General features: G+C 73.2%; 450 protein-coding genes, 7 tRNA genes, 1 other RNA gene and 4 pseudogenes (1 of these 462 cut by a window edge). 132 read left to right on the forward strand and 330 right to left on the reverse strand.

The window, feature by feature from the left end:
• Positions 1-44: 44 nt before the first annotated feature.
• From ACFP6A_RS00040 to ACFP6A_RS00085, 10 genes are all read right to left on the reverse strand, one after another.
• Complete coding sequence (locus ACFP6A_RS00040) at positions 45-1,403, reverse strand: S8 family serine peptidase (RefSeq protein ID WP_379600587.1); 1,359 nt, start codon at positions 1,401-1,403, stop codon at positions 45-47.
• The gene (gene eccB, locus ACFP6A_RS00045) at positions 1,403-2,749 is read right to left on the reverse strand and encodes a type VII secretion protein EccB (protein WP_379600588.1); all 1,347 of its coding nucleotides are present in this window, start codon (positions 2,747-2,749) and stop codon (positions 1,403-1,405) included. The genes ACFP6A_RS00040 and eccB overlap by 1 nt, the downstream gene beginning before the upstream one ends.
• Positions 2,750-2,798: 49 nt before the next feature.
• Positions 2,799-3,671 carry an LPXTG cell wall anchor domain-containing protein gene (locus tag ACFP6A_RS00050; RefSeq protein WP_379601421.1) on the reverse strand — a complete coding sequence of 291 codons (873 nt, stop codon included), beginning with the start codon at positions 3,669-3,671 and terminating at the stop codon, positions 2,799-2,801.
• 148 nt (positions 3,672-3,819) lie between these two features.
• Positions 3,820-5,172, reverse strand: coding sequence for a type VII secretion integral membrane protein EccD (gene eccD / locus ACFP6A_RS00055; protein ID WP_379600590.1), 1,353 nt, complete (start codon positions 5,170-5,172; stop codon positions 3,820-3,822).
• A gap of 13 nt (positions 5,173-5,185) precedes the next feature.
• The gene (locus tag ACFP6A_RS00060) at positions 5,186-6,637 is read right to left on the reverse strand and encodes a WXG100 family type VII secretion target (RefSeq protein WP_379600592.1); all 1,452 of its coding nucleotides are present in this window, start codon (positions 6,635-6,637) and stop codon (positions 5,186-5,188) included.
• Complete coding sequence (locus tag ACFP6A_RS00065) at positions 6,624-7,961, reverse strand: S8 family serine peptidase (protein ID WP_379600594.1); 1,338 nt, start codon at positions 7,959-7,961, stop codon at positions 6,624-6,626. Before ACFP6A_RS00065 ends, ACFP6A_RS00060 begins: the two co-directional genes overlap by 14 nt.
• A complete protein-coding gene (locus tag ACFP6A_RS00070; protein ID WP_379600596.1) occupies positions 7,958-8,473 on the reverse strand; it encodes a hypothetical protein in 516 nt (171 codons plus the stop codon). Before ACFP6A_RS00070 ends, ACFP6A_RS00065 begins: the two co-directional genes overlap by 4 nt.
• Positions 8,474-8,483: 10 nt before the next feature.
• Positions 8,484-8,771 (reverse strand): WXG100 family type VII secretion target, encoded by a 288-nt coding sequence (locus tag ACFP6A_RS00075; protein WP_379600598.1) that lies wholly within the window; start codon positions 8,769-8,771, stop codon positions 8,484-8,486.
• A gap of 13 nt (positions 8,772-8,784) precedes the next feature.
• A complete protein-coding gene (locus ACFP6A_RS00080; RefSeq protein WP_379600600.1) occupies positions 8,785-9,096 on the reverse strand; it encodes a WXG100 family type VII secretion target in 312 nt (103 codons plus the stop codon).
• A 112-nt stretch (positions 9,097-9,208) separates the two neighbouring features.
• Positions 9,209-10,609 carry a hypothetical protein gene (locus tag ACFP6A_RS00085; protein ID WP_379600602.1) on the reverse strand — a complete coding sequence of 467 codons (1,401 nt, stop codon included), beginning with the start codon at positions 10,607-10,609 and terminating at the stop codon, positions 9,209-9,211.
• Positions 10,610-10,690: 81 nt separating this feature from the next.
• On the opposite strand from ACFP6A_RS00085, the gene eccCa reads away from it, so the two are divergent.
• From eccCa to ACFP6A_RS00120, 7 genes are all read left to right on the forward strand, one after another.
• The gene (gene eccCa / locus ACFP6A_RS00090; protein WP_379600604.1) at positions 10,691-14,662 is read left to right on the forward strand and encodes a type VII secretion protein EccCa; all 3,972 of its coding nucleotides are present in this window, start codon (positions 10,691-10,693) and stop codon (positions 14,660-14,662) included.
• A gap of 282 nt (positions 14,663-14,944) precedes the next feature.
• Positions 14,945-15,226: a hypothetical protein gene (locus ACFP6A_RS00095; protein WP_379600606.1), complete on the forward strand. Its 282-nt coding sequence runs from the start codon at positions 14,945-14,947 to the stop codon at positions 15,224-15,226.
• Positions 15,220-16,890: an alpha/beta hydrolase gene (locus ACFP6A_RS00100; RefSeq protein WP_379600608.1), complete on the forward strand. Its 1,671-nt coding sequence runs from the start codon at positions 15,220-15,222 to the stop codon at positions 16,888-16,890. Before ACFP6A_RS00095 ends, ACFP6A_RS00100 begins: the two co-directional genes overlap by 7 nt.
• Positions 16,875-17,390, forward strand: a complete 516-nt coding sequence (locus ACFP6A_RS00105) for an LppA family lipoprotein (protein WP_379600610.1) — start codon at positions 16,875-16,877, stop codon at positions 17,388-17,390. The genes ACFP6A_RS00100 and ACFP6A_RS00105 overlap by 16 nt, the downstream gene beginning before the upstream one ends.
• On the forward strand, positions 17,387-17,902 hold the full coding sequence (locus ACFP6A_RS00110; protein ID WP_379600612.1) for an LppA family lipoprotein: 516 nt from the start codon (positions 17,387-17,389) through the stop codon (positions 17,900-17,902). Before ACFP6A_RS00105 ends, ACFP6A_RS00110 begins: the two co-directional genes overlap by 4 nt.
• Before the next feature lie 128 nt (positions 17,903-18,030).
• Positions 18,031-18,546 (forward strand): LppA family lipoprotein, encoded by a 516-nt coding sequence (locus ACFP6A_RS00115; protein WP_379600614.1) that lies wholly within the window; start codon positions 18,031-18,033, stop codon positions 18,544-18,546.
• Positions 18,543-19,058: an LppA family lipoprotein gene (locus tag ACFP6A_RS00120; RefSeq protein WP_379600616.1), complete on the forward strand. Its 516-nt coding sequence runs from the start codon at positions 18,543-18,545 to the stop codon at positions 19,056-19,058. Before ACFP6A_RS00115 ends, ACFP6A_RS00120 begins: the two co-directional genes overlap by 4 nt.
• A 206-nt stretch (positions 19,059-19,264) precedes the next feature.
• On the opposite strand, the gene ACFP6A_RS00125 is transcribed toward ACFP6A_RS00120, so the two are convergent.
• A complete protein-coding gene (locus tag ACFP6A_RS00125; RefSeq protein ID WP_379600618.1) occupies positions 19,265-20,704 on the reverse strand; it encodes an NAD(P)H-quinone dehydrogenase in 1,440 nt (479 codons plus the stop codon).
• Positions 20,705-20,748: 44 nt separating this feature from the next.
• Between ACFP6A_RS00125 and ACFP6A_RS00130 the strand changes: the two genes are divergently transcribed.
• From ACFP6A_RS00130 to ACFP6A_RS00140, 3 genes are read left to right on the forward strand one after another with little or no spacing between them, the layout of a single operon-like run.
• Positions 20,749-21,198: a gamma-glutamylcyclotransferase family protein gene (locus ACFP6A_RS00130; RefSeq protein ID WP_379600620.1), complete on the forward strand. Its 450-nt coding sequence runs from the start codon at positions 20,749-20,751 to the stop codon at positions 21,196-21,198.
• A gap of 35 nt (positions 21,199-21,233) precedes the next feature.
• On the forward strand, positions 21,234-22,073 hold the full coding sequence (locus ACFP6A_RS00135) for a purine-nucleoside phosphorylase (RefSeq protein ID WP_379600622.1): 840 nt from the start codon (positions 21,234-21,236) through the stop codon (positions 22,071-22,073).
• The gene (locus ACFP6A_RS00140; protein WP_379600624.1) at positions 22,070-23,824 is read left to right on the forward strand and encodes a phospho-sugar mutase; all 1,755 of its coding nucleotides are present in this window, start codon (positions 22,070-22,072) and stop codon (positions 23,822-23,824) included. The genes ACFP6A_RS00135 and ACFP6A_RS00140 overlap by 4 nt, the downstream gene beginning before the upstream one ends.
• A gap of 78 nt (positions 23,825-23,902) precedes the next feature.
• On the opposite strand, the gene ACFP6A_RS00145 is transcribed toward ACFP6A_RS00140, so the two are convergent.
• From ACFP6A_RS00145 to deoC, 4 genes are all read right to left on the reverse strand, one after another.
• Positions 23,903-24,622 carry an HAD family hydrolase gene (locus ACFP6A_RS00145; RefSeq protein WP_379600626.1) on the reverse strand — a complete coding sequence of 240 codons (720 nt, stop codon included), beginning with the start codon at positions 24,620-24,622 and terminating at the stop codon, positions 23,903-23,905.
• A 254-nt stretch (positions 24,623-24,876) separates the two neighbouring features.
• Entirely contained in the window at positions 24,877-25,056 is a 180-nt protein-coding gene (locus tag ACFP6A_RS00150; RefSeq protein WP_379600628.1) for a hypothetical protein, read from the reverse strand.
• A 5-nt stretch (positions 25,057-25,061) separates the two neighbouring features.
• Complete coding sequence (locus tag ACFP6A_RS00155) at positions 25,062-25,661, reverse strand: PH domain-containing protein (protein WP_379600630.1); 600 nt, start codon at positions 25,659-25,661, stop codon at positions 25,062-25,064.
• A 1-nt stretch (position 25,662) separates the two neighbouring features.
• Complete coding sequence (gene deoC, locus ACFP6A_RS00160; RefSeq protein ID WP_379600632.1) at positions 25,663-26,319, reverse strand: deoxyribose-phosphate aldolase; 657 nt, start codon at positions 26,317-26,319, stop codon at positions 25,663-25,665.
• A 37-nt stretch (positions 26,320-26,356) separates the two neighbouring features.
• Here deoC and ACFP6A_RS00165 point away from each other — a divergent pair, with 37 nt between their 5' ends.
• The gene (locus ACFP6A_RS00165; RefSeq protein ID WP_379600634.1) at positions 26,357-27,028 is read left to right on the forward strand and encodes a uridine kinase; all 672 of its coding nucleotides are present in this window, start codon (positions 26,357-26,359) and stop codon (positions 27,026-27,028) included.
• Here the strand turns inward: ACFP6A_RS00165 and ACFP6A_RS00170 are convergent.
• From ACFP6A_RS00170 to nadA, 15 genes are all read right to left on the reverse strand, one after another.
• The gene (locus tag ACFP6A_RS00170) at positions 27,010-28,137 is read right to left on the reverse strand and encodes an adenosine deaminase (protein WP_379600635.1); all 1,128 of its coding nucleotides are present in this window, start codon (positions 28,135-28,137) and stop codon (positions 27,010-27,012) included. The genes ACFP6A_RS00165 and ACFP6A_RS00170 overlap by 19 nt on opposite strands.
• Entirely contained in the window at positions 28,134-28,331 is a 198-nt protein-coding gene (locus ACFP6A_RS00175) for a hypothetical protein (protein WP_379600636.1), read from the reverse strand. The genes ACFP6A_RS00170 and ACFP6A_RS00175 overlap by 4 nt, the downstream gene beginning before the upstream one ends.
• Positions 28,328-28,723: a cupin domain-containing protein gene (locus ACFP6A_RS00180; protein WP_379600637.1), complete on the reverse strand. Its 396-nt coding sequence runs from the start codon at positions 28,721-28,723 to the stop codon at positions 28,328-28,330. The genes ACFP6A_RS00175 and ACFP6A_RS00180 overlap by 4 nt, the downstream gene beginning before the upstream one ends.
• Before the next feature lie 58 nt (positions 28,724-28,781).
• Positions 28,782-30,968, reverse strand: a complete 2,187-nt coding sequence (locus ACFP6A_RS00185) for a S8 family serine peptidase (protein WP_379600638.1) — start codon at positions 30,966-30,968, stop codon at positions 28,782-28,784.
• Between the two features lie 130 nt (positions 30,969-31,098).
• A complete protein-coding gene (locus ACFP6A_RS00190; RefSeq protein ID WP_379600639.1) occupies positions 31,099-32,388 on the reverse strand; it encodes a thymidine phosphorylase in 1,290 nt (429 codons plus the stop codon).
• Positions 32,385-32,789, reverse strand: a complete 405-nt coding sequence (locus tag ACFP6A_RS00195; RefSeq protein ID WP_379600640.1) for a cytidine deaminase — start codon at positions 32,787-32,789, stop codon at positions 32,385-32,387. Before ACFP6A_RS00195 ends, ACFP6A_RS00190 begins: the two co-directional genes overlap by 4 nt.
• Positions 32,790-32,791: 2 nt before the next feature.
• Complete coding sequence (locus tag ACFP6A_RS00200) at positions 32,792-34,084, reverse strand: ABC transporter permease (protein ID WP_379600642.1); 1,293 nt, start codon at positions 34,082-34,084, stop codon at positions 32,792-32,794.
• Positions 34,081-35,328, reverse strand: coding sequence for an ABC transporter permease (locus ACFP6A_RS00205; RefSeq protein WP_379600644.1), 1,248 nt, complete (start codon positions 35,326-35,328; stop codon positions 34,081-34,083). The genes ACFP6A_RS00200 and ACFP6A_RS00205 overlap by 4 nt, the downstream gene beginning before the upstream one ends.
• The gene (locus ACFP6A_RS00210) at positions 35,325-36,887 is read right to left on the reverse strand and encodes an ABC transporter ATP-binding protein (RefSeq protein WP_379600646.1); all 1,563 of its coding nucleotides are present in this window, start codon (positions 36,885-36,887) and stop codon (positions 35,325-35,327) included. The genes ACFP6A_RS00205 and ACFP6A_RS00210 overlap by 4 nt, the downstream gene beginning before the upstream one ends.
• A 108-nt stretch (positions 36,888-36,995) precedes the next feature.
• Entirely contained in the window at positions 36,996-38,090 is a 1,095-nt protein-coding gene (locus ACFP6A_RS00215) for a BMP family protein (RefSeq protein ID WP_379600648.1), read from the reverse strand.
• A 107-nt stretch (positions 38,091-38,197) separates the two neighbouring features.
• Entirely contained in the window at positions 38,198-39,448 is a 1,251-nt protein-coding gene (locus ACFP6A_RS00220; RefSeq protein WP_379600649.1) for an amidohydrolase, read from the reverse strand.
• Positions 39,449-39,522: 74 nt separating this feature from the next.
• Complete coding sequence (locus tag ACFP6A_RS00225) at positions 39,523-41,196, reverse strand: methylmalonyl-CoA mutase (protein WP_379600650.1); 1,674 nt, start codon at positions 41,194-41,196, stop codon at positions 39,523-39,525.
• A gap of 126 nt (positions 41,197-41,322) precedes the next feature.
• Complete coding sequence (nadC, locus tag ACFP6A_RS00230; protein WP_379600652.1) at positions 41,323-42,210, reverse strand: carboxylating nicotinate-nucleotide diphosphorylase; 888 nt, start codon at positions 42,208-42,210, stop codon at positions 41,323-41,325.
• Between the two features lie 67 nt (positions 42,211-42,277).
• Positions 42,278-44,053, reverse strand: coding sequence for an L-aspartate oxidase (gene nadB, locus ACFP6A_RS00235; RefSeq protein WP_379600653.1), 1,776 nt, complete (start codon positions 44,051-44,053; stop codon positions 42,278-42,280).
• Complete coding sequence (nadA, locus tag ACFP6A_RS00240) at positions 44,046-45,080, reverse strand: quinolinate synthase NadA (protein WP_379600655.1); 1,035 nt, start codon at positions 45,078-45,080, stop codon at positions 44,046-44,048. The genes nadB and nadA overlap by 8 nt, the downstream gene beginning before the upstream one ends.
• A gap of 72 nt (positions 45,081-45,152) precedes the next feature.
• On the opposite strand from nadA, the gene ACFP6A_RS00245 reads away from it, so the two are divergent.
• Positions 45,153-45,842 (forward strand): NUDIX domain-containing protein, encoded by a 690-nt coding sequence (locus ACFP6A_RS00245; RefSeq protein WP_379600656.1) that lies wholly within the window; start codon positions 45,153-45,155, stop codon positions 45,840-45,842.
• 32 nt (positions 45,843-45,874) lie between these two features.
• On the opposite strand, the gene ACFP6A_RS00250 is transcribed toward ACFP6A_RS00245, so the two are convergent.
• Positions 45,875-46,984 (reverse strand): mannose-1-phosphate guanylyltransferase, encoded by a 1,110-nt coding sequence (locus tag ACFP6A_RS00250; protein WP_379600657.1) that lies wholly within the window; start codon positions 46,982-46,984, stop codon positions 45,875-45,877.
• A 197-nt stretch (positions 46,985-47,181) separates the two neighbouring features.
• Here ACFP6A_RS00250 and sdhC point away from each other — a divergent pair, with 197 nt between their 5' ends.
• From sdhC to ACFP6A_RS00285, 7 genes are all read left to right on the forward strand, one after another.
• A complete protein-coding gene (gene sdhC, locus ACFP6A_RS00255; protein WP_379600658.1) occupies positions 47,182-47,562 on the forward strand; it encodes a succinate dehydrogenase, cytochrome b556 subunit in 381 nt (126 codons plus the stop codon).
• A 5-nt stretch (positions 47,563-47,567) separates the two neighbouring features.
• A complete protein-coding gene (locus ACFP6A_RS00260; protein ID WP_379600660.1) occupies positions 47,568-48,044 on the forward strand; it encodes a succinate dehydrogenase hydrophobic membrane anchor subunit in 477 nt (158 codons plus the stop codon).
• A gap of 15 nt (positions 48,045-48,059) precedes the next feature.
• A complete protein-coding gene (sdhA, locus tag ACFP6A_RS00265) occupies positions 48,060-49,802 on the forward strand; it encodes a succinate dehydrogenase flavoprotein subunit (protein ID WP_379600662.1) in 1,743 nt (580 codons plus the stop codon).
• Complete coding sequence (locus tag ACFP6A_RS00270; RefSeq protein ID WP_379600664.1) at positions 49,802-50,623, forward strand: succinate dehydrogenase iron-sulfur subunit; 822 nt, start codon at positions 49,802-49,804, stop codon at positions 50,621-50,623. The genes sdhA and ACFP6A_RS00270 overlap by 1 nt, the downstream gene beginning before the upstream one ends.
• A gap of 302 nt (positions 50,624-50,925) precedes the next feature.
• Positions 50,926-51,087, forward strand: a complete 162-nt coding sequence (locus ACFP6A_RS00275; protein WP_379600666.1) for a hypothetical protein — start codon at positions 50,926-50,928, stop codon at positions 51,085-51,087.
• Entirely contained in the window at positions 51,084-52,154 is a 1,071-nt protein-coding gene (locus ACFP6A_RS00280; RefSeq protein WP_379600667.1) for an AbrB family transcriptional regulator, read from the forward strand. The genes ACFP6A_RS00275 and ACFP6A_RS00280 overlap by 4 nt, the downstream gene beginning before the upstream one ends.
• 271 nt (positions 52,155-52,425) lie before the next feature.
• Entirely contained in the window at positions 52,426-53,631 is a 1,206-nt protein-coding gene (locus tag ACFP6A_RS00285) for a D-alanyl-D-alanine carboxypeptidase family protein (protein ID WP_379600668.1), read from the forward strand.
• A gap of 50 nt (positions 53,632-53,681) precedes the next feature.
• On the opposite strand, the gene ACFP6A_RS00290 is transcribed toward ACFP6A_RS00285, so the two are convergent.
• Genes ACFP6A_RS00290 through trpS form a run of 3 tightly spaced genes read right to left on the reverse strand, consistent with a single transcriptional unit; the run spans position 53,682 to position 56,409 of the window.
• Positions 53,682-54,824, reverse strand: a complete 1,143-nt coding sequence (locus ACFP6A_RS00290) for a YihY/virulence factor BrkB family protein (protein ID WP_379600670.1) — start codon at positions 54,822-54,824, stop codon at positions 53,682-53,684.
• Positions 54,821-55,387, reverse strand: coding sequence for a 2'-5' RNA ligase family protein (locus ACFP6A_RS00295; RefSeq protein WP_379600671.1), 567 nt, complete (start codon positions 55,385-55,387; stop codon positions 54,821-54,823). The genes ACFP6A_RS00290 and ACFP6A_RS00295 overlap by 4 nt, the downstream gene beginning before the upstream one ends.
• Entirely contained in the window at positions 55,384-56,409 is a 1,026-nt protein-coding gene (gene trpS / locus ACFP6A_RS00300; RefSeq protein WP_379600672.1) for a tryptophan--tRNA ligase, read from the reverse strand. Before trpS ends, ACFP6A_RS00295 begins: the two co-directional genes overlap by 4 nt.
• Positions 56,410-56,480: 71 nt before the next feature.
• Here trpS and ACFP6A_RS00305 point away from each other — a divergent pair, with 71 nt between their 5' ends.
• The gene (locus ACFP6A_RS00305) at positions 56,481-57,767 is read left to right on the forward strand and encodes an MFS transporter (protein WP_379600673.1); all 1,287 of its coding nucleotides are present in this window, start codon (positions 56,481-56,483) and stop codon (positions 57,765-57,767) included.
• Between the two features lie 25 nt (positions 57,768-57,792).
• Here ACFP6A_RS00305 and ACFP6A_RS00310 read toward each other — a convergent pair whose 3' ends face one another.
• Positions 57,793-58,596, reverse strand: coding sequence for an exodeoxyribonuclease III (locus ACFP6A_RS00310; RefSeq protein ID WP_379600674.1), 804 nt, complete (start codon positions 58,594-58,596; stop codon positions 57,793-57,795).
• Between the two features lie 38 nt (positions 58,597-58,634).
• Between ACFP6A_RS00310 and ACFP6A_RS00315 the strand changes: the two genes are divergently transcribed.
• Complete coding sequence (locus tag ACFP6A_RS00315) at positions 58,635-59,840, forward strand: M20 family metallopeptidase (protein ID WP_379600676.1); 1,206 nt, start codon at positions 58,635-58,637, stop codon at positions 59,838-59,840.
• Here ACFP6A_RS00315 and ACFP6A_RS00320 read toward each other — a convergent pair.
• Together ACFP6A_RS00320 and glyA are read right to left on the reverse strand one after the other, a co-directional pair.
• Complete coding sequence (locus tag ACFP6A_RS00320) at positions 59,837-60,721, reverse strand: bifunctional methylenetetrahydrofolate dehydrogenase/methenyltetrahydrofolate cyclohydrolase (RefSeq protein ID WP_379600678.1); 885 nt, start codon at positions 60,719-60,721, stop codon at positions 59,837-59,839. The two genes, ACFP6A_RS00315 and ACFP6A_RS00320, sit on opposite strands and share 4 nt — an antisense overlap.
• Positions 60,718-62,007 carry a serine hydroxymethyltransferase gene (gene glyA / locus ACFP6A_RS00325; RefSeq protein ID WP_379600680.1) on the reverse strand — a complete coding sequence of 430 codons (1,290 nt, stop codon included), beginning with the start codon at positions 62,005-62,007 and terminating at the stop codon, positions 60,718-60,720. Before glyA ends, ACFP6A_RS00320 begins: the two co-directional genes overlap by 4 nt.
• Before the next feature lie 80 nt (positions 62,008-62,087).
• Here glyA and purU point away from each other — a divergent pair, with 80 nt between their 5' ends.
• The 4 genes from purU to ACFP6A_RS00345 all read left to right on the forward strand — a co-directional run bounded on the left by purU (position 62,088) and on the right by ACFP6A_RS00345 (position 66,842).
• On the forward strand, positions 62,088-62,933 hold the full coding sequence (gene purU, locus ACFP6A_RS00330; RefSeq protein WP_379600682.1) for a formyltetrahydrofolate deformylase: 846 nt from the start codon (positions 62,088-62,090) through the stop codon (positions 62,931-62,933).
• Between the two features lie 272 nt (positions 62,934-63,205).
• The gene (locus ACFP6A_RS00335; protein WP_379600684.1) at positions 63,206-63,661 is read left to right on the forward strand and encodes an aromatic ring-opening dioxygenase LigA; all 456 of its coding nucleotides are present in this window, start codon (positions 63,206-63,208) and stop codon (positions 63,659-63,661) included.
• Between the two features lie 126 nt (positions 63,662-63,787).
• Positions 63,788-65,770 (forward strand): S9 family peptidase, encoded by a 1,983-nt coding sequence (locus ACFP6A_RS00340; RefSeq protein ID WP_379600686.1) that lies wholly within the window; start codon positions 63,788-63,790, stop codon positions 65,768-65,770.
• Between the two features lie 73 nt (positions 65,771-65,843).
• Positions 65,844-66,842, forward strand: coding sequence for a malate dehydrogenase (locus ACFP6A_RS00345; protein ID WP_379600688.1), 999 nt, complete (start codon positions 65,844-65,846; stop codon positions 66,840-66,842).
• A 12-nt stretch (positions 66,843-66,854) separates the two neighbouring features.
• On the opposite strand, the gene ACFP6A_RS00350 is transcribed toward ACFP6A_RS00345, so the two are convergent.
• Positions 66,855-67,193: a DUF3017 domain-containing protein gene (locus ACFP6A_RS00350; RefSeq protein ID WP_379600690.1), complete on the reverse strand. Its 339-nt coding sequence runs from the start codon at positions 67,191-67,193 to the stop codon at positions 66,855-66,857.
• Positions 67,194-67,216: 23 nt separating this feature from the next.
• Between ACFP6A_RS00350 and ACFP6A_RS00355 the strand changes: the two genes are divergently transcribed.
• Positions 67,217-68,455, forward strand: coding sequence for an NAD(P)/FAD-dependent oxidoreductase (locus ACFP6A_RS00355; protein ID WP_379600692.1), 1,239 nt, complete (start codon positions 67,217-67,219; stop codon positions 68,453-68,455).
• A gap of 30 nt (positions 68,456-68,485) precedes the next feature.
• On the opposite strand, the gene purH is transcribed toward ACFP6A_RS00355, so the two are convergent.
• Together purH and purN are read right to left on the reverse strand one after the other, a co-directional pair.
• Entirely contained in the window at positions 68,486-70,078 is a 1,593-nt protein-coding gene (gene purH / locus ACFP6A_RS00360) for a bifunctional phosphoribosylaminoimidazolecarboxamide formyltransferase/IMP cyclohydrolase (RefSeq protein ID WP_379600694.1), read from the reverse strand.
• Complete coding sequence (gene purN / locus ACFP6A_RS00365; protein ID WP_379600695.1) at positions 70,075-70,734, reverse strand: phosphoribosylglycinamide formyltransferase; 660 nt, start codon at positions 70,732-70,734, stop codon at positions 70,075-70,077. Before purN ends, purH begins: the two co-directional genes overlap by 4 nt.
• A 74-nt stretch (positions 70,735-70,808) precedes the next feature.
• Here purN and ACFP6A_RS00370 point away from each other — a divergent pair, with 74 nt between their 5' ends.
• Positions 70,809-71,324, forward strand: coding sequence for a hypothetical protein (locus tag ACFP6A_RS00370; RefSeq protein ID WP_379600697.1), 516 nt, complete (start codon positions 70,809-70,811; stop codon positions 71,322-71,324).
• 18 nt (positions 71,325-71,342) lie between these two features.
• Positions 71,343-71,519, forward strand: a complete 177-nt coding sequence (locus tag ACFP6A_RS00375; protein ID WP_379600699.1) for a hypothetical protein — start codon at positions 71,343-71,345, stop codon at positions 71,517-71,519.
• 83 nt (positions 71,520-71,602) lie between these two features.
• Here ACFP6A_RS00375 and ACFP6A_RS00380 read toward each other — a convergent pair whose 3' ends face one another.
• From ACFP6A_RS00380 to ACFP6A_RS00390, 3 genes are all read right to left on the reverse strand, one after another.
• Entirely contained in the window at positions 71,603-72,289 is a 687-nt protein-coding gene (locus ACFP6A_RS00380; RefSeq protein WP_379600701.1) for an ABC-2 family transporter protein, read from the reverse strand.
• Positions 72,290-73,198: 909 nt separating this feature from the next.
• On the reverse strand, positions 73,199-74,188 hold the full coding sequence (locus tag ACFP6A_RS00385) for an ATP-binding cassette domain-containing protein (protein WP_379600703.1): 990 nt from the start codon (positions 74,186-74,188) through the stop codon (positions 73,199-73,201).
• A gap of 30 nt (positions 74,189-74,218) precedes the next feature.
• Positions 74,219-74,890, reverse strand: coding sequence for a 7-cyano-7-deazaguanine synthase (locus ACFP6A_RS00390; protein WP_379600705.1), 672 nt, complete (start codon positions 74,888-74,890; stop codon positions 74,219-74,221).
• A 271-nt stretch (positions 74,891-75,161) separates the two neighbouring features.
• On the opposite strand from ACFP6A_RS00390, the gene ACFP6A_RS00395 reads away from it, so the two are divergent.
• Complete coding sequence (locus ACFP6A_RS00395) at positions 75,162-75,317, forward strand: hypothetical protein (RefSeq protein ID WP_379600707.1); 156 nt, start codon at positions 75,162-75,164, stop codon at positions 75,315-75,317.
• Positions 75,314-75,700 carry a VOC family protein gene (locus ACFP6A_RS00400; RefSeq protein ID WP_379600709.1) on the forward strand — a complete coding sequence of 129 codons (387 nt, stop codon included), beginning with the start codon at positions 75,314-75,316 and terminating at the stop codon, positions 75,698-75,700. Before ACFP6A_RS00395 ends, ACFP6A_RS00400 begins: the two co-directional genes overlap by 4 nt.
• 6 nt (positions 75,701-75,706) lie before the next feature.
• On the opposite strand, the gene ACFP6A_RS00405 is transcribed toward ACFP6A_RS00400, so the two are convergent.
• The 3 genes from ACFP6A_RS00405 to sucC all read right to left on the reverse strand — a co-directional run bounded on the left by ACFP6A_RS00405 (position 75,707) and on the right by sucC (position 79,169).
• Complete coding sequence (locus tag ACFP6A_RS00405; protein WP_379600711.1) at positions 75,707-76,996, reverse strand: DUF6350 family protein; 1,290 nt, start codon at positions 76,994-76,996, stop codon at positions 75,707-75,709.
• An 86-nt stretch (positions 76,997-77,082) separates the two neighbouring features.
• On the reverse strand, positions 77,083-77,976 hold the full coding sequence (gene sucD / locus ACFP6A_RS00410) for a succinate--CoA ligase subunit alpha (protein ID WP_379600713.1): 894 nt from the start codon (positions 77,974-77,976) through the stop codon (positions 77,083-77,085).
• Between the two features lie 11 nt (positions 77,977-77,987).
• Positions 77,988-79,169: an ADP-forming succinate--CoA ligase subunit beta gene (sucC, locus tag ACFP6A_RS00415; protein ID WP_379600715.1), complete on the reverse strand. Its 1,182-nt coding sequence runs from the start codon at positions 79,167-79,169 to the stop codon at positions 77,988-77,990.
• A 118-nt stretch (positions 79,170-79,287) separates the two neighbouring features.
• Between sucC and ACFP6A_RS00420 the strand changes: the two genes are divergently transcribed.
• A complete protein-coding gene (locus ACFP6A_RS00420; protein WP_379600716.1) occupies positions 79,288-80,286 on the forward strand; it encodes a hypothetical protein in 999 nt (332 codons plus the stop codon).
• Positions 80,287-80,386: 100 nt separating this feature from the next.
• Positions 80,387-80,791 carry a cobalamin B12-binding domain-containing protein gene (locus ACFP6A_RS00425; RefSeq protein WP_379600718.1) on the forward strand — a complete coding sequence of 135 codons (405 nt, stop codon included), beginning with the start codon at positions 80,387-80,389 and terminating at the stop codon, positions 80,789-80,791.
• A gap of 59 nt (positions 80,792-80,850) precedes the next feature.
• On the opposite strand, the gene pcrA is transcribed toward ACFP6A_RS00425, so the two are convergent.
• A complete protein-coding gene (pcrA, locus tag ACFP6A_RS00430; RefSeq protein ID WP_379600720.1) occupies positions 80,851-83,217 on the reverse strand; it encodes a DNA helicase PcrA in 2,367 nt (788 codons plus the stop codon).
• 78 nt (positions 83,218-83,295) lie between these two features.
• Between pcrA and ACFP6A_RS00435 the strand changes: the two genes are divergently transcribed.
• Positions 83,296-84,003, forward strand: coding sequence for a PIG-L deacetylase family protein (locus ACFP6A_RS00435; RefSeq protein ID WP_379600722.1), 708 nt, complete (start codon positions 83,296-83,298; stop codon positions 84,001-84,003).
• A 192-nt stretch (positions 84,004-84,195) separates the two neighbouring features.
• On the opposite strand, the gene ACFP6A_RS00440 is transcribed toward ACFP6A_RS00435, so the two are convergent.
• From ACFP6A_RS00440 to ACFP6A_RS00450, 3 genes are all read right to left on the reverse strand, one after another.
• Positions 84,196-86,004, reverse strand: coding sequence for a bifunctional metallophosphatase/5'-nucleotidase (locus tag ACFP6A_RS00440; protein WP_379600724.1), 1,809 nt, complete (start codon positions 86,002-86,004; stop codon positions 84,196-84,198).
• Positions 86,005-86,400: 396 nt separating this feature from the next.
• Positions 86,401-86,739 carry a hypothetical protein gene (locus ACFP6A_RS00445; RefSeq protein WP_379600725.1) on the reverse strand — a complete coding sequence of 113 codons (339 nt, stop codon included), beginning with the start codon at positions 86,737-86,739 and terminating at the stop codon, positions 86,401-86,403.
• Between the two features lie 60 nt (positions 86,740-86,799).
• Positions 86,800-86,961 carry a hypothetical protein gene (locus tag ACFP6A_RS00450; protein ID WP_379600727.1) on the reverse strand — a complete coding sequence of 54 codons (162 nt, stop codon included), beginning with the start codon at positions 86,959-86,961 and terminating at the stop codon, positions 86,800-86,802.
• A 14-nt stretch (positions 86,962-86,975) separates the two neighbouring features.
• Here ACFP6A_RS00450 and ACFP6A_RS00455 point away from each other — a divergent pair, with 14 nt between their 5' ends.
• Positions 86,976-87,521 carry an NUDIX hydrolase gene (locus ACFP6A_RS00455; protein ID WP_379600729.1) on the forward strand — a complete coding sequence of 182 codons (546 nt, stop codon included), beginning with the start codon at positions 86,976-86,978 and terminating at the stop codon, positions 87,519-87,521.
• Positions 87,518-88,294, forward strand: coding sequence for a sugar phosphate nucleotidyltransferase (locus ACFP6A_RS00460; RefSeq protein WP_379600730.1), 777 nt, complete (start codon positions 87,518-87,520; stop codon positions 88,292-88,294). Before ACFP6A_RS00455 ends, ACFP6A_RS00460 begins: the two co-directional genes overlap by 4 nt.
• Positions 88,295-88,319: 25 nt before the next feature.
• Here ACFP6A_RS00460 and ACFP6A_RS00465 read toward each other — a convergent pair whose 3' ends face one another.
• The 6 genes from ACFP6A_RS00465 to ACFP6A_RS00490 form a co-directional block, all read right to left on the reverse strand.
• Complete coding sequence (locus tag ACFP6A_RS00465; protein ID WP_379600732.1) at positions 88,320-88,457, reverse strand: hypothetical protein; 138 nt, start codon at positions 88,455-88,457, stop codon at positions 88,320-88,322.
• 107 nt (positions 88,458-88,564) lie between these two features.
• Positions 88,565-90,163 carry a glutamine-hydrolyzing GMP synthase gene (gene guaA, locus ACFP6A_RS00470; protein WP_379601422.1) on the reverse strand — a complete coding sequence of 533 codons (1,599 nt, stop codon included), beginning with the start codon at positions 90,161-90,163 and terminating at the stop codon, positions 88,565-88,567.
• 98 nt (positions 90,164-90,261) lie between these two features.
• A complete protein-coding gene (locus ACFP6A_RS00475) occupies positions 90,262-90,654 on the reverse strand; it encodes a DUF3817 domain-containing protein (RefSeq protein WP_379600733.1) in 393 nt (130 codons plus the stop codon).
• Complete coding sequence (locus tag ACFP6A_RS00480; RefSeq protein ID WP_379600735.1) at positions 90,651-91,415, reverse strand: SURF1 family protein; 765 nt, start codon at positions 91,413-91,415, stop codon at positions 90,651-90,653. The genes ACFP6A_RS00475 and ACFP6A_RS00480 overlap by 4 nt, the downstream gene beginning before the upstream one ends.
• Positions 91,416-91,560: 145 nt before the next feature.
• Complete coding sequence (locus ACFP6A_RS00485; RefSeq protein ID WP_379600736.1) at positions 91,561-92,559, reverse strand: hypothetical protein; 999 nt, start codon at positions 92,557-92,559, stop codon at positions 91,561-91,563.
• Between the two features lie 177 nt (positions 92,560-92,736).
• The gene (locus ACFP6A_RS00490) at positions 92,737-93,078 is read right to left on the reverse strand and encodes a nuclear transport factor 2 family protein (protein WP_379600738.1); all 342 of its coding nucleotides are present in this window, start codon (positions 93,076-93,078) and stop codon (positions 92,737-92,739) included.
• A gap of 145 nt (positions 93,079-93,223) precedes the next feature.
• Here ACFP6A_RS00490 and ACFP6A_RS00495 point away from each other — a divergent pair, with 145 nt between their 5' ends.
• On the forward strand, positions 93,224-94,249 hold the full coding sequence (locus tag ACFP6A_RS00495) for an NAD(P)-dependent alcohol dehydrogenase (RefSeq protein WP_379600740.1): 1,026 nt from the start codon (positions 93,224-93,226) through the stop codon (positions 94,247-94,249).
• Positions 94,250-94,312: 63 nt separating this feature from the next.
• On the opposite strand, the gene ACFP6A_RS00500 is transcribed toward ACFP6A_RS00495, so the two are convergent.
• The 9 genes from ACFP6A_RS00500 to ACFP6A_RS00540 all read right to left on the reverse strand — a co-directional run bounded on the left by ACFP6A_RS00500 (position 94,313) and on the right by ACFP6A_RS00540 (position 103,899).
• A complete protein-coding gene (locus ACFP6A_RS00500) occupies positions 94,313-94,597 on the reverse strand; it encodes a DUF427 domain-containing protein (protein ID WP_379601423.1) in 285 nt (94 codons plus the stop codon).
• A 61-nt stretch (positions 94,598-94,658) separates the two neighbouring features.
• Positions 94,659-96,278, reverse strand: a complete 1,620-nt coding sequence (locus ACFP6A_RS00505; RefSeq protein ID WP_379600741.1) for a succinic semialdehyde dehydrogenase — start codon at positions 96,276-96,278, stop codon at positions 94,659-94,661.
• Positions 96,279-96,315: 37 nt separating this feature from the next.
• A complete protein-coding gene (locus tag ACFP6A_RS00510; RefSeq protein WP_379600742.1) occupies positions 96,316-98,064 on the reverse strand; it encodes a glycerol-3-phosphate dehydrogenase/oxidase in 1,749 nt (582 codons plus the stop codon).
• Positions 98,061-99,185 (reverse strand): GuaB3 family IMP dehydrogenase-related protein, encoded by a 1,125-nt coding sequence (locus ACFP6A_RS00515; protein ID WP_379600743.1) that lies wholly within the window; start codon positions 99,183-99,185, stop codon positions 98,061-98,063. The genes ACFP6A_RS00510 and ACFP6A_RS00515 overlap by 4 nt, the downstream gene beginning before the upstream one ends.
• A gap of 36 nt (positions 99,186-99,221) precedes the next feature.
• A complete protein-coding gene (gene guaB, locus ACFP6A_RS00520; RefSeq protein ID WP_379600745.1) occupies positions 99,222-100,739 on the reverse strand; it encodes an IMP dehydrogenase in 1,518 nt (505 codons plus the stop codon).
• A 10-nt stretch (positions 100,740-100,749) separates the two neighbouring features.
• Entirely contained in the window at positions 100,750-101,571 is an 822-nt protein-coding gene (locus ACFP6A_RS00525; protein ID WP_379600747.1) for a hypothetical protein, read from the reverse strand.
• Positions 101,568-102,176, reverse strand: a complete 609-nt coding sequence (gene shbA, locus ACFP6A_RS00530; RefSeq protein WP_379600749.1) for an RNA polymerase sigma factor ShbA — start codon at positions 102,174-102,176, stop codon at positions 101,568-101,570. The genes ACFP6A_RS00525 and shbA overlap by 4 nt, the downstream gene beginning before the upstream one ends.
• 28 nt (positions 102,177-102,204) lie before the next feature.
• Complete coding sequence (locus tag ACFP6A_RS00535; protein ID WP_379600751.1) at positions 102,205-102,810, reverse strand: response regulator; 606 nt, start codon at positions 102,808-102,810, stop codon at positions 102,205-102,207.
• A 90-nt stretch (positions 102,811-102,900) separates the two neighbouring features.
• The gene (locus ACFP6A_RS00540; RefSeq protein WP_379600753.1) at positions 102,901-103,899 is read right to left on the reverse strand and encodes a MerR family transcriptional regulator; all 999 of its coding nucleotides are present in this window, start codon (positions 103,897-103,899) and stop codon (positions 102,901-102,903) included.
• Between the two features lie 191 nt (positions 103,900-104,090).
• On the opposite strand from ACFP6A_RS00540, the gene ACFP6A_RS00545 reads away from it, so the two are divergent.
• The gene (locus ACFP6A_RS00545; protein ID WP_379600754.1) at positions 104,091-104,420 is read left to right on the forward strand and encodes a WhiB family transcriptional regulator; all 330 of its coding nucleotides are present in this window, start codon (positions 104,091-104,093) and stop codon (positions 104,418-104,420) included.
• Between the two features lie 152 nt (positions 104,421-104,572).
• On the opposite strand, the gene groL is transcribed toward ACFP6A_RS00545, so the two are convergent.
• Positions 104,573-106,192, reverse strand: a complete 1,620-nt coding sequence (groL, locus tag ACFP6A_RS00550) for a chaperonin GroEL (protein WP_379600756.1) — start codon at positions 106,190-106,192, stop codon at positions 104,573-104,575.
• Between the two features lie 90 nt (positions 106,193-106,282).
• Entirely contained in the window at positions 106,283-106,579 is a 297-nt protein-coding gene (gene groES / locus ACFP6A_RS00555; protein ID WP_379600758.1) for a co-chaperone GroES, read from the reverse strand.
• A gap of 284 nt (positions 106,580-106,863) precedes the next feature.
• On the opposite strand from groES, the gene ACFP6A_RS00560 reads away from it, so the two are divergent.
• Positions 106,864-108,042: an SAM-dependent methyltransferase gene (locus ACFP6A_RS00560; protein ID WP_379600759.1), complete on the forward strand. Its 1,179-nt coding sequence runs from the start codon at positions 106,864-106,866 to the stop codon at positions 108,040-108,042.
• Positions 108,043-108,052: 10 nt separating this feature from the next.
• Here the strand turns inward: ACFP6A_RS00560 and ACFP6A_RS00565 are convergent, their stop codons facing one another.
• From ACFP6A_RS00565 to rimI, 3 genes are read right to left on the reverse strand one after another with little or no spacing between them, the layout of a single operon-like run.
• Entirely contained in the window at positions 108,053-109,717 is a 1,665-nt protein-coding gene (locus tag ACFP6A_RS00565; protein ID WP_379600760.1) for a glycoside hydrolase family 3 N-terminal domain-containing protein, read from the reverse strand.
• The gene (gene tsaD / locus ACFP6A_RS00570) at positions 109,714-110,760 is read right to left on the reverse strand and encodes a tRNA (adenosine(37)-N6)-threonylcarbamoyltransferase complex transferase subunit TsaD (RefSeq protein ID WP_379600761.1); all 1,047 of its coding nucleotides are present in this window, start codon (positions 110,758-110,760) and stop codon (positions 109,714-109,716) included. The genes ACFP6A_RS00565 and tsaD overlap by 4 nt, the downstream gene beginning before the upstream one ends.
• On the reverse strand, positions 110,757-111,212 hold the full coding sequence (gene rimI / locus ACFP6A_RS00575; protein WP_379600763.1) for a ribosomal protein S18-alanine N-acetyltransferase: 456 nt from the start codon (positions 111,210-111,212) through the stop codon (positions 110,757-110,759). The genes tsaD and rimI overlap by 4 nt, the downstream gene beginning before the upstream one ends.
• 66 nt (positions 111,213-111,278) lie before the next feature.
• Between rimI and ACFP6A_RS00580 the strand changes: the two genes are divergently transcribed.
• Positions 111,279-111,974: a TetR/AcrR family transcriptional regulator gene (locus ACFP6A_RS00580; protein WP_379600765.1), complete on the forward strand. Its 696-nt coding sequence runs from the start codon at positions 111,279-111,281 to the stop codon at positions 111,972-111,974.
• Positions 111,975-112,316: 342 nt separating this feature from the next.
• Here ACFP6A_RS00580 and ACFP6A_RS00585 read toward each other — a convergent pair whose 3' ends face one another.
• Positions 112,317-113,600 carry an acetyl-CoA C-acetyltransferase gene (locus ACFP6A_RS00585; RefSeq protein ID WP_379600767.1) on the reverse strand — a complete coding sequence of 428 codons (1,284 nt, stop codon included), beginning with the start codon at positions 113,598-113,600 and terminating at the stop codon, positions 112,317-112,319.
• 106 nt (positions 113,601-113,706) lie between these two features.
• Between ACFP6A_RS00585 and ACFP6A_RS00590 the strand changes: the two genes are divergently transcribed.
• Positions 113,707-115,050 carry a 3-oxoacyl-ACP reductase gene (locus tag ACFP6A_RS00590; RefSeq protein ID WP_379600769.1) on the forward strand — a complete coding sequence of 448 codons (1,344 nt, stop codon included), beginning with the start codon at positions 113,707-113,709 and terminating at the stop codon, positions 115,048-115,050.
• Positions 115,051-115,060: 10 nt separating this feature from the next.
• Complete coding sequence (locus ACFP6A_RS00595) at positions 115,061-115,903, forward strand: MaoC family dehydratase (protein WP_379600771.1); 843 nt, start codon at positions 115,061-115,063, stop codon at positions 115,901-115,903.
• A 659-nt stretch (positions 115,904-116,562) separates the two neighbouring features.
• Here ACFP6A_RS00595 and ACFP6A_RS00600 read toward each other — a convergent pair.
• From ACFP6A_RS00600 to glmS, 8 genes are all read right to left on the reverse strand, one after another.
• A complete protein-coding gene (locus ACFP6A_RS00600; RefSeq protein ID WP_379600773.1) occupies positions 116,563-118,233 on the reverse strand; it encodes a DUF222 domain-containing protein in 1,671 nt (556 codons plus the stop codon).
• Between the two features lie 59 nt (positions 118,234-118,292).
• Positions 118,293-118,985, reverse strand: a complete 693-nt coding sequence (gene tsaB, locus ACFP6A_RS00605) for a tRNA (adenosine(37)-N6)-threonylcarbamoyltransferase complex dimerization subunit type 1 TsaB (RefSeq protein WP_379600775.1) — start codon at positions 118,983-118,985, stop codon at positions 118,293-118,295.
• A 9-nt stretch (positions 118,986-118,994) separates the two neighbouring features.
• Positions 118,995-119,504, reverse strand: a complete 510-nt coding sequence (gene tsaE, locus ACFP6A_RS00610; RefSeq protein WP_379601425.1) for a tRNA (adenosine(37)-N6)-threonylcarbamoyltransferase complex ATPase subunit type 1 TsaE — start codon at positions 119,502-119,504, stop codon at positions 118,995-118,997.
• Positions 119,505-119,536: 32 nt separating this feature from the next.
• A complete protein-coding gene (locus ACFP6A_RS00615) occupies positions 119,537-120,634 on the reverse strand; it encodes an alpha/beta fold hydrolase (RefSeq protein ID WP_379600777.1) in 1,098 nt (365 codons plus the stop codon).
• Positions 120,631-121,824 (reverse strand): alanine racemase, encoded by a 1,194-nt coding sequence (gene alr / locus ACFP6A_RS00620; protein ID WP_379600779.1) that lies wholly within the window; start codon positions 121,822-121,824, stop codon positions 120,631-120,633. The genes ACFP6A_RS00615 and alr overlap by 4 nt, the downstream gene beginning before the upstream one ends.
• A 25-nt stretch (positions 121,825-121,849) precedes the next feature.
• Entirely contained in the window at positions 121,850-123,304 is a 1,455-nt protein-coding gene (locus ACFP6A_RS00625) for an NAD(P)H-hydrate epimerase (protein ID WP_379600781.1), read from the reverse strand.
• Positions 123,301-123,699 carry a holo-ACP synthase gene (locus ACFP6A_RS00630; RefSeq protein WP_379600782.1) on the reverse strand — a complete coding sequence of 133 codons (399 nt, stop codon included), beginning with the start codon at positions 123,697-123,699 and terminating at the stop codon, positions 123,301-123,303. The genes ACFP6A_RS00625 and ACFP6A_RS00630 overlap by 4 nt, the downstream gene beginning before the upstream one ends.
• A gap of 64 nt (positions 123,700-123,763) precedes the next feature.
• Positions 123,764-125,626, reverse strand: coding sequence for a glutamine--fructose-6-phosphate transaminase (isomerizing) (glmS, locus tag ACFP6A_RS00635; protein WP_379600784.1), 1,863 nt, complete (start codon positions 125,624-125,626; stop codon positions 123,764-123,766).
• Between the two features lie 63 nt (positions 125,627-125,689).
• Between glmS and coaA the strand changes: the two genes are divergently transcribed.
• Positions 125,690-126,664: a type I pantothenate kinase gene (coaA, locus tag ACFP6A_RS00640; protein ID WP_379601427.1), complete on the forward strand. Its 975-nt coding sequence runs from the start codon at positions 125,690-125,692 to the stop codon at positions 126,662-126,664.
• Positions 126,665-126,670: 6 nt separating this feature from the next.
• On the opposite strand, the gene glmM is transcribed toward coaA, so the two are convergent.
• The 53 genes and pseudogenes from glmM to ACFP6A_RS00905 all read right to left on the reverse strand — a co-directional run bounded on the left by glmM (position 126,671) and on the right by ACFP6A_RS00905 (position 173,565).
• Positions 126,671-128,020: a phosphoglucosamine mutase gene (gene glmM, locus ACFP6A_RS00645; protein ID WP_379600786.1), complete on the reverse strand. Its 1,350-nt coding sequence runs from the start codon at positions 128,018-128,020 to the stop codon at positions 126,671-126,673.
• A 98-nt stretch (positions 128,021-128,118) separates the two neighbouring features.
• Positions 128,119-128,610, reverse strand: coding sequence for a 30S ribosomal protein S9 (gene rpsI, locus ACFP6A_RS00650; RefSeq protein WP_379600788.1), 492 nt, complete (start codon positions 128,608-128,610; stop codon positions 128,119-128,121).
• Positions 128,611-128,657: 47 nt separating this feature from the next.
• Positions 128,658-129,101, reverse strand: coding sequence for a 50S ribosomal protein L13 (gene rplM / locus ACFP6A_RS00655; RefSeq protein WP_379600790.1), 444 nt, complete (start codon positions 129,099-129,101; stop codon positions 128,658-128,660).
• Between the two features lie 221 nt (positions 129,102-129,322).
• The gene (gene pulA / locus ACFP6A_RS00660) at positions 129,323-135,130 is read right to left on the reverse strand and encodes a pullulanase-type alpha-1,6-glucosidase (RefSeq protein ID WP_379600791.1); all 5,808 of its coding nucleotides are present in this window, start codon (positions 135,128-135,130) and stop codon (positions 129,323-129,325) included.
• Between the two features lie 138 nt (positions 135,131-135,268).
• Positions 135,269-135,769 carry a DUF5709 domain-containing protein gene (locus tag ACFP6A_RS00665; protein WP_379600793.1) on the reverse strand — a complete coding sequence of 167 codons (501 nt, stop codon included), beginning with the start codon at positions 135,767-135,769 and terminating at the stop codon, positions 135,269-135,271.
• A gap of 67 nt (positions 135,770-135,836) precedes the next feature.
• A complete protein-coding gene (truA, locus tag ACFP6A_RS00670) occupies positions 135,837-136,694 on the reverse strand; it encodes a tRNA pseudouridine(38-40) synthase TruA (RefSeq protein WP_379600795.1) in 858 nt (285 codons plus the stop codon).
• A 59-nt stretch (positions 136,695-136,753) separates the two neighbouring features.
• Positions 136,754-137,353 (reverse strand): 50S ribosomal protein L17, encoded by a 600-nt coding sequence (rplQ, locus tag ACFP6A_RS00675; protein WP_379600797.1) that lies wholly within the window; start codon positions 137,351-137,353, stop codon positions 136,754-136,756.
• A 71-nt stretch (positions 137,354-137,424) separates the two neighbouring features.
• Complete coding sequence (locus ACFP6A_RS00680; protein WP_379600799.1) at positions 137,425-138,438, reverse strand: DNA-directed RNA polymerase subunit alpha; 1,014 nt, start codon at positions 138,436-138,438, stop codon at positions 137,425-137,427.
• Between the two features lie 162 nt (positions 138,439-138,600).
• A complete protein-coding gene (rpsD, locus tag ACFP6A_RS00685) occupies positions 138,601-139,227 on the reverse strand; it encodes a 30S ribosomal protein S4 (protein ID WP_379600801.1) in 627 nt (208 codons plus the stop codon).
• A gap of 40 nt (positions 139,228-139,267) precedes the next feature.
• Positions 139,268-139,675, reverse strand: a complete 408-nt coding sequence (rpsK, locus tag ACFP6A_RS00690) for a 30S ribosomal protein S11 (protein WP_379600803.1) — start codon at positions 139,673-139,675, stop codon at positions 139,268-139,270.
• A gap of 72 nt (positions 139,676-139,747) precedes the next feature.
• A complete protein-coding gene (gene rpsM, locus ACFP6A_RS00695; protein WP_379600804.1) occupies positions 139,748-140,125 on the reverse strand; it encodes a 30S ribosomal protein S13 in 378 nt (125 codons plus the stop codon).
• Between the two features lie 140 nt (positions 140,126-140,265).
• The gene (gene rpmJ / locus ACFP6A_RS00700; protein WP_073187875.1) at positions 140,266-140,379 is read right to left on the reverse strand and encodes a 50S ribosomal protein L36; all 114 of its coding nucleotides are present in this window, start codon (positions 140,377-140,379) and stop codon (positions 140,266-140,268) included.
• A gap of 64 nt (positions 140,380-140,443) precedes the next feature.
• The gene (gene infA / locus ACFP6A_RS00705; RefSeq protein ID WP_122824901.1) at positions 140,444-140,665 is read right to left on the reverse strand and encodes a translation initiation factor IF-1; all 222 of its coding nucleotides are present in this window, start codon (positions 140,663-140,665) and stop codon (positions 140,444-140,446) included.
• Between the two features lie 206 nt (positions 140,666-140,871).
• The gene (map, locus tag ACFP6A_RS00710) at positions 140,872-141,687 is read right to left on the reverse strand and encodes a type I methionyl aminopeptidase (protein ID WP_379600807.1); all 816 of its coding nucleotides are present in this window, start codon (positions 141,685-141,687) and stop codon (positions 140,872-140,874) included.
• A 5-nt stretch (positions 141,688-141,692) separates the two neighbouring features.
• On the reverse strand, positions 141,693-142,271 hold the full coding sequence (locus tag ACFP6A_RS00715; RefSeq protein WP_379600809.1) for an adenylate kinase: 579 nt from the start codon (positions 142,269-142,271) through the stop codon (positions 141,693-141,695).
• Complete coding sequence (gene secY, locus ACFP6A_RS00720) at positions 142,268-143,584, reverse strand: preprotein translocase subunit SecY (RefSeq protein WP_379600811.1); 1,317 nt, start codon at positions 143,582-143,584, stop codon at positions 142,268-142,270. The genes ACFP6A_RS00715 and secY overlap by 4 nt, the downstream gene beginning before the upstream one ends.
• A 186-nt stretch (positions 143,585-143,770) precedes the next feature.
• Positions 143,771-144,256: a 50S ribosomal protein L15 gene (gene rplO, locus ACFP6A_RS00725; protein WP_379600813.1), complete on the reverse strand. Its 486-nt coding sequence runs from the start codon at positions 144,254-144,256 to the stop codon at positions 143,771-143,773.
• Between the two features lies 1 nt (position 144,257).
• Positions 144,258-144,440 carry a 50S ribosomal protein L30 gene (rpmD, locus tag ACFP6A_RS00730; RefSeq protein ID WP_379600814.1) on the reverse strand — a complete coding sequence of 61 codons (183 nt, stop codon included), beginning with the start codon at positions 144,438-144,440 and terminating at the stop codon, positions 144,258-144,260.
• Complete coding sequence (gene rpsE, locus ACFP6A_RS00735) at positions 144,440-145,057, reverse strand: 30S ribosomal protein S5 (RefSeq protein WP_379600816.1); 618 nt, start codon at positions 145,055-145,057, stop codon at positions 144,440-144,442. Before rpsE ends, rpmD begins: the two co-directional genes overlap by 1 nt.
• 41 nt (positions 145,058-145,098) lie before the next feature.
• Entirely contained in the window at positions 145,099-145,470 is a 372-nt protein-coding gene (rplR, locus tag ACFP6A_RS00740; RefSeq protein WP_379600818.1) for a 50S ribosomal protein L18, read from the reverse strand.
• 2 nt (positions 145,471-145,472) lie between these two features.
• The gene (gene rplF, locus ACFP6A_RS00745) at positions 145,473-146,012 is read right to left on the reverse strand and encodes a 50S ribosomal protein L6 (protein WP_379600819.1); all 540 of its coding nucleotides are present in this window, start codon (positions 146,010-146,012) and stop codon (positions 145,473-145,475) included.
• Between the two features lie 19 nt (positions 146,013-146,031).
• Positions 146,032-146,430, reverse strand: coding sequence for a 30S ribosomal protein S8 (rpsH, locus tag ACFP6A_RS00750; protein ID WP_379600820.1), 399 nt, complete (start codon positions 146,428-146,430; stop codon positions 146,032-146,034).
• A gap of 67 nt (positions 146,431-146,497) precedes the next feature.
• Complete coding sequence (locus tag ACFP6A_RS00755) at positions 146,498-146,683, reverse strand: type Z 30S ribosomal protein S14 (protein ID WP_379600821.1); 186 nt, start codon at positions 146,681-146,683, stop codon at positions 146,498-146,500.
• A gap of 1 nt (position 146,684) precedes the next feature.
• Positions 146,685-147,260, reverse strand: a complete 576-nt coding sequence (rplE, locus tag ACFP6A_RS00760) for a 50S ribosomal protein L5 (protein WP_379600822.1) — start codon at positions 147,258-147,260, stop codon at positions 146,685-146,687.
• A 1-nt stretch (position 147,261) separates the two neighbouring features.
• Positions 147,262-147,627, reverse strand: coding sequence for a 50S ribosomal protein L24 (gene rplX, locus ACFP6A_RS00765; RefSeq protein WP_379600823.1), 366 nt, complete (start codon positions 147,625-147,627; stop codon positions 147,262-147,264).
• A gap of 2 nt (positions 147,628-147,629) precedes the next feature.
• Complete coding sequence (rplN, locus tag ACFP6A_RS00770) at positions 147,630-147,998, reverse strand: 50S ribosomal protein L14 (RefSeq protein WP_379600824.1); 369 nt, start codon at positions 147,996-147,998, stop codon at positions 147,630-147,632.
• A gap of 61 nt (positions 147,999-148,059) precedes the next feature.
• Complete coding sequence (gene rpsQ, locus ACFP6A_RS00775; protein ID WP_379600826.1) at positions 148,060-148,401, reverse strand: 30S ribosomal protein S17; 342 nt, start codon at positions 148,399-148,401, stop codon at positions 148,060-148,062.
• Between the two features lie 32 nt (positions 148,402-148,433).
• Positions 148,434-148,646: pseudogene (gene rpmC / locus ACFP6A_RS00780) on the reverse strand (50S ribosomal protein L29); the annotation flags it as partial.
• Entirely contained in the window at positions 148,646-149,065 is a 420-nt protein-coding gene (gene rplP / locus ACFP6A_RS00785; RefSeq protein WP_379600828.1) for a 50S ribosomal protein L16, read from the reverse strand. The pseudogene rpmC and the gene rplP, both read right to left, overlap by 1 nt.
• A 1-nt stretch (position 149,066) precedes the next feature.
• Entirely contained in the window at positions 149,067-149,864 is a 798-nt protein-coding gene (rpsC, locus tag ACFP6A_RS00790; RefSeq protein ID WP_379600830.1) for a 30S ribosomal protein S3, read from the reverse strand.
• Positions 149,864-150,247, reverse strand: a complete 384-nt coding sequence (gene rplV, locus ACFP6A_RS00795; protein ID WP_379600832.1) for a 50S ribosomal protein L22 — start codon at positions 150,245-150,247, stop codon at positions 149,864-149,866. The genes rpsC and rplV overlap by 1 nt, the downstream gene beginning before the upstream one ends.
• Before the next feature lie 86 nt (positions 150,248-150,333).
• Complete coding sequence (rpsS, locus tag ACFP6A_RS00800) at positions 150,334-150,615, reverse strand: 30S ribosomal protein S19 (protein ID WP_379600834.1); 282 nt, start codon at positions 150,613-150,615, stop codon at positions 150,334-150,336.
• 15 nt (positions 150,616-150,630) lie between these two features.
• Positions 150,631-151,467: a 50S ribosomal protein L2 gene (gene rplB, locus ACFP6A_RS00805; RefSeq protein WP_379600836.1), complete on the reverse strand. Its 837-nt coding sequence runs from the start codon at positions 151,465-151,467 to the stop codon at positions 150,631-150,633.
• A 38-nt stretch (positions 151,468-151,505) separates the two neighbouring features.
• Positions 151,506-151,817, reverse strand: a complete 312-nt coding sequence (rplW, locus tag ACFP6A_RS00810) for a 50S ribosomal protein L23 (protein ID WP_379600838.1) — start codon at positions 151,815-151,817, stop codon at positions 151,506-151,508.
• The gene (gene rplD, locus ACFP6A_RS00815) at positions 151,814-152,539 is read right to left on the reverse strand and encodes a 50S ribosomal protein L4 (RefSeq protein WP_379600840.1); all 726 of its coding nucleotides are present in this window, start codon (positions 152,537-152,539) and stop codon (positions 151,814-151,816) included. The genes rplW and rplD overlap by 4 nt, the downstream gene beginning before the upstream one ends.
• Before the next feature lie 2 nt (positions 152,540-152,541).
• The gene (gene rplC, locus ACFP6A_RS00820) at positions 152,542-153,210 is read right to left on the reverse strand and encodes a 50S ribosomal protein L3 (protein WP_379600841.1); all 669 of its coding nucleotides are present in this window, start codon (positions 153,208-153,210) and stop codon (positions 152,542-152,544) included.
• A 14-nt stretch (positions 153,211-153,224) separates the two neighbouring features.
• Positions 153,225-153,533 (reverse strand): 30S ribosomal protein S10, encoded by a 309-nt coding sequence (gene rpsJ / locus ACFP6A_RS00825; protein ID WP_056675697.1) that lies wholly within the window; start codon positions 153,531-153,533, stop codon positions 153,225-153,227.
• A gap of 329 nt (positions 153,534-153,862) precedes the next feature.
• Complete coding sequence (tuf, locus tag ACFP6A_RS00830; RefSeq protein ID WP_379600843.1) at positions 153,863-155,056, reverse strand: elongation factor Tu; 1,194 nt, start codon at positions 155,054-155,056, stop codon at positions 153,863-153,865.
• A gap of 98 nt (positions 155,057-155,154) precedes the next feature.
• On the reverse strand, positions 155,155-157,257 hold the full coding sequence (gene fusA / locus ACFP6A_RS00835; protein WP_379600844.1) for an elongation factor G: 2,103 nt from the start codon (positions 157,255-157,257) through the stop codon (positions 155,155-155,157).
• Between the two features lie 86 nt (positions 157,258-157,343).
• Positions 157,344-157,814 (reverse strand): 30S ribosomal protein S7, encoded by a 471-nt coding sequence (gene rpsG / locus ACFP6A_RS00840; protein ID WP_379600846.1) that lies wholly within the window; start codon positions 157,812-157,814, stop codon positions 157,344-157,346.
• Positions 157,814-158,188: a 30S ribosomal protein S12 gene (gene rpsL, locus ACFP6A_RS00845; RefSeq protein ID WP_379600848.1), complete on the reverse strand. Its 375-nt coding sequence runs from the start codon at positions 158,186-158,188 to the stop codon at positions 157,814-157,816. Before rpsL ends, rpsG begins: the two co-directional genes overlap by 1 nt.
• A 278-nt stretch (positions 158,189-158,466) precedes the next feature.
• Entirely contained in the window at positions 158,467-162,345 is a 3,879-nt protein-coding gene (locus ACFP6A_RS00850; RefSeq protein WP_379600849.1) for a DNA-directed RNA polymerase subunit beta', read from the reverse strand.
• 90 nt (positions 162,346-162,435) lie between these two features.
• On the reverse strand, positions 162,436-165,918 hold the full coding sequence (gene rpoB, locus ACFP6A_RS00855) for a DNA-directed RNA polymerase subunit beta (RefSeq protein WP_379600851.1): 3,483 nt from the start codon (positions 165,916-165,918) through the stop codon (positions 162,436-162,438).
• 372 nt (positions 165,919-166,290) lie between these two features.
• The gene (gene rplL, locus ACFP6A_RS00860) at positions 166,291-166,686 is read right to left on the reverse strand and encodes a 50S ribosomal protein L7/L12 (protein ID WP_379600853.1); all 396 of its coding nucleotides are present in this window, start codon (positions 166,684-166,686) and stop codon (positions 166,291-166,293) included.
• Between the two features lie 30 nt (positions 166,687-166,716).
• Positions 166,717-167,304 carry a 50S ribosomal protein L10 gene (rplJ, locus tag ACFP6A_RS00865; protein WP_379600855.1) on the reverse strand — a complete coding sequence of 196 codons (588 nt, stop codon included), beginning with the start codon at positions 167,302-167,304 and terminating at the stop codon, positions 166,717-166,719.
• A gap of 258 nt (positions 167,305-167,562) precedes the next feature.
• Complete coding sequence (locus ACFP6A_RS00870; RefSeq protein WP_379600857.1) at positions 167,563-168,003, reverse strand: response regulator; 441 nt, start codon at positions 168,001-168,003, stop codon at positions 167,563-167,565.
• The gene (locus ACFP6A_RS00875) at positions 168,000-169,652 is read right to left on the reverse strand and encodes an ATP-binding protein (protein ID WP_379600859.1); all 1,653 of its coding nucleotides are present in this window, start codon (positions 169,650-169,652) and stop codon (positions 168,000-168,002) included. Before ACFP6A_RS00875 ends, ACFP6A_RS00870 begins: the two co-directional genes overlap by 4 nt.
• Positions 169,649-170,854 carry a PP2C family protein-serine/threonine phosphatase gene (locus ACFP6A_RS00880; protein WP_379600861.1) on the reverse strand — a complete coding sequence of 402 codons (1,206 nt, stop codon included), beginning with the start codon at positions 170,852-170,854 and terminating at the stop codon, positions 169,649-169,651. Before ACFP6A_RS00880 ends, ACFP6A_RS00875 begins: the two co-directional genes overlap by 4 nt.
• Before the next feature lie 148 nt (positions 170,855-171,002).
• Positions 171,003-171,719: a 50S ribosomal protein L1 gene (gene rplA / locus ACFP6A_RS00885; protein ID WP_379600863.1), complete on the reverse strand. Its 717-nt coding sequence runs from the start codon at positions 171,717-171,719 to the stop codon at positions 171,003-171,005.
• 70 nt (positions 171,720-171,789) lie between these two features.
• Positions 171,790-172,221, reverse strand: a complete 432-nt coding sequence (gene rplK / locus ACFP6A_RS00890) for a 50S ribosomal protein L11 (RefSeq protein WP_379600865.1) — start codon at positions 172,219-172,221, stop codon at positions 171,790-171,792.
• Positions 172,222-172,258: 37 nt separating this feature from the next.
• Positions 172,259-173,134, reverse strand: coding sequence for a transcription termination/antitermination protein NusG (gene nusG, locus ACFP6A_RS00895; RefSeq protein WP_379601429.1), 876 nt, complete (start codon positions 173,132-173,134; stop codon positions 172,259-172,261).
• A complete protein-coding gene (gene secE / locus ACFP6A_RS00900; RefSeq protein ID WP_379600867.1) occupies positions 173,131-173,310 on the reverse strand; it encodes a preprotein translocase subunit SecE in 180 nt (59 codons plus the stop codon). Before secE ends, nusG begins: the two co-directional genes overlap by 4 nt.
• Before the next feature lie 182 nt (positions 173,311-173,492).
• Positions 173,493-173,565 (reverse strand) — tRNA-Trp (locus ACFP6A_RS00905).
• Positions 173,566-173,747: 182 nt separating this feature from the next.
• Between ACFP6A_RS00905 and ACFP6A_RS00910 the strand changes: the two genes are divergently transcribed.
• Both ACFP6A_RS00910 and ACFP6A_RS00915 read left to right on the forward strand, forming a co-directional pair.
• On the forward strand, positions 173,748-174,974 hold the full coding sequence (locus ACFP6A_RS00910; protein WP_379600869.1) for a pyridoxal phosphate-dependent aminotransferase: 1,227 nt from the start codon (positions 173,748-173,750) through the stop codon (positions 174,972-174,974).
• Between the two features lie 3 nt (positions 174,975-174,977).
• On the forward strand, positions 174,978-176,030 hold the full coding sequence (locus ACFP6A_RS00915; protein WP_379600871.1) for an adenosine deaminase: 1,053 nt from the start codon (positions 174,978-174,980) through the stop codon (positions 176,028-176,030).
• Positions 176,031-176,234: 204 nt separating this feature from the next.
• On the opposite strand, the gene ACFP6A_RS00920 is transcribed toward ACFP6A_RS00915, so the two are convergent.
• The 8 genes from ACFP6A_RS00920 to ACFP6A_RS00955 all read right to left on the reverse strand — a co-directional run bounded on the left by ACFP6A_RS00920 (position 176,235) and on the right by ACFP6A_RS00955 (position 180,103).
• On the reverse strand, positions 176,235-177,269 hold the full coding sequence (locus tag ACFP6A_RS00920) for a UDP-N-acetylmuramate dehydrogenase (protein WP_379600873.1): 1,035 nt from the start codon (positions 177,267-177,269) through the stop codon (positions 176,235-176,237).
• Positions 177,270-177,281: 12 nt separating this feature from the next.
• Positions 177,282-178,499 carry an MFS transporter gene (locus ACFP6A_RS00925; protein ID WP_379601431.1) on the reverse strand — a complete coding sequence of 406 codons (1,218 nt, stop codon included), beginning with the start codon at positions 178,497-178,499 and terminating at the stop codon, positions 177,282-177,284.
• Positions 178,496-178,912, reverse strand: coding sequence for a MaoC family dehydratase (locus ACFP6A_RS00930; RefSeq protein ID WP_379601432.1), 417 nt, complete (start codon positions 178,910-178,912; stop codon positions 178,496-178,498). Before ACFP6A_RS00930 ends, ACFP6A_RS00925 begins: the two co-directional genes overlap by 4 nt.
• A gap of 5 nt (positions 178,913-178,917) precedes the next feature.
• Positions 178,918-179,367, reverse strand: a complete 450-nt coding sequence (locus ACFP6A_RS00935) for a MaoC family dehydratase N-terminal domain-containing protein (protein ID WP_379600874.1) — start codon at positions 179,365-179,367, stop codon at positions 178,918-178,920.
• A 37-nt stretch (positions 179,368-179,404) separates the two neighbouring features.
• Positions 179,405-179,536: a 50S ribosomal protein L33 gene (rpmG, locus tag ACFP6A_RS00940; protein WP_379601433.1), complete on the reverse strand. Its 132-nt coding sequence runs from the start codon at positions 179,534-179,536 to the stop codon at positions 179,405-179,407.
• Between the two features lie 173 nt (positions 179,537-179,709).
• Positions 179,710-179,786, reverse strand: a tRNA-Met gene (locus ACFP6A_RS00945).
• A gap of 36 nt (positions 179,787-179,822) precedes the next feature.
• Positions 179,823-179,895, reverse strand: a tRNA-Thr gene (locus ACFP6A_RS00950).
• A gap of 126 nt (positions 179,896-180,021) precedes the next feature.
• Positions 180,022-180,103: transfer RNA gene (locus tag ACFP6A_RS00955), tRNA-Tyr, on the reverse strand.
• Between the two features lie 102 nt (positions 180,104-180,205).
• Here ACFP6A_RS00955 and ACFP6A_RS00960 point away from each other — a divergent pair.
• Positions 180,206-180,697: a YajQ family cyclic di-GMP-binding protein gene (locus tag ACFP6A_RS00960; protein WP_379600876.1), complete on the forward strand. Its 492-nt coding sequence runs from the start codon at positions 180,206-180,208 to the stop codon at positions 180,695-180,697.
• 47 nt (positions 180,698-180,744) lie between these two features.
• On the opposite strand, the gene ACFP6A_RS00965 is transcribed toward ACFP6A_RS00960, so the two are convergent.
• The 8 genes and pseudogenes from ACFP6A_RS00965 to ACFP6A_RS01000 form a co-directional block, all read right to left on the reverse strand.
• On the reverse strand, positions 180,745-181,170 hold the full coding sequence (locus tag ACFP6A_RS00965) for a YccF domain-containing protein (RefSeq protein ID WP_379600878.1): 426 nt from the start codon (positions 181,168-181,170) through the stop codon (positions 180,745-180,747).
• On the reverse strand, positions 181,167-182,039 hold the full coding sequence (htpX, locus tag ACFP6A_RS00970; RefSeq protein ID WP_379600880.1) for a zinc metalloprotease HtpX: 873 nt from the start codon (positions 182,037-182,039) through the stop codon (positions 181,167-181,169). The genes ACFP6A_RS00965 and htpX overlap by 4 nt, the downstream gene beginning before the upstream one ends.
• Positions 182,040-182,144: 105 nt before the next feature.
• Positions 182,145-182,297, reverse strand: coding sequence for a hypothetical protein (locus ACFP6A_RS00975; protein WP_379600882.1), 153 nt, complete (start codon positions 182,295-182,297; stop codon positions 182,145-182,147).
• Entirely contained in the window at positions 182,294-182,815 is a 522-nt protein-coding gene (locus ACFP6A_RS00980; protein ID WP_379600884.1) for a 4Fe-4S binding protein, read from the reverse strand. Before ACFP6A_RS00980 ends, ACFP6A_RS00975 begins: the two co-directional genes overlap by 4 nt.
• A gap of 200 nt (positions 182,816-183,015) precedes the next feature.
• Positions 183,016-183,324 (reverse strand): annotated as a pseudogene (locus ACFP6A_RS00985) (hypothetical protein); the annotation flags it as partial.
• Entirely contained in the window at positions 183,321-183,962 is a 642-nt protein-coding gene (locus ACFP6A_RS00990) for an NADH-quinone oxidoreductase subunit C (protein ID WP_379600886.1), read from the reverse strand. The pseudogene ACFP6A_RS00985 and the gene ACFP6A_RS00990, both read right to left, overlap by 4 nt.
• Positions 183,959-184,492, reverse strand: a complete 534-nt coding sequence (locus ACFP6A_RS00995; RefSeq protein WP_379600887.1) for an NADH-quinone oxidoreductase subunit B — start codon at positions 184,490-184,492, stop codon at positions 183,959-183,961. The genes ACFP6A_RS00990 and ACFP6A_RS00995 overlap by 4 nt, the downstream gene beginning before the upstream one ends.
• Entirely contained in the window at positions 184,462-184,743 is a 282-nt protein-coding gene (locus ACFP6A_RS01000) for an NADH-quinone oxidoreductase subunit A (protein ID WP_379600889.1), read from the reverse strand. Before ACFP6A_RS01000 ends, ACFP6A_RS00995 begins: the two co-directional genes overlap by 31 nt.
• Positions 184,744-184,780: 37 nt before the next feature.
• On the opposite strand from ACFP6A_RS01000, the gene ACFP6A_RS01005 reads away from it, so the two are divergent.
• Positions 184,781-185,983, forward strand: a complete 1,203-nt coding sequence (locus tag ACFP6A_RS01005; RefSeq protein ID WP_379600891.1) for an LCP family protein — start codon at positions 184,781-184,783, stop codon at positions 185,981-185,983.
• A gap of 5 nt (positions 185,984-185,988) precedes the next feature.
• Here ACFP6A_RS01005 and csrA read toward each other — a convergent pair whose 3' ends face one another.
• The 31 genes from csrA to ACFP6A_RS01160 all read right to left on the reverse strand — a co-directional run bounded on the left by csrA (position 185,989) and on the right by ACFP6A_RS01160 (position 209,965).
• On the reverse strand, positions 185,989-186,222 hold the full coding sequence (csrA, locus tag ACFP6A_RS01010; protein ID WP_379600893.1) for a carbon storage regulator CsrA: 234 nt from the start codon (positions 186,220-186,222) through the stop codon (positions 185,989-185,991).
• Between the two features lie 10 nt (positions 186,223-186,232).
• On the reverse strand, positions 186,233-187,333 hold the full coding sequence (locus ACFP6A_RS01015) for a flagellar biosynthesis protein FlhB (protein WP_379600895.1): 1,101 nt from the start codon (positions 187,331-187,333) through the stop codon (positions 186,233-186,235).
• Positions 187,330-188,127, reverse strand: a complete 798-nt coding sequence (gene fliR / locus ACFP6A_RS01020) for a flagellar biosynthetic protein FliR (RefSeq protein WP_379600897.1) — start codon at positions 188,125-188,127, stop codon at positions 187,330-187,332. Before fliR ends, ACFP6A_RS01015 begins: the two co-directional genes overlap by 4 nt.
• Entirely contained in the window at positions 188,127-188,399 is a 273-nt protein-coding gene (locus ACFP6A_RS01025) for a flagellar biosynthetic protein FliQ (RefSeq protein WP_379600899.1), read from the reverse strand. Before ACFP6A_RS01025 ends, fliR begins: the two co-directional genes overlap by 1 nt.
• Positions 188,400-188,423: 24 nt before the next feature.
• A complete protein-coding gene (gene fliP / locus ACFP6A_RS01030; RefSeq protein ID WP_379600900.1) occupies positions 188,424-189,197 on the reverse strand; it encodes a flagellar type III secretion system pore protein FliP in 774 nt (257 codons plus the stop codon).
• Positions 189,194-189,580, reverse strand: a complete 387-nt coding sequence (gene fliO, locus ACFP6A_RS01035) for a flagellar biosynthetic protein FliO (RefSeq protein ID WP_379600901.1) — start codon at positions 189,578-189,580, stop codon at positions 189,194-189,196. Before fliO ends, fliP begins: the two co-directional genes overlap by 4 nt.
• A 9-nt stretch (positions 189,581-189,589) precedes the next feature.
• Complete coding sequence (gene fliN, locus ACFP6A_RS01040) at positions 189,590-190,438, reverse strand: flagellar motor switch protein FliN (protein ID WP_379600902.1); 849 nt, start codon at positions 190,436-190,438, stop codon at positions 189,590-189,592.
• Entirely contained in the window at positions 190,435-191,514 is a 1,080-nt protein-coding gene (locus ACFP6A_RS01045; protein WP_379600903.1) for a flagellar motor switch protein FliM, read from the reverse strand. Before ACFP6A_RS01045 ends, fliN begins: the two co-directional genes overlap by 4 nt.
• 61 nt (positions 191,515-191,575) lie before the next feature.
• Positions 191,576-192,046 (reverse strand): flagellar basal body-associated protein FliL, encoded by a 471-nt coding sequence (gene fliL / locus ACFP6A_RS01050; protein ID WP_379600904.1) that lies wholly within the window; start codon positions 192,044-192,046, stop codon positions 191,576-191,578.
• Positions 192,047-192,091: 45 nt separating this feature from the next.
• Entirely contained in the window at positions 192,092-192,985 is an 894-nt protein-coding gene (locus ACFP6A_RS01055; protein WP_379600905.1) for a flagellar motor protein MotB, read from the reverse strand.
• A complete protein-coding gene (locus tag ACFP6A_RS01060; RefSeq protein WP_379600906.1) occupies positions 192,982-193,773 on the reverse strand; it encodes a flagellar motor protein in 792 nt (263 codons plus the stop codon). Before ACFP6A_RS01060 ends, ACFP6A_RS01055 begins: the two co-directional genes overlap by 4 nt.
• A 2-nt stretch (positions 193,774-193,775) precedes the next feature.
• The gene (locus ACFP6A_RS01065; RefSeq protein WP_379600907.1) at positions 193,776-194,039 is read right to left on the reverse strand and encodes a flagellar FlbD family protein; all 264 of its coding nucleotides are present in this window, start codon (positions 194,037-194,039) and stop codon (positions 193,776-193,778) included.
• 149 nt (positions 194,040-194,188) lie between these two features.
• Positions 194,189-194,995: a flagellar basal-body rod protein FlgF gene (flgF, locus tag ACFP6A_RS01070; RefSeq protein ID WP_379600908.1), complete on the reverse strand. Its 807-nt coding sequence runs from the start codon at positions 194,993-194,995 to the stop codon at positions 194,189-194,191.
• A 23-nt stretch (positions 194,996-195,018) separates the two neighbouring features.
• Positions 195,019-195,468: a flagellar hook assembly protein FlgD gene (locus ACFP6A_RS01075; protein ID WP_379600909.1), complete on the reverse strand. Its 450-nt coding sequence runs from the start codon at positions 195,466-195,468 to the stop codon at positions 195,019-195,021.
• Between the two features lie 21 nt (positions 195,469-195,489).
• Entirely contained in the window at positions 195,490-196,650 is a 1,161-nt protein-coding gene (locus tag ACFP6A_RS01080; RefSeq protein WP_379600910.1) for a flagellar hook-length control protein FliK, read from the reverse strand.
• A 77-nt stretch (positions 196,651-196,727) separates the two neighbouring features.
• Positions 196,728-197,813, reverse strand: coding sequence for a transglycosylase SLT domain-containing protein (locus tag ACFP6A_RS01085; RefSeq protein ID WP_379600911.1), 1,086 nt, complete (start codon positions 197,811-197,813; stop codon positions 196,728-196,730).
• The gene (locus ACFP6A_RS01090; RefSeq protein ID WP_379600912.1) at positions 197,810-198,265 is read right to left on the reverse strand and encodes a hypothetical protein; all 456 of its coding nucleotides are present in this window, start codon (positions 198,263-198,265) and stop codon (positions 197,810-197,812) included. Before ACFP6A_RS01090 ends, ACFP6A_RS01085 begins: the two co-directional genes overlap by 4 nt.
• Positions 198,262-199,590 (reverse strand): FliI/YscN family ATPase, encoded by a 1,329-nt coding sequence (locus ACFP6A_RS01095; protein WP_379600913.1) that lies wholly within the window; start codon positions 199,588-199,590, stop codon positions 198,262-198,264. The genes ACFP6A_RS01090 and ACFP6A_RS01095 overlap by 4 nt, the downstream gene beginning before the upstream one ends.
• Positions 199,587-200,306, reverse strand: coding sequence for a FliH/SctL family protein (locus ACFP6A_RS01100; RefSeq protein ID WP_379600914.1), 720 nt, complete (start codon positions 200,304-200,306; stop codon positions 199,587-199,589). The genes ACFP6A_RS01095 and ACFP6A_RS01100 overlap by 4 nt, the downstream gene beginning before the upstream one ends.
• Positions 200,290-201,333: a flagellar motor switch protein FliG gene (fliG, locus tag ACFP6A_RS01105; RefSeq protein ID WP_379600915.1), complete on the reverse strand. Its 1,044-nt coding sequence runs from the start codon at positions 201,331-201,333 to the stop codon at positions 200,290-200,292. Before fliG ends, ACFP6A_RS01100 begins: the two co-directional genes overlap by 17 nt.
• A 3-nt stretch (positions 201,334-201,336) precedes the next feature.
• The gene (gene fliF / locus ACFP6A_RS01110) at positions 201,337-202,941 is read right to left on the reverse strand and encodes a flagellar basal-body MS-ring/collar protein FliF (protein WP_379600916.1); all 1,605 of its coding nucleotides are present in this window, start codon (positions 202,939-202,941) and stop codon (positions 201,337-201,339) included.
• Positions 202,941-203,264: a flagellar hook-basal body complex protein FliE gene (gene fliE / locus ACFP6A_RS01115; protein WP_379600918.1), complete on the reverse strand. Its 324-nt coding sequence runs from the start codon at positions 203,262-203,264 to the stop codon at positions 202,941-202,943. Before fliE ends, fliF begins: the two co-directional genes overlap by 1 nt.
• 2 nt (positions 203,265-203,266) lie before the next feature.
• A complete protein-coding gene (flgC, locus tag ACFP6A_RS01120; RefSeq protein WP_379600919.1) occupies positions 203,267-203,665 on the reverse strand; it encodes a flagellar basal body rod protein FlgC in 399 nt (132 codons plus the stop codon).
• Positions 203,662-204,000 carry a flagellar basal body rod protein FlgB gene (flgB, locus tag ACFP6A_RS01125; protein WP_379600920.1) on the reverse strand — a complete coding sequence of 113 codons (339 nt, stop codon included), beginning with the start codon at positions 203,998-204,000 and terminating at the stop codon, positions 203,662-203,664. Before flgB ends, flgC begins: the two co-directional genes overlap by 4 nt.
• Before the next feature lie 51 nt (positions 204,001-204,051).
• Positions 204,052-205,677 (reverse strand): DUF342 domain-containing protein, encoded by a 1,626-nt coding sequence (locus tag ACFP6A_RS01130; protein ID WP_379600921.1) that lies wholly within the window; start codon positions 205,675-205,677, stop codon positions 204,052-204,054.
• Positions 205,678-205,704: 27 nt separating this feature from the next.
• The gene (locus ACFP6A_RS01135) at positions 205,705-205,998 is read right to left on the reverse strand and encodes a hypothetical protein (protein WP_379600922.1); all 294 of its coding nucleotides are present in this window, start codon (positions 205,996-205,998) and stop codon (positions 205,705-205,707) included.
• Positions 205,995-206,387, reverse strand: a complete 393-nt coding sequence (fliS, locus tag ACFP6A_RS01140; RefSeq protein ID WP_379600924.1) for a flagellar export chaperone FliS — start codon at positions 206,385-206,387, stop codon at positions 205,995-205,997. The genes ACFP6A_RS01135 and fliS overlap by 4 nt, the downstream gene beginning before the upstream one ends.
• Complete coding sequence (gene fliD, locus ACFP6A_RS01145) at positions 206,387-207,757, reverse strand: flagellar filament capping protein FliD (protein ID WP_379600926.1); 1,371 nt, start codon at positions 207,755-207,757, stop codon at positions 206,387-206,389. The genes fliS and fliD overlap by 1 nt, the downstream gene beginning before the upstream one ends.
• A complete protein-coding gene (locus tag ACFP6A_RS01150) occupies positions 207,744-208,055 on the reverse strand; it encodes a flagellar protein FlaG (RefSeq protein ID WP_379600927.1) in 312 nt (103 codons plus the stop codon). The genes fliD and ACFP6A_RS01150 overlap by 14 nt, the downstream gene beginning before the upstream one ends.
• Positions 208,056-208,116: 61 nt before the next feature.
• Positions 208,117-208,968 carry a flagellin gene (locus tag ACFP6A_RS01155; RefSeq protein WP_379600928.1) on the reverse strand — a complete coding sequence of 284 codons (852 nt, stop codon included), beginning with the start codon at positions 208,966-208,968 and terminating at the stop codon, positions 208,117-208,119.
• Between the two features lie 103 nt (positions 208,969-209,071).
• Positions 209,072-209,965 carry a sigma-70 family RNA polymerase sigma factor gene (locus ACFP6A_RS01160; protein WP_379600930.1) on the reverse strand — a complete coding sequence of 298 codons (894 nt, stop codon included), beginning with the start codon at positions 209,963-209,965 and terminating at the stop codon, positions 209,072-209,074.
• Positions 209,966-210,187: 222 nt separating this feature from the next.
• Here ACFP6A_RS01160 and ACFP6A_RS01165 point away from each other — a divergent pair, with 222 nt between their 5' ends.
• The 8 genes from ACFP6A_RS01165 (at position 210,188) to ACFP6A_RS01200 (ending at position 217,712) form a co-directional block, all read left to right on the forward strand.
• Positions 210,188-210,679 (forward strand): flagellar protein FlgN, encoded by a 492-nt coding sequence (locus ACFP6A_RS01165; protein ID WP_379600931.1) that lies wholly within the window; start codon positions 210,188-210,190, stop codon positions 210,677-210,679.
• Position 210,680: 1 nt separating this feature from the next.
• Complete coding sequence (flgK, locus tag ACFP6A_RS01170) at positions 210,681-212,060, forward strand: flagellar hook-associated protein FlgK (protein WP_379600933.1); 1,380 nt, start codon at positions 210,681-210,683, stop codon at positions 212,058-212,060.
• Positions 212,061-212,091: 31 nt separating this feature from the next.
• The gene (flgL, locus tag ACFP6A_RS01175) at positions 212,092-213,021 is read left to right on the forward strand and encodes a flagellar hook-associated protein FlgL (protein ID WP_379600935.1); all 930 of its coding nucleotides are present in this window, start codon (positions 212,092-212,094) and stop codon (positions 213,019-213,021) included.
• A gap of 38 nt (positions 213,022-213,059) precedes the next feature.
• Complete coding sequence (gene fliW / locus ACFP6A_RS01180) at positions 213,060-213,464, forward strand: flagellar assembly protein FliW (protein ID WP_379600936.1); 405 nt, start codon at positions 213,060-213,062, stop codon at positions 213,462-213,464.
• A 141-nt stretch (positions 213,465-213,605) separates the two neighbouring features.
• Positions 213,606-215,639: a flagellar biosynthesis protein FlhA gene (gene flhA / locus ACFP6A_RS01185; protein WP_379600938.1), complete on the forward strand. Its 2,034-nt coding sequence runs from the start codon at positions 213,606-213,608 to the stop codon at positions 215,637-215,639.
• A complete protein-coding gene (locus tag ACFP6A_RS01190) occupies positions 215,623-216,786 on the forward strand; it encodes a hypothetical protein (protein WP_379600940.1) in 1,164 nt (387 codons plus the stop codon). Before flhA ends, ACFP6A_RS01190 begins: the two co-directional genes overlap by 17 nt.
• The gene (locus tag ACFP6A_RS01195) at positions 216,783-217,421 is read left to right on the forward strand and encodes a PilZ domain-containing protein (RefSeq protein ID WP_379600941.1); all 639 of its coding nucleotides are present in this window, start codon (positions 216,783-216,785) and stop codon (positions 217,419-217,421) included. The genes ACFP6A_RS01190 and ACFP6A_RS01195 overlap by 4 nt, the downstream gene beginning before the upstream one ends.
• Entirely contained in the window at positions 217,422-217,712 is a 291-nt protein-coding gene (locus tag ACFP6A_RS01200; RefSeq protein ID WP_379600942.1) for a hypothetical protein, read from the forward strand. It begins immediately after the preceding gene.
• A 47-nt stretch (positions 217,713-217,759) separates the two neighbouring features.
• Here the strand turns inward: ACFP6A_RS01200 and ACFP6A_RS01205 are convergent, their stop codons facing one another.
• A complete protein-coding gene (locus ACFP6A_RS01205) occupies positions 217,760-218,353 on the reverse strand; it encodes a hypothetical protein (RefSeq protein WP_379600943.1) in 594 nt (197 codons plus the stop codon).
• 254 nt (positions 218,354-218,607) lie between these two features.
• Here ACFP6A_RS01205 and ACFP6A_RS01210 point away from each other — a divergent pair, with 254 nt between their 5' ends.
• The 4 genes from ACFP6A_RS01210 to ACFP6A_RS01225 all read left to right on the forward strand — a co-directional run bounded on the left by ACFP6A_RS01210 (position 218,608) and on the right by ACFP6A_RS01225 (position 225,009).
• Positions 218,608-220,506, forward strand: a complete 1,899-nt coding sequence (locus ACFP6A_RS01210) for a 2-oxoacid:acceptor oxidoreductase subunit alpha (RefSeq protein ID WP_379600944.1) — start codon at positions 218,608-218,610, stop codon at positions 220,504-220,506.
• The gene (locus ACFP6A_RS01215; RefSeq protein WP_379600945.1) at positions 220,503-221,600 is read left to right on the forward strand and encodes a 2-oxoacid:ferredoxin oxidoreductase subunit beta; all 1,098 of its coding nucleotides are present in this window, start codon (positions 220,503-220,505) and stop codon (positions 221,598-221,600) included. The genes ACFP6A_RS01210 and ACFP6A_RS01215 overlap by 4 nt, the downstream gene beginning before the upstream one ends.
• A 342-nt stretch (positions 221,601-221,942) precedes the next feature.
• On the forward strand, positions 221,943-222,875 hold the full coding sequence (rarD, locus tag ACFP6A_RS01220) for an EamA family transporter RarD (RefSeq protein ID WP_379600946.1): 933 nt from the start codon (positions 221,943-221,945) through the stop codon (positions 222,873-222,875).
• A gap of 112 nt (positions 222,876-222,987) precedes the next feature.
• Positions 222,988-225,009: a PhoX family protein gene (locus ACFP6A_RS01225; RefSeq protein WP_379600947.1), complete on the forward strand. Its 2,022-nt coding sequence runs from the start codon at positions 222,988-222,990 to the stop codon at positions 225,007-225,009.
• A gap of 56 nt (positions 225,010-225,065) precedes the next feature.
• Here the strand turns inward: ACFP6A_RS01225 and ACFP6A_RS01230 are convergent, their stop codons facing one another.
• From ACFP6A_RS01230 to ACFP6A_RS01310, 17 genes are all read right to left on the reverse strand, one after another.
• Positions 225,066-226,094: a polyprenyl synthetase family protein gene (locus tag ACFP6A_RS01230; protein WP_379600948.1), complete on the reverse strand. Its 1,029-nt coding sequence runs from the start codon at positions 226,092-226,094 to the stop codon at positions 225,066-225,068.
• A complete protein-coding gene (gene nuoN, locus ACFP6A_RS01235) occupies positions 226,091-227,713 on the reverse strand; it encodes an NADH-quinone oxidoreductase subunit NuoN (RefSeq protein ID WP_379600950.1) in 1,623 nt (540 codons plus the stop codon). The genes ACFP6A_RS01230 and nuoN overlap by 4 nt, the downstream gene beginning before the upstream one ends.
• A complete protein-coding gene (locus ACFP6A_RS01240) occupies positions 227,710-229,254 on the reverse strand; it encodes an NADH-quinone oxidoreductase subunit M (protein ID WP_379601435.1) in 1,545 nt (514 codons plus the stop codon). The genes nuoN and ACFP6A_RS01240 overlap by 4 nt, the downstream gene beginning before the upstream one ends.
• A 4-nt stretch (positions 229,255-229,258) precedes the next feature.
• Positions 229,259-231,184, reverse strand: coding sequence for an NADH-quinone oxidoreductase subunit L (gene nuoL / locus ACFP6A_RS01245; protein WP_379600951.1), 1,926 nt, complete (start codon positions 231,182-231,184; stop codon positions 229,259-229,261).
• A gap of 24 nt (positions 231,185-231,208) precedes the next feature.
• Positions 231,209-231,508: an NADH-quinone oxidoreductase subunit NuoK gene (nuoK, locus tag ACFP6A_RS01250; protein WP_379600952.1), complete on the reverse strand. Its 300-nt coding sequence runs from the start codon at positions 231,506-231,508 to the stop codon at positions 231,209-231,211.
• Positions 231,505-232,479, reverse strand: a complete 975-nt coding sequence (locus ACFP6A_RS01255; protein WP_379600953.1) for an NADH-quinone oxidoreductase subunit J — start codon at positions 232,477-232,479, stop codon at positions 231,505-231,507. Before ACFP6A_RS01255 ends, nuoK begins: the two co-directional genes overlap by 4 nt.
• Positions 232,476-233,114 carry an NADH-quinone oxidoreductase subunit NuoI gene (nuoI, locus tag ACFP6A_RS01260; RefSeq protein WP_379600954.1) on the reverse strand — a complete coding sequence of 213 codons (639 nt, stop codon included), beginning with the start codon at positions 233,112-233,114 and terminating at the stop codon, positions 232,476-232,478. The genes ACFP6A_RS01255 and nuoI overlap by 4 nt, the downstream gene beginning before the upstream one ends.
• Positions 233,107-234,447: an NADH-quinone oxidoreductase subunit NuoH gene (gene nuoH, locus ACFP6A_RS01265; protein ID WP_379600956.1), complete on the reverse strand. Its 1,341-nt coding sequence runs from the start codon at positions 234,445-234,447 to the stop codon at positions 233,107-233,109. Before nuoH ends, nuoI begins: the two co-directional genes overlap by 8 nt.
• Complete coding sequence (locus ACFP6A_RS01270; RefSeq protein ID WP_379600957.1) at positions 234,444-236,999, reverse strand: NADH-quinone oxidoreductase subunit G; 2,556 nt, start codon at positions 236,997-236,999, stop codon at positions 234,444-234,446. The genes nuoH and ACFP6A_RS01270 overlap by 4 nt, the downstream gene beginning before the upstream one ends.
• Entirely contained in the window at positions 236,999-238,318 is a 1,320-nt protein-coding gene (gene nuoF / locus ACFP6A_RS01275) for an NADH-quinone oxidoreductase subunit NuoF (RefSeq protein ID WP_379600959.1), read from the reverse strand. The genes ACFP6A_RS01270 and nuoF overlap by 1 nt, the downstream gene beginning before the upstream one ends.
• Position 238,319: 1 nt before the next feature.
• Positions 238,320-239,204: an NADH-quinone oxidoreductase subunit NuoE gene (nuoE, locus tag ACFP6A_RS01280; protein WP_379600960.1), complete on the reverse strand. Its 885-nt coding sequence runs from the start codon at positions 239,202-239,204 to the stop codon at positions 238,320-238,322.
• Positions 239,204-240,574 (reverse strand): NADH-quinone oxidoreductase subunit D, encoded by a 1,371-nt coding sequence (locus ACFP6A_RS01285; protein ID WP_379600961.1) that lies wholly within the window; start codon positions 240,572-240,574, stop codon positions 239,204-239,206. Before ACFP6A_RS01285 ends, nuoE begins: the two co-directional genes overlap by 1 nt.
• Positions 240,571-241,317 carry an NADH-quinone oxidoreductase subunit C gene (locus tag ACFP6A_RS01290; RefSeq protein WP_379601436.1) on the reverse strand — a complete coding sequence of 249 codons (747 nt, stop codon included), beginning with the start codon at positions 241,315-241,317 and terminating at the stop codon, positions 240,571-240,573. The genes ACFP6A_RS01285 and ACFP6A_RS01290 overlap by 4 nt, the downstream gene beginning before the upstream one ends.
• A gap of 38 nt (positions 241,318-241,355) precedes the next feature.
• Positions 241,356-241,910 (reverse strand): NuoB/complex I 20 kDa subunit family protein, encoded by a 555-nt coding sequence (locus ACFP6A_RS01295; RefSeq protein ID WP_379600962.1) that lies wholly within the window; start codon positions 241,908-241,910, stop codon positions 241,356-241,358.
• Positions 241,911-241,923: 13 nt separating this feature from the next.
• Complete coding sequence (locus ACFP6A_RS01300; RefSeq protein ID WP_379600964.1) at positions 241,924-242,295, reverse strand: NADH-quinone oxidoreductase subunit A; 372 nt, start codon at positions 242,293-242,295, stop codon at positions 241,924-241,926.
• 129 nt (positions 242,296-242,424) lie between these two features.
• Entirely contained in the window at positions 242,425-243,726 is a 1,302-nt protein-coding gene (locus ACFP6A_RS01305) for a geranylgeranyl reductase family protein (protein ID WP_379600966.1), read from the reverse strand.
• Between the two features lie 128 nt (positions 243,727-243,854).
• A complete protein-coding gene (locus ACFP6A_RS01310; RefSeq protein ID WP_379600968.1) occupies positions 243,855-244,556 on the reverse strand; it encodes a demethylmenaquinone methyltransferase in 702 nt (233 codons plus the stop codon).
• Positions 244,557-244,589: 33 nt separating this feature from the next.
• Between ACFP6A_RS01310 and ACFP6A_RS01315 the strand changes: the two genes are divergently transcribed.
• Complete coding sequence (locus tag ACFP6A_RS01315) at positions 244,590-245,897, forward strand: isochorismate synthase MenF (protein WP_379600969.1); 1,308 nt, start codon at positions 244,590-244,592, stop codon at positions 245,895-245,897.
• 288 nt (positions 245,898-246,185) lie between these two features.
• Here ACFP6A_RS01315 and ACFP6A_RS01320 read toward each other — a convergent pair whose 3' ends face one another.
• Genes ACFP6A_RS01320 through ACFP6A_RS01335 form a run of 4 tightly spaced genes read right to left on the reverse strand, consistent with a single transcriptional unit; the run spans position 246,186 to position 252,217 of the window.
• Positions 246,186-248,123, reverse strand: a complete 1,938-nt coding sequence (locus tag ACFP6A_RS01320; RefSeq protein ID WP_379600971.1) for an LTA synthase family protein — start codon at positions 248,121-248,123, stop codon at positions 246,186-246,188.
• 26 nt (positions 248,124-248,149) lie between these two features.
• Positions 248,150-249,883, reverse strand: coding sequence for a 2-succinyl-5-enolpyruvyl-6-hydroxy-3-cyclohexene-1-carboxylic-acid synthase (gene menD / locus ACFP6A_RS01325; RefSeq protein ID WP_379600973.1), 1,734 nt, complete (start codon positions 249,881-249,883; stop codon positions 248,150-248,152).
• Complete coding sequence (locus tag ACFP6A_RS01330; RefSeq protein ID WP_379600975.1) at positions 249,880-250,920, reverse strand: o-succinylbenzoate synthase; 1,041 nt, start codon at positions 250,918-250,920, stop codon at positions 249,880-249,882. Before ACFP6A_RS01330 ends, menD begins: the two co-directional genes overlap by 4 nt.
• Positions 250,907-252,217, reverse strand: coding sequence for a cation:proton antiporter (locus ACFP6A_RS01335; protein WP_379600976.1), 1,311 nt, complete (start codon positions 252,215-252,217; stop codon positions 250,907-250,909). The genes ACFP6A_RS01330 and ACFP6A_RS01335 overlap by 14 nt, the downstream gene beginning before the upstream one ends.
• Before the next feature lie 82 nt (positions 252,218-252,299).
• On the opposite strand from ACFP6A_RS01335, the gene ACFP6A_RS01340 reads away from it, so the two are divergent.
• A complete protein-coding gene (locus tag ACFP6A_RS01340) occupies positions 252,300-253,226 on the forward strand; it encodes a 1,4-dihydroxy-2-naphthoyl-CoA synthase (RefSeq protein ID WP_379600978.1) in 927 nt (308 codons plus the stop codon).
• A gap of 284 nt (positions 253,227-253,510) precedes the next feature.
• On the opposite strand, the gene ACFP6A_RS01345 is transcribed toward ACFP6A_RS01340, so the two are convergent.
• Positions 253,511-254,821: a hypothetical protein gene (locus tag ACFP6A_RS01345; protein WP_379600980.1), complete on the reverse strand. Its 1,311-nt coding sequence runs from the start codon at positions 254,819-254,821 to the stop codon at positions 253,511-253,513.
• A 31-nt stretch (positions 254,822-254,852) separates the two neighbouring features.
• Between ACFP6A_RS01345 and menE the strand changes: the two genes are divergently transcribed.
• The 4 genes from menE to ACFP6A_RS01365 all read left to right on the forward strand — a co-directional run bounded on the left by menE (position 254,853) and on the right by ACFP6A_RS01365 (position 257,853).
• Positions 254,853-256,016 (forward strand): o-succinylbenzoate--CoA ligase, encoded by a 1,164-nt coding sequence (gene menE / locus ACFP6A_RS01350; RefSeq protein ID WP_379600982.1) that lies wholly within the window; start codon positions 254,853-254,855, stop codon positions 256,014-256,016.
• An 11-nt stretch (positions 256,017-256,027) separates the two neighbouring features.
• Complete coding sequence (locus tag ACFP6A_RS01355; protein ID WP_379600983.1) at positions 256,028-256,900, forward strand: 1,4-dihydroxy-2-naphthoate polyprenyltransferase; 873 nt, start codon at positions 256,028-256,030, stop codon at positions 256,898-256,900.
• A 260-nt stretch (positions 256,901-257,160) separates the two neighbouring features.
• Entirely contained in the window at positions 257,161-257,457 is a 297-nt protein-coding gene (locus tag ACFP6A_RS01360; RefSeq protein WP_379600985.1) for a DUF4229 domain-containing protein, read from the forward strand.
• A 42-nt stretch (positions 257,458-257,499) separates the two neighbouring features.
• Entirely contained in the window at positions 257,500-257,853 is a 354-nt protein-coding gene (locus ACFP6A_RS01365; protein ID WP_379600987.1) for a PLDc N-terminal domain-containing protein, read from the forward strand.
• Positions 257,854-257,868: 15 nt separating this feature from the next.
• On the opposite strand, the gene ccsB is transcribed toward ACFP6A_RS01365, so the two are convergent.
• The 14 genes from ccsB to ACFP6A_RS01435 all read right to left on the reverse strand — a co-directional run bounded on the left by ccsB (position 257,869) and on the right by ACFP6A_RS01435 (position 271,500).
• On the reverse strand, positions 257,869-258,900 hold the full coding sequence (gene ccsB, locus ACFP6A_RS01370; RefSeq protein ID WP_379600988.1) for a c-type cytochrome biogenesis protein CcsB: 1,032 nt from the start codon (positions 258,898-258,900) through the stop codon (positions 257,869-257,871).
• Positions 258,897-260,465: a cytochrome c biogenesis protein ResB gene (locus ACFP6A_RS01375; RefSeq protein WP_379600989.1), complete on the reverse strand. Its 1,569-nt coding sequence runs from the start codon at positions 260,463-260,465 to the stop codon at positions 258,897-258,899. Before ACFP6A_RS01375 ends, ccsB begins: the two co-directional genes overlap by 4 nt.
• A gap of 1 nt (position 260,466) precedes the next feature.
• On the reverse strand, positions 260,467-261,219 hold the full coding sequence (locus ACFP6A_RS01380) for a cytochrome c biogenesis CcdA family protein (RefSeq protein ID WP_379600990.1): 753 nt from the start codon (positions 261,217-261,219) through the stop codon (positions 260,467-260,469).
• Positions 261,216-261,821 carry a TlpA family protein disulfide reductase gene (locus ACFP6A_RS01385; protein WP_379600992.1) on the reverse strand — a complete coding sequence of 202 codons (606 nt, stop codon included), beginning with the start codon at positions 261,819-261,821 and terminating at the stop codon, positions 261,216-261,218. Before ACFP6A_RS01385 ends, ACFP6A_RS01380 begins: the two co-directional genes overlap by 4 nt.
• A complete protein-coding gene (locus ACFP6A_RS01390) occupies positions 261,818-262,462 on the reverse strand; it encodes a histidine phosphatase family protein (RefSeq protein ID WP_379600994.1) in 645 nt (214 codons plus the stop codon). The genes ACFP6A_RS01385 and ACFP6A_RS01390 overlap by 4 nt, the downstream gene beginning before the upstream one ends.
• A 69-nt stretch (positions 262,463-262,531) precedes the next feature.
• Entirely contained in the window at positions 262,532-263,905 is a 1,374-nt protein-coding gene (gene hemL / locus ACFP6A_RS01395; protein WP_379600995.1) for a glutamate-1-semialdehyde 2,1-aminomutase, read from the reverse strand.
• Between the two features lie 89 nt (positions 263,906-263,994).
• The gene (locus ACFP6A_RS01400; RefSeq protein WP_379600996.1) at positions 263,995-264,447 is read right to left on the reverse strand and encodes a MarR family winged helix-turn-helix transcriptional regulator; all 453 of its coding nucleotides are present in this window, start codon (positions 264,445-264,447) and stop codon (positions 263,995-263,997) included.
• Between the two features lie 290 nt (positions 264,448-264,737).
• The gene (locus ACFP6A_RS01405) at positions 264,738-265,301 is read right to left on the reverse strand and encodes a YceI family protein (protein WP_379600997.1); all 564 of its coding nucleotides are present in this window, start codon (positions 265,299-265,301) and stop codon (positions 264,738-264,740) included.
• 137 nt (positions 265,302-265,438) lie between these two features.
• Positions 265,439-266,419 (reverse strand): porphobilinogen synthase, encoded by a 981-nt coding sequence (gene hemB / locus ACFP6A_RS01410; RefSeq protein ID WP_379600999.1) that lies wholly within the window; start codon positions 266,417-266,419, stop codon positions 265,439-265,441.
• The gene (locus ACFP6A_RS01415) at positions 266,419-268,032 is read right to left on the reverse strand and encodes a uroporphyrinogen-III synthase (RefSeq protein ID WP_379601000.1); all 1,614 of its coding nucleotides are present in this window, start codon (positions 268,030-268,032) and stop codon (positions 266,419-266,421) included. Before ACFP6A_RS01415 ends, hemB begins: the two co-directional genes overlap by 1 nt.
• A complete protein-coding gene (gene hemC, locus ACFP6A_RS01420) occupies positions 268,029-269,042 on the reverse strand; it encodes a hydroxymethylbilane synthase (protein ID WP_379601001.1) in 1,014 nt (337 codons plus the stop codon). Before hemC ends, ACFP6A_RS01415 begins: the two co-directional genes overlap by 4 nt.
• Entirely contained in the window at positions 269,039-270,388 is a 1,350-nt protein-coding gene (locus tag ACFP6A_RS01425) for a glutamyl-tRNA reductase (RefSeq protein WP_379601002.1), read from the reverse strand. The genes hemC and ACFP6A_RS01425 overlap by 4 nt, the downstream gene beginning before the upstream one ends.
• The gene (locus ACFP6A_RS01430) at positions 270,385-271,092 is read right to left on the reverse strand and encodes a redox-sensing transcriptional repressor Rex (RefSeq protein ID WP_379601004.1); all 708 of its coding nucleotides are present in this window, start codon (positions 271,090-271,092) and stop codon (positions 270,385-270,387) included. The genes ACFP6A_RS01425 and ACFP6A_RS01430 overlap by 4 nt, the downstream gene beginning before the upstream one ends.
• A 132-nt stretch (positions 271,093-271,224) precedes the next feature.
• A complete protein-coding gene (locus ACFP6A_RS01435; RefSeq protein ID WP_379601006.1) occupies positions 271,225-271,500 on the reverse strand; it encodes a glutaredoxin family protein in 276 nt (91 codons plus the stop codon).
• 123 nt (positions 271,501-271,623) lie between these two features.
• Between ACFP6A_RS01435 and ACFP6A_RS01440 the strand changes: the two genes are divergently transcribed.
• Together ACFP6A_RS01440 and ACFP6A_RS01445 are read left to right on the forward strand one after the other, a co-directional pair.
• Complete coding sequence (locus ACFP6A_RS01440) at positions 271,624-272,376, forward strand: CAP domain-containing protein (RefSeq protein WP_379601007.1); 753 nt, start codon at positions 271,624-271,626, stop codon at positions 272,374-272,376.
• A 25-nt stretch (positions 272,377-272,401) separates the two neighbouring features.
• A complete protein-coding gene (locus ACFP6A_RS01445) occupies positions 272,402-273,295 on the forward strand; it encodes an HAD family hydrolase (protein WP_379601008.1) in 894 nt (297 codons plus the stop codon).
• Positions 273,296-273,545: 250 nt separating this feature from the next.
• Here ACFP6A_RS01445 and ACFP6A_RS01450 read toward each other — a convergent pair whose 3' ends face one another.
• The 5 genes from ACFP6A_RS01450 to ACFP6A_RS01470 all read right to left on the reverse strand — a co-directional run bounded on the left by ACFP6A_RS01450 (position 273,546) and on the right by ACFP6A_RS01470 (position 277,598).
• Positions 273,546-274,655: a lysophospholipid acyltransferase family protein gene (locus ACFP6A_RS01450; protein WP_379601009.1), complete on the reverse strand. Its 1,110-nt coding sequence runs from the start codon at positions 274,653-274,655 to the stop codon at positions 273,546-273,548.
• Positions 274,645-275,706: an NAD-dependent epimerase/dehydratase family protein gene (locus ACFP6A_RS01455; RefSeq protein ID WP_379601010.1), complete on the reverse strand. Its 1,062-nt coding sequence runs from the start codon at positions 275,704-275,706 to the stop codon at positions 274,645-274,647. Before ACFP6A_RS01455 ends, ACFP6A_RS01450 begins: the two co-directional genes overlap by 11 nt.
• Before the next feature lie 79 nt (positions 275,707-275,785).
• Positions 275,786-275,884: a 30S ribosomal protein bS22 gene (locus ACFP6A_RS01460; protein ID WP_003792170.1), complete on the reverse strand. Its 99-nt coding sequence runs from the start codon at positions 275,882-275,884 to the stop codon at positions 275,786-275,788.
• 188 nt (positions 275,885-276,072) lie between these two features.
• Positions 276,073-276,273, reverse strand: a complete 201-nt coding sequence (locus ACFP6A_RS01465) for a helix-turn-helix domain-containing protein (RefSeq protein WP_379601011.1) — start codon at positions 276,271-276,273, stop codon at positions 276,073-276,075.
• 140 nt (positions 276,274-276,413) lie between these two features.
• Complete coding sequence (locus ACFP6A_RS01470) at positions 276,414-277,598, reverse strand: acetoin utilization protein AcuC (RefSeq protein ID WP_379601012.1); 1,185 nt, start codon at positions 277,596-277,598, stop codon at positions 276,414-276,416.
• A gap of 120 nt (positions 277,599-277,718) precedes the next feature.
• Here ACFP6A_RS01470 and ACFP6A_RS01475 point away from each other — a divergent pair, with 120 nt between their 5' ends.
• Both ACFP6A_RS01475 and ACFP6A_RS01480 read left to right on the forward strand, forming a co-directional pair.
• Entirely contained in the window at positions 277,719-279,143 is a 1,425-nt protein-coding gene (locus ACFP6A_RS01475) for a TrkH family potassium uptake protein (RefSeq protein ID WP_379601014.1), read from the forward strand.
• The gene (locus ACFP6A_RS01480; RefSeq protein WP_379601016.1) at positions 279,136-279,804 is read left to right on the forward strand and encodes a potassium channel family protein; all 669 of its coding nucleotides are present in this window, start codon (positions 279,136-279,138) and stop codon (positions 279,802-279,804) included. The genes ACFP6A_RS01475 and ACFP6A_RS01480 overlap by 8 nt, the downstream gene beginning before the upstream one ends.
• 214 nt (positions 279,805-280,018) lie before the next feature.
• On the opposite strand, the gene proC is transcribed toward ACFP6A_RS01480, so the two are convergent.
• The 4 genes from proC to ACFP6A_RS01500 are packed head-to-tail and all read right to left on the reverse strand — an operon-like array spanning position 280,019 to position 283,628.
• A complete protein-coding gene (proC, locus tag ACFP6A_RS01485; protein ID WP_379601017.1) occupies positions 280,019-280,834 on the reverse strand; it encodes a pyrroline-5-carboxylate reductase in 816 nt (271 codons plus the stop codon).
• A gap of 2 nt (positions 280,835-280,836) precedes the next feature.
• Positions 280,837-281,784, reverse strand: a complete 948-nt coding sequence (locus tag ACFP6A_RS01490) for a proline dehydrogenase family protein (protein ID WP_379601019.1) — start codon at positions 281,782-281,784, stop codon at positions 280,837-280,839.
• A 37-nt stretch (positions 281,785-281,821) separates the two neighbouring features.
• The gene (locus tag ACFP6A_RS01495) at positions 281,822-282,664 is read right to left on the reverse strand and encodes a sugar phosphate isomerase/epimerase family protein (protein ID WP_379601020.1); all 843 of its coding nucleotides are present in this window, start codon (positions 282,662-282,664) and stop codon (positions 281,822-281,824) included.
• 28 nt (positions 282,665-282,692) lie between these two features.
• Positions 282,693-283,628 (reverse strand): Ppx/GppA family phosphatase, encoded by a 936-nt coding sequence (locus ACFP6A_RS01500; RefSeq protein ID WP_379601021.1) that lies wholly within the window; start codon positions 283,626-283,628, stop codon positions 282,693-282,695.
• Positions 283,629-283,705: 77 nt separating this feature from the next.
• Between ACFP6A_RS01500 and ACFP6A_RS01505 the strand changes: the two genes are divergently transcribed.
• The 3 genes from ACFP6A_RS01505 (at position 283,706) to radA (ending at position 286,670) form a co-directional block, all read left to right on the forward strand.
• Positions 283,706-284,503: a hypothetical protein gene (locus ACFP6A_RS01505; protein ID WP_379601022.1), complete on the forward strand. Its 798-nt coding sequence runs from the start codon at positions 283,706-283,708 to the stop codon at positions 284,501-284,503.
• Positions 284,504-284,522: 19 nt separating this feature from the next.
• On the forward strand, positions 284,523-285,221 hold the full coding sequence (locus tag ACFP6A_RS01510; protein WP_379601023.1) for a class I SAM-dependent methyltransferase: 699 nt from the start codon (positions 284,523-284,525) through the stop codon (positions 285,219-285,221).
• Positions 285,222-285,293: 72 nt separating this feature from the next.
• On the forward strand, positions 285,294-286,670 hold the full coding sequence (gene radA, locus ACFP6A_RS01515) for a DNA repair protein RadA (RefSeq protein ID WP_379601024.1): 1,377 nt from the start codon (positions 285,294-285,296) through the stop codon (positions 286,668-286,670).
• 108 nt (positions 286,671-286,778) lie between these two features.
• Here radA and ACFP6A_RS01520 read toward each other — a convergent pair whose 3' ends face one another.
• From ACFP6A_RS01520 to ACFP6A_RS01540, 5 genes are all read right to left on the reverse strand, one after another.
• Positions 286,779-287,921 carry an FtsX-like permease family protein gene (locus tag ACFP6A_RS01520; protein WP_379601026.1) on the reverse strand — a complete coding sequence of 381 codons (1,143 nt, stop codon included), beginning with the start codon at positions 287,919-287,921 and terminating at the stop codon, positions 286,779-286,781.
• Positions 287,915-288,628 carry an ABC transporter ATP-binding protein gene (locus ACFP6A_RS01525; RefSeq protein WP_379601027.1) on the reverse strand — a complete coding sequence of 238 codons (714 nt, stop codon included), beginning with the start codon at positions 288,626-288,628 and terminating at the stop codon, positions 287,915-287,917. Before ACFP6A_RS01525 ends, ACFP6A_RS01520 begins: the two co-directional genes overlap by 7 nt.
• A 20-nt stretch (positions 288,629-288,648) precedes the next feature.
• On the reverse strand, positions 288,649-289,548 hold the full coding sequence (locus tag ACFP6A_RS01530) for a hypothetical protein (protein ID WP_379601028.1): 900 nt from the start codon (positions 289,546-289,548) through the stop codon (positions 288,649-288,651).
• Positions 289,545-290,009 carry a hypothetical protein gene (locus tag ACFP6A_RS01535; protein ID WP_379601029.1) on the reverse strand — a complete coding sequence of 155 codons (465 nt, stop codon included), beginning with the start codon at positions 290,007-290,009 and terminating at the stop codon, positions 289,545-289,547. Before ACFP6A_RS01535 ends, ACFP6A_RS01530 begins: the two co-directional genes overlap by 4 nt.
• Positions 290,010-290,164: 155 nt before the next feature.
• Positions 290,165-290,575: a hypothetical protein gene (locus tag ACFP6A_RS01540; protein ID WP_379601031.1), complete on the reverse strand. Its 411-nt coding sequence runs from the start codon at positions 290,573-290,575 to the stop codon at positions 290,165-290,167.
• Positions 290,576-290,894: 319 nt separating this feature from the next.
• Here ACFP6A_RS01540 and disA point away from each other — a divergent pair, with 319 nt between their 5' ends.
• Positions 290,895-291,977, forward strand: a complete 1,083-nt coding sequence (disA, locus tag ACFP6A_RS01545; protein WP_379601032.1) for a DNA integrity scanning diadenylate cyclase DisA — start codon at positions 290,895-290,897, stop codon at positions 291,975-291,977.
• A 28-nt stretch (positions 291,978-292,005) separates the two neighbouring features.
• Here the strand turns inward: disA and ACFP6A_RS01550 are convergent, their stop codons facing one another.
• On the reverse strand, positions 292,006-292,611 hold the full coding sequence (locus ACFP6A_RS01550; protein ID WP_379601033.1) for a hypothetical protein: 606 nt from the start codon (positions 292,609-292,611) through the stop codon (positions 292,006-292,008).
• 93 nt (positions 292,612-292,704) lie between these two features.
• Between ACFP6A_RS01550 and ACFP6A_RS01555 the strand changes: the two genes are divergently transcribed.
• Together ACFP6A_RS01555 and ACFP6A_RS01560 are read left to right on the forward strand one after the other, a co-directional pair.
• Positions 292,705-293,589, forward strand: a complete 885-nt coding sequence (locus ACFP6A_RS01555) for an A/G-specific adenine glycosylase (protein ID WP_379601034.1) — start codon at positions 292,705-292,707, stop codon at positions 293,587-293,589.
• Positions 293,586-294,074 (forward strand): hypothetical protein, encoded by a 489-nt coding sequence (locus tag ACFP6A_RS01560; RefSeq protein WP_379601036.1) that lies wholly within the window; start codon positions 293,586-293,588, stop codon positions 294,072-294,074. The genes ACFP6A_RS01555 and ACFP6A_RS01560 overlap by 4 nt, the downstream gene beginning before the upstream one ends.
• On the opposite strand, the gene ACFP6A_RS01565 is transcribed toward ACFP6A_RS01560, so the two are convergent.
• A complete protein-coding gene (locus tag ACFP6A_RS01565) occupies positions 294,065-294,601 on the reverse strand; it encodes an amino-acid N-acetyltransferase (protein ID WP_379601037.1) in 537 nt (178 codons plus the stop codon). The two genes, ACFP6A_RS01560 and ACFP6A_RS01565, sit on opposite strands and share 10 nt — an antisense overlap.
• Before the next feature lie 48 nt (positions 294,602-294,649).
• Between ACFP6A_RS01565 and ACFP6A_RS01570 the strand changes: the two genes are divergently transcribed.
• The gene (locus ACFP6A_RS01570; RefSeq protein ID WP_379601038.1) at positions 294,650-294,826 is read left to right on the forward strand and encodes a hypothetical protein; all 177 of its coding nucleotides are present in this window, start codon (positions 294,650-294,652) and stop codon (positions 294,824-294,826) included.
• Between the two features lie 35 nt (positions 294,827-294,861).
• On the opposite strand, the gene ACFP6A_RS01575 is transcribed toward ACFP6A_RS01570, so the two are convergent.
• A complete protein-coding gene (locus tag ACFP6A_RS01575; RefSeq protein WP_379601040.1) occupies positions 294,862-295,248 on the reverse strand; it encodes an ArsR/SmtB family transcription factor in 387 nt (128 codons plus the stop codon).
• Positions 295,249-295,349: 101 nt separating this feature from the next.
• Between ACFP6A_RS01575 and arsD the strand changes: the two genes are divergently transcribed.
• From arsD to ACFP6A_RS01590, 3 genes are all read left to right on the forward strand, one after another.
• Positions 295,350-295,733: an arsenite efflux transporter metallochaperone ArsD gene (gene arsD, locus ACFP6A_RS01580; protein WP_379601042.1), complete on the forward strand. Its 384-nt coding sequence runs from the start codon at positions 295,350-295,352 to the stop codon at positions 295,731-295,733.
• Positions 295,733-297,595 carry an arsenical pump-driving ATPase gene (gene arsA, locus ACFP6A_RS01585; protein ID WP_379601043.1) on the forward strand — a complete coding sequence of 621 codons (1,863 nt, stop codon included), beginning with the start codon at positions 295,733-295,735 and terminating at the stop codon, positions 297,593-297,595. The genes arsD and arsA overlap by 1 nt, the downstream gene beginning before the upstream one ends.
• A 370-nt stretch (positions 297,596-297,965) precedes the next feature.
• On the forward strand, positions 297,966-298,769 hold the full coding sequence (locus tag ACFP6A_RS01590; RefSeq protein WP_379601045.1) for an SDR family NAD(P)-dependent oxidoreductase: 804 nt from the start codon (positions 297,966-297,968) through the stop codon (positions 298,767-298,769).
• A 32-nt stretch (positions 298,770-298,801) separates the two neighbouring features.
• Here ACFP6A_RS01590 and ACFP6A_RS01595 read toward each other — a convergent pair whose 3' ends face one another.
• The 9 genes from ACFP6A_RS01595 to ACFP6A_RS01635 all read right to left on the reverse strand — a co-directional run bounded on the left by ACFP6A_RS01595 (position 298,802) and on the right by ACFP6A_RS01635 (position 309,507).
• Positions 298,802-299,500, reverse strand: coding sequence for an ABC transporter ATP-binding protein (locus ACFP6A_RS01595; RefSeq protein WP_379601437.1), 699 nt, complete (start codon positions 299,498-299,500; stop codon positions 298,802-298,804).
• A gap of 34 nt (positions 299,501-299,534) precedes the next feature.
• On the reverse strand, positions 299,535-301,247 hold the full coding sequence (locus tag ACFP6A_RS01600; protein WP_379601046.1) for an ATP-binding cassette domain-containing protein: 1,713 nt from the start codon (positions 301,245-301,247) through the stop codon (positions 299,535-299,537).
• Positions 301,247-302,125 (reverse strand): branched-chain amino acid ABC transporter permease, encoded by an 879-nt coding sequence (locus tag ACFP6A_RS01605; RefSeq protein ID WP_379601048.1) that lies wholly within the window; start codon positions 302,123-302,125, stop codon positions 301,247-301,249. Before ACFP6A_RS01605 ends, ACFP6A_RS01600 begins: the two co-directional genes overlap by 1 nt.
• An 84-nt stretch (positions 302,126-302,209) precedes the next feature.
• On the reverse strand, positions 302,210-303,238 hold the full coding sequence (locus ACFP6A_RS01610) for an ABC transporter substrate-binding protein (protein ID WP_379601049.1): 1,029 nt from the start codon (positions 303,236-303,238) through the stop codon (positions 302,210-302,212).
• 228 nt (positions 303,239-303,466) lie between these two features.
• Positions 303,467-305,965 (reverse strand): ATP-dependent Clp protease ATP-binding subunit, encoded by a 2,499-nt coding sequence (locus tag ACFP6A_RS01615; RefSeq protein WP_379601050.1) that lies wholly within the window; start codon positions 305,963-305,965, stop codon positions 303,467-303,469.
• Positions 305,966-306,226: 261 nt separating this feature from the next.
• Complete coding sequence (locus tag ACFP6A_RS01620; RefSeq protein WP_379601051.1) at positions 306,227-306,565, reverse strand: Lsr2 family protein; 339 nt, start codon at positions 306,563-306,565, stop codon at positions 306,227-306,229.
• A 145-nt stretch (positions 306,566-306,710) separates the two neighbouring features.
• Positions 306,711-306,983, reverse strand: coding sequence for a hypothetical protein (locus tag ACFP6A_RS01625; RefSeq protein WP_379601052.1), 273 nt, complete (start codon positions 306,981-306,983; stop codon positions 306,711-306,713).
• Between the two features lie 66 nt (positions 306,984-307,049).
• Positions 307,050-308,570: a lysine--tRNA ligase gene (gene lysS, locus ACFP6A_RS01630; RefSeq protein ID WP_379601053.1), complete on the reverse strand. Its 1,521-nt coding sequence runs from the start codon at positions 308,568-308,570 to the stop codon at positions 307,050-307,052.
• 22 nt (positions 308,571-308,592) lie between these two features.
• A complete protein-coding gene (locus tag ACFP6A_RS01635) occupies positions 308,593-309,507 on the reverse strand; it encodes a Rossmann-like and DUF2520 domain-containing protein (RefSeq protein WP_379601055.1) in 915 nt (304 codons plus the stop codon).
• A gap of 37 nt (positions 309,508-309,544) precedes the next feature.
• Between ACFP6A_RS01635 and ACFP6A_RS01640 the strand changes: the two genes are divergently transcribed.
• Genes ACFP6A_RS01640 through ACFP6A_RS01650 form a run of 3 tightly spaced genes read left to right on the forward strand, consistent with a single transcriptional unit; the run spans position 309,545 to position 311,858 of the window.
• Positions 309,545-310,282 carry a methyltransferase domain-containing protein gene (locus tag ACFP6A_RS01640; RefSeq protein ID WP_379601056.1) on the forward strand — a complete coding sequence of 246 codons (738 nt, stop codon included), beginning with the start codon at positions 309,545-309,547 and terminating at the stop codon, positions 310,280-310,282.
• Positions 310,283-310,305: 23 nt separating this feature from the next.
• Positions 310,306-311,277: an SAM-dependent methyltransferase gene (locus ACFP6A_RS01645; RefSeq protein WP_379601057.1), complete on the forward strand. Its 972-nt coding sequence runs from the start codon at positions 310,306-310,308 to the stop codon at positions 311,275-311,277.
• A 14-nt stretch (positions 311,278-311,291) separates the two neighbouring features.
• Positions 311,292-311,858, forward strand: a complete 567-nt coding sequence (locus tag ACFP6A_RS01650; protein ID WP_379601058.1) for a hypothetical protein — start codon at positions 311,292-311,294, stop codon at positions 311,856-311,858.
• Between the two features lie 15 nt (positions 311,859-311,873).
• On the opposite strand, the gene ACFP6A_RS01655 is transcribed toward ACFP6A_RS01650, so the two are convergent.
• Positions 311,874-313,391: a PH domain-containing protein gene (locus tag ACFP6A_RS01655; protein WP_379601059.1), complete on the reverse strand. Its 1,518-nt coding sequence runs from the start codon at positions 313,389-313,391 to the stop codon at positions 311,874-311,876.
• Positions 313,388-313,870, reverse strand: a complete 483-nt coding sequence (locus ACFP6A_RS01660) for a PH domain-containing protein (protein ID WP_379601060.1) — start codon at positions 313,868-313,870, stop codon at positions 313,388-313,390. Before ACFP6A_RS01660 ends, ACFP6A_RS01655 begins: the two co-directional genes overlap by 4 nt.
• 173 nt (positions 313,871-314,043) lie before the next feature.
• On the opposite strand from ACFP6A_RS01660, the gene ACFP6A_RS01665 reads away from it, so the two are divergent.
• Positions 314,044-315,147 (forward strand): NADH-quinone oxidoreductase subunit D, encoded by a 1,104-nt coding sequence (locus tag ACFP6A_RS01665; RefSeq protein WP_379601439.1) that lies wholly within the window; start codon positions 314,044-314,046, stop codon positions 315,145-315,147.
• A gap of 279 nt (positions 315,148-315,426) precedes the next feature.
• On the opposite strand, the gene ACFP6A_RS01670 is transcribed toward ACFP6A_RS01665, so the two are convergent.
• The 3 genes from ACFP6A_RS01670 to ACFP6A_RS01680 all read right to left on the reverse strand — a co-directional run bounded on the left by ACFP6A_RS01670 (position 315,427) and on the right by ACFP6A_RS01680 (position 317,941).
• Positions 315,427-316,374, reverse strand: coding sequence for a glycine betaine ABC transporter substrate-binding protein (locus ACFP6A_RS01670; RefSeq protein ID WP_379601061.1), 948 nt, complete (start codon positions 316,372-316,374; stop codon positions 315,427-315,429).
• 146 nt (positions 316,375-316,520) lie between these two features.
• Positions 316,521-317,240 carry an ABC transporter permease gene (locus ACFP6A_RS01675; protein ID WP_379601062.1) on the reverse strand — a complete coding sequence of 240 codons (720 nt, stop codon included), beginning with the start codon at positions 317,238-317,240 and terminating at the stop codon, positions 316,521-316,523.
• Complete coding sequence (locus ACFP6A_RS01680; RefSeq protein ID WP_379601063.1) at positions 317,240-317,941, reverse strand: ABC transporter permease; 702 nt, start codon at positions 317,939-317,941, stop codon at positions 317,240-317,242. Before ACFP6A_RS01680 ends, ACFP6A_RS01675 begins: the two co-directional genes overlap by 1 nt.
• A 24-nt stretch (positions 317,942-317,965) precedes the next feature.
• Here ACFP6A_RS01680 and ACFP6A_RS01685 point away from each other — a divergent pair, with 24 nt between their 5' ends.
• Positions 317,966-319,078 (forward strand): ABC transporter ATP-binding protein, encoded by a 1,113-nt coding sequence (locus tag ACFP6A_RS01685; RefSeq protein WP_379601065.1) that lies wholly within the window; start codon positions 317,966-317,968, stop codon positions 319,076-319,078.
• A gap of 230 nt (positions 319,079-319,308) precedes the next feature.
• On the opposite strand, the gene ACFP6A_RS01690 is transcribed toward ACFP6A_RS01685, so the two are convergent.
• From ACFP6A_RS01690 to dacB, 10 genes are all read right to left on the reverse strand, one after another.
• On the reverse strand, positions 319,309-319,794 hold the full coding sequence (locus ACFP6A_RS01690; protein WP_379601441.1) for a DUF3180 domain-containing protein: 486 nt from the start codon (positions 319,792-319,794) through the stop codon (positions 319,309-319,311).
• A 13-nt stretch (positions 319,795-319,807) separates the two neighbouring features.
• Entirely contained in the window at positions 319,808-320,353 is a 546-nt protein-coding gene (gene folK, locus ACFP6A_RS01695) for a 2-amino-4-hydroxy-6-hydroxymethyldihydropteridine diphosphokinase (RefSeq protein ID WP_379601066.1), read from the reverse strand.
• The gene (gene folB / locus ACFP6A_RS01700) at positions 320,350-320,691 is read right to left on the reverse strand and encodes a dihydroneopterin aldolase (RefSeq protein WP_379601067.1); all 342 of its coding nucleotides are present in this window, start codon (positions 320,689-320,691) and stop codon (positions 320,350-320,352) included. The genes folK and folB overlap by 4 nt, the downstream gene beginning before the upstream one ends.
• A gap of 44 nt (positions 320,692-320,735) precedes the next feature.
• Complete coding sequence (gene folP, locus ACFP6A_RS01705; protein ID WP_379601443.1) at positions 320,736-321,557, reverse strand: dihydropteroate synthase; 822 nt, start codon at positions 321,555-321,557, stop codon at positions 320,736-320,738.
• Positions 321,558-321,604: 47 nt separating this feature from the next.
• Complete coding sequence (gene folE / locus ACFP6A_RS01710; protein WP_379601068.1) at positions 321,605-322,243, reverse strand: GTP cyclohydrolase I FolE; 639 nt, start codon at positions 322,241-322,243, stop codon at positions 321,605-321,607.
• Positions 322,244-322,261: 18 nt separating this feature from the next.
• Positions 322,262-324,298, reverse strand: a complete 2,037-nt coding sequence (ftsH, locus tag ACFP6A_RS01715) for an ATP-dependent zinc metalloprotease FtsH (protein ID WP_379601069.1) — start codon at positions 324,296-324,298, stop codon at positions 322,262-322,264.
• 147 nt (positions 324,299-324,445) lie between these two features.
• Positions 324,446-325,000, reverse strand: a complete 555-nt coding sequence (gene hpt / locus ACFP6A_RS01720) for a hypoxanthine phosphoribosyltransferase (protein ID WP_379601070.1) — start codon at positions 324,998-325,000, stop codon at positions 324,446-324,448.
• A gap of 27 nt (positions 325,001-325,027) precedes the next feature.
• Entirely contained in the window at positions 325,028-325,987 is a 960-nt protein-coding gene (gene tilS / locus ACFP6A_RS01725; RefSeq protein ID WP_379601072.1) for a tRNA lysidine(34) synthetase TilS, read from the reverse strand.
• An 8-nt stretch (positions 325,988-325,995) separates the two neighbouring features.
• A complete protein-coding gene (locus ACFP6A_RS01730) occupies positions 325,996-327,066 on the reverse strand; it encodes a zinc-dependent metalloprotease (RefSeq protein WP_379601074.1) in 1,071 nt (356 codons plus the stop codon).
• Positions 327,067-327,103: 37 nt separating this feature from the next.
• Entirely contained in the window at positions 327,104-328,519 is a 1,416-nt protein-coding gene (dacB, locus tag ACFP6A_RS01735) for a D-alanyl-D-alanine carboxypeptidase/D-alanyl-D-alanine-endopeptidase (RefSeq protein WP_379601076.1), read from the reverse strand.
• 103 nt (positions 328,520-328,622) lie between these two features.
• Here dacB and ACFP6A_RS01740 point away from each other — a divergent pair, with 103 nt between their 5' ends.
• Entirely contained in the window at positions 328,623-329,120 is a 498-nt protein-coding gene (locus tag ACFP6A_RS01740) for an inorganic diphosphatase (RefSeq protein WP_379601077.1), read from the forward strand.
• 16 nt (positions 329,121-329,136) lie between these two features.
• Here ACFP6A_RS01740 and ACFP6A_RS01745 read toward each other — a convergent pair whose 3' ends face one another.
• Positions 329,137-330,618 (reverse strand): C40 family peptidase, encoded by a 1,482-nt coding sequence (locus tag ACFP6A_RS01745; RefSeq protein WP_379601078.1) that lies wholly within the window; start codon positions 330,616-330,618, stop codon positions 329,137-329,139.
• Between the two features lie 190 nt (positions 330,619-330,808).
• On the reverse strand, positions 330,809-332,362 hold the full coding sequence (locus ACFP6A_RS01750; protein ID WP_379601080.1) for a potassium/proton antiporter: 1,554 nt from the start codon (positions 332,360-332,362) through the stop codon (positions 330,809-330,811).
• Between the two features lie 206 nt (positions 332,363-332,568).
• Between ACFP6A_RS01750 and ACFP6A_RS01755 the strand changes: the two genes are divergently transcribed.
• Positions 332,569-332,841, forward strand: a complete 273-nt coding sequence (locus tag ACFP6A_RS01755) for a dsRBD fold-containing protein (protein WP_379601082.1) — start codon at positions 332,569-332,571, stop codon at positions 332,839-332,841.
• Positions 332,842-332,895: 54 nt separating this feature from the next.
• On the opposite strand, the gene ACFP6A_RS01760 is transcribed toward ACFP6A_RS01755, so the two are convergent.
• Positions 332,896-333,834 (reverse strand): universal stress protein, encoded by a 939-nt coding sequence (locus ACFP6A_RS01760; protein ID WP_379601084.1) that lies wholly within the window; start codon positions 333,832-333,834, stop codon positions 332,896-332,898.
• Positions 333,835-334,063: 229 nt separating this feature from the next.
• On the opposite strand from ACFP6A_RS01760, the gene ACFP6A_RS01765 reads away from it, so the two are divergent.
• From ACFP6A_RS01765 to ACFP6A_RS01775, 3 genes are all read left to right on the forward strand, one after another.
• Complete coding sequence (locus tag ACFP6A_RS01765) at positions 334,064-334,960, forward strand: universal stress protein (protein WP_379601085.1); 897 nt, start codon at positions 334,064-334,066, stop codon at positions 334,958-334,960.
• 9 nt (positions 334,961-334,969) lie between these two features.
• Positions 334,970-335,560 carry an HPP family protein gene (locus ACFP6A_RS01770; RefSeq protein ID WP_379601087.1) on the forward strand — a complete coding sequence of 197 codons (591 nt, stop codon included), beginning with the start codon at positions 334,970-334,972 and terminating at the stop codon, positions 335,558-335,560.
• Positions 335,561-335,650: 90 nt separating this feature from the next.
• Complete coding sequence (locus ACFP6A_RS01775) at positions 335,651-336,304, forward strand: response regulator (RefSeq protein WP_379601088.1); 654 nt, start codon at positions 335,651-335,653, stop codon at positions 336,302-336,304.
• A 17-nt stretch (positions 336,305-336,321) separates the two neighbouring features.
• On the opposite strand, the gene ACFP6A_RS01780 is transcribed toward ACFP6A_RS01775, so the two are convergent.
• The 4 genes from ACFP6A_RS01780 to ACFP6A_RS01795 form a co-directional block, all read right to left on the reverse strand.
• Complete coding sequence (locus ACFP6A_RS01780; RefSeq protein ID WP_379601089.1) at positions 336,322-337,221, reverse strand: universal stress protein; 900 nt, start codon at positions 337,219-337,221, stop codon at positions 336,322-336,324.
• A gap of 88 nt (positions 337,222-337,309) precedes the next feature.
• Positions 337,310-340,027, reverse strand: coding sequence for a pyruvate, phosphate dikinase (ppdK, locus tag ACFP6A_RS01785; protein WP_379601091.1), 2,718 nt, complete (start codon positions 340,025-340,027; stop codon positions 337,310-337,312).
• On the reverse strand, positions 340,024-341,082 hold the full coding sequence (locus ACFP6A_RS01790; RefSeq protein ID WP_379601093.1) for a hypothetical protein: 1,059 nt from the start codon (positions 341,080-341,082) through the stop codon (positions 340,024-340,026). The genes ppdK and ACFP6A_RS01790 overlap by 4 nt, the downstream gene beginning before the upstream one ends.
• Positions 341,083-341,203: 121 nt before the next feature.
• Positions 341,204-341,842, reverse strand: a complete 639-nt coding sequence (locus ACFP6A_RS01795; RefSeq protein ID WP_379601094.1) for a response regulator — start codon at positions 341,840-341,842, stop codon at positions 341,204-341,206.
• A 195-nt stretch (positions 341,843-342,037) separates the two neighbouring features.
• Here ACFP6A_RS01795 and ACFP6A_RS01800 point away from each other — a divergent pair, with 195 nt between their 5' ends.
• The 3 genes from ACFP6A_RS01800 to ACFP6A_RS01810 all read left to right on the forward strand — a co-directional run bounded on the left by ACFP6A_RS01800 (position 342,038) and on the right by ACFP6A_RS01810 (position 346,025).
• Positions 342,038-342,970, forward strand: coding sequence for a universal stress protein (locus tag ACFP6A_RS01800; protein ID WP_379601096.1), 933 nt, complete (start codon positions 342,038-342,040; stop codon positions 342,968-342,970).
• A 74-nt stretch (positions 342,971-343,044) separates the two neighbouring features.
• Entirely contained in the window at positions 343,045-344,799 is a 1,755-nt protein-coding gene (locus ACFP6A_RS01805; protein WP_379601097.1) for a GAF domain-containing protein, read from the forward strand.
• The gene (locus ACFP6A_RS01810) at positions 344,796-346,025 is read left to right on the forward strand and encodes an acetyl-CoA hydrolase/transferase family protein (RefSeq protein WP_379601099.1); all 1,230 of its coding nucleotides are present in this window, start codon (positions 344,796-344,798) and stop codon (positions 346,023-346,025) included. The genes ACFP6A_RS01805 and ACFP6A_RS01810 overlap by 4 nt, the downstream gene beginning before the upstream one ends.
• Here ACFP6A_RS01810 and ACFP6A_RS01815 read toward each other — a convergent pair.
• The 3 genes from ACFP6A_RS01815 to ACFP6A_RS01825 all read right to left on the reverse strand — a co-directional run bounded on the left by ACFP6A_RS01815 (position 346,022) and on the right by ACFP6A_RS01825 (position 347,906).
• The gene (locus tag ACFP6A_RS01815; RefSeq protein ID WP_379601100.1) at positions 346,022-347,008 is read right to left on the reverse strand and encodes an Acg family FMN-binding oxidoreductase; all 987 of its coding nucleotides are present in this window, start codon (positions 347,006-347,008) and stop codon (positions 346,022-346,024) included. The genes ACFP6A_RS01810 and ACFP6A_RS01815 overlap by 4 nt on opposite strands.
• A gap of 69 nt (positions 347,009-347,077) precedes the next feature.
• A complete protein-coding gene (locus ACFP6A_RS01820) occupies positions 347,078-347,566 on the reverse strand; it encodes an NUDIX domain-containing protein (RefSeq protein ID WP_379601102.1) in 489 nt (162 codons plus the stop codon).
• 4 nt (positions 347,567-347,570) lie between these two features.
• Positions 347,571-347,906, reverse strand: coding sequence for an ArsR/SmtB family transcription factor (locus tag ACFP6A_RS01825; protein WP_379601103.1), 336 nt, complete (start codon positions 347,904-347,906; stop codon positions 347,571-347,573).
• A gap of 152 nt (positions 347,907-348,058) precedes the next feature.
• On the opposite strand from ACFP6A_RS01825, the gene ACFP6A_RS01830 reads away from it, so the two are divergent.
• Entirely contained in the window at positions 348,059-349,618 is a 1,560-nt protein-coding gene (locus ACFP6A_RS01830) for a SulP family inorganic anion transporter (protein ID WP_379601105.1), read from the forward strand.
• A gap of 144 nt (positions 349,619-349,762) precedes the next feature.
• On the opposite strand, the gene ACFP6A_RS01835 is transcribed toward ACFP6A_RS01830, so the two are convergent.
• Positions 349,763-350,899: an MBL fold metallo-hydrolase gene (locus ACFP6A_RS01835; RefSeq protein ID WP_379601106.1), complete on the reverse strand. Its 1,137-nt coding sequence runs from the start codon at positions 350,897-350,899 to the stop codon at positions 349,763-349,765.
• Between the two features lie 263 nt (positions 350,900-351,162).
• On the opposite strand from ACFP6A_RS01835, the gene ACFP6A_RS01840 reads away from it, so the two are divergent.
• The 7 genes from ACFP6A_RS01840 to ACFP6A_RS01870 all read left to right on the forward strand — a co-directional run bounded on the left by ACFP6A_RS01840 (position 351,163) and on the right by ACFP6A_RS01870 (position 361,745).
• Positions 351,163-351,627 carry a DsrE/DsrF/DrsH-like family protein gene (locus ACFP6A_RS01840; RefSeq protein ID WP_379601444.1) on the forward strand — a complete coding sequence of 155 codons (465 nt, stop codon included), beginning with the start codon at positions 351,163-351,165 and terminating at the stop codon, positions 351,625-351,627.
• A 52-nt stretch (positions 351,628-351,679) separates the two neighbouring features.
• On the forward strand, positions 351,680-351,907 hold the full coding sequence (locus ACFP6A_RS01845) for a sulfurtransferase TusA family protein (protein ID WP_379601107.1): 228 nt from the start codon (positions 351,680-351,682) through the stop codon (positions 351,905-351,907).
• A 3-nt stretch (positions 351,908-351,910) separates the two neighbouring features.
• A complete protein-coding gene (locus tag ACFP6A_RS01850) occupies positions 351,911-353,431 on the forward strand; it encodes a 4Fe-4S dicluster domain-containing protein (RefSeq protein WP_379601109.1) in 1,521 nt (506 codons plus the stop codon).
• A 167-nt stretch (positions 353,432-353,598) separates the two neighbouring features.
• Positions 353,599-356,424, forward strand: coding sequence for a molybdopterin-dependent oxidoreductase (locus ACFP6A_RS01855; RefSeq protein ID WP_379601446.1), 2,826 nt, complete (start codon positions 353,599-353,601; stop codon positions 356,422-356,424).
• Positions 356,421-357,563: an Mrp/NBP35 family ATP-binding protein gene (locus ACFP6A_RS01860; RefSeq protein WP_379601111.1), complete on the forward strand. Its 1,143-nt coding sequence runs from the start codon at positions 356,421-356,423 to the stop codon at positions 357,561-357,563. Before ACFP6A_RS01855 ends, ACFP6A_RS01860 begins: the two co-directional genes overlap by 4 nt.
• 75 nt (positions 357,564-357,638) lie before the next feature.
• Positions 357,639-360,089, forward strand: a complete 2,451-nt coding sequence (locus ACFP6A_RS01865; protein WP_379601112.1) for a phosphoketolase — start codon at positions 357,639-357,641, stop codon at positions 360,087-360,089.
• Positions 360,090-360,473: 384 nt separating this feature from the next.
• On the forward strand, positions 360,474-361,745 hold the full coding sequence (locus ACFP6A_RS01870) for an alpha-hydroxy-acid oxidizing protein (protein WP_379601447.1): 1,272 nt from the start codon (positions 360,474-360,476) through the stop codon (positions 361,743-361,745).
• On the opposite strand, the gene ACFP6A_RS01875 is transcribed toward ACFP6A_RS01870, so the two are convergent.
• The 6 genes from ACFP6A_RS01875 to ACFP6A_RS01900 form a co-directional block, all read right to left on the reverse strand.
• Positions 361,701-361,774 (reverse strand) — tRNA-Thr (locus ACFP6A_RS01875). The two genes, ACFP6A_RS01870 and ACFP6A_RS01875, sit on opposite strands and share 45 nt — an antisense overlap.
• A gap of 77 nt (positions 361,775-361,851) precedes the next feature.
• Positions 361,852-363,492 (reverse strand): alpha/beta hydrolase, encoded by a 1,641-nt coding sequence (locus tag ACFP6A_RS01880; RefSeq protein ID WP_379601113.1) that lies wholly within the window; start codon positions 363,490-363,492, stop codon positions 361,852-361,854.
• Positions 363,489-364,652: a DNA polymerase III subunit delta' gene (locus ACFP6A_RS01885; protein WP_379601115.1), complete on the reverse strand. Its 1,164-nt coding sequence runs from the start codon at positions 364,650-364,652 to the stop codon at positions 363,489-363,491. Before ACFP6A_RS01885 ends, ACFP6A_RS01880 begins: the two co-directional genes overlap by 4 nt.
• Positions 364,649-366,838 (reverse strand): dTMP kinase, encoded by a 2,190-nt coding sequence (gene tmk, locus ACFP6A_RS01890; protein WP_379601117.1) that lies wholly within the window; start codon positions 366,836-366,838, stop codon positions 364,649-364,651. Before tmk ends, ACFP6A_RS01885 begins: the two co-directional genes overlap by 4 nt.
• A 76-nt stretch (positions 366,839-366,914) precedes the next feature.
• Positions 366,915-369,674, reverse strand: a complete 2,760-nt coding sequence (topA, locus tag ACFP6A_RS01895) for a type I DNA topoisomerase (RefSeq protein ID WP_379601118.1) — start codon at positions 369,672-369,674, stop codon at positions 366,915-366,917.
• A 162-nt stretch (positions 369,675-369,836) separates the two neighbouring features.
• Complete coding sequence (locus ACFP6A_RS01900) at positions 369,837-371,384, reverse strand: long-chain fatty acid--CoA ligase (protein ID WP_379601119.1); 1,548 nt, start codon at positions 371,382-371,384, stop codon at positions 369,837-369,839.
• Between the two features lie 169 nt (positions 371,385-371,553).
• Between ACFP6A_RS01900 and ACFP6A_RS01905 the strand changes: the two genes are divergently transcribed.
• Entirely contained in the window at positions 371,554-372,186 is a 633-nt protein-coding gene (locus ACFP6A_RS01905) for a TetR/AcrR family transcriptional regulator (protein ID WP_379601121.1), read from the forward strand.
• Positions 372,187-372,203: 17 nt separating this feature from the next.
• Here ACFP6A_RS01905 and ACFP6A_RS01910 read toward each other — a convergent pair whose 3' ends face one another.
• The 15 genes and pseudogenes from ACFP6A_RS01910 to ACFP6A_RS01980 all read right to left on the reverse strand — a co-directional run bounded on the left by ACFP6A_RS01910 (position 372,204) and on the right by ACFP6A_RS01980 (position 389,790).
• On the reverse strand, positions 372,204-373,187 hold the full coding sequence (locus ACFP6A_RS01910) for an MBL fold metallo-hydrolase (RefSeq protein ID WP_379601122.1): 984 nt from the start codon (positions 373,185-373,187) through the stop codon (positions 372,204-372,206).
• Between the two features lie 77 nt (positions 373,188-373,264).
• Positions 373,265-374,434: an acyl-CoA dehydrogenase family protein gene (locus ACFP6A_RS01915; protein ID WP_379601124.1), complete on the reverse strand. Its 1,170-nt coding sequence runs from the start codon at positions 374,432-374,434 to the stop codon at positions 373,265-373,267.
• A complete protein-coding gene (locus tag ACFP6A_RS01920; protein ID WP_379601126.1) occupies positions 374,431-375,225 on the reverse strand; it encodes an enoyl-CoA hydratase-related protein in 795 nt (264 codons plus the stop codon). Before ACFP6A_RS01920 ends, ACFP6A_RS01915 begins: the two co-directional genes overlap by 4 nt.
• Positions 375,218-376,747 (reverse strand): class I adenylate-forming enzyme family protein, encoded by a 1,530-nt coding sequence (locus ACFP6A_RS01925; protein WP_379601127.1) that lies wholly within the window; start codon positions 376,745-376,747, stop codon positions 375,218-375,220. The genes ACFP6A_RS01920 and ACFP6A_RS01925 overlap by 8 nt, the downstream gene beginning before the upstream one ends.
• A 58-nt stretch (positions 376,748-376,805) precedes the next feature.
• Positions 376,806-378,839, reverse strand: coding sequence for a biotin carboxylase N-terminal domain-containing protein (locus ACFP6A_RS01930; protein ID WP_379601129.1), 2,034 nt, complete (start codon positions 378,837-378,839; stop codon positions 376,806-376,808).
• A complete protein-coding gene (locus tag ACFP6A_RS01935) occupies positions 378,836-380,416 on the reverse strand; it encodes an acyl-CoA carboxylase subunit beta (RefSeq protein ID WP_379601130.1) in 1,581 nt (526 codons plus the stop codon). The genes ACFP6A_RS01930 and ACFP6A_RS01935 overlap by 4 nt, the downstream gene beginning before the upstream one ends.
• A complete protein-coding gene (locus ACFP6A_RS01940) occupies positions 380,413-382,239 on the reverse strand; it encodes an acyclic terpene utilization AtuA family protein (RefSeq protein ID WP_379601132.1) in 1,827 nt (608 codons plus the stop codon). Before ACFP6A_RS01940 ends, ACFP6A_RS01935 begins: the two co-directional genes overlap by 4 nt.
• A complete protein-coding gene (locus ACFP6A_RS01945) occupies positions 382,236-383,036 on the reverse strand; it encodes a TIGR03084 family metal-binding protein (RefSeq protein WP_379601133.1) in 801 nt (266 codons plus the stop codon). Before ACFP6A_RS01945 ends, ACFP6A_RS01940 begins: the two co-directional genes overlap by 4 nt.
• Positions 383,033-384,178, reverse strand: a complete 1,146-nt coding sequence (locus tag ACFP6A_RS01950) for an acyl-CoA dehydrogenase family protein (RefSeq protein ID WP_379601134.1) — start codon at positions 384,176-384,178, stop codon at positions 383,033-383,035. The genes ACFP6A_RS01945 and ACFP6A_RS01950 overlap by 4 nt, the downstream gene beginning before the upstream one ends.
• Before the next feature lie 421 nt (positions 384,179-384,599).
• A pseudogene (locus ACFP6A_RS01955) lies at positions 384,600-384,800 on the reverse strand (DUF1156 domain-containing protein); the annotation flags it as partial.
• Positions 384,797-386,017, reverse strand: coding sequence for a Fic family protein (locus tag ACFP6A_RS01960; protein ID WP_379601136.1), 1,221 nt, complete (start codon positions 386,015-386,017; stop codon positions 384,797-384,799). The gene ACFP6A_RS01960 and the pseudogene ACFP6A_RS01955, both read right to left, overlap by 4 nt.
• 77 nt (positions 386,018-386,094) lie before the next feature.
• Complete coding sequence (locus ACFP6A_RS01965; RefSeq protein ID WP_379601137.1) at positions 386,095-386,496, reverse strand: hypothetical protein; 402 nt, start codon at positions 386,494-386,496, stop codon at positions 386,095-386,097.
• A gap of 19 nt (positions 386,497-386,515) precedes the next feature.
• Positions 386,516-388,858 (reverse strand): sodium-translocating pyrophosphatase, encoded by a 2,343-nt coding sequence (locus ACFP6A_RS01970; protein WP_379601139.1) that lies wholly within the window; start codon positions 388,856-388,858, stop codon positions 386,516-386,518.
• A gap of 147 nt (positions 388,859-389,005) precedes the next feature.
• Positions 389,006-389,383, reverse strand: coding sequence for an ATP-binding protein (locus tag ACFP6A_RS01975; protein ID WP_379601140.1), 378 nt, complete (start codon positions 389,381-389,383; stop codon positions 389,006-389,008).
• A gap of 11 nt (positions 389,384-389,394) precedes the next feature.
• Positions 389,395-389,790, reverse strand: a complete 396-nt coding sequence (locus tag ACFP6A_RS01980; protein WP_379601142.1) for an STAS domain-containing protein — start codon at positions 389,788-389,790, stop codon at positions 389,395-389,397.
• Between the two features lie 113 nt (positions 389,791-389,903).
• On the opposite strand from ACFP6A_RS01980, the gene ACFP6A_RS01985 reads away from it, so the two are divergent.
• Both ACFP6A_RS01985 and ACFP6A_RS01990 read left to right on the forward strand, forming a co-directional pair.
• Positions 389,904-392,279: a DEAD/DEAH box helicase gene (locus tag ACFP6A_RS01985; protein WP_379601144.1), complete on the forward strand. Its 2,376-nt coding sequence runs from the start codon at positions 389,904-389,906 to the stop codon at positions 392,277-392,279.
• A 65-nt stretch (positions 392,280-392,344) separates the two neighbouring features.
• Positions 392,345-392,782 carry a hypothetical protein gene (locus tag ACFP6A_RS01990; RefSeq protein WP_379601145.1) on the forward strand — a complete coding sequence of 146 codons (438 nt, stop codon included), beginning with the start codon at positions 392,345-392,347 and terminating at the stop codon, positions 392,780-392,782.
• Positions 392,783-392,797: 15 nt separating this feature from the next.
• Here the strand turns inward: ACFP6A_RS01990 and ACFP6A_RS01995 are convergent, their stop codons facing one another.
• From ACFP6A_RS01995 to ACFP6A_RS02045, 11 genes are all read right to left on the reverse strand, one after another.
• The gene (locus tag ACFP6A_RS01995; protein ID WP_379601147.1) at positions 392,798-393,184 is read right to left on the reverse strand and encodes an Rv3654c family TadE-like protein; all 387 of its coding nucleotides are present in this window, start codon (positions 393,182-393,184) and stop codon (positions 392,798-392,800) included.
• On the reverse strand, positions 393,181-393,513 hold the full coding sequence (locus ACFP6A_RS02000; protein ID WP_379601149.1) for a TadE family type IV pilus minor pilin: 333 nt from the start codon (positions 393,511-393,513) through the stop codon (positions 393,181-393,183). Before ACFP6A_RS02000 ends, ACFP6A_RS01995 begins: the two co-directional genes overlap by 4 nt.
• 70 nt (positions 393,514-393,583) lie before the next feature.
• Positions 393,584-393,880, reverse strand: a complete 297-nt coding sequence (locus tag ACFP6A_RS02005) for a DUF4244 domain-containing protein (RefSeq protein WP_379601150.1) — start codon at positions 393,878-393,880, stop codon at positions 393,584-393,586.
• Between the two features lie 174 nt (positions 393,881-394,054).
• Complete coding sequence (locus ACFP6A_RS02010; protein ID WP_379601152.1) at positions 394,055-394,660, reverse strand: type II secretion system F family protein; 606 nt, start codon at positions 394,658-394,660, stop codon at positions 394,055-394,057.
• Entirely contained in the window at positions 394,657-395,436 is a 780-nt protein-coding gene (locus tag ACFP6A_RS02015; protein WP_379601154.1) for a type II secretion system F family protein, read from the reverse strand. The genes ACFP6A_RS02010 and ACFP6A_RS02015 overlap by 4 nt, the downstream gene beginning before the upstream one ends.
• Entirely contained in the window at positions 395,433-396,629 is a 1,197-nt protein-coding gene (locus ACFP6A_RS02020; protein WP_379601155.1) for a TadA family conjugal transfer-associated ATPase, read from the reverse strand. The genes ACFP6A_RS02015 and ACFP6A_RS02020 overlap by 4 nt, the downstream gene beginning before the upstream one ends.
• On the reverse strand, positions 396,626-397,699 hold the full coding sequence (gene ssd / locus ACFP6A_RS02025; protein WP_379601156.1) for a septum site-determining protein Ssd: 1,074 nt from the start codon (positions 397,697-397,699) through the stop codon (positions 396,626-396,628). Before ssd ends, ACFP6A_RS02020 begins: the two co-directional genes overlap by 4 nt.
• Positions 397,700-398,127: 428 nt before the next feature.
• Positions 398,128-398,769, reverse strand: coding sequence for a hypothetical protein (locus tag ACFP6A_RS02030; protein ID WP_379601158.1), 642 nt, complete (start codon positions 398,767-398,769; stop codon positions 398,128-398,130).
• Positions 398,766-399,791: a hypothetical protein gene (locus tag ACFP6A_RS02035; protein WP_379601159.1), complete on the reverse strand. Its 1,026-nt coding sequence runs from the start codon at positions 399,789-399,791 to the stop codon at positions 398,766-398,768. Before ACFP6A_RS02035 ends, ACFP6A_RS02030 begins: the two co-directional genes overlap by 4 nt.
• A gap of 260 nt (positions 399,792-400,051) precedes the next feature.
• The gene (locus tag ACFP6A_RS02040) at positions 400,052-400,834 is read right to left on the reverse strand and encodes an ABC transporter ATP-binding protein (RefSeq protein WP_379601161.1); all 783 of its coding nucleotides are present in this window, start codon (positions 400,832-400,834) and stop codon (positions 400,052-400,054) included.
• A 44-nt stretch (positions 400,835-400,878) separates the two neighbouring features.
• Positions 400,879-401,718 (reverse strand): cell filamentation protein Fic, encoded by an 840-nt coding sequence (locus ACFP6A_RS02045; protein WP_379601162.1) that lies wholly within the window; start codon positions 401,716-401,718, stop codon positions 400,879-400,881.
• A 98-nt stretch (positions 401,719-401,816) separates the two neighbouring features.
• On the opposite strand from ACFP6A_RS02045, the gene ACFP6A_RS02050 reads away from it, so the two are divergent.
• From ACFP6A_RS02050 to ACFP6A_RS02115, 14 genes are all read left to right on the forward strand, one after another.
• Positions 401,817-402,965: a sensor histidine kinase gene (locus ACFP6A_RS02050; RefSeq protein WP_379601449.1), complete on the forward strand. Its 1,149-nt coding sequence runs from the start codon at positions 401,817-401,819 to the stop codon at positions 402,963-402,965.
• A 40-nt stretch (positions 402,966-403,005) separates the two neighbouring features.
• Positions 403,006-403,755 (forward strand): LytR/AlgR family response regulator transcription factor, encoded by a 750-nt coding sequence (locus ACFP6A_RS02055; RefSeq protein WP_379601163.1) that lies wholly within the window; start codon positions 403,006-403,008, stop codon positions 403,753-403,755.
• Positions 403,752-404,123: a DUF485 domain-containing protein gene (locus ACFP6A_RS02060; protein WP_379601164.1), complete on the forward strand. Its 372-nt coding sequence runs from the start codon at positions 403,752-403,754 to the stop codon at positions 404,121-404,123. Before ACFP6A_RS02055 ends, ACFP6A_RS02060 begins: the two co-directional genes overlap by 4 nt.
• Positions 404,120-405,871, forward strand: a complete 1,752-nt coding sequence (locus tag ACFP6A_RS02065) for a cation acetate symporter (RefSeq protein WP_379601165.1) — start codon at positions 404,120-404,122, stop codon at positions 405,869-405,871. Before ACFP6A_RS02060 ends, ACFP6A_RS02065 begins: the two co-directional genes overlap by 4 nt.
• Positions 405,872-405,988: 117 nt before the next feature.
• Positions 405,989-407,962: an acetate--CoA ligase gene (gene acs, locus ACFP6A_RS02070; RefSeq protein WP_379601166.1), complete on the forward strand. Its 1,974-nt coding sequence runs from the start codon at positions 405,989-405,991 to the stop codon at positions 407,960-407,962.
• A 135-nt stretch (positions 407,963-408,097) separates the two neighbouring features.
• The gene (gene mbhE, locus ACFP6A_RS02075; RefSeq protein ID WP_379601167.1) at positions 408,098-410,476 is read left to right on the forward strand and encodes a hydrogen gas-evolving membrane-bound hydrogenase subunit E; all 2,379 of its coding nucleotides are present in this window, start codon (positions 408,098-408,100) and stop codon (positions 410,474-410,476) included.
• On the forward strand, positions 410,473-411,027 hold the full coding sequence (locus tag ACFP6A_RS02080) for an MnhB domain-containing protein (protein WP_379601168.1): 555 nt from the start codon (positions 410,473-410,475) through the stop codon (positions 411,025-411,027). The genes mbhE and ACFP6A_RS02080 overlap by 4 nt, the downstream gene beginning before the upstream one ends.
• On the forward strand, positions 411,024-411,449 hold the full coding sequence (locus tag ACFP6A_RS02085; RefSeq protein ID WP_379601170.1) for an NADH-quinone oxidoreductase subunit K: 426 nt from the start codon (positions 411,024-411,026) through the stop codon (positions 411,447-411,449). Before ACFP6A_RS02080 ends, ACFP6A_RS02085 begins: the two co-directional genes overlap by 4 nt.
• On the forward strand, positions 411,446-413,017 hold the full coding sequence (locus ACFP6A_RS02090; protein WP_379601172.1) for a Na+/H+ antiporter subunit D: 1,572 nt from the start codon (positions 411,446-411,448) through the stop codon (positions 413,015-413,017). The genes ACFP6A_RS02085 and ACFP6A_RS02090 overlap by 4 nt, the downstream gene beginning before the upstream one ends.
• A gap of 3 nt (positions 413,018-413,020) precedes the next feature.
• Positions 413,021-413,557, forward strand: a complete 537-nt coding sequence (locus ACFP6A_RS02095; protein WP_379601174.1) for a Na+/H+ antiporter subunit E — start codon at positions 413,021-413,023, stop codon at positions 413,555-413,557.
• Positions 413,554-413,820 carry a monovalent cation/H+ antiporter complex subunit F gene (locus tag ACFP6A_RS02100; RefSeq protein WP_379601175.1) on the forward strand — a complete coding sequence of 89 codons (267 nt, stop codon included), beginning with the start codon at positions 413,554-413,556 and terminating at the stop codon, positions 413,818-413,820. The genes ACFP6A_RS02095 and ACFP6A_RS02100 overlap by 4 nt, the downstream gene beginning before the upstream one ends.
• Positions 413,817-414,227, forward strand: a complete 411-nt coding sequence (gene mnhG, locus ACFP6A_RS02105) for a monovalent cation/H(+) antiporter subunit G (protein WP_379601177.1) — start codon at positions 413,817-413,819, stop codon at positions 414,225-414,227. The genes ACFP6A_RS02100 and mnhG overlap by 4 nt, the downstream gene beginning before the upstream one ends.
• Before the next feature lie 37 nt (positions 414,228-414,264).
• Positions 414,265-414,687: a phage holin family protein gene (locus tag ACFP6A_RS02110; RefSeq protein ID WP_379601178.1), complete on the forward strand. Its 423-nt coding sequence runs from the start codon at positions 414,265-414,267 to the stop codon at positions 414,685-414,687.
• A gap of 56 nt (positions 414,688-414,743) precedes the next feature.
• A complete protein-coding gene (locus ACFP6A_RS02115) occupies positions 414,744-415,601 on the forward strand; it encodes an alpha/beta fold hydrolase (protein WP_379601180.1) in 858 nt (285 codons plus the stop codon).
• Positions 415,602-415,614: 13 nt separating this feature from the next.
• On the opposite strand, the gene ACFP6A_RS02120 is transcribed toward ACFP6A_RS02115, so the two are convergent.
• From ACFP6A_RS02120 to nth, 3 genes are read right to left on the reverse strand one after another with little or no spacing between them, the layout of a single operon-like run.
• Positions 415,615-416,820 (reverse strand): MarP family serine protease, encoded by a 1,206-nt coding sequence (locus ACFP6A_RS02120; RefSeq protein ID WP_379601182.1) that lies wholly within the window; start codon positions 416,818-416,820, stop codon positions 415,615-415,617.
• Positions 416,817-417,542, reverse strand: coding sequence for an NUDIX hydrolase (locus ACFP6A_RS02125; protein ID WP_379601184.1), 726 nt, complete (start codon positions 417,540-417,542; stop codon positions 416,817-416,819). The genes ACFP6A_RS02120 and ACFP6A_RS02125 overlap by 4 nt, the downstream gene beginning before the upstream one ends.
• Positions 417,539-418,333 carry an endonuclease III gene (nth, locus tag ACFP6A_RS02130; protein WP_379601186.1) on the reverse strand — a complete coding sequence of 265 codons (795 nt, stop codon included), beginning with the start codon at positions 418,331-418,333 and terminating at the stop codon, positions 417,539-417,541. Before nth ends, ACFP6A_RS02125 begins: the two co-directional genes overlap by 4 nt.
• A 94-nt stretch (positions 418,334-418,427) precedes the next feature.
• Between nth and ACFP6A_RS02135 the strand changes: the two genes are divergently transcribed.
• On the forward strand, positions 418,428-418,865 hold the full coding sequence (locus ACFP6A_RS02135; RefSeq protein WP_379601187.1) for a hypothetical protein: 438 nt from the start codon (positions 418,428-418,430) through the stop codon (positions 418,863-418,865).
• A 124-nt stretch (positions 418,866-418,989) separates the two neighbouring features.
• Positions 418,990-419,667 (forward strand): Crp/Fnr family transcriptional regulator, encoded by a 678-nt coding sequence (locus ACFP6A_RS02140; RefSeq protein WP_379601188.1) that lies wholly within the window; start codon positions 418,990-418,992, stop codon positions 419,665-419,667.
• 199 nt (positions 419,668-419,866) lie between these two features.
• Here the strand turns inward: ACFP6A_RS02140 and ACFP6A_RS02145 are convergent, their stop codons facing one another.
• Positions 419,867-420,703 carry an MBL fold metallo-hydrolase gene (locus ACFP6A_RS02145; protein WP_379601190.1) on the reverse strand — a complete coding sequence of 279 codons (837 nt, stop codon included), beginning with the start codon at positions 420,701-420,703 and terminating at the stop codon, positions 419,867-419,869.
• On the reverse strand, positions 420,700-421,533 hold the full coding sequence (locus ACFP6A_RS02150; RefSeq protein ID WP_379601191.1) for an NUDIX hydrolase: 834 nt from the start codon (positions 421,531-421,533) through the stop codon (positions 420,700-420,702). The genes ACFP6A_RS02145 and ACFP6A_RS02150 overlap by 4 nt, the downstream gene beginning before the upstream one ends.
• Before the next feature lie 257 nt (positions 421,534-421,790).
• On the opposite strand from ACFP6A_RS02150, the gene ACFP6A_RS02155 reads away from it, so the two are divergent.
• Positions 421,791-422,483 (forward strand): MerR family transcriptional regulator, encoded by a 693-nt coding sequence (locus tag ACFP6A_RS02155; RefSeq protein WP_379601192.1) that lies wholly within the window; start codon positions 421,791-421,793, stop codon positions 422,481-422,483.
• On the opposite strand, the gene ACFP6A_RS02160 is transcribed toward ACFP6A_RS02155, so the two are convergent.
• Both ACFP6A_RS02160 and ACFP6A_RS02165 read right to left on the reverse strand, forming a co-directional pair.
• On the reverse strand, positions 422,464-422,931 hold the full coding sequence (locus ACFP6A_RS02160) for a RidA family protein (protein ID WP_379601193.1): 468 nt from the start codon (positions 422,929-422,931) through the stop codon (positions 422,464-422,466). The two genes, ACFP6A_RS02155 and ACFP6A_RS02160, sit on opposite strands and share 20 nt — an antisense overlap.
• A gap of 1 nt (position 422,932) precedes the next feature.
• Entirely contained in the window at positions 422,933-423,088 is a 156-nt protein-coding gene (locus tag ACFP6A_RS02165; RefSeq protein WP_379601195.1) for a DUF4177 domain-containing protein, read from the reverse strand.
• A 24-nt stretch (positions 423,089-423,112) separates the two neighbouring features.
• Here ACFP6A_RS02165 and ACFP6A_RS02170 point away from each other — a divergent pair, with 24 nt between their 5' ends.
• The 3 genes from ACFP6A_RS02170 to ACFP6A_RS02180 are packed head-to-tail and all read left to right on the forward strand — an operon-like array spanning position 423,113 to position 426,021.
• Positions 423,113-423,877, forward strand: a complete 765-nt coding sequence (locus tag ACFP6A_RS02170) for an alpha/beta hydrolase family protein (protein ID WP_379601196.1) — start codon at positions 423,113-423,115, stop codon at positions 423,875-423,877.
• Positions 423,878-424,885, forward strand: coding sequence for an ArsA-related P-loop ATPase (locus ACFP6A_RS02175; RefSeq protein WP_379601197.1), 1,008 nt, complete (start codon positions 423,878-423,880; stop codon positions 424,883-424,885).
• Positions 424,882-426,021, forward strand: a complete 1,140-nt coding sequence (locus ACFP6A_RS02180; protein WP_379601199.1) for an ArsA family ATPase — start codon at positions 424,882-424,884, stop codon at positions 426,019-426,021. The genes ACFP6A_RS02175 and ACFP6A_RS02180 overlap by 4 nt, the downstream gene beginning before the upstream one ends.
• Before the next feature lie 19 nt (positions 426,022-426,040).
• Here ACFP6A_RS02180 and ACFP6A_RS02185 read toward each other — a convergent pair whose 3' ends face one another.
• The gene (locus ACFP6A_RS02185) at positions 426,041-426,406 is read right to left on the reverse strand and encodes a WhiB family transcriptional regulator (RefSeq protein WP_379601450.1); all 366 of its coding nucleotides are present in this window, start codon (positions 426,404-426,406) and stop codon (positions 426,041-426,043) included.
• 287 nt (positions 426,407-426,693) lie between these two features.
• On the opposite strand from ACFP6A_RS02185, the gene ACFP6A_RS02190 reads away from it, so the two are divergent.
• Entirely contained in the window at positions 426,694-429,006 is a 2,313-nt protein-coding gene (locus tag ACFP6A_RS02190) for a transglycosylase domain-containing protein (RefSeq protein WP_379601200.1), read from the forward strand.
• 37 nt (positions 429,007-429,043) lie between these two features.
• Here ACFP6A_RS02190 and ACFP6A_RS02195 read toward each other — a convergent pair whose 3' ends face one another.
• Positions 429,044-429,514 carry a GatB/YqeY domain-containing protein gene (locus ACFP6A_RS02195; protein WP_379601202.1) on the reverse strand — a complete coding sequence of 157 codons (471 nt, stop codon included), beginning with the start codon at positions 429,512-429,514 and terminating at the stop codon, positions 429,044-429,046.
• Positions 429,515-429,548: 34 nt separating this feature from the next.
• Here ACFP6A_RS02195 and ACFP6A_RS02200 point away from each other — a divergent pair, with 34 nt between their 5' ends.
• From ACFP6A_RS02200 to ACFP6A_RS02210, 3 genes are all read left to right on the forward strand, one after another.
• The gene (locus tag ACFP6A_RS02200; protein WP_379601203.1) at positions 429,549-430,457 is read left to right on the forward strand and encodes a metallophosphoesterase; all 909 of its coding nucleotides are present in this window, start codon (positions 429,549-429,551) and stop codon (positions 430,455-430,457) included.
• Between the two features lie 16 nt (positions 430,458-430,473).
• Positions 430,474-430,550: transfer RNA gene (locus ACFP6A_RS02205), tRNA-Pro, on the forward strand.
• 293 nt (positions 430,551-430,843) lie between these two features.
• Positions 430,844-432,283 (forward strand): DUF2786 domain-containing protein, encoded by a 1,440-nt coding sequence (locus ACFP6A_RS02210; RefSeq protein ID WP_379601204.1) that lies wholly within the window; start codon positions 430,844-430,846, stop codon positions 432,281-432,283.
• 160 nt (positions 432,284-432,443) lie between these two features.
• Here ACFP6A_RS02210 and ACFP6A_RS02215 read toward each other — a convergent pair whose 3' ends face one another.
• Positions 432,444-433,541 carry an aspartate-semialdehyde dehydrogenase gene (locus ACFP6A_RS02215; RefSeq protein WP_379601206.1) on the reverse strand — a complete coding sequence of 366 codons (1,098 nt, stop codon included), beginning with the start codon at positions 433,539-433,541 and terminating at the stop codon, positions 432,444-432,446.
• A complete protein-coding gene (locus ACFP6A_RS02220; protein ID WP_379601208.1) occupies positions 433,538-434,806 on the reverse strand; it encodes an aspartate kinase in 1,269 nt (422 codons plus the stop codon). The genes ACFP6A_RS02215 and ACFP6A_RS02220 overlap by 4 nt, the downstream gene beginning before the upstream one ends.
• Before the next feature lie 201 nt (positions 434,807-435,007).
• Between ACFP6A_RS02220 and ACFP6A_RS02225 the strand changes: the two genes are divergently transcribed.
• Positions 435,008-435,799 carry a hypothetical protein gene (locus ACFP6A_RS02225; RefSeq protein ID WP_379601210.1) on the forward strand — a complete coding sequence of 264 codons (792 nt, stop codon included), beginning with the start codon at positions 435,008-435,010 and terminating at the stop codon, positions 435,797-435,799.
• A 27-nt stretch (positions 435,800-435,826) separates the two neighbouring features.
• On the opposite strand, the gene ACFP6A_RS02230 is transcribed toward ACFP6A_RS02225, so the two are convergent.
• From ACFP6A_RS02230 to ffs, 4 genes are all read right to left on the reverse strand, one after another.
• Positions 435,827-436,414 (reverse strand): DUF5063 domain-containing protein, encoded by a 588-nt coding sequence (locus tag ACFP6A_RS02230; RefSeq protein WP_379601211.1) that lies wholly within the window; start codon positions 436,412-436,414, stop codon positions 435,827-435,829.
• Positions 436,407-437,006, reverse strand: a complete 600-nt coding sequence (gene recR / locus ACFP6A_RS02235; protein ID WP_379601213.1) for a recombination mediator RecR — start codon at positions 437,004-437,006, stop codon at positions 436,407-436,409. Before recR ends, ACFP6A_RS02230 begins: the two co-directional genes overlap by 8 nt.
• 26 nt (positions 437,007-437,032) lie before the next feature.
• The gene (locus ACFP6A_RS02240; protein ID WP_379601215.1) at positions 437,033-439,042 is read right to left on the reverse strand and encodes a DNA polymerase III subunit gamma and tau; all 2,010 of its coding nucleotides are present in this window, start codon (positions 439,040-439,042) and stop codon (positions 437,033-437,035) included.
• Positions 439,043-439,070: 28 nt separating this feature from the next.
• Positions 439,071-439,167, reverse strand: an RNA gene (gene ffs, locus ACFP6A_RS02245) — signal recognition particle sRNA small type.
• Positions 439,168-439,241: 74 nt separating this feature from the next.
• On the opposite strand from ffs, the gene ACFP6A_RS02250 reads away from it, so the two are divergent.
• A tRNA-Ser gene (locus ACFP6A_RS02250) sits at positions 439,242-439,329 on the forward strand.
• A gap of 71 nt (positions 439,330-439,400) precedes the next feature.
• On the opposite strand, the gene ACFP6A_RS02255 is transcribed toward ACFP6A_RS02250, so the two are convergent.
• From ACFP6A_RS02255 to ACFP6A_RS02285, 7 genes are all read right to left on the reverse strand, one after another.
• Positions 439,401-440,621, reverse strand: a complete 1,221-nt coding sequence (locus tag ACFP6A_RS02255) for an acyl-CoA dehydrogenase family protein (protein ID WP_379601216.1) — start codon at positions 440,619-440,621, stop codon at positions 439,401-439,403.
• Positions 440,622-440,817: 196 nt separating this feature from the next.
• Positions 440,818-441,270 carry a MaoC family dehydratase gene (locus tag ACFP6A_RS02260; protein WP_379601218.1) on the reverse strand — a complete coding sequence of 151 codons (453 nt, stop codon included), beginning with the start codon at positions 441,268-441,270 and terminating at the stop codon, positions 440,818-440,820.
• A gap of 101 nt (positions 441,271-441,371) precedes the next feature.
• Entirely contained in the window at positions 441,372-442,079 is a 708-nt protein-coding gene (locus ACFP6A_RS02265; RefSeq protein WP_379601219.1) for an HAD family hydrolase, read from the reverse strand.
• A gap of 54 nt (positions 442,080-442,133) precedes the next feature.
• A complete protein-coding gene (locus ACFP6A_RS02270) occupies positions 442,134-442,889 on the reverse strand; it encodes an SDR family oxidoreductase (protein ID WP_379601220.1) in 756 nt (251 codons plus the stop codon).
• 284 nt (positions 442,890-443,173) lie between these two features.
• Positions 443,174-444,358 carry an acyl-CoA dehydrogenase family protein gene (locus ACFP6A_RS02275; protein ID WP_379601221.1) on the reverse strand — a complete coding sequence of 395 codons (1,185 nt, stop codon included), beginning with the start codon at positions 444,356-444,358 and terminating at the stop codon, positions 443,174-443,176.
• Between the two features lie 17 nt (positions 444,359-444,375).
• The gene (locus ACFP6A_RS02280) at positions 444,376-444,795 is read right to left on the reverse strand and encodes a Zn-ribbon domain-containing OB-fold protein (RefSeq protein WP_379601223.1); all 420 of its coding nucleotides are present in this window, start codon (positions 444,793-444,795) and stop codon (positions 444,376-444,378) included.
• 26 nt (positions 444,796-444,821) lie between these two features.
• Positions 444,822-445,619: an enoyl-CoA hydratase/isomerase family protein gene (locus ACFP6A_RS02285; protein ID WP_379601224.1), complete on the reverse strand. Its 798-nt coding sequence runs from the start codon at positions 445,617-445,619 to the stop codon at positions 444,822-444,824.
• A gap of 176 nt (positions 445,620-445,795) precedes the next feature.
• Here ACFP6A_RS02285 and ACFP6A_RS02290 point away from each other — a divergent pair, with 176 nt between their 5' ends.
• The 4 genes from ACFP6A_RS02290 (at position 445,796) to ACFP6A_RS02305 (ending at position 450,128) form a co-directional block, all read left to right on the forward strand.
• A complete protein-coding gene (locus ACFP6A_RS02290) occupies positions 445,796-446,743 on the forward strand; it encodes an LLM class flavin-dependent oxidoreductase (protein WP_379601225.1) in 948 nt (315 codons plus the stop codon).
• Positions 446,722-447,627, forward strand: a complete 906-nt coding sequence (locus ACFP6A_RS02295; RefSeq protein ID WP_379601226.1) for a CoA transferase subunit A — start codon at positions 446,722-446,724, stop codon at positions 447,625-447,627. Before ACFP6A_RS02290 ends, ACFP6A_RS02295 begins: the two co-directional genes overlap by 22 nt.
• Entirely contained in the window at positions 447,620-448,411 is a 792-nt protein-coding gene (locus ACFP6A_RS02300) for a 3-oxoadipate--succinyl-CoA transferase subunit B (RefSeq protein ID WP_379601227.1), read from the forward strand. Before ACFP6A_RS02295 ends, ACFP6A_RS02300 begins: the two co-directional genes overlap by 8 nt.
• A 133-nt stretch (positions 448,412-448,544) precedes the next feature.
• The gene (locus tag ACFP6A_RS02305; protein WP_379601228.1) at positions 448,545-450,128 is read left to right on the forward strand and encodes a class I adenylate-forming enzyme family protein; all 1,584 of its coding nucleotides are present in this window, start codon (positions 448,545-448,547) and stop codon (positions 450,126-450,128) included.
• Positions 450,129-450,242: 114 nt separating this feature from the next.
• Here ACFP6A_RS02305 and ACFP6A_RS02310 read toward each other — a convergent pair whose 3' ends face one another.
• From ACFP6A_RS02310 to ACFP6A_RS02345, 8 genes and pseudogenes are all read right to left on the reverse strand, one after another.
• Positions 450,243-451,436 carry an acyl-CoA dehydrogenase family protein gene (locus ACFP6A_RS02310; protein ID WP_379601229.1) on the reverse strand — a complete coding sequence of 398 codons (1,194 nt, stop codon included), beginning with the start codon at positions 451,434-451,436 and terminating at the stop codon, positions 450,243-450,245.
• Between the two features lie 18 nt (positions 451,437-451,454).
• Positions 451,455-451,697, reverse strand: a complete 243-nt coding sequence (locus ACFP6A_RS02315) for a hypothetical protein (RefSeq protein WP_379601467.1) — start codon at positions 451,695-451,697, stop codon at positions 451,455-451,457.
• Between the two features lie 48 nt (positions 451,698-451,745).
• Positions 451,746-451,928: pseudogene (locus ACFP6A_RS02320) on the reverse strand (zinc ribbon domain-containing protein); the annotation flags it as partial.
• Between the two features lie 2 nt (positions 451,929-451,930).
• Entirely contained in the window at positions 451,931-452,695 is a 765-nt protein-coding gene (locus tag ACFP6A_RS02325; RefSeq protein ID WP_379601231.1) for an enoyl-CoA hydratase/isomerase family protein, read from the reverse strand.
• On the reverse strand, positions 452,695-453,894 hold the full coding sequence (locus tag ACFP6A_RS02330) for a thiolase family protein (protein WP_379601233.1): 1,200 nt from the start codon (positions 453,892-453,894) through the stop codon (positions 452,695-452,697). Before ACFP6A_RS02330 ends, ACFP6A_RS02325 begins: the two co-directional genes overlap by 1 nt.
• A complete protein-coding gene (locus ACFP6A_RS02335) occupies positions 453,891-454,910 on the reverse strand; it encodes a hypothetical protein (RefSeq protein WP_379601235.1) in 1,020 nt (339 codons plus the stop codon). The genes ACFP6A_RS02330 and ACFP6A_RS02335 overlap by 4 nt, the downstream gene beginning before the upstream one ends.
• Complete coding sequence (locus ACFP6A_RS02340) at positions 454,907-455,911, reverse strand: LLM class flavin-dependent oxidoreductase (protein WP_379601236.1); 1,005 nt, start codon at positions 455,909-455,911, stop codon at positions 454,907-454,909. The genes ACFP6A_RS02335 and ACFP6A_RS02340 overlap by 4 nt, the downstream gene beginning before the upstream one ends.
• Before the next feature lie 46 nt (positions 455,912-455,957).
• Positions 455,958-456,365 carry the end of an NAD(P)H-dependent flavin oxidoreductase gene (locus ACFP6A_RS02345; RefSeq protein WP_379601238.1) on the reverse strand. Its footprint extends 639 nt past the window's final position, so 408 of the gene's 1,047 nt are visible here — the last part of the coding sequence; its start codon lies off the right edge, out of view; it ends in the stop codon at positions 455,958-455,960.

The following is a 456,365-nucleotide window of genomic DNA, read 5'->3' on the forward strand; positions in this document are numbered from 1 at the left end:
CAGGGTGGCGGGATTGCATGATCACGAACAGGGTCTTCGACTGATCACGGGTGGGGGCGGGGGCGGGGGTCGGGGTGGGGGTGGGGGTCGGGGTGGGGGCGGAAGAGGGCGGTGAGGAGGGCGGCGAAGACGACGGCGGAGCCACCGAGCAGCGCCCACCACAGGGCCGTCGCACGCGCCGGGGCCAGCTCGTCCTCGGCCTCGCGCACCGCGAGCCGCTCCACCGGCGGGTCGAGCGTCCCGGCGTCCGTCCCAGCCCCCGGCACCGGCGGACCAGGCCGGGACGGGTCGAGCGTCATGACCATCGCCGCGTAGGGCTGGACGATGCCCCAGCCTCGCCGGTCGTCCCGCTCCGCACGCACCGGCCGGTCTGCGGACGCCTGGATCCGGTAGGCGATCTCCTCGGCCGGAGCGTCCGGGTGCGCGGAGGCGACGAGCGCGGCGACACCGGAGACGTACCCGGTCGCCCAGCTCGTCTGCGGCGCGGCCGGCGGCGGCGCGTTCACGCAGTCCTTGTCGTCGAACCACGCCGAGACCACCTGTTGCCCCGGCGCGGCCACGTCGACCGCCTCGGAGTGCACCGAGGCGTCGGTGACCTGGTCGGCGGTGTCCACGGCGGTCACCCCGAGCACGCCCGGGTAGGCGGCCGGCCAGCGCGGCCCGTCCGAGGCGTCAGCCTCGTCGCGGTTGCCGGCGCTGGCGACGACGAGGACGTCGCGCGAGACGGCGTAGGCGACGGCCGCCTCGAGGTCGTCGTCCGGGGTCGGCGAGCTCAGCGAGACGTTGACGACGCGGGCCCCGGCGTCCACGGCGTAGCGGATCCCGGCGGCGATCCGGTCCATCCGCAGGCCGTTGCCGGCCACGACGTCCTGCTCGTCGGTCGAGGCGAACACCCGGACCGGCAGCACCATGGCCCGTGGGGCCACGCCGACCAGGCCCGACCCGGGCACCTGCCGGGCCGCGATGAGCGAGGCGATCGCCGTCCCGTGGTTGTTCACCGCCCCGGTGCCGTCGGCGTCCGGGTCGCCGGTGACGAACGTCGTCCCGGGCACCACCGCGTCGCGCAGGTGCTCCCCGCCGTCCTCGACGCCGGAGTCGACGACGGCGACGGTGACGCCCTGTCCGCGGGCGACGTCCCAGGCGTCGTCGAGACCGAGCCGGGTGTGCGCGTAGGGCTGCGCGGGGATCCAGGTGTACTCCGGGCCGCGGCCGCACTCGGTGGCGTCGGCGGTGATCCGGACGCCGGTCGCGCCGGTTGGGCCGGTCCGGACGCCGGACGACGGGTCGCCGTCCGCCGTGGCCGCCCCGCCTGCCGGGGCCGGGACGGTCCCGCCGGCGAGCAGGGCCAGTCCCACGCCGACGGCCACCGCGCCGGCCCGTCCCCAGCGCGCACGGCGCCGCATCACCCGCCCCCGACGACGCGCCGGGCGGCGGCCTCGGTGAGCTCGGGCCCGTCGCTCAACGGCTCCACCCAGGCCAACGGCACGGGCACCGGCGGGACGCCGGCGAAGCCGAGCCGCTCGAGGTTGCCGGTGGTGTCGTCGCCGACGGCGTACCGGCGTCCGGTGCCGTCGACGAGGAACACCGTGCCCCGGTTGACGACCGTGCCGTTGACGGCACGGACGAGCGCGCCGCGGCCGGGCTCGACGAAGGTCCCGGAGCCGGCGGCCGGCGCCGCGTCCGGGTCCGTCAACCGAGCGAGGGCAACGGTGGGGACCTCGTCCGGCGCGGCGGTCAGCAGCGCGCAGGCGACGTCGTCCGGCCACGGCCCGGGTAGCGCGGCCGGCCACTGCGGGGGGTACGGCAGCGTCGTCACCGTGCCCAGACCGGTCACCGCCCCCTGGTCGACGGGGACGACGGGCAGGGTGCCGGAGCCAGCGGCGTACAGGCTGAACGCGACGTCGGTGAGCGGCACGAGCCCGTCCTCGCGCAGCAGGTACCGGGTGGCGGTGCCGTCGGCCGCGGTGACCTCCAGGACGGTGCCGGTCGTCGTGCCGGCCGGCCCCCCGGCAGGTGCGGGCCGGCCGGCGCCGGGCACGGCGAGCGGCTGCAGCGCCGGGCCGACGGGAAACAGGTCGAGCCAGCCGCCGGGCACGGTGCGTGGCGGGGTCCGGTCGAGGCGCAGGGCCCGCAGCACGTCGGGCGCGACGGCAGGGTCGACGGCGAACCGCTGCCCGGCCCACACCACCCACAACGCGCCGTCGACCTGCACGGTCAGCGCGTCGGCCGGACCGGCGGGCTCGGCGACCGGATCCTGCTGCAGCCGCAGCTGGGTCGCGCCGGCCGGGTCGAGGCACGCCGTCCACCCGGTCTGGACCAGCGCGTCGGCGTCGGGCAGGTCGTCCGGCGCGCCGGGGATGCCGACGGTCTCGCCGCGGCGCTGGTCGGCGAGCAGCTCGTCGGGCACCGAGACGATCCCGAAGGAGTCGGCGGGCAGCGCCAGACGGGCGCTCGCCGTGTTGAGCACCGGGCGCAGCACCCCGTCGCCGGTAGCGAGGAACCGGGAGCCGCTGTCCTCGGCGATGACGAGCTTGTTCTGGTCCCACCCCTCCGGCAGCCCGGGCCGCAGCCAGCCGGCCAGCGCCGCCCCGGCGAGGACGAGTCCGGCCAGGACGACGCCGCCGACGACCGCGCGCGCCGGGCGCGCAGGCTCCAGCTCCAGGCCACCGGGTGCGCCACTGGTGAAGGCGGTGACGAGCCGGCGCCGGTTGAAGGCGTGCGCCTCGACGAGGTCACGCTTGGTCGCCACGTCGGCGGGTCGTCCTCTCCGGCAGGTGGTGGTCAGGCGGACGGCGCTGTCAGGCCGAGGTCGCACCTCGGCGGCGGCCGACCCGCAGCAGCACGAGCCCGCCGGCGAGCAGCGCACCACCGAGCAGCGCGGTGTCGGCGGCCTCGGCCCCGGTGCGCGGCAGCTCCTCGACCGCGGCGACGCTGGCGGACTCGGCGGTGACCTGGTCGGCTGCAGCGGGACGTGCCGAGGCGCCCCCCTGCGAGGCGGGGGTGACGGGCGCCGACCGCTGCTGGCCCAGGTCCCCGGACGCCGACGCGCTAGTCGTCGTCCGGCCGGTGCCGGCCGAGTCCTGGCGCGGGGTGGGCTGGTCCTCACGCGGGCGGTCGCTGTCGCCGGCCCCGTCGCCGGAGGGGACGGGCGAGGGGGCCGGCTCCGGCACGGACGCCGCGAAGTCGGCGACCCCGGCGGTCCCGCCCTCGGTGTACCCGACGGTGTAGGCGGCGGCGTAGCTGGGCGCGTAGGTCTCCGGGTAGGCCAGCGCGCACGCCGAGGAGAACGCGGCCGCGTACGCGGTCCGGTAGTCGGCCGAGGCGCCGGGTATGGCGTCGAACGGCGCGGGCACCGAGCCCGGCTGCCGTGGCGCACAGGTGCTGCCGCTCGGCCGACCGGACGACGAGCCGGCAGCGACGGTGAACGCGCCGTCCGCGCTGCCGTCGGCGTACCCGGCCTCGTAGCCGCTGGCGTACCCGGCGGCGGCGCCGTCCTCCCCGCCGGCGGCGGTCCCCTCGGCCTCGCCGGCCGCGAAGCCCGCGGTGGCGCCGGCGTTGGACGCCAGTCGGATCGGCGGCAGGTCGTCGCCGGGCGCGGCGGACGCGGTGGCCGGCACCGCGAGGCACATCGCCACGACGGCGGCGGCGGTTCCGGCGCGGCGGACGGACATCGGGCTCACAAGGCTCCCCCTTCGGACCAGGGCGCGCGCCAAGAACGCTCGGCGACGCCGGATGACACGCACAGTAGTCGCCGGAGCGGCCCCGACGGGAGGTCCGGAACGGTCGCCGGCGAGCGAACGGCCGCTGGAGGGCGGCGCATCAGACCAGACCGACCGCGACGACCGCGAGCGGGACGACGGCGACGAGCGCGACGCCCTCCAGGACGTCCCCGAGCCGGCCCAGGCGCACGCTAGGCGTCCGCGGCAGCACCGCGGCCAGCACGAGCAGCACGCCGGCGGCCAGCAGGAGGACGACGAGCGGCGTCCGCCACCCGGGGTGCACGCCGGCGGCGGTGACGGCCGCCGCGACGAGGGCGAGGACGGCGCCGCCGACACCCGTCCGCACCAGGACGGCGTCCCGGTACTGGCGGGTGCGCAGCAGCAGCGCGACGGCGCAGGCCAGGACGACGAGGGCGCCGGCGAGGCCGAGCCGGACGGCGAACGGCGCGGCGAGCACGAGGACGGCGCTGACGAGTGCGGTCAGCCCGAGCAGCGTGGCCCGGCCGGTGCGGGCCTCCCGCCGGACGGCGTCGGGTGAGATCGGCTCGGGGTCGGCGACGAGGTCGGCGTCCCGGCGGGGCTGGGGCGCGGACAGCCGGGTGCCGGCCAGCGACACCCACGGGACCAGCGCGCCGGCGAGGACGACGACGACGACGGTCACGGTGACGACCGCCTCGACCGGCTGGCCGGCGGCGACGACGCCGCCGACGACGGCGAGCAGGGAACCCAGCCCGACGACGGGCAGGAGCACCGCGCCGCGGTGGCCGAGGGCGAGCGCACCGAGCCCGGCGGTCACGGCGGCGGCGAGGCCGGCGGGGACCGCGGGCAGCGCCAGCCAGGCGTCGTCCGGCAGCGCGGCCCAGCCGGCGACCGCGGCGAACACCGGAGCGGCGGCGGCGAGCAGGAGCGCGGTCTCGTGCGCCGCACGGAGCCGGGCGGAGGCGGCGGCCTCGGTGACGAGCAGGACGGCGACGACCCCGGCGGCCACCGCGACCGGCAGGCCGGCGGGCCGCTGCAGGGCCAGGGTGACGGCCGCGACGCCGAGCAGCCCGGCGGCGGCGAGCAGTCCGGCGGTCCGGCCGTCCTGGGGAGTCCAGGGCACCGTCTGCGCCTCGACCGCGTCGGCGACCGCCTCGACGACGTCGTCGTACAGGACCGGCGGGACGTCGTGGACGCCGAGCTCCACGGTGAGCACCGCGCCGTCCTCGACGCCCTGGGCCAGGAGCCCGGCGGCCGGTTCGAGCACCGTGCCGTCGGCGCGCACGAGCCGGTACCCGCCGTGGACGACGGCGGGGTCGAGGGCACCGGTGACGGCGGCGACCTCGGGCAGCAGGTCGGCGACGGGCAGCACCCCGGGGAGGGCGAGGTCCGCGCGCCGTGGCCCGGCGACGACCGTGACCCGGACCAGCCCGGTGTCGGCGGTCGGGCCGGTGCCCGTCAGCACGTCCGTCACCCCAGGACCTCCGTCACCGCAGGACCTCCGGGCTCGTCTCGTCCTCGCCGAACCAGTCCTCCTCGACGGCCAGGACGTCGGCTCGCTCACCACTGCCACGGTCCCGGCCGCGTGCGCCGGCGGCACCGACGACGGGGGCGACCCCTCGGGCCCCGGCGCCACGTGACCCGTCGGCACGTGACCCGTCGGCACGTGACCCGTCGGCACCGGCAGCACGTGAGCCGCCTGCACCGGCGCCCCGTGCGGCCGAGCCGGAGGACGCGCCCGAACCCGAGCCGGACCGCGCACCGCTCTGGCCGCCGCCAGCCGTGGCACCGCCGACCGCGCCGGGGACCACGACGGCCCCGCGGGAGCCCGCCGCCGTGCCGCGGGCGGCACCGGCACCGGACACCCCGGCCCCCGACGCACCTCCCGTCCCGCCGCGCGCGGTGGCACCCGGCGCGACGACACCACCTGCGACGAGGCCGCCGGTCCCGCCGCGCAACGTCCGGCCGAGACCAGCCGCGGCCGCCATCCCGAGCCCTCCGCCGACGACGCCACCGACCGTCCCGGCGCCGATCCCGCCTCCCCCGCCGGACCCGGCGTCCGGACCGGGCTCGCCGACGGACCCGCCCCCGGCCCACGGTGGGACCGACCCGCCCGGGACCCCGCCGGCCCCACCGGCCCCACCGGGCCCGCCGGCCGGGGCGTACCCGCCCGCGGCCCCGTCGGCTCCGCCGTCCGCGCTGACCCACGGCCCGCTCGTGCCGGTTCCGCCGCCGGCTGGTCCACCGCCGGCCGTGCCCCCGCCGGCAGCGGCGTAGCCGCCGCCGGCGGGAGTGGTCACGATCGTCGCCCCGCGGCCTGCTGCGCCACCGGGGACCGCACCGCCGCCGGCCGCGGCGTAACCGGACGCCGCGGTGGGTCTGGGCCCGGAGCCGCCGGACACCGTCGCAGCGCCCCTGTCGAAGGTGTCGTCCCAGTCCTGGGCGACCTGCGCGGCGATCTGCGCCTGGGAGTCCTGCAGGCTGGACTCCAGCGCCGTGAAGGCGGCACCGGCCTGGCGCTCGCGCTCCGACTGCGCAGCGAGGTGCTGACCGTGCGCCCGCAGGAACGTGGCCTCCTGCTGCGGGTCGGTCAGGTCGTAGTCCGCCGTCGACGGGGCCGGCGGGACGGCGGGCAGGCTGCGCAGCTCGGTGCGTGCCGTCGCGAGGGCCGAGGCGGCCTGGTCGAGCTCGGAGGCGGTCACCCGGGCGTTGGTGGCGCGCACCTCGATCTCGTCGGCGAGACCGCCGAACGCGGTCGTCGCGGCCTGCGAGGCCTCGCCGGTCCACGACTGCTCGATGCCGTTGCGGACGTCGCCGCGCAGCTCGGCGGCGACGTCGTCGAGGGTGTCGGCGAGCGCCCTCCACCGGTCCGCCGCGCGACGCACCTCGCCGGGGTCGGCGTCGGCGACCTGGCTCAGCCGCTGCTCATTGGGTCCCATCGTGTTCCCCCTGTCCTGCCGAGCCGGTGCTCTGCAACACGGTCCCGCGGCGTCGGGTGCGCAGGACCAGCACGAGCGCCGAGGCGACGACGGCGGCGGTCACTGCGACGACGGCCCAGGTGCCCAGGCCAGCGGAGGCGGCGCCCGCGCCGGTGGCCTCGGACGACCCGTCGTCCGCCGGTGCCGGCCCGGACGCCGTCAGCCCGGCCGTCTCGGAGGCGGTCGGCCCGGCCGTCTCGGAGGCGGTCGGCCCGGCCGTCTCGGACGTCGTCACCCCGCTGTCGGGGGTAGCCGCGGTGGCGAGCGCGGCCTCGTCCGGGTACTCCTCGGCCATCATGGCGAGCCGGGACACCGCGGTCAGCGGGTTGACGTCCTCCCAGCGGGTCGGGTCGTTCTCGAGCATCTCCGGCACGTTGATGAAGCCGAAGCCGAAGTTCTCGTCGAAGGCCAGCGTGTCCCGCGTGGTGTGCCGGATGAGGTGCTGGACGATCTGGTTGCCGGTGGCCTCGGGGTAGCGGGAACGCACCAGCGCAAGCCCACCCGCGGTGAGGGCCGTCGCGGCACTCGACCCGTTGGTGAGCCCGTCGCTGCGCCAGCGGCCGTCGACGAACCCGCCGGTGCGCAGCGAGGTACCCGGCGCGGCGATGACGACCTGCCGGCCGGGTACCACGTAGTCACCGAGCCTGCCGTCCGGGCCGACCCCGGTGACCGAGACGACGCCGATGTCGGTGCTGTGCAGCGCAGGCAGACCCACGCTCGGGCCGTTGCCGACGGAGACGACCACGACCGTGTCGGCGTCGACCGCCGCCTCGAGCAGGTCGGCGAGAGTGCCACCGAGGGTCGCTGAGAAGCTGATGATGTCGACGCCGTCGGCGACCGCCTGCTCGAAGGCGGCCCGCACGTTGATCAACATGCTGCGCGACGACCCCTGGCCGGCGCACGGCTCCTCGGCGTCGGCGGTGTCGGTGTAGGCGTACGCCCGGATGGTAGCGTCCGGCGCGGCCTGCGACACCATCGACACCATCGACGTGCCGTGATGGCTGCCGTACCCGGAGCCCAGACCCTCGCCGACGGGGTCGGCGGCGCAGGCGTTGAACGCGGGGACGACGTTGGCGTCGGCGAGCTCCGGGACGGTCAAGTCCACCACCGAGTCGATGACTGCCACCGTCACCCCCTCCCCGGTGCTCAGCGCGTGCGCCTCGTCGATCCCCATCGCGTCCCGCCACCACGTGCCCGGCGGGTCGCCGAGGTCGGCCGCGGCGGCGGACGGCGCGGGCAGGGCGACGAGCAGCAGCGCCGCGACCAGGGCGCGGATCCAGGTCATGGGAGGAGGCGGACCGCGTCCGCCGGGTCCTGCCCCTCGTCGCGGGCCGGCCCCTCGTCGTCGGTCGGCCGGTACTCCGCCAGCGTCTCGACGTGCCGGTCCACCGCCCGGCTGGCGGCCTCCCGGACGTCGTCCGGCACCCCGGCACGGGACGCCTCGCCGGCGGCGACGAACCGGGTGAGCACCTCTGCGGCGCTGGCGTCGGTGTCGGCGTAGGTGCTCACCACCGCGCGCAGCCGGTCCTGCATCTCGGCCAGCTCGGTCTCGATCGCCGAGGCGACCTCGAGGTAGACGTCGGCGGCGGCCTGGTGGACGCGGGCCAGCGACCGGCCGGCCGGCGTCCCGCCAAAGATCCCGCCGCCGAGCGGGAGGCCGGCGAACCGGGCGCGCTCGGCGGCGGCGAGATCCCGCAGCCGGCTGATCACCTGCCCGGCCACCCGCTCCAGCTCGGCGAGAGTGACCTCGACCGTGCGCGGCCCCGCCGACCCGCCGCCGTCATGCATCAGGTGCACGACGACCTCGTCACCACCGGCTCTGGTTGGCCCGTTCCGCCGCCTGGTACTCGGCGTTGGACGTGCTCACCGCGGTGCCGACCTGAGCCAGCAGCTGCTGCATGTCGGTGATCGCCCGGGACCACTCGGAGCGGGCGACGTGGTAGGCGTCGCTGGCCGCACCGGTCCAGTCGCTGCGAAGCGGTGCGAGCTCGGAGTCGAGCTGGGCCAGCCGGGACTCGATCTGGCGCGCCGAGGCCTGGATGTCGGCGGCGGCCGCGTCGAGCCCCCCGAAGTTGACCTTCATCTCTCCTGCCATCACGTCCGCCCCCTCAGCCCAGTCGGCTCGCGTAGCTGGTGAACGTCGACGCCTGCTGCTCGTCGGACGCGGTGTAGGTCTGCTCGCTCGAGCGCAGGTTCGCCTCGAAGTCGTTGAGCGCGCCGGTGATCCGGCGGGCGTTGTCGTCCCACCGCGTCATCACGGTGGTGAAGGCGGCGGCTCCCTGGCCGCGCCACTGCGCGCCGATGCCGCTGAGCTTGCCCCGCAGCGCGCTGAGCTGCTGCTCCAGGTCGTTACGCGCCTCGGCGACCATCTGGGCGCCCCGGACGAGCGCCTGGTCCTGCTTGGTGACTTCCCCGGCCATCACCGGCCCCCTCCCCGCGCCCCCCGGTGGTGCGCGTCTGCCGCAGAGTACGACAGAGCGTCCCGAACCGGCACCCTTGTGACGTGGAAATTCACCTGCCCGACACGTGGAGTCAGGACACCACGGCGCGCAGCCACTCCACCGCGCCGGCCGCGACGACGGCCGCGGGCAGCGCGAGCAGCACGGCGAGCCCCTCGACGACGTCCGCGGCCCGGGCCCAGTGCACCGACCCCCAGCCGTGGCCGACAGCGGTGGCGGCTGCGGCGGCCGACAGGGCCGCGAGCACCGCCACACTCACCACTGCCACGGCTACCCACCCGGTGGCACCGGGCAGCAGCTCCGCGGCGAGCGCGACCGAGCCCGCGACGCCGGCGACGGACAGCAGGGCCCGCGGACGACGCTCACGGACCGCACGGGCGGCCAGGGGCAGCCCGACCGCGAGGCACCCGAGCAGGACCAGCACGCCGAGCCGCGCCCAGCCCGTCGCCGGGGTGGCGACGAGCAGCGCGACGGCGGCGACCGCGACGGCGGCCGCGGCGAGCGCCCAGGCCGCGAGCAGCACCCGACCGCGCCGGACGACGCCGTCGACGTCCTGGCGCCGCAGCCGGGTCCGGCGGCTGCGGGACCGACGGGGTCCGTGGACCGACCACGCGGTGACCGCCAGCCGGTCGAGCTCGAGCAGGACGTCGTCCGGGACGTCGACGACGCCGGCTGGTAGCAGGCGGACGAGGGGCAGCACCAGTCCCGCGGCGAGCGCCGCCAGGACGGCGCCGCCGGCGCCGGTGACCAGGGCCAGCACAGCAGCCGCGCCGGCCGTCACCGCGACGACGAGCTCGACGAGCAGCACCGCGCCCGGGCCGTCGTCCCGGACCGGGCGGGCGGACCGGGCCAGCACGGCAGTCACCGCCGCTGCCACCGCGGCCGCGGTGAGCGCCACCAGCGACCACCCGGGCCGGTCGGTGACGACGAGCAGCCACCCGCCGGCACCGGCCAGCACGGGAGCGAGGGTCACGGCCGGACCGCCGGCCGTCGTCGTCCGCGCCAGCAGGGCCAGGGCGACGGCGAGGGCGAGCAGGACGGTGGCGGCTGCCGTCCGCAGCGGGTCGCCGGGCGCGGCGGTGAGCGCGGTGGCAACGGCACCGGCGAGTGCGAGCACCCCGCCGCCGAGCAGACCGGCCCGCACCGGACCGGGTGACGTGGTGGCCGCCGGCGGGCTGAGCGGGCCAGCGCCGGTGGCGGCGGCTGACCCGCGCGCGGTCACGACGACGAGGACGTCCCCCTCTCCGAGGACGGGGCCGCCGACGGGCTCGGCGGGGTCGACGTCCGTACCCGTCGCCGTCATCAACCGCAGTGCGCCCGGGTCACGGCCGCCGAGCCGTCCCGGCAGCCGGTCGCCGACGCGAAGGGCGTCCAGCAGGGCTCCGGCCGGGGTGCCGGCCGGCACGGCGAGGTCGCAGCGGCCGGAGGGGGTGAGCACCCCGACCCGCACCGCCACCGGCTCGGTCGCGTCCACACCTCCACCTCCCCCGCCGTGCGGCCGTACCCTTCCCGAGCACCGACCATAGGCCCGGACGCCGGGCACGAGGAGTACCACGTGTCGACGACGCTGCACCGTGCGCCGCGGCTGGAGCCGCCCGAACCGCCGCGGGGCGAGCTGCCGCTGCAGCCGCCGCCGGAGATCCAGCCGAGCGAGGGCAGCAGCGGGATCCTCATGACGGCGCTGCCGATGCTCGGCAGCCTCGGCTCGATCGTCTTCATCGCCTCCACCGGCGGCACCCGGGGCATCCTGGCCGGCGGGATGTTCCTGCTCGCCACCCTCGGCTTCGTCGGGGTGAGCCTGTGGCGGACCCGCGCCCAGCGCACGACCCGCACGGCGGCCGCACGGCGGGAGTACCTGCGCTACCTCGGGCAGGTCCGCGGCACCGTCCGCGACGCCGCCCGCCGGCAGCGGGAGGCCGCGCTGTGGCACCACCCGGACCCGGCGCACCTGCCGGCGCTCGCCGCTGAGCGGACCCGGGTGTGGGAGCGCACCACCGAGGACGACGACGTCCTGCAGGTGCGGTTCGGCGTCTCGCCGCAGCCGCTCGGGCTCGTCCTGCAGCCGCCGCAGACCGCGCCGATCGACACCCTGGACCCGGTGTCGGCGTCCGCCCTGCACCGGCTGCTCGTCACCCACCGGGTCCAGCCGGACCTGCCCGCCGCGGTCGACCTGCGGGCCTTCCCTCGGGTGGAGGTCACCGGGGAGGCCGAGGACGCCCGGGCCCTGGCCCGCGCGCTCGTCGTCTCCGCCGCGACCTTCCACTCCCCCGACCTGCTGCGGGTCGCGGTCCTCACCGACGACGCCGGGCTCGCCCACTGGGAGTGGCTCAAGTGGCTGCCGCACGCCGGCAGCCCGGTCCGGCGGGATGCCGCCGGCCCGGCGCGGATGGTCGGCACCGACCTCGACGACCTGGCCGCGCTGCTGCCGGCCGACCTCGCCGACCGGCCCCGGTTCAGCCCACCCACCGGACCACCGACCACCCCGCACGTGCTGCTCGTCGTCGACGGCGGCTCCGTGCCGCCCGGGCACCACGTCGTCACCTCCGACGGCGTCGAGGGGGTGACCGTGCTGGACCTGCCGGCGCGGTGGGGGGAGCTCGAGGACGAGGACACGCTGCGGATCGCCCTCGAGTCCGCCCACCGCGAGGACGGCCGGGTGCCGTGCCGGGCGCTGCGGCTGCGCGGGGAGCCGGCGCCGGCGTTCGCCGACCAGCTCGACGTCGCCACCGCCGAGGCGACCGCCCGCCGCCTGGCCCCGCTGCACGTCGGCGGGGAGAGCACCCGTACCGACGTGGGCCACGCCGACGCCGAGCTCACCGACCTGCTCGGCATCGGCGACGTCCGGGACCTCGACGTCGACCGGGCCTGGCGGCCGCGCCCGCAGCGGGACCGGCTGCGGGTCCCGGTCGGTATCGCCGCGGACGGCAGCCCGGTGCAGCTGGACATCAAGGAGTCCGCCCAGCAGGGCATGGGCCCGCACGGCCTCGTCGTGGGCGCGACCGGCTCGGGCAAGTCCGAGTTCCTGCGCACCCTCGTCCTCGGCCTGGCGCTGACCCACTCCCCCGAGCACCTCAACTTCGTCCTCGTCGACTTCAAGGGGGGCGCGACGTTCGCCGGGATGGCGGACCTCCCGCACGTCTCCGCCGTCATCACCAACCTGGCGGACGACCTGAGCCTCGTCGACCGGATGCAGGACGCGCTGACCGGTGAGATGGTCCGCCGCCAGGAGCTGTTGCGCGCCGCCGGCAACGTCGCGTCCGTCCGGGACTACGACCGCGCCCGGGCCGCCGGCGCGGACCTCGAGCCGCTGCCGAGCCTGTTCGTCGTCGTCGACGAGTTCTCCGAGCTGCTGTCGGCCAAGCCGGAGTTCATCGACCTGTTCGTCGCCATCGGCCGGCTCGGCCGCTCGCTCGGCCTGCACCTGCTGCTGGCCTCCCAGCGGCTGGAGGAGGGCCGGCTGCGCGGGCTTGACAGCCACCTGTCCTACCGGGTGGGGCTGCGCACGTTCTCCGCCGCGGAGTCCCGCACCGTCCTCGGCGTCCCGGACGCCTACGAGCTGCCCGCCGTCCCCGGTCTGGGGTACCTCAAGCCGGACCAGTCGACGCTGGTGCGGTTCAAGGCCAGCTACGTGTCCGGCCCGCCGCCGCGCCGCCGCGCCACCGCCCTCGGGCGAGGTGCCGTGGACGGGGAGGTGCTGCCGTTCCGGCTGGGGCCGGTCGAGCGAACGACGTCCGCGGGGCCGGTCCCGGACGGCGAGCCGGCGTCGCCGGGGCCCGCCCCCGACGACGAGCCCTCGGTCGTCGACCTCGCCGTCGCGGCGATGCGCGGTCGCGGGCCGCTGGCGCACCAGGTCTGGCTGCCGCCGCTCGACGTCCCGGCGACCCTCGACGTCCTGCTCGACGACCTCGCGGCCGACCCCGACCTCGGGCTCGTCAGCCGGCGCTGGCGGCAGGCGCCGGGCCTCACCGTGCCGGTCGGTGAGGTGGACAAGCCGCTGGAGCAGCGCCGCGACGTCCTGGCCGTCGACCTCGCCGGGCAGGGCGGGCACGTCGCCGTCGTCGGCGGGCCGCGCTCAGGCAAGTCGACAGCGCTGCGCACGCTCGTGCTGTCCCTGGCGCTGACCCGCACGCCGCGGGAGGTGTCGTTCTACGTCCTCGACTTCGGCGGCGGCACGTTCTCCGCGCTGGCCGACCTACCGCACGTGGCCGGGGTCGCGACCCGGGCCGAGCCGGACGTCGTGCGCCGCACGGTCGCCGAGGTGCGTCAGGTCGTCGACGCACGCGAGGCGTACTTCCGCCGGCACGGGATCGACTCCGTGGAGACCTACCGGGCCCGGCGCGCGGCCGGCGCGGCCGACGACGGGTACGGCGACGTGTTCCTCGTCGTCGACGGGTGGTCGACGTTGCGCGCGGACTTCGACACCCTCGAGCTCGAGCTGCAGGACCTCGTCCAGCGGGGCCTGACCTTCGGCGTTCACCTGCTCGTCGCGACGAACCGGTGGGCCGACCTGCGCGCCGCCGTCCGTGACGTCCTCGGCACCCGGATCGAGCTGCGGCTGGGCGACCCGCTGGACTCCGAGGTCGACCGCAAGGTCGCCGCCTCGGTGCCGTCGGGGCGGCCCGGGCGCGGGCTGGTGCCGCCCCGCCACCACGTGCTCGTGGCGCTGCCGCGCGCGGACGGCGACCCGGACGGCGCGACCGTCGGCGACGGGGTCGCGGCGCTCGTCCGGGAGGTGGCCGCCGCCTGGCCGCACGGGCCCGGTCCGCGGCTACGGCTGCTACCGACGTCGGTGGACCTCGCCGAGGTGGCTGCGACGGCCCCGGCGGGCGACCGCCGGCTCTACCTGGGCCTCGACGAGCGGGCCCTCGCGCCGGTGGGCCTCGACGTCGACCGGGAGCCGCACCTGCTCGTGTTCGGGGACGGCGGGTCCGGCAAGACCGCGCTGCTGCGGACCTACCTGGCCGAGCTGCGGCGCACCCGCGCCCCCAGCGAGGCGCAGGTCATGCTCGTGGACTACCGGCGCTCCCTGCTCGGGGAGGTGCCGCAGGAGTACCTCGTCGACTACCTCGCCGGGGCGGCGCAGGCCGGCCCGGCGCTCGCCGAGATCGGCGGCTACCTGCGGGGGCGGCTGCCCGGTCCGGAGGTCACCCCGGGTCAGCTGCGGACCCGTTCCTGGTGGAGTGGCGCGGAGGTGTTCGTCGTCGTCGACGACTACGACCTCGTCGCCACCTCCCAGGGCTCACCGCTGCAGGCGCTCGTCGACCTGCTGCCGCAGGCCCGCGACGTCGGGCTGCACCTCGTCCTGGCCCGCCGCTCCGGTGGTGCGGCGCGCACGCTGTACGAGCCGGTCGTGCAGACGCTGCGCGACCTGGCTTCACCTGGTGTGGTACTCGCCGGCAGCCCGGACGAGGGTCCGCTCGTCGGATCGGTCAAGCCGCAGCCCGGCCCGCCGGGCCGCGGGCGCCTCGTCACCCGCGACCGCGGCGTCGACGTCGTCCAGATCGCCTGGACCCCACCCCTCTCCTAGCCGGACTGGCCGCACCCCCCCACTCGTGACCAGTCGACGATCCCCCCGCCTCTCCCGTCGTGATCATGCAATCCCGCCACCCTGATGACCCCCCTTTCGTGATCATGCAGTTCCGCCACCTCTGGGGGCTGGGGCGCCGGTGGTCTGGTCGGCTCTGGTCGGCGGCGGCGTGCCGGGGGTGGGGGGTGGAGGCCTGGTGTGGTCACTGTCGGCGTGCCAGACTTTCCCGTGGGGGTGTTCCGGTGTCCCGGTGCGGGGGGTGTGGTGATAGCGGATGTGCGGGTGACAGCGGAGGACCTGTACACCGCCGCTGCTCGGGCGGACGCCGCGGCCCAGTTGATCGGGCAGGTGGCGGCCTGGCCGGTGGGAGCGGCGTTGGCGGCGGCCCTGCCGGGGTCCGCCTGCGCGGCGGAGGCGACGGCCCTCGGCGCCGCGTGGCAGCGGCGGGAGCGGGCGTCGGCGCGGGAGCTCGCGGAGTACGCCGCGGACCTGCGGGCCAGCGCGGAGGTCTACCTGGGCGCGGATCGTGCGTCGGTTCAACGGCTGGGTGGCGGCCCGTGGTGACGCTGGAGCAGGTGCGGGCGTGGCGGCCCGCCGACGTCGACGCCCAGGTCGACGTCCTGACCCGGGCCCGTAACCGCCTGCTGGACTGTGACGACGAGCTGACCGGCGCCGCCCCGCCGTCCAGCTGGGCGGGTGGGGCGGCGGACGCGGCCGCGGTGGCTCACGGCGACCGGGTCGAGCAGGTGCGCCGCCTGGTGGCGCAGGTGGAGGCGGTCCGCACCGCCTGCGCCGAGGCCGCTGCCGCGCTGGCGGCGGTGCACTCGGCGATCGCCGCGGCCGAGGACCTGGCCCGCGCCCACGGCCTGACCGTGCACCCCGACGGCACGGTGACGGCCCCTGCGCTGCTGACGACCCCCGAAGGCGCCGACGAGGCCGTCCGGGCCCAGCAGGCGGTCGTCGAGGAGGTCGTGGACCGCCTGGAGCAGGCGCTGCGCCGGGCCGCGCAGGTGGACGCCGACCTGGCCGCGGTGCTGCGCCGGGCCGCTCAGGACGCCGTCGAGGACGGGTGCGGCGCCTCCCTCGCGGACGCCGTCCTGGCCGGCGCGACCGCCGGGGACCTCGCCGTGCCGCCGCCACCGGGGCGCGGCGCCCGCCCCGCCGACAACGCCGGCTGGTGGGCGTCGCTGACCGAGGCCGAGCGCGCCGAGGTGCTGGCCCGGCACCCGCAGTGGGTCGGCAACCTCGACGACGTCCGCGCGGACCTGCAGGCCGAGGCGGCCCGGCTGCAGGCCGACCTGGCGGACAACATCTTCGGCGGCTGGTTCACCCACGCCGACGCCCGCCTGGAGAACGTCCGCGGGATGCTCGCCGGGCTGGACGCCGTCGAGGCCGAGATCGCGCTGCGGGACACCAGCCTGCTCGTCCTCGACGCCTCCGGGGACCTGCTCGAGGCCGCCGTCGCCAAAGGGGACGTCGACACCGCCGACCACGTCGCCGTGTTCACCCCCGGCATGGGCACCACCGTGCAAGGAAGTCTCAAGGGCTACTCCGACGATGTCGACGAGTTGCGGCTTCTGGCGAAGGACATCTTGCGTGATGCCGGCGAGTCGCAGTCCGTGGCGACGGTGGCGTGGCTGGGCTACCAGGCGCCCGGGCACCGGTGGGTCCAGGACGTCGCCAGCCTCGGCGACCGGTCGGTGGTCCGGGACAACGCCGCGCAGAACGGTGCCCCGGCCCTGACCTCGTTCCTGCAGGGTGTGGACGCCGCGCGGGGCACCGACCCGCACCTGACCGCGCTCGGGCACTCCTACGGCTCCCTGGTCACCGGTCTGGCCCTGCAGCGGCCCACCGGGGTCGACGACGTGGTGTTCTTCGGCTCCCCCGGCATCGGCACCAGCGACGCCGAGGAACTGCTGGTGCCGGACGGTCACGCCTTCGTCGTCGAGGCCCGCGGTGACCCGGTGGCCGACACCGGCTGGTTCGGGCGCGACCCCAACCAGATGGACGGGCTGACCGGGTTGTCCTCCCGCGAGGAGGTCCTCGACGGGCGGGTCCTGGCGGAGTCCACCGGCCACAGCCAGTACTTCGTGCAGGACTCCACCAGTCAGCACAACCTCGCCGTCACCATCGCCGGCCTGTACGACCAGCAGGTCCACCCCGACGGCATGGACGGGGGAGACGTCGTCTCCAGCGGGTATCGGGGGGTGCCATGGGACCAGGACTGACCCGGACGATGACGGCCGCGGCGACCGCCGCGGTCCTGACCCTAGGAGCGTGCGCGATGGGCACCGACGAGCCGACCCAGGACGAGCTGGCCGCCGAGCTGGCCTCCCGGCCCTCCATCGAGGAGGCCACCGTCGCACAAGACGAGATGCTCACCGAGATCCGCGCCGCCATCGACACCGCAATCGGCCCCCAGAACTGGCGACGTAAGGAAGTCCACAGCGCCTCCGGTTGCCGGGACTTCCCCGGCCTCGACGGGATGGAACGGGACAGCGACCGTTGGATCATCGACGGCGGGGTCACCGACCAGGAATGGGACCTCGTCGAGCAGGCGGTCACCACCGTCACCGGCGAGCACGGCTTCCACCCCCCGGAAGTGATCCTCGATCGTCCCGGTGACCACGTGCTGATGATCTTCCGGGACGACGGCGCCATCGTCGACCTCGGCACCGAGCTGAACCTCGTCCTCGGCGCCAGCACCGGCTGCCATCCGCGGACATGACACGCGCACGGCCGTGCACCGGGCTCGTCCTGGCCACCGCCGCGGTCCTGACGCTAGGAGCGTGCGCGATGGGCAACGACGAGCCGACCCAGGACGAGTTGCGCGCCGAGCTGGCCGCCCGGCCCTCCATCGAGGAGGCCACCGTCGCACAAGACGAGATGCTCACCGAGATCCGCGCCGCCATCGACGCCGCGATCGGCCCCCAGGACTGGCTCCGTGAGGAGACGGTGAGCGAGTCCGGTTGCCGGGACTTCCCCGGCAACGACGGGATGGTGAGGGGCAGCGACCGTTGGGTCATCGAGGGCGGCGTCAGCGACCAGGAATGGGACCTCGTCGAGCAGGCCGTCACCACCGTCACCGGCGAGCACGGCTTTCAGCCACCGTCGGTCGTCCGGGACGAGCCCGGCGGACACCGCCTGATGATCTCCCGGGACGACGGCGCCATCGTCGACCTCGGCTCCTCCACCAACCTCGTCCTCGGCGCCACCACCGGCTGCCATCCGCGATCGTGAGCCGGGCATGTCCGGGGATCGAGGCGACAGTCGCCGAGCTACCCGCGGCCGGGGCTGCGCGACCAGCAGGTCCACCCCGACGGCGCGGGCGGGGGAGACGTCGTCTCCAGCGGGTATCGGGAGGTGCCATGGGACGAGGACTGACCCGGACGATGACGGCCGCGGCGACCGCCGCGGTCCTGACGCTAGGAGCGTGCGCGATGGGCACCGACGAGCCGACCCAGGACGAGCTGGCCGCCGAGCTGGCCGCCCGGCCCTCCATCGAGGAGGCCACCGCGGCACAAGACGAGATGCTCACCGAGATCCGCGCCGCCATCGACGCCGCGATCGGCCCCCAGGACTGGCGACGTGAGGAAGCCGACAGCGCCTCCGGCTGCCGGGACTTCCCCGGCAACGACGGGATGAAACGGGGCAGCGACTCCTGGATCATCGAGGGCGGGGTCAGCGACCAGGAATGGGACCTCGTCGAGCAGGCGGTCACCACCGTCACCGGCGAGCACGGCTTCCACCCCCCCGAGGTGATCCTCGATCGTCCCGGTGACCACGTGCTGATGATCTCCCGGGACGACGGCGCCACCGTCGACCTCGGCACCGAGCTCAACCTCGTCCTCGGCGCACGCACCGGCTGCCATCCGCGGACATGACACGCGCACGGCCGTGCACCGGGCTCGTGCTGGCCACCGCCGCGGTCCTGACGCTAGGAGCGTGCGCGATGGGCACCGACGAGCCGACCGAGGCCGAGCTGCGCGCCGAGCTGGCCGCCCGGCCCTCCATCGAGGAGGCCACCGCGGCACAAGACGAGATGCTCACCGAGATCCGCGACGCCATCGACGCCGCGATCGGCCCCCAGGACTGGCGACGTGAGGAAGTCGACAGCGCCTCCGGCTGCCGGGACTTCCCCGGCAACGACGGGATGGTGAGGGACAGCGACTCCTGGATCATCGACGGCGGGGTCAGCGACCAGGAGTGGGACCTCGTCGAACAGGCGGTCACCACCGTCACCGGCGAGCACGGCTTCCACCCCCCGTCGGTGATTCGCGACCAGCCCGGCGGACACACCCTGATGATCTCCCGGGACGACGGCGCCATCGTCGACCTCGGCTCTTCCACCAACCTCGTCCTCGGCGCCACCACCGGCTGCCACCCGCGGACATGACACTTGAGTACGCCGAGTAGGCGACCACACCCCCTCACAGAATGCTGCGCCGTCACCGTTCTGGCTGGCGTGTCGCGCCAGCAACCCAGCATTCCGGAGGCAGGCACCGCGTCGTGAGGGTGGCGGGATTGCATGATCACGGAGGGGGGTGGTGAGGGCGACAGTGGTGGGGGGGCAGTGGGGGAGCGTGGTCGGGGGGGGCGGGGTCAGCGAGGGGCGGGGTGGACGTGCAGGCGGCGGGCGGCCTCGGCGACCGACCCGGACAGCGACGGGTAGACGGTGAACGACTGCGCCACCTGGTCCACCGACAACCGGTGCTCCACCGCCAGCGTCACCGCGTGGATGAGCTCGGAGGCCCGCGGCGCGACCACCACCCCGCCGAGCACGGTGCCGACCCCGCGCCGGCAGAACAGCTTGACGAACCCGTCGGTGATGCCCTGCATCTTCGCCCTGGGGTTGCCCGCCAGCGGCAACTTGATCATCTCAGCGGGGACGCGGCCGCTCTCCACGTCGGCCTGCGTCACCCCGACCGTGGCGATCTCCGGTGCGGTGAAGATGTTCGCCGCCACCCGGCCGAGGTCCAGCGGGGCGACGGCGTCACCGAGCGCGTGCCACATCGCGATCCGGCCCTGCATCGCGGCGACCGAGGCGAGCGGCAGGACGCCGGTGCAGTCCCCGGCTGCGTAGACCCCGCGGGCGGAGGTGCGGGACACCCCGTCGACCTCGACGTGCCCGGACGCCGACAGCGCGACCCCTGCCTCCTGCAGGCCGATCCCCTCGGTGTTCGGGATCGACCCGACTGCCATCAGGCAGTGCGACCCCTCGACGGTGCGACCGTCGTCCAGGGTGACGACGACCCCCTCGCCGCGGCGCTCGACCCGCTGCGCCCGCGTCCGGTTCAGCACGGTCAGCCCCCGGCGGCGGAACACGTCCTCGATGACGGCGGCGGCGTCGGCGTCCTCGCCCGGCAGCACGTGCTCGCGGCTGGAGACGAGGACCACCTCGGCGCCCAGTGCCTCGTAGGCGGAGGCGAACTCGGCCCCGGTGACCCCGGACCCGACGACGACGAGCCGCTCGGGCAGCGTGTCGAGGTCGTACAGCTGGGTCCAGGTGAGGATCCGCTCGCCGTCCGGCATCGCGGCCGGCAGCCGGCGCGGGTGGGCGCCGACGGCGACCAGCAGGACGTCGGCGGTGAAGGTCTCGGTGCCCCCGTCGGCGAGGTCCACGACGACCCGTTCGGGTCCGTCGAGCCGGCCCTGCCCCCGGACGACGCGAGCGCCGTCCCGTTCCAGGCGGCGGTGGACGTCCTGGGACTGGGCGAGTGCCAGCCGCTTGACCCGCTCGTTGACCCGGGCGAGGTCCACGGACACCGAGCTCTCGGCGTCCGTGTCGCCGCCGGGACTGTCGGGGAACCGGACGCCGAGCTCGACGGAGTCGTCGACGAGAGTCATCACCTCGGCGGTGGCGATGAGGGTCTTGGACGGCACGACGTCGGTGAGCACCGCGGCCCCGCCGACGCCGGTGCGCTCGACGACGGTGACGTCGGCACCGAGCTGTGCGGCGACGAGGGCGGCCTCGTACCCGCCCGGTCCGCCGCCGAGGACGACGACGCGGGGGGCGGGGCGGGGGCTCGTGGTGTCGGGCATCGGCGGCCATTGTGCCCGGTCGCGCGCCGATAGGGTCTGCGCCCATGGCGCTGTACGCGGCCTACGGCTCGAACATGCACCCGGAGCGGATGGCGCACCGGGCGCCGCACTCGCCGTTGCACGGCACCGGCTGGCTGACCGGCTGGCGGCTCACCTTCGGCGCCGAGAACCTCGGCTGGGACGGCGCCCTGGCCACCGTCGTGGAGGACCCGAGCGCGCGGGTGTACGTGGCGCTGTGGGAGATGTCGGACGCCGACGTCGCCGTCCTGGACAGCTGGGAGGGCGTCGACATCGGCCTGTACCGCAAGGTGCAGGTGCGGGTGTCCACCCTCGACGGCGAGGAGGTCGCCTGGCTCTACGTCCTGGACGACTACGAGGGCGGGCTGCCCAGTGCGCTGTACGTCGGGATGCTCGCCGAGGCGGCGGAGGCAGCCGGCGCCCCGGCCGACTACGTCACCTGGCTGCAGAACCTGCCCTGCCGCTCGGTCGGCTGATCGGCTCCGGCGTCCGACCACTAGCCTGCCTGCTCATGACCGCCCGCGCCCCCGACCTGTCCGACCCGGCGACCGACCCGCTGGACGTCGCCCGCGCCGCGGCGGCCGTCGTCGCCGAGCGCACGGGCGCCGAGCGGCACGACGTCGCCCTCGTCCTGGGGTCCGGCTGGGCCGCCGGCGCCGACCTGCTCGGGGAGACCGTCGCCGAGCTGCCGGCACCCGAGGTCCCGGGCTTCCCGCCCCCGGCGGTCGAGGGACACGTCGGCACGATCCGCTCGATCGCGGTGGGGGACAGCGGGGCCCGCGCGCTCGTCCTCGGCTCCCGCACGCACCTGTACGAGGGCAAGGGCGTCCGGGCGGTCGCCCACGGGGTCCGCACCGCGGCCGCCGCCGGCTGCCGGTTCGTCGTCCTCACCAACGGCTGCGGGTCGCTGCGGCCGGAGTGGACGCCCGGCACCGCGGTGCTCATCCGCGACCACCTCAACCTCACCGCCACCTCGCCGGTCGAGGGGGCGACGTTCGTCGACCTCACCGACCTGTACTCGGCGCGGCTGCGCGGCCTCGCCCACGGCGTGGACGGCGACCTGCCCGAGGGCGTGTACGTGCAGTTCCGCGGCCCGCACTACGAGACGCCCGCCGAGGTGGCGATGGCCAGGGTGCTCGGCGGTGACCTGGTGGGGATGTCGACGACGCTCGAGGCGATCGCGGCCCGGCAGGCCGGGCTCGAGGTTCTCGGCATCTCGCTGGTGACGAACCTCGCCGCTGGGGTCGGCGGCCAGCCGCTGAGCCACCAGGAGGTCATCGACGCCGGCCGGCAGGCCGCCCCTCGGATCGGCGCCCTGCTCGCCGACGTCGTCCGCGAGGCCGTGCGGTGAGCGGCGCCTCCCCCGACGCCGGCCTGCTGGACGCCGCCCGCGCCTGGGCGGACGACGACCCGGACCCGCTCACCCGGGCCGAGCTGCAGGAGGTTCTGGCCCGCGCCGAGGCCGGGGACGCCGCGGCGGCCGCCGACCTCGCCGACCGGTTCGCCGGCCTGCTGCAGTTCGGCACCGCCGGGCTGCGCGGCGCCCTGGGGGCCGGGCCGAACCGGATGAACCGGGCCGTCGTGATCCGGGCCGCCGCCGGGCTGGCCGCCTACCTCAACGCCCGCCTGGACGCCGAGCAGGAGCGTTCGGGGCACCGGCCCACCGGCCGGGTCGTCGTCGGCTTCGACGCCCGGCACCGCTCGGACGAGTTCGCCCGGGACACCGCGTCGGTGATGGCCGGCGCCGGCATCGATGCGATGGTGCTCCCCCGGCCGCTGCCCACCCCGGTGCTGGCGTTCGCCGTCCGGCACCTGGGCTGCCACGCCGGGGTGATGGTGACCGCGAGCCACAACCCTCCCCAGGACAACGGCTACAAGGTCTACCTCGGCGGCGAGGGCCACGAGGGCTCGCAGATCGTGCCGCCGGCGGACCAGGAGATCGCCGCGGCCATCGCCGCCGTCCGTGCCGTCGCCGACGTGTACCGCCCGGACGACGGCTGGGTCACCCTGGACGAGGAGGTGCACGACGCCTACCTCGACGCGGCCGCGGGCGTCGCGGCGCCCGGCGGACCGCGCGACCTCGACATCGTCCTGACCCCGCTGCACGGCGTGGGCGGCGACAGCGTCGTCGAGGCGTTGGGGCGGGCCGGGTTCGGCCGCACCTACGTCGTCCCGGAGCAGGCCGAGCCGGACCCGGACTTCCCGACGGTCGCCTTCCCCAACCCCGAGGAGCCGGGGGCGATCGACCTGGCCCTGGCCGCGGCCCGCGAGCGCGGCGCCGACCTCGTCATCGCCAACGACCCGGACGCCGACCGGTGCGCGGTCGCCGTCCGGGACCCGCGGGGGCCGGAGCAGACCGGCGGCTGGCGGATGCTGCACGGCGACGAGGTCGGCGCCCTGCTCGGCGAGCACATCGCCCGCCGCGGGGTCGGCGAGGGCGCCGTGTACGCCAACTCGATCGTCTCGTCGCGGCTGCTGGCCCGGGTCGCCGCGGCGCACGGGATCGCGCACGTGGAGACCCTCACCGGGTTCAAGTGGATCTCCCGGGTGCCGGGACTGCGGTTCGGCTACGAGGAGGCGCTCGGGTACTGCGTGGACCCGGACGCGGTGCGCGACAAGGACGGCATCTCCGCCGCGGTGCTCGTCGCCGAGGCCGCCGCCGTGCTCAAGGCGCAGGGCCGCAGCCTGCTCGACCTGCTCGACGACCTGGCGCGGACGCACGGCGTGCACCTCAGCGGGCAGCTGTCCGTGCGGGTCGCGGACCTGTCCCTGATCACCGACGCGATGGCCCGGCTGCGGGCGACGCCACCGGCGACGCTGGCCGGCCACCGGGTCGTCACCGCCGACGACCTGGCCGCCGGGGACGGCGGGCTGCCGCCGACCGACGCGCTGCGCTACCTCACCGCGGCCGGGGACCGGGTCATCGTCCGGCCGAGCGGCACCGAGCCGAAGCTCAAGTGCTACCTCGAGGCGGTCGTGCCGGTCGCCGGCGAGGACAACGGTGGCGGGGACGGGCTCGCCGCCGCCCGCGAGGAGGCCGCCGGCCGGCTGGCGGCGCTGCGCTCGGACATGGCGGCCGCCCTCGGCCTGCAGGACGCGTGAGCGGCGCGGTCAGCCGAGACTCCATCCGGATCGTCGAAGAGACGGGGACACCGGGAGGTCGCCGAGCGGGGTGGGTGCTCACTGTTCGTCTCTCATCCAGTCGATCACGTCCGTGAGCGAGTCGGCGCGGGACGGGTGCCCCCGCTGCGTGGTGCCGCCGCCGCGGTCCAGCCAGATGCCGTGGAGCCCGGCACGCTCGGAGCCCTCCGCGTCTACCTCGCGGTTGTCACCCACGAACCACGCGTCGGCGGGCTGGACGCGCACGACGTCGCAGACGCGGTGGAAGACGGCGGCGTCCGGCTTCCTGGCGCCCAGCTCGGACGACGTGTGCAGGGCGATCCCGTCGAGGCCCACCCTCGCGAGCTTGGAGGCCTGCTGGTCGAGGTCACCGTTCGTAACCACGGCGAGCGTCGGCGGGTTGTCCAGCGCGGCGGCCGCCTGCAGGAAGGGATGCACGTCGTCGAAGACACGCCAGGCGTCCTCGTACAGCCTCCGGTAGCGATCGAACCACTCCAGCAGTGCCCGCTGGTCGCGATCGCGCACACCGTAGGAGGCGAGGAACTCGCGCGTGCGCTCCACACGCTGCTCCTGGAAGGTCAGCTCACCCTCGAGGTAGCGCTGGAAGTGCTGTGTCTCGAGGTCCCGCCAACGTGCCAGGGGGACATCCACGTCCGTCTCGTGCGGCAGGTCGCTCCCCTCCAGCGCCGCGAGGAGGGCGCTGCGGCTTGCCCCGTCGTGGTCGAGCAGGGTGCCGTCAAGGTCGAGCAGCACGGCGCGGGGACCCGTCGCGCGTGTCACGGTACGCCTCTGTCACGGCGACGGCGAGGACGCGCCGCACCGTTGTCGTCCATGGTCAGCGCCTCATGCTCGTACAGCTCAAGCGTCGCGGCGCACGGTGCGCTCGACCACCGGGCGCAGCAGGTTCGAGAGCAACGCTGCGTCGAGCACCTCCAACCCGAGCGGCGCGAACGCCTCGTACACCTGCTCCCACCGGTCCGCGGGCGTATCGTCCCACGGGTAGGCGTCGTCGACGAGCAGACGGTGCCTGCTGATTATGCGTGTGCTCCTCTCGTCGCCGCCCTGGCCGTGAGCGTGACCCGCAGCGCCCGCACCACCGATGCCAGCCCGACGGTGTCCTCGGCCACCGACGGGGCGCCGGTGCCGAGTGCATCGAGCAGGCGGGCGAAGCCCACCTCGTGGTCCGGCTCGACCCACGACGTAGGCGGGTGCATCGCGGTCAGCCCAGCAGGACGGACACGACGCTGGCCGCGAACGTCACGACGAGTGCGACGATGACGCCGACCGCCCAGGTGCGCTGCACGGGCGGCGGGTCGCCAGGTGGCGGACCCGCCATCCGGGCGCGTTCCCAGCGGGCCTGGACCATGAGCGACGCGCCGCCGGAGTCGCTGTTCGGGACGGCGCTCGAGCGCAGGCCGTGCTGGAGGTTGGTGCCGAGCGACTGCAGGGCCGCCGCCTCGGACCGGCTCTGCCGCAGCGCCTGCGAGCGACCCGGGGCGGGCGCCGCCCACGCCGCGACGCGCAGGTCCCCGGCGAACAGGGTGAGGGAGTACCGGGTGTCGATGGCGTCCAGCCGTGGCCAGGGGATGCGGGTGTCCCGGACCAGGTTCCGGACCGTCACCGCCTCGTCGTCCACCTCGACCGCCGGCCGCCAGAACAGCGTGAGGACGCCGACCGCGACGAAGGCGATGACCGGGGCCCAGTACAGCCCGGCGACCGGGTCCTGCACCGTCGTGACGACGAGCCCGACCGCGAGCAGCACCCAGGTGATGACGGACAGCACCCGGACGAACGTCGGCCGGTAGACGAGCGGTTCCACGTCAGTCGCTGAACCCCTCGAGCACCGCCGCAGAGGCGGACAGGCCGAGCCGGGAGGCGCCGGAGTCCAGCATGATCCGGGCGTCCTGGGCGGTGCGGATGCCGCCGCTGGCCTTGACGCCGAGCCGCTCCCCGACGGTCTCCCGCATGAGGGCGACGGCGTGCCCGCTGGCCCCGCCGGCGGGGTGAAAACCGGTGGAGGTCTTGACGAAGTCGGCGCCGGCGGCCTCGGCGGCCCGGCACGCGGCGACGATCTGCTCGTCGTCCAGCGCCGCCGACTCGATGATGACCTTGAGCACGGTGGGGGCGGGCGCGGCCCGTCGGACCGCGGCGATGTCGTCCTCGACGTCCTGCCAGCGGCCGGACCGGGCGGCGCCGAGGTCGATGACCATGTCGATCTCGTCGGCGCCGCGCTGCACCGACTCGGCCGCCTCGGTCGCCTTGACCGTCGAGGTGTGCTTGCCGGAGGGGAAGCCGCAGACGGTGGCGACGACGAGGTCGCCGGTGTCCGCCAGCGGCAGCATCGAGGGGGACACGCAGACGGCGAGGACGCCGAGCCGCTGGGCCTCCTCGACGAGGGCGGCGACGTCCTCGGCGGTGGCCTCCGGCTTGAGCAGGGTGTGGTCGACCATGCGGGCGACCTCGGCGCGGGTGGTCATGCCGCCAGTCTGTCACCCGCTGGCAGGATGGCCGTCCGTGACCGACCCGGACGCCGTCCAGCCCGGGCTCTTCGACGAGCCCGCCCACCGTCTGCCGCACCCGAGCACCCGGGTCGTGCTGCTGTGCGGGCCGAGCGGGTCGGGCAAGACGTCGCTGACCCGTCGTCTCGGGCTGCCCGTGCTGGCCCTGGACGACTTCTACCGGGACGTCGACGACGACCGGCCGCAGGCCCCGCTGCCGCGCCGGTTCGGCATCGTGGACTGGGACGACCCGCGCAGCTGGGACGCGGACGCGGCGATGGACTGTCTGCTCGACCTGTGCGCGGGGCGGCGGGCGCAGGTGCCGGTGTACGACATCTCGCTGTCACGGCGCACCGGGGTCACCCACCTGGAGGTGGACGGCAGCCCGCTGCTGCTCGCCGAGGGGATCTTCGCCGCCCAGCTCGTCGACCGGTGCCGCCAGGCCGGCATCCTCGCCGACGCCGTGTGCCTCGATCAGCGGCCGGCGCTGACGTTCTGGCGGCGGCTGGGCCGCGACCTCGCCGAGTCCCGCAAGCCGCCGTGGACGCTGCTGCGCCGCGGGCTGGCGCTCATGCGCGACGAGCCGCGGCTCGTCGCGCACTGGGCGTCACTGGGCTGCCGGCGGCTGTCCCCACCGGCGGCCGAGGCGCACATCCACGCGCTGCGGGCTCAGGCGAGCGCGGCGTAACCGGGCTTGACGACGTCCTCGATCAGCGCCAGCCGCTCGTCGAACGGCAGGAACGCGCTCTTCGCCGCGTTGATCGTCACCCAGCGCAGGTCCTCGAGGTCCCAGCCCGCCTCGTCGACGAGCAGCTGCATCTCCCGGGTCATCGACGTACCGGACATCAACCGGTTGTCGGTGTTGAGCGTGACCCGGAACCGCAGGTCCTTGAGCAGCGTGATGGGGTGCTGGGCGACGCTGGTGGCCGCGCCGGTCTGCACGTTCGACGTCGGGCACATCTCCAGCGGGATCCGCTTGTCCCGCACCCAGGCCGCCAGACGGCCGAGCCGGACGCCGGACCGGCCGGCCGAGACGTCGTCCGGAGCCGGCGGGACGTCGTCCGGTGCCTGGACGTCGTCCGCGGGCTGGATGTCGTCGACGATCCGGACGCCGTGACCGAGCCGGTCCGCCCCGCACACCTGGACGGCCTCCCAGATGCTCGGCAGCCCGAACGCCTCGCCGGCGTGGATCGTGAACGGGAAGTTCTGCTCGTGCAGGTACCGGAAGGCGTCGAGGTGCCGGGACGGCGGGAAGCCGGCCTCCGCGCCGGCGATGTCGAACCCGACGACGCCGACGTCCCGGTGGGCGACGGCGAGCTCGGCGATCTCCCGGCCGCGGGTGGCGTGCCGCATCGCGGTGAGCAGGGTGCCGACCCGGATCCGGTGGCCGGCGGCGGCCGCGTCCCGCTCACCGGAGCGCAGACCCTCCTGGACCGCGGCGACGACCTCCTCGAGGGTCATCCCGCGCTCGAGGTGCTGCTCGGGGGCGTACCGGACCTCGGCGTAGACCACCCCGTCGGTGGCCAGGTCGACCACCGCCTCGTGGGCCACCCGGCGCAGCGCGTCGGGCGTCTGCATCACCGCGACGGTGTGCGCGAACGTCTCGAGGTAGCGCTCCAGGGAGCCGGAGTCCGCGGCGTCGCGGAACCACCGGCCGAGGGCGTCGGGCTCGCTCGCCGGCAGGGTGTGGCCGACGTCGGCCGCGAGCTCGACGACCGTGGCGGGGCGTAGCCCGCCGTCGAGGTGGTCGTGCAGCAGCACCTTGGGGGCGCGGGCGAGGACGTCGGCCGCCGTCACTCCCCGTCGTCCTCGTCGTCGAGGTCCTCGACGCGGACCTCCTGGTGCTGTTCGAGCACGTCGGCCTCGTTGGCGTCGTCCGGCACCTCGACGTCGTCGTCGGCGGCCACCGGGCGCTCGGGGTCGACGGTGTCCGGCTCGACCTCCTCCTGCTGCTCGGCCACGTCGGCGGGGTTGGCGAAGTCCTCGCTCACTGCTCCTCCTGGGTATCGGGTCCGGTGTCAGGTCCGGTGTCGTCGTCGCGGTGCGCGGTCTGCGGGGAGAACGCCGGCAGGCAGACCGCGACGTAGCGGGCGCCGTCCGGGCCGACGGAGTACCGGACCCGCTCGCCGGCGCGGGTCAGCACGGCCTGGCCGGCGGGCACAACCGTCGTGCCGCCGTCGTGCTCGACCCTCACCTCGCCGTCCAGGACGACGGTGACCTCGTCGAAGTCGGGCCGCTGGGCGGGCTCGTCCCAGCCCGGCGGGGCGGCCATGACCGCGATGGACACCGCGTCGGTGCCGGTGACGACGCGGCCGACGAACTCGTCGATGACCTTGCCGCCCGGCACCGGGACGCGGTGGGGCGCGGTGATCAGCTGGGGCACGCCGCCCACTGTAGGCGGCGGGGGCGGGCCCGTCTCCCGGGCCCGCCCTCGCCGTGAGTCACTTGACGAACGCGTACAGCACGCTGTGCGCGACCTCGCCATCGCCCACGCCGACGCGCAGCACCCCCTGGGCGTGACCGCCGTCGGCCTGCCCTGGGTCGAAGGCGACGGTGACGGTCGCGGTGCTGCCGCCCACGCTCGGCGTGCCGACGAGGGAGAAGCCCTCGCCCTCCACCGTGATCTCCGGCGGCGCGCCGTCCCAGCCGGTGACCGTCACCGTGCGGGTGAGCGGCTTGCTGCTGCGCTGCGGCACGGCACCGAACGAGGTGCTCACCGGGCTGAGCGTCACCGGGGCGTCGACCGCGTTCGCCAGGTTCCCCAGACCGGCGCCGACGAGGTTGGCGTCGCTGACGGTGCTCGTGCCGGTGGCGGCATCGAGCAGCACGCCCTCGACCGCGGTGTTGACCACGGCGGAGCGCACCTGCTCGGCGGTGAACGACCGACCGCGCTCCGTCCACGCGTCGATCACCGCGGCGGCCATGCCGGCCAGGTGCGGTGTGGCCATCGACGTGCCCTGGTAGAAGGCCCACTCGTTGCCGAGGACCGAGGAGAGCACGTTGACCCCGGGCGCGACGACGTCCGGCTTGACCCGGTAGTCGACGTCGGTCGGTCCGCGGCTGGAGAACCCGGCCATGATGTTGTCGTTGCCGGTCTGGACGTACTCCAGGTCGGTGCCGAGGGTCACGCTGGCGTCGGCCTGCGACAGGGCCGCCTCGTCGGCGAGGCCGGCCATCACCGCCGGCAGCTCGTCGTCGAACCCGGCGCTGCGGCCCATCGCGGTCGGGTCGCCCGCGACGCTGTTGACGACCACCACGGCGTCGGCGCCGGCGGCCTTGGCGTTGGCGACCTTCTGCGAGAACGTGCACGCACCCCGCTTGACCACGGCGATGTCGGCGACCGTCGAGGACAGGCCGGTGAAATCGGACTCCGAGCAGCCAAGGCCCAGCGCACCGCCGGCGAGCACTGGCACCAGCGTCCCCGTCATCGGCTCCTCGGGCACCGGGAAGTCCCCGGCCGCGGTATTCACCGTGCTACCCGGCGCTTCGCCGACCCCGGTCAGCGGCAGCGCCACGAAGTGCCCGACGGACGACGCCCCGGCGGTCAGCGCCCGCTCGGCCGAGCCGGGGGACCCGACGGTGTACTCGCCGGGACCGTCGTTGCCGGCCGCGACCGCCACGACGATGCCGGCCCGGTCGAGGTTGTCGACCGCGACGGTCAGCAGGTCCTGGACGCCGGAGGCGCCGCCGCCCAGGGACATGTTGATGACCTCCATGCCGTCCTCGGCCGCCGCGTCGAGCGCGTCGAGGATGTCCTCGCTGCGGGCGCTGGCGACGTCCGCCGGGAACACGTTGTAGTTGCCCAGCAGGACCCCGGGTGCCACACCGGACGGCGCGTAGTCCACCTCGGCTCCGGCCACCGAGGCCGGGGTGTGGGCGTCGCAGCCGATCGTGCCGGCGACGTGGGTGCCGTGGCTGTCCTGGGTGGGGACCGGGGAGTACCGCTGCTGCTTGGCGCGCATGTGGAAGACCTTGGCCTCGACGATGCGCGACCCCTCTGCGGTCGCCGGGTCGTCGTCGCCGTCGAAGCACTCGTGCGTCGGGTCGATGCCGGAGTCGACGACCCCGACCTTGACCCCCTCACCGGCGAGCCCGTCGGCGACCCCGGCCGCGGCCCAGGCCTCGGGGGCGTCGATGAGGCCGAGGTCGGGGTCCTCGTGGGCCAGCGGCACGTAGGTGGCCTGGTAGTCGACGGAGGCGACGCCGGGCGCGGACCGCAGGGTCTCCAGCGACGTCCCGTTCAGCTGGACCGACAGCGCGTGGACGGCGACGTCGAACTCCCCGGTGACCGTGGCCTTGGGGGCGTTCTGGCGCAGCCACTTCTTGACCGCGTTGCGTTCGGCGGCCAGCCGCGCGCGCTCCGAGCGCACCGCGTCGCTGCTGAAGTCGATCTTCTTGCCGGGGGCGGGGCGCGTCCGGTCGGAAGTGGTCAGCGGCGCGGAGGCCAGCTGGATGACGGCACTGCCGGAGTCGACGCCGCCGCGCCCTGGGGCGTCGGTCGTCGCGTCGGCGCCCCGGCCGCCGCCGGGTGCAGCGGTGGCGCCGGTCAGGGCGCCGCCGGTGACGGCGAGAGCAAGCGCCGACGACGCCGCGATGACGGTGAGCCGGCGCGCAGGACGATGGGCCACTGTGGTCCTCCTCGTGGGTGGGAGGCACCGTTCGTCGCTCTCCACGACCCCCGACGACGGTGCCCTACGGCGTCGCTCACGGTAAGGCCCGCGCCGCCTGCTGGGAAGGTCTGTGCGGCGACGACGTCGCTCAGGCGATGCGGTCGATGACCAGCGGCTGCTCGAGCGGCCGGTCCCCCTCGGGCAGCACGTCGTAGGCGCCCTCGAGGGCGGCGACGGCCCGCTCGAACCGCTCGGGGGTGTCGGTGTGCAGGGTCAGCAACGGCTCACCCCCGCGGACGACGGCACCCGGCTTGGCGTGCAGCTCGACCCCGGCGCCGGCCTGCACGGCCTCGCCCTGGCGGGCCCGGCCGGCGCCGAGCCGCCACGCGGCGACGCCGACGGCGAGCGCGTCGAGCCGGCCGAGGACGCCGTCGGCGGGCGCGAGCACGTGGTGGGTCTCCCGGGCCCGGGGCAGCTCGGCGTCCGGGTCGCCGCCCTGGGCGCGGATCATCGCCCGCCAGGTGTCCATCGCCCGGCCGTCGCGGAGCGCCTCGGCCGGGTCGACGTCGTCCCGGCCGGCCGCGGCGAGCATCTCCGCGGCGAGCGCGACGGTGAGCTCGACGACGTCCGGCGGCCCGCCGCCGGCGAGCACCTCGACGGCCTCGCGGACCTCGAGGGCGTTGCCGGCGGTCAGGCCGAGCGGGGTGGCCATGTCGGTGAGCAGCGCGACCGTGCGCACCCCGGCGTCGGTGCCCAGGTCGACCATGGTGCGGGCCAGCTCACGGGCGTCCTCGACGTCCTTCATGAACGCACCCGACCCCACCTTGACGTCGAGCACGAGCGCCCCGGTGCCCTCGGCGATCTTCTTGCTCATGATGGAGCTGGCGATGAGCGGGATCGCCTCGACAGTGCCGGTGACGTCACGCAGCGCGTAGAGCTTCTTGTCGGCGGGGGCCAGTGCGGCACCGGCCGCGCAGACCACGGCGCCGACGTCCTCCAGCTGGGCGAGGATCTCCTCGGTGCTCAGCTCGGCCCGCCAGCCGGGCACGGACTCCAACTTGTCCAGGGTGCCGCCGGTGTGCCCGAGGCCGCGGCCGGACAGCTGCGGCACGGCCACCCCGAACGACGCGACGAGCGGCGCCAGCGGCAGGGTGATCTTGTCGCCGACGCCGCCGGTGGAGTGCTTGTCCGCCGTCGGGCGGGACAGTCCGGAGAAGTCCATCCGCTCCCCCGAGGCGATCATCGCCGCCGTCCAGCGGGAGATCTCCCGCCGCGACATCCCGTTGAGCAGGATCGCCATCGCCAGGGCGGCCATCTGCTCGTCGGCGACGACACCGCGGGTGTACGCGTCGACGACCCAGTCGATCTCGGCGTCCGAGAGCTCGCGGCGGTCCCGCTTGGCCCGGATCACGTCGACGGCGTCGAACGGCTCGCTCACGAGTGCTCCTCCAGGTCGTGGGCACCGAAGGCGTCGGGCAGCACCTCGGTCATCGGGCGGATCCCCCGGACGGTCTCCACGAGCAGGTCCGGGCCACCGGCCTCCCACAGCAGCTGCCGGCACCGGCCGCAGGGCATCAGCACCTGGCCGTCCTGGCCGCAGCAGGTGAAGGCGACGAGCCGCCCGCCGCCGGTGGCGTGCAGCTGGGAGACCAGCCCGCACTCGGCGCACAGGGTGACGCCGTAGGCCGCGTTCTCGACGTTGCAGCCGGCGACGACCCGGCCGTCGTCGACCAGCGCCGCCGCCCCGACCGGGAAGCCGGAGTACGGCGCGTAGGCGCGCTCCATGAGCTCTCGCGCGGTGCGGCGCAGGGCCGGCCAGTCGACGTCCTCGGGCTGCATCGTCAGCTCTTCACGTAGGGCTGGCCGTCGGCGGCGGGGGCGCGGACCCGGCCGACGAGGCCGGCGACGGCGAACAAGGTGGCCAGGTAGGGAGCCATCAGCATGAACTCGCTCGGGATCGGGGTGCCGATGATGCCGAGCACGCCCTGGAGGTTGTTCGCGAACCCGAACAGCAGCGCCGCGGCCAGGGCACCGGTCGGGCTCCACCGGCCGAAGATCATCGCCGCGAGGGCGATGTACCCCTGGCCGGCGGTCATCTCCCGGCCGAACGCACCCACCGACCCGAGGGTGAAGAACGCGCCGCCCAGACCGGCGACGAACCCACCGAGCAGCACATTCTGCACCCGGATCCGGTTGACCTTGATGCCCACCGTGTCGGCGGCGGTCGGGTGCTCGCCGACTGCCCGCACCCGCAGGCCCCAGCGGGTCCTGAACAGCGCCACGTGGACGGCGATCACCGCGACGTACATGAGGTAGACGATGATCGACTGCTCGAACAGCACCGGGCCGAGCACCGGGATGTCCGACAGCAGCGGGATCGCGATCGGCCGGAAGGTGCCGGGCTGGTTGAACGTGTCGGCCTGCGGGGACAGCAGCCGGCTGTAGAAGAAGCCGGTGAGGCCGATGACGAGCACGTTGAGGACGACGCCCACGATGATCTGGTCGACGACGTAGCGGATCGCGAACACCGCGAGGACGACGGACACGAGCAGGCCCGCGACCGGGGCCATGGCGAGACCGAGCCACAGGTTGCCGGTGACGCTGGCGACGACCGCGGACAGGAACGCACCGGCGAGCAGCTGACCCTCGATGGCGATGTTGATGACACCCGCCCGCTCGCACAGGACGCCGCCCAGGGCACCGAAGACCAGCGGCGTCGACAGCAGCAGCGAGCCGGCGAGCAGCCCGGTGAACGAGATCTGGTTGCCCTCGACCGCCCACACGAGGAACGCGAGCAGGAACAGCGCGGCGAACCCGATCGGCACCCACAACGGCACCTGGCGCCGCCGCAGCACGTAGCCGGTCGCCACGCCGGCCAGGGCCAGCATGACGAGCGACATGACGATCGCGGTGAGCTGGGTCGGCAGGGACGCCGGCGGGATCTGGAAGAAGTCCCCGCCGGTGGAGATGCCGAAGGTGCTGCGCGCGCCGGACTCGGAGCCCAGGCCGAACACGAGCAGGGCGAGCGCACCGAACACCCACAGCGTGACCGGGATCTTCCAGGTCGGCGGCTTGGTGTCCTCGACGGCGGGGGCGGGCGCCGGGGACGTCGGTGTCGTCGTCGTGGTGCTCATGCGCTCCACCCCTTCGAGATCTGCATGGAGCCCAGCCCGCCGCGGGTGCGCAGGCGGAAGATCGCGCGCACCAGCGGCGGTGCGGCGATGAACAGCACGATGAGGGACTGGACGACGAGGACGATGTCGATCGGGGTCCCGGTCCGGGCCTGCATCGTCACCCCGCCGGCACGCAGCGCGCCGAACAGGATGCCGGCGGCGACGATGCCGAACGGGTTGCCCCGGCCGAGCAGCGCGACGGTGATGGCGTCGAAGCCGATGCCGGCGGAGATGCCGCCGGTGAGGGACTTCTCCGTGCCGAGCACCTGGAAGGCGCCGGCGAGCCCGGCGAGGGATCCGGCGATGGCCATGGCGGCGAACGTCATCGTGCCGGTGCGGATGCCCGCCGTCCGGGCGGCGGACGGGCTGGCGCCGACCGCCCGCAACTTGAACCCGAGCGTGCTGCGCCCGAGCAGCCACCACACGGCGAGCGCGGCGAGCACGGCGAGCACGAAGCCGAGGTGCAGGCGCGACCAGCTGCCCAGCAGCAGCGGCAGCTCCGCGGTCTCCTCGACCGGCGGGCTGATCGGGTCGTTGCGTCCGGGCCGCTGGAACGCGGCGGTGCTCAGCAGCCAGGCCAGCAGGAACCGGGCGATGTTGTTGAGCATGATGGTCGTGATGACCTCGTGCGCCCCGGTCCTGGCCTTGAGGATGCCCGGGATGCCGCCCCACAACCCGCCGAGCAGGAGCGCGGCCAGCAGTGCGGCGACGAGGTGCAGGACCACCGGCAGGTCGACGGCGTAGCCGACGTAGGCGGCGCCGACCGCGCCCAGGATGATCTGGCCCTCGGCGCCGATGTTGAACAGGCCGGCGCGGAACGCCAGGCCGACGGCCAGACCGGCGGCGATGAGCGGGGCCGAGACGACGAGCGACTCGGTCAGCGGCCGGATCGCCCCGGTGACCGACCCGGCACCGGGGTCGAACACCGCGCCGCGGAACATCGCGGCGTAGGCCGAGCTCACCGACTGCCAGACGGCGCTGAGCATGTCCGTCGGGCGGGAGAAGAAGTACCCGGCGGACTCCTGGACGTCCGGGTCCGCGATCGCGATCAGCACGCCGCTGACGACGAGCGCGAGCACGATCGACAGCAGGGTGAGGACGGCGCCGTCGAGGACGCCGCGGCGGCGGTCTGCCTGCTCGACGGTCGGTGCCGGCTCAGCCGGGCCCGGCTCCTGCTCCTGGTCCTGCGGGGCGGCGTGGCTCACAGCGCACCTCCGGTGGTGGGGCGGGCGGCGGGCGCCGCGCCGGCCTGCTGACGGGCCTCCTCGAGCGGGACGCCGGCCATCATCAGGCCGAGGACGTCGCGGGAGGTGTCGGGTCCGACGATGCCGACGAACCGTCCCCGGTACATCACCGCGATCCGGTCGGCGAGGGCGAGCACCTCGTCGAGCTCGGTGGACACGATGAGCACCGGGGTGCCGCGGTCCCGTTCGGCGACGATCCGGTTGTGCAGGAACTCGATCGAGCCGACATCGACGCCGCGGGTGGGCTGGGAGGCGACGAAGAGCTTCAGCGGGCGGGACATCTCCCGGGCCACGACGAGCTTCTGCTGGTTGCCGCCGGACAGCGCGGAGGCCGGGTCGTCGACGCTCTGGGTGCGGACGTCGAACTCCTGGACGAGCTCGGTGGCCCGGGCCCGCACCGTGCTCGGGGAGTACACCAGGCCGGAGGCGAACGGCGGGCGGTCGTGGGTGTTGAGCACGAGGTTCTCGGCGACCGAGAAGCTGGGGATCAGCCCGTCGTGCGAGCGGTCCTCGGGGACGAAACCCACCCCCAGGTCGATGATCTCCTTGATCGGGCGGCCCACGAGCTCCTCGCCGTGCAGCCGGATCGAGCCGGAGACGTCGTCCTGCAGACCGAGGACGGCCTCGGCCAGCTCGGTCTGGCCGTTGCCCTGGACGCCCGCCACGGCGAGGATCTCGCCGTCCCGGACGTCGAACGAGACGTGGTCGACGACCTTGTTGCCGAGGTCGTTGCGGACGACGAGGTCGTCGACGGCGAGCGCGACGTCCCCGGGCCGGTGCTCCTCCTTGTGCACGGTGAGCTCGACGGTCCGTCCCACCATCATCGAGGCGAGCTCGGTCTCGGAGGTCTCCGGGCTCGCCGTGCCGACGACCTTGCCGCGGCGGATGACCGTGATCCGGTCGGCGACGGCGCGCACCTCGCGCAGCTTGTGGGTGATGAAGACGATCGACGTCCCGGACGCCTTGAGGTCGCGCATGATCCCCATGAGCTCGTCGGTCTCCTGGGGGGTGAGCACCGCGGTCGGCTCGTCGAGGATGACCACCTTGGCGTCCCGGGCCAGGGCCTTGATGATCTCGACCCGCTGCTGGACGCCGACCGGGAGGTCCTCGACCACGGCGTCCGGGTCGACGTCCAGGCCGAACCGCTCGGAGAGCCGGCGGACCTCCTCCCGGGCCGCGGCGTGGTCGAGCAGCCCGCCGCTGCGGGTGTGCTCGAAGCCGAGCATGACGTTCTCGGCGACGGTGAAGACGGGGATGAGCATGAAGTGCTGGTGCACCATGCCGATGCCGGCGGCGACGGCGTCGCCGGGCCCCTCGAAGTGGACGACCTCGCCGTCCACGAGGATCTCGCCCTCGTCAGGGTGCAGCAGCCCGTAGAGCACGTTCATCAGCGTGCTCTTGCCGGCGCCGTTCTCCCCGAGCAGGCAGTGGATCTCGCCGGGCTCGACGACCAGGTCGATCGAGTCGTTGGCGGTGAGCGCCCCGAAGCGCTTGGTGATACCCCGCAGCTCCAGCTTCACCGGGGTGACCTCCTGATCGTCGGGCACTCCGTCGTGCCCCCTGGGGACAGGCCGTCCGGGGAGAGCGTGGCCGCTCTCCCCGGACGGGTGGTGCGAGGGGACTGCGGACTACGGGGAGCTCGGCGACTCGACGGTGATCTCGCCGTCGATGATCTGCTGGCGCAGGTCCTCGAGCTCGGTCTTGAGCTCGTCGGGCACGTCGTCCTCGAAGTCGTGGAACGGGGCGATGGAGACGCCCTCGTTCTCCAGGGTGCCGACGTACGGCTCGCCGGTGAACTCGTCGTCGACCGCCTGACGGGTCGCCTCGAGCACGGCGTTGTCGATCTCCTTGACGACGGAGGTCAGGAACAGCGGCGCGTACTGCGACGCCGACTCGTAACCGTCCGTGTCCACCCAGATGATCTTGACGCCGTCGGCCTCCTGAGCGGCGGCAGCGGCACCCAGGCCCACCGGGCCGGCGACCGGCATGATGATGTCGGCGCCCTGCTGGATGAAGTTGTTCGTCAGGTTCTGGCCGTTCGCCTGGTTCTGGAAGTCACCGGTGAACGAACCGTCCTGCGCCTCCTTGTCCCAGCCGAGCAGCTCGACGTCGGTGCCCTTGACCTCGTTGTAGTGGGCGACTCCGTCGGCGAACCCGTCCATGAAGATGGACACGGTCGGGATGTTGATGCCGCCGAAGGTCGCCACCGTGCCGGTCTCGGTCATCCCGGCGGCCAGGTAGCCGGCGAGGAACGACGCCTGGGCGGTGTCGAAGATGAGCGGCTTGACGTTCTCGATCGGCTCCTCGTACTGGAAGTCGACGATCGCGAACCGCTCGTCCGGGTTGGCCTGGGCCGCCTCGGCCGTCGCGTCACCGAGGAGGAAGCCGACGGTGATGATGATCCCGCAGTCGTCGGAGACCATCTGCTGCACGTTCGGGGTGAAGTCGGTCTCGGTGTTGGACTCGACGTACTTGACGTCGATGCCGAGCTCCTCCTCCGCGGCCTGCAGGCCCGCCCACGCGCTGGCGTTGAACGACCGGTCGTCCACACCACCGGAGTCGGTGACCATGCAGCCCTGGAAGTCCGACGCCGCAGCGGTGGTCTCGGTGCCTCCGGTGGTCCCGCCGGCGTCGCCGTTGTCCTCTTCGGGGGCCTCGCCGCACGCCGCGAGGGCGAGGGCCAGGGCCCCGGCGAGCGCCGTGGCCCGCACGATCTTCTTCACGTTGCCTCCTGTGTAACCGACCGGGAGGTGTCCCGGCATCAGCGCTCGGGACTATAGGTCCTCCGACGGTCCGCTGACCGGGACCTCGGTCCCGAAGAGCAGGAACGTTATCGATCTGCGACCGGCAGGGCGCCCCCCACGGGGCCGGTGACGGCGTCCGGGACCCCCTCGGTCCCGCTCAGCGAGGCCGCCGACCGGACGGCGACCGCGGCCAGCAGCCGGGCCCCGACGGCCACCGCACGCTCGTCGGCGACGAAGTCCCCCCGGTGCAGGTCGTAGGTGGGCCCGCCAGGGGTGCGGGTGCCGAGCCGGGCCAGGGCGCCGGGCACCCGTTCGAGGAACCAGGCGAAGTCCTCGCCGCCGAGCGACTGCTCGGTGGGCACCAGGGACTCCTCGCCGAGCTCCTCACGCACGGCGGCCTCCAGCAGCGCGACGCTGGCCGCCTCGTTGACCACCGGCGGCACGCCCCGGGTGTGCTCGACCTCGGCACGCACGCCGTAGGGCTCGGTGACGTCGCGGACCACCTGGGGCAGCAGCTCGCCGGCCTCGTACCAGGCCTCCTGGCGCAGGCAGCGCAGCGTGCCCTCGAGGACGCCGTGCCGCGGGATGGCGTTGGCGGCGCCGCCGGCGGTGATCCGCCCCCAGACCAGGGCGACCCCGGAGCGCGGGTCGAGACGACGCGACAGCACGGCCGGGACCTCGGTGGCGACCTTCGCCAGCGCGAAGACGAGGTCGCCGGTCAGGTGCGGGCGGGAGGTGTGCCCGCCGTCCCCGCGCAGCCGGACCAGGACGTGGTCGGACGCCGAGGTGATCGGCCCGACGAGCACCCCGACCCGGCCGACGTCCGTGGCCGGGTCGCAGTGCACCGCGTACACCCGCTGGACGCCGTCCAGGCCGCCGGCCGCGATGACGTCCAGGGCGCCGCCGGGCGTGGACTCCTCGGCCGGCTGGAAGATCAGCCGGACCCGTCCGGGCAGCCGGCCGGCCCGGTGCAGGTCGGCGAGCAGCAGCCCGGCGCCGAGGACGGCGGTGGTGTGCACGTCGTGCCCGCAGGCGTGCGCGACGCCGTCCACCGTCGAGGCGAACGGCAGGTCGGTCTCCTCCTGCACGGGCAGGGCGTCGATGTCGGCGCGCAGCGCGACGGCCGGTGCAGCGGGGTCCCCGATGTCGCAGACCAGGCCGGTGCCGGGCAGCAGCAGCGGCTCGAGGCCGGCGGCCCGCAGCCGGTCCGCGATCACCGCGGTGGTGCGGGTCTCCGAGCGCCCGACCTCGGGGTGGGCGTGCACGTCGCGGCGGAACGCCACCAGCGCGTCGAGGTGCGGGGCGAGCAGGTCGGTGAGGGTGTCGTCGGTCTCCACGATGCCGGCCACGGTATCGCTGCCGGCTCGCGGCCGGTGGGTGGCCGGTGGGCGGCCGGTGGGCTGGACGTGGGCTAGAAGGCGTCCGGCGGCACGTAGGTGCCCCAGACCTCCCGCAGCGCGTGGCTCACCTCGCCGACGGTGGCCCGGGCCGCGAGCGCGTCCCGCATCGGGTACAGCACGTTGTCGGTGCCGCGGGCGGCCTCCTGCAGGCGGGCCAGGGCCTCCCGGACGGCGTCGCCGTCCCGCTCCTCGCGCAGCCGGGCCAGCCGCTCCCGCTGCTCGGCCTCGATCGCCGGGTCGACCCGCAGCGGCTCGTAGGGCTCCTCCTCCTCGACGGTGAACCGGTTGACCCCGACGACGACCCGCTCGCCGGAGTCGATCTGCTGGCTGATCCGGTACGCGGAGCGCTCGATCTCGGTCTTCTGGAAGCCCTGCTCGATCGCGGCGACGGCACCGCCGCGCTCCTCCACGGCGTCCATGAGGGCGACGATCGCGTCCTCGAGGTCGTCGGTCATCCGCTCGACGACGTACGAGCCGGCGAACGGGTCGACGGTCTTGGTGACGTCGGTCTCGTAGGCGATCACCTGCTGGGTGCGCAGGGCGAGGCGGGCCGCCTTCTCGGTCGGCAGGGCGATCGCCTCGTCGTAGGAGTTCGTGTGCAGGCTCTGGGTGCCGCCGAGGACGGCGCCGAGACCCTGCAGGGCCACCCGGACGAGGTTGACCTCCGGCTGCTGGGCGGTGAGCTGGACGCCGGCGGTCTGGGTGTGGAAGCGCAGCATCTGCGACTTCGGGTCGTCGGTGCCGAACTCCTCCTTCATCACCCGGGCCCAGATCCGCCGGGCGGCGCGGAACTTCGCCACCTCCTCGAGCAGCGACGTCCGGGCGACGAAGAAGAAGGACAGCCGCGGCGCGAACTGCTCGATCCGCAGGCCGGCGGCGAGCGCGGCGCGGACGTACTCGCGGGCGTTGGTCAGGGTGAAGGCGATCTCCTGCGCGGGCGTCGCCCCGGCCTCGGCCATGTGGTAGCCGGAGATGGAGATGGTGTTCCAGCGCGGCATCTCGGTGGCGCAGTAGGCGAAGGAGTCGCTGACCAGGCGCAGCGACTCCTTCGGCGGGAAGATGTAGGTGCCGCGGGCGATGTACTCCTTGAGCACGTCGTTCTGGATGGTGCCGGTGAGCCGGGCGGGGTCCACCCCCTGCTCGGCGGCGACGAGCTGGTAGAGCAGCAGGAGCACGCTCGCCGGGGCGTTGATGGTCATCGACGTCGAGACCTCGTCGAGCGGGATGCCGTCGAACAGCAGCCGCATGTCGTCCAGGGAGTCGATGGCCACACCGACCTTGCCGACCTCGCCGTGCGCGATCGGGTCGTCGGAGTCGTAGCCCATCTGGGTCGGCAGGTCGAAGGCGACGCTCAGCCCGCCGGTGCCCGCGCGCACCAGCTGGTGGTAGCGCTCGTTGGACTCCCGGGCGGTGCCGAACCCGGCGTACTGGCGCATCGTCCACGGCCGGCCGGTGTACATCGTCGGGTACACGCCGCGGGTGTAGGGGTAGGAGCCCGGCTCGCCGAGCTTGACCTGCGGGTCCCAGCCGTCGAGGTCCTGCGGCCGGTACACCGGCTGGAACGGCAGCCCCGACTCGGTGCTGGTGCGCGGGTCGGCCGCGGGAGCACGCCCCGGGGTGGGGTCGCCGGCGTTCGGCTCGGGGACCGTCTCGGCCGTCTGTGCCGCCTGAGTCACGTCTGCCATAGCGTCGCAGGCTAGTCCGCGCCGTCCTGCTCCCCCACGCCCAGCCGGGTTCGCGCACCCAGTGGCGGTGATCCGGCCTCCAGCAGCCCGGTTTTACGACCAGTAGGTGTGCGAACCCGGGCGGTGCTAGCGCAGGTCGAAGCCGAGGTCCAGGGTCGGCGCGGAGTGCGTGATCGACCCGACGGCCAGGTAGTCCACCCCGGTGGCCGCGACGTCACGGGCATTCTGCAGCCGCAGCCCGCCGCTGGCCTCGAGGCGAACCCCTCCCGCTGCCCGGGCGACCTGCACCGCGGCGCGCATGTCCTCCACCGTCATGTTGTCCAGCAGCACGAGCGTGGCGCCGGCGGCGACCGCCTGCCGGACCTGCTCGACGGTGTCGCACTCGACCTCGACGGGGACGCCCGGAGCGGCGGCCCGCACCGCGGCCAGCGCCGCCGCGACGCCTCCCGCGGCCGCCACGTGGTTGTCCTTGACCAGCGCCTCGTCGCCGAGGCCCATCCGGTGGTTGGTGCCTCCCCCGCAGCGGACCGCGTACTTCTCCAGCGCGCGCAGCCCGGGAGTGGTCTTGCGGGTGTCCCGGATCGCCGCCCCGGTGCCGGCCACGGCGTCCACCCAGGTCCGGGTGAGGGTGGCCACCCCGCACAGCCGGCCGAGCAGGTTGAGCATGGTGCGCTCCGCGGTGAGCAGCGAGCGCAGCGGCCCGGTGGCGGTGAGCACGGCCTGGCCTGGGGAGACGGGCTCGCCGTCCCGGCCGGTGAGGGTGACCTGCACCGCGCCGCCGCCCACGACGTCCAGCACCGCGGCGGCCACCGGCAGGCCGGCCAGGACGCCGGGGGCGCGCGGGACGACGTCACCGGTGCCGACGGCGTCCTCGGGTACCACGGCGTCGGTGGTCACGTCCGGCCCGAGCGCGAGGTCCTCGGCCAGCGCCGCGGCCACGACGGCCTCCACGGCGGCCGGGTCGAGCCCGGCGTCCGTCAGCGCGGTCGACGTCGTCACCGACAGCCGGCTCACCCCACCACCCCCCTCCCCACCCTCTTCGTGATCATGCAATCCCGCCACCCTCCCCACCCACTCGTGATCATGCAATCCCGCCACCCACCAGCCCCCGCCGCCCGCTCGCAGAGTGCTGGGTTGTTGGCGCAACACGCCGACGCTGCGGCGGCAGATCCAGCATTCTGTGCGTCTCGGTGGCGACGACGACCCGGCCGTCGACGAGCCGCAGCACGAGCCGGCGCGCCAGGTCGGGGCGGGTCTGGGGGGCGTCCGAGCGGCGGTGGCAGCCCCGGCTCTCCGCCCGGGCCAGCGCCGCGGTCGCCACGACGGTCGACACCAGGTGCAGCTCGGCGGCCTCCACATCGGCGAGGGTGCGCACCGGGCCGGCAGCCGGCCGCTCAGCGACACGGCTGAGGTGCGTCAGCAGCCGCTCGAGGCCGTCCCGGCTGCGCAGCACGCCGGCCCCACGGGAGGTCTCGTGCGCGGTGGCGGACCTGGTCCGCGGGTCGACTCCGGCGGCGGGGGGCGACGGGACTGCCAGGTCCCCCGCGTCGTCCGGGCCGGCCGGGTCACCCGTGCGGGCCAGGTCCCGAGCGAGCAGCCGGCCGGCTCGCGTCCCCGCCACGAAGCCCTCGGTCAGGGAGTTGGAGGCCAGCCGGTTGGCGCCGTGCACACCGGTGGCAGCGACCTCCCCGACGGCGAACAGCCCGGGGACGTCGGTCCGGCCGTCGAGGTCGGCGCGCACCCCACCGCAGGCGTAGTGCGCGCCAGGAGCCACCGGGATCGGCTCGCTCACCGGGTCCACGCCGGCGGCCCGGCAGGCGGCCAGCACGGTGGGGAACCGGCGCTCGAGCACCGCCCGGCCCAGACCGGTGGCGTCCAGCCAGACGTGCTCGGCAGCCCCGCCAGCGGCTCTGCCGGCGGCGATCGTGGCGTGGATGGCCGCCGCCACCACGTCGCGTGGTGCCAGCTCGGCCTGCGGGTGCACCGCGGGCAGGAACCGGCGTCCCGCGTCGTCCAGCAGCACGGCACCCTCGCCCCGCAGCGCCTCGGTCACCAGCACCTGCTGGCCGCGTGCCTCCGGCCCCTGCCAGAGCACGGTCGGGTGGAACTGGACGAACTCGACGTCCGCCAGCCGGGCGCCCGCACGCAGCGCGAGACCCAGCCCTCCGCCGGTGGCCGCGGCGGGGTTCGTCGTGACGTGGAAGGCCTGGCCGAGGCCGCCGGTGGCCAGGACGACGGCGCGGGCGTGCACGGACCGGACGGCGCAGAGCCGGCCGGCGTCGTCGAGGTGGCCGACGAGCAGGCCACCGGCGCGGCCGCGGCCGTCGAGCAGGACGTCGAGGGCGACGGTGTGCTCCCAGACGTCGGCCGTGGAGGCGGCCAGCGCCGCCAGCAGGGTCCGGCTGACCTCCGCCCCGGAGCTGTCGCCCCCGGCGTGGACGACGCGGCGGTGCCGGTGGCCACCCTCACGGGTCAGCGCGAGCCGCCCGCCCGCGCCGGCGGCACGGTCGAACCGGGCGCCCAGCCGGAGCAGGTCGGTGATCGCGCCGGGCGCGGCCGCGACCAGGGCGCCGACCGCCTCCTGGCCGCACAGTCCCGCCCCGGCGGTGAGGGTGTCCTCGCGGTGGGCCGTGACCGAGTCCGCCGGGTCGAGCGCCGCCGCCAGACCGCCCTGGGCCCATCGCGTCGCACCGTCGCCGGCGTGGCCCTTGACGACCACGAGCACCCGCCGGCCGCCTGCTGCCGCAGCGAGCGCGGCGGCCGCTCCGGCGACGCCGGCCCCGACCACGACGACGTCGGCGTCCACGGACTCCAGGGCAGGGGGAGGCGGCAGCTCCTCCCGTGCCGGCTCACTCACCGCCGGCCGCCGGCGTGCCGATCGCGATCATCCGCTCCACGGCCTGGCGGGCGCGGGCGGCGACCTGCGGGTCCACGGTCACCTCGTCGACACCCTCACGCAGGCAGCGCAGCAGCTTCTCCGGGGTGATCATCTTCATGTAGCGGCACACCGCCCGCTCGTTGACGGGCTCGAAGACGGTCCCCGGGTTGGCCTTTCGCAGCTGGTGCAGCATGCCCACCTCGGTGGCGACGAGGACCTTCGTAGCGCTGGTCCGGCGGGCGTGCTCGAGCATCCCCCCGGTGGACAGCACGTGGGTCCGCTGGGCGGGCAGGTCTCCGACCGACGTCAGCCACATCGCCGGGGTCGCGCAGCCGCACTCGGGGTGGATGAGCACCTCGGCCTCGGGCTCCGCGGCGACCCGCTCGCGCAGGTGGGTCGCGGAGATGCCGGCGTGCACGTGGCACTCCCCCATCCAGACGTGCATGTTCTGCCGCCCGGTCACCCGCCGCACGTGGGACCCGAGGAACTGGTCGGGCAGGAACAGCACGTCGGACTCGGCCGGCAGCGACCGCACGACGTCCACGGCGTTGGACGACGTGCAGCACACGTCGGACTCGGCCTTCACCTCGGCGGTGGTGTTCACGTACGCCACCACCACAGCCCCCGGGTGCTCGGCCTTCCAGGCGCGCAGCTGGTCGGCGGTGATCGTGTCGGCGAGCGAGCAGCCCGCGGCGGCGTCCGGGATGAGCACCGTGCGGTCGGGCGCGAGGATCTTGGCGGTCTCGGCCATGAAGTGGACGCCGGCGAACACGATCGTCGAGGCGTCGCTCCCGGCGGCGATCCGGGACAGCGCCAGGGAGTCCCCGACGTGGTCGGCGACGTCCTGGATCCGCGGGTCCTGGTAGTTGTGCGCCAGCAGGACGGCGTCCCGCTCCCGCAGCAGGCGACGCACCTGGCGCGCCCAGTCCGGGTCTAGGCCGGCCTGCCCGGCCGTCGTCGTCCCGGCCACGGTCGGTACGGGCACCGTCATCTCACGCGCCGTCATCTCGGGCTCCTCACGTCAGAGGTTATCGCCCGTCGGGCAAAAACCTGCCGGGACTGTATACCCTGCCCGGCCATGACGTCTACGTCGTCCCGGTGGCCGTGCTACCCGCACGAAGCGCTCGCCGTGGTCCTGAGCGTCCGCGACGGCCGGCTGAGCGTCCTGCTCTGGCAGCGGGCGCGGGAGCCCTTCCAGGGCTGCTGGGCCCTGCCGGGCGGAGCCCTCGGGACTGACGAGCGGCTCGGGACGTCGCTGGCCCGCCAGCTCGCGGACAAGGTCGACGTCCGGGAGATCACGCACCTCGAGCAGCTGGAGACCCGCAGCGACCCCCGGCGCGACCCGCGCGAACGGCGGCTGGCGACGGCCTACCTCGGACTGGTGCCCAGCGACAGCGACCCGGCGGTGCCCCCCGACACCGCGTGGCACCCCTACCAGGGGCTGCCAGCCACGGCGTTCGACCACGGGTCGCTGGTGGACTCCGGCGTGGCCCGGCTGCGGGCCAAGCTCTCCTACACCAACCTCGGGTTCGCCCTGGCCCCACGCACCTTCACGATCTCGGAGCTGCGGGAGATCTACACCGCCGCCCTGGGCTACGACGTGTCAGCCACGAACCTGCAGCGGGTGCTGCTCCGGCGAGGCGCCCTGCGGGCCACGGGACAGGTCGCAGCACCCGGCCGGTCCGGCGGCAGGCCGGCGGCCAGGTACGAGTTCACCAGCCGGACGCTGCAGGTCACCGACCCGTTCGCCGCGCTGCGGCCACGCTGAACCACCCCCCGGTCAGCCGTGACGACAGCCGCCTACAGCAGGTCGGCGCGCCCCGCCTCCCGCAACGCGTCGACGACCTGCTTCACGCGCTGCGCCTGGGACCTCGGGACGACGAGCACCGCGTCGGGGGTGTCGACGACGACGACGTCGTCGAGCCCGACGACGGCGACGGTCCGACCGGACCCAGGGACGACGACGCCGCGGCCACCCAGCGCCACGACGTGGCCCTCGCCGAGCACCGCCGTCCCCTCGTCCGCACCCGGCAGCAGCGCGGCCAGGGAGTCCCAGTCGCCGACGTCGTCCCAGTCGAAGGTGGCCGGCACGAGCGCCACCCCGCCGCGGGCGGCGGTCGGCTCGGCGACCGCGTGGTCGATGGCGATCCGGGTCAGCCCCGGCCACACCTCCTCGAGCACGGCCTCGCGGTGCGGCCCGTCCCAGGCCGCGGCGATCCGGTCCAGGCCGCCGGCCAGCTCGGGGTGCTCGCGCTGCAGGTGCCCGAGCAGCACGTCGGCGCGGGACACGAACATCCCGGCGTTCCACCGGTAGCCCCCCGCCGCCACGTAGGCCGCGGCGGTGGCGGCGTCCGGCTTCTCGACGAACTCCTCGGCCCGGACCGCGGTGGGCGCCCCCTCGACGTCCAGGGCCTCACCGGCCCGGACGTACCCGAAACCGGTCGCCGGACCGGTCGGCTCGATCCCGATGGTGACCACCCACCCCTGCCGGGCGACGGCCACCGCCTGCCGGACGACGTCCCGGAAGGCCTCGACGTCCCCGATCACGTGGTCGGCGGCGAAGGAGCCGACCACGGCGTCCGGGTCGCGGCGGAGCACCACGGCGGCGGCCAGGCCGATCGCCGCCATCGAGTCCCGGGGGGAGGGCTCGAGCAGCAGGTTGGCCTCGGCGAGCGCCGGCAGCTGGGCCCGGACGGCGTCGGCGTGCGGACGTCCGGTGACCAGGACCAGCCGCTCGGGACCGGTGAGCGGCTCGAGCCGGGACCACGTCGACTGCAGCAGGGTGCGCCCGGCCCCGGTGAGGTCGTGCAGGAACTTCGGCGCGGCCGCGCGGGACAGCGGCCACAGCCGGGTCCCGGCTCCCCCGGCGGGCACGACGGCCCAGAACCCCGGGAGCACGGACGACGTCACGCCGGCGATCCTGGCACGCGGGCAGGCCGGGGCGCGGCCGTCCTGAGGATGTCACTGAGGATTTCGTCACTCTCGGCGCCCGGAGCGTGGACGGGGGTGTGTGCCGCACTACAGTGACGCCATCACGGACGTCGCGGTCCGCCGGCAGCGCCCGGGTGGGCGTCCGCGTCCCGTTGCTGTCAGGAAGGAGTCCGGCCGTGCCCAGCGCACCCGGCACGTTGTACCGAGGCCAGACCGAAGGCATGTGGTCGTGGGTGGCGCACCGCGTCACCGGCTTCCTGATCTTCGTCTTCCTGCTCGTGCACGTGCTCGACACGTCCCTGGTCCGGGTCAGCCCCGAGGCGTACAACTCGGTGATCGCGACGTACAAGAACCCGGTCGTCGGCCTCGCCGAGGCCGGTCTCGTCGGCGCGGTGCTGTTCCACGGTCTCAACGGCCTGCGGATCATGCTCGTGGACTTCTGGTCCAAGGGCACCCGCTACCAGCGCCACCTGCTGTACGGCGTCCTGGGGACCTGGGTCGTGGTCATGGTGCCGTTCCTCGTCCGCCACCTCGGCAACGTCTTCGGGGGAGAGTGACCGCGATGTCGACCGCACCTGGTACCCCGGCCGCCACGACGCCGGCGCTCGACGCGCCACGCTCGCCCTACCGCCGGACGAAGTCCACCCGCAGCAACTACGAGCTCTACAGCTGGCTGTTCATGCGGCTGTCCGGCGTCCTGCTCATCGTCCTCGTCCTCACCCACCTGTTCGCCAACCTCATGGTCGGCGACGGGATCAGCGCCCTGGACTTCGGTTTCGTCGCCGGCAAGTGGGCCAGCCCGTTCTGGCAGGTCTGGGACCTGCTCATGCTGTGGCTGGCGATGCTCCACGGCACCAACGGCGTCCGCACCATCATCAACGACTACGCCGAGCGCGACGGCACCCGGATGTGGCTGAAGCTGCTGCTGTACACGGCGTTCGTCGTCGTCGTCGTCCTCGGCACGCTCGTCATCTTCACCTTCGAACCGTGCCCCGTCGGTGCGGACCCCGAGCTGCTGCCGTCCTTCTGCGCCGGCTGAGAGAGAGCGGACACCATGCAGACTCACGTCTACGACGTCGTCATCGTCGGTGCCGGTGGCGCCGGCATGCGCGCGGCCCTGGAGTCCGGGCAGCGCGCCCGCACCGCCGTGCTCACCAAGCTGTACCCGACCCGCTCCCACACCGGCGCGGCCCAGGGTGGGATGTGCGCCGCCCTGGCCAACGTCGAGGAGGACAACTGGGAGTGGCACACCTTCGACACCGTCAAGGGCGGCGACTACCTCGTCGACCAGGACGCCGCCGAGGTGATGTGCCGGGAGGCGATCGACGCCGTCCTCGACCTGGAGAAGATGGGCCTGCCGTTCAACCGGACGCCGGAGGGCCGGATCGACCAGCGCCGCTTCGGCGGGCACACCCGCAACCACGGTGAGGCCGCGGTGCGCCGCTCGTGCTACGCCGCAGACCGCACCGGGCACATGATCCTGCAGACCCTCTACCAGCAGTGCGTCAAGCACGAGGTGGAGTTCTTCAACGAGTTCTACGTGCTCGACCTGCTGATGGCGGACGGGCGCACCGCGGGCGTGGTCTCCTACGAGCTCGCCACCGGGGAGATCCACGTCTTCCGCGCCAAGTCCGTCGTCTTCGCCACCGGCGGGGCCGGCAAGGTGTACAAGACCACGTCGAACGCGCACACCCTCACCGGTGACGGGATGGCGATCGCGCTGCGCCGTGGGCTGCCGCTGGAGGACATGGAGTTCTTCCAGTTCCACCCGACCGGCCTGGCCGGCCTGGGCATCCTGCTGTCCGAGGCGGCGCGCGGCGAGGGCGGCATCCTGCGCAACAGCGAGGGCGAGCGGTTCATGGAGCGCTACGCCCCCACCATCAAGGACCTCGCCCCGCGCGACATGGTCGCCCGGGCGATGGCCAACGAGGTGCGCGAGGGCCGCGGCTGCGGTCCCAACAAGGACTACGTCCTGCTGGACCTCACCCACCTCGAGCCCGCGCACATCGACGCCAAGCTGCCGGACATCACCGAGTTCGCCCGCACCTACCTCGGCGTCGAGCCGTACACCGAGCCGGTGCCGGTGTTCCCGACAGCGCACTACGCCATGGGCGGCATGCCGACCACCGTCGACACCGAGGTGCTCGCCGACAACGACACCGTCGTCCCGGGCCTGTTCGCCGCCGGCGAGGTGGCCTGCGTCAGCGTGCACGGGGCCAACCGGCTGGGGACCAACTCCCTGCTCGACATCAACGTGTTCGGCCGCCGGGCCGGCGTCCGGGCCGCCGAGTACGCGGCGAGCGCCCCCTTCGTCGAGCTGCCCGAGCAGCCGGAGACCGACGTCGTCAACCTGCTCGAGGAGCTGCGCGGCCGCAGCGACGGCGAGCGCGTCGCCACCCTGCGGGCCGAGCTGCAGGAGACGATGGACCGCAACGCGCAGGTGTTCCGCACCGAGACCACGCTCAAGCAGGCCCTGGACGACATCCAGCGGCTGCAGCAGCGGTACCGCCGGGTGTCGGTGCAGGACAAGGGCCGCCGCTGGAACACCGACCTGCTCGAGGCGGTCGAGCTGGGTTTCCTGCTCGACCTCGCCGAGGTCATCGTGCACGGGGCGCTGGAGCGCAAGGAGTCCCGCGGCGGGCACTTCCGCGAGGACTACCCGACCCGCGACGACGTCAACTACATGCGGCACACGATGGCCTACCGGCAGGCCGAGCCGGACGGCAGCCACTCCATCCGGCTGGAGTACAAGCCGGTGACCGTCACCCGCTACCAGCCGATGGAGCGCAAGTACTGATGGCTCAGCAGAACGAGATCGAACCGGAGCAGGCGTCGGTGGAGGGCACCCCCGGCGGTCAGGACGAGCGCTCCTCGCAGGCGGCCGACGCCGGCGGCGCGGGCGTGGTGCCGACCTTCGACGTCACCTTGCGGATCCGCCGGTACAACCCCGAGACGGACGACGAACCGCACTGGGAGGACTACACCGTCACCGTGCACGGCACGGACCGGTTGCTGGACGCCCTGCACCTGGTCAAGTGGGAGCAGGACGGGTCGCTGACCTTCCGGCGCTCGTGCGCGCACGGCGTCTGCGGGTCGGACGCCATGCGGATCAACGGCAAGAACCGGCTGGCCTGCAAGACGCTGCTCAAGGACCTCAACCCCAGCAAGCCGATCACGGTCGAGCCGATCAAGGGCCTGCCGGTGGAGAAGGACCTCGTCGTGGACATGGAGCCGTTCTTCCAGTCCTACCGCGAGGTCATGCCGTTCCTCATCACCGACGGCCACGAGCCGACCCGCGAGCGGCTGCAGAGCCAGGCGGACCGGGAGGTCTTCGACGACACGACGAAGTGCATCCTGTGCGCCGCCTGCACGACGTCCTGCCCGGTGTTCTGGACCGACGGCCAGTACTTCGGGCCGGCGGCGATCGTCAACGCGCACCGGTTCATCTTCGACAGCCGCGACACCGGCTCGGACCTGCGGCTCGAGGTGCTCAACGACCGCGAGGGCGTCTGGCGGTGCCGGACGACGTTCAACTGCACCGACGCGTGCCCGCGCGGGATCCAGGTCACCAAGGCCATCGCCGAGGTCAAGCAGGCCCTCCTCACCCGCAAGCTCTAGACCCCTCCCCCGTGATCATGCAGTCCCGCCACCCCGCACGACCCCCCCGTGACCGAGTCTGTCGCGTACAGGCGCGCCTGCCGGAGCTCGTCGTGGCGGATTGGGAGGGTCAGAGTGTGCCGCAGAACTTCATCGACTCGCGGGCGGGACAGCCGTTCGTGCTACCGCCGGATCCTGTGGAGTAGCTGCCGAAGGATCATCTGGCGTCCTCCGTCTGCGATTGCGCTCGCGCGGCTGGACGTGCCGGCGGTATGCCCGGTAGCGGGGCAGCGGCGGGCGGCGTACGAGCCGTCCTCGGCCCGATGAAGGACAAGCCCGAGTTCGCGCAGGGCCACAACGCTCAAGCCGCGGCGACCGACAAGCAGATCATCGTCGGGGTGCTGTCTCGACGAACCCCACCGACCGACACCACTGGAGTGCGTGACTTCCTGCGCCGCGGCCGAAGGCGGAAGGGGGACGGTTGAGCGACGGACGACGGTGGCGGCAGCTGCGTGCAGGTGTGAGCCTCATGGTCGTGGCGCTGGGCCTCACCGTCGCGTTCAACATCGCCGGGCTGCCCTCCGCCGCCCTGTTCGGTGGGCTCGTCGCGGGGCTGGTGTACGCCTTGGGCCTGACGACGCCGATACGAGTGCCGTCCTCGGCCGGGACGGCGGCTCAGGCGGTGCTTGGCGTCACGGTCGGTGCCCTGGTGGACGTCGAGACGCTGCGGGCGGTGGGCGAGAACTGGCCGGTCGTGCTGCTGGTCACGGTCGCCACGTTGGCGCTCAGCGTAGCCACGGGCCTGGTGCTGCAGCTGCAGCGCGGCATCTCACCGGTGACCGGGGTGTTCGCGATGATCGCCGGGGGCGCGTCGGGGATCACGGCGATGGCCCGCGACCTGGGAGCGGACGACCGGATGGTTGCTGTCCTGCAGTACCTGCGGGTGCTGCTGATCGTCGTGCTGATGCCGGTGGTCGCGGCGACGGTGTACGGGGCCTCGGCGGGCGCGGGCACCGCCCTCGCACCGCCGGCCCCGCAAGGTCCCGGGTGGCCAGCCGACCTGCTGTTCACTGCGGCGTGCGCGGTGGTGGGCCTCGTGGTGGCCCGGTTGGCCCGGGTGCCGGTGGCGTCGCTGCTGGGTCCGATGCTCGCCGCTGCGGTCGCCGTCCTCGCCGGCATCTCCGACGGCGCGACAGTGCCCGACGCCTTGGCGAACGCGGCCTTCCTTGTGATCGGCCTGCAGGTCGGGGTCAGCTTCACCCGCTCCAGCCTGCGCCTGATCGGCCGAGCGATGCCGCTGGCGCTGGTGCTGATCCTCGCCCTGATCGTGGCCTGCGCCGGCCTGGGGGTGCTGCTGTCCGAGGTCGCCGGTGTCAGCCCGCTCGTCGGCTACCTGGCGACCACCCCCGGCGGGCTGTACGCCGTCCTGGCGACCGCGACGGACAGCGGAGCGGATGCCGTCTTCGTACTCGCGGTCCAGGTGCTGCGGTTGTTCGTGATGCTGCTCGGCGCCCCGCTCATAGCCGCCTGGCTACGCGCAGACCGCGCGTAACTTCCCCGGCGATGAGGATTCCTCACGGATCTTCGACCTGTCCGATACCGGTCAGCGGCACATGGCCTACCGCGCCCTGGTGCGGGAAGGGACTCCCGAGGTTCACAGAGGATCACGGGGGGTCGTACGGGGTGGCGGGATTGCATGATCACGGGGGGGTTGTGTGGGGTGGCGGGATTGCATGATCACGGGGGGGGTTGTCGGCTGAGCACGTGAAAGGTGTGCGCGTCGGGGCTCGCGTCACGGGCAGCCGGCCGTACCCTGTGCCGCGATGCGCGCCCTGTCCCTCCTGCTGGCCGCCGCGTGCGGGCTGCTGATCGCCGGCGGCCCGGCAGCCGTCCCGGCTGTCGCGGCTCCCGACAGCGCCGCCGGCGGCCAGGAGCTGCCGGTCACCGGCACCCTGCTGCCACCCGGCGTCCCGGCGCCCCCCGCGGTGGACGCGACCGGCTGGCTGGTCGCCGACCTGGACACCGGTGAGGTGCTCGCGGCGCACAACCCGCGCACGCCCCTGGCCCCTGCCAGCACGCTGAAGCTGCTGACCCTGCTCACCCTCGTCCCTGGCCTCGACCGGCAGGCCACCTGGACCGCCCGGCACGAGGACGCCGCCATCGAGGGCAGCAAGGTCGGCCTCGTCCCGGACTCGGTGTACCGCGTGGACGACCTCGTCCACGGCCTCATGCTGTCCAGCGGCAACGACGCCGCCCACGCCCTGGCCGGGCTGGCCGGTGGGATGCCGCGGGCGACCGCGCTGATGCAGGAGACCGCCCACTCGCTGGGGGCGACCGACACGGTGGTGCGCAACACCAGCGGCCTGGACGCCGACGGGCAGGTGTCCACCGCCCGCGACCTCGCGCTGATCGGACGCGCCGTCCTCGCCGACCCCGAGCTCGCCGAGGTGGTCCGTACGACCCGTTACCAGTTCCCCGGTGAGGGGACGACGTTCGACGCCAGCCGCCCGACGTTCGAGATCGGCAACAAGAACCGGCTGCTCTACGGCTACGAGGGCGCGCTGGGGCTCAAGAACGGCTACACCCAGGCGGCTCGCAGCAGCTTCGTCGGCGCCGTGGAGCGCGACGGGCACCGGTACATCGCCACGCTCATGCGCGCCGAGGGCTCGGCCTCCGGCCAGGCCCGCGACCTGCTCGACTGGGCGATCGCGCACGGGCAGCGCGTCGAGCCGGTGGGCATGCTCCCGACGGGACCGCCCACGGACGACGCCACGACGACGGACGACGCACCCGGGCCTCCCGTAGCAGGCGCGGACACAGCGGACGCCGGGGACACAGCCGGCCCAGCGGCCGACAGCGAGCTGGCCACCGCCCTGCGCAGCGACCTGCCGGAGGACCAGGCACTGCCCGCCTGGGCGGCCACCGGCCTGACCGTGCTGGCGGTCCTGCTCGCCGCCGTGGCCCTGCTGCGCGCCCGGGTGCTGCTCATCCGCCGGACCCGCCGGGTCAACCGCAGACGCGCCGGCTGACCAGCAGCCGCCCGGTGGCGGTCGACCTCTCCGTCCGGACCGGACCGGTGTCAGTTCCCACGCACCCCGTCGGTGACCGCCCGAATCGCTCCACGCACCACCCGCACCCCGGAGACGACGACCGCACCGAGCACCGCCCCGGCAGCCAACGTCACCCGGTCCGCGGAGCGCTGACCGAACGACGGAGCCATCACGTCGCGCGGCCCCGCGGCCACCGGTAGGTCCGCGACGCCGGCACGAGCCGGGACCCCGGCGCGGGCCGGGGCCCCGGCACCAGCGCCGACCGGCACCCGCCGTGCCCGCTCCTCCTCGACGCTGGTGTCGCTGGACACCCAGGCCGCGGCCAGCAGCACGATCCGGGAGACGATGTTCATCCACAGCAGCAGCCCGACGAGGGTCGCGCTGGCGGCCAGCACGGGGTTGCTGCCGCCGGCGCTGCCGAGCAGCAGGCCGCCGAACAGCTTGAGCAGGCCGAGGCCGACGGCGCCGAGCAGCGCCCCGACGCGCACCTGGCGCCAGGTCAGCGGGACGCCGGACAGCAGCCGGAACATGACGACGAACACGAGAGTGTCGACGATGAAGACGACGAGCACACCGGCGGCGCGCACGGTCAGCTCTCCGACGCTGCTGCCGTCCAGACCCACCCAGCGCAGCAGCACCCCGGCCGTGGCGTTGACCCCGACGCTCAGCACGGCGGACGCCAGGATCGTGACGCCCAGGGTGGCGAGGACGACGACGTCGAGCAGCTTCTTTCGCACCAGCGGTCGGTCGTCACGGTCCAGGCCGAACACGATGCGAATGCCCTCGCGGGTGGCGTCGAGCCAGCCGAGGCCGGCGTAGAGCGCGACGGCCAGGGCCACGGCCCCCGTCAGGCTCAGGGCATCGGTGGCGAACAGGGCGTCCGGACGGACGAGTCCGCCCTCACCGAGGTCCAGCAGACCGGGCAGCTGGGCGTCGATGGCCTCCAGCAGGGGCTCGCGCAGGTCGGAGCGGCGGCCGAGGACCAGCCCGAAGACGGTGAACCCCACGACGAGAGCCGAGCCGATGGAGAACAGCCCGGCGTAGGCCATGCCACCGGCGACGACGTTCCCGCGGCCGGCCAGGTACGTCTGCCAGGTGCGGACCGGGTGCGTCGTCGCCGCCTTGCGGGCGAGCTCCTTGCCGCGCTCGACCACGCTGTCGTCCTGGCTCACACCTGCCCCCCGTCGCCGCCGAAGCCGAACGTCTCGACCGGTCGCCACACGCCGTCCGGGCCGTGCTCGTACATGCTGAACGCCGCCACGGTGAACAGGGCCTCGTAGTCGGCCAGGGAGGTGAACGCCTCGTCCAGCGCCGACTCGTCGAGGTCGTGGGCCACGGTGACGTGCGGGTGGTAGTAGAACGACAGGTCCCGGGCCAGGACGCCGGAGCGGACCTGGCGCTCGAGCCGCTCGCAGTGCGGGACTCCCTCGGCGACCTGGACGAACACCACCGGGGACACCGGCCGGAAGGTCCCGGAGCCGCGCAGCCGCAGGTCGAACGGCTGCTGGACGGCGGCCACGGCCGCCAGGTGCCCGCGGACGTCGTCCAGCCGGTCCCGGGGGACGGTGCTCGGCGGCAGCAGGGTGACGTGCGCGGGGATGGCGCAGGCCATCGGGTCACCGAGCTCGGCGCGGCGGCGCTGCAGGTCCTCCCCGAAAGGAGGCGGCACCGGGATCGCCACCCCGATGGTGGCGGTCGCGACGCCCGCGACGTCACCGTCCAGCACGACGCTCACGGCAGGCGTCCCGGCAGGAAGCCGACGGCGTCGTACACCCTCGCCAGCGTGGCGCTCGCCCGCTGCCGGGCGCGGTGGGCACCGTCGGCGAGGACGTCGTCGAGGTCAGCGGGTTTGTCGAGGTAGGCCAGCGCCCGCTCCCGGACCGGGCCGAGGACGTCGGTGAGGACCTGGCCGAGGTCCTTCTTGAGGTCGCCGTAGCCCGCGCCGGCGTACTGGGACTCGAGGTCCGCGACGGACCGGCCGGTCAGGGCGGCGTAGATGGACAGCAGGTTCGACACCCCCGGCTTGCGCTCGGGGTCGTACCGGACGTCGGTCTCGGCGTCGGTGACGGCCGAACGGATGCGCTTGGCGTTGCGCTTCGGGTCGTCGAGCAGGTCGATGACGCCGTTCGGCGAGCTCGCGGACTTGCTCATCTTCGACGTCGGGTCCTGCAGGTCGTAGATCTTGGCGGTCTCCCGGACGATGAACGGCTCCGGGACGACGAAGGTCTCGCCGAAGCGGGAGTTGAACCGCTGGGCGAGGTCGCGGGTCAGCTCGAGGTGCTGGCGCTGGTCCTCACCGACCGGGACGTGGTCGGCGTCGTAGAGCAGGATGTCCGCGGCCTGCAGCACCGGGTAGGTGAACAGGCCGACGCTGACCCGGTCGGCGCCCTGGCGGGCCGACTTGTCCTTGAACTGGGTCATCCGGCCGGCCTCCCCGAAGCCGGTGATGCAGCCCAGGACCCAGGCGAGCTCGGCGTGCTCGGGCACGTGGCTCTGCACGAAGACGGTCGCGCGCTGCGGGTCGACCCCGGCGGCGAGGAACTGGGCGGCGGTCCGGCGGGTGCGGTCGCGCAGCAGGGCCGGGTCGTGCTCGACCGTGATCGCGTGCAGGTCGACGACGCAGTAGGTGGCGTCGTGCGTCTCCTGCATCCGGACCCAGTTGACGAGCGCCCCGAGGTAGTTGCCCAGGTGCAGGGAGTCGGCGGTCGGCTGCATCCCGGAGAACAGGCGCGGCCGTGCGGGGTTCGTCTCGGGCATGGCGGCATTCTGTCAGCCTGCCGGTGTCTGTCCTGGTGTGCACCCGTCCGGGTGATCGTAGGCTGCGCGCTGTGACCGTCCCGGCGACCGCGCGGCCCCGCAGCCTCGCCTTCCACCACGACTTCCGTCAGCTGTGGATGGGGGACGCCGTCAGCCAGGTCGGCGTCCAGCTCGTCGGCCTGGCCATGCCCGTGCTCGCCGTCCAGGTGCTCGGCGCCGACGAGTTCCAGATGGGCCTGCTCGCCACCTTCGAGATGCTCGCCTTCCTCGTCATCGGTCTGCCGGCCGGGGCCTGGGTGGACCGCTGGCGCAAGCAGCGGGTGCTCATCGCCGGGGACGTCGTGCGCGGGCTCGTGCTGCTCAGCCTGCCGGCCGCGTGGCTGCTCGACGTGCTGACGATGTGGCAGGTGTACGCGGTCGCGCTCACCGTCGGGGCGGCCACGGTGTTCTTCGACGTCGCCTACCAGTCCTACCTGCCCGACCTCGTGCCGTCCGAGCAGATCAGCGAGGGCAACTCGAAGTTGGAGGCGACCCACCAGGTCGCCCAGATCGGCGGCCCCGCGCTCGGCGGCGTCCTGATGCGGGTCGTCGGCGCGCCGCTGGCGATCGGCGTCACCGCGGTCCTCATGCTCGCCTCGACGCTGTTCGTCTGGCGGATCCGGCACGTCGAGACGCCGCCGGCGAAGGAGGACCGGCGGCCGCTGCGCACGGAGATCGCCGAGGGGCTCTCGTTCGTCGTCCGGAACCCGCTGCTCGTGCGGATCACGGCGACGACGGCGATCGGCAACTTCTTCGGGGCGATCACGGGCGCGCTCGTCGTGCTGTTCGCGCTGCGCGACCTCGGGCTCGACGAGGCGGCGCTCGGGCTCGTGCTGTCGGTCAGCGCGGTCGGCGGCCTGCTCGGCGCGCTCGTCGTCGGACCGGTGACCCGCTGGGTCGGGGAGGGCCGCACGGTGCCGCTGTCGGCGCTGGCGTCCGCCCCGTTCGCCGCGCTGACCCCGGCCGCCGCCGCGCTGCCGACGATGCCGGCGCTGTTCGTCGGCACGTTCGGGATGTCGTTGTGCCTGGTGCTCTACAACGTCGTGCAGGTGTCGTTCCGCCAGCGGCTGTGCCCGAAGCCGCTGCTGGGGCGGATGAACGCCTCGATCAGGTTCATCGTGTGGGGCACGATGCCGGTCGGGGCGTTCGTCGGTGGCGTGCTCGGCAGCAGCATCGGGATCCTGCCGACGCTGTGGATCGCGGCCGGTGGCCTGGCGGTGGCGGCGCTGCCGGTGCTGTTCTCCCCGCTGATCCGGATGCGGGACCTGCCGCGCTCGCTCGACGCGCACGCGGCACCGCCGCAGGGTCACACGTCGTAGGTGGCCTCACACGTCGTAGGTGGCCTCACACGTCGTAGGTGGCAACGACTGGCGCGTGGTCGCTCCACCGCTCGGCGTAGGACGGTGCCCGGTCGACCCGAGTGGCGACGACCCGCTTGGCGAGCTCCGGGGTGGCGATCTGGTAGTCGATCCGCCACCCGGTGTCGTTGTCGAAGGCCCGGCCGCGCCAGGACCACCACGAGTACGGCCCCGGACCCGGACCGGTGTGCGCCCGGACGACGTCCACCCACCCGAGCTCGTCGAACCACCGGTCGAGCACGGCCCGCTCCTGCGGCAGGAACCCCGCCCGGCGCAGGTTGCCCCGCCAGTTGCGCAGGTCGTCCTCGCGGTGGGCGACGTTGAGGTCACCGCAGACGAGCACGTGCCGGCCGCCGACCCGCAGGGCCTCCATCCGGTCGGTCATCTGCTGCAGGAACGCCTCCTTCTGGTCCTGCCGCGGAGTGCCGGCCTCCCCGGTGTGCACGTACACGCTGACGACGGTGAGCGGCTCGCCGCCAGCGGTGACCAGGTCCGCCTCCACCCAGCGGCCGCACGCGTCGAGCTCGGGGGCACCCACCTCGTCGCGAACCGCGGTGACCGGCAGGCGACTCAGGACGGCGACCCCGGCCCGGCCGCGGTGCCCGTCCAGGGCCGGCTCGGCGTGGGCGCAGTGCCAGCCGTCGTCGAGGTGGGCGCGCAGCACGTCGTCCGGGGCGCGAACCTCCTGCAGGCACACGACGTCCGGGGCCGCGTCCGCCAGCCAGCGGCCCATCCCCCGCCGCTGGGCGGCGCGGACCCCGTTGACGTTGACGGTGGCGACGGTGAGCACGTTCGCGATGGTAGGAGCCCACGTGGTAGGCACCTGCCATGACCTACCTGGACGACGCCCGCGCGATCGCCGGCGACCTCACCGAGCTGCGCCACACCCTGCACCGTCACCCCGAGATCGGCCTGGACCTGCCGGTCACCCAGCGCACCGTGCTCGACGCGCTGAGTGGACTGGACCTGGAGGTCCGCACCGGCGAGCGGGCGACGTCGGTGACCGCGGTGCTGCGGGGCACCGCCGACGTCCCGGACGCCGAGCGGCGCACCGTGCTGCTGCGCGGGGACATGGACGCGCTGCCGGTGACCGAGGAGGTGGACGTCGACTACCGCTCGCAGGTGCCCGGCGCGATGCACGCGTGCGGGCACGACCAGCACACGACGATGCTCGTCGGCGCCGCCCGGCTGCTCGCGGCCCGCCGCGACGAGCTGGCCGGCGACGTCGTCCTGATGTTCCAGCCCGGCGAGGAGGGCTTCGACGGCGCCGGCCTCATGATCGAGGAGGGCGTGCTGGACGCCGCCGGACGCCGTCCGGACGCCGCCTGGGCGCTGCACGTCATGTCCGGTCTCACGCCCCGCGGCCACGTCGCCTCCCGGCCGGGGCCGCTGATGGCGGCGAGCAACGAGCTGCACGTCACCGTGCGCGGGGCGGGCGGGCACGGCTCGGCGCCGCACAACGCGAAGGACCCGGTCCCGGTCGCCGCGGCGATGGTCACCGGCCTGCAGACGCTGCTGTCGCGCACGGTGTCGCCGTTCGCGCCCGCGGTGCTCACTGTCGGGCAGTTCCACGCGGGGACGAAGGCGAACATCATCCCGGACGACGCGATGTTCCAGGCGACGATCCGCTGCTTCGACGCCGGCGTCCTGGACGGCCTGGAGCGTGACACCGTCCGCTACGTCCAGGGGGTCGCGGCCGCGCACGGGGTCGAGGTGGACGTCGCGTTCCACCGGCAGTACCCGGTGACGGTCAACGACGCCGGCGCGGTGAGCACGGCCCAGGACGTCGTCGAGCGGGCCCTCGGCCCGGACCGGTGGGAGACGATGGCGGACCCGATCACCGGCTCGGAGGACTTCTCCCGGGTGATCCAGGCCGTGCCGGGGGCGATGCTGTTCCTCGGGGCATGCCTGACGGGCCGGGACTGGCGGACGGCGCCGGACAACCACTCGCCGTTCGCCGCGTTCGACGACGCCGTGCTGCCGGACGGCACCGCCGTCTACGCCGAGCTGGCGGCGCGGACCCTGACCCGCTAAGCCGGCTGAACTCGCTCGGCCGCCTCCACGACGTTGGCGAGCAGCATCGCCCGGGTCATCGGCCCGACGCCGCCCGGCATCGGCGCCACCCAGGCGGCGACGTCGTGCACGCCGGGGTCCACGTCCCCGACGAGCCGCGCCTTGCCGGTCTGCTCGTCGACGACCCGGGTGATGCCGACGTCGAGGACGGCGGCGCCGGGGCGCACCATGTCCGCGGTGAGCATCCCGGGCACCCCGGCGGCCGCGACGACGACGTCCGCGCCGCGGGTGTGCTCGGCGACGTCTCGGGTGCCGGTGTGGCACAGGGTGACCGTGGCGTTGACGTCCTTGCGGGTCAGCAGCAGGCCGAGCGGCCGGCCGACGGTGACGCCGCGGCCGATGACGCACACCCGGGCACCGGCCAGGGCCACACCGTGCCGGCCGAGCAGCTCGACGATCCCGCGCGGGGTGCACGGCAACGGGGAGTCCAGCGGTCCCGCCACCCGCAGCACGAGCCGCCCGAGGTTGGTCGGGTGCAGCCCGTCGGCGTCCTTGGCCGGGTCCATCAGCTCGAGCACCCGCTGGCTGTCCAGGCCGCGGGGCAGCGGCAGCTGGACGATGTACCCGGTACAGGCCGGGTCCTCGTTGAGCCGCCGGACGGCGTCCTCGACGTCCTGCTGGGAGGCGTCGGCGGGCAGGTCGACCCGGATCGAGGCGATCCCGACCTCCGCGCAGTCCCGGTGCTTGCCGGCCACGTAGGAGCGGCTGCCCGGGTCGTCGCCGACGAGCACGGTGGCCAGACCGGGCTCGATGCCCCGCTCCCGCAGGGCGCTCACCCGCTGCGCGAGCTCGGCCTTGATGGTGGCCGCGGTGGCCTTGCCGTCGAGGACTCTCGCAGTCACCAGTGCTCCAGGCCGCGGTAGAGCGGGAACGCCTCGGTGAGCGCCCGCACCCGCCCGCGCAGCTCGTCCGTGTCACAGGACGGCTTCAGGGCCTCGGCGATGATGTCGGCGACCTCGGCGAACTCCTCGTCGCCGAACCCGCGGGTGGCCAGCGCCGGGGTGCCGATCCGCAGCCCGGAGGTGACCATCGGCGGGCGCGGGTCGAACGGGACGGCGTTGCGGTTGACGGTGATCCCGACCGAGTGCAGCCGGTCCTCGGCCTGCCGGCCGTCGAGCTCGGAGTCGCGCAGGTCGACCAGGACGAGGTGGACGTCGGTGCCGCCGGTCAGCACCGAGACCCCGGCCTGCGCGACGTCCGGGCGGGTCAGCCGCCCGGCCAGCACCCGGGCGCCGGAGACGGTGCGCCGCTGCCGCTCGCGGAACTCCTCGGTGGCGGCGATCTTGAAGGCCACCGCCTTCGCCGCCACCACGTGCATGAGCGGCCCGCCCTGCTGGCCCGGGAACACCGCCGAGTCGATCTTCTTGGCGTGCTCCTCGCGGCACAGGATGGTGCCGCTGCGCGGTCCGGCGAGGGTCTTGTGCACGGTGGTCGTCACGACGTCCGCGTACGGCACCGGTGAGGGGTGCTCACCGGCGGCGACCAGCCCGGCGAAGTGCGCCATGTCCACCATGAGGTAGGCGCCGACCTCGTCGGCGACCTCGCGGAACGCCGCGAAGTCCAGCTGCCTCGGGTACGCCGACCAGCCGGCGATGATGAGCCTGGGCCGGCGCTCCAGGGCGATCCGGCGCACCTCGTCCATGTCGACGCGGAACGTCTCGGGGTCCACCCCGTAGGCGGCGACGTCGTACAGCCGGCCACTGAAGTTGATCTTCATCCCGTGGGTGAGGTGGCCACCGTGGGCCAGCTCGAGGCCGAGGATGGTGTCCCCCGGGCGGATGAGGGCGTGCATGACCGCCGCGTTCGCCGAGGCGCCGGAGTGCGGCTGGACGTTGGCGTGCTCGGCGCCGAACAGGTCCCGCACCCGCTGGCGGGCCAGGTCCTCGGCGACGTCGACGTACTCGCACCCGCCGTAGTACCGGCGTCCGGGGTAGCCCTCGGCGTACTTGTTCGTCAGCACCGACCCGGCGGCCTCGAGCACCGCGCGGGGCACGAAGTTCTCGCTGGCAATCATCTCGAGGGTGTCGCGCTGGCGGCCGAGCTCCTGCTCCAGGACGCGGGCGATCTCAGGGTCGACCTCGGCGAGCGGCTGCTCGGTCACGGACGTGGACGTCGGGACGTCGGTCACGGCGGGCTCCTCGGGACGGCGGCGGCGCCAGGTTACGGCACCCCGGCCGCGCTCCCGCCGCACCACTACGCTGGCCGCCCGTGACGACCCCCCTCGTGCTCACCCTGACCTGCCCGGACGGGCCCGGGATCGTCCACGCCGTCACCGGGGTGATCGCCCACCTGGGCGGCAACATCACCGAGAGCAAGCAGTTCGGGGACCCCGGCACCGGCCTGTTCCACCTGCGGCTGCAGGTCGACTCCCCCGCGTCGCGGACCGACCTCGAGGCGGCGTTCGCCCCGGTCGCCCAACGGTTCTCGATGGACTGGCAGCTCGACGAGGTGGGCCGGCCGACCCGGACCCTGGTGCTGGTGAGCAAGGCCGCGCACTGCCTCAACGACCTGCTGTTCCGGCAGCGCTCCGGGCTGCTGCCGATCGAGGTGCCGGCCATCGTCGGCAACCACGAGGACCTGCGCCCCCTGGCGGACTTCTACGGCGTCCCGTTCCACCACGTGCCGGTCACCCCGCAGACCAAGCCGGACGCCGAGGCCCGCCTGCTCGAGCTCGTCGAGGACCTCGACGTCGAGCTCGTCGTCCTGGCCCGGTACATGCAGGTGCTCAGCGACGACCTGTGCCGGCGCCTCGAGGGCCGGGTCATCAACATCCACCACTCGTTCCTGCCGAGCTTCAAGGGCGCCCGGCCCTACCACCAGGCCCACGAGCGCGGCGTCAAACTCATCGGGGCCACCGCTCACTACGTCACCGCGGACCTCGACGAGGGGCCCATCATCGAGCAGGACGTCGAGCGGGTCGACCACACGATGACCGTCGCCGAGCTCGTCGCCATCGGCCAGGACGTCGAGGCGCAGGTGCTCTCCCGCGCGGTGCGCTGGCACGCCGAGCACCGGGTCCTGCTCGACGGGCACCGCACCGTCGTCTTCCGCTGACCGCCGCCGGGGCACCCGGGCTCCGCGCCCCACCGCGCCAGGGGTTCGCACACCCAGTGGCGGTAAAACCGGGCTGCCGAGGGGCGGACCACCGCCACTGGGTGTGCGAACCCCGCTGGGTGCGGGATGCTGCTGGTCAGGACGAACGTCCCGGCAGGTTCGGGTCCTGCGCCCCTGCGCTCAGCGTGCCGATGCCGATGGAGTAGTGGCACACCGGGAAACCCCCGGGAACGACGACCAGGCACGACCCAACACGACCAACAGGAGAAGCCATGGCCACCACCTCGGCCACTCGCACCGGCACCGACCAGTCCAGGCTCGTCCGCACCCTCGGCATCATCGTCATCATCGGCGGGCTCATCCTCGCCATCGGCGGCGCCACCACGTGGGGCCTCGTCCAGAGCCAGCTGTCCGCCGAGAAGGTCACCGTCGCCGAGGACGCCTCCTTCCTCGCCGGCGACGAGGTCAACGGCCCCTTCAGCGCCTACGCGCAGGCCGAGATCATCAACGAGCACGCCCTCAAGGCCTCCGGCGGCAAGACCTACGCCGAGCTGGCGCAGGACGACCCCACCCGCGCCACGGTGATGAACGCCTCGTTCCTGCGGGCCTCGCTGTTCACCTCCGTGGTCTCCTTCGGCGTGGCCGCGATGGCGATGGGCCTCGGTGTCCTGTTCCTGCTCGTCGGCTACGCCCTGATGAAGGTGGCGCCGGCGACCGCCCGCTACTGACGCGAGCCGCCCGCGCCTGACGCGGGCCGACACGTCCGGCACGGCGAGGGCCCGGTGCATCCCGCACCGGGCCCTCGCCGTGCCCGGCTCCCGGTCCGCTCACCGTGCGCGGATAGCGTGCCGGTCATGCGCCCCACCGACCTGCCACTGCTGCGCCAGTGCGGCACGCCGTCCCTGTCCCCCGACGGCTCGTGGGCCGTCACCTCCGTGGTCCGCCCGGACACCGGCACCGACGAGTACGTCGGCGGGCTGTGGCTGGTCCGCACCGACGGCTCCGCCGGCCCGCGCCCGTTGACCCGCGGCCACCGGGACACCTCTCCGGCGGTGAGCCCGGACGGCCGGTACGTCGCGTTCCTGCGGGCCGAGCCCAAGGGCCGCCCGCAGCTTCACCTGCTCGAGCTCGACGGCGGGGAGCCGCTACGGCTCACCGACCACCACCTCGGCGCCGGTGACCCGGTCTGGTCGCCGGACTCGCGGCGGATCGCCTACACCGCGCGGGTCCCCGAGGACGGCCGGTACGGCACCCAGGAGGGTGTCGGTCCGGACGCCGAGCCGCCACGTCTGGTGACGACGCTGGCCTACCGGGAGGACGGCCTCGGCTACACCCGGGACCGCCGGCCGCACGTGTTCGTGCTCGACGTCCCTGACCTCGCCGACGCGACGGTGTCCTCCGGCGCCGTCGTCGAGCCGCGACGGGTCACCCACGGGGACGTCAGCCACGGCGACGTCGCCTGGACCCCGGACGGCGCGGCCCTGCTCGTCGTGGCCGACGCCCACGACAGCCGGGACACCGACCTGCGCCGCGGGGTGTACCGCGTACCCGCCGAGGGCGGCGACCTCACCCTCGTGGTCGGCGGGGACCTCACCGCCAGCGCTCCCGTCGCCTCCCCCGACGGCCGCACCGTGTGGTTCATCGCCTCCGAGGTCGGGCCCTCCGGCACCGACTTCGTGGCCCGCAACGCAGGACTGTTCACCGCCCCGCTGGCCGGCGGCCCGGCCCACCGGCTCACCGACGCCGAGACCGTCGACCTGGCCGAGTCCGGCCGGCCCGTCGTCACCGAGCGCGGCGTCCTGGTCGCCGACCGGTCCCGTGGCGCCGTCCGGCTGCTCGCCGTCCCCGCCGACGGCGGTGACCCGCACGTGCTGCTGGACGGCGAGCTGCAGGTCCGGGGCGTGGACGCCACCGCTGACGGCCGTACGGTGGTCGCGGTCGTCGCCGACCCGACGACCCCGGGTGACCTGGTGGCCCTGGGCGGGGCCACGACCCGGCTCACCGACGTCGCGGCACCGCTGCGCGCCGCCGGGGTCCGCCCCCTCGTCGAGCTGACCGTCGAGGCCGACGACGGCTACCCGGTGCACGGCTGGGCGGTGCTGCCCGACCCGGCCCGGTGGGGCGACGGTCCGCACCCGGTGCTGCTCACCGTGCACGGCGGGCCCTACGCCCAGTACGGCTGGGGACTGTTCGACGAGGCGCAGGTGTACGCCGGCGCCGGCTACGCCGTCCTCATGTGCAACCCCCGGGGGTCGGCCGGGTACGGCCAGGCCCACGGGCGCGTCGTCCAGGGGGCGATGGGCACCCGGGACGCCGACGACGTCCTGCAGTTCCTCGACGGGGCGCTCGGCGACCCCCGACTGCCGCTGGACCGCGACCGGGTCGGCGTCCAGGGCGGCTCCTACGGCGGGTACATGACCGCCCTGCTCACCACCCGCACCGACCGGTTCACCGGGGCCGTCGTCGAGCGCGGCTACCTCGACGCCACGAGCTTCGTCGGCTCGGCGGACATCGGCTGGTTCTTCCCGCTGGGCTACCACGGCTCGGCGGAGGCGATGCGCGAGCAGTCCCCGATGACCCACGTCGAGCGGGTCACCACCCCGACCCTGGTGATCCACTCCGAGAACGACTGGCGCTGCCCGGTCGAGCAGGGGCAGCGGTGGTTCACCGCCCTGCGGCTCGGCGGGGTCCGCACCGAGCTGCTGCTGTTCCCCGGGGAGGGGCACGAGCTCAGCCGCTCCGGGCGGCCGCGGCACCGGCAGGCCCGCTTCGAGCACGTGCTGCGCTGGTGGTCCGAGCTGCTGCCCGTCTCGCCGGCCGACCCGGCACACCGGTGAGCGCCTTGCTAGCGTCCCGGGCATCCGTCCACGGCCCGCGCGCAGCCGGGCCTCCCGTGACAAGGAGTGAGTCGTGAGCACACAGTCCGCCCCGGTGAAGGTCGCCGTCACCGGCGCCGCCGGCCAGATCGGCTACAGCCTGCTGTTCCGGGTGGCGAGCGGGGCCCTGCTCGGCCCCGACACCCCCGTGCACCTCAGCCTGCTGGAGATCACCCCGGCGCTCGGGGCCGTGGAGGGCGTGGCGATGGAGCTCGACGACTGCGCCTTCCCGCTGCTGCGGGGCCTGGACATCAGCGACGACGCCGCCACCGCGTTCGACGGGGTGAGCATCGCGCTGCTCGTGGGCGCCCGCCCTCGCACGAAGGGCATGGAGCGCGGCGACCTGCTCGAGGCCAACGGCGCCATCTTCACCGTCCAGGGCAGGGCGCTCAACGACCACGCCGCCGACGACCTCAAGGTGCTCGTCGTCGGCAACCCGGCCAACACCAACGCGCTCATCGCCATGCACAACGCCCCGGACGTGCCGCGGGAGCGGTTCACCGCGATGACCCGGCTGGACCAGAACCGGGCGGTGGCGCAGCTGGCGAAGAAGACCGGCGCCGCGGTGACGGACATCCGCCGGATGACGATCTGGGGCAACCACTCGGCCACCCAGTACCCCGACCTGTTCCACGCCGAGGTCGCCGGCCGCAACGCCGCCGAGGTCGTGGGCGACCAGCAGTGGGTGGAGAAGGAGTTCATCCCCACCGTGCAGAAGCGCGGCGCCGCGATCATCGAGGCACGCGGGGCGTCGTCGGCGGCGTCCGCGGCGTCCGCGGCGATCGACCACACCCGCGACTGGGTGCTCGGCACCGCGGACGGCGACTGGGTGTCGATGGCCGTCCCGTCCGACGGCTCCTACGGTGTGCCGGAGGGTCTGATCTCCTCGTTCCCGGTGACGACGTCCGGCGGGCAGTGGTCGATCGTGCCCGGACTGGAGATCGACGACTTCTCCCGGAGCCGGATCGACGCCAGCGTCGCCGAGCTCGCCGAGGAGCGCGACGCCGTCCGGGGGCTCGGTCTCATCGGCTGAGGCACGCCTCGCTCAGCCGCCGGGGGCCGTCGCCGCGAGCACCGCGAGCAGCACGGCGAGCACCACGAGCACCAGCACGTCGAGGGTTCGGGTCCGCACGACGAGCGGGGCCACCGCCCGCGCGGGCAGCAGCGCCCGTGCCGCGGCGGCGCCGAGCAGCCCGCCGGCCAGCAGCAGCGAGGACCCGCGGAAGCCCAGCACCGGCAGGAGGAGCACCGGGACGACGACCGCGGCCCCGACGAGGGGGACGACCAGCCGACTCAGCCGGTCCAGCCGGTCGGGTCCGGCGCCCGGTCGCCGGTCGGGTCCCGTGCCCGGCCCCCGGTCGGGGGCGGGAGTCGTGTCGGGCACGGCCGGAGGTTAGCGTTGCGGCCGTGCCCAGCCCTGGACGCCGCCCCGACAGCGTGCTCGTCGTGGGTGCCGGGCTCGCCGGGACCTACGCCGTCGCCGGCCTGCGCCGCCGCGGGTTCGACGGCCACCTGGTGATGGTCGGCGCCGAGCCGCACCGCCCGTACGACCGGCCACCGCTGTCGAAGGCGGTGCTCACCGGCGGGAGCACCACGCGGCTGGAGGACGACCTCGGGGAGGACCTCGACGTCCTGTGCGACGAGCTGCTGCTCGACCACCGCGTCACCGGCCTGGACGTCGACGCCTCCGGGGTCGTCGTCCGGGGCGAGGGGTGGGACGAGCCGGCCGACGCCGTCCTGGTGACCACCGGCGCCCGCCCGGTCGTGCCCGCCGGCTGGGACGGGGTGCTCGTGCTGCGGACGCTCGACGACGCGGCGCGGCTGCGCGCAGCGCTCGTACCCGGTGCCCGGCTGGTCGTCGCGGGCGCCGGCTGGATCGGCGCGGAGGTCGCCTCCTCCGCGGCCGCCGTCGGCTGCCAGGTCACCGTGGTCGAGGCGCTGCCCACCCCGCTGGGCCGCGAGATCGGCACCGTGGGGGACCTCACCCGCCCCTGGTACGCCGCCGCCGGCGTGCAGCTGCTCACCGGGCGCCGGGTGGTGTCCGCCACCGGGGAGCGGGTGGTCCTGGACGACGGGGAGGAGCTGGTGGCGGACGCGGTGGTGGCCGCGCTCGGCGTGCTGCCGGACGCCGGCTGGCTGGGCTCGGGCGCTCACGGCGTCGAGGTCGGCGCGAACCTGCGCGCGGTCGGTCCGCTGGCGCCGCACGTGCTCGCCGCCGGTGACTGCGCGGTGCGCTGGTCGCCGCGCTACGACCGCTGGGTCGCCGGCGGGCACTGGGAGGAGGCGATGCTCGCCGGGGACGCCGCGGCGGCGACGCTGGCCGGTGAGGACGTCGTCCACGACCCGGTGCCGTACGTGTTCTCCACCCAGTTCGGGCGGGAGGTGGCGCTGGCGGGCCGCCCGCACGCCGGGGCCAGGGTGCTCGTGCGCGGTGAGCCGGCGGCCGGTGAGGGCTTCGCCGCGGCGTGGGTGCTGGCCGACACCGCCGGGCAGGACCGGCTGGTGGCGCTGCTCACCGTGGACCGTCCCCGGGACGTCGCGCAGGCCCGCCGGGCGCTCGGCGGCGCGGACGGCACCGGGGTGCCCGTGGGCACCGCGGCGCTGGGCGACCCGGACGTCCCGGTGCGGGCCGCGCTGCGCGGCTGACTCACTCGTCCCTGGCCGGCGTCGGCACAGTCAGTGCGCGAAGTGCCGGGTGCCGGTGAGGTACATCGTGACCCCGGCCTCGCGGGCCGCGGCGACGACCTCCTCGTCGCGCACCGACCCGCCGGGCTGGACGACGGCCCGCACCCCCGCGTCGATGAGCACCTGCAACCCGTCGGGGAAGGGGAAGAACGCGTCGGAGGCGGCGACGGCGCCGCGGGCCCGCTCGGCGCCGGCCCGCTCGACGGCCAGCCGGCAGGAGTCCACCCGGTTGACCTGACCCATCCCGATCCCGACGCTCGCACCGCCGGCGGCCAGCAGGATCGCGTTCGACTTCACCGCGCGGACGGCGCGCCAGGCGAAGGCGAGGTCGGCGAGGGTGGCGTCGTCCGCGGGGTCGCCGGCGGCGAGCCGCCACGTGGCCGGGTCGTCGCCGGCGGCGTCCACGGCGTCGCGGACCTGGACCAGCATCCCGCCGGACACCTGACGCCACTCCACCTCGTCGCGCCGGTACCCCTCGGGCAGCTCGAGCAGCCGGACGTTCTTGCGGGCGGTCAGCAGGCGCAGCGCGTCGTCGGTGAACGAGGGGGCGACGACGACCTCGGTGAACACGTCGGCGAGCTGGGCGGCCATCCCGGCGGTCACCGGGCGGTTGGCGGCGACGACGCCGCCGAACGCCGACACCGGGTCGCAGGCGTGGGCGCGGGCGTGGGCCTGGGCGACCGGGTCGGCGGCGTCGTCGTCGGCGACGGCGATACCGCACGGGTTGGCGTGCTTGATGACCGCGACGGCGGGCCGCTCGTGGTCGAACGCGGCTCGCACGGCGGCGTCGGTGTCGACGTAGTTGTTGTACGACATCGCCTTGCCGTGCAGCTGGGTGGACTGGGCGACGCCGGCCGGGGCGTCGACGTCGACGTACAGGGCGCCCTTCTGGTGCGGGTTCTCCCCGTACCGCAGGACGTCGGCACGCTCCAGCGCCATCCCCGCGTAGGGGGGCCACCAGTCCTCGTCGACGGCGAGCTCGGCGGCGCACCAGCGGGCGACGGCGGTGTCGTAGGCCGCGGTGTGTGCGAAGGCCCGGGCGGCGAGCCGGCGCCGGGCGGCCAGGTCGAACCCGCCGTCGCGGACCTGCCGGAGCACGTCGTCGTACCCGCCGGGGTCGACGACGACGGCGACGTTGGCGTGGTTCTTGGCGGCGGCCCGGACCATCGACGGCCCGCCGATGTCGATCTGCTCGACGACGTCCTCGATGCCGGCGCCGGAGTGCACCGTCTCCCGGAACGGGTAGAGGTTGACCACGACGAGGTCGAAGGCCTCGACGCCGAGGTCGGCCAGCTCCTGGACGTGGCCGGGGTTGCGCCGGTCGGCGAGGATCCCGGCGTGGATCCGCGGGTGCAGGGTCTTGACCCGGCCGTCGAGGCACTCGGGGAAGCCGGTGACCTCCTCCACCGGGGTCACCGGGACTCCGGCGGCGGCGATCCGCGCGGCGGTCGACCCGGTCGACACGATCGTCACGCCCGCGGCGTGCAGGCCGGTGACGAGGTCCTCCAGGCCGGTCTTGTCGTAGACGCTGACCAGGGCGCGGCGCACGGGGGTGCGCCCGCCGGCCGCTGGGGTGGCACTCATCCGATGGTCACCTTCCTGCCGGAGACGGTCCAGCCGTCGCGGGCCATCCGCCCGACGACGTCGACGAGCATCCGGCGCTCGTGGGTCTTGATCCGGTCGTGCAGGGTCGCCTCGTCGTCGTCCGGGGCCACCGCGACCGGGTGCTGGGCGACGATCGCGCCGGTGTCCACCCCGGCGTCGACGAGGAAGAGGGTGGTGCCGGTGACCCGGACGCCGTAGGCGAGGGCGTCCCGGACGGCGTGCGCCCCGGGGAACGCCGGGGACAGGGCCGGGTGGCTGTTGAGGCAGCGGCCGGCGAACCGGTCGAGGAAGGCCGGGCCGACCAGGCGCATGAACCCGGCGAGGACGACGAGGTCGGGGCGGTGGGCGGCGACCCGCTCGGTGAGCGCGGCGTCCCAGGCGGCCCGGTCGGGGTGGGCGGCGAGCGTCTCGACGAACGTCGGGACTCCCGCGGCCCGGGCCCGCTGCAGCCCGGGCGCGTCGGGGCGGTCGGAGCCGACCGCGACGACGTCCGCGCCGTAGGCGGGGTCGGCGGCGGCGTCGAGCAGCGCCTGGGCGAGGGTTCCCGTCCCGGAGAGCAGGACGACGAGCCGGGCGGGGACGGACGGGGTGAACCGGTGGCGGCCGGCGGAGGCCGGCGTCGCGTCGGCGGTCACGGTCAGAGACCATAGTGTGCGGGAGGGCGCCACCCGAGCGGTGCCCGCCCCCGACCCGGACGAGGAGGTGCACGGTGGGCAACCCCTACGCGCCGCCCGAACCGGGCCGCCCGCTGCCGGACCGTCCGGCGGGCCCGCCGTCCAGCCGGCCGGACCAGCCCGACGGGCCGGACCAGTCGGGGCCACAGCCCCCGCCTGCGGATCCTGAGCAGCTGCGGGACCTCGCCCGCCGCGTCCTGCGGTTCTCCTTGCTCATGCTCGGCGGCGTGCTGGCCCTGCAGCTGCCGGTGCCGTGGCAGGCCTCGGGCATCCTGCTGACCGGCGCCGGGCTCGTGGTGGGGGCCGGGGCGCTGCGGCGGGCGCTGCGCGCCCGGGTGCGCACCGCGCTCGTCGTGTCCGTCGTCGTCGGCCTCGCGATGGGTGGGCTCGTGCTCGTCCTGCACCTGGCGATGCTCGCGGTGTGGCCGGCCGCCCTCGAGCTGCAGGAGTGCCGGGCCCGGGCGCTGACCGTCAGCGCCGAGGACGAGTGCCAGGCCCAGTACGAGGAGTGGCTGCTCGAGCGCAGCGGCTTGCCGGAGCCGCAGGGGTGATGAGAAGGGGTGACGAGAATGGGTGACGAACACTTCAGGGACGGCGCGGCAGGGACCCGCAGAACCGACGCGGCAAAGCAGTTCCTTGAGCTGACGGCCGGGGGAGACCCGGGGCCGGGCGAGTCGTGGCAGGAGATCCAGGAGACGCTGGAGGGGGATCTGACCTGCTACGTCGACCACAAGGCACTTTCGTGACGCGGCTCCTCCCCGCACTACCGGGCGTCTGCGCGAGGGTCGGAGGAGACTTTCAACGGGTGCTGAAGCGACATGGCAGTGATTCAAACGCGGGAAGCGAACCACTGTCGCAATGTCCGCCTCCACGTGACCGCCGCAACAACGGCTAGAGCGACAACGCCAGCGATCAGTAACAACAGATCCTCCAGTCGGGACAACAGCGCGAGCCGAGCCGGGAGCACCGCGAAAAATGCTGTGGGAACGACTGTGTAGAGCAACACACGATAAGCATCCGGAAGTGCGAACCCAGGAAATATCCCTAAAGTGAAGAGCGACTGCGCCGCGAATGCGGGAAACCGCGCGTCAGTCACCGCAAGACTCGACACAAGGACAATCCAACTCACGTACGTCGCGGCGCACACCGCGACACCCACAAGCCAGAAGCCGTGATGGACCTCCGCCCCGAGTGCCTCGGCCGTGGCAAGGATCACCAGACCGAACATGATGTCACCTATTCCCGAAGGCTCCACCTTGGAGACAAGGAATCGGCTCAATAGCGGTCCCGGCTGACTCGCTAAAACTGTCATTTCCCCAGAAGCGAAAGCTACGGGAATCTCAAATAGTCTACCAGTGCATGTCGTGACGACCCCACTCCCGACGGCCAGCACTGAGAAGAGCACCAGGAAGTCCTTCAGCGGGACGCCGTTCAACACATGCCGTCCGCTGTAGAGACTTAACCAGAGAAGCAAGAAGGCGCCGTTGCTCAAGCCAGTCATGAAGACCGACGTCAACCACAACCTCGGTTGCCGCGCGACAGCCGACGCGGACCACACCAAAGTCCGTAGCACCACCCCCCAGGAGTGAACCAGCCTGTGCCACGACTCGACCCCCATCATGACCCGTCCAGGCTCAACCGACGAACATTCAGTCGCACAAACCAGTGGGCCGCCGCAACAGTGGCCAGCAACCATCCGACGAGCGATGGGAGCCATTCCGACACGACCACCGCTGACGGATTCACGGCAAGTGACACGGGCACGTAAGCGACAAGTGGGAACGGTGTCCAGACAGCGATGGCGGCAACCGGGGCAACCAACGACAGGGGGAAGAATGTTCCCGAAAGGAGCATGACAACCTTCCCGTAGATGGACTCGATCGCAGCTAGGTCGGCGCCAGCCAGCCCGGGTGCGCTTACAACAAGTGCAATTAGCGTCTCCAGGCCCCACCCCCCCAACAACAGAAGCGGCAGCGCAAGCATCGTCAACGGCGGAGGGGAGTTCGCCAACCACAACGCCACGGGAAGGCACATGGCCGCTGTGATCGCCGCCCGGCCACAGCCTGCAAGCGCTCCTCTCAGCACCCAGCGAGCAATATACGACCGGGGTTGAAGTAGGTCTCCAGTCGCAGACCCTAGTTTGATGTCGGTGTGTAGTTGCGTTGCGACTGAGATCCGCCCAGCGAACCAAACCCGCACACCAAAGAGGTACCAGAGGATGGATTGTAGATTCCACTGATCGCTCGCCAGGTCGCCGGCTTGGTCTACTGCTGCCCACAACCAGAAGAAGGCCGCCATGACCAGTATCGACAAGACTCCCTGCAGAACGTATCGTCCAGGTGACTGCAATGACAGTCGGACAAACGTGAAGGCCAGAAAACGCCAATAAGCCAGGCCCGCTTGCCTGCGGCAATCCGCCACGATTCTAACCTCCTGCGGCATCGCGCGTTCTGCTGTCTGCCCTCTGGTAGAGCGCGGCTATGGCATCCTCCATCGTGTCCTCGACCAGTCTGGCTTCCAGTACAGTAGTTGCCCGGCTAATGATGCCTACAGCACCCCAAATGGGGACGCTCGGACGGGTTGACGTGACAACTATGTGATGAGGCGACGTCGAACGGACGTGATAGTCAGGGCCCATATCGTTGATGTCCCGGATCGGTTCTTCCACCGTCAGGACAAGGCGAGCCGGTGCGGCGTACCTGGCTAGCAACTGGGACGTGCTTCCCTGGAAAAGAGCGCGCCCCTGACTGAGAACCAACACATCCTGGCACAGTCGCTCTATATCACTGACGTCGTGACTCGTGAGCACGAGGGTGAGGTCGAGCTCTCCCAGTAATGCGACGATGTCTGCACGGAATGCCCGACGAGCGAGAATATCCAAACCTATTGTGGGTTCATCGAGAACGAGAAGCTGCGGCTCCACCGCTATGGCTGCCGCCAGTTCAACCCGGGTACGCTCGCCGAGACTCAAGGACCCGACACGAGCCGCCATCAAACCCGGCGGGACAAGTCGCGCGACCGCCTCGCCCACCACGCCGGAATGAACGCCGGCCACGTTGTAGGCTAGGGTATGGAGTTTGAGTGCCCGCTCGACGGACAGATCCTGCGGAAGTGTGGGGCGTCCGCCGAAGACCACGCTAACGTGTCGTAGCGTGGTTGGGCTTCTAGGGCGGCGCGTGTCCCCCAGGAGAGCAACCCGTCCGTCAGTTGGTGCGGCCAGGCCCAACAATAACTGGATGGCCGTGGTCTTTCCCGCGCCATTAGGTCCTACCAGCGCCAAGCGTGCCCCTTGCTGCACGCAAAGCGACAAGTCGCCTATCGCGACAACAGGGGGGAGTCCACGTCCGCGCTGGTAGAGCTTTGTGACACCGTCGAAATATGCAACGCTGCCACTTTCTCCGATGTTCCATGTCACACGCTAACGCCCCCTGGCTGACTGAGGGCCTTACGGAACTGTCACGCCGAAACCGGCAATAGTCTTTGCGTCAAGAACTCCAAAAACCCGCTGGCGCTTCAAACAGCGCTCGCAGGACCCACAATGCTCGATGCCGCCGTAGTGGCAACTCCAAGTTCGCGAGATGTCCACACGCTCTGCGAGTGCGAGCGCGGCAACTTCCTCATCAGTCATCTGCAGGAACGGGGCAATCATCGTCGTACCGCGTCCCCAGCTGGCACGGACGATATCTTCCGTCCCCGACAGCATCCGTTCTATCTCCGGGGCGCGGTCCCGGTCCGAGGCTGTGGCACCGTAGATCGTTTGCGTGTAGCCATGATTGGCCGCATACAGAGCCGACATGACAGTGGCGCCCACACTGTCATAGCAACCAAAAATCTCAGGGGACAGTCCCCGGGGCCCTTCCGCTACTAGATTGTACGGAGGCTCCACGACATCCAGGAATAGGTTTCTCACGTCGGGGAGATTAAGAACCTCCAGGTGCACACCGAGCAAATTGCAGTGTTCCTTGGCACGCGCAAGCTGGCGGATAGCACTGTCTTGGCCAAGATTGACAAAGATTGCGGCTACGCGGGCTGCACTATGATGCTTTACGTAGTGCAGCGCTGTAACCGACTCCATCCCGCCGGACAGCATCACAAGAGTGTCCTGCGCAAAGTCCATGCTACCGGGTTGTGCAGTCATCGAGAATACCAACCTTCTCCCAGGCCCGGACGGCAGAGAGGTTCGAGCTCAAATTGATCTGGACCGCGACCGGTGGATGCGGCCACTCCTGGATTGAGATACTCTGCGCGCGTCGACCTCAACCTGTCAAGGGGCCTGGACGGGCGCCCGAGAGGCCCGCAAGATCACTCGAACAAGGTCGTCTGAGGGCCGGCCTGCTTGAGCCTGGCGGGGGGCTCAGGGCCACCGACGCGGCGAGGTGATTGGGATGATGCCCTACGCCATTGTGGAAGCGCGGGTGGACGCCGAGGCCGGTCTCGTCGTCCGACGCCGACACGGCCGGTACACGTTCCTGCACGTCGACACCCAACTGCTGCGGGCGATCGCGAAGCGGTGGCCGCCCCGATCCAGCCAGGAGAGGCCATGAAAATCACCCTCACCAGCATCCACGTGAACGACCAGGCCAGGGCTCAGGCCTTCTACACCGAGGTGCTCGGCTTCGTGACGAAGCACGACGTGCCGCTCGGGGAGAACCGCTGGCTCACCGTCGTCTCCCCGGAGGCACCCGAGGGGGTCGAGCTGCTGCTCGAGCCGGACGAGCACCCCGCGGCCAAGGCGTACGCGGCGGCGCTGGTGGCCGACGGCATCCCGGCCGCCTCCTTCACCGTGGACGACGTCCACGCGGAGACTGAGCGCCTCAAGGGGCGCGGCGTGACCTTCACCCAGGAACCCCTGGAGACGGGTCCGGTGACGACGGCGGTCTTCGACGACACGTGCGGCAACCTCGTGCAGATCGTCAGCCAGCGCTGAGCGGCGTCACCGGGCGCGCAGCGCCGCCACCCCCAGCGCGACGGCGCAGCCGACGGCCACCTCGGCGCCCACCGCGGCGCCCACCGCCCAGCCCTGCGGGCCGACCTCGGCGAGCCGACCGGGCCCGGCCGGTCCGGACGCCACCCAGGCCAGCACGGCCGCCAGCCCACCGGTGACCAGCCCGGTGAGCGCGACGTCCCGGCCTGCCGCCGCCCAGCCGCCCGGCACGCCGCCGCGGTCCCGCAGCAGCCGGTGCCCGGCGAGCACGCCGAGCAGCACCGGGCCCACGAGCACCGCCCAGCCCGCCGTCCCGAGCGGGTCGGGCAGCGCGCCGAGGACCGGCAGCGCGGGCACCGGCCCGAGCTCGACGACGGCCGGGGACACCACCGTGCCCTCCCCCACCACGAACCCGGGCCCGGCGAGCCACGCGGCGGCCCAGACCACCAGGGTCGGCAGGAGCAGCAGCTGGGCGGCCACCAGCCCGGCGCCGCCGAGCACCCCGGGGTCCAGCGCCCGGTGGGCGGCGGTGACGTCACCGCCGTGCACGGCCAGCGCGGCGGCCAGCAGCAGCGCCCCGGCGCCGACCCAGCCCGCCGTCGCGAGCAGCGCGGCGGGCAGCACCCGCCGCAGTGCCGCCGGCACCCGCAGCCGGTCGGCGACCACCGACCACGGCCGCGACCGGCCCGCCGTCCGCCAGGTGTGCAGGACCGCCGCCCCGCTGACGAGCCCGGCCAGCACCGCCCCGCCGGCAAGGGCCTGCCCGGACAGCGGGCGGGCGACGGGGCTGGCGGCGAGCAGGCTGACGACGGCGGCGAGCAGGCCGTAGGCGGCGGCGTAGGTGACGACCGCGCGGCGGGCGGACCGGGCGGGACCCCCGGTCACCGGGTCCGCCGGCGGCGTCCCGGACGTAGCGGCGGACAGGCCGAGGGCGATCGCGAGCCGCCGGCCGGCGGCCCACGACCACCCGCCCACGACGAGGGTGAGACCGAGCGGGACGACGGCCAGCTGCCCGCCGGTGACCGCGATCCCGGTGTGGTGGGCCAGCAGCCACGCGTCGGCGGCCACCCGCACCGCCTCGACCCAGGTGGCGCCGGTGTCGGTGGCCGCGATCCACACGGCGACGACGGGGGCGACGACGGTGAGCAGCGACCCGACGACGGCCTGGACGGCGGCCAGCGCACCAAGGGCGAGCGGGGAGCGCAGCGGGGCACGGCCGCCTCCGGCGCCGCCGGTCGCCGGTGGCGGGGCGGCCGCGACCGCGCCGGCGGGGACGGAGGAACGCGACAACAGGCTCATGACGGCCCCATCGTCCGGGACGGACCGGGCCCGTCCGGCGACCGACACGCCCCCTTCGCCGGATGCGACGACCGAGTGGCCCCGGTTCAGCCCTGCAGGCCGCGCATCACCTCGCGCATGAGGTCGGCCGTCTCCGAGGGAGTCTTGCCGACCCTGACCCCGGCGGCCTCCAGGGCCTCCTTCTTCGCGGCGGCGGTACCGGAGGAGCCGGAGACGATGGCGCCGGCGTGCCCCATCGTCTTGCCCTCCGGGGCGGTGAAACCGGCGACGTAGCCGACGACCGGCTTCGTCACGTGCTCGGCGATGTAGGCGGCGGCGCGCTCCTCGGCGTCCCCGCCGATCTCGCCGATCATGACGATGGCGTCGGTGTCGGGGTCGGCCTCGAACGCCTCCAGACAGTCGATGTGGGTGGTGCCGATGACCGGGTCGCCGCCGATGCCGACGCAGGTGGAGAAGCCGAAGTCCTTGAGCTCGTACATCATCTGGTAGGTCAGCGTGCCCGACTTGCTGACCAGGCCGATGCGGCCGGGCGGGGTGATGTCGGCGGGGATGATGCCGGCGTTGGACTGCCCGGGGCTGATCAGCCCGGGGCAGTTGGGACCGATGAGCCGGGTCGTGCCGGCCTCCCGGGCGTAGGCGTAGAACTCGGCGGTGTCCCTGACCGGGATGCCCTCGGTGATGATGACGCACAGCGGCATCGCGGCGTCGACGGCCTCGACCACCGCGTCCTTGGTGAACGCCGGCGGGACGAACACCACCGAGACGTTCGCCCCGGTGGCCTCCATCGCCTCGGCGACCGTGCCGAACACCGGCAGCTCGACGCCGTCGGCGAAGGACGCGCGCTGGCCGGCCTTGCGGGCGTTGACCCCGCCGACGACGTTCGCGCCGGAGCGCAGCATCCGCTGGGTGTGCTTCATCCCCTCCGAGCCGGTCATGCCCTGGACGATGATGGTGCTGCTGCTGTCGAGGAAGATCGCCATCTCGGGTCCCCTTACTTCGCCGCGAAGGCGAGCTCGGCCGCGCGGCGCGCGGCGGCGTCCATCGTGTCCACCATCTCCACGAGGTCATGCTCGGCCTCGTCGAGGATCCGGCGGCCCTCGTCGGCGTTGTTCCCGTCCAGCCGGACGACGAGGGGCTTGGAGATCTCCTCGCCCTTGGCCTTGAGGGACTCGATCGCGCCGACGATGCCGTTGGCGACCGCGTCGCAGGCGGTGATCCCGCCGAACACGTTGACGAACACGCTCTTGACCTGCGGGTCGGACAGGATGATCTCCAGGCCGTTCGCCATCACCTCGGCGGACGCGCCGCCGCCGATGTCGAGGAAGTTCGCCGGCTTCACTCCGCCGTACTCCTCACCGGCGTAGGCGACGACGTCGAGGGTGCTCATCACGAGCCCGGCGCCGTTGCCGATGACGCCGACCTCGCCGTCCAGCTTGACGTAGTTGAGGTCCTTCTCCTTGGCCGCCTGCTCCAGCGGGTCGGTGGCGGACCGGTCGACGAGCTCGGCGTGCTCGGGGTGGCGGAAGGCGGCGTTGTCGTCGAGGGTCACCTTGCCGTCGAGGGCGATGATCCGGCCGTCCTCGGTGCGCACCAACGGGTTGACCTCGACGAGGGTGGCGTCCTCCTCGCGGTAGACGGTCCACAGCAGCTGGGCGACCCGGACGACCTCGTCGCGGACGTCGTCGGCGAACCCGGCGCGCTCGGCGATCTCGCGGGCCTTCGCCTCGTCGATACCCGTGAGCGGGTCGACGTGCACCCGGGCCAGGGCCTCGGGCCGCTCCACAGCGAGCTGCTCGATCTCGACGCCGCCCTCGACCGAGGCCATCGCCAGGTAGGCGCGCTCGGCCCGGTCGAGCAGCAGGGAGATGTAGTACTCCTCGGCGATCCGGGCGCCCTGGGCCACCATCACCTGGTGCACGGTGTGGCCCTTGATGTCCATGCCGAGGATCTGCTCGGCCTTCTCGGCGGCCTCCTCCGGGGAGTGGGCGAGCTTGACGCCGCCGGCCTTGCCGCGGCCGCCGGTCTTCACCTGCGCCTTCACCACCACGGTGCCCCCGCCCAGCTGCTCAGCGGCCGCCCGGGCCTCCTCGGGGGTCCTTGCGACCACTGCGTCGAGCACGGGCACCCCGTGCTTGGCGAACAGGTCGCGCGCCTGGTACTCGAACAGGTCCACGTGCGCCGTCCTTCGTCGTCGAAGCGGAAGCCGATCGGTCGCCGAGCCTATCGGCAGCCTCCAGGGGCGCCTGCCGGGCGTCCGGCTCGGCACCTGGCCGCCGTGGGACCCTTCCCCTGTGCGCACAGGGGTGTTCGAGGGCTGGCGGGGGGTGCTGCTCACCCTCGTCATCGGCACGGTGCTGACCGCCGTGGCCATCGCGGTCGCGCTGTGGGCGAGCCGCGACTACGAGGGCGTCGGCGAGATCATCCGGACCGAGCCGGGTGCCGTCACGCTGCCCGGTGAGCTGGTGTGCCGTGCCACCGGCACCCCGGAACCGGTCGACGGCCCGGTCGGTGCCCGCTCGGTGGTGGCGCTGCGCTCCGGCGAGGCGCTCGTGCTCGCCGGCGACGGGCAGATGTGGCGCGGGGACCCGTTCTCCGGCGCGCTGGAGCCGTGGACCGCCGGCCCCCGTCCGGCCGACCTGGGGGTCGGCGAGCCGCTGCTGCTGGGCGAGGAGCCGATCCGCCGCGACGTGTTCGTCGTCGGCACGGACGCCGTCGCCGCCGTCGACGTGCGGACCGGGGCGGTCCGGGCCCGCCAGCCGCTGCCCGACGGCGTCCGGGTCGTCTCGGTGACGGCGACCACCCGGCAGGTCTACCTCGTCGCCGAGAGCGGTGAGCTGTACGCGGCGGGCTGGGCGTACCGGCGGATCGGGGAGGTGCACCCGGCCGACACCCGCGACGTCCCGCCGGTGCACCGGGCGCTGGCGTCCCGGGACGGGAAGGTGCTGCTGCTGTCCACCGACGGCCCGCTGACCCGGATGGCGACGGCGACCGGGGGCGGCCAGCCGCTGCCGGTGCCTGCGGTCACCGCCGACGCGATGACGATCGGCTGGGACGGGCTCGTGCACCTCGCCGACGGCGCCCAGGTCCACGTGCTCGACCTGGGCGACGGGTGGGTCACCGGCCGGCTCAGCGACCCTGTCACCGAGTGGGCGAGCGAGCCGGTCGCGCTGGCGGGCCTGGAGCGCGGACTCGTCGTCGTCGGCGCGGACGGCTCGGTCCGCACCACCGCCTACCCGCAGTGCAACCGGGAGGAGCTGACCCGGCTGCCGGCCACCACCGAGGGGTCGTGAGGCCGGCGTCCGGGCCGAGCCCGGCCGCACCGCTGCCCCGTCGGTTAGTCTGCGGACGCCGCGACGAGGCGGCTACGAGTCGACGGAAGGCACCACCACGATGGCCACGACCTCCCCGGTACGCATCGTCGTCGCCAAGCCTGGCCTGGACGGGCACGACCGCGGCGCCAAGGTCGTCGCGCGGGCACTGCGCGACGCCGGCATGGAGGTCGTCTACACCGGCCTGCACCAGACACCGGAGCAGATCGTCGAGGCCGCGATCCAGGAGGACGCCGACGCCGTCGGCCTGTCGGTGCTGTCCGGTGCCCACATGACCCTGTTCCCCAAGGTCGTCGAGCTGCTGCGGGAGCGTGACGCCGAGGACATCGTCGTGTTCGGCGGCGGGATCATCCCCGACGCGGACATCCCCGAGCTCGAGCGAGCGGGCGTCGCGAAGATCTTCACCCCCGGCGCCCCGACGTCCGAGATCGTCGAGTGGGTCCGCGAGCACGTGCCGGCTCACTGACCGGCTCCCTCGCCGGTGCCACGGCCGCGCGGCGAAGGGGCCCGGCGCGCCCGCCGGGCTCAGAGCTTCTCGACCGGCGCGTAGCGCAGCAGCAGCCGCTTGGTGCCCTCGGAGCGGAAGTCGACGTGCGCGACGGTCTTGTCGCCCTCCCCCTCGATCGCCACGACCGTGCCGAGGCCGAACGTGTCGTGGGTGACCTTGTCCCCGGGCTGCAGCGCGAGCACCGGCCGGTCCCCCGGCGTGCGGACGCCGGGACGTCCGGCGAGCCGGGCCACCGCCGGCTGGGACCCCGGCCGGGTGGCGGTGGTCTCCTCCCGCTTCCACGAGACCAGCTCGCCGGGCAGCTCGTCGAGGAAGCGGGAGGCCGGGAAGTACCGCGGCTGCCCCCACGCGCTGCGCACCCCCGCTCGGGTGACGTACAACCGGTGCTGGGCTCGAGTGAGGCCGACGTAGGCGAGCCGGCGCTCCTCGGCCAGCTGGGCGGCGTCCCCGAGTGAGCGGACGTGCGGGAACGTGCCGTCCTCCATCCCGGTGAGGAACACGACCGGGAACTCCAGCCCCTTGGCGGTGTGCAGGGTCATCAGGGTGACGACGCCCGTGTCGTCCTGCCCCGAGGGGATCTCGTCGGCGTCAGCGACCAGGGAGACCCGCTCGAGGAACTCGTCGAGACCGCCCTCGGGCTCGGACTGCTCGAACTCGCCGGCGACCGCGACGAGCTCGGCGAGGTTCTCCACCCGGGACTGGTCCTGCGGGTCGTGGCTGGCGCGCAGCTCGTCGAGGTACCCGGTCTGCTCGAGCACCGCCTGCAGCACGGTCGACGGCCCGGCCCCGGAGTCCACGACCGTGCGCAGCTCCTCGACCAGTGCGGTGAACGACCGGATGCAGGTCAGCGACCGGGCGGCGATGCCGGGCGCTTCGTCGGCACGCAGCAGCGCCTCGGCGAACGGGATGCGCTCCCGCTCGGCGAGCGCGGCGACGCACGCCTCGGCCCGCTCCCCGATCCCCCGCTTGGGCACGTTGAGGATCCGCCGCAGGTTGACCGTGTCGACCGGGTTGGCCAGCACGCGCAGGTAGGCCAGGGCGTCCTTGACCTCGCGGCGCTCGTAGAACCGGGTGCCGCCGACCACCTTGTACGGCAGCCCGACGCGGACGAGGACGTCCTCCAGCGCCCGCGACTGGGCGTTCGTGCGGTAGAACACCGCGACGTCGCCGTACCGGACCCCCTCGACGTCGTGCAGCCGGTCGATCTCCTCGGCGACGAACGCCGCCTCGTCGTGCTCGGTGTCACCGACGTAGCCGACGATCTGGGTGCCGGTGCCGGCCGACGTCCACAGGTTCTTCGCGCGCCGGTCGGGGTTGCGCGCGATGACGGAGTTGGCGGCGTCGAGGATCGTCTGGGTGGACCGGTAGTTCTGCTCCAGGAGGATCGTGCGCGCGTCGGGGTAGTCCTTCTCGAACTCGACGATGTTGCGGATCGTCGCCCCGCGGAAGGCGTAGATGGACTGGTCGGCGTCGCCGACGACGGTGAGCTCGGCGGGGGGCACCGCCACCTCGCTGCCCTCCCGCACGGTGCTGCCGTCGACGGCGCGGACCTCACGGCGGGCTGCCGCCTCGGACACCGAGCCGCCGACGAGCTCGCGGACGAGCACGTACTGGGCGTGGTTGGTGTCCTGGTACTCGTCGACCAGGACGTGCCGGAACCGGCGCCGGTAGTGCTCGGCGACGTCCGGGAACGCCTGCAGGATGTTCACCGTCGTCATGATCAGGTCGTCGAAGTCGAGCGCGTTCGCCTGCCGGAGCCGCTGCTGGTAGCGGGTGTACGCCTCGGCGAGCACCCGGTCGGTGCCGCTGCCGTCGGCGGCCTGGGCGGCGTAGGTCTCCTCGTCGACGAGCTCGTTCTTGAGGTTGGACACCTGGGCGCTCAGCGAGCGCGGCGGGTAGCGCTTGGGGTCGAGGTCCAGGTCGCGGCACACCATCCCCATCAACCGCTGGGAGTCCGCGGCGTCGTAGATGGAGAAGCTCGAGCGCATCCCGACCCGGCCGGCCTCGCGGCGCAGGATCCGCACGCAGGCGGAGTGGAAGGTGGACACCCACATCGACTCCGCGCGCGGCCCGACGAGGGCGGCGACCCGCTCGCGCATCTCGGCGGCCGCCTTGTTCGTGAAGGTGATCGCCAGCACCTGCCCCGGCCGGACGCCGCGCGCGGCCAGCAGGTAGGCGATCCGGTGGGTGAGCACCCGGGTCTTGCCGGAGCCGGCGCCGGCCACGATGAGCAGCGGGCCGCCCTCGTGCACCACCGCCTCGCGCTGCTGGGGGTTCAGGCCGGCGAGCAGGTCCTCGGTGGGGACCGTCGGCGCCGCGGCCGGCTCGGGCCCCGGCCCGCCGCCCGGCGGCGGCATCTGGAGGTCGTCGAAGAGGGTGCTCATCGTGCCGCCCAGCCTACGGCGGACGGCGGACAGCCGGGTCCCGGGCGGACGGCGAGGACGGCGGTTAGCGTGGGTGGCATGCCGCTGACCGCCGTCCCGCGGGCCCTCGTCGTCGCCGCCCACCCCGACGACATCGACTTCGGCTCCGCCGGCACGGTCGCGACGTGGACCGCCGCCGGCACGCAGGTGACGTACCTGCTGTGCACGTACGGGGACGCCGGCGGCTTCGACGACACCCCGCGCGAGGAGGTCCCGGGCATCCGGGCAGCCGAGCAGCGGGACGCCGCGGCGGCGGTCGGCGTCCACGACGTCCGGTTCCTCGAGGGGTACCGGGACGGCTACCTCGAGGTCGGGCACGACCTCGTCCGGGACCTCACCCGGGTGATCCGGCAGGTGCGGCCGGTGCGGCTGCTGGCCCCCAGCCCGGAGCGACGGTGGGACCTCTTCGCGGCCGGCCACCACGACCACCTGGCGTGCGGGGAGGCGGCGGTGCGGGCGGTGTACCCGGCGGCGCGCAACCCGTTCGCCTACCCCGAGCTGCTCCAGGACGAGGGCCTCGAGCCGTGGGTGGTGCAGGAGCTGTGGCTGACGGCGCACCCCGACACCGACCACGTCGTCGACGTCACCGACGTCCTCGACCGCAAGCTCGACGCGCTGCGCGCCCACCGCTCGCAGACGGCGCACCGCTGGGACGAGCTGGCCGCCCAGGTGCGGCAGGCGATGGCGTGGGACGCCGGTGGGCCGGGGCGCTACGCCGAGCACTTCAAGGTGGTGGCGACCGGCTAGCCCCAGAGGACGGCGATGAGCACGTTGAGGATCGCCAGCCCGCCGACGGTGTGGACCACCGCGGGCGAGGCGTCCTTCTTGCGGTAGGCGAACGCGAGCGCCGCGACGACGCAGGACGAGGAGCAGGTCGTAGGGGAGCGTCACGCCCCGAGCCCATTCGGGCTCGGGGCGTGACTCAGGGTCGGGTCGTGCTCAGGACAGCGGCACGATCCGGGTCGGGGTCGTGACCGCCGGGTACTGCTGGGCAGAGACGACGCCGCCCAGCGTCTCGACCAGGTAGCCCGTCAGGGCGGCCTGCTGCGTGGAGGGCAGGACGGTGAACGGCTGGCCGGCGAACATCGTGTAGCCGTCCTGGCCGCGCAGCAGGAAGTCGATCGAGGCCAGGGAGATCGTCCCGGAGTACACGATCTCGCCCTCGGCAACCACCGGCGTGCCGTCGTCGAGGGTCAGCGACTGAACCCTACTGCCGACCGGGGCGGCAGGGTCGTAAGTGTACGAGAAGCCGGCCACTTGGGCGAACGAGCCGGCCGAGACAGAACCGTGCTCGACCGCCGCCACGAACGCCTCCACCGGGAGCGCCGGCGCCACGGAGACGAAGTTCGGGAACGGCACAATGCTGTAGGTGTCAAACAGCGTGAGGTCGCCCGCCGGGATGACGGAGTCGTTGCGGATGCCACCGCCGTTTTGGATCGCCACCTGCGGCGGCGTCACGCCGTTCTCGGCCGCGAGCCGCTGTCCCTCGGACAGGAGGGCGTCAGTGACCAGGTTGCCGAGGTTGGTCTCCTTGGAGCGGATGCTGGCCCGCGTTCCGTCCAGCGGCACCTCGGTCGTCGCGACGACCGTCTCCTGCAGCGACTCGACGAACTCCGCGACCGGCTGCTCGACCGTGCGCAGCACCCGAGCGTCCGGCTTGACCGCGTCCGGCCCGAACGAGGTCACTGGGATCGGCCGGCTCGCCAGGTCGTCGACCGACACGACGTTGCCGTCGCGGTCGAACTGCACGACCAGCTTGCCGACGTACCGGTACAGGCCGGAGGTGGTGACCACCGGGACGTCCGCACCATCGGCGGCCGTGACCATCTGTGGGTAGGAGTAGTCGGGGTTGCGCGTGTCGCCCGGGAGAATCTCGTCGCCCGCGCTGGCCATGACCTCACCGCCACCGGCGCCGACCACGACATCAATGTTCTCGAGCTCCGCAGCCAGGGCGATCTCGTTGTCGATGTCCTGCAGGTGGGAGACAAGGATGATCTTGTTGACGCCCGCCTTCTCGAGCAGCTCGGCCTGCGCGTTGGCGATACCCGCGAGGTCCGGGTCCACCGCGACGTTTCGGCTGCTGGTCAGGGACGACAGCTCCGGCGTGGTCAGGCCGATGACGCCGATGCGCTCACCGCGCTCCTGGACCACGGTGGCGTCGACGATCGTGCCGTCGTCCACGAAGGCCTGGAGCCGCGGCTCGCCACTGAAGTCCAGATTCGCGGCGACGAACGTGGTGCTCTGGTCGACCTGCGCGAGGAAGTCGGCGAAGAACTCCGGACCCAGGTCGAAGTCGTGGTTGCCGATGGCGCTGACGTCCCAGCCAGCCGCGTTGAACGCGAGGGCGTCGTAGAAGGGGGCACCCTCTTGGCGACTCGCGTCGAGCTGGGCACTCGGCAGGTACAGGTCACCGCCGTGGATGGTGATGACACCGCGCTTGGTTCCCGGCGCGGCAGGCGGTCCGGTGACGGCAGCGTCGCGCTGCTGCTGCAACAGCTCGGTGAACATGGCCGCACCGGCGACCTCGGCGATCACGGCGTCCTCACCGCTCCCGTAGGTGCGGGTTATCGGCAGCAGAGCGGACTCCGTGTCGTTGGCGTGCAGGACCGTGAGGGTGAACCCACCCTTGTCCGCCGCCTTGCGGCCCTCGCCGGGTGCCGCCGTGGCCGCACCTGCGGCGACGGTCGCCACCATGGCACCGGAGGCGATCACCGAGGCGGCGATGCGCCGGCTGATTGCGATGGACATGTGACTCCTTGACTGAATGAGTCCGTTGGGTAGTGGGACCTTAACCCGGCTGGGGGACGTGCTGGTAGGTAACAGATGACCCGTAGGCAACCGAACTTTGACATCCGGGACAGGTCCACCCTCATCTGTCGTACTAGCGCTCGTCGCCCTCGGCAGGCGATCAGCCCCACCGGGACGCCTCCGTCCACTCCGACAGCTCAGCGCCCGTGGCACGATCCCCGTCGGGTTGGTCCTTCTCGTGCATGCCGTAGCAGTGCCGCTTGATGTGGTCGAAGTCGACCGTGTCGCCGAAGTCAGCGTCTGAGGAGAGGCCGAGCATCTGAGGAGAGGCCGAGCGTGGTCCACAGGCAACGTTCGTCCTGTGCGGCGGGGTCACTTCAAGGTGGTGGCTACCGGCTAGCCCCAGAGAACGGCGATGAGCACGTTGAGGATCGCCAGCCCCCCGACAGAGTGGACGACCGCGGGCGAGGCGTCCTTCTTGCGGTAGGCGAACGCGAGCGCCGCGACGACGAGAGCGACGACGAGCTTGACCCCGATCTTGGCCTGGTCGACGTCCGCGTCCAGGGCGGCCTCGGCGACCCCGACGAGCAGCAGGCCGGTGACCACCTGAAGCAGGGACCCGTGCACCATCCCGACGACGATCCGTGGCGAACGCAGGACCGTGAGGTAGCCGCCGATGATCGCGGCCAGCCCGATGAAGTGCAGGACGAGGAGCAGGTCGTAGAGGAGGGTCACGCCGTCAGCCTAGCCAGGCTGCCAGCGTGACCCCGTAGGTGGGCCGCTGCCGCGGGGTGCTCAGCGCGCCTGGGCGCGGCCCTCCTCGACCATGAGGTCGAGCGCAGGGGTGAGGAACACCTGCGGCGTGGTCGCCCCGGACGCCGGCTTCCGGAACGGAAGGTGCCGTCGCAGAGCCAGCGGCGACGCGGAGTCCCGGACGGCGGGGTCCCGGGCAGGCACCTAGGGTGACCGCCATGTCGGGCACGCTCAGCACCCTGCGACGCCGGGGGCACACCGCCGCGCTGCTGGCGTTCCGGTGGCTGCCCGCCCCGGTGCGCCGGCGAGTGGTCGGTGCGGTAACCCCCGGCTTCACCGTGGGGGCGGTCTGTGCGCTGCAGCACGTTGACACCCTGCTGTTCCTGCGTCAGCCGCACCGGGAGGGCTGGAGCCTGCCGGGGGGCCTGCTCGACCGGGGCGAGTCCCCGGCGGACGGCGTCGTCCGGGAGGTGCGCGAGGAGACCGGGCTGCGGATCGAGGTCGGGCTGCCGCTCACCACCCAGGTCAACGCTGCCGTGCGCCGCGTCGACGTCATCTACCGAGTCCGGGTCGACGAGCGCCCCCACGTCGAGCCCGGCGGGGAGGCCAGGGACGCCCGCTGGCTACGGCCCGGGGAGGTGCTCGAGGACGCCGACGGCCCGACCCGGGAGATCCTTGCCCTGCTGGAACGGGTCGCCGCGCCCGGCGCCTACGACGGCCGGGTCGTGGCGCCGGCCGCCCCTCCCCCGGCTGCCCCGCAGTGACCCGGCCGGCGGGCGTCGTCCTGGCCGCCGGCCACGGCACCCGGCTGCGGCCGCTGACGACGCTGCGTCCCAAGGCGCTGTGCCCGGTGGGCGGCGTCCCGCTGCTCGACCACGCCCTGGCCAGGCTGGTCCCCTGCACCGGCACCGGCCCGGCGCACCTCGCCGTCAATGCGCACGCCCTGGCCGACCAGGTCGTCCGGCACGTCGGGGACCGGGCGCACGTCAGCGTCGAGCAGCCGGAGGCGCTCGGCACGGCCGGGGCCCTGGGCCGGTTGCGGGACTGGGTCGCCGGCCGCGACGTCCTCGTCACCAACGCGGACGCGCTGCTCCTCGGACCGCTGGACGAGCTGCTGGAGGGGTGGGACGGCGAGCGCTGCCGGCTGCTCGTCGTCCCGGCCGAGGGACCCGGCGACTTCGACGGCCACCGCTACGTCGGCGCCGCCCTGCTGCCGGGCCGGCTCGTCGCCGGCCTGGCCGCGGAGCCGTCCGGGCTGTACGAGGTGCTGTGGCGCCGCGAGCACGAGGCCGGCCGGCTGGAGCTCGTGGCGTTCCCCGGGACGGCGATCGACTGCGGCACGCCGACGGACTACCTGCGCGCCAACCTCACCGTGTCGGGGGGAGCCAGCGTCGTCGGCCGGGGCGCCGTCGTCGAGGGCACGGTGGAACGCTGCGTCGTCTGGGACGGCGCCTACGTCGGGCCCGGGGAGCACCTCGTCGAGGTGGTCCGGGCCGGGACGCGGGAGGAACCGGTCACCGTCCCGGCGCCGCAGTGAGGGCCGTGACAGTGCTCGGGTCCGGTCAGTGCTTGCGCAGGTCCGTCACCGCGTCGTGCTGCTGAGCACCGTCGTGCTTGGCGCGCTTGGCGGCCCGCTTCTCCTTGATCGAGCGACCCGGCTTCTTCGCCGTCCGGTTCTGGGTGTGGGACTTGTCGGACATCGTCGCTCCTGTGCCTGAGCGGTGCGCGCACGGCCCCGTCAGGCACCAGCCACGCTAGACCTCCCGAGCCCCCAGCACGACCCCTGGCGGGCACGGCGTGGGCGGCGTCACTCCCACTCGATGGTGCCCGGCGGCTTGCTCGTCACGTCGAGGACGACCCGGTTGACCCCGTCGACCTCGTTCGTGATGCGGGTGGAGACGCGGGAGAGCAGGTCGTGCGGCAGGCGCGCCCAGTCGGCCGTCATCGCGTCGTCCGAGGTGACCGGCCGCAGCACGACCGGGTGCCCGTAGGTGCGCCCGTCACCCTGGACGCCGACCGAGCGGACGTCGGCGAGCAGGACGACCGGGCACTGCCAGATGGCCCGGTCCAGGCCGGCGGCGGTGAGCTCCTCGCGGACGATCGCATCGGCGGCGCGCAGCGTCTCGAGCCGGTCCCGGGTGACCTCCCCGACGATCCGGATGCCGAGGCCCGGACCCGGGAACGGCTGACGCCAGACCATCGCCTCGGGCAGGCCGAGCTCCGCACCGACCGCGCGCACCTCGTCCTTGAACAGGGTCCGCAGCGGCTCGACGAGCTCGAAGGCCAGGTCGTCGGGCAGTCCCCCGACGTTGTGGTGGCTCTTGATGGTCGCCGCACCCTCACCGCCACCGGACTCCACGACGTCCGGGTAGAGGGTGCCCTGGACGAGGAACCGGACCTCCTCGCCCTGCTCGCCGGCCTCGGCGACGATCTCCCGCGCCGCGCCCTCGAACGCCCGGATGAACTCCCGGCCGATGACCTTGCGCTTCTCCTCCGGGTCGGTGACCCCGGCGAGCGCGTCGAGGAAGGTGTCGGCCGCGTCGACGACCTTGAGCCGGATGCCGGTCGCCTCGACGTAGTCGCGCTCGACCTGCTCGGCCTCACCGGCGCGCAGCAGGCCGTGGTCGACGAAGACCGCGGTGAGCTGGTCCCCGACCGCCTGGTGCACGAGGGCGGCCGCCACCGCCGAGTCGACCCCGCCGGACAGCCCGCAGATGACCGCGGCGCCGCCCACCTGCGCGCGGACGCGCTCGACCTGCTCGGTGATGACGTTGCCGGTGGTCCAGTCCGGCTCGATCCCCGCGCCGTTCCGCAGGAAGTTCTCGATCACCTGCTGGCCGAAGGTGGAGTGCCGGACCTCCGGGTGCCACTGGACGCCGAACAGCCGCCGCTCGACGTCCTCGAACGCCGCCACCGGCGCCCCGGAGGACTCCGCGACGACGGTGAACCCCTCGGGCGCCCGCCGGACGGCGTCCCCGTGGCTCATCCACACGCTCTGCGTCTCCGGCTGCCCGGCCAGGAGCACGCTGTCCGAGGGCTGTGCCCGCACCTGGGTGCCGCCGTACTCGCGCAGGCCGGTGCGGGCGACCTCGCCGCCGAGCGCCGCGGCCATCGCCTGGAAGCCGTAGCAGATGCCCAGGACCGGCACGCCCGCCTCGAACAGCGCCTCGTCCACCCGCGGGGCGCCCTCGGCGTACACCGACGACGGGCCGCCGGAGAGGATCACCGCGAGCGGCTGCTTGTCCAGCATCCGCTCGACCGGCATCGAGTGCGGGACGATCTCGGAGTAGACGTTGGCCTCGCGGACCCGGCGGGCGATGAGCTGGGCGTACTGGGCGCCGTAGTCGACGACGAGCACCGGCCGGTGGCCGGTACCGGGCGCCGCGGCGGAGCGGTCGGCGCCGATGCCGGTGGACGGCGCGCCGTCGGCGACCAGCTCGGACGCCGGGTCGTCGGGCCGGGACGGCCGGGTGGGGGCGTCGTCAGCGCTGGAGCCCGGGACGGTCACCGCGCCAGCGTAGTGCCGCCGCCCGCACGACCCTCGAGCGCGGCGATCCGGTCCCGCGCCTCGCCGGTCACCTTCCGCTCGACGACGAAGGACAGCGCCGGGACGACGCCGGCCAGGACCAGCTGGACCAGCCGGCCCGGGCCCCAGCGCAGCTTGGACCACATGTCGACGACGGTGACGAGGTAGATGACGTAGATCCAGCCGTGGGTGATCGCGATCCACGTGCCGAGGAACGGCTCGCCGTCGAGCAGCAGGTACTTGACGATGATCTCCACGGTCAGCAGCAGGAGGAAGCCACCGGTGACCCAGGCCATCACCCGGTAGCGGGTCAGCGAGGCGGCGAGCCGGCTGGGGGCGCGCGAGGAGGTGGCGCGGTCGGTGGTGCTCACGACGTCGATTGTGCCTGCTCGGGTGCGGCCGCCTCGGCGCGGGCCTCGAGCTCCCGCTCGTGGGCGTCCCGGACCAGCCGCCACCAGAAGAACACGGCGAACCCGGCGAACAGCCACCACTGCAGCGCGTAGGACAGGTTCTGCAGGGCCAGCCCGTCCGCGGGCTCGACGGTCGGCACCGGCTCCAGCGGTGGCACGGTGTCGGTGAGCGCCAGGTAGGCGGTGTACAGCGGCGGGTCCCAGACGTTGACCAGGTCGGCGGAGGCGACGGTGGGCAGCTCGCGGGTGCCGGGGCCGGCGCCGCCGACCGGCGGCTCGCTCTGCTCCAGGCGGCCCTCGAGGGTGACCCGTCCGGCGGGGACGTCGGGGGGCCTCGCGCCGTCCGGGAGCCAGCCCAGGACGACGGCCAGGGTGCCGCCGTCCGTCTCGTCCGGCCGGTCGACGGCGAGCGGGGCGACGAGCCAGGACCCGGGACGGCCGTCGAGCTCCCGCTCGGGGACCCGCACCGCGGCGTCCGGGTCGAGCACGCCGGTCACCCGGACAAGCTGGCGGACGTCGCTGCCCTCGAGCGGCTCGGCGGGAGCGAGCACCTCCTCCAGCGGCACGACGCCGCGCTCGACCGTCTGCTCGCGGACCTCCCGCGCGGCCTCGTCCCGGGCCCGGCCGAGCTGCCAGTCGCCGAGGTAGGCGAACAGCGTGGCCGCCGCCAGGGCCACGCCGAGCAGCGCGATGAAGTGCGGTCGCGTGGCGGTCCGGAGCACCTCCCCACGCTACCCCGCCGCCCATCCCCCGATCTCTGGAGCCTTTCCGTGGTCTCCGGGCCGGCCGAGACCACGGCAAGCCTCCAGAGATCGCGCGTCACCAGGCACGCGCGTCACCAGGCACGCGCGTCACCAGGCACGCGCGTCACCAGGCACGCGCGGCACGGGGGCGCCAGAAGTCGGCGTCGTCGAGCGGCACCGGGGCACGCAGACCGGTGAGGCGCCACAGATCGTCGAGGACGGCGTGGCGCTCGTCTCGGACGGAGGTCCGGTCGTACCGCAGCAGCTGGATCGAGCCCATCGTGGTCAGGCGGTTCTGCCGACGACGGTCCAGGGACGGCTGGTCGGCCTCGTCGTGGTACCCACCGTCGTACTCCGAGCCGACCGGGTGACCGGGGACGCGCAGGTCGGGGACGCCGATCACGGCACCGTCGGCGTCCAGGACCGGCACGTTGACCCACGGCTCGGGCAGACCGGCCAGCACGTAGATCATCCGCAGCCGGGTCTCGCCGGGCGAGCGCACGTTCTCCCGGCACAGGTCGACGGCGACCCGGACCAGCCGGACGCCGGGCCACCGGCGACGGTCCGCGGCGTAGACGGCGAGCAGGACGCGAGGCAGGCCGAGCTCCCACAGGAAGGCGTCGGCGACGACCACGGCCTCGACGAGGCGACGCTCGCGCATGAGGTCGAAGCAGGTGCGCAGCGGCGAGGTGAGGAGCACGCCGTCCTTCTCGACGACGTCCCGGTCGATCTCGCTGTGACCGGCGAGCCCGCCGCCCCAGTCGGGCGTGCCGCGCAGCGTCAGCCGCCGGCGGTTCAGACCCGCGAACCCGGTGCCGGCCGTCAGCACCGGCCGGGTGACGTCGAGCGGGACGACGCGTCCGGGCGCCGGCCGCCAGGCACCGTGCAGCCATGCGGCCAGGAGCCCGCACGCGACGGCGTCCTGCGGCATCACGAGCCGGGCGGCGGCCAGCCGCACCTCGCTGGTGACCTCGACGGACTCGTGCACGTACACGCCCCGCATCAGCCGTCGCCAGATGCTCGACCTCAACTGCTCCTCGGTCAGCTGGCCGGCCGCGACAGCGTCACGGCCTCGAAACGGGACGTGAACGAGCTCGTCCGGTGCGTGCGGCGTGATCGGCATGCTGCGACTGAGCCGCAGGCGACCGCACCCTGCCAAGGGGCCCCGTCGGCCTGTGGACAGACACGAGGAACGACCGGTCCTGTGGAGGCCCAGTCACCGCCACCCGCCGCGACGAGTGGAGGCTTTCCGGGGTCTCGAGCCCACACGAGACCCCGGAAGGCCTCCAGAGGTCGGTTGCTAGGCCGGCTGCGCGGTGTACAGCACCGTCTGCACGCGGATCAGGCCGTCCGCGAAGACGAACGTGTCCACGCCGTTGTCGACCGTGCGGCCACCACCGGTGGCCTTCCACTCCAGGTAGAGGACGTCGTCGGCGAACACGGTGTCGAGCTGCCACTGCGCCTGGGGGACGTCGCTCAGCAGCTGGGTGAAGACCTGTCGGGCGCCGTCCTTGCCCCGGAACACCTGCTTGTTCACCACGAGGACCGCGTCGTCGCGGTAGTCGGCGACGATCTCCTCGAGGTCCTCCGCGCCGAGCGCCTGGCCGTGGTGCGCGAAGACCTCTTCCGGTGTACGGGTCATGGCCCCTCCTTCGTGGATGTCCCGACCACCGATCGTCCGCCCCGGCGCGGCGACGGGCCAGGGACCAACGACCCTGTGGGTGGGCGGTCGTCGGTGCTTGCCTTTACCGTCGGATCGAGACCGACACGAGGGGAAGGGGACGCCCATGAAGGCGGTTCGCCTGCACCGGTACGACGAGCGCCCGGTGGTCGAGGAGGTTCCCGAGCCGACCGTCGAGCGACCGTTCGACGTGGTCGTGCGGGTCGGTGGCGCCGGCCTGTGCCGCACCGACCTGCACATCATCGAGGGCCAGTGGGCCAGCCGGAGCAACGTCTCCCTGCCCTACACGCTGGGGCACGAGAACGCCGGGTGGGTGCACGCCGTCGGTCCGGCCGTCGAGCACGTCCAGGTGGGGGACGCCGTCATCCTGCACCCGCTGGTGACGTGCGGCTTCTGCCGGGCGTGCCGCGCGGGGGACGACGTGCACTGCGAGGCGCAGTCCTTCCCCGGTATCGACACCGACGGCGGAATGGCCGAGTACCTCAGGACGTCGGCACGCTCGGTGGTCCCGCTGCCGGCCGGCGTGCAACCCGCGGACGTCGCGGCGCTCGCCGACGCGGGACTCACCGCCTACCACGCGGTGAAGAAGGCCCTGCCCCTGCTGCACCCCGGCAGCACGTGCGTCGTCATCGGCGCCGGCGGCCTGGGCCACATCGGCATCCAGTGCCTCACGGCGCTGAGCGCGACGCGGGTCGTGGTGCTCGACGCCAACCCCGACGCGCTGGCCCTGACGACCGGCTGGGGCGCCGACGAGACGGTGCTCGTCGACGGCTCGCACGTGGAGCGGGTGCTCGAGCTCACCGACGGCCACGGAGCCGAGGTGGTGCTGGACTTCGTCGGCGAGCGTGGCGCGGAGCGGGACGCCTGGGCGATGACCCGCCGGGCGGGGAGCCACTACGTCATCGGCTACGGAGGCACGGTCGAGATCCCGACGATCGACGTCATCTCCACCGAGCGCAACGTCATCGGCAACCTCGTCGGCAGCTACAACGACCTCGTCGAGCTGATGGCGCTGGCGGCGGCGGGAAAGGTCGTCATGCAGACGACGAGGTACCCGCTCGACGCTGCCCTCGACGCGATGGCAGACCTGGACGCCGGTCGGCTGCGGGGCCGAGGGATCCTCGTCCCCTGATCGGCAGGCAGTCCCAGCGGTTCAGTCCAGACGGTTCGGGTCGACATTCCGGACGCCGACCGGCTAGTCCTCGACCCGGACGTCCTTCCAGAACGCCACCCGGTCGCGGACCATCTCGGCCCGCGGGCTCGGCTCCGGGTAGTACCAGACGGCGTCCTCGCTGCGCCGCCCGTCGGCCTCCAGCGAGTAGTACGAGGCCTCGCCCTTCCACGGGCAGCGCGTCGTCGTCGCCGAGGGCCGCAGCAGGTCCTCCCGCACCGAGGACCGGGGGAAGTAGTGGTTGCCCTCGACGACGACGGTGTCGTCGCTCTCGGCGACGACGTGCCCGTTCCACACCGCTCGCATCAGGAGATCCTCTCTCTGCGCCTGCAGCAGCCTGCGGCTGCCGCAGGTGCGGGTGGTCCCTCGCTCACCGGGCACCCAGCATCTTGAGCGCACGCAGCCCCCACGTCATCGCGCGGGTGTAGGTGGCGCCGTCCAGGTCGTACACCCGCCCCATCCCCAGGCCGCGGTGGACCATCCGCTGGACGCCGATCGTCTGGGACTCGGTGTACTTGAGCAGCCCCTCGGCGCCGTGCCGGCGGCCCAGTCCGGAGTCCTTCATCCCGCCCATGGGTGCCCCGGTGGCCGTCCACGCGGTGAGGTACCCCTCGTTGACGTTGACGGTGCCGGCCTGCAGCCGTCGGGCGATCGCCCGCCCGCGGCGCAGGTCGCGGACCCAGACGCTCGCGTTGAGGCCGTACGCCGTGTCGTTCGCGACCCGGACGGCCTCGTCGTCCCCGCCGACGACGCGCACGGACACCACCGGGCCGAACGTCTCCTCGACCCAGCACGGGTTGTCGGCCGGGACGTCGGCGAGCACGGTCGGCTCGTAGAACAGGGGACCGACGTCAGGACGGGCCCGAGCGCCCGCGAGCACCCGCGCCCCGGCGGCGACGGCGCCGTCGACGTGGGCGGCCACCGCGTCGAGCTGGCGACGGGACACCAGGGATCCCATGTCGGCGTCGAAGTCCAGACCGGGTCCGAGGCGCAGGGCCCGCACGCGGCGCAGGAAGGCCTCGAGGAACCGGTCCGCGACCGCCTCGTGCACGAGCAGCCGCTCGGTCGACACGCACAGCTGCCCGGCGCTGGCGAAGCTCGCCCGGACCGCGCCCTCCGCGGCGACCTCGACGTCGACGTCCTCGGTGACGTAGAGGCTGTTCTTGCCGCCGAGCTCCAGCGACGCGCCGACGAGTCGGCGGGCGGCCTGCTCGGCGACACGCCGGCCGGTTGCCGTCGAGCCGGTGAAGCACACGTAGTCGCAGGAGTCCACAAGGGCGCCACCGACGGTCGCGCTGTCACCGACGACGACGGCGAACACGCCCTCCGGCACACCGGCCCGGTGCAGCAGCTCGGCTGCCCACAGCGCCGACAGCGGCGTCTGGCTGTCCGGCTTCACGACGACCGCGTTGCCGGCGAGCAGCGCCGGTAGCGCGTCGGACACCGCCAGCGTCAGCGGGTAGTTCCAGGGCGCGATCACCCCGACCACACCCTTGGGGTGACGGACCTCGGTGCTTGTCGACAGCAGCGGCACCAGCCCAGGCCGGCGGGTGTCGGCCAGCAGTGAGGGACCGGTCCGGGCGTAGTGGCGGGCGACGATCGCGATGTCGGCGACCTCCTCGAAGGCGTGCGCCCGGGCCTTGCCCGCCTCCAGCTGCACCAGGTCGAGGGCCTCGCCCTGGTGCTCGAGCACGAGGTCGTGCAGCCGCAGCAGCACGGCGGCCCGCTCACCGACCGGGCGGGCGGCCCAGTCGCGCTGCGCCCGGCGGGCCGCCTCGACGGCGTTCGCGACGTCCTGCGGGGTGGATGTCGGCACGCTGACTAGCGGCAGGCCGGTGAACGGTGCAGTCGTCGTGCGCCGTTCAGCACGCGGCGAAGCGACGACCCGGTCAAGGAGTGCGGCTACCCGGGCCGGGTCCAGGGCGGCATGCAGCGGATGGGTCGTCGGCACGGTGGGCGCGGCCGGGGCCGACGCCGTGTCGCTCAACATGCAGGCATGCTAACGGCAGCGCCCCGTGAGGTACCCGTCACACGAGCGGCACGATCTCCGGGGCGCCGAGCCGGGCGGAGTCGGCGGTCTCGTCGTCCGGCTGCTGCTGGCTGAGCCGCTCGGCCTCCACCCGGGCCAGGTAGTGGGAGACCTCCTTGTCCCGCTGCTCGTCGCTCCAGCCGAGGACCCGGCCCATGAGCGCGGCCGCGACCGGGGCCGCCGCCGTCCCGCGGTCCCAGGTCTCGATCGAGACCCGTAGCCGGCGGGTGAGCACGTCGTCGAGGTGCCGGGCGCCCTCGTGGCTGACGGCGTAGACCACCTCGGCGGCCAGGTAGTCCTCGGCCCCGGTGAGGGGCTCGCCGAGCGCGGGGTCGTCGGCGACGAGGGCGAGCACCTCGGGGGTCAGGGCGCCGTGCCGCTGCAGCAGGTGCTCGATACGGGCGACGTGCAGGCCGGCCGCCTCGGCGGTGCGCCGCCGGGCGTTCCACGCGGCGGCGTACCCCTGGGCGCCGACGAGGGGGATGCGGTCGGTGCAGCTGGCGGCGACCCGGAAGTCGAGGCTGCGGGCGACCTCGTCGACGGCGTCGCGGGCCATCACCCGGTAGGTCGTGTACTTGCCCCCGGCCACGACGACGAGCCCGGGCACCGGGTGCGCGACGACGTGCTCGCGGGACAGGGCGCTGGTCTCCTCGCTCTCCCCGGCCAGCAGCGGGCGCAGGCCCGCGTAGACCCCTTCGACGTCCTCGCGGGTGAGCGGCGTGACGAGGACCCGGTTGACGTGCCCGAGCAGGTAGTCGATGTCCCGGCTGGACGCCGCCGGGTGCGCCTTGTCGAGGTGCCAGTCGGTGTCGGTGGTCCCGATCACCCAGTGCCGGCCCCAGGGGATGACGAACAGCACGCTCGTCGCCGTCCGCAGGATGATCCCGGTGCGGGAGCGGATCCGGTCCCGCGGGACGACGAAGTGGATGCCCTTGGAGGCGCGGACCTCGAACTGGCCGCGCTCGCCGACCATCGCCTGGGTCTCGTCGGTCCACACCCCGGTCGCGTTGACCACCTGACGGGCACGGACGTCGAGCTCCCGGCCGGACTCGAGGTCGCGCACCCGCGCCCCGACGACCCGTTCACCCTCGCGCAGGAAGCCGACCACCCGGGCCCGGTTCGCGACGTGCGCGCCGTAGGAGGCTGCGGTGCGGACGACCGCCAGCGTGTGCCGGGCGTCGTCCACCTGGGCGTCGTAGTACTGCAGGGCACCGACGAGAGAGTCGCGGCGCAGCGCGGGAGCCTCGCGCAGCGCCCCGCGCCGGGTCAGGTGCCGGTGCCCGGGCACGCCCCGGGAGGCCCCGGAGGTGAGTCCGAGGGTGTCGTAGAGCACCAGGCCGGCGCCCACGTACGGCCGCTCCCAGACCCGGTGCGTCAGCGGGTAGAGGAACGGCACCGGCCGCACCAGGTGGGGGGCGATCCGCTGCAGCAGCAGCGCCCGCTCGGCGAGGGCCTCCCGGACCAGCCCGAAGTCGAGCATCTCGAGGTAGCGCAGGCCGCCGTGGATGAGCTTGCTGGAGCGGGACGACGTCCCGCTGGCCCAGTCCCTCGCCTCGACGAGCCCGGTGGTCAGCCCGCGGGTGGCGGCGTCCAGCGCGCTGCCGGCACCGACCACCCCACCGCCGACGACGAGGACGTCGAGCTCCTCGGCGGCCATCGCGGCGAGCGCCTGCTCGCGCTCGGCCGGTCCGAGCGCGACCGGTGCCCCGGTGACCAGGGGGCGCGGGAACCTGCCGGGGCCGGTCATGCCGGCTGGTAGGGGGAGACGACGACCTCGACCCGCTGGAACTCCTTGAGGTCGGAGTACCCGGTGGTAGCCATCGCCCGGCGCAGCGCGCCGACGAGGTTCGTGGTGCCGTCGGCGATCCGGCCCGGGCCCAGCAGGATCTCCTCCAGGGGCGCGACCGTGCCCACCCGGACCCGCTCCCCGCGGGGGAGCTGGGGGTGGTGGGCCTCGCTGCCCCAGTGCCACCCGCGGCCGGGGGCCTCGGTGGCGCGGGCGAGCGCGGCGCCGAGCATGACGGCGTCCGCGCCGCAGGCGACGGCCTTGACCAGGTCACCGGAGCGGCCCACGCCGCCGTCGGCGATGACGTGCACGTACCGGCCGCCGGACTCGTCCATGTAGTCGCGGCGGGCTGCGGCGACGTCGGCGACGGCGCTGGCCATCGGCGCGTGGATGCCGGTGACGATGCGGGTGGTGTGCGCCGCGCCGCCGCCGAAGCCGACGAGGACGCCGGCCGCACCGGTCCGCATGAGGTGCAGGGCCGCGGTGTACGTGGCGCAGCCGCCGACGACCACCGGGACGTCGAGCTCGTAGATGAACCGCTTGAGGTTCAGCGGCTCCGCGCGCCCGGAGACATGCTCGGCCGAGACGGTGGTGCCGCGGATGACGAAGAGGTCGACGCCGGCGTCGACGACCGTCTTCCACAGCTGCTGGGTGCGCTGGGGGGTGAGCGCGCCGGCGACGGTGACACCGGCGTCGCGGATCTCCCCGAGCCGCCGGGTGACGAGGTCGGGGTCGATGTCCGCGGCGTAGATCTCCTGCATCCGCCGGGTCGCGGAGCCCGCGTCGAGCGCGGCGATCTCGGCGAGCAGCGGCTCGGGGTCCTCGTAGCGGGTCCACAGCCCCTCGAGGTCCAGGACGCCGATGCCGCCCAGGCGGCCCATCGCCACCGCGGTGGCCGGCGACATCACCGAGTCCATCGGCGCGGCCATCACGGGCAGCTCGACGTGGTAGGCGTCGATCTGCCAGTCGACCGAGACGTCCTCGGGGTCGCGGGTGCGCCGGCTCGGCACGATCGCGACGTCGTCGAAGGAGTACGCCCGGCGTCCCCGCTTGCCGCGCCCGATCTCGATCTCGTTCATCACGCTGCCAGGCTACCGGCGGCCGGGGGACGGGACGCCTCAGCGGGTGCCGTAGTTGGGCGCCTCGACGGTCATCTGGATGTCGTGCGGGTGGGACTCCTTGAGCCCGGCCGCGGTGATCCGGACGAACCGTCCACGCTCCTTGAGCTCGGCGATGGTGGCCGAGCCGGTGTAGAACATCGACTGGCGCAGCCCGCCGACGAGCTGGTGGGCGACCGCGGCCAGCGGTCCCCGGTAGGGCACCTGGCCCTCGACGCCCTCCGGCACGAACTGGTCGTCGCTGAGGACGTCGTTCTGGAAGTAGCGGTCCTTGGAGAACGAGCGGGCACCGGTGCGGGTCTGCTGCGCGCCGAGGCTGCCCATCCCGCGGTAGGACTTGAACTGCTTGCCGTTGATGAACACGAGGTCGCCGGGGCTCTCCTCGCAGCCGGCGAGCAGCGAGCCGATCATCACCGTGTCGGCGCCGGCGACGAGGGCCTTGGCGATGTCACCGGAGTACTGCAGCCCGCCGTCGCCGATCACCGGGACACCGGCCGGCCGGCACGCCTGGGCGGCCTCGTGGATGGCGGTCACCTGGGGCACGCCGACACCGGCGACGACCCGGGTGGTGCAGATCGAGCCGGGGCCGACACCGACCTTGACGCCGTCCGCGCCGGCGTCCACGAGCGCCTGGGCGGCGGCCCGGGTGGCGACGTTGCCGCCGACGACGTCGACGTGCGCGGCGGCCGGCTCGGCCTTGAGCCGGGCGATCATCTCCAGGACGGCGTGGGAGTGGCCGTGCGCCATGTCGACGACGAGGACGTCGACGCCCGCCTCGACGAGCAGCATCGCCCGCTTCCAGGCGTCCTCGAAGATGCCGATGGCGGCGCCGACCCGCAGCCGGCCGGCCTCGTCCTTGGTGGCCAGCGGGTACTTCTCCCGCTTGACGTAGTCCTTCACGGTGATGAGGCCGCGAAGCCGGCCGGCGTCGTCGACGAGCGGCAGCTTCTCGACCTTGTTGCGGGCCAGCAGGTCCATCGCGGCGTCCGGGGCGATCCCAACCGGAGCGGTGACCAGCGGCATCGGCGTCATCACCTCGCGGACCGGGCGGCCCGGGTCGGTCTCGAAGCGCATGTCGCGGTTGGTGATGATGCCGACGAGGCGGCCGTCGTCGTCGACCACCGGGACGCCGGAGATGCGGAACCGGCCGCACAGGGCGTCCACCTCGCCGATCGTGGCGTCCGGCCGGGTCGTCACCGGGTGGGTGACCATGCCGGCCTCGGAGCGCTTGACGACGTCGACCTGGTGGGCCTGGTCCTGCGCGGACAGGTTGCGGTGCAGGACGCCGAGCCCGCCCTGGCGAGCCATCGCGATCGCCATCCGGGACTCGGTCACCGTGTCCATCGCGCTGGACAGCAGCGGGACGGCGACCTCGATCCGGCGGGACACCCGGCTGCGGGTGTCGGCCTCGCTGGGGACGACGTCGCTCTGGGCCGGCAGCAGCAGCACGTCGTCGTAGGTGAGGCCGACGAACCCGAAGGGATCGCCGCCTGCCGTCGCGGACGCGATGTCGTTCACCCCGCCGATGCTAGCCGTCGGCGGCTGGGCCGCCGTGCGGGCTCGGCCGCTCGCCGCCGTCGCGGCGGGGTGGCGGCGCAGGGTCCTGAGCCGGCGGGGGCTGCGGCGCGGTCCGGACGCCGGGCGTGGCGGGAGGGCCGGGCGGGGCGTGAGGCGCGGGCGGCACCGGCGGGTCGGGCCGGGCCGGCACGGCGGGCTGAGCGGGCTGAGCGGGCTGAGCGGGCTCGGCGGGCTCAGCGGACCCCGCGCGCTCAGCGGGCTCAGCGGGCTCGGCGGGCTCGGCGGGGGGCCGCGCCGGGTCCGGCTCCGAGGACGCGGGGCCGCGGTCCGGGGGGACCTTCTGGGGCAAGCCGTCCTGCGGCGCCTGGACGCCGCCGGAGGGTCCGGCGTCCGCGCCGTCCCGGTCGGCCGGGTCGCCGGCAGCCGGGTCGCCGGGGGCCGGCGTCGCTCCCGCGGGCTGCGGCCCGGTCACCGCACGCTCTCCCACGACACCGTCGACGACCTCACCGGCGACCCCCACGACGGCGGCCCGGACGGCGTCGACGGCCCGGTCCGCCCACGGCGGCAGCACCCCCTCGGACGCCGCCGCGGCACCGACGCCACCGACGGCCAGAACGGTCGCGACGGCGGCGGACAGGGCGGCCCGGCGGCGCCGGCGGCCCCGACCGGGTCCGCGCGCCGGTCCGGGGGCCGGCCGGTCGACGTCCGCGGCGAGGGCGGCCAGCAGGACGGCGACCGCGTCGGCGTCCGCGGCGAGCGGGGCGCGGGCGCCGAGGCTGTCGAGCAGGGCGTCGTCGGCGCGTAGCCGGTCGTGGTGGGCGGGCGGGGTCATCCGTGGGCCTCCCGCTCGGCGGGGGCGAGCGCCCGCAGCCGGGTCAGCGCCCGATGCTGGGCGACGCGCACCGCGCCGGCCGTCATCCCCAGGGCGTGCCCCACCTCCTCGGCGGTGAGCCCGCCGACGACCCGCAGCAGGAGCAGCTCGCGCTGGTGCTCGGGCAGCCGGGCGAGCAGCTCGCGGGCGAGGTCGGCGTCCTCGCGCTGCAGAGCCAGCCCCTCCGGGCCCGGCTCCGGGCTCTCCCGGTCGGGGACGTGCTCGACGAGCAGGGGCGCCCGCGCGGCGGCGCGACCGACGTCGGCGACCCGCCGGGAGGCGATCCGGTAGACGAAGGCCTCGAACGGCCGGCCCTCGTGCCGGTACCCGGGCAGTGCGGTGAGCACGGCCACGCACACCTCCTGGGCGACGTCCTGCGCGGTCTGGTCCGCGCCCGCCGAACGGCCCAGGCGCCCGCGGGCGTACCGCAGGACGAGGTGGTGGACGGCGGCGCCGAGCTCCTCGGTGGCCCGCGGGTCACCGCCGGTCGCGGCGGCGGCGAGCGCGGAGAGCCGCGTCGGCGGCTCCACCGGTGTGATCGCCGGGACGCTGCGGAGCGTTACCACGACAGGTGAGGATGCCGTGCCACGCGGCTCAGCGCACCATGCCCCAGCGGAAGCCGACGGCCACCGCCTGGGCGCGGTCCGCGGCGCCGAGCTTGCGGAACAGCCGTCGGGCGTGCGTCTTCACGGTGTCCTCCGACAGGTAGAGGTCTCGTCCGATCTCGGCGTTGCTGCGCCCGCGGCTCATCCCGGTGAGCACCTGCAGCTCCCGGTCGGTGAGCCGTGGTGCCTGCTCGGGCTCGAGCCGGCGGCGGCCCCGCACCGCAGGCCGGGAGGCGTCGACGGCCTGCAGCACGGCGGCGGTGAGCTCCTCACGGTCGGCGTCCTTGACCACGTACCCGCGGGCGCCTGCGGCGACCGCCTGGGCGACGCCCTCGGCGTCCTCGGCGACGGTGAGGACGACGACGGTCGCCTCGGGGTGACGGGACACCAGCCGCCGGGTCGCCTCGACCCCGCCGATGCCGGGCATCCGCACGTCCATGAGGACGACCGCAGGCCGTTCGGCCGGCCAGCGCTCGAGGACCTCCTCACCGCTGGAGGCCCCCACGACCCGGCTGACGCCGGGCACCTCGGCCACCGCTCGCCGCAGCGCCTCACGTGTCGTCGGTGAGTCGTCGCACACGAGAACCGTCGCCACCACGTGCTCCTGCCCGTCCGTCCCTGCCGCCCACTGCGGCTCCGCACCTGTCCCGCAGTGTGTCGGCACGTCCGGACCCGAACGTGAGCCTCAGCCGGCGACGGACTGCTGGATCTCCTGGACGGCCTGGCCGAGGGAGGTGACCCGGACGGCGTCCAGCCCGGCCGGCAGCTCGACGTCCTGCCAGCCCGGCCCGGCGAGGACCAGCCGCGGCGCCGGACGCATCCGCGGCAGGGACGCGAGCTGGTCGGCGTCAGCGACCGCGAGCGAGGCGTGGACGAGGACGACGGCCGGACCGCTGCGCCGGACGGCGGCGGCCAGCGCGTCCCGCGGCACCCGGCCGCCGAGGACCCGGGAGGGGGTGCCACGCTCGGCCAGCGCGGCGGCGACGGCGTGGACCGGCAGCACGTGCTGCTCCTCCTCGGCAGCGGCCAGCAGCACCGTGGCCCCGCCGCGGACCGGCTGGGCGAGGGTGTGGGCGTGCAGCACGGCGAGCACGGCCTCGGACAGCAGGTGCTCGGACTCCACCCCGCTGCCGGTCTCCTGCCAGCGACGGCCGAGGGCGACGAGCACCGGTGCGACGAGGCGGTCCCAGACCGGCTCGACCCCCTGGACCTCGACGGCCGCGCGCAGGATCCGCACGCACTCGCGGGAGTCCAGGGCGAGGGCGGCGCGGGCCAGGCCCCGGGCGGCGGGACCGGCGTCCGGGAGTGCCACGACGTGGCCGCCGCCGGCGCGGCCGAAGTCGGCCGGCGCCTGGACCTCGGCGGGCTCGCCGGCAGGCAGGGCGGTCACGGTGGCCAGGGCTGCGCCCGTGTCGTCGTCGACCGGGGTGTCGACCGCGATCCGCGCGGCCTCACCGGGCGCCACGCCCTCGAGGGTGAGCCGGCGCATGACCATGAGCCGGGTGAGGTCGGCGGGGGTGTACCGACGGTGGGCGCCGGCGGTGTGCGCGGACGGGCCGAGCCCGTAGCGCCGGGCCCACGTCCGCAGGGTGGCCGGGGCGACGCCGAGACGGCGGGCGACGGCAGCGACGGTCAGAGTGGGGGCCGACGGTGCCTCGGCGGCCTGCGGCCGGTTCGAGGGCATGACCTGATTCTGCGGACTGGGCCAGGGGGTTGCCAGTCGGCACGCGCACGGAGCACGCTGGACTCTGCCGAGATGTTGACCAAGTCTTGGCGCGAAGTACTTGAACAACCTCTGCAACGATTGCTAGCGTCCCTCTTCGTCGGCGCCGGACGGCGCACCCGCAGGAACACCGACAGACAGAGGAGATGGCCATGGCGGAGATCTCGCGGCTCCCCGGACCGATCGCAGACATCTGGGAGTGGCAGCTGGAGGGTGCGTGCCGGGAGCACGACACCAACCTCTTCTTCCACCCGGAGGGTGAGCGGGGCCCGGCCCGGCGCCAGCGGGACGAGGCGGCCAAGGCGATCTGCGCCACCTGCCCGGTGCTGCAGCAGTGCCGTGACCACGCGCTGACGGTGCGCGAGCCCTACGGCGTGTGGGGCGGGCTGACCGAGGACGACCGCGAGCGGATCTACGCCGAGCAGCGGGCCGCTCAGAGCACCCAGGTCCGGGCCGGAACCCCGTTGCCCGTCGCCAGCTGACCTGACGCCCGACCCCCCAGTCGTCAGCAGCAGCCCCCCGCACGCAGATCAGCCACAACGCAGATCAGCCACAACGCGTCAGGAGCCCGGTCCCCGCGGGGACCGGGCTCCTGACGTGCTGGTGGCCGCTGGTGGCCGTGTTGCCGGTCGGCTCAGTGGCCGTGGCCGTGCCCGTGGCCGGCGGCGGCCTCGGGCTCCTCCTCCTCGGGCTTCTCGACGACGAGGGTGTCCGTCGTCAGCACCATCGAGGCGATCGACGCGGCGTTGACCAGCGCGGAGCGCGTCACCTTGACCGGGTCGATGACCCCGGCGGCGACGAGGTCGCCGTACTGGCCGGTGGCGGCGTCCAGCCCGTGGCCCACACCGAGCTCGCGGACCTTCTCCACCACGACGTAGCCCTGCATCCCGGCGTTCTCGGCGATCCAGCGCAGCGGCTCGACCACCGCGCGGCGCACGGCGGTGGCGCCGGTCGCCTCGTCGCCGGACAGGTCCAGGTCGTCCAGGGCAGCGGCGGCGTGCACGAGGGCGGAGCCGCCGCCGGCGACGATGCCCTCCTCGATCGCGGCCCGGGTCGCCGAGACGGCGTCCTCGATCCGGTGCTTCTTCTCCTTGAGCTCCACCTCGGTGGCGGCCCCGACCTTGATCACGCAGACGCCGCCGGCGAGCTTGGCCAGCCGCTCCTGCAGCTTCTCGCGGTCCCAGTCGGAGTCGGTCACCTCGATCTCGCGCTTGATCTGCGCGACCCGGGCGTCGACGTCCTCGGCGGAGCCGCCGCCGTCGACGATCGTCGTGTCGTCCTTGGTGACGACGACCCTGCGGGCCGTGCCGAGCACCTCCAGGCCGACCTGGTCGAGCTTGAGCCCCACCTCGGCGCTGACGACCTGGCCGCCGGTGAGCACGGCCATGTCCTGGAGCATCGCCTTGCGCCGGTCACCGAAGCCGGGGGCCTTGACGGCCACGGCGGTGAAGGTGCCGCGGACCTTGTTGACGACGAGCGTGGAGAGCGCCTCGCCCTCGACGTCCTCGGCGACGACGAACAGCGGCTTGCCGGCCTGGTGCACCTTCTCCAGCAGCGGCAGCAGCTCCTGCACCGAGGAGATCTTGCCCTGGTGGATGAGGACGTAGGCGTCCTCGAGGACGGCCTCCATCCGCTCGGCGTCGGTGACGAAGTACGGGGAGATGTAGCCCTTGTCGAACTGCATGCCCTCGGTGAAGTCGAGCTCCATCGACATCCCGGAGGACTCCTCGACGGTGATCACACCGTCCTTGCCGACCTTGTCGAACGCCTCAGCGATGAGCTCGCCGATGGTGGCGTCCTGCGCCGAGATCGTCGCGACGTGGGCGATGTCACCCTTGCCGTCGACGTCCCGGGCGTTCTCCAGCAGGCGCGTCGAGATCGCCTGGACGGCGGCGTCGATACCGCGCTTCAGCGCCGACGGCGCGGCGCCCGCGGCCACGTTGCGCAGGCCTTCGTGGACCATCGCCTGGGCGAGCACGGTGGCGGTCGTCGTGCCGTCTCCGGCGACGTCGTTGGTCTTGGTCGCCACCTCCTTGGCGAGCTGGGCCCCGAGGTTCTCGTACGGGTCGTCCAGCTCCACCTCTCGGGCGATGGTGACGCCGTCGTTGGTGATGGTGGGGGCGCCCCACTTCTTGTCGATGACGACGTTGCGGCCGCGTGGGCCGAGCGTCACCTTGACGGCGTTCGCGAGCGCGTCGACGCCGCGCTCCAGCGCGCGGCGTGCCTCGTCGTCGAACTCCAGCATCTTGGCCATGTTGTGTCTCTCGTCCCTCTCACGAGGTCGCCCCGGCGTCCGGCGGGTGCCGGCCCACCGGGGCGCTCGTCGTCGTCGGTGCGGCGGGTCTTACTTGTCCACGACGGCGAGGACGTCGCGCGCCGAGAGGATGAGAAGCTCCTCGCCGCCGAACTTGACCTCGGTGCCGCCGTACTTGCTGTAGATGACCTTGTCGCCGACCTTGACGTCGACCGGAACACGGTTGCCGTTGTCGTCGACACGGCCCGGACCGACGGCCAGGACCTCGCCCTCCTGGGGCTTCTCCTTGGCGGTGTCCGGGATGACCAGGCCGGAGGCCGTCGTCTGCTCGGCGTCGAGCGTCTTGACGACGATGCGGTCCTCGAGCGGCTTGATGGAGACCGACACTGCGGACCTCCCCTTCGCTTGTTCTCGCGGGTGGTGTCTCGTCTGACGGGTGCCACGGGATGCCGTCCGTCGTCGCGGGTGCCGGGCGGCGCCGCCGCAGCGGCTGGCACCCTCGTACCGAGAGTGCCAACCGGACTCTAGGACTCCGGTTAGCACTCGCGCAAACCGAGTGCCAGACCACCGGCCCCCTTCGATCTCTGGAGGCCTTCCGGGGTCTCGACGAGGTCCGAGACCCCGGAAAGCCTCCAGAGATCGGGTCACAGCGGGGGTGCGAGGATCGGGGGGTGGACCTGGCCGGGCTCTCCGCGCTGCTCACTCCCCAGGGGTGGGAGCTGCTCGAGGCGCTGCCCCCGTACCGCCAGGAGGCCGCGCTGCACCTGGCCGAGCGGCTCCACGCCGAGGGCGTCGACCGCACGCTCGTCGCCGCCGCGCTCACCCAGTCCCGCCTGCGGGCCCGGGCCCACGCGAAGTTCGGACCGTTCGCCGACGGCATGCTCTTCACCCCCGAGGGCCTGGAGCAGGCGACCCGGCTCGAGGTGGCCGCCCGGCACGCGCAGCGGTACGTCGCGGCCGGCGTCGACCGGGTCGCCGACCTCGGCTGCGGCATCGGCGGGGACGCCATGGCGCTGGCCGCCCTGGACGTCGGGGTGCTCGCCGTCGAGCGCGACGAGCTGACCGCGGCGGTCGCCACCGTGAACCTGCGGCACTGGCCCCACGCGGAGGTCCGGCACGAGGACGCGACGACGACGGACCTGCGCGACGTCCGGGGGGTCTTTCTGGACCCCGCGCGGCGGACGGCGTCCGGACGGCGGGTGCTCGACCCCTGGCAGGCCGAGCCCTCCTGGGACGTCGTGCTGGCGACGGCCGCCCGGGTGCCGGCGACGGGGGTGAAGGTCGCCCCCGGCGTCCGGCACGACCTGCTCCCCCCGGACGCCGAGACGCAGTGGGTGTCCGTCGACGGGGACGTCGTGGAGGCCGGGGTCTGGTTCGGACCGCTCGCCCGCCCGGGCGTGACCCGCAGTGCGCTGCTGCTGCGCGACGGGTCCGCGACGCTCGTCGACGACACGGGTCTGGGCCGGCCCCCGGCTGGGCCGGTCGGCGGCTACCTCTACGACCCGGACGGCGCGGTGGTGCGGGCCGGCCTGGTCGGGCAGCTCGCCGCGGACGTCGAGGGCCGGCTCCTCGACCCGACGATCGCCTACGTCACCTCCGACCGGCTGGTGGCCACGCCGCTGGGGCGGGCGTTCGTCGTCGAGGAGGTGCTGCCGTTCGGGCTCAAGACCCTGCGCACCCGGTTGCGGGACCGCGGGGTCGGCCGGGTGGAGATTCTCAAGCGGGGCAGCGCGGTCGACGTCGAGCAGCTGCGCCGTCAGCTGCGGCTCACCGGCCCGGGCGCCGCCACGGTGGTGCTCACCCGGGTCGCCGGGCGGCAGTCGGTGCTGCTGTGCCGGCCGGTCCAGTGAGCCACGTCCCTCAGGGTCGGCAGGCGCTGCGCGGCAGGCCAGCGACCTCCACCGGCAGTCGGCCTCCCGCCCTTCCCTGTCCGCGCAGGACGTCGACGAGCGCCGCGAACGCGGCCGGGGTCCGCCCGTACAGCGCCAGCCGGGCCGTCGCCGCCGACGAGCCGGCCAGGCCGTACGGCGCGTCGAGGGCGACCACGACGTCCCCCGACCCGCTCGAGGTGGGCCCGCCGAGCAGCCGGACGACGTCCCCGGAGCCGACCTGCAGCCCGCCGGCCTGCGCGGCGGCGGTGAACCGGGCCCGGTCCTGCGCCGTCCCGCCGACCACCTGCACCGCGTCCCCGACGAGCGGGCCGGAGCACGGTCCGTCGACGACGGTCGTCCCGACCAGGGACAGGGCGTGCACGACCGGTGCGGTGAGCTCGAGGGACTCCGGATCCGGCGGCGCCTGCCGCCCCTGCCAGGTGAGCAGGGCGACGACCCGGGCGGCCGCCTCCTCCACCCGTTCGCGCGGCAGCTCGCCGCTGCGCACCGCGGCAGCCACCGCGTCGACGGCCGCCGCCGGGTCGGCCGGCATGAGCAGCAGGTCGGCCCCGGCGGCCAGGGCCCGGACGGCGGCCTGGCCGGGACCGGTCTCGGCGGTCACCGCCGCCATGTCGAGGGCGTCGGTGACGGCGACGCCGGCGAAGCCGGTGCGCTCCCGCAGGGCGGTGTAGGCGGCCGCGGACAGCGAGGCCGGCACCCCGGGGTCCCAGGCCCGGACGTCGAGGTGGCTCATCATCACCGCCGGCACCCCGGCCTGCGCGGCAGCGGCGAACGGCACCAGGTCGCGGGCGGCGAGCTCGTCGGCGGACATGGTCTGCGCCGGCAGGGTGACGTGGCTGTCGGCCGGCACGCTGCCGTGACCGGGGTAGTGCTTGGCGACCGGGACGACGCCCGCTTCCAGGTAGCCGGCCACGGCGGCGGTCACGACGTCGGCGACCAGGGCCGGGTCGTCCGAGGCGGCGCGGCTGCCGATCGTCGGGTCGTCGGGCCCGGTGGTGACGTCGGCGACGGGGGCGAGGACGACGGTGACGCCGAGGTGGCGCAGCTCCCGGCCCGCCGCCCGGGTCACCGCGGTGGTCACCGGCGAGGACGCCGCAGCGCCGTGGGTCATGAACGTGGGCAGGGGCGTGACCGGCTCGCCGATCCGTTCGACCCGCCCGCCCTCCTGGTCGACGGCGACGACGCCCGGCCAGTCCCGCCCACCGGCGGTGACGGCGTCCTGGACCGCAGCCGCCGTGGCCGCCACCTGCTCGCCGTCGACGACGTTGTCCGCCATCAGGATCACCCCGGCCAGGGAGTGCCGGACGACGAGGTCGGCCGCGTCCTGGGGGTCGGTGCCGCGGTAGCTCGCCACCACCACCTGACCGGCGAGCTCCTCGACGGACAGCTGCGCGACGGCGGTCCGTGCGGCGGTCAGGTCGGCCTCGGTGGGCCCCCAGCCGGTGGGCGCCGGCTCGGTGGACGGTGACGGCCCGGACGACGCGGACGCCCCGGACGACGGCGGGTCCGCCGTCGGCGTCCCCGACGTCGTGGCGGGGCCCAGCCCGCCGGCGTCCGCGGAGCAGGCGGCCAGCGCCAGCGCCAGCGCGGTGAGCACGGCTACCCCACCGACCGCCACGGGGCGCCGGATCACGCCCGGACCAGCTCCACCGGCATCGACGAGTCCGCCGGCAGGTCGAGAGCGGACGGCGTCCGGCCGCGGGCGAGGAGCTGCGCGCCGAGCGCGGCGACCATCGCCCCGTTGTCGGTGCACAGGCCAGGGCGCGGCACCCGCAGCGTGATACCCGCGGCGTCGCACCGCTCCTGGGCCACGGCCCGCAACCGGGAGTTGGCGGCCACCCCGCCGCCGATGAGCAGGTGGTCCACGCCGTTCTCGCGGCAGGCGGCGACCGCCTTGCGCGTCAGCACGTCGACGACGGCCTCCTGGAAGGACGCGGCGACGTCCGCGACCGGCACCGGCTCGCCGTCCGCCTGACGGCGCTCCACCCAGCGGGCGACCGCGGTCTTGAGCCCGGAGAACGAGAAGTCGTACCGGTGCCGCTCCAGGTCGTGCGGGGCGGACAGCCCGCGGGGGAACGCGATCGCGCCCGGGTCCCCCTCGCGGGCCTGGCGGTCCACGTGCGGTCCCCCCGGAAACGGCAGGCCGAGCAGGCGGGCCACCTTGTCGAACGCCTCGCCGGCGGCGTCGTCGATGGTCTGGCCGAGGGGTCGGACGTCGGCGGTGACGTCGGGTACGAGCAGCAGCGAGGAGTGCCCGCCGGAGACGAGCAGCGCCATCGTCGGCTCGGGCAGGGGTCCGTGCTCGAGGGTGTCCACCGCGACGTGCGCGGCGAGGTGGTTGACACCGAACAGCGGGACGCCGAGCCCCACCGACAGCGCCTTCGCGGCCGCCACGCCGACGAGCAGTGCGCCGGCCAGCCCGGGACCGCTCGTCACCGCGACGGCGTCGACGTCCTGCAGCCGGACGCCGGCCTCCCGGCAGGCCCGTTCGATGGTGGGGACCATCGCCTCGAGGTGGGCGCGGCTGGCGACCTCGGGGACGACGCCGCCGAAGCGGGCGTGCTCGTCCACGGAGCTGGCGACGGCGTCGACGAGAAGCGTCCCGCCGCGCACCAGGCCGACACCGGTCTCGTCGCAGGAGGTCTCGATCCCCAGGACCAGCGGCTCGTCGTTCACCGGACCAGGGTAGGCAGCGGCCGCAGCCGCATCACGTGGGCGTCGATGCCGCCGGGCTGGTAGTAGGCGCGGCGCACCGCGATCCGCTCGAACCCGCGGCGGGTGTACAGGGCGATCGCCGGCTCGTTGTCGGCCCGGACCTCCAGGAGGAGGCTCGTCGCACCGCGGCGGGCCGCCTCCTGCACCAGGGCGTCGAGCAGCCGTCCGCCGACCCCGCGGCCCTGGGCGGCGGGGGCGACGGCGATGGTCTGGACGTCGGCCTCGGCTCCCGGTGCCATCAGCCCGGCGTAGCCGGCCAGGGTGCCGTCGGCGTCCTCGGCGACGACGTACCACCGGTCCGGGGCGGCCAGCTCGGACCAGAACGTCTCCGCCGGCCAGGCGGTCGGCCCGAACAGGTCGCGCTCGAGGGCGACGACGGGCTCGACGTCCCACCAGCGCATGGCTCGGATCACGGGTCCATCGTGCCGCACGTAACTCGCAGTGACACTGGTTGTCACACCGGTGGTTAGCATCGGTTCATGACCGCCCGCTCCTCGACCGTCGCCGCGCGGCGACGGGCCCGGCGCGCCGAGATCGTCCGGGCCACCCGGGAGCTGTTCGACGAGCGCGGGCTGCGGGACGCCAACATGGACGACATCGCCCGGGCCGTCGGCGTGAACCGGGCGATCATCTACCGGCACTTCGGCAGCAAGGAGGAGCTGTTCGCGCTCACCCTCGCCGGCTACCTCGAGGAGCTCGACGTCCTGCTCGCGCAGGCCGACGACCCGGCGGCGACGACGCGCGACCGGCTGACCGCGGCTTTCGGGGTGCTGGCCGACTACGGACTGCAGCACCCGGCGTTCCTGGACTGCGCGATCGCGCTGATGCGTCAGCCGGGAGAGGAGCTGCTCGCCGAGATCGGGGGCGGGGCGCTGGTGCAGCTGGGCCGGCTCATGGGCGCCACCACCGGGCGGATCGCCGCCGTCCTGCGGTCCGGGGCCGCGGCCGGTGACCTGTCGGCGTCTGACCTTGCGACCTCGGACGCCGACCTGCTGGCCACGACGCTGTGGATGCAGGCCCTCGGGGCGCTGCACCTGGCACGAACCGGGTTCTACGTGCGGTCTGCGGACGGCGGCCCGCAGACCGTGCCCGTGGATGAGGCGACGGTGCGCCACCTCGTCGTCGACACCCTCGTCGCCGTCGCCCTCGGCAGCCCCCTCACCCCTCGTCGGTGATCATGCAATCCCGCCACCCCTGACCGCCCTCTCGGTGATCATGCAATCCCGCCACCCTGGGCCGCCTGCCCTGCTCCCTGGAGTTCTGGTTCACGTTGCGACAGCCAGGCGGCCGTGAAGACTCCAGGCCTTGCCAGGAAGCTCGGAGAAACAGAAGCGTCCACGTCGGGTCAGGCGCCCTCGACCACAGAATGCTGTGCTGGGCGCTGCTTTGCCGGCGTGTCGCGCCACCAACCCAGCATTCTGTGAGCAGGGCGGTGGCCGGCGGGTGGCGGGATTGCATGATCACCGCGAGGGCAGCCGGGGTGGCGGGATTGCATGATCACCGAGGAGGGCGGGTGGTCAGCGCTCGAGGATCGCGACGACTCCCTGCCCGCCGGCGGCGCACACCGAGATGAGTCCCCGCCCCGACCCCTTCTCCGCCAGCTGCTTGGCCAGCTGGGCCACGATGCGCCCGCCGGTGGCGGCGAAGGGGTGACCGACGGCCAGCGAGCCGCCGTTGACGTTGAGCCGGTCGCGGTCGATCGACCCGAGGGGTTCGTCGCGGCCGAGACGCTTGGCGCAGAAGATCGGGTCCTCCCACGCCTTGAGCGTCGCGAGCACCTGCGCGGCGAACGCCTCGTGGATCTCGTAGAAGTCGAAGTCCTGCAAGGTGAGCCCGGCGCGGTCGAGCATCGCCGGCACCGCGTACGCCGGGGCCATCAGCAGACCCTCGTCGCCGTGCACGTAGTCGACCGCCGCGGTCTGCGCCCAGGTGAGGTAGGCCAGCACCGGCAGGTCCCGCGCCGCGGCCCACTCCTCGCTGGCGAGCAGGACGACGGACGCGCCGTCGGTCAACGGAGTCGAGTTTCCCGCCGTCATCGTCGCCGTCTCGCCGCGGCCGAACACCGGCTTGAGCCGGGCGAGGCGCTCGAGGCTGGTGTCCGGGCGCAGGTTGTTGTCCCGCTCCAGGCCGAGGTAGGGGGTGACGAGATCGTCGAAGAACCCGCGCTCGTAGGCCGCGGCCGCCCGGTGGTGGCTCTGGACGGCGAGCTCGTCCTGGGCCTCCCGGGACACCTGCCACTCGACCGCGGTCAGCGCGGTGTGCTCACCCATCGACATCCCGGTCCGCGGCTCGCGGTTCGCCGGGGCGTCCGGGACGAGGTGCCCCGGCCGCACGGACGTCAGCGCGGCCAGCCGCTGCGGCAGGCTCTTGGCCCGGCTGGCAGCGAGCAGCGCCCTGCGCAGCCGGGGGCTGAGCGCCAGCGGGGCGTCAGAGGTGCTGTCGACGCCGCCGGCGATCCCGACGTCGACCTGCCCGAGCGCGATCTTGTTGGCGACGAGGATCGTCGCCTCCAGCCCGGTGCCGCAGGCCTGCTGGACGTCGTAAGCGGGGGTGCGTGGGTCGAGCCGGCTGCCGAGCACGGACTCGCGGACGAGGTTGAAGTCCCGGCTGTGCTTGAGGACCGCACCGGCAGCCACCTCGCCGAGGACCTCGCCCTCGAGGCCGAAGCGCTCGACGAGGCCGTCGATGGCCGCGGTCAGCATGTCCTGGTTCGAGGCGTGGGTGTACGCGGTGTTCGAGCGCGCGAACGGGATGCGGTTCCCGCCGACGACGGCGACACGGCGGACGGCGTTCTCGGGCACTGCCGGTTCCTCCTGGCTGCTCCTGGGTGCTCCTGAGTGCACGGTCTCACCGGTCGCCGACACGATCAGGTCGACAACCAGTTACACAGAAAGTTACGGTAACACCGTGGACCGCTACGCCGCACTCGCCGCGTCCCCGGCCGGCCGTCTCGTGCTCCCCCGCCTGGGCCTGCCCACCCCGCCCGTGCTGCGCCGGTACGCCCCGGGCCAGCCGCTCACCGTCGGACCGGTGCTGCTCGGCCCCGCCGACGGCGGGCGCCTGGCCGAGGCCGCCGCCGCGGCGCTGTCCGGCACCGGGGTCGACGTCCGCAGGACCGACGACGGCCAGACCCGCTACGGCGCGCTCGTCCTGGACGCCGACGACCTCGCCACCGTCGAGGACCTCGAGCGGCTGCACGCGTTCTTCTCCCCCACCGTGCGCCGGCTGGCGGACGGTGGCCGGGTCCTCGTCCTGGCCGGTCGCCCGCAGGACGCCGCGGACGCCGAGGCCGCCGTCGTCCAGCGTGCCCTGGAGGGGTTCACCCGTTCCGTCGGCAAGGAGGTCGGCGGCCAGGGTGCGACGTCCCAGCTGGTCCGGGTCGCCCCCGGTGCCCAGGACCGGATCGGCTCGACCCTGCGCTTCCTGCTGTCGTCCCGCTCGGCGTTCGTCTCCGGTCAGGTCGTCGAGATCGGCACGGACGTCGACGGGCCGGTGGATGTGCCGGACTGGGACGCTCCTCTGGCCGGGCGGGTCGTCGTCGTCACCGGCGCCTCCCGGGGCATCGGCGAGGCGATCGCGACGACGGTCGCCCGGGACGGCGGGACCGTGGTCGCGGTCGACGTCCCCGCCGCCGCCTCCGGGCTGGCCGACGTGGCCCGACGGACCGGCGGCAGCTACCTGGCGCTGGACGTCACCGCCCCGGACGCCGCGGCGCGCATCGCCCGGCACGCCGCCGAGCACCACGACGGGCTGCACGGCATCGTCCACAACGCCGGGATCACCCGGGACAAGCGGCTGCGGAACATGTCCGCCGACCGCTGGCGCCAGGTGCTCGCGGTCAACCTCGCGGCCCCGCTGCGGATCACCACCGAGCTCGTCGCCGACGGCGTCCTGGGCCACGGTTCCCGGGTCGTCGGGGTGTCCTCGGTGGCCGGGCTGGCCGGCAACACGGGGCAGACGAACTACGCGACCTCCAAGGCCGGTGTCGCGGGCCTCGTCGACCGGCTCTCCGCGGACCTGGCCGGCCGGGGGATCACCGTCAACGCGGTCGCCCCAGGGTTCATCGAGACGCAGATGACGGCCGCGGTCCCGGTGGGCATCCGGCAGGCCGGGCGACGACTGTCCTCGCTGAACCAGGGCGGGCTGCCGGTCGACGTCGCCGAGACGATCGGCTGGCTGCTGTGGCCGGCGTCCACCGGGGTGACCGGCAACGTCGTCCGGGTCTGCGGCCAGGCCCTGATCGGCGCCTGAGGCGGGGCGGGTGGACGTCGTCGAGGTGGGTTCCCCGCCGTCGCTGCTGCCGCTGTACGCCCGCGCCGTCCTGCCTCGGCGTGGTGGTGGCGGTGGCGCGGTGCCGGACCGCGCCCTGCGGCTCACCGGCCTGCGCCCCGAGGCCGACCACGTCGCGGCCTACGCGCGGCTGGTCGACGACGTCCTGACCGGCGACCTGCCGCTGACCTACCCGCACCTGCTCGGCTTCCCGCTGCAGATGCAGCTGATGGCCGCCGGGGACTTCCCGTTCCCCGCGGTCGGACTCGTGCACGTCGCCAACGTCATCGAGCAGCGCCGGCCGCTGCCGGTGGGCGCCCCGCTCGACGTCACGGTGCGCGCCACCGGGCCGCACCCGCACCCCAGGGGCCGCACCGTCGACCTGCTCACCGAGGTGGCCCTGGACGGCGAACCGGCGTGGACGTCGACGAGCACCTACCTGCGCCGCGGCGGCGGCGACCCCGGCGCGGCCGGGCCGCGGCTGGACGTCGACGAGCAGCTGGCGACCACGGCGGTCCGCCGGCTCGGCGGCGACCTCGGCCGCCGCTACGCCGCGGTCTCCGGCGACGTCAACCCGATCCACCTGCACCCGCTGTCAGCGCGGCTGCTCGGCTTCCCCCGGGCGATCGCCCACGGGATGTGGACGGCGGCCGCGCTGGCCGCGCTGGTGGCCAACCGGCTGCCGGACGCCGTCCGGTACACCGCCGTGTTCCGGGCGCCGGTGCTGCTGCCCGGCACCGTCGAGATCGGCGTGCGGACCGGGGAGACCACCGACGCGGTGATGCGCTCGCCGTCGGGCCGCACCCACGTGCTCGGCCGGTTCACCACCGCCTGACCCACTCACCCTTGTTCTCGCCACCTGCTGAGCCACTCGCGACGCCCCTCGAGGTATGGGTCGATCGCGGTCAGCCGCAGTGTGAGCGTGGACGGCACCGGGACTCCGCGGGCCCAGACGACAATCGAGAGGGAGCGCCCCGCTCCGAGGGCCGACACGGACAACGTCGTGGGCAGGGTCCGCCACTCGCCTGCCCCGTGAGCGACCTCTGCCGAGCCCTCCCAGACGATCCGCTCCTCGCCACCAACGACCACGAGACGCCGCTGATCGCGCCGCTGCGACGTTGGCCCACCATCCCCGTCGGCGGACGGAGGATCTCCGTCGTCCAGCGTGACGGTCAGACGAGGACTCGGGGCCGCCCTCTCTCCTACCGGCAGCTTTGCCGGTGTGGTGCCGGGGAACTCGGCGACACAGATCCACGAGCGTGCTACGACGTCCTCTGTCACTCCCCCGTCAGGGGTGCGGACGCGTCGAACTGCACGCTGGACCCGGCCGTCCCACAGGATCCGGGCCGGTGCGCCGAGGAAGGCGGCTTCCACGACGTTGGGCCACCTTGCGGCCAGCCTGTCGGTCCCGGACGAGCCGACGACCGGACCGGGCATCTCGTGCACGAGAGGGCTCCTCCCTGCCGAGGCGTAGCTGTGTGATGACGGTCGTGCCTACCACACACGTGGCCGGTCCGGGCCGGCCAGCGGGCCGAGCACGGGGCGGGCGCGGCGCAGGTAGTGCCGGCCGGTCGGACTGGTCCACGCGAACACGCCCGGGGCGGGCTGCTGGAGGAGCCACCCGCCGTGCGTCTTCGCGTTGTGCCACCGCTGGCAGGGTGAACCGAGGTTGGCATCCGCCGTGGGTCCGCCCGCGGCGTGGTCGACGGTGTGGTCGAGCTGGGTCCCGTGGGCCGCGTGGTGGCACGCCGGGCCGATGCAGACGGCGTCACGGGTCCGCACGTGCCGGGCCAGGGCAGCCCCGGGGCGGTAGCCCGGCGACGGCGCGGGAGGTGCCTCCAGCGGGTCGGCGAGCAGCCGGGTCAGCCTGGCCGCGGTCGTGCGCCCACCGTCACGAGGACCATCACCGGCTCCACCGCCGCCTCCGCGTCCACCACCACGTCCGTGCCGGCCGGCGCCACGTCCGCGGCGTCCTCCGCCGCAGTCCCCGCGTCGTCCACCGGGCCCTCCGCGTCCCCCGCCACCGGGGTCTGGCCCACGGGGCCGCGGCCCTCCGCTCCCCCAACCGTCGCCGTCCTCGTCGCCGCCGGGGCCGGGCGGATGCACCCGGGTGCCGACGGAACGCAGCGTGCCGGTGACCGGGTCGACGACAAGCCGCCGCCACCGCGCGCGGCCGGCGACCCACCGGACGTGCTGGGCGTCGACCGGCCCGGCGCCGGGCAGGTACGCGGCCCGGTCGGCGCCGCGCAGCGTGTCCAGGTCGACCACGACCTGCACCTCGGCCAGCGTCGCCAGCCGGTCCGGAGTGGGCACCAGGGCGGCGTCGGCCGGGTCGACGAGGCCGGTGAGCAGCCCGACCAGGGCGTCGGCGCGCAGCTGCCCCAGGCTGCGGTCCTCCGCGGTGCCGTCGCCCCGGACGCCGCGGGCGCGCGCAGCGAGCGCGACACCGTTGACCGCGTGCCAGGCGGCGTATGCGTCGAGCGTGGGCAGGTCGGCCACCATCCGGGTGCAGCCGGGCAACGGCGACGGCCGCAGGACGACGTCCCGCTTGGCCCTGCCGCTGGCCGCGGCGCGCTCGGCGAACCCCGGGTCGGCGGCCACCGCCGTGGCGGTCAGCACCTCCCGCAGCTGGCCGGTGGTCCGCCCCGCCGCCTGCGTCACCGCGGCCTGCTCCACCGCCCGCACCACCGCGTGCGGCTGCCCCGCGGTCACCTCCAGCAGCACCCGGACCTGCGGTGGGGTGACCCGGCCCTCGGCGAGTGCGTCGAAGGCAGCCGGCATCTCCCCGTCGAGCCGACGGGCATCGTTGACCAGCCGCGAGGCCGTCGCGGGCGCCATCCCGAGCGCCGGTGCCAGCTCGTCGGCGGCGCGCCGCCCGGCTGGCACGCGCCCCTTCCCGCGCCGGGCAGGCGTGGGCAGCGCGCGGTCCAGGTCCGCGACCGCGGCGTACCGGCCGGCGGTGACGTAGGACGACAGCCGGTCCCACGCGCAGGTGAGCTCGACGAGCTCCCGGGCGGACAGGTCGTCGCGCGCCGACACGGCCAGGACCCCGGCCAGCAGCTCGGGCCCGGTCTCGTGGGCGAGCGCGTCGGCGACCAGCTGACGCAGCCGGGCGGCGGGCGGCGTGCCCTCGCCGTCCGCGACCGTCAGCTGCTGCCTGTCCATGCCGTCACGCTAACGGCGACCACCGACAGTCCCCGGTCGAGAACCGCTGCAGCGCAGTCCTACTGCAGCACGGGCTTGCGGGCTCCGGGCTCGACGGCGTCCGGACGACGCAGGTACAGCGGCTCGGGCCCCAGCAGCTCGCCGGGGCCACCGGCGAGCACCCGGACGGCGATCGCGGCGACCGCGCCGGGCCCCGGATCGGCCGGCGCCCCCGCCGGACCGGGCAGGACGTCGGGGTAGAGCGCGGCGCCGCGGCCGACGACCGGCACGGGTGGGCCGCCGTCGCCGGGGTCGCGGTCGACCTCCCGCGCCGGGCCGACGTGCGGTCCGGCCACCCGGCGGGCGACGCCGTCGCCGACGGCGTACCGGGCCCAGTACACCTCCCGGCGCCGCGCGTCGGTGGCGACGACGAACCCGTCGGCGAGGCCGTCGGGGTCCGCGGCGAGCGCCTCCTCCGCGAGCGCGTCCAGGCTGCAGACGCCGTGCACCGGCACGTCGAGCACGAGCCCGAGAGTGCGCGCGGTGACGAGACCCACCCGCAGCCCGGTGAACGGGCCGGGCCCGACACCGACCGCGACACCGGTCAGCTGCGACCGGTCGACCCCGGCCCGCGCCAGCACGTCGGTCACCATCGGGGCGAGCAGCTCGGCGTGCCGGCGGGGGTCGTGCTCGCAGGCGGCGGCGAGCACGGACCGACCGTCGTGCACGGCGGCGCCGACGGCGGCGGAGGTGTCGATCCCCAGCAGGAGCACGCGGCGAGGTTAGTCCAGGTCTGCGCCGGGCAGCCGGACGCCGGGCAGCTGGACAACGGGCAGCCGGACGCCGGCCCACCGGTCCCCGACGCCGGTGACCCGGACGGTGCGCGCGGCGGCGTCCCCCTCGGCGTCCGGGTCGTCCCCGGCGTCCGGGTCGTCCCCGCGAGGCCGCTCGAGCCGCACCTCCAGGCGGTCGGTGGCCAGACCCTCGACGAGCCCGGCCCCCCACTCCACGACGGTCACCGACTCGGCGACCGACGCGTCGAGGTCGAGGTCGTCGACCTCGGCGATGTCACCCAGCCGGTAGGCGTCGACGTGCACGAGCGGCGGCCCGCCGACCGTGGACGGGTGCACCCGCGCGATCACGAACGTCGGCGAGGTGACCGGTCCACGGACGCCGAGGCCCTCCCCGATCCCCTGGGTCAGGGTGGTCTTGCCGGCCCCGAGGTCCCCGGTGAGGACGACGAGGTCACCGGCGCGCAGCAGCCGGGCGAGCCGCCGGCCGTACTCGCGCATGGCCTCCGCCGTCGGGACGACGACCGTGTCGCTCACGCCGTCTCCCGCCCCGGGTGCACCCCGGCCCGCCGGGCCCGCTCGACCAGGGCGACGAGGTGCGGGGTGACGACGTCGGGGTGCTCGAGCATGACGAGGTGGCCGCCGTCCCGGACGACGACGTGCTCGGCGTGCGGGACGAGCCGGACGATGTCCTCGCTGTGGGCGGCCGGGGTGAGCAGGTCGGAGTCGCCGACGAGGACGAGCGTCTCGATCCCGTCGAGCGCCGCCAGCGCCTCCCGCTTGTCGTGCGCGCTGAACTCCGGGAAGAAGTCGCTGACCACCTCGATCCGGGTGGAGGCGATCATGTCGGCAGTGAACCGGACCAGCTCCTCGTCGACGTCCGAGGCGTAGCTGAACCGGCGGACGAGCACCTCCTCGAGGTCCGAGCCGATCCGGCGTCCGCGCTCCACCAGGCCCGGACGGCGGGCCAGCAGCGACAGCGCCGGGGGGCCGACCCGGTGCAGGGCCAGACCGAGGCGGTCCAGGCCGAAGTCGACGGTGGACATGCCGCCCGAACTGGTCGACACGAGCGCGGCGCCGGCGACCCGGCGGGCGAACTCCTCGCCGTAGTGGGCGGCGTAGGACATCACCGTCATCCCGCCCATCGAGTGGCCGACGAGGACGAGAGGGCCGTCCGGGGCGGTCTCGGCGACGACCCGGGCGAGGTCGCGGCCGACCTGGTCGACGGTGGCGGACCCCTTCGGTCCGCGCTGGGAGCGACCGTGGCCGCGCTGGTCCCAGAACACCATCCGGTAGCGCCCGCGCATGGCCTGCCGCTGGTAGTGCCAGGAGTCCAGGCTGAGGGAGTACCCGTGGCTGAACACGACGGTGAGCCCGTCCGGGTCCGGCTCGGCGGGCTCGTCGACCTCGGCGTGCAGCACCGTGCCGTCGTCGGCGGTGACCGGCCGCGGCGGCGCGTGCAGGGCGCCCAGCGCCTCCCGCTCGGTGACGTCGCCGGAGCCCGCGTCGTCGCCGGCGGGGAGCAGCGGGCGGCCCACGGCCAGCCGCTCCGCGGCGGTACCGAGAACGGCGCCGACACCGGCGGCGGCCAGGCCGACCCCGAGGGACAGCAGCCCGGTGCGACGGCTCACGTGACCTCCTGCCCCACCCAGCGCCGCGGCAGCCGGGCGCTCATCCGGGTGACGATCTCGTAGCTGATGGTGCCGGCGGCGTCCGCCCAGTCCTGCGCGGTGGGCTCCCCGGCGCTACCCGGACCGAGCAGGACGACGGGGTCGCCGGCGACCGCTGGGCTGTCAGGTCCCAGGTCGACGACCACCTGGTCCATGCACACCCGGCCGGCCACCCGGGTGCGGGCGCCACCGACGAGCAGCGGGCCGCGGTTGGAGGCGTGCCGGGGGACGCCGTCGGCGTACCCGAGCGGGACCAGGCCGAGCCGGGTCGCCTGCGGCGTCGTGTACTCGTGGCCGTAGGAGACGCCGTGGCCGGCCGGGACGTCCTTGACCAGGGCGAGGGTGGTGCGCACCGTCATCGCCGGCACCAGGCCGTAGTCGGCCGGCCCGCCGAGGTCCGGGACCGGCGACAGCCCGTACACGGCCAGGCCGGGGCGGACGAGGTCGTAGTGCACCTGGGGGCTGGTCAGGACCGCGGCGGAGTTCGCCAGGTGCCGGACCTCCAGGTCGGCGCCCCGGCCGGTGGCGACGGCGACGGCGTCCTCGAAGACCTCGGCCTGGCGGCGCACCGTGGGGTGGTGCGGGGCGTCGGCGAAGGCCAGGTGGCTCCACACCCCGACCAGCCGGACGGCGCCGTCCCGCTCGGCGCGAAGCGTCGCGTCGACGAGGTCCGGCCACTGCGCCGGCGGGCACCCGTTGCGACCGAGCCCGGTGTCGACCTTGAGGTGCACCCGTGCGACGCTCCCCACGGCGGCGGCCGCGGCCACGACCCGGTCCAGCGCCCACGGCGCGGACACCGACACGTCGACGTCGGCGGCCACCAGCGGGGCGAGGTCGGCGTCCGGGGTGTACAGCCAGCACAGCACCCGGCCACCGACTCCGGCGGCGCGCAGCGCGAGGGCCTCACCGACCTGCGCGACGCCGAGCCAGGTGGCCCCGCCGGCCAGGGCCGCGCGGGCCGCGGGGACGAGCCCGTGCCCGTAGGCGTCCGCCTTGACGACGGCCATCACCTGGGCGCCGGCGGCGTGCTCGCGCAGCGCGGCGACGTTGCCCCGTACGGCCGCCAGGTCGACGACGACCTCGCCGGCGTGGCCGGCGCCGGACACGACCGGTTCGGACACGACCGGTTCGGACACGACTGGTTCGGACATGACGCTGCCAGTCTCCCAGCCGGGGTCAGCCCGCGCGCAGCAGGCGCGCCACCGCGGCCGGGACCGCGTCGAGGACCTGCCCGGCGGCCAGCGGTCCCCCGCCGGAGGCGGCGTGCGCCGCGGCCGCGTGCACGACCACGGCGAGCGACCCGGCGTCCACCGGGTCGAGCCCGGCGGCCAGCAGGACGCCCGCCAGCCCGGCGAGCACGTCCCCGGCCCCGGCGGTCGCCAGCCACGCCGGGCCGGCCGGCTGGGAGCGGACGGGCCCCTCGGGCGGGACGACGAGGGTCACCGACCCCTTGAGCAGCACGGTGGCGCCGGTCCGCCGAGCGGCCCGGCGGGCGGCGTCCACGGGGGCGGCGAGCACGTCGGCCCGGGTGCACCCGCCGTCCTCGAGCCGGGAGAGCAGCCGGGCCAGCTCCCCGGCGTGCGGGGTGAGCAGGGTCGGCGCCCGGCGGCCGCCGGGTGGCAGCAGGTCCAGGGCGCCGGCGTCGACGAGGCACGGCAGGTCGCTGCCGAGCGCCGCCTGCACCGCCGGCCGCTGGACGGGGTCGTCGGGGTCGACGCCGGGCCCGAGCACCCAGGCCTGGACCCGGCCGCCGCCGGGGACCACCTCCGGCCAGCGGGCGCGCACCAGGTCGGTCGGCTCCGCGGGGCCGACGTAGCGCACCATCCCGGCGCCGGCCCGGACGGCCGCCCCGGTGCACAGCACCGCGGCGCCGGTGTACCGGGCGCCGCCGGCGACGACGCCGAGGACGCCGCGGGAGTACTTGTCGTCCTGCGGGCCGGGCACCGGCCAGCGCCCGGCGACGTCGTCGGCCTCCAGCCGCTCGACGTCGGCGGGGCCGAGCACCGCGGGGTCCAGACCGATGTCGACGACCTCGACCCGGCCGGCGGCCGCGGCGGCGGGCGGCAGCAGCAGGCACGGCTTGGCGGCGCCGAAGGTGACGGTGAGGTCGGCGTGCACGTGCGCCGACGGGACGTGACCGGTGCCGGGGTCCACCCCGCTCGGCAGGTCGACGGCGACGACGGCCGCGGTCGGCGGGACGGCGGCGACGAGCGCGTCGGCGGACGGGCGCAGGCCGGCCGTGGCGCCGAGACCGACGAGCCCGTCGAGGACGACGTCCGCGCGGGCGAGCACGGCCGTGGCCTCGTCGAGAGCCACGGTCCGCCCGCCGGCGGCGCGCAGCGCGGCGAGCCTCTCGGCGTGCACCCGCCCGGCGGCGGGGACGGCGTCCACGCGGGCACCGCGCCGGGCGAGCCGGGCGCCGGCCCACAGGGCGTCGCCGCCGTTGTTGCCGGCCCCGACGAGAAGCACGACGCGGCGGCCGGCGACCCCACCGGTGCGGTCGCGCAGCAGGGCCGCGGTGCGGGTGGCCAGGGCCGCGGCGGCGCGCTGCATGAGGGCGCCCTCGGGGGCGAGCGCGAGCGCCGCCGCCTCGGCGCGGCGGACGGCGTCCACCGACCAGGCGCGGATCACGACGCGCCCCCCGGCCGGCCGGCGCCGGAAGCCCCCGGCACCCGGGAGCCCTCGGCGACGACCATCGCCGAGGCGATGCCGGCGTCGTGGCTCAGCGACACGTGGAAGGTCTCGACGCCGAGGTCGGCGGCGCGGGCCGCGACGGTGCCGGTGACCTCCAGGTGGGGCCGTCCGTCGTCCGCGCGGTGGACGGTGCAGTCGTGCCAGGCGAGCCCGACCGGGGCGCCCAGGGCCTTGGCGACGGCCTCCTTGGCGGCGAAGCGGGCGGCGAGCGAGGCGGGCGGCAGGTCACGCTCGGCCGCGGTGAACAGTCGCTCGGCCAGCCCGGGGGTGCGCTCGAGCTGAGCGGCGAACCGAGCGACGTCGACGACGTCCACCCCCACCCCCACGATCACCCCCACCACCCCCTCTCGGTGATCATGCAGTCCCGCCACCCTGCCCCGCGGGTAGCCGTCACCCTCACTCGACCGTGACGGACTTGGCGAGGTTGCGGGGCTGGTCGACGTCCAGGCCCTTGGCGGTGGCGAGCTCGCAGGCGAACACCTGCAGCGGCACGGTGGTGACGAGCGGGGCGAGCAGGGTCGGGGTCTGCGGCACCCGGATGATCTCGTCGGCGTACGGGACGACGTCGTCGTCGCCCTCCTCGGCGATGACGAGGGTCCGGGCGCCGCGGGCCCGGATCTCCTGGATGTTGGAGACCACCTTGCCGTGCAGGGAGTCCCGCCCGCGCGGTGAGGGCACGACGACGAACACCGGCTGACCGGGCTCGATGAGGGCGATCGGCCCGTGCTTGAGCTCACCGGCGGCGAAGCCCTCGGCGTGGATGTAGGCGAGCTCCTTGAGCTTGAGCGCGCCCTCCATCGCCACCGGGTACCCGACGTGCCGGCCGAGGAAAAGCACCGAACGGGTGTCGACCATCCACCGGGCGATCTGGCGGACGTGCTCGACGCCGTCGAGGACCTTCTGGATCGCCTCGGGCATCTGCTGCAGCTGGCCGAGGATCTCCCGCACCTCGTCGCGGAACTTGTTGCCGCGCAGTTGGGCGAGGTACAGCCCGAGCAGGTAGGTGGCGGTGATCTGGGCGAGGAACGCCTTGGTCGAGGCGACGGCGACCTCCGGGCCGGCGTGGGTGTACAGGACGCCGTCGGACTCCCGCGGGATGGTGGAGCCGTGGGTGTTGCAGATGGCGATCACCCGGGCACCCTGCTCGCGGGCGTGCCGTACCGCCATGATCGTGTCCATCGTCTCGCCGGACTGGGAGACCGCGACGACGAGGGTCTTGGCGTTCACCACCGGGTCGCGGTAGCGGAACTCGTGCGCGAGCTCGACCTCGACGGGGATCCGGCACCAGTGCTCGATGGCGTACTTGGCCACCTGGCCGGCGTAGGCGGCGGTGCCGCACGCGACGACGACGATCTTGTCGATGCTGCGCAGCACGGCCTCGTCGATGTGCAGCTCGTCGAGGACCAGGTCGCCGTTCTCGTCGGTGCGGCCGAGCAGGGTGTCGGCCACGGCGCGGGGCTGCTCGTGGATCTCCTTGGCCATGAACGACGGGTAGCCGCCCTTCTCGGCGGCGGCGGCGTCCCAGTCGACGTGGTAGCGCCTGCCCTGGGCCGGTGACCCGTCGAACCCCGTGATCTCCACGGCGTCGGCGGTGATGGTGACGACCTGGTCCTGGCCGAGCTCGACCGCCTCGCGGGTGTGGGCGATGAACGCCGCGACGTCCGAGCCGAGGTAGTTGGCGTCCTGGCCCAGACCGACGACGAGCGGGGAGTTGCGCCGGGCACCCACGACGGTGCCGGGGACGTCGGCGTGGACGGCGAGCAGGGTGAAGGCCCCCTCGAGCCGGCGGCAGACCGTCCGCATCGCCTCGGTGAGGTCACCGGTGTCGTCGTAGGCACGGGCGAGCAGGTGGGCCGCGACCTCGGTGTCGGTCTCGCTGCGGAAGGTGACGCCGGCCTCGAGCAGCTCGGCCTTGAGCCGGGCGAAGTTCTCGATGATGCCGTTGTGGATCAGCGCGACCCGGTCGTCGCCACCGCCGAGGTGCGGGTGGGCGTTCTCGTCGGTCGGTGCACCGTGCGTGGCCCACCGGGTGTGCCCGATCCCGGTGGCGCTGACCGGCAGCGGCTCGGCGTCCAGGGCCTCGACGAGGTTGGCCAGCTTGCCGGCCCGCTTGGTCGCCGCCACCCCGCCGTCGGCCAGGACGGCGACCCCGGCCGAGTCGTAGCCGCGGTACTCCAGCCGGCGCAGGCCGTCGAGGACCACGTCCACCGCCTGACGCGTCGAGGCGTCCCTGCCCGCGTAGCCCACGATGCCGCACATGGACGGCAGCCTAACGATCCCGGCAGCGGGCGGCCGCCCACCCGAGCGGCCGTGACCGGCACAATGCGGTACGTGTCGATGGCCGCGCACCCGAGCACCAACGGCGGCGCCTCGCCGTACGTGCACCTCGACCGGCACACGTGGAGCCGGTTGGCGCGCTCGACGCCGCTGCCGCTGACCGACGCGGACGTCGAGCGGCTGAGAGGGCTCGGTGAGCGCGTCGACCTGCGGGAGGTCGAGGAGGTGTACCTGCCGCTGTCCCGGCTGCTCAACCTGTACGTCGACGCCGTCGACCACCTGCACGCCGCCAGCACGACGTTCCTCGGCGAGACGCCGGCCCGCACGCCCTTCGTCATCGGGATCGCCGGGTCCGTGGCCGTGGGCAAGTCCACGACGGCCCGGCTGCTGCGTGAGCTGCTGGCCCGCTGGCCGCAGACCCCGCGGGTCGAGCTCGTCACCACCGACGGGTTCCTCTACCCCAACGCCGAGCTCGAGCGGCGGCACCTCATGCACCGCAAGGGGTTCCCGGAGTCCTACGACCGGCGGGCCCTGCTGCGCTTCGTCACCGCGATCAAGTCCGGGGCCGAGGAGGTCCGCGCCCCGGTCTACTCCCACCTCACCTACGACATCGTGCCCGGCGCCGAGGTCGTCGTCCGGCGCCCGGACGTGCTGATCGTCGAGGGGCTCAACGTCCTGCAGCCCGCCCGCCCGCGCGCCGACGGCCGACAGGGCCTGGCAGTGAGCGACTTCTTCGACTTCTCCATCTACGTCGACGCCCGCACCGACGACGTCCGCCAGTGGTACGTCCAGCGCTTCCTCGAGCTGCGCCGGACGGCGTTCACCCGCCCCGGGTCCTACTTCCGCCGGTACGCCGACCTGACCGACGAGCAGGCGACCGCCCGCGCCGAGCAGATCTGGCGGGACATCAACGAGCGCAACCTCGTGGAGAACGTGCTGCCGACCCGTGGCCGGGCGACGCTCGTCCTGGGCAAGGGCCCGGACCACTCGGTGCAACGGGTCCGGCTGCGCAAGCTGTGAGGGCCCTCAGGCGAGGGCGAGCCGCTGCCGGACGACGCCGGCGAGCCGGTCGGCGACCTGCTGGGCCTGCTCGACGTCCGCGGCCTCGACCATGACCCGCACGACCGGCTCGGTGCCGGACGGTCGCAGCAGCACCCGGCCGGTCTCGCCGAGGGCGGCCTCGGCGGCCTGGACGGCGCTGGTCAGCTCCGGGTCCTCGTGGGCGCGACGCTTGTCCACGTTCGTGACGTTGACGAGCACCTGCGGCAGCCGCCGGACGACGCCGGCGAGCTCGGCGAGCGGGCGACCGGTCTCGGCCATCCGGGACAGCAGCTGCAGCCCGGTCAGGATGCCGTCGCCGGTGGTCTGGTGGGCGAGCATGAGCACGTGCCCGGACTGCTCGCCGCCCAGGCAGTAGCCGTGCCGGTGCATCTCCTCGAGCACGTAGCGGTCCCCGACGGCGGTCTGCACGGTCCGGATCCCGGCCTGCTCCATCGCCAGGCGCAGCCCGAGGTTGCTCATCACCGTCGTGACGAGGGTGTCGCCGGCCAGCTCGCCGCGCTCGGCGAGGGCAACCGCCAGCACGCCCATCACCTGGTCGCCGTCGACGACGCGGCCGTCGGCGTCCACGGCCAGGCACCGGTCGGCGTCCCCGTCGACGGCGATCCCGGCGTCCGCGCCGTGCTCCCGGACGGCGGCCTGCAGCCGGTCGAGGTGGGTGGACCCGTAGCCGTCGTTGATGTTGAGGCCGTCGGGCTCGGCGCCGATCACGGTCACCTGCGCACCGGCCGCGCGCAGCGCGGCGGGGCCGACCTGGTAGGCGGCGCCGTGCGCGCAGTCCATCACCACCCGCAGGCCGTCCAGGCGGTGGCGCAGGGTCCCCACGAGGTGCTCGACGTACCGGGCGGCCCCGGCGCCGTCGGGCCGGATCCGCCCGACCCGGGCACCCGTGGGCCGCTGCCAGTCCTCCCGCAACCGCTTCTCGATCTGGTCCTCGACGTCGTCCGGCAGCTTGTGCCCACCGCGGGCGAAGAACTTGATCCCGTTGTCCGGCATCGGGTTGTGCGACGCCGACAGGACGACGCCGAGGTCGGCGCCGGTCGCCGCGACGAGGTAGGCCACACCGGGGGTCGGCAGCACCCCGACGTCCTCGACGTCCACCCCGGCACTGGCCAGACCGGCGACGACGGCGGCGGACAGGAACTCCCCGGAGGCGCGCGGGTCGCGGCCGACGACGGCCCGCGGCCGGTGGCCCGCGAAGGCCCCGGCGTCGCCCAGCACGTGGGCGGCGGCGACGGACAGGTCCAGGGCGAGCTCGGCGGTGACGTCGACGTTCGCGAGACCGCGGACGCCGTCCGTGCCGAAGAGTCGGGGCACAGGTCCTCCTGGGTCGTGGACGCCGCGACGGCCCCGGGAGCGTACTCCCGGGGCCGTCGGGACGTCGCCGGCCGCGCCCTGGGCGGGCGCCCCGGACGTCAGCGCTTGCTGTACTGCGGGGCCTTGCGGGCCTTCTTCAGACCCGCCTTCTTGCGCTCCTTGACCCGGGCGTCGCGGGACAGGAAGCCGGCCTTCTTCAGCGCCGGCCGGTTCGCCTCGGCGTCGATCTCGTTGAGCGCGCGGGCGATGCCCAGGCGCAGCGCGCCGGCCTGCCCCGAGGTGCCGCCCCCGTCGATCCGGGCGATGACGTCGAAGCGGCCCTCGAGCTCGGTGACCCGGAACGGCTCGTTGACGAGCTGCTGGTGCACCTTGTTGGGGAAGTAGGACTCCAGGTCCCGGCCGTTGACGGACCAGCGGCCGCTGCCCGGCACCAGGCGGACGCGGGCCACGGCCTCCTTGCGCCGCCCGGTCGCGCCGCCGGGCGCGGTGATGCTCGTGCCGGCCCCGGGGGTCCCGGGGGTGGTCGTCGAGTAGCTGCTCGGGGCGTCCTCGACGTCCTCGGTCACGTCGGTCGCGGTGGGCTCGGCCACGGTTCTCCTCGGGTGGGGCTGGTCTCAGTCGGTGGGGCGGGCGCGGGCTACTGCGCGACCTGGGTGATCTCGAACGGCTGCGGCTTCTGGGCGCCGTGCGGGTGCTCCGGGCCGGCGTAGACCTTGAGCTTGCGCATCATCTGGCGGCCGAGGCTGTTCTTGGGAAGCATCCCGCGGACGGCCTTCTCCACGGCGCGCTCGGGGAACCTCTCCAGCAGGTCGCCGTAGGCCATGGCGCGCAGGCCGCCCGGGTAGCCGGAGTGCCGGTAGGCCTTCTTCTGCTCGCGCTTGGCGCCGGAGAGGGCCACCTTGCCGGCGTTGACGATGATGACGAAGTCGCCGGTGTCCACGTGCGGGGCGAAGACCGGCTTGTGCTTGCCGCGCAGCAGCTGGGCGGTGTGGCTGGCCAGCCGGCCGAGGACGACGTCGGTCGCGTCGATGACGTGCCACTGACGCTCGACGTCGCCGGGCTTGGGGGTGTACGTGCGCACGGTGGTCAGCCTTCGTTCCGTCTCGTTGGTGGTGCTCGTTGGTGAGCGTGTGCTCGGTGGTGTGCGTGCGTGTCGCCGACCGCCTGAGGCGGCAGGACGAGGCGCCCTGTCACGCCAGTGGTGTCGGGACGGCGCCCCGGCCCACGCGGCCAGAGCGCACGACGACTCGTCAGGGTACTAGGGGGCCGCTGGAGTGGTCAAAACGCCCTCGCGGGGCGCGCTCAGTCCTGGACCAGGACCGCGACGGTTCGGGCCGGGACGGTGACGGTCCCCGCCTCGGCGTCCCACGCGGTGGCCCGCACGACGTCGTCCGCGCCGTCCGCCTGCACCGGGTGCAGGGAGAGGTCCTCACCGGCCAGGCCGGGCACCTGCTCGGCAACCGGGTCGTCGGTGGCGTTGAGGACGACGAGCAGCCCCTCGAGCTCGGGGTCGAGGTCCGTGCCGACCGTGTCGTCGATGTGCATGACGACCACGCCCGGGGTCTGCTCCGGGCCGCCCAGCGGGAAGGACACGCGGCGCTGGATCTCCGCGGCGTCCCCGAGCCGGAACAGCGGGGAGGAGAACCGCAGCTCGAGCAGCTCGCGGGCGGCGGTCGACGCCGCCTCGACGTCGTCGGCGTCCGGCTTGAGCGCCGGGTCCACCAGCAGCGGCTGCTGGTAGACCCACTTCGCCTCGTTGTCCCACGCCGGGGGCAGGCCGCGGCCGAAGCCGTTGTCGGCGCCGTCCCAGCCGATGTGGTTGAACCAGTCACCGGAGTCGTAGGAGTTGCGGTCCAGCGACTTGCTGCGCAGCAGGTCGGCCCCGGCGTGCCAGAACGCGGGGGTCTGGCTCAGTGCCACCGTCGACAGCGCCAGGGTGTTCATCCGCACCCGGTCGTCCATCGAGGTGTCCGGCGGCAGCTTGAGGGTCAGGGCGTCCCAGATCGTCTCGTTGTCGTGCGCGTCGACGTAGGTGACGACCTCCTCCGGGTCGCTCGCGTAGCCGGCAGGCGACCCGTTGTAGTCGACCTCGGAGCCCTTGACCGTCTCCCCGTTCGCGCCGACGAAGGTGTAGTCCCGCAGGTTGCCGGCCAGTCCGAGCTTGACCAGGTCGCCGTAGTGGAGCAGCCGGTCCCGCTGGGCGCCGGTGTCGCCGTTCGCCGGGCTGTCGTTGGGGTCGGTGAACAACCCGCTGGCCAGGCCCTGGGCGCGTGGGTCCTCGTCGAACGGCCCGCCCCCGCGGACGGCGTCCCGGAGCCGGTCGGAGAAGGTTCCGATCCCGGTGCCGTCGAGCTGACCCTGGGTGGCCTGGGTGAACCGGGCGTTGTCCGCGACCTCACCGAAGTTCCAGCCCTCGCCGTACAGGTACACCTGGGAGCCGTCCACCCCGTCCTTCGCGGGCGTGAGGTCGTCGAGCGCGGCCCGCACCGTCTCCATCGTCGAGCGTGAGTGGTGGCCCATGAGGTCGAACCGGAACCCGTCGACCTTGTAGTCACGCGCCCACAGCACCACCGAGTCGACCATGAGCTTCTCGGCCATCGCGTGCTCCGTCGCGACGTTCTGGCAGCACGTGGACGTCTCGACCGCACCGGTCGAGGGGTTCAGCCGGTGGTAGTACCCGGGAACGACCCGGTCGAGCACGGACTTCGGGTCCTGCCCCGAGGCGGCCGTGTGGTTGAACACCTGGTCGAGGACGACGCGCAGCCCGTCGGCGTGCAGCGCCCCGACCATGGTCCGGAACTCCGCGACCCGCGCGCCGCCGTCCGGCCGGGTCGCGTACGAGCCCTCCGGTACCGAGAAGTGCCACGGGTCGTAGCCCCAGTTGAAGGCGTCGCGGGCACGCACGGCGCCGATGCAGGCCTGCTGCTCCGGCGAGTCCGGGGGGAGCGACTCGAGGTCGCAGTCCGGGGTGAGCTGGTCGGCCGGGTCCTCCGGGATCGAGGCGATGTCGAACGTCGGCAGCAGGTGCACCGTGTTGAGGCCCGCCTCGGCGAGGTCTCGCAGGTGCGCCCGCCCCCGTCCCTCGTCGGCGAACGCGAGGTAGGTGCCCCGGTGCTCAGCGGGCACCGTCTCGTCCCCGATGGAGAAGTCGCGCACGTGCAGCTCGTAGATGGTCGAGTCCTCCGGCTGGTCCAGGGCCGGCTGCTCGGCGGTCCGCCACTGCGCCGGGGCGAGCGAGCGGTCGTCGAGGTCCACGACGACCGACCGCCGGGAGTCGGTGGTCAGGGCCACCGAGTACGGGTCGGTGACGAGGTTCTCCTCCACTGCACCGGTCGACGGCGCGTAGACCGTGACCGCCCACAGGTACTGCGACCCGGTCCAGTCCGGCCGGCCCACCACGTGCCAGACCCCGTCGGCGTCGCGGCGGGCGTCCAGCCGCCGCGGCTCACCGTCGGGTGCGGACGCCGGCCACACCAGCAGGTCGACGTCCTTGGCCGTCGGGGCCCACAGGGCCAGGTGCGGCGAGCGGCCGCGCCACTGGACGCCCAGGTCGGCGTCCGCCGCTGCCGCGTACAGGTCGTCGATGACACCCGGCACCTGGACGCCGGTGGCGTCGGTGAGCCGACCCAGGTCGTCGTACTGCGCGACGGCGACCTGCCCGGTGAGGATGGCGCGGGCCTGCGCGACGGTCCTGGCGTCCAGCCGCAGCGCCAGGTGGTCCGCCAGGTGCGGGAAGGACTCCCGGACGTCGTCGGGCAGGCCTGCCGGGTCGTAGGTCAGCGGTGCGCTGTCACCACCGGCCAGGTCCTCGGCGTCCACGGCCAGCCCACCGTCGGGGGCCCAGTGCAGGCGCCACCGCGCCTGGTCGGGGCCGAGCCCGGGTGGCAGGTCCCCTCGAGGCCAGGCGACGAGGTCGCGCGCCACCCAGTGCGCCTTCGCCGTGCTGAGGTCCGGGGCGGCACCGGCCTGCGACGTGCTGACCGTGAGCACGTGGGTGGCCAGGTCGTAGCTGAACGTCGTCACGACGCCGGCGGCGGGCACCGAGAAGCCGATGTTCGCGCCGTCCGGGGCGCCGCCGGCGCCGTAGTTCTCGTCCCAGGACAGGCCGTGCGCGACCTTGACCTCGTAGGAGCCGGGCGGGATCTGCGTGGTCGCGAACGTGTAGGTGCCGTCGCCGTCCGGGTCCTGCAGCCACGACCGCATGCACTCGGGTGCCCAGTCACCGGGGCAGCCGAGCTCGGACTGGAACGACCCCGGTGCGGTGACGACCGGGCCCTGCGCGTCGGAGGCCACCCAGTGGGTGCGGTGGTCGTAGTAGAAGGAGACCGGCCCGCCGTCGTGGGTGTACGGGATGTTCGCGCCGCCCGGGACGGCGCCGGCGCCGTAGTTCTCGTCCCACGTGCCGTCGACGGCGACCTTGTACTCGTAGTCGCCGGCGGGCAGGTCGAACGTGCCCTTCCAGACGTCGTCGGTAGGCGACAGCGTCAGCTGGGCGGCGTCGCAGCCGGGGTCCCAGTCGGTCTCGCAACCCATCTCGGTGTTGTGCGTCCCCGGCACGCTCACGGCGTCGGGCTGCTCGACCGGGCCCACGGGGTCGGTGCCGCCGCCGGTGCCGCCACCGGCCGGGGCGTCGCCCACGACGCCGAAGCTGGAGGCGACCGAGAGGTTGCCGCTGGCGTCACGCAGCACCGCCCGGTACTCGACGACCGTGCCGTCGGCCAGCCCGGAGAGGTCGTGGAACACCCGGTACGGCGCGTTGTCGTCGGTGCCGAGGCGCTGCCAGTCCTCGGTGCCGGCCAGACGCCACGCGAAGCCGACCTCGGCGAACGCGTTCTCGGTGACGCTCACCCGCACCTCGGCCCGGTCGCCGCCGCCGCTGCCGGGCACCGGGTGCACGACGGCGCCGGCGGACGGGGCGGCGAACGCGGGCGCCGGCGCGGTCGTCCGCTTCCTGACCGGCCGGACGGCCTCCCACACCACGGCCGACAGCGGCGGCACGGTGACCTCCACCCGGCCCTCGGCGTCGCTGCGCAGGTGCGAGCCCTCCCCCAGCACCGGACGGAACGTCGTCCTCGGCGTCCACGTCTCGAACGACGCGGTGGCGGGCTCGGTCGCGTTGTTCACCGCGACGACGTACTCCACGCCGCGGTCGCGGTCGAAACGGCTGACCGCGAGCACGCCCGCCGCGTTGCTCGCGTACCGGTGCACCTGCGTCCCGTCCGCCAGCGCGGGGTGCTCCTCGCGCAGGGCCGCCAGCTCGGCGATCCAGCGGTACAGCGGGTGGTCGGTGTCGAAGTTGTCCTCGGCCGTCGTGGCGTCGGTGCCGATGAGGTCGTCGTCGGCGTAGCTGGCGACCTGTGAGGCGAACATGTCCTGCCGGGCGTCCTTGTCGCCGCCGTCACCGGTGAAGCCCTGCTCGTCGCCGTAGTAGACGACCGGCTGCCCGCGGAAGAGGTACATCAGCGCGTGGGCGAACCGGGCCCGCGCCAGCAGCTCGGCGTCGTCCTCGACGTCCTGGGCGAGGAAGTGACCGACGCGGCCCATGTCGTGGTTCCCCAGGAAGGTGGGCAGCTGGTAGGCGTTGGAGTCGGTGTCGGTGTACCAGTCGTCGGCCGCGAACAGGTCGCGCATCGCCGTGCCCGGGCCGCCCTTGGCCAGCTCGACGGCGCGCGCCTGGAAGGCGAAGTCGATGGTGGCCTGCATCCTCCCGGTGGTCGTGTACTGCGACATGTAGGCAGGGTTGGCCTCGAACACCTCGCCGAAGGCGAAGAAGTCGTCGTTGCCGGTCTCCCGGGCCCGTTGCGTGATCGCCGGTGCGAACTCCTGCCAGAACTCCATGTTCACGTGCTTGACGGTGTCGACCCGGAAGCCGTCGATGCCGAAGTCGACCCAGGTCCGGTAGATCTCGCCCATGCCCTCGACGACGTCCGGGTGCTCGGTGAACAGGTCGTCCAGGCCGATGAAGTCACCGTAGGTGCTGGACTCGCCGGTGAACGTCGAGTCGCCGCGGTTGTGGTACAGCGTGCGATCGTTGAGCCAGGCCGGCGTCTTCGCGGTGGCGTCGGCGTCGGTCCGGAACACCGGCGTGTACGGGAAGGACACCTCAGGGTCCAGCTCGGGGAACTCCCCGGTGCCGGCGTAGTCGGCGTCGTCGAACTCGTGGCCGTCAGCGTCCCGGTACGGCGCCTGCTCCTTGCTGACGTAGGCGTACTCGCCCTCGGCGTAGTCGATGACGTCCGCGGTGTGGTTCGTGATGATGTCGAAGAAGACCTTCATCCCCCGCTCGTGCGCGGCGTCGACGAGGGCCTTCATCTCCTCGTTGGTGCCCAGGTGCGGGTCGATCCGGGTGAAGTCGGTGACCCAGTAGCCGTGGTACCCAGCGCTGACGTCGTCGCCGGAACCCTGGACCGGCCGGTTCTCGAACGACGGTGTGAGCCAGATCGCCGTGGTTCCCAGCGACTCGACGTAGTCAAGCCGGTCCATGATCCCGGCCAGGTCGCCACCGTGGTAGAAGCCCTTGTCGGTCGGGTCGAACCCGTGGTCCAGGCGGTCGCCGGACGTCGAGCCGCCGGTGTCGTTGGTCGGGTCGCCGTTGGCGAACCGGTCGGCCATGACGAAGTAGAACCGCTCGTCGGTCAGCGGCTCGCGCAGGGACGGCGGCACGAGGTCCGCGTCGCCGTCCCCGAACGGCTCCGCTGCCAGCAGCGGGGTCATCCGGACGTCGTGCGTGGCGTGGTCGTAGGAGAACCGCACCGGCACGGACCCACCGAGCACCAGGGGGATGTCGGCGCCGCCGGCCACCCCGCCGGCGCCGTAGTTCTCGTCCCACCCGTCGTTGAGCGCCACCTTGAAGGAGTGCTGCCCGCCGGGCACCTCGAACGTCGCGGCGAACTCGGTGGTGCCGTCGACCGGCTCGAGCCGGGTGGCCTCGCAGTCGGGCTCCCAGTCACCGCTGCAGCCCAGCTCGCTCTGCAGGCTGCCCACCAGCGTGACCTGCTCGGGCACCGGGGAGTGCTGCGCCACCGCCGGCAGCGGGACGAGCAGGGACCCGAGGAGCGCCGCCGAGCCGACGGTCAGGGCGGTGGCACGCAGAGGGCGGGAAGACGCCATCGGGACTCCAGGGCTGGGCGGTGACAGCGGTTGGTCCCGCTACGTGGCGATATCCGCGGGATCTGCCGAGCACCGTAGCCCCCGCCACGGACACGCCGGAAGAGCCCCGTCGCCGGCTCCGCCAGTCAGGTCAGCCGGTCACGTCGACTCAGAGTCGTCCACGACGTGCACCGCCGCCTCCTCCGCCGAGGCGGCACCGCCGTCGACGCCCACGTCCCGGGCGACGGCGTCCTTCTCGGCGTCGGTGTGGGCGCCCTCGTCGGACTCGACGATCCGGCCGGCGCGCCGGTCCCCGACCTGGTCGTCCAGCAGCTCGCCGTCCTGCGCGGCGTCGGCAGTCCCGTCGTCGACCACGTCGGGCTCGCCGGGGGCACGGACGCCGCGCGCGCCGCCGGGGTCCTGGGCCTCGACGGACTGCTCCGGCTCCTCCTGGGCCAGCCGCTGGTCGAGGGTCTCGCCCTGGCGCTCCTCCTCGAGCGTGGTGCCGAACCTGTCGATGCCGAGCGGCTTCTCCGGCGGGGAGTAGCCGGCGTCCAGGACGTCGTCGACGTCGTCGTCCGTGGCCCGCTCGAGCAGGTCGTCCGGGGCGTCGTCCGGGGGGACGCCGACGGTCTCGCTGACGTTGTCGTTCTGGCTCATGCCTCCGACGATGCCACCGCCCGGGCCGGCCCACGACTCGAGGGGCCCGCCGGCCCGCCCCGCCCGGTCAGCGGTCGGGGCCGGGTGGGCACTGCGGCTCGTCCCGGCGCCGGCGGGCCACTCGGGCCCGCTCGGCCAGGTCGGCGTCCCCGGGGTAGACGACCTCCTCGAGGACCAGCCCGTGCGCCGGGGCGACCTCGACGGCCGGGTCGCGGACGCCTGCGTCGAGCACCTGTCGCGGCCAGTCCACCGGTCGGCGCCGGCTGCCCACCGGCAGCACCGCGCCGACGAGGGCGCGGACCATCGAGTGGCAGAACGCGTCGGCGACGACGCGGGCGGTGACGAAGCCGTCGGCGTCGCGGGACCAGCGGTACTCCAGCAGCGTGCGCACCGTCGTCGCCCCGGACCGAGGGCGGCAGAACGCGGCGAAGTCGTGCAGGCCCTCCAGGGTGCGTGCGGCGGCGTCCATCGCGGCGACGTCGAGTGGACCGCGGGCCCGGGCGACGTCCCAGCGGCGCAGCGGCGGGACCCCGGCCGGGTCGTCCGCGAGCCGGTAGGCGTAGCGGCGGCGCAGTGCCGAGAACCTGGCGTCGAAGCCGGGTGCCGCCGCCGTCACCCGGGTGACGACGACGTCGTCGGGCAGGACGCCGGCCAGGCGCCGGCGCAGCACCTCACCGCGCGCGGACCCGGAGCGGTCGCGCACGGCGAGCCAGACGGTTCGGGGCAGGTCGACGTGGCAGACCTGCCCGGTGGCGTGGACGCCGGCGTCGGTGCGGCCGGCCACGACCGTGACCGGCGGGGCCTGCAGCCTGAGCACCCGGGCAAGGGCGTCCTCGAGGGTCTCCTGGACGGTGCGCAGGCCGGGTTGGCGCGCCCAGCCCCGGAACCCGGTGCCGTCGTAGCCCAGGTCCAGCCGGACGCGCACGAGCCCGCCGTCCCCGTCGGCGGGGGCGGCGGGCTCGGCGGCACGCTCAGGCGGGTGGGTCAGGCGTCCGCCTTCTTCTCGTCCTCGTCCTCGCCAGCGGCCGCTGCACCGGCGTCGGCCTCTGCCGGCGAGTCAGCCGACTCAGCAGAGTCAGCCGACTCAGCAGAGTCAGCCGGCTCAGCAGAGTCGTCCACCTCGGCCGGCTCGGTCGTCGTCTCCTCGGCGGCCGGGACGGCACTCGCCGCGGCGGCTCGGCGGGTCGCCGACTCGGCCTCGCGCACGGTCGCCTTCTTCGGCGACAGCGGTTCGAGCACGAGCTCGATCACGGCCATCGGGGCGTTGTCCCCCTTGCGGGGGCCGATCTTCGTGATCCGGGTGTACCCGCCGGGACGTTCGGCCATCGCCGGGCCGATCTCGGTGAACAGGGTGTGCACGACGCCCTTGTCGCGGACCACCGTCATCACCCGGCGCCGGGCGGCGAGGTCCCCGCGCTTGGCGAAGGTGATGAGGCGCTCAGCGAGCGGACGCAGCCGCTTCGCCTTGGCCTCGGTCGTCGTGATCCGCTGGTGCTCGAACAGCTGGGTGGCCAGACCGGCGAGCATGAGGCGCTCGTGGGCCGGGCCGCCGCCGAGCCGCGGGCCCTTGGCTGGGGTAGGCATAGTTCGGTGTTCTCCTCGGGTGGGGCCGCGCCGTCAGGACCGCCGGACGGCGTGAGCGTGGCTCGGGTGCCTCAGTACTGCTCGTCCTCGGCGAAGGACATGTCGTCGTCGCCGTAGGTGTCCACGACGGCGCTCGGGTCGAACCCGGGCGGGCTGTCCTTGAGCGACAGGCCCATGCCGACCAGCTTGGCCTTGACCTCGTCGATCGACTTCGCGCCGAAGTTGCGGATGTCGAGCAGGTCGGCCTCGCTGCGGGCGGTGAGCTCACCCACGGTGTGGATGCCCTCGCGCTTCAGGCAGTTGTAGGAGCGGACCGTGAGGTCGAGCTCCTCGATCGGCAGCGCCAGGTCCGCTGCCAGCGCGGCGTCCGTGGGCGACGGCCCCATGTCGATGCCCTCGGCCTCGACGTTGAGCTCGCGGGCCAGCCCGAACAGCTCGACCAGGGTCTTGCCGGCGCTGGCCATCGCGTCACGCGGCTGCATCGAGGCCTTGGTCTCGACGTCGACGACGAGACGGTCGAAGTCGGTGCGCTGCTCGACGCGGGTCGCCTCGACCTTGTACGTCACCTTGAGCACCGGGGAGTAGATGGAGTCCACCGGGATCCGGCCGATCTCGGCGTCCCCGGACTTGTTCTGCTGGGCCGAGACGTAGCCGCGGCCGCGCTCGACGGTGAGCTCCATCTCCAGCTTGCCCTTGGCGTTGAGCGTGGCGATGTGCAGGTCGGGGTTGTGCACCTCGACGCCCGCCGGCGGGGCGATGTCGGCGGCGGTCACCGTGCCGGGGCCCTGCTTGCGCAGGTACATGACGACCGGCTCGTCGTGCTCGCTGGAGACGACGAGGTTCTTGATGTTGAGGATGATCTCGGTGACGTCCTCCTTGACCCCCGGCACGGTGGAGAACTCGTGCAGGACGCCGTCGATGCGGAGGCTGGTCACGGCCGCGCCGGGGATCGACGACAGCAGGGTGCGACGGAGGGAGTTGCCGAGGGTGTAGCCGAAGCCCGGCTCCAGCGGCTCGATGACGAACCGCGAGCGGCGCTCGGTGACGACGTCCTCGGTGAGGGTGGGGCGCTGCGCGATGAGCACTGTGGTTCCTTCCTTCCAGGGCCCGCTATTTGACCCTGACACGGCCCGGACGGGCTCGGTACGCCGTCCGGGGTGGTGCTGCTCCCGGGGGGAGCCCGCCCGCGCGGCGTCCCCGGTGCCGTGGGCACCGGGGGCACCGGCGGGTTACGCCGGCTACCCGGCTTACTTCGAGTAGAGCTCGACGATGAGCTGCTCCTGCACCTGGGTGTCGATCACCTGGCGCTGGGGCAGGCCGTGCACGAGGATCCGCATCTTGGAGGGGACGACCTCGAGCCACGCCGGGACGGTCCGCTCACCGGCCTCGGCGCGGGCGACGACGAACGGCGTCATCTCCCAGGACTTCGCCCGGACCTCGACGATGTCGTTCTCGCTCACCCGGTAGCTCGGGATGTCGACCTTCTTGCCGTTGACGAGGAAGTGGCCGTGCCGGACGAGCTGGCGAGCCATGTCACGGGACTTGGCGTAACCGGCCCGGTAGACGACGTTGTCGAGCCGCGACTCCAGGATCCGCAGCAGGTTCTCGCCGGTCTTGCCCGGACGCCGGTGCGCCTCCTCGTAGTACCCGCGGAACTGCTTCTCCAGCACGCCGTAGATGCGGGCGGCCTTCTGCTTCTCCCGCATCTGCAGGAGGTACTCGCTCTCCTTGGTGCGGGCGCGGCCGTGCTCGCCCGGCGGGTAGGGCCGGATCTCGATCGGGCACTTCGGCGAGTCGCACTTGGCACCCTTGAGGTACAGCTTGGTCTTCTCGCGGCGGCAGCGCTTGCAGTCAGCGCCGGTGTATCGCGCCATGGTCTGGGTTTCTCCTTCGTGTCGTCAGGGTCGGCGCGGGTCAGACGCGACGGCGCTTGGGCGGGCGGCAGCCGTTGTGCGGGGTGGGAGTCACGTCCGAGATGGACCCGACCTCCAGCCCGGCGGCCGTCAGCGAGCGGATCGCGGTCTCCCGGCCGGAGCCAGGTCCCTTGACGAACACGTCGACCTTGCGCATCCCGTGCTCCTGGGCACGGCGCGCCGCGGCCTCGGCCGCCATCTGCGCCGCGAACGGGGTCGACTTGCGGGAGCCCTTGAAGCCGACCTGACCGGCGGAGGCCCACGAGATCACCGCACCGGACGGGTCGGTGATGGAGACGATGGTGTTGTTGAAGGTGCTCTTGATGTGCGCCTGGCCGTGGGAGACGTTCTTCTTCTCCTTGCGGCGGGGACGGCGCGCCCCGGCGGCTGCTCGGGTCTTGGGAGGCATGTGCTGCTTCTCTCCTGGCTGGTTCGGTGACGCTGTGTCGGGAGGTCGGGGGCGCGGCGGGGGCCGCTGGGTCTACTTCTTGGCCTTCTTCTTGCCCGCGACGGTGCGCTTGGGCCCCTTGCGGGTCCGGGCGTTCGTCTTGGTGCGCTGGCCGTGCACCGGCAGGCCGCGACGGTGGCGGAGCCCCTGGTAGGAGCCGATCTCGACCTTGCGCCGGATGTCGGAGGCCACCTCTCGGCGGAGGTCTCCCTCGACCTGGAAGTTGGCGTCGATGTAGTCACGCAGGGCCACGAGCTCGGCGTCGCCCATGTCGCGGACGCGCAGGTCGGGGCTCACGCCGGTGGCGGCAAGGGCCTGCTGGGCGCGGGTGCGTCCGATGCCGTAGATGTAGGTGAGCGCAACCTCGAGCCGCTTGTCGCGGGGGAGGTCGACGCCGACGAGACGTGCCATTCCTGTCTATCTCCTGGTGTCGCCGGAGGTCTGCTGCAGGACCGGCCTCCCGCCGCGAGGTGGGAGTCCCCGGCCTCCGGACCGGGGGTGTCGTCCCGGGACGTCGTCCCGGGGGTCGTGCCCTGCAGTGGGGTGGGTCGTCAGCCCTGGCGCTGCTTGTGACGAGGGTTCTCGCAGATCACCATGACCCGGCCGTGACGGCGGATCACCTTGCACTTGTCGCAGATCGTCTTGACGCTCGGCTGTACCTTCATCGTGTCCCTCGGCCTCCCGCCGGCCGGCTCTCGCCGTCGGCGGCGCGGTGCTCGCTGTGGTCGGTTACTTGTAGCGGTAGACAATGCGCCCGCGGGTGAGGTCGTACGGGCTGAGCTCGACGACCACCCGGTCCTCCGGGAGGATCCGGATGTAGTGCTGGCGCATCTTGCCCGAGATGTGGGCGAGGACCTTGTGCCCGTTGGACAGCTCCACACGGAACATCGCGTTCGGCAGGGCCTCCACCACGGTGCCCTCGATCTCGATGACTCCGTCCTTCTTCGCCATGTCCTGGGTCGGTCCTCACTCGTCTTCTCGGCCCGCCGGAGCGGGGACGTACCTGGCGTGGCGCACGCGTGACGGCGTCCTGGTCGTGCCGAACCAGCCGCGGGGCGCGACAGGACGATGGTGCTCGTGAGCCGACGCACAAGCCTACGCCACTCTGCCCGCAACCACGAAATCGTCGGGCCAGCCGGTCCGGTCAGTCGGCCCAGTCAGTCGGCAAGGGGAGCGGCGCGGACGCCGAGGGCGGCCAGCGCCTCCACCCCGCCGTCCGGGGCGGTGAGCACCCAGGGTCCGCGCTCACCGAGTGCGACGGTGTGCTCCCAGTGGGCGGCGCGGGCGCCGGACGTCGTCACGACGGTCCAGTCGTCGGCCAGGACGGTGGTGTCCGGGTCGCCGTCGACGAGCATCGGCTCGACCGCGACGCACAGTCCCGGGCGCAGGCGCGGGCCGCGTTCCCGGACCCGGTAGTTGAGGACCTCCGGCGGCTGGTGCATCGCGGTGCCGATCCCGTGGCCGACGTAGCCCTCCACGATGCCGTACCGACCCTCGACGGCGTCCTCGACGGCGGCGCCGACGTCGCCGAGCCGGCCGCCGACCTGCAGCGCGGCGACCCCGGCCCACATCGCCTGCTCGGTGACCGCGCTGAGCGTGGTGTCCGCGGCGCCGGCCGGTGCCACGACGGTGCTGAACGCCGCGTCGCCGTGCCACCCGTCGACGATCGCACCGCAGTCGATCGAGACCACGTCTCCGGGCTGCACCGTGCGCCCGCCGGGGATGCCGTGGACGACCTCCTCGTTCACCGACGCGCAGATCGACGCCGGGAACCCGTGGTAGCCGAGGAAGGAGGGGGTGGCCCCGGCGGAGCGGATGACGTCCTCGGCGACCGCGTCGAGCTCGGCGGTCGTCACGCCGGGACGGATCTCGGCACGCACCGCCTCCAGCGCCCGGGCGACGACGAGGCCGGCCCGGCGCATGAGCAGCACCTGCTCGGGGGTCTTGTACTCGATCCGCTCGCGACCGAACATCCGAGTCAGGCGGTGCGCTCGTCGAGGGCGGTGAGAATCCGGCTGGTCACCTCGTCGACGTCCCCGGTCCCGTCGACCTGCACGAGCAGACCCCGCTCGCGGTACAGGTCGGTCAGCGGCGCCGTCTGCTCGGCGTAGACCTCCAGCCGCCGCCGGATGACGTCCTCGGTGTCGTCGCTGCGGCCCTCGGTGACCGCCCGCTTGCGCAGCCGGCTGACGACCTCCTCGGTGTCGGCGACGACGAGCTCGAGGACGGCGTCCAGCCGGTGGCCGTCCGCGGCGAGCACCCGGTCGAGCTCGACGACCTGAGCGGCCGTGCGCGGGTAGCCGTCCAGCAGGAACCCGCCGGAGCAGTCCGCCTGGGTGAGCCGGTCGGCGACCATCCGGTTGGTCACCGAGTCGGGCACGTACTCCCCGGCCTCCATGTAGGACTGCGCCTCGCGGCCGAGCTCGGTCCCCTGGGCGACGTTGGAGCGGAAGATGTCGCCGGTGGAGACGGCGGGCACGCCGAGCCGCTCGGAGAGCCGCTGGGCCTGGGTGCCCTTGCCGGCTCCGGGGGGACCGAGCAGGACCAGGCGCGTCATCGCAGGAACCCTTCGTAGTGTCGCTGCTGCAGCTGCGACTCGATCTGCTTCACCGTCTCCAGTCCGACGCCGACGACGATGAGGATCGACACGCCACCGAACGGGAAGTTCTGGTTCGCCCCGACGAGGACCAGGGCGATGATCGGGATCAGCGCGACCAGGCCGAGGTACAGCGCTCCGGCCAGCGTGATCCGGGTGAGGATGTAGTCGAGGTACTCCGCCGTGGGTCGTCCGGCGCGGATGCCGGGGATGAACCCGCCCACGCGCTTGATGTTGTCCGCGACCTCGTCGGGGTTGAACGTGATCGACACGTAGAAGTACGTGAAGAACACGATCAGCAGGAAGTAGCTGATGATGTAGACCGGGTGGTCGCCGGTGACGAACGTGTTCGTCACCCAGACCACCCAGTCCGCCGTCGGGTCGTTGAACTGCGCGACGAGCGCCGGCAGGTACAGCAGGGACGAGGCGAAGATGACGGGGATGACGCCGGCCATGTTCACCTTGATCGGGATGTAGGTGCTCGTGCCGCCGTACATGCGGCGGCCGACCATCCGCTTGGCGTACTGCACCGGAACCCGGCGCTGGGACTGCTCGACGAAGACCACGAGCGTGAGGATGACGAGCCCGACGGCGACGACCAGCGTCATCACGTCGTAGCCGCGAGCCTGGCCGATCGCCCAGATCGAGCCCGGGAAGGTCGCCGCGATCGAGGTGAAGATGAGCATCGACATGCCGTTGCCGATGCCCTTCTCGGTGATGAGCTCACCGAGCCACATGATCAGGCCGGTGCCCGCGGTCATCGTGATCACCATGAGCAGCATGGTCATCGCCGAGTCGTTCGGGATGACGTTCTGGCAGGACGCCGGGGCACCGGAGCCGGCGACGCCGAACAGGTTGCCGGAGCGCGCGACGGCCACGTACGTGGTGGACTGCAGCACGGCCAGCGCGATCGTCAGGTACCGCGTGTACTGCGTCAGCTTGGCGGTGCCCTGCTGCCCCTCCTTGTGCAGCTCCTCGAAACGCGGGATGACGACCCGCAGGAGCTGCACGATGATGCTCGCGGTGATGTACGGCATGATCCCCAGCGCGAACACCGACAGCTGCAGGAGCGCTCCGCCGCTGAACAGGTTGACCATGCCGAGCAGGTCGTTGGTCTGGTCCAGGCCGCCGATGCAGTCCTGGACGTTCGGGTAGCTCACACCGGGGGTCGGGACGAAGGACCCGAGCCGGAACAGGGCCATGATCCCCATCGTGAACAGCAGCTTGCGCCGCAGGTCGGGCGTCTTGAACGCCCGCGCGAATGCGCTGAGCACAGGTCCTCCAGGTGCGCGGCGTGCGCAGGGGCGTCGGGGCGTCGCCGTCGGTGGCGGGTGCGCCGAGACTATCGCGGACGGGTGGGGGTGCTGCAGGGTGCCGGACGTGCGTCGGCCGCGGCGCCCGGGGTGACAGCCCGAACGGCGGTCACCCGGGCGGCGCGGCCGACGGGCACCAGCGTGACCTCAGAGCTCGGTGACCGAGCCTCCGGCGGCGGTGATCTTCTCCTTGGCGGACGCCGAGAACTTGTGGGCGCTCACCTCGAGGGCCACCGCGAGGTCACCGGTGCCGAGCACCTTGACCTTCTGGCCCTTGCGGACGGCCCCGGCCTCGACGAGCTCGGCGACGCCGACGGTCCCGCCCTGCGGGAACAGCTCGGCGAGCCGGCCGGTGTTGACCACCTGGTACTCGGTCCGGAACGGGTTGCTGAACCCGCGCAGCTTGGGCAGCCGCATGTGCAACGGCATCTGCCCACCCTCGAAGGCGGCGGACACCTGGTAGCGGGCCTTGGTGCCCTTGGTGCCCCGGCCGGCGGTCTTGCCCTTGCTGGCCTCACCCCGGCCGACCCGGGTCTTCGCGGTCCGGGACCCCGGAGCCGGGCGCAGGTGGTGCACCTTCAGCGCACCACCGTGCCCCTCGGCACGGACGTTGTCAGCGCTGTTGGGCGCCATGTCAGTCGACCTCCTCGACGGTGACGAGGTGCGCCACGGCAGCGACCATGCCCCGGATCTCCGGGCGGTCCTCCTTGACCACGGCGTCACCGATGCGCTTGAGGCCCAGGGACCGGAGGGTGTCGCGCTGGTTCTGCTTGCCCCCGATCTCCGAGCGGATCTGCACGACCTTGAGCCTGGCCATCAGGCACCGACCCCGGCAGCACGGGCCCGCAGCAGGGCGGCGGGCGCGACGTCCTCGATCGGCAGGCCGCGACGCGCGGCCACCTCCTCGGGGCGCTCGAGGCCGCGCAGGGCGGCCACGGTCGCGTGGACGATGTTGATCGCGTTGTCCGAGCCGAGGGACTTGCTCAGCACGTCGTGGATGCCGGCGCACTCCAGCACGGCCCGCACCGGGCCCCCGGCGATGACGCCGGTACCGGGCGACGCCGGGCGCAGCAGCACGACCCCGGCAGCCGCCTCGCCGGTGATCGGGTGCGGGATCGTGCCCTGGATCCGGGGGACCTTGAAGAAGTTCTTCTTGGCCTCCTCCACGCCCTTGGCGATCGCGGCCGGCACCTCCTTCGCCTTGCCGTAGCCGACGCCGACGGTGCCGTCGCCGTCACCGACGACGACGAGTGCGGTGAAGCTGAAGCGGCGGCCGCCCTTGACGACCTTGGCGACGCGGTTGATGGTCACCACGCGCTCGACGTACTGGGTCTTGTCCCGGTCGTCGCCGCGACGGTTGTCGCGGTCGCGCCGGTCACGGCGCTCGCCGCCACCGGCGGCGCCGCTGCTGCCCCTGCGCTGGGGTCCAGCCATGGGAAACGTCCTTCTCTCTCGCTGCTTCGCGGTCGCGTGCTTTACAGGGCGAGCCCGGCGGACCGGGCGCCCTCGGCGACGGCCGCGACGCGGCCGTGGTAGCGGTTGCCGCCGCGGTCGAAGACCACGGCCTCGATGCCGGCCGCCTTGGCCCGCTGCGCCACGAGCTCGCCGACCCGGCGCGCCTTGGCCGTCTTGTCGCCGTCCAGCCCGCGCAGGTCCGCCTCCATGGTGGAGGCCGAGGCCAGCGTGTGGCCGCGCTCGTCGTCCACGACCTGCACGAAGACGTGCCGGGTCGAGCGGTTGACGACCAGCCGCGGCCGCACCGCGGTGCCGGCGACCTTCTTGCGGACGCGCAGCTGACGACGGCTGCGGGCGACCCGCGTGCCCTTGCCCTTGATACCGATCGCCATCGCTACTTACCAGCCTTTCCGACCTTGCGGCGGATCTGCTCCCCGGCGTACCGGACGCCCTTGCCCTTGTACGGGTCCGGACGACGCAGCTTGCGGATGTTCGCGGCCACCTCACCGACGGCCTGCTTGTCGATGCCGGAGACCGAGAACCTCGTCGGGGACTCCACCGCGAAGGTGACGCCCTCCGGCGGGGTGACGAGGACCGGGTGGCTGAAGCCGAGGGCGAACTCGAGGTTCGAGCCCTTGGCGGTCACCCGGTAACCGGTGCCGACGATCTCGAGCTTCTTCTCGTAGCCCTCGGTCACGCCGGTCACCATGTTGGCGATCAGCGTCCGGGTCAGGCCGTGCAGCGAGCGGGACTCGCGGCTGTCGTCGGGACGGGTGACGGTCACGGCACCGTCCTCGCCGCGGTTCACCTCGATGGGGGCTGCCACGGTGTGGCTCAGCGTCCCCTTGGGGCCCTTGACGTTCACGGTGCGGCCGTCGATCGTCACGTCGACGCCGGACGGGACCGGGACGGGCTGCCTGCCGATGCGGGACATGCTCTTGTCTCCTCCCGTCTCACCAGACGTAGGCGAGGACTTCCCCGCCCACGCCCTGCTTGGCTGCCTGTCGGTCGGTGAGCAGCCCGGACGACGTCGAGATGATCGCGACGCCGAGGCCACCCAGGACGCGGGGCAGGTTGGTCGACTTGGCGTACACCCGCAGACCGGGCTTGCTCACCCGGCGGATGCCGGCGATGGACCGCTCGCGGTTGGGGCCGAACTTGAGCTCGACGACGAGCTTCTTGCCCACCTCGGCGTCCTCGACCTTCCAGCCGGCGATGTACCCCTCGGCCTGGAGGATCTCGGCGATCCGGGACTTCAGCTTGCTGTACGGCATGCTCACCGTGTCGTGGTACGCCGCGTTGGCGTTCCGCACGCGGGTCAGCATGTCCGCGATCGGGTCGGTCATGGTCATCGGGCTCTCCGCCCTTCCTCACCGTGGTATCCCCGCTCCGGCGGACCGGGGACCTGCGATGTCGTGGTTACCAGCTGCTCTTCGTGACGCCGGGGAGCTCCCCGGCGTGGGCCATCTCGCGCAAACACACGCGGCACAGCCCGAACTTGCGGTACACGGAGTGCGGACGACCGCACCGCTGGCACCGGGTGTAGGCGCGCACCTCGTACTTCGGCTTGCGCGCGGCCTTGGCGATCAGCGCCTTCTTGGCCATCTCAGTCCTCCTTGAAGGGGAAGCCGAGCCGGCGCAGCAGGGCACGCCCCTCGTCGTCCGTCGTGGCTGTCGTGACGACCGTGATGTCCATGCCGCGGACACGGTCGACGCGGTCCTGGTCGATCTCGTGGAACATCGACTGCTCGGTGAGACCGAAGGTGTAGTTGCCGTGGCCGTCGAACTGCTTGGGCGACAGCCCGCGGAAGTCACGGATGCGCGGCAGGGCGATCGACAGCAGCCGGTCGAGGAACTCCCACATCCGGTCCCCGCGCAGCGTCGTGTGGGCCCCGATCGGCATGCCCTCGCGCAGCTTGAACTGGGCGATCGACTTGCGGGCCCTGGTCACCGCCGGCTTCTGGCCGGTGATGGTGGCGAGGTCGCGCACGGCACCCTCGATGAGCTTGGCGTCGCGGGCGGCGTCACCGACACCCATGTTGACGACGACCTTGACCAGGCCGGGGACCTGCATGACGTTCTGGTAGGAGAACTCCTCCCGCAGGGCCGGCACGATCTCGTCGCGGTAGCGGGCCCGCAGGCGGGGGCCTGCGTAGTCGGTCGCGGTGGTGGTCTGGGTCATCTCAGATGTCCTTACCGGAGCGCTTGGCGACCCGGACGCGCACGGTGCGCTCACGGCCGTCGCGCTCGGTCGTCTCGGTGCGGTAGCCGACCCGGGTGGGCTTCTTCGTCTCCGGGTCGACGAGCATCACGTTGCTGATGTGCAGCGGCGCCTCGTGGGTCTCGATCCCGCCGGTGCGGCCACCGCGGCCGGTGCTGCCGACCTTGCGGTGCTTCTTGACCCGGTTGACGCCCTCGACGACCACCCGCTGGGTGTCGGGGAACACCGCGATGACCTTGCCCTGCTTGCCGCGGTCACCGCCGTTGGCCTGCGAGGCCCCGGTGATCACCTGGACGAGGTCGCCCTTCTTGATCTTGAGCTTCGCCATGGTCAGAGCACCTCCGGCGCCAGCGAGATGATCTTCATGAACTTCTTGTCCCGCAGCTCACGGCCGACGGGGCCGAAGATGCGGGTGCCGCGCGGGTCCCCGTCCGCCCGCAGGATGACCGCGGCGTTCTCGTCGAACTTGATGTACGACCCGTCCGGGCGGCGGCGCTCCTTGCGGGTGCGCACGACCACGGCCTTGACGACGTCGCCCTTCTTGACGTTGCCGCCGGGAATGGCGTCCTTGACGGTCGCCACGATGACGTCGCCGATGCCGGCGTAGCGGCGCCCGGAGCCGCCGAGAACGCGGATGCAGAGGATCTCCTTGGCACCCGTGTTGTCGGCGACCTTCAGCCGCGACTCCTGCTGGATCACTGTCGAACTCCTGTCGTCACGTCGGTTCTCTCTTCGAGCCTGACGGAACCTGGTGGGTGGACTACTTGGCCTTCTCGAGGACCTCGACGAGGCGCCAGCGCTTCGTCGCGGACAGCGGTCGGGTCTCCATGATCAGGACGAGGTCGCCGGTGCCGGCGGTGTTCTGCTCGTCGTGGACCTTGACCTTGTTGGTGCGCCGCATGACCTTGCCGTAGAGCGGGTGCTTCACCCGGTCCTCGACAGCGACCACGACGGTCTTGTCCATCTTGTCGCTGACGACGTAGCCGCGACGGACCTTCCGGTTGCCGCGCTGCCCGGTCTGCCCGGTCTGCCCGGTCTGCCCGGCCTGCCCGGTCTGCCCGGTCTGCTCGGTCTGCTTGTCCATGCTCTCCTGCTCGCTCACTGCTCGCTCCCGCCCTCGGCCTCGATCTCGCCGATGCCGAGCTCGCGCTCGCGCATGACCGTGTAGATGCGGGCGATGTCGCGCCGGACGGCCTTGAGCCGCCCGTGGCTCTCCAGCTGGCCGGTGGCCGACTGGAAGCGGAGGTTGAACAGCTCCTCCTTCGCCTTGCGCAGCTCCTCGGCCAGGCGCTCGTCCTCGAACGTGCGCAGGTCGGCCGGGGTGAGGTCCTTGGAACCGACTGCCATCACTGATCACCACCCTCGCGCCGCACGAAGCGGCACTTCATGGGGAGCTTGTGCATCGCCAGGCGCATCGCCTCGCGTGCCACCGGCTCCGGGACGCCGGACAGCTCGAACATCACCCGGCCGGGCTTGACGTTGGCCACCCACCACTCCGGGGAGCCCTTGCCGGAGCCCATCCGGGTCTCGGCCGGCTTCTTGGTCAGCGGCCGGTCGGGGTAGATGTTGATCCAGACCTTCCCGCCGCGCTTGATGTAGCGGGTCATCGCGATTCGGGCGGACTCGATCTGCCGGTTCGTGACGTAGGCCGGCTCCAGCGCCTGGATGCCGTAGTCACCGAACGCGACGGTCGTCCCGCCCTTGGCAGCCCCGGACCGCTTGGGGTGGTGCTGCTTGCGGTGCTTGAGTCGACGGGGGACGAGCACGTCAGCCCTCCGATCCGGTCGTGGCGGCGGCCTCGGCCGGGGCGCCGCCGGTGGCGGCACCCGCAGTGGCCGGACGGCGTCCGCGCTGGGGGCGGTCACTCCGCGGGCCCCGGGGGGCGCGCGGACCGGCGGCGGCGGCCTGCTGCTGCGCGAGCTCGCGCTGCGTCATGTCGCCCTTGTAGATCCAGACCTTCACGCCGATCCGGCCGAAGGTGGTGCGCGCCTCGTAGAAGCCGTAGTCGATGTTCGCGCGCAGCGTGTGCAGCGGCACCCGGCCCTCGCGGTAGAACTCCGAGCGGCTCATCTCGGCGCCGCCGAGCCGGCCGGAGCACTGCACCCGGACGCCCTTGGCGCCGGCGCGCAGCGCGGTCTGCATCCCCTTGCGCATCGCGCGCCGGAAGGACACCCGGCTGGACAGCTGCTCGGCGATGCCCTGGGCGACGAGCTGGGCGTCGGTCTCGGGGTTCTTCACCTCGAGGATGTTGAGCTGCACCTGCTTGCCGGTGAGCTTCTCCAGCTCCCCGCGCAGCCGGTCGGCCTCCGCGCCACGGCGCCCGATCACGATGCCGGGGCGGGCGGTGTGGATGTCGACGCGGACCCGGTCACGGGTGCGCTCGATCTCCACCTTGGCGATGCCCGCACGCTCCATACCGGTGGACATGAGCCGGCGGATGGCGACGTCCTCCTTGACGTAGTCGCGGTACCGCTGACCGGGCTTGGTGCTGTCGGCGAACCAGCGCGACCGGTGGTCGGTGGTGATGCCGAGCCGGAACCCGTTGGGGTTGATCTTCTGGCCCACTAGGAGTTCCTCCCTGTGTCGGTCCTGCGCGCGTCGGGGCGCGGGCCCACGACCACGGTGATGTGGCTGGTGCGCTTGTTGATCCGGAACGCGCGACCCTGCGCCCGCGGGCGGAACCGCTTCATCGTCGGACCCTCGTCCACGAACGCCGCCCGGACGACGAGCTCACGCTCGTCGAACGGCTCGCTGGCGCGGTCGGCCTTGACCCGGGCGTTGGCGATCGCGCTCTCCACGACCTTGCGCACCGGCTCGCTCGCCGCCTGCGGCGCGAACCGCAGCACCGACACGGCCTCGCCGGCCTGGCGGCCCCGGATGAGGTCCACGACGCGCCGAGCCTTCTGGGGCGTGACGCGGACGTACCGCGCCTGCGCCTTGGCTTCCATCGCTGTCCTGCCTTCTCGTCTCTAGAAGATTCGTCGCGTCAGCGACTGTGGCTGGTGCGCCGTCACCGGCTGTGGCTGGTGCGCCGTCACCGGCGACGGGCCTTGCGGTCGTCCTTCTCGTGGCCGCGGAACGTCCGCGTGGGCGCGAACTCCCCGAGCTTGTGGCCGACCATCGCCTCGGTGATGAACACCGGCACGTGCTTGCGGCCGTCGTGCACGGCGATCGTGTGGCCGAGCATGTCCGGCACGATCATCGAGCGCCGGGACCAGGTCCGGATGACGTTCTTGGTCCCCTTGCTGTTCTGCTCGTCCACCTTCTTCATGAGGTGGTCGTCGACGAAGGGGCCCTTCTTCAGGCTGCGAGGCATGGTGTCGGGCTCCTATCAGCGCTTCTTGCCGGTGCGGCGGCGACGGACGATCTGGCGGTCACTGGCCTTGTTGGCCTGGCGGGTGCGGCCCTCGGGCTGGCCCCAGGGGCTGACCGGGTGGCGACCACCCGAGGTCTTGCCCTCACCACCACCGTGCGGGTGGTCGATCGGGTTCATCGCGACACCGCGGACGGTCGGGCGCTTGCCCTTCCAGCGCATCCGTCCGGCCTTGCCCCAGTTGATGTTGGACTGCTCGGCGTTGCCGACCTCGCCGACGGTGGCGCGGCAGCGGACGTCGACGTTGCGGATCTCCCCCGACGGCATCCGCAGCTGGGCGTTCGGCCCCTCCTTGGCGACGAGCTGCACCGAGGTGCCGGCCGAGCGGGCGATCTTCGCCCCGCCGCCGGGGCGCAGCTCGATCGCGTGCACGACGGTGCCGACCGGGATGTTGCGCAGCGGCAGGTTGTTCCCCGGCTTGATGTCCGCACCCGGCCCGTTCTCGACGAGGTCCCCCTGGCGCAGTCGGTGCGGCGCGAGGATGTACCGCTTCGTACCGTCCGCGTAGTGCAGCAGCGCGATCCGGGCGGTGCGGTTCGGGTCGTACTCGATGTGCGCGACCTTGGCCGGCACGCCGTCCTTGTCGGCCCGACGGAAGTCGATGACCCGGTAGGCGCGCTTGTGCCCACCACCCTGGTGCCGGGTGGTGATCCGGCCGCTGCTGTTGCGGCCGCCCTTCTTGGTCAGGGGACGGACCAGCGACTTCTCCGGCTCCGACCGGGTGACCTCGACGAAGTCGGCGACGCTGGAGCCACGGCGGCCCGGCGTCGTCGGCTTGTACTTGCGGATTCCCATGGTGAGTCAGTCCTCGATGTGCTCGGACGTCGGCCCGGTCAGGAGACCGGTCCTCCGAAGATGTCGATGGTGCCCTCGCGCAGCGTGACGATCGCGCGCTTGGTGTCCTTGCGCTTGCCGGTCCCGAACCGGGTGCGACGGCGCTTGCCCTCACGGTTGGCGGTGTTGACCGACGCCACCTTGACGCCGAAGACCTTCTCGACCGCGAGCTTGATCTGGGTCTTGTTGGCCCGGGGGTCGACGAGGAAGGTGTACTTGCCCTCGTCGAGCAGCCCGTACGACTTCTCGGACACGACCGGCGCGATGAGGATGTCGCGGGGGTCGCGGTAGTGGCTGGCTGCGGTGGTCACTTGGCCTCCTCCTCGGACGTCCCGGCCGCCTCGGCTGCCTCGGACTCGGTGGCGACGGCCTTGGCGGACCGTCCGGTCACCGGCCCGGCGAGGAACGCGTCGAGCGCGCCGGTGGTGAACACGACGTCGTCGGAGCACAGCACGTCGTAGGTGTTGAGCTGGTCCGCGACGAGCAGGTGCACGCCGTCGACGTTGCGCAGGCTCTTCCAGGTGACCTCGTCGTCGCGCTCCAGCACGACGAGCACGTTGCGCCGGGAGCTCACCGCGGCCAGCGCCTGGACCGCGGCCCGGGTGGAGGGGGTGTCGCCGTCCACCAGGGCGCTGACGACGTGCACCCGGCCGTGCCGGGCCCGGTCGGACAGGGCGCCCCGCAGGGCGGCGGCCTTCATCTTCTTCGGGGTGCGCTGGGTGTAGTCGCGCGGCGTCGGCCCGTGCACGGTGCCACCGCCGGCGAACTGCGGCGCGCGCAGCGAACCCTGCCGCGCCCGGCCGGTGCCCTTCTGCCGGTAGGGCTTGCGCCCCCCGCCGCGCACCTCACCGCGGGACCTGGTGTCGTGCGTGCCCTGGCGGGCGGCGGCCAGCTGACCGACGACGACCTGGTGGATCAGCGGCACGTTGGTCTGGACGTCGAACACCTCGGCGGGCAGCTCGCGCGTGCCCACCGTGGCACCCGAGGCGTCCCGGACGTCGACGGCGGTGCCGGTCTGGTCGGTGGGAGCCATCGTCACGCCTCCTCGGGCGCGGCCTTCGCCGCGGTCTTGACGAGCACGACGCCTCCGCGGGGGCCAGGGACCGCGCCCTTGACGAGCAGCAGCCCCTTGTCCGCGTCGACCGCGTGCACGGTCAGGTTCTGGGTGGTCTGACGCTCGTTGCCCATCCGGCCGGCCATCCGCAGGCCCTTGAAGACGCGGCCGGGGGTGGATGCGCCGCCGATCGAGCCGGGCTTGCGGTGGTTGCGGTGGGCACCGTGCGAGGCGCCGACGCCGGCGAAGCCGTGCCGCTTCATCACGCCGGCCGTGCCCTTGCCCTTCGTCGTGCCCACGACGTCGACGCTCTGGCCGGCGGTGAACACCTCCGCGGTCAGCTCCTGGCCGGCGGAGTACTCCGCGGCGTCGGAGGTGCGCAGCTCGACGAGGTGGCGGCGGGGGGTCACGCCGGCCTTCTCGAAGTGCCCGGTGAGCGGCTTGGTCACCTTGCGCGGGTCGATCGCCCCGAAGGCCAGCTGAACGGCGCTGTAGCCGTCGACCTCCGGCGTGCGGACCTGCGTCACCACGCAGGGACCGGCCTGGATCACGGTGACCGGCACCAGCCGGCCGTCGGCGTCCCAGACCTGGGTCATCCCCAGCTTGGTGCCGAGCAGGCCGGTGACACGCCTTGTCGTCTCGGTAGTCATGGCGCTGCAGTCCCTCAGAGCTTGATCTCGATGTTCACGTCAGCCGGCAGGTCGAGCCGCATGAGCGAGTCGACGGCCTTCGGCGTGGGATCGATGATGTCGATGAGCCGCTTGTGCGTCCGCATCTCGAAGTGCTCGCGGCTGTCCTTGTACTTGTGGGGCGACCGGATGACGCAGTACACGTTCTTCTCGGTCGGGAGCGGCACCGGCCCCACGACTGTCGCCCCGGCCCGGGTCACCGTGTCGACGATCTTGCGCGCCGAGCTGTCGATGACCTCGTGGTCGTAGGACTTGAGCCGGATGCGGATCTTCTGTCCCGCCATGGCGTCGTCTGACTCTCTCTCGTCGTCCCGCTTCTGTCCCGGGCCGGTCCGACCCCCGAGGTCGGGCGTGTCGCGGTGTCTGACCGCGTCCCGCCCGGCACGCTGACGTGCCCTTGACTCTCGTGGTTGTCGGACCGCTTGGTCCCGGACGCCGCCGCGGTGGTCCCCGCCGGGACGCACCTTCCGGTGCGCACCGCCGGGCGCCGGCCCGCGCCGAGCAACCTGTCTAGTGTGCCAGAGGCCGTGACCCTTTGGCCAATCCGGCCTCTGACGTGGCCGGGCCCGGGCACACGCTGCGTACCCGGGCCCGCCCCCGTGACGTCAGAACGTCACTTGAGGATCTTCGTCACCTGGCCGGCGCCGACGGTGCGGCCGCCCTCGCGGATGGCGAAGCGCAGGCCCTCCTCCATCGCGATCGGCTGGATCAGCTGAACCGTCATCTCGGTGTTGTCACCGGGCATGACCATCTCGGTGCCCTCGGGCAGCTGGATGACGCCGGTGACGTCGGTCGTCCGGAAGTAGAACTGCGGACGGTAGTTCGAGTAGAACGGGTTGTGCCGGCCACCCTCGTCCTTGCCGAGGATGTAGACCCGCGCCTCGAACTCGGTGTGCGGGGTGATCGAGCCCGGCTTGCAGACGACCTGGCCGCGCTCCACCTCCTCGCGCTTGGTACCGCGCAGCAGCAGACCGACGTTCTCGCCCGCACGGGCCTCGTCGAGCAGCTTGCGGAACATCTCCACGCCGGTGACCGTCGTCTTCAACGACTTCTCCTTGATGCCGACGATCTCCACCTCCTCGTTGACGCGGAGGACACCGCGCTCGACGCGGCCGGTGACGACCGTGCCGCGGCCGGTGATGGTGAAGACGTCCTCGACCGGCATGAGGAACGGCTTGTCGACGTCGCGCTCCGGCTCCGGGATGGCGGTGTCGACGGCGTCCATGAGCTCCATGAGCTTCGCGGACCACTCCGGGTCGCCCTCGAGCGCCTTGAGCGCCGAGACGCGCACCACCGGGACGTCGTCACCCGGGAACTCGTACTGCGACAGCAGCTCCCGGACCTCCATCTCGACGAGCTCGAGGATCTCCTCGTCGTCGACCATGTCCGCCTTGTTCAGCGCCACGACGATGTACGGCACGCCGACCTGGCGGGCCAGCAGCACGTGCTCCTTGGTCTGCGGCATCGGGCCGTCGGTCGCAGCGACCACGAGGATGGCCCCGTCCATCTGCGCGGCACCCGTGATCATGTTCTTGATGTAGTCCGCGTGACCCGGGCAGTCGACGTGCGCGTAGTGCCGCGACTCGGTCTGGTACTCGATGTGCGCGATGGAGATGGTGATGCCGCGCTGCTTCTCCTCCGGCGCCTTGTCGATCTCGTCGAACGGCGTGAAGGGGTTCAGGTCCGGGTACTTGTCGTGCAGCACCTTGCTGATAGCTGCCGTCAGCGTCGTCTTGCCGTGGTCGATGTGACCAATGGTGCCGATGTTGACGTGCGGCTTAGTCCGCTCGAACTTCGCCTTCGCCACTGGGGGTCCTCCTCAGGACTTGTCGTGTACGCCGTCCGGTGTGGTGCCGGCGCGTGAGTTTACGGCCCCGACGACCGGGTTCGGCCGCCGGGAGGGTGCTACTCGCCTCGGACCTTCTTGACGATCTCCTCGGCGACGTTCCGCGGAACCTCCGCGTAGGAGTCGAACTGCATCGTGTACATCGCCCGGCCCTGGGTCTTGGACCGCAGGTCGCCGACGTACCCGAACATCTCCGACAGCGGCACCAGCGCGCGCACGACCTTGGCGCCGCTGATGTCCTCCATGGCCTGGATGTGGCCACGGCGGGAGTTGAGGTCGCCGATGACGTCGCCCATGTACTCCTCGGGCGTGCGCACCTCGACGGACATCACCGGCTCGAGAAGAACCGGGTCGGCCCGCTTGACGGCCTCCTTGAGGACCATGGAGCCCGCGATCTTGAACGCCATCTCCGAGGAGTCGACGTCGTGGTAGGCGCCGTCCAGCAACGTCGCCTTGATCCCGACGAGCGGGTAGCCCGCGACGACACCGAGCTGCATCGCGTCCTGGATGCCGGCGTCCACGCTGGGGATGTACTCCCGGGGCACGCGACCGCCGGTGACCTTGTTCTCGAACTCGTAGGTCACGCCCTCGGCGGTGTCCAGCGGCTCGATGGTGACCTGCACCTTCGCGTACTGCCCGGAACCGCCGGTCTGCTTCTTGTGGGTGTAGTCGACCTTCTCCACCTTGCGGCGGATCGTCTCCCGGTAGGCGACCTGCGGCTTGCCCACGTTCGCCTCGACCTTGAACTCCCGGCGCATCCGGTCCACCAGGATGTCGAGGTGCAGCTCGCCCATGCCGCCGATGACGGTCTGACCGGTCTCCTCGTCCAGCCGGACGGAGAACGTCGGGTCCTCCTCGGCCAGCTTCTGGATGGCGGTGGACAGCTTCTCCTGGTCGCCCTTGGTCTTGGGCTCGATGGCCACGTGGATGACCGGCTCGGGGAAGCTCATCGACTCCAGGACGATCTGGTCGGCCGGGTCGCAGAGCGTGTCCCCGGTCGTCGTGTCCTTGAGCCCGATGACGGCGTAGATGTGCCCCGCCGTCGCCTCCTCGACCGGGTTCTCCTTGTTGGCGTGCATCTGGAAGAGCTTGCCGATCCGCTCCTTCTTGCCCTTGGTGGAGTTCACCACCTGCGCACCGGAGGCGACCTTGCCGGAGTACACCCGCAGGTACGTCAGCCGACCGAAGAACGGGTGCGAGACGACCTTGAACGCCAGCCCGGCGAAGGGGGCCTTCGCGCTCGGCTCGCGCGTGACGACTGCCTCCTCGTCGCCGGGCTTGTGGCCCTGGACCGGCGGCACGTCCAGCGGCGAGGGCAGGTAGTCGACGACGGCGTCGAGCATGGGCTGCACGCCCTTGTTCTTGAACGCCGAGCCGCACAGCACCGGGTAGACCTCGCTGGCGATCGTCAGCCGGCGGATGGCCCCCTTGATCTCCTCGGGGGTCAGCTCCTCACCGCCGAGGTACTTGTCGAGCAGCTCCTCGTCGGACTCCGCCACGGTCTCCACGAGCTGCTGGCGGTACTCCGCGACGATCTCCCGGAGGTCCTCGGGGACCTCCTCGATCTCGTAGTCCTGGCCCATCTGCACATCGCCGCGCCAGGTCAGGGCGCGGTTGTAGACGAGGTCGACGACACCCTGGAAGCTGCTCTCGGAGCCGATCGGCACCTGGAGCACCAGGGGCTTGGCGCCCAGGCGCTCGACGATCGTCCGGACGGTGAAGAAGAAGTCCGCGCCCAGCTTGTCCATCTTGTTGACGAAGCAGATCCGCGGGACGTCGTACTTGTCCGCCTGCCGCCACACGGTCTCGGACTGCGGCTCCACGCCCTCCTTGCCGTCGAAGACGGCGACCGCGCCGTCGAGCACGCGCAGCGACCGCTCGACCTCGACGGTGAAGTCGACGTGGCCGGGCGTGTCGATGATGTTGATCTGGTTGCCCTCCCAGAAGCACGTCGTCGCGGCCGACGTGATGGTGATGCCGCGCTCCTGCTCCTGCTCCATCCAGTCCATCGTGGCGGAGCCGTCGTGGGTCTCACCGATCTTGTAGTTGATCCCGGTGTAGAACAGGATCCGCTCGGTGGTGGTGGTCTTGCCGGCGTCGATGTGCGCCATGATGCCGATGTTGCGGACCTTCTTGAGGTCCGTCAGCACGTCGAGTGCCACGGGTGTGTCTCGCCTCGTCTCGGAGTCGTCCGGGGGGCCGGGGGGCGCCGGCTTGCCGGGCGGCGGCGTGGAGCCGCCGCGCGGCGTCACCAGCGGTAGTGCGCGAAGGCCTTGTTGGACTCGGCCATCTTGTGGGTGTCCTCGCGCCGCTTCACCGCGGCACCGAGGCCGTTGCTCGCGTCGAGGATCTCGTTCATGAGCCGCTCGGTCATCGTCTTCTCCCGACGCTGACGGGCGTAGCCGACGAGCCAGCGCAGGGCGAGCGTCGTCGAGCGGCCGGCCCGGACCTCGACGGGCACCTGGTAGGTCGCGCCGCCGACCCGGCGGGAGCGGACCTCCAGGGCCGGCTTCACGTTGTCCAGGGCGCGCTTCAGAGCTATCACCGGGTCCTGGCCGGTCTTCTCCCGGCAGCCTTCGAGGGCGCCGTAGACGATGCGCTCGGCGGTCGACTTCTTGCCGTCCATCAGCACCTTGTTGACCAGCTGGGTGACCAGCGGGGAGCCGTAGACCGGGTCCACGACGAGCGGCCGCTTGGGGGCCGGGCCCTTGCGGGGCATCAGCTCTTCTCCTTCTTCGCGCCGTAACGGCTCCGGGCCTGCTTGCGACCCTTGACGCCCTGGGTGTCGAGCGAGCCGCGGATGATCTTGTAGCGGACGCCGGGCAGGTCCTTCACCCGGCCGCCGCGCACGAGCACGATGGAGTGCTCCTGGAGGTTGTGCCCCACGCCCGGGATGTAGGCGGTGACCTCGATCCCGCTCGACAGGCGCACGCGCGCGACCTTGCGCAGCGCCGAGTTCGGCTTCTTCGGGGTGGTCGTGTACACGCGGGTGCACACGCCGCGCCGCTGGGGGCTCCCCTTGAGGGCCGGGGTCTTCTGCTTCCCGACCTTGTCCTGGCGGCCCTTGCGGACCAGCTGCTGGATCGTGGGCACCGATGTGTCTCCGTGTCGTGTCGTGGGTGGTTCTGGGTCGTGCGGTGCGGTTCCTGCGGGCCGCGCCGGGCTCGACTCTCCCGGACCGCGTCCGCCGGCCCGACCCCCGCGCTCGGGCGTGTCGTCCGTGCGTCGCCCGGACGAGGGCAGGGCGCACGTGTCGGCCCGGACCGGTTGGTCAGCCTACCCGGGGCCGGTGAGCACGGTCAAAACGGCACCGGCCACCGGTCCGGCGTCCGTGGGCCCCGCCGCGCGGCGGGGCCCACGGACGGGGGCGCTCAGCGGTCGTAGCCGCCGAGGTCGTACTCCTCCAGCGGGACGGCCTGGCCCGAGCCGCCGCCGAAGTGCCCGTAGTCCACCTCGTCGTAGCCGGGCATCGCGTACATGGCCGCCTTGGCCTCCTCGGTCGGCTCCACCCGGACGTTGCGGTAGCGGGTCAGCCCCGTGCCGGCCGGGATCAGCTTGCCGATGATCACGTTCTCCTTGAGGCCGAGCAGCGGGTCGCTGCGCCCGTGCAGGGCGGCCTCGGTGAGCACGCGGGTGGTCTCCTGGAAGGAGGCCGCCGACAGCCACGACTCCGTGGCCAGCGACGCCTTCGTGATGCCCATGAGCTCCGGGCGGCCTGCTGCGGGCTGACCACCCTCGGCGACCACCCGCCGGTTCTCCTCCTCGAAGCGCGAGCGCTCGACGAGCTCACCGGGGAGCAGGTTGGAGTCCCCGGAGTCGATGATCGTCACCCGGCGGAGCATCTGCCGGACGATGACCTCGATGTGCTTGTCGTGGATGCCGACGCCCTGGCTGCGGTAGACCTCCTGCACCTCGTCGACGAGGTGCTTCTGCACCGCGCGCGGTCCGAGGATGCGCAGGACCTGCTTGGGGTCGACGGACCCGGCCACGAGCTGCTGGCCGACTGCGACGTGGTCGCCGTCCTCGACCAGCAGCCGAGCCCGGCGGGCCAGCGGGTAGGCCACCTCCTCGGACCCGTCGTCCGGGGTGATGACGAGCCGCCGGGTGCGCTCGGTGTCGTCGACCTGCACCCGGCCGGCGACCTCGGCGATCGGGGCCACGCCCTTGGGGGTGCGGGCCTCGAACAGCTCGGCGACACGCGGCAGGCCGTGGGTGATGTCGCCGCCCTCGGAGGCCACCCCACCGACGTGGAAGGTCCGCATCGTCAGCTGCGTGCCCGGCTCACCGATGGACTGGGCCGAGATGATGCCGACCGCCTCCCCGATGTCGACGAGCTTGCCGGTGGCCAGCGAGCGGCCGTAGCAGCGGGCGCAGGTGCCCACCCGCGACTCGCAGGTCAGCACCGAGCGGACCTTGACCTCGGTCACCCCCCGGCCGACGAGCTCGTCGATGAGGACGTCGCCGACGTCCGCGCCCGCCGCCGCCACGACCTCGCCGTCGACGACCACGTCGGAGGCCAGCGTCCGGGCGTACACCGTCGACTCCACGGTGTCGGACTTGCGCAGGACGCCGTCGGGGCCCTCGGTCGCGATGGTGTAGACGAGGCCGCGGTCGGTACCGCAGTCCTCCTCGCGGACGATGACGTCCTGGGAGACGTCGACGAGGCGCCGGGTGAGGTAGCCCGAGTCGGCGGTCCGCAGCGCGGTGTCGGCCAGACCCTTGCGGGCGCCGTGGCTGGAGATGAAGTACTCCAGCACGGAGAGCCCGTCACGGAAGGAGGACTTCACCGGCCGCGGGATGATCTCGCCCTTGGGGTTGGCGACCAGGCCCTTGATGCCGGCGATCTGCCGCATCTGCATCCAGTTGCCCCGGGCGCCGGAGGACACCATCCGGAAGATGGAGTTCGTGGGCGGGATGTGGGTCTCCAGGTCCCGGGCCACCTCGTTCGTCGCCTGGGTCCAGATCTCGATGAGCTCCTGGCGGCGCTCGTCGTCGGTGATCAGACCCATCTCGTACTGCTGCTGGACCTTCTCGGCCTTCGCCTCGTAGGACTCCAGGATCTCCTGCTTGTGCGGCGGCGGGACGACGTCCGAGATCGAGATCGTCGAGCCGGACCGGGTCGCCCAGTGGAACCCCAGGGTCTTGAGCGCGTCAAGGGACGCCGCCACCTGGACCTTCGGGTAGCGCTCCGCGAGCTCGTTGACGATGCCGGAGAGCACCTTCTTGTCGACGACGACGTTGACGAAGGGGTACCCCTCCGGGAGGGTCTCGTTGAACAGCGCCCGGCCGAGCGTCGTCTCGATGTCGATCGGCGCCGGGAACTCCCAGCCGTCGGGGATCTTCGTGCCGGGCGGGGGCAGCTCGCCCTCGAGCCGGATCCGCACCGTGGCGTTGACCGCCAGCTCGCCGGCGTCGAAGGCCATCAGCGCCTCGGCGACGGACGAGAACGACCGGCCCTCCCCGACGGCACCCTCGTGCTCCGAGGTGAGGTGGTACAGGCCGATGATCATGTCCTGGGTGGGCATGGTGACCGGACGGCCGTCGGCGGGCTTGAGGATGTTGTTGCTCGACAGCATGAGGATCCGCGCCTCGGCCTGCGCCTCGGCCGACAGCGGCAGGTGCACGGCCATCTGGTCCCCGTCGAAGTCCGCGTTGAACGCGGTGCACACGAGCGGGTGGATCTGGATCGCCTTGCCCTCGACGAGCTGCGGCTCGAAGGCCTGGATGCCGAGGCGGTGCAGCGTCGGCGCCCGGTTGAGCAGCACCGGGTGCTCGGTGATGACCTCCTCCAGCACGTCCCAGACGACCGGTCGTGCGCGCTCCACCATCCGCTTGGCGGACTTGATGTTCTGCGCGTGGTTGAGGTCGACGAGCCGCTTCATGACGAACGGCTTGAACAGCTCCAGGGCCATCTGCTTGGGCAGGCCGCACTGGTGCAGCTTGAGCTGGGGGCCGACGACGATGACCGAGCGGCCGGAGTAGTCGACCCGCTTACCGAGCAGGTTCTGACGGAAGCGGCCCTGCTTGCCCTTGAGCATGTCGGACAGCGACTTCAGCGGGCGGTTGCCGGGGCCGGTGACCGGCCGGCCTCGACGGCCGTTGTCGAACAGCGAGTCCACGGCCTCCTGCAGCATCCGCTTCTCGTTGTTGACGATGATCTCCGGCGCGCCGAGGTCGAGGAGCCGCTTGAGCCGGTTGTTCCGGTTGATGACCCGGCGGTACAGGTCGTTGAGGTCCGAGGTGGCGAACCGGCCACCGTCGAGCTGCACCATCGGGCGCAGGTCCGGCGGGATGACCGGGACGGCGTCCAGGACCATGCCCAGCGGGGAGTTGGTGGTGGTGAGAAACGCCGAGACGACCTTGAGCCGCTTGAGGGCGCGGGTCTTGCGCTGGCCCTTGCCGTTGGCGATGATCTCGCGCAGCCGCTCGGCCTCGGCCTCGAGGTCGAAGGACTCCAGCCGCTTCTGGATCGCGGCCGCGCCCATCCCGCCCTCGAAGTACAGGCCGTACCGGTCACGCAGCTCGCGGTAGAGCACCTCGTCGCCCTCGAGGTCGGCGACCTTGAGGTTGACGAAGCGGTCCCAGACCTGGTCGAGCCGCTCGATCTCGGCGTCGGCGCGACGGCGGATCTGGTTCATCTCCCGCTCGGCGGACTCCCGGACCTTGCGCCGGGCGTCGCTCTTGGCACCCTCGGCCTCGAGCTCGGCGAGGTCGGCCTCGAGCCGCTGGGCCCGGGCCTCGACGTCGGCGTCGCGCCGGTCGGCGATCTCCTTCTTCTCCACCTCGATCTGGGCCTGCAGCGAGGACTGGTCGCGGTGGCGACCCTCCTCGTCCACCCACGTGATCATGTAGGCGGCGAAGTAGATGACCTTCTCGAGGTCCTTCGGCGCCAGGTCGAGCAGGTAGCCGAGCCGGCTCGGCACGCCCTTGAAGTACCAGATGTGGGTGACCGGGGCGGCGAGCTCGATGTGGCCCATCCGCTCACGGCGAACCTTGGCGCGGGTCACCTCGACGCCGCAGCGCTCGCAGATGATGCCCTTGAAGCGGACCCGCTTGTACTTGCCGCAGTAGCACTCCCAGTCCCGGGTGGGACCGAAGATCTTCTCGCAGAAGAGCCCGTCCTTCTCCGGCTTGAGGGTGCGGTAGTTGATCGTCTCGGGCTTCTTCACCTCGCCGTGCGACCACTGGCGGATGTCATCGGCGGTAGCGAGGCCGATGCGTAGCTCGTCGAAGAAGTTGACGTCGAGCACGTGTGTCCTTCTCTCGTGTCTGAGGTCTTGCCTCTGGTCTGACGGACGGCCGGCGGCGGGACCGGCGCCGTGGCGCCCGGTCCCGGTCCGTCAGACCTCTTCGACGCTGCTCGGCTCGCGCCGGGACAGGTCGATGCCGAGCTCCTCGGCAGCGCGGAAGACGTCGTCGTCGGTCTCCCGCATCTCGATCGACATGCCGTCGCTGGACAGCACCTCGACGTTGAGGCACAGCGACTGCATCTCCTTGATCAGCACCTTGAACGACTCCGGGATGCCGGGCTCGGGGATGTTCTCGCCCTTGACGATCGCCTCGTAGACCTTGACCCGGCCCAGGACGTCGTCGGACTTGATGGTCAGCAGCTCCTGCAGGGCGTAGGCGGCGCCGTACGCCTCCAGCGCCCAGACCTCCATCTCGCCGAACCGCTGCCCGCCGAACTGCGCCTTACCACCGAGCGGCTGCTGGGTGATCATCGAGTACGGGCCGGTCGAGCGGGCGTGGATCTTGTCGTCGACGAGGTGGTGGAGCTTGAGGATGTACATGTAGCCGACCGACACCGGCTCCGGGAACGGCTCCCCGCTGCGGCCGTCGAACAGCCGTGCCTTGCCGTCGGCGTCCACGAGGACGTCGCCGTCGGCGTTCGGCAGCGTCGAGGACAGCAGACCGGTGACCTCCTGCTCGGAGACGCCGTCGAAGACCGGCGAGGCGATCGGGGTGCCCGCGGCCGCCTGGCGGGACTGCTCGGTCAGCCGGGCAGCCCACTGCGGGTCACCCTCGACCTTCCAGCCCTGCTTGGCGACCCACCCGAGGTGCAGCTCGAGCACCTGACCGATGTTCATCCGGCCCGGCACGCCGAGCGGGTTGAGCACGATGTCGACCGGGGTGCCGTCCTCGAGGAACGGCATGTCCTCGATCGGCAGGATCTTGGAGATCACGCCCTTGTTGCCGTGCCGGCCGGCGAGCTTGTCGCCGTCCGTGATCTTGCGCTTCTGGGCGATGTAGACCCGCACGAGCTGGTTGACCCCCGGGGGCAGCTCGTCGCCCTCGTCGCGGTCGAAGACCTTGACGCCGATGACGGTGCCCGTCTCGCCGTGCGGCACCTTCAGCGAGGTGTCCCGCACCTCGCGGGCCTTCTCCCCGAAGATGGCGCGCAGCAGGCGCTCCTCCGGGGTCAGCTCGGTCTCGCCCTTCGGCGTGACCTTGCCGACGAGGATGTCACCGGGCACCACCTCGGCGCCGATCCGGATGATGCCGCGCTCGTCGAGGTCCGCCAGCACCTCCTCGGAGACGTTGGGGATGTCCCGGGTGATCTCCTCCGGACCGAGCTTGGTGTCCCGGGCGTCGACCTCGTGCTCGTCGATGTGGATCGACGAGAGGGTGTCGTCCTGGACCAGCCGCTGGGACAGGATGATCGCGTCCTCGAAGTTGTAGCCCTCCCACGACATGAACGCGACGAGCAGGTTCTTCCCGAGCGCCAGCTCGCCGTTGTCGGTGGACGGACCGTCGGCCAGCACGTCGCCGGCCTCGACCCGGTCGCCCTCGTCGACGAGGACCCGCTGGTTGTACGAGGTGCCCTGGTTCGAGCGGCGGAACTTGGCCAGCCGGTAGGTCTGGGCCCGCCCGTCGTCACCGGTGACGGTCACCGCCTCGGCGGAGACCTCGGTGACGACCCCGGCGGCCTCGGCGACGACGACGTCACCGGCGTCGACCGCCGCGGGCCGCTCCATACCGGTGCCGACCAGCGGCGCCTCGGCCCGCAGCAGCGGGACGGCCTGGCGCTGCATGTTCGAGCCCATCAGCGCGCGGTTCGCGTCGTCGTGCTCGAGGAACGGGATCATCGCGGTGGCGACGGAGACCATCTGCCGCGCCGAGACGTCCATGAAGTCGACGTCGGAGCGGGGCACGAACTCGACCTCGCCACCCTTGGCGCGCACCAGCACCCGCTCCTCGGAGAACGTGTTGTCGTCGTCCAGCGGCGCGTTCGCCTGGGCGATGACGTACTCGTCCTCCTCGTCCGCGGTGAGGTAGACGATCTCGTCGGTGACCCGGCCGTTGTCGACCTTGCGGTACGGGGTCTCGACGAACCCGAACGGGTTGATCCGGGCGTAGCTCGACAGCGAGCCGATGAGGCCGATGTTCGGCCCCTCGGGGGTCTCGATCGGGCACATCCGGCCGTAGTGCGACGGGTGGACGTCGCGGACCTCGAAGCCGGCGCGGTCGCGGGACAGGCCGCCGGGGCCGAGCGCGGACAGCCGGCGCTTGTGCGTCAGGCCCGCGATCGGGTTGGTCTGGTCCATGAACTGGGAGAGCTGGCTGGTGCCGAAGAACTCCTTGATGGAGGCGACGACCGGCCGGATGTTGATCAGGGTCTGCGGCGTGATCGCCTCGACGTCCTGGGTGGTCATCCGCTCCCGGACGACGCGCTCCATCCGGGACAGGCCGGTGCGGACCTGGTTCTGGATGAGCTCGCCGACCGTGCGCAGGCGCCGGTTGCCGAAGTGGTCGATGTCGTCGACCTCGACCCGGAGATCGACGTCCTGGCCGTCCCGGCGGCCGGGCATGGAGGTGCCGCCGGCGTGCAGGGTGACGAGGAACCGGATCGTCGCGATGATGTCGTCCATCGACAGCACCGTGTCGCTCAGCGGCGCCTCGAGACCGAGCTTGCGGTTGATCTTGTACCGGCCGACCTTGGCCAGGTCGTAGCGCTTGGCGTTGAAGTAGAGGTTCTCCAGCAGCGTCTGCGCGGCCTCGCGGGTCGGGGGCTCGCCCGGCCGGAGCTTGCGGTAGATGTCGAGCAGGGCCTCGTCGCTGTCGGCGACGTGGTCCTTCTCCAGGGTGGTGCGGATGGACTCGAACTCGCCGAACTCCTCGAGGATCCGGGACTCCGACCAGCCGAGCGCCTTGAGCAGGACGGTGACGGACTGCTTGCGCTTGCGGTCGATACGCACACCGACCGTGTCGCGCTTGTCGACCTCGAACTCCAGCCAGGCACCCCTCGACGGGATGACCTTGGCGGTGAAGACGTCCTTGTCACTCGTCTTGTCCGGCGTCCGCTCGAAGTACACGCCCGGGGAGCGGACGAGCTGGGAGACGACGACCCGCTCGGTCCCGTTGATCACGAAGGTGCCACGGGAGGTCATGAGCGGGAAGTCACCCATGAACACCGTCTGGCTCTTGATCTCGCCGGTGTTCGCGTTCATGAACTCGGCGGTGACGAACAGCGGCGCGGCGTAGGTCATGTCCCGCTCCTTGCACTCCTCCAGGGAGTACTTGGGCGGCTCGAAGCGGTGATCGCGGAACGAGAGCTGCATGGAGCCGGAGAAGTCCTCGATCGGCGAGATCTCCTCGAAGATCTCCTCCAGGCCGGAGGTGGTGGGCACACCACCACGGCCGTTCTCGAGGGCCTCGGCCACCCGGGCCTGCCAGCGCTCGTTGCCGAGCAGCCAGTCGAAGCTCTCGGTCTGCAGGGCGAGGAGGTCGGGGACCTCCAGGGGTTCACGGATCTTGGCGAAGGAGATGCGGCGGGGAGCTGCAGAGGTGGTACCAGGGTCAGACGCGGTGCGCGAGGCAGCCAAGAGGGGTCCTTCCACGGGCCTGCGGGCGGGTCGGGCGCGCCGTGAGCACACCGAGGAGTCCGTGACCGGCAGGTGCCTGGTCGCGGTTCGGGGGCACAGGGCAGCGCAAAGCGACAGCGTACCCGTCCCGGGCGCTCGTGTCCACCACGGTCCCCGGGAGCCGGCTGCTCGCCGTCACCGGGCGAGCGCACCGACCGAGCCGCGCAGGGACCGCAGCCGCGGCACGAGGATGACCGCACCGGAGGCTCCCGTCAAGGACGCGGGCCACCAGCGCGTCGGCCGGAGCGACGGGCGGGCGGGGCGGACCGGTGGTCCACCCCGCCCGCGCGGCAGGTGTCACGCCGTGTCACGCCGTGGCGCGACACCGGCAGGTCACTTGACGGTGACCGTGGCCCCGGCGCCCTCGAGGGCGGCCTTGGCCTTGTCGGCGGTCTCCTTGTTGACCCCCTCCAGGAGCGGCTTCGGGGCGCCGTCGACGAGGTCCTTGGCCTCCTTGAGGCCCAGGCTCGTCAGGGCGCGGACCTCCTTGATGACCTGGATCTTCTTGTCGCCGGCGGCCTCGAGGACGACGTCGAACTCGTCCTTCTCCTCGACGGCCTCGGCGCCGCCGTCGCCGCCCGCGGCCGGGGCACCGGCAGCGGCCACGGCGACCGGGGCGGCCGCGGTGACGTCGAAGGTGTCCTCGAACTTCTTCACGAACTCCGAGAGCTCGATCAGCGTCATCTCCTTGAACGCGTCGAGCAGCTCGTCGGTGCTGAGCTTCGCCATGGTGGCGTGTCCTTCCTCGTTGCGGGGCGGTCAGCCCTCGGTGGTCTCGGCGCCGGCCTGCTCGGCCTGCTCCGGTGCGGCCTCCGGCTGACCGGCCGGAGTCTCGGTCTCTCGCTTGACCCGCAGGGCGTCGACGGCGCGGGCGGCCTGCGACAGCGGGGCGGCGAAGAGGTAGGCGGCGTTGGTGAGCGACGCCTTCATGGCGCCGGCCAGCTTCGCCAGCAGGACCTCGCGGGACTCGAGGTCCGCCAGGCTCGTGATCGCGGCGGCGTCGAGGGTGCGGCCCTCGAGGTAACCGGCCTTGATCACCAGCTGGGGGTTCGCCCGGGCGAAGTCACGCAGGCCCTTGGCGGCCTCCACCGGGTCCCCGGTGACGAACGCGATCGCAGTGGGACCGGAGAGCTGGCCGTCGAACGCGTCGACGCCGGCCTCCTTCGCCGCGATCGCGGTCAGCGTGTTCTTCACCACGGTGTAGGTGGCGTGCTCTCCGAGCGCGCGACGCAGCTCCTTGAGCTGAGCCACGGTGAGCCCGCGGTACTCGGTGAGCACACCCGCGGTGGAGCTGCGGAAGCGCTCGCTGAGCTCAGCGACCGCAGCTGCCTTGTCAGGCCTCGCCATGGCCCTCCTTCCGGGTGGGTGCCGGTCTCCCAGGTCCCGAGCCTGCTCGGACAGCGTGCTCGGACACGGAAAAGGCCCCGCGCAGGCTGCACGGGGCCGCACCGACCGGGGTCGGGTCGTCTCGTCACACCTGCGCTGGCCCGTCCCCGTGGGGACCCTTCGACCACCCTGGCGGGCGGTGACCGGCGGTCTTCGGCGTCCGTGAGGATACGCACCTGCCCGGCCCGCGACCAAATCGCCGGCCGGCCGGACGAGGTGTCAGTGGCTCGGTAGGCGGACGACGGTGACGAAGAACTCGTCGATCTGCCGGACGACCTCGATGAACCTGCTGAAGTCGACCGGCTTGGTCACGTAGGCGTTGGCGTGCAGCGAGTAGCTGCGCAGCACGTCCTCCTCGGCCTCCGAGGTGGTGAGGACGACCACCGGGATCCGCCGCAGCTCGGGGTCCTCCTTGAGCGCGGCGAGGACCTCCCGGCCGTCCATCCGCGGCAGGTTGAGGTCGAGCAGCACGAGGTCGGGGGTGGGCGCGTCGGCGTACTGGCCCTCCTTGCGGAGGAACTCCATCGCCATGACCCCGTCGTTGACGACGTACAGGTTGTTCGCGACCTTGTTGTCCTCGAACGCCTCGCGGGTCATCAGCACGTCACCGGGGTCGTCCTCGACGAGCAGGACGTCGATCGGGCGGGTCTCGGGGGTCATTCGGTGCCCTTCGCGGCGGGGAGCGGGTCGACGCTGGTGTCGTCGCTGGTCTGGTGCGACTCGGGCACATCCTGCCCGAGGACGGCCGGGTCATGCCCGTCGGCGGCCGGGCCGGCACCGGGTACCGGCAGCGTGAACCGGACGGACGTCCCGGACCCGGTGCGCTGGGTGTCGATGCTGATGGTGCCGCCGTGGTGCTCGACGATCTTGCGGGCGAGGGCCAGGCCGATCCCGGTGCCGGCGTAGACGTCCTTGGGGTGCAGCCGCTGGAAGAGCACGAACACCCGCTCGGCGTACTGCGGCTCGATCCCGATCCCGTTGTCGCTGACCTCGATCACCCACTCGTCGCCGTCCCGGCGGGCACCGACGTGGACGCGCGGCGGCTCGTCCCCGTGGAACTTCAGGGCGTTGCCGACGAGGTTGGCCAGCACCTGACCGAGCAGGCCCTGCTCGCCGCGGACGGTGGGCAGGGGGTCGGAGGTGACGGTGGCGCCGGTCTCGTCGATCCGCTCCCCCAGGTCGCGCAGGACCCGCCCGAGGACGGCGTCGAGGTCGACGTCGGTCTGCGGTCCGGTGATCCGGCCGACCCGGGAGAACTGCAGCAGGTCGTTGATGAGCTGCTGCATCCGCTTGGCGCCGTCGACGGCGAACTCGATGTACTGGTCGGCGCGCTCGTCGAGCTCGCCGCCGTACCGGCGCTGGAGCATCTGGGTGAAGCTGGCGACCTTGCGCAGCGGCTCCTGCAGGTCGTGCGAGGCGACGTAGGCGAACTGCTCGAGCTCACGGTTGGACCGCTCGAGGTCCTCGGTGCGCGCCTCGAGCTCGCCCTTGGCGGCCTCCAGCTCGCGGGAGGCCGCGCGGGCGGCGGCGATCTGGCCGACGAGCTCCCGTCGCATGCCCTCGACGTCGTGGCTCAGGGCGACGACCTCCGGCGGCCCCTCGACGTCCACCGGGTGCTCGAGGTCGCCGCCCGCGACGGCGCGGGTGCGCGCGGCGAGCTCCTCCAGCGGGCCCGTGACCCAGCGCCGCAGCAACCAGCCGAGGACGGCGAACGCCAGCAGGCCGACGACGGCGACCGCGACGACCGTGGCCAGGAGCAGGGAGCTGCGCTGCTCGAGCACCACCAGAGCGGCCTGCCGCCGCTCGCCGAGGGTGTCGACGTAGGCACCGTAGGTGCGCTGCAGCTCGGCGAACAGGCGCTCTCCCTCCTCGGCCTGCGCGTCGGTGACCGACCCGGCCCCCTGGACGTCGACCTGCTCGACGACGGGCTGGGCCCAGCCGTTCCACCACGCCGCGGCGGCCGCAGTGGCCTGCTCGAGCGCGGCGAGGGACTCCGGGTCCTCGGCCAGCAGCTCCTGCAGCCGGTCGGCGTCGCCGCCGCCCAGCACCGACTGGGCGTCCCGCGCCGGCTCGAGGGCCTGCGGGTCGCCGGTCAGCGCGTAGCCGCGGACCGCCGTCTCGATCCGCACCAGGGACACGTACAGGTCGTTGGCGGAGGTGACCGCCTCGTAGTAGTGGTTGACGACCTCGCGCTGGTGCGTGCGCACGCTGGCGAACGCGGACAGTGCGACCGCGACGAGCACGAGCACGACGGCGGCGGTGACGGCCAGGGTGGCCAGCAGCCGGCGGTGCAGGCGCCAGTGGCTCATCCGTCGTCCCCGGTCATCGCGGGGTAGCCGACGACGACGACCGCGACGTCGTCGGACAGCGGGCCGCCGTTGAGGTCGACGACCTGGCGCAGCAGGTCGTCGAGCAGTGCGGAGACGTCGTCGAGGTGCTCGCTGGCCTGGACCAGCTCGAGCAGGCCCTCCTTGCCGAGGCGGCGAGCGCCGTCCCCGACGCGGCCCTCGAACAGCCCGTCGGTGAACGCCATCACCCGCCAGCTCTCCGGCAGGTCGACGTGCGCGGGTGCCCAGCTCGCGCCGGGGAGCAGGCCGAGGGCGGGGCCGCGGCCGTCGGAGGGCAGCAGCTCGGCCTGCGGGTGCAGGGCGTACGGCACGTGGTGGCCGGCCAGCCAGATCTCCAGCCGGCGCCGGTCCGGGGACACGACGAGCATGCAGACGGTGGTGAACGTCTCGGCCGTCCGCCGCTCGGCGACCAGGACGTCCTGGAGGATCGGCAGCAGCCGCTCGGCGGGGGTGCCGGCGAGCACCAGCGTGCGCCAGGCGATCCGTAGGGACACCCCGAGCGCGGCCTCGTCCGGGCCGTGCCCGGCGACGTCGCCGACGACGACCCAGACCCGGCCGTCGTCGGTCTCGACGACGTCGTAGAAGTCGCCGCCCAGCAGGCTGTCCCGGCCCGGACGGTAGCGGTTGGTGATGGCCAGGTCGTCGCTGCGCAGGTACGGCTGGGGCAGCAGCCCGCGCTCCATCCGGGCGTTCTCGGCGGCCTGGATGCGCGAGGCGTACAGCTGCCGGGACTGCTCCTCGGCCCGGCGGCGCTCGACGGCGTAGCGCAGGGCGCGGTGCAGCAGGTTGGCGTCGACCTCGTCCTTGACGAGGTAGTCCTGGGCCCCCGCGGCGACCGCGGCGACGCCGCGGTGCTCGTCGTCCAGACCGGTCAGGCACACGACGGCCGCGTCGCCGGCGGCCGCCAGGACGCTGCGCAGGGCGTCGATCCCCTCGCCGTCCGGCAGGCCGAGATCGAGCAGGACCACCGCCGTCCGCTGCCGCAGGGCCTCGGTCGCCTCGGCGACCGAGCGGGCCCGGACCACCTCCCAGGCCGGGCCGGTCTCGGCGAGCAGCTCGGTGACGAGGAAGGCGTCGCCGTCGTCGTCCTCGACGAGCAGCAGCCGGGCGGGCGCGGGGGCAGCCGCCGTCGGAGGCCGCCGGGCGGCCGTGGTCTCGTACACCGTGCTCCCGAGAGTGTGAGGTGGTGTCGGCATCCTAGGCACGCCGGGGGCGGCGGCGCGGGCCGTCACCGGGACGGCGCAGCGGGGTACGCCGAGACCGCCCGCGGGTGCGGGCGGTCTCGGCACGACGGGGGACCCGAGGACGCCGTCAGGCGTCGACGGTCTCCTCGGTGAGGTTGCGGGTCCGGTTCGGGTCGACCGGGATGCCGGGGCCCATCGTCGTGGCGATGGTGGCCTTCTGGATGTAGCGGCCCTTGGCGGCCGACGGCTTGAGCCGCAGCACCTCGTCGAGCGCGGCGCTGTAGTTCTCCACGAGCTGCTCGGGGGTGAAGGACGCCTTACCGATGATGAAGTGCAGGTTCGCGTGCTTGTCGACCCGGAACTCGATCTTGCCGCCCTTGATGTCGGTGACGGCCTTGGCGACGTCCATCGTGACCGTGCCGGTCTTCGGGTTCGGCATCAGCCCGCGGGGACCGAGCACCTTGCCGAGCCGCCCGACCTTGCCCATGAGGTCGGGGGTGGCGACGACGGCGTCGAAGTCGAGGAACCCGCCGGCGACCTTCTCGATGAGCTCGTCGGAACCGACGATGTCGGCTCCGGCGGCCTCGGCCTGCGCAGCACGGTCACCGGTCGCGAAGACCAGGACCCGGGCGGTCTTGCCGGTGCCGTGGGGCAGGTTGACGGTGCCGCGGACCATCTGGTCGGCCTTGCGCGGGTCGACCCCGAGGCGGAAGGCCACCTCGACGGTCGGGTCGAACTTCGTGGTCGAGGTCTGCTTGGCCAGCTTGACGGCCTCGAGGGGGGTGTACAGCCGGCTGCGGTCGATGGACTCCGCGGCGGCGCGGTAGGACTTGCTGCGCTTCATGTCTGCTCCTGGTCTCAGGTCAGTCGTGGTCGCTCGGGCCAGCGCTGGCCCTGCCACTGGGGTGGGGAGGTCAGCCCTCGACGGTGACACCCATCGAACGGGCCGTGCCGGCGATGATCTTCATGGCGGCCTCGACGTCGTTGGCGTTGAGGTCCGCCATCTTCTGCTCGGCGATCTCGCGCACCTGGTCCCGGGTCAACGTGGCGACCTTGGTGGTGTGCGGGGTGCCGGAGCCCTTGTCGACGCCGGCCTTCTTCTTGATCAGCTCGGCCGCGGGCGGCGTCTTCGTGACGAAGGTGAAGGACCGGTCCTCGTAGACCGTGATCTCCACCGGGATGACGTTGCCCCGCTGCGACTCGGTCGCGGCGTTGTAGGCCTTGCAGAACTCCATGATGTTGACGCCGTGCTGGCCCAGCGCAGGGCCGATCGGCGGCGCCGGGGTGGCGGCGCCGGCGTTGATCTGGAGCTTGATCAGGCCGGCGACCTTCTTCTTGGGAGGCATTGCTTCGGGTCCTTACCTCGTACGGAACTCGTCGCGGCTAGAGCTTGGCGACCTGGTTGAAGGAGAGCTCGACCGGGGTCTCCCGGCCGAAGATCGAGACCAGCACCTTGAGCTTCTGGGCGTCGGGGTTGATCTCGGAGATGGTGGCGGGGAGGGTCTCGAACGGACCCTCCATGACGGTGACCGACTCGCCGACCTCGAAGTCGACGAGGGTCGTCTCGCTGGTGCGCGCGGCGGCCGAACCGCCCTTGGCGGTCTCCTTGGGCTGCAGCGTCGGGGCGAGCATCGAGAACACCTCGTCCAGGCTGAGCGGCACCGGCTGGTGGGTGTGCCCGACGAAGCCGGTCACCCCGGGGGTGTGCCGCACGGCACCCCACGACTCGTCGGTGAGGTCCATCCGGACCAGCACGTAGCCGGGGATCCGCACCCGGCGCACCTGCTTGCGCACGCCGTTCTTGATCTCGGTGACCTCCTCCATGGGCACCTCGACCTGGAAGATGTAGTCCTCCATGTTGAGGCTGGAGATGCGGTTCTCGAGGTTCGCCTTCACCCGGTTCTCGTAGCCGGCGTAGGAGTGCACGACGTACCAGTCGCCGGGAGCGCGCCGCAGCTGGGCACGAAACTCCTCGACCTCGTCGATCTCGTCCGGCTCCTGCCCGTCGTCCGGCTCCTGCCCGTCGTCCGGGGTTACCGGGGCGTCGGACGGCACGTCCTCGGCCTGGACACTGTCCTCGGCCTGCACGCTGTCCTCGCCCTCCACGACGTCGGGCAGGACGACGTCGTCCGCGGTCGGGTCCTGGGACACGGTGGCGCTCGCTTTCTCCGGCTGGTGACTGGTGCGGTCGGCCCCGGGACGGGCCGGCTGCTGTGCTCGTTGGTGCGCGGGCCCGCAGGCCTCGGTGCCGCTGGTCAGGCCCCGTCCCCGAAGGCCCAGAAGACCAGCTGCCCGAACACGACGTCGAGGCCCGAGACGTAGACCATGACGGCGGCGACGAAGACCAGCACCGCGGCCGTGTAGGTCAGCAGCTCGTTACGGGTCGGGCGGACGACCTTCTTCAGCTCGGCGACCACCTGACGCAGGAACACCATGAGCCGAGCGAAGGGGCCTCCCCCGCTCGCACGGCGGTCCGCTCCTCGCGGTGGCCGGGGCGCGTCTGCGCCGGGTCCACCCGCGCGGGTCTCGGTCATGGTCCTCGCTGTCGTCGCTGTCGTCGTCCGGGTCTGGTTCGTGCTCCGGTGGGTCCGGTGGAGGTGGGGGACCTCCCGCACCGCAGGGCAGGAGGGACTCGAACCCACAACCGCCGGTTTTGGAGACCGGTGCGCTGCCAATTGCGCCACTGCCCTACGACGGTGCCGGGCCGCTCCGCCGCACCGGCCCCGGGGTCGATCCAGGGCAGGCAACAGCATCGCGGTCGTCAACCGCCGGGCAGGAGTGTACGCGGTTCGGGCGCTGCGGGTCGAACCGCCGGCTCCCGGCAGGCGGACCGTGGCTGCGACGGCCGGCGGGGCTCTGGGAGGATCGCCCGGTGAGCGAGCAGCAGAACGGCCCCACGACCCGCCGGGTGTCGGCCCGGGTAGGCGCCATCGCCGAGTCCGCGACGCTGGCCGTCGACGCCCGGGCCAAGGCGCTCAAGGCAGCCGGCCGGCCGGTCATCGGCTTCGGCGCGGGGGAGCCGGACTTCCCCACCCCCGACTACGTCGTCCAGGCCGCGGCCGCCGCGTGCGCGGACCCGGTCAACCACCGCTACACCCCCGCCGGCGGGCTCCCGGAGCTCAAGGCGGCCATCGTCGCCAAGACCGAGCGGGACTCCGGCTACGCGGTGGCACCGGAGCAGGTCCTCGTGACGAACGGCGGCAAGCAGGCCGTCTACGAGGCGTTCGCCACGCTGCTCGACCCCGGCGACGAGGTGCTGCTACCGGCCCCGTACTGGACGACGTACCCGGAGGCGATCCGGCTGGCCGGCGGCGTCCCGGTCGAGGTGCTGGCCGGGACCGAGGCCGGTTACCTCGTCGACGTCGAGGCCCTCGAGGCGGCCCGCACGCCGCGCACGAAAGTGCTGCTGTTCTGCTCGCCGTCCAACCCCACCGGGGCGGTGTACCCCCCGGAGCAGGTGCAGGCGATCGGCGAGTGGGCGGCCCGCCACGGGCTCTGGGTGGTCACCGACGAGATCTACGAGCACCTGCTGTACGACGGCGCCCAGGCTCCGTCGATGCCGGTGCTCGTACCCGAGCTCGCCGACCGCACCCTCGTGCTCAACGGGGTGGCCAAGACCTACGCGATGACCGGGTGGCGGGTCGGCTGGCTGATCGGCCCGCGGGACGTCGTCCGGGCGGCGACGAACCTGCAGTCCCACCTCACCTCGAACGTCGCGAACGTGTCCCAGCGTGCCGCGGTGGCGGCGCTCGAGGGGCCGCTGGACGCCGTCGCCGCGATGCGCGAGGCGTTCGACCGGCGGCGGCGGACCATCGTCTCGATGCTGTCCGAGGCCCCGGGCGTCGTCTGCCCGACCCCGCAGGGCGCCTTCTACGTCTACCCCGACGTCCGCGGCGTCCTGGGGAGGACCATTCGCGGCCGGACGCCCACGACGTCGGCCGAGCTGGCCGAGGTCGTCCTCGAGGAGGTCGAGGTGGCGGTCGTGCCGGGCGAGGCGTTCGGTCCCAGCGGGTGGCTGCGCCTGTCGTACGCGCTCGGCGACGAGGACCTGGCCGAGGGTGTCGGCCGGCTCGTCGGCCTGCTGCGCGAAGCCACCTGACCCGTGGCGCTCGGGACCGGGCAGCGGCACCGCGACCTGGCCGCCCTGCCGAAGGCCCACCTGCACCTGCACTTCACCGGCTCGATGCGGCCGCAGACCCTGCAGGACCTCGCCGACAAGCACGGCGTCCGGCTGCCGGCGGCCCTGCGGGAGCACCGCGACGTCCGCCTCTCCCCGGACGAGCGCGGCTGGTTCCGGTTCCAGCGGCTCTACGACGCGGCGCGGGCGGTGGTCCGGGACGCCGACGACATGCGCCGGATCGTCCTGGAGGCCGCCCAGGACGACGCCACCGAGGGCTCCGGCTGGCTCGAGCTGCAGATCGACCCCACCTCCTACGCCCCGTTCGTCGGGGGCATCACCCCGGCGCTGGAGATCGTCCGGGACGCCGCCCGGGAGGCGACCGCGGTGACCGGCACCAGGGTCGCCGTCGTCGTCGCGGCGAGCCGGGTGCGCCATCCCCTCGACGCCCGGACCCTGGCCCGGCTGGCCGCCCGGCACGCCGGTGACGGGCCCGCGGACGTCGTCGGGTTCGGCCTCAGCAACGACGAGCGGCGCGGCTGGACCGCAGACTTCGCCCCCGCGTTCGCGATCGCCCGCCGCGCGGGCCTGGCCGGTGTGCCGCACAGCGGGGAGCTGCTCGGCGCCGACCACGTCGCGGTCACCCTCGACACCCTCGCCCCGGACCGGCTGGGGCACGGCGTCCGCTCGGTCGAGGACCCGGCGGTGCTACGACGGGTCGTCGACGCCGGCATCGCCCTGGAGGTGTGTCCGAGCAGCAACGTCGCCCTCGGCGTCTACCCCGACGCCGCGAGCGTGCCGCTGGCGCGCCTGCTGGACGCCGGGGCGCGGGTGGCGCTCGGCGCGGACGACCCGCTGCTGTTCGGCCACCGGCTGGTGGACCAGTACCGGGCCGCCCGCGAGGTGCACGGCCTCGACGACGCGGCGCTGGCCGGGCTGGCGCGCGCGTCGGTCGAGGCCAGCAGGGCCCCGGACGACGTCCGCGCCTCGTTGCTGCGTGGGATCGAGGCGTGGCTCGCCGGCACGAACCCCTCCTGATCACCTCCCCCTGTTCGTGATCATGCAATCCCGCCACCCCGGGCCCGCACCGCTCGCCCGCAGGATGCTGGGTTGTTGGCGCGACACGCCGCAAGAAGGCCGAGAAGCACAGCATTTTGCGGCGGCGGGAGGGTGGCGGGATTGCATGATCACGCCATTACTACGGGGGGAGGGTGGCGGGATTGCATGATCACGGGGAGGGGTTTAGAGGGAGCAGCCGACGAGGACGGGCTCGGTGACGAGCTCGACGCCGAAGCGGGCCCGGACGCCGTCGCGGACCTCGCGGGCCAGGGCGAGCAGGTCCGCCGCCCGTGCACCGCCCCGGTTGGTCAGGGCCAGGGCGTGCTTGGTGGACAGCGACGCCGGCCCGGGCAGGCCGTGACCGCGACCGAACCCGGCGTGCTCGATCAGCCAGGCGGCGCTCGTCTTGACCCGCCCGTCCCCTACCGGGAAGCGGGGGGCCGCGGCCGGCAGCCGCGCGGCGTCCGCGGCGTCCAGCACGGGGTTCGTGAAGAACGACCCGGCGCTGCACGTGTCGGGGTCGGCCGGGTCGAGCAGCATCCCCTTGCCGGCGCGCAGCCCGAGCACTGCGGCCCGGACGTCGGCGAGCGGCGCCCGCTGCCCGACCTCGACCCCCAGCGTGCGGGCCAGCTCCGCGTACCGGACCGGAGCCGACAGGTCGCCCAGCGGCAGCTGGAACGTCACCTCGAGGACGACCCAGCGGTCCGGCTCGGCCTTGAACCGCGACCAGCGGTAGCCGAACCCGCACTCGGCGGCGGCGAGTGTCCGGACCCGCCGCTCGACGCGGTCCCACGTGCGCACGGTGGCGACGGTGCCGGCGACCTCCTGACCGTAGGCGCCGACGTTCTGCACCGGGGTCGCCCCGGCGGACCCGGGGATCCCCGACAGCGCCTCCACCCCCGACCAGCCCTCGGCGACCGCCCGGGCGACGACGTCGTCCCAGGAGTGCCCGGCGGCCACCCGCACGGTCGCGCCGGAGCAGGCGTCGGCCGACAGCACCTCCAGGCCCACGCTGCGGACGAGGACCGCGGTGCCGGCGAACCCGGCGTCGTCGACGAGCAGGTTGGACCCGCCGGCGACGAGCAGCACCGGCTCCCCCGCGTCGTCCGCGTCCCGCACCGCCGCGACGAGCTGGTCGGCGTCGCGGGCCTCGACGCAGCGGCGGGCAGGCCCCCCGACGCGCAGGGTCGTCAGCTCGGACAGCGGGGGGCAGCTCACGAGCACGGCAGGCTAGTCGCCGGCGGACGACGGACCCGGCTGCACCGGCGTCCCGGACGGGGTGGACGGTGCGGCGGGCCGGGCGGCCGGGACGGCGGCGGCGGCCGGGACGAGCAGGACGGCGACGACGAGCAGCGCGGGCAGCACCCCGAAGCGGTCACCGAGCAGGCCGAGCAGCGGCGGGCCGGCGAGGAACGCGACGTACCCGATGGTGGCGACGACCGACACCCGGACGGCGGCGCGGGCCTCGTCGTCCGCGGCGGCGCTCATCCCGACGGGGAACCCGAGCGAGGCACCGAGCCCCCACAGCAGGATGCCCAGGACGGCGGTGACGAGCGACCCGCCGAGGACGAGGACGAGGACGCCGGCGGCCGCCACCCCCGTCGTCGCGTAGAGCACCGGCACCCGGCCCCAGCGGTCCAGGGCAGCCGGCCCGGCCACCCGTCCCACGGTCATCGCGGTGACGAACAGCGCGAACCCGAGCGCGCCGACGGCCGGGGAGACCCCGTACCCGTCGACGAGGGCGACCGCGAGCCAGTCGTTCGCGGTGCCCTCGGTGAACGCCATGGCCAGGACGAGCACGCCGATCAGCAGGGTGCGGGGCTCCCGCCAGGCGGCCAGCGCCGGCGCCCGGGGTGGGCCGCCGGGCTCGGCGCGGACGACGGGCAGGAAGGTGCGGACGGCGAGCAGCGCGCCGGTGAGCACGACGACGGCGAGCGTGCCGAGGTGCGCCGCGACCGGCAGCCCGACGGCGGAGGCACCGGCCCCGGCCGCGGCGCCCGCGACGGTCCCGATGCTGAACCCGGCGTGGAAGCGGGGCATGACGGTGCGCCGCAGGCGTCGTTCGACCGCGGCGCCCTCGAGGTTCATCGCGACGTCCCAGCCCCCCGAGCCGAAGCCGAGCAGGAAGAGCCCACCGCCGGTGAGGGCCACCTCGCCGAGGACGCCGGCGCCGACACCGGTCAGTGCCAGCCCGGTCGCGGCCACCGCGGCACCGGCGGCCACCGTGCGGGCGGCACCGAGCCGGGCGGTCACCGCCCCGGCGGCGGGCAGGGCGAGCACGGCACCCGCGGACAGCGCGAGCAGCAGCAGGCCCAGGCGGCCGGGGGTGAGGTCGAGCGCGGTGCGGATCTCCGGCACGCGGGAGACCCAGGTCGCGAACGCCAGGCCGTTGAGGGCGAAGACGGCGAGCACGGCGGTCCGGGCGCGCCGGGCGTCGTCGGTGCTCAGCGCCGCTCCAGGGCGTCGCGCCGGACGACGGCGCGGGCCCGGGCCAGGACGGGCCGGCCCTCGCAGGTCACGGTGAGGTCGACGCGGACGGTACCCGCCTCCTCGTCGACCGCCCCGACGGTGCCGACCACCTCGACGACGGCCGCGCCGGGGTCGGGCACGACCACGGGCCGGGTGAACCGGACGCCGTAGTCGAGGACCGCGCCGGGGTCACCGCACCAGTCGACGACGAGCCGGACCGCGGTCGCCATCGTCAGCATCCCGTGGGCGATGACACCGGGCAGGCCCACCTCGCGGGCCACCCGCTCGTTCCAGTGGATCGGGTTGAGGTCGCCGCTGGCGCCGGCGTACCGGACGAGGTCCGCGCGCTCCAGCGGGTAGCTGGCCCGGCCGATCTCGGTGCCGACCTGCAGGCCGCTCACGACTGCTGCCCCCGGACGACGAGCACGGACACCGCGGTGCACACCGGCTCACCGTCCTGGGTGGCGATCTCGTTGCGGGTGGTGACCATGGCGTGGCCACCGGCCTCCCGGACGTCGTCGACGTGCAGGGTGGCGACGAGCCGGTCCCCGGCAGTGATCGGCCGGTGGTGGGTGAAGTGCTGCTCGCCGTGCACGACGCGGGAGAAGTCGATGCCGGCGGCGGGGTCCCGTACGAGACGGGCGTCGCTGCGCTGGGCGACGACGACGGCGAACGTGGGCGGGGCGATGACGTCGGGGTACCCGAGGGCCCGGGCGGCGTCCGGGTCAGCGTGGGCCGGGTGGGCGGCGCCCACGGCCTCGGCGAAGGCCCGCAGCGCCTCGCGACCCACCTCGTAGACCTCCTCGGGTGGGTACTGCCGCCCGACGAACGAGGTGTCGACGCCCATCGCTCCTCCTGCGGCGGGTCCTGCTGGACCCGCCGTGTCAGCGGGTCTCGCGGTGGGCGGTGTGCTTGCCGCAGCGCGGGCAGAACTTCTGCATCTCCAGCCGGTCGGGGTCGTTCCGCCGGTTCTTCCTGGTGATGTAGTTCCGCTCCTTGCACTCCACGCACGCCATGGTGATCTTCGGACGGACGTCGGCAGTCTTGCTGGCCACGGGACGGTGCCTTCTCTCGCGGGGTCGGAGGGGCTGCGCGGGCGGGCACAGCCGAGCAGGCCGAGGATACGTGCTGCCCAGGGCCCGGGTCGAATCAGGCAGCCCTCGAGCCGGGCAGCGGGCCCCTCGGCCCGTGGTAGCGGGGGCGGGAGTCGAACCCGCGACACATCGATTATGAGCCGATTGCTCTAACCACCTGAGCTACCCCGCCGGGCGTGCCCCGCCCCGCAGGACGGGGGCACCGCAGAGCCCCAATAGGGAATCGAACCCTAGACCTTCTCCTTACCATGGAGACGCTCTGCCGACTGAGCTATTGGGGCGGCAGTCGCAGAGGCTACACGCCGGTCCGCGGCGACGGGAAATCGGCCCCGCCGACGTCCCGGCCGTCCCGGACGGCGCCCCGGGACGACGCAGGGGCGCCCCCTCGGGGACGCCCCTGGCCGCGGTGGCAGGTGCAGGATTCGAACCTGCGAAGGCTGTGCCGGCTGATTTACAGTCAGCTCCCTTTGGCCGCTCGGGCAACCTGCCGCGGGTGCGCCGCAGCACCGGTCTGCGGCGGCTGGAAGGATAGCAAGCCGACGAGGTGCCGCCGAACGGAGCGGCCCAGCCCCCCCAGTGCGAGGAGGATCCGTGGCCAGCGAGTCGTCGTTCGACGTCGTCAGCAAGGTCGACCGGCAGGAGGTCGACAACGCCGTCAACCAGGCCGCCAAGGAGATCTCCCAGCGGTACGACTTCAAGGGCACCGACGCGTCGGTCGCCTGGAGCGGCGAGGTGATCCGGATGAGCGCCAACAGCGAGGAGCGGGTCAAGGCCGTCCTCGACGTGCTGCAGACCAAGCTGATCAAGCGCGGGGTCTCGCTCAAGGCCCTCGACGCCGGGGAGCCGCGCGCATCCGGCAAGGAGTACCGGATCGACGCCCCGCTCAAGGAAGGCTTGTCCCAGGAGGTCGCCAAGAAGATCACCAAACTCATCCGGGACGAGGGCCCCAAGGGGGTCAAGACCCAGGTCACCGGCGACGAGGTGCGGGTCTCCAGCAAGAGCCGGGACGACCTGCAGCAGGTGATCGCTCTGCTCAAGGGCGCCGACCTCGACGTCGCCCTGCAGTTCGTCAACTACCGCTGAGGGCGCCGACCCGGCCAGGGGACCTCAGGTCCGTACCAGGCTGACCCTCAGGTCCGTACCAGCGTCGTCGCCGTGAGCGGCCGGTCGGCGGGGACGACCTCGCGGCCCAGCGGCAGCAGCGAGATCGGCACGAGCTTGAGGCTGGCGATGCCCAGCGGGATCCCGATGATGGACACGAAGAACGCGACCGCCGAGACGACGTGCCCCAGGGCGAGCCACCAGCCGAACAGGACGAGCCACAGGACGTTGCCGACACCCGCGCCCAGCCCGGCGTCCGGGCGGCTGACGAGGCGGCGTCCGAACGGCCACAGCACGTAGCCGGCCGTGCGGAACGCCGCCACGCCGAACGGGATCGTCACCACGAGCAGGAACGCCACCAGCCCCGCGACGGCGTAGCCGACGGCCATCCAGAAGCCGGTGACGACGAGCCAGACGACGTTGAGGACGACGGCGAGCGGGCCGGTCGGGCTCACCGCGGGTAGCCCGCCATCGCCTCGAGCCGGGCGATCCGCTCGGCCATCGGCGGGTGGGTGGAGAACAGCTGCGACACCCCGCCCCCCCGGAACGGGTTGGCGATCATGAGGTGGCTGGAGCTGACGAGGTCCCGCTCCGGCGGCAGCGGCAGCTGCCGGGTGCCGGCCTCCAGCTTGCGCAGGGCCGACGCCAGCGCGAGCGGGTCACCGGTGAGGCGCGCGCCGTCCTCGTCGGCGTCGTACTCCCTGGTCCGGCTGATGGCCATCTGGACCAGACCGGCGGCGATGGGCCCGAGGATGAGCATGAGCATCGCCGAGACCGGGTTGCCGCCACCGCGCTCCCGGTCCCCGCCGCCGAAGAACATCGCGATATAGGCCAGGTAGGTGATGACGCTGGACATCGCGGCGGCGACCGAGGAGGTGAGGATGTCCCGGTTGTAGACGTGCATGAGCTCGTGACCCAGGACGCCGCGCAGCTCGCGCCGGTCGAGGATCTGCAGGATGCCCTCGGTCACGCAGACCGCGGCGTTGGCCGGGTTGCGGCCGGTGGCGAACGCGTTCGGCGCCATCGTCGGCGAGACGTACAGGCGCGGCATCGGCTGGCGGGCGGCGGTGGCCAGCTCGCGGACCATCGCGTACAGCTCCGGCTGCTCGGCCTCGCTCACCGGGCGGGCCCGCATCGCCCGCAGCGCGATGCTGTCGCTCTTCCAGTACGCGATGCCGTTCATGGCCAGGGCCAGGACCAGCCCGATCGTGAGGGCGGAGGAGTCCCCGCCGAACAGCAGCCAGCTCGCGCCCAGCACGACCGCCCCGAGCAGGCCGAAGAGCATCGCCGTCTTCAGCCCGTTGAAGTGCCGGTGACCGACCATCGACGGTGCAACCTCCTCGTGCGTGGGGACCTACCCCATCTCTGTCGCCTGCTCCAACGCACTGTGGCACGGCGCCGTTCCCGGGGCGGCCCGGCGCGCGGCAGGTCAGCCCAGCGGGCCGGTGAAGGGCGCGGCGACGAGCCCGGGCAGCACCGGCAGGAGCACGACGACCGCGAACGCGGCCAGGTAGACCCCGGCCAGGCCGCCGAGGGCGACGACCGGCCACAGCGCGGCGAGCGCGACGTCCAGGCCGGTCACGCGTGCCCCGCCGGCGGGCGGCGTCCGGGCCGGGCGGGCCGGGACGCCTGCTCGACCTCCTTGGCCGGCGGGGCGCCGGGGTCGGGTGCGGGCGGGGGTTGCACGGTCCACATCCACTCGCGCAGCCGCTCCCGCTCGTGGGTGAGGTCGGCGATGTCGTACTCGCTGTACTCGAAGTGCGGGCTCCAGAACAGCGCGTCGAACGGGCAGACCTCGACGCAGATGCCGCAGTACATGCACAGCGAGAAGTCGATGGCGAACCGGTCCAGGACGTTGCGCTGCCGGGCCCGCGCCGCCCCCTCGACCTGGAGGGACTCCTTGTGCGAGTCGATGTAGATGCACCAGTCCGGGCACTCCCGGGCGCACAGCATGCAGACGGTGCAGTTCTCCTCGAGCAGGGCAATCACCCCGCGCGAACGCGGCGGCAGGTCCGGCAGCACGTCCGGGTACTCGGCCGTCGACGTCCGCCGGGTGAGGGTGCGCAGCGTGACCGCCAGTCCCCGCGCCAACCCCCGCAACGGCCCCCGCCCCGGCGATCTCTGGAGGCTTTCCGGGGTCTCGGAGGCCGGCTTGACCCCGGAATCCCTCCAGAGATCGGTGGCAGGGCGATCGGTGGCAGGGGGATCGGTGGCAGGGCGGTCGGTCACAGGGCCACCACCGGGACGCCGGTGAGGGCGAGCTGGCCGAGCGCGACGGGCACGAGCACTCCCCACGCGAGGCGCTGCAGCTCGGCGACGGCGGCGACGGCGACGGCGACGGCGAAGACCACCGCGGCCGGCGCCTGCCACAGCAGCCACCACGGGCTCCACGCCTCGACGATCCCGCTGAGCCGCAGGGTGCCGGCGGCCATCGCCACGCTCGTCGCGGCGAGCACCAGCGGCAGCTCGTGGAACCCGCCGGCGTACATCGGGCCGAGCCGGCGCCGCATGTGCGCCATCACCTTGTGCTCGAGCTGGCCGGCCACCCGCGGCAGGACGAGGAAGGCGGCGAGCACGGACACCGTCCGCAGCGCGATCTGCCCGATCACGGCGTCGGGTCCACGGGGTCGCCGTCCGGCTGCCTGGCGTCCTCCCGGCGGGGACCCCAGGACGGGTCGGGCACGCCCGGCGGCAGCAGCGTGCGGCGGCTGGGGGCGGCGTGCCCCTGCCCGCCCTCACCGGGCTCCTTGGCACCCGGCCACGGCCGGGCCGCCCGCGCGGCGAGCTGGAACGACTTGCGCAGTGGCGTGCCCTCGAACCCGTCGGGCAGCAGCAGCGGGCGCAGACCCAGTCCGGAGGGGTCGGTGAACCCGGTGAACTCCACCCCGAACATCTCGAACGTCTCCCGCTCGTGCCATGCCGCGCCGGCCCACAGCCCGGTCACCGACTCCAGCACGAGGTCGTCGGCGGGCAGCCGGGTCCGCAGCAGCATCCGCCGCAGCCCACCACCTCCGGTCGTGCCGCTGGCGACGAGGTGGACGACGACGTCGACCGCCGGCGGGTCGGCGTCCGGCTCGTCCACCGCGGACAGCCAGTCGAACAGGTCGTGGCCCAGTGCGTCCCGGGCGTGCCGCAAGGCGGCACCCCACGCCTGGCGGGGGACGACGTAGCACGGGGTGCCGGTCGCGTCCTCCTGCTCGACCGGTCCCCCGACGACCTCGGCGAGCGCGTTGCGGACGTCGCTCACGGCGTGCCACCGGTGTACCGCTCGCCGAGGTGCTCGGCGGCGATCTTGTCCTGCAGGGCGACGATGCCCTGCAGGAGCGCCTCGGGCCGCGGCGGGCACCCGGGTACGTAGACGTCGACCGGGACGATCTGGTCGACGCCCTTCGTCACGCAGTACGAGTCCCAGTACGGTCCGCCGGAGTTCGAGCACGCCCCGAACGAGATGACGTACTTGGGCTCGGGCATCTGCTCGTACAGCCGCTTGATGGCGGGGGCCATCTTGTCGGTCACCGTGCCGGAGACGACCATGAGGTCGGCCTGGCGTGGGCCGGGCGCGAACGGCATCACGCCGAGCCGGATGAAGTCGTGCCGGGCCATCGACGCGGCGATGAACTCGATGGCGCAGCAGGCGAGTCCGAAGTTGAACACCCACAGGCTGTACCGGCGTCCCCAGTTCAGCACGACGCGCACCGGGTCCCCGGTCACCCGCTGCAGCGGCCCGACGCCGGGAGTGGGCAGGTCTACTGCCACCGCAGCACCCCCCGCCGCCACGCGTGCAGCAGCCCGACCGCCAGCACGCCGAGGAACAGGTACGCGTAGAGGTAGTAGCGGACCCGGGTGTGCGCCCAGCCGGTGCCGACCGGGTCGACGCCGCACTCGTACGTCGTCGACTTCGCCGGCGTCGGCACGCTGGGACGCAGCAGCCGGTTCGCGCCCATCCCGGCCACGACGAACAGCACTCCGGCGGCGAGCACCGCGCCCACGACGACGTAGGGCTCGGCTCCGGACGCCTCACCAACCACACCAGGACTGTAGTGCGGCCGGCCGTACTCTCGGGGGATGCTCGCTCCCGCCGGCGCCCGGTCCGGCGCCGTCCTGCTCGCCGTGGCGCTCGCGGTCGGCGCGTGCTCCAGCGACGGGTCCGCCCCCGTCCCCTCCGGCGCCACGTCACCGCCCGCGGCGACGTCAGCAGTGACGTCAACAGCGCCGTCCGCGGACTCGGCGGTGACGGTCACCGGCGTCCCGGAGGACCTGACCGCCGTCCTCACCGACCTCTACACCGGCGCCCAGGTGCCGGCGTCCGCCACCGCCGCCGAGGCACTGGCCGACCGCGCCCCGGCGGACGACGAGGTGCGCGCCGAGGGGGCCACGGGGACGTGGCGGCAGGAACGGGTGGCCGTGGTCGTCGCCGGGCCGAGCGACCGCCAGGACGTCACGCTCGCCGTGGACGGCGGGGACGGCTGGCGGGTCGTCGGCGGCTGGTGGCCCTCCCTCGGCGTCCCGGAGCCCTCCGTCGGCCCGGTCCCCCGGCTTCTCGCCGTCGTCGGCTCCGACGCCCGCCCCGGCCAGGACCCGGCGCGGGCCCGCGCCGACAGCCTGCACGTCGTGGGGGTGGACGGGACCGGAGCCGGTGGGGTGCTCGGCATCCCCCGCGACACGTGGGTGCCGTTGACGACCGGCGGTGAGGGCAAGATCAACAGTGAGCTGGCGCGTGGCGGCCCGGACGCGCAGCTGCAAGCGCTGGAGTCGTTCACCGGCCTGGACCTCGAGGGGCAGGTGGTCACCGGCTTCGAGGGCTTCGTCGCCGTCATCGACGCGCTGGGCGGGGTCGAGCTCACCCTCGACCGTGCCCTGGTGGACCGGTTCGCCAAGCTGGACCTGCCCGCCGGTGAGCTCCTCCTGGACGGCGAGGACGCCCTGGCCTACGCACGGACCCGGATGACCCAGCCCCGCGGGGACATCGACCGCCAGCTCAACGGCGGCACCGTGCTGCTCGCCGCGGGCGCGGCCGTCCAGTCCGCCGGACCGCTGGCGGTGCCCCGGCTCATCGAGGCCGCCGACCCGCACCTCGTCACCGACCTCACCGCCGAGCAGGTGCTCACCCTTGCCGGGGCCGTGCTGACGGCAGACCCGGCGCGGGTACCCAACACCGTCGTCCCGTCCCGGCCGGGGACGACGGCCGCCGGCACGAGCATCGTCGTCCCGGAGCCGGAGGCACGCGGCGTCCTCGCCGACCTGGCCGACGGGGCCCTGACGCCGTGACGCGCTCAGGTACTGGGCGGTCGCAGCGACTCGGCAAGCCGCTCCAGCCGGGAGGCGGAGGACGCCGCCTCCTGGTTGGCCGCCTCCACCTCGGCGTGCACTTCCTCCCGGTGGACGGTGACGTCACGAGGCGCTCGCACTCCTAGCCGGACCTGGTCGCCACGCACCTCCAGGACCGTGACGACGACGTCGGCCCCGATCACGATGCTCTCGTGGAGCCGGCGGGTCAGTACGAGCACACGCCCGACCCTAGCGCGCCCCGGCCCCGTAGGCAGTGAGCTCGTGGGTGCCGACCGGGGAGGCCCCGCGGCGGCGCAGCGAGTAGATGAACGCGAGAACGCGAGCCACCGCGGTGTACAGCTGCGGTGGCACCTCGTCCCCCACCTCGCAGCCGGCGGCCAGTGAGCGCGCCAGCGGGACGTCGCGGACTATCGGCACCCGGTGCTCCTGGGCGCGACGGCGGATGGCGGCCGCGATCTCGCCGGACCCCTTGGCCACCACACGTGGCGCTCCCCGTTCCGGGTGGTACTTCAGCGCCACGGCGACGTGCGTCGGGTTCACCACGACCACGTCCGCCCCGGCGACGTCGGCCATCATGCGGTTGCGGGACATCTGCAGCTGGCGCTGACGGATCGCGCCTCGGACGTGCGGGTCACCCTCCGACTGCTTCATCTCCTGCTTGACGTCCCGCATGCTCATCCGCATGTCCTTGGCGAAGTTCCGCTTCTGCACGGCGTAGTCGACGGCGGCCAGCAGGAGGCCGGCGATCGCGGTGTTGCGCATGAGCGTCACCGTGGCGTCTGCGGCGAGGGCCACACCCCCCTGGATGCTCAGCCCGTCGATGTCGACCAGGCGGGGCAGGACCGAGGCGAGCGTCTGGTAGCCCACCGCGGCCAGGACGGCGAGCTTGAGCACCGACTTCCCGGCCTCCCAGAGCCCCTTGGCGCCGAAGAGCCTCTTGATCCCTTGCACCGGGCTCACCCGGCTCTTCTGGGGCTTGAGCGCCGCCGGCGTGAACGCGACGCCGACCTGGGCGAGGCTGGCGACGGTGCCGATCACAGCCAGCACCCCGACGAGGAGCGCGATGGCGAGCAGGCCGTCACGCATCGCGGTGCCGAACAGCCCCAGCGCGACGTCGATGTCCGGGGCGCTCACCAGGTCGGCCACCCCGCGGACCGTCTGCCGGAAGCTGCCGACGACGGACGAGGCGGTGTGCTCCAGCAGCAGCGTGACCGCGAGGATGCTCAGCCACGCCGCGAGCTCCGGGGTCTGTACGACCTGACCCTTCCTGCGCGCGTCCTTGAGCTTCTTCGGCGTGGCCTTCTCGGTCTTGTCGGACTTGTCGCTCACGGCGCGCTCCCGTCCGTCGGCTGACCCCCGTCGAACACGCCGATCAGCCGGCCGTGCTCGCGTGCCGCGTCGTTCGTCACCGCGTCCACGGCGCCCGGCAGCAACGGGATCGTGAGACCGACGAGCACCAGCGCCAGCGCGATCTTGAGCGGGAAGCCGAGGATGAAGACCTCCATCCGCGGGGCGGCCCGGCTCAGCAGGCCGAGCACCACCTCGGCGAGAAAGAGCGCGGCGATCAGCGGCAGGGCGATCTGGACGGCGGCCACGAAGAAGGCGCCGAGGTCGTGCACGAGCCGCTCGGCGAGCAGCCCCCAGTCCCCCGGCCACGACGGAGTGATCTCGAAGGACGCGAGCAGCCCCCGCACGAGCAGCAGGTGCCCGTCGATGACGAACAGCAGCGTCAGGGCCAGCAGCTGGTAGAGGCGGCCGAACACGGCCTGGTTGACCCCCGACAACGGGTCGACCATCGCGCCCAGGCTGAACCCGACCTGCATGTCGATGAGCTCGCCGGCGGCCTGCACGGCGCTGAAGACCAGGAGGGTGACGAAGCCGAGCGCAAGTCCCATCAGCACCTGGAGCAGGGTCGCGCCGATCAGAGCCGACACCTCCGGCGGTGGCACCTGGTCGACGAGCTGGGGTGCCACCGGGATCGCCAGGGCGAGCGCAACGGCGACCTTGACCTGAACCGGGATCGTCCGGCCGTTGAACGGTGGCACGAGGACCAGCCACGCCGACGTCCGCAGCAGCGCGAGCAGAAAGCTCGTCAGCAGCGCCGCCGAGGCCTCGACGACCATCAGCCGTCGATCAGACCAGGGATGGCGTCGAAGAGCCCCTGGGTGAAGTTCACCATCTCGTGCAGCATCCAGTTGCCGCCGAGGAGCAGCACTGCGGCCACGCCCAGCACCTTCGGCACGAAGCTGAGGGTGAACTCCTGCACCTGGGTGACCGACTGGAACAGCGAGACGAGCAGGCCCAGCGCGAGGGTGACCAGCAGGATCGGTCCGGCGATCTTTCCGGCGACGATGACGGCCTGCATGGCGATCTCGATGACAGCGGTGTCGGTCATGGCGGTCCCTGAGGTGGTTGGCGGTCAGGCATAGCTGTTCAGCAGCGACTGGGCGATCAGCGACCAGCCGTCCACCAGGACGAACAGCAGGATCTTGAACGGGAGAGAGATCAGCACCGGCGGCAGCATCATCATCCCCATCGACATCAGCGTGGAGCTGACGACGATGTCGATGACGAGGAACGGGATGAAGATGATGAAGCCGATGATGAAGGCGGTCTTCAGCTCGGAGATGACGAAGGCCGGGACGAGGGTGGCCATCGACACGTCCTGCGGGGTGTCCGGACGCTCCGCCCCGCTGGCGTCCATGAACAGGGCGAGCTCGTCGCGGCCGACGTGGGCGAGCATGAAGTCCCGTAGCGGTGCGATGCCGTCGGCGTAGGCGGTCTCCTGGTCCTTGAGCCCGTCGAGGAACGGCGACAGCCCCTCCGACCAGACCTCCGACAGCACCGGTGACATCACGAAGAGACTGAGGAACAGCGCCAGCCCGACGATCACCGGGTTCGGCGGGATCGCCTGCAGCCCGAGGGCGTTGCGGGTCAGCGACAGCACGATCGCGATCCTGGTGAAGCTGGTCATGAGAACCAGCAGGGCCGGCGCCAGGGAGAGCAGGGTGAGGCCGAGGATGACGATGATGGCCTGGCTGGGGACGGCGTCCGGGTCACCGTCCAGCTCGATCGTGACGGCCGGCTCCTCCGGGGCGACGGCAGCGGCGGCGGGGTCGGCGCCGACCAGCACGGCCGCACCGAGGGCCAGGAGGCTCAGCAGCACCAGGGCGGCGCGGTGAACGCCGCTCATCCGCGTCGCACGGTCCGGTCGCGCAGCGACTGCACCGCACTGCGCACGTCCAGCTGTGCCCTCGGGCCACCGGGGCCCGGGTCGTCCGGCGTCGCGAGGTACGCGGCGAGCCGCTCAGCGTCCAGCTCGGCCAGCAGGTTCACCTGGGTGTCGGTGACCCCGAGGACGAGCGGGACGTCGGCCACGCGCACCACCACGACGGAGGCGTTACGGCCGACGCCGTAGCGGTCCAGCACCTGCACCGCGCGCTGGGAGCCGGGGCGGGCGGCGGGCCCGCCCGAGAACCGGCGCAGCAACCGGGCCGCGACGAGCAGCAGCCCCAGCACGGCCGCGAAGGACAGGACGGCACGCAGCACCGTTCCCACGGACGAGACGTCGTCCACTACCGCCCCTCAGCGACGGGCGGAGTCGCCGGACGCCCCGACGATCTCCACGATTCGGATGCCGAACTCCTCGTCGATCACCACGACCTCGCCGCGGGCGATGAGGGTGCCGTTGACGAGGACGTCGACCGGGCTGCCCGCAGCACGGTCCAGCTCGACGACGGACCCGGGGGTCAGGGCGAGCAGGTCGCGCACCGTCATCCGGGTCCGGCCGAGCTCGGCGGTGACACCCATCGGGACGTCGTGCAGCAGGTCCAGCGAGCGGTCCCGGGCGGGAGGGCGCCGGGAGGCGACGAACGGCTGGAACGACCCGGTGCTGCCGCCGGTCGCCGACTCGGCGCGCTGGGCGGGGACCGGTCCGTCGTCCGTCTGCTCCCCGGCCTCGACGCCGGTCAGCAGCAGGGCGACGGTGGCGACCGGCGCACCGTCGGCGACGAGCCCGGCGGCAGCGAAGTTGGCACCGGCCGCCCGGTCGCTGAGGGCGATCGCCAGGTCGACCTCGCGGACGGCCTGCAGCTGTACGCCGCGGCCGGCGAGCAGCTCCAGGGCGTCCCGGACGTCGGCGAGCAGCGGCTCGAGCGCCCCTGCCAGGTCCTGTCGGCCCACCGGCCCGTTCTCCAGGCCGTCGGCGAGGTCGGCGGCCAGGAGCAGCACGAGGCTCCCCCGCAGGCCGCCCTCGAGGGTGGCGACGACGGCACGGGCGTCCGGTCCGGGGTGGAACCGCTCGTCCGGCAGCGCCGCGCTCAGCGGGTTGTCGACCGCCAGGTCGCCGGCCGCTGACAGGCCGCGGGCCACCGCCGTGGCGCAGGCGACGACGGCGTCGCGGATGCTCTCGGACGTGGTCGGGGTGTCGGTCATCGGTTGTCCTTCCCGGCGCCGGGCTGGGCCCCGGAGTCGACGATCATGGCGGCGAGGCGGCGGCCCTTGCCGCCGGAGACTGCGTAGGCGACGTGGGTGCCCTCGGCGGTGACCGAGAGCGGTGCGGAGACCGGGTGCCGAAGCGGGACGACGTCCCCGACCTGCAGGTCGACGATCTGGGCGGAGGTGAGCACGACCGGGTCGAAGCGGACGGCGACATCCACCAGCGCCGAGCGCATCTGCTCGGCCAGGGCGGCCGCCGCCTGCTGCGGGTCGACGCCGCTGCGGTCGGAGAACAGCGACTGGCTCGTGACGTTCTCCAGCGCCGGCTGGACGGCTGCGTGCGGCAGGGCGAGGCTGGCGCGGCCGGCGACCGCGCCGATCCGGATCTGCAGGGAGAGCACGACCATCATGTCGGTGGGCGCGGCCACCTGGGCGAAGTGCGGGTTGGACTCCAGCTGGGTGACCTTGGGACGCACGTGGCTGAGGGACTCGAAGGCGTAGCCGATCTCGTGCACCACCCGGTCCAGCACCTCGCGCACGAGGGGGACCTCGATGTCGGTCAGTGCCCGTTGGGGCTGCTTGCCGTCGCCGGTGCCGCCCAGCATCCGGTCGACGATCGCCATCGTGACCTCCGACGGCAGCTGGAGCAGTGCGGTGCCCGGCAGCGGCTCGAGATCGACGAGGGTGAGCAGGGTGGGGTTGGGTGAGGACCGGACGTACTCCTCGTACGCCATGTGCTCGATCTGCCCGAGACCGACGTGGCTGACCGACCGTAGGGAGATCGACAGCACCGTGGTGAACTGACGGGCGAACGTCTCCCCCACGATGTGCAAGGCGCGAACCTGGTCACGGCTCAGGGTCCGCGGGCGACGGAAGTCGAAGGCCTGGAGACCGCCGGAGCGGCGCGAGGCTGCAGAGGCCGGCTCGCGCTCCGCCCCTCGCTCCTGCTCGAGACGGTCACCGTCGGCGGTCCCCTCCACCTGTGCGATCAGGCCCTCGATCTCGGCCAGTGGCATCTCACTGCGAGGTAACCCGGTCCCCGGCTCCTTCGCGGTGTTCTCCGACGTGGGCACGATGGCTTCTTCGGCACCAGGGGCCCCCCGACTTGAGGTCTGCCTCGTCCCCCTTTTGCCGCTACTGCATGAGGAACTGGGTGAAGTACACCTCGAGGACCTCGCCGTGGTACCGCTCGGCGACCTGAGCCGACAGCTCCGCCTTCGCGGCCTGCCGGCCGTCGGTGCCGATGAGCTCGTCGTAGGTCTTGCCGGAGAAGTACGTGATCGCCTGGTCGAGGGCTACCGCGCCGTTGACCTCCGCCTCTGCTTCGTCACCGCCCTCGCTGAGGGGCAGCTGCAGGGCCAGCCCCACCTTGAGCAGCCGTCCGTCGGCGAGGTTCAGCGTGATCGGCTCCAGGGTGGTGACGGCACCGGGCTGCGGTGCCTCCTCGGCGTGGACCTCGTCGGAGGGCCGCAGCAGGAACCACCAGGCGGCGGCGAGGACGACGACGAGGACGACCCCGCCGACGACGACGAGGCGGCGGCGGCGGTTCGGTGTGGTGACGGCGCCCGTCTCCTCGTCGGGGGCGGTGGCGGTAGGTGTGCTCATGTGGGTCTCCTGGGACGGCGCGGGCTGGGCGTCAGGGCTCGGGGGTCAGGGCTCGCCAAGGGCCAGCGGAGCAAGAGCGAGGACGACGACCTCCACCCGGCGGTTGACCTGTCGGTTCGACGGGCTGTCGTTGGGCGCGAGCGGCCGTTGGTCGGCGTAGCCGCTGGCGGAGGCACGGGCCGGGTCGAGCCCGTGCCGGTCGAGGAGGTACCGCAGCACCGTGGTGGCGCGAGCGGTGGACAGCTCCCAGTTGGACGGGAACGGCGCCGTGGAGATCGGCACGTTGTCGGTGTGCCCGTCGACGGTGACGGCGTTCGGCAACGGGGCGAGGGCGGGGCCGATGGCGTCCAGCACCTCCCGACCGTGACTCTGCAGGTCGGCCTCCCCCGGCATGAAGAGCACCTCGTCGGTGACGATGGTGACCACGAGTCCCCGCTCGTCGTACCGGAAGCTGACGGCGTCGCCCATTCCTCGGGCGTCCAGTGCCTGCTGGATCTGCTGGCGGACCTTCTCCAGGGAGGCCAGCTCGACGCTGGCGCCGTCCGCGGACGTGTCGGCGCCGTCCGCGGTGCCCGGGTCGGTCTCCTCGACGTCGCCGGGCCGCACGGCTGGGGCGGCGAGCGCCTGCCGCACGGTCTCCTGCAGGTTCTCCGGGCTGTACTCGTCGACGCCGGGCTGCAGCGGCGCGTCGCCGACGGACGCGCCTGTGGTCAGCAGGCCGGAACCGCCGTCCATCAGGCTGGGCCCGGTGCCGAACTGCTCGGCGAAACCGGCTTTGAGCTGCTCGTACTTGCGCTGGTCGACCTGGCTCATCGAGAACAGCACGATGAACAGCACCATGAGCAGCGTCACCATGTCGGCGTAGGTGACCATCCACCGCTCGTGGTTGCCGTGCTCCTCCTCCTCGTGGGCCGGCCCCTGGCGGCGGCGCGCGCTCACGCCGCCTCCTCGGCCGGGGCGCGGTCCTGCTCCTCCTTGACGGTGCCGGGCGGCAGGAAGGACCGCAGGCGGCGCTCGACGAGCCGAGGGTTGCTTCCGGACTGGATCGCCATGATTCCCGCGACGGTCAGCTCCATCTGCCGAACCTCGAGCTCGGTCAGCCGCCTGAGCCGGCTGGCGATCGGCAGCCAGATGAGGTTGGCGCTCATCACACCCCACAACGTGGCGACGAAGGCTCCGGCGATGAGGTGGCCGAGCTTCTCCGGCTCGCTGAGGTTCTCCAGGACGTGGACGAGTCCGATCACGGTGCCGACGATGCCGATGGTCGGTGCGTAGCCACCCATGTCGGCGTACAGCTTCGCGTCGGTCTTGCCTGCGTTGCGGACCGCCGCGACCTCGATGTCGAGGATGTCGTGCAGCTCGTCGGGCTCGGTGCCGTCGACGAGGAGCTCCAGGCCGCGGCGCAGGAACGGGTCGTCGACCCGCTGGGCCCGTTCCTCGAGGGCGAGCAGGCCGTTGCGACGCGCGTGCTCGGCGAGCTCCACCATCAGCGCGACCGGCTGCTCCGGGCGGGGCGCCTTCGCCGTGAACGCTCGCTTGAGCGACTTGAGGGAGCCGACGAAGTCCCGGGTCAAACCGCCGGCCAGGCCCACGCCGAGGGTTCCGCCGAACACGAGGATCATCGGTGGCAGCAGGATGATGCTCATCGGACTGCTGCCCTCGAGGAACACCGAGAGCAGCACTGCGCCGAAGGCGGCGGAGATGCCGATGATGGTTGCCGGGTCCATCGTCAGTCCTCGTCCGTGACGGGCAGCAGCCGTAGCGACGGCGACGGCACGGCCGTCTCACCGGTCGTCTCCAGCAGATGAGCCCGGGCCAGCACCGACGCCCGGAAGTCGCGGACCAGGTCCACGAGCTGCGGGACCGACTCGGCGATCACGAGCTTGGTCCCGTCGGACAGGGTCAGGACGGTGTCCGGGGTCGCTTCGGCGCGTTCGATCAGGTCCGGGTTCAGCGCGAACCGCGCCCCGTTCAACCTCGACACGAGGATCACGGCGACTCCACTCCCTGGACGGCGTGTCGGCGGTCGTCCGTGACCGCCGCCGGCGGGTCGCCCCACCGCTTCTCCTCTTCCCCATCGACGCGGACGTCGTGAATCTGAGGAGTTGCCGGGTCACAGCGACCCGCCGGCCCGTCCCCCGGCTACCGCTTGAGGTTCACCAGCTCCTGGAGCATCTCGTCCGAGGTGGTGATCGTCCGCGAGTTCGCCTGGAAGCCGCGCTGGGCGACGATGAGGTTGGTGAACTCCTGGGCCAGGTCGACGTTGCTCATCTCGAGCATCCCGCTGGCCAAGGTGCCGTACCCGTCCTCACCGGGCGCACCGAGCTCGGGGGCGCCGGAGTTCACCGTGGCCCGGTACAGGGAGTTGCCGGTCTTCTCCAGACCACCGGGGTTGTTGAACGTCACCAGGGCGATCTGGGCCAGGTCCTCGTTGCCGCTGGCGAACACGCCGACGAGGGTGCCGTCGGGCGAGATCGTGTAGGAGAGCAGCCCCTCGCCGGCGCCGTTGGTCTCCGGCCGCACGACCGGAGCGCCGTCGACGCCGAGGACGCGGCCACCGCCGGGCGTCACCAGGGTGCCGGTCTGGTCGAAGCTGAGGTTGCCGGCCCGCGTGTACAGGGTCTCGGCGCCCAGCTGGACGACGAAGAAGCCGTCACCCTCGATGGCCAGGTCCTCGGCGCGGTTGGTCACCTGGACGGCGCCCTGCCCGAAGTTCTGGGTGATCGCGCCGACCCGGCTGCCGAGGCCGACCTGGGCCGGGTTCGTGCCGCCCAGCTCGGCGCCGGGTGCACCCGCACCCTGAACCGTCTGGCTCAGCACGTCCTGGAACACCGTGGAGCTCGACTTGAAGCCGGTGGTGTTGACGTTGGCGATGTTGTTGCCGACGACGTCCATCATCGTCTGGTGGCCGCGGAGCCCGGAGACTCCGGAGTACATGGAACGCAGCATCTCTCTTCTCCTGTCAGGGTTTCTCAGACCTGGGGCGGCGTGCCGGTGGCAGCGCCGATAGCGGTGACGCGGGCCATCGGCACCTGGACGTCGCCGATGGTGAGGACGGCGCCGGCGGCGTCGAACCGGGCACCGCTGACGGTGCCGCTGACCTCGCCGACGGCGTCGTCGTGGTAGGTGACCTCACGGCCCACCAGCGAGCTGGCGCCGAGCATCCGGTTCGCCGACAGCAGCTCGGCGTTCGTGGACGCCATCTCCTCGAGCGTCTCGACCATCGTGAACTGGGCGGTCTGGGCGAGGAACTCGGTGCTGCTCGCGGGGTTCAGCGGGTCCTGGTACCTCAGCTGGGCCACCAGCAGCTGGAGGAATGCGTCCTGGCCCAGGTCGTCCGGCTTGGCGGCGGGGGCTGCCGGTGCGGACGAGGCCGCCGTGACGGCGAGCGCCGCCGGGACTGCGGTGCTGCTCTCAATCATCTGATCTCCTGTCCTCCGGTCTCACAGCCGGACGTCGATGGATCGCCGCGGGTGGCCGTCAGAGCCGCGTTCGGCGAGACGGTGCTCGGTGGGCGCTGTCGTCACGGACCCGTCGGTGCCCGGGACGCCGGGGACCGCCGGGTCCGCGTCGGGCTCGTCCGGGCGCCCGTCCGTGGCCTCGCCGGAGGCAGCGTGCTGGCCTGCGGTCTCCTCGTCCTCGCCGTGGTCGGGGCCGACCTCGAGGTCCGTGACCAGCAGCCCCGCGGTCTCCAGCTGGGCGCGCAGCTCGGGCATAGCCAGCCGGACGGCCTCGACCGCGGCATCGCTGGCGGCCAGGACGGAGACGGTGACCTGGTCGCCGTCCACCCGGACGTCGACACGCACCGCGCCGAGCTCGACCGGGTGCAGCGACATGCGCAGGACGTGGTCGCCGTCAGCACCTTTCAGGGCGGCGACGTGCAGGCCCAGGTCCGCCGGCGGCACCGGCAGCGGGGTCGGCACTGCTCGCGCCGTGACGGCGTGTCGGGTCGTGGCAGGAGCTGCGGTGGTCGGTGCGGACGACTGGCCCGGGGCGGCCGGCTCGGCGTCCCGCTCCGCCTCCGACTGCGACGTGGTCGGCGCCGAGGCCTCGGCGCCGTGGCCCGCTGGGGCCGCAGTCGGCGCGGGCGCACTGTGCACCTCCCCGGCCGGTCGGACGCCGGACCGTGAGGACTCCGACCGGACCTGCGCGGCATGCTCACTGCCCTCCACGTCGCCCGCCGCCGTGTCGCCGGACCCCGCGGCGGCCGTCGGCGTCCCAGCGGGGCTCGTCCCCGGTCCACCGGCCTGCGGTGGACCGACCGCGGGCGCCTCCGCCTCCGCCTGCGACGCGTCGGCCGACGGTGCGACGGTGACGGGCACGGCTGACGGCGGCGTGGCCGGGACAGCGAGGTCAAGCGGGTCCGATCCAGCGTCCGCGTCCGCGGCTACGTCCGCGTCCGCGTCTACGTCTACGTCTACCTCTGCCTCTACCCCTACCTCTACGACGGCGACGGCGACGGCGGCCGGCAGCGACCCGGGTGCCGGCTCCCCGCCCTCCTGCCCCTCGAGGGGCGCCCCCGGACCGGTGACACCCTGCTCAGCGGCCTGAGGCTCGGGAGCGGTCAGTGCGGCCAGCACACCCGCGAACGCCGTGGCGGTCACGGGATCGTCCGCACCGGGTGGTTGCCTCGTGCCCGCACCGCTGCGGGGTGCCGTGGCGTTGATGACCGTGCCGATGCTCATGGCGCCGCCAAAGTGTTGGTGATCTTCCGGACGTAGGCCTGGGTCTCCGCGTACGGTGGAATCCCGCCGTACCGGCGAACCGCTGCCGGGCCCGCGTTGTAGGCCGCCAGCGCCAGGTCCACCGAGCCGAAGGTGCCGAGGTGCTGCGCGAGGAGCCGTGCAGCGCCGTCGACGGCCTGGGCCGGGTCGAACGGGTCGGCCACACCCAGCTCCTTGGCGGTGCCGGGCATGAGCTGCATCAGCCCCTGGGCGCCGGCGTGGCTCACCGCTCGCGGGTTGAACGCGGACTCGGCCTTGGCGACGGCTGCCAGCAGCGCCGGGTCGACACCGTGCTGGCGGCCCGCGGAGACGAACAGGTCCGCGTACGGCGTCCCCGCCGGCAGGACACCGCCCGCCCAGACGGGGGCCGGCAGGCCGCCGGTCGCGGGCACCGGTTGGCCAGGACCGTCCGGCAGGACCCGGCGGATCGCGGTCGGGGTCTCGTAGACGTCCTGGACCTTGACGACGTCGCCGCTGGACGGCGCGACGATCATCTGTCCGTTGCCGAGGTAGATGCCGATGTGGTCGACCGGGTCGTTGAATGCCACCAGGTCACCGGCACGGGCCTGCGCGAGACTGGGCACTGCCGTGCCGGCTCTTGCCTGGTCCCGGCTCACCCGGGGGAGGTCGACACCCAGGTCGGCGTAGGTTCGCTCGACGAGACCGGAGCAGTCCAGACCCTGGGCCGGATCGGTGCCGCCCCACAGGTACGGCACACCGAGGTACTTGCGGGCGGCGGCCACCACGTCGTCGCCGGTGACGCCCCACGGCTGCGCCGAGGACCCCGGCCACGACGGCGACGACGTCAACCCGGCGGTCGCCCCTGCCGTCGAGGGGCTCCACGGCCGGAACTGCGGCCCGGGCGGAGCGCCCCCGGTGGCTGCGAGCGCGGACTGGAAGGCGGCCCTGAAGTCGGGCTGCCCGACCGGCGGCGCGGCCGGGGACGCGTCCCCGGACCGGGCCTGCGGCACCGCGGGAACCATGGCGGCGAAGCGGCCCTGGATCTCGGCGATCCGGCCGTGGATGGTGGCGAGCCCGGTCACCGAGGCCTCCTGGGGGACGGTGCTGGAGCGGGGGCGGTGGACCGCTGCTGGTGCCGGGCCCCTGCTCGTTCGTCGTTCGCGCGCTGCTCCGCCTTCAGCAGCTCGACCGCGGCCGCGGCGCGGCGCCGCTCGTCCCACCGCTCGACCGCCGACACCCGGCGGTCGGCGTCCAGCACGTCGGCGCGGCGGGCGGCGAGATCCTCCTCGGCGCCACGCAGGGTCGCGCTGGCCTCGGTGACGGCGAGGGCGCGGCGCAGGCCGAGGTCGTGCACGGCGACCAGCTCACCGGCGCTGAGGTCTGCGCGTGGGTCCCCGTCGGCGAGCCGGGCGGCAGCGTCCCGCGCGGCTGCCCGGGCCTGCTGGACGCCGGCGGAGGCGGCCAGGGCGGCGGCCCGGGCGGTGTCACGCTGGATCCGGCGCACTCGCAGGACGCCGTCGAGCCGGCCGCTCACGAGCCGTCCCCAGGACGGGCGAGCAGCGCCCGCAGCGCCGCCCAGCTCTGGTCAACCGGCACCGTCTCGTCGGTGGCCTGCTGCAGGAAGGCGTTCGCTGCGGACTTGAGCTGCAGGGCGCGGTCGACGGTCGGGTTGCTGCCGGCCGCGTAGGCGCCGATCTCGACGAGGTCGCGGGCGTCGCGCTCGGCGGCGAGCAGTCCGCGCAGCTCGGTCGCCGCGGCCCGCTGCTCCGGCGTGGTGAGCACCCGGTCCAAGCGGCTGACCGACTCCAGCACGTCGATGCTCGGGTAGTGCCCGGACGTCGCCAGTCGGCGGGACAGCACGACGTGCCCGTCGAGCAGCGACCGGGCGGCGTCGCCGATCGGGTCGTTGAGGTCGTCGCCTTCGACGAGGACGGTGTACAGGGCGCTGATGCTGCCGGTCTCGCCGGCACCGGCACGCTCGAGCAGCCTGGGCAGCAGGGTGAACACGGACGGCGGGTAGCCGCGGGTGGTCGGCGGCTCGCCGGCGGCCAGGCCGATCTCGCGGGCGGCCATCGCCACCCGGGTCAGGCTGTCCATCATCAGCAGGACGTCGCGACCGGCGTCCCGGAACCACTCCGCGATCCGGGTGGCGGTGAGGGCCGCGCGCATCCGGACGAGTGGCGGCTCCTCCGCGGTCGCCACGACGACGACGGAGCGGGCCAGGCCGTCGGGGCCGAGGTCGTCCTCGATGAACTCGCGCACCTCCCGGCCACGCTCGCCGACCAGGGCGAGCACGACGACGTCGGCGGCACTCCCCCGGGCGATCATCGACAACAGGGTCGACTTGCCCACCCCGGAACCGGCGAAGATGCCGGTGCGCTGTCCGCGCCCGAAGGGCACCAGGGTGTCGAGGGCCCGGACCCCGAGCGGCAGGGGGGTGGTCACCCGCTGGCGTCGCAGCGGGTGCGGCGGGACGCCGTGCACGGTGACGCGTTCGAGGTCGGGCGGCAGCGCGCCGTCCAGCGGCCGGCCGAGGCCGTCGAGCACCCGGCCGAGCAGGGCAGGGCCCACCGGGACGGTCAGCGGGGCGGAGTCGGCCTCCACGGGGGCGCCGGCCCGAACCCCGGTGAGGTCGCCGAGGGGCTGGCAGACGAGGGTGTCGGCGCGGACGGCGACGACCTCGGCGGGCACCAGGTCGTGGTCGCCGCGCTCGATGTGCACGGCGTCGCCGATCGCGGCCTCGACGCCCTCCACCTCGACGGTGCTGCCGAGCAGCTGGCGGACCCGGCCGGTCACGCGCGGCCGGGCGGCACCGGCAGCCGCGGCGACCCGGTCGGCGAGCAGTGCGGCGACGCTCATCCGCCGAGCACCTCCCGGACCCGCTCGAGCGCGGGGCCGAGGCGCGCGTCGACGTGCCGGCCGGCGGAGTCCGCGAGGCAGTCGCCGACCGCGACCGTGTCGTCGGGGAGGATCTGGACGGCGCGCTCGGGTGCCAGCAGGGAGAGGTCACCCAGGGCCGCGACGTCCGCCGGGTTCATCCGGACGACGACCTCGGCCGTGCCGGGCAGCAGCGCCAGGGCGCGCGCGACGGCCTCCGTGCCGGGTGAGCTGGCCAGGGCGAGCTCAGCGCCCAGGAGCATCTCGGCGAGGTCGACGGCCACGCGGGCCAGCGCGTCCTGGACCTCGACGAGAGCGACGGCCTCCCGCGCCAGCAGGTCCCGGGCGGCCTCCTCCAGAGCGGCGACCGCGCGGGCCGCCGACGCGCGTCGCCCGGCCTCGACCGCCTGTCTGCGACGCTCCGCCTCGTCGGCCGCAGCGGCGGCCTCCGCGGCGGCGACCCGGCGGCCCTCCTCGTAGCCGGCGGCGTACCCGGCGGCGCGTCCCTCCTCGGCGGCCTGCCGGGCCGCCCGGTCGACGACCTCGGCGAGCACCGGGTCGTTCAGCCGGGGGTCGGCCCGGCGTCCGGCGTAGGGACTGGTGCGCAGGTCGACGTCGAAGCGGGCCGGCCGGCACTCGCGGGCCCGTTCGCCGCGCAGCGGCGTACTGGTCAGCAGCACCTCAGACGACGAACTCATCGCGCTCCCCACGGCTCACGGTGATCTGGCCGGCCTCCTCGAGCGCCCGGATCGCCTGCACGATCTGGCCCTGGGCCTCCTCGACGGCGCGCAGCCGGACCGGGCCGAGCAGCTCGATCTCCTCCGTGAGGTTGGTGGCGGCCCGCTGCGAGAGGTTTCTCATGACCTTGTCCCGGACGTCGGCGCGCACGCCCTTGAGCGCGGTCGCGAGGTCCTTGGTGTCGACCTGGCGGAGCACGACCTGCACGGACCGGTCGTCGAGGTTGACGATGTCCTCGAAGACGAACATGTGGCTGCGGACCTCCTCGGCGAGGGCGGGGTCGCGCCGCTCGAGGCCGTCCAGGATGAGCCGCTCGGTGCCGCGGTCGGAGTGGTTGATGATGTCGACCAGCGGTTGCAGGCCACCCGGCTGGGCGTAGTCCGCGGACTGCAGCACGGACGAGAGCTTGCGTTCCAGCACGGTCTCGACCTGCCGGACCACCTCCGGTGAGGTGCGGTCCATCAGCGCGAGCCGGTGGGCGACGTCCGCCTGCAGGTCCTCCGGCAGCGCGGAGAGCACGGCTGCGGCGGGGCCCGCCGGCATGTGCGCGAGCACGAGCGTGATCGTCTGTGGGTGCTCGTCCTGGAGGAACGACAGCACCTGCTGGGGGTCGGCACGGCGGAGGAACTGGAACGGCATCTCGACGAGCGAGCTCTGCAGGCGCTCGAGGATCTGCCCGGCGCGCTCCGCACCGAGGCTCTCCTGGAGCACCTCGCGGGCGAACTCGATGCCCCCGCGGCTGTAGTAGCGGCGCGCCTGGGCCAGCTCCTGGAACTCGGTGAGGACCGAGTCGACGGTGTCGCTGCTCACCGAGCCGAGGCGGGCGATCTCAGCCATCACCAGCTCGACCTCGCTGTCCCGCATGGACCGCAGCACCTTGGCCGAGTGCTCCGTGCCGAGGTGGAGGATGAGCACGGCGGCCTTCTGTACTCCGCTGAGCTCCTGCGCCGCCGGGTCGACGACGACGTCGGACGTGGTGACGGCCACCGGTCAGCCCCTCCGGTCCGCGAGCCAGCCGCGCAGCAGCTGGGCCACCTCGTCGGGCTGCCGCTCGACGAGATCGTTGATCTCGGTCTGGACGGCGAGGCGCCGGGCCTCCTCGGGCTGGAGCTGCCGCGGGACCTGGGCCGGCTGGTCGGCCGCGGTCAGGGCGCCGCGCTCGTCGGCCCCGGTGAGCTGCTCGGCACGCTGCTGCTCCTCGATCCGTAACGGGTACAGGGGGATCGGTACCGGTGTGCGCTCCCGGCGGCGCAGCGAGCGCAGTGCGACCGCGACCAGAGCGCCGACGACGACCAGGATCACCCCGGTGCGGATCATCGACATCATCTGCTCGCGCTCAGCGGCAGCGGCGGCAGCGGCGGCGGCCTCCTGCGCGGCGTCCGCCGCGCTGGTGTCGAAGGCCATCTCGTCGATGGTGATGACGTCACCGCGACCGGCGTCGAGCCCGACCGCCGCCGCGACGAGCTCCTGCACCTCGGCCGTCTGGACGGTGGCGGCGGCGGCCTGGTCGAGCACGACGGCCACCGACAGGCGCTCCACCGTGCCGGGGGCGGCCGTGACCTCCTCGGTGGTCTTGCCCACCGCGTACGTTCGCTCGGTCTGCTCCTTGCCGTACTCGCTGTCGCCGCCACCCTCGGGCAGCTCCACGTTCTCTGGTCCGAGCACCCCACCGACGGGGACGCCGGTGCCGGTGTAGTTCTCCACGGAGGTGCTCTCGCTGACGGCCGGCGCCTCCGGGTCGGTCTCGAACGACTCCGTGACCGTGGTGCGCTCGTCGTAGTCGAGAACCGCGTTGACGCGCACGACGGAACCGCCGGGGCCGAGCACCTTGTCCAGCATGTCCTGCGCGGAGTCGGCGAGCTGCTGCTCGAAGGCGCGGGTCTGCTCGGACCGCGCGTCCTGCGCAGCGGCCGCCGCGCCGTCCTGCCCGGGCTCGTTGAGGACGTTCCCGGCGCTGTCGGCGACGGTGACGGCGGTGGGGTCGAGGCCTTCGACGCTGGAGGAGACCAGGTGGACGATGGCGCGGACCTGACCGGAGTCGAGGGTCTGGCCCGGCGCGGGGGTGAGGAGCACCGAGGCGGTGGCCTGCCGGACGTCGTCCTGGAACAGGGGCTCCTCGGGCATCACCAGGTGCACCGAGGCGGCCTGCACGGAGTCGATGGTGGAGATCGTCGCCGCGAGCTCACCTTCCAGCGCGCGCTGGAAGTCGACGCGCTGACGGAACTCGCTGGTCGTGACGCCCTGCTCGTCGAGCAGGGCGTACCCGGTCGGCGCCTGCTGCGGCAGCCCGGCCGCGCTCATGTCGAGCCGAAGCTGCTGCACGTCGGCCTGGGGGACGAGCACGGTGCGACCGCCGTCCGCCAGCTCGTACGGCGTGCCGGCGGCACTGAGCTCCTCGACGACGGCGGCGGCGTCGGCGGACTCCATCCCCGAGTAGAGCGGCACCATCGTCGGCTTGGCCGCCCAGGTGGCGAACAGGACGCCGCCGAGGAGCACCGCGAGAACGGCGACCACGGTGACGGCCTTCTGGCCGGTCGTGAAGTCCGCGAACATCTCACGGAACCGGCGGGCAGTCGCAGACAGCTGCCCCGGCATCAGATCTGCATCCGCATGATCTCGGTGAACGCCTCCACCGCGCGGTTGCGGACGGCGACGGTCAGCTCGGTGGCCACCGCGGCCTGGGTGCTCGCGATCGTGTAGTCGTGCACGTCGGTCAGGTCTCCGGTGGCAGCGGCCCTGGCCAGCTGGTCGGAGGTGGTGTGCAGGTCCTGCAGCGCCGAGATCTGGCCCGAGAGCATCGCGCCGAAGTCGGCGGCCAGCTCCTGACCCGTGGCGGGTGCGGCCGCCGGGGCGTCGGCCCCGGGCAGGGTCGGCAGGACGGGCGGGGTGGTCAGGCCGCCGACAGGTGGAATCGACACGGTCACTTCCCGATCTGCAGAGCGTGCATGTACGTGTCACGGGCGCGGTCGACGACCGTGAGGTTCGCCTGGTAGGCGCGCTGGGCGATCATCAGCTGGACCATCTGGTCGCCGAGGTCCATGTCGGGGTACCGGACGTACCCGTTCTCGTCGGCCAGCGGGTGGTCCGGCTCGTGCACGAGGCGCCCCTCGGGGTCCCCGAAGGTCGCCCCGGCGACGCGGACGCCGCCGCCCTCGCCGTACTCGTCGGCCTGGACGACGACCATCCGGGCCTGGAAGGCGGCCTGGTCGGTGCCGGTGACGGTGCTGATGTTGGCGATGTTGTCCGAGACGGCGTCGAGCCACTTGCGGTGCGCGAGCAGACCGGACCCAGAGATCCCGATGGCGCCGAAGACGCTCATCGCTGCAACGCCGTCCGCAGCAGCTGGAACTTGCCGCTGACCGCTTGGGCGATCATCTGGTACCGCAGGCCCGTGTCGATCAGGGCGAGGGTCTCCTGGTCGAGGTTCACGTTGTTTCCGTTCGTCCGCGTGGGCTCCAGGGAGCGCGCGACGGTCGGCTCGGCCAGCGAGCCGTCACCGTCGGCCATGGCGTCGCTCAGCGCCGACTCGAAGTCCACACGTCCCGCGAGGAAGTGCGGCGTCTCCACGTTGGCGATGTTGTCCGCGATGATCCGCTGGCGCAGCGCCAGGCCACTCAGTGCGCTATGCAGCACGTCCAAGGTCGGCTGGGTCACGCCCTGGTTCTCGGAGCCGGGGGCCGGCCTCCTTGAGTTCTCGTCGGGGCATTACCCCCGAATGGCCCAAGACGGCTGGGCCAGTGGCGCTGCCGGGGCGGGCTCCGCGGCGGGCTGCTGTGCCAGCGGTACCACGGTGAGCCGCCCGTTCACCCGGGTGGCGACGACGCGGAACTGGTCTCTCGTCGTGGTCACGACGTCCGCGCCGGAGCGAACCCGCACCGAGCGGCGCATCACCTGGCGGGCGACGACACGGCCGGGCTGCTCGTCGAGCTCCGGCCGGTCCAGCTGGCGCAGCCGGTCGGCGATCTCGCCGACACGCCGCCGCAGCGAGGCCTCCAGCTCCAGCAGCCGGTCGGCAGCCTCCCGGCGGCGACCCTGCAGCTCGGCGATCCGTTCGGGCTCCTGGCGCAGCGGGGTCGTCGTGGCCAGCACCCGCTCGAGGACGGTGCTGTGCTCGCGCAGCTCTGCCGTGAGCAGGGCGAGGAGCTCCACCTCCTGAGGGCTGCGGCCGATGGTGATCTCCGTGGGGATGCCGGCGATGGACCCGATCTCCCCGGCGATCACCTCGACCCCGGCGTGCACCACGCCACCTGCGAGCCGGTTTCGCGACGACGGGAGCACGAGACGGACGCCGGCGAGGATCTCGGCCCCGAGCGTCTCGTGCTCGACGACCACGGAGTCCCCGGCCTCGACGCGCCCCTCCCGCACGGTGCCGATCTTGACGTTGCCGTTGCACCGGACCCGTGCCCGGTCACCGACCAGGGCACCACGGATCCACACCATGGTGCTGGCGTCGATCCTGGCGTGGTCGACGTCTCCGAGGACCACGACCTTGCCGGTCGCCGTGACGAAGAAGTCGGGGAGCACCGACCCGTGCACGATGACGTCGCCGGCGAAGTCGATGGAGCCGGTGGAGAAGTCGACGTCGCCCTCGACGACGAGGTCCGGGCGGACGGACACCTTCTCCCCGACGATCTCCAGCAGACCGTCGATCCCGGCGTGCAGCCGCGTCCCGTCGTCGCTGACCCACACGTTGTCACCCTCGGGGAAGACCGCCGGCTCCCCGGCGGGAGCCTCGATCACCTCACCGTGAACGTCCCGCCCCGGGACCCCTGGCAGGGGCGGGACGAGGACGGCGAGCAGCTGACCGGCGCGCACGTTCGGCATCCGGGCGACGGAGTGGAAGTCGACGCTGCCGTCGTCCCGGACCCGGTGGCGCAGCTCGTGGTCGACGGAGACCTCGTACTCGAGGAATCCCGGCCGACCCTCGGTGGGAGGCCACCCGGAGGCCACCTGGTAGCTCCCCGGGCGGTCGAGGCGGAGCGTGGCGAGGAGGTTCCGGTCGACCCCGAGGCGCACGCCCGCGTCCCGTAGCGCACGGTCGACGTCGTCGTGGCTGAGTCGGGGTTGCCGCGCGCCCGGCGGCTCGACGTGCAGGACGGCGGTGAGACCGTCGTCACTGACCTCGACCGTGAGCCGGCCGTCGGCAGACGCCGGGCCGAGGACGGCGACCGCACGAGGTTCGCCGTCGACGAGGGTCTGCTGGAGGGCCTCCAGGTCAAGCCGCTCACAGCCGTGCTCGTCCGCCTGACGGACGGCCTGCTCGAAGGTGAGGTCCTCGTCCGGGTCGGGCACGGCCCACACGTACCCGTCGGCCCGGTGCTGCCACCGCACTGTCGTCCTCCTGTCCGGCGGCGGGCTTCAGCCGGTCCGGTCGACGAAACGGGCGGGGGTCGGGCCGGCGGCGGGGCGAAGCCGTCGAGCGACGTCGCTGTGACGGCGGACGCCGGTCATCGCCGCGGCGAGCCGCTGCTCGACCTCGCGGCTCTCGGTCAGCAGCTCCAGGGCCCGGGGGACCAGGTGGCGCGGGAGGGGCCCGAGGCCGGCAGGAGGCTGGAACGGCACCGGGACCGCGCCGTCGTCCAGGGCCTGGCGCTGGGCGGCGAGGGACGCCGCGAGGTCGCGCAGGCACGCCTCCCACGACGACGCGGTCATGGCGACACCGTGGCCAGCGCAGCTTGCCGCCACGCGTCGCGGAGCTCCTCGGCGATCTGCCGGCACGGGGTGATGCGGGTGACGTCGCGGTCGACGTTGGCGGCGACCAGCTCGCCGTGCAGGAACGCGTAGAGGTCGGCGAGCCCGGCAGCGCCGTCCCAGGCGTCGAGATCGAGGCTGGCGCGTAGCTCCAGGACGATCTCCTGGGCGTGCAGAAGCGCGTCCCGGGCGTCGCCAGCAGGTGCGCCGCCCTGCTCGGCAAGAGCGCGCTCGGCGGTGACGAGGTCACGTACCAGCCGGTCGTAGAGCATGACCAGCAACCGGGCGGGGGACGCGGTGGTCACCGAGTCGCGGGCGTAGCGGCTGCGGGCCAAGGCGCTGGTGCTCATCAAGGGTTCCCCATCCAGTTCGTGGACAGTCCGGCGAGCTGGCTGGACAGCCAGCTGCTCTGCTGCTGGGCGGCGCTGAGCGCGGTCTCCATGGCGGTGAACTGCCGCAGGAGCGTCTGCTCGCGCATCTCCAGCCGGCGGTCGTAGTCGGCGATGCGGTCGGTGAGGCCCTGGACCTGCCGGTTGCGGGAGTCCAGCGCCGAGGTGATGAGGCCGGGGCCGCCCTCGGCGGACTGAGACCGGGTGGCGTCCCCGGCGACGGCGTCGAGTCGGGCGGCCAGGCCGGGACCGGAGTCGGTGCCGGCACCGATCGCCGCCTGGACGCCGGCCGGGTCGGCGGCGTACGCCTCGGCGAACCTGGCCTTGTCGAAGGTCAGCGTGCCGTCGCGGGTCACGGTGATCCCGGCCGCGCCGGCGCTGCCGTCCCCGCTGCCGCGCACCGCGTCCACGATCCGCTGCTGGAGCAGCCGGGGCAGCGAGTCGCCCATCAGCACTCCCGCGCTCCCGGTCTCGGCGTCGTAAGCGGTGAGACGGGAGATCTCACCGAGCGCGGCGTTGGCGGCCGAGACCATCTTGTCCACCTTGGCGGTGATGGCGTCGACGTCCGGGCCCACCTCGACGGTGACCGCCGCGCTCGGGTCCGCCTGCTTCAGGGTGAGGGTCACCCCGTCGAGCAGGTCGCTGACCGTGTTGCTGCTGCGCGTGACGAGGTACCCGCCGGGGCCGCCGACGAGCAGCTCGGCGTCGGTGCCGGCGGACGTCTGGGTCAGCGGGCCGAGCGCCGTGGTGAAGGGGTCGGAGCCGTCGGCTGTCGCGGTGACGCTCACCGTGTCGGTGCCCGTGCTGGTCAGCACGAGCCGGTAGCTGCCGGGGGTGTCCTGCACGGCGCTGGCCGTGACGCCGGCGTCGGCGCCGTTGATCGCCTTAACCAGGTCGGCGAGGCTGGTGCCCGCCAGGGTGAGGTCGGTGGTGGAGCCACCTCTGGTCAGCGTGATCGCCGTGGTGATGACGGCGGCGTCCGTGGGGGACGACACCGTGGCGGTTGAGGTGCTGACCTGGTCGGTGGCCAGCTGCTGCACCGCGACCGTGAGCCGGGCGGCCGGCGCCCCCGGGGTCGCGGTGACACCGACCCGGGCGTCGTCGCTGGAGGTGGCCCTGGCCGCGGTCCAGGTGGCAGCCTCGGCGGCCGCCTCGGCGGCGTTGCCGATGAGCGAGAACTGGGTGTTCAGGCCCTGGTAGCCGGTGATGGTCGTCTTGAGCTGGGACTGCTGGTTCGCCAGCCGCACCTGGGGGGCGCGCTCCAGCTGCATGAGCTGCTGGACCAGCGAGGTGGTGTCCAGGCCGGAGACCAGGCCGTCAATGCTGACCATCGCGGTCCTCCTTACGGCGCTGGACGTCCATCGCCCAGGCAATGAGGTCGAGAACCACCTCGGGCGGGACCTGCCCGACGACCTGGCGGGTGTCGGCGTCCACCAGCCGGACGACGCGGTGGCCGGTCTGCTCGTGCTCGGCGAGCTCGGCGACCACGCGGTCGGCGGTGACGCCGGCCTTGTCCACGGCGGACTGCGCCCGTGCCACCAGGGCGTCGGTGGACGGGGCGGCCGGCAGGCCTGGGCGCTGTCGCGGCAGGTCCGCCGAAGCGGCCGGGTGGAGCGGGACGGTGCTCACGAGGTCTCCTCAGGGGTGGGGCGGGCTGGTGCCCGCCCCACCCCGACCAGGGGGAGGTGGGTCAGCCCAGCAGACGCAGGACGCTCTGCGGGACCTGGTTGGCCTGGGCCAGCATGGCCGTGCCGGCCTGAGAGAGGATCTGCGCCCGGGTGAAGGACGTCATCTCCTTGGCCATGTCGGTGTCCCGGATCCGGGACTCCGACGCGGTGAGGTTCTCGGCCGCCACGTTCAGGTTGTTGATCGTGTGGTCGAGGCGGTTCTGCACCGCACCGAGGGTGGAGCGCTGAGAGGACACCGAGTCGATCGCCGTCTGGATCGTGGTGATCGCGCTACTCGCGGTCGCCGCGTCCGTTGAGACGTCGAGACCGGTGGTCACGCCCGTCGCACCGTCGAGGGTCCCCACACCGAGGGTTTGCGCGTCCATCGCCCCGATCGAGACCGAGAGCGTCTGGTCGGCGTTGGCACCGATCTGGAACTGCGCGGCGGTGAAGCTGCCGTCCAGCAGCTTCTTGGTGTTGAACTCAGTGGTGTCGGAGATGCGGGTCAGCTCCGACGCGAGCTGGTCCACCTCCTTCTGGATCTGTGTCCGGTCGGCAGAGGTGTTCGTGTCGTTGGCGGACTGCACCGCGAGCTCGCGCATCCGCTGCAGGATCGAGTGCGACTCGTTGAGCGCGCCCTCCGCGGTCTGGATCAGGCTGATGCCGTTCTGGGCGTTGGCGACGGCCTGGTTGAGGCCCTTGACCTGGCCGCGCAGCTTCTCGCTGATGGCCAGGCCGGCGGCGTCGTCGGCAGCGCGGTTGATCCGCAGGCCCGAGGACAGCCGCTCCAGGCTCTTGGAGAGCTGGCCGTCGGTGACCGACAGGTTGCGGTACGCGTTGAGCGCCGCGACGTTCTGGTTGATCTGGAGACCCATGGTCGTCCTTCCTCCGTGAGTTGGTCGCCCGGTGCGGGCGCCGGGGTCCCGTCCGTGGGACTCCGGGTGGTGCCTGGCACACCGTCCGTGGCGTGCCGGGTGCTCATTCGGCGGCGGCGACCTCTTCCTGAGCGGATCCGCGGAACTTTTCCCGGCCGGACGACGCCGTCCGCGGGGCGGGCACGCTGACCCGGGTCCGGTAGTCCGCGTGCGCCGCGACGGCCGCGTAGTAGGCGGCCCGGCGGCGGGCGGCCGCACCGTCCCGGCGCGGCTCCCGGGCACCGGCACCGGCCTCCAGCTGGGCGGCGATACCTTCCCGCATCAGCGCCACTGCCTCGGCGCGCATCTGGGAGATCCGCGACTCACTGACCCCCAGCTCGGCGGAGAGCGCCGCCATCGGCAGGTCCTCGAAGAAGTACCCCTCGACGACCCGACGCAGCCGGTCGGGCAGGCACTCCACGGCGGCGAGCAGGTACGCCTGCCGCTCCCGTTCGAGGATCACCTGCTCGGGGGTGGGCGCGCCGTCGGGCAGCTCGGCGGCGACGTCCCGCGTCTCGGCGACGTGCTGGTAGCTCAGCACGACGGAACGGTGGACGTCGTCGTCGACCCCGTCGAGGTCCCGCACGGAGATGCCCAGGGCAGCGGCGACCTCGGCCCGCTCCGGCCGGCGTCCGAGCTGGCAGGTCAGCTCGTCGACGACCCGGTCACGGCGGCGCACCTCGGCACGCACGGAGCGGGCGGCCCAGTCCATCCGCCGCAGCTCGTCGAGCAGGGCACCGCGGATCCTCGTGCGAGCGTACGAACCGAACGGGCCTCGCTCGGGCTGGTAGGAGCGCACCGCCGCGACGAGCGCGGCGTTCCCGGCGGAGACCAGGTCGTCCCGGCTGACGTGACGTGGCAGCCGGCCCGCCAGCTCCGCGACGAGGTAGCCGACCACCGGGAGGTGGTCACGGACCAGTGCGTCCTCGTCCGCCGAGGACAGCAGCGACTTGGGCACGAGGACTGCCTCGGGGCGGCGACGTCCGTGGTTGAGCCGTGACGGCGGGGCGTTCGACCGAATTCACCCGTTCGCCACGGCACCGGCCGGCGGTCTCCCGGTCCGCGGGGCCGGCCCCGCGCTGCGGAACTGCTCAGGTCTTTCCGCAGCGTGCCGATGGTGCAGCTGTCAGCGCAGCACGGGCCGTCGTCGACGGCCGGACGGATCGAGGGTGGAGTGACCGTGGGCGAAGCCTTGGGCGAGGTGTCCAGCACGCTCTGGCGGGAGCGAGAGCTGCTCGAGCTGCTCCAGTTCAAGCTGGAGGAGGAGCAGCTCGTGCTCGCTGCCCAGCGCAGTCGCTGGCTGCCGCACGCCACCCGCGAGGTGGAGATGGTCCTCGAGGAGATCAAGCGCGCCGAGCTGGCGCGGGCCGTCGAGGTGGAGCGGGTCGCCGAGCTGCTGGGCCTGGCGGCCGCGCCGAGCCTGCACGAGCTCATCGAGACGGCCCCGGCCCCCTGGGGTGACATCCTGGCCGAGCACCGCAAGGCCTTGATGGCGGCGACCGAGGAGATCCAGTCCCTCGCGAACGCCAACCGGGACCTGCTGCAGGCGGCTCACCGGGCAGCACGCGAGGCGCTCGCCGCCCTCAGCGAGCCGGAGACCACCCGCACCTACACCGCCTCCGGACGCGCGTCCCGCCCCTCGGGACCCCGACTCGTCGACGGGGCGATGTGAGGTGTCGAACTTCTCCGGTCTGAACATCGGGCTGTCGTCCCTGTACGCGCAGCAGCGCGGCCTGCAGGTGACCGGGCACAACATCGCCAACGCCAACACCGACGGCTACAGCCGCCAACGGATGAACCTGTCGGCCAACCACGGCCCGGTGAGTCCTGCCGTCCACTCCCGCTGGTCGGGTGCCGGCAACGGCGTCACCGTCGACGGCACGGACCGCGTCCGCGACGAGTTCCTCGAGGGCCGGGCGCTCGTCGAGCACGGCCGCGACGCGGCCCTCCGCGCCGTGAACGGGGTTCTGCGCGAGGTGGAGACCACGTTCGCCGAGCCGGGAGACATCGGCCTGCAGTCGCAGATGTCCGACTTCTTCAACGGCTGGGACGACGTCGCGAACAACCCTGACGACCTGGCGGCCCGCACCCAGCTGCTGGAGCGGGCGGAGACCCTGGCAACCGGCCTGAACCGGGCCGCGGCGGGCCTGACCGGGCTGCGTGACGTCTCCGTCCAGCAGCTCGACGCCCTGACCGAGGAGGTGAACGCGACGGCCACCCGGGTGGCCGAGCTGAACCAGGCAGTCTCGGTGGCGACGCGCAGCGGCCTGTCCCCCAACGACCTCGCCGACCAACGGGACCGGCTGGTCAGCCAGCTGGCCGACCTCGTCGGCGCGACCCGCCAGGTCGACCAGGACGGCATGGTGACCGTGCTGGTCGCCGGCCGCCCTCTGGTCAGTGGTCCCGACACCCTCGAGCTGGAGCTCTCCGGTACCGACCCCGCACAGCTGACCTGGGCCGCGGACGGAGCCGCTGCCAGCATCGTGGGCGGGCAGGTGGGCGGGCTGCTGTCCTCGGTGAACGAGATCCTGCCGCGCCATGCCGCGCGTCTCGACGAGATCGCCGCGGCCCTGGCGGACACGGTGAACACCGTCCACGTCGACGGGGTGGACCAGGCGGGGAACGCCGGGCAGCCGCTGTTCGTGTCCGCGTCGGGGCCGCTCACCGCGACCAGCATCCGGGTCGGCCTGTCGGACCCGACTCAGCTCGCCGCCGCGGAGACCGGGTCTCCGGCGGGCAGCCGGAACGGCGGGAACGCGATGAGACTGGCCGAGCTGGCGGGTGCGACCGGCAGCTCGGACACGCTGTACCGGGCGTACATCGTCGACCTCGGAGTGGAGGTGCAGACCAGCCTCCGGCGCGTCGACATCCAGGCGCAGATGACGGCCCAGGTCGACGCCGCCCAGGAGGCCGTCTCCGGTGTCAACCTCGACGAGGAGATGACGAACATGATCACGTTCCAGCGGGCGTACGAGGCGGCGGCGCGATTCGTCACGTCGGTCGACCAGATGCTCGACACGCTCATCAACCGCACCGGCCTGGTGGGCCGCTGAGCCGGCCCCGGCCGCCTGGCAGGAGACTCCCGTGACCGCGTTCCGCATCACCCAGCGCACCGTCGCCCAGACATCGTTGCAGGGGCTGCAGGGCAACCTCGACCGCATGCAGCATCTCCAGGAGCAGCTCTCCTCCGGGCGCTCGCTGAACCGGCCGTCGGACTCCCCTACCCGCACGGTGCAGGCCATGCAGCTGCGCGGCGACAACGCCCGCACCGAGCAGTACGCCCGCAACGCCGAGGACGGCCTGGGGTGGCTGGCCACGGCGGACACCGTGCTGACCCGCAGCCTCGACCTGGTGAACCGCGCCCGGGAGGTGACCGTGGCCGGGATGACGGACGCGATCCCTCCGGCGGCACGCGAGGCGATGGCCATCGAGATCGACAACCTGCGGCAGGGGCTCCTCGAGGTCGCCAACACGAGGTACCTCAACGTGCCCCTGTTCGGGGGCACCACCTCGGGCGTGGCGGCGTACGACCCCGCCACCGGCACGTACGTCGGGGACAACGGCGTCCTCAAGCGCACCGTTGCCTCCGGGACCGCGGTCGAGGTGTCCTTCACCGGACCAGCGGTCTTCGGTGACGACGGCGACCCGTCCCAGCTGTTCGCCGTCCTGGACCGCATCAGCCAGCACCTGCGCACCGACGCCGACGCGGACGGCGCCGTCGACCCGAAGGTCAACATGGAGGACCTGACCACCGATCTCGGCGACCTCGACACGGCGATCGACCGGATGCTGTCGACCCTCGGGCAGGTCGGCGCGCGGTTCAACCGGGTGGAGACGCTGCGGGACACCGCTGACGACAAGGTCCTCACCGGGACCAGCCGGCTCGCCGAGACCGAGAGCGTCGACCTGGCCAGGACGATCGTCGACCTGCAGCTCCAGGAGGTCGCCTACCAGGCCGCGCTCGGTGCGACGGCACGGGTCATCCAGCCGTCGCTCGTGGACTTCCTGCGCTGAGGCGTGGAATGCGCTCAGGCGTGGATACAGTCACTGCCGTGCTGACCGACCTGCCCGGCGAGCTCCCGGAGATCACCATCCCTGCCGGGATCGTCGGGTTCCCCGGAGCCCACCGGTTCGCGCTGGTCTCCGTCTCCGACGACGTGCCGTGCTTCGTGCTGAGGAGCCTGGACGACGAGAACGCCCAGTTCGTCGTCGTCCCGCCCACCGTGTACTTCCCCGAGTACGCGCCGTCACTCGACGACGGCACCGCCACCTCCCTCGGGCTGGAGGACGCCGAGGACGCGCTGCTGCTGTCGGTGGTGACCCTCGGCGAACGGGCTGAGGACTCCACCGCGAACCTGTTCGCGCCCATCGTCGTCAACGCTCGGACCCGGACCGCGGCCCAGGTGCTCCTCACCGGCTCCCCGTACCAGCTGCGCGAACGACTGCCCCTGTCCTGACCTGCGACGCGCTCCGGTGGCAACCGGACGGATCACGCCGCCGGGAACCGCCCAACCTGCCCGGGACCCGCCGATCGGCTCAGGACCCGGCTCAAGACCGGGCAGTCCCGATCCGACACCACAGGTGTGGGCCGCACCGTGATGAAGACCGCCATCCCCGCCGCCGTCATCCTGATCGTCGTCATGCTCGTCGTCCCGCTGCCGGCGGCGGTGCTCGACATGCTGCTGGTGGTCAACATCACCGCCGGTGTGCTGATCCTGCTCATGAGCATGTCGGTGAAGCGGCCGTTGGACTTCGCGATCTTCCCCTCCCTGCTGCTGATCGCCACGATCTTCCGGCTCGCGCTCAACGTCAGCTCCACACGCCTCGTGCTGCTGGACGGCTACGCCGGGAAGGTCATCGACGCGTTCGGACACGTCGTGATCGGTGGGTCGCTCGTCGTCGGCATGGTGGTCTTCGCCATTCTGGTCCTCGTCCAGTTCATCGTCGTGACCAACGGCGCGGGCCGGGTGGCCGAGGTGTCCGCGCGGTTCACCCTCGACGCGATGCCCGGCAAGCAGATGGCGATCGACGCCGACCTGAACTCCGGTCTGATCGACGAGGACACCGCCCGCACCCGGCGCGCCGAGGTCACCGCGGAGGCTGACTTCTACGGGGCGATGGACGGCGCGTCGAAGTTCGTCAAGGGTGACGCCATCGCCGGCATCCTCATCACCGTGATCAACCTCGTCGGCGGCTTCTTCACCGGCGTCGTCCAGCGTGGGATGCCGATGGGCGAGGCGGTCAACACCTACAGCCTGCTGACCGTCGGCGACGGCCTCGTCGGGCTGATACCTGCGCTGCTGATCTCGGTCGCCACCGGGATCATCGTCACCCGCTCCACCTCGGACGGGGACATGGCCAGCGACCTGGTCGGACAGTTCTCCCGCCAGCGCAAGGCGCTGCGCCTCGGCGGGGCCGCGGTGTGCCTGCTCGCCCTCGTGCCTGGCCTGCCCATGATGCCGTTCCTCGTCGTGGGCGGCGCCGTGCTGCTGGCGACGCTGCGCATCCCGGACCCCGACGCCCCTGCCGTCGCGACGGACGACGGGCACGCCGAGCCAGCGGCCCCGGCAGCGGACTCCCCGGAGGCGCTGGCCGCCGAGATGCGCGTCGAACCGCTGCAGCTCGAGGTGGCGTACGACCTCGTCGACCTGGTCGACGTGGCCAGCGGTGGCGACCTGATGGACAGGATGCGGGCGCTGCGCCGCAAGATCGCCCTCGAGCTCGGGATCGTCATCCCCCTGGTCCGTACCCGTGACAACCTGGACCTGCCCCCGCACACCTACGCCATCCGGGTCCACGGGGTGGACGTCGCGAGAGGCGAGGCCCCGGCGGGGCACGTGCTGGCGATCGGGGACGACCTGGGGTCGCTGCCGGGGGCCCCCACGACCGAGCCCGTCTTCGGGCTGCCGGCGCGCTGGGTACCGGCCGAGTTGGCGCAGCAGGCCGAGATCGCCGGCGCCACCGTCGTCGACCGAGCGTCCCTGCTCATCACCCATCTGGCCGAGGTGGTCCGCGAGCATGCCGGTCGCCTTCTCAGCCGCGAGGACGTCAAGTCACTGGTCGACATGGTGAAGAGGAGCCACCCGACGGTGGTCGAGGAGCTCACCCCCTCCCAGCTCTCGCTGGGCGAGGTGCAGCACGTGCTGCAGGCGCTGCTGGACGAGCAGATCTCGATCCGGGACCTGCCCCGGCTCTTCGAGGCGCTGTCCGAGCGGGCCCGCACCTCCAAGGACCCAGAAGCCCTGGTCGAGGCCGCGCGGACGGCGATCGGCCCGGCGATCTCCTCCGCCCTCGCCGAGGACGGCCGGCTGCGCGTCGTGACCTTCGAGCCGCTGACCGAGCAGCGACTGCTGGAGTCGCTGCGCACCGGCGAGGGCGGCAGCTTCCTGGCGCTGGGGCCGCAGGACGCCGAGCAGCTGATGATCGACCTCGCCCAGGTGTCCCAGACCGCTGAGCAGGCCGGTGAGCAGGTGGTGCTCGTCTGTGCGCCGCAGGTGCGGGCGGCAGTGCGGCGACTGGTCCGGGTCACCGTCCCCCGCATGCCGGTGATCGCCTACTCCGAGCTCTCCAGCCGGCTCCAGATCGAGACGAGAGGTGTGATCGACCTTGCCCGGGATGCAGTTACAGCTTGAGGGACCCGACCTCGACGAGCTGCTGGCTCGGGTGCGCCGAGAGTGCGGTCCCGAGGCCCGCATCGTCCAGGCTGACCGGGTGCGCACCGGGGGGATCGCCGGCTTCTTCAGCCGAGAGCGGTTCGAGGTCCTCGTCGAGGTCGAGGACGTGACCGACCCGACCGGGCTGACCGAGACGACCGGTCTCACCGACACGACCGAGCTGCCCGACACTACCGGGCTCACCGACACCACCGAGCTCACCGACACCACCGAGCTGACCGAGATGGCCGACCGGGTCAGCACGGCGGAGCGCTTCGCTGCACTGCGACGTGACAGTGCCAGTGACAGTGCCAGTGACAGTGACGAGGCACAGACCGCCTCGCCCGTGGAGCCGGCCGCAGCACCGGCGGCCGCACCACGAGCAGCCCCACCACGAGCAGCCACACCACCTGCCACCGTGAGGCCCGCCGTGTCGACCGAGTCGGCCTCGTTCCGAGAGGTGCTGACCAAGCTCACCAGGCTCTCGGGGGTCGAGGACCGCTCGGGGCTGCCGGCACCCGGCGGCCCCGTACCGGACGGACAGGCACTCACCTCGATGGTCACAGCGGTCATGCGGCTCCCCGAGCCGCCCGCTGCCCGGCTCGGCGACGGGGACGTCCTCGCCCTGGTGGGCGAGACGACCGCCGCGATGCGCCTCGCACGTGACGTGGCGGCCGAGACGCGGCTACCGACCGATGCGATCACGCTGGTGAGTCGCGGGGGGCCGACCGAGCGGCTTCCCGCCAGACTGCGGGCCAGCGGCCCGGAGAGTGCGGCGCAACGACGGGCCCAGTGGAGCCGGCGAACCCACCCGACGATCGTCGTGGTGGACGCGCCGCTCAGCCTTCGCGGCGTGCAGTGGGCGGCGGAGACCCTCAGCGCACTCCAGCCGTGCACGACGTGGGCGGTGGTCGAAGCGTCCCGCAAGCCGGAGGACGTCAGGGCCTGGGTCGAGCGGCTGGGCCGTGTCGACGCCCTCGCCGTCGACGACCTCGACTCGACAGCGGACCCGGCATCGGTACTCGCGGTCGGCGTCCCGGTCGCTCGCCTCGACGGTCGGCCCGCGACCCGCAGCGCGTGGGCGGGCGTGCTGGCCGCACGGCTCGCCGACCAGGGGGCCCGGTGACCGCCGACAACGGACGGCTCGAGACCCGGGCATGGCCCAGGGAGGGCACACCGCTGCAGGTGCGGCTCGGAGCCGACCCGGCGCTCGCGCAGAGTCTGGCACGGGCCTTGACCAGGAACGACCTCGTCGTGTCCGCACCCGTGCGGCTGGTCGGCGGGTCCGCGGTCACGGCGCTGCCTCCCGAGGACGGGCGCGTGATGCTCTTCTGGGAGAGCCCCGCGGGCCGAGGGTCGCTCGCCGCACAGCTGCAGGACCATGACCGGCACGACTGGGTCCTTCGTCCCCTGGGCCCAGGGCAGCTGCAGCAGCGCCGGGCGGCGGTGCGCGAGAAGGTCCGGCTGCCGATGACGTTCACGGCGGGCGCTGCGGAGGTCCCGGGGCACACCGTCGACATCAGCGAGACGGGGCTGCGCGCCGTGCTCGTCAGCGAGCCGCCGACGGGCCGGGCGACCGTTGTGCACCTGACGCTGGACGGCGTCGACCTGTCCGTGCCATTCGTGGTGCTGCGGTGCGAGCAGACCGACAGCGGGACGTGGGTGGTGACCGGCCGCTTCAACCACTCACCACGTGTCGCCGACGTCATTCGCCGGTACGTCTTCACCCGGCAGCGTCAAGCAATCCGGAGAGGGCTGTAGATGGAACCGACACCACCGCCTGCCACCCCGGGGCCTCCGGTGGGGATCGTCCTGCTCGGCACCCTGCTGATCGCCGTCCCCCAGCTCCCGGCCCTGCTCTCACAGCACGAGCCGCTGGAGTCGTTCGCCCTTCGCATCCTCGCGGCACTGCTCATCAGCTGGGCAGGGTGTGAGGTGGTGTACCGGGTGATGCACCACTACGCGCTGCGGAACGCCCTGGCTGCGCGGCAGGAGGAGGATGCGCTGGCGAGGCCCCCGGGGGGCCAGCGACGAGACGACCAGCCGGCGTGACTCCCCGACGACTGAGGACCGAGCCGCTCCATGAGCACGCCGTCGAACTACCTGTTCAGGCGCACCTCGTCCATCCGGCGGTCCAGCTCGGCGTTGGCCGCGTCGATGACCTCGTGAAGGCTGTGCCGCAGGCGAGAGATGCCGCGCTCCAGCTGCGTGATCCGCTCGATGGCCGCCTGGAGGCCCTCGTCGGACAGCGATGCCGGCACGCTGGTCCGCGGGTCGAGAGCGGCCGCCTCGCACTCCTCCACGGAGTCCGTGACCGCCTCGACGGAGCCGACGGAGTGCTCCGCGACCCGCGCCGAGGTCTCGGCCAGGGCGGGAGCCAACGAGGCGACGAGCTCCTGCATCGTCCGAGCACCGGAGCCGTACACGCCGTCCTCGGCCCGCTGGCGTCGCTGGCGGTCCATGATCAGCACGTCCAGCCGGCCCTGGAGCAGGCGGCGCACGTACGACACCCGGTCCTCGCGAGTCTGGGTCTCGTCCCGACGGGCCCGGATCTCCTCCTCGTCCATGTCGTCGAACCCCAGGACGAGGGCGACGTCGAGGAGGCGCTCGCCGTGCCGCGGGTCCCCGTGCTCGAACGGGGCACGGAGCCCGCCCTGCGGGGAGCTGGCCGGAGACGGCCGATCAGGTGGCACTGTCAGCGCACCTCGCTCGCGGTCGGTGGGACGATCACACCGTCATGGTCGGCCGCTGTCCCGGATTTCTGAGCAGAGTCCCTCCGGGATCACCCACGAGGACCATCACCTGGTGGGCGATCGGCCCCGGACGTCCCCCCGCACCTCGTCGACCGTGCCGACGGCACCCTGACGCCGTGAGCGAGTGACCGGTCCAACACCTACCATCGACGTGGAGCAGGCAGAATGCTGGACGACGGAACGTTGACGAGGACATGACGACCAAGCTGGTGCAGCGCGTCGAGCGCGTGGTGATCCGGTTCGCCGGCGACTCCGGCGACGGGATGCAGCTCACCGGCGACCGCTTCACCGCCGAGACCGCGTCCCTGGGCAACGACCTGGCCACGCTGCCGAACTTCCCCGCGGAGATCCGCGCGCCGGCCGGCACGCTGCCCGGCGTGTCGAGCTTCCAGCTGCACTTCGCCGACCACGACGTCCTCACCCCCGGCGACGAGCCCGACGTGCTCGTCGCCATGAACCCGGCAGCCCTGCGGGCCAACCTCGCCGACCTGCCCCGCGGCGGCACCGTCATCGTCGACTCCGACGCGTTCGGCGCCCGCGCACTGGCCAAGGTCGGGTACGCGACCAACCCCGTGGAGGACGGCAGCCTGGAGTCCTACCGGGTGCACGCGCTGCCGCTGACGTCGATGACCGTCGAGGCGCTGAAGCCGTTCGGACTGTCCCGCAAGGACGCCGAGCGGTCGAAGAACATGTTCGCGCTCGGGATGCTGTCGTGGTTGTACGACCGCGGCACCCAGGGCACCGAACGGTTCCTGCGGACGAAGTTCGCCACGAAGCCGGACATTCTCGAGGCGAACCTCACCGCGTTCAAGGCAGGGTGGGCGTTCGGGGAGACCACCGAGGCGTTCGCCGTCCGCTACCAGGTCGCGCCCGCGCCGGCGAAGCCCGGCACCTACCGGAACATCACCGGGAACGTCGCCCTCGCCTACGGCCTCGTCGCCGCAGCGCACCGCGCCGGCCTGCCGCTCGTCCTCGGCTCCTACCCGATCACACCGGCCTCGGACATCCTGCACACGCTCTCGGGGCTCAAGCGGTTCGGCGTCACGACGATGCAGGTCGAGGACGAGATCGCCGGGGTCGGGGCCGCGCTCGGGGCCTCGTTCGGCGGCGCCCTCGGGGTGACGACGACGTCCGGGCCGGGTCTGGCGCTCAAGAGCGAGACGATCGGCCTGGCCGTCTCCCTCGAGCTGCCCCTCGTCGTCGTCGACGTCCAGCGCGGCGGCCCGTCGACGGGTCTGCCGACGAAGACGGAGCAGGCAGACCTGCTGCAGGCGATGTTCGGGCGCAACGGGGAGTCGCCGGTCCCGGTCGTCGCGCCCGCCTCGCCGACGGACTGCTTCGACGTCGCGTTCGAGGCGGTCCGGATCGCGACGACCTACCGGACGCCGGTGCTGCTGCTGTCCGACGGGTACCTCGCCAACGGCTCCGAGCCGTGGGCGGTGCCGGACGTCGCCACCCTCCCCGTCATCGACGCCGACCAGGCCACCGCGCCGAACGGGCTCGCCGACGACGGGGTCACCCCGGCGTTCCGGCCCTACCTGCGCGACCCGCAGACCCTCGCCCGGCCGTGGGCGGTGCCCGGCACCGCCGGGCTCGAGCACCGCATCGGCGGGCTGGAGAAGGCCGACGTCACCGGCGAGATCTCCTACGACCCGGACAACCACGACCGGATGGTCCGGCTGCGGCGGGCGAAGATCGACGGCATCGACGTCCCCGACCTCGACGTCGACGACCCGGACGGCGCCGCACGCGTCCTCGTCCTCGGCTGGGGGTCCAGCTACGGACCGGTGGCCGCCGGCGTCCGCGCCGCCCGGGAGAGCGGGCTGTCCGTCGCCCACGCCCACCTGCGTCACCTCAACCCGTTCCCGGCCAACCTCGGCAGCGTGCTGCGCGGCTACGACCGGGTGCTCGTGCCCGAGATGAACCTCGGCCAGCTCGCGCTGCTGCTGCGCGCCCGGTACCTCGTCGACGTCGTCGGCTACAACCGCGTACGCGGCCTGCCGTTCACCTCCGGCGAGCTCGTCGACGCGATCTCCCAGCTCGCCCAGGAGGTCCAGCCCCACCCCGCCCACGACACGGAGGTCCCCGCGTGACCACCGACCTCGGCACCCCAGCGCACCGCACCGGCCTGGACGCCGTCCCGCGCCTGACCGAGGGTGTCTCCCTCGGCAAGAAGGACTTCACCTCCGCCTCCGAGGTGCGGTGGTGCCCCGGCTGCGGCGACTACGCGATCCTGGCGGCCGTCCAGTCGTTCCTGCCCGAGCTCGGCATCCGCAAGGAGAACGTCGTCGCGGTCTCCGGCATCGGCTGCTCCTCACGCTTCCCCTACTACCTCGACACGTTCGGGATGCACTCGATCCACGGCCGCGCGCCGGCGATCGCGACCGGACTGGCGACGGCGCGCCCCGACCTCAACGTGTGGGTCATCACCGGCGACGGCGACGCGCTGTCCATCGGCGGCAACCACCTCATCCACGCGATGCGCCGCAACGTCAACCTGACCATCCTGCTGTTCAACAACCGGATCTACGGGCTGACGAAGGGCCAGTACTCCCCGACGTCCGAGATCGGCAAGGTCACCAAGTCGACACCGGCGGGCTCGGTGGACGCCCCGTTCAACCCGGTCTCGCTGGCTCTGGGGGCGGAGGCCACCTTCGTCGCCCGCACGCTGGACTCCGACCGCAAGCACCTCACCTCGGTGCTGCGGGCCGCCGCCGAGCACCGCGGGACGGCGCTGGTGGAGATCTACCAGAACTGCCCGATCTTCAACGACGGCGCGTTCGACGTGCTCAAGGACCGGCAGGAGTCGACGGCCCGGCTCATCCACCTCGAGCACGGCCGCGAGGTGCGCTTCGGCGCACCGGAGGCCGAGCGGGTGGTGGTCCACCGCCCGGACGGCGGGCTCGAGGTCGTCGACGCCGCGGACGCCGGTGACCGGCCCGTCGTCGTCCACGACGTCGCGGCCGAGGACCCGACGGCGGCGTTCGCGCTGTCCCGGCTGGACGACCCGACGATGCAGCACGTGCCGGTCGGGGTGTTCCGCGCCGTCCAGCGACCGACCTACGACGACCTCGTGCGAGCGCAGGTGGACGACGCGCGACGGGCCGCGGGTGGTGGCGCGGACGACGAGGACCTCGCCCGGCTGCTCGCCGGCTCCGACACCTGGACCGTCCCCTCCTCTCAGTGACGATCCACTCCCCCCTTCGTGATCATGCAATTCCGCCACCCTCGACCCGCGCCCCCTCGTGATCATGCAGTCCCGCCACCCTCGACCCGCGCGCCCCCGCGTGATCATGCAATCCCGCCACAAAATGCTGGATTCGGCACGGTTTTCGCGGCGTGTCGCGCCACCAACCCAGCATTCTGCGAGGGGCGGGGGGACTTGGGGGACGAGGGGAGCTGGGGGGCGGGGGACTTGGAGGCGGGGGAACAAAGGGTGGGCGGGATTGCATGATCACGGGTGGGGGTGGGTGGGGGCTGCGGAGTGATCAGGAGCGGGGACGGGCGAGCGGTCGGGTAGCGTTCGCCCGTGACGTCCCATGAATCCGAGGTCCGCCGCGGCACGCTCTACGGCGCAGCGGCCTACCTCCTGTGGGGTGTCTTCCCGCTATACTTCCCGCTGCTGCGGCCGGCCGGCGCGATCGAGATCCTGCTGCACCGCGTGGTGTGGTCGCTCGCCGTCTGTCTGGTCCTCGTCGTCGTGCTGCGGACGTGGCGGGAGGTCGACGCGGTGCTGCACTCCCCGCGGGCGCTGGGCATGCTCGCTGTCGCCGCCGCCGTCATCGCGGTGAACTGGGGGACCTACATCTACGGCGTCAACTCCGGCCAGGTCGTCCAGGCGTCGCTGGGCTACTTCATCAACCCGATCGTGACGGTGGCGCTGGGAGTGCTCGTGCTCGGTGAGCGGCTCCGCAGGGCGCAGTGGGTGGCGATCGCCATCGGCGCCGTCGCCGTCGTCGTGCTCACGATCGACTACGGCGGACCGCCGTGGATCGCGCTCACCCTGGCGTTCTCCTTCGGTGTCTACGGACTGGTGAAGAACCGGGTCGGCCGCGGCGTCGGCGCGCTGACCAGCCTCACCGTCGAGACCGCCGTCCTCGCCCCGGTCGCCCTCGTCGTCCTGCTGTGGCTGGGGGCGTCCGGCAGCAGCACATTCACCACCGAGGGGACGTCGCACGCCCTGCTCCTCGTGACCACCGGCCTGGTCACGGCGGTCCCGCTGCTGTTCTTCGCCTCCGCGGCCAGACGCGTGCCGTTGACGACCATCGGGCTGCTCCAGTACCTCGCACCGGTGCTGCAGTTCACGATCGGGGTGCTCGTCTTCCGCGAGACGATGCCACCGTCCCGGTGGGCCGGCTTCGCCCTGGTCTGGACCGCGCTCGTCGTGCTCACCGCGGACACGCTGCGATCGAGCCGGGCCCGCGCGCGGCTCGCTCGTGCGGCCGAGGCTGCGGCGACCTGAGACAGCGCAGAGCACCGAGGTTTCACGTCCGGTTCATCCGGCTTTCGCTGGCGGGGGGTGGGTGCGGCTCCTAACGTCGCACGGGTCCGCTCGAGCCATCCCGGAGGTTCCTGTGACCCTCGCTCCCGAATCCCCGCGGCGCCTGCTGCGGATGCTCGGCCACACCCAGGGCACCCGCAGCGCGACCGTCTGCCACTGGAAGTGCGCCGACCAGTGCGCGGACGCTCACGCCGTCCGCAGCAGCTCCCCGACCTTCGCCGAGGTCGCCGAGACCGCGCTCTCCCGCCGTTCGGTACTGGCCGGGGGACTCGGCGCTCTCGTGCTGGGTGGCATCGCCACCGGCGTCCCCGCGGCTGCGGCCCCGCCAGCCGGTCACGGTCAGGGGCCCGTCGCCACCCGGCCTGGCAGCGGACTGTCCTTCACCCCACTGGACCCCGCTCCTGCCGCGGACGTCGACGAACTGACCGTACCCGCCGGGTACGACTGGACGGCGATCATGGCCTGGGGCGACCCGGTGGTCGCCGGCGCGCCGCTGTTCGACTTCGACCACCAGAGCGCCGAGGCCCAGAAGCAGCAGTTCGGCTACAACAACGACTTCCTCACGTTCATCCCCCTGGCCGGGCGCAACCGGGCCCTGATGGTCGTCAACCACGAGTACACCAACGACGACCTCATGTTCTCCGGCGTCCCGGCCGACGAGGCGGAGCGCGTGGAGCGGCTGGCCATCGCCATGGCCGCGCACGGCATGTCTGTGGTCGAGGTGGCCCGGCGTGGCCCCCGCCGGCCGTGGGAGCCCGTGCCGCGCTCACGGTACGGACGCCGGATCCACCAGCAGACCGAGTTCCGCCTCACCGGCGCGGCCGCCGGCTCGACGTACCTGCGGACGTCCGCGGATCCGAGCGGCACAACCGTCCTGGGCACGGTGAACAACTGCGCCGGCGGGACGACGCCCTGGGGCACCGTGCTCTCCGGAGAGGAGAACTTCCAGGGGTACTTCAAGCGCAACGCCGACCTCGACCCGCGCAACGCCCTCTACGGGATCAGCTCGACCGGGCGCGGCTGGGACGCCGTCGAGCCGCGCTGGGACCTGGCGAACGAGCCCAACGAGGTCAACCGCTTCGGCTGGATCGTCGAGCTCGACCCGAGCGACCCGACGTCGACACCTCGCAAGCACACCGCTCTGGGACGTTTCAAGCACGAGGGCGCGACCGTGAGCATCGCCGCCGACGGCCGCGTGGTCGCGGTGATGGGTGACGACGAGGGCGGGGAGTACCTGTACAAGTTCGTGTCCCGCGACCGGTTCCAGGACGGTCCGAGCCCTGCGGCCCGCCGCCACAACATGACCCTGCTCGAGGAGGGCGACCTGTACGTCGCCCGTTTCGAGGCGGCGGGGGACCCGGCGGCGACCTACGACGGCACCGGCACGTGGCTGCCGCTGGTCGTGGACGGAGAGTCCAAGGTCCCCGGCTTCACGGTGGATGAGGTGCTGGTGTTCACCCGGGCAGCCGCCGACGTCGTCCAGCCGACGCCGATGGACCGGCCCGAGGACGTAGAACGCAACCCCGGCAACGGGTTCGTCTACGCGGCTCTGACCAACAACGCCGGCAGGACGACCGCGGACCCGGCCAACCCCCGGACCCCCAACCGGTACGGCCAGGTGGTGGAGCTGCAGGAGCGGGAGGCGACGGACCTGGAGTTCACGTGGTCGCTCGTCGTGGTCTGCGGAGACCCGCAGGACCCGACCACGTACTTCTCGGGGTACCCGAAGGACCAGGTCTCCCCGATCTCGAGCCCGGACAACGTCGCGTTCGACTCGGCTGGCAACCTGTGGATCTCCACCGACGGGCAGGGCAACCTGGGCCTCAACGACGCGCTGCACCTGGTGCCGGTCGAGGGCCCCGAACGAGGGCACGTGCAGCAGTTCCTCGCCGTCCCGACCGGTGCGGAGACCTGCGGTCCGGTGATCGACGACGAGAGCTCGTCGGTGTTCGTCGCCGTCCAGCACCCCGGCGACGTCGACGGGGCCACGCCGGAGCAGCCGGCGTCCACGTTCCCGTACGGCCGGACCGTCTATCGGGCGGACAACGTCAAGGGCCCGCGGCCGGCCGTCGTCCAGGTGTACCGGACACGCTGAGCCAGCGACCTGCCGGGCCCACGCCGCGGTCTGCCTCGGTGTGGGCCCGGCAGCGGCTAGCGGGTGCGGTCGGCGACGCTCCGGGCGAAGGCCTCCAAGGCGTCCCGGGCCGCCCCGGCGGGCAGCGGCACCAGCGCGTCGACCGCCTCCTGCGCCCAGGACTGGGCGGCAGCCCGGGCCTCCTCCGTCGCCGGGTGCTCGCGCAGCTCCCGGACGACGTCCGCGAGGACGACGTCGTCCGACAGGTCGCCGTCCAGCCGCTGGACCAGCCGCCGCGCCGCGGCCTCGCCGCGCTCGGCGGCCCGCCGCACGAGCAGCACCGGCAGGGTCGGGACGCCCTCGCGAAGGTCGGTGCCCGGCGTCTTGCCGGTGTCCGCGCCGGCGAGGTCGATGACGTCGTCGGCGAGCTGGAAGGCGATACCGACCCGCTCCCCGTAGGCGACCATCACCTCGATGACGTCGCGGCCGCAGCCGGCCAGCTCGGCGCCGAAGCGACCCGACGTGGCGATGAGCGAGCCGGTCTTGTCCGCGAGCACCTGCAGGTAGTGGTCCACCGGGTCCTGGCCAGGTCGCGGTCCCACCGTCTCGTGCAGCTGCCCCAGGCACAGCCGCTCGAACGTGGCCGCCTGCACCCGGACGGCCTGCGGCCCGAGCCCGGCCACGATCCGCGAGGCACGGGCGAACAGCAGGTCCCCGGTGAGGATGGCGACGGAGTTGCCCCACACCTGGTGGGCGGCGGGCGCCCCCCGGCGAACCGGCGCGGAGTCCATGACGTCGTCGTGGTAGAGGGTCGCCAGGTGGGTGAGCTCCACGACGACGGCCCCGTCGACGACCTCCGGGCGAGTGGGGTCCCCGAGGTGGGAGGCGAGCAGCGCCAGCATCGGTCGCACCCGCTTGCCCCCCGCCTGGACGAGGTGCCGGGACACGGAGTCGGCGAGCTCGTCGGTGTGCGCGACGGCGTCGAGCAGCCGGGACTCCACCTCCAGCAGCCTGGTGGTGATGTCCTCGGCCAGCACAGGGTCCGCCGCCGGGACGTCCCAGACGCCGTCCACCGTCCCCGCGCGGGCGGAGGGGGCTCCGCTCACGGCAGCGCCAGGGTGCTGGCCGCCAGGTCGAGCACGGGTGCAGGCAGCACGCCGAGTACGAGGGTGACTGCGGCACCGATCGCGATGGCCGCACCCATCAGGGGACTGGGCAGAGCGACCGCGGTCGGCGTCGCCGGCGGCGGCGAGAAGTACATGAGCACGATCACCCGGACGTAGAAGAACGCGGTGACGACGCTCACGAGGACCCCGAGGACGGCGAGCCAGGCGTACCCGCCCTCCACGGCGGCGAGGAACACCGCGTACTTGCCGGTGAACCCGCTGGTCAGCGGGATCCCCGCCATCGCCAGGAGGAACAGCGTGAACACCGCGGCCAGCACCGGGGCGCGGCGGGCCAATCCGGCCCACTGGGACAGGTGGGTGGCCTCACCGGTGACGTTGTCGGCGGCGTCCCGCTCGCGGACCAGCGAGATGACGGCGAAGGCGCCGAGCGTCATGAAGCCGTAGGCCAGCAGGTAGAACAGCACGCCGGTGATGGACAGCTCGCGGGCGCCGGCCACGGTGGACGTGGCCATGGCGGTGAGGATGAAGCCGGCGTGGGCGATGGACGAGTACGCCAGCATCCGCTTGATGTCGGTCTGCACGACGGCGACCACACCACCGACGATCATCGTCGCGGCGGAGATCACCGCCACGACGAGCCCCCAGTAGTCCTCGAGCACGGGGATGGGCAGGGCGTAGAACAGCAGGTGGAGGATCGCGCCGAACGCGGCCACCTTGGTGGCGGCGGCCATGAACCCGGTGACCGGGGTCGGGGCACCGGTGTAGACGTCGGGCGTCCAGGCGTGGAACGGCACGGCGCCGACCTTGAACAGCAGACCGGACAGCACCAGGACGATGCCGGTGACGAGCATGAGGCTCGGCGCGCCCTGCGGGTCCGCGAGCAGCTGGGTCGCCCCGCCCTGGGACATCCGGGCCAGCATGCCCGGCAGGGACACCGTGCCGGTCGTCCCGTAGATGAGCGCGGCGCCGTAGATGAACAGCCCGGAGGAGAACGCTCCCAGCAGGAAGTACTTGACGGACGCCTCCTGGGAGAGCAGCCGGCGCCGCCGGGCGAGGCCGGCGAGCACGTACAGCGGCAGCGACAGCAGCTCGAGGGCCACGAACATCGTCAGCAGGTCGGCCGCCGTGGCAAAGATGATCATGCCGCCGAGGGCGAACATCATCAGCGGGAAGACCTCGGTGGTCTGCAGTCCCGCCCGCCGGGCGGCCTCCTCGTAGTCCGAGCCGGGCACGGACGCCGCCTGCGGGGCGAAGGCGTCCCCGCTGTCCCCGCGCTCGGCGACCGTGAGCACCGCGGTGAGGCCGAGGACGAGCAGCGTGCCGGTGAGGAAGAGGCTGATCCGGTGGTCGAACAGCGCCGAGCCGCCGACCAGGTCCTGGCCCACGGTGTCCCACCGCAGGGCGACGACGACCACCGCGGCCGCCAGCGCGACGACGGCCACGGCCAGCTGGACGACGCGCCGACCGCGCCGCGGGGCCAGCGCCTCGACGAGCACGCCGAGGACCCCGGCACCGAGAACGATGAGCGCCGGCGCCAGCGCGGCCCAGTCGATCTCCGGCGGGGTGAACGTGGTCACCTGCGCGGCGAGGACGTTCACTGGTCATCCCTTCCAGCAGTGGCGGCACCGGGCACGGTCGGCTCGGGGTCGGTCACGCCGACCTCCTGCATGGTCCGCTGCACGGCGGGGTCGAGGACGTCGAGGACGGGCTTGGGGTACACGCCGAGCGCGACGATGATGGCGAGCAGCGGGGCGACCACCCAGGCCTCGCGGGCCCGCATGTCGGGCAGCGCCTTGACCGGCTCGGTCGCCGGCCCCGTGAACATCCGCTGGTAGGGCAGCAGGATGTAGACGGCGGCGAGGATGACGCCGAGAGCGGCGACCACCGCAGCCCACTGCCAGCGGGCGTAGGTGCCGGCGAGCACGAGGAACTCGCTGACGAAGCTCGACAGGCCGGGCAGCGCCAGGCTGGACAGGCCCGCGACGAGGAACGTGCCGGCGATGACCGGCGCGACCCGCTGGACGCCGCCGTAGTCGGCGATCCGGGCGGTGCCGCGCCTGGCCACGAGCATCCCCATGATGAGGAACAGCGCGGCGGTGGTGAACCCGTGGTTGACCATGTACAGGGCCGCGCCGTTCTGCGCGGTCGAGGTCATCGCGAAGATGCCGAGCACGATGAACCCGAAGTGCGACACCGACGTGTAGGCGATGAGCCGCATCATGTCCGTCTGCCCGATGGCGACGAGAGCGCCGTAGAGGATCGAGATCACCGCCAGGACGGCGATCGCCGGGGCGGCCCACCGGCTCTCCTGCGGGAACAGCGGCAGCAGCAGGGTCAGCATCCCGAACGTGCCGACCTTGTCCAGGACGCCGACGAGCAGCACCGAGGTCCCGGGCGGCGCCTGGCCCGCGGCGTCCGGCAGCCAGGTGTGCACCGGCCACATCGGCGCCTTGATGGCGAACGCGATGAAGAAGCCGAGGAACATCAGCCGGCCGGCGGTCTCCCCGTGGTCGAGGCCGACGAGGTTCTCCACCAGGAAGCCCTCGGGACCACGGGGGCCGGACAGGTACAGGGCGATGACGGCGACCAGCATGAGCAGCCCGCCGAGCAGGCTGTACAGGAGGAACTTCACCGCGGCGTACCGCCGCTGCGGTCCACCGAACATCCCGATGAGGAAGTACACCGGGATGAGCATCGCCTCGAACAGCACGTAGAAGAGGAAGACGTCGCGGGCCGCGAAGACCCCGATCATCATCGTCTCCACCAGCAGCAGCAGGGCGAAGAACGTCCGTGTCCGGGCGGGGTCGGTGCCCGCGTCGTGCCAGCCGGCGAGGACGACGACGGGGGTGAGGACCGCGGCGAGCGCGATCATCGTCAGCCCGATGCCGTCGATGCCGAGGGCGTAGGACACGCCGAGCTGGGGGATCCACGGGTACGTCTCGGTGAACTGGTGGGCGCCTGCCGCGGCGACGTCGAACGTCAGCGCCATCGCGACGACGACGAGGAGCGTCAGCAGGGACACGCCGAGGGCGAGGGGCCTGGCCAGCCGGCGGGCGGAGGCCGGCAGCAGCCAGAGCACGAGCGCCCCGACGAGCGGGATCAGTCCCGCCGTCGTGAGCCAGGGGAAGCCGGAGCTCAGCACGTCACCTCACCACCAGGAGCATCAGCAGGACGAGTACGACGCCACCGAGCATCGAGGCGGCGTAGGAGCGGACGAACCCGGTCTGCAGGCGCCGCAACCGGTTGGCCACGCCCCCGACCGCGGAGGCGACCCCGTCGACCGCTCCGTCGACACCACGGCTGTCGACGAACACGAGCGAGCGGGTGAGGTACTGGCCCGGGCGCATGAACACCGCCTCGTTGATGTCGTCCTGGAACAGGTCGCGCCGGGCGGCGCGGGTGGCCAGGGAGCCGCGGGGCGCGGTGACCGGGACCTCGGACGCCGCGTACTGGCGCCAGGCGAGGAAGGTGCCGACGGCGACCAGCAGCAGCGTCAGACCGGTGATGACCGGGACCGGCAGCACCGGGTGGGCCTCGTGGTCGTAGCCGACCGCCGGCTCCAGCCACGAGGTGAAGGCCCCACCGATGACGAGCAGCCCACCGAGGGCGACCGAGCCGATCGCGAGCACGACCATCGGCACGGTCATCAGCGCCGGTGACTCGTGCGGGTGCTGCTGGGGGTCCCACCGACGTCGGCCGTGGAAGGTCATGAAGAACAGCCGGGACATGTAGAAGGCGGTGAGCCCGGCGGTGAGCAGGGTCACGGTCCCGAACACCCACGGTCGCCAGCCCTCGCCGACGAACGCGGCCTCGATGATCCGGTCCTTGCTCCAGAAGCCGGACAGGAACGGGAACCCGATGATCGCCAGCCAGCCGGCGCCGAAGGTGAGCCACGTCGTCCGCATCTGACCGGCGAGCTCTCCGAAGCGGCGCATGTCGACCTGGTCGTCCATGCCGTGCATGACGGAGCCGGCGCCGAGGAACATCCCGGCCTTGAAGAAGCCGTGGGTGACCAGGTGGAAGATCGCGTAGACGTAGCCGACCGGGCCGAGCCCGGCGGCGAGCATCATGTAGCCGATCTGCGACATCGTCGAGGCCGCCAGCGCCTTCTTGATGTCGTCCTTGGCCATACCGACGACCGCCCCGTACACGAGGGTGATGGCGCCCACGACCACGACGACGAGCTGGGCGGTCGGCGCACCCTCGTAGATGGGGCCGGAGCGGACGACGAGGTAGACGCCCGCCGTCACCATCGTCGCCGCGTGGATGAGCGCGGACACCGGCGTCGGACCGGCCATCGCGTCACCCAGCCAGGACTGCAGCGGGAACTGCGCCGACTTGCCGGCGGCGGCGAGCAGCAGCATGAGGCCGATGAGGGTGAGCAGCCCCTCCGAGGCCTGACCGACGCCACCGAGGACCGTGCCGAAGTCGACCGCGCCGAACGCGGCGAACATCGCGAAGATCGCGATGAGCATGCCGAAGTCGCCGACCCGGTTGACGAGGAACGCCTTCTTGGCGGCCGCCGCGTACGCCGGGTTGTGGTTCCAGAACCCGATGAGCAGGTAGGACGCGAGCCCCACGCCCTCCCAGCCGACGAACAGCAGCAGGTAGCTGTCGGCCAGCACGAGCAGCAGCATCGCCGCGACGAAGAAGTTGAGGTAGGCGAAGAACCGGCGCCGGTCGGGGTCGTGCTCCATGTACGCGACCGAGTACACGTGGATGAGCGAGCCGACGAAGGTGACGAGCAGGACGAAGGTCATCGACAGCTGGTCGACGAGCAGCCCGGCGTCCAGGTTGAACGCCCCGGCCGGCACCCACTCGAACAGGTGGACCGAACGGGCACGCTCCTGCGCCGGCGAGCCGAGCATGGCGACGAACACGGCCGCCCCGACGGCGAAGGAGGCCCAGCTCAGCGCGACGGCGAACCAGTGGCCCCACCGGTCGGTGCGACGACCACCGAGCAGGAGCACGGCGGCACCGAGCAGCGGCAGCGCGACGAGCAGCCACGCGGCGGACTGCAGGCCGGTCGCCGGCAGCACGTCGGCCGCGGCAGCAGAGGCGGTGATCACAGGCTTTCGCTCCTCGGTCCGTCTCTAGTACTTCAGCAGGTTGGCGTCGTCGACGGACGCCGACCGGCGGGTCCGGAAGATCGTCACGATGATGGCCAGTCCGACGACCACCTCGGCGGCGGCCACCACCATGACGAAGAAGGCGATGACCTGGCCGGACAGGTCGCCGGTCATCCGGGCGAAGGTGACGAACGCGAGGTTGGTGGCGTTGAGCATGAGCTCGACGCCCATGAACACGACGATCGCGTTGCGGCGCACCAGCACGGTCGTCGCGCCGATGGCGAACAGCAGCGCGGACAGCGCGATGTAGCTGGTGATGGTCATCGGTCCGCTCCGTCCTGCCGCCCCTGCGGGGTCCCCGGCTCCTGGTCGGCGTCGGACACCTCCGTGCTGGCGTCGCCGGCCTCGTCGGTCGGGAACTGCGAGCCGGTGACGCCGCGGCGGTGGTCCGGCCCGATCTCCGCCTCGATGACCCGGACGTCGTCCCGGAACCGCAGCGGCGACGTCGTCTGGCCGCGGGCCCGCAGCACCCGGGAGACCGACAGCTCGCTGGGGGTGCCGTCGGGCAGCAGCGCCGGGATGTCCACCCCGTTGTGCCGGGCGAACACACCTGGGGCGGGCAGCGGCGTGACCTGGGTGCCCTCACGGACCCGGCGCGCCGCGAGCTCGCGCTGGGTCACCCGCGGCGTGAGCCGCGGCCGGTGGGTGAGCAGGACGGCGCCCAGCGCGGCGGTGACGAGCAACGCACCGGTCAGCTCGAAGGCGATGACGAAGTCGGAGAACACCAGCCGGGCGATGCCGACCGGGTTGCCGTCGGCGTTCGCCTCGGCGAGGCCGACCGGCAACGGCGCATCACGCACCTCGGTGCCGAGCAGCCCGCTGCCGGTGACTCCGGCGACGAGCACGACCGCGAGCCCGATACCGGCCAGGAAGGACGGCACCCGGTGCCCTCGGATGGTCTCGACGAGCGAGTCCGAGGAGTCGACCCCGACGAGCATGAGCACGAAGAGGAAGAGGATCATCACCGCGCCGGTGTAGACGATGATCTGGGTGACGAAGAGGAACGGCGCCTCCTGCGCCGCGTACAGCACCGCCAGGGAGATCATCACGAACACGAGCATGAGCGCGGCGTGCACGGCCTTCTTGGCGAAGAGCAGCCCCAGGGCGGCGATCACCATGAGCGGCGCGAGCACCCAGAACAGCACCGTCTCCCCGGTGCCGAGGTGCGCCTGGGTCGCCGGGTCGAGCGGCACCTGGGCGAGCGCCGGCGCGGTGAGCAGGCTGGCGGGACTCATCGGGCCTCCTCGCCGTGCGCGGCCGCGGCGGCCGACCGCTGGCGGACCCACTGCTCCTGCTCCGGTACCGCGCCGGTGACCTCACCGCGGTAGTAGCTCTGCTCGTCGGTGCCCGGGACCATCGGGTGCGGCGGCGCGAGCATCCCCGGCTGCATCGGGGCGAGCAGGTCCTGCTTCTCGTAGATGAGGCCGACCCGGCTGGGGCCGGCCAGCTCGTACTCGTTCGTCATGGTCAGCGCACGAGTGGGGCAGGCCTCGATGCACAGACCGCAGAAGATGCAGCGCAGATAGTTGATCTGGTAGACGCGGCCGTACCGCTCACCCGGTGAGAACCGGGCCTCCTCGGTGTTGTCGGCGCCCTCGACGTAGATGGCGTCGGCCGGGCAGGCCCAGGCGCACAGCTCGCAGCCGATGCACTTCTCCAGCCCGTCGGGGTGCCGGTTGAGCTGGTGGCGACCGTGGAACCTCGGCTGGGTCGGGACCTTCTCCTCCGGGTACTGCTGGGTCTCGACCTTCCGGAACATGTTGCCGAGGCTGACGCCGAAGCCGGCGACCGGGGCGAGCAGCTCGGAGAGAAAGCCGCCCCGGCGGTCGTCGTCGTCCTCGCGACGGCGCAGGTCCTTGGACTCAGCCACGGGTGTCCTCCTCGGACGGGGTCGGGGTGTCCGCCGTGGTGGTGGAACCGACGACGGCGGTCTGGCGCATCCGCCGTGGTGAGGCGGGGAGCTGCTGGCCCGGCAGCGGGGGCACCGGGTGGCCGCCGGCGAACGGGTCGAACTCGCCCTGCGGCGGGCCGGCGTCCTCCTCCTGCGGGCTGGGCCACAGGAAGCTCGCGGCGACGAACACGGCGGCGACGCCGACGATGACCCACAGGACGGTGCTGAGGCTGACGTCGGTGAACTGGCGCACGCCCTGGAGCACCGCGACCGCGACGACCCAGGCCAGCGCCGAGGGGATGAGCACCTTCCACCCGAGCTTCATGAACTGGTCGTAGCGCATCCGCGGCAGGGAGCCGCGCAGCCAGATGAAGAAGAAGATGAACAGCCACAGCTTGGCCGTGAACCACAGCAGCGGCCACCAGCCCTCGTTGGCACCCGGCCAGATCGGGCCGCCGAGCGGCCACGGGGCCTGCCAGCCGCCGAGGAAGAGGGTCGTCGCCAGCGCCGAGACGGTGAACATGTTGATGTACTCGGCGAGGAAGAACATCGCGAACTTCATACCGGCGTACTCGGTGTGGAAGCCGCCGACGAGCTCACCCTCGGCCTCGGGCAGGTCGAACGGCAGCCGGTTGGTCTCCCCGACCATCGACACGACGTAGATGACGAACGCCGGCAGCAGGGTGACCGCCCACCACAGGTTGGCCTGGGAGGCCACGATCTGGGACGTCGACATGGACCCGGCGACGATGAAGACGCTAACCAGGGACAGGCCCATCGCCAGCTCATAGCTGATCACCTGGGCGGTGGACCGGACCCCACCGAGCAGCGGGTAGGTGGACCCGGAGGACCAGCCGGCCAGCACCAGCCCGTACACGCCGATCGACCCGATGGCCAGGACGTAGAGCACTGCGACCGGCAGGTCGGTGAGCTGGAGCGGGGTGACGATGTCGGTGAACGGGATCCGCACCTCGGGCCCGAGCGGGATGACGGCGAACGCGAGGAACGCGGGGGTCGCCGACAGCGCAGGTGCGAGCAGGTACACCCAGCGGTCCGCGCCGCGAGGAGCGAAGTCCTCCTTGAACATGAGCTTCGCGCCGTCCGCGATGCTCTGCAGGATGCCGAAGGGGCCGGTCCGGTTCGGCCCGAGCCGCAGCTGCATCCGCCCGATGATCCGGCGCTCGGCCCAGATCACGATGACGACGTTGACGACGAGGAAGACGAAGACGAAGAGGATCTTCCCGAAGATGACCCACCCGTTGTCGTTGCTGAAGTCCGCGGACGGGACCGCGGTGGACGCCAGCAGGTTCACGCCTGCACCTCCTCGACGGCGTCGGCCGGGACGGCCGCGACGCGCACGACGGACCCAGCGCCCGCACGCAGCGTCACGTGCACGGAGCTGCCCGGTGAGTTGGTCGGCAGCCAGACGACCCGGTCGGGCATCGCCGTGACGACCACCGGCAGGCGGACGGCGCCGGCGTCGGTGGCGACCTCGACCAGGCCGCCGTCGTCCACACCGGCCTCCGCCGCGGTGGCCGCGGACAGCCGGGCGTGGGCCCGCTGGGCGGTGCCGGCCAGGAACGGCTCGCCGTCCTGGAGGCGTCCGGCGTCCAGCAGCAGGTGCCAGGTGGCCAGCACGGCCTCTCCCGGGGCCGGTTCGGGCGGGCGCACGGGCTCGGCAGGGGCGGCGGCGAGGCGGCCGCCCTCCCAGGCGCCGAGCTCGGCGAGCTCGCCCCGGACGGCCTCGACGGTGGGCGTGCCGAGGTCGACACCCATGGCGGCGGCCAGCTCGTCGAGCACCCGCAGGTCCGGCAGCGCGCGGGACTGCAGGGTGCGCTCGAACATCCGCCAGCGGCCCTCCCAGCTGAGGAAGGTGCCGGACTTCTCGGCGACCGGGGCGACCGGCAGGACGACGTCGGCCCGGTCGGTCACCGCGGACAGCCGGACCTCGAGGCTGACGAGGAACGGCACCCGGTCCAGCGCGGTGAGGGCCAGCTCGGGGTCGGGCAGGTCGACCGGGTCGACACCGCCGACGACGAGCGCGCCGAGCTCACCGGACGCCGCGGCGGCGAGCATGGCGGCGGTGTCCCGGCCGGGGGCGTCCGGCAGCGAGACGGGCGTGCCCCAGGCGGCGGCGGTGTCGACGCGAGCCTCGGGGTCGGCGACCGGCCGCCCCCCCGGCAGCAGCGTCGGCAGGGCGCCGGCCTCGAGTGCGCCGCGCTCCCCGGCCCGGCGCGGCACCCAGGCCAGGGCGGCGCCGGTGGCGTCGGCCAGGGCGGCGGCCGCGGTGAGACCGCCGGGGACGGCGGCGAGCCGCTCCCCGACGAGGACGACCGCGCCGGGACGGCGCAGCAGCTCGGCGGTCTCGGCGACCTCTGGCGCCGACGCGGCGAGCGCCCGGAGCACCGACGGCTCGGTGCCGGGGGCGGCCTCGACGAGGGCACCGGACAGCTTGGTCAGCCCCCGGGTGGCCATCGGCGCGACCGCGGCCACCTGCAGGCCGTGCTTGCGGACCGCCTTGCGGAGCCGCAGGAAGACGATCGGCGACTCCTCCTCGGGCTCGAACGCGACGAGCAGCACGGCGGGCGCCCGCTCGAGGTCGGCGTAGGTGACCGGCATGCCGGCACCCGCGACCCGTGCGGCCAGCACGTCGGCCTCCTCGGCCGAGTGCGGCCGGGCGCGGAAGTCGACGTCGTTCGTGCCCAGGGCGAGGCGGGCGAACTTGGCGTAGGCGTACGCGTCCTCGACGGTGGCGCGGCCGCCGACGAGCACCCCGACCCCACCGCGGTGCCCGGCGGTGCTGACGTCGGCGTCCCGAGCGGCGGTCAGTCCCTGGGCGGCCGCATCGAGCGCCTCGCTCCACGAGGCCGGCACGAGCTGGCCGGTGTCGGCGTCCCGGACCATCGGGGTGGTGACCCGGTCGGCGGCGGTCTGCCAGGTGAAGGCGAACCGCCCCTTGTCGCAGTTCCACTCCTCGTTGACCGCCGGGTCCTCCCCGGCCAGCCGGCGCAGCACCGTGCCCCGGCGGTGGTCGACGCGCAGGGCGCAGCCGGAGGCGCAGTGCTCGCACACCGACGGCGAGGAGACGAGGTCGAACGGGCGGGCCCGGAACCGGTAGGCGGCCGACGTCAGCGCACCGACGGGGCAGATCTGGATGGTGTTGCCGGAGAAGTAGCTGGCGAACGGCTCACCCGCCTGGTCGAGCACGGACTCGTCGGGGACGTGGATACCGAGCACGGCCGGGGAGAACGTGCCGATCTGCTGCTGGGCGCCGCGCTCCTGCAGCTCGATGAACGGGTCGCCGGCGATCTCCTTGGCAAACCTCGTGCAGCGCTGGCACAGGACGCAGCGTTCCCGGTCCAGCAGCACCTGGCTGGAGATCCGGATCGGCTTGGGGAAGGTGCGCTTGACGTCGACGAACCGGGTCTCCGGGCGGCCGTTGCTCATCGCCTGGTTCTGCAGCGGGCACTCCCCGCCCTTGTCGCAGACGGGGCAGTCCAGCGGGTGGTTGATCAGCAGGAACTCGAGCTGCCCCTGCTGCGCCTTGTCCGCGACCGGGGAGGTGACCTGGGTCTTGACCACCATCCCCTCGGTGAGCTCGATCGCGCAGGACGGCTGCGGCTTCGGCATCGCCCGCAGGGAGCCGTCGGGGCCGGGCGTGGCCACCTCGACGAGACACTGCCGACAGGCCGCGACCGGGTCGAGCAGCGGGTGGTCGCAGAACCGCGGGATGGCCACCCCGAGGGTCTCGGCGGCACGAATGATCAGCGTCCCCTTGGGCGCACTGACCTCCATGCCGTCGATGACGGCGCTGACCGTCTCGACCGGCTGGTCGGTCCGCGGCGTACCGGTGGTGGAGGTCATCAGGCGTCAGCTCCGGCGAAGACGGTGGCGGCGACCGGGTCGAAGGGGCAGCCGCCGTGAGGGTTCCCTGGCCCCGGGAGGTGGCGGAGGTACTCCTCGCGGAAGTGCTGGATGCTCGACGTCACCGGCGACGTCGCGCCGTCGCCGAGCGCGCAGAACGCGCGGCCGAGGATGTTGTCGCACTGGTCGAGGAGGTTGTCGAGGTCCTGCTCGGTGCCCTGCCCGGCCTCCAGGCGACGCAGCACCTGCTTCATCCAGAACGTGCCCTCGCGGCACGGGGTGCACTTGCCGCAGGACTCGTGGGCGTAGAACTCGGTCCAGCGCAGGACGGCGCGCACGACGCACGTGGTCTCGTCGAAGATCTGCAGGGCCCGGGTGCCGAGCATCGAGCCGGCCCCTGCCACCCCCTCGAAGTCGAGCGGGACGTCGAGGTGCTCCTCGGTGAAGATCGGCGTGGACGACCCGCCGGGCGTCCAGAACTTCAGCCGGTGGCCGTCCCGGACGCCGCCGGCCATGTCGAGCAGCTCACGCAGGGTGACGCCGAGCGGGGCCTCGTACTGACCGGGGTGGGTGACGTGGCCGGACAGCGAGAACAGCCCGAAACCGGTCGACTTCTCGGTGCCCATCGAGGAGAACCAGTCGGCGCCGTGGGCGACGATCGAGGGCACCGAGGCGACCGACTCCACGTTGTTCACCACGGTCGGCCGCGCGTACAGCCCGGCGACCGCGGGGAACGGCGGCTTGAGCCGGGGCTGGCCCCGGCGGCCCTCGAGGGAGTCGAGCAGCGCCGTCTCCTCACCGCAGATGTAGGCGCCGGCGCCGGCGTGCACGGTGATGTCGAGGTCGAAGCCGCTGCCGAGCACGTTCCTGCCGAGGTAGCCCTTGGCGTAGGCCTCCTCGACGGCGTGCATCAGCCGCCGGTAGACGTGCACGACCTCCCCGCGCAGGTAGATGAAGGCGTGGTGGCAGCCGATGGCGTAGGACGTGATGATCGCGCCCTCGATGAGCAGGTGCGGCGAGGCCATCATCAGCGGCACGTCCTTGCACGTGCCGGGCTCGGACTCGTCGGCGTTGACGACGAGGTACCGCGGTCCGCCGTCGGGCTTGGGCAGGAAGCCCCACTTCATCCCGGTCGGGAAGCCGGCGCCGCCGCGGCCGCGGAGCCCGGAGTCCTTGACCAGCTGGACGAGGTCCTCCGGAGAGCGGGTGAGCGCCGTCCGCAGGGCGGAGTAGCCGTCGTGGCGCTCGTAGGTCTCCAAGGTCCAGGACCGCTCGACGTCCCAGGTACGGGACAGCACCGGGGTGAGTTGCGTCGCCATCTCAGCCCTCCTCGCTCGTGCCCTCGGTGGGCTCCGTGCCGGTCGCCTCGTCCTGCGGTCCGGCGGTGGTGTCACCGGACGGCTTGCCGGCCGGAGCCCCGCCCCGGTCGTCCTCGCCGGCCGGGACCGAGGGGGCGTCGTGAGCGCTGGTGCGCTCACGCGGCGGCTGCTGGCCGGCCGCCAGGGCGGGGCCACCACCGGCCGCGCCGTCACGACCGCCGCCGGCGGGCACGCCCCGCTCCGGCGTCCACCCCTGCTGGCGGGCGACGACGTTGCCGCGCAGCGTCGCGTCACCTGCGCCGACGCCCTCGTCGGCGCGCCCGTCCGGGAAGCCGGCGAGCACCCGGGAGACCTCCTTGAACGTGCAGACCTTGGCGGCGCCGCGGGTGGGTGCCACGTCCTGCCCGGCGCGCAGCCGGTCGACGACGTCCCGTGCCGACTCCGGGGTCTGCCGGTCGAAGAACTCCCAGTTGACCATCATCACCGGCGCGTAGTCGCAGGCGGCGTTGCACTCGATCCGCTCAAGGGTGATCGAGCCGTCCTCGGTCGTCTCGTCGTGTCCGACGCCGAGGTGCTCCGAGAGCGCCTCGTAGATCGCGTCACCGCCCAGCACGGCGCACAAGGTGTTCGTGCAGACGCCGACGGTGTACTCGCCGTTCGGGTGCCGCTTGTACTGCGTGTAGAAGGTGGCGACGGCGGACACCTCGGCCGCGGTGAGGCCGAGCAGCTCGGCGCACAGCGCGATCCCGTCCGGGCTGACGTAGCCCTCCTCGGCCTGCACCAGGTGCAGCATCGGCAGCAGCGCAGAGCGCTCCTGCGGGTACCGGGACATGATCTGACGCATGTCGGCGACCAGCCGCTCGCGCGTCGGGACGTCGTAGGCCATCAGCGGTCGACACCACCCATCACCGGGTCGATCGAGGCGACGGCGACGATGACGTCGGCCAGCTGCCCGCCCTCGCACATCGCGGCCACCGCCTGCAGGTTGTTGAACGACGGGTCGCGGAAGTGCGCCCGGTACGGTCGAGTGCCCCCGTCGCTGACGAGGTGGACGCCGAGCTCGCCCTTGGCGGACTCGACCGCCTGGTAGACCTGCCCGGCCGGCACCCGGAAGCCCTCGGTGACGAGCTTGAAGTGGTGGATGAGCGCCTCCATCGACGTGCCCATGATGTGGCGGATGTGGTCGAGGCTGTTGCCCATCCCGTCGCCGCCGATCGCGAGCTGTGCCGGCCAGGCGATCTTCTTGTCGCCGACCATGACCGGGCCGGGGGCCATCTCCTGCAGCCGGTCGGCGCACTGCTCCACGATCCGCAGCGACTCGCGCATCTCCGCGATCCGGATCCGGAACCGCCCGTAGGCGTCAGCGGTGTCCCACGTGACGACGTCGAAGTCGTAGGTCTCGTAGCCCAGGTAGGGCTGCGTACGGCGCAGGTCCTGGGGCAGCCCGGTGGCGCGCAGGATCGGGCCGGTGACGCCCAGCGCGACGCAGCCGGCGAGGTCGAGGTAGCCGACGCCCTGCATCCGGGCCTTGAGGATGGGGTTCTCCAGCGTGAGCCGCTCGAGGTCCCGGATGCCGCGGTCGATGAGGGGGACGGCCTCGCGGATGCTGTCCAGCGCGCCCGGGGGGATGTCCTGGGCGACCCCGCCGGGACGGATGTAGGCGTTGTTCATCCGCAGGCCGGTGATCAGCTCGATCACCTTGAGCACGTACTCCCGGGTGCCGAACCCGTTGGTCATGACGGTCGTCGCGCCGAGCTCCAGGCCACCGGTGGCGACGGCGACGAGGTGGCTGGAGATCCGGGTGAGCTCCTGCATCATCACCCGGATGACCTGGGCACGCTCGGGAACGTCGTCCTCGATGCCGAGCAGCCGCTCGATGCCCAGGCAGTAGACGGCCTCCTGGTGCATCGGCGTCAGGTAGTCCATCCGGGTGCAGAACGTGACGCCCTGCGTCCAGTTCCGGTACTCCATGTTCTTCTCGATACCGGTGTGCAGGTAGCCGACGCCGCAGCGCGCCTCGGTGACCGTCTCGCCCTCGATCTCGAGGATCAGGCGCAGCACCCCGTGCGTCGAGGGGTGCTGGGGCCCCATGTTGACGACGATGCGCTCCTCCTGGAGCGCCGAGGCCTCGGCGGCGAACTCGTCCCAGTCGCCACCCTCGACGGTGAACGACGGCAGGCCCTCGCCCTCGTCGGCCGGGCCGGTGGCGTACGGGTCCCGTGGGCTCGTCGGCGTCCCGCCGGGTGCGGTGCTCATCGGTACGACCTCCGGGTGTCCGGGGGCGGGATGGTGGCGCCCTTGTACTCCACCGGGATCCCGCCGAGCGGGTAGTCCTTGCGCTGCGGGTGCCCGGGCCAGTCGTCGGGCATCTCGATCCGAGCCAGGGCAGGGTGACCGTCGAAGACGATGCCGAAGAAGTCCCATGCCTCCCGCTCGTGCCAGTCGTTGCCCGGCCACACCGACACCAGCGACGGGATGTGCGGGTCGTCGTCCGGGCAGACGACCTCGAGCCGCAGCCGCCGGTTGTGGGTCAGGGACAGCAGCGGGTACACGGCGTGCAGCTCGCGCCCGGCGTCCTCGGGGAAGTGGACACCGGAGACCCCCATGCACATCTCGAAGCGCAGGTCCGGGTCGTCGCGCAGCGCACGGGCCACCGCGAGCAGGTGCTGCCGACGCACGTACAGCGTCATCTCGCCCCGGTCCACGACGACCTTCTCGATCGCGGCGTCCCACCCCGGCCCGCCGTCCTCGCCGAGCACCTCGGCGAGCACGTCCGCCGCCTCGTCGAACCAGTCCCCGTACGGGCGCGTGCTCGGCCCGGGCATGACGACGGTGCGGACCAGACCGTTGTAGCCGGAGGTGTCGCCGGGCCCGGACACGCCGAACATGCCCTTGCGGACGCTGACGACCTCAGCGGTCGGCTCCGTGGTGGCCGGCAGGTTGTCCGAGCCGGCCTCAGCGGCCGCACGGGCCGGGGTGCGGTCGGCGCCCTCGGGCACGTCGTGAGTGCCGTCAGGTACGTCGTCGGTGGCGTCGCTCACCGCAGCAGGCCCTTCATCTGCGAGCTCGGCGTGGCGGCCAGCGCGGCCTGCTCAGCAGCCCGGGCCGCCTTCACGCGGTTGGCGCCCAGCGGCATGTGCTGGATCTGGTCGTGCAGCTCGAGGATCGCGTTGAGCAGCATCTCCGGGCGCGGCGGGCAACCGGGCAGGTAGACGTCGACCGGCACGACGTGGTCGACGCCCTGGACGATGGCGTAGTTGTTGAACATCCCCCCGGACGACGCGCACACGCCCATCGAGATGACCCACTTGGGCTCCATCATCTGGTCGTAGATCTGCCGCAGCACCGGAGCCATCTTCTGGCTCACCCGGCCGGCGACGATCATGAGGTCGGCCTGGCGCGGGGTGGCCGCGAACCGTTCCATCGCGAACCGGGCGATGTCGTACTTCGGGCCGCCGACGGCCATCATCTCGATGGCGCAGCAGGCCAGGCCGAACGTCGCCGGCCACACCGACGACTTGCGGAGGTACCCCACCAGCTGCTCGACGGTCGACAGCACGACGCCGCTGGGCAGCTTGTCCTCGATCCCCATCAGCTCTCTCCTGTCAGTCCCACTCGAGCGCGCCGCGGCGCCACTCGTACACGTACGGAACGGTGATGAGCACGAGGAAGCCCATCATCGCCACGAGTCCGAACAGCGCGAGCTCCCGGAACGCCACCGCCCACGGCACGAGGAACACGACCTCGATGTCGAAGACGATGAAGGTCATCGCGACGAGGTAGTACTTCACCGGGAAGCGGCCGCCGCCGGCGGCCTGCGGCGTCGGGTCGATCCCGCACTCGTAGGCGTCGAGCTTGGCGCGGTTGTAGCGCTTCGGTCCCAGGATCGCGTTGGCCACCAGCGAGAAGACGACGAAGCCGGCGGCGAGAGCCAGCAGTCCGAGGATCGGGATGTACGGGTTGATCACGTCAGACATGCCCGTCTCGCTCCTCTGCTCGCACGGTCCGTGCGCCGTGGTCGGTGCGGTGTCGTAGGCCTGGCCCGGCCGAGGCGGCGCCCATCCTAGGGGCCTGCGGTTTGGGGCACGCGGCGGGGCGGTCGGGGGTCATGCGGCCGGCGCGATCCGGGTCAGGCCGTTGATCAGCCGGTCCATCGCGTCCCCGCCGCGTGGGTCCGTGAGGTTCGCCAGCAGCTTGAGCGTGAACCGCATGAGCAGCGGGCGCGGCAGACCGTAGCGGGTGGCGACCTTCATCACGTGCGGGTTGCCGATGAGCTGGACGAACACCCGGCCGAGCGTGTAGTAGCCGCCGAGGGCGTCCTTCATCACCTGCGGGTAGGCCTGCAGCGCACGCTCCCGAGCGGCGGCGTCCGGACGGGCCAGCGCCTGGGTGACGACGTCGGCGGCCAGCCGGGCGGACTCCATCGCGTAGGCGATGCCCTCCCCGTTGAACGGGTTGACCATGCCGCCGGCGTCACCGAGCAGCAGGACCCCGTCGGTGTAGTGCGGCGTCCGGTTGAAGCCCATCGGCAGGGCGGCGCCGCGGACCTCCCCGACCTGGTTGTCCTCGGTGTACCCCCACTCCGGCGGCATCGTCGCCACCCACCGGCGCAGCAGCTCCTTGTAGTCCACCGTGCCGAAGGCCGAGGACGAGTTGAGGATGCCCAGGCCCACGTTCGACGTCCCGTCGCCGACGCCGAAAACCCACCCGTACCCGGGCAGCAGGTTCGACCGCTGGGGCTCGCCGTCCCACAGCTCCAGCCAGCTCTCCAGCCAGTCGTCGTCGTGCCGAGGGCTGCGGAAGTACGTCCGGACGGCGACCCCCATCGGCCGGTCGTCCCGCTTGGCCAGGCCGAGCGAGAGCGCGAGCCGGGCGGAGGTGCCGTCGGCGGCCAGCACCACGGGGGCGCGGTAGACGACCTCCTCACCGGTGCGCCGTCCGCGCTCGTCGACCGGGCGGGCGGTGACCCCGACGACCCGGCCGGTGGCGTCGTCCCGCACCGGACCGGTCACGTTCGTGCGTTCGAGCAGGGTCGCGCCCGAGGCGACGGCGTGCCGGGCCAGCGCCTCGTCGAAGTCGAGCCGGGGCCGCACGAGGCCGTAGTCGGGGAACGTGGCGAGGTCCGGCCACGGCAGCTCCAGGCGCATCCCGCCCCCGAGGATCCGCAGCCCTTGGTTGCGGATCCAGCCGTCCTCAGGCGGGGTCGGCAGGCCCATGGCGATGAGCTCCTTGACCGCACGGGGAGTCAGGCCGTCGCCGCACACCTTCTCGCGCGGGAAGGCGGTCTTCTCCAGCAGCAGGACGTCGACGCCGGACCGGGCGAGGTAGTGCGCGGCGGTGGAACCGGCCGGGCCGGCGCCGACGACGATGACGTCGGCCTCGGCCGCCGTCGGGGGGCTGGGGGTCACGGTGCCTCACTCGTCGCCGTGGCGGGTCGGGTGCTCAAGGTGCTCGGGGTGCTCAAGCTGCTCAAGGTGCTCGGGGTGCTCAGGACGGACGCGGCGCTTGTGAACGTGTTCACGAAGTCGCCGGAAGTCTACGCCTCCACCGGACGGACAGCCCGGTGGAGGGCCACGATCCCCCCGGTGAGGTTGCGGTAGGCGACCTGCTCCCAGCCGGCGCCGCGGACGACGTCCGCCAGGGCCCGCTGGTCGGGCCAGGCCCGGATGGACTCGGCGAGGTAGACGTAGGCCTCGGGGTTCGACGACACCCGCCGGGCCACGCTCGGCAGGGCGCGCATGAGGTACTCGGTGTACACCGTCCGCCACGGCGCCCACGTCGGGTGGGAGAACTCGCAGACGACGAGCCGCCCGCCGGGACGGGTGACCCGCAGCATCTCGGCGAGGGCACGCTGCGGCTCGACGACGTTCCGCAGCCCGAAAGAGATCGTCACCGCGTCGAAGACCCCGTCGGCGAACGGGAGGCGGGTGGCGTCCCCGGCGACGAAGGACAGGTCGGGCCTGCGGCGGCGGCCCACCTGGAGCATGCCGAGGGAGAAGTCGCACGGCACGGTGCGGGCCCCGGCGTCCGCGAACGGCTCGCTGGAGGTGCCCGTCCCGGCGGCGAGGTCGAGGACGGTCTCCCCAGGGCGGGCGTCCACCGCGCGCACCACCGCCCGGCGCCACAGCCGGTCCTGGCCCAGGGACAGGACGTCGTTGGTCAGGTCGTAGCGGCCGGCCACGCCGTCGAACATCGCCGCGACCTCGTGCGGCTGCTTGTGCAGGTCGGCGCGGCTCACGTCGGCACAGGGTACGGCTTAGTCTGTGCGCCGATGAGCGCCCTCCCCGCCGCCGGTGCGCGACTCGTGGCCCGCACCACGGCCCTCGACGTCGCAGGCGAGCTGCTCTCCTACCTGCCGCCGCCCTCGGACGACGACCCGCCGGTGGCGTGGGTGCGCCGGGGTGAGGGGATGGTCGGCTGGGGCGAGGCGCTGCGGGTGGACCTGGCCGGGCCGGACCGGTTCGCTGACGCGGCCCGGGTGTGGGCGCGGGTGTCCGCGGACGTCGCCGTTCGCGACGACGTCCGGCTGCCCGGCACCGGGCCGGTCGCGTTCGTCTCGTTCTCCTTCGCCGACGACTCCCCCGCCGGCGGCGTGCTCGTCGTCCCCCGGGTCGTCGTCGGACGCCGTGGTGGGACGTCCTGGGTGACGGCGGTCGCCCCCGAGGGTGCGCTGCCCGCTCCGGCCGCCCCGGCCCCGGCCGGTGCACCCGAGTCGCCGGGACAGGTCCGGTTCGCCGACGGCGTCCGGTCCGGACCGCAGTGGGCGTCCGTCGTCCGGGAGGCGGTGCGCCGGATCGGCGCGGGTGAGGTGGACAAGGTCGTGCTCGCTCGCGACCTGGAGGCCCAGGCGGACCGGCCGGTCGACCCACGACACCTGCTGACCCGCCTGGCCGCGCGGTACCCGTCGGTGTGGACGTTCGACGTCGACGGGCTGGTGGGCGCGACCCCGGAGCTGCTCGTGCGGGTGGAGCGCGGGCTGGTGACGTCGCGGGTGCTGGCCGGGACGATCCGGCGGACCGGGGACGACGAGCGGGACCTCGCGCTGGCCGGGTCCCTGGCTCGGTCGAGCAAGGACCTCGAGGAGCACGAGTACGCGGTGCGCTCCGTCGTCGAGGCGCTGCAGCCGTACTGCACGAGCACGAGCGCGCCGGAGTCGCCGTTCGTCCTGCACCTGCCGAACGTCATGCACCTGGCCACGGACGTCGCGGGGGTGCTCGCCGCGGGCTCGGCGTCGCTGCTCGAGCTCGGCGCGGCACTGCACCCCACCGCAGCCGTCTGCGGCACGCCGACCGAGGCCGCCGCCAAGCTCATCGCCGAGCTGGAGGGGATGGACCGGGACCGCTACGCCGGCCCGGTGGGCTGGGTGGACGCCCGCGGCGACGGGGAGCTGGGGATCGCACTGCGCTGCGCCCGGCTCGACCCGGCGGACCCGCGACGACTGCGCCTGTTCGCCGGCTGCGGCATCGTCGCCGGCTCCGACCCCCAGGCCGAGCTCGCCGAGAGCGACGCCAAGCTCGTGCCGGTGCGGGACGCCGTCAGCCCCGACCCCACCCCACCCCCACCCCCACCCCATCCGTGATCATGCAATCCCGCCACCCTGTCGGCCACCGTCCGACTCGCAGAATGCTGCGTTGGTGGCGCGACACGCCGTCAGACTCGTGCCGAATCCAGCATTCTTATGGGCTTCGCCGATGCTCTGCGGCGATGGTGTGCAGCGACCTCGACGGGTCATCTGACCTCTCCTCCCCGTGATCATGCAATCCCGCCACCCACGCCCGGGAGGTGGCGGGATTGCATGATCACGGGGAGGGGACTAGGGGCCAGGGGTGGCGGGATTGCATGATCACGAGCGAGGGGGTCGTCGCCGTCAGGGGACGGTGTACACGGCGTCCCGGGAGTAGCCGGCACCGACGGTGAGGTCGTACTGGAGCAGCCGGTAGTCGGCGAGCACCTCCTGGGCCCGCGGACCGAGCGCCTCGACGTCCGGGACCACGCGCCCCTCGCCGTCCAGCACCGCCAGTGTCCCCAGCGCCGGGACCTCCGCCTGCACCTCGGCCAGCAGCGCGTCGAGCGGAGTCAGCGGCGCACCGGTCGCGGCGAGCAGCTGCGGCACGAGCAGGTTCGGGCTGATCGGGTGCTCCGGCCGCACGGGCTCGGTCTCGAAGTTCGCGAACACCACCCACGGGGTCGAGTACTGGGCCAGGCGGTCGTTCTGCGCGAGGACCTCCGCCGGCCAGATCGGCGCGAGGTGGTCGCCGTAGTAGACGACGACGGTGCGCTCGGGCAGTCGGTCGAGCTCGGCGGCCAGCTCGGCGAGCGCGGCGTCGCTGTGCTGCAGTCCGCGGACGTACTGCCCGAGCGTCTCTGCCTGCTCGGCGCTGAAGGAGCCCTCCACCGGCACCGGGTCGGAGTACCCGCGGTGCGGCACGTGGTTCTGCATCGTCACGACGTTCACGAGCATCGGCTCGGGCTCCGCGCGCAGCTCGTCGACGAGCTCCCGGAACACGGCCGCGTCGGAGACGAACGGGGCGTCCTCGATGGTGCTGCGCTGCGTCATCGTGTCGCGGAACTCGGCGCGGTCGAAGCCGAGCGCGGGGTACACGGCGTGACGCTGGTAGAACTCCCCGACGTAGGGGTGCAGGGCCAGCGTTGGCCGGTCGGCGAACCGGTCCAGGTAGGACGGGAACGACGACGTGCGGGACACGAGCATCTGGAACGGGCTGTGCACCTGCGCCTGGTAGCTCGCCACGGCCAGACCGGTGAGCGCCTCGAACTCCACGTTCGCCGTCCCGCCGCCGTAGCCGGACACGAGCAGGGTGCCCGAGCTGTTGTCCGCCATGAGCTCGTGCAGGAACGGCAGCGGGTCCTCGGCCAGGTCGACGCCGTCCAGCCGGGTGGGGTCGGCGGTGCTCTCGGCCAGCACCAGGACGACGTTCGTGTCGGCGAGCGCGTCCTCGTCCCGTCCGACGTTGGCCGCCACGGCGGCCGCGCGGTACCGCTCGACGACCTCGGCGACCGCCTCGGGACCGTAGCCCGGCGGCTCGTCCATCGCCGTGGCCGGCAGGTTGTACAGGGCGCCGGCGACGAAGCCGTTCTTGGCGTAGTTGTCGAGCTGGCTCCACGGCGCCCAGATCGCACCGGCCCGTTCGTACACGTCGCGCAGCGGGTTGCCCTCGACGTTGAAGGTCGCCGCGGTGACCACCACCACGCCGGCGAGGAGCCCGGCGACGACTCGCAGGCCCGCCACCAGGCGGCGCCGCTGCCGGGTCGGCGACCGTCGTCGTCCCGGCCGGCGGACCAGTCGCGCCAGCTGCCAGGTGACGAGGACGGCGGCCGCCATCGCGGCGACCAGGGCGAGCGCGGTGCCGGTGCCGATGCTCTCCACCAGCAGCCCGGCCTGGCGCAGGTAGACGACGTCGGTCGGGAACAGCGGCTCGGAGCGCAGGCTCATCTTGGCGTGGGCGGCGAACGCGACGAACCCGGTGGCCGCGAGGGTCAGGCCGATGGTGAGCCACAGCCGCCCGGTGACCGCGTGGAGCAGTCCGACCACGCCCCAGACGACGGCGCCGCTGACGGCCAGGACGGGTCGCGGCAGCTGCTCCAGCCGTTCGGCGGCGCTCACCCACGGGTCGTTGAGGGCGTGCGCCCACTCCAGGACGAGCAGGACGACGAGGGCCAGGACGAACGTGGCGGTCACGTGACCGAGGACGCGTGGCCACAGCCGCGGCTGGGACCGGTGCGGCCCGCCCGCCGGACGCCGCTCGCGCACGGGTGGCGCGGGGCGGGTGGCACCGGGGACGGACACGACGGTCGAGAGTACTGCTGCGCCGCTCAGCGCGGGCCGTTCACCGCCACCCGGACGGCGTCCGCGACCCGCGCGTGCAGGTCCCGGCGAGCGGACCGGTCGGCGCGGACGTGCAGCACGGAGCGTCCCGGCGGCGGGTCGGCGAGCGCCGTCCGCAGGTCTGCGAGGTCGACGGCCGGCCGGTGCGGGACGCCGATCCCCCGGCACAGCGCGGCGACGTCGCTGCCGTGCGGGGTGCCGAACACCCGCTCGAACACCGTGGCGAACCGCTCGTCCCCGTGCTCGAGCAGACTGAAGATGCCACCGCCGTCGTCGTCGAGCAGCACGACCTGCAGGTCCGGCTCCGGCTCTGCGGGGCCGGCCAGCAGGCCGTTGAGGTCGTGCAGGAACGCGAGGTCGCCGACCAGCACCCGGGTCCGCCGGCCGGTCGCGAGCGCCACCCCGCTCGCCGTGGACAGCGTCCCGTCGATCCCGGACAGGCCACGGTTGGCCAGCACCCGCCGCGGCCGGTCCCACGGGGCGCCGGCGAGGTCGAGGTCCCGGACCGCGTTGGAGGCCGCCGCGACGAGGACGTCGTCGGGGGCGGTCGCGCGGGCGACCTCCCGTGCCAGGACGAGGCCGTCGAGCGGCCGCGGTGCTCCCTGCGCCCGGTCGACGGCCCGGTCGACGGTGTGGTCGAGGACGTCGTCGAGGGCAGCCGTCGCCAGCCGGCCGGCACGCCGCCAGGACTCGAGCCAGCCGCCGTCGTCGCCTCCGGCGCCGGCACGGACGGCGGGCACCCGGCGCACGGCCCGTCCGGCGCGGGGGTCGTCGGCGCGGGGGTCGTCGGCGTGCCGGACGACGTGCACCACCTCGACGTCGTCGCGGGCCAGCAGCCGGGTCACCGGACGGGACAGCGTCGGGCGGCCCAGGACGACGACCCGCTCGACCCGGCCGCCGAGACCGGGCTCGTCGAGCAGCAGCCGGTAGGGCCCGATCGCGTGCGGCCCGCCGCGAGCACCGGACGACGGCTCGGCCAGCAGCGGCCAGCCGGCGGCCTCGGCGAGCCGGCGGGCGTCGTCCCCGGCCCCGGCCCCGGCCACGACGACGGTCCGCGGACCGGCGGCGAGGACGACGGCGTCCGGGTGGTCGGGGACGTCGTCCCGGGCTGGGGCCGTGGGACCGGCCGCAACCGTCCCGGGAGCGAGCGGGTCGTCGTCCACGGCCGGCGGGTCGTCGTCCGGGACCAGCGGGTCGTCGAAGGCGACGTCGACGTGCACCGGGCCGGGGCGGCGGCCACCGGTCCCGCGCGCGGTGGCCACCGCGTCCCGGACGGCACCGGCGAGGCGCCCGGACGGCTCCTCGGCGGGGACGTCGAGGGCCAGCCGGACGGCGCCGCCGAACAGCCCGGCCTGCAGGGCGGTCGTCTGGTTGGCCCAGGTGCCGCGCAGCCGGTGCGGCCGGTCGGCGGAGAGCACGAGCAGGGGCACGGCCGACTCGTGCGCCTCGAGGACGGCCGGGTGCAGGTTGGCGACGGCGGTGCCGGACGTCGTGACGACGGCAGCCGGCGCCGGTCCGCCGAGGGCCAGGCCGAGGGCGGTGAACCCGGCGGCCCGCTCGTCGACCCGGACGTGCAGCCGTGGCCCGCCGGCGGCGTCCGCGGCGGCCAGGGCGTACGCGAGCGGCGCCGAGCGCGACCCGGGGCACAGCACGACGTCCTGGACGCCCGCCTCGCGCAGTGCGGCGACGACGGCCCGCGCCGCGGCGGTGGAGGCGTTCACGTGCCGGACCCTCCAGTGCGGAGCAGACGGTGGCACCGGGCGACCCGGTCGAGCCACCGGTCCCGGGTAGCGGGGTCGGCGGCCAGGCGGGCCAGCCGTTCGGGGTCCGGCTCGACGGGCTGCACCGGCAGCGACCCGTCACGGACGGCGAGGTCGGCCACGTCGTCGGCGAGCAGCCCGCCGGTGCCGAGCCCGCAGGCCAGCTCGAGCCGCGGCAGGGCGGCGGCCGCGGCCACGCCGGCGGCGATCCCGACCGCCGTGTCCAGGGCGCTGGACACGACGACCGGCAGGCCGTGCCGGCGCTCCAGCACCTCGGCGACCGCGAGCAGGCGGTGCACCCCGCCGAGCGGCGCGACCTTGAGGACGGCGACGTCGGCGGCACCGGCCCGGGCCACCGCGAACGGGTCCTCGGCTCGCCGGATGCTCTCGTCGGCGGCGATCCGGACGCCGATGCCGGCCCGGGCGAGCCGGCTGCGCAGGTCCGCGAGCTCGGGCACCGTGCGGCAGGGCTGCTCGGCGTACTCGAGGTCGTGGACGGCCAGGGCGGTGAGAGCCTCGAGCGCCGTCTCGACGTCCCAGCCGCCGTTGGCGTCGACCCGGATCCGCCCGGTCGGGCCGAGCAGGCGACGGACCTGCGCGACCCGGGCGACGTCGTCCGCGAGGCTGCCGCCGGCGGCGACCTTGACCTTCGCCGTGGTACACCCCGGGAACCGGGCCAGGACGCCGGCGACCTCCTCGGGTCGGACGGCGGGCACGGTGGCGTTGACCGGGACGGCGGCCCGCAGGGGCGGGGGTGGCTCGCTCCAGCCGGCGTCGACGGCTGCGGCGAGCCAGGCCGCCGACTCGGCGTCGTCGTACTCGGCGAACGGGGCGAACTCGGCCCACCCGGCGGGGCCGTGGAGCAGGACGGCCTCGCGCTCGTCGATCCCACGGAACCGGACCCGCATCGGCAGCCGGACGACGACGGCACCGTGCAGGAGATCCTCCAGCGAGGGGACGACTCGCGGGACGAAAGTCGGGGTGTCAGTCGTGTGCACGCGCCGCTCCCTGGGTCGTGCCGCGCAACCGGTCCAGCCGCGCCATCGCCGGCGTGGCCAGGACGCCGTGGACGACGATGGAGGCGAGCACGGTGAACGCGACGACCGACCACAGCTCGCGGGCCTGGTCGAACCCGGTCTGCGCGGTGGCGTAGGACAGGTAGTACAGGGTGCCGATGCCGCGGACACCGAAGAACGCGACGACGCGCCGTTCGTTGCCGCTGAGTCGCGGATCACCGAGCGGCAGCCGCCGCGACAGGCTCAGTCCCGCCGTCAACGGACGCAGGACGAGCAAGGCGACCAGGCCGACGACGACGCCCTGCCAGGTGAGGTCGGCGAGCAGCCCCCAGGACAGCGAGGCACCGAACAGCAGGAGCAGGAGCAGCGTGAGCAGGTGCTCGAGCCGGCTGATGAAGTCGTGCATCGTCGCGTGGAAGGCGTGCCGGCGCTCGTAGGACCGCAGCGCCAGTGCCGCGGTGAACACGGCGAGAAAACCGTAGCCGCCGACGACCTCGGTCAGGCCGTAGACGACGAACGTCGCAGCCAGGGCCAGGGCGGGCTGCCCGGTCTCGGCCAGCCGGAGCGCGTCGCTGCGCGACCGGAACGCCATCCGGGCCAGCAGCCACCCGAGGGCCCACCCCAGCAGGGCACCGACGGCGACCTTCCCGACGAGCTCCCAGGCGAACCAGCGGCCGAGCCCGTGCTCGCCGGAGGCGAGAAAGACTGCGAGGTAGACGAACGGGAACGCCAGCCCGTCGTTGAGGCCGGCCTCGCTGGTCAGCGCGAACCGCGCCTCGTCGTCCTCGTCCACCCGGTCGCGGGCGTCCCCTTCGCCGGCGCTGTCACCGCCACCGGGCCCCTCGACCTGGACGTCGCCGGCGAGCACCGGGTCGGTGGGGGCCAGGACGGCGCCCAGCAGGACCGCGGCGGCCGGGGCCAGGCCCATCACCCACCAGCCGAGCAGCGCGGCCAGGGCGATGAACAGCGGCATGCCGACGGCGAGCAGCCGCCAGGTCGACGCCCAGCCACGCAGTCCGAGCGGGCGGTCCAGGGCGAGACCGACGCCCATGAGCGCGACGATGACACCGAGTTCGGTGAGCCGCTCGGCCACCACGGGGTGCTCGACCGGGGAGACCACCACCTCGCCGGGCAGCGGCAGCAGGCCGATGAGGACGCCGGCGGCGACGAACGCCATCGGCACCGACATGGCGCGGCGGCTGACGAGGCCCGGCAGCACGACGGCGACGAGCAGCGCGATCCCCCCGATGAGGTAGAGGGCGTCGCCGGGGAGCTCCACGACCGCAGAGCCTAGGCGACCGGCAGTGACTCGCCCCGGCGCCGTCGCAGGCCGCAGCGGCAGGCCCCTATCCTCGGACGCCGTGAGCGCGCAGCCGGTCTCGGAGACGTTCGACCCGTCGTGCTGGCGGGAGGTCGAGGGGTTCGGCGACCTCACCGACGTCACGTACCACCGGCACGTCGTCGACGGCCGGGACGCCGGGACGGTCCGGGTCGCGTTCGACCGTCCCGAGGTCCGCAACGCGTTTCGGCCGCGCACGGTCGACGAGCTGTACCGGGCCCTCGACCACGCCCGGATGACACCGGACGTCGGGTGCGTGCTGCTCACCGGCAACGGTCCCAGTCCGCGTGACGGCGGCTGGGCGTTCTGCTCCGGCGGCGACCAGCGGATCCGTGGCCGGTCCGGCTACCAGTACGCCAGCGGTGAGACCGCCGAGACGGTCGACGCCGCCCGTGCCGGCCGGCTGCACATCCTCGAGGTGCAGCGGCTGATCCGGACGATGCCGAAGATCGTGGTGGCGGTGGTGAGCGGTTGGGCGGCCGGCGGGGGGCACAGTCTGCACGTGGTCTGCGACCTGACGGTCGCCAGCCGGGAGCACGCCCGGTTCAAGCAGACGGACGCCGACGTCGGGTCGTTCGACGGCGGCTACGGCTCGGCCTACCTGGCCCGCATGGTGGGGCAGAAGCGGGCGCGGGAGATCTTCTTCCTCGGCCGGACGTACACGGCCGAGGAGATGCGCGAGATGGGGGCGGTGAACATCGTCGCCGATCACGCTGACCTCGAGCGGACGGCGCTCGAGGTGGCCCGCGAGATCAACGGCAAGAGCCCGCAGGCACAGCGGATGCTGAAGTTCGCGTTCAACCTCGTCGACGACGGTCTCATGGGCCAGCAGGTGTTCGCCGGCGAGGCGACCCGGCTCGCCTACATGACCGACGAGGCGGTCGAGGGGCGTGACGCCTTCCTGGAGAAGAGGGACCCCGACTGGTCCCCGTTCCCCTGGTACTACTGACCCACCCACTCAACCCCTTTCCGTGATCATGCAATCCCGCCACCCCCAGCGCGCGCCACTCACTCAACCCCTATTGGTGATCATGCAATCCCGCCACCCAGCGCCCACCCTTTTGCGCAGAGAATGCTGGGTTGGTGGCGCGACACGCCGCTACAACTGTGTCGAATCCAGCATTCTGTGACCCTGCGGGTGGCGGGATTGCATGATCACGGGGCAACGGGGTGGCGGGATTGCATGATCACGAGTGGGGGGTTCTTGGCTGGCCACCGGGCGGGGGGGTGGAGTCAGGCGGGAGCTGGGGAGAGGCCGTCATGCAGCAGGTGGTGGCGCAGCGCCGCCCGCAGCACCGCCGTCCCGACCGGCGTCGCACTGACCCGGTCCTGCGGCTCGGTCCGCACCAGCCGGAGCACCCGCCCCGACTCGATCGACTCGTGCAGCACGTGCCGGCACAGCCCGAGGTCCGGTGGCCCCGCCACGGTGCGCCACCCTTCGTCGGCGTAGACCTGCTGGACCGTGCGGACGAGGTCAGCGACCACCGCCTCCCCGTCCGCGGCGAGCGCCAGGGTGAGCACCTCACGAGCGACCACCTCGGCGTCCCGCGGCGTGCCGAACCAGCGGTCGGCGACCGCGGCAGCCAGCCGGTCCGGGTCGCTCGCGGCCGCGCGGCCGGCGACGGTCAGAGCCAGCGCGCCCCGGTGCACCCGCACGAGCCCGATCCGCTGCGCCACCCGCCGCAGCCGGGTCAGGTACGGGTTCTGGTGCTCCGGTGAGGTCGCGGAGGGATGGTGGTCGACGCCGGCGGTCACGGCCCAGGCCCGGACGACGTCCCGCGGGAGGTAGCCGCGCGCCGACAGCCGGACGGGCTCGGCGAGAACCGCCAGCAGCGCCTCCAGCAGCGGCATGTCACCGGGGCGACCGGTGAGCCGGTCCGGGACGCCGGGGGTCAGCACCTCGCGCAGCGGCTCGGCCAGCTCGGCGAGCACCGGGGACCGGGCGGTCCACGCGGCGAGCCGTTCCGAGGCGATGCCGTGCAGCGGGCGCAGCCCGGCCGCCTCGCGGAACGGCGCCGTCAGCACGGCGTCCGTCAACCCGGTCCGGACCGCGCGCGAACCCCTCCCGGCGGCCGTGTGAGCGCCGGAGACCATCGACAGCTCGAGGGCGTTGGCCACCCGCTCGTAGGTGTCGGCCTCCGCCGGGCCCATCACCGGCCCCCAGGTGATGAGGTCGGTGTCCGGGGGCTGGATCCCCGAGGCGCGAAGGGCGGCGGCGTAACGGTTGGCCCAGTCCTCGAGGTCGTCCACGGCGAGCAGCACCTCGCGGGTGGTCTCGCTGCGGGCGAGCTCGGCGTACCGGCCCAGGCCGGCCGCGGCGAGCACGTCGCCGAGGCCCCGAGCCAGCCGGACCGTCCACTGCGGGGACCCGTCGCTGCGGCGGGCGAGGATGTCCCACAGGTACATCTGCAGCCACCACTGGCTGACCTCGCGGGCGTCGCCGGTGCCCTGCGTGAGGTCCTCCCAGGCAGCCCGGACGGCGTCGGCCAGGTCGGGCTCCCGACGAGCCACGTCCTGCAGCGCCGACTCGACCCTCGTGTCCACGGCACGAGCCTGCCACTGGTACCCATGGTGCGTGGACAGGGTGCAGCGGGTCGGTGTGCCGACCGGTGACGACGTGCTGAGGTTGCTGCCCGCGCTGGCCGACGCCCTGAGCGGGAGCGGCCCGGCGCTGCTCCCGGTGCCACCTGGCCCGACGGCCGGGCCGCTGCTCGCCGCGGCCCGGGTGGACGAGCCGGTGGCCGAGGGCACCGCCCTGCTGCTGGCGACGTCCGGGTCCACCGGAGCACCCAAGGTGGTCGAGCTCGGCGCGGACGCCCTGCGCGCCTCGGCTGTCGCGACCACCACTGCGCTGGGCGGTCCGGCCCGGTGGCTGCTGGCACTGCCGGTCGCCCACGTCGCCGGGTGGCAGGTGCTCGTGCGCAGCGTCGTGGCCGGCACCGAACCGGTCGTGCTGGACGTGAGTCAGCGCTTCACCCCCGCAGCGTTCGCGACGGCGGCGGGGCGGCTCGGCCACACCCGCGCCTGCACCGCTCTGGTGCCGACCCAGCTGCACCGCCTGCTGGCGGACCCGGCCGGCCGGGAGGCACTCACCCGGTTCGCCGCGGTCCTGGTCGGCGGGGCGGCCACGTCCCCGGCCCTGCTGGAACGGGCCCGCGCCGCCGGCATCACCGTGGTGACGACGTACGGGATGACGGAGACCGCGGGCGGGTGCGTCTACGACGGACGGCCGCTGGACGGCGTCCGGGTGGCCGTCGAGGACGACGGCCGGGTCCGCCTGGGCGGGCCGGTGCTGGCCCGCGGCTACCGCGGGGACGACTCCGCGACCCGGGAGGCGTTCACCGAGGACGACGACGGCCGGTGGTTCCGTACCGCCGACGCCGGCCGGATCGACGACGGGGTGCTCAGCGTCTCCGGGCGGATCGACGACGTGGTCGTCACCGGCGGCCGCAAGGTCGCCCCGGCGGCGATCGAGCGGGTCGTCGGCGAGCTGCCGGACGTCGAGGCGTGCGTCGTCGTCGGCGTCCCGGACGCCGAGTGGGGGCAGGCCGTGACGGCACTCGTCGTCGGCGCGGCGGACGCCGCGGCGGTCCGCGCGCACGTGACCGCGCGACTGGGCGCCACCCACGCCCCCCGGCACGTCCTGCACGTGGCGGAGCTGCCGCTGCTCGGGATCGGCAAGCCGGACCGGGCCGCCGCGGTCGACCTCGCCACCCGGGCGCTGGGCAGCGGCGGCTAGCCTGCCCGCCCGTGGCCACGCTCGCGCAGTGGGTCGAGGGCGCTCGACCGCGGACCCTGCCGGCCGCCGTCGCCCCGGTCGCCGTGGGCACCGGCGCCGCGGTGGGGCTCGGCGCGACCGAGCCGGTGCGGGCGCTGCTCGCCCTCGTCGTCGCCCTCGCCCTGCAGGTGGGGGTGAACTACGCCAACGACTACAGCGACGGGGTGCGCGGCACCGACACCGACCGGGTGGGCCCGCTGCGGCTCGTCGGGTCGGGTGTCGCCGCCCCGGCGGCTGTGCGCAACGCCGCCGTCGCGGCCCTCGGGGTGGCCGCGGTCACCGGGTTCGTCCTCGTCGCGCTGTCCGGGTCGTGGTGGCTGCTGCTCGTCGGGGCGGCCGCCGTGGTCGCCGCCTGGACGTACACCGGAGGACGCCGCCCGTACGGCTACGCCGGGCTCGGCGAGGTGTTCGTGTTCGTGTTCTTCGGCCTCGTGGCGGTGCTCGGGACGACGTGGACGCAGGCCGGCGAGGTGTCCTGGCCGACGCTCGCCGGCGCCGTCGGGGTCGGTCTGCTCGCCTGCGCGGTCCTGGTCGCGAACAACCTGCGTGACGTGCCGACGGACGCCGCCGCCGGGAAGCGGACCCTCGCCGTCCGCCTCGGTGAGCGGCGCACCCGCTCGCTGTACGTCGTCCTGGTCGTCGGCTCCCTGGCCGCGGCCCTGCTGGCAGCGGTCACCGGCCGCCCCGGCGCGCTGCTCGGGCTGCTCGCCGTCCCGCTGGCGGTCACGCCGGTGCGCACGGTGCGCAGCGGGGCGACCGGGCCCGCGCTCGTGGCGGTCCTGCGGGACACCGGTCGGTTCGAGCTGGCCTACGGTCTGCTGCTCGGGGTGGGGCTGGCGCTGTAACGAGGAACCCTGCTGCGCGCGGTAGGCGCAGCACGCGCCGTACGCGCCGTAGACCCCGTAGGCGCCGTGCCGCCACCCCACCTCGCCCAGAATGCTGGGTTGTTGGCGCGACACGCGGGCAGACCTGGACTGGATCCAGCATTCTGTGGGCCAGGGTGGCGGGATTGCATGATCACGGGGAGGTCGTGCAGGGTGGCGGGATTGCATGATCACGAGGAGGGGTGGGGCGGCGGGGTGAGGGGCGGCCTAGCCTTGAGGACGTGTCCCCGTACCTGAAGTACACGGTCCTGCGGCTGGGCCTCTTCGTCGCCGTCCTCGGCGTGCTCGCCGTGCTCGGCGCGCGCGGGTGGCTGCTCGTGCTCCTCGCGGCGGTGGTGTCCATGGCGCTGTCGTTCGTCGTGCTCGGCAACGCCCGGGAGGAGATGACCACCGCCATCGCGGCGCGGACCCAGCAGCGGACGACGCAGCGGCGCGGACGGCTCGACCGTGCCATCGACGAGGACGCCGCCGCCGAGGACTCCTCCCTGGAGCGGCCACCCGCCGACGGGGACCGCTGACCGCCGGCCCGTGCCCGTGCGCACGCGACGTACAGTGGTGAGGTGCTTCGACCGCTCGCCGTCCTGCTCGCGATCGGCCTGACCGTCTACGCCGTCGTGGACTGTCTCGGCACGGACGAGCGCGAGCTGCAGGGCCTGCCTCGCAGCATCTGGCTGCTCGTCATCCTGCTGCTCCCGATCTTCGGGCCCATCGCCTGGGTGCTGCTGGGCCGTAACCACGCCGACCCCGGTCCCGCACCCCGCGGCGGCCAGACGGTGGCCCCGGACGACGACCCGGACTTCCTCCGGCGGCTCGAGGAGCGCAAGCGGCAGCAGGCGCAGGAGGAGCGGCTGCGCCGCTGGGAGGAGGACCTGCGCCGCCGGGACGACAACGGCGGTGGCCGCCAGGAGCCGTGAGCGGCGGCCGGCGCCTCAGCCGATCCCGGCGTAGGAGTGGTTGCCGGGGAAGAAGACGTTGACGATCCCGAAGTTCACGAGGACCGCGGCGTACCCGGCCATCGCCAGGTAGGCCGCCCGCCGCCCGTCCCACCCGCGGGTGGCCCGGGCGTGCAGGTACGCGGCGTAGACCACCCAGATCACGAAGGTCCACACCTCCTTGGGGTCCCAGCCCCAGTACCGTCCCCAGGCCACCTCGGCCCAGATGGCACCCGCGACCAGGGTGAAGCTCCACAGCGGGAACGACACGGCGATGAGCCGGTAGGCGAGGCGCTCGAGGTCGGCGGCGGACGGCAGCGCGTCCATGAAGCGGCCGCCGCGCGGTGGGGCGCCGGCGGCCCGGGCCCGCTCCCGGCGGTCCTGGACCAGCTGCAGCACGTTGACGGAGAAGGCGATCGTGAACAGGGCGCTGGAGATGAACGCGACCGAGACGTGGACGATCAGCCACTCGCTCTGCAGCGCGGGCGCCAGCGCACTCGCCTGGGTGTACATCGTCGTGACGGCCAGTCCCAGGGTGAGCAGCACCGGGCCGATGACGAAGGTGCCGAGGTAGCGCAGGTCGCGCCAGGCCAGGGCGACCAGGAAGACCCCGGTCACCACCGCGGCCCCGGAGATGGAGAACTCGTACATGTTGCTCCACGGCGCCCGCTGCACGGACAGACCACGAGCGAGCACCCCGCCGACGTGCAGCAGGAACGCCAGCCAGGTCAGCGCCACGGCGATCCCGGCGGCGCGGCGGCGTCCGCCCGGTCCCCCGGCGGCGTCCGCAGCACCGGGCTCGGCATCCGCGGGCGGCGGCACGGACTCGACGGGCGGCGAGACGGACTCGACGGGCGGCGAGACGCCGGCCCCGACGGACGCCAGCTCGCGCTCGGGCTCGGACGCCGTCCGCCCGGCGGTGCGTCCGGTGCCGGACAGGTCGACGGCGAAGGCCAGCAGGGCCACGGTGTAGACGACGATCGCCGAGTACACCAGGGCGTCGCTGAGCAGGGCCAGGTCCACGGTCATCCTCCAGTGCGGGCGGGGTCGCCGACCGAGCGCTCGAGCAGGTCCCGCTGGAGCGCCTCCACCTCGCCGGCCAGGCCGGCGTCGTCACCGCGTGCGAGCCCGGCGACCTCCACGACGGTACGCCCTTCGTCGTCCCGGCCGGCGCGCACCCACACCCGGCGGCGCGGGACGAACAGGGACGCGACGAGCCCGGTGATCGCGAGCACCGCGAAGGCGAGCGCCCACCCCTTCGCCGGGTCGGCGCGCACGGTGAGCCCCGCGAACCGGTCGAGGGAGACGAACTCGACGGTGCCGGCGCCGTCCGGCAGCTCGGCGCTCTCACCGGGCGCGAGGGCGACGGTGAAGGGGGCGCCGTCCGGGGTCCGCAGCTGCTCCATCCCCTCGGTGTCGAGCTCGTACACCGACTGCGGCACACCGTCGTCCAGGCCGAGGTCCCCGACCCACGCGGACAGGAACAGCCGCGGGTCCCGCGCGTCGGGGAACACCGAGACCGGGCCGAGCTCGGGGTCGACGACCGCCGTCGGCAGGAACAGCCCGCCGAGCCCGATCTGCTGCGGAGCGGCGTCGACGACCTTGACCACCCCGGTCGAGGAGTAGTTGTCGTCCTGCGCCAGGAACGGAACCTGGTCGTCGAACGCGACCCGGCCCTCGCCGTCGGTGACCCGGATCCGCGGCGCGTACCCGTTGCCGGCGAGGTACACCTGGGCGTCACCGATGCCGAGCGGGCCGTTGACCTCGATCGTGCGCTGCTGCGGCTGCGCGCCCGGCTCGGGGACAACGGTGACGTCCGCCTCGAACAGCCGCGGCGCGCCGAACTGCGAACCGCCGGCCTGGTCCTCGAAGCGGACCCGCAGGTCGTCGACGGTGAGCCGGAACGGCGGCAGGTCCGCCGGGTCGAACCACACCCCCGGGTCGAAGGTGTCGTAGTCGGCCAGGGAGTTGGCGAAGGCCTGGCCGACCGGGACGACGACCTGGCCGCGATAGCCCACCAGGCCGCCCAGGGCGACCGCGACGAGCAGGCCGACCAGCGACAGGTGGAACAGCAGGTTGCCGGTCTCCCGGGCGTAGCCGCGCTCGGCGGCGACCGCGTCGTCCCGGCGGACCACCCGGTACCGGCGACGGCGCAGCAGCCGCCGGGCGGCCTCCAGCACCTCGTCGGGGGCGGCGTCGGTGACGGCCAGCCGGTGGGCCGGCATCCGGGCCAGGCGGCGGGGCGTGCGCGGCGGGTCGGCCCGCAGGGCGCGTGCGTGGGCGAGGGTGCGCGGCACGACGCAGCCGATCAGCGAGACGAACAGCAGCAGGTAGATCGCCGAGAACCACGGGGAGGCGTAGACGTCGAAGAACCCGATCCGGTCCAGCCACGGACCGAGCGTGGGCCGTTCGGCGAGGTACTCCTGCACCGCCACCGGGTCCACGCCGCGCTGGGGGATCACCGACCCGGGGACGGCGGCGACGGCCAGCAGCAGCAGGAGGAACAGCGCGGTGCGCATCGAGGTGAGCTGGCGCCAGACCCAGCGCGCCCAGCCTGCCGCCCCCAGCGTGGGGCCTACGGGTGCAGTGCTCACCTCAGATGATCGTCTCGAAGCCGGCAATGGTTCCCTGCAGCGCGGTCATCCACGTCGTCCAGACCCCGCTGACGAGCAGCAGCCCGACGACGACGAGCATCGCCCCGCCGGCCCGGGAGATCGCGAGCCGGTGGCGCCGCAGCACGTCGAGCGTGCGCACACCGCGTCCCAGCCCGGCGGCGACGGCGAGGAACGGCAGGCCGAGCCCGAGGCAGTACGCGACGGTCAGCACGGCGCCGCGGCCGGCCGACCCCTGCTGCAGGGTGAGCCCGAGCACCGCTGCCAGCGTCGGCCCCACGCACGGCGCCCAGCCGAGGCCGAACACGACGCCGAGCAGCGGGGCGCCGGCCAGCCCGGCAGCGGGCCGCCACGGCAGCCGGCGCTCCCGCTGCAGTGACGGCAGCACACCGAGGAACACCACGCCCATCACCAGGACGACGACGCCGAGGACCCGGGTGAGCTCCGCCGTCCACTGCTGCAGCAGGCCCCCGAGCCCGCCGAAGGCGGCGCCGAGGGTGACGAAGACGGCGGTGAACCCGAGCACGAACAGCGTGGCGCCGGCGAGGACCCGGCGCCGCGGCTGGTCCTCCAGGTCCTGGCCGGTGAGCCCGGTGACGTAGCCGAGGTAGCCGGGCACGAGCGGCAGCACGCACGGCGAGGCGAAGGAGACGAGGCCGGCGAGCGCGGCGACCGGCAGGGCCAGCAGCATCGGGCCGCTGAGCACGGTCTCGGCGAAGGTGCTGCCGATGCTCACTCGGCACCCCCGCCGGCCTCGGCCAGCACGTCGTCCAGCAGGCCGCGCAGCGTCGAGCCCTCCACCCGGCCGAGCACGCGGGCGGCGACCCGGCCCTGCCGGTCCAGCACGAGGGTGGTCGGCACCGCCTGCGGCGGCACCTTGCCGCGCAGGGCGAGCAGCGCCTCCCCGGAGGTGGCGTCGAGCAGGCTGGGGTAGCCGATGCCGTAGGTGCGTTCGAAGGCCGTGGCGTTCGCCGCGTCGTCCCGGGTGTTGATCCCGAGGAAGCGTACCCCGTCGTCGGCGTACTCGGCCGACACCTCGGCGAGGTCCGGGGCCTCGGCCCGGCACGGGGCGCAGGCGGCGTACCAGACGTTGAGCACCACGACGTCCCCACGCCACGCCGCCACGTCGACCTGTTTGCCGTGCGTGCTCTCACCGGCCAGCTCGACCGGGTCCTCCCGCTCGCCCGGGGCGAGGGTGGTGATGGTGCCGTCGCCGGAGACGTAGTTCTTGGCGTCCCCCGCCCGGGCCTGCTGGGACAGCGGGTCGGACGCCGTGCAGCCGGTGACCGCGAGCAGCACCGCCACGGCCGGCGCGAGGGCTCGGACCGTCCGGTTCACGCCCCGGCCACCTTGTTCGCTCCCGGCAGCAGGTCACCGGCGGGTTCGGAGTAGCTGGTGCCGACGATTCGGCCGTCCTCGTAGTGCAGCGAGGTGAGGCTGGCCAGGGAGCACTGCCGCCGACGCGGGTCGTGCCACAACCGGCGCCCCTCCACGGCGCTGCGCGCCGTCCAGATCGGCAGCTGGTGGCTGACGATGACCGCCTCCCGGCCCTCGACGTGGGCGGCGGCGTCGGCGGCGGCGGCCAGCATCCGCTCGGCGATGAACCGGTAGGGCTCCCCCCACGAGGGCCGCAGCGGGTTGCGCAGGTGCCACCAGTGCCGGGGGTGGTGCAGCGCCCCGTCGCCGACCCCGAACGTCAGCCCCTGGAAGTGGTTGCCCGCCTCGATCACCCGGTCGTCGGTGTGGACCGGTAGGCCGTAGGCGTCGGCGGTCGGCCGGGCGGTCTGCTGGGCGCGCTCCAGCGGGGAGGCGACGACGAGCGCGACGTCGTGACCGGCGCCGACCAGGTGCTCGGCGACCCGCTCGGCCATCGCCAGACCGAGGTCGGACAGCCGGTACCCGGGCAGCCGCCCGTACAGCACCCCCTCCGGGTTGTGCACCTCGCCGTGGCGCAGCAGGTGCACGGTCGTCCTCGCCATGGCCCCAGTGTCCCAAACCCGGTGACGCTGGGGTCCGGCGGTCGGGGTCCGGCGGTCGGGGTCCGGCGGTCAGCGTCCGGAGGCGGCCGCCGCCGCGCGGGCGGCGTGCGGCAGCGCGTCGAGCACCTGCTCGACCGCCGCGTCGTCGTGGGCCGCGGAGAGGAACCACGCCTCGAACGCGCTGGGCGGTAGGTGGACGCCGCGAGCGAGCATCTCGTGGAAGAACGCGCGGAACGCCCCGAGGTCCTGGTCGCGGGCCGCGTCGTAGTCGTGCACCGCCTCGCGGGTGGTGAAGAAGACGCTGAACATGCTGCCGGCGTGGTTCACCAGGTGCGGCACCCCGGCGGCCGTGAGCGCCTCGGACGCCGCCGCGGACACCGTGGCGGCGGTGGCGTCCAGGTGGGTGTAGACGTCGTCGGTGCAGCCGCGCAGGGTGGCCAGGCCGGCGGCGGTGGCGACCGGGTTCCCGGACAGGGTGCCGGCCTGGTAGACCGGCCCGGCGGGCGCGAGGTGGGCCATGACGTCGGCGCGGCCGCCGAAGGCCGCGGCGGGGAACCCCCCGCCCATGACCTTGCCGAAGGTGTAGAGGTCGGCGGGCTCGACGTCCGGCTCACCGGCCGCGGCGCGGCGGGCGGCGGCCAGCCCGTGCCAGCCGGAGCGCGACACCCGGAAGCCGGTCATCACCTCGTCGCTGATCAGCAGGGCGCCGTGCGCCCGGGTCAGCCGGCGCAGCGCGGCCTCGAACTCGGGGAGCGGCGGGACCACGCCCATGTTCCCGGCGGCGGCCTCGGTGATGACGGCCGCCACCCGCTCACCGTGCTCGGCGAGGGCCCGCTCCAGGGCTGCGACGTCGTTGTAGGGCAGCACGATGGTCTGGGCCGCGCTGGCACCGGTGACTCCGGGGGTGTCCGGCAGGGCGAAGGTCGCCACCCCGGAGCCGGCCGAGGCGAGCAGCGAGTCGACGTGGCCGTGGTAGTGGCCGGCGAACTTCACCACGAGCTCGCGGCCGGTGACGCCTCGGGCCAGCCGGACGGCGCTCATCGTCGCCTCGGTGCCGCTGCTGACCAGCCGCACCTGCTCGACCGGCTCCACCCGGGCCACGATCTCCTCGGCGAGCGCCACCTCGCGCTCGGTCGGCATGCCGAAGGAGAAGCCCTGCCCGGCGGCGTCCCGGACGGCGTCCAGGACGTCGGGGTGGGCGTGACCCAGGATGAGCGGGCCCCACGAGCAGACGAGGTCGACGTACCGCCGCCCGTCGGCGTCCTCGAGCCACGGCCCGTACCCCCGGGTGACGAAGCGTGGAGTGCCCCCGACCGCGCGGAAGGCCCGCACCGGGGAGTTCACCCCACCGGGGATGACGGCGCGGGCCCGCTCGAAGAGCGACTGCGAGGCGGGGGCGTCAGCGGGGTAGGGCTGCCGGCTCGTCACGGAGGAGGTCGTCACGGTGGCGATTGTCCCGCTCGTCCCCCCACGCCCACCCCACCCCCCCTTCCGTGATCATGCAATCCCGCCACCCACGGGCACGACCCTGGTCAGGTCTCCCGCAGGTGGGCGGCGACCTTGGCCATCGCGGACCCGAAGGCCGCGACCTCCTCGGGGGTCATCTGGTCGAACAGGTGGCTGCGGACGCCCTCGACGTGCACCGGGGCGGCCGCGACGAGCTCGTCCCAGCCGGCGTCCGTCATGACGCACAGGACGCCGCGCCGGTCGCCGGGACAGGCCTCGCGCCGGACCAGGCCACGCTGCTCCATCCGCCGGGCGGTGTGAGTGAGCCGGCTACGGGAGTGCACGAGCCGGTCGGCGAGCTGGCTCATCCGCAGCGCGCGCTCGGGCACCTCCGAGAGCCGCACGAGGATCTCGTACTCCGGCAGGGACAGCCCGCTGCGCTCGTCCAGCTCGCGGGAGAGCCGGTCCCACAGCCGCTGGTCGGCCTCGAGAAAGGCGCGCCACACGCGCTGCTCCTCGGCGTCCAGCCACCGGACCACCCCGTCACCCTACCCCTCGTGATGAGCCAGAACCCCCTGTTCGTGATCATGCAGTCCCGCCACCCACCCGGCCACCGGCCAGGCTCGCAGAATGCTGGGTTGGCGGCGCGACACGCCGGCACAGCAGCGCCGAACGCAGCATTCTGTGCTGGAGGGCCATGAGGCGTTCCTGCAGTCCGGCCACCCGAGCCCGCCACTCTCGGCCGCGCGCAACGGACGAGCGCCGCGGTGGCCGCCACGTCTCCTGAGGACGAGACCTGCCACCGCGGCGCCGGGGAGGTGGCCCGAGGTCAGGACTGCTTGATGGCGCTGACGTCGAACGCCAGGCGGACCTTCCTGCTGACCAGCACGCCGCCGGTCTCCAGGGCGGCGTTCCAGGTCAGGCCCCACTGCTCGCGGTCGACCTCGGTCTCACCGGAGAAGCCCGCCCGCTGGTTGCCGAACGGGTCGGTCGCCACGCCGGTGAACTCGACTTTGAGAGTCACCGGCTTGGTGACGCCCCTGATGGTGAGCTCGCCGTCGACGAGGTAGTCCTCGCCGTCCGGGCGGACGCCGGTGGTACGGAAGGTCATCTCCGGGTAGTTCTCGACGTCGAAGAAGTCCGCGGAGCGCAGGTGTGCGTCCCGGTCGGCGCTGCGGGTGTCGACCGAGGCGACCTGGATGGTCGCGGTGGCGCTGGAGCTGGCGGGGTCGTCGCCGATGACGATCGTGCCCTGGACGTCGTTGAACGTGCCGCGGACCTTGGTGACCATCGCGTGCCGGGCGGTGAAACCGACCTCGGAGTGCGCGGGGTCGACGACGTACGTCCCGGGGGTCAGGCCGGCGGGCAGCTGGGTGGTGGTGGTCTCGCTCATGCTCGGGCTCCTTCACGTGGTCGGGGCCGGCGCCGTGACGGCGTCCGGCAGGGACGTGAGCGGGAACCTCCTTGACGATTCAACTATTCCGGAGCCATCTCGCGTCCTGAGCACCGCGACGTCCGCCGAGGCAGGTGTCAGCCGGCCCGCAGCAGGCGGGCGGCCTCGACGGCCCAGTAGGTCAGCACCGCCCCGGCGCCGGCGCGGTGGACCGACAGCAGCGTCTCCAGGACGGCGGCCCGCCGGTCGATCATCCCGGCGGCCGCGGCGGCCTCGACCATCGCGTACTCCCCCGACACCTGGTAGGCCCACACGGGCACGTCGACCTCGGCCGCGACCGCGGACAGGACGTCGAGGTAGGGCAGCGCGGGCTTGACCATGACGACGTCGGCGCCCTCGGCGACGTCCAGGCGCACCTCGCGCAGCGCCTCGACGGCGTTCGCCGGGTCCTGCTGGTAGGTCCGCCGGTCCCCCTGGAGCGCGGAGTCCACGGCGTCACGGAACGGCCCGTAGAAGGCGGAGGCGTACTTGGCGGCGTAGGCGAGCAGCAGCACGTCGCTGCGACCGGCGTCCTCCAACGCCGTCCGGACGGCGCCGACCTGGCCGTCCATCATCCCGGACAGCCCGAGCAGGTGAGCCCCCGCGTCGGCCTGCGCCAGCGCCATCGCGGCGTAGCGCTCGAGGGTCGCGTCGTTGTCGACCCGGCCGCGCTCGTCCAGCACGCCGCAGTGCCCGTGGTCGGTGAACTCGTCGAGGCACAGGTCGGCCATCACGACGGTGCGGTCCCCGACGGCGGCGGTGACCGAGCGCAGCGCCGCGTTGAGGACGCCGTCCGGGTCGGTCCCGCAGCTGCCGACCGCGTCCCGTTCGGCCGGGACGCCGAACAGCATGACCCCGCCCACGCCGGCGTCCACGGCCTCACCGACGGCGTCGACGAGCGAGGACGGGGTGTGCTGCACCACCCCGGGCATGCTGCTCACCGGGGCCGGTTCGCGCAGCCCCTCCTTGACGAAGAGCGGCAGCACGAGTCGCTCCGGGGCCAGCCGGTGCTCGGCCACGAGCGAGCGCACCGCCGCGGTGGAGCGCAGCCGCCGTGGACGCTCCGCCGGGTAGGGCATCAGCGGGCCTTGCGCCGCGCGGACGGACGCCGCTCGCTGGGGCGCAGCACCGGCTCGCCCGCCTCGAGCGCGCTGGCCCGCAGCCCGGTGCCGTACTCGGCCAGGGCGTCGACGAGGGCGGCGCTGCTCGCCTCGGGTGCCAGCACGTCGACTCGCAGCCCGTGCTCCTCGGCGGTCTTCGCTGTCGCCGGGCCGATGCACGCCACCACGGTCGAGGGGTGCGGCTTGCCGGCGATGCCGACGAGGTTGCGCACCGTCGAGGACGACGTGAACACCACGGCGTCGAACGCCCCGGTCTTGATGGCGTCGCGCACGGGTGCGGGCGGCGGGGCGGCCCGCACGGTCCGGTACGCGGTGACGTCGTCCACCTCCCAGCCGCCCGCCTGCAGGCCGGCGACGAGGGTGTCGGTGGCGATGTCCGCCCGGGGCAGGAAGACCCGGTTGATGGGGTCGAGCACCTCGTCGTAGGGCGGCCACTCGGCCAGCAGGCCCTGAGCGGACTGCTCGCCGGAGGGCACGAGGTCAGGTTCGATGCCCCACTCGCGCAGCGCCTGAGCGGTGGCTCCACCGACGGCCGCCACCTTGAGCCCGGAGAACGCGCGGGCGTCCAGGCCGAACTCGACGAACTTCTCCCGGACGGCGCGCACGGCGTTGACCGAGGTGAAGCCGATCCACTCGTACCGGCCGGTGACCAGGCCCTTGACCGCCTTCTCCATCTGGTGCGGTGTGCGTGGCGGCTCGACGGAGATCGTCGGCACGACCTCGCTGACCGCCCCGTATGCGGCGAGCCGCTCGACCGTGGGACCGGACTGCTGCTGGGTGCGCGGCACGAGCACCCGCCAGCCGAACAACGGCTTGGTCTCGAACCAGGACGCGTTCTCGCGCACCTCGACGCCCGGTCCGACGACCCCCACCAGGCTCCCGGTCAGCGCCGTGCCGGCGGAGCGCAGCGTCGCCGAGACCGAGCCGAGAGTGGTGACGACGGTCCGCTGCTCGGTGGTCGTGCCGGCCGCCGTGATCACGATCTGCTCGTCGGCTCCGCGCCCGGCGTCGACGAGCACCTCGGAGGCGACGACCATGTCGTCCGGGCCGCCGAGGAGCACGAGGGTGTCGGCGCTCGAGGTCAGCGAGTCCGCGACGATGCGGCCGGTGGCGTCGACGACGTGCACGGTGCTGGTGCCCCGGGTACCCAGCGGGACCCCCGCGTAGACCGGTACCGCCACGGACGGCGAGACGCCGGGGACGACCTCGAACGGCACCCCGGCCTTGCGGCAGGCCACCATCTCCTCGGCGATGCCGGAGAACGTGACCCCGTCCCCGTCGAGCAGCCGGACGACGCGCTGACCGGCCTTGGCAGCGCGGACCAGCAGCCGGGCACGGGCGGCGTGGCTCAGCGGCTGGCCGTTCTCCGCGAACGTGGCGTCGATGAGCTCGACGTCGGCGCAGGTGCGCTCGGCGAGGCGCTGCGCGGTCGATCCCTGATCGACGACGACGACCTCGGCGGAGGCGAGCAGGTCCGCTGCCCGGGCGGTCAGCAGGCCCGGGTCACCCGGCCCGGCGCCGACGAACGCGACGGTGCCGAGGGGCTTCTTCTTGGCGGTGCGGGCGGTCACGTCTCAACCCTCCCGGCGGCCGGGGCCGCCGTGTCGTGGTGCGGTTCTGTCGTCTGGTCTGCGGTGGCGGGGTGGCCGCTCAGCACTGCGGCGACGAGGTCGGCGGCGCCGTCCTCGAGCAGCTCGGCGGCGAGCCGGCGGCCGAGACCGGCGGCGTCGTCCGGTCGGCCGGTGGCGGAGCGGCGCAGCGTCCGGGAACCGTCCGGGGCCGCGACGACCGCCCGAAGGAACAGCTCAGGGCCCTCCTCGCCCTCGGCCAGGTCGGCGAGCGCCCCGACCGGTGCGGTGCACCCGGCCTCCAGGGCCGCCAGCAGGGCCCGCTCGGCCGTCACCGCGTAGCGGGTGGCGGCGTCCTCCAGCGCGGCGCACGCCGCGCTGGTCTCCTCGTCGTCGGCTCGGCACTCCAGCGCGAGCGCGCCCTGCCCGGGGGCGGGCAGCACCTGCAGCGGGTCGAGCACCTCGCTCGCCTCGCCGGCCCGGCCGACCCGCAGCAGCCCGGCCCGGGCCAGGACGACGGCCTCGAGGCGGCCGTCGGCGACGAGGCGGAGCCGGGTGTCGACGTTGCCGCGGACGTCGACGACCTCGAGGCCCAGACCGAGGGCGCGCAGCTGTGCCGCGCGACGTGGGGATCCGGTACCGACCCGGGCGCCGGCACCGAGCTCGCCGAGGGTGGCGCCGCCGCGAGCGACGAGGACGTCCCGCGGGTCCTCCCGGGCGGGGACGGCAGCGAGCACGAGGGCGTCCGCCGGTGCCGTCGGCAGGTCCTTGAGGGAGTGGACCGCGAGGTCGACCTGCCCGGCGAGCAGCGCCTCCCGCAGCGCGGAGACGAAGACGCCCGTACCACCGATGGACGACAGGGACGCGGTGGAGGTGTCACCGGCCGTGACGACCTCGACGAGGTGGACGTCGCGGCCGGTGGCCGCACGCAGGGCAGCCGCCACCTGCTCGGACTGGCTGCGGGCCAGCACCGAGCGGCGGGTGCCCAGGCGCAGCGGACGGGCGCCGCTCACGCGTCCCCCTCCCGCGTCGTCGCGGGCGCCGGCGGCGCCGAGCGCAGCACGTCGCTCACGGTGGCCACGCCGCTGATGTCGAGCCCGAACAGCTCGCGCAGCGCCGCGGCGTACGAGGCGCCGCCGGGCTCGGTCGCGGCGAGCCGCTTGACCTGGACGGTCGGGGTGTGCAGGAGCTTGTCGACGACGCGGTTCACCGTCTGGGCGACCTCGGCCTCCGTCTGCGGGTCGAGGTCGTCGCCGAGCCGCTGGCGCAGCCGGTCGAGCTCGGCGCCGACGACCTCGCGCGCGAACCCGCGCAGGGCGACGACGGTCGGCGTCACCTCGGCGGCCCGCTGCTCGGCGAGGTAGGCGTCCACCTCCTGCGCGACGATCGCCCGGGCGGCCTCGATCCCGTCACCGGTCGCGGTACCGGCCAGGCGCTCCCCCAGGTCGCGCAGGGCGACGAGACGGACCCCGGGCAGCCGGGCGGCCCCCGGGTCGACGTCCCGCGGCAGGCCCAGGTCGAGGACGAGCTGCGGTGCGCCGCCGCGGCGACGGTTCGCCTCGCGCAGCAGCGCCTCGGTCAGGACGTAGCCGACGGCGCCGGTGCACGACAGGACGACGTCAGCGTCGGCGACGGCGTCGGCGAGGGCGTCGGCGTCCTCGAGGGTGAGCCAGTCGCCGCCCACGGCCTCGGCGAGGCGGGCGGCGCGGGCGGCGGTCCGGTTGGCGATCGTCACCGAGGTCGCGCCCATCCGCTGCAGGGTGGTGGCGGCGAGGGCGCTCATCGCGCCGGCGCCGACGACGAGGGTCCGTGCCTGCTCCAGCGGCCCGACGACCTGCTCGACGTCGGCCAGGCCCGCTTCGACGAGGGAGTGACCAGCGTGGTCGAGGCCGGTCTCGGTGTGGGCCCGCTTGCCGACCCGCAGCGAGTGCTGCAGCAGGGGGTCCAGGGTGCGCCCGACGGTGCCGTCCTCCTGGCCGCGGCGCAGCGCCGCCCGCACCTGGCCGAGCACCTGGGACTCTCCCACGGCCATCGAGTCGAGTCCGCAGGCCACCTCGAACAGGTGCTGGACGGCACGGTCGGCGTAGTGGACGTAGAGGTGCTCGGTGAGGTCCTCCAGCGGGACGCCGATCCGGTCGGCGAGCGCGGAGCCGACGTCGGCGACCCCGCCGTGGAAGGTGCTGACCGCGGCGTACACCTCGAGCCGGTTGCACGTCGCGAGCACAACGGTCTCGTGCACGTACTCCCCCGCGGCGACGGTGCGGGACAGCTCTCGGGTGCCGTGGGCGTCCAGGGCGGCGCGCTCGATGAGGTCCAGCGGCGCGGTGTGGTGGGACAGGCCCATGACGAGCACGCTCACGGTGCCACCGCCATCCCGCGGACGGCGTCCGCGGCCGCCTTGCGCTGCTCGTGGAAGGCGAGGATCTGCAGCTCGGTGGACAGGTCCACCTTGCGGACCTCGACGCCCGCCGGGACCTGCAGCACGACCGGGGCGAAGTTGAGGATGGCGGTGATGCCGGCCGCGACCATCCGGTCGCACAGCGGCTGGGCGGCGCCGGCCGGGGTGGCCAGCACGCCGATCCGTGCCCCGGTCGAGCGGACGACGTCCTCGAGGTCGTCGACGTGGCTGACCTTGAGCCCGGCGACGTGCTCACCGACGACGTCCGGGTCGGCGTCGAGCAGTGCCGCCACGGTGAAGCCACGGGACAGGAAGCCGCCGTAGTTGGCCAGCGCGTGCCCGAGGTTGCCGATCCCGGCGATCACGACCCGCCAGTCCTGGGTCAGGCCCAGCTCCCGGGAGATCTGGAACATGAGGTGGTCCACCTCGTAGCCGACCCCGCGGGTGCCGTAGGACCCCAGGTACGACAGGTCCTTGCGGAGCTTGGCCGGGCCGACCCCGGCTGCCTCGGCGAGCGCCTGGGAGGACACCGTCGCCACACCCTTGGCAGCGAGCGTGGTCAGTGCCCGCAGGTACACCGGCAGTCTCGCGACCGTCGCGTCGGGCACGCCGCGGGAGGCGGTCGGCGGACGGCGGCGAGTGGTGGCGGTGGGGACGACGGTCACGGCGTGCGCCGGCTCCTAGCAGCAGGGAGGCAACGAAGACTGGAGACGTCCCAGCGTAGGCGTTTGTGAACGCACGCACAAAGTCGCCGGAGCATAGCGGGGCCCCGGCAGGCGGCGTCAGGGGGTCCGGCGCTACCGGCGGAGCCAGGTCGGCCCGCGGCGTGGGCCGGTCAGCGCAGCGCGCAGACGGTCCGCGTCGACGGTCCAGTACGCGTGCCGCCGGCCGTCGACGAGCACCACCGGGACCAGCTCGGAGTACTCCGCGAGCAGGACCGCGTCCTCGTCGACGGAGCGCTCCTGCCACCCGACCCCGGTCTGCTCGGCGACCCGGCGGACCACCGCGCGGGCGTCGTCGCACAGGTGGCAGCCCGGTCGGGTCAGCAGCTCGACTCGGACGACGGCAGGCACCGGCCAAGGGTGGCACGTCGCCGCCCCGGGGGCGAGCTCGGGCGATCCGGCTCAAGCCTCAGCGTGATCAGACCGATACGGAACGTGTATGTCGTGTGACCCATCAGCCTGAAGGAGCGCCCCGTGACTCGTCGAGTGACCGCCTCCGGCGTCGCGCTGGCGCTGCTCCTGGCGCTCATCGGCGCCACCGGGCTGCTGCTGGCGCCGACCGCGCACGCCTCCGGGAGCGCCTTCGTCTCGATGATCAACTCGGCGCGGGCCTCGGCCGGGCTGCCGGCCCTGTCCAGCCGGAGCGACCTGACCTCGGTAGCGGCGGCGTGGAGCCGACAGATGGCAGCCAGTGGCACGCTCGCCCACAACCCGGCGCTGGCCTCCCAGGTCTCGGGGTACCGCTACGTCGGGGAGAACGTCGGGTACGGCCCGGACGCCGCGACCATCCACCGGGCGTTCATGGACTCGCCCTCCCACCGCGCCAACGTGCTGGACAGGGACTACACCGAGGTCGGCGTGGCCGTCGTCGAGTCGGGTGGGCGGCTGTGGGTCACCGAGGTGTTCCGGGCCCCGGCCGGCGCGACGGCGGCGGCGAAGCCGGCCCCGGGAGACGGCGCGGCAACCGGCCGGTCCGGCGGCTCGTCGGGGTCCGGGACGGCGACCGCGCCCTCGACCCGGTCGGGGACGTCGTCCGGGTCGGGGACGTCGTCCGGGTCGGGGACGACGGGCCGCGCCCGACCGACCCCGCCGCCCCCGCCGTCCCCCGAGGAGCTGCTCCGCCGCCGGGCGGCCGCCGCGGCGGCCGGTCCGGGCACAGCGCCGGCCGGCGACCCGGTCCAGCAGGCGCTGCGCTTCGCGGATGTCCTGCGAGCCGTGCGGAGCTGACTGTCCGCCGCCTACGCTGAGGCCGATGGAGCTGTGGCGAACCCGGCGCACCCGGGTCCGGGACGCGGCGTCCCAGGCCGCCCGCGCGTCCGCTGCCAGTGCGTCGACCGCCGAGCCCCGCATCCCGGACCCGGACCCGGTCGCGGCGGCGTTCTTCGACGTCGACAACACCGTCGTCCGCGGCGCCAGCCTGTTCTACCTGGCCCGGGGGATGTACCGGCGCCGGATGTTCCGCTTCCGCGACATCCTTCGCTCTGCGTGGCAGGAGCTGTCCTTCGTCGTCCGAGGGGAGAACCTCGGCCACGTCGCCGACGCCCAGCAGCGCGCCCTCGAGCTGGTCGCCGGGCGCTCGGTCGCCGAGCTCACCGCCCTCGGGGAGGAGATCTACGACGAGGTCATCCGGCGCAAGGTCTGGCCGGGTACCCGCGAGCTGGCCCGTGCCCACCTCGCGGCCGGCCAGCGAGTCTGGCTGGTCACCGCCACCCCGGCCGAGGTGGCCGAGGTGATTGCGCGCCGGCTCGGCCTCACCGGCGCGCTGGGCACCGTCGCCGAGCAGGAGGACGGCGTCTACACCGGCCGCCTCGTCGGCGAGGTGCTGCACGGGGAGGCCAAGGCCCGGGCGGTGCGTGCCCTGGCTGAGCGGGAGGGGCTGGACCTGGCCGCCTGCGCCGCCTACAGCGACTCGGCCAACGACCTGCCGCTGCTGTCCGTCGTCGGGCGCCCGGTCGCGGTGAACCCGGACAAGCGGCTACGGGCGGTCGCCCGACAGCGAGGCTGGGAGATCCGGGACTACCGGCGGGGCCGCCGGGTGGCGCGGGTCGGGGTGCCCACCCTCGGCGCAGGAGGCCTGGTCGCAGGTGCCGCGACGGCGCTGGCCCGTCGCCGGCGTGCCCGCCGGCTCCTCACCGACAAGCCCTGACCCCCCACCCCAACCCCTCCCCTCCCCCCCGGTGATCATGCAATCCCGCCACCCCACCCCCCGGTGATCATGCAATCCCGCCACCCCAGCCCCGGTGACAGAATGCTGTGCTCAGCACATCGTGACCGGCGTGTCGCGCCACCAACCCAGCATTCTGCGAGCCCGGCCGGCAGCCGGTGGGTGGCGGGATTGCATGATCACGGAGGGGTTGGAAGAAGTCACGGAGGGGTTGGAAGAAGTCACGGAGGGGTTAGAAGAAGACGGAACGGCGCTGCACGAGCAGGGAGTAGAGGGTCTGCTGGATGGTCTCGCGGACCTGGTCGGTGAGGTCGAACACGAGCATCGGGTCGTCCGCCGCGCCCTCGGGGTACTCGTCGGTCGCCACCGGCTCGCTGAACTCGATGAGCCACTTCGTCGGCAGCGGGACGAGCCCGAGCGGACCCAGCCACGGGAACGTCGGGGTGACCGGCACGTACGGCAGGCCGAGCAGCCGCGCCAGCGTGGGCATCGTCGCGAGGATGGGGTAGATCTCCTCGGCCCCCACGATCGAGCACGGCACGATCGGGGCCCCGGTGCGCAGCGCGGCGGAGACGAACCCCCCGCGCCCGAACCGCTGCAGCCTGTACCGCTCGCTGAAGTGCTTGCCGACACCCTTGAAGCCCTCCGGCCAGACGCCGACGAGCTCGCCCCGGGACAGCAACCGCTCGGCGTCGGCGTTCGCCGCGAGCGTGGACCCGGTCTTGCGGGCCAGCTCACCGATGAACGGGGTGGCGAACACGAGGTCGGCGCCGAGCATCCGGAGGTGGCGGTGCGCCGGGTGCTCGTCATGCACCGCGACGAGGGTCATCAGGGAGTCCAGCGCGACGGTCCCGGAGTGGTTCGCGACGACGAGCGCACTACCGGTCCGGGGGATGTTCTCGATCCCCCGGACCTCGACGCGGAACCACCGGCGGTACAGCGGCCGCAGCAGCCCCAGCAGCACGGAGTCGGTCAGCTCGGCGTCGAAGCCGAAGTCGTCGATCGTGTAGTCGCCGGTCAGCCGTCGGCGCAGGAAGGCCAGGGACCGGGCGAGGTACTCCTCCACTTCGTTCGGAGTCGGCGCCTCACGCAGCTCCTCGGCCAGCCGGTGGCCGACGTCCTCGGCCTCCCGGCGCAACCGGGCCCGGCGGTCCTCGTGCTCGGCCGCTGGGGGCTCGGACGCCGAGGCGGCCGGCTCCGCCGAGGCGTGCTCGGCGGCCGCCGGGCCCTGGATGAGCGGGGTGGTGCGGCGTCGGCGTCGGACCCGCTCGTCCCCGGCGCGCGCCGCGCCGACGGCCACGGCGTCCGCCCCGAACGGGAGCACCCGCGCGTCAGGCACCACGCACCGCCTCCACCAACGACTGCGCCCGGCGCAGGGCCGGGGACACGGTGGACAGCACGGTCCGCTCGGCCACCTCGACCACGGCCGGCGACAGCGGCCCGCTCAGGTGGCGGGACCGGACGAAGTCCTCGACCGCCTCCTTCGTCGTCCACCTCGGTTCGAGCCCCAGGTCGGCGCGCATCCGAGTGGTGTCCAGACCGCGGCCGTAGGAGAGGAACCGGACCTGGTCAGGGGTGAAGTCGAGCAGCCCGGCGGAGCGCACCGCCGAGCCCAGCGCCGACATCAGCGGGGCAGCGACGGGAAGCGCAGGACGCCCCGCCATCCGGACGGCCTGGTGGACGGTGACGAACCCGTCGCCCGCCACGTTGAGGAAGCCGGTGACGTCACCGAGGGTCGCCAGCCGCAGCGCCTCAAGCCCGTCGTCCTCGTGAACCACCTGGAACCGCGGGTCGAATCCCAGCACGGTGGGCACCACCGGCAGCTCGAAGTAGTCGGTCAGCGCCGTGCGCACGCGCGGACCGATGAAGTTGGCGAGCCGCAGGACCGCGACGTCGACGTCGGACCGGCGACGGGAGAACCCGCGCACGTAGCCCTCCACCTCGACCGAGTCCTTGGCCCAGCCCGTGCGGGGCATCACCTTCGGGCCCATGTCCTCGGTGAACAGCGCCGGGTCGCGCGGGCTGGCCCCGTACACCCCGGCAGTGGACTTCACGACGAGGCGTCGCAGGCTGGCCGCCTTCTGGCAGGCGGCCAGCAGCTGCATGGTGCCGATGACGTTGATCTCCTTCATCGACGCCCGCCCGCCGGCCGAGGTGGGGGTGGCGATGACGTTCATGTGGACGACGGTGTCGACCTCTGCGCGGGCGATCACCTTGGCGATCACCGGGTTCCGGATGTCGGCGCGGACGAACTCCGCAGCCCCGATGTCGTGCGGAGGCGGGACGACGTCCACGCCGATCACGCGGGAGATGCCGGGGTCGCGCGAGAGCATCGAGGCGAAGCGGCCGCCGAGGTACCGGGACACCCCGGTGACCAGGACGACGTCCGCCATGCTGTCCTCCCTGTGCCACGACGCCCGCCACGACGGGGCGTGACGGGCGTCGACGTCCGGCCGGGTACCCGGCCGGACGCTACTTCTTGTTACGGCGCTGGTGGCGTGTCTTGCGCAGCAGCTTGCGGTGCTTCTTCTTCGCCATGCGCTTGCGGCGCTTCTTGATGACGGAGCCCACGCGGTTCCTCACAGTCGGTCTGGGCACCCACCGGGTGCCGGCTTTGTCTCCGGCAGGCGCGCGCCGCTCTGTCCTGCAGCGTCCGGCATCCGCCTGGTCCAGGAGCAGCCTACCGTCCGCGGACGACGGCAGCCTCCGGCGACGCCGGTCAGGCGGTGCCGACGAACCTCAGGCGGTGCCGACGAACCTCAGGCGGTGTCGACGAAGGAGTGCCGCAGGTAGTCGTCCACCGCCTGCTCGGGCACCCGGAACGAGCGGCCGACCCGGACGGCGGGCAGCTCACCGGAGTGCACCAGCCGGTACACGGTCATCCTGGACACGCGCATGATCGCCGCCACCTCGGCGACAGTGAGAAACCGCACCTCGTTGAGGTCTCGGTCAGACGCCATCTCGCACCCGGTCCTTCGCCAGCACGGCCTCGGCCGCGCCGGCACCATGCCTGCACGCCCACCCGTGTCCCAGAGCGCACACCCTAGGGGCTGCTGTGACCGGTGGGAAGTCAGCGGACGACGACCGTCCCCCGGCCGGGTCAGTCGAACCAGGGGTCGAGACCGTACAGCGGGAACACCGCCTTGCGGGTCGCCATCACGGCACGGTCGACGGCGTCCTCCGGGTCGTAGCCGATCTCCCAGCCCCGCCACCACGGGTCCCGACCGTCCGTCATCCGCAACGGGCCCTGCCGCCCGAGCCGCACCCGGACGTAGTCGAGCCACTCCTGCGGCACCGGTGTCGCCGGGTCCACCGGAGCGTGGGCGGCGATCCCGACGAGGTGGGACCACGCCCGGGGGACGACGTCCACCAGCTCGTACCCGCCCCCACCCGTCGCCACCCACCGCCCGTCGCACACCTCGTGCGCCAACCGGTGGAGGGACTCGGCCGCGACGCGCTGGGCGTCCAGGGAGACCGCCAGGTGTGCCAGCGGGTCGAGGAAGTGCGTGTCACAACCGTGCTGGGTGACGAGCACGTCGGGTCCGAAGGCGCGCACCACCGGGTGGACGACGGCGTGCACGGCCCGCAACCACCCGCCGTCCCCGGTGCCGGGCGGCAGCGCGACGTTGACCGCCGACCCCTCGGCGCCGGACCCTCCGATCTCGTCGGGGAAGCCGGTACCGGGGAACAGCATCCGCCCCGTCTCGTGCACCGACACGGTGAGCACCCGGGGGTCGTCCCAGAACACCGCCTGCGTGCCGTCCCCGTGGTGGACGTCGACGTCGACGTAGGCGACCTTGCGGGCCCCGGCCTCCAGCAGCCGCCGGATCCCCACGGCGACGTCGTTGTAGACGCAGAACCCGCTTGCCCGGTCGGGCATCGCGTGGTGCAGGCCGCCGGAGAAGTTCACGGCGTGGAGCACCTCACCGGACCACACCTCCTCGACGCACTCGACGGTGCCGCTGACCACCCGGGCGCTCGCCTCGTGCATCCCCGCGAACCCCGGATCGTCGTCGGTGCCGATGCCGTGGTCGAGGTCGACGAGAGTGGGGTCCTGGGACACCGCGCGCACAGCCTCGACGTACGTCGCCTCGTGGACCGTTCGGAGCAGCTCGTCGGGTGCGGCGTCCGCCCCCGCGACTCGCACGCCAGGGACGTCGAAGAGACCGAGAGCCTCGCAGAGCCGTGCTGTGAGCTCGAGTCGCACCGGGGCCATCGGGTGCGTCGGACCGAAGTCGTACCGGGCGAACGCCGGCTCCCAGACCACACGCGCGCCACTCGCCATGACGTGACGCTACCGCCCCACCTGCCACGCGGTGCCGCCTGCCTGCCCGCGCCGCCGCGTGGCGGTAGCGTCGGCGCGCCGGTGGGTGCCGCCGGTCCCGGTCTGCGAGGAGTACCAGCCATGACGTCCGCCGAGACGCACCCGCGGCAGCGTCCGGCGCGCCGCAGCGGGCGCTCCAGCGGGCGCCGCTTCGGCGCGCTGTGGTGGCGGGACACCATCGACGACGCGGCTCGGTCCTCCCCGGCCCGGCTGGCGCTCACGGTGTTCGTGTTCGTCATCGCCTTCTTCACCGCCCTGCTCTCCCTGCCGTTCGCCACCGAGAGCGGGCAGCCCGCCCCCCTGGCCGACGCACTGTTCGTGGCCACGTCCGCGGTGTGTGTCACCGGACTCACGACCGTCAACATCCCGGAGTACTTCTCGCCGTTCGGCGAGGGGGTGCTGCTCGTCGCCATGCAGGTCGGCGGCATCGGCGTGCTCACCCTGGCGTCGATCCTCGGCGTTGCGGTCTCGCGCCGGCTCGGTCTGCGGACCCGGCTCATCGCCGCGAGCGAGACGAAGGCGTTGCGGCTCGGCGAGGTCGGCTCCCTGCTGCGCACCATCCTCATCGTCTCGCTCAGCATCGAGGCGGTGCTCTTCGTCGTCCTCACCTCGCGCTTCCTGGCCCTCGGCGAGCCTCTCGCCCAAGCCAGCTGGCACGGCGTGTTCTACGCGGTCTCGTCCTTCAACAACGTCGGCTTCATCGCCCACCCCGAGGGCCTCCAGGAGTTCGTCGGCGACCCGTGGTTCGTGCTCCCGATGGCCGCGGGCGTGTTCGTCGGCAGCCTCGGGTTCCCCGTCCTGCTCGTCGTCCTGCGCTCCTGGCGGCCGCGCGAGTGGGACCTCCACACCAAGATCACCCTCACCGCGACGACGGTGCTGCTGGTCCTCGCGTTCGTCGTCCTGGGCGCCATGGAGTGGCGCAACACCGCCACCCTGGCCCGCCTGGACGTCGGGGAGCGGCTGCTCGCGACGCTGTTCCTGGCCGTGATGCCACGTTCCGGGGGCTTCTCCACGGTGGAGACCGGGGCGATGAACCCCGAGTCGTGGCTGGTCACCGACGCGCTCATGTTCATCGGCGGCGGCAGCGCGTCGACCGCGGGCGGTATCCGGGTGACGACGTTGGCAGTGCTCGTCCTCGCCGTCGTCGCGGAGGCCCGGGGAGACGTCGACGTCGAGGGCTTCCGCCGGCGGGTGCCCGCCGGAAGCATCCGGATCGCCGTCACGGTTCTGCTCGTCGGCGCCACGGTCGTCCTGCTGTCGACGATCGGCCTCATGGCGATGACGAACCACACGCTGGACCGTGCGCTGTTCGAGACCATCTCGGCGTTCGCGACCTGTGGGCTGTCCACCGGTATCACCGGTGACCTGCCCGACGGCGCGAAGTACCTGCTGACCGCGACGATGTTCATCGGGCGGACCGGCACGATGACGCTCGCCGCCGCCCTCGCCCTGCGGGAGCGCCGCAGGATGTTCCGGCTACCGGAGGAGAGGCCCATCATTGGCTGACAAGAGGCTGCACGAGGACGCCGCGCTGGTCGTCGGACTGGGACGGTTCGGCAGCGCCATCGCCGACGCGCTGAACCGGCTGGGGCACGAGGTGCTCGCCGTGGAACGCAACCCCGACCTGGTCCAGGAGTGGTCCGGCCGGCTCACCCACGTCGTGGAGGCCGACGCGACGAGCATCGACGCGCTGCGCCAGCTCGGCGTCGAGGACTTCCCGATCGCAGTCGTCGGTATCGGGACCTCCATCGAGGCCTCCGTGCTGGCGACGGCGAACCTCGTCGACCTGGACGTCAAGCAGATCTGGGCCAAGGCCATCACGCCGTCCCACGGCCGGATCCTCGAGCGGATCGGCGCCCACCACGTCGTCTACCCGGAGGCGGACGCCGGCGAGCGGGTCGCTCACCTCGTCAGCGGCAAGCTGCTCGACTACATCGAGTTCGACGACGGCTTCGCGATCGTGAAGATGAGGCCGCCGAAGGAGACCCAGGGGTTCACGCTCGCCGAGTCGAACGTGCGCCGCAAGTACGGCGTCACGATCGTCGGGGTGAAGTCACCGGGGCAGGACTTCACCTACGCGCTGCCCGACACGATGGTCACCGCGCACGACACCCTCATCGTCTCCGGGCACACCGAGCTCATCGAGCGGTTCGCGGCCCGCCCGTGAGCGGAGGGCCGAACCCCCCCCTTCGTGATCATGCAGTTCCGCCACCCCCCGACCAGCCGACCCGGGACGACGCCGACCACGCCCCCTCACGGAATGCTGCGTCCGTCACCCTTCTGCCGGCGTGTCGCGCCAACAACCCAGCATTCTGGAAGCGGGCAGAGTGGTCGTGCAGGGTGGCGGGATTGCATGATCACGAGGGGGTGGTGAGGGGCGGTCAGGCGCTGCCGGAGGACAGCTCGCGGGAGCGGTCCCGGGCAGCCTCCATCGCGGTGAGGAACGCGGCCCGCACCTTGTGGTCGTCGAGCTGGCGCAACGCGGCCATCGTCGTCCCGGCCGGGCTCGACACCTGCTCGCGCAGGACGGTCGGGTGCTCGCCGGTCTCGCGCAGCATCGTCGCCGCGCCGTAGAGGGTCTGGACGACGAGCTCGGTCGCGGTCGCCCGGGGCAGGCCGAGCAGCACGCCGGCCTCGATCATCGCCTCGACGACGTAGAAGATGTACGCCGGCCCGGAGCCGGAGATGGCGGTGACCGCGTCCTGGTGGTGCTCGGGCACCCGCAGCACCCGCCCGGTGGCCCGCAGCATCGCCTCGGCTCGCTGCAGGTGCTCCTCGTCGCAGTGCGCACCGGGACTGACCGCGGCCATCCCCTCGTCGACGAGCGCCGGGGTGTTCGGCATCACCCGCACGACCGGGGTGCCCGCCGGCAGCCGGGACTCCACGAACGCGGTCGAGATCCCGGCGGCGATGGACACGACGAGGGCGCCGGGCCGCAGTGCCCCGGCGATCTCCTCGAGCAGGGCCGCCATGTCCTGCGGCTTGACGACGAGGACGACGGTGTCCGCCAGCGCCGCGGCCCCGGCGTTGTCGAGCACCCGGACGCCGTAGCGCTCGGCGAGCTCGGCAGCGCGCTCGGGCCGCCGCTCGGTGATCACGATGTCGTCGCTGCTCCACCCGGCGCGCAGCAGCCCCGAGACGAGGGTCTCCCCCATCACCCCGGCGCCGAGCACCGCGACCGTGCCGTTGTCGCCCACCGTCATCCTCTCGTCATCAGCGACCGCAGGAAGAACCCGACGTTGGCGGGCCGCTCCGCCAGCCGCCGCATGAAGTAGCCGTACCAGTCCTGCCCGTACGGCAGGTAGACCCGGACGGTCTCACCGGTCGCGGCCAGGCGCCGCTGCTCGTCCGGCCGGACCCCGTAGAGCATCTGGAACTCGTAACCGCCCTGGCCCCGCCCGTGCCGGACGGCGAGCGCCCCGGCGATGTCGATGAGCCGGGGGTCGTGGGTGGCCACCATCGGGTAGCCGGGCCCGGCCATGAGCACCGTGAGGCAGCGCACGTAGGAACGGTCGACCTCGTGCTTGTCCTGGAACGCCACCGACGCCGGCTCGTCGTAGGCGCCCTTGCAGAGCCGGACGCGCGACCCGGCGGTGGCCAGGTCCCGGCAGTCCCCCTCGGTGCGGCGCAGGTACGCCTGCAGGACGGCGCCCACCCACGGGAAGTCCGCCCGCAGGGTGCGCAGGGTCTCCAGGGTGGCGTCGGTCGTCGTGTGGTCCTCCATGTCGAGGGTGACCGTCGTCCCGGCCGCAGCGGCGGCCTCGCAGATCGCGTGGGCGGCCGCGGTCGCCACCGCGGGACCGTCCGGGCCCAGCGCCTGCCCGACGGCGGACAGCTTCACCGACACCTCGACCGCGCCGTCCGCGGTGAGCCCGGCGTCGGCGAGCCGGCCGAGCAGGGCGGTGTAGGCGTCCCGGACGGCGTCCGCCCGGGCGCGGTCGGTGGTGTCCTCGCCGAGGTGGTCGACGGTGACCCGCACCCCGCCGGCGAGCAGGTCGCGGGACGCCTCCACGGCGTGCTCGGAGCCGGTGCCGGGGACGAAGCGGCGCACCACCGCGCGCGAGCCGGGGGCGCGTTCCACCACCGTGCGCACCCCGGGGCTGCGGGCGGCCTGCAGCAGCACCGTGCGCAGCGCGTTGTCGAGCATGCGCCGCAGGGTACGCGGGGACCGGCGGGCGCCGGCGTCAGCGCCCGGCCGGGTCGCTCGCCGCGGGGGCGGCCAGGTGCAGCCGGGCGAACGCCAGGGACTCGGCCAGGTCGTCGTCCCGCTCCGCCGCCGAACGCGCCCGGCGGGTGCTGACCTCGACGACGACCGTGCCGGTGAAGGAGATCTCGGCGAGGTGCTCGAGCACCTCGCCAGCGGGCTGCGTGCCGCGCCCGGGCACCAGGTGCTCGTCGCGGGCCAGGCCGACGCCGTCCGCGAGGTGCAGGTGGCGCAGCCGGCCACCGAGCGCCCGGGCCATGACCAACCCGTCGACGGACGCCGTCGCGGTGTGCGACAGGTCGAGGGTGACGTGCTCGTAGGCGTGCTCGGTGGGGTCCCACCCGGGTGCGTAGGCCATCACCTCCCGGGTCCCGGCCCGCCACGGGTACATGTTCTCGACGGTCACGGCGACGTCCGTGCCCTGCTGGACCTCGGCGATGCCGTCGACGAAACCGGCCGCGTACTCACGCTGCCAGCGGAACGGCGGGTGGACGACGACGGTGGAGGCGCCGAGCTCGCCGGCCATCCGCACCGACCGGGTGACCTTGCCCCACGGCTCCCGGCCCCAGACCCGCTGGGTGAGCAGCAGGGTGGGCGCGTGCACGGAGAGCACCGGGACGCCGTAGTGCCGGGACAGCCGCCGCAGCGCCTCCGGGTCCTGGCTCACCGGGTCGTTCCAGACCATGACCTCGACGCCGTCGTACCCCAGGCGGGCGGCGGCCGCGAAGGCCTCCGGGCAGGGCAGCGGGTACACCGAGGCGGTGGACAGGGTCACCGGTACGTCCGGCGTCCGCACCGGGCGCCCCTGCTGGCTCGGGTCCACGACCGCCAAGGGTAGATACCTCCGCAGCTCAGCGTCCCGCGGCCATCCGGTCGATCCGGCGCAGGATGATCCCCTCGCGCAGGGCCCACGGGCAGATCCGCAGTACGGGCACCTCGAGCAGGTCCATCGCCGCCTCGGCGACGACGGCGCCGGCGAGCAGCTGCGGTGCCCGCTCCACGGACACCCCGGGCAGCCGCGCCCGCTCGGCAGCGGGCATCCGGGCCAGCCGGGGCACCAGTGCGGCCAGGTCGTCTCGGCGCAGCACCCGCTGGACGTAGAGGCCCTCGCTGCTCGGGGCCGCGCCGGCCACCCGGGCCAGGGACCGGAACGTCTTGCTGGAGCCGACGACGAGGTCCGGCGTGCCGGGCTTGCGCAGCGGGCGGACGATCTCGGCGACCTCGGCGCGCACGAGGCGGCGCAGGTCCTTGACCTCGCGCGGGTGCGGTGGGTCGTGCCGCAGCCGCTCGCGGGTGAGACGACCGGCGCCGAGCAGCAGGCTGAACGCGACGTCCGGCTCCTCGTCGATGCCAATCGACAGCTCCAGCGAGCCGCCGCCGATGTCGAGCACGAGCAACCGGCCCGCCGACCAGCCGAACCAGCGACGCGCGGCGAGGAAGGTCAGCCGGGCCTCGTCGTCCCCGGGGAGCACCTGGAGGTCGACCCCGGTCCGCTGCCGGACGGCGCTGAGCACGGCCTCGCCGTTGGAGGCCTCGCGGACGGCGGAGGTGGCGAAGGCGAGCAGCTCCTGGCAGCCCTGCTCCTCGGCGACCTCCGCGGCCTCGGCGACGAACGTGGCCAGCGCGTCCACGCCGTCCGAGCGGACCGACCCGGCGGCGTCGAGGTGCTCGGCGAGGCGCAGCGTCCGCTTGTGCGACGTAGCCGGCCACGGGTGCGCTCCGGGGTAGGCGTCGACGACGAGCAGGTGGACGGTGTTGGAGCCCACGTCCAGCACGCCGAGCCGCATACCGAGCGACGCTAGCCCTGCCGGGCCCGCGCCGGGGCCGCCGGTCCCGCCGGCTCGTCGCGCCGTACCCTGCCGGGATGGCCGAGACCCCGCTCGACGTACCCCGGCTGTGGGTGGAGTTCCCCGATCCCGAGCACGACCCGGACGCCGGACCGGCGCCCCAGGTGTTCCGGGTCGACGTCACCTGGCTGACGTCGTCCTGGACCTGCGTGTTCGGCCGCGGGTGCCGCGGGATCTTCGCCGACCGGCCAGCCGACGGCTGCTGCACGCTCGGGGCGCACTTCTCCGACACCGACGACGAGCGCCGGGTGGGGCGCTGGGTGCGCGAGCTGGACGACGCCACCTGGCAGCGCCGGGACGCCGGGCGGCGGCGGGCCGGCGGCTGGGTCGAGGTCGACGAGGACGGCGCCCGCAAGACCCGCGTCGTCGACGGCGCCTGCGTGTTCCTCAACGACCCGGACTTCCCCGGCGGGTACGGCTGCGCGCTGCACCACCTGGCCGCCCGGCGCGGCGTGTCCTACGTGGAGACGAAGCCCGACGTGTGCTGGCAGCTGCCGCTGCGCCGGACCTACCGGACCGTCGAGCGCCCGGACGGGACCAGCTACCTGGAGGTGAGCATCGGCGAGTACGACCGCCGGGGCTGGGGCGAGGGCGGTCACGACCTCGACTGGTACTGCACCGGCAGCCCCGAGGCGCACGTCGCCGCGGTGCCGATCTACCGCTCCAGCGAGGCCGAGCTGCGCGAGCTGGTCGGGGACGCCGCGTACGCGGAGATCGTCCGGCACTGCGAGGCGCTGCGCCCGCGCCGTCGCAGCCTGCCGCTGTACGTGCACCCGGCCACCGCCGCCGCCCGCGGCGAGGCCCGGCGGCCGTGAGCCGGCCGGGCACGCGACGGTGAGGCTGCCGGGCACGGTCCCGAGCCCGAACATCTGGGACCACCCGGACGTCTACGAGGCGGAGAACCGGGGCGTCGACCCGGACGGGGTGATCGAGGCGGCGATGCGCGCCCGGCACGACTGGGCCGGGCAGGTGCTCCTCGACGTCGGCTGCGGCACCGGGTTCCACCTGCCGTACTTCGCGGCGGACGCCGCCCGGGTGGTCGGGGTGGAACCGCACCCTCCGCTGCTCGCCCGGGCCCGGCACCGGGTGCGCGACCTGCCCACGGTGCAGGTGCTCGCCGGGACCGCCCAGACCCTGCCGCTGCCGGACGCTTCGGTGGACGTCGTGCACGCGCGGTGGGCGTACTTCTTCGGGCCCGGCTGCGAGCCCGGCCTCGCCGAGCTGGACCGGGTGCTGCGCCGCGGCGGTACGGCGTTCGTCGTCGACAACGACGCGACCCGCTCGACGTTCGGGGCCTGGTTCCGGCGTGCGCTGCCCGGGTACGACCCGGCCGCCGTCGAGCGGTTCTGGGCCCGGCGCGGCTGGCAGCGCGAGTCGCTCGACATCCGCTGGGAGATGCCGGACCGGGCGGTGTTCGAGGCCGTCGTCCGGATCGAGTTCACCCCCGCGCTGGCCGAGGAGATCCTCGCCGAGCACCCCGGCAGCGGCGTCGACTACGCCGTGAACCTCTGGTGGCGCACGACGCCGGGCTGACGGCGGCAGTCGCGAACTGGTCCTGACGGCACAGCGGTCACCGCTGTCGGTGGCGCCACCTACGGTGACGCCATGACGAGCAAGGCGTCCCGCCCACGAGCCGGTTTCCGCTGCGCCGAGTGCGGGTGGGAGACGTCGAAGTGGGTGGGCCGGTGCGGGGAGTGCCAGGCCTGGGGCACCGTCGAGGAGACCGGAGCCGCCAGGGCCCGGACGCCGGCCGCCACCCCGGTGGGCAACCCGGCCCGGCCCATCGCCGAGGTGGACGTCGACGCGGCCCGCGCCCGCCCGACCGGGGTGGCCGAGCTCGACCGCGTGCTGGGTGGCGGCCTCGTCCCTGGCGCCGTCGTCCTGCTGGCCGGGGAGCCCGGCGTCGGCAAGTCGACGCTGGTCCTGGAAGTCGCCTCGCGGGCCGCCCAGGACGGCCGCACCGTGCTGTACGTGTCCGCGGAGGAGTCCGCGGCACAGGTGCGCCTGCGCGCCGAGCGGATCGGCGCGCTGCGGCCCCGGCTGATGCTGGCCGCCGAGACCGACCTGGGCGCCGTGCTGGGGCAGATCGAGCAGGTGCGCCCGGACCTGCTGGTCGTCGACTCGGTGCAGACGGTCGCCTCGGCGGAGGTGGAGGGCTCGGCCGGCAACGTCTCCCAGGTCCGGGAGGTCGCCGCCTCCCTCATCCGGGTGGCCAAGGAGCGCGGCGTGGCCACCCTGCTCGTCGGGCACGTGACCAAGGACGGCTCGATCGCCGGGCCGAGGGTGCTCGAGCACCTCGTCGACGTCGTCTGCCAGTTCGAGGGCGACCGGCACTCCCGGCTCCGGCTGGTGCGGGCCGTGAAGAACCGGTACGGGCCGACCGACGAGGTCGGCTGCTTCGACCTGTCCGACACCGGGATCGTCGGCCTGCCGGACCCGAGCGGACTGTTCCTGTCCTCCGGCGACACCCCCATGCCGGGCACCTGCGTGACCGTCACCCTCGAGGGACGCCGTCCCCTGGTGACCGAGGTGCAGGCGCTGGTCGCGCCGTCGTCCGCGGCGAACCCGCGCCGTGCGGTCAGCGGGCTGGACTCCGCCCGCGTCGCGATGGTCGTCGCCGTGATGACCCGGCGTGCCCGGCTGGCTCTCGCCGGCCAGGACGTCTACGTGGCCACGGTGGGCGGGGTGCGCCTCGGGGAGCCGGCCGCCGACCTGGCGACTGCCCTGGCGCTGGCCGGCGCGGTGCTGGACCGGCCGCTGGCCGCCGGGACGGTGGCCTTCGGCGAGGTCGGGCTCGCCGGCGAGGTGCGGCCGGTGACCGGGCTGCAGCGCCGTCTCGCCGAGGCCGCCCGGCTCGGGTTCACCGCCGCCGTGGTACCCCGCGGCGGGGCGGACGTCGAACCGGCCCCCGAGGGGATGCGCGTCATCGAGGTCGAGGACGTTCCCGGGGCGCTGCGGCAGGCCCGGCTGCGCGCGCTGTGAACGGGATCTGCACGAGTTGGGCACGGACCTGCACACCAGACCGTGGACCGGCAGGGTCGTCCGGCGTCACGATCTTTGCGACGCAGGCGCAAACCGGCTCCCCTAGCCCTAGCCGCGTTCCAGCACGTCGAGGGGGTCCAGACGGGTGGCTCGCCAGGCCGGGTAGGCACCACCGAGGAGCAGAACGAACGTGAGCCCGAGCGCGAGTCCGGGCAAGGCGGCCGGGCGCAGAATGGCTAGGTCAACCTGGAAGGCAGTCTCCCCGAACCGCGTCACCCAGCCGGAGGTGAGCAACAGCAGAGCTAGCGTGAGACCCAAGCCGCTAGCCATGATGATGAGGATGTCGGCGAGGATGAGCCAGGCGACGTTCCAGCGCCGTGCGCCGACGGCGCGCGCCAGGCCGAAGAACCACGTACGGTCCCGAAGCACGATGAGTTCGGCGACAAGCAGCCCGATCCCACCAATCAGAAGAACGCCCCAGCCGATCAGGCCGTACACCAGCTGGATCCCGTCAGAAGCGGAGCGCACGAGGTCCCCGGAGTCCTCCCTGAGGACGACGACGGAGTTCTCTGTGCGGATGGAGGCCTGGGCGGCGGCGTCGGCAAAGGCCTCGTGGAGTGCACTGCTCAGCTCGAGAGTCTGGTCTTGCGCAAGGCCGGTGGTGACGACGAAGACATACTGCGGTGGCTCGGGCTGCGACAGGCGCAGCTGCTGCTCGTAGAGCGGATCCACGACCAGATTGGCACCGAAGCTCCTGTCCTCATAAGGAGTCGCCTCCCGAAGCGCCGTGTTGGGCACGACTAGTCCCGCCAGGCACAGGTCGGCGTCGGTGAAGCTGACACCGCCGTTGCGAAACGGAGCCGGCCCGCCCGCTTCGTCGAGGAGGACTACGGCGGAAACCGCGCCGAACTGCTCGAACGGGGGGCACTCCGGCTGGACGGACGGGAAGTGAACGGCTACTTGAAGTGCCCGCTCAGTGAACGGGGCGACTGCTCCCTGCACGGCCCGTAGCTGCTGGTCGACAGTTAGGCCGAGCTCGGGAGAAGGCTGGATACTGTATGTGCCGGCCACGCCCAGATCGGACTCGATGGCCGCGGTCAGGTCGGCGGTCGATGCCCTGGCGAGCTCCGAGACGGCCAGGAAGACGGTAGTACTGATCGTGACGAGAACGGTGAGCAGGACGAACTTGAGCTTCGAACGGGCGTTGACCGCGGCGGCCAGGCGTACGGTCCGCCATGCCACGGTTAACACCGGACCTGCGCAGCGGGGTGCCCGTCGGCCGTTATACGGCCACGCGCGAGAGTGATGCAACGATCCGCCCTACGGGCGATATCTGGGTCGTGAGTGACCACGACGACGGCGGTGCCCAAGGACTCGGGCAGGGAGTACAGCGCGTCCGCCACCGCTGACGCCGTGTCCTCGTCCAGGTTCCCGGTAGGTTCGTCGGCAATCAGGAGAGGCGGAGCCGCAAACAGGGCTCGGGCGATCGCTACACGTTGCCTTTGCCCACCCGACATCTGCGAAGGGTGCCGATGAGCCAGCTCCGGAATGCCCAGTGCCTCCAGCAGCTGGGCAGCGCGGGCGCGAGCGCGACGACGGGGCACGGCGCCGCTGAAGTACCAGGGCAGAAGCACGTTGGTCTCGGCGGTGAACCCCGGATCGAGATGGAAACTCTGGAACACGGTCCCTACAGCAGAGCCCCGCAGCCGGGACAGCGCTGGGTCCGACAGCGCACCGGCGTCCCGGTTCCCGATCAGGACGCGACCGGCGGTCGGACGTCTGAGGAGGGACAGCACCGAGACCAACGTTGACTTTCCGGACCCAGACCGGCCCATCACGGACGTCGAGGTGGCCGGGCGGACGTTTAACGTCACGTCCTCAAGCCCCTGCACCGAACCGCTGGGGGTGTCGTAGCGGACACTGACACGATCCAGGGCTACCACGGGGTCATCGGCCATGACCTGTTTCCAGCCTCGCTTCACGGTGAGGACACGGGAATGAGCGCGTCTCCGGACTCCAGCCCCTCAGCGATGACTCTGCGAACCCCATCGGTGACTCCCACCACCACGGCCCGGTCAACGACAGCAGCGCCCTCCCGGATGCGGGCGATGTAGTCCTGCCCGGTCGCGTCCAGCCCGATGTAGATGAGTGGGACGGCGATGACGTCGGCTTGGCGGCTCGAGGTGAGGGTGAGCACGGCCGGCAACCCCGCCGCAGTTTCCACATGAGGGGGAAGACGGCAGTGCACGGCAGACGTCGCAACAGAGTCCGCGTCGTCGCTTGCGGCGGGCAACGCTTCGAGCCATACGGCCATGCATTCCGATTGGCGCTGGCCCAGCACGGTTTCCACCGTTGCGGTACCCGAGAACTCCAAGGCTCGGTAGCGCAGTTCCTGCAATGGGTGGAGGGTCACGACGACGTCCAAACCGGCGGTCTCAACGCGTGCCGCGCCGCCATCGACCTGAACCGTTCCCGCTACCGGCGCGGTCACCTCCCCGGACCGGGCCATGGCCAGCCTGCGCCGGGACTCCTCCACGGTCCCGCCCAGCCTGTCGTCGGCGGTTTCCACGATCTCCAGGGAACCCAGTCGTCCTCCTTCGAGCACGTGCGTGCCGGAGGTGACCGCGGGTATGAACTGCGTCCCAGGAGGGACGTCGATCCCTACCACCGGACTGCTTGCAACGATCCCGTCAAGCCGGTAGGTGACCTCGAAGGCCGACGGCTGGACAGTCAAGGCAGTGTCAGCTGTTGACGACGGAGCCGCCGTGCCGGGTCCTGCCGCCGACCCCGTCGGTTCATCGTCACCGCTGCAACCCGCCAGTATCGTGAACGACGCCACTGCCAGCATCGCAGTGGCGGCCAGTCGGCGCGAGGTCACAGCCCCCCCTCGACAACCTCAGCTATCGTTGGACCGTTGTAGTCTCCCTGTTCGGCCGGAATCCACACACCGCACCCCGACGGGTCGGTCAGCCGGTCTCGCAGCAGTGTGATGTCGCCGCTGGCCAGATCCTGCTGGACCATCTGAATGTCGCGGTCCATGTCAACCGCCGTCGGTGACGGGTACGCCGGCACGGGCTGCGGCGGTAGCTCCGGCGCGACGCCGGTGCTTATCCACTCTCGGTATGCGGCCAAGGCGTCCCTGCACATGATGAAGTTGCGCACCATCCCTTGGTAACGAGCCAACGCAACGGCGGGCTCGTCACCGGCGACCCGGTCTTGTGCCACCGGGGAGGCCAGCACCTCCTCCACTACATCAGTCGCCAGCCCGGCGAAGGCCTGGTCCGAGGTGCTGGGCGTCTCGTCGTTGCTCAAGGAGCAGCCCGCCAGGACGACAGCCATGACTGAAGCCAGTCCCACCACGGAATGCAGTCGACGGAGCACGACAGGTCCACCCCCCTTAGCCACACTCAGAATGCGTGAAGGTCTGCAATGCCCACTGGAAAGACAGAGACGGGCCGTGCCGGGCGCCGAGAGTCGCCCGGCACGGCTGACGGTCACGGGGTAACGGTCCAGGCCAGGGTGGTGTTGCCCAGCCCGGGGAGAATGCCGTTGCAGTTCTGGTCGGAGACCGTCCGGGTCCTGAACGTATAGTTGCTACTCGCTACGCTGGTCCAGCTCACGGTTCCACCGTCGGCGGCGGCCTTCCGGCTGAGGGAGTTGCCGTTACTCGACACAGCCCAGTAGTACCGGTTGTTGTTCGGGTCCGTATCCCTCTGCTTCACGCTCATGGTGCCGCCGTGGGCAGACCTGCTGCCAGCACGGCGCTGGCGATGCTGCGGATCTTCATCCCTCTTGTCCTCTCCCTTGTCCCCCGAGGACTGGACTTCGGGATGAGCCCTACCCCCGGTGAGGGCGCGCGCCCGCACCGCGAAGACTTGGCGGGGAGGCCCGGTGTTGTCAAGCACCGAACTCCGGCAGTCGCCTGGCTGGGTCAAAGCACTGACCCACAGAGCTGCGCCCGGACTGGAGTCGAGACCCAAGACGTGCTCCGTCGATGGAAAGAGTCAGTTCGATCGGCCCATGGTTCTGAACTGCCGGCGTGCCCTTCCCGCACGTCCAGGGTCTGCGCAACGTCGGTCGCCCAACGGATCGCGGAAGGGCCGGCTTGTACCTACCACTCGGTGCCGGCGAATCAGGGCGCCAGCGCCAGACGCACAGCCGCAATACACTGCCCAAGGTCCCGGCACCCGCGGGGACGCCCCGTAACCGAGCCGGGAGGTCACCATGGCGGGGGAACGCTCCGAGGACGAGCTGCTGCTCGCCACGCTCGCCGCGGTGGCTCCCGGCACGGAGCTACGTGACGGCCTGGAGCGGATCCTGCGCGGCCGGACCGGCGCGCTGATCGTGCTCGGCCAGGACCGGACGGTCGACTCGCTGTGCAGCGGCGGGTTCTCCCTCGACGTCGACTTCTCCGCGACGCGGCTGCGCGAGCTGGCGAAGATGGACGGCGCGATCATCTGCGACCGCGAGGCCTCGAAGGTGCTGCGCGCCGCCGTCCAGCTCGTCCCGGACCCGGCCATCGAGACCACCGAGTCGGGCACCCGGCACCGCACGGCGGAGCGAGTGGCCAAGCAGACCGGCTTCCCGGTCATCTCGGTGAGCGCGTCGATGAACATCGTCGCCCTCTACGTGGGCAACCGCCGGCACGTGCTGGAGCAGTCCGAGGCCATCCTCGCCCGCGCCAACCAGGCCCTGGCAACCCTGGAGCGGTACAAGTCCCGCCTCGACGAGGTGACCGGCACGCTGTCGGCGCTGGAGATCGAGGACCTCGTCACCGTGCGGGACGTGGCCTCCGTCGTCCAGCGCCTGGAGATGGTCCGCCGGATCTCCGAGGAGATCGCCGGGTACGTCGTCGAGCTCGGCACCGACGGCCGCCTGCTGGCCCTGCAGCTCGACGAGCTGATCGGCGGGATCGGCCCGGACCGTGAGCTCGTCATCCGCGACTACCTCGACTCCGCCAAGCGCCCGCGCACCGTCGAGGAGGTGATGGCCGACCTCGCCACGCTGGACTCCGCCGAGCTCGTGGACCTGGCGCAGGTGGCCAAGGTGCTGGCGCTGACCGTGGGCTCGGAGTCCCTCGACGGCGCCGTCACTCCGCGGGGGTACCGCCTGCTGAGCAAGGTGCCGCGTCTGCCGGGCGCGATCGTCGACCGGCTGGTCGACCACTTCGACGGTCTGCAGAAGCTCCTGGCGGCCAACATCGAGGACCTGATGACCGTGGACGGCGTCGGCGAGCAGCGGGCCCGTGCCGTCCGGGAGGGCCTGTCCCGGCTGGCGGAGTCGAGCATCCTGGAGCGCTACGTCTGATCAGCCCAGTCTGGTCAGACCAGTCCGATCAGCCCAGCGTGAACACGGCCGGCTCGCCGGCCTCCCCGCCGACGACCGGCGTCACCTGGTAGGTGCCGGGCCGCACGTCGGGCAGGTCGTCCGCGCAGTCCGGGGTGGACCGCAGCCGCTGCCAGCTGACCGAGATGTCCTCGGTGGCACCCGGGGCGAGCGACACCGGGTCACCCGGCGCGGAGTCGCGGCAGTCGGCGCTGGACCAGATCCGGTCGCTGCCGGAGGTGACGACGAGCTCGACGGCGTCCGCGGCGCCGACGTCCACGGTGCACGGGGCGGTGGCCGAGCTCGCCACGGCGACCACGAACCTCGGGACGTCGTCGGACCCGTAGGCGGTCGCGTCGGTGGACACGGTCACCGCCAGGTCCTCGGGCGCGCAGGCTGCTCCGACGCCGCCGAGCGACGCGGTGGCGGACGACGCAGTGTCGGACGCTGTCGCGCCGGCACCGCCCTCCTGTCCGTCCTGACCGGCCTCGGCCCCCCCGCCGAGCAGCGTCCAGAGCACGGCGACGACGGCGACCACCACGAGGAACAGCACCACCCGCCGCCGCCAGTAGACGGCCGGGCGGTGCGGACCCACCGGGTGCAGCAGGGTGCTCACGCCCCGACGGTAGGCCTGGCCGGGCGGAGACGGTCAGCACCACGCCGCACCGCTGCGCGCAGTGCCTCCGGGGATAGGGGAGGATCGGCGCCGATGCCCAGGTCCGACCTGCACGCCCCGGTCACCGACTGGTACACGCGCGCCGCGCGGGACCTGCCGTGGCGCCGCCGCGGGACGACGCCGTGGGGGGTGCTCGTCAGCGAGGTGATGCTCCAGCAGACCCCGGTCGCCCGGGTGGTGCCCGTCTGGCAGCACTGGGTCCAGCGGTGGCCGGAGCCGGCCGACCTCGCTGCGGCAGCCCCGGGGGACGCGGTGCGGGCGTGGGACCGGCTCGGCTACCCCCGCCGGGCGCTGCGGCTGCACGGCGCCGCGGTGGCCGTCGTGGAGCGCCACGGCGGCCGGGTCCCCGGCGACCACGACCTGCTGCTGGCCCTGCCCGGGGTCGGCGGCTACACCGCGGCGGCCGTCGCCGCGTTCGCCTTCGGCCGGCGGCACCCGGTCGTCGACACGAACGTGCGCCGGGTGCAGGCCCGGGCGGTGCGCGGCGAGGCGCTGCCCGCCCCGGCGCTCACCGCCGCCGAGCGCCGCCTCGCCGAGCAGCTGCTGCCCGACGACCCCGCCGGGGCGGCCGCCTGGTCGGTGGCGGTGATGGAGCTCGGCGCGCTGGTGTGCACGGCGCGCGGGCCTCGCTGCGGCGACTGCCCGGTCCGCGACCGGTGCCGCTGGCACCTCGCCGGGCGGCCCGCCGCCACCACGCCGGTCCGCCGGTCACAGCCGTGGGCCGGCACGGACCGGATGGTGCGGGGCCGGCTGCTCGCCGTGCTGCGGGGCGCGGACGGCCCCGTCGCCGCGGCAGAGCTGGCGGCAGCGTGGGACGACGACGACCAGCGGGGGCGGTGCCTGGCCACGCTCGTCGCCGACGGCCTGGCCGAGCTGCGGCCCGACGGCACGGTCGCCCTGCCCGGTGGTGCGCCGTGAGCGGCGGCAGCCCCCCGGCGGGCGAGGAGGACCTGCTGCGCGCGGTGGCCGAGCGAGCGGCCGCGCGGGCGGTGCTGGGGTCGGCGCTGGCCGGGTTCCTCGCCGGGCTGCTCGCCCTGGCGTTCCTGTGGCTGTCCGGCAGTCGGGTCGACGCCACCACGGTCCCGGTCGTCGTGCTGCTGGCCATCGGGCAGCTGGCCGGGGTCGTCGCGGCCGGGTCCGCCGCGCTGCGACTACGCGAGCTGCGCTCGGGGATGCCGGTGCGCGAGACGGCCGAGCGGGCGCAGCGGGGTCTGCGGACGCTCGCCCGGGTGACCGGGGTGGTCGGCGCGTTGACCGCGGTGGCGATGCCAGTCCTGCTCGAGCCGCGGGCGACGGCCTCGTTCACCGCGATCGCCGGGCTGGGGGTGCTGGCGCAGGTGGTCGTCGTCCTCACCGTCGTGCGACGCCCGCTCAGCCGGGTAGCGCGGGCGGCTCACAGGTAACGCAGCATCCGGGTGTTGCCGAGGGTGTTCGGCTTGACCCGGGCGAGGTCGAGGAACTCCGCGACCCCGTCGTCGTGGCTGCGCAGCAGCTCGCCGTAGACGTCGGGGGCGACGGGGGTGCCGTCGATCGGCTGGAAGCCGTGGCGGGTGAAGAAGGGCACCTCGAAGGTCAGGGTGAACACCCGCCGGACGCCGAGCTCGCGGGCGTCGGCGAGCAGCGCCTCGAGCAGGGCCCCGCCGACACCCCGGCCCCGGTACGCCTCGTCGACCGCGAGGGTGCGGACCTCGGCGAGGTCCTCCCACATGACGTGCAGGGCGCCGCAGCCCGCGAAGCGTCCGTCGACCTCCGCGACGCGGAACTCCTGGACGGACTCGTAGTAGGCGACGGCGTCCTTGGCGACGAGCACCCGGGCCTCGGCCAGCGGCTGGGTGAGGGCACGGATGTCGCGCACGTCCGCGGTGCGGGCCCGCCGCACGACGATCCGGGACGAGGAACCGGACGCCGGACCCGCTGACGGCCCGGTCACCGGGGCCGGTGCCAGGCCAGCACCGCACCGCGGCAGGGGTGGGTGTCCATGCCGGGATTGTGCCAGCCACCGCCCGCGGCAGGTCAGCGGTGCCGGCTCAGCCGCGCCTGCCGGTCGTCGTCCGCACCTTCCCCCTCGGTGGACGTCGATCCGGGGCTGGCCGCCGTGCTCGTCGTCCTCATCGTGGTGATGACCGCGGTGAAGGTGGCCACCGTGGTCTTCTAAGACCCCAACCGTCAACGGGCTTCTGAGAACAGTCGTCAGCACCCCGGCCGCGACGCGTCGCCGGCCTCTGTGGCGACGTCCCCGAGGACGGAGCCGAGCCGGTCCAGCGCGCCCGGCACGATCCGGTAGTGCACCCAGGTCCCTCGGCGCTCGCCCGTGATGAGGCCCGCCTCGCGCAGCACCCTGAGGTGGTGGGAGACCGTCGACTGGCTGAGCCCGAGCGGGTCGGTCAGGTCGCACACGCAGGCCTCGCCGCGCTCGTGGGCGGCGATCAGGGAGAGGAGCCGGAGTCGTGCGGGCTCTCCGAGGGCCTTGAACGCGCGCCCGAGCTCCGCGGCGCGGTCGGTGCCCAGAGGCTCGCGCACCAGCGCTGACCGACATGCGGTGGCGTCGATAATCGGCAGGCTGTGAGCAACGGTCATGGAGCGAGCATAGGACCTTTGGATCGACCGTTCTCGATCCAGAGATCCTATGCTGGCAGGGCATCGACATCTTTCGATCCAGAAGTCTGAGGAGTCCACAGATGAGCGTCATCGAGGTTTTCGAGCCGGCCATGTGCTGCAGCACGGGGGTGTGCGGTCCCGACGTCCCCCAGGAGCTGGTGGACTTTTCCGCGGACCTGGAGTGGCTCCGTTCCCAGGGCGGGGAGGCCGCCCGCTACAACCTCGCGTCCGAGCCCGTGGCCTTCACCGGCCGCCCCGCGGTCCTGGACTTCCTCCAGGTCTCCGGCTCGCAGGGTCTGCCCCTCGTCCTGGTCGACGGCGTGGTCGCGATGACCGGCCGGTACCCCGGCCGCGACGAGCTCTCCCGATGGGCGCAGCTCGCACCGCAGCCCGCCGGCCGGGCGCCCCTGGCCATGGCGCCCCGAACGGGTGAGGGCTGCTGCGGCGGGTCGGGGACGTGCTGATGGAGACCGCTACGCTCCCCTCCTTCCTCACCGACCTGCCGCGTTTCCTCTTCCTGACCGGCAAGGGCGGCGTCGGCAAGACCTCCGTCGCGTGCGCAACGGCGATCCACCTCGCTCGACAGGGCCGCTCGGTGCTGCTGGTGAGCACCGACCCGGCCTCGAACGTCGGACAGGTGTTCGGGATCCGCATCGGCAACACGATCACGCCGGTCCCGGCCGTACCGGGACTGTCCGCGCTCGAGATCGACCCCGACCAGGCGGCCGAGGCCTACCGCGAGCGAATCGTCGGCCCGGTGCGCGCGATCCTTCCGGCACCGGAGGTCGCCGTGATCGAGGAGCAGCTCTCCGGTGCCTGCACCACGGAGATCGCGTCCTTCAACGAGTTCACCGGCCTGCTCACCGGGGAGGGCGCGGCCGCAGACTGCGACCACGTCATCTTCGACACCGCCCCGACCGGTCACACCATCCGCCTGCTCCAGCTCCCAGGATCGTGGACCGACTTCCTGGACGAGGGAAAGGGCGACGCCTCCTGCCTCGGGCCGCTGGCCGGGCTCGAGCGACAGCGGTCGGTCTACGCCGACGCCGTGGTGGCGCTCGGTGACCCGCGCCGCACCAGGCTCGTGCTCGTCACCCGGGCGCAACGGGCCGCAGTCGAGGAGCTCGCGCGGACCCGGGCGGAGCTCGCCGATCTTGGTATGCGCGAGCAGCACGTGGTCGTCAACGCCGTCCTGCCCGACCCGGACGGCCACGACGAGCTCGCCACCGCGGTCCACCGGCGCGAGCAGGAGGTCCTCCGCACGATGCCCGCCGCGCTACGGGGTCTGCCCACCGACGTCCTGCCGCTCAAGGGCGCGAACATGGTGGGTGTGCACGCGCTCTCCACGCTGTTCGAACCAGAGCCTGCCCACCTCCCGGCCGGCCAGGCCCACGTTGAGGCCGAACCTGCGGGACTCCCGGCACCGGCGCATGAGCTCGGGACGCTGGTCGAGGAGCTGGCGACGAGCGACCACGGCCTCGTCATGCTCATGGGCAAGGGCGGGGTCGGGAAGACCACCGTCGCGTCGGCCCTGGCCGTCGCCCTGGCCGAGCGTGGGCTCGACGTCCACCTGACGACCACCGACCCCGCCGCCCATCTTGCCGAGACGCTCGACGGGTCAGTGCCGAATTTGCAGGTCTCCCGGATCGACCCGGAGAACGCCACCCGGACGTACCGGGAGACGGTTCTGCGCACCAAGGGAGCCGCGCTCGACGACGCCGGCAGGGCCGCGCTCGAGGAGGACCTCCGGTCCCCGTGCACCGAGGAGATCGCCGTCTTCCAGGCGTTCTCGAGGGCGGTGAACGAGGCACGCCGGCGCGTGGTGGTCATGGACACGGCACCGACCGGGCACACACTCCTGCTGCTCGACGCAACCGGGTCCTACCACCGCGACATCGTCAGGCAGATGGGCGCGGACGGTTCGTACACCACCCCGATGATGCGGCTCCAGGACCCCGACTACACCAAGGTCCTCGTCGTCACACTTCCCGAGGCGACTCCCGTGCTCGAGGCGGAGGGCCTCCAGGCGGACCTGCGCCGCGCCGGCATCGAGCCATGGGCCTGGATCGTGAACAACGCCCTGTCGGCCACCAGCACGACGGACCCCCTCCTGCGTCGCCGTGCGGCAGAGGAGCGCCGGCACGTCGACAAGGTGACCCAGCACGCCGCGCGATGCGCCGTCCTACCGCTGCTCGCGCACGACCCCGTCGGGGTCAAGGCGCTAGCAAGACTGACGTTCACGACGAATGGAGCACCCACACCGACTCCAGCCCTTGTCGGGGAAAGCTCTTCGGCTCAATCTAGGCCGGCCGGCGTCCGCGCGTAGCGGCGATCTGTGCCGTCCGCTCGGTAAAGAGGCTCTTCACAGTCGGGGGTGCAGCGGGGCTGGCGCGTCGGTCCCACCTACACCGTCAACTGCGAAGAGCCGCATAGCCGCGCACCAGTAGGCCGGCTCGCACCTCCCCATCTCGCGGCAACGCCGAGATCCGGGTACCCGGATCGGCGCTGTGGAGAGGGCGTCGGACTGTGACGCATCCCCTCGGGCCTGGGTGCAGGAGTAGGAGTAGGGGTGGCTGGTAGTTCCTCCACGGATGCCTGTCGTCGGGGGGCTGGCCCGCGCACCGGCCCGCACGATCCCCTCACGCTCCAGCCTCCGGCGCAACCCGGCACGCGCCGGTCCCCCGTAGGGTCGGCACATGGCCGTCCCTTCTCGTGGAGTCCTCGTCACCGGCGCGTCCCGCGGTATCGGCGCCGCCGTCGCTCGCGCCTTCGCTGCCGCCGGTGACCGAGTCGCCGTGGCGTACCGGGGCGCCGACGACCGCGCCCGCGAGGTCCTCGGGTCGTTGGCCGGCACCGGCCACGTCACGGTCCGGGCCGACGTGGGCGACCCGGCCCAGGTCGCCCGCATGGTGGACGACGCCGTGGCCGCTCTCGGCCGGGTGGACGTGCTCGTCAACAACGCGGCCCTGTTCACCACGGACCCGGCCGGGGGGAGCCGCCGCATCGACCACCCTGTCGACGAGACCGACTACGACGCGTGGGTGAGCGCCTGGCGGCGCACGATCGACGTCAACCTGCTCGGAACGGCGAACGCCAGCTGGTGCGTGGCCCGGCACATGCTCACCGTCCCGCCGGCGGACGGGCTGCCGGTGGGCCGGATCGTCAACGTCGGCTCCCGCGGCGCCTACCGCGGGGAGCCCGACGTCCCCGCCTACGGGGCGAGCAAGGCGGCGGTGCACTCCCTCGGCCAGTCCCTGGCGCTGTCCCTGGGCCGGCACGGGATCGCCGTCACCTCGGTCGCACCGGGGTTCGTCGCCACGGACATGGCTGCCGGCGTCCTGGACGGCCCGGACGGTGACGCCGTCCGCGGGCAGAGCCCGTTCGGTCGTGTCGCCGAGCCCGAGGAGGTCGCGGCGGCCGTGCTGTGGCTGGCGTCCCCGCAGGCGGAGTGGGCCTCGGGGACGGTGCTGGACCTCAACGGCGCCTCGTACCTGCGCTGAGTCGTACCCGCGCTGACCCCCCGGAGCGAGTGCTACTCCAGCCCCAGGTACGCCTCGATCACCCGCTCGTCCCGGAGCAGGTCGGCCGCGACCCCGTGGTGGGCGACCTCGCCGGTCTCGAGCACGTAGCCGTAGTCTGCCGCGCGCAGCGCCCGCCGGGCGTTCTGCTCCACGAGCAGGACCGTCGTCCCGTCCGCCCGGATCTCCTCGATCACCCGAAAGACCTCGTCGACCACCTTCGGCGCCAGGCCCATCGACGGCTCGTCGAGCAGCAGGACGACGGGGTCCGCGACGAGTGCCCGGGCGATCGCGAGCATCTGCTGCTCGCCCCCGGACAGGGACCCTGCCTGCAGGTGGCGCCGGTCGCCGAGCACCGGGAACCGGTGGTACATCTGCGGGATGCGCTCGGGCCGCCCGCGGCGGTGCCAGGTGCCGAGCTGGAGGTTCTCCTCGACCGTCAACGTCGCGAGGATCTCCCGGCCCTCGGGGACCTGGACCAGGCCGGCGGCGACGAGGCGGTGGGCCGGGGTGCCCGTGATGTCGTTGCCGTCGAAGAGCACTCGGCCTGCCCGCGGTCGGACGAGGCCGGCGACGGCGTTGAGCACCGACGTCTTGCCCGCCCCGTTGGCGCCGACCAGCGTGACGAGGGAACCGCGAGGGACGTCGAACGAGACGGATCGCACCGCCTGCACGTGCCCGTAGGCGACGACGAGGTCGCGCACGCTCAGCAGCGGGGCGGCGTCGGCGCCCGCCTTCGGCCCCGGCTCAGCCACGGGAGGCCTCCTCCTGGGAGGACACGTCGCCGTGCCCCTCGGACCCCAGGTACGCCTCCACCACCCGCGGGTCGCGGGCGACGGCGGCCGGCTCCCCCTCCGCGATGACCATGCCGAAGTTGAGGACGAGGATCCGCGTGCACGTCTCCAGCACCATCCGCACGTTGTGCTCGATGAGCAGGACGGTGATGCCGTCTGCCGCCAGGGACCGGATGAGGCCCGACAGCGCTGCCGCCTCGACCTGGTTCATCCCGGCGGCCGGCTCGTCGAGCACGAGCACCGTCGGGTGCGCGGCGAGGGCCCGGGCGATCTCCAGGCGCCGCTGGTCACCGTAGGACAGGTCCCCGGCGCTGACGGCGGACTTGTCGGCGAGACCGACGCGGGCGAGCTGAGCGGCGGCGTGGGCAAGGGTCCGCCGCTCGTCACGGCGTGCCGACGGGAGCCAGGCCAGCCGACGGAGCAGCGTGGGGGGAGTGATCCGGTGGGCGCCGACGAGAACGTTCTCCAGCGCCGAGAGCCGGTCGAACAACTTGATCTGCTGGAACGTCCGACTGACTCCCGTGAGCGCCACGCGGTGCGCGGCCACGTTTCCGCTCAGCCGGACGCCGAGCACCTCGATCGAGCCCGAGCTCGCCGGGACGAGCCCGGTCACCATGTTGACCAGCGTCGTCTTGCCTGCACCGTTCGGCCCGATCAGGCCGAGGATCTCCCCGGCACGGATCTCGAGGTCCACGTCTCGGACGGCGTTGACGCCGCCGTAGTGCTTCCCGAGCCCGCGCAGCCGTACCAGTGGGGTGCCCGGTGGCGGCAGCGGGGGCAGCTCGGATGGCGCAACCCCCGTCGTCGCCGGCATTCGCTGCCTCCGGCGCGGGATGAGACCCGAGAGTCCGCCGGGCAGAAAGAGGATCACCACGAGGAGGAGCAGACCGCTGATGAACGGGCGGATCCACCCCGCCTCGATGCCCACCGCGCGCTGGAGCTCGGGCAGCAGCGTGAAGAACGCCGAGCCGAGGAGGGGGCCGATGACGAACGCGATGCCACCGACCACCGCGGTGACGAGACCGTCGATCGCGGCGGCGAACCCGAAGTCCCCGGGCTCGGCGAACCTGGCGAAGTGAGCGAGGAGGACTCCGTAGAGGCCGGCGACGGCCCCGGACACGACGAACGACGCCATCCGGTACCGCGACACGTCCACGCCCATCGCCCGCGCCGCGAGCTCGTCCTCCCGGATCGCCTCCAGTGCCCGCCCGAAGCGGGAGGAGCCGGCACGCCAGAACCAGTAGGCCACGAGGGCGAGCGCGATCCAGGCGTGCGGCACGTCGACGAGCTTCGGGAAGGACAGGCCCTGGGCGCCGCCCGTCCACTCCTGGTTGTTCAGCACGATACGAACGACTTCGCCGAACCCGAGCGTGGCGATGGCCAGGAAGACACCCCTGAGCCGCATGACCGGCAGGCCGAGCAGGAACGCGACGACCGCGCCGACGGCCATCCCGGTGACCACGGCGACCAGCAGCGGCGGCACCACGCCCAGCAGCGGCTCGTCCGGCACCGCGAGCGAGGAGCCGAAGGCGCCCAGGGAGGCCAGAGCGGCCTGGGCGAGGCTGAGCTGACCGGCGAGGAGAACGGCGTAGTACGAGTAGGCGAGAATGGCGGTGAGCGCGACCAGGGTGATCGTCGCCGAGTAGTTGTCGAGCACTCCCAGCATCAGACCTCCCGAACCCGCTTGCCGCCGAAGAGGCCTTGGGGCCGCAGCAGGAGGATCGCGAACAGCAGGCCGAAGGCGACGACGTCGCGCCAGGACGATCCGACGTACATCACGGCGAGGACCTCGGCGAGGCCGACGAGCAGGCCGCCGACGAGCGCCCCGGGCAGAGAGCCCATGCCGCCGACGACGATCACCGCGAGGCCCTTGAGCTCGATGTTGAAGCCCATCGAGATCTGCGCCGTGTTGACGTTGAGGGCGAACAGGACGCCCGCCACCGCCCCGAGCGCCGAAGAGATCGCGAACGTGACGGAGGTGATCCGGTCGACGTTCACCCCCAGCACCCGCGCGGCGTGCGGGTTCTCCGCGACGGCACGCATCCCGCGCCCGAGCTTCGATCGCTGGACGAGCACGGCCAGGGCGACCATGAGGCCGAGCGACACCGCGAGGATGACGACCTGCAGCACCGAGACGACGGCGTTGCTGATCTGGAAGCGGACGTCGGGGAAGGCACCCGGCGGGAAGCGCGTGGTGTCCGGCCCGTACCTGGCCTGCAGCAGCGCGAGGAACATCGTGCCGAGCGCGATCGAGGAGATCATGCCCGCGAAGTGCGCGTCGTGCCGGCCGCGCAGGGGACGGAATGCGACGCGCTCGACGACGAGCCCCAGCAGGGCACCGACGACGAGGACGAGCGGCAGCGTGACCCAGATCGACAGCTCGCCTCTGGTGACGAGCTCGATGCCGACGAAGGCGCCGGCCGTGAAGACCGCTGAGTGCGCGAGGTTGAGCCGGTCGAGGACACCGAACACGAGGGTGAACCCGATGGCGAACAGCGCGTAGATCGAGCCGAGGAACAACCCGTTGAGCAGCTGCTGCAGCATCCGGTGGCCCTTCTCAGGCGCCGGACCCGGGCCTGTCCGAGGAGAGGCCGGTCCGGTGGTGGCGGTCGGGGTCGGTCGTCCCTGCTACTCCAGGACGGCGAACTCCCCGTTCTCCACGATCTGGACGACGGCCGGGTGCTCGGCGTCCCGCGTCTCGGTGATCGAGAAGTCGCCGAGGACCGTCGGGACGTCCTTGAGCTGACCCAGCTGTTCCTTGATGTCGTCCCGCTCACCCGAGCAGCCTGCCCGGACCGCCGTGTCGATGAGGTTCAGCCCCGCGTACGCCTGCGCGGCGAACTGGTCGGGAGGCGTCCCGTACTCCTCGCTGTACGCCTCGATGAACTCCTGGTTCAGCGGGTTGGCGGAGGCGGAGTTCCACGCCGCGCCCACCACGACGCCCTCAGCGGCCTCGCCGGCGCCCTCCATCAGCGCCGGCGAGTTGAAGCCGTTGCCGCCGATGATCGGGACGTCGATACCGATCTCGCGGGCCTGGGTCACCAGCGGGATGGCCGCCTCGATCAGCGCCGACACGACGATCGCGTCGGGGTCGTGCTCCCGTGCCTGGGTGAGCAGGGCGCGGAAGTCGGTGTCGCTCTTGGAGAACGTGATGGTCTCGGCGATCTCGATGCCGTTGTCCTCCAGGGCGGCGGCGAAGGCGTCGTACCCCGACTCGGTGAAGGCGTCGTCGTTGGAGTACATGACTACGACCTGCTCCAGACCGAGGGTCTCCTTCGCCTGGGCCACCGTCTGTGGGATCACGGCGTCCTCGGTCAGCGAGTCGCGGAAGATGTAGTCGCCGATGTCGGTGATGCCGGCCGCGGTGTTCGAGATCCCGAGGACCGGGACACCTTCCTCCTGCGCGACGGGGTTCGTCTGCATCGCGGCGTTCGACAAGGTGGGGCCGATGATGACGCTCACGTCGTCCTGCGACGCGAACTGCTCGAAGACGGTGATCCCCTGTCGCGGGTCCGTCTGGTCGTCCTCGACCGTGAGGTCGTAGGTGACCCCGCCCCGCTCGTTCAGCTGCTGCGCAGCAAGCTCCAGGGCGTTGCGCTGGGACTCCCCGTAGTGGGCCGCTGCACCGGTGAGGCTGAGGACTGCGCCGACGGGCACCGGCTCCTCGATCTCACAGCTCTCGCCGGACCCGGTTCCGACCAGGCCACCCTCGCCGGCCGCCTCGCCGGTGCCGTCGCCGCCTCCGTCACCACCGGCACAGGCGCTGAGCGCGAGCAGCAGAGTGGCCGCCGCAGCGGGTCCGTCCCCGTCGTCCAGGAGGCAGGCAGCGCGGCGCCCCCGGTCCTGTAAGGATCCGGGGGCGCTGCGCTGCCGGGGTAGCCGGGCTCAGTCCTTCTCGGCCGTCTCGACGAGGGGCACGTCGGGCAGCGGTGCCTTCGCCGTCCCGGTGAAGGTGAACCGGGCGCCCGGGCCCTCCCCCTCGACGTCGACCAGGACGATCTGGCCGGCGTGAAGCTCGCCGTAGAGGATCTTCTCGGACAGCGCGTCCTCGATGTCGCGCTGGATGGTCCGGCGCAGCGGCCGGGCCCCGAGGACCGGGTCGTAGCCCTTGGTCGCCAGCAGCGTCTTCGCGGCAGGGGTGAGCTCGATGCCCATGTCCTGGTCGCGCAGCCGCTCCTCCAGGCGGGCGACCATGAGGTCGACGATCCTCACGATCTCCTCCTGCGAGAGCTGCGGGAACACGACGACGTCGTCGACGCGGTTGAGGAACTCCGGCCGGAAGTGCTGCTTGAGCTCCTCGTTGACCTTCGCCTTCATCCGCTCGTACGAGGTCGACAGGTCCCCGCCGGCCTGGAACCCGGTCTGCAGGCCCTTGGCGATGTCCCTCGTGCCGAGGTTCGTCGTCATGATGATGATGGTGTTCTTGAAGTCGACGGTGCGGCCCTGGGCGTCCGTGAGCCGACCGTCCTCGAGGATCTGCAGCAGCGAGTTGAAGATGTCGGCGTGCGCCTTCTCCACCTCGTCGAACAGGACGACGGAGAACGGCCGGCGGCGCACCTTCTCCGTCAGCTGACCACCCTCCTCGTAGCCGACGTACCCGGGCGGGGAGCCGAACAGCCGGGAAACGGTGTGCCGCTCGGAGAACTCCGACATGTCGAGCTGGATCAGCGCGTCCTCGTCACCGAAGAGGAACTCGGCGAGCGCCTTGGCGAGCTCGGTCTTCCCGACGCCGGTCGGGCCGGCGAAGATGAACGAGCCACCCGGGCGCTTGGGGTCCTTCAGGCCCGCGCGAGTACGCCGGATCGCCTGGGCCAACGCCTTGATGGCGTCGTCCTGGCCGATGATCCGCTTGTGCAGCTCCTCCTCCATCCGGAGCAGGCGGCTGGACTCCTCCTCGGTGAGCTTGACGATCGGGATGCCGGTCGCGGTGGCGAGCACCTCGGCGACGAGCTCCTCGTCCACCTCGGCGACGACGTCCATGTCGCCGGCCTTCCACTGCTTCTCGCGCTCGGCCTTCTGCGCGAGCAGCTTCTTCTCGTCGTCCCGCAGCGACGCCGCCTTCTCGAAGTCCTGCGCGTCGATCGCGGACTCCTTGCGACGGCGCACGTCGGCGATCCGCTCGTCGAACTCGCGCAGGTCCGGCGGGGCGGTCATCCGCCGGATCCGGAGCCGGGCACCGGCCTCGTCGATGAGGTCGATGGCCTTGTCCGGCAGGTAGCGGTCGTTGACGTACCGGTCGGCCAGGGTCGCGGCGGCGACCAGTGCCTGGTCGGTGATGGAGACGCGGTGGTGCGCCTCGTAGCGGTCCCGCAGGCCCTTGAGGATCTCGACGGCGTGCGCCAGCGAGGGCTCCTGCACCTGGATCGGCTGGAACCGCCGCTCGAGCGCCGCGTCCTTCTCGACGTGCTTGCGGTACTCGTCCAGCGTCGTCGCGCCGATCGTCTGCAGCTCGCCGCGGGCCAGCATCGGCTTGAGGATGCTCGCCGCGTCGATGGCCCCCTCGGCGGCACCTGCACCGACGAGGGTGTGGATCTCGTCGATGAACAGGATGATGTCGCCGCGGGTGCGGATCTCCTTGAGCACCTTCTTGAGGCGCTCCTCGAAGTCACCGCGGTAACGGGAGCCGGCGACGAGCGCGCCGAGATCGAGTGTGTAGAGCTGCTTGTCCTTGAGCGTCTCGGGCACCTCGCCCTTGACGATGTTCTGGGCCAGGCCCTCGACGACCGCGGTCTTGCCGACGCCGGGCTCGCCGATGAGAACAGGGTTGTTCTTCGTCCGGCGGGACAGCACCTGCATGACCCGCTCGATCTCCTTCTCGCGCCCGATCACCGGGTCGAGCTTGCCCTCGCGGGCCGCCTGGGTGAGGTTGCGCCCGAACTGGTCGAGGACCAGCGACCCGGACGGCGTGCCCTCCTGCGGGCCGCCGGCCGTCGCCGGCTCCTTGCCCTGGTAGCCGGACAGCAGCTGGAGCACCTGCTGACGGACCCGGTTGAGGTCGGCACCGAGCTTGACCAGAACCTGGGCGGCCACGCCCTCGCCCTCACGGATGAGCCCGAGCAGGATGTGCTCGGTCCCGATGTAGTTGTGGCCGAGCTGGAGGGCCTCCCGCAGGCTGAGCTCGAGCACCTTCTTGGCACGCGGGGTGAACGGGATGTGGCCAGAGGGCGCCTGCTGCCCCTGGCCGATGATCTCCTGGACCTGCTCACGCACGGAGTCCAGCGAGATACCGAGGGACTCCAGCGCCTTGGCGGCGACGCCCTCGCCCTCGTGGATGAGGCCGAGCAGGATGTGCTCGGTCCCGATGTAGTTGTGGTTGAGCATCCGGGCCTCTTCCTGGGCCAGGACGACAACACGGCGGGCTCGGTCGGTGAACCTCTCGAACATTCAGCGCTCCTCGCGAGCGGTCGACTGCCGGAACAAGCGGGTGCTGCTCCCTCTGCTCATCCCTTTCGATGCTATCCCGGGGTCCGGACGCACAACCGCTGGTCCGGCCCCGTAGGAGGTCCAACCCGTGCTCAGGGCGGGGTGTTCCGGGGTCGCGTTCGCTGCGGGCGTAGCGGTGGGAGGCGGCCGATGCCCACCACGGCCGCCGTCCGGGTCCCAGACGCCTCCGGACGACGACCGCCGGCGCGCCGGCCCGCAGGGTCAGTGGGCGGCCCGGTAGGCCTCCATCACCTGGGCGGAGATCCGGCCGCGGTCGCTGACCTGGTAGCCGTTGGAGCGGGCCCACTCGCGGATCCGGGCGGTCTCGCCGCTGCGGCCGCCGGAGGAGGACGAGGACTGCCGGGAGCGGCGTGCGCTGGATCGCCCGCCGACGCGCCGGGCGTGACCGACCCACGGCGCCAGCTCCTCACGGAGCCGAGCCGCGTTCGCGGTGTTGAGATCGATCTCGTAGCTCACGCCGTCCAGGGCGAAGGAGACGGTCTCCTCCGCCTCGCCGCCGTCGAGATCGTCGACCAGGACGACCTGCACCTTCTGCGCCATGAAAAGGACTCCTTGTGGGAAACGGAATCGCACCGGAAACCCCGGTACGACCCCATACTGCCACGTCGAAATGGCTGCCCGCACGCGGTCCCCATTGTCGCCGCCGTTCCAGCGGTCAATGCGCGGCGATACCGGGTCGGGCGAGCTACCGGTCCGAACGCGGCGAGAGATGCTCGGCGTCGTCCGTGGCCGAGACCGGAGCGTCCCCTGTCAGGGCGTCGCGCCCCTTCTCACGCCTTTCCTGCCCGGCTCTTTCCTGCCCGGCTCTTTCCTGCCCGGCCCGCGCACGGTCAGCCCGTTCCATCGCGGCGACGGCGGCACGTTCACGTCGGTCGGCGTGAATCATCGCCCGGACGACGTACCAGAAGAGCAGGCCGACCCCGATCGAGGGGACGAGCGCTCCCAGGGCCTCCAGCATGGAACCAGGGTACGCCGCGTCACTGCCGCCATCTCGGGCTGGCCCGCGCGACACAATGCGAGGTGGTTACTCGGGGCGCACGAGGGGGAACAGAATGGTCTCCCGGATACCGCGACCGGTGAGTGCCATGAGCAGTCGGTCGACTCCCATGCCGACCCCGCCCATCGGCGGCATCCCGTACTCCATCGCCCGGAGGAAGTCCTCGTCGAGGCGCATCGCCTCCTCGTCGCCGAGCGCGGCCAGTCGTACCTGGTCCTCGAACCGCTCGCGCTGCACGACCGGGTCGTTGAGCTCGGAGTACCCGGTGGCGAGCTCGAAGCCCCGGACGTACAGGTCCCACTTCTCCACGACGCCGGGGACGTCGCGGTGCGCCTTGGTCAGCGGGGAGGTCTCGACGGGGAAGTCCTTGACGAACGTCGGGGCGTACAGGTCGTCGCCGACGAGGTGCTCCCACAGCTCCTCGACCGCCTTGCCGTGGCTGAGCGCGGTGGGGTCGAGCTCGAGCCCGTTGGCGTCCAGGGCGCTCACCAGCCGCTGCAGCGGCGTCTGCGGGGTGATCTCCTCCCCGAGCGCCTCGGACAGCGAGCCGTACATCGTGATCACCGGCCACTGCCCGCCGAGGTCGTACTCCGTGCCGTCGGCGAGGGTGACCGTCGTGGAGCCGAGGACGTCGCGGGCAGCGGTCTGGACGAGCTCGCGAGTGCGCTCGGCCATCACGTCGTAGTCCGCGTAGGTCTCGTAGAACTCGACCATCGCGAACTCCGGGGAGTGCGAGGAGTCGGCTCCCTCGTTGCGGAAGTTCCGGTTGATCTCGAAGACCTTCTCGAGCCCACCGATCGCCGCGCGCTTGAGGAAGAGCTCGGGAGCGATCCGCAGGTACAGGTCCATGTCCATGGCGTTGGAGTGGGTGACGAACGGCCGCGCCGCGGCACCGCCGTGCAGGGTCTGCAGCATCGGCGTCTCGATCTCGACGTAGCCGTGGCGGTGAAACGTCTCCCGCAGGCTCCGCACGACGCCGGCCCGGATGCGGACCATCTCCCGCGCCTCAGGTCGCACGACGAGGTCGGCGTACCGCTGGCGGACCCGGGTCTCCTCGTTCATCTCCTTGTGCAGCACCGGCAGCGGGCGTAGGGCCTTGGCCGCCATCCGCCACTCGGCGGCCATCACCGACAGCTCCCCGCGGCGGCTGCGGACCACCCGGCCGTGGACGGCGACGAAGTCGCCGAGGTCGACGTCCCGCTTCCACCGTCCCAGCGCCTCCTCACCGACCTCGGCGAGGCTCAGCATCACCTGCAGCCGGGTGCCGTCGCCCTCCTGAAGAGTGGCGAAGCAGAGCCGACCGGTGTTGCGGACGAACATCACCCGGCCGACGACCCACACCCGGTCCTGGGTCTCCTCGCCGTCGCCGAGGTGCGCCCAGCGCTCGCGCACCTCCCGCAGCGAGTGGGTGCGCGGGACGGCCACCGGGTAGGGCCCGCCGCCGGGCTCGGCGAGCAGTCGCTCTCGCTTCTCCCGGCGGACCCGCACCTGCTCCGGCAGGTCGTCGGCCTCGGCGGCGTCGGGGGTCGGGATCGGCTCGCTCGTCACGACCGGCAAGGGTAACGGCGGCTCACCGGGCCGGGTCGTCGGCGAGGACGTCGAGCAGAGCCTCCGCCTGCTCGGGGGACAGGGCGCCGGCGGCGAGCGCCCGCTCCGCGGTGGCCCGCGCCAGCGCCCGGTGGGTCTCCGGGACGTCCGGGGTGCCGGCTGCGGCCCCGGCCGCGGTGACGGTGGCGAGCTGCGCCGCGACGGCCGCGGCGTCCCCCCGGGTCACCGGTCCGCGCAGCGCGTCCTCACCGCTGCGCAGCGCGCCGTCCAGGGCCGCGGACAGCAGCGGCTCGAGCACCCGCTGGGTGTGCTCGACGCCGGCGGCGCGCAGCAGCTGAGCGGCCTGGACGACGAGGGTGACGAGGTGGTCGGCGCCGTGCGACAGGGCCGCCTGGTAGAGCGGTCGGGCCTCCTCGGGGACGACGACCGGCTCGGCGCCCATCTCGACGACGAGCGCCTGGGCCACCGGCAGCACCGGACCCGGCGCGGTGACGGCCACACAGCAGTCGGCCAGCCTGGCCAGGTCCATCGAGGTGCCGGTGAAGGTCATCGCCGGGTGCAGGGCGAGGGGGATGGCGCCCTGGCGGCGGGCCGGGTCCAGGACGCCCACGCCGAACCTGCCGCAGGTGTGGACGACGAGCTGGCCGGCCTGCCAGGCGCCGGTCGTCGCCAGCCCGTCGACGAGCGGGCCGAGCACGTCGTCCGGGACGGCGAGCAGGACCAGCTCGGCGCGTTCGACGACGTCCGGGACGTCCAGGACAGGGACGCCGGGCAGCAGCGTGTCCACCCGCTCGCGGCTGGCCTCGGAGACCGCCGAGGCGCCGACGACGGCGTGCCCGGCGGCTCGCAGGGCGCTGGCCAGCACCGCGCCCACCCGGCCGGCGCCGACGACGCCGACCCCGAGCCGTCCGGGGCGACCCTCCGCTGCTGCGCTCACGGCCTGGCACGGTACCGGCCGCCGTAGGGTTGCCGTCGTGGGACGTCATGCGGAGGTCGTCGCCCGGGCCCGGCTCGACACCCACGGCCTCGTCGTCGCCGACCTCGGCTGCGGTGAGGGTCGGCTCGTCCGGGCCCTGCTCGAGCACGACCCGTCCCCGGTGCTCGTGCACGCCGTGGACCAGGTGTCCGCCCTGGACGACGACCTGCTGCAGGACATCCGGGTCCGCAGCCGGATCGCCGACCTCGACGCCCGGCTGCCGCTGGCGGACGCCGCCGTCGACCGGGTGGTGTCCCTCAACGTCGCCGAGCACCTCGCCGACCCTGCCGGGCACCTGCTGGAGTGCCATCGGGTGCTGCGTCCGGGCGGCTACCTCGTCCTCGCCCACAGCGACTGGGACACCGCGCTGTTCACCAGCACGGACGACGCGCTGACCCGCCGGCTCGTCGACCGGTTCGTCGAGGTGGTCCCCCGGGGCGCCGGCCGCGCCGACGGCTTCATGGGCCGCAAGCTGCTCGCCCTGGCCGACGCGGCCGTCGACCGTGGCGCTGCCTTCGACACGGTGGAGGTGGCAGCGTGGGCGGACGCGCACCGCCGGTTCGACGAGGGCTCGGTCGCCTGGAAGGTGGCGACGGGGGTGCTGGCGGCAACCCAGGACGACGCCGAGCTGGCGGCCCGGGCCGCCGGCTGGGTGGAGGGTCTGCGCCGCCTCGCCGGTGCCGGGCAGTTCCTGTTCACCGTCACCGACGTCGCCGTCGTCCTGCGACGCGCGTGAGCCTGGACCGGGATCTACCAGCCATGACGTACCAGCCGTGGCAGGAGGCCTGGCAGGAGGCCTTGTACGGGCCCCGCGGCTTCTACCGGCGCCCCGAGGGACCGGCCGGGCACTTCCGCACCGCTGCTCACGCGTCGTCGTCCGGGCTGCTCGGGCGGGCCTTGGCCCGGCTGGCCCGGCAGACCGGTTGCACCGGCGTCCTGGACGTCGGCGCCGGCCGCGGCGAGCTCGCCGTCCAGATCGCCGCGGCCGATCCGAGCCTCACGGTGACCGCCGTCGACGTCACTGACCGACCGGCCGGGCTCACGGCCGCGGTGGAGTGGTGCACCGACGTCCCGGACCCGACGGGACCGACCCTGCTCCTCGGCTGGGAGCTGCTCGACGTCGTCCCGACCACCGTCCTGGAGGTGGACGACGCCGGGCTTGCCCGGGTCGTGCTCGTCGACGAGACCGGCCGGGAGCGGCTCGGGCCCCCGCCGCGGCCGGACGAGCGCGCCTGGTGCACGCGCTGGTGGCCGCTCGCCGAGCCCGGGGCACGCGCCGAGGTGGGGCTGACCCGGGACCTGGTCTGGTGTGCGCTCGTCGACCGGCTCGCGCGGCACGGCGGGCTGGCCCTCGCCGTCGACTACGGCCACGACGCGGCGACCCGGCCTCCCGGTGGCAGCCTGGCCGGGTACGCCCGGGGCCGGCAGGTGGTACCAGTGCCGGACGGCGGGTGCGACGTCACCGCCTCCGTCGCGCTGGACTCGGTGGCCGCCGCACGACCGGGCGGCCTCCGCCTGGACCAGGCCGCCGCGCTGCGCGCGCTCGGGGTGTCCGCTCCGGCGGCACCTCCCGGCAACGACCCGGTCGCCCGGCTGTGGAGGCTGTCGGCCGCCGGCGAGGTGGCCGAGCTGCTCGACCCGCACGGCCTGGGCTCCTTCGGCTGGGTGCTGCACCCGGTCGGCGAGCAGGCCAAGGAGAGCCTGGCGTGGACATTCCGGACACTGTCTTGACAAGGTGTCCTGCTGTGCGCCGGTCGGGGTCCCTGATAGTTGCGGTCGGCCTGCTCGCCGGGTGCGGGCAGGGCGACAGCGCACCCGTCGCCACGGTCACCCGGACCGTCGTCGAACCGAGCCCAGTCACCGAACCGAGCCGAGTCACCGCCAGCCCGCCGCCGGTGGCGGTCCAACCGGCCAGCGACGTCACCGGGCGCGGTCACGACGTCGGCACGGTCGTCGACGTCCTCGACGACCAGGACGGCCCCGTGGTGCTCCTGGTCGACCGCTGGACGGTCCTCGGGGTGGACGACGCCGTGCTCGCACGTGACGGCGTCCCGCTCGAGCCGACCACGCGGGACCGGTTCACCAACCAGAACACCGAGCGGACCTACCGGGTGCCGGTCGCCGCCGACCCCCAGGTGGTCGTCAACACCTGCGTGCCACCGCAGGCCGACGGCGCCTCGGCCGGGCTCGTGTCCCGGCCCGCGTCGCTGGAGGAGTTCCTGCGCCTACCCGGCCGGGAGAGCCTGCTCGTCGCCGTGGCCTACGCCGGCGGCGAGCTGGTCCGCCTCGACACCGTGCCGCTGTGCGACTGAGGCCGCCGGCCGTGCTCACCCAGGTGGCTGCGGCGGGCCGGTCCCCCGGTCGGCCGGCGCCCCCGGGTCCGCCGGGGGAGCGGCGTCCGCCATCCACCGCTCCGGTCCGGCGCCCCGGCGGGCCCGGCGGGCCCGCTCTGCCTGCTCGGTCAGCAGGCCGAGCGCCACCTCGGCGTCGAGGTGGGACACGGTCGGCTGCACCGGCCCCGGCGTCGGGTGGGCGGCCATCGTGGCCAGCCGGAGCCGGCGCTGGAGCGGTCCCTGGTTGAGGCCGAGGCTCTGGGTGCGCTCGTGCGGGACGACGTCCAGCTGGCGCCACAGCCGCCCGCGGCGCAGCAGCAGCGCGGTGCCCGCGACGAGGTATCCGTTGCGCCGCCACGACACCCAGTCGACCCACCGGGACCGCGAGGGCGCGACGACCCAGCCGCGTTCGGCCGTCGTGCCGCTCAGACCGTCGTCCAGGGCCGCGACCGGGTCCTGCACCCCGAGGTCCGGCAGCACCAGCGACAGCACCGCGACGGCGTCCTCGCGCGGGCCGACCGGCAGCAGCACGTTCGCCGTGCCCTCCTCCTGCCCGCCCCCGTAGCCGGCGACGTTGATCTCGACGCGCCACCAGTCGGGCCGCCGCCACAGCAGCGGCTGGCTGAGCCGCAGCGCCTGCACCCGGCCCGGCGGGACCGTCTGGGCCCGCTGCTCCAGCAGGCCGTGCCGCAGCCGGACCCCGTCGGGGGACACCGCCACCCGGAAGCTGAACTCGTGGCTGAACCGCGTCCAGACCGCGATGGCGGTGGCGAGCAGGGCCGGGCCGAGACCGGCGAGCAGGCCCGGCAGGTCGAGCCACACGACGCCGACGAGAAGGGCCGCCGCGGTGAGGACGAGCGCGACCGTCGTCCCGGAGCGCAGGAGGGAGGCGAGCAGCCGGTCGACCGGCACGGTGAGCACCTCCCGCTCGGGGGCCTCGGGCGCCTCGGCGGTCTCGTACCGGACCCCGGCCGCCCGGGCCAGCAGGGTGTTGCGCAGCCGTTGGGCCTCGGCCTCCTTGAGGTAGGCGAGCCGAACGTCGGAGCCGGCACCACCGGCCACCTCCAGGCGCAGCTCGGCCAGTCCGAGGATCCTGGCCAGCAGGGGCTGGACGACGTCGACGGCCTGGAGCCGGTCGAGCCGCGCCTGGCGCTGCTGCCGGAACAGCACCCCGCTGTGCAGGTGCACGGCCTCGCCGTCCACCTGGTAACGGGTCATCCGCCAGGACAAGGCCGAAGCCGCGACGCCGACGAGGACGCCGATCAGGAGCAGCCCGACGGACACCAGGACCTCGGTGCGGCCGGGCAGTCCCTGGCCGGCGAACAGCGCGTCGCTGCGCTGCTGGACGTAGACGACGAGCAGGACGGCGACGACCTTCCAGCTGCGGATGACGGGAGTGACCGGGTGCAGCCGGTGCCAGCCGCCGTCCGCCTCGGGGGCCGGTGGCGGCCCGGCCGCCGGCTCGGACCACGGGACGCCGGGCTGCTGCTGCGAGGGGTGCTGGTCGTTCACAGGCCGGCCAGCCGGGCCTCACCACGACGGGCCAGCCGGTCCCGCAGCCGGGCGGCCTCCTCGGGGGGCAGGCCGGGGATGACGGCGTCGGTGGCGGCGCTCGCGGTGTGCAGCTGTACCCGGGCGATCCCCAGCCGGCGGTCCAGCGGCCCGGCCTGGACGTCGACGTACTGCATCCGGCCGTAGGGGACGACGACCATCGAGCGGAACACGACACCCTTGCGCACGAGCAGGTCGTCCTCGTGCTCGGCGTACCCCCAGGCGCGCACCTGCCGTCCGATCACCCACCAGGCCCACCCGCCGACGGCGGCCAGCAGGACGATGCCGAGCAGCGGCCAGGCGGTGTCGAGGAGGAGCCAGGCAACGACCAGGGGCAGCGCCGGCACGCCGAGGACGAGGACGAGGACGATCCGGCGAGCGGTCGCCAACCGGGGGGAGATCGACGTCCAGGTGACGCCCGGCGGCTCGAAGGGGTCCATCTCGCTCCTGTGGTCGGCGCTCCTGTGGTCGGCGGTCTGCGGCGATCGTCCCAGACCCGTGAGTGCGCCGGGGAAAGGTGGCAGACTCGGCCAGCGTGGCGCACCGCGAGCTCGTCGTCGGCCTCGGCGCCGGCAGCGCGTCCGGGGACCAGGGCCGGCTACCGACCACCGAGATGGTGCTGAACATCGGCCCCCAGCACCCGGCCACGCACGGGGGGCTGCGGCTGCGGCTCGTCGTCGACGGCGAGCAGGTGGTGAGCGCCGAGCCGGTCGTCGGGTACATGCACCGCGGCGCGGAGAAGCTCTTCGAGGCCCGCGACTACCGCCAGATCATCGTGCTCGCCAACCGGCACGACTGGCTCAGCGCGTTCTCCAACGAGCTCGGCGTCGTCCTGGCCACCGAGCGGATGCTGGGGATGGAGGTGCCCGAGCGGGCCGTGTGGGCCCGCACCCTGCTCGCCGAGCTGAACCGGGTGCTCAACCACCTGATGTTCCTCGGGTCGTTCCCGCTGGAGCTGGGCGCGATCACGCCGGTGTTCTACGCCTTCGACGAGCGCGAGAAGCTGCAGGCGGTGATGGAGGAGCTCTCCGGCGGCCGGGTCCACTACATGTTCAACCGGGTCGGCGGGCTCAAGGAGGACCTGCCGGCCGGCTGGCTGGACCGGGTGGACGCGGCGGTGCACGCCGTCCGGCGGCGCCTGCCGGACCTCGAGGGCCTGCTCGTCGGCAACGAGATCCTGCGCGCCCGGACCCGGGGCGTCGGGGTGCTGAACCGCGAGACGGCCCTGGCCTACGGGGTGAGCGGGCCGATCGCCCGGGCCAGCGGCGTCGACCTCGACCTGCGCCGGGACGAGCCGTACCTGGCGTATGGGGAGCTGTTCGGACCCGGCGGGCCGGGGCGGGTGGTGACCCGGACCGAGGGCGACGCCCTCGCCCGGTTCGAGTGCCTGCTCGAGCAGGTCCACGTCTCCCTCGACCTGGCCCGCGCGTGCACCGAGCGGTTGCGCTCCCTGCCGGCCGGGCCGATCAACCAGCGGCTGCCGAAGGTGCTGCGGGTGCCGGAGGGCGCCTGCTACGCGTGGACCGAGAACCCGTTGGGGCTCAACGGGTACTACCTCGTGTCCCGCGGTGACAAGACGCCGTGGCGGCTCAAGCTGCGCTCGGCGTCGTTCAACAACGTGCAGGTGCTCTCCGAGCTGCTGCCCGGCAACCTGGTGTCCGACCTCGTGGCCGTGATGGGCTCGATGTTCTTCGTCGTCGGAGACATCGACAAGTAGGCCGTCCCGCCCCCCAACCCCTTCGTGATCATGCAATCCCGCCACCCCCGCGAGACCCCTGCGTGATCATGCAATCCCGCCACCCCCGCGAGACCCCTGCGTGATCATGCAATCCCGCCACCTGGGCACGACGGGCCGTGCTGGCCACGCTCCTCGCACAGAATGCTGGATCTGTCACGCCTTTACCGGCGTGTCGTGCCACCAACCCAGCACTTTGCGAGCCGAGCCGTGGCCCGAGGGTGGCGGGACTGCATGATCACGAACAGGGGAGTGTCAGGCTCAGCCGATGAGGCCCTTGTCCTCCAGCCACGCCCGGGCGACGTCCGACGCCTGCTGCCGCTCGGCGTCCACCTGGCGGTTGAGCTCGACCAGGTCCTCGGTGGTGAGCTCGTCGGCCAGCCGGTTGAGCGCGTCGACGAGAGCGTCGCTGGCGGCGTCCTCGTTGACCGCGGGCACGAGGTTGTCGGCGAGCTGGAGGCGCTTGTCGTCCTCGAGCAGCACCAGCCCGTCCTCGGCGAGGCGACCGTCAGTGGTGGCGACGAGACCGAGCTGGGCGTCGCCGGCGGTAACGGCGGCCTTGGTCTGCGGCGAGCCGAACCCGGTCGGCAGGACGTCGGAGATCTCGATGCCGTAGGTCTCCTCCAGCCCCGGGGCGCAGAAGGGCCGCTCCGGGCACTCCTCGGTCGCCGCGAGCACGATGGGCTGGTCCAGCTCGCCGAGGTCGCTGAGGGTCTGCAGGTCGTTCTCCTCGGCGAACTCCTCGGTGACGGCGAAACCGTTCTGGTCGGCGGCCTGGGCCGGTTCGAGCAGGATCACGCCCTGCTCCCGGGCGAGCGGCCGCATCGCCTCGACGGTCTCGACGGCGTCGTTCGTCGCGATCGGCTCGGCACCCGGGCCGTTCGCCCCGAGGTTGAGGAACTCGGCCAGGGTGGCCGCGTACTCCGGGACGACGTCGATGGCGCCGTCGGCGAGCTCGGGGAAGTACAGCTCCCGGTTGTCCGCGGAGACGGTCTCGGTGGTGAAGCCCGCGTCCTCGAGCAGCGCCACGTACATCGCCTGCATGATCTGCATCTCGGTGAAGTTGGCGCCGCCCACCACGATGGTCTCCCCGCCCCCGGACGTCGCGGTGTCACCCGTTCCGTCAGCGTCGAGGGCGTCGTCCCCGGCACAGGCCGAGAGGGTGAGGGCCGCGCCGGCCAGAACGGCCAGCCAGGACGTGCGTCGCATCATCGTCACCGCCTTCTGTGTCCCGCGGCGGTCAGGCCGCGCGTGTCCGGCGGGCACGTGGTTTGTCACCCGCTGCACGGCAGTCAACCACCGGTGGGGCGAGGGCCGCAGCCCGAACCCGGTCACGACTGCGTCACGAAGGCCGGTCAGGTCGTGGGCGTGCCGGCTGCCGCCTCGGCCCGGGCAGCGGAGCGGCGGCGGGCGCGCGCCGCCGGGTCGACGGCGCGACCGGCCACCTCGAAGACGAGCTCGACGAGCAGGGCGAGCCCTGCGATCACGGCGGCGCCGGCGACGACCTGACCGACGTCCCGGTTCGCGAGCCCGGTGGTGACGATCCGGCCCAGCCCACCGAAGGCGGCGATCGCGGCGATGGAGACCGTGGCGAACAGCTGGACGGCGGCCAGCCGCACACCGGTCATGAGCAGGGGCGTGGCCAGCGGCAGCTCGACCCGGAGCAGCACCTGCATCCCGGTCATGCCCATCCCGCGGGCGGCGTCCACGGCGTCGGGGTCGACGTCCCGCATCCCGACGTAGGTGTTCGTCACGATCGGGGGCACGGCGAAGGCGGTGAACGCGACCAGCGCGGACAAGGTCGTCAGCCCGAACGGCCGGTCGGCAAGAACCAGGATGGTGAGCAGCGCCAGAGTCGGCACCGCCCGTCCGACGTTGCTGACCTGGACGGCGAGGACGCCGCCGCGGCCGGTGTGCCCGATCCAGAGGGCCAGCGGAAGGGCGACCAGGCACGCCAGCCCGAGGGAGGCTGCGGTCAGTCCGAGGTGCTCGACGAGCAGGGTCGGCACACCGCGGCTGCCCCTCCAGTTCGCCGGGTCGGTGAGCCAGGCCGCCGCGTCGAGCAGCCAGTCCATCAGGGCCTCCCCCGCTGCCAGGGCGTCAGCGCTCGTTGAACGGCGAGCAGCAGCAGGTCGAAGGCGACGGCCAGGACGACGCACAGCACCGACGCGGTGAGCACCTCGGCGCGGAAGTCCGCGCGCAGTCCGCGGGTCAGCAGGTCCCCGAGGCCGCCGAAGCCCACGACGGTGCCGACGGTCGTCAGCGCGACGGTCGACACCGTGGCCACCCGCAGACCGGCGAACGCGGCCGGCAGGGCGAGCGGCATCTCCACCCGCCACAGCATCCGGCCGGGCCCGAACCCCATCCCGCGGGCGGCGTCCCGGACCTCCTCGTCCACGGCGTCCAGGCCGGCCAGCAGGTTGCGGACGAGGATGGTCAGCGAGTAGAGCACCAGACCAGTGACGACGGTGGCCGCGGACAGCCCGAACAGCGGCAGCAGCAGGGCGAACAGGGCCAGCGACGGGATGGTGTAGAGCGCGGTGGCGACCCCGAGGGTCAGCGGGCGAGCCCCGCGGACACGGTAGGCGAGCACGGCGAGCGGGACGGCGACGAGCACGCCGATGAGCACGGCGGAGACGGTGATGGTGACGTGCTCGCGGGTCTCGGCGAGCAGGACGTCGGAGCGGGTCGCGACGTACTCCCAGCACACCCAGTCGTTGCGTGTCAGGCAGTTGTCCGTGAGGGTTGCCGCGTGGACACCGGCCGGAGCAGTCACGACGACGACGCTAGCCGCGATCCGATGATCCGTCTCGACGGCGTCGGAAAGCGGTACCCGGACGGCACGGTCGCGGTCGACTCCCTGACCCTCGACGTCCAGCGGGGTGAGCTCGTCGCCCTCGTCGGCCCCTCCGGCTGCGGGAAGTCGACGACGCTGCGGATGGTCAACCGGCTGGTCGAGCCGACGTCGGGGCGGATCGTCCTGGACGGCGAGGACGTCACCGAGGTCGACCCGGTCCGGCTGCGGCGCGGGATCGGCTACGTCATCCAGCGGGTGGGGCTGTTCCCCCACCTGACCGTCGGCGCCAACGTCGCCACCGTGCCCGACCTGCTCGGCCGGGACCGCGACCGGACCCGGGAGCGGGTCGCCGAGATGCTCGACCTCGTAGGGCTCGACCACGACCAGTACGCCGACCGGTACCCCCACGAGCTGTCCGGCGGCCAGCAGCAGCGCGTGGGCGTGGCCCGGGCGCTGGCCGCCGACCCGCCGGTGCTGCTCATGGACGAGCCGTTCGGCGCGGTCGACCCCATCGCCCGGGACCGGCTGCAGTCGGAGTTCCGTCGCATCCAGGCCGGCCTGCACAAGACGGTGCTGTTCGTCACCCACGACATCGACGAGGCGGTCCGGCTCGCCGACCGGGTCGCCGTGCTGTCCGAAGGCGGGCGGCTCGAGCAGTACGCCGACCCGCCGACCGTGCTCGGCGCCCCGGCCAACGACTTCGTCGCGGACTTCGTCGGGGCGGACCGGGGCTTGCGGCGGCTCGCCGTCACCCCGATCGAGCAGGACGACCTCGTCCAGCCGCCCACCGTGGGCCCGGACGACACGATCGCCGAGGCACGTCAGGTCGTGCAGCGGGCGCCGGAGCCGTACGCCGTCGTGGTGGGTGCCGACGGCAGGCTGCTCGGCTGGGTGTCCGAGCGGACCCTGCGCGGCGACGGGGTGGTGGCCCAGCGGGTGCACCGCTTCGACGAGACCGCGAGCCTCGGGGACTCGCTGCGCCGGGCGCTGGCCGAGATCGTCCAGCACGACGCGGGCTGGCTGCCGGTGGTCGACGACGCGGACCGGTACCTCGGCGTGCTGACCCCCGAGGCCGTCCACGCCGCCCTGCGGCGCACCGCTCCGAGCACTCCCTGACCGCCACGCCCCACCCTCGGTGATCATGCAATCCCGCCACCCCGATGACCCACGCCCGGGCGCGCAGAATGCTGGGTTGGTGGCGCAACACGCCGGCAGTGCAGTGATCAACCCAGCATTCTGCGAGAAGCGGGCCAGGGTGGCGGGATTGCATGATCACGAGAGGGGGGCGCGGGGTGGCGGGATTGCATGATCACGAGAGGGGGGTACGGGGTGGCGGGATTGCATGATCACGGGTGGGGGGTGGTGGAGGGGTCGTCGTCGGGGGGGTCGTCGTCGGAGGGGTCGTCGGGCGGCAGCGCGCACCACCGCTCGACCACCCAACCGGCAGCCAGCAGCGCACCGGAGGCCAGCACGGCGACGCCGGCCATCCAGAACCGCTCGCGGCGGGCCTCCACGACCAGGTCGGGCAGGACGAGCAGCGCCTGCGCCGCGTAGAACCCGATGAGGGCGGCGCCGGCGTAGGCGGACGCCCGGGCCAGCACGAGCACCCGAGCGGCACGCAGGGGGTCCAGCGGCCTGGAACGGTCACCTCGGGTCCAGCGACGCACCGGCCGCCCCGCGACGACCACGGCGACGGCGAGCAGCACGAGCGCGACGGGCGCCGTCCACGGCAGCGCGGGCACCAGCCCCCCGGAACGCTCCACGAGCCGCAGCACGGCCCACGAGGCGGCGCCGACGACGACCGCGATCACCGCGAGCCGGTCGGCTCGCATCGGCGTCACCGGGTCACCACCCGAGGTCCGTCCGGCGCGCGTGCGGCGCGTCGGCAGCTGTCCTCACCAGGTCGGCCACCCGGCCGCCGTCCGGTCCCGGCAGCTCCGCGTCCGGGTCGACCTCGGCCCACGGGACCAGCACGAAGCCCCGGTCCCGCGCCCGCGGGTGCGGCAGCGTCAGCTCCGGGTCCGCGCAGACCGTCCCGCCGTGCACGAGCACGTCGACGTCGAGCGTGCGGGGTCCCCAGCGCACGGACCGGTCCCGGCCGTGCTCGGCCTCCACTCGCAGCCCGGCGTGCAGCAGCTGCCGCGGGGACAGGCCGCAGCGGGCGACGAGAACGGCGTTGAGGTACGGCCCCTGCTCGGGCCCGCCCACGGGCGGGGTCTCGTACATCGCCGACACCCGGACGTCGGTCAGCCCGGCCTCCGTCTGCAGCCGGCGCAGCGCCGAGCGCAGGGTGGCCGCACGGTCGCCGAGGTTGGCGCCGAGCGCCACGGCGACCGGCACGGGGCGGGCGGGGACGGTGTCGGGGCCACCGGTGTCGTCCGGGCCGCTCACCGCTCGCGCACCACACGGACGACGACGTCGGCGAACGGGACGGGGACCGGCGCCTGCGGCTTGTGCACGGCGACCTCGACCCGCACCACCCGCTCGTCGGTGAGGCAGTCGGCGGCGATCCGCTCGGCGAGGGTCTCCAGGAGGTCGACCGGGTCGCCGGTGACCCGGTCGTGCACCCGGCGCGCGACCGCGGCGTAGTCCACGGTCTGGGCGAGGTCGTCGGTCGCGGCGGCGGCGCGCACGTCGGTGTGCAGCACGACGTCGACGACGAACTCCTGACCGAGGTCCCGCTCGGCGGCCAGCACGCCGTGCCGGCCGCGGGCCCGCAGGCCGAGCATCTCGACTCGGTCAGCTCCGCCACCGGACGGCGCGCCGGCGCCGGTCACCGGGTCGCCCCCGGCCGGGCAGCCGCGGCGGCCGACCACGCGGCCGCGACCCGGACGGCAGAGAAGCTGGCGAGCGCCTCGTGCACCCGGACGCACCACACGCCCGCGGCGGCGGCGAGCGCAGTGACGGCGGCACTGGCGTCGTCCCGCTCCAGCGGCGGCACCGGCTCGCGGCCCGGTCCGGCGAGCAGGTGGCCGAGGAACCGCTTGCGAGAGGCCGCGACGAGCACCGGCAGCCCGGTGCCGGTCAGCGCGTCGAGGTGGGCGAGCAGCGCCCAGTTGTGCTCGCCGGTCTTGGCGAACCCGAGCCCGGGGTCGAGCACGAGCTGACGCTCGTCGACACCCTCGTCGAGCAGCCCGTCGACGCGGCGGAGCAGCTCGCGCCGGACGTCGGCGACGACGTCGTCGTAGACGGCGAGGTCGTCCATCGTCGCGCTGTGCCCACGCCAGTGCATGACGACGTAGGGCGCGCCGGAGGCGGCGACGAGCCGGGCCATCACCGGGTCGGCGAGGCCGCCGCTGACGTCGTTGACGAGGCGTGCCCCGGCCTCCAGCGCCTGCTCGGCCACCGAGGCCCGCATGGTGTCCACGCTGACGACGGCACCGGCGTCGGCGAGCTCGGTGACGACGGGCAGGACCCGGCGCAGCTCCTCGTCCTCGGGGACGCGCGGCGCGCCGGGGCGGGTGGACTCCCCTCCGACGTCGAGCAGGTCGGCGCCCTCGGCGAGCAGCTGCAGCCCGCGGGCCACCGCGGCGTCCGTGTCGAACCAGCGGCCCCCGTCGCTGAAGGAGTCGGGGGTGACGTTGACCACTCCCATGACCAGGGCCCGGCCTGTCGCCAGGTCCTCCAGGCCTACCGGCGCCCTCACCGTCGGTTCATCAGGGCCAGTGCCTCGGCCCTGCTCGCCGGGTCGCGCAGCTGCCCGCGCATCGCCGAGGTCACCGTCCGGGCCCCGGGCTTGCGCACACCGCGCATGGACATGCACAGGTGCTCGGCCTCGATGACGACCATCGCGCCGCGCGGACGCAGGACCCGCATGAGGGTGTCCGCGACCTGCGTGGTGAGGCGCTCCTGGACCTGGGGACGGCGGGCGTAGACGTCGACCAGCCGGCCGAGCTTGGAGATGCCGGTGATGCGACCGTCCGGGGCCGGGATGTAGGCGACGTGCGCGACGCCGTGGAAGGGCACGAGATGGTGCTCGCACTGGCTGTAGACCTCGATGTCCTTGACGACGACCATCTCGTCGTGGCCGAGGTCGAAGGTCGTGGTCAGCACCTCCTCGGGGTCCTGCCAGAGGCCGGCGAACATCTCCGCGTAGGCGCGGGCGACCCGGGCCGGGGTGTCCCGCAGACCGTCGCGGTCAGGGTCCTCGCCGAGGGCCAGGAGGATCTCCCGGACGGCGCGCTCCACCCGCTGCGGGTCGTAGGGGCCCTGCCGTCGGTCCACGGCGGCCCGCGCCACCTCGGCCGCCAGCGGCTCGTCGTCCCCGGGCACGACGCTCATCGGCGCGTCCCTCCTCGCTCAGCCCTGCCGGCCGGGGTCGACCGGCTCGGTCTCGGGCACCGGCCGGGTCTCGCTCGGGGGGTGCTCGTCGCCGGCGGCGGCCGCCTCGTCCTGGGGCGCGGGCCGGGCGCCGTTGCCGTTGACCCGGGCGGCCTGCTCGGCCGGGGTCAGCACCGGTGGCTGGTCGGAGACGTGGCGCCGGTCGCTGGACAGCCAGACCGGACGCAGCGGGCGCTTGTGCACCGGCGCGAAGATCTCGGCGAGCTGCTCCTTGCCGAGCGTCTCGTGCTCGAGCAGCTCGGTGACGAGGTGGTCCAGCACCGGGCGGTGCTCCATGAGCACCTCCCACGCCTCGTCGTGCGCGGCCTCGATGAGTCGGCGCACCTCCTCGTCGACGACCGAGGCGAGCTCCTCGGAGTAGTCGCGCTCGTGCCCCATGTCACGGCCGAGGAACACCTCACCCGTGGACTGCCCGAGCTTGATCGCCCCTACCCGCTCACTCATCCCGTACTGGGTGACCATCTTGCGCGCCAGCGACGTGGCCTTCTCGATGTCGTTGGCGGCGCCGGTGGTGGGGTCGTGGAAGACGAGCTCCTCGGCGACCCGGCCGCCGAGGGCGTAGGCGAGCTGGTCGAGCATCTCGTTACGGGTGGTGGAGTACTTGTCCTCCGCCGGCAGCACCATCGTGTAGCCGAGGGCCCGGCCGCGGGGCAGGATCGTCACCTTGGTCACCGGGTCGGTGTGCCGCATCGCCGCCGCGACGAGGGCGTGCCCGCCCTCGTGGTAGGCGGTGATCTTCTTCTCCTTGTCGTTCATGATCCGGGTCCGCTTCTGCGGCCCGGCGACGACACGGTCGATCGCCTCGTCCAGCGCGGCGTTGTCGATCACCTTGGCGTTGTTGCGCGCGGTGAGCAGCGCGGCCTCGTTGAGCACGTTGGCCAGGTCGGCCCCGGTGAACCCGGGAGTCCGGCGGGCGACGGCGAGCAGGTCGACGTCGGGCGCCATCGGCTTGCCCTTGGCGTGCACCTGGAGGATGTGGTGCCGGCCGGTCATGTCCGGCGGCTCGACGGCGATCTGGCGGTCGAAGCGGCCGGGACGCAGCAGCGCGGGGTCGAGGATGTCCGGGCGGTTGGTGGCGGCGATGAGGATGACGTTCGTCTTGACGTCGAACCCGTCCATCTCCACGAGCAGCTGGTTGAGGGTCTGCTCCCGCTCGTCGTGGCCGCCGCCGAGGCCGGCGCCACGGTGCCGGCCGACGGCGTCGATCTCGTCCACGAAGATGATCGCCGGGGCGTTGTTCTTCGCCTGCTCGAACAGGTCACGGACCCGCGAGGCGCCGACGCCGACGAACATCTCGACGAAGTCGGACCCGGAGATGGAGTAGAACGGCACGCCCGCCTCACCGGCGACCGCGCGGGCGATGAGCGTCTTGCCGGTACCCGGCTGGCCGTACAGCAGCACGCCCTTGGGGATCTTGGCGCCGACCGCCTGGAACTTGGCCGGGTCGGTGAGGAACTCCTTGATCTCCTGGAGCTCCTCGACGGCCTCGTCGGCGCCCGCGACGTCCGCGAAGGTGACCTTGGGGGCCTCCTTGCTGACGAGCTTGGCCTTGGACTTGCCGAACTGCATGACCCGCGAGCCGCCGCCCTGCATGTTCGACAGCAGGAACCAGAACAGGCCGAGAATGATGAGGATCGGCAGCATCGTCAGCAGCAGGCTGCCGAGGAAGGAGTCCTGCGGGACCTCGTCGGTGAAGCCCTCCGGGACCGCCTCGCTCACCGCGGCCACGACCTCGTCGCCGCGCGGCTGGACGTAGTGGAACTGGACCTGGGTGCCCTTGTCCTCGTAAGGCTCGGTCAGGGTGAGGTCGACCCGCTGCTCACGGTCGACGATCTTGGCCTGCTCGACCTTGCCGTCCTCGAGCAGCTGCAGGCCCACCGAGGTGTCGATCCGCTGGAAGCCTCCACCGGACAGGGCCTGGGTGCCGATGAGCAGGACGAGCAGGGCGACGATGATCCAGATCGCCGGCCCGCGGAGAACGCGCTTGAAGTCCATCGACTGTTCGGGGCTGCTGGCCCCGTCCCTCCTGGTTTCGGAAACTGCGCACGAAGGTACACCGGCGGCCCGTCGGGCTGTCGCCGAAGCGGTGGTCGCCGGACCGGCGTCCACCAGGGCAAACGGGCCAGGTCCTCCCGGTGTTCCTCAGTGCGCGTAGACGTGGGGGGCGAGCGTGCCGACGAACGGCAGGTTGCGGTAGCGCTCGGCGTAGTCGAGGCCGTAGCCGACGACGAAGTCGTTGGGGATGTCGAACCCGACGTAACGGACCGGCACCTCCACCTTCGCGGCGTCCGGCTTGCGGAGCAGGGCCAGCACCTCCACGGACGCCGGCCCGCGCGACCCGAGGTTCGCCAGCAGCCAGGACAGCGTCAGCCCGGAGTCGATGACGTCCTCGACGATGAGCACGTGCCGGCCGGTGATGTCCTGGTCGAGGTCCTTGAGGATCCGCACGACACCGGAGGACTGGGTGCCCGAGCCGTACGACGACACCGCCATCCAGTCCATCTCGGCGGGGTGGTGCAGCGCCCGGGCGAGGTCGGCCATGACCATGACGGCGCCCTTGAGCACCCCCACGAGCAGCAGGTCCTGCCCGGCGTAGTCGCGGTCCACCTCGGCAGCCATCTCCGAGAGCCGGCGCTGGATGTCCTCGGCCGTGACGAGGACCTTCTCCAGGTCGTTGCCCATGTCCTGCGCGTCCACCGGGGAGCTCCTCGGTCCGGGGTCGGGTCAGCCGGGCGTCAGCCTGCCACAGACGCGGCGGACGACGACACGGCCCGGCAGGTGCAGCGGCCCCTGGCCGTGCCAGCCGGTGACGAGGGCGTCGACGGCCAGCACGTGCTCCCGGGTGAGGGACCCGGCCGGGGCGCCGAGGTCGAGCAGCCAGGTGCGCAGCACCCGGGTGCGGACGGCGGCCGGCAGGGCGGCGAGAAGTGCCGCGTCGAGGTCCCCGTCGTCGGTCCGGACGTCGGCGGCGGCGCGGGCGGCCAGGTCGTCGAGCGCGTCGGCGTCGGCCCGCAGGGCCTCGGCGCTGCGCGCCAGCGCCTCGGCGACCCCGGGGCCGAGCTCGGCCTCCAGGACCGGCAGCACCCGGTGGCGGACCCGGCTGCGGGTGTACGCGGGGTCGGCGTTGGCCGGGTCGGCCCACCAGTGGAGGCCGAGTGCCCGGCACGCCTGCTCGGTGGTCGCCCGGGGCAGTCCCAGCAGCGGCCGGCGAAACGGCCCGCGCCGGCGGGGCATGCCGGCCAGGGAGCGGGTCCCGGCGCCGCGAGCGAGCCCGAGCAGCACCTGCTCGGCCTGGTCGTCCCGGGTGTGCCCGAGCAGCACGACGCCGCCCGGCGCCTGCTCCTCGAGGGCGGCGAGCCGGGCCGCGCGCGCCGCCGCCTCGGTGCCCTCGCCGTCCGGGCTGACCCGCACCCGGACGACGTCCGCGGCCAGCCCGAGGGACCGGCAGGTCGCCGCGGCCCGGGCGGCCACCTCGGCGGAGCCGGGCTGCAGACCGTGGTCGACGACGACCGCCCGCGCCACCAGCCCCGCCCTCGGGGCGGTGAACGCGGTCGCCGCGGCGAGGGCGAACGAGTCGGCGCCACCGCTGCAGCCGACGACGACCAGTCGCCCGGCGGGCAGGTCAGCGACCTCCCGGCGCACCGCGGCCCGCACCGCCGCGACCGCCGGGTCCGGACCGCTCACGGCGTCACTCAGCCGTGGACGCGCGCGACCCAGCCCGCGGGGTCGGCGATCTCCTCGGGTGTGGGCAGCGTGTCCGGGGAGTCCCAGACCCGGTTGAAGCCGGTCGTCCCGACGTCGTCGACGACCGACCGGACGAACACCGCGCCGTCGGTGTACTGGCGCATCTTCGCGTCGAGCCCGAGCAGCCGGCGCAGCAGCCGGTCGGGGGCGCTCCGGCCGGAGCGGCGGCGGGAGAACTGGCGGCGGATCGTCGCGACCGACGGGATCACCGACGGGCCGACCTCGTCCATGACGACGTCCGCGTGGCCCTCGAGCAGCGACATCACCGCGGTGACCTCGGCGAGGGCGCGGCGCTGCTCGGGGGTCTGGACGACGTCGAGCAGGCCGGTCGCGGCGTCCCCCCGGACCACGTCCGGCAGCCGGCCGACGGCGTCCAGGACCCGCTCCAGGACGGCGCCCGGCTCACCGAGCAGGTCGCTCACCAGGGCGCGGACCCGGGCGGTGAGGTGGTCGCGCAGCCACGGGCTCGCGGTGAACTGGACCCGGTGGGTCTCCTCGTGCAGGCACACCCAGAGCCGGAAGTCGGCCGGGTCGGCGGCGAGCTCACGCTCGGCGTGGACGACGTTCGGCGCCACGAGCAGCAGGCGCCCGCCGCCGGAGTGGAACACGTCGTACTGGCCGAGCACGCGCGAGGACAGGAACGCCAGCAGGGAGCCCATCTCGGCGCCGGTGACCCGGCTGCCGACGGCACCGACCAGCGGGGCGAGGCTCCCTCCGCGGCGGCCGGCGGCCTCCTCGACGACGGGGGCGAGCAGGGTGCGGAAGGCCTCGACGTTGGCCCGCACCCAGCCGGGGCGGTCGACGACGAGGACGTCCTCCCCCGGCTGCGTGCTCAGGCCGGTGACCTGCTCGACCAGCGGCGTGGAGCGGCGGGCGTCGGCGCGCAGCACGGCGACGACGTCGGCGGCCTCGGCGCGGGAGACCTGCGGCCCGGGCCGGGTCAGCCGGGTGGCGGCGGCGAGCGCGAGGTCCCAGTCGACGAGCGCGTCGACGGCGGCGGTGCTGGCGGTGGTGGTCACGGCGCCACCGTACGTGGGCAGCGCCGCGACGGCGACGTCACCGGCAGCCGCACCCGGCCAGCGCGGCGACGACGGCGTCGACCGCCCGCCGGGCCGGCTCCGTCGCCGGCACGTCGTCGGCGAGCACGGCGAAGGCGAGCAGCCGTCCGTCCGCGGACGGGACGGTGCCGGCCAGGGTGGTCACCCCGCGCAGCGAGCCGGTCTTGGCGCGGGCCGTGCCGAGGGCGCCGGCCGCCGCGTCACCGGAGAAGCGGTCGAGCAGGGTGCCGGAGAGCCCGGCGACCGGCAGCGCGGTGAGCACCGGCCGCAGGTGCTCGTGGGTGTCCCCGGCGGCGGTGACGAGCAGGTCGGTGAGGGCGGCCGCCGGCACCGATGCGCCGTCGGACAGCCCGCTGCCGTCGGTGAGGGTCACCCCGGTGACGTCCACTCCGAGGCCGGCGACGGTCTCGGTGACCGCCCGGGCGCTGCCGGCGAACGTCGCCGGCAGGCCGGCGTCCAGGGCGACGAGCCGGGCCACCGCCTCGGCGACGGTGTTGTCGCTGGCCCGCAGCAGGTAGCCGGCGATCTCGGTGACCGGCGCGGACTGCACGGCCGCGAGCACCGGGGCGTCCGGAGGTGCGGTGCCACGGGTGACGTCGCCGACGACGGTGACCCCGGCGGCGCGCAGCTGCTCGGCGAACGCGGCGCCGGCGGCCAGGGCGGGGTCGGCCACCCGGGGCGCGTACGGCTCGTCGGTGGTGCGCCCGGCGTCCACGGCGATCGACGTGATCGGCGCGACGAAGCCGAGGTCGACGTCCAACCGGGTCCATCCGGGGCCCATCCGGTCGTCGGCGAACAGCGAGTCGTCGACCCGGACGGCCGTGCTCGTCCGGCCCTGGGCCGCCAGCGCGGCGGCGGTGTCGGCGGCCAGGTCGGCGAGCCCGGCCCGGCCGCGGACGGCGTCCAGGTCGCCGGGGCCGGCGCCGAGCAGGACGTCGCCCGACCCGACGAGGACGACCTCCTCCGAGGCGCCCGGCACGACGGTCGTCGTCAGCGTGCGCCGACCGCCGAGCCGGTCGATGGCGGCGGCCGCGGTGAACAGCTTGACCGTGGACGCGGGCTCCCTGGGGGTGCCGGCGTCGGACGCGAGCAGGGGCTCGCCGGTGCGGACGTCGACGACGGAGGCGCTGACGTCCGGGCCGAGCGCCGGGTCGGCGAGCAGCGGGGCGAGGGCCGCCGCGAGCGCGTCCCGGTCGGGCAGCGGGGCGCTCTCGTCGAGGGCGGGCAGGACGTCGTCCGGCGGGGTGGTCGGGTCCTGGGCGCCGGGCGGGTCCGGGAACGGCGGCGGTGGTGTCGGCGCCGGCCGGACGGTCAGCACGCCCGGGACGACGTCGTAGGCGTCGGCGACCGCGTACCCGAGCCCGCCGAGCAGCAGGACGGCGGCGGTCCCGGCGGCCAGGACGCGCGAGGTCACCGACACCCCTCCCCTCTGCCGGCCTGCGGGCTGAACCTACGGGACACTACTGGCGTCCCCCGTCCCCGAGGAGCCTCGAGCCGAGGCCGCGCAGGAGCCCGCCGTGCAGTTCGACGTGACCATCGAGATCCCCAAGGGCAGCCGCAACAAGTACGAGATCGACCACCGCACCGGCCGCCTCAAGCTGGACCGGACCCTGTTCACGGCGACCCGCTACCCGGCCGACTACGGCTTCGTCGACGGCACGCTCGGGCAGGACGGCGACCCCCTGGACGCCCTCGTGCTGCTGGACGAGCCGACGTTCCCCGGCTGCCTCGTCCGGTGCCGGGCCATCGGCATGTTCCGGATGCGCGACGAGGCCGGTGGGGACGACAAGGTGATCTGCCTGCCCGCCGACGACCCCCGGGTGGACCACATGCAGGACCTCGAGGACGTCGGCGAGTTCTACCGGCTGGAGATCCAGCACTTCTTCGAGACGTACAAGGACCTCGAGCCGGGCAAGTCGGTCGAGGGCGCGCACTGGGTCGGCCGGGAGGCCGCCGAGCAGGAGATCCGCGACTCGGTGCAGCGGCTGCGAGACTCCGGCGGGGAGCACCGCTAGGCGCGTCAGCCGCCGGTTAGGGCCGTCCCGCCGCCGGCATCGTGCTCGACCAGCGGACCGGCACCACCCGCACCTGCAGCCCGGCACGCGGCGCCTCGACCATCGTCCCGTCGCCGGCGTAGACGGCGACGTGCCAGATGGTGGCCGGGTCGCCGGGGTCGGTGGCGTAGAAGATCAGGTCACCTGGCCGCATCTGGGAGTACGGCACCTTCGCCACCGCTGCCCACTGCGAGCGCGACGTCCGGGTGATCCAGTGGCCGCCGCCCTGCTGCCACGCCTGTGAGGTGAGGCCGGAGCAGTCGTAGGTGTCCGGTCCCGAGGCGCCCCACTGGTAGTCCTTGCCGACCTGGGTCAGCGCCCAGTCCACGGCCGCCCGTCCGGCGGCGGCGCTCGACGTCGGGGTGCCCAGGTCCGGGGCGGGTGCGGCCCCCGGAGCAGGCGCAGGCGCAGGCGCAGGCGCAGGTGCAGGCGCAGGTGCCGGGGCGGGCGCCGGTGCGACGGCCGGGGAGCCGGCGGGGGACGTCGTCCGGGCAGGTGCCGGGGCCGTCGTCCGGGCAGGTGCCGGGGCCGTCGTCCGACTCGCGGACGGCGCGGGTACGGAGCGTCCCTGAGCGGGCGACGCCGGCGCCGGCTCCCGCTGAGCGGACCGGCTCGGTGCGGTGTCCCGCCGCGTCTGCAGGGTGGCCGCCTGGTCGGCCTCGCGCTGCCGGATCGCGGCGAGGGCGGCCTCCTCCTCGCGGCGCCGCCGGTCGGCCTCCAGACCGTCCTGCCGGGCCCTCTCCAGCTCGACGGTGGTGCTGCGCAGCTCGGCGAGCCGGGCGATCAGCGCCTCCCGCTCCTCGGCGACGGCCGTCACCTCGGCCCCGGCAGCCAGCGCGGCCCGCTCCGCGGCGACCCGCAGCTCCTCGGCCCGAGCGGCGGCGGCCTGCTGGTCGGCCCGGGCCGCCGTGGCCTGCTCCTGGAGCAGCCGGGCCACGACGTCCGCCGCGGTCATCCGCTGGTAGGCCTCCTGCCGACGCTTGCCGACGACGTCCAGGGCGGCCGCCTTGTCGAGCAGGTCCTGCGGACCCCCGGGGCTCAGCAGCAGCTCGAGCTCGCCCAGGCCGGTCCCGCTGCGGTAGGCACCGGCGGCCAGCCGGCCGATCTCGGCGCGGGCGGACTCGACGTCCTCCCGGGCGGCGCCGGCCGCGCGCTCGGCGGCGTCGGCGGCAGCCGTGGCCCGCTCGAGGGCGACGAGTGCGTCGGCGAGGTCCTCGGCAGCCATGCCGGCCGCGACCTGAGACTCCTCGAGGCGGGCGGAGGCCGCGGCCAGGCGTGCCTCGACGGCGCCGATCTCGCCGGCGGTGTCTTGCGCGGCGGCGCGGGCGGCGCCGACCTGCTCCTCGCTCGGGTAGCCCGGGTCGACGGCCGACGGGCTGCCGCTGCCCGGGTCGGCGGCCGCCGGCGCCATGACGCCGCCGCCGACCAGCACGGCGACGGCGACGGCCGGGACCGTCATCCGGACGACCACGCCGCGTCGTCCGGCGTGACGGTGAGCACCCACGGGCGGACGGCCTTCCACGACGGACACGACGTCGGTACGGCGTGTCGTGTTGACAGAACCAGGTTCGGCGGCTCAACCGGCCGACCGCCGGGCACGCTACACCTCAACGGCCCCTGGCGGAACACTGGTCACAGACGTCACATCCTCACCTGGCGGGGGGTCCAGGTGGGGGCTCGTCGAGCCAGCGGGCGAGGCGGCCGGCGCGGGAGACGTCCCGGAGCCGCTGCTCGGTGCGGTCCCGGACGTCACGGTCAGCGACGACGAGGACCTTGTCGTGGGTGCGCAGCACGGTGCTGCGGTCCGGGACCACCGGGGTGCCCTGGCGCACGACGAGGCTGACGACCGCGCCGGCAGGCAGCCGCAGCTCGTCGAGGTAGACGCCGGCCAGCCGCGACCCGGGGACGACGGTGAACTGCAGGAGCTCGGCGCGCAGCTCGTCCAGCGGCGCGGAGTCCACCTCCATCTCCTGGGCGTCCCCGGCCGCCTCGACCCGCAGCCGGCGCGCCACGAACGGCAGGGCCGGGGCCTGGACGAGGGTGAAGACGACGACGAGGACGAAGACCACGTCGAAGATCTGCTGGGAGCCCGGGACGCCGGCGGTGGCGGGGATCGTCGCGAGCACGATGGGAACGGCTCCCCGCAGCCCGGCCCACGACAGGAACGCCTGCTCGCGCCACGGCATCCGGAACGGCAGCATGCAGACCAGGACCGACAGCGGGCGGGCGACGAAGGTCAGCAGCACCCCGACGACGAGGGCCGGGACGAGGACGTCGGGCAGCCGCTGCGGGCTGGCCAGCAGCCCGAGCAGGATGAACAGCCCCATCTGGGCCAGGAGCGCGGCGCTCTCGACGAACCCGACGGTGGCCCGGCGGTGCGGCAGCGGGGCGTTGCCGAGCCACAGGCCGGCGAGGTAGGCGGCGACGAACCCGCTGGCCGCCAGCAGCACGCCGCCGGCGTAGGCCAGCAGCGCGAAGGCAAGGGTGGCGACCGGGTACAGGCCGCTCGAGGGCAGGGCCGCCCGCTCCAGCAGCCACTGGCCGCCCCGGCCGACCGCCAGGCCGACGAGGGCACCGACAACGAGCTGGTAGACCACCTGGCCCCCGGTCGCCCACCAGGTGGCGGACGCCCAGTCCTCCTCAGCGAGCAGGGCGACGAAGATGACGGCGAGCGGGTCGTTCATCGCCGACTCGCTCTCGACGACCTTGCCGACCCGGCCACGCAGCGGGAGGTTGCGCAGCACGGAGAACACCGCAGCCGCGTCCGTGGACGACAGCACCGCCCCGACGAGCAGGGACGTCCGCCAGTCGAGCCCGAGGAGCAGGTGGGCCCCCGCGCCGACGACGACGACCGACACGACGACGCCGACGCTGGCCAGCAGCAGCGCCGGCCACAGGGCCGGCCGCAGCGTGCGCCAGCTCGTGGTCAGTCCGCCCTCAGCGATGATCAGCGCGAGCGCCAGCAGCCCGAGGTTCTGGGTCAGCTCGACGTCCGAGAACTGCACGCCGAGACCGCTCTCGCCGATGGCCAGCCCGAGCGCCAGGTAGAGCAGCAGCGTCGGCAGCCCCGTCCGGTGGGCGAGCCGGACGGAGAGCGTCGCCACGATGACGACGACGGCCGCGACGGCGACGAGCGTGTTGATCCCGGACGGCGCCGGGTCCCCCAGCCCGGGAACGAGGTCCGACCACCACGACGTCAGCACGGTGGGCCTCCCGGCGGTCGCACGGGGCGGTCGGTCCCCGTCCCGGGAGTCTACTGATCACCGCCGCCGGCTCCCCCGAGCCCGGTCACCGTGGCACGCGCACCCGGTGACATCGGACCCTGGCGAGCCGGTGCCCTGCTGCGCTGTGCTGGGTGTCGAGGGCCGCCGTCCGGCGGTCCCTGCCCCGCAGGACCCGGGAGGTCCCGATGTCGACCTCGATCCAGACCTGGAAGGTCGAGCTGCACCTGTTCGACCACGACGACAGCACCTCGGCGGACGCGGTGCTCACCACGCACGCCGGCACGCGGGTGCACGGGCACGGTAGGGCCCGCCGCAACCCGGCGGACCCGATGGTGCCGGAGATCGGTGAGGAGCTCGCAGCGGCTCGTGCCCTGCGGCACCTCGCCGACCGGCTGCTCGAGACCGCGTCGACGGACATCGCGGAGCTCGAGCACACCGACGTCCACCTGGTGCGCTGAGCCCCTGACCCGGCCCTGGCCCGCCCTGACCCGGCGCTGACCCGCGGGCCGGGCTCAGCCCACGCTCGCCCGCGGGACGGGCGTGCGTGCCGGCAGCAGACTCACCGAGCGTTGCTCCCGCTGGACCGGCAGCAGTCGCACGGCCGCCGCTGGGGTGACGACGAGGACGTCGCACGGGAGGCCCCCGACGGCCGACCCGGCCAGGGTCGCCCAGGACCGGACCACCGGTCGCCGTGGCGCCGAGCCCCCCGCGACGACGAGGAGGTCGGCGTCCCCGGCGTGCCGGCCCAGCGCGACCGCCGGCCCCTCAGGGGTCACGACGGTCGCCAGCCCGACGGCGTCCGCGCCGGCCGCTCGGGTCGTCTCCCGGACCAGCCCACGGGCCCGGGCCGGGCCGTCCCCGCGGGTGCCGTCGTAGGCGTGCAGGAGCCGGACCCGCGCGCCGCGGCGGTAGCTCTCGTCGAGTGCCGCGCGCAGCACGGCTGCGCCGGCCGCACCGTCGTCGACGGCCGCGACGACCAGGGCGCGACGCTGCGCCGGCACCGGCAGCTGCCGTGTCCCGACGAGCAGCACCGGGCACGCCGCCCGCCCCAGCAGGGCACGGCTGACCGTGCCCAGGCCCTGCGGCGAGGTGGACCCGAGAATTCCCGGCGCAGTCTGCCGCCCCCGCCCCCTCGCCGCCACGACGAGCAGGACCGCTCGCTCCGCCAGCTCGCACAGCGCTCCGGCCGGCGAGACCGTCGGGTCCCCGCGGACCCGGTGGGCGGTGACCACGAGTTCCGGGCGGCGACGGCGGACCTGCGCGACGAGGTCACGCAGCATGCCCTCCAGCACCGCCGCCTCGGTGGTCGCGGCGGGCAGCACCGACACCACCGCGAGCCTGGTCCGGCGTCGCAGCGCCTCCTCGGCCGCCCTGGCCACCGCACGCTCGGCTGCCACCGAGCCGTCGAAACCCGCCACGACGCCGACCGGCGCCATCCGTCGTTCCGGCACGTCCACCTCCCGGGTCGCTCCCCGTCCTGAGCTGCTGCGACCGATCGTGCGCCGCCCAGGTGCCGGCACGACCGGCGATCCCGGGCGTCGTGCGCGATCCGGTCACCCCGCCCTGACGCAGGTGCGCCGGGGTGGTGGGACCGGAGGGGTGACCTTCGCCCCTTCCGGTGGCGCCAGGGTCCGCCGGACGGTAGAGGCGACAGCCAGGCACCTCGAGGGAGTGGTGGCCATGTCGCACGCAGCGCCGGGCTCGGTGGTCGTCGGCTACGACGGCACGGACCACGCCGCCGCCGCCCTGGACTGGGCGGCCCACGAGGCAGCGCGCCGGTCCGGCACGCTGCACGTCGTCTACGCCGCGGACTACCCCGGGCTGGCACCGGGGCCGATCGGCGTCTCCCCCTACCTGCCCGAGCGTGCGATCTCGATCGCCGCTGACGTCACCGCCGAGGGCGTGGCCCGGGCACGCGAGCTCGAGCCCGGGCTCGACGTCACGCACCTGACCGAGGTAGGCAGCGCCTCAGGCGTCCTCGTCCAGGAGTCCTCCGGCGCGGCCCTGCTGGTGGTCGGCACCCGCGGGCACGGCGAGCTCGCCGGTGCACTGCTCGGCTCCGTGGCGTTCACCGTGTCGGCCCACGCGCACTGCCCGGTCGTCGTCGTCCGGGGGGACACCGCCCCGCCGGGACCCGACCGCCCCGTGGTCGTGGGAGTCGACGGCTCCCCGAGCTCGGAGGCCGCCCTGCGGTTCGCCGCTGCGGCGGCGACCGAGGTACAGGCACCGCTCGTGCTCGTCGCCGCCTGGCACCCCGCTGCCGCCGAGACCTGGGAGGCCGCGTACTGGACGTCCGTGGCGCCCGGGGCCGAGCTCGGCGAGGCCGCTCGCCGGGCCGCCACTGACGTGACCACCGCCTCGGAGGCCCTCGTCCACGGCTCGTTCCCCGAGCTCGAGGTGCGCCAGGAGGTCGTCGGCGGCCCCGCCGACCGGGTGCTGGCAGACTTCAGCTCAGGCGCCGGGCTCGTCGTCGTCGGGGCCAGGGGTCGCGGCGGCTTCACCGGGCTGCTTCTCGGCTCGGTCAGCCACGGCGTGATCCACCGGTCCGCCTGCCCGGTGGTCGTCGTCCGCAGCTGAGGGAGTCACATGCTCGTCCGTGAGGTCATGACCAGCCCAGCCGTGACGGTGCAGGAGGACGACACGGTCCGGTACGCCGCCGAGCTGCTGCTGCACCACCGCATCGCGTCCGCCCCCGTCGTCGACGCCGGAGGCCGCCTCGTCGGCATCGTCAGTGAGGCCGACCTGCTGCGCGGCCGGACGCAGCGCGATCCGCGCGCCCACCTCACCCCGCCGCCGCAGGAGCCCGTCACGGACCGGCCGGCCAGCTCGGTGCGGGACGTCATGTCCACCCGGCCGCTGTCGGTCCGGGCCGGCGCCGACGTCGACGACGCGGCCCGGATGCTCCTCGACCACGGGATCAAGGCCGCCCCGGTGGTCGAGGGAGGCCGGGTGGTCGGCGTCGTCGCCCGCCGCGACCTGCTGCGCAGCTTCGCCCGACCGGACGACGACATCCGCCGAGACGTGCTCACGCTGCTGGAGGAGCTCGGGCAGGGCAGCGACTGGCAGGTGGACGTCGAGGACGGGGTCGTCCACCTGCTCTCCCCCGGCGGAGAACCCCGGCAGCGGATCGCCGCGGTGCTGGCCCGGACCGTCCCCGGCGTCGTCCGGGTCGTCTGACGCGATCACGTCACCAGCCCTGGGTCACCCGGCCGGCTGGGTGGCCGAAACCGCCACGCGCGACGGAGACCGCTGGCTAGGGTTCGCGGCATGACGGGTGCCCCGGTCACCGTCCTGATCGCCGAGGACCACCAGCTGGTGTCCGACGGTCTGGCGGCCCTGCTCGAAGGCGCCGGTGACGTGACCGTCGTCGGGCAGGCGGGTACCGCCGAGCGGGCGGTGTCGATGGCCGTCGCGCTGTCGCCGGACGTCGTGCTGATGGACTACCGGCTGCCGGACAGCCGCGGTGCGCTGGGTATCCAGGGCGTGCTGCGGGCCTGCCCCCGCACCCGGGTCCTCGTGGTGACCGCCTCCAGGGAGGACGAGGCGCTCGCCGCGGTCCTCGAGGCCGGGGCGATGGGCTTCCTGCACCAGGACTCCGGCGCCGAGGACCTGCTCACGGCGGTGCGCGCGGTGGCCGGTGGGGAGGCGTACTTCACCCGGGCCGCGATGGCCGCGATCCTGTCCCGTCGGCAGGGGGCGTCCCATCAGGCACTGTCGCCTCGCGAGGTCGAGGTGCTGCAGGCGCTCGCCGATGGCCGGTCGGTCGCCGGGATCGCCGGGGACCTGCACCTCAGCCAGCACACCGTGCGCAACCACATCCGCTCGGCGATGGCCCGCCTCGAGGTCCACACCGCCCTGGATGCCGTCGTGCACGCCGTCCGGGCTGGGCTGGTCGACATCGGCAGCGGTACCGGCCGGTGACCAGGGCCCGCTTCCCTTCAGCGCGCCGGGGCGGCGAGCCGGGACGGTCCCAGCGGCGCACGCGCCGTCCGCGGGGCCACGACGAGCACCGGGCACGGGCAGCGGTCCAGCACGGTACGGGCGACCGAGTCCGCGGTCAGGCCGGCCAGTGCCGCTGGCCCCCGGGTCCCCACGACGACGAGTGCCGAGGCCGCGGCACGGTGCAGGACGACGTCGGCCGGCGTCCCGGGCGGGGTCTCCAGCACGACCTCCACGCCGTCCGCTGACCGGTCCACGTCGGCCACCAGGCCGGAGATCTCGCTGCGAACCCTCTCGACGTCGTCCCCGGGCCGGATCGCCCGCACGGCGTGCACGCCGGTGCCGCGCAGGGCCGCTTCCCGGCGAGCCACGGCCAGCACCTCTTCACCCCCGGCGGGCCCGACGGCAGCCAGGACGGGACCGCGGGTCCCCCCGCCGTCCCACCGGGGCACCGCGCCGGGCCGCCGGTCAGGCACCACGAGGACCGGGCACGCGGTGATCTTCAGCAGGAACCGGCTGACGGTTCCCAGGCCGAACACCGGCCCGGCGTGCGCCCCGTGGGCCCCGAGGACGAGCAGGTCGGCCGCGCCCAGCCGGACCGCCTCGTCCGGCCAGCCGAGGTCGCGGTCGCGCACGAGGTGCGTGGTGACCTCCAGGCCGGGGTACCGCGAGCGGACCCGCACCACGGCCTCACCCGTCCGCCAGCGTGCCACCTCGGCGGCGCGCCGCTCCTCGGCCAGCAGCGCGGTGAGGCTGTACCGGGGGTCCGCGACCTCACGGATCACCGTGACGACCGCCAGCTCAGCGCCGCGCAGGGAGGCCTCGCGAGCCGCGACGTGGAGCACCGCGGTGCTGCGCCAGCTGCCGTCAGTGCCGACGAGCACGAGTCCCGTGGCCATCTCCGGCTCCCTTCTGGGCGCGGGTCCCACCCGCGTCCTGCTCACCGCCCCACCCTGGTCGTCGGGGCGTACCTGCCACGCCCGGGGGTCAGCGCGTGTCGGCCTCCGAGGCGCCCTCGGCGAGGACCACCGCTCGTCCGGCCTCGAGCCTGGCCGCCGGTACCCGCGGCGGCGAGCACGACACGTAGTCCAGGCCCACCTCGGCGAAGAACCGGACGGAGGCCGGGTCGCCGCCGTGCTCACCGCAGATGCCCAGGCCCAGGTCCGGCCGGGTCGCGCGGCCCTCGGCGACCGCGATCCGGACCAGCCGCCCGACACCGTCGACGTCGATCGAGTCGAACGGGTCGGTGGGGACGAGCCCGGACTCCCGGTAGGCCGGCATGAAGCTGGCCTCGGCGTCGTCGCGGGACAGCCCCCACGTGGTCTGGGTGAGGTCGTTGGTGCCGAAGGAGAAGAAGTCGGCGTGCCGGGCGACCTCGCCGGCGGTCAGAGCTGCCCGGGGCAGCTCGATCATGCTGCCGACCGGGATGCTCACCGTCGTGCCACGCTCGTCGGCGACGGCGCGGACCGCCTGCTCGATGACCCGGCGTGCCGCAGCGAGCTCGGCCGCCTCGGCGACGAGCGGGACCATGAGCTCCGGACGCGGGTCGAACCCCTTCTCCAGCAGGTCCGCGGTGGCGTGCGCCAGGGCCCGGGCCTGGACGGCGTACAGCTCGGGCACGACGGCGACCAGGCGCACGCCCCGCAGGCCGAGCATCGGGTTGGTCTCGTGCCAGCGGCGGACGCCGGCGAGCAGACGGGCGGTGTCCTCGTCGGCCCGGCCGGCTGCCTCCTCCAGGGCCGCGTGCACGGACAGCTCGGTGAGGTCCGGCAGGAACTCGTGCAGCGGCGGGTCGAGCAGCCTGACCACCACCGGGAGCCCGTCCATCGCCTCCAGGACACCGCGGAACTCCTCACGGTGCAGGTCGTGCATCCGGCTGAACGCGGTCTCGCGGTCCCGGTCGAGGACGATGTCCTCGACGATGTGACGACGCTCGCCGAGCAGCATGTGCTCGGTGCGGCACAGCCCGATCCCCTCCGCGCCGAGACGGCGGGCCCGCCGCGCGTCCTCGGGGGTGTCGGCGTTGGTCAGGACTCCGGTCGTGCGGCGCAGGTCCGCGTGGGCCAGCAGCCGGACGACTGCCTCGACGAGCTCGTCGTCGGGGGCCGCGCCGGGGTCCTCCAGCGCGGCGGCGACGACACTGGCCTCGACGTCCAGCTCCCCGATCGACACCACGCCGGCGGTGCCGTCGACCGAGATGACGTCACCCTCGCGGACCTGGCCACCGGGACCGGTAACGACCCGGCGCTCGAGGTCGACCTGGAGCCCCTCGGCTCCGGCGACGCAGGTGCGGCCCATGCCGCGGGCGACCACGGCGGCGTGCGAGGTGAGCCCACCGCGGGCGGTGACGACGGCGACGGCGGCGACCATCCCGGGCAGGTCCTCCGGACTCGTCTCCGGCCGGACGAGGACGACGGTCCGGCCCTGGGCGGCCCACTCGACGGCGCGCTCGGAGTCCAGCACCGCCTCGCCGACCGCGGCACCGGGGCTGGCGGGCAGGCCCCGAGCGAGCACCCGCCGCTCCTGGTCGGCGGCGAACCGCGGGTGCAGGAGCTGGGTGAGCTGCTCGCCGGTGACCCGGCGCAGGGCCTCGTCGAGGTCGATGACCCCCTCGTCGACGAGCTGGGTGGCGATCCGGAAGGCGGCCCCCGCCGTCCGCTTGCCGACCCGGGTCTGCAGGATCCACAACCGCCCGTCCTCGATGGTGAACTCGACGTCGCACAGGTCGCGGTAGTGGTTCTCCAGCGTGGCGAGGTGCCCCATGAGCTGCTCGTAGGCCGGCGGGTCGATGTCAGCGAGCCGTGCGAGCGGGACCGGCTGCCGAATGCCGGCCACGACGTCCTCGCCCTGGGCGTTGGTCAGGTAGTCGCCGTACGCGCCGCGGTGCCCGCTGGCGGGGTCACGGGTGAAGCAGACGCCGGAGCCGGAGCGCTCGCCGGTGTTACCGAACACCATCGCGACGACGTTGACCGCCGTGCCGAGGTTCGGGTCGATGCCTTCCCGGGAGCGGTAGAGGACCGCGCGCGGGGAGTTCCACGACTCGAACACGGCACGCACCGCCCGGGTCAGCTGCTCCCGCGGGTCCTGAGGCAGGTCCTCGCCCGCGTGCTCGCGCAGCAGCTCCCGGAACCGGGTGGCCACGTCAGCGAGCGCGGCGGCGTCCAGGCCCTGGTCGTCACGCACCCCGGCGCGCTGCCGAGCCTGGTCCAGCACGTCCTCGAAGAGCTGGCCGTCCACGCCGAGCACGGTTCGCCCGTACATCTGCACCAGGCGGCGGTAGCAGTCCTGCGCGAACCGCTCGCCGGCGCGCCGGGCCAGCCCGGGCAGGGTCTCGTCGGTGAGCCCGACGTTGAGGATCGTGTCCATCATCCCCGGCATGGAGAAACGGGCACCGGAGCGGACCGAGACGAGCAGCGGGTCGGCGGGGTCACCGAACCGCCGGCCGGCGGCGTCCTCGACCCGGCGCAGGTGCTCCTCGACCTGCTCGGCGAGGCCCTCGGGCTCGTGACCTTCGGCCAGGTAGGCGCGACACGCCTGAGTGGTGATGGTGAAACCCGGCGGGACCGGCAGTCCCAGGCGGGTCATCTCGGCGAGGTTCGCGCCCTTGCCGCCGAGCAGGTCGGCCATACCCCGGTGTCCCTCGGCGAACGACAGCACCCAGGTGGTGCCTGCGGCGTCCGCGGGACGGTCGGCTTGCGTCGTCATGACCACGACGGTCTCCTCTCCTCGACCCGGCCGACCGGACCGTCGGCTACGGGTTCAGCAGCTCCCTGCAGGCAGGCCCGCCAGGCGAGCGGGACACGCGGCCCCACGGCCGGCAGGTCCATCCCCACCCGCCAGGCGTCGTCGAGCTCGGCGGGGGTGGTGCAGCCGTCCGGGCGCGGCACGGTCCGAGCCAGCTCGTCGAGCAGCGCCTGCCGGTAGATCTCCAGGCATGCCTCGCGGCGGTGCCGGGCGCCGTGCGGGACGACGAAGACCGTGCGGGCCGACTCGTCGACCAGCCACGGGTGCTCGGTGGCGACGTCCCCGCCGAGGACGACGAGGGCGGCGTCCCGGGAGTGGTCGGCGATCACCCTGGGGCCGCCGTCCCCGGTGTGCACGGTGGTGACCGGGACTCCGGCCTGCTCGGCGTCCGCGCCGAGGACCTCGAGCAGCCGGGTGGTGTCACCGCGCACCCGGGCCAGTGCCGAAGCCGGCCGCTCTCCCGGGCCTGCCAGGTAGGGGCGCACGACGCGCAGCGGACTGTGCCGCCGGACGGCGGCAGCCACGGCGACGTCCAGGACCGGCAGCGCGGCACCGAGGCGACCGGGGGCGTGGGCGACGACGGCCCCCGGGGCGGCGTCGACGGGGCCCGAGCCGCCCCGGGCCACGAGCAGCGGGCACGAGGACGTGCGCACCAGCTCGCGGCACACCGCCGGACCTGCCAGGGCGCTTGTCCGGGACGTGACGACGGGGGCTCCGAGGACGAGGACGGAGGACTCGGCGGAGAGCCGGCGCAGCACGTCGACGGCACGGCCGCCGGTGCGCTGGGCCGCGACGGACAGCCCCGGGTAGAGGCCGGTCAGCCGCGCGGTGAGGTCGGACAGGGTGTCCACCGGGGTATCGACGCCGACGATGCGCAGCGGGGCCCCGCGCAGCAGGGCCTCGAGCGCGCCCTCGTGCGCGGCGAGCAGGCTCTCGGGGGAGCCGTCGACCGCGACCACGACCGGGTCCGGCTCGGCGAGCCTGATGTCGAGCGCCCCGTCAGGCACGTCCCTCACCACCGCTCCGCGTCGTCCGGCGGACCTGCCTCAGGACCGAGGCTAGGTGGCCGGGGCGGCGGCGGCGAGGGTCACAAGTCCCGGCGAGGGTGGCGGGACTGCATGATCACGAAGGGGTGGGTCAGGAGCGGTCGAGCCTGGCGGCGAAGACGGCGGCCTGGGTCCGCCGCTCCATCCCGAGCTTCGCGAGCAGGGAGGACACGTAGTTCTTGACCGTCTTCTCGGCGAGGAACATCTCCTCGGCGATCTGCCGGTTGCTGAGCCCGTCGGCGATGAGCGCCAGGATCCGCTTCTCCTGCGCGGTCAGCGAGGCGAGCCGCGGGTCCTCGGCCGGGCCGCTGCGCAGCCGCTGCAGCACCTGCTCGGTGACGGCCGGGTCGAGCAGCGACTGACCTGCGGCCACCCGGCGGATGCCGTCGATGAGGTCCGAGCCCCGCACGTCCTTGAGCATGTACCCGGCCGCACCCGCCATGATCGCCGCGAACAGGGCCTCGTCGTCGTCGTAGGAGGTGAGGATCAGCGCCTTGATCTGGGGGTCGCGGGAGCGCACCTCGCGGCAGACGTCGATACCGCTGCCGTCCGGCAGGCGGGCGTCCAGGACGGCGACGTCGGGACGCAGCGCCGGGATCCGGCGGGTGGCCTCGCCGGCCTCGCCGGACTCCCCCACGACCTCGATGTCACCGGACAGCTCGAGCAGGTCCTTGAGACCTCGGCGGACGACCTCGTGGTCGTCGACGAGGTACACCTTGATCTTCGCCACCCGTCGATGCTACGCCGTGCTCGCCCCTGTTCGGCCCGGCGGGACGAAGGTCCTCCGGGCGGGGGTCCTTCGGGTGTGTCCTGGACGGCACCGCTCGGCGCAGTATCGGCACAACGCCGGCCGGCACGGCAGGTGGCGGCGCGGACGCCGGAGCCGACGACCGGCGCCCCGGTCGTCCCAGCAGGAGGTGGTGTGGTGCCCAGGACCGAGGACCGGACGGGCGGACGCACCGGGACGGCCGACCGACCGACCCGGGTGGTGGTGGGCTACGACGGGTCCTCCTCGGCCGACGAGGCGCTCGCCGCGGGCATCGAGCAGGCGCGCGAGACCGGCGCGCCCCTGCACGTGCTCAGCGCGGTGGAGACGCCCGACCGGGCACCGGCGTCCGAGACCGCCTACCGCCGCGCCAGCGTGGAGGCCGTGACCCGTGCCCTCGACCGGGCGGCCGCCGTCCTCGGTGAGAACCGGGTCACCAGCCTGGTGGAGCCAGGCTCCCCCTCGGCGGTCCTGCTGGCGCGCACGGAGCCGCAGGACCTGCTCGTCGTCGGCAGCCACGGGCACCGCCCGGTCGCCCGGATGCTGCTCGGGTCGACGAGCACGGCGGTCGCGGCCCACGCCCGCTGCCCGGTGCTCGTCGTCCGTGGCCCGCGGATGCGCTCGCGCGGGCCCGTCGTCGTCGGCGTCGACGGCTCCCCGGCGTCCGCCGTCGCGGTGGCGTGCGCCGCCCGGCTCGCCGAGCGGGAGGGGGCGACGCTGCGCGCCGTCATGGCCCTGTCCCCGGTGACCGACGCCCTCGGGTTCGTCTCCGGACCCGAGGACCCCGAGATCACCCGGGCCCAGGCCCTGCTGTCCGAGGCGGTCGCCAGGGTCCCGCTCGAGCACCCGGGCCTGCACCTGGAGCAGGTGCTGACCCAGACCCACCCGGTGGAGGCGCTGCTGCGGCACTCCCGCGGCGCCCGACTCGTCGTCGTCGGGACCCGCGGACTCGGGGGGATCGAGGCGATGCTGCTCGGCTCGGTGAGCCGGGAGGTGCTGCACCACGCGTCCTGCCCGGTGCTCGTCGTCCGGGGGGCGACCACGTCCGGTGACGCGGGTGGGAGCCCGACGGTCCTGGCCGCCACCGCCTGACCGGACCGGCCGTGCTGACCGGACCTGACCGGGACCGCCCGCCCGGTGGTCGCGCAGGACTAGCATCGGGCGCCGTGGAGCCCAGGACCGGACGGGACCCAGGTCTCGTGCCGGGACTGTCCCGTTTCGACCTCGACGACCTGCTCGCCGAGCTGCGCGAGCGCGCCGGCGCCGTCCGACGCTCGCAGGAGCGGATGAGCGCCCTGCTCGACGCGGTCGTCGCCGTGTCCTCCGAGCTCGACCTGGCCGCGGTGCTCGAGCGGATCGTCAGCACGGCCTGCCTGCTCTCCGGTGCCCGCTACGGCGCGCTGGGCGTGCTGTCCCAGGACGGCACCCGGCTGGTGGAGTTCGTCACGCACGGCATCGACGCGCAGACCCACGCCCGCATCGGGCACCTGCCCACCGGACGCGGCGTCCTCGGGCTGCTCATCGAGGACCCGCGGCCGCTGCGGCTGAGGGACATCGCCGAGCACCACCGGTCGGTCGGGTTCCCCGAGCACCACCCACCGATGCACGGGTTCCTCGGGGTGCCGGTCCGCACCCACGAGGAGGTGTTCGGGAACCTCTACCTGACCGAGAAGCTCGACGACGAGGGCCGGGTCTGCGACTTCACGGTCGAGGACGAGGAGCTCGTGGTCGCGCTCGCCGCCGCCGCCGGGGTGGCGGTGGAGAACGCCCGGCTCTACGAGGGCAGCCGGCAGCGCGAGCAGTGGCTGCAGGCCGCCGCCGACTCCACCCAGGCGCTCACCGGCGGCCACGACGTCGCCCACGGGCTGCGCCGGGTGGCCGAGTCGGCGAGGGAGGCCGGGGGCACCGACGTCGTGCTCGTCGTGCTGGCCAGGCGGGAGGGGCAGGGTGGGGGCGGGGACGTGCCGGTCGACCAGGCCGAGCTTGAGCTGGCCGCGGCCGCCGGCGTCGCTGCCGGGAGCCTCCCGGAGACGCTGCCGGCGACCGCGCTGGACTGGGACCGCCAGGACCGCTCCCCCGTCGAGATCGACGCCTCCGCGCTGACCGGGGCGCTGGGCCCGGCGGTCGGGGACGTGGGCGGCGCGGTGAGCGTGCCGATGTGGGCCGGGGAGCAGCGGATCGGCGCGCTCGTCCTCGCCGGACGGCGGACCGGTGACCTGCCGGACGACGAGCTCGGCCTCGTGCGCTCCTTCGCCGAGCAGGTCGCGCTGGCCATCGAGGTGGCGGCGGCGCACCAGGACCGGGCCCGGCTCGCCGTGCTGGAGGACCGCGACCGCATCGCGCGCGACCTGCACGACCACGTCATCCAGCGGTTGTTCGCCGTCGGGCTGTCGGTGCAGACCGCTGCCCGCGCCGCGGTGCCCCCGGAGCTGTCCGAACGGCTGGAGCGGGTCGTCGACGACCTCGACGAGACCATCAAGGACGTGCGGCGCACGATCTTCCAGCTGCGGTCGCGCAACGTCGTCGACGGGCTGCGTCAGGAGGTCGAGGGCGTCGTCGCCGACGCGGCCGACGCTCTGGGCTTTGCTCCCCGGCTGCGGATCGAGGGCCCGCTGTCCACGGTCCCGGCCGACGTCGGCGACGAGCTGCTCGCCGTGCTGCGCGAGACGCTGACGAACGTCGCCCGGCACGCCGCAGCGCGACGGACGGAGGTCCGCGTCCGGGTCGGCAGCGAGATCGAGGTGTCCGTCCGGGACGACGGCGTGGGCATCCCCGAGCACACGGCGCGCCGCAGCGGGCTGGGCAACCTCGCCGAGCGTGCCGCCGCCCTCGGTGGGACGTTCGAGGTGACGGCCGCCGACGGTGGCGGCACGGTCGCCCGCTGGCGGGTGCCCCGGGCACACCAGGACTCACTCCGGTGAAGACGATCGACCTCGGCGCCGTCCACGGGCTGCTGACCCGCGTCCCGGGCGAGCAGCCGCGGGTCGTGGCCAGCGGCAACTTCGCCACCCCGGCCACCCTGCTGGGAGCCGTCGACGCGGCGCTGCCGGCGTACCGGCTGTTCGTGCTCAACGGCCAGCCCGGCCTGCCCGACCGGGAGGGCGTCGTCCCGGAGACGGCGTTCGTGGGACCGGCACAGCGGCGCCACCCCCGGCTCAGCTACGTGCCGAGCCGGCTGTCGCTGGTGCCCCGGCTGTTCTCCACCACCCTGCCGCCGGACGTCGTCGTCCTGCACACGACGACGCCCCGGGACGGCGCGGTCTCCCTCGGCACCGAGGTCAACGTGCTGCCGGCCGCCGTGGAGGCGGCACGAGCCCGTGGCGGTCTCGTCCTCGTGCAGATGAACCCGCAGATGCCGTGGACGTACGGGGACGCGGTGCTGCCCCTCGACGACGTGGACGCCGGCGTCGAGGTCGACGAACCGCTGCCGGCCCACACCCCGCTGCCCGTCGACGACACCTCCGCGGCGATCGGCGAGCGGGTGGCGGCCCGGGTGGGGGACGGCGCCACCCTGCAGACCGGGATCGGCGCCGTCCCGGACGCGACGCTGGCGGCCCTCACCAACCGCCGCGGGCTGCGGATCTGGACGGAGATGTTCAGCGACGGCGTCCTCGGCCTGGACGCGGCCGGCGCGCTGGACCCGGGGACGCCGCTGACGACGTCGTTCGTGTTCGGCTCGGCGGAGCTGTACCGCTGGCTCGACGGCAACGAGCGGGTGCGGCTGCTGCGCACGGAGCGGACCAACGCGCCGGCGGCCATCGCCCACAACCCGGCGATGACCAGCGTCAACACCGCGCTGCAGGTGGACCTGTTCGCCCAGGCCAACGCCTCGCGGATCGCCACCCGGATCTACTCCGGCTTCGGTGGCCAGACGGACTTCATCGTCGGGGCGCTGCAGTCGCCCGGCGGGCAGGCGCTGATGGCGCTGCGCTCGTGGCACCCCAAGGCCCTGGTCTCGACGATCGTGCCGCTCGTCGACGAGCCGGTGACGTCGTTCCAGCCGAGCGCCGTGGTCACCGAGCAGGGGACGGCGGAGATCTGGGGCCGGGACGAGCGTGGCCAGGCGCGCAACCTCATCGAGCACGCCGCCCACCCGCAGGTCCGCGACGAGCTGTGGGAGGAGGCCCACGCTCTCGGGCTGGCCTAGGTGAGCAGCTCCTCCAGCGGCCGGCGCGGGGTGGGCGGGACGTCCACCAGCGGGTGCCCGAGCCGCAGCACGACCTGCGGGAAGCCGAGCACGTCGAGCACCTCGGCGAGCTCCTGACGGGTTCGGGGGTCCTGGGTTGCCTGGTCGGCGAACGTGGCGACCAGGCCCGCCCCGGTCGCCCGCAGCAGCAACCGCTCGAGGGCCATCCCGGCGACCAGCCAGTCCCGTCGCCGGTCACCCGAGGTGCTGATGGCCACGAGGGTGGAGGTGTCCAGGACCTCCTCGACCTCCTCCGCGCGCACGACGCCGGTGTCGGTCTGCTCCTGCACGAGGGAGTCCACGGGGTAGGGAGCGGTGCCCAGCGACCCGACGGGGATCCCGTCGACGGGCTCCTCCCCGCTCCCCCAGTGCCGGATCCACGCGTCGATCTCCCCGACGAGCTCGCCGTTCGCGGCCTGCGTCTGGACCGCCCGGGCCAGCAGCCGGGCCACCGCGCGCCGGGTGGGCCGGTCGACCACCGTGAGCCGGGCCCCCTCGCGGGCCACCGAGCGCTCCAGGTCACCCAGGACGTCGGAGTCCACCGGCTCCGGGCTGTGCACCCGCCGGTGGGTGCGCCGCCGCGGGACCGCCGCGGCGTCGGCGAGGTCGTCGACGGACGGCGGGTGCGCCGGACCGGCGCGGACGACGGCCAGCAGGGTGGAGTCCGGGCCCTCGGGCAGGATCTCCACCCTCGGCGTGCTGCCGGCCGCGGCGAGGGCGACCACGGCGTTGAGCACCGCGGCGCCGCAGGAGATCGTCCGCAGCCGGCCCCGCGGGTCCAGCACGGGCAGCGCCCGGTCGACGTCCTCGTGGACGGCGAGCCCGTCGGCGAGGGCCCGCAGCCGCCACGGCTGGGTGTTGTGCACCGACGGTGCCAGCCGGGCGGCCTCCGCCATGGCCCGGACCTGTTCGGACAGCTGCGCTCCAGGGGTCCTCGTCGTCATCGGTGCCACCGCCTCCGTCGTCACCTGGTACACCGATCCTGCGGTGGGCCGGTACCGGGGGCGAGGGGCTTAGGTCCCGGCGGGCCCGGCAGGGCCGGTGCCCAGCATCTCGAGCAACCGGTCCACGAGCACGGCCTGGCCGCTGACGAGCAGCCGGCGAGCGTCGTCCGGGGAGAACCAGGCGACCCGGTCGACCTCCGGCACCCGGACCCGGTGACCGGACCGCGGTGGCCACTCCAGCTCGAAGGTGCCGGGCACGACGTCAGCCGGGTCGAGGTCGCCCGCCACCGCCCACACCGTCACGACCTTCCCGCTGCGCTGGCGGACCTCGCCCAACGGGACCGGCTCACCCTCGGGGGGCGGCAGGCCGAGCTCCTCGGTGAACTCGCGGCGGGCGGCGGTCAGCAGGTCCTCGCCGTCCTCGGGCTCACCCTTGGGGACGGACCACGCTCCGGCGTCCCGACCCGCCCAGTAGGGCCCGCCCATGTGGGCGAGCAGCAGCTCGACACGCTCACCCGCCCGCCGGACGACGAGCAGGCCGGCGCTACGGCGGGACACCGGGTCAGCGCGGGACCGCTGCTCCGAGAACCGCCCGCTCGGCGAGGTCCTCGGTCAGCACCTCGCGCAGGAGGTCCACCGCCTGGACCACCTTGGGGCTGCGCAGCGAGTAGTACACGTTGCTGCCGACCCGGTTCGCCAGGACCAGTCCACGGTCCCGCAGCACCGCCAGGTGCTGACTGGTGTTGGGCTGACCGATGCCGAGGGACTCAGAGAGCTCCCCGACGCTCAGCGGCCCGTTCCGCAGCTCGTTGATGATCATCAGTCGCTTCGGGTCGGCGATCGCCTTGCACACCCGCGCGTGGAGCTCGTGCAGCTGGGCCGCGGTCTCAAGGTCCACGAGGCGTCCTCCTGTCGCGGGCCGGTCGTCGCAGGGGCACGGGGGAGTCACGGGCCGGTCCAACAGCAGTCTAGGCCGCCTCCGACCCGCCGGTCGCACCGACCGGTACGGTGTGCCGCCACCAGGGGGTCGGAGAAGTCGGGAGGACAAGCATGCCGCGAATTCCGCTGCGACGTACCGGGTCCGTGCCCCGCCCCACCTCCGGGGACGTCGTGGCGGGGGTCACCGTGGCACTGGTCCTGATCCCCCAGTCGCTCGCCTACGCCGAGCTCGCCGGCATGCCGCCGCAGCACGGCCTGTACGTCGCGGCGCTGGCACCGATCGCCGCGGCGGCACTGCAGTCCTCGCCGTACCTGCAGACCGGTCCGGTGGCGATCACCTCGTTGCTGGCCTTCGGCGCACTGGCGCCGCTGGCCCCGCCGGGTTCACCGGAGTACGTCGGGCTGGCCGGCCTGCTGGCGCTCGGCGTCGGGGTGGCCCGGGTGCTGCTCGGGCTGCTCCGTGCCGGCGCCGTCGCCTACCTCATGTCCCAGCCGGTGCTGGCCGGCTTCACCGTCGCCAGCGGTCTGCTCATCGCGTCCTCGCAGCTGCCGTCGGTGCTGGGGCTCTCCGCGGAGGACCCGAGCCCGGTGCGGTCCGCGCTGACGGCGCTGGGCCGCCCCGGGGACTGGGACCTGGTCGCCGTGGGCTTCGCGGCAGCGGCCCTCGTCGGGATCCACCTGGGGCGCAAGGTGTCCCCGCTGTTCCCGGCGGTCCCGCTGGTCGCCGCCGCGGCGATCGCGGTCAGCAGCTGGATCGGCTACGACGGGCGCCGGGTCGGGGACGTGCCGAGCGGTCTGCCGCAGCTCAACCTCGACCTGCCGTGGGGCTCGACGGGCGCGCTGCTCGTCCCGGCCGTCGTCATCGCGCTGGTCGGGTTCGCCGAGCCGGCCGCCATCGCGCGGCGGTACGCCGCGGAGGACCGTGCCCGGTGGGACCCCGACCGGGAGCTGGTCGGGCAGGGAGTGGCCAACATCGTCGCCGGTTTCGGCGGCGGCTACCCCGTGGGGGGGTCGTTCTCCCGGACGTCGCTGGGCCGCCTGGCCGGGGCGCGGACCAGCTGGAGCGGCGCAGTCACCGGCCTGGTCGTCCTGTCGTTCCTGCCGTTCGTCCAGGTCCTCTCCCCGCTGCCCACCGCCGTCCTGGGCGCCCTGGTGATCTACGCGGTCCTGCCGCTGATCAACTTCGGGGCCTTCCGCGCCTTCTGGCGCTTCTCCCGCGTGCAGTTCACCGTCGCCGTACCGACCTTCGTCGCCACCCTCGCTCTCGCGCCACGGGTCGACCTCGCCGTGCTCGGCGGGATCGCCCTGGCCGTGCTCGTGCACCTGTGGCGCGAGCTGCAGCTCGAGATGCCGATCGAGGTCGCCGGCGACACGCTCGAGGTCCGCCCCGAGGGGGTGCTCTACTTCGCCTCCGCCCCGGGCCTGCAGGAGGAGCTCAACCGCCTGCTCGCCGAGCACCCGGACGCCCGGCGGATGAGGGTGCACCTCGACCGCCTCGGACGAGTGGACATGAGCGGGGCACTGGCGCTGCGCGAGGCGCTCGCCGAGGCCTCCGCCGCCGGCCTGGACGTCGAGATCTGCGACGTCCCGGCGACGAGCCGGCGGATCGTCGACTCCTGTCTGGCCGACCTCGTGGCCGACGACGAACGCGGGGACTCCACCCACCCGTGATCATGCAGTCCCGCCACCCCCGCACGCCCCACCCGTGATCAGTCGACGATCCCCATCTTCGTGATCATGCAGTCCCGCCACCCCAGCCCCGCCGGCTCGTGCTGGGGTGGCGGGACGCGTCCACGTCCGCCGTCGGCGCCTGCCTCAGGCCCGCAGACTCGTCGACGCGGCGCACTGGTTGCGGCCGACGTCGAGGACGTCGAGCTCGTCCTCGGGCAGCTGGAGTCCTGCGTTTACCTTGCGAATGGTGTCGTAGGTCTCCGGTGCCGCTGGCAACGAGGTGACGATCTCCTCGACGAACGCCTCGATGGCCGCCTCGCTGAGCAGCGTGGCGGTGAAGATCTCCCGCAGCGTGGTCGTGACCAGCCCGTCGGGACCGATCTCCTCTGCGGTCGACCAGTGCGCCGGGGCGACGACGGTGTCCGGGTCCAGCGGCTCGAGACGCTCGTGCACGCTGCGGAACAGGTCGCGGGCCAGCTGCTCGGCCTGCCCGGTGAGGTCCGGGCGGCCGAGCCCCCGGACGAAGACGGTGTCACCGCTGAGCAGCAACCGGTCGTTGACGAGCAGCGCGGTGGTGCCGGGGGTGTGCCCGGGCAGGTGCATGGTCATCGTCCTCACCGTGGCACCACCCAGGTCCAGGACGTCCCCGTCGTGCAGCGGACGGTTGGGGAACGGCACGACGCCGCCGGCGTCCTCCGGCGGCAGGTGGTACTCGGCCCCGACCTGCTCGGCCAGCGCCGGCCCGCCGCTCACGTGGTCGGCGTGCACGTGGGTGTCCACGACGTGCCGGATCCGCATCCCGTGCTCCTCGGCGAGGCCCAGGTACGTCTCCGGGACCCGCGCCGGGTCGACGACGACACAGCCCTGGCCCGGTACCCCGATGACGTAGGACAGGCAGGCCTTCGCGGGGCGCTGCAGCTGCCAGGCGCGCAGGCCCTCGCCCAGACCTGGGATCTCCCGGGGCACCAGCAGCCGCTGCCACGCGTCGGTCCCGCCGACCAGCGAGCGGGCTCGGACGCCGGCCGCCTCGAGCTCCTCGGCGACCAGCTCGGAGCCGTTGCCCTGGCCGCACACCACGACGGTGCCGGCGGGGACGGTGGGCGCGATCTCATCGAGCCCCTCCATCACCCGCCAGACCGGTACGTTCCGGGTGGCGACCGGGCGGCTGCCCTCGACGCGGCTGGCGGCGAACTCGTCGGCGTTGCGGACGTCGAGGATCTCGGGCACGGAGCCGGCGGCGATCTCCTCGAACAGCTGGGCGGGTGTGATGGTGTCGGCCATGGATCGTCCCCTTTGACGTAGAAGGCCTTCTCTGACGGAGGCGTGCACCTGCCGGAGGCGGGCACTGCCCGTGCGGCCCGCCTGCTCCGGGTGAGGCCACGAAATCCAGCCGCTCCAGGTTCTTGCGGTATGCGCACGTGCGCATCTAGTGTTCCAGGTCACACAACGTCGTGTGAAGAGCCGGAGGGGTACAGATGACCGACACCAGCGCTGACCCGGAGAACAGCGGAGCCGATGGCGGGACGCCCGCCGGCGGGGAGGGAATGACCATCGTCGCCTGGAGCGGCGACCTGGACCGGGTCTGGCCGACGCTCATCCTCGGCTCGACCGGCGCCGCCTACGGCATGAACGTCACCATCTTCTTCACCTTCTGGGGACTGTTCACGCTCGTGCGGGACGACGTCCGGATCACCGGGACGAACGCCATGACCAAGGCCCTCGCCGGGGTCAACCCGCCGGGTATCGGCCGGATGAAGCTGTCCAAGCTCAACATGGCCGGAGCCGGCCCCTGGATGATGAACAAGCTCGCCCGGGACCAGAAGGTGTCCGGTCCCAAGGAGCTGGTCGAGATGTGCCAGGAGCTCGGCGTCCAGATGTGGCCGTGCGAGATGACCATGGACCTGCTCGGCCTGCGTCAGCACCAGCTCATCGACGGGGTCGGCGAGCCCGTCGGCGCCGCCACCGCCCTGGCCGCGATGAGCCGCTCGAACATCAACCTCTTCATCTGATCTCACGACCTCGTCCAACCACCGCCTCACCAGAACCGAAGGAGCCCGCACCATGGAGTTCGCCAAGACCGTCGACGCGAAAGGAAAGAAGTGCCCGATGCCGGTACTTCTGGCCTCTCGCGGCATCAAGGACCTGGCGCCCGGAGACCTCATGCTCATCGAGGCCACCGACAACGGCTCGAAGAGCGACATCCCGTCGTGGGCCCGGGACACCGGCAACGAGCTCGTCGAGGCGAGCACCTCGGACGGTGTCCACCGCTACGTCATCCGGCGGAAGTAGCCGGTGACGCGCTACGGGTTCGCCATCGACCAGCGCACGTGCATCGGGTGCCACGCCTGCACCGTCGCGTGCAAGACCGAGAACGACGTCCCGGTGGGGCAGTTCCGCACCTGGGTGAAGTACGTCGACACCGGGACCTTCCCTGACACCACGCGCTCGTTCGGCGTGATGCGGTGCAACCACTGCACCGACGCGCCGTGCCTGAAGATCTGTCCCACCAAGGCGCTGTACAAGCGCGACGACGGCATCGTCGACTTCGACGGGGACCGCTGCATCGGCTGCAAGAGCTGCATGCAGGCCTGCCCCTACGACGCCATCTACATCGACGCGCGCACCAACACGGCGGCGAAGTGCAACCTGTGCGCGCACCGGGTCGACAACGACCTCGAGCCGGCGTGCGTGGTCGTCTGCCCGACCCACTCCATCTGGGTCGGCGACCTCGACGACCCCACCAGCGGAATCGCCCGCCTGGTGGCGACCAACGAGACCGCCGTGCGGTCCCCCGAGCAGGACACCGGGCCCAACGTCTTCTACCTGGGCGCCGACAGGGCGGTGCTCGACCCGCTGGCTGCCCCGGTCGACGACACCTACATCTGGGCCAAGCCGGACGCTCACCGGCTGGAGACCGCCGGCGACCTGCCCGGGGACCCGACGACGCAGGCCCGCACGACCCTCAACACCGCTCATCCCCGGCCGTGGGGGTGGCGGGTGACGACCTACCTGTGGACCAAGGCGGTGGGGGCCGGCGCGCTGGCGGTCGCGGCGCTCGCCTGGCTGCTCGGCATCGACCTGGGGGTGGTCGGCAGCATCGTCGCACCGGTCATCGGCATGGTCGGTGCCGCCGCAACCGGTGCCCTGCTCGTCTGGGACCTCAAGCGGCCGGAGCGGTTCCTCTACATCTTCCTCAAGTCGAACTGGACGTCGTGGCTGGTCATCGGCGCCTACATCCTCGTGCTGTTCTCCGGCGGTGCCCTGCTCTGGCTGGGAGCCGCCGTACTGGAGCTCGACGTGGCGCTGACCGTGCTGGCCTGGGTCGGTCTGCCGGTGGCGGCGATGGTCGCCGGGTACACCGGCTTCCTCTTCGGGCAGGCCGAGGGGCGGGACCTGTGGCAGACGCCGCTGCTGTTCTGGCACCTGCTGGTCCAGGCCGCGATGGTCGGCTCCGGTGCGCTGCTCGTCGCCTCCCTCGTGGTGGACCTGCCCGCCGACAGCCAGGCCTTCCTGGCCCGCACGCTGGCCGTCTCGGCGATCGCGCACCTGCTCGTGCTGCTCATCGAGTACACCAGCAAGCACGCCAGCCGGCAGGCGGCCACCGCGGCCCACGTCATCGTCGCCGGACGCTACGCGCGGCTGTTCTGGCTCGGCGGTGTCGTCCCCGTCGTCCTGGCGGCGGCTGCCGCGCTGGCCGGCTGGGGCGGCGAGGCCGTCGGGCTGGTGGCGGTCGCCGGTCTGCTCGTGCAGGGCGGCCTGCTCGCCTACGAGTCCGCGTTCGTCCGCGCCGGTCAGGACATGCCGCTGTCCTGACCGGCCACCGAGCCTCACCCGAGCCTCACCGAGCCCCAGACACCCACAGCTGTGCCCCACGCGGGAAGGACCAGGAACCACGCATGACCACCGACACCACCAGTGAGGGCCGCCAGCCGGGACGCGACACCGGAGCCGGCGACCGTCCGGACCGGGCCGCCGTCCCGATGCCGGGAGCCCGCAGCCACGAGCGACTGCGGAACTACCCGCCGCCGGAGACCTGGGACAACCACGTCGAGTACGACGCGCGCGCACACCCCCGCAAGGTGCCGCACACGTACTCGCTGATCCCGACCATCTGCTTCAACTGCGAGTCCTCCTGCGGCCTGCTCGCCTACGTCGATCACGAGGACCTGTCGGTCAAGAAGTTCGAGGGAAACCCCGCCCACCCCGGCTCCCGGGGCCGCAACTGCGCCAAGGGCCCGGCGACGATCAACCAGGTGCACGACCCGGAACGGATCCTGCACCCGCTGCGCCGGGTCGGGGAGCGCGGCTCGGGCCAGTTCGAGCAGGTCTCCTGGGACGAGGCGCTCGACGACATCGCCGCCCGGATCCGTCGGGCCATCGTCGAGGACCGGCGCGACGAGGTGATGTACCACGTCGGCCGGCCCGGTGAGGACGGCTTCGTCGAGCGGGTGCTGCAGGCCTGGGGCGTGGACGGTCACAACAGCCACACGAACGTGTGCTCCTCGGGTGGACGGACCGGGTACACCCACTGGATGGGCTACGACCGGCCCTCACCGGACTACGCCAACGCCAAGGTCATCGTGCTGCTGTCCAGTCACCTGGAGACCGGGCACTACTTCAACCCGCACGCCCAGCGGATCATGGAGGCCAAGGCGGACGGCGCCAAGGTCGTCGTCCTGGACCTGCGGCTGTCGAACACCGCCTCGCACGCGGACCTGTGGATCGCGCCGTGGCCCGGCAGCGAGGCCGCCATCTTCCTGTCCGTGGCGTCCTACCTGCTGCGGACCCGTCAGATCGACGCCGACTACATCCGCCGGTGGGTGAACTGGGACGTCTACCTGGAGCGGCTGCACCCGGACGCCCCGAAGGACTTCGAGGTGTTCCTCGAACGGCTCACCGAGGACTACTCCCGCTACACCTTCGAGTTCGCGGCCGCCGAGGCGCACGTCCCGGTGGAGCAGATCGAGGAGCTCGCTCGGATCGTCTCCACCGCCGGTACCCGGCTCGCCACGCACACGTGGCGCTCCGCCGCGGCCGGGAACCTCGGCGGTTGGCAGATCACCCGCAGCCTGTTCTTCCTCAACGTGCTCACCGGCAGCGTCGGCACCGTCGGCGGCACCCACCCCAACGGGTGGGACAAGTTCATCCCGCACTTCCCGCAGATGCCCGAGCCCAACGACGTCTGGAGCGAGATGCTGTGGCCGCGGGAGTACCCGCTGACCACGAACGAGATGTCCATCCTGCTGCCGCACCTGCTCAAGGACGGCCGGGGGCACCTCGAGGTGTACTTCAGCCGGGTGTACAACCCGCTGTGGGTCAACCCGGACGGCTTCACCTGGATCGACGTCCTCAAGGACGAGAAGCTCATCGGCCTGCACGTCGCGCTGACCCCGACGTGGAGCGAGTCGGCCACGTTCGCGGACTACGTCCTGCCGATGGGGCACGCCTCCGAGCGGCACGACACGATGTCCTTCGAGACCCACACCTCCAAGTGGATCGCGTTCCGCCAACCGGTCCAGCGGGTGGCGATGGCCCGCCGCGGCATCCCCTTCCACGACACCCGGGACACCAACCCCGGTGAGGTCTGGGAGGAGAACGAGATGTGGTTCGAGCTCTCCTGGCGGATCGACCCCGACGGCTCGCTCGGCATCCGGCGCTGGTTCGAGTCCGCGGAGCGGCCCGGCGAGCGGATGACCATGGACGAGTACTACGAGACCCTGTTCGGTCACAGCGTCCCCGGCCTGCCGGAGGCCGCCGCCGAGCAGGGCCTGACCCCGCTGGAGTACATGCGCCGGTACGGCGCCTTCGAGGTGGCCAAGGACGTGTACCGCCTGGACGAGCGCCCGCTCACCGAGGCCGAGCTCGACGGCGCCGAGCCCGACGCCTCGGGGGTGCTGCGCAAGCCGGTCACCCTGGACACCCAGCCACCTCTGGTCGGCGAGGCCGGCGCGGTCGGCGTGGTGCACGAGGACGGCACCCGCACGGCGGGCTGGCTGTCGCCGTCCCGCAAGCTCGAGCTGTACTCGACCACGCTCGCCGACTGGGGGTGGCCCGAGCACGCCACCCCGGGGTACATCGAGTCGCACGTCTCGGCCCGTCGGATCGACCGCGACAACGACGAGTTCGTGCTGATGCCGAACTTCCGGCTGCCGACGCTGATCCACACCCGGTCGGGCAACGCCAAGTACCTCAACGAGATCTCGAACACCCACCCGCTGTGGTTCAACGCCGCGGACGCCGCGGCGATGGGCGTGGCCACCGGGGACCTGGTCCGGGTCACCACCGAGATCGGGTACTTCGTCGCCCGCGCCTGGGCCACCGAGGCGATCCGCCCCGGTGTCGTCGGGCTCTCCCACCACATGGGCCGGTGGATGCAGGAGGGTCACCCGGGCAGCCGCTGGGTGATGGGCAAGGTAAAGCTCGACCGCAGCGAGAACGGCATCTGGAAGCTCAGGTACACCGAGGGCATCCGCCCGTTCAGCAGCGACGACCCGGACTCCGAGCGGATCACCTGGGACGACCCCGGGGTGCACCAGAACCTCACGTTCCCGGTGCAGCCCGACCCGGTCTCCGGCATGCACTGCTGGCACCAGAAGGTGCGGATCTCCAAGGCCGGACCGGACGACCAGTACGGCGACGTCGAGGTCGACGTCAACGCCTCCCGGGAGGTCTACCGGCGCTGGCTGGCGATGGCCAGGCCCGGCCCGGGGCCCGGAGGGCTGCGACGTCCGGAGTTCCTCATGCGGCACGTCACGCCCAAGCGCTCGGCGTACCGGGTGGCCGCGGCGGCGGAGGCAGGACGGTGAGGCTGCTGTCCGGTGGCCGGCGCATCCCGGCAGCAGCTGTCGACCGGGAGGCGGTCCTCGCGGCCCTGCACCGGGTCGAGGACCCCGAGCTGCACCTGCCGCTGGATGACGCCGGGATGCTCGAGGAGGTCGGGGTCGAGCGGTCGGGGACGGTCCGGGTGACCCTGCGGCTGACCACCCCGACGTGCCCGCTCAAGGACACCCTGGTCGGTGGGGTGACCCGCGAGGTCAGCTCGGTCGACGGCGTGGAGCGGGTCGAGGTCACGTTCACCGCGATGTCCGACAGCCAGAAGATGCAGCTGGCCACGCGGCTGCGCGGGGACGACAGGTCTGGGGCGCACCCGTTCGGGCCCGACTCCACGACCCGGGTCTACGCCGTGGCCAGCGGCAAGGGTGGTGTCGGCAAGTCGACGGTCACGGCGAACCTCGCGGCCGCGCTGGCGCGGCAGGGCCAGCGGGTGGGGGTCCTGGACGCCGACATCTGGGGGTACTCGGTCCCGCAGCTGTTCGGCGTCCGGCGTCCGCCCGTCGCGATCAAGGGCGTCATGCTGCCGGTCGAGGCCCACGGGGTAGCGCTGATGTCGGTGGGCTTCATCGTCGACGACGCCGAGCCGGTGATGTGGCGCGGACCGATGCTCCACAAGGCGATCCAGCAGTTCCTCTCGGACGTGCACTGGGGCGACCTCGACGTCCTGCTCATCGACCTGCCACCGGGTACCGGCGACGTGACGATGTCGCTGCTCGAGCTCGTGCCGGACGCCGCGCTGGTCGCGGTGACCACGCCGCAGCCGGCGGCCCGCACCGTCGCCGAACGGGTCGGGCGGATGGCCCGCAACGCCCGGATGCCGGTGGCCGGGGTGGTCGAGAACATGACGTCGCTCGCCTGCGGCAGCTGCGGCGCGCACACCGCGGTGTTCGGCACCGGCGGCGGCCAGCTGCTCGCCGACGCCATCGCCGCGCCGCTGCTGGGGCAGGTCCCCCTCGACCTGGCCACCCGCGAGGCCGGCGACACCGGCGTCCCGGTCGTCGTCCACGACCCCTCGTCACCGGCCGCCCGCGAGCTCGACCGCATCGCGGCGGACCTGCCGGTGGTGCGGCGGTCGCTGGCCGGACGAAAGCTGCCGCTGACGGTGGTCTGACCCCGGCGCACGACGGCGCAGGACCGGGCCGAAGAGCACTCGCGGTCGGGCCCGGTCCTGGGCCACAGTGGAGACATGACCCAGCTCGAGGAGTCCACCCGCCCCCTGGACGACGCCCAGCTCGCCGCGATTGACGCCTGGTGGCGCGCGGCGAACTACCTGTCGGTCGGCCAGATCTACCTCATGGACAACCCGCTGCTGCGGGAGCCGCTGAAGCCGGAGCACGTCAAGCCACGACTGCTCGGCCACTGGGGGACCTCCCCCGGCCTGAACTTCATCTACGCCCACTGCAACCGGGTGATCATGCAGCGGGACGTCAACATGATGTACGTCATCGGCCCGGGGCACGGTGGCCCGTCGATCGTGTCCGCCGCCTGGCTCGAGGGGACCTACTCGGAGATCTACCACGAGGTGAGCCGGGACGCCCAGGGCATGAAGCGGCTGTTCACCCAGTTCAGCTTCCCCGGCGGGATCCCCAGCCACGTCGCCCCGGAGACCCCGGGGTCCATCAACGAGGGCGGTGAGCTCGGCTACGCGCTCTCGCACGCCTACGGTGCGGTCTTCGACAACCCGGACCTCGTCGTCGCGGCTGTCGTCGGTGACGGTGAGGCGGAGACGGGTCCGCTCGCGACGTCCTGGCACTCGAACAAGTGGCTCGACCCCCGCCGGGACGGCGCCGTGCTGCCGATCCTGCACCTCAACGGGTACAAGATCGCCAACCCGACCGTGCTGGCCCGCATCCCGGAGTCCGAGCTGCTCGACCTCATGCGCGGCTACGGGTACGAGCCTTTCGTCGTCGCCGGCTCCGACCCGGCCGACATGCACCAGCGGTTCGCCGCGACGATGGACACGTGCATGGACCGGATCTCCGCCATCCAGCAGGCGGCCCGCTCCGGTGGAGCGACCGAGCGGCCGACCTGGCCGATGATCGTGCTGCGCTCCCCCAAGGGCTGGACCGGTCCACCGGAGATCGACGGCAAGAAGGTGGAGGACTACTGGCGCAGCCACCAGGTCCCCTTCGCCGACACCCGGCAGAACCCTGACCACCTCGAGGCGCTGCGGACCTGGATGCTCTCCTACCGGCCCGAGGAGCTCTTCGACGAGCAGGGTCGCCCGGTCCCGCAGATCGCCGACCTGCACCCGGCCGGCCAGCGGCGGATGAGCGCGAACCCGCACAGCAACGGGGGTGAGCTGCTCGTCCCGCTGCGGCTGCCCGCCTGGCAGGACTACGCAGTCGACGTCCCGCGGCCCGGCGCGACCGCGGCCGAGGCGACCCGGGTGATGGGCCGGTTCCTGCGCGACGTCATGGCGGCCAACGCCGACCAGTCGAACTTCCGGCTGTTCTCCCCGGACGAGAACAACTCCAACCGCTGGCAGGACGTCCTCGAGGTCACCGACCGGGCCTGGAACGCGCAGACCCTGCCTGAGGACGACGCGCTGGCCCCGGACGGCCGGGTGATGGAGATCCTCTCCGAGCACACCTGCCAGGGATGGCTCGAGGGCTACCTGCTGACCGGACGGCACGGGTTCTTCTCCTGCTACGAGGCGTTCATCCACATCGTGGACTCGATGTTCAACCAGCACGCCAAGTGGCTGGAGGTGACGAACAGGATCCCGTGGCGCCGTCCGGTCGCGTCGCTGAACTACCTGCTGTCCAGCCACGTGTGGCGGCAGGACCACAACGGCTTCTCCCACCAGGACCCGGGCTTCATCGACCACGTCGTCAACAAGAAGGCGGAGGTGGTGCGGGTCTACCTGCCACCGGACGCCAACACGCTGCTGTCGGTGACCGACCACTGCCTGCGCACCAAGCAGTACGTCAACGTCATCGTCGCCGGCAAGCAGCCGTCCCCGCAGTGGCTGGACGCCGAGCAGGCCGCGCTGCACTGCGCCCGGGGCATCGGCATCTGGGACTGGGCCAGCACCGACCAGGACAGTGAGCCGGACGTCGTGATGGCCTGCGCCGGCGACGTCCCGACGATGGAGACGCTGGCTGCCGTGGAGATCCTGCGCGGGTTCTTCCCCGACATCCGGATCCGGGTCGTCAACGTCGTCGACCTCATGCGGCTGCAGGACGCCTCGGAGCACCCGCACGGGCTGACCCGCCGGGAGTTCGACGCCATCTTCACCCAGGACAAGCCGATCGTCTTCGCCTACCACGGCTACCCCTGGCTCATCCACCGGCTCACCTACCGGCACACGAACCACGTGAACCTGCACGTCCGCGGGTACAAGGAGGAGGGCACGACGACGACGCCGTTCGACATGTGCGTGCTCAACGAGATCGACCGGTTCTCCCTCGCGATCGACGTCATCGACCGGGTCCCCAGGCTCGGCGACGCAGCCGGCTACGCCCGCCAGGAGCTCAAGGACGCGATCCTGCGTCACCGGCAGTACATCCGCCGGTACGGCGAGGACATGCCGGAGATCGCGAACTGGCAGTGGCAGAGCTCCGCGCAGGAGGACGCCGAGGGCACCGCCGGGCACGGGGAGGGCGTGCTGGCCACCGCCGGCGACAACGACTAACCCCCTCGGTGATCATGCAATCCCGCCACCCCCTTTGGTGATCATGCAATCCCGCCACCCTTTCGCCCGCTGCTGACCACAGAATGCTGCGTGCGGCACGGGCTGGCCGGCGTGTCGCGCCAACAACCCAGCAGTCTGTGAGCCGGACGGAAGCGGGGGTGGCGGGATTGCATGATCACGGGTGGGTCGTGCGGGGTGGCGGGATTGCATGATCACGAAGGGGTGGCGCCGGTTGGCGAGCCACTGAGCAGCGGGCGCCGCAGGTCCCTGGCCGCTTGACCCCTGTCGACCGCAAAATCATCATGACCACACTGGTCGTCCAGACCACTGCGACTGTCACACGTGGTCACGTAGCAGTTGCCCGCCGTGTTCGAGGAGCCCGTGGTGAAGCGTCAGATCCCCAGTCCCCACGACCTGGCGCCGCTGCTCAGGCTTCAGAAGCCGACGCTGTCACCCCGAGACCGCCGCCTGAAGTCTGCCTTGACGATCGAGGACCTGCGGCAGGTGGCCAGGCGCCGCACGCCAAGGGCGGCCTTCGACTACACCGACGGCGCCGCCGACGAGGAGACGTCTCTGGCCCGCGCGCGGCAGGCGTACCGGGACGTCGAGTTCCAGCCGGAGATCCTGCGGGACGTCTCCACCGTCGACACGTCCGTCGAGGTGCTCGGCGCGAGGTCCGCCCTCCCGTTCGGCATCGCGCCGACGGGGTTCACCCGGATGATGCAGACAGAAGGGGAGGTCGCGGGAGCCACCGCCGCTGAGGCCGCCGGGATCCCGTTCACGCTGTCGACCATGGGGACGACGTCGATCGAGGACGTGGCAGCCGCAGCTCCCCGAGCGCGCAAGTGGTTCCAGCTGTACATGTGGAAGGACCGCGACAAGTCGATGGCCCTGGTCTCGCGCGCCGCCCGGGCCGGCTACGACACCCTGCTCGTCACCGTGGACGTGCCGGTCGCCGGCGCCAGGCTCCGGGACGTACGGAACGGACTGACCATTCCGCCGGCGCTCACTCCGCGGACAGTGATCGACGCGGCGCAGCGTCCCGCCTGGTGGTTCAACTTCCTGACGACTGAGCCACTGTCGTTCGCGTCGCTCGGCTCGTGGCCGGGCACCGTGGCCGAGCTCATCGACACGATGTTCGACCCGAGCGTCACCTACGACGACCTTGCGTGGATCCGCGACCAGTGGCCGGGAAAGCTCGTCGTCAAGGGTGTGCAGACAGTCGCTGACGCGGTTCGCGTGGCGACCACGGGAGCCGACGCAGTCCTGCTCTCCAACCACGGTGGCCGTCAGCTGGACCGCGCGACAGCGCCGCTGCACCTGCTCCCCGACGTGGTCAGGGAGGTCGGCTCCCAGGTGGAGGTTCACGTCGACACGGGCATCATGTCGGGGCAGGACATCCTCGCCGCCCTGGCCAACGGCGCGCGTTTCACCCTGATCGGACGCGCGTACCTGTACGGCCTCATGGCCGGAGGCCGACCTGGCGTGGACCGGGCGATCGAGATCCTCAAGGGTCAGATCGAGCGGACCATGCGGCTGCTCGGCGTCACCACTCTCGCGGAGCTCGAGCCGCACCACGCACGGATCCTCGAGCACCGGCACCCTGCCCAGAGCCGCCTGTGGGAATCGAACCCACGACCTATTCATTACGAGTGAATCGCTCTGGCCAACTGAGCTAAGGCGGCGCGGCCGGCTCTGCCGACGCGGTCCGCAAGCATAGCAAGGCGTCCTCGCCCGGTTCGAGCCGGACGACGAGCGGCGGTCAGCCGCAGGTCGCGCCCTCGCCCGGCAGCACGCCGTCGATGAGGTACCGGTCAACGGCGCGGTCGACGCACGCGGAGCCGCGCATGTACGCGGTGTGCCCTTCGCCCTCGTACGTGAGCAGCCGGCCGGAGTCCAGCTGCTCGGCGAGTGCCACCGCCCACGCGTACGGCGTCGCCGGGTCTCCGGTCGTGCCGACGACGAGGATCGGTGGCGCCCCGCTCGCGTGCACCGGGGCCGGTTCGCGCACCGCCTCGACGGGCCACGCGTCGCAGAGGACCTCCCCGTAGGCGAGGGCCTCACCGAACGTCGGGGACACCTCCTCAAGGCGCTGGGCCGTGGCCGCCATCGACTCCGGGTCCGCGTCGACCGGGTAGTCCAGGCAGTTGACCGCGTTGAACACCTCGAGCAGGTTGCTGCCGTAGGAGCCGTCCTCCTCCCGGCCGGCGTAGACGTCGGCGAGCGCGAGCAGACCGGCGCCGTCCCCGGCCAGGGCCTGACCGAGGGCCTGGTCGAGGACCGGCCAGCTCTCCGGGTCGTAGAGCGCCGCGATGAGGCCGTAGAAGGCCAGCGACGCGGTCAGCGGCCGCTGCGGGTCCCCGGTGCGCAGCGGCTGCTGCTCCGCGTCCTCGAGCACCTGACGGACCTGATCGAGGCGCTCGTCCAGGTCACCCCGCAGCGGGCAGTCCGAGCGGCTGCCGCAGTCCTCGGCGTAGGCCCTCAGCGCCCGCTCCATGCCCTCCGCCTGCCCGATGCTGACGTCGGTGAACGACTGCGCGGGGTCCAGCGCCCCGTCGAGGACCATCCGCCCCACGCGGCCCGGGTACAGGTCCGCGTAGGTGGCGCCGAGCAGGGTCCCGTAGGACTTGCCGAGGTAGTGCAGGCGCTCCTGGTCGAGTGCCGCGCGCAGGACGTCGAGGTCCCGGGCCGCGCTGACCGTGTCGACGTGACCCAGGAGCTCACCGGCGTCCGCCGCACAGGCCCGCCCGAGCTCCTCGGCGTCCGCGCGCATCGCCGCCAGCCCCTCCGGCGTCGTCGGGTCCACCTCGGCGGCCAGGAACTCGTCCAGCTCGGCGTCGTCGAGGCAGTCGATGGGCTCGGAGGCACCCACGCCACGCGGGTCGAAGCCGACGAGGTCGTAGGCGTCCCGCAGGTCACGGGTGGTGACGAGGTCGCCGTAGTCGCCGACGTACTCCACACCCGAGGCACCGGGTCCCCCAGGGTTCATGAACAGCGCGCCGACCGCGTCCCCGTCGGTGCGGCGGCGGACGACGGCGAGGTCCAGCGTCTCGCCGTCCGGGTCGGCCCAGTCGACCGGGACGGTGACCGCAGTGCACTCCGTCCCCGGTCCGCAGTCCTCCCACGCCGGCTCCTGGTCGTAGAACCGGGCGTAGGCAGGGTCGGTCGCGGGGTCGTGCGTCGGGTGACCCTCACCGCCGCCGCCGGCCCCGGTGCCGCCCGTCGCACCGTCAGCGGTAGGCGGGGGCAGGGGTGGCAACGTGGTCGGCGCCCCGGACGGGTCCTGACTCTGCCCGCCCGCGTCCGTGCACCCAGCCACGACCGCCCCGGCGAGCAGGACGGCAGCGACCGGGCGGAGACGTCCGAGCAGGCGGCCGCCACGGCCGGCTCCCGTCCCGGTCACGCTCCCGCCAACCGCAGTGTCATCGACTCCACGGCGAGCAGCACGTTGAGGCTCGACTGCTCGGCCAGGTTCGAGCGAGTACGGCTGATCGCGTCCAGGCGGCGCAGCGTGTCCTCGGGGCGCCACTGCCGGGCCAGGTCCTCGAGCCGGTCGCGCAGCTCGGCGTTGACGAGATCGACTCCGGCGCCGAGCTGGAGGACGAGCACGTCCCGGTACACCGAGGCGAGGTCGAGCAGTGCACGGTCGAGGACGTCGAGGCGCAGCCGCTTCTCTCTGCGCTTCTGGTCCTCCTCGAGCGCCTTGAGCTGCGAGCGCAGCGCGGGAGGCAGGCTGCCGGCCGCCTCCGCACCGAGGGAGCGCAGCATCGCCGCCCGCTCGCTGGCGTTGCGCTCCTCCGTGGCCGCCTTGGCCTCCTCCGTCGCCACGTCCACCAGGGCCCCGGCCTGCGTCACCGCCTCACCGACGTCCCGCAGCGACAGCGCGATGCGCAGCACCTCCTGCCGGCGGATGCGCGCCCCTTCGTCGCGGGCGAGGCGGCGCGCCAGGCCGACGTGGCTCTGGGCGGCGCGGGCGGCGAACGCCGCCATCGCCGGGTCGACGCCGTCTCGCCGGACGAGCAGGTCGGCCACCGCCTCCACCGGGGGGACGCGCAGCTGCACGGGTCGGCACCGAGACCGGATCGTCGGCACGATGTCCTCCGGGCTCGGGGCGCACAGCAGCCACACCGTGTGCTCGGGTGGCTCCTCGATCGACTTCAGCAGGACGTTCGAGGTCTTCTCCATCATCCGGTCTGCGTCCTCGACGAGGATGATCCGCCAGCGACCCTGGGACGGGTGCTGATGCGCGACCTGGACGAGGGACTTGACCTCCTCCTTCTTGATGGTGATGAGCTCCGTGGCGACGACGAGGACGTCGGCGTGCGTCCCGCCCAGCGTCGTCCGGCAGGCCCGGCACTGCCCGCACCCCTGCTGCTCGCACTGCAGCGCGGCAGCGAACGCGCGGGCAGCCGTCGAGCGACCGGAGCCGGGCGGCCCGGTGAACAGCCAGGCGTGCGTCATGCCGCCGCTGCCGGCACCCGGGGCGCCGGCAGCGTCCCGGACGGCGCGGCGGAGCACCTCGACGGACGCCTCCTGCCCGACGACGTCGTCCCAGACGCTCACCGGTTGCTCCGTCCGGACGGATCGGGACCGGCGTCGGAGAGCTCGTCGGCGAGGTCGCGGACCGCGGGGACGCCGAGCTGCTCGGTTCGCTCTCCCTGCTCCCCCTTCCGGTGCGGGGCCGGGAGGCTCTCGGCCAGCCGCTCACGGATGCGGGCGTGCACGGTCTGCGGGTCGCTCGCGGCGTCGACGACCAGGTAGCGCCGGTGATCCCGGCGGGCCAGCTCGAGGAACTGCGCACGCACCGCGTCGTGGAACTCTCCCGACTCGCCCTCCAGGCGGTCCTCTTCGCGACCGCGGCGGCTGCGCGCGACGTCCGGGTCGAGGTCGAGCAGCACCGTGAGGTCCGGCTGCAACCCGTTCGTGGCCCACCGCGAGAGTGCCGCGACCTCGTCGCTGTCCAAGGCCCTGCCGGCACCCTGGTAGGCGACCGACGAGTCGCTGTACCGGTCGGTGACGACGACGGCGCCACGGTCGAGCGCGGGGCGGATCACCGTGGCGGCGTGCTGGGCCCGGTCCGCCGCGAAGAGCAGCGCCTCGGCTCGTGGGTCGATGTGGTCGCCGTGCAGCAGGACCTCTCGGAGCTGCGCTCCCAGGGCCGTGGCACCGGGCTCCCGGGTGACGACCACGTCGTGGCCGAGTTCGCGCAGCCAGGACTCGAGCAGGGACACCTGCGTGGTCTTGCCGGTCCCGTCACCGCCCTCGAAGGCGACGAGGTAGCCGTGACCGGTCCGCGGAAGAGGCGGTGGTGCCGCGAGGTGGCGGCGCCGCCATGCGCGCAGCAGGTCCTCGCGCAGCGGCACGCTCGAGCCGTCGTCCATCTGGCGGTAGGAGACGACGCCGATGGTCACCGCGATGACCGCGGCGACGAGCAGCGTGAGGGCTGCCCCGTTGTACGTCAGGGACACGTTGTCGCCGAACCGGATCTCGTGCTGCCCGAGCAGGGCTGCGAGTGCCGGGGCGAACGCCATCACCCCGATGAGGACGATCCGGGAGGCGTACTGGACGAACGCGAAGGTCCGCCCGCGGATCTCGTCGGCGACCTCGAGGCCCAGCATCGTGTACCCGGTGACCCAGGCGATGCCTGCGCCCACGCCGAGGGCACCGGTGAACAGGGTGGCGAGCACGATGTTCGGGATGAGGGCGACGAGGGCGAGGAAGAAGCCCGCCGCCACGATGGCAGCCGCGAACAGCCGCCACCGCGGCAGCTCGGCCAGCACCCGGGGGCCGACGAACATCCCACCGGCGAGCCCCGCGAACACCGCTGCGAACAGGATCCCGTAGCCAGGAGCGCCGGCTCCGAGGTCGGAGGCGAAGGTCGGCGCGACACCGATGACGAACCCGCCGGCACCGAAGGCGCCCAGCATCCCGATGACGAGACCACGCACCAGCGGGGTCGTGCCGACGAACCGCCAGCCCTCGGTGATGGTCCGCCACACCCCGGGGGCACGCTCGGTGGGCCGTTCGTTCGCGGCAGGGCGCCTCGGCATGTCGAGCTGCCAGATGACCAGGGCGGCGACCAGGTAGGTGAGGGCGTTGACGTAGAGCGCCAGGTCGATGGGCCCGCCGATGACGTTCAGCACCGAGCTCAGCGCGCCGGAGACCAGGGTGAGACCGGAGAAGAGCAGGGCAGCCACCGGAGCGCTGCCGTACGTCGTGGCCAGGCTCAGCTGGTTGGCGGCCTCCAGACGCTGGCGGGGTACGAGGTTGGGGACCGTCGCGTCCTTGGCCGGCACCCAGAACAGACCGATGATCTCGATGAGCACCGTGGCGACGTACAGCCACCACAGCGTGCCGATCACCGGGATCGAGACGAAGAGGCCGAACCGCAGGAGGTCCCCGACGACCATGTTGACCTTGCGGTCGAGGCGGTCGGCCATCACACCGGCCAGCGGTCCGAAGACGATCGCCGGTGCCAGCCGCAGGGTGAGGACGCCGGCGACGGCGAGGTTGGCGGCCGCGTACGACGACTCCCCGCCGAGCCGGCTGGCGAACGCCGTGACGGCGAGCAGGCCCAGCCAGTCCCCGAAGCTCGACAGGCCGAGCGAGAGCCACAGCTGCCGGAACGGGCGGATGGCCAGGACCCCCCGGATGTCGTGGTCGGGGGCTTCGGCGTGGGCAGCGAAGGCACCGGTGCGTCGCCTGCCACCGGCCACGCCGGCGGGCTGCGCCCCGCCCTGAGTGCTCACCCGGCCAGCGTAGAGCGGACCGACGGATCAGCGTCGCCCGGACCAAGGTCTCCGGACGACGCTCGCGACCACCCGGTCAGGAGGCCCGGGACGAGTTCCCGGACCCAGCCGTCCGAGCCGCCGCCGTCTTCTTCGCCGGGGTCTTCTTGGCCGCCGTCTTCTTGGCCGCCGTCTTCTTCGCCGGGGTCTTCTTGGCCCCGCGCTTGCGGGCGGGCCCCTTGGCGCGCTTCTCCGCGAGCAGCTCGACGGCCCGCTCGAGGGTCACCGACTCCACGGAGTCCTCCGTGCGCAGGGTCGCGTTCGTCTCGCCGTCCGTGACGTACGGGCCGAAGCGGCCCTCCTTGACCACGACAGGCCTGCCGCTCTCGGGGTCCTCGCCGAGCTCGCGCAGCGGTGCCGCGGCCGTCCGCCCGCCGCGGCCGCGCTTGGGCTGGGCGTAGATCGCGAGCGCCTCCTCGAGCGTGATGTCGAAGATCTGCTCCTCACTGTCCAGGGACCGTGAGTCGGTGCCCTTGCGCAGGTACGGCCCGTACCGGCCGTTCTGCGCCGTGATCTCCTCGCCGGACTCGGGGTCCGTGCCGACCACCCGGGGCAGTGACAGCAGCCGCAGCGCGTCGTCGAGGGTCACGGTCTCCAGCTGCATGGACCGCAGCAGCGACGCAGTGCGTGGCTTGGATCCCTTGGGCGCGTCGTCCGGGAGCACCTCGGTGACGTACGGCCCGTACCGGCCGGACCGGGCGACCACCAGGTGGCCCGTCTCGGGGTCGGTGCCCAGCTCCCGCTCGCCGTCGTTCTGGGCGGCGAGCAGCTCGCGGGCCTTCTCGGGGGTGAGCTCGTCGGGCGCGACGTCGTCCGGGACGCCGGCACGCAGGGGCTCCCCGCCGTCCTCACCGGGCACCTCGACGTACGGGCCGTAGCGCCCGACCCGCACCACGATCCCGTCACCGATCGGCACCGAGTTGATGTCCCGGGCATCGATCTCCCCGAGGCCCTCGACGAGGCGCCGCAGGCCCTGGGCGGCGTCCTCACCGCCGCCCTCAGAGCTCTGCCCGAAGTAGAACCGGGCGAGCCAGGACACCCGCTCCTCCTCGCCGGCGGCGATCCGGTCCAGGTCGGACTCCATGGCGGCGGTGAAGTCGTAGTCGACGAGCCGGCCGAAGTGCTCCTCGAGCAGCCTGGTCACGGCGAACGCCAGCCAGGTGGGCACCAGGGCCGAGCCACGGTGCCGGACGTAGCCCCGGTCGGAGATGGTGGCGATCGTGGCCGCGTAGGTCGACGGCCGCCCGATGCCCTTCTCCTCCATCGCCTTCACCAGCGACGCCTCGGTGTAGCGCGGCGGCGGCGAGGTGCGGTGGCTCTCGGGCTCGGCGCGCAGCACGTCCAGCGCCTGGCCGCGCTCCATCTCCGGCAGCCGGCGCTCACCACCGTCGTCCTCGGCCTCGCGCTCCTCGTCCCGGCCCTCCTCGTAGGCGGCGAGGAAGCCCCGGAACGTGATGACCGTGCCGGAGACGGACAGCTCGACGTCCTCGCCGGAGGCCACCCGACCGCCGAGGCGCACGGTCGCGGTCGACCCTCGAGCGTCGGCCATCTGACTGGCCACGGTCCGCTGCCAGATCAGCTCGTAGAGCCGGAACTCGTTCCCGCTGAGGGCACCGGCGACCTGCGCCGGCGTCCGGAAGGTGTCCCCGGCCGGACGGATCGCCTCGTGCGCCTCCTGGGCGTTCTTGGACCGCCCCGCGTACACCCGTGGGCGGTCAGGGACGAACTCCGGGCCGTACAGCTCGGCCGCCTGGTGCCGCGCGGCGCGCACCGCCTGGTCGGACAGCACCGTCGAGTCGGTCCGCATGTAGGTGATGTAGCCGTTCTCGTAGAGCGACTGCGCGACCCGCATCGCGTCCCGGGCGGACAGCCGCAGCTTGCGTGAGGCGTCCTGCTGCAGTGTCGAGGTGGTGAACGGGGCGGCGGGGCGGCGCGTGTACGGCTTCGTCTCGACGCTGCGGACGGCGACCGGCGCCTGCCGCAGGCCGGTCGCGATCCGGGTCGCGACCTCCTCGTCGAGGGCGACGACGTCCCGGCTGCGCAGCCGGCCCAGGTCGTCGTAGTCCCGGCCGGTGGCCACCCGGGAGCCGTCGACGGCGACGAGGCGGGCGGTGAACGCCGACTGCTCCCCGTGCGGGCGCAGCTCCGCCTCGACGTCCCAGTACTCGGCGGCGCGGAAGGCCATCCGCTCCCGCTCCCGCTCCACGACCATCCGGGTCGCCACGGACTGGACCCGCCCGGCCGACAGGCCCTGGCGGACCTTGCGCCACAGCACCGGGGAGACCTCGTACCCGTAGAGGCGGTCGAGGATGCGCCGGGTCTCCTGCGCGTCGACGAGCCGGGTGTCGATGTCACGGGTCGTCTCGATCGCCCGCTGGATCGCCTCCCGGGTGATCTCGTGGAAGACCATCCGCCGCACCGGCACCTTCGGCTTGAGCTCCTCGAGCAGGTGCCAGGCGATGGCCTCGCCCTCGCGGTCCTCGTCGGTGGCCAGGTACAGCTCGTCGACGTCCTTGAGGGCGCGGCGCAGCTCGGCGACCTTCTTGCGCTTGTCCGGGTTGACGACGTAGTAGGGGGCGAAGTCGTGCTCGACGTCGACCGCGAACTTGCCGAGCGGTCCCTTCTTCAGCTCGGCGGGCAGCTCGGACGGCTGCGGCAGGTCACGGATGTGCCCGACGCTGGCCTCGACCTCGTAGCCGTCGCCGAGGTAGCCCGCGATGGTGCGGGCCTTGGCCGGGGACTCGACGATGACGAGCCGGCGCACCCCCGGGGATGCCGCCTTCTGCGTGCTGGCCACGGACTGCCTTCCTGCTGCCGGATGAGCGCGTGCGGTGGGCACGGTAACCCGTCGCGAGCCCGAGACGGTCACGCAGCCCACAGGAAGGCGTCTGCTGCGGGGGATCCGCACGGCAGGTCTGCCCGACTGGGGACACCGCCGTGGCGCCGGTCAGGAGTCGCCTCAGCGGTCCACCGCCTGCGCGCTTCCGCCGTACTGCTGGCGCAGGACTGTCTTCAGCACCTTGCCGGTTGCTGTCCGCGGCAGCTCGGAGACGAACTCGACCCGGGTAGGGCACTTGAAGTGGGCGAGCCGCTCCCGGGCGTACGCGATGAGCTCCTCGGCCGTCGTCTCAGCGCCGTCCTGAAGCGCGACGGTGGCCACTGGGGTCTCGCCCCACCGGGCATCCGGTACGCCGACGACAGCCACCTCACGGACCGCCGGGTGGCGGTGGAGGACCTGTTCGACCTCGATCGGGTACACGTTCTCACCGCCGCTGATGATCATGTCCTTCTTGCGGTCGACCAAGGTGATGAAGCCCTGCGGGTCTATGCGGCCCAGGTCACCAGTGTGGAACCACCCACCGCGGAACGCCTCCGCGGTGGCCTCCGGGAGGCCCCAGTAGCCGGTGAAGACATTCGGTCCGCGCAAGACCAGTTCGCCGACCTGGTCCGGGGCAACATCCTTGTCGGCCTCGTCGACGATACGCGCCTCGACATGGAACACTGCCCGACCGATGGATCCCGCCTTCTCCTTGACGTGATCGGCATCAAGGATAGAGACAACTGGAGCGGTCTCGGTCATTCCGAAGCCCTCCTGGAAAGGAAGTCCCTTGCCTTGGTAGAACTCGATGACGGGCAGCGGGCACGGCGCCCCGCCCGAGACAGCGAGTTCCAGCGACGACAGGTCGAAGTCGTCGAAGCCGGGCACCGACATGAGCGCAGCCCACATGGCCGGGACCATGAACTGCACCGTGGCCCTCTCTCGGGACATCGTCTCGAGGGTTCGGACCGGGTCGAACGACGGCAGCAGCACGTTGGTCCCGCCGACGTACAGCAGAGGCAGGGTGTGGATCCCGAGGCCGCCAATGTGAAACATCGGCGCCACCGTCACGGTGACGTCGGACTCACGCAGCCCGCGTCCGAAGGAGAGGCTGTTCACCACGTTCCACAGGTGGTTGTCGTGGGTCAGCATCGCTCCCTTGGGCTTGCCGGTGGTTCCTGACGTGTACATCAGGCAGGACAGGTCACGTCGATCGACGTCGGACCTCATCGGACGCGAGTCACCGCTGGCCAGCACGTCCTCGTAACGGAGCTCGCCGTGGTCGGGTTCGCCAGCAACGATCAGCCGGGACCTGACGTGAACACCCTCCTGCGCCACGGCCGCACGAGCCACCGGTGCCAGCGGCGCCGAGTACACGAAGGTGTCGGCCCCCGAGTCGGCCAAGAGGTAGGAGATCTCGGCCGGCGCCAGTCGCACGTTCATGGGTACGAACACTGCGCCCAGCTTGGCGGTAGCCAGCATCGTCTCCAGAAACGCGGTGCTGTTGACCAGCAGCCCGGCGACGCGGTCGCCGCGGCGGACCCCAAGGGCTGTCAGTGCCCGGGCCAGCTGGTTCGTGCTGCCGTCCAGGTCGGTGTAGGTCAGGCGCCGCGGACCGTCTACGACCGCGATCCGGTCCCCGGAGAGGAACGCCCTTGTCGCGACCCAGCCGCCGATTCCCATGTCCATGCCTGTCCTCCCGGAGAGATGGCCGCAGAGTGAGCCAGATCACGGCAGTTTGGCGAAACCTGACGGTGCCGTCAAGATGGCGGCACACATCTGCTGGAGGACTTGAGTGACGACTAAGGGATCGGGAGTCCCCCCAGTCACCGCACGCGGCCGGCGAACCCGGTCGGCGTTGCTGCTGGCTGGGCGGGAGCTGTTCGAGGAGCACGGGTTCTCGACCGTCGGCATCGATGCCGTCGCGCAGCGCGCTGGGGTGTCCCACGGAACCTTCTACACGTGGTTCGACTCCAAGGAGGCGTTGCTCCGCGAGATCGTCTCCGAGGTGGCCAGGGACATCTTCTCGGCCACCTCGATCGGTAGCCGCCTGCCGCCGGACGCGGCCTACGCCCGCATCGAGGCGGCGAACCGCTCGTTCCTCCGAGCCGTCACGCGGCACTCGCGCATCCTGAGGGTGCTCGACTCCCTGGCGGATACCCGGGAGGACTTCCGCGGGCTGCGACTGGAGATCCGGGAGTCGTTCGTCCAGCGCGGGATGGAGGGCCTGATCCGACTGCAGCACCTGGGCCTGGCTGACCCACTGCTGCCACCGCGGGCGACGGCCAGCGCGCTGGGGGCCATGGTGGAGTCCTTCGCCCACCTGTGGCAGGACCCCGTGGAGGGGCTGGACGAGGCGGCTGCCGTCGACGTCCTCACCCGGCTGTGGGCCGGTGCGATCGGCCTGGCGCCGTCCGCCTGGCCGGGCGGGGACCGAACGAGCGCGCCGGACACGGAGGCAGTCGCCGACGGGGAGGCGCGCACCGACTGAGCGGTGGGGACCCGCACTCAGCGCGGCTCCCAACGCCACGGGAGCTCGCGAGTGCGCGTCACGCGTCCCCTGCTCTCGAGGAGGACCAGGTGCGCCAGCGTCTCCGCTACGGCCGCTCGTCGCATGAAGCCGGAGATCTGGTCCCACGGTCGCGACCAGGTCAGCGCGGCGGTCAGCTCCCACGTCGTCGGCCTCGCCGCGGTGGCGGTGCGGATCTCCTCCAGGCGCGCGTCGTGGTGGGCCAGGAGCGTCGACACGCGCGCAGCGAGCCCGGCAAAGCGGTACTCGTGCGCCGGCAGCACCTCGTCCAGGTGCAGGTCGAGTCTGCTGACACGGGCCAGGGACTCGACGAAGTCGGCCAGCGGGTTGCCCGAGGACTGGGCGTGCACCCCGATGTTCGGCGTGATCCGGGGCAGGACGTGGTCGCCGGAGAACAGGACCCGGCGGCGGTGCTCGTAGAAGCACAGGTGACCAGGGGAGTGACCAGGTGTGTGCACCGCACGCAGGTCCCAGCCCGGCAGCGGGAGTCGCTCACCGTCCTGGATGAGGCGGTCCGGTTCGGCCTGGCGCACGTAGTCGACGATCTCCAACGACGCCCGGGACAGGTTCCCGAGCTCGTCCTCCGGCACGCCGCAGTCCCGCAGCAGAGCGGCCATGTCGTCGAGCAGGTCGTTGATGCCGGCCCCGTACCGAGCGGGCAGCAGCGCCGCGTCGTCGGGATGCAGCCCGACCCAGGCACCGGAGGTATCGCGGACCCGGCCGGCCAGCCCGTAGTGGTCGGGGTGGATGTGCGTCACCATCACGCCGCGGACGTCCCCGACGGCGTACCCGGCCGTCGCTAGGCCGTGAGTCAGAGCCTGCCAGGCCTCGTCCGTGTCCCACCCGGCGTCGATCAGCGCCACCCCGTCGTCCATCTCGAGGGCGTACACGAGCACGTACCGCAGCGGGCTGTTGGGGATGGGAACCGGGATGGACCACAGCCCTGGCTGGACCTGCTCCACCGGTGGCAGGAGCCTCTCTGCCCAGGACCGTTCCTGCTCGGTACCAGTGACTCGAAACGAGCGGTCCGACTCTACGGTCATAGTCCCATCCGCTTGCTGATGACCTCGTTCATGATCTCGTTCGTCCCTCCGCCGATCCCGAGGATCCGGGCGTCCCGGTAGTGACGCTCGACCTCCGACTCGCGCATGTAGCCCATGCCGCCGAAGATCTGCACCGCCTCGTCCACCACGAAGTCGCACGCGTAGACGGCGGTGTTCTTCGCCATCGACACCTCCGCGTCGACGTCCTCACCGGCGAGGAACCGCTGCATGACTGCCCGCGTGTAAGAGCGCGCGACGTCGACCTGGCGGGCCATCTCGGCCAGCTTGTGCCGGATCACCTGGCGGGAGGACAACGGTCGTCCGAACGTCTCCCGGTCCCGCGCCCACCCGAGTGCCAGGTCCAGGGCACGGGCCGCAGTGGCGTAGGCCTGGACAGCGAGGCCGATCCGCTCGCTCTGGAACTGTTGCATGATCTGGGCGAAGCCGGTGTTCTCCGTGCCCACCACGTGCGTGACCGGCACCCGGACGTCGGTGAAGGACAGCTCAGCTGTGTCGCTGCACCGCCAGCCCATCTTGTCGAGTCGGCGGGAGACGGTGAACCCGGGTGTGTCCTTGTCGATGACGAGCAGGGAGATGCCTGGGTGACCTGGTCCGCCGGTGCGTACCGCGGCCGTGACGAAGTCGGCGCGCACGCCGCTGGTGATGAACGTCTTGCTGCCGTTCACCACGTACTCGTCACCGTCGCGGACCGCCCGGGTGCGGAGGTTTGCGACGTCGGAGCCCCCACCGGGCTCGGAAACCGCCAGGGACCCGATCAGCTCCCCCGCCAACGTCGGTCGGACGTACCGGTCAACCAGCTCGGGGCTGCCGTAGGCGACGATGTGCGGGACAGAGATGCCGTGGGTGAACAGAGAGGCACAGACGCCGGTGGATCCGCCGCCGTGCAGGATCTCCTCAGTGATGATCGCTGAGTCGATTGCGTCTCCACCGCTGCCGCCCACATGCTCGGGGAAGCCGACGCCCAGCAGCCCGACGGCGGCTGCCTTGCGGTGCAGATCGCGCGGCAGCTCACCGTCCCGTTCCCACTCCTCCATGTGGGGCGCGATCTCCCGGGCCACGAAGTCGCGGACGAGCCGGCGCAGTGCCACCCGCTCGGGTGTGCGCCAGGGATCACTGGTGGTCGCGGTGACGTCGGTCTCGGTCATGGCCGTCCTCCCGTTGCGAGCGCTGACGAAGTGTCCCAGGACGGTTCGCGCTTCCCGAGCAGCGCGGCGATACCCTCACGCGCTTCGGCGGAAGCGAACCGCTCGGCCGACACCGCGGCCATCCGGCGGAGGTCCTCGTCCAGATCCGGACCGGGGAGGTCCTGCAGCAGCCGCTTGGTGACCGCCAGCGCTTCGGGTGCGCCCCTGCAGAGCTGTCCGACCAGGACGTCCACGGTCTGGTCGAGCTCGTCGTCGGCGACAGCACGGTCGAGCAGGCCGGCGTCGCGGGCCCGCAGCCCGTCGAACGTCTCGCCGGTGAGGAACAGCTCCCTGGCGGCGCGGCGGTCCATCCGGCGCAGACAGGGGACGGCGATGACGGCGGGGGCCACGCCGATGCGGACCTCGCTGAACCCGAAGGTCGCCCTGGCCAGTCCGACGGTGAGGTCGCAGGCTGCGATCAAGCCCAGCCCGCCGGCGCGCGCCGCGCCGTTGACCCGCGCAACCACCGGTTTGGGAGAGCCGTAGATCAGCGTCACGACGTCCGGCAGCCCCACCGCCGGCTGCGGGCCACCGGCCAGCTGCTCCTTCAGGTCGGCGCCGGAGCAGAACACCGTGCCAGTCGCAGTGAGCACGACGACTCGGGCCCGGTCGTCGGCGGTCACGCCCGCCAAGGCCGCGTGCAGCTGTTCGAGCAGCGAACTCGACAGCGCGTTGCGATTGTGGGGAGAGTCCAGGGTGACCACGGCAGCCTGCCCTCGGTGGTCGACATGGACCAGGTCCGGCTCAGCCACGGAACCGCTCCCGTAGCTCGTGCTTCTGGATCTTGCCGGTCGCCGTCTTCGGCAGTCCCGGGAGAACCTCGATCCGCTTCGGGACCTGGAAGCCGGCCAGGTGCTCACGGCACAGTGCGATGAGCCGCTCCTCGAGAGCGGCACGGTCGACGGCGGGGTCAGCAGCGACGACGACTGCCGTGACGGCCTCGCCCCACCGGTCGTCAGGTACCCCGATGACCGCTGCCTCCGTGATCTCCGAAGAGCTCAGCAGGACCCGTTCAACCTCGACCGACGAGACGTTCTCCCCGCCGGTCTTCACCATGTCCTTGAGCCGGTCTGTGAACCAGACCACGCCTTCGTCGTCGATGTGGCCCACGTCCCCACTGTGGAACCAGCCATGCGCGAAGGCCGCGGTGTTCGCTGCAGGGTTGTTCCAGTAGCCGCTCATCACATGGGGACCGCGGTAGACGATCTCGCCGGTCTCTCCCCGGGGCACCAGCTCACCGGCGGGGCCCATGATCCGGGTGTCGACGGTGACCACCGCCGGGCCCCATGAGGCACTCTTGGTGTCCTGGTGAGCAGGCCACTGCACCACCGTGGCCGGCACGCACTCGGTCTGCCCGGAGCCAAGTAGCACGTCGGCGTTGGGAAAGGCAGCGGCGATCTGACCGATCCGCTCCTGGGGCATCGGCGCCATGGCGTACATGCACAGCCGCACCGAGGACAGGTCTCGCTCGTCGAGCCTCGGCGTGCCCAGTATCGCAGCCCACATCATCGGCAGCAGCAGCAGGTGCGTCGCCCGCCGGCTCTCGACGAGATCGAGATACGCCTCAGGCTGGAATCCGGCAGGAAGGATCACGGTGCCACCGGTGAGCAGCACCGGCAGCAGCAGCGTGTCCAGAGCGGTGGTGTGGAACAGCGGTAGCACGATCGGGGCCACCGAGGGGTCGTGACCGTGCCGATGTCCCAGCTCCAGGGCGTTGCTCAGCGCCGCCACGTGGACGGCGAGGTGGCTCGTCAGCACGCCCTTAGGACGTGCCGTCGTGCCAGAGGTGTACAGGCACTGCACGGTGTCGCGGTCCTCCACCACCACCTGCAGCGGGGTCGGGTCCGCGGCTACGTCGTCCCAGCGCAGCACGGCACGCCCGGCCACCGAGACGGGCGCATCCCCGGTGACGACCACGGTGGTCACCTGGGACAGGTCGGGCAGTACCCGCTCGAGGAGTGGGACGAACGCCGGGTCGGCGACCACTGCGCGCGCTCCCGAGTCGGCCAGGATCCATGCCACGTCGTCAGCGGACAGCACCAGGTTCACCGGCATGGCGACGAGCCCCGCCTTGGCGCAGGCGAAGAAGGTGGCCACGAATCGCCACGAGTTCCCCAGCAGAAAGGCAACGGGCTCCTGGCGCTGGAGGCCGGTGTCGAGCAGGCCTCGTCCGAAGGCCTCGGCGGCGGCGTCGAGGCGTGCGTACGTGACCTCCTCACCGTCCTGCACGATGGCGGTGCGGTCCGGGAACTGGAAGGCCGAGCGGGTGAGCATGTCACCTACCGACAACCGCGTCGCCAGGTTCAGCTCAAGGGGGTCGACCCCCGACAGATCAGGACGCATCGCTGTTCCCTTCCTCGGTCTCGGCGACGACGGCCAGCGTCGCGCCTGCCTCCACCTGCGTCCCCACGTGGACGTGGAGAGCCTGGACCACGCCGTCCGTGGGTGACACCACGGGGTGCTCCATCTTCATGGCCTCGAGGACCAGTACCAGCTGGCCGGCGACGACCCGTTCTCCCTCCGACACCGCCACCCGGCTGACCGTGCCGGGCATCGCAGCGGTCAACGACCCCGGCGCCACCTTCGCCGTGGGCTCCGGGAACCGGGGCCGTTCGACCAGTGTCGTCGAGCCGTCGGGCGCGTCGACGAACGAGCGGTCGCCGTGGACGTGCACCTCGTACGTTCCGCGCAACCCCTCGGCCTCCACCTGCAGCCGGACCCGGGTCGACCCGAGGACCTCGGTCTCGAGCACCGCCAGCGGCACCGGCGTCCCGTCGACGTCGGCCGTGAGCCCCGTCCGGTCCAGGCGGTAACGCACCGTACCGGCGTCGAAGACGGTGGTCTGGGGCGCTGTCGGGTTGTTGCGCCAGCCGGTGGGCAGACCGGCGAGCACCGGGGCGGTGGCCCGCCGCAGTGCGGCGCCCGCAAGCGCCGCCACGACGGCATGCCGACGGAGCCCCCCCTCATCGACCAGCGGCGCGGCGAGGACGTCCAGGCCGAGCCGGTCCAGGAACGCGGTGTCGGTCTCGCCGGCGAGGAAGGCCTCACTCCGCAACACGCGCACCAGGAGATCTCGGTTGGTGACCAGGCCGTGCAGCCGGGCACGCTGCAGGGCTCCGGCTAGGGCCAGCGCGGCTGAAGTCCGGTCCGGAGCCCAGGCGATCACCTTGGCGAGCATCGGGTCGTAGTGCACGCCGACCTCGACGCCGGGAACAACGCCGCTGTCCAGTCGGACACCGGGCCCGTCCGGCAGCCGGAACTCGGAGTCGGCGGGCACGTGGAAGTCCACGAGTCGCCCGGACTGGGGCAGCCAGGCGCGAGCCGGGTCCTCGGCGTAGAGGCGAACCTCGATCGCCGCTCCGTTCAGGACCGGCCGCAGAGCGGGGTCGGACAGCGACCGGCCGGCAGCGACGTCGAACTGCAACCGGACGAGGTCCAGCCCGGTGACCGCCTCGGTAACGGGGTGCTCCACCTGAAGTCGCGTGTTGACCTCGAGGAAGTAGAACTCGCCTCCTTCATCGAGGAGGAACTCGACCGTACCTGCGCCGACGTAGTCGATGGACCGAGCGGCAGCGATCGCGGCGGCCTGCAAACGCTCCCGCAGCTCCGGGCCCACCGCCGGAGACGGTGCCTCCTCGACCACCTTCTGGTGGCGCCGTTGAATCGAGCACTCCCGCTCGAAGAGCGCCACCGTCCGTCCGTGGCTGTCCGCGAGAACCTGGACCTCGACGTGACGGGGTCGCTCGAGCAGCCGCTCGAGGAACACCCTTCCGTCGCCGAAGGCCGACGCCGCCTCCCGGCGTGCACTCTCGACCGCCTCGGTGAGCTCGCCCGGGGCCCTGACTTCCCGCATCCCGCGGCCGCCCCCACCGAAGGAGGCCTTCACCAGCAACGGGTACCCGACGTCGACGGCTGCCTTCTCCAGCTCTGGTCCGGACAGACCGCTGGCGTCGACACTCGGCAGGGTCGGCACCCCGGCCTCACGCATGCGGGCCTTGGCGGCCAGCTTGCTGCCCATGGCCTCGATGGCTTCAGCGCTCGGACCCACGAAGACCAGTCCAGCCGCCTGCACCGCCCGGGCGAAGTCCGCGTTCTCGGACAGAAAGCCGTAGCCCGGGTGCACACAGTCGGCGCCGGCCTGCAGTGCAGCCGCCACGATCGAGTCGGCGCGCAGGTAGGTCTCTGCCGGGGTGCTGCCGGGCAGTCGGACCGCGACGTCGGCGTCGGCGACGAACGGCGCGTCGGCGTCCGCGTCGGAGTACACAGCGACGGTACGCAGTCCCATGGCACGAGCGGTGGAGAACACCCGTCGAGCAATCTCGCCGCGGTTGGCCACCAGGACGCTGCGCAGGGTCACAGGGCTCATAGCCGGAACACCCCCCATCCGTCGTGAAGTCCCCGGACGGGGGCGTTGTGGATCGCTGAGAGCGCCAGTCCCAGCACCGTTCGCGTGTCGCGGGGGTCGATGATGCCGTCGTCGTAGAGACGTCCGGACAGGAACAGGGCGAGCGACTCGCGCTCGATCTGCTGCTCCACAGCCGCCCGCATCGCCGCAGCCGCTTCCTCGTCGTAGTCACGGCCCCGGGCCTGCGCGCTGGCCCGACCCACGATGTCGAGGACGCCGGCGAGCTGCGCCGGTCCCATGACCGCGCTCTTGGCGTTCGGCCAGGTGAACAGGAACCGTGGATCGTAGGCCCGCCCGCACATACCGTAGTTGCCGGCGCCGTAGGACGCCCCGATGTTCAGCGTGATGTGCGGGACGGCGCTGTTAGACACCGCGTTGATCATCTGGGAACCGGCCTTGATGATCCCGTCCTGCTCGTACTCGGTGCCGACCATGTAGCCGGTCGTGTTCTGCAGGAACAGCAGCGGGGTGTCGACCTGGTTGGCCAGCTGGATGAACTGTGCGGCCTTCTCGGCGTCCTGCCGGAACAGCACGCCACGGGCGTTGGCCAGAACGCCGATCGGATACCCGTGAATGCTCGCCCAGCCGGTCACGAGTGACGTTCCGTAGAGCGGCTTGTGCTCGTCGAACCGACTGCCGTCGACGATGCGGGCGAGCACGTCCCGCGGGTCGAGAGGCTGGCGCAGGTCAGCGGGTGCCAGGTCCAAGAGCTCCTCGGGGTCGTGGAGCGGAGGGTCAGCCGGTCGCGACGGTCCAGGACCCGCCTTGCGCCAGTTCAGGTTCCGCACGATCTGGCGGCCCAGCCGGATCGCGTCGACCTCGTCGACCGCCAGGTGGTCAGCACTACCCGAGACACGGGCGTGCATCGCCGCCCCGCCGAGGGACTCGTCGTCGGCGTCCTCGCCGGTGGCCATCTTCACCAGCGGGGGACCGGCGAGGAACACCTTGCTGCGACCCTCGATCATGACCACGTGGTCGCTCATCCCCGGGAGGTAGGCACCTCCGGCGGTGCTGTTGCCGAACACAAGGGCCACCGTGGGGATGCCCTGGGCGGACAGCCTGGTGAGGTTTCGGAACGCGCGACCTCCCGGGATGAAGATCTCCGCCTGGGTGGGCAGGTCCGCGCCCCCGGACTCGACAAGGCTGATGAACGGCAGCCGGTTCGTCTGGGCGATCTCGTGCGCCCGTTGGGTCTTGCGGAACGTGTAGGGGTTTGTCGTTCCCCCGCGCACGGTCGGGTCGTTCGCCGAGATCATGACCTCGACGCCTTCCACCACGCCGATACCGGTGACCACGCTCGCCCCCACGGGGAAGTCGGTGCCCCAGGCGGCGTACGGGGACAGCTCGAGGAACGGGCTGTCGCGGTCGAGCAGGAGCTCGATGCGTTCACGGACGGTGAGCTTGCCGCGACTGCGGTGGCGGGCCAGCGCACTCTCACCACCGCCCAGATTGGCCTGGGCGCGCTGCTCTTCGAGCTCCGCGAGACGCTCGAGCAGCGCGGCACGGTTCTCCGCAGCGCGCTCGGCGAGTACGGTCACGTTCTTCCTTCCGGGAGCAGGGACGACGGGACGTCGACCAGGCGTGACCGCAGCCACTCGCCGACGGCCTTGGCCTGGGGGTCGAATCGCGTGCTGGCGGCGACGCCCTCGCCGAGGAGGCCGTGGATCTGGAACAGCACCGCCTTCAGGCCGGGCAGCAGCTCTCGGGTCAGCGGCAGGGCGGCCGCCTCCGGCAGCAGCTGCTGGAGCCGCTCCTCGGTGAGGAAGTCCGAAAGCCATAGGTAGGCCTCCGCACTCCGGGCGTACACACCGAGGGTCGCCGAGCCGCCCTTGTCGCCGCTGCGAGCGCCGGCCACCAGGCCTAGGGGGACGCGCCGGGTGGGTCCTTCCGACCACATCCCGCTGACGTCCACGTCAGCGTCCACGTCCGTGTCCACCGCGTCTGCAGGGACGTCGACCGGCGCGTCGCCCGGTTGTGGCCACGTGGAGGACACGGTCTCGGTGCGGCCGTCGGGCAGGCCCACCAGCTGGTCGACGTCCTCGGCCGGCACCCAGGCCGGGGCGTACACGCCGTAGGCGGACGGGCTGGGCGGGGCGCTGGTGGCGAAGAAGCCGGGGATGCTGGCCAGGCTCAGCTCGATCACGGGCACGGTGAACGCCTTGCCGACCTTCTCCCGGTCCGGGTCCTTGACAACCACATGCAGCAGGGCGCTGGCCTCCTCCTCCGTACCGGCGTCCGGGGAGTCCGTACGAGCCAGGGTGACGACGGCCTCGGCCACTCCCTCCAACGTCGGGGCCAGCTGTCGGCGCAGCAGCTCCGCCTTGCGCTCGACGTCCAGCCCGGCCAGCGGCAGGGTCATGGCGTTGCGGAAGCCGCCGAGACGGTTGGTCGCCACCTTCAGCCAGCCCCCGGGCGGCAGGCCGCGAGCCCCCGTGATCTCGACACGGTCACGCCCCACCTGCCGCAGCTGCAACCGGTCGAACCGCGTGATGACGTCCGGCCCACCGTAGCGGCTGCCGGTGAGCTCGTAGAGCAGCTGCTCGGTGACCGTGTCGACGGTGACCGCTCCCCCGGTACCAGGGTGCTTGGTGATGACGGCGGTCCCGTCAGCAGCGATCTCGGCGAGCGGGAAACCGACGCGGTCGAGGGCGCCGGGGTTCGTGTCGAGCAGCTCGGTGAAGAAGCTGAAGTTGCCGCCGGTGGCCTGTGTGCCGCACTCGAGGACGTGCCCGGCAACGGTGGCACCGGCCAGCGCGTCGAGGTCGTCGGAGCCCCAGCCGTGGTGCCACGCGGCCGGACCGACGACCAGACTGGCGTCGGTGATTCGCCCGGTGACGACGACGTCGGCCCCCGCCTCCAGGGCACGCACCACTCCCCAGCAGCCGAGGTAGGCGTTGGCCGTCAGGGTGTCGGCGAACTCCCCGGTCCCAGGAGTCCCGTCGTCGTCCGCTGGTGGCCGGTCACCGGTCCGCAGACGGCCGGCGGAGCTGAGCTGGGAGAGCCGCGGCAGCAGATCGTCACCGCTGACCGTGGCCACCCGGACCGGGACCCCGAGCCGTTCACCGAGGGCACGCACCGCGTCGGCCAGGCTCTGCGGGTTCAGCCCCCCGGCGTTGCTGACGACCCGCACCCCGCGGCTCAGAGCGTCACCGAGGCACTCCTCCAGCTGGGTGAGGAAGGACCGGGCGTACCCCGCGGCCGGGTCGGTGGCGCGCTGCCGCCCGAGGATGAACATGGTGAGCTCGGCGAGGTAGTCCCCGGTCAGGACGTCGACGTCCCCACCGTCGAGCATCTCGCGCATCGCCGACAGGCGGTCACCGTAGAACCCGGAGACGTTGGCCACGCGCAGCGGAGCGGTCATGACAGCGGCTCCCGCCCGGCTCCAGGGGGACCGGCGAAGGCCTGCGCGATGGCAGCCCACTCCTGGGCCGCTGCGCCGCGCACGGTCAGCGCCAGGTCGTCCCGGTGCCGGCGCTGGGTGACCAGCAGGCAGAAGTCCAGCGCCGGGCCACTGATGACGTCCGCCGCGTCGGGCGGGCCCCAGGTCCAGGTCTGGCCCTCCGGCCCGGCCAGCTCCAGGCGCACCGGCGCCTCCGGCATGACGGCGCCGCGGACGGCGTAGGAGAAGGCGCGGGTTCGGTAGCCGAGATCGGCCACCGCACGCAGCCGAGATGTTGCAGGGCGCTGCTGCCCGAGAGCGTCGACGACGTCCTGCCCGTGAGCCCAGACCTCCATCAGCCGCGCGGTGACGAACGAGGCCGGGCTCATGGGGGGGCCGAACCAGGGCACGCGGGCCCCGGGGTCCATGCCGCGCAGTGCCGCCGCCAGCGCGACCCGTCCGGTGCGCCAGCGGCCCAGGACCTGGGCGGGGTCGAAGGAGCGGCCCTCGAGCGTGCGCTGCTCGACGTAGTCGTTGCCGGCCACGGTCACGCGCTGCACCAGTGCGCTGAAGGCGTCCGGGTCGGTCACGGCCAGCAGGGCGTCGGCGTCGAAGAAGGCCAGGTGGTTGATGGTGTCGCGGATGTCCCAGCCGGTCGCCGGGGTCGGAGTGCCCCATGCGCCGGTGTCCAACGGGGAGACCCTGGCGTCCAGGTCGGCGCACTCGGCCTCGAAGTCCCCGACGAGCTGCTCCAGCAGCGGGCTACCTCCGGCCGTCATGCCGTGAACCCGTCCATCCGGGCCAGCACCTGCAGCATGACCTCGTCGGCGCCGCCGCCGATGGAGGCCAGCCGGGAGTCGCGGAAGAACCGAGAGGTCCAGGTCTCCTCCATGTACCCCATGCCGCCATGGAACTGCAGACAGGTGTCGGCCACCTCGCGCAGCAGCCGGCCGGCGGTGAGCTTGGCCACCGTGGCCGCCCGGGTGATGTCCTCGCCGTCCATGTACGCCTGGGCACAGGCGTAGTTGTGCGACTGCAGCAGCTCCACCTGGGCGGAGAGCTCGGTCAGTCGGAAACCCACGTACTGGTTGGCCAGCAGCGGCCGCCCGAACGTCTCCCGCTGCAGCAGGTAGTCGCGGGTGCGCTCGAGCGCCCAGCGGCAGCTGCCGACAGCCCCGTAGGCCGCGAACATGCGCTCCACGACGAACTGCGCCATCTGCTGCTGGAAGCCGCGGCCGATCTCACCGATCGTGTTGCTCACGGGCACCCGGACGTCGTCGAAGAACAGCTCCGCGGTGTCCGACGAGCGGTTACCGAGCTTGTCGAGCTTGCGGGAGACCGAGAATCCAGGCGTGCTGGTCTCCACGATGATCTGCGACATGCCGCGATAGCCGCCCTCGTCGGAGGTGCGCGCCAGGAGGCACAACCAGTCGGCCTGGGTGCCGTTGGTGATGTAGAGCTTGCTGCCGTTGATCACCCACTCGTCACCGTCGCGCACGGCTCGGGTGCGCAGACCGGCCACGTCCGAGCCGGCGCCGGCCTCGGTGACGGCGATGGAGCAGACCGCCGTGCCGCGGACAGCCGGTTCCAGGTAACGCCGCTTGAGCTCGTCGCTGCCGAACTCGTGCAGCGACGGCGTGGCCATCATCGTCTGCACGCCGATCGCCATCGGGACCCCCGAGCACCCGGACCGGTGCAGCTCCTCAGCGAGGATCACGGAGTAGAGGTGCTCAGCGCCCTGTCCCCCGTACTCGGGGTCGTACTCGAGCCCCAGCAGCCCCAGCTCGCCGAGCTTCGGGAACAGCTCGTGCGCCGGGAAGGTCCCAGCCCGTTCCCACTCGTCCACGTGGGGAGCGATCTCCTTCTCGACCACGTCGCGGACCAGCTGTCGGAAGGCGCGGTGCTCGTCGGTGAAGCGCACGAGGGCTCCTGGAGGTCACGGGACGCTAGGCCACACGGAATTGACGGTTGCGTCAGGTTAGCCCTTCGCGCACGCGGCACGCAATACCTCAGGGCACACTTCGACCGTGCTCAAGCTTCGAGAGCGGCGCAGCGAGAGGCGTTCGACCTGCCCGGTCCGTTCCGTGTTCCGGCGGGCACCTCGTCGTCCGGGGCGCCAGAGCGAGCCCGGCGAGCGCCGCCGTCCCGACCCACTGCCCCAGCTAGAAGGCGCAACTGACGAGCTCACCGACGGCGTGCCAGACGGGGCCCGGACGCGGTGCCTCCACCCGTCGTCATGCCCTGTCCTGCCTGACCAGGACACGAGCGACACCACGAGCGCGCGCCGCAGGCACGAGGTCACGCGCTGCTGGTGATCGGAAATGACCGGCGGTAGCCCTCCTAGGCCGTGGCTCCGGCCGGGCGGAGGGGTCGTCGACCAGCCGCGCGAACAGCAGCCCGGCACGCCGCGAGCGGTCGGCGGGCCCACCGCAGGTGCAGCGTCCAGGGTGGCCGTGCCGGATCGACTTCTCCCGGGCCGACTCGCGGTTGATGGCGTCGAGCGGCAGCGCCACCTCGATGAGCTTCCGACGGTATGCGGTCACACCGGCTCCCACTGCGTGCCCTCAGGATGGTCGACCAGGTTCACGTCCGCGCCCTCGGGGACGTCCGGCCTGCCCTCGATGGCCGCGATGACGTCGTCCGCGAGGAAGACTCGGGGCCGCGCCGGCCGGGACAGCTCCCGCAGGATGCCGGCCGCAACGAGCTTCTCGACGTTGAGCGTCGCCGCACGGTGCGTTATCTCGGTGATGGCCATCGCGCGGTTGATCGTCATCACCGGGCTCTCGAACAGTGCGTCGACCAGCTTGAGCGCCAGGCCGGAGGACCGCGCGGTGGACAGCCGCGCGCGGTAGTCGTCGCGTAGCTGCTGCATTCGCTGGGCCCGCTGCACCACGCTGGCCGACTGGGTCTCGACGGCGGCGAGGAAGAACCGCACCCAGCCCGCCCAGTCCCCGCGGGCCGACACTCCCAGCAACCCGGCGTAGTAAGCAGGCCGTCTCGGTTCGATGTACGCCGACAGGTCCAGCAACGGCAACGGCAGCAGTCCCCACTCGATGAGGAGCAGGCCGATCAGCAGCCGGCCGACTCTGCCGTTGCCGTCGACGAACGGGTGGATGGCCTCGAACTGGTAGTGAATGCAGGCGATCTCCACCAGCGGAGGCAGGTCGTGCTCGCGGTGCAGGTACGTCTCGAAGGCGTCCAGGGTCTCCCGCAGCCGTTCCGGCGGCGGCGGGACGTAGGTCGCGTCGACCATCGCCGACCCGGGGGAGCCGATCCAGTTCTGCGAGGTCCGGAACTGGCCGGGAGCCGCGTGGTGGCCACGCACACCCGTCATCAGGATCCGGTGCGCCTCCCGCAGCAGCGGCAGGCTCAGCGGCAGCCGGCGATCGGGGTCGAGGACGTACTCCATGGCGGCGACGTAGTTGGCCACCTCCCGAACGTCGTCGGTGCCAGGCCCGGCGGGCTCCCCCCTCGCCTCGTAGATCAGCAGGTCGGACAGCGACGCCTGCGTCCCCTCGATCCGGCTCGACAGCACCGACTCGCGCCGCATCAGCGAACGCGAGAGCAGGTACGGGTTGGGCAGCGTCTGGCAGACACCGGACAGCAGGCCGACTGCCCGGTCCGCCTTGGAGTTGAGTCGGAGGAGGTCGGGGGTCATGGTCAGGTCCGGAGGCAGCGGCGGAGGCACGAACGCCTGGTAGCCGCCCTCCGCCCGGACGACGTGGCGTCGGCGCGAAGCGTCGAAGAGGTCGGTACGCACTGATACCTACCTCTCCCTCACCTCAGCGAGTGATAACGAACAGCCAGTTGTGTATCACATGTCAGGTCGATTCATACCTACCTCGTGGCCGAGCGGCGGCTCGCCACGCTGCCAGTCGAACACTGCCCGCGTCTGTGCGGCATCCCGGTCATCAGCAGGAGGTGTCGCTCCTTGATGTACGAGCCAGCCATGATCGTCTTGCCGGCGCCGGGGTCGTCGGCGAGGACCAAGCGGAGCGGCTGGCGCGGCAGGAGGTGCCCGTCTCCGTCGAACGTGAAGCCGCGACGCTGCGCCACGACCGCCAGGGACGCCTCGTCGTCCCGGAACAGCAGCCGTTCACCGAGCCGCCCCTGCGCGTCCCGGTAGGTCAGCGTGACCACCGAGTCGCCGTGCGGCTCCACCGACACCACGGTGACGACCTGGTCGGCCAGCACTCCCCGGACGAGCTGACCGGCCCGCAGACTGTCCAGCCGGAGCACGGTCAAGCCCGTGCCGTGCTCAGAGGCGGGCCTCGCGGGACTCGACGGGCTCGGGCTCCTCACCACCGATGGCCAGGTCGCGCCGCTTCGACACGACCACCGCGGCGACGACGACCGCCGCCGCCAGGCCGGCGATGAGCAGCCGGAGCCCGTCGTTGGCGGAGTCGCCGATGCTCAGCGTGACCACGGCGGGCGCGATGAGCACCGATACGAGGTTCATCACCTTGATCAGCGGGTTGATCGCCGGGCCGGCGGTGTCCTTGAACGGGTCGCCGACGGTGTCGCCGATGACCGCCGCCGCGTGGGCCGCCGAGCCCTTGCCGCCGTAGTGACCGTCCTCGACGATCTTCTTGGCGTTGTCCCAGGCGCCGCCGGAGTTGGCGAGCATGACGGCCATGAGCACCCCGGTGCCGATCGCCCCGGCGAGGTAACCGGCCAGCGCGCCGAACCCGAGACCGAACCCGACGGCCACCGGCGCGAGCACCGCGAGCAGGCCAGGAGTGGCGAGCTCGCGCAGGGAGTCCTTGGTACAGATGTCGACGACGCGCGCGTACTCCGGCTTCTGGGTGCCGTCCATGATCCCGGGCATCTCCCGGAACTGACGGCGCACCTCGAACACGATCGCGCCCGCGGCGCGGGTCACCGCGTTGATCGCCAGGCCGGAGAACAGGAACACGACGGCGGCGCCGAGGATGAGGCCGACGAGCACGTTCGGCGACACGATCTGGTAGCCGTCGATCGCCGTCCGGGCGTCCTCGCCGGCCGAGCGCAGGGCGGTGACCACGGCGTCGTTGTAGGACCCGAACAGGGCGGTCGCGGCGAGCACCGCCGTCGCGATCGCGATGCCCTTCGTGATCGCCTTCGTCGTGTTCCCGACCGCGTCCAGCTCGGTGAGGATCTGGGCGCCCTCGCCGTCGACGTCGCCGGACATCTCGGCGATGCCCTGGGCGTTGTCGCTCACCGGGCCGAAGGTGTCCATCGCGACGATGACACCGACCGTGGTGAGCAGGCCGGTGCCGGCCAGCGCGATGAGGAACAGCGACAGGATCACCGACCCGCCGCCGAGGAGGAAGGCGAGGTAGACGGCACCCGCGATGATCGCGGCGGTGTAGACGGCCGACTCCAGGCCGACGCCGAAACCGGAGAGCACGACGGTGGCCGGACCGGTCAGCGCGGTGCGGGCCACGTCCTTGGTGGGCCGGGAGGTGGTGCCGGTGAAGTAGCCGGTGAGCCACAGGATGATCCCGGCCAGGACGACGCCGATGACGACGGCCCCGGTGGCGACGAGCCGCGGGTCGCCGCTCAGCGCGGCGATCTCGTCGGAGACGTTGCCGAGCTCGGCGAAGGTGGCGGGCAGGTAGACGTACGCGAGCACGGCGGAGGCGACGGCCGCCACCGCGGCCGAGATGTAGAAGCCCCGGTTGATCGCCGTCAGGCCACTCTCACCGACCCGGGGCCGGGTGATGAACACTCCGAGGATCGCGGTGAGGGCACCGATCGCGGGCACGAGCAGCGGGAAGACGAGGCCCTCGTCGCCGAAGGCGGCCTTGCCGAGGATGAGGGCGGCGACGAGCGTGACCGCGTAGGACTCGAAGAGGTCCGCAGCCATGCCGGCACAGTCGCCGACGTTGTCCCCGACGTTGTCGGCGATCGTCGCCGCGTTGCGCGGGTCGTCCTCGGGGATGCCCTGCTCGACCTTGCCGACCAGGTCGGCCCCGACGTCCGCGGCCTTCGTGAAGATCCCGCCGCCGACCCGCATGAACATCGCGAGCAGCGCGGCTCCGAAGCCGAAGCCCTCCAGGACGGCGGGCGCGTCGCCCTTGTAGATCAGGACGACGACGGCCGCGCCGAGCAGGCCGAGGCCCACCGTGGCCATCCCGACGGTGCCACCGGTGCGGAAGGCGATCCGCATCCCCGCGTCCCGGCCGCCCGGCTCGCGGGCGGCGGCCGCCACCCGGACGTTGGCCCGCACGGCCAGGGACATCCCCAGGTAGCCGATCGCGGCGGAGAACACCGCGCCGAGGACGAAGAAGATGGAGCGGCCGAGCCGGATGTCCCCGTCACCGGGCAGCAGGAAGAGCAGCCCGAACACCAGGACGACGAACACCGCGAGGGTGCGGAACTGGCGGTTGAGGTAGGCGCTGGCTCCCTCCTGGACGGCGCGGGCGATCTCCTGCATCCCAGCCGTTCCCTCACCGGCCGCGAGCACCTGGCGACGGAAGACGAGTCCCATCACCAGGGCCACGGCGGCGACGACGGCGACGAGTACGACGAGTGTGTAGTTGCCGCCGGTCAGGGCGACGTCGGGGGTGCCCACGGACGCGGGCACCCCCCTGGTGGTCAGGGGTGAGAGCCCGAGCATCCGTCCTCCTCGACGTCACACACGGCCGCCCACGCGCTCCAGTGCGCGCCAGGCCGGGAACGCGGCGGAGTCTACGCACCACCTGTGACCCACGGAACACCACGGGCGTGCGGGACGCGTCACACCCGTCGCGGCGGGTCGCCCCGGTCAGACGGTGGCGGCGGGCCAGTCCAGGCGCAGCCGGCCACCGGGGCCCCCGGGGCCGTCCTCGACGGCGACGGCGGGGGCGAGCCCGGCGAGCAGCGTGAGCGCGAGGTCGTCGGCGGCGGCGTCCGCGCCGGCGTCGTCGGTGACCTCGACGACGAGTCGGCCGCCGTCGTCGTGCAGGTCGACGGTCACGACGCCAACCCGGTCCAGGGTGGCGCTGCGGCGCACGGCACGGGCGCACGCCTCGCCGACGGCCAGCCGGATCTCCTCGAGCTGCTCCACGTCGACGGTGAGGCGCCGCGCGACGGCGGTGGCGACGAGGCGAGCGGTGCGGACGTGCTCGGGCAGCGCCGTGAAGGCGAGGTGGACTCGGGGCACGGGCGTCCCGGTCAGGCGCCGGACGAGCCGGACGAGCCGGACTCGGCGCCGGCCGAGCCGGACTGTCCGCCGGAGGCCGCCACCGCGGCGTCCACGCTGTCGTGGATCGGGAACACCTTCGTCAGCCCGGTGATCCGGAAGACCTTGAGGATCTTCTCCTGGGTGCACACCAGGTGCAGGGACCCGTCGTGGGAGCGCACCCGCTTGAGCCCGCCGACGAGGACGCCGAGCCCGGTGGAGTCAAGGAAGTCGACCTTCTCCATGTCGACGACGAGGTGGTGGTGGCCCTCGCCGACGAGGTCGTTCAGGCGCTCCCGCAGGACCGGCGCGGTGTAGACGTCGATCTCCCCGCTGACCTCGACGACGGTCCGGCCGCCCTGCTCCCGGCTGGTGACGGACAGGTCCACTGGTGTCTCCCTCATCGGCACGCTGGGTCGGCCGCATTCAACCACCGGGACCCCTCGGTGGCACTTCCGGACGACCCGCTGCGCGTGGTGGCGGCGCGGCCACGGACACTGCGGTGGTGACCAGCTCGCTGCCCGCTGCGGGGTCGCCGCCGACGGCGGACGTCGTCGAGCGACTGCTCGCCGCGCCGGGACGGCGGGACCGGGTGCTGCACGAGCACGTGGTGCCGGGCCGGGACGGCGTGCACTCCGCCTGGCCGGCGTGGACGGACCCGGCCCTTATCGCCGGCCTCGGCCGGCAGGGGGTGCACCGCCCGTGGCGTCACCAGGTGGACGGCGCGGAGCTGGCCCGCGCGGGGCACGACGTCGTCGTGGCGACCGGCACGGCGTCGGGGAAGTCCCTCGTCTACCTGCTGCCGGCGCTGACCGCGGTCGCCGAGGGGTCCCGGGCGCCGAGCGGCCGCGCCGCCACGGCGCTCTACCTCGCCCCGACCAAGGCGCTGGCCGCCGACCAGCTGGCAGCCGTCGACGCCCTTGCCGTACCGGGGGTGCGGGCAGCGACCTACGACGGCGACACCCCGCCGGCGCAGCGGCGCTGGATCCGTGACCACGCGGGCTACGTGCTGAGCAACCCCGACCTGCTGCACCACTCGATGCTGCCCGGCCACGCTCGCTGGGCCTCGTTCCTGCGGGCGCTGCGGTACGTCGTCGTCGACGAGTGCCACCAGTACCGGGGACTGTTCGGCTCCCACGTCGCAGCCGTGCTGCGCCGACTGCGACGGGTGGCCGCCCGCTACGGCGCCGACCCGGTGTTCGTGCTCGCCTCCGCGACGACCGCCGACCCGGGGCGCACCGCCGAACGGCTCGTCGGGCGGCCGGTCCGGGCGGTCACCGAGGACACCTCACGCCGCGGCGCGACCCGCTTCCTGCTCTGGGAGCCGCCGCTGCAGCCCGGGGGCGGGGAGAACGGGGCCCCGACCCGGCGCAGCGCGACGGCCGAGACCGCCGACCTGCTCACCGACCTCGTCGTCGGCGGCGTCCGGACCCTCGCCTTCGTCCGGTCCCGCAAGGGCGCCGAGTCCGTCGCGATGACCGCCCGGCGGCAGCTGGCCGAGGTGGACCCGGCGCTGCCCCCGCGGGTCGCCGCCTACCGGGCCGGGTACCTGCCGGAGGAGCGGCGCGCCCTGGAGCGCGCGGTGCGCTCCGGTGAGCTGCTCGGGCTGGCCAGCACGAACGCTCTCGAGCTCGGCATGGACCTGTCCGGGCTGGACGCCGTCCTGCTCGCGGGCTGGCCGGGCACCCTGGCGTCGGTGTGGCAGCAGGCCGGCCGCGCCGGACGGGCGGGCCAGGACGCGCTCGCCGTCCTCGTGGCCCGCGACGACCCGCTCGACACCTACGTGGTGCACCACCCGGACGCCGTGTTCGCCCGCCCGGTGGAGGCGACGGTGCTCGACCCGGCCAACCCCCACGTGCTCGCCCCGCACCTGTGCGCGGCCGCGGCCGAGCTGCCGCTCACCGACGCGGACCTCGACCTGTTCGGGCCGACGGCGGAGGCCGTCATCGACGTCCTGGTCGCCCGGGGTCTGCTGCGACGACGGCCCACCGGCTGGTACTGGACGCGCCCGGACCGGGCGTCCGACCTGGCCGACCTCCGCGGCGTCGGCGGCGAGCCGGTGCGGGTGGTGGAGGCCGGCACGGGACGGGTGCTGGGCAGCGTGGACGCCGCCGCGGCCCACCACACCGTGCACTCCGGCGCCGTGTACCTGCACCAGGGCCAGACGTTCGTCGTCGAGACGCTCGACCTGGCAGACGCCGTCGCGCTGGTCCACGCCGACGACCCCGACTGGACCACCCAGGCCCGCGAGACGACCGAGGTGGCGCTCGTGGCCGAGCAGCGGTCCGTCGCCTGGGGGCCGGTGCGGGTCTCGCTGGGGACCGTGGACGTGACAAGCCGGGTCACCTCGTTCCTGCGCCGTCAGGTCGTCACCGGGGACGTGCTCGGGGAGGAGCCGCTGAACCTGCCGGCGCGGACGCTGCGCACCACCGCGGTGTGGTGGACGCTGCCGCCGGGACTGCTCGAGCGCCACAGGGTCCCGCCGGCGGACGTGCCGGGTGCCGTGCACGCCGCCGAGCACGCCGCGATCGGGATGCTGCCACTGTTCGCGACGTGCGACCGCTGGGACCTCGGCGGGGTCTCCACCGCGCTCCACCCCGACACGGGGCTGCCGACCGTCGTGGTGCACGACGCGCACCCGGGCGGCGCCGGCTTCGCCGAGCGGGGCTTCGACACCGCCGTGCGCTGGCTGACGGCCACGGCCGACGCGGTGGCTGCGTGCGAGTGCGAGACGGGCTGCCCGTCCTGCGTCCAGTCACCGAAGTGCGGCAACGGCAACTCTCCGCTGGACAAGGCCGGCGCACTGCGGCTGCTGACCGCGACGTTGGCGGCGGCCCCGGACGTCGTCCGGGGGGCCGATCCAACCCCGCAGGGCTAGCCTCGAACGTGAAGACCGCCGAGCCGCCCCCCCGGGGCGGTCGGACCGTCGCCGGAGGAGCCGCCATGATCGTCCTTGCCGCCCTGCTGCTGGTCGCGGTCGCGGCTGTCGTCGTGTTCGTCGTCGTCGCCGGGACCGAGACGGTTCGGATGGAGTGGGAGGCGCTGAGCCTCGCCTGGGAGCCAACCGCGCTGGGGGTGTTCCTGCTCGGAGCCCTGGCGATGCTGCTCCTCGGGCTGGCGCTGGTGTCGCTGCGCGCCGGCACCCGGCGCCGGACCGAGCAGCGCAGGGAGCTCAAGCGCCTTCAGAAAGTGGAACGGAAGCGCACCGACCCGCAGCCCGAGCATGCCGCAACGGGCAAGGACACCCGACCCGCCCCCGTGGCGGACTCCGGGAGCCAGCGGGACACGACCCGGCCGGTGGCACCCCGGGACCCCGGCCCGGGCGGCACCTCCCCTGGGGACGACGGCTCGTGGTACGACGAGCCGCACCGGCAGGGCTGACGCAGGCTCCACTCGTCACCGCGCCGTCGGAGTCGCCTCACCCGGGCCGGCGCGAGCGGACGCGCGTGCCGCGCCGGTGAGGCCCGCGAACGGCCCCGCCGACCCGCGACGCACCGCGACATCGACGACCACCTCCTCTGCCTGCACCCAGCAGCCGGTGAGCCGGGCGCCGTTGACGGCGGCGACCCGGCCGGCGCGGACGCACGGGGAGCCGGGGACCCGGCCCGTCGCCACGTCCGCGCCCGCCAGGGCCGCCAGGTCCGCCGCCGCCTCGGCCCGGTGCCGCAGCACCACCGCCGCACCGACGGCCGAGACGGCGAGGACCGTCGCGACGACGACCGCGACGAGCGCCAGGACCAGCACCGTGCCGCTCCCCGCGTCACGGCACGGACCCCGGCTCACCGGGTGACCGCCGTCTGCTCCGCCGGCACGGACGCCGTCCCGGTCACCTCCAGCGACGGAGCACCGGGCAGCGCCAGCCGCACCCGGCCGGTGACCGTCACCCGGACCAGGTCCCCGTCCGCACCGACCGCCACCGTGACCGGGCGGCCGGCGGCGCGCTCGCTGAGCGCGGCGACGGTGGTGGCCGGTTCTCCCCGCGCGACGGCGCGGGCACCGACCCGGGCCGCGTCGGTGACCCGGACCTGCTCGAGGGCCACCGTCCCCACGGAGAACAGCCCACCGAGAAGCGTGACGACGCCGAGCAGGGCCACGGCCAGCTCCGCCGTCACGCCACCACCCTGGTTCCCGGGACGCCGTTCGCGCGATGGATGCACGTCGCGCGGGCACGGGGGCACGTCGTCACAGGGTGAGCGCACGCTGCACGATGCCGAGCAGCAGCTCGCGCACCTCGTCCCCCCGCAGGATGACGACGAGCAGCCCGGCGAAACCGCAAGCGGCCAGCGTCGCGATCGCGTACTCCGCCGTGGCCATCCCGGCGTCCCGGCCGGTCCTGCCCTGGTCGACCCCGGCCGCGGGCACGTCGTCGCCCCACACCTCGTCGTCCCACACCTCGTCGTCCCACACCTCGTCGTCCGGCACGTCGTCCTGGCACACGTCGTCCTGGGACACGTCGTCCTGCCACACCGTGCTGCGCATCAGTGCTCCTCTCCGCCGGCCACGCCGGCCACTGGGTGGAAACCGCTGCCGCCGAGCCTGCGCGGGCACCGCCGCCCGGGCCAGGGAGCACGCCGCGGCGGTGGACGACGCGACCACCACGAGCGGCCTGTGGAGGACCAGTGCCCGTGGCGGGCGTCTGCCCCCACCGGGCCCTCACCCGGCGAGCGCGTCGGCGGCCAGGCCCAGCACGACCGGTACGACGCCCCACGCCGCGAAACCCGGCAGGGCGCACAGGCCGAGCGGCAGCACCACCCGGACGCCGAGCCGCTGGGCAGCGGCCTCAGCCGCCCGAGCCCGCCGGCGGCGCAGCTCCGCGGCCTCCTCGGTCAGCAGCTCCGCGGCCGGAGCCCCGGTCCGGGCGGAGAGGGTCAACGCTCGGCGCAGCGGCGCCAGCCTCCCCGGCGTCCCGGCCCAGACCTCGTCCGTGCTCGCTCCCACCCGCATCCGCCCGGCGACCTCCCGCAGGCGGTCACCGTCCCCGGGGGGCACGGCGGCAGCGACCACCTCGACGGCCTGCGCCGGCGGGAGCCCCGCCGACAGCGCCGCGGCCACGAGGTCGAGGACCGTCGCCGGGTCGCTCCCCGGCGGCTTCCGGGCACGGCGCAGCCCGCCGTACCCGGCGCGCCCAGACCGACCGGTCCCGGCTCCGGTCCTCGGAGGCGCCGCCCGCAGCCGCCGGCGGGCGAGGGCCCCACCGTCCGGTACCAGCAGCGTCGCCGCGAGGACGAGCAGTCCGGCTGCCAGTGCCGCGCCGCTCACCGGACGGCTCCGGTCGGTTCGGCGTCCCCTGCCCGGCGCGCGGCGGCGAGCAGCCTCGAGGTCCACCACCAGCCGGCCAGCGTGCAGCCGGCGCCCACGGCCGCGCTCACCCGCCCCGCTGCGGAGCCGAGCAGCACACCGACCGGGTCCACCCCGACGAGCACGCCCAGGCCGAGCCCGGCGAACGGCAGCACGGTCAGCACCCTGGCCGTGGCCCGCGGTGCCGCCAGCGCCGCCGACCGGGCGTCCTCGGCGTCCGCCTCGGCGCGCAGCGACCGGGCGCACCGCTGCAGGACGTCCGCGGCGGGTGCGCCGGTCCGCCGGGACACCTGCCAGGTGGCGGCGAGGGTCCGCAGCGCGGTGGCAGCGCGGGGGTCGAGGCGGGGGTCGTCGGCGGCTGCGGTGAGCGCCACCGAGACGTCGTCCCCGTCCGCCGCTGCCTGGGCGGCGGCGACCAGCACCGGCCGCAGCCCGACGGGTCGGGCGTCGTCGAGCAGAGCGGTCCACGCGGCTCCGGGGCCCAGCCCGGCCCGCAGCAGCACCGCCAGGTCACCGGCGACGACGGCGACGTCCAGCGGTCCGGTCCGCGCGCCGAGGCCGCCGGGCAGGCGGCCCCGGGCCGGCGCGTCGGCGTCCGCGTCGGCGGCCCGCACCCACCCGCACGCCGGCGCCGGCGCCGTCCGGAGCGTCTGCCTGCGAAGCCGCTCGCTCGTCGACCCCGGCGCCACCACCACGGCGGCGAGGACCAGCAGGCCCGCCACGAGGCCGGCGCTCACGGCGGCCCCACACCGAGCCGGCCGGCGAGCTCGTCCCAGCCCGGGCCGACCACCGGGACGCCGTCACCCGACGCCGCGGCGGATGCGCGCAGGGCGGGCACCACCCGCAACCCGTCGCCGTCCCGGCGGACCAGCCCGACCTCGACCAGCCGGCGCCGCCCGCCGGGGTCGCGGTGCAGGTGCAGGACGACGTCCAGCGCGGTGGCGGCCTGGGCGGCGAGCGCGCGGGGGTCCATCCCGGCCAGCGCCCCGAGCGCCTCCAGCCGGGCCGGCACGTCGGCCGCGGCGTTCGCGTGCACCGTCCCGCAGCCGCCCTCGTGGCCGGTGTTGAGCGCCGTCAGCAGCTCGCGTACCTCCGCGCCGCGGCACTCCCCGACGACGATCCGGTCCGGGCGCATCCGCAGCGCCTGGCGGACGAGGTCCTCCAGCCCGACGGCGCCTGCCCCCTCGACGTTGCCGTGCCGGGTCTCCAGCCGGACGACGTGCGGGTGGTCCGGGAGCAGCTCCCCGGAGTCCTCGACGAGCACGATCCGCTCGCCGGGGTCGACGAGCCCGAGCAGGGTGGACAGCACCGTGGTCTTGCCGGTGCCGGTGCCGCCGCTGACGAGGAACGACAACCGCCGCCGCACCAGCGCCTCGAGCACCGGCAGCCACGGCACCGGCACCGTCCCGGCGTCCGCCAGCGCGCTCAGGGTGAACGCCCTGCGGCGGGGCACCCGCAGCGAGACCAGCGTGCCGGCCGGGCTCACCGGGGGCAGCACCGCGTGCAGCCGGACGCCGTCCGGCAGCCGGGCGTCGACGAACGGGCTGGCGGTGTCCAGCCGGCGCCCGGCGGCCGCCGCGAGCCGGGTGGCGAGCGAGCGGACGGCGGCCTCGTCCCCGAGCCGCAGGTCGACCCGGTGCAGGCCCTCCCCGCGGTCGACCCACACCTCCGCCGGGCCGTTGACCAGGACGTCGGTGACCCCGGGCTCGTCGAGGAGCCGCTGCAGGGGCCCCGCTCCCACCACCTCCGCGGTCACCGCGTCGACGGCCTCGAGCACCCCGCGGGCGCCCAGCAGCGGCTCCACCGCGCGCACCGAGTCCTCGACCGCTCTCGCGTCGACCGGACGGGCGGGCCCGTCGCCGGGCGTCGCCAAGCGGGCACGGACCTCCTCGAGCACGCCCGCGGGGACCGGGCCGCGTCGCCGGCTCACGCCGCCCGGGCCGGCGCGGCGTGGACGTCGGCCAGCAGCCGGCGGCACAAGCGGGCGAAGCCGCTGCGGGGCCGGTCCAGGGCAGGGACCCGGCCGTGGTCGGCGTCCGCGGCCAGCTGGGGCTCGTCGGGACCGAGCAGCGTGACCGGCACGCCGACCGCCTCGGCGACGACGTCCGCGGCCACCCCGGTCGGCGCCGGTCCGCGCACGACCAGCCGCACGTCCGGCACCCTGGCGCGCAGCCGGGCGACGAGCAGGGCCGCCGCGGCCGCGGCCCGGACCTCGGCCGGGACGACCACGACGAGGACGTCGAGCCGCCAGAGCACCGCCGAGCGCAGCTCGTCATCCGCGCGGGGCAGGTCCACCACGACGAGGTCGGCGCCCCGGCGGGCGGCGTCGAGCACGGCCTCGACCGCCTCGATGCCGACTCGGGTCCGGCCCGGGTCCCGGCCGAAGGACAGCAGACGGAGGCCGGCCACCACCGGCAGGCCGTCCCGCAGCACCGAGGCGCGTAGTGCGCCGCGGACGCCGTGCAGGTCCTCCCACCGCAGGCCGGGCTCCTCCTCGGCCCCCAGCAGCAGGTCCAGGCCCCCGCCGTCCGGGTCGGCGTCCACGAGCAGGACATCCCGGCCGCCGGCGGCGGCAGTCGCGGCCAGCCCGGCCGCGAGGGTGGAGGCGCCCGCGCCGCCCCGGCCCCCGACGACCCCGACGACCCGTCCCGCCGACCGGTCGCCGTCCGCTGCCGCGGCGAGCCGCTCCAGCAGCCACGCCTCGTCGGCCGGCAGCCGCACGACCGCCTCCGCCGCCACCTCGACGGCTCGGCGCCAGATGCTCTCGCCGGCGCCGTCGTCGACGAGCAGTGTGCCCGTCCGGCGAACCGGCACACCCGCTGCCGCGGCCTCCTCGTCCAGCAGCACGAGCGGCACGTCCCGCCACCGGGAGCCGGCCGACTCGACGTCCCGGACCCGGTGCGCCGTCAGCCCCACCGCGCCGACGAGCCGCTCGACGCGCTCGGCGAGGTCGTCCCGGCCGGTCACGACGAGGACGCTGGTCGCTGCACTGGTCGGCATGGCGGCACCCTGGCTCGGACCGTCGCCCGGTGCGGCACGCCGGTGCCGCACGTGTGGACGACGACGGGCGGGGACGTTCCTGTGGAGGACCAGCCGACCCGTCCACCCGCTGCAGCCGTTCGCCCGCGCCGGACGCCGGGAGCCTGCGGACCGCAAGAGCCGGACGGTACTTCCCAAGCCCGGCGAACAGGAGTAGGAAGGACCCGGTGGCCCTCACCGGGCCGGACCGCCGCGGGGGAGGCGGCCCTGGGCCGAGAGGACCGCACGGCAGGCAGGTACCCACGCGCGGCCAGTCCTCGTAGGGACTCGTCAGCGCCGGGCTCGTCCCGGCCGGCGACACGCCAAGCGCACGCCTGGTAGCCGGCCCGCCGTGCAGGCGACGGCGTCCCGTCCGACGGGACGCCGTCGTCCGTCGTCCGGGTCTCGCGTCAGCCGGTGTCGTTCCGCCACGTCCGGGCCGCCCAGCGAGAACAGCCGAGCGTGTAGCTCCACGTCGCCACTGCCACGCCCGACGCCAGCACCGCCGGCACGATGTGCGGCTCGAGGTTGCCGGGAGAGCCCGACAAGGGCACCCAGTGGGCGAGGTCCGGCCTCCAGTGCTGGAGGACCATCGTCGCGACATAGCAGCCCAACGCGACCAGAGGACCGACGACTCTGCCGCCCATCGCCGTGGCCACCAGCGCCACGGACGCCAGGGTCACGACGTTCCAGACGATGTCCCACCACCGTGTCTGGCTGGGCAGCACGACGACGTGGGCGAGCCACGGAAGCAGGCCGGGAAGCACCAGGGCTGTCACCGCCGCAACGCCGGCCCGGGCATGAAGTGCCGGCCGGCCGCCCGTCTCCCAGGAACGCATCCGAGGGGCCAACGCGCCGGCCCCCACCGCGGCCACGGTGACGGGCACCGCTTCCCACAGCGGGACGTATCGCGGCACCTTCCCCCCGATGAACGCCAGCTCCAGCACGGTGAGGCCGGTCGTGAGCACGACGAGGAGCCCGGCCGCCCAGGCCAGGACGAACACGGTGGTGGCGCGGGAGGCCCAGTACAAGGACCAGGACCGGCCGGTCACGGGAGCATGCTGCTGCTGGCGCGGCAGTCCTGCAGCGCTTCGGAGTGTCGGGCGAGGAAGGCCTGCACGGTTGGTGGCGACGCTCGAGCCAGGCGGTCCGCGACGGCCATGGCGTCGGGCGCGTTGGTCACCGGAGATCCAACACCGGCCTGTCGCGCCATCCACACGGCAACACCGCCTGACACGGCGGATGCGTCCAGCTGCGCTGGATCCGTGCGCACACCGGACGCCGACGTGAAGGGGCACGCCGCGGCTCCGGACAGCTGCCGCGCCATGTCCTGGATCGCCGCTCGACGCCATCCAGCGCCGTCCTGCAGCTGCAAGGACACCGTGACGGTTCCCGGGCCGGGTTCATCCCACAGCGCGGCGTCGACCACCTGACGAGGCGGCCGGGCGTTCCCCGTGACGGTCATGAGGTCCGCGACGGCCTGCGTCAGCGGGCCGAGCACCGGGGCGCGAGCAGCGTGGACGCACACCTCGACGCCGTCCGTCCGCGCGCAGGTCCGGGGTGGGTGGTCCTCGCGGAGCACGGGCGGCGGGGCAGACGACGACAGGACGGCTAGCACCACCGGCACGGCCAGGAGCGCGACACCCTGGACGACGGATGCCCCCGGCGAGAAGCCTCTGCCGCGCAGCCACAGGCCGGATGCGAGCGCAAGACTCAGCGCAACGCTGAGGAAGAAGAGGACACGGACACCAGCGACGACAGGGTTCTCGTACTGGCCGGCGACGACGTCGAAGGTCCACACCGGCGCGACCACGGCTCCGAGGCTGTCAGCGGCCAGCCCGGGGAGCATGGACAGGATGAGAGCCACCGCCGAGGCGCCCGTCGAGGGCACCACGATCCCCACGGCGTAACCGAGGCACACGTACGCGGCCAGAACCACCGCGGCGCCAAGAATGACCAAGAGGTCCGGCGTGCCGGCCTGTGCGTCACGTGCGGTGATCGCCAGTGACGGCAGCAGGCCGAGGGCCCAGCCACTGAGAGCACCGGCGACCAGGACATGCAGCTGCCGGTGCACCACGGGCGGCCCGGACCGGACGGACGACGCCGGGCACATGATGCTTCGGGCACCGGAGAACCGCGAGGAGCACCAAGCGGCCCACACGGCCGCCCACGGACCCGCGAGCATCAGCGCCTGTCGCGAGTCTGCGGAGACAGCAACCCAGTCGGCGTAGGGCCAGGTCAGGTGACCCACCGTCCGCGCGAACGTCAGTACCGCCACCCCGGCGGCCAGGAGGACGACCAGGCCACGCGGGACTGGGACCAGAAGTCTGCGAGTCATGCCGGTGGAGCAGTCTGCTCGGCGAGGAGCCACAAGTAGGCCGCCTCGGTCGGGCTCGCACTCGACCTGCCCTGCGGCACGAGGGCTCTCATCGCAGCAAGAGCACCGTCGAACCTCACGACCCCGTCGGTGAGAACGCAGACCCGCTCACACACCCTGTCGATGTCGTCCAGCAGGTGCGTGGACAGGACCACGGTCCGGCCGGCGGCCACGTCTCGGACGTGCGCCAGGAACCGCACCCGCTGCTCCGGGTCCAGACCCGACGTCGGCTCGTCGAGCAGGAGCACCCGGGGGTCGTGCGCGAGCACCGCCGCCAGCCCCAGTCGTTGACGCTGTCCCCCCGAGAGGCGGCGGACGCGGTCGCGGGCACGGTCGCTCAGGCCGACCACGGCCAGCACACGCTGTGCCGCTGCGTCGATGCCGCGGTCATCGACCCCGTTGCACCATGCCGCGTAGCTGACGGTGTCGTGCACGGTCATCCCGCCGGCCAGGTCGAAGCGCTGCGGAAGCCAGCCGATCAGTCCTCTGGCGTGCAGGCGACCCGTCGGTGACGCCAGATCGTGCCCGGCGACGCTCACCACTCCCGACGACGGCCTCAGCACTGACGCAAGGACGGACAGCAGCGTCGTCTTCCCAGCCCCGTTGGGTCCGAGCAGCCCGGTGATGCCGGGCCGGAACCGAACCGTGACACCACGTAGGACGTCGGTTCTTCGGAATCTGACGGTGACGTCGGCTGCGTCAACGGTCAAGCGGACCTCACCACGCGCCGAGGCTGGCACTGTCAATGGTCCCCGTCAATGGTCGCCGCGGCACGTGCACGGGCCTACCGCGGCAGCCGGCCCGCCAGGACGGCGTCAGCGACGACCGTGCCCTCGCCGGCGCCGGCGACGACGGCCCAGGCGCAGTGCCGGATCCAGGCCGCCACCCCCTCGCGGGTGCCGGAGGCGTACCCGGCGGCGGCCGCGACGTAGCCGTTCGCGTCCGACAGGTGCGCCGCCTCCGGCACCGCCACTCCCATCGGGTCCAGGCCGCGGCCGACGACGACCGCGTGCTGGACTGCGCGGGCGACGACACCGTTGGCGGTGGTGAACGGCCGCAGGGTCAGCACCTCCGCGTGGGCGACGGCGGCCACGACCAGCGCAGGAGCCTCCGTCGGCGCCGACAGCAGGTCCCGCAGCCCGTCGAGCCGGCTCGCCAGCGCGGCGGCCCCGGGCACGCCGGTCTCCGCCGGGACGTCACGGGGCCGCTCCCCCGGGCCGCGGGGCCGGCCGAGCTGGTCGTCGGGCACGAGCCCGGCGGCGGCGGCCAGGTGCAGCCGGGCCAGCGCCTGCCAGGGGGCGCCGGTCAGGCCCCGGCCTCCGTCGGCGGCCAGCCGCTCGGTCTCCGCGTGCGCCCGCAACGCCCCCCGGACGACGATCCCGGCCGGGTCGTCGGGGAGCTCGCGGGCACCGCGAGCGGCGTCCCGAACCAGCTCGAGCGGCAGCCGCCCACCGTCCAGGGCCGCCGAGCAGCGGGCCGCCCGGACGCCGGCCTCCACCCGGCACTCGGCGGCGCGGCGGCGCATCGCCGGGTGCCAGCGGAGCCGCTCGCAGGCCTCGCGGGCCTCCGCCACGGCGTCGGCGACCCCGGGCAGGCCGGCGAGGGCGGCCAGCGGGTCGGACATGCCGCCACAGTAGGCGGGCCCCTCGGAGGGCCCCGTGGCACCCGGCGTCCCAGTAGGTTCCCCCCGTGACCGGGACGCAGGCGGTCCTCGTCGGCGCCGTGCTGGTCGCCGTCGGTGTCCTGCTGTGGGTGCGCACCGTGCGCCGGCGCGGCGACCTGGGCAGCGACGCCGACCGGGCCACGTTCGCGACCTTGCACACCGCCTCCCTGGCCGCGCCGCACCTGCGCGACGGTCTCACCCCTACGGGGGCCGAGCGCGCCGTCCGGCACCTGCGCGCGCTGCTCGGCACCCCGGCGGTCGCCCTCACCGACGCGACGAGCACGCTCGCCTGGGACGGCGCGGGGGCCCACCACGCCCCGGACGCCGCCCGGCACGCCCAGGAGGTCCTGGGCCGTGGGCGCACCCTGGTGCTCGGCCCCGGGGACGTCGCGTGCCCGGACCCGTCGTGCCCGGTGCAGCACGCCGTGATCGCCCCGCTGGTGGCCGACGACCGGGTGGTGGGGGCGCTGGCCGCCTACGGCCGGCAGGCCTCCGCCGGCCTCCTGCGGGCCACCGACGAGGTGGCCCAGTGGGTCAGCGCGAACCTCGAGCTGGCCGAGCTGGACAGGTCCCGCACCCGGCTCATCGAGGCCGAGCTGCGGGCTCTGCGCGCCCAGATCAGCCCGCACTTCGTCTACAACTCGCTCGCCGCGATCGCCTCGTTCGTGCGCACCGACGCCGACCGGGCGCGCGAGCTGCTGCTGGAGTTCGCCGACTTCACCCGCTACGCCTTCCGCCGCGGCGGGGAGTTCACCACCCTGGCCGACGAGCTGCGCAACGTCGAGCGGTACCTGGTCCTGGAGCAGGCCCGGTTCGGCGACCGGCTCCAGGTCCGCCTGGTCGTCGCCCCCGAGGTGCTGCCGGTCGCGATCCCGTTCCTGACCGTCCAACCGCTGGTGGAGAACGCCGTCCGGCACGGCCTGGAGGACAAGCCCGGCCCGGGGAACGTCACCATCGTCGCCGAGGACGCCGGCGCGGAGGCCGTGATCTCAGTCGAGGACGACGGCGTGGGCACCGACCCCGAGCTGGTCCGCCGGGTGCTGGCCGGGGAGTCCGGCGCGGACTCCGTGGGGCTGGGCAACGTCGACGCGCGGCTGCGGCAGGTGTTCGGCGACGACCACGGCCTCGTCGTGGAGACCGCCCCGGACGCCGGGACGAAGGTGTCCTTCCGGGTCCCCAAGTACGCGCCCGGCGTCCGGGCCGGCTGAACCCCTCGACGTCCGACCGCCGTCGACTACGCTCCGCGGTGTGAGCGAGGGCACATCGCTGCGCGCACTCGTCGTCGACGACGAGCTGCCCGCGCTGTCCGAGCTGACGTACCTGCTCGACCGGGACCCGCGGGTCGCCGAGGTGACGACGGCCTCCAGCGCCACCGAGGCGCTCAAGGCGCTGGAGACCCGCACGGTCGACGTCGTCTTCTCCGACATCAAGATGCCCGGGCTCGACGGCCTGGACCTGGCCCGGGTGCTGGCCCGCTTCGCCCGCCGGCCGCAGGTCGTCTTCGTCACCGCCTACGACGAGCACGCCGTCGACGCGTTCGAGGTACGCGCCGTGGACTACGTGATGAAACCGGTGCGAGCGGAGCGGCTCGCGGAGGCGGTGCGCCGCGTCGTCGACGCCGGCTCGCCCGAGCCCGCCGGTGCGACCACCGCCGACGAGACCATCCCGGTCGAGCTCGGCGGCGTGACCCGCTTCGTCCAGCGCTCGCAGGTCCGCTACGTCGAGGCGCAGGGGGACTACGCCCGACTGCACACCGAGGACGGCAGCCACCTCATCCGCGTGCCGCTCAGCACGCTCGAGGAGCGGTGGGGCGAGGCCGGTTTCGTCCGGATCCACCGCTCGACGCTCGTCTCGCTGGCCCACGTCGACGAGGTCCGCACCGACGGCGGGCGGTGCACGGTGCGCCTCGGCGGCACCGAGCTGCAGGTCAGCCGCCGGCACACCCGCGACCTGCGGGCACGGCTGGGGCGGCCCGTCGGCCTCACCCGGGACCGGTGAGCGACCAGCGGCGGGTGCGGGTGACGAGCCCGCGGATGCGCGCCGTCCGGCGTCCGCCGACGCGGTCCGTCGCCCGGGACATCGACGAGCAGACCAGCGTCGGCGAGGTGTTCATGCGCTCGCTGGTGCGGACCCAGCGGCGCCTGGCGCTGGCCACCCTCGCCGCGTTCGCGCTGACCGTCGGCGCCCTGCCGCTGCTGTTCGCCGTCGCCCCGGCCCTGCGCACGGCGCAGGTTCTCGGCGTCCCCGTCCCCTGGCTGCTGCTCGGCCTGCTCGTCTACCCGTTCGTCGCCGTCGTCGCGTGGGCGTACGTGCGGGCCGCGGAGCGCGCGGAGCGCGACTTCACCGACCTCGTGGACCGCCGGTGACCGACCAGGTGCTCTCCCCGACCGCCGGCGTCCTGGCCGTGGTCGTCGTCACCGTCGTGACGGTGGGGATCGGCGCGGTCGGGTTGCGGGTGTCCCGGACGACGAGCGACTTCTACGTGGCCAGCCGGATGGTCTCGCCGCGCTGGAACGCCTCGGCGATCAGCGGGGAGTACCTGTCGGCGGCGAGCTTTCTGGGGGTCGCCGGCCTCGTCCTCGCCGGCGGCGTCGACATGCTGTGGTTCCCCGTCGGGTACACCGCGGGCTACCTCGTGCTGCTCGTCCTCGTCGCCGCGCCGCTGCGCCGCTCCGGGGCGTACACGCTGCCGGACTTCGCCGAGCAGCGCCTGGAGTCCCGCGCCGTCCGGCGGATCTCCTCGGTCCTCGTCGTCGGCATCGGCGTGCTCTACCTGCTGCCGCAGCTGCAGGGCGCCGGGCTGGCGCTGCGGACCGTCACCGGCGCACCCGCCTGGGTCGGCGCCGCCCTCGTCGCCGCCACCGTCGTGCTCAACGTGCTCGCCGGCGGGATGCGCTCGATCACCCTGGTGCAGGCGTTCCAGTACTGGCTCAAGCTCACCGCGCTGGCTGTGCCGCTCGTCCTGCTGCTGCTGGCCTGGCGTGGCGACGGCGCTCCCACACCGCTGGGCGCCGAGCTGCCGGTGGCCCGGGAGACGACGACGGTGACCCTCCCGTCGGGGACCGAGATCCGCGCCGACCAGGCGACCACCGTCCTCGTCGACGGGGACCGGACCGCCCTGGCGGCCGGGGACACCCTGTCCCTGGACGCCGGGACGACGGTCACCGTCCCCGCCGGGGAGGTCGTCCCGCACGCGGAGCGGCTGACGGCGACCACCGGGGACGAGTGGGCCCTGCCCCTGATGGGTTCCGGGCGCGAGCACCCGCTGTACGCGACGTACTCGCTGCTGCTGGCGCTGTTCCTCGGCACGATGGGGCTGCCGCACGTGCTCGTCCGCTTCTACACCAACCGGGACGGGGTGGCCGCCCGGCGCACCACCCTCGTCGTGATCGGCCTGCTCGGGGTCTTCTACCTGTTCCCGCCCCTGTACGGGGCGCTCGGGCGCCTCTACGCCACCGACCTGCTGCTCACCGGCCGCACGGACGCCGTGGTCCTCACCCTGCCCGGGCGGATGCTGCCGGACCCGTGGGCGGACCTCGTCGGCGCCCTCGTCGTCGCCGGGGCGTTCGCGGCGTTCCTGTCCACGTCCTCCGGACTCGTCGTCTCGGTCGCCGGGGTGCTCAGCCAGGACCTGCTGCCGGCCGAGTCCTCGCTCAGCGGGCACCGCTTCCGGACGTCGTCGGTACGACTGTTCAGGATCGCCGCCGTGCTGGCCGTCGTCGTCCCGTTCGCCCTGTCCCTGCTGTCCTACCGGGTCGGCCTGGCGGACACCGTCGGGCTCGCCTTCGCGCTGGCCGCCTCCACGTTCTGCCCCCTGCTCGTGCTGGGTATCTGGTGGCGCGGGCTCACCGCGACCGGCGCGGTCGCCGGGCTGCTCACCGGCGGGACGCTCGCCGGGGCGGCGGTCACCACCACCATGCTCCGCGGCCCGCTCGACGGCTGGGCCGGCGCCCTGCTGGCCCAGCCGGCGGCGTGGACCGTCCCCGCCGCGTTCGCCGTCATGGTCGTCGTCTCGGTGGCGACCAGCTCGCGGGTGCCGCCGCACGTCGGCCGCACGATGGTCGCCCTGCACGCCCCGGAACGCCGGGTGACACGTGACCGGGTGACCGGGTGACCGGGTGACCGCCCAGCGACGCACCGGCGCCGCTCGCCGTCCACCACTGTCCGGCCGGCCGATCCGTGACTAGCCTCACGAGTCACGATCGAGCGACGCGACGCGACGGAGGATGCGATGACCCAGCAGACCGGCCTGGAGAACCTCTTGCAGGAGAACCGCCGCTTCCCGCCCAGCGAGGAGTTCGCCGCGCAGGCCGTCGCCGGCCCCGACCTCTACGAGGCGGCCGCGGCGGACCGGCTCGGGTTCTGGGCCGACCAGGCCCGCTCGCTGCTGACGTGGAGCCAGGACTTCGGCCAGACCCTCGACTGGAGCCAGGCCCCGTTCGCGAAGTGGTTCGTCGGCGGCCGGCTCAACGCCGCCTACAACTGCGTCGACCGGCACGTGGAGGCGGGCCTGGGTGACCGGGTCGCGCTGCACTTCGAGGGCGAGCCGGGCGACACCCGCGACCTCACCTACGCCGACCTGCAGCGGGAGGTGTCCCGGGCCGCGAACGCGCTGACGGACCTCGGTGTGCGCACCGGCGACCGGGTCGCGATCTACATGCCGATGATCCCGGAGACCGCGGTCGCCATGCTCGCCTGCGCCCGGATCGGCGCCCCGCACTCGGTCGTGTTCGGCGGGTTCTCCGCCGACGCCCTGCGCAGCCGGATCGAGGACGCCGAGGCCCGCGTCGTCATCACCGCGGACGGCGGCTACCGGCGCGGCAAGCCGTCCGCGCTCAAGCCCGCCGTGGACGCGGCCCTGGCCAAGGGGGCCGCCAGCGTCGAGCACGTGCTCGTCGTCCGGCGCACGGGGCAGGAGGTGGACTGGGCCGAGGGCCGCGACGTCTGGTGGCACGACGCCCTGGCCGCGGCCTCCGAGACCCACGATCCCGTGGACGTCGACAGCGAGCACCCGCTGTTCATCCTCTACACCTCGGGCACCACCGGGAAGCCCAAGGGCATCCTGCACACCACCGGTGGGTACCTCACCCACGTCGCCTACACCCACCGGGTCGTCTTCGACCTCAAGCCGGAGCGGGACGTCTACTGGTGCACCGCCGACGTCGGCTGGGTGACGGGGCACAGCTACATCGTCTACGGGCCGATGGCCAACGGGGCCACCCAGGTCATGTACGAGGGGACGCCGGACACCCCTCACCAGGGCCGGTTCTGGGAGATCGTCCAGAGGTACGGCGTGAGCATCCTGTACACCGCCCCAACCCTGATCCGGACGATGATGAAGTGGGGGGAGCAGGTCCCGGCCCAGTACGACCTCTCGTCGCTGCGGCTGCTCGGCAGCGTCGGCGAGCCGATCAACCCGGAGGCCTGGATCTGGTACCGCCGGGTCATCGGCGGCGACCGGACCCCGGTGGTCGACACCTGGTGGCAGACCGAGACCGGCGGGATCATGATCAGCCCGCTGCCGGGGGTGACCGCGGCCAAGCCCGGCTCCGCACAGGTGCCCCTGCCGGGCGTCAGCGCCGACGTGGTGGACGACACCGGCCGGCCGGTGCCCCCGGGCGGCGGCGGCTACCTCGTCCTCACCGAGCCCTGGCCCGGCATGCTCCGCGGCATCTGGGGCGACCCGGAGCGGTACAAGGAGACGTACTGGTCCCGGTTCGAGAACATGTACTTCGCCGGGGACGGCGCGAAGAAGGACGAGGACGGCGACATCTGGCTGCTCGGCCGGGTGGACGACGTCATGAACGTCTCCGGCCACCGGCTGTCGACCACCGAGATCGAGTCCGCGCTGGTGTCGCACCCCAAGGTCGCCGAGGCCGCCGTCGTCGGCGCGTCCGACGAGACGACCGGCCAGGCCGTCTGCGCGTTCGTCATCCTGCGGGGCTCGGCCGGGGACGGCGGCGAGGACATCGTCGAGGAGCTGCGCCGGCACGTCGCGCAGGAGATCGGGGCGATCGCGAAGCCCCGTCAGATCATGGTGGTCTCCGAGCTGCCGAAGACCCGCTCGGGGAAGATCATGCGCCGGCTGCTCCGGGACGTCGCCGAGCACCGTGAGGTCGGGGACGTCACGACGCTCGCGGACTCCACGGTGATGGACCTCATCGCCAAGGGCATGTCGACTCCGGGCGCGACCGCGCAGGAGTAGGCCGCGCCCACCGCCTGGTGTCGGACACCGCGGGCCGCCCTCACCGCGCGTCGGTAGGGTGGCCCGCGGTGTGCCGGGAAGACTGGTCGGCGTCCCGTTGAGCCCTGCCCGCCGAGCCGGACCGAAGGGAGCCGCGTGCTCGCCGTCCTCCTCCTGCACGCCGCGCTGGCGGCGGCCACTCCCGCGCTGTCCCGCCGACTGGGGCCCAAGGTGTTCCTGCTCGCCGCGCTCGCGCCGCTCGCGGGGGTCGTCCTGCTCGTCACCGCCGCGCCGCAGGTCCTCGCCGGAGAGGCGCTGCGCACCGTCGTCCCGTGGATCCCCGGGCTGGACCTGTGGGTGGCTCTCCGGCTGGACGCGTTGGCGCTGCTCATGCTCGTGCTGGTCAGCGGCGTCGGCTTCGCGATCTTCGTCTACACCGCCTGGTACGCCGCGGACGACGCCAAGCTGGCCCGGATGGTGTGGATGCTCACCGCGTTCGCCGGCGCGATGTTCGGTCTGGTCCTCGCCGACGACGTCATCCTGCTGTACGTCTTCTGGGAGCTGACCACGGTCACCTCCTACCTGCTCGTCGGCCTGGACGACGAGGAGGAGACCTCGCGCCGGTCGGCGCAGCAGGCGCTGCTCGTCACCGTGCTGGGCGGGCTCAGCATGCTGCTCGGGCTGATCGCGCTGGCGCAGGCGGCGGGGACCTCCCGGATCTCGGAGATCCTCGCCGACCCGCCGTCCGGAGGCGTCGTCCCGGTCGCCCTGCTGCTCGTCCTGCTCGGCGCGGTGACGAAGTCGGCGCAGGTGCCGTTCCACCCGTGGCTGCCGGCCGCGATGGCCGCGCCCACACCGGTCAGCGCGTACCTGCACGCGGCGGCGATGGTCAAGGCCGGGATCTACCTCGTCGCCCGCTTCTCCCCGGCGTTCACCGACGTCGGCTGGTGGCGGCCGCTGCTGGTCACCGTCGGCGTGGCCACCATGGTCGTCGGCGGGTGGCGGGCCCTGCGCCAGCACGACCTCAAGCGGCTGCTCGCCTTCTCCACGGTCAGCCAGCTCGGGTTCCTCATGGCGGTTGCCGCCTGGGGCACGCCGGAGGCAGCGGTCGCGCTCGCCGTCCTGCTGCTGGCCCACGGCTTCGCCAAGTCGGCGCTGTTCCTCACCGTGGGTGCCGTCGACCACGCCGCGCACAGCCGCGACCTGCGCCGGCTCAGCGGTCTGCGCCGCAGGATGCCGGTGCTGGCGACCGCTGCCGCCGTCGCCGCCCTGTCGATGGGCGGGGTGCCGCTGCTGCTGGGGTTCGTCGCCAAGGAGGCCGTGCTCGCCGCTGTGCTGGGCACCGAAGGGGTGTTCCCCGCAGCCGCGGCAACGGGACTGGTCGTCGGCAGCGCGCTGACCCTCGCCTACTCGCTGCGGTTCTGGTGGGGCGCCTTCGGTGACAAGGACCTGCCCGACCAGGACCCGGACGCCGCCCCGGCGTCCGGCACCGTCGACCCGGACGCCGTCCACGGGCCCGGGACCGGCCTGGTCGCCCCGGTGGTCGCGCTGTCCGCCGTCAGCGTCCTGCTCGGCGTCGTGCCGTCGCTCGCCGACGACCTCGCGTCCGGGGTGTCCGCCGCCTACCCCGGCGCCGAGCCGGCCCACCTCGCCCTGTGGCACGGGATCAACCTCGAGCTCGTCCTGTCGCTCACCGCGCTGGCCGCCGGTGCCGCCCTGTTCGCCGTGCGTGCGGGGTTCGCCGGCGCGCAGGAGCGGTTCGCCCGAGCGGTACCCGCGGCGCTGGACGCGGACCGTGGCTACGCCGGCACCGTCCGCGTCGTCGACCGGCTCGCCGACGACGTCACCGGCCGGACCCAGAGCGGCTCCCTGCCGGTCTACCTCGGCGTGATCGCGACCACGGCCGCGGTGCCGCCAGGGGCGGCGCTGCTGTGGTACGGCGTCGACCTGTCCGGCACCGTGCTCGTCGACACCCCCCTGCAGCTCGGCGTCGGCGCGCTCGTCGCCGCCGCGGCGGTGGGGGCCGCGCGCGCTCGCGGACGGCTCACCGCGGTGCTGCTGCTCGGTGCCGTCGGGTACGGCGTCGCGCTGCTCTACGTCCTGCAGGGTGGCCCCGACCTGGCTCTGACGCAGTTCCTCGTCGAGACCCTGTCCCTCGTCGTCTTCCTGCTGGTCCTGCGGCTGCTGCCGCGGCGGTTCCCGCCGTCGGTGCACCGGCGGGCGCAGGTGGTGCGGGCGGCGGTCGCCACTGCCGTCGGAGTGTTCGTCACCGTCGCCACGCTGGCCGCGACGAGCGTGCGGACCAGGCCAGGGGTCAGCGAGGAGCTGCTGGCCCGCTCAGCCCCGGAGGCCGCCGGCAAGAACGTCGTCAACGTCATCCTCGTGGACTTCCGCGGGCTCGACACCCTCGGGGAGGTCACCGTCGTGCTCACCGCGGCGCTGGGGATCGCCGCCCTCGTCCTCACCGCCCGCCCGCCCCGCCCGGCGCGCCCTGAGCCGAGCGACGAGCCCGACCCGGCGGAGGTGCCTCGGTGACCCCGCCCCGCCCCGCCGGGGCACAGGGCCCGCAGCGCTCGGTCGTCCTCGAGTCGAGCGTCCGGCTGGTGTTCCACGCCATCCTCGCCACGAGCCTGTTCTTCCTCGTCTCCGGCCACAACTCCCCCGGCGGCGGGTTCATCGGCGGCCTGGTCGCGGGGTCCGCCTTCGTGCTGCGCTACCTCGCCGGCGGCCAGCAGCGCGAGGGGTCGCTGCGGTTCCGGCCAGAGAAGGTGCTCGGGCTGGGGCTGCTCGTCGCCTCGCTGGCCGCCGTCGTGCCCTGGTTCAGCGGCGGCCAGGTGCTCGAGAGCGGCTACACCTACCTGACGATCCCGGTCCTGGGGAGGCTGCCGCTGACGTCCGTCCTGGTCTTCGACACCGGGGTGTTCCTCATCGTCGTGGGGATCGTGCTGACCGTCCTGTCCACGCTCGGGTCGCAGGCGACGTCCGCGCTGGGCCGCATCGAGCAGAGCGAGCAGGCCGGCACCGAGCAGAGCGAGCAGGCCGGCACCGAGCAGAGCGAGCAGGCCGAGGGGCAGGTGCGCCCGTGACACCGCTGCTGACCGCCGTCCCACCCCCGGAGAGCGTCGTGCTCGCACCGACCGGCGGGAGCCTGGTCATGGCGCTGGTCGTCGGCGTCCTGTTCGGGGCCGGCACGTTCCTGCTCCTGCAGCGGGCCCTGACCCGGGTGCTCATCGGCCTGACGATGATCACGCACGGGGGGAACCTGCTGCTGCTCGTCGCGGGCGGTCGCGCCGGCGAGCCGCCCTTCGTCGCCGCGGACGGGTCGCTGCCCGAGGGCGTGGCCGACCCGCTGCCGCAGGCGTTCGCGCTGACCGCCATCGTGATCTCCTTCGCCGTCAGCGCCCTGCTGCTGGCACTGGCCTACCGCAGCTTCGTCCTGACCCGGGACGACGCCGTCCAGGACGACGTGGAGGACCGCAGGATCGCCCGGCTGGCGGAGCACCCGTGACCGGCGTCCTGCTCGAGCTGGCCCGCGCCGTCCCCCCCGGCGTGGCCGTCGCCCTGCCCGTCCTCGGTCCGGTCCTGGCCGCCGCCGTCGCACTGCTGCTCGGCGGTGCCTCTCGCACCCAGCGCGTGCTGACGGTCGGCACGCTCGTCGTCGTCACCGTGGACGCGCTCCTGCTGCTGGTCCGGGTGGACGCCGACGGACCTCTCGCCGTCCAGGCCGGCGGCTGGCCGGCCCCGTTCGGCATCACCCTCGTCGCGGACCGGCTGTCCGCCCTGCTGCTGCTCGTCTCCGGCGTCGTCCTGCTGCTCGTCCTGCTCTACGCCCTGGGCCAGGGCATCGCGGACGCCGCCACCGGCCCGGGCACCCGCCGGGTCCGGTACGTGTTCCACCCCGCCTACCTGGTGCTGGCCGCCGGGGTGTCGTTCGCGTTCGTCACCGGCGACCTGTTCAACCTGTTCGTGGCGTTCGAGGTGATGCTCACCGCCTCGTACGTCCTCATCACGCTGCAGGCGGGTCCGCGTGCGGTGCGCTCCGCGATGACGTACATCGTGGTGTCCCTGCTCGCCTCCGGCCTGTTCGTCGCCGCCGTGGGGCTCGTGTACGCGGCCACCGGAACCGTGAACTTCGCCGACCTGCACGGCGCGCTCGCCGAGGTGCCGCAGGGAGTCCGGGTCGCCCTGGCCCTGCTGCTCGTCGTCGTCTTCGGGATCAAGGCCGCGCTCTTCCCGCTGTACTTCTGGCTGCCGGACTCCTACCCGGTGGCCCCGGCCCCGGTGACGGCCGTGTTCGCCGGGCTGCTGACGAAGGTCGGCGTCTACGCCATCATCCGCACCCAGGTGCTGCTGTTCCCGGACGACACCGCGGTGACCGGCCCCGTCCTGCTCGTGATGGCGGGTGCCACCCTGGTCTTCGGCATCTTCGGTGCCATCGCCCAGAACGAGATCAAGCGGGTGCTGTCGTTCACCATCGTCAGCCACATCGGCTTCATGATCATGGGGTTGGGGCTGTTCACGCTGGCCGGCATCGCCGGCGCGATCTTCTACGTCGTCCACCACATCGTCATCCAGACGACCCTGTTCGCCGTCGAGGGCCTGGTGGAACGCCGGACCGGCACGAGCCGGCTCAACCGGATCAGCGGCCTGGCGCACACCTCCCCGCTGCTGGGCGGGCTGTTCGCGCTGCCCGCCCTGTCCCTGGCCGGGTTCCCGCCGTTCTCCGGGTTCGTCGGCAAGGTGGCCCTCATCGAGGCCGGCGCCGCTGCCGGCTCCTGGGTCATCGTCGCCGTGGCCGTCGGCGTCAGCCTGCTCACCGTCTACGCGATGGCGGTCGTGTGGGGGTCGGCGTTCTGGGGCCGCCCGAACCGTCCACGACGGGACCTGGACGCCGAGGACGCGATCCAGGTCGGGGTCCGCACCGTCCCGGCGCTGATGACCTGGTCCACCGCCGCGGTGGTGGCGGTCGGGCTGGCCATCCCGGTCGTCGGAGGCCCGCTCTACGAGCTGTGCTCCCGGGCGGCGCAGGACCTGCTGGCCGCCACCCCGTACGTCACCGCGGTCCTGGGGGGCTGACCCGTGCTGCGCCGACTGCCGACCGTCGCCTGGATCACTGTGGTCTGGGTCGCCCTGTGGGGTGACCTGTCGTGGGGCAACCTCGTGGGAGGTGTGCTCACCGGCGTGGTGGTCGTGCTCGTCGCGCCGCTGCCCGCGGAGCCCGCCGGCTACCGGCCCGCGCCGTGGCCCGCCCTGGTGTACCTGCTGAGGTTCCTGCGCGACCTCGTCGTCGCCACCGCGGAGGTGGCCCGCCAGGTGTTCTGGCCGCTGGACCGGCTGCGGCCCGCCGTCCTGGAGGTCCCGCTCACCGGCCGGCACCCGGGGCTGATCTCGCTGGTCGCCAACACCATCTCGCTGACGCCCGGCACCCTGACCCTCGAGGCGGACCCCGGCACGGGCCGGCTGTGGGTGCACCTGCTGCACCTCGAGGAGGGGGCCGAGGGCGACGTCGTCGAGCACGCCCGGGCCCTGGAGCGCCTCGGCGCGCGGGCCCTCGGCGTGGACCTCGGCGCGGACCACCGCGCGGACCACGGCGCCGACCACGGGGAGCAGCCGTGAACGTCGTCTACGACATCAGCCTGCTGGGGCTCGCGGTCGCGGGCGCGCTCATGCTCGTCCGCCTGCTGCGTGGGCCCTCCGGTGCCGACCGGATCGTCGCGCTCGACACCCTGCTGCTCGTCGTCGTCGGCGCGGTCGCGGTCCAGATCGCCCGGCTCGACACTCCTCGCTACGCCGGGATCCTCGTCGTCGTCTCCCTGCTGGCGTTCCTCGGGACCACGACCGTGGCCCGCTTCCTCGAGCGACGCAAGGAGGACGGATGACCGGCGACACCGTGCTCGGCACCGTGCTCGACGTCCTGGCCGCTGTCCTGCTGCTCAGCGGCGTCGCGCTCACCGTGCTCGCCGGGATCGGCATGCTGCGGCTGCCGGACGTGCTGACCCGGATGCACGCCCAGACGAAGCCGGCGGTCCTGGGGATCCTGCTCATCCTGGCCGGAGTGGCAGCGGCGGAGCGGCAGAGCGGGCTCACCGGCACGCTCCTCATCGTCGCCGCCTTCCAGGTGATCACCGCCCCGGTCGGGGCGCACATGATCGGGCGGGCTGCCCACGGCACCGCTGCCACGGCCCGGCAGACCATGGTCCGCGACGACCTCGCTGGGCGGGACGCCCGCGGCCAGCAGCAGCGGGACGCCCGCAGCCGGCAGGAGCCGGACGCCGGTTCGCCGTAGGCTCCGAGACGGACGCCGAACCGAGGGAGGACCACCGATGACCGAGCGCACCGTGGGCCAGCTGGTCGTGGACGCCAGCCGAGAGCTGTCCGAGCTCGTCCGACACGAGATCGCCCTCGCCAAGGCCGAGCTGGCGGACGACGCCAAGCAGGCCGGCCTGGGCGCGGGACTCTTCGGCGGGGCCGGGTTCCTCGGCGCCGTCGCGTTCGTCCTGCTCACCGTGGCCGCCGCCTACGGGCTGCACGAGGGCGCCGGGTGGCCGCTGTGGCTGTCCTTCCTCGTCGTCGCCGTCGTGCTCCTGGTGCTGGCCGCGGCGATGGCCCTCGTGGGCCGGCAGCGAGTGTCGAGGGTGACCCCGCCGAAGCGGACGATCGCCACGACCAAGGCGACCGTCGCCGCCGCCAAGGGCGACGCCAGCACCGTCCTGCGCGAGCAGACCGCGGCCGGGACCCGCCCCTGAGCCCCCCGCCGGACGCCGACGTCGTCCTGGTACCGGGACCGTGGCGGCACCGTCTCGTGTCCGCCAACGGCGCCCGCTTCCATGTCGCGGAGGCCGGCCCGGCCGACGGCCCGCTCGTCGTCCTGCTGCACGGCCTGCCGCAGTTCTGGTGGGCCTGGCGGCACCAGCTCACCGCCCTGGCGGACGCCGGCTGGCGGGCGGCGGCGATGGACCTGCGCGGGTTCGGCGCGTCCGACAAGCCGCCCCGCGGCTACGACACCATGACCTCCACCGCGGACGTCGCCGGCGTGGTGCGCTCGCTCGGCGCCCCCCGGGCGGTCGTCGTCGGCCACGGCCTGGGCGGCTGGGTGGCCTGGTCGATGCCGGCCCTGCAACCGCGGGTGACCCGGGCGGTCGTCCCCGTCTCGGTCGCGCACCCGCTGCGGATGCGCTCGACCGGACTCCTGCCGACCGGTCTGCTCAGTGCACGGGCCCTGGCCTCCTACCAGGTGCCGTGGCTGCCGGAGCGGCGGCTGCGCCACGGCGACCACGTCGAGGCCATGCTGCGCCAGTGGTCGGCCCGGCCGGGCTGGCCGGGCCCGGAGGAGGTCGAGCGGTACACCGCCGGGATGCGGGTGCCGTTCGTCGCGCACAGCGCGATGGAGTACTACCGCTGGGCGGTCCGCTCGCTGCTGCGACCCGACGGGCTGCGGTTCGCCCGCGCCGTCCAGCGAACGGTCACCGTCCCCGTGCTCCAGCTGCACGGGGCCCAGGACCCCGTCGTGCCGCCGCGGCGGGCCCGCGGCTCCTCGGTCTACGTCGAGGGGCCGTACCGCTGGGAGCTCGTCCCCGGAGCCGGTCACTTCCCCGCCGAGGAGGCACCCGCGGCGGTGACCGCAGCCCTCACCGACTGGCTGGGCGGCCTGCCCGGCTGAACCCGCTGCCGGCTCAGCCGATCGCGCACGGCCCGGTGTCGACGGCGTCCTGCAGACCCGGGGCCGCCGCCAGCACGGGGGCGGACTCGGCGAGGGTGAGCGCGTACCCCGTGCTCGCGTCGTCCAGGGACCGGGCGAAGACCACCCCGACGACCGCGGCCCGCTCGTCGAGCAGCGGCCCGCCGGAGTTCCCCGGCTCCACCCTCGCGTACAGCGAGTACACCTCGCGGACGACGCCCGGCGTCCCGTAGATGTCCTCGCCGCGGGCCTCGAGGACCTGGCGGACCCGGGCCGGGCTGTACTGGTACGGACCGTCGAGCGGGAAGCCGGCCACCACGGCGTCGTCCCCGCGGGCGAGGTCCTCACCGACAGGCAGCGGGGGCGCGTCGAGGCCGGGCACGGCGAGCACGGCGAGGTCGCGCTCGGGGTCGAAGGCGACCACCCGGGCCGGCAGCTCCGGGCCGGTGCCGGTGACCTGGACCAGCGGGGAGTCCACGCCGGCGACGACGTGGGCGTTCGTCACCACCCGCTGCGGGGCGGACACCCACCCGGTGCCCTCCTGACCCCGGGCGCACTCCTCGGCGACCCCGGTCACCTTGACGATGCTGCCGGCAGCGGCGGCGGCGACCGGGTCGGCGACCTCGGCGTCCGGCTCCTCCACCGGGAGGATCTGCTCGGGGTCCATCCCCGCGAACACCCGCGGGAAGGCCTCCACCTCCACGATCCGGCGGAAGTCGGCGAACAGCCGCCCGGCGTCCTGGGGGACGAGGTCGTCGACGGTGGACAGGACAGTCGACCCGGCGATGGCCCGGGACAGGGTCGGGGACGGGCTGGCCCGCAGCGCCCCGGCGAGCAGCCAGCTGACGAGGGCCACGGCGACGACCGCAGCGACTCCGCCGAGCAGTGAGTCGAGCACGCGGGCCGGTCGCCACGTCAGCCCTCCCCGCAGCCGCCGGCCGACGGCGACCCCGGCGATCTGCAGCGCCCAGGCGCAGGCGAGGACGCCGAGCAGCACGACGAGCGTGCGGCCGAGGCCGGGCTGCCAGCCGCCCAGCAGCTCGGGGACGACCAGCGTGCCGACGACGGCCCCGCCGACGAAGCCGGCGAGCGAGAGCACCCCCACGACGGCTCCCTGGCGCACCCCGGAGACGGCGTACCCGAGGAGCACGAGCCCCAGCAGGACGTCGAGGACGACGCCGGGCTCGGTGCCGCCGGTCACGGCTGCACCTCACCGGGCTCGTAGTCCTCGACCACGTCGGCCTGCGGGTCCTCGTCGAGCACCCGTTCGCGCTGGCCGGCCACGGCGTAACGGGCCGGCAGCGGGTGCACCCGCTCGACGTCCCAGGGCCGCTCCAGACCGGCGACGGCGAGCAGCCGGGACAGCAGGCCGGCGGTGAAGCCCCACACGAACAGGCCGTCGACGGTGAACGCGGGCCCGACGAACCCGCTGGGGTGCCGGACCGTCCACCGGTTCGTCGGGTCCAGCAGCGCGTCGAGTGGCACCCTGGCCACCCGCGCCACCTCGGCCGGGTCCCCGACCGCGACCTCCCCCGGCTCCCGCCACCACCCCACGACCGGCGTGACGAGGAACCGTGACGGCGGCAGGTACAGCTCGGGCAGGGTGCCGAGCACCTCGACCCCCGCCGGGTCGAGCCGGGTCTCCTCCCGCGCCTCGCGCAGCGCCGCGCCGACCACGCCGTCGTCGCCGGGGTCGACCGCACCCCCTGGGAAGGCCACCTGCCCGGGGTGGGAGCGCATGGTCGCCGCTCGCTCGATGAGCAGCAGGTCACCCGCGTCGGCCGTCCCGCCGAAGAGGATGAGCACCGCCGCGGCGCGCGTGCGCTCCCGCTCGGCCGGCGGGCGGGTCCGGGTCAGCCGGTCGGCGGTCACCTCCGGCAGCACGGCCTCGATGGCCCGCAGCCAGTCAGGTCGGCCGCTCACCGGCCCACCACCCTGGGGGCAGCGGCCGGCGCCTCAGCGGCCGGCGCCTCAGTGGCCGGCGTCTCAGCGGCCGGCGTCGGGCCGGGTCGCACGAGCCGACGGGCGGCGTCCGGGTCGGTCTCCCCGATCCCGTAGCTGGGGCAGTCAGCGGCGACCGGGCACGCCCCGCACGCCGGCCGCCGGGCGTGACACGTCCGTCGTCCGTGGGCGATGAGGCGGTGCGACAGCATGGTCCAGTCACGGCGCTCGAACAGGGCGGCCAGGTCGGCCTCGACCACCACCGGGTCCGTGGACGTCGTCCAGCCGAGCCGGCGGGCCAGACGTCCCACGTGCGTGTCCACGGTGATCCCCGGGACGCCGAAGGCGTTGCCGAGGACGACGTTCGCCGTCTTGCGGCCCACCCCGGGCAGGGTGACGAGGTCCTCCAGCCGGTCGGGCACCTGCCCGTCGAAGTCCTCGACGAGACGTGCGGCGAGCCGCAGCAGCGCGTCGGCCTTGGCCCGGAAGAAGCCGGTGGGGCGCAGGATCTCCTCGAGCTCGGCCCGGTCCGCCGCCGCCAGGGCAGCCGCGTCCGGGTAGCGGGCGAACAGGCCCGGGGTCACCTGGTTCACCCGGACGTCCGTGGTCTGCGCGGACAGCACCGTCGCGACGAGCAGCTGGAAGGGGTTCTCGAAGTTCAGCTCGCAGTGCGCGTCGGGGTACCGCTGGGCGAGCGCCCGGTGGATCCGACGGGCCCGGCGGACGCGCGCCAGCGGGGTCTCGGTGGTCACGTCGACCCGCCGTCCGCCCATGGCCGGAAGCCTACGGGCCACCCCGGATCGTCCAGCCGGGTGAGTCCGGGTGCCGACCGCTCAAGATCGGGTCCCCGGTGACGAACCAGACCGAGTGAACGACTCCCGCACCGACGCACTGGCCACCACAGGGACCGACGCCGACGCCGCCCCGGACCTGGCCGGGCTGACGCTCGCCGAGCTGCGGGAGCACCGCCGCGCCCTGGTCGCCGAGTCGGCCCGGGCCTCGTACTGGCGGCGTCTGCTCCGCGCCCGGCTGGACCTGCTCGTCGCCAGCCGCAGCATGCCCGACCCGCTCACCCGGCCGTGCGCGGCACTGCCGGAGCCGCCGGACCGCGACCAGCTGCGGATGCTCGTCGAGGCTCCCGAGTGCGAGGTGGTGGACCTGCTGCGGGCCCTGGACGCGGCCAGCCGCGCACTGGGGAGCTACCGGGCCGAGGTCGTGGCGGCCACCGACGCCGCCACGAGTGAGCTCGTCGAGCGGTACGCCGCCGCGCCGGTCGACTGCCTGCCGCCCGCGGCCGCGGGCTGAGGCCCGTCGCGGCGGAGCACCTCCCTCCTGTCGTGCCCGGTGGGCCCGGTGCGGCAGACTGCCCCCGGACCCGACCCGACGCCAGCTCGCTCCCGGCCAGGGGTCCCGACACAGGAGGAGACACGTGGACGACAAGGTCGTACGGCAGGCCCCGCTGTTCGCGGCCCTCGACGACGAGCAGGCGGCCGCCCTCCTGTCGTCGATGACCCGCGTCGAGCTGCACCGCGGGGAGACCCTCTTCACCGAGGGCGAGCCCGGCGACCGGCTCTACGTGATCATGTCCGGCAAGATCAAGCTGGGTCGTACCTCACCCGACGGACGGGAGAACCTGCTGGCGGTGCTCGGCCCCGGGGAGATGTTCGGCGAGCTGTCGCTGTTCGACCCCGGCCCGCGCACGGCGACGGCGACCGCCGTGTCCGACGCCACCCTGGTCGGGCTCGGTCACGACGACCTGCGCGGCTGGCTGTCCACCCGTCCGGACGTCGCCCAGCACCTGCTGCGGGCCCTGGCCCGCAGGCTGCGACGGACCAACGACGCGCTCGGCGACCTCGTGTTCTCCGACGTCCCGGGGCGCGTGGCCAAGGCCCTGCTCGACCTGTCCGAGCGGTTCGGCCGTCAGACCGACGAGGGTGTGCTGGTGGCCCACGAGCTGACCCAGGAGGAGCTCGCCCAGCTGGTCGGCGCCTCCCGGGAGACGGTCAACAAGGCGCTCGCCGAGTTCGCCTCCCGCGGCTGGCTGCGCCTGGAGGCCCGCGCCGTCGTGCTGCTCGACGTCGAGCGGATGCAGCGCCGCGCCCGCTGAGCCCGCTCCTCGTGATCATGCAATCCCGCCACCCTGCCCGACCCCGCCGTGATCATGCAATCCCGCCACCCACCGGCTCGCAGAATGCTGGGTTGGTGGCGCGACACGCCGCACAGGCTGAGCCAGATCCAGCATTCTGTGAGTGGGGTGCGTTCTGTGGGTGAGGTGCATTCTGTGAGTCAGGTCCGGCGCTCCTGAGTCAGCTGTGCCGGCCCTCGCTGCCCAGGTACTCCAGCTGGGCCCGCACGCTCAGCTCGGCCGCCGGCCACAGCACCGGGTCGACGTCCGCGTAGACGGTCTCGACCACCTCGCGCGCACCCGAGGCACCAGCCGCCACCGCGGCGCGGACCTGCTCGAGGCGAGCCGCCCGGTGCTCGAGGTAGTGCTCGATGACGGCGAGGGCGTCGGCGAGGACCGGCCCGTGCCCGGGCAGCACGGTGGCGATCCCGGTCTCGCGGGCCAGGTCCCGCAGCCGGCGCAGGGAGTCGAGGTAGGGCCCCAGTGCGCCGTCCGGGTGCGCGACGACGGTGGTCCCGCGACCCAGCACGGTGTCCCCGGTGAGCACCGCCGCCTGGCTCGGCAGCACGAACGACAACGAGTCCGCGGTGTGCCCCGGGGTGGCGACGACGCGCACCTCGAGGTCGGCGACGGCGACGACGTCACCGTCGCCGAGGCCCTCGTCCCCGAGCCGGTGCGCGGGGTCGAGTGCCCGGACCCTGCGGGTGCCGGCGAGCGCCGCGAACCGTCGCGCCCCCTCGCTGTGGTCCAGGTGGCCGTGGGTGAGCAGGACCTCCCGCACCCGGGCGCCCCGCTCCTCGACGGCGGCCAGGACGGCTCGCAGGTGGGTCTCGTCGTCCGGACCGGGGTCGATGACGACGGCTTCCGCGGCGCCCGCCGGGTGCAGCACCCAGGTGTTCGTCCCGTCGAGCGTCATCGGGCCGGGGTTCGGGGCCAGGACGCACAGGGCGTCGCCCACCGCGCCACCCCGCCACCGGCTCTCGTCCGGGGCCCGCCCCGGCAGGCCTGGTCCGCTCACGGCGCGACCGGCAGGTCGGCGACCAGGACGGGCCGTCCGTCGCGGCGGTCCAGCCACGGCAGCACCTCACGCAGCACCCGCGGAGCGGCCCAGAGCGTGGCCGTGTCCGGTGCCGCCGCGAGCTCCTCGAGGGTGACGAGGGTCGGCGGCAGCATCAGCACCTCACCACGCACGTAGCGGTCCAGGACGTCGACCGGCCGCCACCAGCCGGACTCGGTCGCCTCCCCCTCCTCGACGTGCCGCGCGTCCTGCCCCACAGGCAGTCGCGCCAGCAGGAAGCGGGTGTCGTAGCGCCGCGGCTCGAACTCCGGCGTGGTCCAGTGCGCCCACGGCCGCAGCAGGTCCGAGCGCAGCACGAGCCCCCGGTCGCGCAGCACCTGGCTGAGCGCACGCTCCCGGGAGACGAGCCGGCGCCGCTCGTCCTCCCAGTCGTCGCCGACCGGCTCGCACAGTGGGGCGGCAGGACCGGGCCCGGCGAGCAGCACGCCGCACTCCTCGAACGTCTCACGGACCGCGGCGCTGACGAACCCCCGGGCGGCCTCCGGGTGGGTGCCGAGCTCACGCCCCCAGGTGTCGACGTCCGGCCCGGCCCACGGCACGTCGTCGCCACTGTCGCGCGGGTCCACCCCGCCTCCGGGGAAGACGTGCATCCCGCCGGCGAAGGCCATCGTGAGGTGACGCCGCAGGAGGAACACCTCGATGCCGGCGTCGGTGTCCCGGACCAGGACGACGGTCGCGGCCCGCCGCGGTGGGGCGACCTCAGCGGCACCGTCCAGCCAGCGGCCGGCCGGGCCGGCCAGAGGATCGGGCAGCGGGAACTCGCGCAGCATCTCACCAGCCTAAGGGCTGGACCGGACCACGGAACCGGCGCGACGTCGCGAGCGCGGTGACGGTCGGTTGTCGGACCCCGCCGGTACGGTGACGACGAGCGCCGACGATAACGGTCGGCGACGATGCGGTACCAGCCCGACAACCACGCACAGACCCGACAACCACGCACAAGGACAACCAGCACAAGCACGACAAGGGCACGGACCGCAGCCGGCGTCCGGGGGACGTCGGCGGTGAGGAGAAGGGACGCACGGGGGTGATCGGTCGCCGTGAGCTCACGCTCGAGGACCTGGCGGTCTCCACGGGGATGACGGCGCGCAACGTCCGCGCCTACCGCGCCCGGGGACTGCTGCCGCCACCGACACGGGAGGGGCGTCGGCTGCGCTACGGGCCGGAGCACGTGGCCCGGCTGCGGCTGATCCGGTCCCTGCACCGCAGCGGGCTGTCCCTCAGGGTGATCGGGGAGCTGCTGGAGCGAGGCGAGGCGGAGGAGACCCTCGTCCGGCTGTCCCGGGAGCGACTCGTCGCCTCGTGGGGCCGGGACGGGCTCGTCCCGCTGCTGCCCGACAACGTCGAGCAGCTCCGCGAGGTGGCCCCGCATCTGCTGGAGGCGCTGGAGTCGACCGGCATCGTCGTCCGGGACGGCGAGTGCCGGCTGGCGAACGCCGCCGCGCTCGGGCTCGTCAGCGCGCTGCTCGCCCGCGACGTCGACCTCGTCGCGAGCACCCGGGTGGCGCTCCTCGCCGGCCGGGCAGCGGCCCACGTCGCCGACGACCTGAGCCGGCTGGTCGACGAGCTCACCGCCCACCTCGACGGCGGCACCCGGCAGGAAGCGACGAGGCTGGCGGTCCAGCTCGCCGCGACGGCGTTCGCGGACGTGCTGGCCCGCCGGCTGGGCCTCGGGGACGTCGGGCGGGCGGCGACCGCCGTTACCGCACCTCGACCATGATCTCGACCTCGACGGGCGCGTCGAGGGGCAGCACCGCCACGCCGACGGCGCTGCGGGCGTGCGCACCGTCCGCACCGAGCACCTCGCCGAGCAGCTCGGAGGCCCCGTTCACCACCCCCGGCTGACCGGTGAACGAGGGGTCGCTGGCAACGAAGCCGACGACCTTGACCACTCGGATCCGGTCCAGGTCACCGACCTGGCTGCGCACCGCAGCCAGCGCGTTGAGCGCACAGGTCGCGGCGAGCTCCTTGGCCCGCTCCGGAGGGACGAGACCGTTCCCCTCGCCGACCTTGCCGGTCACCGGCAGCACGCCGTCGACCATCGGCAGCTGCCCGGAGGTGAGGACGAGCGACCCGCTGGTCACCGCCGGCACGTAGGCGGCCACGGGCGGGACGACGTCCGGCAGGGTCAGACCGAGCTCGGCGAGCCGGTCGTCCACACGCCCCACCTCAGGACCTCTCCCGCTTGAGGTAGGCCACCAGGCCGCTGCCGTCGGGGCCGGGGACCACCTGCACGAGCTCCCAGCCGTCCTCCCCCCACTGGTCGAGGATCTGCTTGGTCGCGTGCACGATGAGCGGCACCGTCGCGTACTCCCACTTCGCCATGGCAGGGCAGGCTACCGTCGGCCGGTGACCTCGCAGGACCGGTCCGTCCTGAGCCGCCCGGCCCGCCGGCCCGATGCGGTGCTGCGCTACGGCGACGACCCCGAGCAGGTGATCGACCTGCGGCTCCCGGCGGGCACGGCGCCCGCACCGCTCGCCGTCGTCGTCCACGGCGGCTTCTGGCGCCCCGACTTCGACCGCACGCACGCGGCCGCCCAGTCCGCGGGGCTGGCTGACGCCGGCTGGGTGGTCGCCACCGTGGAGTACCGCCGCGGAGAGCGGGGCCAGCTCGTCGACGACGCGCTGCGGGCGATGGCGGCCGCACCCCGGCTCGCGGCCGCCGCCGCCCCCGGACGGGTGGACCCGGGGCGCACCGTGCTCGTCGGCCACTCCGCCGGCGGCCACCTCGTGCTGCTCGGTGCGCAGCGCCCGGGCCTGGCCACCGGCGTCGTCGCCCTGGCGCCGGTCACCGACCTGGTCGCCGCCGAGCGCGACGACCTCGACGGGGGCGCCGTCCGGGCGTTCCTCGGCGGTCCGGCCGCGGAGCACCCCGGGCTGGACCCGGCGCGGCTGCCGTCACCGCGGCTGCCGGTCGTGCTCGTGCACGGCGCCGCCGACGACCGCGTCCCGGTGACGCAGTCCACCGACTACGCCCGGGCGCACCCGGCGGTCACCGTGGACGTGCTGCCGGGCACCGGCCACTTCGCCCTCATCGACCCCCGGTCCGCGGCGTGGCCCCGCGTCCTGGCGGCCGCCGAGCAGGCGTCCGGAGGCGCGACTACGCTCGCCTGAGTGGCGGCTCACGACAGCGACTGGGAGGGCGTGCGCCTGCACGTCGTCACCGGCAAGGGCGGCACCGGCAAGACGACGGTCGCCGGAGCACTGGCCCTGGCGCTGGCTCGGGACGGCCGACGGACGTTGCTGTGCGAGGTCGAGGGCCGCCAGGGGATCGCCCGGCTGTTCGACGTCCCGCCGCTGCCCTACGAGGAGCGCAAGGTCGCCGTGGGCCCCGGCGGTGGCGACGTCTACGCCCTCGCGGTCGAGCCCCGCGCGGCGCTGATGGAGTATCTCGAGATGTTCTACCGGCTCGGCCGGGCCGGTCGGGTGCTCGACAAGGTGGGCGCCGTCGACTTCGCCACGACGGTCGCCCCCGGACTGCGGGACGTCCTGCTCACCGGGAAGGTCTACGAGGCGGTGCGCCGCCGCGAGGGCGCGGTGTACGACGCGGTCGTCCTGGACGCGCCGCCGACCGGTCGGATCGCGAAGTTCCTCAACGTCAACAGCGAGGTCGCCGGGATCGCCAAGGTCGGCCCGATCCGCAACCAGGCAGACTCGATCATGACCGTGCTGCGGTCCCCGCAGACCGTCGTCCACGTCGTCACCCTGCTCGAGGAGATGCCCGTGCAGGAGACGGTGGACGGCGTCGGGGAGCTGCGTGCGGCGGACCTGCCCGTGGGCGGGATCGTGGTCAACCAGGTCCGGGACCGAGTGCTGTCCCCCCAGGACCTGGACGCCGCCGCGCGCGGGGCGCTGCGGACCGAGGAGATCCGGCAGGGCCTGGTGGCCGCGGGGATCGTGCGGGTCGCGGACGTCGACGGCCCCCGGGCCGGCCGGCTCGCCGACGGGCTCGTCGCCGAGGCGGCCGAGCACGCCGCCCGGGTGGCGCTGCAGGAGCAGGAGCGCGGCGAGCTCGACGGCCTGGACCGGCCGGTCTACGAGCTCCCGTTCGTCCCGCAGGGGGTGGACCTCGGGGTGCTGTACGGGCTCGCCGAGCAGATGTGCGCGCAGGGGATGGCGTGAACCGGCTCGACCTCGACGTCCTGCTCGACGACCCGGGGACGGCCATCATCGTGTGCACCGGCTCGGGGGGAGTCGGCAAGACGACGACTGCCGCTGCCCTGGCCCTGCGCGCCGCTGAGCGGGGCCGCCGTGCCGTGGTGCTGACCATCGACCCGGCTCGGCGACTGGCCCAGTCGATGGGTCTGACCGAGCTGGACAACACCCCGCGCCCGGTGAGCGGGGTCGACGGGTCGGCCGGTGGGTCTCTCGACGCGATGATGCTGGACATGAAGCGGACGTTCGACGACCTGGTCGAGTCCGCCGCGACACCCCAGAAGGCCGCCGAGATCCGCGCCAACCCCTTCTACGAGGCGATGTCGTCGTCGTTCTCCGGCACCCAGGAGTACATGGCGATGGAGAAGCTCAGCCAGCTGCGCGCGGAGGCCGTGGCCGGCGAGCGTCCCTGGGACCTCATCGTCGTGGACACCCCGCCGAGCCGCTCGGCACTGGACTTCCTCGACGCGCCGAAGCGGCTGGCGTCCTTCCTCGACGGACGGTTCATCCGCGTGCTCATGGCGCCCGCCCGAGCGGGCGGGCGCGCCTACCTCAGGGTGTTCTCCGCCGCCGTCGGCGGCGTGGCCGGGGTGATGAGCCGGCTGCTCGGCGCGCAGGTGCTGCACGACGTCCAGACCTTCGTCGCCGCCCTCGACACCATCTTCGGTGGCTTCCGGCAGCGCGCCGAGCACACCTACGAGCTGCTCCAGGGTGAGGGCACGTGGTTCGTCGTCGTCGCCGGCCCGGACCCCGACGCCCTACGGGAGGCGTCGTACTTCGTCGAGCGACTGGAGCAGGAGGGCATGCCGCTCGCCGGGCTCGTGCTCAACCGGGTGCACACCTCGGTCATCGACGACCTGACGAGCGAACGCAGCCTGGCCGCGGCCGAGCAGCTCGAGGAGGACGGCGTCCACCCGCTGACCGCTGGGCTCCTGCGCCTGCACGCCGACCGGATGCGACGACGCGACGGCGAGCAGCAGCTCGCGGCGAGGATGTACGGCGCTCACCCGGACCTGCCGGTGGTCGAGGTGCCGGTGCGCGCGCAGGACGTGCACGACCTCGACGGCCTGCGGTCGGTCGGCGCCGACCTCGGCTCCGGCTGATCTCACGCAGAGGCTGGTCTCACGCAGAGACGGTGGTCCCCAGCCGCACGTGCTCCTCGCGGGCTGCTTCGAGCAGCCGTCGCCAGGACCGCACGTTGGGTCGTCGCTTGAGCAGCGCCCTCCGCTCACGTTCGGTCATCCCGCCCCACACCCCGAACTCGATCCGGTGGTCGAGCGCGTCGGCGAGGCACTCCGTGCGCACCGGGCAGCCGAGGCACACGGCCTTGGCCCGGTTCTGCGCGGCGCCCTGCACGAACAGCGCGTCCGGGTCGCTGGTCCGGCATGAGCCCAACAGGGCCCACTGGCCGACGCCGCGGCCAACGACGTCACCGGGCTCGACGTCACCGGGCTCGACGTCACCGGGCTCAGTGTCACCGGCCCTCACGTCGCCCGGTTCTGGTTCCTGGTCAGTCCTCATGTGCTAGCCCACCCCCTGAGTGGCAGCGTCGCCGCCGGCGCATCATCACTGACGGTCTACTGCGGGACCGACGCTAGGCCCCGACCGCGACAGTGCGTAACCACCCGATGGGACCATCCCTGGCCTGACCCATCTGCACTACCGCCCTGGGGTACCGCACCGGCACAGCGCGGCACGACGGTGGCCTGGCGCGGGCGCCAGCAGGGCCGCGGCGCCACGGGCTGACGGCTGGACCAGCACGTACGCTGGTCCGCATGGGTGGATCCCCCGTCGGCCCGGCGGGCAAGCTGGTCGCGCTGCTCACCGCGTTCGTCACCGCCAGCGTTGTGGGTGGTGTCCTCGTCGCCGGACTGTTCATGCCGGCGGTGGGCGCCACCGGGACCGTGGCCCGCAACTCGGTGGACTTCTTCGACTCGCTGCCCGAGGAGCTCGAGCCGCAGCCGCTGTCGCAGCAGTCCCGCATCCTGTGGGCCGACGGCAGCCAGATGGCCACGTTCTACGACCAGAACCGGATCGTCGTCCCGCTGTCGTCGGTCGCGCCGGTCATGCGCCAGGCGGTCATCGCCATCGAGGACGCCCGGTTCTACGACCACAACGGCGTCGACCTGCGGGGCATCGCCCGCGCCGGCGTCAACAACGTCACCGGGGGCGACACCCAGGGTGCGTCGACGCTGACCCAGCAGTGGATCAAGAACGTCCTCGCCGACGCTGCCCTGCGCGAGGGCGGCCGGGAGGCGTACGCCGCGGTGGTGGGCGACGACTACGGCCGCAAGATCCGTGAGATCAAGCTGGCGATCTCGGCGGAGCAGCGGCTGACCAAGGACCAGATCCTCGAGAACTACCTCAACATCGCACTGTTCGGTGACGGCCAGTACGGCGTGGCCACGGCAGCGCAGCACTTCTTCGGCAAGAGCCCCGCGGACCTCACGCTGGTCGAGGCAGCGACGCTCGCCGGGATGATCCAGCGCCCGACGTTCTACGACCCGATCCGCCACCCTGAGCGCGCCCAGGCGCGGCGCGACGTCGTCCTGCTGCGGATGCTCGAGGAGGACCTCATCGACCGAGCCGCCTACGACGAGGCCGTGGCCACTCCCCTGGACGCCTACCTCAACGTCCAGGAGACCCGCAACGGGTGCGCCGGCGCCGGAAGTGCCGCCTTCTTCTGCGAGTACGTCATCCACACCGTGCTCCAGGACCCGGCGTTCGGTGAGACCGCCGAGGACCGCCAAGAGCTTCTCTACCGGGGCGGGCTGACGATCCGGACGACGCTGGACAAGACCAAGCAGACGCTCGCCGACGCTGCAGTGAAGAACCACGTGGCGCCCGGCGACGAGGCAGGCGCCGCGCTCGTGACGGTCCAGCCGGGCACCGGCTACATCGTGGCGATGGCGCAGAACCGGGTCTTCGACCCCCGCGAGGAGGCCGGACCAGAGGGAACGGCGTACAACTACGCCGTCGACTCCGCGATGGGCGGACCGCCGAACGGCTTCCAGGTCGGCTCCACGTACAAGCCGTTCACCCTCGCCACCTGGCTCAAGGACGGCAGAAGTGTCTACGACCGGGTCTACGCCCCCGCTCGCCCCACCTACGACGTCCAGGACTTCACCCGGACCTGCGTGGACCGGGTCGTCTCCGAGGAGTGGCAGCCCCGCAACAGCGAGGGCCAGGGTGGCTTCGAGATGTCGGTGGAGGAGGCCACCTACCGCTCGGTCAACACGGCCTACACCGAGATGGCGCTCCAGCTGGACCTGTGCGACATCCAGGCCACGGCGCAGGCCCTCGACGTCCACCGGACCGACGGCGGGGACGTCGGCTCGGACCCGTCGTCCGTCCTCGGCGCCTTCGAGATCGCCCCGCTGACCATGGCGAGCGCCTACGCCGCCTTCGCCAACAGCGGCACGTGGTGCAAGCCCGTCGCCATCACCGAGGTGACCAACTCGACGGGCGAGGTCATCGGCGGGCAGGAGCCGGAGTGCCGCCAGGCGATCGACCCGGGAATCGCGAACACGGTCGCCCACACCCTGACCAACACCCTCGAGCGCGGGACCGCGCGGGGCAACGACATCGACTGGCCCGCCGCCGGCAAGACCGGGACGACGAACAACAGCTGGGAGACCTGGTTCGTCGGCTTCACCCGCCAGCTGGCCACCGCGGTCTGGGTCGGGACGCCCGACGTCACGCCCGACAGCCTCAACGGGCTCACCATCGGCGGCCAGACCTACAGCCGGGTCTACGGCGGGACGATCGCCGCACCGATCTGGCAGGACTACATGTCCCAGGCGATGGAGGGCCTGCCCGAGGAGGACTTCCCACGGCCGCCGAGCCGGCTGGTCCGTCAGCCCGCTCCACCGCCGTCCCTGCAGCCGGAGCCCGAGCCACAGCCGGCCCCGGCTCCGGCCCCCGCTCCGCAGCCGGCTCCGGAGCCCGAGCCGGAACCAGAACCGGAACCACAACCGGAACCCGAGCCGGAACCTGCACCGGAGCCGGACCCGCCCGTGCCGCCTGGGCAGGGTGGGGACGGCCCGCCGGGACTCGACCCGCCGGGTGAGGACGAGTCGAACGCCTGAGCCGCGGCGGCGAACCGCGGAGCCTGGGGGAAAGGTTTCAGCCCTGGAGCTGGCGGCGGACCTCGGCCGCCACCCGACCACCCTCGGCACGCTGCCCGGTCCGCGCCCGGACGAGTCCCATCACCCGGCCCATGGCCGCGGTCCCGGTCTGCCCGGACGCCGCCGCCTGTGCCACCGCCTCGGCGACGAGACCGGTGAGCTCGTCCTCGGTCAGCTGGGCCGGCAGGTAGCTCTCCAGCACCTCCTGCTCAGCACGCTCGCGCTCGGCCCGGTCGGGGCGGCCGGCGGCCGCGAACGCCTCGGCGGCCTCGCGCCGCTTCTTCACCTCGGTGCGCAGGACGGCGAGGACCTCGTCGTCTGACAGCTCACGGGCCGAGGAGCCCGCGACCTCCTGGGACTTCACCGCGGTCAGCGCCAGCCGCAGGGTGGCCGACCGCACCTGGTCCCGGGCGCGGATCGCGTCGGTGAGGTCGGACTGCAACCGGTTCTTCAGCACGGGGGTCGACATGACGAGCAGTCTCCCAGCACGGGAGGATGACCGCGTGCCCCGTCCTGCCGCTGGAGTCGCGCTCCGGCTCGCCGCGCTCGCCGGCGCCGCGGGCCTCGCCTACGCACGGTGGGAGGCGGAGTCCTACCGGCTGCGCCGGGTCGACGTCCCGGTGCTGCCGCCCGGCGCCGAGCCGCTGCGGGTGCTGCACCTGTCCGACGTCCACCTGCTGCCCCGTCACCGCCGGCGGCGCCGGTGGCTGCGCTCGTTGGCGGCGCTGGAGCCGGACCTCGTCGTGGACACCGGGGACAACATCTCCGCGGCGGACGCGATCGGCCCGCTGCTGGAGGCCCTCGACCCGCTGCTGCACCGGCCAGGGGTGCTCGTCCTCGGCTCGAACGACTACTTCGCCCCCCGGCTGCGGAACCCTGCCGCCTACCTGGCCGGTCCGTCGGCCGTCGTCGGTCCGCGGCGCCGGCTGCCGACCGAGGAGCTCGTCGCCGGACTGACCCGGCACGGCTGGGTCGACGTCGACAACGCCAGGACGTCGCTGACGGCGCGCGGGCACCGGATCGACGTCGTCGGGGTCGACGACCCGCACCTGGGCCGCGACCGCTACCTCGACGTGGGCGCCCCGGCCGACGCGGCCGCCACGGTGACGATCGGGGTCGCTCACGCGCCCTACCGCCGAGTCCTCGACGCGATGACCACCGACGGGGTCGACCTCGTACTGGCCGGTCACACCCACGGCGGTCAGCTCGCCGTCCCCGGTCACGGCGCGCTGGTGACGAACTGCGACCTGCCCGCGCGGTACGCCAGCGGCCTGCACCAGTGGACCTACCGGAGGCGACGCTCCTGGCTGCACGTGAGCGCCGGCGTCGGCACCTCGCCGTTCACCCCGGTGCGCTTCGCGTGCCCTCCGGAGGCCACCCTGCTGACGCTGACACCGTCGGCGCTGGGGTAAGGTAAGCGGGCCGCACCGGGGTGTGGCGCAGCTTGGTAGCGCGCTTCGTTCGGGACGAAGAGGCCGCAGGTTCAAATCCTGTCACCCCGACCACGTACCACCCCACCTCCTCGGTGATCATGCAATCCCGCCACCCTGCACGCCCCCGTGATCCATCGGGAACACCCTCACCGTGATCATGCAATCCCGCCACCCACTGGCCACCGGCCGGCTCGCAGAGTGCTGGGTTGGTGGCGCCGACACGCCGGTGAAGCTGTGCTGAGCCCAGCGTTCTGTGGTGGAGGCGCGAACTGTGGTGGAGGCGCGATGCCCAGCCGCCACGACCGAGTCCGCCGGGGTGTCCGAGCCCCGTGTCATCGTGTCGCCCGTCGACGGGAGGACAGGACATGGGACGCAACAACCAGCAACGCCGCCGGGCGAAGGCGAAGGCACGAACGGCGCGCACCTCCGGTGCCGCCTTCCGAACCACGGCGCAGAGCGACGGCCGGCGGACGGCGGCCTCGGCGCCGGGGAACGGGCACGTCGCCGAGCAGGTGCGCGACCTCGTGCACCTGGCGCTGCGGACATGGAGGCATGACCGGCTGACTGCCGACGCCGCGGTGAGCCGGTTGGCCGAGCTGGCGTCCGGAGGGGTCCCCGGTCGCCTGGCCGTATGCCGCCTGCTCACCGCGATGCTGCGCGAGCACCTGGCGGTGGCATGGCAGGAGGGCTGGCAGCCGGTCGACCTCCATCGTGTGGCCGCCCGGGGCCTTGCCGGCTCCCCTGCAGCGCCGGCCCACCAGCGAGCCGTCCTCCTCGACGCCGTCGCCGACGAGCTCGGTGGCTACGCACCGGACGCCGTCGACGCGCGGTGGTGGGCGCAGCTGGCCGAGCTTGAGGCGGAGCGGTGGTGGCCCTCCGACACCGACTACCTCAGCGCGCGAGCCGGCTCGGCGTCAGGAGGTTGGGCAGAGGTGTGCGGAGGCGCGGTGGCGGCGCTCGACCTGATCGTGTGGCTGCCACCCTTGCAGGTCATCGGGCCGCGCCCCGGGGAAGCCACCGCCGCCACCCGAGAGACCGCGGCGCGCGCGGCGGCCCTGGACGAGCGGATCCTGAGCCGAGTCCGGGCGCTGCTGGCCAAGGCTGAGTCCACGCCGTACGAAGCCGAGGCCGAGACGTTCACCGCTGGTGCGCAGGCGCTCATGGCCCGCCACAGCATCGACGCGGCCATGCTGGACGCGGCCCAGGCCAACCGCGCCGGGCCGCAGAGCATTCGGATCGGTATCGACCGCCCCTACGAGACGCCCAAGGCGATCCTCCTGGACGCCGTGGCGCAGGCCAACCGCTGCCGCACGGTCTGGTCCCAGCACTTCGGCTTCTCGACCGTGGTCGGCTTCGGGCCAGACCTGCGCGCGGTGGAGACGCTGTTCACCTCGCTGCTGGTCCAGTCCACCAGGGCGATGCAGCGCGAGGGGACGCGGCAGACCGCGTGGGGCCAGTCCCGCACCCGCTCGTTCCGTCAGTCGTTCCTGCATGCCTTCGCCAGCCGCATCGGCGAGCGCCTGAGCGAGGCGACCCGCGCGGAGGTCGACGCGGCAACCGCGGGAGAGGACGAGCCGGGCGCTGGCGTCACGACGGGCGGCCCCACAGCTCGCCACGAAGCGCTGCTTCCGGTCCTCGCCGCCCGCTCTCGGGCGGTGGATGACGCGCTCGAGGAGATGTTCCCCGACATGGTGCAGCGCACCGCCGGCCGCATCAGCGACGCCGAGGGATGGCACCGCGGTCGCGCCGCCGCCGACCAGGCGACCCTGGACGTCTTCACCCCGGTGGGGCGCTCCGGGTCCTGACCGACGTCGGCACGCCGGACGTCGGCACGCCAGTTCTCCCGTCCCGCTGCTGCACCGGGACTGGGGGATGAACGTCGGGTCCGGGGTGGCGGGATTGCATGATCACGAGGAGGGAGTTCGACTGCGCACGAGGCGGAGGTGGGGGCGGGCGCGGTGGGGCTCAGGACCCGACCATCTCCTGTGCCACCAGCTCGGCGATCTGGGCGGTGTTGAGGGCCGCACCCTTGCGCAGGTTGTCCCCACAGACGAACAGCTCCAGGGTGTTGGGGAAGTCGAGCGCCTGGCGCACCCGGCCCACCCACGTCGGGTCGGAGCCGACGACGTCCGCCGGGGTGGGGAAGTCACCGGCGCCCGGGTCGTCGAGCAGGACGACGCTGGGCGCCTCGATCAGCGCCTGTCGTGCCTCGTCGACGCTGACCGGGTTCTGGAAGGTCGCGTGCACCGCCAGGGAGTGTGTGGTGACGACCGGGACCCGGACGCACGTCGCGGACACCTTGAGGTCGGGGATGCCGAGGATCTTGCGCGACTCGTTACGGACCTTGAGCTCCTCGCTGGACCAGCCGCCGTCCTTGAGCGAGCCCGCCCACGGGACGACGTTGAGGGCCAGCGGCGCCGGGAACGGGGACGGGTCCTCCCCGAGCTTCTCCCGGATGGCCGCGCGGACGTCGCCTGCCCGCTGCCCGATCGACCGGTTGCCGGCCACCACCTCGAGCTCGTCGTAGAGCCGCTCGATACCGGGCTGCCCGGCACCGGAGGCCGCCTGGTAGGAGGCGACGACGAGCTCGGTGAGCCCCCAGCCGCGGTGCAGCGTGCCGAGGGCGTCCATCATCGTCAGCGTCGTGCAGTTGGGGTTGGCGATGATCCCCCGCGGGCGGTTGCGCACCTGGGCGGGGTTCACCTCCGGGACGACGAGCGGCACGTCCGGGTCCATCCGGAACGCGCCGGAGTTGTCGACGACGACCACACCGCGTTCGACGGCGACGGGCGCCCACTGGGCGGACACCTCGTCCGGCACGTCGAACATCGCGACGTCGACGCCGTCGAAGACCTCCGGCGCCAGCGCCCGGACCTCGACCTCCTCGCCGCGCACCCGCAGCCGGCGACCGGCGGACCGGGCTGAGGCGACGAGCCGGATCTCCCCCCAGACGTCCTCGCGGGTCGACAGGATCTGCAGCATGACCGTGCCGACGGCGCCGGTCGCCCCGACGACGGCGAGCGTCGGCTTGCGCGCCGGCACGTCGGACGTGGTGGCGGTCATCGTCCCGTCCCTCCGTAGACCACGGCCTCGCCCTCGTCGGAGTCGAGGTCGAACGCCGAGTGGATGGCGCGCACTGCGTCGTCCAGCTCGTCGGCCCGGGTGACCACCGAGATCCGGATCTCCGAGGTCGAGATCATCTCGATGTTGACACCAGCCTGGGACAGCGCCTTGAAGAACGTGGCCGAGACGCCGGGGTGGCTCCTCATCCCGGCACCGACGAGGGACACCTTGCCGATCTGGTCGTCGTACTGCAGCGAGTCGAACCCGACGGACTCCTGCACCCGGGTGAGGGCCTGCACGGCGCTCTGGCCCTCGTCCTTGGGGAGGGTGAACGACACGTCGGTCAGACCGGTCTCGGCGGCGGAGACGTTCTGCACGATCATGTCGATGTTGATGCCGGCGGCGGCGACCGCCTCGAAGATCTCGGCTGCCTTGCCCGGCTTGTCGGGCACCCCGACGACGGTGATCTTGGCCTCGCTGCGGTCGTGCGCGACGCCGCTGATGATCGCCTGCTCCACGGTGAGCTCCTCCATCGAGCCTGTGACGAGGGTTCCTGGTCGGGGTGAGAACGAGGACCGGACGTGGATCGGCACACCGGAGCGGCGGCCGTACTCCACGCAGCGGAGCATGAGCACCTTGGCGCCGCACGCGGCGAGCTCCAGCATCTCCTCGTAGGTGACGGTGTCCAGCCGCCGGGCGGTGGGGACGATCCGCGGGTCCGCGGTGAACACGCCGTCGACGTCGGTGTAGATCTCGCAGACGTCGGCGCCGAGCGCGGCGGCGAGCGCGACGGCGGTCGTGTCCGAGCCGCCACGCCCCAAGGTGGTGATGTCCTTGCCCTGCTGGCTGACGCCCTGGAACCCCGCGACGATGGCGATCGCCCCGTCGTCCAGGGCTCCGCGGATCCGGCCGGGCGTGACGTCGATGATCCGCGCCTTGCCGTGCACCGAGTCGGTGATCACCCCGGCCTGGCTCCCGGTGAACGACCGTGCCTCGTGCCCGAGGGTCTGGATGGCCATCGCGAGCAGGGCCATCGAGATGCGCTCCCCCGCGGTGAGCAGCATGTCGAGCTCACGGCCCTGGGTGATCGGGCTGACCTGCTCGGCCAGGTCGAGGAGCTCGTCAGTCGTGTCCCCCATGGCGGAGACGACGACGACGACCTCGTTGCCGGCCTTGCTCGTCTCGACGATGCGCTTGGCGACCCGCTTGATGCCCTCGGCGTCGGCGACGGACGAACCGCCGTACTTCTGCACGACCAGGCCCACGTGCTGGCTCCCTCGCAGGCGGCGGATGACGGACGGTGAAACTCGTGACCCACGGTGACCATGTGGTTACAGAGACTTCAGGCCACCGTGTCTGGCGCCGAGTCTAACGACGTCGGGCCAGGACCCGGCCCATGACCGTTGGACGAGACGGCCGTCCGAGATCTGGTGCCACCGGCGCCGGCCGGGAGGACGCGAAGGCAGGTGGACGCGGTGGAGGAGGTCTCCCGCCCGGACGACGGACGCCCCGGCGCCCGTCGCGCCGTCCGGGCCGGTCTGGGCGTCGCCGTGACCGCAGCCCTGCTCACCGGCTGCGGCGCGGCCGGGTCCGACCGGGCAGGAGGCCTCGACGCCGTGCCGGCGGCGGCCACCAGCAGCCCGGACGCCGCGCCGACGGCCACCGCAGCCTCTGCCGCGGCACCGAGTCCGCCCGACTGGCGGGCCGCGCTGCGGGCCGCCGCGGACTGGTCCGGGACGGCGCACTACGACGTCCGGGCCCGGGACGGGAGACGCGCGACCGCCGCCGTGGCCCGCGACGGCGACCGGCTCCGGGTCGACGTCGTCACCGACGGGCTCGTGTCGACCGTGCTGACCACCGACACCAGCTGGGTGGCGTGCGCCGGCAGCGGCAAGGACGCCGGCGACGCCGAGGACTGGACCTGCCTGACGGTGGCGGACGCCGACGCGGACCTACCCGCCGCCTGGGACCCCGGGGTCGGCCGGCTCGTCGCGCAGACGGTCCCGGGGCTGGCTGCTCGGGACACGGGCATCTGGGGCGACGGCTGGATCGTCGGCGGCTCGGCGGCGGACCCGGCGGACCAAACCGCGCCGTGCGTGGAGGTCGTCGGCGAGGCGACCGGTCGCTACTGCGTGACGGAGTCCGGGCTGCTGCGCCGGGCGAAGTTCACCGGCGGCGTGCTGGCGCTGGTGTCCTCGACGTCGACGGTGGACGACGGGGCGTTCGTGCCGCCGGCCGAGCCGGTCGACCTGGACTGACGTCGGCTGCGCCGCGGCGGAGCGCGCTCACCCGTGCAGGGCGTCGAACTCCGCGTCCGCGACGACGTCCTCGTCGGCGTCCAGCCGCAGGTGGGCGAGCAGCGACTGCAGCACGCGGAGCGCGCAGGCGGCCCGGTCGCCCCACGCGGACAGGTACGAGAACTGCCACCACCACAGCGCCTCGCTGACCCGGCCCGCCTCGTAGTGCCGCAGGCCGTGCACGAGGGCGAGCGCGATCTCGGCGAGGTCTCCGGACAGGCTGCCCCGCTCGACGTCCGGACGGGTCATCGGGTCCTGGACCTCGGCGTACTCGTCGACACCTTCGAGGAGGTTGGCGAGGCCGGTCCGCACCGGGTCGACGTCGGCGTCAGGGCCGGGGTCGGGCTCGAACCGCTCGGCCGGCAGCACGTCGGCGATGGCCCCGAGCCTGGCCCCGGTGACGAGCACCTGGGACGTGGCGAGCAGCAGCACCGGCAGCGCGGTCTCGGTCGCGCTCCCGGCCGCGACCTCGGTGACCGCGTCGAGGAAGCCGCGGACCTCGCCCGCGGTGAGGTCCGCGATGCCGGCGAGGTCGTCGCCGACGGTCGGGTCGGGTGCGGAGTCGGTGTCAGGCATCCAGCAACCTCCTACCCTCGAACGCCCGACCGAGCGTCACCTCGTCGGCGTACTCCAGGTCGCCGCCGACCGGCAGCCCGGACGCGAGCCGGGTGATCCGCAGCCCCAGCGGCTTGAGGGTGCGGGCCAGGTACGTGGCCGTCGCCTCACCCTCGAGGTTCGGGTCGGTGGCGATGATGATCTCGGTGACCTCACCGGAGGCGAGCCGGGTCATCAGCTCGCGGATGCGCAGGTCGTCCGGACCGACGCCCTCGATCGGGCTGATCGCGCCGCCGAGCACGTGGTAGCGGCCCCGGAACTCGCGAGTGCGCTCGATCGCCACGACGTCCTTGGGCTCCTCCACGACGCACAGCACCGACGCGTCCCGGCGAGGGTCCCGGCAGACCCGGCAGAGGTCCTCCTCGGCCACGTTGCCGCAGACCTGGCAGAACCGGACCCGCGCCTTGACCTCGGTGAGGGCCGACACGAGCCGCCGGACGTCGGCCTCGTCGGCCTGCAGCAGGTAGAAGGCGATCCGCTGGGCGCTCTTCGGGCCGACGCCGGGCAGCCGACCGAGCTCGTCGATCAGGTCCTGGACCACGCCTTCGTACACTCGGCCGACCCTACTTCCTCACGGGGTCAGGGACCCTCACGGACCTCGATGACGCGCCCGCCGAGGATCTGCTCGACCACTTGCGGCCCGGCGAGCCCGGAGTCCTCCGCGTCCTCGTCGTCACGGCTCCAGGTGTCGTCCTCGGGGGCCACCGGGGCCTGGACCGCGGACGCCGGGCCGCCGGCCGCCTCTCCCGCGGGACGTCGCGGTGCCGGCTGGGCGGGGGGGCCGGGGTCGTCGTCCGGGGGGTCAGGTGGGGGGTCGCTGTCGGCCCCGGGACCCGACGGCGACGGGGACGTCGCCGGTGACAGCGACGTGGCCGCCGGAGACGTGGTCTCGAGAGACCTGGCTGTGGGGGGCGTGGTTGCAGGTGGCGTCGTCGCGGGAGACGCCTGGTCGAGCGGCACCGCCTCGACCCGGACGTCGAGCCCGAGAACGTCGATGAGGGCCTGCCGGACCAGCTCGGGGTGCGCTCCCCTGGCGAACATGGCGAGCGCCCCGGAGTTGGAGAACCCCAGCCGCAGGGTCTGCTCGTCCACGCTGAGCACCTGGGCGTACTGGCTGGTGGCGCTCCACGTCGTCCGCTTGATCTCGCGGAGCCGGGAGAGCACGTCCGGCCACATCCGGCGGACCGCCTCGGCACCGGCGACCCCGGCGGACGCCGCAGCGGGCTGGGGCGCAGGTTCGGGCTGGTGCTCGGGCTCGGGCTCGGGCTCGGGCGCATGCTCGTCGGCGACGGGCTCGTGCGGGCGCTGCGTCTCCGGCGTCCGCTCAGGGGCGGGCTCGGGCTGGGGCGGTGCCTGCTGCGTGGTCGACTGCGTCGTCGGCTGCGTGGGCTGCGGCACGGACGGCTGGGCGTCGCTGGTCGGCAGCGAGACGTGCAGCCGGCGCTCCAGCCGGTCGAGCCGGGCAGCCAGCCCCCGTTCGGTGCTCTCAGCGCCGGGCAGCAGGATCCGCGCGCAGAGCAGCTCGAGGTGCAGCCGCGGCGACGTGGCGCCGACCATCTCGGTCAGTGCTGTGTTCGCCAGGTCCGCCGCCCGGGACAGGGTGGCCGGGGCGAACCCGGCCGCCTGCTGCTGATGCCGGTCGAGCTGGTCCTCCGGCAGCGCCCGGAAGATCGAGCGCGCCCCGTCGCCGACGGCCTGCAGGACGATGAGGTCACGGAACCGCTCGAGGAGGTCCTCGACGAACCGGCGCGGGTCGTGGCCGGACTCGATGACGCGGTTCACCACCCGGAACACCGTGGCGCCGTCGCCGACCGCGAAGGCCCCGACGACGTCGTCCAGCAGCGCCGCGTGGGTGTACCCGAGCAGGGTCACCGCCGTCTCGTAGTCGACGCGGCCACCGGAGGCGCCGGCGACGAGCTGGTCGAGCACGGACAGCGAGTCCCGCACCGACCCGCCGCCGGCCCGGACGACGAGCGGCAGCACTCCCTTCCCGACCTCGACCTGCTCGGCCCGGCACACCTGCTCGAGGTGGTCGAGCAGCCGCTCCGGCGGCACGAGGTGGAACGGGTAGTGGTGGGTCCGGGACCGGATCGTGCCGATCACCTTGTCCGGCTCCGTGGTCGCGAAGACGAACTTCACGTGCTCCGGCGGCTCCTCGACGATCTTCAGCAGGGCGTTGAAGCCCTGCGTCGTGACCATGTGGGCCTCGTCGATGATGAAGATCTTGAACCGGTCGCGGGCCGGGGCGAACACGGCCCGCTCCCGCAGTTCCCGCGCGTCGTCCACGCCACCGTGGCTGGCGGCGTCGATCTCGACGACGTCCAGGCTGCCCGGGCCGCCGCGGGCGAGCTCGACGCACGAGTCGCACTGACCGCAGGGGGTGTCCGTCGGGCCCTGCGCGCAGTTGAGGCAGCGGGCGAGGATCCGCGCCGACGTCGTCTTGCCGCAGCCGCGGGGCCCGGAGAACAGGTAGGCGTGGTGAACCCGGTCGCTGCGCAGCGCCTGCATGAGCGGCACCGTGACGTGCTCCTGCCCGATGACCTCACCGAACGTCTCGGGCCGGTAGCGGCGGTACAGCGCGGTGGACACGGACCGACCCTAACCGCCACCGGGGACAGCAGAGGACCCCCCGCGCACCCGCCAGAGCCCGCCTGCCCTTGCTGCCTTCCGGCCCTGGGGGAGTTCAGCAGGATGACGCCGCACGAGGGGTCTGCCCGCCACTGTACCCGCCGTGGTCCGGCAGCCGCTCGGGACGGGTGGGGCCGGCGGCTCCGCTACCCTGTCCGGCGGAGGATTCGCCTAGTGGCCTAGGGCGCACGCTTGGAAAGCGTGTTGGGCGCAAGCCCTCGGGGGTTCGAATCCCCCATCCTCCGCCAGCGTGACCGTGACTTCTCAACCGGTGCTCGGTGAGGGCCGTGCCCCCCGGTGGCGTCCGCGTCGCGGTGCTTCATTGCGCGAGCTGCCGCTTGATCTCCCGGGTGGCCAGCGACCTGATGTGGACCTCGTCCGGGCCGTCGGCGAATCGCAGCGTGCGGACGCTCGCGAACGACTTGGCGAGCGGGAAGTCCTGGGACAGGCCGGCGGCGCCATGGAGCTGGATGGCCTTGTCCAGGATCCAGCCGACGGTGCTCGGGGTGGCGATCTTGATCGCCTGGATCTCGGTGTGCGCCCCCTTGTTGCCGACAGTGTCCATCAACCAGGCGGTCTTGAGCACCAGCAGGCGCAGCTGCTCCACCTTGACCCGGGACTCCGCGATCCACTCCCGGATGACACCCTGCTCCGCCAGGGCCATACCGAATGCGTGCCGGTCGACCGCACGGCGGCACATCAGCTCGATGGCGCGCTCGGCGACGCCGATGGCACGCATGCAGTGGTGGATCCGGCCCGGGCCTAGCCGGGCCTGCGCCATCGCGAACCCAGCCCCCTCCTCACCGATCAGGTTCGATGCCGGAACGCGGACATCGTTGAGCTCGAGCTCGGCGTGTCCGCCGTGGTCGTGGTCGTCGTAGCCAAAGACCTCCATGCCACGCTTCACAATCAAGCCGGGGGTGTCCCTTGGCACCAGAACCATGGACTGCTGCCGGTGACGCTCGGCGGTGGGATCAGTCTTCCCCATGACGATGAATATCTGGCAGTCAGGGTTCATCGCGCCGGTGATCCACCACTTTCGACCGTTGATGACGTAGTCGTCACCGTCCCGGACGATGCTCGTGCTGATGTTGGTGGCGTCGGAGGAGGCCACATCGGGCTCGGTCATCGCGAAGGCGGAACGGATCTCGCCCTGACGCAGCGGTTCGAGCCAGGTCTTCTTCTGGTCGTCGTCAGCGAACATGGTGAGAACCTCCATGTTGCCGGTGTCGGGGGCAGCGCAGTTGAAGGCCGCCGGAGCGAGGGCACCGCTGCGCCCCATGATCTCGGCCAACGGTGCGTACTGGAGGTTGGTGAGGCCGGCACCGTGCTCACCGGGAAGGAAGAGGTTCCACAGCCCGCGCTTTCTCGCCTCGGTGCGAATCTTCTGCAGGACCGGCGTCTGGGTCCACGCCCACCGGTCGTCGAGCTGCTCGAGCTGGTCGTAGAACACCCGCTCGTTGGGGTATATGTGCTCGTCCATGAACGAGAGCAGCTCGTCACGCAGCTCCTCGGTCCGGGAGTCGAAGGCGAAGTCCATCTCAGTGCTCCTTGAATGAGTTGATGCCTGCTGCGGTCAACCGCTCGACGGCGTCCAAACCCGCGCCGTCAGCTGCCGGGCGTGGCAGTGCCGCATGCCCTTCGGACGCCGGCGAACTTGACCGCGACGCTGGGGGCGAGAGGGCATACGGCGGTCGAGGTGAGACCCGGGCAGCTGCTGTCGCGCCGTCAGCATGTCAGGGCACCAGGACGGCGACGATCTCCGCGGCGCAGGCCGGCTTGCCGGAGCCCTCGCGCTCGATGGTCACCCGGACGGTCGAGTGGACGCCGGCAGGGCCGGGCACGAGGGACAGCAGCTCGGCCCCTGCGCGGACGCGGGAGCCCACCGGCACCGGCGAGGGAAACCGGACCTTGTTGCAGCCGTAGTTCACGCTCATCGTCAGGCCCTCGACGGTGTAGATCTCCGAGATGAGCTTCGGCACCATCGACAGGGTCAGGTACCCGTGCGCGATCGTGGCGCCGAACGGTCCCTGCGCCGCTCGGTCGGGATCCACGTGGATCCACTGATGGTCCCCCGTGGCGTCGGCGAACCGGTCGATCTGCTCCTGGGTGATCGTGTGCCAGTCGCTGTACCCGAGGTGCGTGCCAACTGCCTTCTCGAGCTCGTCGATCCCGTTGAAGACCTTCATGCTGCCCTCCTCCTTCGCCACAGCAGTCCCATCCGACACCTCGGCACCCGCACGACGTGCGGCCGCGGTGGGGGCGGCTGGTCCTGGCTGGTCACGGTGTCTCAGATCTGAGGTCGTCGCACGGACAGGTCGGTTGCGGGTCGGGCCGGCCGGGCCGGCGAGGTCGGCGAAAGGCCCGGCAGCAGTCGGGCAAGCCGCGCGCGCGTGCTGGCTGCGTCGGTGTGGAGCAGCGCCTGCAGCCCGGCCGCCCGTGCCCCTTCGACGTTGGGCTCAGCGTCGTCGAGCATCAGAACCCGCTCGGGCGGCAGGCGTAGACGCTCGACGGTCAGCCGGAAGATCGCGGCGTGCGGCTTGCGCAACCCCACCTCGGAGGAGATCACCAGCGGGTCGAACAGCTCGTCGATCCGGGGTCGCGGGTAGGTGCTGCCCCAGCTGTTCGACAGCATCGCGACCCGGATGCCGGCGTCCCGGAGCTCGTCGACGAGCCGGTAGACCTCCTCGTCAGGACGAAGGTCGGCGAAGAGTCGGCCGAGCACCCCCACCGGGTCGACGGGACGACCGTCGTAGCGCACCAGCTGCGCGGCCAGCAACCGGTCGAACTCCTCCACGCCGATCTCGCCGGTCTCGAGCCGGTGGATCGGCGTACCTTCTGGAGCGCTACGAGACAGCCAGGCCCTGAGCGCGCCGGAGAACGAGGCGGGGTCGATCTCCTCTCTGGCCAGCCAGCTGGCGATGGAGTGGCTCACCGGAGTGGTCAGCACGCCGCCGTAGTCGAAGACGACGGCATCGATGTCGCACGGCCCGCTCACCCGACAGCTCCGAGCACGGCCGTGACGACGACACCTGCGCCCTGGATGCCCACCTCAGATCCCGCCGATGAGGGTGACGCCGCCGTCGACGGTCACGATCTGCCCGGTCATCCACGCCGCGTCGTCGGACAGGAGGAAGGCGACGACGCTGCCGACGTCCTCGGGCACGCCAAGCCGCCTCAGCGGATAGACCGATGCGACCGCCTCCTCCTTGCCCTCGTAGAGGACGGTGGCGAACCTGGTCTTCACGACCGCCGGTGCGACCGCGTTGACCCGGATGCCGGGTCCAAGCTCCAACGCGAGTCCTCGGGTGAGGTGGTTGAGCATCGCCTTGCTGGCGGCGTAGAAGCCGATCCCGGCCGCCGGCTGCAGGCCCGCGACCGAGCCCACGTTGACGATGGAGCCGCCGTGCTGCCCCATCCAGGCCTTGTGGGCCTGCTGCACCCACGACAGCGCGGCGAGGCAGTTCACCTCCACGATCTTGCGTGCGGCGCCGAGATCGAGCTCCACCAGCGGCCCGTAGACCGGGTTGATCCCCGTGTTGTTGACCAGCAGGTCGAGTCTGCCGAACGTGTCCAGGGTGCGCTGGATCGTCTCACCCTGGTGGTCGGTGTCGTCCGCCTTCCCGGCGACGGCGAGGGCGACGTCCGGGCCACCGAGCGCCTCCACGGCTTCGTCCAACGGCTGCTGCCTCCGTGCGGTGATCACGGCCTTCGCGCCCTCGGCGATCAGGCGCTCCACGATCGCGAGGCCGATGCCCCTGCTCGCGCCGGTGACGATCGCGACCTTGCCCTCGAACCTGTTCGACACGGACGAGCCTCCTCCTGTTGCGGTGTCGGGCAGCGCGGAAGGCTCTCACCCTCGACCCCCATGGTCATTCCCGTGCCGCCACCGACGCACGTCCCCCAGCCCTACCCGCTTGTCACGGCCCGTCAGCGCGCTGACCGGCGGCTGACGGTTGAAGGCCCTGTCACGAGGAACCAGATCCGCACCGCCAAGGACGCGTCGAGCTCCAGCAACTCGGCGCACCAGTCCTCCACGACGACGCACCACCTGCGCCGCCGCAGCCGCTTCACTGCCCACAGGAGGAGGTGTCACCCCCACATGCCGGCGGACACTCCCCACCGGGGGGACCGGCGCAGCTGTTGAGCGATGATCTTGCGCTGTACCTGGCTGGTGCCCCCGCCGATCATGAACAGGCGGGCGTCGCGGTAGAGACGTTCGACCTCATACTCGCGACAGTACCCATAACCGCCGTGGATCTGGACGGCATGGCTGGTCACCTCGTTGGCCAACCGGCCGGCGACGAGCTTGCTGATCGAGCCTTCGGCGACCGATGGCCTGCCCGCGTCTGACAGCGCGGCAGCGTGCCGGTACAGGAGCCGACACTCCAGCAGCGCGGCCGCCATGTCGGCCAGCATCTCAGCGACAGGAGCCAGGTCGGCGATCGGACCACCGAACGCGGTCCGTTGGAGGGCGTAGGCCTGGGAGAGCTCCAGCGCACGCTGTGCCATGCCGGCAGTCATGGCAGGAATAGCGAGCCGCTCGTAGTCGAGCACGTCCATCGCCACCTGCCAGCCCTCGCCGACCTCCCCCAACCGGTCGGTGTCCTCGACCCGGACGTCGTCGAAGACCAGCTCGCAGGTCGGGGACGACCGCAGTCCCATCTTTTCCAGCACGCCAGTGACGCTGATGCCTGGCGCGTCCATCGGGATCACGAATGTCGTCAGCGTCTCCTTGATGCCAGGTCCCCCGGTGCGACACAGCAGGAGCACCGCGTCAGCGATGGTGGCGTTGGTGATGAACATCTTGGTCCCGTTGATCCGCCAACCGTCGCCATCGCGGACCGCCTTGGTGGTGATATTGGCGACGTCGGAACCAGTGTCCGGTTCGGTGACGGCCCACGACGTGATGGTCTCCCCGGCCGCGATCCCGGGCAGCCACCGAGACTTCTGCTCGTCGGTGCCGAAGGACATCAGCGCCCGGGCCGTCAGGTAGGTCGGCATGGTGGACATGGCGAGACCGGCGTTGTGGTAGGCGAGGGCGTCGACCGCTTCGTGCAGGGCCACACTGCTCGGCCCGGTGCCGCCGTACTCCGGGGAGATCACCGTTCCGTACAGTCCAATCCTGCCGACCTCCAGCAACAACGACCTGATGAGGTCCATGTCCTGCGGGTGGGCGTCGAGGTCACCGTTGCGGGGCATCACCTTGTCGCGGCCGAACTTGTGGATCACGGCGGCCCAGTCGGAGGTGACCTCGTGATTGGTGTGGGTCGACATGGTGCGTCTCCTCGGTTCTAGCTGTCCTGCGGCGCGAAGCGCAGCTCTGTCCACGACTCATGGTCGACGTACCTTGCCCCGACTCGCATACCGATGCTGACGGACTCCGGCGGGGCCTCGATGCGGGCGGCGACCCGGGGCCCCTCCTCCAGGTCGACGACCGCGATCGCGAAGGGCAGGTCGGCCTCGAAAGCGGGATGGAACGTGCGGTGGAGGACGATGAAGGAGTAGACCGTTCCTACCCCGGACAGCACCGTCTCCTCCCCGCCCGGCTCCCCGCAGTAGGGGCAGGCGTCAAGGGGAGGGAAACGCACCTTCCCGCACTGGCTGCACCGGGGCAGCCGCACCTCGTGTTCGGCGAGACCGCGCCAGTACCCGGCGCTGTCAGGGTCAATCTGGGGAGCGGGCGGTTCGACAGAGACGACCGGGGTCGACACGGATCCTCCTGGATGATCGAGTGAGCTCAGCGTCCCGTGAACCGGGGCGTGCGCTTGGATGAGAACGCGTCCAGCCCCTCGGGGGCGTCGGAGCTGGTCAGGCAGTAACGAGCGGTGACCTCCCGCTCCAGCCGCATGCCGCTGGGCACGCCCGTGCCCTCCCAGAATCCGGAGTTGAGCACCTGCTTGGCGTTTCGCACGGCCAGCGGCGACTTCGCCGCCACTTGCTCGGCGAAGCGAACGCCAGCCGGCACGAGGTCGTCATCCTCGACGACCTGCGACACCAGACCCCACTCCAACGCCTCCTGGGGCTTGAGCATCCGGCCTGTGAAGATCAGCTCCCGCGCCCGCGCGGGGCCGACCGCCCGAGGCAGCAGGGTGAGGACACCCCCGCCGCCCATCTGGCCGAACGGTAGGTGGGCGTCGCCGATGCGCGCCGAGGCCGAGGCGATCGCCAGATCGCAGGACAGCACCAGCTCGATGCCCCCGGCCACTGCGATGCCGTTGACCAAGGCAATGTACGGTTTGGGGTACTGGCTGACTGCAGAGAATGTCTCGTGAATGTCAGCGAGGAACTCGGGGAAGCCTTGGGCGTCACGCTGCAGCTGCTGGTACTTCTTCATGTCGCCCCCCGCGCTGAATGCGCGGCCGGCGCCCGTGACCGCGACGACGCGCACCGCCTCATCGTGTCCGAGCTCGTCGAAGACGGCGCTGAGGTGCTTCACGGTGTCCCAGTCGAGCGGGTTCATCTCGTCGGGCCGGTTGAGGGTGACGAGGGCCATCACACCTGGTCCCGCAGTGAGGTCGATCCGCTCGACGAGCACTGAGGACGTGCGGGACGGTCCCGCCTGCGTTGCTGTCACTGGTAGCTCCTTGACCCTGGTGCCTCGATCGTCGAAGTTCTTCTGCCCGCTCTGGCGCGGCCGGCCTGCTGCCCGCTAGAGTCTCAACCATCCGGTCGAACGTCAACCCCCTGGTCGTGAACGGAAGGAGTGCCCGCGTGACGCATCCGCTGCGCTTCGGCGTGGGGCTCAACAACTTTGGGTCGCCGCTTCGCACGGCGCGCGACGTGGTCGACTCCGCCGTGCTGGCCGAGGAGCTGGGCTACTCATCAGTGTGGTTCGGAGACCACCTGAGTTTTCACGTGCCGCTGTACGAGTGCCTGTCGATGATGGCGGCCACGGCGGCCGTCACCCGGCGCGTGTCCATCGCCTCGGGGGTGCTGCTCGGCGTCCTCCGACATCCAGCATGGGTCGCCAAGTCCGTTGCCACCATCGATGCACTCAGCGAGGGACGGGTCCTCCTGGCTCTCGGTGTGGGGGGAGAGAACCCCGCAGAGTTCGAGCTGGCAGGCGTGCCGATGAGAGACCGCGGCCGGCGGACCACCGAGCTGATGGGCACGCTCCGCGAGATGTGGCGCGCTGACAACCCGCACGGCCTCCTGCCACCTCCGGTGCAGACCCGCATCCCGCTGTGGCACGGTGGACGAGCCGATGGCGCCCTGGCGCGCACCGCTCGGTACGGCGACGGCTGGCTTGGCGCCTTCGTGACACCAGCGCGCTATGCCGAACGGTGGTCGAGGCTCCTTGCCATGGCCAGAGAGGTTGGCCGTGAACCGGAGGAGCTGACACCCGGCCTGCACGTCTACATCCGGGTGGACGACGACGCCGACCGTGCGTGGCGCGAGGCGAGCACCTTCATCGGAGAGGTGTACGCCATGGACCCGCAGCCGATGCGCAGGTACTGCGTGGCCGGAGGCGTCGAGCAATGTGCTGACGAGATCACGGAATTCGTCAAGGCCGGCGTCACCGACGTGATCTGCCGGATCGCGGGGACCGACCTCGAGGACCAGATGGCCCGGGTCGTGGACGTGGCCACTGAAGTGCGTAGACGGTTCGAGACCGCTCAGAGCAGCGAGGAGACGCCATGGGCAGACGCAGCAAGCTGATCGACGTACCGACCGCCGCAGCACTCGTGTCCGACGGCGACCTCGTCGCCATCGGTGGCATCCACGCGCACGCGGCACCCATGCCCATCATTCGTGAACTCGCCCGTGCCGGACGACGCAACCTGCGGTTGCTGCCGAACGTGTCGGCCGGGCTCCCCGTCGAGGTCCTCGTCGCTGCCGGGGCCGTCGCGGAGGTCTACACGGCATATGTGGGCATGGAGGATCTCGGTCTGGCGCCGGCGTTCCGCGCCGCCGCGGAGAAGGGCGAGATCGTCGTGCACGACGTCGACGAACCCTTCACCATCTACGGGCTCAAGGCAGCCGCTGCGAATCTCCCCTTCATGCCGCTGCCACGCGGCCACGAAGCGACCAGTACCCGTGCCCTGTCGGCGGACCTGTTCCGCACGGTGGTGGATCCGTACTCCGGCCGGGAGCACGTCGCGATCCCGGCCATGCGCCCCGACGTCGGCATCGTGCACGCACCCCGCTGCGACCGCTTCGGCAACGTCTTTCTGGACGGGCCCGTCTACCAGGACGACCTGATCCTCCGGGCATCGAGGACCGCGATCGTGGTCACAGACGAAATCGTTCCTGACGGCTACGCCGCGGCTGGCCGGCACAAGGAGGTCACCGTACCGAGCTTCATGGTCTCCGCCGTCGTCGCGCTCCCCTTTGCCGCACACCCGACGTCGTCGGCAGGTCACTACGGACGCGACGAGCTGACCTTGGAGGAGTACATGCGCTCCCCCGACGACTGGATGGCCACGTACGTACGGGGGCCACGCGACCACCACGACTACTTGGAACGGGTAGGGGTCAAGCGTCTCCTCGGCACCCTTCGCGTCGACCCCACGTCCACCCCGGAGGGGACACGGCATGACTGAGACGTTCACCACCGGTGAGCTGATGGCGGTCACACTGGCGCGGGGCTTGCGGAACGGGGAGTGGGGTGCCTGCGGGGCAAACTCGCAGATTCCGATGGCAGCCTTCCAGCTCGCCCGCCTGATGCACGCCCCGGACCTCAACTGGCTCAGCGGTGGCGGCGGTGCGATCAACTCGACGGCAGGACTGGTGAAGTCGACCGCTGACCCGGTGACGCTGGACAGTGCGGAACACGCGTTCCGCCTCGAAGACATCGTTGACTTTGAGCTCGGCGGTTGGCGCAAGGCGCCAACCGTGGGGATCTTCGGCGGCATGCAGGTTGACCGTCGCGGAAACGTGAACATGGTCGGCATCGGGCGTGACTACCCCACGTTGCAGGTACGGGGTCCGGGCACCGTCGGGCTGGTCTTCGCCGCCTACTTCAGCCGGACGATGATCTTCTTGCAGCGCCACGACCGGCGGATCCTCGTCGAGGAAGCCGACTATGTCAGCGCACCAGGACGCACAGCGGCACGGCGCGAGTTCTGCGACCCGCACTCGGACGGGCCACAGCTCGTCGTAACTCCCCTGGCTGTCCTGGACTTCGGTGATGACGACACCCTGCGCCTGAAGTCGGTGCACCCCGGGCGCACCGCCGATGAAGTGCGGGAGCGCACCGGGTTCGACTTGCCGTCGTCGAACAGCGCCGAGGTGCCCTTCACACCGGCGCCCACAGATGAGGAGCTCACGGTGCTCCGCGAGCGCGTGGATCCGAGCGGCGTACTGAGACGTTTGCGTCTGGACTGAGCTGATGACACGCCGATGCCGGCTGCACCGTGGGTCAGATGCATCTGTGCCGAATCCGCCGTGCTTCGTCATGGATGACAACGGAAGTTGCAGCACCAGATAGCCTTTTATACGCGTGAGGGAGTGATCGGGAATGTCTTTCTTCGAGAGGTTCGTCCGTCCGGCACTGCTGGAGTTCAGCGACCGGCCAGCGCTCGTGCACAATGGACGGGTCCAGACCTATGCGGAGATGAACCGATCGTTCAACCGCGTGGGCAACGCCCTTCGAACGTTGGGCCTCGGCCTCGGTGATCACTCGGCGATCCTGCAGCACAACTCTGATCGTTGGCTGGAGTGCGAGGGTGGTCAGGGCAAGTTCGGCATCACCACGGTCCCACTCAACACCCGGCTTTCACCCCAGGAAGTGGCGTGGCACCTGAACGACAGTGAGTCGCGTGCCGTCATCTTCAGGCCGAGGCAGGCGATGCTCCTGGAGTCCGTCCGCGACCAGCTGACGACCTGCACGCACCTGCTGTGCATCCCGGAGGAGGGTGAGGACGTCCCGGACTGGGCGGTGGACTTCGACGAGCTGCTCGACGCCGCGAGCGACGCAGAGCCCGACACGATCGTCCCACCAGAGACTCTGTACCGGCTCATGTACACCTCGGCCACGACCGGAAAGCCCAAGGGCGTACCGGTCACCCACAGTCATTTCTCACTCCACACGGCGACAACACTGGTCAACCAGCTGGCCGGAGTATCCGAGCAGGACCGCTACCTGCCGGTGACACCCTTCACGCACATGGCCATAGGGTTCGTGTGGCCGTTCCTCTCCCGAGGTGGCACCGTCGTGTGCACCGAAGGATGGAACCCTGCGGAGTTCCTCGAGCTGTGCGCTGAGAACGAGGTCACCTACAGCCTTCTGGCGCCCACCGTCATCATCAGCCTGCTGCGGCATCTCGAGGACCATCCCGAAGCGGTCAGCACGTGGCAGAGGGCTCCCATCAAGGCGGTGTGGTATGCAGCGTCGCCGATTCCGGTTGAGATCGCCAAGCGCGCGGAGGCAACGCTCGGTAACGTACTCAACCAGATGTACGGCCTCACCGAGCTCCTGGGGAACGGGACCTCGATGACGTGCACGCAGCTCACCGCGGAGTGGCACTCTCGCAAGCCGGGAACGTGTGGCCGGGCGCAACGCAACAACGTCGTGCGCGTCGTCGACGACCAAGGGACCCCCCTGCCCGCGGGACAGCTCGGCGAGGTGGTCGTGCTGGCCGAACAGCCCTCCGGTTACTGGAGGCAGCCGGAACAGACCAGCGAGACGATCATCGACGGTTGGTTCCACACAGGCGACGTCGGCCACTTCGATGAGGACGGGTTCCTCACGATCACCGACCGCAAGAAGGATATGATCATCTCGGGCGGGTTGAACGTGTACCCCACCGAGGTCGAGAACATCATGTACCAGCACAGCGGCGTCGAGCAGTGCGCTGTGATCGGCGTAGCAGACGACTACTGGGTGGAGGTGCCCTGCGCAATTGTCGTCCGCAAGCCAGGGGCCACGTGCGACGAGGCAGAGCTCATCGAGTTCGTGCGTGAACGTCTCGCTCACTTCAAGGCACCCAAGGCGGTTGTCTTCGTAGACGAGCTGCCGGTGAGCGCGGCCGGCAAGGTGCTCAAGCGTGAGCTACGCCAGCGCTATGGAGACGTGCGAGCTGGCTCAAGCTCGCGCCCGTGAGGCACGAGGCGTGTGACGCCATCAGGGTCGGTCGGGCACCTGCACACCTGCCCGGTCATGGCGCAGGGTCCGCAGCGACTTCTCGCTGCGGACCCTGTGCACGGTGCAGTTCTCTTACACGTTGAGACCCAGGCTCCGACCGATCAGCATCTGCTGCACCTCCGACGCGCCCTCGCCGATCGTCATCACCCGGGCGTCTGCGTAGAGCCGAGTCACCGCCGTCTCCTGCATGAACCCCGCTCCACCGTGCAACTGGGTCGCGTCGTATGCCACCTTGTTGCAGATCTCGGACGCAACCAGCTTGCACATCGCGGCCTCTTGATCGTAAGGGTGGCCGTGATCCATCTTCCAGCAGGCGTCGTAGGTCATCGCTCGAGCCGTGGCGGTGGCTGCAGCCATCCGGGCGACCTTGAAGCCGACCGCCTGATGATCGCCGAGCCGCTTGTTGAACGACTCGCGTGTCTGCACGAAATCCAGGGTCGCATCAAGGCAGCCCTGAGCTATGCCCACCGAGGCCGAAGCGATCGGGAGGCGCGCCCAGGTCAGGAACCCAAGAGCCTCACGGTACCCGCGGCCCACCTCGCCCAGGAGGGCGTCCGGCCCTAGGCGTACGTCATCGAAGTAGAGCGGATGAGTGTCGGACGTGCGCCACCCGATCTTGTCGTAGGCCGGGCCGACCTCCACGCCGGGTGCATCCAGTGGTACGAGGAATGCTGAGACCTCTGGCCGACCGGGTCGGCCGTGCCCGGTCGCGGCGAAGAGGATCACATACTTCGATCTCGGCGTGCCTGAGTTGGTGATGAAGGCCTTGGAACCGGACAGACGCCACCCGTCGCCGTCCCGAACTGCCGAGGTGCGGATGTTGCCGGCGTCGGAACCGCCGCTGGGCTCGGTCAGGCCGAAGGAGATGAACGTCTCGCCACGCGCGGCCAGCGGCAGGATCTCCTTCTTCTGCGTGTCGTTGGCGAGTCGCTCGAACAGCGCGCAGGCAATGCCTTGGACGTGCGCGCTGGCACCGACGCCTCCGTCGACCCGTGAGATCTCCTCGATGGCCAGGCAGAACGAGGTGATGTCAGAGCCGGACCCGCCGTACTCCTCGCTGACGCGAAGCCCGAAGACGCCGAGTTCGCCCAAGCCGTCGATGATGGATTCGTCGAACGCGGCGTCGACCGTGCGCTGTGCGACGGTCGGCGCGAGCACGTTCGTCGTGAAGTTGCGCAGCACCGTGCGCCACGAGCGGTGGTCGTCGGTGAAGCACCAGGGGACGTCGAGATCGATCCCATACGGTGAGCTGTCGATGGCGGGCACGAGCTTCTCCTTAGCGAGTCAGTCGTCCAGGACCCAGTGGAAGTCGGTGACGAGCGCGGAGCGCTCGGCGGCGAACACGGCACTGACGCGGGCACCGATGTGCATCCGCTCCAGCGCGACGTGGTAGTCAGCCAGATCTAGGCCGTGAAGAAAATTGCCGATGGCGGTGTCCGCACGGTCTGGCCGTGCGTAGACGAGAGCATAAGGCGGCTCCGGATAGCCCGGGAAGCTCGTGTACCCGATCGTGGCTGCTTCGACCACAGCGTGCGGGCCTACGTCCAACCAGTCGTCGGAGGTCCGTACGAAGCATTCTTCGCAGAAGTCGCGGGGCGGCACTCGGACACGACTGCACCGTGGACACGGTGACGCCGTCAGCACGCCGCGGTCGCGCAGCGTGGTGAGGAACCGACTGGCTGCCGGACCCGCTGCGTGCTGGAAGTCGAGGTGCCATGCACCGGGGATCATGACGTGGCTGGCCGTGACGTCGCCCATGGTCAACTCCTCTTCACGAAGGCGTCCAGGTGCTCACGGACGTTCGGGCTCGTGGTGATGTGGTCCAGGAAGAGCTGCCGTTCATGGTGAGAGGCGGCTTGCGGCGGCCACTCCTCAGCGGCACGGGCCATCTCGCGGACCGCGGCGACTGCGAACCTGTCACGTGAGGCGAGCCGGTCGACGACGCGGTCCAGCTCCGCGTCGAAGCTCTCCGGTGCCACGGCCAGCGCGGCCAGTCCCCAGGCCTCGGCCTGCTGGCCCGAGATCATCTCACCGCTCTGGAGAAGCCAGCGCGCCCGCGCGCGGGGCAGGGCCCGGACCAGTCGCACCGAGCCACCGGCGCCGGGCAGCAGCGCGTGCTCGAGGTGGCGGTCGCCGATCCGCGCGGTCGTCGAGGCGAGCACCACGTCGCAAGCCAGGAGCATCTCGCAGCCGCCGGCCAGCGCGAACCCTTCGACAGCAGCGAGACTGGTGAACGGACCGGCCTCGATCGCGTCCAGGACGTCGCTCAGCCGGGTGACGTAGGCCTCGAGCTCCCGCCGGTCGTGGATCAGGCCTCGCACGAGGTCGAGGTCAGCGCCGGCGCAGAAGTGGCCGCCGGACCCGCGAATCACCAGCAGCGAGGCGTCGCTGCGTGCCATGTCGACAGCGTGCTCGAGCCCCTCGATGACGCCGATGTCGATGCAGTTGCGCCGGTCGGGCCGGTCCAGACGCGCATGGACGACGTGACCGACCCGGTCGATGAGCACCTGTCCTACCCGGGTCATCAGTCGCCACCCCGGAGCACGGCCACGCCCACGAACTGGATCGAGCCACCCGCCCCACTCACCACAGCGGTGCGGCAGCCCTCCACCTGGTGATCACCAGCGCGGCCGCGGACCTGGCGCGCCCCTTCGGCGACCCGGGCCAGGGCGCTGACACTGATGGGGTTCGCGCAGAGCACGCCTCCCGACGGGTTGACCGGGATCCTCCCGTCACGATCGAACCGACCCTGCTCGGCGTCGGCGATGCCTCGGCCCGGCGCCGACAGGCCAAGGGCCTCCACAGCGATCGGCTCCATCGTGGCGAAGGGAATGTAGGGCTCTGCGACGTCGATCTCGCGCCCTGGGTCGGTGATCCCGGCCTGGGCGTAGGCCGCGGCTGCCGCGAGGGCGAGCTCAGGGAACAGCCCATGGTCGTTGTCAGAGACCGCGCCCATCTTGTCGCCCAGGAAGTATGTGTTAGTCCGGGCCGCGAACCCGTCGATCCAGGCCGTCGGTCGGGCCATGACGGCTGCACGCTCGGCCGAGGTCATCACCAGCGCGACCCCACCTGATGTCTGGGGACAGGCCATGTCCCTCCGGATCGGAGCAAACAGCAGAGGGCTGGCGAGCACCTCTTCCGGGGTAACGGGCTTGCGGAGGTGCGCCGCGGGGTTGAGCGCTCCGTTGTGCCGCAACCTGGAAGCGACCTGGGCCCACACCTCTTCCGCACGGCGCAGGCCGATGCCGTGGTGTCGCAAGTACCGCTGAGCCTGCAACGCCGTCATGGAGATCGTGTTGAGGGGCAGGAGGGACTCGTAGGCCGGATCCCAGATGAGGTTGAGGGCCTGCTGAGCGGGTTGGAGGGAGTCCCCCATCTTGTCGGCACCGACTACCAGGGCGCATTGAGACTCCCCGGCTGCGATCGCCCACCACGCCATCTGCGCCGCCGAGGTGCCGGTGGCCCCACCGGTGTGCACGCGCACGAGGCGCTTGCCGCGAGCCGCGAGCACGTCGACAATCTCCTGCTCAGGGTGCCCGAAGCCGTGCAAGGCGTCTGGGGCTTGAGAGAGCACGACGAGGTCCACGTCGGCCATGCTCACCGCGGCGTCGTCGAGGGCGGCCACCGCAGCGTCGCGAATGAGTCCGAAGAGGTCTGTGTCGGGTCGACGGGTGCGCATCGGTGTCATCCCGACACCGATGACACCGACCCTGGTTGCGCTCATGAGCAGGCACCCAGCAGAGTGAGGGACTGTCCCTGCCCGGCTCTGCCGTAGGAGGAGTGGGCGAGCGCGGTGGGAACCCCCCGCTCGATGGCGGCGGCGGCACACACGATGCGCTCGAGTCCAGCGGCATAACCCGCGTTGCGGCGGAACAGGCCGCCCGACGGCTGCAGTCGCGGCAGGCTGCCTTCAATGACGGCCTCCGCGACGTCGACCGGATCCCCAAGCCCGAGAGCATGCGCGGCCATCAGCAGACGGAACACCGTTCGGTCAGTGGTCTCGATGATCTGGGCGTCCGCAGGGTCGACACCTGTACGTCCGAGGATCCGCTCGCGGAGCCTGCCCACCGGGTCCGGGTTCGCCTCGACTGGCAGCGCGCTGTCGGTGGCGAAGTCGACGGCCTTGATCTCTGCGCGAAGCCCGTCGGAAGCCACCAGCACCGCTACGGCGGCGCCGTCGACCGGGGCGAAGTGCGAGACCCGCAGCGGCGCGAACCAGACCCGGTCCTGATCCGTGTCGCGCGACAGGAAGGACGTCAGGGCGTCGAACCGGTCGGCGGTGAGGCCGTGGTCGTGCAACCAACGAGTGACGGCGAGCGCCTCGGCCGCCAGCGGGTGCGCTCCGACGGGCCGGGAGAACACCGGCTCAGGGTCGGGCGAGATGGCGTTGAGGGGGTCAGACTCCCCGGGGCTGTGCCACGAGACGACGAGCACCGCGCGGTCGACGCCTGCGGATACGCGCCACGTAGCCGACGCCAAGGCAACGGTGGGATCGTCGACCACCTTTGTCTCATCGCGGAGGTAGCCACCGGCGGGCCCCGCCAGGTGCATCGATGAGATCAGGCGGCCGTCCAGGGCGTCAGAGCCGGCAAGCACCACTCCGCTGACGTCCGCGCGCTCCAGGCCCGCATGGTCCAAGGCGGCCCGGGTCGCAAGATGGACGCCGAGCGGCAGGTCGAGACGCTCCTGTCCACTCCCGAACTGTGCCATCCCCCAGCCCGCCAGCCCGACCGCCGTCACGCCGGCACCCCTGGTGCAAGAGTCTCGATGATCGCGTCGACGTTGGCCCGCAGCTGGGCAGAGTCCAGCCCGAAGCTCGGCGAGTACAGCAACGTCTGTTCGTACAGCCCCCCGAACCGGTCCTGCAGCTGCTCGCCTACCTCGTCCGGCGTGCCGGCCACCGCGAAGAGGTCCACGACCTTGTCGGGCACGGCGGCAACCATGGCGTCGACGTCGCGTCGCGACCACGCCGCGCGAACCTCAGCCGCCATGGACTCGAGACCATGCACGGCCAAGGCGGGGAGGTAGGTTCGGACAACGGCGTAGAAGCCGATCTGCGCCTTCGCCCACCGCAAGGCCAGATCCGGGTTCTCGTTGACGCTGCAGATGACGTACCCCGCGATGGGAACCGAGCAGTTCCGGTCGGCGCGGGATGCGCCGTCCTGGAGGGCCGGTCGCACGATGTCGTCCACGTAGCGACGGCTGAAGATCGGGTGACCCACCAGGCCGTCGGCCACGGATCCGGCGGCCCGCACCATTCGGGCGTTGACCCCCGCAAGGTAGACAGGGATGTCTACCCGCAACGGGGGGCGCACCGCCGCGGTAGGTCTGAGGGCCAGGTGGTAGAAGTCTCCGTCGTGCGACACGCCGGTGTCGTCCATAGACCACAGTCGGCGCAGCAGCGGCACCAGTTCCTCGACCCTTCGGGCCGGAGCCGTGGGATCACTGCCGTGCCAGTCTCGCTGCATGGTGCGCGTGCCGGTACCCAGGCCGAGGATCAGGCGGCCACGACTGAGCTCATCGAGGTCACGCGCCTCGGCCGACAGCACGAGCGGCGATCGCCCGACCGCGTACGCGATCGCACTGCCCAGCTGCACCCTCGAGGACGCCATGGACATCGCTGCCAACGAGACCACGGCAGTGCGCTCGTAGAACTCGGTCGTCCAGACTGAGTCGAAGCCGACCGCCTCTGCCCGACGGGTCACGTCCTGGACGAAGTCGAGGTCACCGCCGAGAAGCACCAGACCTCCGCCAGAGGCGCCAGCAGAATCGGCTACCACGGAATCGTCAGACCGTGGCGGCGCTGGCGGTCGCCATGCCCTGCACGAGTTGTTGCAGGACTTCGCTGGCCTCCCGCGCCATCTGAGGAACGAAGGTGGCCACGTCGATCACGTCGTGGATGCCGCTCGAGACCTGTCCGGCTGCGACCAGGCCATTCTCGAGATCGCCGGTGGACTGCGCGAGCTGCAGAGCGTGGTCCTTCCACTCGGTCAGCTCATCGATCGTCATCTCCCCGTTGCGGACGATCTCAAGGAGACGGTCCGTAGCGGGAGTGCGTAGACCCCGGGCAGGGCCGTAGACGCCCGGGAACACCACGTCGTCACCCTCCTGTGCGTCGACGACGAACTGTGCGACCGAGGGGTGCCAGTCGGTGTTGTCGGTGGAGGCGATGAACCGTGTGCCCATGGCGACGCC

It is taken from the genome of Quadrisphaera sp. GCM10027208, assembly GCF_042658805.1.
Lineage (GTDB): Bacteria > Actinomycetota > Actinomycetes > Actinomycetales > SCSIO-59966 > SCSIO-59966.

Excerpts from the sequence above, each read along its gene's own strand:
- ACFP6A_RS00040 (WP_379600587.1), bottom strand. The coding sequence starts at position 1,403 with ATGCGGCGCCGTGCGCGCTGGGGACGGGCCGGCGCGGTGGCCGTCGGC.
- ACFP6A_RS00050 (WP_379601421.1), bottom strand. The coding sequence starts at position 3,671 with ATGTCCGTCCGCCGCGCCGGAACCGCCGCCGCCGTCGTGGCGATGTGC.
- ACFP6A_RS00060 (WP_379600592.1), bottom strand. The coding sequence starts at position 6,637 with ATGGGACCCAATGAGCAGCGGCTGAGCCAGGTCGCCGACGCCGACCCC.
- ACFP6A_RS00065 (WP_379600594.1), bottom strand. The coding sequence starts at position 7,961 with ATGACCTGGATCCGCGCCCTGGTCGCGGCGCTGCTGCTCGTCGCCCTG.
- ACFP6A_RS00075 (WP_379600598.1), bottom strand. The coding sequence starts at position 8,771 with ATGGCAGGAGAGATGAAGGTCAACTTCGGGGGGCTCGACGCGGCCGCC.
- ACFP6A_RS00080 (WP_379600600.1), bottom strand. The coding sequence starts at position 9,096 with ATGGCCGGGGAAGTCACCAAGCAGGACCAGGCGCTCGTCCGGGGCGCC.
- ACFP6A_RS00105 (WP_379600610.1), top strand. The coding sequence starts at position 16,875 with ATGGGACCAGGACTGACCCGGACGATGACGGCCGCGGCGACCGCCGCG.
- ACFP6A_RS00110 (WP_379600612.1), top strand. The coding sequence starts at position 17,387 with ATGACACGCGCACGGCCGTGCACCGGGCTCGTCCTGGCCACCGCCGCG.
- ACFP6A_RS00115 (WP_379600614.1), top strand. The coding sequence starts at position 18,031 with ATGGGACGAGGACTGACCCGGACGATGACGGCCGCGGCGACCGCCGCG.
- ACFP6A_RS00120 (WP_379600616.1), top strand. The coding sequence starts at position 18,543 with ATGACACGCGCACGGCCGTGCACCGGGCTCGTGCTGGCCACCGCCGCG.
- ACFP6A_RS00125 (WP_379600618.1), bottom strand. The coding sequence starts at position 20,704 with ATGCCCGACACCACGAGCCCCCGCCCCGCCCCCCGCGTCGTCGTCCTC.
- ACFP6A_RS00130 (WP_379600620.1), top strand. The coding sequence starts at position 20,749 with ATGGCGCTGTACGCGGCCTACGGCTCGAACATGCACCCGGAGCGGATG.
- ACFP6A_RS00135 (WP_379600622.1), top strand. The coding sequence starts at position 21,234 with ATGACCGCCCGCGCCCCCGACCTGTCCGACCCGGCGACCGACCCGCTG.
- ACFP6A_RS00150 (WP_379600628.1), bottom strand. The coding sequence starts at position 25,056 with ATGCACCCGCCTACGTCGTGGGTCGAGCCGGACCACGAGGTGGGCTTC.
- deoC (WP_379600632.1), bottom strand. The coding sequence starts at position 26,319 with ATGACCACCCGCGCCGAGGTCGCCCGCATGGTCGACCACACCCTGCTC.
- ACFP6A_RS00195 (WP_379600640.1), bottom strand. The coding sequence starts at position 32,789 with ATGCAGCCCGAGGACGTCGACTGGCCGGCCCTGCGCCGCACCGCGCGA.
- ACFP6A_RS00200 (WP_379600642.1), bottom strand. The coding sequence starts at position 34,084 with ATGAGCACCACGACGACGACACCGACGTCCCCGGCGCCCGCCCCCGCC.
- ACFP6A_RS00225 (WP_379600650.1), bottom strand. The coding sequence starts at position 41,196 with ATGGCAGACGTGACTCAGGCGGCACAGACGGCCGAGACGGTCCCCGAG.
- nadA (WP_379600655.1), bottom strand. The coding sequence starts at position 45,080 with ATGACGGCGCGTGAGATGACGGTGCCCGTACCGACCGTGGCCGGGACG.
- ACFP6A_RS00245 (WP_379600656.1), top strand. The coding sequence starts at position 45,153 with ATGACGTCTACGTCGTCCCGGTGGCCGTGCTACCCGCACGAAGCGCTC.
- ACFP6A_RS00260 (WP_379600660.1), top strand. The coding sequence starts at position 47,568 with ATGTCGACCGCACCTGGTACCCCGGCCGCCACGACGCCGGCGCTCGAC.
- sdhA (WP_379600662.1), top strand. The coding sequence starts at position 48,060 with ATGCAGACTCACGTCTACGACGTCGTCATCGTCGGTGCCGGTGGCGCC.
- ACFP6A_RS00270 (WP_379600664.1), top strand. The coding sequence starts at position 49,802 with ATGGCTCAGCAGAACGAGATCGAACCGGAGCAGGCGTCGGTGGAGGGC.
- ACFP6A_RS00275 (WP_379600666.1), top strand. The coding sequence starts at position 50,926 with ATGAAGGACAAGCCCGAGTTCGCGCAGGGCCACAACGCTCAAGCCGCG.
- ACFP6A_RS00285 (WP_379600668.1), top strand. The coding sequence starts at position 52,426 with ATGCGCGCCCTGTCCCTCCTGCTGGCCGCCGCGTGCGGGCTGCTGATC.
- trpS (WP_379600672.1), bottom strand. The coding sequence starts at position 56,409 with ATGCCCGAGACGAACCCCGCACGGCCGCGCCTGTTCTCCGGGATGCAG.
- ACFP6A_RS00315 (WP_379600676.1), top strand. The coding sequence starts at position 58,635 with ATGACCTACCTGGACGACGCCCGCGCGATCGCCGGCGACCTCACCGAG.
- ACFP6A_RS00335 (WP_379600684.1), top strand. The coding sequence starts at position 63,206 with ATGGCCACCACCTCGGCCACTCGCACCGGCACCGACCAGTCCAGGCTC.
- ACFP6A_RS00340 (WP_379600686.1), top strand. The coding sequence starts at position 63,788 with ATGCGCCCCACCGACCTGCCACTGCTGCGCCAGTGCGGCACGCCGTCC.
- purH (WP_379600694.1), bottom strand. The coding sequence starts at position 70,078 with ATGAGTGCCACCCCAGCGGCCGGCGGGCGCACCCCCGTGCGCCGCGCC.
- ACFP6A_RS00375 (WP_379600699.1), top strand. The coding sequence starts at position 71,343 with ATGGGTGACGAACACTTCAGGGACGGCGCGGCAGGGACCCGCAGAACC.
- ACFP6A_RS00390 (WP_379600705.1), bottom strand. The coding sequence starts at position 74,890 with ATGGACTTTGCGCAGGACACTCTTGTGATGCTGTCCGGCGGGATGGAG.
- ACFP6A_RS00395 (WP_379600707.1), top strand. The coding sequence starts at position 75,162 with ATGCCCTACGCCATTGTGGAAGCGCGGGTGGACGCCGAGGCCGGTCTC.
- ACFP6A_RS00400 (WP_379600709.1), top strand. The coding sequence starts at position 75,314 with ATGAAAATCACCCTCACCAGCATCCACGTGAACGACCAGGCCAGGGCT.
- ACFP6A_RS00405 (WP_379600711.1), bottom strand. The coding sequence starts at position 76,996 with ATGAGCCTGTTGTCGCGTTCCTCCGTCCCCGCCGGCGCGGTCGCGGCC.
- sucD (WP_379600713.1), bottom strand. The coding sequence starts at position 77,976 with ATGGCGATCTTCCTCGACAGCAGCAGCACCATCATCGTCCAGGGCATG.
- ACFP6A_RS00425 (WP_379600718.1), top strand. The coding sequence starts at position 80,387 with ATGGCCACGACCTCCCCGGTACGCATCGTCGTCGCCAAGCCTGGCCTG.
- pcrA (WP_379600720.1), bottom strand. The coding sequence starts at position 83,217 with ATGAGCACCCTCTTCGACGACCTCCAGATGCCGCCGCCGGGCGGCGGG.
- ACFP6A_RS00435 (WP_379600722.1), top strand. The coding sequence starts at position 83,296 with ATGCCGCTGACCGCCGTCCCGCGGGCCCTCGTCGTCGCCGCCCACCCC.
- ACFP6A_RS00440 (WP_379600724.1), bottom strand. The coding sequence starts at position 86,004 with ATGTCCATCGCAATCAGCCGGCGCATCGCCGCCTCGGTGATCGCCTCC.
- ACFP6A_RS00455 (WP_379600729.1), top strand. The coding sequence starts at position 86,976 with ATGTCGGGCACGCTCAGCACCCTGCGACGCCGGGGGCACACCGCCGCG.
- ACFP6A_RS00465 (WP_379600732.1), bottom strand. The coding sequence starts at position 88,457 with ATGTCCGACAAGTCCCACACCCAGAACCGGACGGCGAAGAAGCCGGGT.
- ACFP6A_RS00485 (WP_379600736.1), bottom strand. The coding sequence starts at position 92,559 with ATGCCGATCACGCCGCACGCACCGGACGAGCTCGTTCACGTCCCGTTT.
- ACFP6A_RS00490 (WP_379600738.1), bottom strand. The coding sequence starts at position 93,078 with ATGACCCGTACACCGGAAGAGGTCTTCGCGCACCACGGCCAGGCGCTC.
- ACFP6A_RS00495 (WP_379600740.1), top strand. The coding sequence starts at position 93,224 with ATGAAGGCGGTTCGCCTGCACCGGTACGACGAGCGCCCGGTGGTCGAG.
- ACFP6A_RS00505 (WP_379600741.1), bottom strand. The coding sequence starts at position 96,278 with ATGTTGAGCGACACGGCGTCGGCCCCGGCCGCGCCCACCGTGCCGACG.
- ACFP6A_RS00510 (WP_379600742.1), bottom strand. The coding sequence starts at position 98,064 with ATGACCGGCCCCGGCAGGTTCCCGCGCCCCCTGGTCACCGGGGCACCG.
- ACFP6A_RS00525 (WP_379600747.1), bottom strand. The coding sequence starts at position 101,571 with ATGACCCCGCCCGCCCACCACGACCGGCTACGCGCCGACGACGCCCTG.
- ACFP6A_RS00540 (WP_379600753.1), bottom strand. The coding sequence starts at position 103,899 with ATGCCCTCGAACCGGCCGCAGGCCGCCGAGGCACCGTCGGCCCCCACT.
- ACFP6A_RS00545 (WP_379600754.1), top strand. The coding sequence starts at position 104,091 with ATGGCGGAGATCTCGCGGCTCCCCGGACCGATCGCAGACATCTGGGAG.
- groL (WP_379600756.1), bottom strand. The coding sequence starts at position 106,192 with ATGGCCAAGATGCTGGAGTTCGACGACGAGGCACGCCGCGCGCTGGAG.
- ACFP6A_RS00580 (WP_379600765.1), top strand. The coding sequence starts at position 111,279 with ATGACCGCCCGCTCCTCGACCGTCGCCGCGCGGCGACGGGCCCGGCGC.
- ACFP6A_RS00600 (WP_379600773.1), bottom strand. The coding sequence starts at position 118,233 with ATGGACAGGCAGCAGCTGACGGTCGCGGACGGCGAGGGCACGCCGCCC.
- tsaE (WP_379601425.1), bottom strand. The coding sequence starts at position 119,504 with ATGCGCGAGTACGGCCGGCGGCTCGCCCGGCTGCTGCGCGCCGGTGAC.
- alr (WP_379600779.1), bottom strand. The coding sequence starts at position 121,824 with ATGTCCGAACCAGTCGTGTCCGAACCGGTCGTGTCCGAACCGGTCGTG.
- glmS (WP_379600784.1), bottom strand. The coding sequence starts at position 125,626 with ATGTGCGGCATCGTGGGCTACGCGGGCAGGGACGCCTCGACGCGTCAG.
- coaA (WP_379601427.1), top strand. The coding sequence starts at position 125,690 with ATGCGGTACGTGTCGATGGCCGCGCACCCGAGCACCAACGGCGGCGCC.
- pulA (WP_379600791.1), bottom strand. The coding sequence starts at position 135,130 with ATGGCGTCTTCCCGCCCTCTGCGTGCCACCGCCCTGACCGTCGGCTCG.
- ACFP6A_RS00665 (WP_379600793.1), bottom strand. The coding sequence starts at position 135,769 with ATGAGCCAGAACGACAACGTCAGCGAGACCGTCGGCGTCCCCCCGGAC.
- rplQ (WP_379600797.1), bottom strand. The coding sequence starts at position 137,353 with ATGCCTACCCCAGCCAAGGGCCCGCGGCTCGGCGGCGGCCCGGCCCAC.
- rpsD (WP_379600801.1), bottom strand. The coding sequence starts at position 139,227 with ATGGCGCGATACACCGGCGCTGACTGCAAGCGCTGCCGCCGCGAGAAG.
- rpsK (WP_379600803.1), bottom strand. The coding sequence starts at position 139,675 with ATGCCTCCCAAGACCCGAGCAGCCGCCGGGGCGCGCCGTCCCCGCCGC.
- rpsM (WP_379600804.1), bottom strand. The coding sequence starts at position 140,125 with ATGGCACGTCTCGTCGGCGTCGACCTCCCCCGCGACAAGCGGCTCGAG.
- rpmJ (WP_073187875.1), bottom strand. The coding sequence starts at position 140,379 with ATGAAGGTACAGCCGAGCGTCAAGACGATCTGCGACAAGTGCAAGGTG.
- infA (WP_122824901.1), bottom strand. The coding sequence starts at position 140,665 with ATGGCGAAGAAGGACGGAGTCATCGAGATCGAGGGCACCGTGGTGGAG.
- map (WP_379600807.1), bottom strand. The coding sequence starts at position 141,687 with ATGTTCGGTCGCGAGCGGATCGAGTACAAGACCCCCGAGCAGGTGCTG.
- ACFP6A_RS00715 (WP_379600809.1), bottom strand. The coding sequence starts at position 142,271 with ATGACGCGCCTGGTCCTGCTCGGTCCCCCCGGAGCCGGCAAGGGCACC.
- rplO (WP_379600813.1), bottom strand. The coding sequence starts at position 144,256 with ATGGCGCCCAACAGCGCTGACAACGTCCGTGCCGAGGGGCACGGTGGT.
- rpmD (WP_379600814.1), bottom strand. The coding sequence starts at position 144,440 with ATGGCCAGGCTCAAGGTCGTGCAGATCCGCTCGGAGATCGGGGGCAAG.
- rpsE (WP_379600816.1), bottom strand. The coding sequence starts at position 145,057 with ATGGCTGGACCCCAGCGCAGGGGCAGCAGCGGCGCCGCCGGTGGCGGC.
- rplR (WP_379600818.1), bottom strand. The coding sequence starts at position 145,470 with ATGGCGATCGGTATCAAGGGCAAGGGCACGCGGGTCGCCCGCAGCCGT.
- rplF (WP_379600819.1), bottom strand. The coding sequence starts at position 146,012 with ATGTCCCGCATCGGCAGGCAGCCCGTCCCGGTCCCGTCCGGCGTCGAC.
- rpsH (WP_379600820.1), bottom strand. The coding sequence starts at position 146,430 with ATGACCATGACCGACCCGATCGCGGACATGCTGACCCGCGTGCGGAAC.
- ACFP6A_RS00755 (WP_379600821.1), bottom strand. The coding sequence starts at position 146,683 with ATGGCCAAGAAGGCGCTGATCGCCAAGGCCGCGCGCAAGCCGAAGTAC.
- rplE (WP_379600822.1), bottom strand. The coding sequence starts at position 147,260 with ATGACCCAGACCACCACCGCGACCGACTACGCAGGCCCCCGCCTGCGG.
- rplX (WP_379600823.1), bottom strand. The coding sequence starts at position 147,627 with ATGGCGAAGCTCAAGATCAAGAAGGGCGACCTCGTCCAGGTGATCACC.
- rplV (WP_379600832.1), bottom strand. The coding sequence starts at position 150,247 with ATGGAAGCCAAGGCGCAGGCGCGGTACGTCCGCGTCACGCCCCAGAAG.
- rpsS (WP_379600834.1), bottom strand. The coding sequence starts at position 150,615 with ATGCCTCGCAGCCTGAAGAAGGGCCCCTTCGTCGACGACCACCTCATG.
- rplB (WP_379600836.1), bottom strand. The coding sequence starts at position 151,467 with ATGGGAATCCGCAAGTACAAGCCGACGACGCCGGGCCGCCGTGGCTCC.
- rplD (WP_379600840.1), bottom strand. The coding sequence starts at position 152,539 with ATGGCTCCCACCGACCAGACCGGCACCGCCGTCGACGTCCGGGACGCC.
- rplC (WP_379600841.1), bottom strand. The coding sequence starts at position 153,210 with ATGACTACCGAGACGACAAGGCGTGTCACCGGCCTGCTCGGCACCAAG.
- rpsJ (WP_056675697.1), bottom strand. The coding sequence starts at position 153,533 with ATGGCGGGACAGAAGATCCGCATCCGGCTCAAGTCCTACGACCACGAG.
- rpsG (WP_379600846.1), bottom strand. The coding sequence starts at position 157,814 with ATGCCCCGCAAGGGCCCGGCCCCCAAGCGGCCGCTCGTCGTGGACCCG.
- rplL (WP_379600853.1), bottom strand. The coding sequence starts at position 166,686 with ATGGCGAAGCTCAGCACCGACGAGCTGCTCGACGCGTTCAAGGAGATG.
- rplJ (WP_379600855.1), bottom strand. The coding sequence starts at position 167,304 with ATGGCGAGGCCTGACAAGGCAGCTGCGGTCGCTGAGCTCAGCGAGCGC.
- ACFP6A_RS00870 (WP_379600857.1), bottom strand. The coding sequence starts at position 168,003 with ATGACCCCCGAGACCCGCCCGATCGACGTCCTGCTCGTCGAGGACGAC.
- ACFP6A_RS00875 (WP_379600859.1), bottom strand. The coding sequence starts at position 169,652 with ATGAGCCACTGGCGCCTGCACCGCCGGCTGCTGGCCACCCTGGCCGTC.
- rplA (WP_379600863.1), bottom strand. The coding sequence starts at position 171,719 with ATGAAGCGCAGCAAGTCCTACCGCGCCGCCGCGGAGTCCATCGACCGC.
- rplK (WP_379600865.1), bottom strand. The coding sequence starts at position 172,221 with ATGCCTCCCAAGAAGAAGGTCGCCGGCCTGATCAAGCTCCAGATCAAC.
- secE (WP_379600867.1), bottom strand. The coding sequence starts at position 173,310 with ATGGTGTTCCTGCGTCAGGTGGTCGCCGAGCTGAAGAAGGTCGTCCGC.
- ACFP6A_RS00935 (WP_379600874.1), bottom strand. The coding sequence starts at position 179,367 with ATGGGCGTCGACACCTCGTTCGTCGGGCGGCAGTACCCACCCGAGGAG.
- rpmG (WP_379601433.1), bottom strand. The coding sequence starts at position 179,536 with ATGGCGTGCGTGGAGTGCAAGGAGCGGAACTACATCACCAGGAAGAAC.
- htpX (WP_379600880.1), bottom strand. The coding sequence starts at position 182,039 with ATGGTCGGTCACCGGCACTTCAACGGGCTGAAGACGGCGATGCTCTTC.
- ACFP6A_RS01005 (WP_379600891.1), top strand. The coding sequence starts at position 184,781 with ATGCTCGCTCCCGCCGGCGCCCGGTCCGGCGCCGTCCTGCTCGCCGTG.
- fliR (WP_379600897.1), bottom strand. The coding sequence starts at position 188,127 with ATGGTCGTCGAGGCCTCGGCGGCGCTGCTGACGAGCTTTCTGCTCGCG.
- ACFP6A_RS01025 (WP_379600899.1), bottom strand. The coding sequence starts at position 188,399 with ATGACCGACACCGCTGTCATCGAGATCGCCATGCAGGCCGTCATCGTC.
- fliP (WP_379600900.1), bottom strand. The coding sequence starts at position 189,197 with ATGAGCGGCGTTCACCGCGCCGCCCTGGTGCTGCTGAGCCTCCTGGCC.
- fliN (WP_379600902.1), bottom strand. The coding sequence starts at position 190,438 with ATGACCGACACCCCGACCACGTCCGAGAGCATCCGCGACGCCGTCGTC.
- fliL (WP_379600904.1), bottom strand. The coding sequence starts at position 192,046 with ATGAGCACACCTACCGCCACCGCCCCCGACGAGGAGACGGGCGCCGTC.
- ACFP6A_RS01060 (WP_379600906.1), bottom strand. The coding sequence starts at position 193,773 with ATGGACCCGGCAACCATCATCGGCATCTCCGCCGCCTTCGGCGCAGTG.
- flgF (WP_379600908.1), bottom strand. The coding sequence starts at position 194,995 with ATGCTGCGTTCCATGTACTCCGGAGTCTCCGGGCTCCGCGGCCACCAG.
- ACFP6A_RS01075 (WP_379600909.1), bottom strand. The coding sequence starts at position 195,468 with ATGATTGAGAGCAGCACCGCAGTCCCGGCGGCGCTCGCCGTCACGGCG.
- ACFP6A_RS01095 (WP_379600913.1), bottom strand. The coding sequence starts at position 199,590 with ATGAGCGTCGCCGCACTGCTCGCCGACCGGGTCGCCGCGGCTGCCGGT.
- ACFP6A_RS01100 (WP_379600914.1), bottom strand. The coding sequence starts at position 200,306 with ATGAGTTCGTCGTCTGAGGTGCTGCTGACCAGTACGCCGCTGCGCGGC.
- fliF (WP_379600916.1), bottom strand. The coding sequence starts at position 202,941 with ATGCCGGGGCAGCTGTCTGCGACTGCCCGCCGGTTCCGTGAGATGTTC.
- flgC (WP_379600919.1), bottom strand. The coding sequence starts at position 203,665 with ATGAGCGTCTTCGGCGCCATCGGGATCTCTGGGTCCGGTCTGCTCGCG.
- ACFP6A_RS01135 (WP_379600922.1), bottom strand. The coding sequence starts at position 205,998 with ATGACCGCGTCGTCGTGGGAGGCGTGCCTGCGCGACCTCGCGGCGTCC.
- fliS (WP_379600924.1), bottom strand. The coding sequence starts at position 206,387 with ATGAGCACCAGCGCCTTGGCCCGCAGCCGCTACGCCCGCGACTCGGTG.
- fliD (WP_379600926.1), bottom strand. The coding sequence starts at position 207,757 with ATGGTCAGCATTGACGGCCTGGTCTCCGGCCTGGACACCACCTCGCTG.
- ACFP6A_RS01155 (WP_379600928.1), bottom strand. The coding sequence starts at position 208,968 with ATGGGTCTCCAGATCAACCAGAACGTCGCGGCGCTCAACGCGTACCGC.
- flhA (WP_379600938.1), top strand. The coding sequence starts at position 213,606 with ATGAAGACCGCCATCCCCGCCGCCGTCATCCTGATCGTCGTCATGCTC.
- ACFP6A_RS01190 (WP_379600940.1), top strand. The coding sequence starts at position 215,623 with ATGCAGTTACAGCTTGAGGGACCCGACCTCGACGAGCTGCTGGCTCGG.
- ACFP6A_RS01200 (WP_379600942.1), top strand. The coding sequence starts at position 217,422 with ATGGAACCGACACCACCGCCTGCCACCCCGGGGCCTCCGGTGGGGATC.
- ACFP6A_RS01210 (WP_379600944.1), top strand. The coding sequence starts at position 218,608 with ATGACGACCAAGCTGGTGCAGCGCGTCGAGCGCGTGGTGATCCGGTTC.
- nuoK (WP_379600952.1), bottom strand. The coding sequence starts at position 231,508 with ATGACCATCACCAGCTACATCGCGCTGTCCGCGCTGCTGTTCGCCATC.
- ACFP6A_RS01255 (WP_379600953.1), bottom strand. The coding sequence starts at position 232,479 with ATGAGTCCCGCCAGCCTGCTCACCGCGCCGGCGCTCGCCCAGGTGCCG.
- ACFP6A_RS01270 (WP_379600957.1), bottom strand. The coding sequence starts at position 236,999 with ATGACCTCCACCACCGGTACGCCGCGGACCGACCAGCCGGTCGAGACG.
- nuoF (WP_379600959.1), bottom strand. The coding sequence starts at position 238,318 with ATGGCGACGCAACTCACCCCGGTGCTGTCCCGTACCTGGGACGTCGAG.
- nuoE (WP_379600960.1), bottom strand. The coding sequence starts at position 239,204 with ATGGCCTACGACGTCCCGACGCGCGAGCGGCTGGTCGCCGACATGCGT.
- ACFP6A_RS01285 (WP_379600961.1), bottom strand. The coding sequence starts at position 240,574 with ATGAGCACCGCACCCGGCGGGACGCCGACGAGCCCACGGGACCCGTAC.
- ACFP6A_RS01295 (WP_379600962.1), bottom strand. The coding sequence starts at position 241,910 with ATGGGGATCGAGGACAAGCTGCCCAGCGGCGTCGTGCTGTCGACCGTC.
- ACFP6A_RS01300 (WP_379600964.1), bottom strand. The coding sequence starts at position 242,295 with ATGTCTGACGTGATCAACCCGTACATCCCGATCCTCGGACTGCTGGCT.
- ACFP6A_RS01315 (WP_379600969.1), top strand. The coding sequence starts at position 244,590 with ATGAGCGCCCTCCCCGCCGCCGGTGCGCGACTCGTGGCCCGCACCACG.
- ccsB (WP_379600988.1), bottom strand. The coding sequence starts at position 258,900 with ATGACCGTGGACCTGGCCCTGCTCAGCGACGCCCTGGTGTACTCGGCG.
- ACFP6A_RS01390 (WP_379600994.1), bottom strand. The coding sequence starts at position 262,462 with ATGGCGAGGACGACCGTGCACCTGCTGCGCCACGGCGAGGTGCACAAC.
- ACFP6A_RS01405 (WP_379600997.1), bottom strand. The coding sequence starts at position 265,301 with ATGAGCGAGACCACCACCACCCAGCTGCCCGCCGGCCTGACCCCCGGG.
- hemB (WP_379600999.1), bottom strand. The coding sequence starts at position 266,419 with ATGCCCTACCCGGCGGAGCGTCCACGGCGGCTGCGCTCCACCGCGGCG.
- ACFP6A_RS01445 (WP_379601008.1), top strand. The coding sequence starts at position 272,402 with ATGGAGCTGTGGCGAACCCGGCGCACCCGGGTCCGGGACGCGGCGTCC.
- ACFP6A_RS01455 (WP_379601010.1), bottom strand. The coding sequence starts at position 275,706 with ATGGCGGACGTCGTCCTGGTCACCGGGGTGTCCCGGTACCTCGGCGGC.
- ACFP6A_RS01465 (WP_379601011.1), bottom strand. The coding sequence starts at position 276,273 with ATGGCGTCTGACCGAGACCTCAACGAGGTGCGGTTTCTCACTGTCGCC.
- ACFP6A_RS01470 (WP_379601012.1), bottom strand. The coding sequence starts at position 277,598 with ATGGCGAGTGGCGCGCGTGTGGTCTGGGAGCCGGCGTTCGCCCGGTAC.
- ACFP6A_RS01475 (WP_379601014.1), top strand. The coding sequence starts at position 277,719 with ATGACGTCCGCCGAGACGCACCCGCGGCAGCGTCCGGCGCGCCGCAGC.
- ACFP6A_RS01490 (WP_379601019.1), bottom strand. The coding sequence starts at position 281,784 with ATGCTCGACAACGCGCTGCGCACGGTGCTGCTGCAGGCCGCCCGCAGC.
- ACFP6A_RS01500 (WP_379601021.1), bottom strand. The coding sequence starts at position 283,628 with ATGCGGCTCGGCGTGCTGGACGTGGGCTCCAACACCGTCCACCTGCTC.
- ACFP6A_RS01505 (WP_379601022.1), top strand. The coding sequence starts at position 283,706 with ATGGCCGAGACCCCGCTCGACGTACCCCGGCTGTGGGTGGAGTTCCCC.
- radA (WP_379601024.1), top strand. The coding sequence starts at position 285,294 with ATGACGAGCAAGGCGTCCCGCCCACGAGCCGGTTTCCGCTGCGCCGAG.
- ACFP6A_RS01525 (WP_379601027.1), bottom strand. The coding sequence starts at position 288,628 with ATGGCCGATGACCCCGTGGTAGCCCTGGATCGTGTCAGTGTCCGCTAC.
- ACFP6A_RS01535 (WP_379601029.1), bottom strand. The coding sequence starts at position 290,009 with ATGGCTGTCGTCCTGGCGGGCTGCTCCTTGAGCAACGACGAGACGCCC.
- disA (WP_379601032.1), top strand. The coding sequence starts at position 290,895 with ATGGCGGGGGAACGCTCCGAGGACGAGCTGCTGCTCGCCACGCTCGCC.
- ACFP6A_RS01555 (WP_379601034.1), top strand. The coding sequence starts at position 292,705 with ATGCCCAGGTCCGACCTGCACGCCCCGGTCACCGACTGGTACACGCGC.
- ACFP6A_RS01570 (WP_379601038.1), top strand. The coding sequence starts at position 294,650 with ATGCCGGGATTGTGCCAGCCACCGCCCGCGGCAGGTCAGCGGTGCCGG.
- ACFP6A_RS01575 (WP_379601040.1), bottom strand. The coding sequence starts at position 295,248 with ATGACCGTTGCTCACAGCCTGCCGATTATCGACGCCACCGCATGTCGG.
- arsD (WP_379601042.1), top strand. The coding sequence starts at position 295,350 with ATGAGCGTCATCGAGGTTTTCGAGCCGGCCATGTGCTGCAGCACGGGG.
- arsA (WP_379601043.1), top strand. The coding sequence starts at position 295,733 with ATGGAGACCGCTACGCTCCCCTCCTTCCTCACCGACCTGCCGCGTTTC.
- ACFP6A_RS01590 (WP_379601045.1), top strand. The coding sequence starts at position 297,966 with ATGGCCGTCCCTTCTCGTGGAGTCCTCGTCACCGGCGCGTCCCGCGGT.
- ACFP6A_RS01600 (WP_379601046.1), bottom strand. The coding sequence starts at position 301,247 with ATGCTGGGAGTGCTCGACAACTACTCGGCGACGATCACCCTGGTCGCG.
- ACFP6A_RS01605 (WP_379601048.1), bottom strand. The coding sequence starts at position 302,125 with ATGCTGCAGCAGCTGCTCAACGGGTTGTTCCTCGGCTCGATCTACGCG.
- ACFP6A_RS01615 (WP_379601050.1), bottom strand. The coding sequence starts at position 305,965 with ATGTTCGAGAGGTTCACCGACCGAGCCCGCCGTGTTGTCGTCCTGGCC.
- ACFP6A_RS01620 (WP_379601051.1), bottom strand. The coding sequence starts at position 306,565 with ATGGCGCAGAAGGTGCAGGTCGTCCTGGTCGACGATCTCGACGGCGGC.
- ACFP6A_RS01625 (WP_379601052.1), bottom strand. The coding sequence starts at position 306,983 with ATGCTGGAGGCCCTGGGAGCGCTCGTCCCCTCGATCGGGGTCGGCCTG.
- ACFP6A_RS01645 (WP_379601057.1), top strand. The coding sequence starts at position 310,306 with ATGACGTACCAGCCGTGGCAGGAGGCCTGGCAGGAGGCCTTGTACGGG.
- ACFP6A_RS01660 (WP_379601060.1), bottom strand. The coding sequence starts at position 313,870 with ATGGACCCCTTCGAGCCGCCGGGCGTCACCTGGACGTCGATCTCCCCC.
- ACFP6A_RS01665 (WP_379601439.1), top strand. The coding sequence starts at position 314,044 with ATGGTGCTGAACATCGGCCCCCAGCACCCGGCCACGCACGGGGGGCTG.
- ACFP6A_RS01670 (WP_379601061.1), bottom strand. The coding sequence starts at position 316,374 with ATGCGACGCACGTCCTGGCTGGCCGTTCTGGCCGGCGCGGCCCTCACC.
- ACFP6A_RS01675 (WP_379601062.1), bottom strand. The coding sequence starts at position 317,240 with ATGGACTGGCTGCTCGACGCGGCGGCCTGGCTCACCGACCCGGCGAAC.
- ACFP6A_RS01685 (WP_379601065.1), top strand. The coding sequence starts at position 317,966 with ATGATCCGTCTCGACGGCGTCGGAAAGCGGTACCCGGACGGCACGGTC.
- ACFP6A_RS01690 (WP_379601441.1), bottom strand. The coding sequence starts at position 319,794 with ATGCGAGCCGACCGGCTCGCGGTGATCGCGGTCGTCGTCGGCGCCGCC.
- folB (WP_379601067.1), bottom strand. The coding sequence starts at position 320,691 with ATGCTCGGCCTGCGGGCCCGCGGCCGGCACGGCGTGCTGGCCGCCGAG.
- folP (WP_379601443.1), bottom strand. The coding sequence starts at position 321,557 with ATGGGAGTGGTCAACGTCACCCCCGACTCCTTCAGCGACGGGGGCCGC.
- folE (WP_379601068.1), bottom strand. The coding sequence starts at position 322,243 with ATGAGCGTCGTGCCCGGGGACGACGAGCCGCTGGCGGCCGAGGTGGCG.
- ftsH (WP_379601069.1), bottom strand. The coding sequence starts at position 324,298 with ATGGACTTCAAGCGCGTTCTCCGCGGGCCGGCGATCTGGATCATCGTC.
- ACFP6A_RS01745 (WP_379601078.1), bottom strand. The coding sequence starts at position 330,618 with ATGACGGTCCCGGCCGTCGCCGTCGCCGTGCTGGTCGGCGGCGGCGTC.
- ACFP6A_RS01755 (WP_379601082.1), top strand. The coding sequence starts at position 332,569 with ATGTCGACCTCGATCCAGACCTGGAAGGTCGAGCTGCACCTGTTCGAC.
- ACFP6A_RS01765 (WP_379601085.1), top strand. The coding sequence starts at position 334,064 with ATGTCGCACGCAGCGCCGGGCTCGGTGGTCGTCGGCTACGACGGCACG.
- ACFP6A_RS01770 (WP_379601087.1), top strand. The coding sequence starts at position 334,970 with ATGCTCGTCCGTGAGGTCATGACCAGCCCAGCCGTGACGGTGCAGGAG.
- ACFP6A_RS01775 (WP_379601088.1), top strand. The coding sequence starts at position 335,651 with ATGACGGGTGCCCCGGTCACCGTCCTGATCGCCGAGGACCACCAGCTG.
- ACFP6A_RS01780 (WP_379601089.1), bottom strand. The coding sequence starts at position 337,221 with ATGGCCACGGGACTCGTGCTCGTCGGCACTGACGGCAGCTGGCGCAGC.
- ppdK (WP_379601091.1), bottom strand. The coding sequence starts at position 340,027 with ATGACGACGCAAGCCGACCGTCCCGCGGACGCCGCAGGCACCACCTGG.
- ACFP6A_RS01815 (WP_379601100.1), bottom strand. The coding sequence starts at position 347,008 with ATGACGACGAGGACCCCTGGAGCGCAGCTGTCCGAACAGGTCCGGGCC.
- ACFP6A_RS01830 (WP_379601105.1), top strand. The coding sequence starts at position 348,059 with ATGCCGCGAATTCCGCTGCGACGTACCGGGTCCGTGCCCCGCCCCACC.
- ACFP6A_RS01835 (WP_379601106.1), bottom strand. The coding sequence starts at position 350,899 with ATGGCCGACACCATCACACCCGCCCAGCTGTTCGAGGAGATCGCCGCC.
- ACFP6A_RS01840 (WP_379601444.1), top strand. The coding sequence starts at position 351,163 with ATGACCATCGTCGCCTGGAGCGGCGACCTGGACCGGGTCTGGCCGACG.
- ACFP6A_RS01845 (WP_379601107.1), top strand. The coding sequence starts at position 351,680 with ATGGAGTTCGCCAAGACCGTCGACGCGAAAGGAAAGAAGTGCCCGATG.
- ACFP6A_RS01855 (WP_379601446.1), top strand. The coding sequence starts at position 353,599 with ATGCCGGGAGCCCGCAGCCACGAGCGACTGCGGAACTACCCGCCGCCG.
- ACFP6A_RS01865 (WP_379601112.1), top strand. The coding sequence starts at position 357,639 with ATGACCCAGCTCGAGGAGTCCACCCGCCCCCTGGACGACGCCCAGCTC.
- ACFP6A_RS01900 (WP_379601119.1), bottom strand. The coding sequence starts at position 371,384 with ATGGACATGGGAATCGGCGGCTGGGTCGCGACAAGGGCGTTCCTCTCC.
- ACFP6A_RS01915 (WP_379601124.1), bottom strand. The coding sequence starts at position 374,434 with ATGACCGAGACCGACGTCACCGCGACCACCAGTGATCCCTGGCGCACA.
- ACFP6A_RS01925 (WP_379601127.1), bottom strand. The coding sequence starts at position 376,747 with ATGCTCACCCGCTCGGCCTTCCAGTTCCCGGACCGCACCGCCATCGTG.
- ACFP6A_RS01930 (WP_379601129.1), bottom strand. The coding sequence starts at position 378,839 with ATGAGCCCTGTGACCCTGCGCAGCGTCCTGGTGGCCAACCGCGGCGAG.
- ACFP6A_RS01940 (WP_379601132.1), bottom strand. The coding sequence starts at position 382,239 with ATGACCGCTCCGCTGCGCGTGGCCAACGTCTCCGGGTTCTACGGTGAC.
- ACFP6A_RS01945 (WP_379601133.1), bottom strand. The coding sequence starts at position 383,036 with ATGACGGCCGGAGGTAGCCCGCTGCTGGAGCAGCTCGTCGGGGACTTC.
- ACFP6A_RS01970 (WP_379601139.1), bottom strand. The coding sequence starts at position 388,858 with ATGCTCGGGCTCTCACCCCTGACCACCAGGGGGGTGCCCGCGTCCGTG.
- ACFP6A_RS01990 (WP_379601145.1), top strand. The coding sequence starts at position 392,345 with ATGATCGTCCTTGCCGCCCTGCTGCTGGTCGCGGTCGCGGCTGTCGTC.
- ACFP6A_RS02005 (WP_379601150.1), bottom strand. The coding sequence starts at position 393,880 with ATGCGCAGCACGGTGTGGCAGGACGACGTGTCCCAGGACGACGTGTGC.
- ssd (WP_379601156.1), bottom strand. The coding sequence starts at position 397,699 with ATGCCGACCAGTGCAGCGACCAGCGTCCTCGTCGTGACCGGCCGGGAC.
- ACFP6A_RS02045 (WP_379601162.1), bottom strand. The coding sequence starts at position 401,718 with ATGTCCGACCCGCTGGCCGCCCTCGCCGGCCTGCCCGGGGTCGCCGAC.
- acs (WP_379601166.1), top strand. The coding sequence starts at position 405,989 with ATGACCCAGCAGACCGGCCTGGAGAACCTCTTGCAGGAGAACCGCCGC.
- mnhG (WP_379601177.1), top strand. The coding sequence starts at position 413,817 with ATGACCGGCGACACCGTGCTCGGCACCGTGCTCGACGTCCTGGCCGCT.
- ACFP6A_RS02110 (WP_379601178.1), top strand. The coding sequence starts at position 414,265 with ATGACCGAGCGCACCGTGGGCCAGCTGGTCGTGGACGCCAGCCGAGAG.
- nth (WP_379601186.1), bottom strand. The coding sequence starts at position 418,333 with ATGGGCGGACGGCGGGTCGACGTGACCACCGAGACCCCGCTGGCGCGC.
- ACFP6A_RS02150 (WP_379601191.1), bottom strand. The coding sequence starts at position 421,533 with ATGCTGCGCGAGTTCCCGCTGCCCGATCCTCTGGCCGGCCCGGCCGGC.
- ACFP6A_RS02165 (WP_379601195.1), bottom strand. The coding sequence starts at position 423,088 with ATGGCGAAGTGGGAGTACGCGACGGTGCCGCTCATCGTGCACGCGACC.
- ACFP6A_RS02190 (WP_379601200.1), top strand. The coding sequence starts at position 426,694 with ATGGGTGGATCCCCCGTCGGCCCGGCGGGCAAGCTGGTCGCGCTGCTC.
- ACFP6A_RS02195 (WP_379601202.1), bottom strand. The coding sequence starts at position 429,514 with ATGTCGACCCCCGTGCTGAAGAACCGGTTGCAGTCCGACCTCACCGAC.
- ACFP6A_RS02210 (WP_379601204.1), top strand. The coding sequence starts at position 430,844 with ATGGGACGCAACAACCAGCAACGCCGCCGGGCGAAGGCGAAGGCACGA.
- ACFP6A_RS02215 (WP_379601206.1), bottom strand. The coding sequence starts at position 433,541 with ATGACCGCCACCACGTCCGACGTGCCGGCGCGCAAGCCGACGCTCGCC.
- ACFP6A_RS02230 (WP_379601211.1), bottom strand. The coding sequence starts at position 436,414 with ATGCCTGACACCGACTCCGCACCCGACCCGACCGTCGGCGACGACCTC.
- ACFP6A_RS02255 (WP_379601216.1), bottom strand. The coding sequence starts at position 440,621 with ATGGACTTCGCCTTCGACTCCCGGACCGAGGAGCTGCGTGACGAGCTG.
- ACFP6A_RS02260 (WP_379601218.1), bottom strand. The coding sequence starts at position 441,270 with ATGAAGGTCTTCAACGGGATCGACGAGCTCGAGAAGGCAGTTGGCACG.
- ACFP6A_RS02275 (WP_379601221.1), bottom strand. The coding sequence starts at position 444,358 with ATGTCGACCCACACCAATCACGAGGTCACCTCCGACTGGGCCGCCGTG.
- ACFP6A_RS02295 (WP_379601226.1), top strand. The coding sequence starts at position 446,722 with ATGGGCAGACGCAGCAAGCTGATCGACGTACCGACCGCCGCAGCACTC.
- ACFP6A_RS02300 (WP_379601227.1), top strand. The coding sequence starts at position 447,620 with ATGACTGAGACGTTCACCACCGGTGAGCTGATGGCGGTCACACTGGCG.
- ACFP6A_RS02305 (WP_379601228.1), top strand. The coding sequence starts at position 448,545 with ATGTCTTTCTTCGAGAGGTTCGTCCGTCCGGCACTGCTGGAGTTCAGC.
- ACFP6A_RS02325 (WP_379601231.1), bottom strand. The coding sequence starts at position 452,695 with ATGACCCGGGTAGGACAGGTGCTCATCGACCGGGTCGGTCACGTCGTC.
- ACFP6A_RS02330 (WP_379601233.1), bottom strand. The coding sequence starts at position 453,894 with ATGAGCGCAACCAGGGTCGGTGTCATCGGTGTCGGGATGACACCGATG.